Source organism: Lactobacillus sp. ESL0791 (assembly GCF_029433255.1).
Classification (GTDB): domain Bacteria; phylum Bacillota; class Bacilli; order Lactobacillales; family Lactobacillaceae; genus Lactobacillus.
The window spans coordinates 806794-1268166 of the sequence record NZ_JAQTHU010000001.1 but is presented as its reverse complement, the minus strand read 5'-3'; the positions used below and the strand labels follow the sequence as shown (position 1 = coordinate 1268166).

At 40.8% G+C, this 461373-nt stretch carries 430 protein-coding genes, 15 tRNA genes, 2 other RNA genes, 7 pseudogenes, 1 riboswitch and 1 other annotated feature (2 of these 456 cut by a window edge); of the genes and pseudogenes, 142 read left to right on the top strand and 312 right to left on the bottom strand.

What is annotated here, in order from left to right:
• The 6 genes from PT285_RS06285 to PT285_RS06260 form a co-directional block, all read right to left on the bottom strand.
• Nucleotides 1-466, bottom strand: partial view of an amino acid ABC transporter ATP-binding protein gene (locus PT285_RS06285; protein ID WP_277148809.1) — the 5' portion only. Its footprint begins 281 nt before the window's first position; 466 of the gene's 747 nt are visible here — the first part of the coding sequence; the start codon lies at nt 464-466; its stop codon lies beyond the left edge, outside the window.
• Between the two features lie 88 nt (nt 467-554).
• On the bottom strand, nt 555-1745 hold the full coding sequence (locus PT285_RS06280; RefSeq protein WP_277148807.1) for an ArgE/DapE family deacylase: 1191 nt from the start codon (nt 1743-1745) through the stop codon (nt 555-557).
• Nucleotides 1729-3348 (bottom strand): ABC transporter substrate-binding protein/permease, encoded by a 1620-nt coding sequence (locus PT285_RS06275; protein ID WP_277148805.1) that lies wholly within the window; start codon nt 3346-3348, stop codon nt 1729-1731. The genes PT285_RS06280 and PT285_RS06275 overlap by 17 nt, the downstream gene beginning before the upstream one ends.
• A 370-nt stretch (nt 3349-3718) precedes the next feature.
• The gene (locus tag PT285_RS06270; RefSeq protein WP_277148803.1) at nt 3719-4027 is read right to left on the bottom strand and encodes a M20/M25/M40 family metallo-hydrolase; all 309 of its coding nucleotides are present in this window, start codon (nt 4025-4027) and stop codon (nt 3719-3721) included.
• A gap of 4 nt (nt 4028-4031) precedes the next feature.
• On the bottom strand, nt 4032-4877 hold the full coding sequence (locus PT285_RS06265) for a M20/M25/M40 family metallo-hydrolase (protein WP_277148801.1): 846 nt from the start codon (nt 4875-4877) through the stop codon (nt 4032-4034).
• A 122-nt stretch (nt 4878-4999) separates the two neighbouring features.
• On the bottom strand, nt 5000-6592 hold the full coding sequence (locus PT285_RS06260; protein WP_277148799.1) for an ABC transporter substrate-binding protein/permease: 1593 nt from the start codon (nt 6590-6592) through the stop codon (nt 5000-5002).
• A 944-nt stretch (nt 6593-7536) separates the two neighbouring features.
• Here PT285_RS06260 and brnQ point away from each other — a divergent pair.
• The 18 genes from brnQ to citX all read left to right on the top strand — a co-directional run bounded on the left by brnQ (nt 7537) and on the right by citX (nt 28872).
• Nucleotides 7537-8916 (top strand): branched-chain amino acid transport system II carrier protein, encoded by a 1380-nt coding sequence (gene brnQ, locus PT285_RS06255; RefSeq protein WP_277148797.1) that lies wholly within the window; start codon nt 7537-7539, stop codon nt 8914-8916.
• Nucleotides 8917-9029: 113 nt separating this feature from the next.
• Nucleotides 9030-11123 carry a copper-translocating P-type ATPase gene (locus PT285_RS06250; RefSeq protein ID WP_277150633.1) on the top strand — a complete coding sequence of 698 codons (2094 nt, stop codon included), beginning with the start codon at nt 9030-9032 and terminating at the stop codon, nt 11121-11123.
• A gap of 128 nt (nt 11124-11251) precedes the next feature.
• Complete coding sequence (locus PT285_RS06245; RefSeq protein ID WP_277148795.1) at nt 11252-12319, top strand: helveticin J family class III bacteriocin; 1068 nt, start codon at nt 11252-11254, stop codon at nt 12317-12319.
• Nucleotides 12320-12925: 606 nt separating this feature from the next.
• Nucleotides 12926-14134: an IS110 family transposase gene (locus PT285_RS06240; RefSeq protein WP_277148793.1), complete on the top strand. Its 1209-nt coding sequence runs from the start codon at nt 12926-12928 to the stop codon at nt 14132-14134.
• A gap of 512 nt (nt 14135-14646) precedes the next feature.
• Nucleotides 14647-14739, top strand: a complete 93-nt coding sequence (locus tag PT285_RS11440) for a putative holin-like toxin (RefSeq protein WP_374211455.1) — start codon at nt 14647-14649, stop codon at nt 14737-14739.
• Between the two features lie 1117 nt (nt 14740-15856).
• Complete coding sequence (locus tag PT285_RS06235) at nt 15857-16414, top strand: cysteine hydrolase family protein (RefSeq protein ID WP_277148791.1); 558 nt, start codon at nt 15857-15859, stop codon at nt 16412-16414.
• Nucleotides 16415-16639: 225 nt separating this feature from the next.
• Nucleotides 16640-17278, top strand: a complete 639-nt coding sequence (locus PT285_RS06230; RefSeq protein ID WP_277148789.1) for a copper homeostasis protein CutC — start codon at nt 16640-16642, stop codon at nt 17276-17278.
• 144 nt (nt 17279-17422) lie between these two features.
• Nucleotides 17423-18826, top strand: coding sequence for a class II fumarate hydratase (locus PT285_RS06225; RefSeq protein ID WP_277148787.1), 1404 nt, complete (start codon nt 17423-17425; stop codon nt 18824-18826).
• A 20-nt stretch (nt 18827-18846) separates the two neighbouring features.
• Nucleotides 18847-20241 carry a flavocytochrome c gene (locus PT285_RS06220; RefSeq protein WP_277148785.1) on the top strand — a complete coding sequence of 465 codons (1395 nt, stop codon included), beginning with the start codon at nt 18847-18849 and terminating at the stop codon, nt 20239-20241.
• Between the two features lie 237 nt (nt 20242-20478).
• Nucleotides 20479-21408 (top strand): L-lactate dehydrogenase, encoded by a 930-nt coding sequence (locus PT285_RS06215; protein WP_277148784.1) that lies wholly within the window; start codon nt 20479-20481, stop codon nt 21406-21408.
• 25 nt (nt 21409-21433) lie between these two features.
• Nucleotides 21434-22132 (top strand): RraA family protein, encoded by a 699-nt coding sequence (locus tag PT285_RS06210; RefSeq protein ID WP_277148782.1) that lies wholly within the window; start codon nt 21434-21436, stop codon nt 22130-22132.
• 16 nt (nt 22133-22148) lie between these two features.
• A complete protein-coding gene (locus tag PT285_RS06205; protein ID WP_277148780.1) occupies nt 22149-23618 on the top strand; it encodes a DASS family sodium-coupled anion symporter in 1470 nt (489 codons plus the stop codon).
• Nucleotides 23619-23621: 3 nt separating this feature from the next.
• Complete coding sequence (locus PT285_RS06200) at nt 23622-24416, top strand: alpha/beta fold hydrolase (protein WP_277148778.1); 795 nt, start codon at nt 23622-23624, stop codon at nt 24414-24416.
• Between the two features lie 35 nt (nt 24417-24451).
• Nucleotides 24452-25507, top strand: a complete 1056-nt coding sequence (gene citC, locus PT285_RS06195; RefSeq protein WP_277148776.1) for a [citrate (pro-3S)-lyase] ligase — start codon at nt 24452-24454, stop codon at nt 25505-25507.
• Nucleotides 25497-25790, top strand: a complete 294-nt coding sequence (gene citD, locus PT285_RS06190; protein WP_277148774.1) for a citrate lyase acyl carrier protein — start codon at nt 25497-25499, stop codon at nt 25788-25790. The genes citC and citD overlap by 11 nt, the downstream gene beginning before the upstream one ends.
• Before the next feature lie 3 nt (nt 25791-25793).
• Complete coding sequence (locus PT285_RS06185; protein WP_277148772.1) at nt 25794-26708, top strand: aldolase/citrate lyase family protein; 915 nt, start codon at nt 25794-25796, stop codon at nt 26706-26708.
• Nucleotides 26698-28236: a citrate lyase subunit alpha gene (gene citF, locus PT285_RS06180; RefSeq protein ID WP_280927942.1), complete on the top strand. Its 1539-nt coding sequence runs from the start codon at nt 26698-26700 to the stop codon at nt 28234-28236. The genes PT285_RS06185 and citF overlap by 11 nt, the downstream gene beginning before the upstream one ends.
• A gap of 99 nt (nt 28237-28335) precedes the next feature.
• Nucleotides 28336-28872 carry a citrate lyase holo-[acyl-carrier protein] synthase gene (gene citX / locus PT285_RS06175; RefSeq protein ID WP_277148768.1) on the top strand — a complete coding sequence of 179 codons (537 nt, stop codon included), beginning with the start codon at nt 28336-28338 and terminating at the stop codon, nt 28870-28872.
• Here the strand turns inward: citX and PT285_RS06170 are convergent.
• Together PT285_RS06170 and PT285_RS06165 are read right to left on the bottom strand one after the other, a co-directional pair.
• On the bottom strand, nt 28869-29819 hold the full coding sequence (locus PT285_RS06170) for a sugar-binding transcriptional regulator (RefSeq protein WP_277148766.1): 951 nt from the start codon (nt 29817-29819) through the stop codon (nt 28869-28871). The two genes, citX and PT285_RS06170, sit on opposite strands and share 4 nt — an antisense overlap.
• A 126-nt stretch (nt 29820-29945) precedes the next feature.
• The gene (locus tag PT285_RS06165) at nt 29946-30446 is read right to left on the bottom strand and encodes an aminoacyl-tRNA deacylase (protein WP_277148765.1); all 501 of its coding nucleotides are present in this window, start codon (nt 30444-30446) and stop codon (nt 29946-29948) included.
• A 56-nt stretch (nt 30447-30502) separates the two neighbouring features.
• On the opposite strand from PT285_RS06165, the gene prmA reads away from it, so the two are divergent.
• The 7 genes from prmA (at nt 30503) to PT285_RS06130 (ending at nt 39752) form a co-directional block, all read left to right on the top strand.
• Nucleotides 30503-31444, top strand: a complete 942-nt coding sequence (gene prmA / locus PT285_RS06160) for a 50S ribosomal protein L11 methyltransferase (protein WP_277148763.1) — start codon at nt 30503-30505, stop codon at nt 31442-31444.
• Nucleotides 31445-31491: 47 nt separating this feature from the next.
• The gene (locus PT285_RS06155) at nt 31492-31869 is read left to right on the top strand and encodes a hypothetical protein (RefSeq protein WP_277148761.1); all 378 of its coding nucleotides are present in this window, start codon (nt 31492-31494) and stop codon (nt 31867-31869) included.
• Nucleotide 31870: 1 nt separating this feature from the next.
• Nucleotides 31871-34099 carry a bifunctional (p)ppGpp synthetase/guanosine-3',5'-bis(diphosphate) 3'-pyrophosphohydrolase gene (locus PT285_RS06150; RefSeq protein ID WP_277148759.1) on the top strand — a complete coding sequence of 743 codons (2229 nt, stop codon included), beginning with the start codon at nt 31871-31873 and terminating at the stop codon, nt 34097-34099.
• Nucleotides 34099-34536: a D-aminoacyl-tRNA deacylase gene (gene dtd / locus PT285_RS06145; protein WP_277148757.1), complete on the top strand. Its 438-nt coding sequence runs from the start codon at nt 34099-34101 to the stop codon at nt 34534-34536. Before PT285_RS06150 ends, dtd begins: the two co-directional genes overlap by 1 nt.
• Nucleotides 34537-34821: 285 nt before the next feature.
• On the top strand, nt 34822-36108 hold the full coding sequence (gene hisS, locus PT285_RS06140; protein ID WP_277148756.1) for a histidine--tRNA ligase: 1287 nt from the start codon (nt 34822-34824) through the stop codon (nt 36106-36108).
• Between the two features lie 3 nt (nt 36109-36111).
• A complete protein-coding gene (gene aspS / locus PT285_RS06135; protein ID WP_277148755.1) occupies nt 36112-37965 on the top strand; it encodes an aspartate--tRNA ligase in 1854 nt (617 codons plus the stop codon).
• 143 nt (nt 37966-38108) lie between these two features.
• A complete protein-coding gene (locus tag PT285_RS06130) occupies nt 38109-39752 on the top strand; it encodes an ABC transporter ATP-binding protein (RefSeq protein ID WP_277148754.1) in 1644 nt (547 codons plus the stop codon).
• Nucleotides 39753-39805: 53 nt separating this feature from the next.
• Here PT285_RS06130 and tpx read toward each other — a convergent pair whose 3' ends face one another.
• Both tpx and PT285_RS06120 read right to left on the bottom strand, forming a co-directional pair.
• Nucleotides 39806-40297, bottom strand: coding sequence for a thiol peroxidase (gene tpx, locus PT285_RS06125; protein ID WP_277148753.1), 492 nt, complete (start codon nt 40295-40297; stop codon nt 39806-39808).
• A 123-nt stretch (nt 40298-40420) separates the two neighbouring features.
• Nucleotides 40421-41605 (bottom strand): aminotransferase class I/II-fold pyridoxal phosphate-dependent enzyme, encoded by a 1185-nt coding sequence (locus tag PT285_RS06120; RefSeq protein WP_277148752.1) that lies wholly within the window; start codon nt 41603-41605, stop codon nt 40421-40423.
• A gap of 155 nt (nt 41606-41760) precedes the next feature.
• Here PT285_RS06120 and msrB point away from each other — a divergent pair, with 155 nt between their 5' ends.
• Nucleotides 41761-42192: a peptide-methionine (R)-S-oxide reductase MsrB gene (gene msrB / locus PT285_RS06115; protein WP_277148751.1), complete on the top strand. Its 432-nt coding sequence runs from the start codon at nt 41761-41763 to the stop codon at nt 42190-42192.
• A 43-nt stretch (nt 42193-42235) separates the two neighbouring features.
• On the opposite strand, the gene PT285_RS06110 is transcribed toward msrB, so the two are convergent.
• The 3 genes from PT285_RS06110 to PT285_RS06100 all read right to left on the bottom strand — a co-directional run bounded on the left by PT285_RS06110 (nt 42236) and on the right by PT285_RS06100 (nt 44662).
• Nucleotides 42236-43114 (bottom strand): YitT family protein, encoded by an 879-nt coding sequence (locus tag PT285_RS06110; RefSeq protein ID WP_277148750.1) that lies wholly within the window; start codon nt 43112-43114, stop codon nt 42236-42238.
• Between the two features lie 86 nt (nt 43115-43200).
• On the bottom strand, nt 43201-43737 hold the full coding sequence (msrA, locus tag PT285_RS06105; RefSeq protein ID WP_277148749.1) for a peptide-methionine (S)-S-oxide reductase MsrA: 537 nt from the start codon (nt 43735-43737) through the stop codon (nt 43201-43203).
• 94 nt (nt 43738-43831) lie between these two features.
• The gene (locus PT285_RS06100) at nt 43832-44662 is read right to left on the bottom strand and encodes a pyruvate, water dikinase regulatory protein (RefSeq protein ID WP_277148748.1); all 831 of its coding nucleotides are present in this window, start codon (nt 44660-44662) and stop codon (nt 43832-43834) included.
• A gap of 206 nt (nt 44663-44868) precedes the next feature.
• Between PT285_RS06100 and rpsU the strand changes: the two genes are divergently transcribed.
• From rpsU to rpoD, 12 genes are all read left to right on the top strand, one after another.
• Nucleotides 44869-45045, top strand: a complete 177-nt coding sequence (rpsU, locus tag PT285_RS06095; RefSeq protein WP_046306945.1) for a 30S ribosomal protein S21 — start codon at nt 44869-44871, stop codon at nt 45043-45045.
• 121 nt (nt 45046-45166) lie between these two features.
• Entirely contained in the window at nt 45167-45589 is a 423-nt protein-coding gene (locus tag PT285_RS06090; RefSeq protein WP_374211489.1) for a GatB/YqeY domain-containing protein, read from the top strand.
• A 14-nt stretch (nt 45590-45603) separates the two neighbouring features.
• Entirely contained in the window at nt 45604-46563 is a 960-nt protein-coding gene (locus PT285_RS06085; RefSeq protein ID WP_277148746.1) for a PhoH family protein, read from the top strand.
• The gene (gene ybeY, locus PT285_RS06080; RefSeq protein WP_277148745.1) at nt 46564-47088 is read left to right on the top strand and encodes an rRNA maturation RNase YbeY; all 525 of its coding nucleotides are present in this window, start codon (nt 46564-46566) and stop codon (nt 47086-47088) included.
• Nucleotides 47088-47996, top strand: a complete 909-nt coding sequence (era, locus tag PT285_RS06075; RefSeq protein ID WP_277148744.1) for a GTPase Era — start codon at nt 47088-47090, stop codon at nt 47994-47996. The genes ybeY and era overlap by 1 nt, the downstream gene beginning before the upstream one ends.
• Nucleotides 47997-48761 carry a DNA repair protein RecO gene (recO, locus tag PT285_RS06070; protein ID WP_277148743.1) on the top strand — a complete coding sequence of 255 codons (765 nt, stop codon included), beginning with the start codon at nt 47997-47999 and terminating at the stop codon, nt 48759-48761.
• Nucleotides 48762-48810: 49 nt separating this feature from the next.
• Nucleotides 48811-48996 carry a hypothetical protein gene (locus PT285_RS06065; protein WP_277148742.1) on the top strand — a complete coding sequence of 62 codons (186 nt, stop codon included), beginning with the start codon at nt 48811-48813 and terminating at the stop codon, nt 48994-48996.
• A gap of 4 nt (nt 48997-49000) precedes the next feature.
• On the top strand, nt 49001-49615 hold the full coding sequence (locus tag PT285_RS06060) for a hypothetical protein (RefSeq protein WP_277148741.1): 615 nt from the start codon (nt 49001-49003) through the stop codon (nt 49613-49615).
• Nucleotides 49616-49886: 271 nt separating this feature from the next.
• Nucleotides 49887-50804, top strand: coding sequence for a glycine--tRNA ligase subunit alpha (gene glyQ / locus PT285_RS06055; RefSeq protein WP_277148740.1), 918 nt, complete (start codon nt 49887-49889; stop codon nt 50802-50804).
• A complete protein-coding gene (gene glyS, locus PT285_RS06050) occupies nt 50797-52863 on the top strand; it encodes a glycine--tRNA ligase subunit beta (protein WP_277148739.1) in 2067 nt (688 codons plus the stop codon). Before glyQ ends, glyS begins: the two co-directional genes overlap by 8 nt.
• A gap of 21 nt (nt 52864-52884) precedes the next feature.
• Nucleotides 52885-54699, top strand: coding sequence for a DNA primase (gene dnaG, locus PT285_RS06045; protein WP_277148738.1), 1815 nt, complete (start codon nt 52885-52887; stop codon nt 54697-54699).
• Nucleotides 54699-55820 (top strand): RNA polymerase sigma factor RpoD, encoded by a 1122-nt coding sequence (rpoD, locus tag PT285_RS06040; RefSeq protein WP_277148737.1) that lies wholly within the window; start codon nt 54699-54701, stop codon nt 55818-55820. The genes dnaG and rpoD overlap by 1 nt, the downstream gene beginning before the upstream one ends.
• A 39-nt stretch (nt 55821-55859) precedes the next feature.
• On the opposite strand, the gene PT285_RS06035 is transcribed toward rpoD, so the two are convergent.
• Nucleotides 55860-56300, bottom strand: a complete 441-nt coding sequence (locus PT285_RS06035) for an 8-oxo-dGTP diphosphatase (protein ID WP_277148736.1) — start codon at nt 56298-56300, stop codon at nt 55860-55862.
• Between the two features lie 211 nt (nt 56301-56511).
• Between PT285_RS06035 and PT285_RS06030 the strand changes: the two genes are divergently transcribed.
• The 12 genes from PT285_RS06030 to PT285_RS05975 all read left to right on the top strand — a co-directional run bounded on the left by PT285_RS06030 (nt 56512) and on the right by PT285_RS05975 (nt 66273).
• Nucleotides 56512-57234: a plasmid pRiA4b ORF-3 family protein gene (locus tag PT285_RS06030; protein WP_277148735.1), complete on the top strand. Its 723-nt coding sequence runs from the start codon at nt 56512-56514 to the stop codon at nt 57232-57234.
• Nucleotides 57227-57910: a class I SAM-dependent methyltransferase gene (locus PT285_RS06025; RefSeq protein WP_277148733.1), complete on the top strand. Its 684-nt coding sequence runs from the start codon at nt 57227-57229 to the stop codon at nt 57908-57910. Before PT285_RS06030 ends, PT285_RS06025 begins: the two co-directional genes overlap by 8 nt.
• Nucleotides 57903-58700: a Nif3-like dinuclear metal center hexameric protein gene (locus PT285_RS06020; RefSeq protein ID WP_277148731.1), complete on the top strand. Its 798-nt coding sequence runs from the start codon at nt 57903-57905 to the stop codon at nt 58698-58700. Before PT285_RS06025 ends, PT285_RS06020 begins: the two co-directional genes overlap by 8 nt.
• Before the next feature lie 12 nt (nt 58701-58712).
• The gene (gene pepT, locus PT285_RS06015) at nt 58713-59954 is read left to right on the top strand and encodes a peptidase T (RefSeq protein ID WP_277148729.1); all 1242 of its coding nucleotides are present in this window, start codon (nt 58713-58715) and stop codon (nt 59952-59954) included.
• Nucleotides 59955-60235: 281 nt separating this feature from the next.
• Entirely contained in the window at nt 60236-60607 is a 372-nt protein-coding gene (locus PT285_RS06010) for a GntR family transcriptional regulator (RefSeq protein ID WP_277148727.1), read from the top strand.
• Nucleotides 60600-61304 (top strand): ATP-binding cassette domain-containing protein, encoded by a 705-nt coding sequence (locus PT285_RS06005; RefSeq protein WP_277148725.1) that lies wholly within the window; start codon nt 60600-60602, stop codon nt 61302-61304. Before PT285_RS06010 ends, PT285_RS06005 begins: the two co-directional genes overlap by 8 nt.
• A gap of 3 nt (nt 61305-61307) precedes the next feature.
• On the top strand, nt 61308-62156 hold the full coding sequence (locus tag PT285_RS06000) for a hypothetical protein (protein WP_277148723.1): 849 nt from the start codon (nt 61308-61310) through the stop codon (nt 62154-62156).
• A gap of 23 nt (nt 62157-62179) precedes the next feature.
• Nucleotides 62180-62995: a hypothetical protein gene (locus tag PT285_RS05995; protein ID WP_277148721.1), complete on the top strand. Its 816-nt coding sequence runs from the start codon at nt 62180-62182 to the stop codon at nt 62993-62995.
• Between the two features lie 19 nt (nt 62996-63014).
• Nucleotides 63015-63848, top strand: a complete 834-nt coding sequence (locus tag PT285_RS05990) for a hypothetical protein (protein WP_277148719.1) — start codon at nt 63015-63017, stop codon at nt 63846-63848.
• 17 nt (nt 63849-63865) lie between these two features.
• The gene (locus PT285_RS05985) at nt 63866-64651 is read left to right on the top strand and encodes a hypothetical protein (RefSeq protein ID WP_277148717.1); all 786 of its coding nucleotides are present in this window, start codon (nt 63866-63868) and stop codon (nt 64649-64651) included.
• 18 nt (nt 64652-64669) lie between these two features.
• Nucleotides 64670-65449: a hypothetical protein gene (locus tag PT285_RS05980; protein ID WP_277148715.1), complete on the top strand. Its 780-nt coding sequence runs from the start codon at nt 64670-64672 to the stop codon at nt 65447-65449.
• Between the two features lie 17 nt (nt 65450-65466).
• Complete coding sequence (locus PT285_RS05975; RefSeq protein WP_277148713.1) at nt 65467-66273, top strand: hypothetical protein; 807 nt, start codon at nt 65467-65469, stop codon at nt 66271-66273.
• Between the two features lie 304 nt (nt 66274-66577).
• Here the strand turns inward: PT285_RS05975 and PT285_RS05970 are convergent, their stop codons facing one another.
• Nucleotides 66578-67591, bottom strand: coding sequence for an IS30 family transposase (locus PT285_RS05970; RefSeq protein ID WP_277148711.1), 1014 nt, complete (start codon nt 67589-67591; stop codon nt 66578-66580).
• A 391-nt stretch (nt 67592-67982) separates the two neighbouring features.
• Here PT285_RS05970 and PT285_RS05965 point away from each other — a divergent pair, with 391 nt between their 5' ends.
• Nucleotides 67983-69323: a hypothetical protein gene (locus PT285_RS05965; protein WP_277148709.1), complete on the top strand. Its 1341-nt coding sequence runs from the start codon at nt 67983-67985 to the stop codon at nt 69321-69323.
• 268 nt (nt 69324-69591) lie between these two features.
• Here PT285_RS05965 and PT285_RS05960 read toward each other — a convergent pair whose 3' ends face one another.
• The 3 genes from PT285_RS05960 to lepB (PT285_RS05950) all read right to left on the bottom strand — a co-directional run bounded on the left by PT285_RS05960 (nt 69592) and on the right by lepB (PT285_RS05950) (nt 71031).
• On the bottom strand, nt 69592-69780 hold the full coding sequence (locus tag PT285_RS05960; protein ID WP_277148707.1) for an LBP_cg2779 family protein: 189 nt from the start codon (nt 69778-69780) through the stop codon (nt 69592-69594).
• Between the two features lie 69 nt (nt 69781-69849).
• Nucleotides 69850-70413 carry a signal peptidase I gene (lepB, locus tag PT285_RS05955; protein ID WP_277148705.1) on the bottom strand — a complete coding sequence of 188 codons (564 nt, stop codon included), beginning with the start codon at nt 70411-70413 and terminating at the stop codon, nt 69850-69852.
• 33 nt (nt 70414-70446) lie between these two features.
• Complete coding sequence (gene lepB / locus PT285_RS05950; protein WP_277148703.1) at nt 70447-71031, bottom strand: signal peptidase I; 585 nt, start codon at nt 71029-71031, stop codon at nt 70447-70449.
• 82 nt (nt 71032-71113) lie between these two features.
• Here lepB (PT285_RS05950) and PT285_RS05945 point away from each other — a divergent pair, with 82 nt between their 5' ends.
• The 9 genes from PT285_RS05945 (at nt 71114) to PT285_RS05905 (ending at nt 78371) form a co-directional block, all read left to right on the top strand.
• Entirely contained in the window at nt 71114-71860 is a 747-nt protein-coding gene (locus tag PT285_RS05945; protein WP_277148701.1) for an SAM-dependent methyltransferase, read from the top strand.
• Entirely contained in the window at nt 71857-72822 is a 966-nt protein-coding gene (locus PT285_RS05940; RefSeq protein ID WP_277148699.1) for a hypothetical protein, read from the top strand. Before PT285_RS05945 ends, PT285_RS05940 begins: the two co-directional genes overlap by 4 nt.
• Nucleotides 72815-74209 carry an RsmB/NOP family class I SAM-dependent RNA methyltransferase gene (locus PT285_RS05935; RefSeq protein WP_277148697.1) on the top strand — a complete coding sequence of 465 codons (1395 nt, stop codon included), beginning with the start codon at nt 72815-72817 and terminating at the stop codon, nt 74207-74209. The genes PT285_RS05940 and PT285_RS05935 overlap by 8 nt, the downstream gene beginning before the upstream one ends.
• 4 nt (nt 74210-74213) lie before the next feature.
• Entirely contained in the window at nt 74214-75002 is a 789-nt protein-coding gene (locus PT285_RS05930; RefSeq protein ID WP_277148695.1) for a Cof-type HAD-IIB family hydrolase, read from the top strand.
• Between the two features lie 33 nt (nt 75003-75035).
• Entirely contained in the window at nt 75036-75341 is a 306-nt protein-coding gene (locus PT285_RS05925) for a MazG-like family protein (protein ID WP_277148693.1), read from the top strand.
• Between the two features lie 230 nt (nt 75342-75571).
• Nucleotides 75572-75955 (top strand): helix-turn-helix transcriptional regulator, encoded by a 384-nt coding sequence (locus tag PT285_RS05920; protein WP_277148692.1) that lies wholly within the window; start codon nt 75572-75574, stop codon nt 75953-75955.
• Nucleotides 75956-75974: 19 nt separating this feature from the next.
• Complete coding sequence (locus PT285_RS05915; protein ID WP_277148690.1) at nt 75975-76847, top strand: ABC transporter ATP-binding protein; 873 nt, start codon at nt 75975-75977, stop codon at nt 76845-76847.
• A 2-nt stretch (nt 76848-76849) separates the two neighbouring features.
• Nucleotides 76850-77584, top strand: coding sequence for an ABC transporter permease (locus PT285_RS05910; protein WP_277148688.1), 735 nt, complete (start codon nt 76850-76852; stop codon nt 77582-77584).
• Between the two features lie 16 nt (nt 77585-77600).
• Entirely contained in the window at nt 77601-78371 is a 771-nt protein-coding gene (locus PT285_RS05905) for an ABC transporter permease (protein WP_277148686.1), read from the top strand.
• A gap of 50 nt (nt 78372-78421) precedes the next feature.
• Here the strand turns inward: PT285_RS05905 and PT285_RS05900 are convergent, their stop codons facing one another.
• From PT285_RS05900 to PT285_RS05890, 3 genes are all read right to left on the bottom strand, one after another.
• Complete coding sequence (locus tag PT285_RS05900) at nt 78422-79258, bottom strand: helix-turn-helix domain-containing protein (protein ID WP_277148684.1); 837 nt, start codon at nt 79256-79258, stop codon at nt 78422-78424.
• 89 nt (nt 79259-79347) lie between these two features.
• Nucleotides 79348-80181, bottom strand: a complete 834-nt coding sequence (locus PT285_RS05895) for a helix-turn-helix domain-containing protein (RefSeq protein ID WP_277148682.1) — start codon at nt 80179-80181, stop codon at nt 79348-79350.
• Between the two features lie 28 nt (nt 80182-80209).
• The gene (locus PT285_RS05890) at nt 80210-81046 is read right to left on the bottom strand and encodes a helix-turn-helix domain-containing protein (RefSeq protein ID WP_277148680.1); all 837 of its coding nucleotides are present in this window, start codon (nt 81044-81046) and stop codon (nt 80210-80212) included.
• A 183-nt stretch (nt 81047-81229) separates the two neighbouring features.
• On the opposite strand from PT285_RS05890, the gene PT285_RS05885 reads away from it, so the two are divergent.
• Genes PT285_RS05885 through PT285_RS05875 form a run of 3 tightly spaced genes read left to right on the top strand, consistent with a single transcriptional unit; the run spans nt 81230 to nt 83258 of the window.
• Nucleotides 81230-82051, top strand: a complete 822-nt coding sequence (locus PT285_RS05885; RefSeq protein ID WP_277148678.1) for a hypothetical protein — start codon at nt 81230-81232, stop codon at nt 82049-82051.
• A 2-nt stretch (nt 82052-82053) separates the two neighbouring features.
• Nucleotides 82054-82635, top strand: a complete 582-nt coding sequence (locus PT285_RS05880; RefSeq protein WP_277148676.1) for a hypothetical protein — start codon at nt 82054-82056, stop codon at nt 82633-82635.
• 23 nt (nt 82636-82658) lie between these two features.
• On the top strand, nt 82659-83258 hold the full coding sequence (locus PT285_RS05875; RefSeq protein ID WP_277148675.1) for an ATP-binding cassette domain-containing protein: 600 nt from the start codon (nt 82659-82661) through the stop codon (nt 83256-83258).
• A 154-nt stretch (nt 83259-83412) separates the two neighbouring features.
• Here PT285_RS05875 and fni read toward each other — a convergent pair whose 3' ends face one another.
• The 4 genes from fni to mvk are packed head-to-tail and all read right to left on the bottom strand — an operon-like array spanning nt 83413 to nt 87433.
• A complete protein-coding gene (gene fni / locus PT285_RS05870; RefSeq protein ID WP_277148673.1) occupies nt 83413-84429 on the bottom strand; it encodes a type 2 isopentenyl-diphosphate Delta-isomerase in 1017 nt (338 codons plus the stop codon).
• A gap of 8 nt (nt 84430-84437) precedes the next feature.
• Complete coding sequence (locus PT285_RS05865; protein ID WP_277148671.1) at nt 84438-85523, bottom strand: phosphomevalonate kinase; 1086 nt, start codon at nt 85521-85523, stop codon at nt 84438-84440.
• Nucleotides 85524-85562: 39 nt separating this feature from the next.
• Nucleotides 85563-86525: a diphosphomevalonate decarboxylase gene (mvaD, locus tag PT285_RS05860; RefSeq protein WP_277148669.1), complete on the bottom strand. Its 963-nt coding sequence runs from the start codon at nt 86523-86525 to the stop codon at nt 85563-85565.
• Nucleotides 86525-87433 carry a mevalonate kinase gene (gene mvk / locus PT285_RS05855; protein WP_277148667.1) on the bottom strand — a complete coding sequence of 303 codons (909 nt, stop codon included), beginning with the start codon at nt 87431-87433 and terminating at the stop codon, nt 86525-86527. Before mvk ends, mvaD begins: the two co-directional genes overlap by 1 nt.
• Nucleotides 87434-87502: 69 nt before the next feature.
• Between mvk and PT285_RS05850 the strand changes: the two genes are divergently transcribed.
• The 7 genes from PT285_RS05850 (at nt 87503) to nth (ending at nt 100596) form a co-directional block, all read left to right on the top strand.
• Nucleotides 87503-90985 carry a PD-(D/E)XK nuclease family protein gene (locus PT285_RS05850; protein ID WP_277148665.1) on the top strand — a complete coding sequence of 1161 codons (3483 nt, stop codon included), beginning with the start codon at nt 87503-87505 and terminating at the stop codon, nt 90983-90985.
• Nucleotides 90978-94592 carry a helicase-exonuclease AddAB subunit AddA gene (addA, locus tag PT285_RS05845; RefSeq protein WP_277148663.1) on the top strand — a complete coding sequence of 1205 codons (3615 nt, stop codon included), beginning with the start codon at nt 90978-90980 and terminating at the stop codon, nt 94590-94592. Before PT285_RS05850 ends, addA begins: the two co-directional genes overlap by 8 nt.
• 17 nt (nt 94593-94609) lie before the next feature.
• Nucleotides 94610-97402, top strand: coding sequence for a helicase C-terminal domain-containing protein (locus PT285_RS05840; RefSeq protein ID WP_277148661.1), 2793 nt, complete (start codon nt 94610-94612; stop codon nt 97400-97402).
• Nucleotides 97395-97877, top strand: a complete 483-nt coding sequence (locus PT285_RS05835) for a hypothetical protein (RefSeq protein ID WP_277148659.1) — start codon at nt 97395-97397, stop codon at nt 97875-97877. Before PT285_RS05840 ends, PT285_RS05835 begins: the two co-directional genes overlap by 8 nt.
• A 67-nt stretch (nt 97878-97944) precedes the next feature.
• Complete coding sequence (gene asnS / locus PT285_RS05830) at nt 97945-99243, top strand: asparagine--tRNA ligase (RefSeq protein WP_277148657.1); 1299 nt, start codon at nt 97945-97947, stop codon at nt 99241-99243.
• A gap of 79 nt (nt 99244-99322) precedes the next feature.
• Nucleotides 99323-99970 (top strand): DnaD domain protein, encoded by a 648-nt coding sequence (locus PT285_RS05825; RefSeq protein WP_277148655.1) that lies wholly within the window; start codon nt 99323-99325, stop codon nt 99968-99970.
• Nucleotides 99971-99972: 2 nt separating this feature from the next.
• The gene (gene nth / locus PT285_RS05820) at nt 99973-100596 is read left to right on the top strand and encodes an endonuclease III (RefSeq protein WP_277148653.1); all 624 of its coding nucleotides are present in this window, start codon (nt 99973-99975) and stop codon (nt 100594-100596) included.
• A 184-nt stretch (nt 100597-100780) separates the two neighbouring features.
• Here nth and PT285_RS05815 read toward each other — a convergent pair whose 3' ends face one another.
• Both PT285_RS05815 and recU read right to left on the bottom strand, forming a co-directional pair.
• A complete protein-coding gene (locus PT285_RS05815; protein WP_277148651.1) occupies nt 100781-103159 on the bottom strand; it encodes a transglycosylase domain-containing protein in 2379 nt (792 codons plus the stop codon).
• Nucleotides 103146-103781 carry a Holliday junction resolvase RecU gene (gene recU, locus PT285_RS05810; RefSeq protein WP_277148649.1) on the bottom strand — a complete coding sequence of 212 codons (636 nt, stop codon included), beginning with the start codon at nt 103779-103781 and terminating at the stop codon, nt 103146-103148. The genes PT285_RS05815 and recU overlap by 14 nt, the downstream gene beginning before the upstream one ends.
• A 68-nt stretch (nt 103782-103849) precedes the next feature.
• On the opposite strand from recU, the gene PT285_RS05805 reads away from it, so the two are divergent.
• The 11 genes from PT285_RS05805 to PT285_RS05755 all read left to right on the top strand — a co-directional run bounded on the left by PT285_RS05805 (nt 103850) and on the right by PT285_RS05755 (nt 115558).
• Complete coding sequence (locus PT285_RS05805; protein ID WP_277148647.1) at nt 103850-104419, top strand: DUF1273 domain-containing protein; 570 nt, start codon at nt 103850-103852, stop codon at nt 104417-104419.
• Between the two features lie 90 nt (nt 104420-104509).
• On the top strand, nt 104510-104923 hold the full coding sequence (locus tag PT285_RS05800; protein ID WP_277148645.1) for a DivIVA domain-containing protein: 414 nt from the start codon (nt 104510-104512) through the stop codon (nt 104921-104923).
• 24 nt (nt 104924-104947) lie between these two features.
• Nucleotides 104948-105313, top strand: an RNA gene (rnpB, locus tag PT285_RS05795) — RNase P RNA component class B.
• Nucleotides 105314-105379: 66 nt separating this feature from the next.
• Entirely contained in the window at nt 105380-106504 is a 1125-nt protein-coding gene (locus PT285_RS05790) for a class I SAM-dependent RNA methyltransferase (RefSeq protein WP_277148643.1), read from the top strand.
• Complete coding sequence (locus PT285_RS05785; RefSeq protein WP_277148641.1) at nt 106501-107733, top strand: metallophosphoesterase; 1233 nt, start codon at nt 106501-106503, stop codon at nt 107731-107733. Before PT285_RS05790 ends, PT285_RS05785 begins: the two co-directional genes overlap by 4 nt.
• 11 nt (nt 107734-107744) lie before the next feature.
• Complete coding sequence (locus tag PT285_RS05780; RefSeq protein WP_277148639.1) at nt 107745-108077, top strand: EbsA family protein; 333 nt, start codon at nt 107745-107747, stop codon at nt 108075-108077.
• 191 nt (nt 108078-108268) lie between these two features.
• Entirely contained in the window at nt 108269-109945 is a 1677-nt protein-coding gene (locus PT285_RS05775) for a formate--tetrahydrofolate ligase (RefSeq protein WP_277148637.1), read from the top strand.
• Nucleotides 109946-109954: 9 nt separating this feature from the next.
• Nucleotides 109955-110422: a signal peptidase II gene (gene lspA, locus PT285_RS05770; RefSeq protein ID WP_277148635.1), complete on the top strand. Its 468-nt coding sequence runs from the start codon at nt 109955-109957 to the stop codon at nt 110420-110422.
• The gene (locus PT285_RS05765; RefSeq protein WP_277148633.1) at nt 110412-111317 is read left to right on the top strand and encodes an RluA family pseudouridine synthase; all 906 of its coding nucleotides are present in this window, start codon (nt 110412-110414) and stop codon (nt 111315-111317) included. The genes lspA and PT285_RS05765 overlap by 11 nt, the downstream gene beginning before the upstream one ends.
• Before the next feature lie 4 nt (nt 111318-111321).
• Nucleotides 111322-112377, top strand: coding sequence for a carbamoyl phosphate synthase small subunit (locus PT285_RS05760; RefSeq protein WP_277148631.1), 1056 nt, complete (start codon nt 111322-111324; stop codon nt 112375-112377).
• 4 nt (nt 112378-112381) lie between these two features.
• Nucleotides 112382-115558, top strand: a complete 3177-nt coding sequence (locus PT285_RS05755) for a carbamoyl phosphate synthase large subunit (RefSeq protein WP_277148629.1) — start codon at nt 112382-112384, stop codon at nt 115556-115558.
• A gap of 32 nt (nt 115559-115590) precedes the next feature.
• Here PT285_RS05755 and PT285_RS05750 read toward each other — a convergent pair whose 3' ends face one another.
• The gene (locus PT285_RS05750; protein WP_277148627.1) at nt 115591-117282 is read right to left on the bottom strand and encodes an NFACT family protein; all 1692 of its coding nucleotides are present in this window, start codon (nt 117280-117282) and stop codon (nt 115591-115593) included.
• A gap of 229 nt (nt 117283-117511) precedes the next feature.
• On the opposite strand from PT285_RS05750, the gene PT285_RS05745 reads away from it, so the two are divergent.
• The 3 genes from PT285_RS05745 (at nt 117512) to PT285_RS05735 (ending at nt 119552) form a co-directional block, all read left to right on the top strand.
• The gene (locus PT285_RS05745; protein ID WP_277148625.1) at nt 117512-117925 is read left to right on the top strand and encodes a MarR family winged helix-turn-helix transcriptional regulator; all 414 of its coding nucleotides are present in this window, start codon (nt 117512-117514) and stop codon (nt 117923-117925) included.
• Between the two features lie 68 nt (nt 117926-117993).
• Entirely contained in the window at nt 117994-118872 is an 879-nt protein-coding gene (locus PT285_RS05740; protein ID WP_277148623.1) for a DegV family protein, read from the top strand.
• Between the two features lie 56 nt (nt 118873-118928).
• Complete coding sequence (locus PT285_RS05735) at nt 118929-119552, top strand: NUDIX hydrolase (protein ID WP_277148621.1); 624 nt, start codon at nt 118929-118931, stop codon at nt 119550-119552.
• 43 nt (nt 119553-119595) lie between these two features.
• Here PT285_RS05735 and xerS read toward each other — a convergent pair whose 3' ends face one another.
• The gene (gene xerS / locus PT285_RS05730; RefSeq protein ID WP_277148619.1) at nt 119596-120660 is read right to left on the bottom strand and encodes a tyrosine recombinase XerS; all 1065 of its coding nucleotides are present in this window, start codon (nt 120658-120660) and stop codon (nt 119596-119598) included.
• A gap of 1261 nt (nt 120661-121921) precedes the next feature.
• On the opposite strand from xerS, the gene PT285_RS05725 reads away from it, so the two are divergent.
• Entirely contained in the window at nt 121922-122281 is a 360-nt protein-coding gene (locus tag PT285_RS05725) for a helix-turn-helix domain-containing protein (RefSeq protein ID WP_277148617.1), read from the top strand.
• 102 nt (nt 122282-122383) lie between these two features.
• On the opposite strand, the gene PT285_RS05720 is transcribed toward PT285_RS05725, so the two are convergent.
• The 4 genes from PT285_RS05720 to parE form a co-directional block, all read right to left on the bottom strand.
• Nucleotides 122384-123316, bottom strand: coding sequence for a manganese-dependent inorganic pyrophosphatase (locus tag PT285_RS05720; RefSeq protein ID WP_277148615.1), 933 nt, complete (start codon nt 123314-123316; stop codon nt 122384-122386).
• Between the two features lie 30 nt (nt 123317-123346).
• Nucleotides 123347-124300, bottom strand: coding sequence for a LysR family transcriptional regulator (locus tag PT285_RS05715; protein WP_277148614.1), 954 nt, complete (start codon nt 124298-124300; stop codon nt 123347-123349).
• 126 nt (nt 124301-124426) lie between these two features.
• Nucleotides 124427-126874: a DNA topoisomerase IV subunit A gene (parC, locus tag PT285_RS05710; protein ID WP_277148612.1), complete on the bottom strand. Its 2448-nt coding sequence runs from the start codon at nt 126872-126874 to the stop codon at nt 124427-124429.
• Nucleotides 126875-126891: 17 nt separating this feature from the next.
• Nucleotides 126892-128850 (bottom strand): DNA topoisomerase IV subunit B, encoded by a 1959-nt coding sequence (parE, locus tag PT285_RS05705; RefSeq protein ID WP_277148609.1) that lies wholly within the window; start codon nt 128848-128850, stop codon nt 126892-126894.
• Nucleotides 128851-128943: 93 nt separating this feature from the next.
• On the opposite strand from parE, the gene plsY reads away from it, so the two are divergent.
• Nucleotides 128944-129579: a glycerol-3-phosphate 1-O-acyltransferase PlsY gene (plsY, locus tag PT285_RS05700; protein WP_277148607.1), complete on the top strand. Its 636-nt coding sequence runs from the start codon at nt 128944-128946 to the stop codon at nt 129577-129579.
• 90 nt (nt 129580-129669) lie between these two features.
• Here plsY and PT285_RS05695 read toward each other — a convergent pair whose 3' ends face one another.
• The 11 genes from PT285_RS05695 to PT285_RS05645 all read right to left on the bottom strand — a co-directional run bounded on the left by PT285_RS05695 (nt 129670) and on the right by PT285_RS05645 (nt 140700).
• Nucleotides 129670-130551 (bottom strand): aldose 1-epimerase family protein, encoded by an 882-nt coding sequence (locus PT285_RS05695; protein ID WP_277148606.1) that lies wholly within the window; start codon nt 130549-130551, stop codon nt 129670-129672.
• Between the two features lie 17 nt (nt 130552-130568).
• Nucleotides 130569-131972, bottom strand: a complete 1404-nt coding sequence (gene hslU, locus PT285_RS05690; RefSeq protein ID WP_277148604.1) for an ATP-dependent protease ATPase subunit HslU — start codon at nt 131970-131972, stop codon at nt 130569-130571.
• 14 nt (nt 131973-131986) lie between these two features.
• Nucleotides 131987-132511, bottom strand: a complete 525-nt coding sequence (gene hslV / locus PT285_RS05685; protein WP_277148602.1) for an HslVU peptidase proteolytic subunit — start codon at nt 132509-132511, stop codon at nt 131987-131989.
• Nucleotides 132508-133434, bottom strand: coding sequence for a site-specific tyrosine recombinase/integron integrase (gene xerA, locus PT285_RS05680; RefSeq protein ID WP_277148600.1), 927 nt, complete (start codon nt 133432-133434; stop codon nt 132508-132510). Before xerA ends, hslV begins: the two co-directional genes overlap by 4 nt.
• Nucleotides 133435-134751 carry a methylenetetrahydrofolate--tRNA-(uracil(54)-C(5))-methyltransferase (FADH(2)-oxidizing) TrmFO gene (gene trmFO, locus PT285_RS05675; RefSeq protein WP_277148598.1) on the bottom strand — a complete coding sequence of 439 codons (1317 nt, stop codon included), beginning with the start codon at nt 134749-134751 and terminating at the stop codon, nt 133435-133437.
• Between the two features lie 91 nt (nt 134752-134842).
• The gene (gene topA / locus PT285_RS05670) at nt 134843-136948 is read right to left on the bottom strand and encodes a type I DNA topoisomerase (RefSeq protein WP_277148596.1); all 2106 of its coding nucleotides are present in this window, start codon (nt 136946-136948) and stop codon (nt 134843-134845) included.
• Nucleotides 136949-137031: 83 nt separating this feature from the next.
• Nucleotides 137032-137898, bottom strand: a complete 867-nt coding sequence (gene dprA, locus PT285_RS05665) for a DNA-processing protein DprA (RefSeq protein WP_277148594.1) — start codon at nt 137896-137898, stop codon at nt 137032-137034.
• Nucleotides 137899-137954: 56 nt separating this feature from the next.
• Nucleotides 137955-138719, bottom strand: a complete 765-nt coding sequence (locus PT285_RS05660) for a ribonuclease HII (RefSeq protein WP_277148592.1) — start codon at nt 138717-138719, stop codon at nt 137955-137957.
• Nucleotides 138716-139555: a ribosome biogenesis GTPase YlqF gene (ylqF, locus tag PT285_RS05655; RefSeq protein WP_277148590.1), complete on the bottom strand. Its 840-nt coding sequence runs from the start codon at nt 139553-139555 to the stop codon at nt 138716-138718. The genes PT285_RS05660 and ylqF overlap by 4 nt, the downstream gene beginning before the upstream one ends.
• A gap of 45 nt (nt 139556-139600) precedes the next feature.
• Complete coding sequence (locus PT285_RS05650) at nt 139601-139831, bottom strand: YozE family protein (protein ID WP_277148588.1); 231 nt, start codon at nt 139829-139831, stop codon at nt 139601-139603.
• A gap of 5 nt (nt 139832-139836) precedes the next feature.
• On the bottom strand, nt 139837-140700 hold the full coding sequence (locus tag PT285_RS05645) for a DegV family protein (RefSeq protein ID WP_277148586.1): 864 nt from the start codon (nt 140698-140700) through the stop codon (nt 139837-139839).
• A gap of 121 nt (nt 140701-140821) precedes the next feature.
• On the opposite strand from PT285_RS05645, the gene PT285_RS05640 reads away from it, so the two are divergent.
• Entirely contained in the window at nt 140822-141487 is a 666-nt protein-coding gene (locus PT285_RS05640) for a hemolysin III family protein (RefSeq protein WP_277148584.1), read from the top strand.
• Here PT285_RS05640 and PT285_RS05635 read toward each other — a convergent pair.
• Nucleotides 141473-142687 carry a CCA tRNA nucleotidyltransferase gene (locus PT285_RS05635; RefSeq protein WP_277150631.1) on the bottom strand — a complete coding sequence of 405 codons (1215 nt, stop codon included), beginning with the start codon at nt 142685-142687 and terminating at the stop codon, nt 141473-141475. The genes PT285_RS05640 and PT285_RS05635 overlap by 15 nt on opposite strands.
• Nucleotides 142688-142757: 70 nt before the next feature.
• Between PT285_RS05635 and PT285_RS05630 the strand changes: the two genes are divergently transcribed.
• Nucleotides 142758-143645: a YitT family protein gene (locus tag PT285_RS05630; protein ID WP_277148582.1), complete on the top strand. Its 888-nt coding sequence runs from the start codon at nt 142758-142760 to the stop codon at nt 143643-143645.
• A 55-nt stretch (nt 143646-143700) separates the two neighbouring features.
• On the opposite strand, the gene PT285_RS05625 is transcribed toward PT285_RS05630, so the two are convergent.
• The 16 genes from PT285_RS05625 to PT285_RS05550 form a co-directional block, all read right to left on the bottom strand.
• Complete coding sequence (locus PT285_RS05625) at nt 143701-144951, bottom strand: tetratricopeptide repeat protein (protein WP_277148581.1); 1251 nt, start codon at nt 144949-144951, stop codon at nt 143701-143703.
• 88 nt (nt 144952-145039) lie between these two features.
• Nucleotides 145040-145315 (bottom strand): HU family DNA-binding protein, encoded by a 276-nt coding sequence (locus PT285_RS05620; RefSeq protein ID WP_277148579.1) that lies wholly within the window; start codon nt 145313-145315, stop codon nt 145040-145042.
• Between the two features lie 128 nt (nt 145316-145443).
• Complete coding sequence (der, locus tag PT285_RS05615) at nt 145444-146754, bottom strand: ribosome biogenesis GTPase Der (RefSeq protein WP_277148576.1); 1311 nt, start codon at nt 146752-146754, stop codon at nt 145444-145446.
• 55 nt (nt 146755-146809) lie between these two features.
• On the bottom strand, nt 146810-148018 hold the full coding sequence (gene rpsA, locus PT285_RS05610) for a 30S ribosomal protein S1 (RefSeq protein ID WP_277148574.1): 1209 nt from the start codon (nt 148016-148018) through the stop codon (nt 146810-146812).
• Between the two features lie 71 nt (nt 148019-148089).
• On the bottom strand, nt 148090-148764 hold the full coding sequence (gene cmk, locus PT285_RS05605) for a (d)CMP kinase (RefSeq protein WP_277148572.1): 675 nt from the start codon (nt 148762-148764) through the stop codon (nt 148090-148092).
• A gap of 47 nt (nt 148765-148811) precedes the next feature.
• Nucleotides 148812-149279 (bottom strand): LysM peptidoglycan-binding domain-containing protein, encoded by a 468-nt coding sequence (locus PT285_RS05600; protein WP_277148570.1) that lies wholly within the window; start codon nt 149277-149279, stop codon nt 148812-148814.
• A gap of 199 nt (nt 149280-149478) precedes the next feature.
• On the bottom strand, nt 149479-150153 hold the full coding sequence (locus tag PT285_RS05595) for an ECF transporter S component (RefSeq protein WP_277148568.1): 675 nt from the start codon (nt 150151-150153) through the stop codon (nt 149479-149481).
• Nucleotides 150154-150236: 83 nt separating this feature from the next.
• Nucleotides 150237-150352: riboswitch (FMN riboswitch) on the bottom strand.
• A gap of 29 nt (nt 150353-150381) precedes the next feature.
• Nucleotides 150382-151101: a pseudouridine synthase gene (locus PT285_RS05590; protein WP_277148566.1), complete on the bottom strand. Its 720-nt coding sequence runs from the start codon at nt 151099-151101 to the stop codon at nt 150382-150384.
• Nucleotides 151101-151709 carry an SMC-Scp complex subunit ScpB gene (scpB, locus tag PT285_RS05585; RefSeq protein ID WP_277148564.1) on the bottom strand — a complete coding sequence of 203 codons (609 nt, stop codon included), beginning with the start codon at nt 151707-151709 and terminating at the stop codon, nt 151101-151103. The genes PT285_RS05590 and scpB overlap by 1 nt, the downstream gene beginning before the upstream one ends.
• The gene (locus PT285_RS05580) at nt 151699-152436 is read right to left on the bottom strand and encodes a ScpA family protein (protein ID WP_277148562.1); all 738 of its coding nucleotides are present in this window, start codon (nt 152434-152436) and stop codon (nt 151699-151701) included. The genes scpB and PT285_RS05580 overlap by 11 nt, the downstream gene beginning before the upstream one ends.
• Nucleotides 152426-152782, bottom strand: a complete 357-nt coding sequence (locus PT285_RS05575; protein WP_277150629.1) for a reductase — start codon at nt 152780-152782, stop codon at nt 152426-152428. Before PT285_RS05575 ends, PT285_RS05580 begins: the two co-directional genes overlap by 11 nt.
• Before the next feature lie 8 nt (nt 152783-152790).
• A complete protein-coding gene (xerD, locus tag PT285_RS05570; RefSeq protein WP_374211488.1) occupies nt 152791-153690 on the bottom strand; it encodes a site-specific tyrosine recombinase XerD in 900 nt (299 codons plus the stop codon).
• Nucleotides 153683-154564, bottom strand: coding sequence for a S1 RNA-binding domain-containing protein (locus tag PT285_RS05565; protein ID WP_277148558.1), 882 nt, complete (start codon nt 154562-154564; stop codon nt 153683-153685). The genes xerD and PT285_RS05565 overlap by 8 nt, the downstream gene beginning before the upstream one ends.
• A gap of 113 nt (nt 154565-154677) precedes the next feature.
• Complete coding sequence (gene pyk, locus PT285_RS05560) at nt 154678-156447, bottom strand: pyruvate kinase (protein ID WP_277148556.1); 1770 nt, start codon at nt 156445-156447, stop codon at nt 154678-154680.
• Between the two features lie 34 nt (nt 156448-156481).
• A complete protein-coding gene (pfkA, locus tag PT285_RS05555) occupies nt 156482-157441 on the bottom strand; it encodes a 6-phosphofructokinase (RefSeq protein ID WP_277148554.1) in 960 nt (319 codons plus the stop codon).
• A gap of 157 nt (nt 157442-157598) precedes the next feature.
• On the bottom strand, nt 157599-160730 hold the full coding sequence (locus PT285_RS05550) for a DNA polymerase III subunit alpha (RefSeq protein ID WP_277148552.1): 3132 nt from the start codon (nt 160728-160730) through the stop codon (nt 157599-157601).
• A 103-nt stretch (nt 160731-160833) separates the two neighbouring features.
• On the opposite strand from PT285_RS05550, the gene PT285_RS05545 reads away from it, so the two are divergent.
• Entirely contained in the window at nt 160834-161040 is a 207-nt protein-coding gene (locus PT285_RS05545) for a DUF2929 family protein (protein WP_277150626.1), read from the top strand.
• Nucleotides 161041-161082: 42 nt separating this feature from the next.
• Here the strand turns inward: PT285_RS05545 and PT285_RS05540 are convergent, their stop codons facing one another.
• From PT285_RS05540 to coaBC, 9 genes are all read right to left on the bottom strand, one after another.
• The gene (locus PT285_RS05540; RefSeq protein ID WP_277148549.1) at nt 161083-162639 is read right to left on the bottom strand and encodes a bifunctional UDP-sugar hydrolase/5'-nucleotidase; all 1557 of its coding nucleotides are present in this window, start codon (nt 162637-162639) and stop codon (nt 161083-161085) included.
• A gap of 42 nt (nt 162640-162681) precedes the next feature.
• Nucleotides 162682-162870, bottom strand: a complete 189-nt coding sequence (gene rpmF / locus PT285_RS05535) for a 50S ribosomal protein L32 (RefSeq protein WP_277148547.1) — start codon at nt 162868-162870, stop codon at nt 162682-162684.
• A gap of 113 nt (nt 162871-162983) precedes the next feature.
• On the bottom strand, nt 162984-163190 hold the full coding sequence (locus PT285_RS05530; protein WP_277148545.1) for a LapA family protein: 207 nt from the start codon (nt 163188-163190) through the stop codon (nt 162984-162986).
• Nucleotides 163191-163199: 9 nt separating this feature from the next.
• A complete protein-coding gene (locus PT285_RS05525) occupies nt 163200-163994 on the bottom strand; it encodes an SDR family oxidoreductase (RefSeq protein ID WP_277148543.1) in 795 nt (264 codons plus the stop codon).
• Nucleotides 163987-164931 (bottom strand): ribonuclease Z, encoded by a 945-nt coding sequence (rnz, locus tag PT285_RS05520; protein WP_277148542.1) that lies wholly within the window; start codon nt 164929-164931, stop codon nt 163987-163989. The genes PT285_RS05525 and rnz overlap by 8 nt, the downstream gene beginning before the upstream one ends.
• A gap of 12 nt (nt 164932-164943) precedes the next feature.
• Complete coding sequence (locus PT285_RS05515) at nt 164944-166863, bottom strand: acyltransferase family protein (protein WP_277148540.1); 1920 nt, start codon at nt 166861-166863, stop codon at nt 164944-164946.
• A gap of 21 nt (nt 166864-166884) precedes the next feature.
• Nucleotides 166885-168189 (bottom strand): GTPase ObgE, encoded by a 1305-nt coding sequence (gene obgE, locus PT285_RS05510; RefSeq protein ID WP_277148538.1) that lies wholly within the window; start codon nt 168187-168189, stop codon nt 166885-166887.
• A gap of 89 nt (nt 168190-168278) precedes the next feature.
• Complete coding sequence (uvrC, locus tag PT285_RS05505; protein WP_277148536.1) at nt 168279-170081, bottom strand: excinuclease ABC subunit UvrC; 1803 nt, start codon at nt 170079-170081, stop codon at nt 168279-168281.
• A gap of 83 nt (nt 170082-170164) precedes the next feature.
• Nucleotides 170165-171355, bottom strand: coding sequence for a bifunctional phosphopantothenoylcysteine decarboxylase/phosphopantothenate--cysteine ligase CoaBC (coaBC, locus tag PT285_RS05500; RefSeq protein ID WP_277148534.1), 1191 nt, complete (start codon nt 171353-171355; stop codon nt 170165-170167).
• Nucleotides 171356-171488: 133 nt separating this feature from the next.
• Between coaBC and PT285_RS05495 the strand changes: the two genes are divergently transcribed.
• Nucleotides 171489-171608, top strand: coding sequence for an SPJ_0845 family protein (locus tag PT285_RS05495; protein WP_277148532.1), 120 nt, complete (start codon nt 171489-171491; stop codon nt 171606-171608).
• Nucleotides 171609-171677: 69 nt separating this feature from the next.
• Here PT285_RS05495 and yihA read toward each other — a convergent pair whose 3' ends face one another.
• From yihA to rpsO, 7 genes are all read right to left on the bottom strand, one after another.
• Nucleotides 171678-172265 (bottom strand): ribosome biogenesis GTP-binding protein YihA/YsxC, encoded by a 588-nt coding sequence (gene yihA / locus PT285_RS05490; RefSeq protein ID WP_277148530.1) that lies wholly within the window; start codon nt 172263-172265, stop codon nt 171678-171680.
• The gene (clpX, locus tag PT285_RS05485) at nt 172255-173517 is read right to left on the bottom strand and encodes an ATP-dependent Clp protease ATP-binding subunit ClpX (RefSeq protein ID WP_277148528.1); all 1263 of its coding nucleotides are present in this window, start codon (nt 173515-173517) and stop codon (nt 172255-172257) included. Before clpX ends, yihA begins: the two co-directional genes overlap by 11 nt.
• A gap of 128 nt (nt 173518-173645) precedes the next feature.
• Nucleotides 173646-174977 (bottom strand): trigger factor, encoded by a 1332-nt coding sequence (gene tig / locus PT285_RS05480; protein ID WP_277148526.1) that lies wholly within the window; start codon nt 174975-174977, stop codon nt 173646-173648.
• A gap of 142 nt (nt 174978-175119) precedes the next feature.
• Nucleotides 175120-176310, bottom strand: a complete 1191-nt coding sequence (gene tuf / locus PT285_RS05475; protein WP_277148524.1) for an elongation factor Tu — start codon at nt 176308-176310, stop codon at nt 175120-175122.
• A gap of 185 nt (nt 176311-176495) precedes the next feature.
• The gene (locus PT285_RS05470; protein ID WP_277148522.1) at nt 176496-177329 is read right to left on the bottom strand and encodes a tetratricopeptide repeat protein; all 834 of its coding nucleotides are present in this window, start codon (nt 177327-177329) and stop codon (nt 176496-176498) included.
• Between the two features lie 2 nt (nt 177330-177331).
• Nucleotides 177332-179119 carry a ribonuclease J gene (locus tag PT285_RS05465; protein ID WP_277148520.1) on the bottom strand — a complete coding sequence of 596 codons (1788 nt, stop codon included), beginning with the start codon at nt 179117-179119 and terminating at the stop codon, nt 177332-177334.
• Nucleotides 179120-179275: 156 nt separating this feature from the next.
• Nucleotides 179276-179545, bottom strand: a complete 270-nt coding sequence (gene rpsO, locus PT285_RS05460) for a 30S ribosomal protein S15 (protein ID WP_277148518.1) — start codon at nt 179543-179545, stop codon at nt 179276-179278.
• Between the two features lie 198 nt (nt 179546-179743).
• Here rpsO and rpsT point away from each other — a divergent pair, with 198 nt between their 5' ends.
• The gene (gene rpsT, locus PT285_RS05455) at nt 179744-179995 is read left to right on the top strand and encodes a 30S ribosomal protein S20 (protein ID WP_277148516.1); all 252 of its coding nucleotides are present in this window, start codon (nt 179744-179746) and stop codon (nt 179993-179995) included.
• A gap of 56 nt (nt 179996-180051) precedes the next feature.
• Here rpsT and holA read toward each other — a convergent pair whose 3' ends face one another.
• The 9 genes from holA to typA all read right to left on the bottom strand — a co-directional run bounded on the left by holA (nt 180052) and on the right by typA (nt 189543).
• Nucleotides 180052-181038, bottom strand: a complete 987-nt coding sequence (gene holA, locus PT285_RS05450) for a DNA polymerase III subunit delta (RefSeq protein WP_277148514.1) — start codon at nt 181036-181038, stop codon at nt 180052-180054.
• Nucleotides 181035-183326 (bottom strand): DNA internalization-related competence protein ComEC/Rec2, encoded by a 2292-nt coding sequence (locus tag PT285_RS05445; protein ID WP_374211465.1) that lies wholly within the window; start codon nt 183324-183326, stop codon nt 181035-181037. Before PT285_RS05445 ends, holA begins: the two co-directional genes overlap by 4 nt.
• On the bottom strand, nt 183295-183957 hold the full coding sequence (locus PT285_RS05440; RefSeq protein ID WP_277150624.1) for a helix-hairpin-helix domain-containing protein: 663 nt from the start codon (nt 183955-183957) through the stop codon (nt 183295-183297). Before PT285_RS05440 ends, PT285_RS05445 begins: the two co-directional genes overlap by 32 nt.
• Nucleotides 183958-184018: 61 nt before the next feature.
• A complete protein-coding gene (locus PT285_RS05435; protein WP_277148510.1) occupies nt 184019-185047 on the bottom strand; it encodes a SepM family pheromone-processing serine protease in 1029 nt (342 codons plus the stop codon).
• Entirely contained in the window at nt 185028-185531 is a 504-nt protein-coding gene (coaD, locus tag PT285_RS05430) for a pantetheine-phosphate adenylyltransferase (RefSeq protein ID WP_277148508.1), read from the bottom strand. Before coaD ends, PT285_RS05435 begins: the two co-directional genes overlap by 20 nt.
• The gene (gene rsmD / locus PT285_RS05425; RefSeq protein WP_277148506.1) at nt 185532-186083 is read right to left on the bottom strand and encodes a 16S rRNA (guanine(966)-N(2))-methyltransferase RsmD; all 552 of its coding nucleotides are present in this window, start codon (nt 186081-186083) and stop codon (nt 185532-185534) included.
• On the bottom strand, nt 186080-186418 hold the full coding sequence (locus tag PT285_RS05420; protein WP_277148504.1) for a YlbG family protein: 339 nt from the start codon (nt 186416-186418) through the stop codon (nt 186080-186082). The genes rsmD and PT285_RS05420 overlap by 4 nt, the downstream gene beginning before the upstream one ends.
• On the bottom strand, nt 186408-187604 hold the full coding sequence (locus PT285_RS05415; protein WP_277148502.1) for an FtsW/RodA/SpoVE family cell cycle protein: 1197 nt from the start codon (nt 187602-187604) through the stop codon (nt 186408-186410). Before PT285_RS05415 ends, PT285_RS05420 begins: the two co-directional genes overlap by 11 nt.
• A gap of 94 nt (nt 187605-187698) precedes the next feature.
• Complete coding sequence (typA, locus tag PT285_RS05410; protein ID WP_277148500.1) at nt 187699-189543, bottom strand: translational GTPase TypA; 1845 nt, start codon at nt 189541-189543, stop codon at nt 187699-187701.
• A gap of 252 nt (nt 189544-189795) precedes the next feature.
• Between typA and def the strand changes: the two genes are divergently transcribed.
• From def to PT285_RS05390, 4 genes are all read left to right on the top strand, one after another.
• Nucleotides 189796-190350: a peptide deformylase gene (gene def, locus PT285_RS05405; protein ID WP_277148498.1), complete on the top strand. Its 555-nt coding sequence runs from the start codon at nt 189796-189798 to the stop codon at nt 190348-190350.
• Between the two features lie 209 nt (nt 190351-190559).
• Entirely contained in the window at nt 190560-190784 is a 225-nt protein-coding gene (locus PT285_RS05400) for a DNA-dependent RNA polymerase subunit epsilon (RefSeq protein WP_277148496.1), read from the top strand.
• A 6-nt stretch (nt 190785-190790) separates the two neighbouring features.
• Nucleotides 190791-192470, top strand: a complete 1680-nt coding sequence (gene rnjA / locus PT285_RS05395) for a ribonuclease J1 (protein WP_277148494.1) — start codon at nt 190791-190793, stop codon at nt 192468-192470.
• A gap of 69 nt (nt 192471-192539) precedes the next feature.
• Entirely contained in the window at nt 192540-193490 is a 951-nt protein-coding gene (locus PT285_RS05390) for a diacylglycerol kinase family protein (RefSeq protein ID WP_277150622.1), read from the top strand.
• Between the two features lie 40 nt (nt 193491-193530).
• Here the strand turns inward: PT285_RS05390 and PT285_RS05385 are convergent, their stop codons facing one another.
• The 29 genes from PT285_RS05385 to PT285_RS05245 form a co-directional block, all read right to left on the bottom strand.
• Nucleotides 193531-193665, bottom strand: coding sequence for a hypothetical protein (locus tag PT285_RS05385; RefSeq protein ID WP_277148492.1), 135 nt, complete (start codon nt 193663-193665; stop codon nt 193531-193533).
• Between the two features lie 32 nt (nt 193666-193697).
• Entirely contained in the window at nt 193698-194498 is an 801-nt protein-coding gene (locus PT285_RS05380) for an MFS transporter (protein WP_277148490.1), read from the bottom strand.
• Between the two features lie 128 nt (nt 194499-194626).
• Nucleotides 194627-195019 carry a DUF1828 domain-containing protein gene (locus PT285_RS05375; protein ID WP_277148488.1) on the bottom strand — a complete coding sequence of 131 codons (393 nt, stop codon included), beginning with the start codon at nt 195017-195019 and terminating at the stop codon, nt 194627-194629.
• A gap of 7 nt (nt 195020-195026) precedes the next feature.
• Nucleotides 195027-197411 (bottom strand): ATP-dependent RecD-like DNA helicase, encoded by a 2385-nt coding sequence (locus tag PT285_RS05370; RefSeq protein ID WP_277148486.1) that lies wholly within the window; start codon nt 197409-197411, stop codon nt 195027-195029.
• Nucleotides 197408-198052 carry a lipopolysaccharide assembly protein LapB gene (locus PT285_RS05365; RefSeq protein WP_277148483.1) on the bottom strand — a complete coding sequence of 215 codons (645 nt, stop codon included), beginning with the start codon at nt 198050-198052 and terminating at the stop codon, nt 197408-197410. Before PT285_RS05365 ends, PT285_RS05370 begins: the two co-directional genes overlap by 4 nt.
• Nucleotides 198052-198711, bottom strand: a complete 660-nt coding sequence (locus PT285_RS05360; RefSeq protein ID WP_277148480.1) for a histidine phosphatase family protein — start codon at nt 198709-198711, stop codon at nt 198052-198054. Before PT285_RS05360 ends, PT285_RS05365 begins: the two co-directional genes overlap by 1 nt.
• A gap of 113 nt (nt 198712-198824) precedes the next feature.
• On the bottom strand, nt 198825-199952 hold the full coding sequence (mnmA, locus tag PT285_RS05355) for a tRNA 2-thiouridine(34) synthase MnmA (protein ID WP_277150620.1): 1128 nt from the start codon (nt 199950-199952) through the stop codon (nt 198825-198827).
• A gap of 4 nt (nt 199953-199956) precedes the next feature.
• Nucleotides 199957-200298, bottom strand: a complete 342-nt coding sequence (locus PT285_RS05350) for a DUF1831 domain-containing protein (protein WP_277148478.1) — start codon at nt 200296-200298, stop codon at nt 199957-199959.
• A gap of 48 nt (nt 200299-200346) precedes the next feature.
• Complete coding sequence (locus tag PT285_RS05345) at nt 200347-201504, bottom strand: cysteine desulfurase family protein (RefSeq protein WP_277148476.1); 1158 nt, start codon at nt 201502-201504, stop codon at nt 200347-200349.
• A gap of 2 nt (nt 201505-201506) precedes the next feature.
• Nucleotides 201507-202202 (bottom strand): 5'-methylthioadenosine/adenosylhomocysteine nucleosidase, encoded by a 696-nt coding sequence (locus PT285_RS05340; RefSeq protein WP_277148474.1) that lies wholly within the window; start codon nt 202200-202202, stop codon nt 201507-201509.
• A 17-nt stretch (nt 202203-202219) separates the two neighbouring features.
• Nucleotides 202220-202546 (bottom strand): hypothetical protein, encoded by a 327-nt coding sequence (locus PT285_RS05335; protein ID WP_277148472.1) that lies wholly within the window; start codon nt 202544-202546, stop codon nt 202220-202222.
• The gene (locus PT285_RS05330; protein ID WP_277148471.1) at nt 202539-203111 is read right to left on the bottom strand and encodes an NUDIX hydrolase; all 573 of its coding nucleotides are present in this window, start codon (nt 203109-203111) and stop codon (nt 202539-202541) included. The genes PT285_RS05335 and PT285_RS05330 overlap by 8 nt, the downstream gene beginning before the upstream one ends.
• Complete coding sequence (locus tag PT285_RS05325; protein WP_277148469.1) at nt 203112-203333, bottom strand: cold-shock protein; 222 nt, start codon at nt 203331-203333, stop codon at nt 203112-203114.
• Nucleotides 203333-206122 (bottom strand): isoleucine--tRNA ligase, encoded by a 2790-nt coding sequence (gene ileS / locus PT285_RS05320; protein WP_277148467.1) that lies wholly within the window; start codon nt 206120-206122, stop codon nt 203333-203335. The genes PT285_RS05325 and ileS overlap by 1 nt, the downstream gene beginning before the upstream one ends.
• Nucleotides 206123-206341: 219 nt before the next feature.
• Nucleotides 206342-207031, bottom strand: coding sequence for a DivIVA domain-containing protein (locus PT285_RS05315; protein ID WP_280928040.1), 690 nt, complete (start codon nt 207029-207031; stop codon nt 206342-206344).
• Nucleotides 207032-207051: 20 nt separating this feature from the next.
• Nucleotides 207052-207840, bottom strand: a complete 789-nt coding sequence (locus PT285_RS05310; RefSeq protein ID WP_277150619.1) for an RNA-binding protein — start codon at nt 207838-207840, stop codon at nt 207052-207054.
• Nucleotides 207837-208139, bottom strand: a complete 303-nt coding sequence (locus PT285_RS05305) for a YggT family protein (RefSeq protein WP_277148463.1) — start codon at nt 208137-208139, stop codon at nt 207837-207839. The genes PT285_RS05310 and PT285_RS05305 overlap by 4 nt, the downstream gene beginning before the upstream one ends.
• The gene (locus PT285_RS05300; RefSeq protein WP_277148462.1) at nt 208140-208580 is read right to left on the bottom strand and encodes a cell division protein SepF; all 441 of its coding nucleotides are present in this window, start codon (nt 208578-208580) and stop codon (nt 208140-208142) included. It abuts the gene before it with no gap.
• A 19-nt stretch (nt 208581-208599) separates the two neighbouring features.
• On the bottom strand, nt 208600-209919 hold the full coding sequence (ftsZ, locus tag PT285_RS05295) for a cell division protein FtsZ (protein WP_277148460.1): 1320 nt from the start codon (nt 209917-209919) through the stop codon (nt 208600-208602).
• A gap of 14 nt (nt 209920-209933) precedes the next feature.
• The gene (ftsA, locus tag PT285_RS05290) at nt 209934-211289 is read right to left on the bottom strand and encodes a cell division protein FtsA (protein ID WP_277148458.1); all 1356 of its coding nucleotides are present in this window, start codon (nt 211287-211289) and stop codon (nt 209934-209936) included.
• A gap of 61 nt (nt 211290-211350) precedes the next feature.
• A complete protein-coding gene (locus PT285_RS05285; protein WP_277148456.1) occupies nt 211351-212208 on the bottom strand; it encodes a cell division protein FtsQ in 858 nt (285 codons plus the stop codon).
• Nucleotides 212209-212225: 17 nt separating this feature from the next.
• The gene (murG, locus tag PT285_RS05280) at nt 212226-213332 is read right to left on the bottom strand and encodes an undecaprenyldiphospho-muramoylpentapeptide beta-N-acetylglucosaminyltransferase (RefSeq protein ID WP_277148454.1); all 1107 of its coding nucleotides are present in this window, start codon (nt 213330-213332) and stop codon (nt 212226-212228) included.
• Nucleotide 213333: 1 nt separating this feature from the next.
• On the bottom strand, nt 213334-214713 hold the full coding sequence (gene murD, locus PT285_RS05275; RefSeq protein WP_277148452.1) for a UDP-N-acetylmuramoyl-L-alanine--D-glutamate ligase: 1380 nt from the start codon (nt 214711-214713) through the stop codon (nt 213334-213336).
• A gap of 2 nt (nt 214714-214715) precedes the next feature.
• Nucleotides 214716-215675 (bottom strand): phospho-N-acetylmuramoyl-pentapeptide-transferase, encoded by a 960-nt coding sequence (gene mraY / locus PT285_RS05270; RefSeq protein ID WP_277148450.1) that lies wholly within the window; start codon nt 215673-215675, stop codon nt 214716-214718.
• Between the two features lie 4 nt (nt 215676-215679).
• Nucleotides 215680-217845 (bottom strand): penicillin-binding transpeptidase domain-containing protein, encoded by a 2166-nt coding sequence (locus PT285_RS05265; RefSeq protein ID WP_277148448.1) that lies wholly within the window; start codon nt 217843-217845, stop codon nt 215680-215682.
• Nucleotides 217845-218207 carry a cell division protein FtsL gene (gene ftsL, locus PT285_RS05260; protein WP_277148447.1) on the bottom strand — a complete coding sequence of 121 codons (363 nt, stop codon included), beginning with the start codon at nt 218205-218207 and terminating at the stop codon, nt 217845-217847. The genes PT285_RS05265 and ftsL overlap by 1 nt, the downstream gene beginning before the upstream one ends.
• Before the next feature lie 14 nt (nt 218208-218221).
• Entirely contained in the window at nt 218222-219169 is a 948-nt protein-coding gene (gene rsmH, locus PT285_RS05255; RefSeq protein WP_277148445.1) for a 16S rRNA (cytosine(1402)-N(4))-methyltransferase RsmH, read from the bottom strand.
• 2 nt (nt 219170-219171) lie between these two features.
• The gene (gene mraZ / locus PT285_RS05250; protein ID WP_277148443.1) at nt 219172-219603 is read right to left on the bottom strand and encodes a division/cell wall cluster transcriptional repressor MraZ; all 432 of its coding nucleotides are present in this window, start codon (nt 219601-219603) and stop codon (nt 219172-219174) included.
• Nucleotides 219604-219727: 124 nt separating this feature from the next.
• Nucleotides 219728-220057 carry a DUF3397 family protein gene (locus tag PT285_RS05245; RefSeq protein WP_277148441.1) on the bottom strand — a complete coding sequence of 110 codons (330 nt, stop codon included), beginning with the start codon at nt 220055-220057 and terminating at the stop codon, nt 219728-219730.
• An 89-nt stretch (nt 220058-220146) separates the two neighbouring features.
• Between PT285_RS05245 and PT285_RS05240 the strand changes: the two genes are divergently transcribed.
• Nucleotides 220147-220278: a DUF4044 domain-containing protein gene (locus tag PT285_RS05240; protein WP_277148439.1), complete on the top strand. Its 132-nt coding sequence runs from the start codon at nt 220147-220149 to the stop codon at nt 220276-220278.
• Nucleotides 220279-220306: 28 nt separating this feature from the next.
• On the opposite strand, the gene mreD is transcribed toward PT285_RS05240, so the two are convergent.
• The 10 genes from mreD to ezrA all read right to left on the bottom strand — a co-directional run bounded on the left by mreD (nt 220307) and on the right by ezrA (nt 232527).
• A complete protein-coding gene (gene mreD, locus PT285_RS05235) occupies nt 220307-220843 on the bottom strand; it encodes a rod shape-determining protein MreD (RefSeq protein WP_277148437.1) in 537 nt (178 codons plus the stop codon).
• A 1-nt stretch (nt 220844) separates the two neighbouring features.
• Nucleotides 220845-221696 (bottom strand): rod shape-determining protein MreC, encoded by an 852-nt coding sequence (mreC, locus tag PT285_RS05230; protein ID WP_277148435.1) that lies wholly within the window; start codon nt 221694-221696, stop codon nt 220845-220847.
• A gap of 42 nt (nt 221697-221738) precedes the next feature.
• Entirely contained in the window at nt 221739-222743 is a 1005-nt protein-coding gene (locus PT285_RS05225) for a rod shape-determining protein (protein WP_277148433.1), read from the bottom strand.
• A gap of 97 nt (nt 222744-222840) precedes the next feature.
• The gene (locus tag PT285_RS05220; RefSeq protein WP_277148431.1) at nt 222841-223464 is read right to left on the bottom strand and encodes a RadC family protein; all 624 of its coding nucleotides are present in this window, start codon (nt 223462-223464) and stop codon (nt 222841-222843) included.
• A gap of 39 nt (nt 223465-223503) precedes the next feature.
• Complete coding sequence (locus tag PT285_RS05215; RefSeq protein WP_277148429.1) at nt 223504-224181, bottom strand: HAD family phosphatase; 678 nt, start codon at nt 224179-224181, stop codon at nt 223504-223506.
• Nucleotides 224162-225439 (bottom strand): folylpolyglutamate synthase/dihydrofolate synthase family protein, encoded by a 1278-nt coding sequence (locus tag PT285_RS05210; protein ID WP_277148426.1) that lies wholly within the window; start codon nt 225437-225439, stop codon nt 224162-224164. The genes PT285_RS05215 and PT285_RS05210 overlap by 20 nt, the downstream gene beginning before the upstream one ends.
• Before the next feature lies 1 nt (nt 225440).
• Nucleotides 225441-228077: a valine--tRNA ligase gene (locus PT285_RS05205; protein ID WP_277148425.1), complete on the bottom strand. Its 2637-nt coding sequence runs from the start codon at nt 228075-228077 to the stop codon at nt 225441-225443.
• A 260-nt stretch (nt 228078-228337) separates the two neighbouring features.
• Nucleotides 228338-229555, bottom strand: coding sequence for a tRNA uracil 4-sulfurtransferase ThiI (gene thiI / locus PT285_RS05200; protein ID WP_277148422.1), 1218 nt, complete (start codon nt 229553-229555; stop codon nt 228338-228340).
• Between the two features lie 6 nt (nt 229556-229561).
• Nucleotides 229562-230719, bottom strand: a complete 1158-nt coding sequence (locus PT285_RS05195) for a cysteine desulfurase family protein (RefSeq protein ID WP_277150617.1) — start codon at nt 230717-230719, stop codon at nt 229562-229564.
• Between the two features lie 92 nt (nt 230720-230811).
• Nucleotides 230812-232527: a septation ring formation regulator EzrA gene (gene ezrA / locus PT285_RS05190; RefSeq protein ID WP_277148420.1), complete on the bottom strand. Its 1716-nt coding sequence runs from the start codon at nt 232525-232527 to the stop codon at nt 230812-230814.
• A 280-nt stretch (nt 232528-232807) separates the two neighbouring features.
• Between ezrA and rpsD the strand changes: the two genes are divergently transcribed.
• The 5 genes from rpsD to PT285_RS05165 all read left to right on the top strand — a co-directional run bounded on the left by rpsD (nt 232808) and on the right by PT285_RS05165 (nt 236351).
• Nucleotides 232808-233419: a 30S ribosomal protein S4 gene (gene rpsD / locus PT285_RS05185; RefSeq protein ID WP_277148418.1), complete on the top strand. Its 612-nt coding sequence runs from the start codon at nt 232808-232810 to the stop codon at nt 233417-233419.
• Nucleotides 233420-233489: 70 nt separating this feature from the next.
• The gene (locus PT285_RS05180) at nt 233490-233957 is read left to right on the top strand and encodes a YueI family protein (protein WP_277148416.1); all 468 of its coding nucleotides are present in this window, start codon (nt 233490-233492) and stop codon (nt 233955-233957) included.
• Nucleotides 233957-235255, top strand: coding sequence for a replication-associated recombination protein A (locus PT285_RS05175; RefSeq protein ID WP_277148414.1), 1299 nt, complete (start codon nt 233957-233959; stop codon nt 235253-235255). The genes PT285_RS05180 and PT285_RS05175 overlap by 1 nt, the downstream gene beginning before the upstream one ends.
• A gap of 319 nt (nt 235256-235574) precedes the next feature.
• Nucleotides 235575-235856 (top strand): hypothetical protein, encoded by a 282-nt coding sequence (locus tag PT285_RS05170; protein WP_277148412.1) that lies wholly within the window; start codon nt 235575-235577, stop codon nt 235854-235856.
• Between the two features lie 45 nt (nt 235857-235901).
• Entirely contained in the window at nt 235902-236351 is a 450-nt protein-coding gene (locus tag PT285_RS05165; RefSeq protein WP_277148410.1) for a universal stress protein, read from the top strand.
• Nucleotides 236352-236399: 48 nt separating this feature from the next.
• On the opposite strand, the gene PT285_RS05160 is transcribed toward PT285_RS05165, so the two are convergent.
• The 18 genes from PT285_RS05160 to PT285_RS05075 form a co-directional block, all read right to left on the bottom strand.
• Nucleotides 236400-237593 (bottom strand): FtsW/RodA/SpoVE family cell cycle protein, encoded by a 1194-nt coding sequence (locus PT285_RS05160; RefSeq protein ID WP_277148408.1) that lies wholly within the window; start codon nt 237591-237593, stop codon nt 236400-236402.
• A gap of 17 nt (nt 237594-237610) precedes the next feature.
• On the bottom strand, nt 237611-237838 hold the full coding sequence (locus PT285_RS05155; protein ID WP_277148406.1) for a DUF2969 domain-containing protein: 228 nt from the start codon (nt 237836-237838) through the stop codon (nt 237611-237613).
• A gap of 8 nt (nt 237839-237846) precedes the next feature.
• A complete protein-coding gene (gene yidD, locus PT285_RS05150) occupies nt 237847-238140 on the bottom strand; it encodes a membrane protein insertion efficiency factor YidD (RefSeq protein WP_277148404.1) in 294 nt (97 codons plus the stop codon).
• Nucleotides 238141-238153: 13 nt separating this feature from the next.
• A complete protein-coding gene (locus PT285_RS05145) occupies nt 238154-239143 on the bottom strand; it encodes a rod shape-determining protein (protein WP_277148403.1) in 990 nt (329 codons plus the stop codon).
• A gap of 82 nt (nt 239144-239225) precedes the next feature.
• The gene (locus tag PT285_RS05140; protein WP_277148401.1) at nt 239226-239456 is read right to left on the bottom strand and encodes a DUF1146 family protein; all 231 of its coding nucleotides are present in this window, start codon (nt 239454-239456) and stop codon (nt 239226-239228) included.
• Nucleotides 239457-239539: 83 nt separating this feature from the next.
• Nucleotides 239540-239974, bottom strand: coding sequence for a F0F1 ATP synthase subunit epsilon (locus PT285_RS05135; RefSeq protein ID WP_277148399.1), 435 nt, complete (start codon nt 239972-239974; stop codon nt 239540-239542).
• Nucleotides 239975-239985: 11 nt separating this feature from the next.
• Complete coding sequence (gene atpD, locus PT285_RS05130) at nt 239986-241425, bottom strand: F0F1 ATP synthase subunit beta (protein WP_277148397.1); 1440 nt, start codon at nt 241423-241425, stop codon at nt 239986-239988.
• A 23-nt stretch (nt 241426-241448) separates the two neighbouring features.
• A complete protein-coding gene (locus PT285_RS05125; RefSeq protein ID WP_277148395.1) occupies nt 241449-242411 on the bottom strand; it encodes a F0F1 ATP synthase subunit gamma in 963 nt (320 codons plus the stop codon).
• 9 nt (nt 242412-242420) lie between these two features.
• Nucleotides 242421-243932 carry a F0F1 ATP synthase subunit alpha gene (gene atpA / locus PT285_RS05120; protein ID WP_277148393.1) on the bottom strand — a complete coding sequence of 504 codons (1512 nt, stop codon included), beginning with the start codon at nt 243930-243932 and terminating at the stop codon, nt 242421-242423.
• Nucleotides 243933-243946: 14 nt separating this feature from the next.
• Nucleotides 243947-244495, bottom strand: a complete 549-nt coding sequence (gene atpH, locus PT285_RS05115) for an ATP synthase F1 subunit delta (RefSeq protein ID WP_277148391.1) — start codon at nt 244493-244495, stop codon at nt 243947-243949.
• On the bottom strand, nt 244495-245004 hold the full coding sequence (gene atpF, locus PT285_RS05110) for a F0F1 ATP synthase subunit B (RefSeq protein ID WP_277148389.1): 510 nt from the start codon (nt 245002-245004) through the stop codon (nt 244495-244497). The genes atpH and atpF overlap by 1 nt, the downstream gene beginning before the upstream one ends.
• Nucleotides 245005-245053: 49 nt before the next feature.
• Complete coding sequence (gene atpE / locus PT285_RS05105; protein ID WP_277148387.1) at nt 245054-245278, bottom strand: F0F1 ATP synthase subunit C; 225 nt, start codon at nt 245276-245278, stop codon at nt 245054-245056.
• An 18-nt stretch (nt 245279-245296) separates the two neighbouring features.
• On the bottom strand, nt 245297-246010 hold the full coding sequence (gene atpB, locus PT285_RS05100) for a F0F1 ATP synthase subunit A (RefSeq protein ID WP_277148385.1): 714 nt from the start codon (nt 246008-246010) through the stop codon (nt 245297-245299).
• A gap of 117 nt (nt 246011-246127) precedes the next feature.
• A complete protein-coding gene (upp, locus tag PT285_RS05095) occupies nt 246128-246757 on the bottom strand; it encodes a uracil phosphoribosyltransferase (protein WP_277148383.1) in 630 nt (209 codons plus the stop codon).
• An 81-nt stretch (nt 246758-246838) separates the two neighbouring features.
• Nucleotides 246839-247840, bottom strand: a complete 1002-nt coding sequence (locus PT285_RS05090) for an L-threonylcarbamoyladenylate synthase (RefSeq protein WP_277148380.1) — start codon at nt 247838-247840, stop codon at nt 246839-246841.
• A complete protein-coding gene (gene prmC, locus PT285_RS05085; protein ID WP_277148377.1) occupies nt 247840-248682 on the bottom strand; it encodes a peptide chain release factor N(5)-glutamine methyltransferase in 843 nt (280 codons plus the stop codon). Before prmC ends, PT285_RS05090 begins: the two co-directional genes overlap by 1 nt.
• Nucleotides 248675-249760, bottom strand: a complete 1086-nt coding sequence (gene prfA, locus PT285_RS05080; RefSeq protein ID WP_277148375.1) for a peptide chain release factor 1 — start codon at nt 249758-249760, stop codon at nt 248675-248677. The genes prmC and prfA overlap by 8 nt, the downstream gene beginning before the upstream one ends.
• Before the next feature lie 16 nt (nt 249761-249776).
• Nucleotides 249777-250373, bottom strand: coding sequence for a thymidine kinase (locus tag PT285_RS05075; RefSeq protein WP_277148373.1), 597 nt, complete (start codon nt 250371-250373; stop codon nt 249777-249779).
• Nucleotides 250374-250515: 142 nt separating this feature from the next.
• On the opposite strand from PT285_RS05075, the gene PT285_RS05070 reads away from it, so the two are divergent.
• The gene (locus PT285_RS05070; protein ID WP_277148371.1) at nt 250516-251868 is read left to right on the top strand and encodes a Mur ligase family protein; all 1353 of its coding nucleotides are present in this window, start codon (nt 250516-250518) and stop codon (nt 251866-251868) included.
• Nucleotides 251869-251945: 77 nt separating this feature from the next.
• Here PT285_RS05070 and PT285_RS05065 read toward each other — a convergent pair whose 3' ends face one another.
• From PT285_RS05065 to PT285_RS05050, 4 genes are all read right to left on the bottom strand, one after another.
• A complete protein-coding gene (locus PT285_RS05065; protein ID WP_277148369.1) occupies nt 251946-252152 on the bottom strand; it encodes a DUF3923 family protein in 207 nt (68 codons plus the stop codon).
• 588 nt (nt 252153-252740) lie between these two features.
• On the bottom strand, nt 252741-254267 hold the full coding sequence (locus PT285_RS05060) for a transposase (RefSeq protein ID WP_277148367.1): 1527 nt from the start codon (nt 254265-254267) through the stop codon (nt 252741-252743).
• 486 nt (nt 254268-254753) lie between these two features.
• A tRNA-Gln gene (locus PT285_RS05055) sits at nt 254754-254825 on the bottom strand.
• Between the two features lie 9 nt (nt 254826-254834).
• A tRNA-Glu gene (locus tag PT285_RS05050) sits at nt 254835-254906 on the bottom strand.
• A gap of 95 nt (nt 254907-255001) precedes the next feature.
• Between PT285_RS05050 and PT285_RS05045 the strand changes: the two genes are divergently transcribed.
• The gene (locus PT285_RS05045; RefSeq protein WP_277148365.1) at nt 255002-256012 is read left to right on the top strand and encodes a serine hydrolase; all 1011 of its coding nucleotides are present in this window, start codon (nt 255002-255004) and stop codon (nt 256010-256012) included.
• Between the two features lie 60 nt (nt 256013-256072).
• On the opposite strand, the gene PT285_RS05040 is transcribed toward PT285_RS05045, so the two are convergent.
• From PT285_RS05040 to PT285_RS05020, 5 genes are all read right to left on the bottom strand, one after another.
• Nucleotides 256073-256906: an alpha/beta hydrolase gene (locus tag PT285_RS05040; protein WP_277148364.1), complete on the bottom strand. Its 834-nt coding sequence runs from the start codon at nt 256904-256906 to the stop codon at nt 256073-256075.
• 179 nt (nt 256907-257085) lie between these two features.
• Nucleotides 257086-257262 (bottom strand): hypothetical protein, encoded by a 177-nt coding sequence (locus tag PT285_RS05035; protein WP_277150704.1) that lies wholly within the window; start codon nt 257260-257262, stop codon nt 257086-257088.
• A 211-nt stretch (nt 257263-257473) separates the two neighbouring features.
• Entirely contained in the window at nt 257474-258874 is a 1401-nt protein-coding gene (locus PT285_RS05030; RefSeq protein ID WP_277148362.1) for an MFS transporter, read from the bottom strand.
• Between the two features lie 117 nt (nt 258875-258991).
• Nucleotides 258992-260335 carry a glucose-6-phosphate isomerase gene (locus PT285_RS05025; protein ID WP_277148360.1) on the bottom strand — a complete coding sequence of 448 codons (1344 nt, stop codon included), beginning with the start codon at nt 260333-260335 and terminating at the stop codon, nt 258992-258994.
• 91 nt (nt 260336-260426) lie between these two features.
• Entirely contained in the window at nt 260427-261041 is a 615-nt protein-coding gene (locus PT285_RS05020; protein WP_277148358.1) for a VanZ family protein, read from the bottom strand.
• 148 nt (nt 261042-261189) lie between these two features.
• Between PT285_RS05020 and PT285_RS05015 the strand changes: the two genes are divergently transcribed.
• Both PT285_RS05015 and PT285_RS05010 read left to right on the top strand, forming a co-directional pair.
• Nucleotides 261190-263373 (top strand): LTA synthase family protein, encoded by a 2184-nt coding sequence (locus PT285_RS05015; RefSeq protein ID WP_277148356.1) that lies wholly within the window; start codon nt 261190-261192, stop codon nt 263371-263373.
• A gap of 37 nt (nt 263374-263410) precedes the next feature.
• The gene (locus PT285_RS05010) at nt 263411-264271 is read left to right on the top strand and encodes an SPFH domain-containing protein (protein WP_277148354.1); all 861 of its coding nucleotides are present in this window, start codon (nt 263411-263413) and stop codon (nt 264269-264271) included.
• 184 nt (nt 264272-264455) lie between these two features.
• Here PT285_RS05010 and PT285_RS05005 read toward each other — a convergent pair.
• A pseudogene (locus PT285_RS05005) lies at nt 264456-264743 on the bottom strand (transposase); the annotation flags it as partial.
• 103 nt (nt 264744-264846) lie between these two features.
• Between PT285_RS05005 and rsgA (PT285_RS05000) the strand changes: the two are divergent.
• A complete protein-coding gene (rsgA, locus tag PT285_RS05000; RefSeq protein ID WP_277148350.1) occupies nt 264847-265815 on the top strand; it encodes a ribosome small subunit-dependent GTPase A in 969 nt (322 codons plus the stop codon).
• Nucleotides 265816-265918: 103 nt separating this feature from the next.
• On the opposite strand, the gene PT285_RS04995 is transcribed toward rsgA (PT285_RS05000), so the two are convergent.
• From PT285_RS04995 to PT285_RS04935, 13 genes are all read right to left on the bottom strand, one after another.
• Nucleotides 265919-266101: a hypothetical protein gene (locus tag PT285_RS04995; RefSeq protein WP_277148348.1), complete on the bottom strand. Its 183-nt coding sequence runs from the start codon at nt 266099-266101 to the stop codon at nt 265919-265921.
• Nucleotides 266102-266250: 149 nt separating this feature from the next.
• Nucleotides 266251-268008, bottom strand: coding sequence for an oligopeptide ABC transporter substrate-binding protein (locus tag PT285_RS04990; RefSeq protein ID WP_277148346.1), 1758 nt, complete (start codon nt 268006-268008; stop codon nt 266251-266253).
• A gap of 211 nt (nt 268009-268219) precedes the next feature.
• Nucleotides 268220-269983, bottom strand: coding sequence for an oligopeptide ABC transporter substrate-binding protein (locus PT285_RS04985; protein ID WP_277148344.1), 1764 nt, complete (start codon nt 269981-269983; stop codon nt 268220-268222).
• 233 nt (nt 269984-270216) lie between these two features.
• On the bottom strand, nt 270217-271977 hold the full coding sequence (locus PT285_RS04980; RefSeq protein ID WP_277148342.1) for an oligopeptide ABC transporter substrate-binding protein: 1761 nt from the start codon (nt 271975-271977) through the stop codon (nt 270217-270219).
• Nucleotides 271978-272183: 206 nt separating this feature from the next.
• Nucleotides 272184-273104, bottom strand: a complete 921-nt coding sequence (locus PT285_RS04975) for an ABC transporter permease (protein ID WP_277148340.1) — start codon at nt 273102-273104, stop codon at nt 272184-272186.
• 12 nt (nt 273105-273116) lie between these two features.
• Nucleotides 273117-274076 (bottom strand): oligopeptide ABC transporter permease, encoded by a 960-nt coding sequence (gene opp4B / locus PT285_RS04970; protein WP_277148337.1) that lies wholly within the window; start codon nt 274074-274076, stop codon nt 273117-273119.
• Nucleotides 274077-274078: 2 nt separating this feature from the next.
• On the bottom strand, nt 274079-275053 hold the full coding sequence (locus tag PT285_RS04965) for an ATP-binding cassette domain-containing protein (protein ID WP_277148336.1): 975 nt from the start codon (nt 275051-275053) through the stop codon (nt 274079-274081).
• A gap of 3 nt (nt 275054-275056) precedes the next feature.
• Entirely contained in the window at nt 275057-276079 is a 1023-nt protein-coding gene (locus PT285_RS04960) for an ABC transporter ATP-binding protein (protein ID WP_277148335.1), read from the bottom strand.
• 124 nt (nt 276080-276203) lie between these two features.
• Nucleotides 276204-276446 carry an acyl carrier protein gene (acpP, locus tag PT285_RS04955; protein ID WP_277148334.1) on the bottom strand — a complete coding sequence of 81 codons (243 nt, stop codon included), beginning with the start codon at nt 276444-276446 and terminating at the stop codon, nt 276204-276206.
• A gap of 26 nt (nt 276447-276472) precedes the next feature.
• A complete protein-coding gene (gene plsX / locus PT285_RS04950) occupies nt 276473-277477 on the bottom strand; it encodes a phosphate acyltransferase PlsX (protein ID WP_277148333.1) in 1005 nt (334 codons plus the stop codon).
• A 20-nt stretch (nt 277478-277497) separates the two neighbouring features.
• Nucleotides 277498-279537, bottom strand: coding sequence for an ATP-dependent DNA helicase RecG (gene recG, locus PT285_RS04945; RefSeq protein WP_277148332.1), 2040 nt, complete (start codon nt 279535-279537; stop codon nt 277498-277500).
• Nucleotide 279538: 1 nt separating this feature from the next.
• Nucleotides 279539-281197 (bottom strand): DAK2 domain-containing protein, encoded by a 1659-nt coding sequence (locus PT285_RS04940; RefSeq protein ID WP_277148330.1) that lies wholly within the window; start codon nt 281195-281197, stop codon nt 279539-279541.
• Nucleotides 281198-281218: 21 nt separating this feature from the next.
• Nucleotides 281219-281581: an Asp23/Gls24 family envelope stress response protein gene (locus PT285_RS04935; protein ID WP_277148328.1), complete on the bottom strand. Its 363-nt coding sequence runs from the start codon at nt 281579-281581 to the stop codon at nt 281219-281221.
• 165 nt (nt 281582-281746) lie between these two features.
• Between PT285_RS04935 and rpmB the strand changes: the two genes are divergently transcribed.
• Complete coding sequence (rpmB, locus tag PT285_RS04930; protein WP_277148326.1) at nt 281747-281932, top strand: 50S ribosomal protein L28; 186 nt, start codon at nt 281747-281749, stop codon at nt 281930-281932.
• A gap of 98 nt (nt 281933-282030) precedes the next feature.
• On the opposite strand, the gene PT285_RS04925 is transcribed toward rpmB, so the two are convergent.
• From PT285_RS04925 to gmk, 10 genes are read right to left on the bottom strand one after another with little or no spacing between them, the layout of a single operon-like run.
• Nucleotides 282031-282717, bottom strand: a complete 687-nt coding sequence (locus PT285_RS04925) for a thiamine diphosphokinase (protein ID WP_277148324.1) — start codon at nt 282715-282717, stop codon at nt 282031-282033.
• Nucleotides 282714-283373, bottom strand: coding sequence for a ribulose-phosphate 3-epimerase (rpe, locus tag PT285_RS04920; protein ID WP_277148322.1), 660 nt, complete (start codon nt 283371-283373; stop codon nt 282714-282716). Before rpe ends, PT285_RS04925 begins: the two co-directional genes overlap by 4 nt.
• Complete coding sequence (gene rsgA, locus PT285_RS04915) at nt 283370-284275, bottom strand: ribosome small subunit-dependent GTPase A (protein ID WP_277148320.1); 906 nt, start codon at nt 284273-284275, stop codon at nt 283370-283372. Before rsgA (PT285_RS04915) ends, rpe begins: the two co-directional genes overlap by 4 nt.
• Complete coding sequence (gene pknB, locus PT285_RS04910; protein WP_277148318.1) at nt 284272-286242, bottom strand: Stk1 family PASTA domain-containing Ser/Thr kinase; 1971 nt, start codon at nt 286240-286242, stop codon at nt 284272-284274. The genes rsgA (PT285_RS04915) and pknB overlap by 4 nt, the downstream gene beginning before the upstream one ends.
• A complete protein-coding gene (locus PT285_RS04905; RefSeq protein WP_277148316.1) occupies nt 286239-286988 on the bottom strand; it encodes a Stp1/IreP family PP2C-type Ser/Thr phosphatase in 750 nt (249 codons plus the stop codon). Before PT285_RS04905 ends, pknB begins: the two co-directional genes overlap by 4 nt.
• Nucleotides 286989-286992: 4 nt before the next feature.
• Nucleotides 286993-288312: a 16S rRNA (cytosine(967)-C(5))-methyltransferase RsmB gene (gene rsmB / locus PT285_RS04900; RefSeq protein WP_308203013.1), complete on the bottom strand. Its 1320-nt coding sequence runs from the start codon at nt 288310-288312 to the stop codon at nt 286993-286995.
• A complete protein-coding gene (gene fmt / locus PT285_RS04895) occupies nt 288305-289249 on the bottom strand; it encodes a methionyl-tRNA formyltransferase (protein WP_277148311.1) in 945 nt (314 codons plus the stop codon). The genes rsmB and fmt overlap by 8 nt, the downstream gene beginning before the upstream one ends.
• Nucleotides 289250-289261: 12 nt before the next feature.
• Nucleotides 289262-291655, bottom strand: a complete 2394-nt coding sequence (priA, locus tag PT285_RS04890; RefSeq protein WP_277148309.1) for a primosomal protein N' — start codon at nt 291653-291655, stop codon at nt 289262-289264.
• 57 nt (nt 291656-291712) lie between these two features.
• The gene (rpoZ, locus tag PT285_RS04885) at nt 291713-291940 is read right to left on the bottom strand and encodes a DNA-directed RNA polymerase subunit omega (RefSeq protein ID WP_277148307.1); all 228 of its coding nucleotides are present in this window, start codon (nt 291938-291940) and stop codon (nt 291713-291715) included.
• 1 nt (nt 291941) lies between these two features.
• Entirely contained in the window at nt 291942-292556 is a 615-nt protein-coding gene (gene gmk, locus PT285_RS04880; protein WP_277148305.1) for a guanylate kinase, read from the bottom strand.
• Nucleotides 292557-292718: 162 nt separating this feature from the next.
• Here gmk and PT285_RS04875 point away from each other — a divergent pair, with 162 nt between their 5' ends.
• Entirely contained in the window at nt 292719-293024 is a 306-nt protein-coding gene (locus PT285_RS04875) for a hypothetical protein (protein ID WP_277148303.1), read from the top strand.
• 301 nt (nt 293025-293325) lie between these two features.
• On the opposite strand, the gene PT285_RS04870 is transcribed toward PT285_RS04875, so the two are convergent.
• The 4 genes from PT285_RS04870 to PT285_RS04855 all read right to left on the bottom strand — a co-directional run bounded on the left by PT285_RS04870 (nt 293326) and on the right by PT285_RS04855 (nt 298798).
• On the bottom strand, nt 293326-294798 hold the full coding sequence (locus tag PT285_RS04870) for a cellulase family glycosylhydrolase (protein WP_277148301.1): 1473 nt from the start codon (nt 294796-294798) through the stop codon (nt 293326-293328).
• A 42-nt stretch (nt 294799-294840) separates the two neighbouring features.
• A complete protein-coding gene (locus tag PT285_RS04865; RefSeq protein WP_277148299.1) occupies nt 294841-296295 on the bottom strand; it encodes a glycoside hydrolase family 1 protein in 1455 nt (484 codons plus the stop codon).
• Between the two features lie 20 nt (nt 296296-296315).
• Nucleotides 296316-297602, bottom strand: a complete 1287-nt coding sequence (locus PT285_RS04860) for a PTS sugar transporter subunit IIC (protein WP_277148298.1) — start codon at nt 297600-297602, stop codon at nt 296316-296318.
• Between the two features lie 185 nt (nt 297603-297787).
• Entirely contained in the window at nt 297788-298798 is a 1011-nt protein-coding gene (locus PT285_RS04855) for an AraC family transcriptional regulator (protein WP_277148296.1), read from the bottom strand.
• A gap of 128 nt (nt 298799-298926) precedes the next feature.
• On the opposite strand from PT285_RS04855, the gene PT285_RS04850 reads away from it, so the two are divergent.
• From PT285_RS04850 to pgmB, 3 genes are read left to right on the top strand one after another with little or no spacing between them, the layout of a single operon-like run.
• Nucleotides 298927-300630 (top strand): glycoside hydrolase family 3 protein, encoded by a 1704-nt coding sequence (locus PT285_RS04850; protein ID WP_277148294.1) that lies wholly within the window; start codon nt 298927-298929, stop codon nt 300628-300630.
• A 14-nt stretch (nt 300631-300644) separates the two neighbouring features.
• Complete coding sequence (locus PT285_RS04845; RefSeq protein ID WP_277148292.1) at nt 300645-303464, top strand: alpha-L-rhamnosidase; 2820 nt, start codon at nt 300645-300647, stop codon at nt 303462-303464.
• On the top strand, nt 303445-304107 hold the full coding sequence (pgmB, locus tag PT285_RS04840; protein ID WP_277148290.1) for a beta-phosphoglucomutase: 663 nt from the start codon (nt 303445-303447) through the stop codon (nt 304105-304107). Before PT285_RS04845 ends, pgmB begins: the two co-directional genes overlap by 20 nt.
• A 59-nt stretch (nt 304108-304166) precedes the next feature.
• Here the strand turns inward: pgmB and PT285_RS04835 are convergent, their stop codons facing one another.
• From PT285_RS04835 to PT285_RS04715, 25 genes and pseudogenes are all read right to left on the bottom strand, one after another.
• Complete coding sequence (locus tag PT285_RS04835; RefSeq protein WP_277148288.1) at nt 304167-304616, bottom strand: ASCH domain-containing protein; 450 nt, start codon at nt 304614-304616, stop codon at nt 304167-304169.
• Nucleotides 304617-304619: 3 nt separating this feature from the next.
• Nucleotides 304620-305513 carry a GNAT family N-acetyltransferase gene (locus tag PT285_RS04830; RefSeq protein WP_277148286.1) on the bottom strand — a complete coding sequence of 298 codons (894 nt, stop codon included), beginning with the start codon at nt 305511-305513 and terminating at the stop codon, nt 304620-304622.
• Complete coding sequence (locus PT285_RS04825) at nt 305510-306388, bottom strand: GNAT family N-acetyltransferase (protein WP_277148272.1); 879 nt, start codon at nt 306386-306388, stop codon at nt 305510-305512. The genes PT285_RS04830 and PT285_RS04825 overlap by 4 nt, the downstream gene beginning before the upstream one ends.
• Nucleotides 306385-306935: pseudogene (locus PT285_RS04820) on the bottom strand (DNA repair protein RecN); the annotation flags it as partial. The pseudogene PT285_RS04820 and the gene PT285_RS04825, both read right to left, overlap by 4 nt.
• Nucleotides 306936-307106: 171 nt before the next feature.
• Nucleotides 307107-307280, bottom strand: coding sequence for a YbaK/EbsC family protein (locus PT285_RS04815; protein WP_277148284.1), 174 nt, complete (start codon nt 307278-307280; stop codon nt 307107-307109).
• Nucleotides 307281-307379: 99 nt separating this feature from the next.
• The gene (locus PT285_RS04810) at nt 307380-307514 is read right to left on the bottom strand and encodes a hypothetical protein (protein WP_277148282.1); all 135 of its coding nucleotides are present in this window, start codon (nt 307512-307514) and stop codon (nt 307380-307382) included.
• Between the two features lie 53 nt (nt 307515-307567).
• Entirely contained in the window at nt 307568-307696 is a 129-nt protein-coding gene (locus tag PT285_RS04805) for a hypothetical protein (RefSeq protein WP_277148280.1), read from the bottom strand.
• A 128-nt stretch (nt 307697-307824) separates the two neighbouring features.
• Nucleotides 307825-308188, bottom strand: a pseudogene (locus PT285_RS04800) (DNA repair protein RecN); the annotation flags it as partial.
• Nucleotides 308189-308314: 126 nt separating this feature from the next.
• A pseudogene (locus PT285_RS04795) lies at nt 308315-308502 on the bottom strand (site-2 protease family protein); the annotation flags it as partial.
• Nucleotides 308503-309338: 836 nt separating this feature from the next.
• Entirely contained in the window at nt 309339-309482 is a 144-nt protein-coding gene (locus tag PT285_RS04790) for a hypothetical protein (protein WP_277148276.1), read from the bottom strand.
• Nucleotides 309483-309843: 361 nt separating this feature from the next.
• Nucleotides 309844-310125 carry a hypothetical protein gene (locus tag PT285_RS04785; protein WP_277148274.1) on the bottom strand — a complete coding sequence of 94 codons (282 nt, stop codon included), beginning with the start codon at nt 310123-310125 and terminating at the stop codon, nt 309844-309846.
• On the bottom strand, nt 310122-311000 hold the full coding sequence (locus PT285_RS04780; RefSeq protein ID WP_277148272.1) for a GNAT family N-acetyltransferase: 879 nt from the start codon (nt 310998-311000) through the stop codon (nt 310122-310124). Before PT285_RS04780 ends, PT285_RS04785 begins: the two co-directional genes overlap by 4 nt.
• Nucleotides 310997-312682, bottom strand: a complete 1686-nt coding sequence (recN, locus tag PT285_RS04775) for a DNA repair protein RecN (protein WP_277148270.1) — start codon at nt 312680-312682, stop codon at nt 310997-310999. The genes PT285_RS04780 and recN overlap by 4 nt, the downstream gene beginning before the upstream one ends.
• Before the next feature lie 11 nt (nt 312683-312693).
• Complete coding sequence (locus tag PT285_RS04770; RefSeq protein WP_277148268.1) at nt 312694-313506, bottom strand: TlyA family RNA methyltransferase; 813 nt, start codon at nt 313504-313506, stop codon at nt 312694-312696.
• Nucleotides 313506-314375 carry a polyprenyl synthetase family protein gene (locus PT285_RS04765; RefSeq protein ID WP_277148266.1) on the bottom strand — a complete coding sequence of 290 codons (870 nt, stop codon included), beginning with the start codon at nt 314373-314375 and terminating at the stop codon, nt 313506-313508. Before PT285_RS04765 ends, PT285_RS04770 begins: the two co-directional genes overlap by 1 nt.
• Before the next feature lies 1 nt (nt 314376).
• Nucleotides 314377-314619, bottom strand: coding sequence for an exodeoxyribonuclease VII small subunit (locus PT285_RS04760; protein ID WP_277148264.1), 243 nt, complete (start codon nt 314617-314619; stop codon nt 314377-314379).
• Nucleotides 314600-315967 (bottom strand): exodeoxyribonuclease VII large subunit, encoded by a 1368-nt coding sequence (gene xseA, locus PT285_RS04755; RefSeq protein ID WP_277148262.1) that lies wholly within the window; start codon nt 315965-315967, stop codon nt 314600-314602. Before xseA ends, PT285_RS04760 begins: the two co-directional genes overlap by 20 nt.
• A complete protein-coding gene (locus PT285_RS04750; RefSeq protein WP_277148260.1) occupies nt 315957-316808 on the bottom strand; it encodes a bifunctional 5,10-methylenetetrahydrofolate dehydrogenase/5,10-methenyltetrahydrofolate cyclohydrolase in 852 nt (283 codons plus the stop codon). Before PT285_RS04750 ends, xseA begins: the two co-directional genes overlap by 11 nt.
• A 54-nt stretch (nt 316809-316862) precedes the next feature.
• On the bottom strand, nt 316863-317258 hold the full coding sequence (gene nusB, locus PT285_RS04745) for a transcription antitermination factor NusB (protein ID WP_277148258.1): 396 nt from the start codon (nt 317256-317258) through the stop codon (nt 316863-316865).
• Nucleotides 317236-317694: an Asp23/Gls24 family envelope stress response protein gene (locus PT285_RS04740; protein WP_277148256.1), complete on the bottom strand. Its 459-nt coding sequence runs from the start codon at nt 317692-317694 to the stop codon at nt 317236-317238. Before PT285_RS04740 ends, nusB begins: the two co-directional genes overlap by 23 nt.
• An 18-nt stretch (nt 317695-317712) precedes the next feature.
• Nucleotides 317713-318276: an elongation factor P gene (gene efp / locus PT285_RS04735; protein ID WP_277150615.1), complete on the bottom strand. Its 564-nt coding sequence runs from the start codon at nt 318274-318276 to the stop codon at nt 317713-317715.
• Nucleotides 318277-318351: 75 nt separating this feature from the next.
• Nucleotides 318352-319461, bottom strand: coding sequence for a Xaa-Pro peptidase family protein (locus tag PT285_RS04730; protein ID WP_277148254.1), 1110 nt, complete (start codon nt 319459-319461; stop codon nt 318352-318354).
• A 147-nt stretch (nt 319462-319608) separates the two neighbouring features.
• A complete protein-coding gene (rpmA, locus tag PT285_RS04725) occupies nt 319609-319902 on the bottom strand; it encodes a 50S ribosomal protein L27 (RefSeq protein WP_277148252.1) in 294 nt (97 codons plus the stop codon).
• A 13-nt stretch (nt 319903-319915) separates the two neighbouring features.
• Entirely contained in the window at nt 319916-320230 is a 315-nt protein-coding gene (gene rplU / locus PT285_RS04720; protein ID WP_277148250.1) for a 50S ribosomal protein L21, read from the bottom strand.
• 15 nt (nt 320231-320245) lie between these two features.
• Nucleotides 320246-320320 (bottom strand) — a sequence feature (ribosomal protein L21 leader region).
• Nucleotides 320321-320698: 378 nt separating this feature from the next.
• Nucleotides 320699-321538 (bottom strand): YitT family protein, encoded by an 840-nt coding sequence (locus PT285_RS04715; RefSeq protein ID WP_277148248.1) that lies wholly within the window; start codon nt 321536-321538, stop codon nt 320699-320701.
• A 157-nt stretch (nt 321539-321695) separates the two neighbouring features.
• Here PT285_RS04715 and PT285_RS04710 point away from each other — a divergent pair, with 157 nt between their 5' ends.
• Entirely contained in the window at nt 321696-322319 is a 624-nt protein-coding gene (locus tag PT285_RS04710; RefSeq protein WP_277148246.1) for a DUF3862 domain-containing protein, read from the top strand.
• 101 nt (nt 322320-322420) lie between these two features.
• On the opposite strand, the gene PT285_RS04705 is transcribed toward PT285_RS04710, so the two are convergent.
• The gene (locus PT285_RS04705) at nt 322421-323782 is read right to left on the bottom strand and encodes a DUF2325 domain-containing protein (RefSeq protein WP_277148244.1); all 1362 of its coding nucleotides are present in this window, start codon (nt 323780-323782) and stop codon (nt 322421-322423) included.
• 238 nt (nt 323783-324020) lie between these two features.
• On the opposite strand from PT285_RS04705, the gene PT285_RS11435 reads away from it, so the two are divergent.
• Nucleotides 324021-324206 carry an SLAP domain-containing protein gene (locus PT285_RS11435; RefSeq protein WP_374211487.1) on the top strand — a complete coding sequence of 62 codons (186 nt, stop codon included), beginning with the start codon at nt 324021-324023 and terminating at the stop codon, nt 324204-324206.
• Nucleotides 324207-324279: 73 nt separating this feature from the next.
• Here PT285_RS11435 and PT285_RS04700 read toward each other — a convergent pair whose 3' ends face one another.
• Entirely contained in the window at nt 324280-337422 is a 13143-nt protein-coding gene (locus PT285_RS04700; protein WP_277148242.1) for an SLAP domain-containing protein, read from the bottom strand.
• Between the two features lie 454 nt (nt 337423-337876).
• Between PT285_RS04700 and PT285_RS04695 the strand changes: the two genes are divergently transcribed.
• The 3 genes from PT285_RS04695 to PT285_RS04685 all read left to right on the top strand — a co-directional run bounded on the left by PT285_RS04695 (nt 337877) and on the right by PT285_RS04685 (nt 340857).
• A tRNA-Arg gene (locus tag PT285_RS04695) sits at nt 337877-337950 on the top strand.
• A gap of 354 nt (nt 337951-338304) precedes the next feature.
• Nucleotides 338305-339342 carry a PTS sugar transporter subunit IIC gene (locus PT285_RS04690; protein WP_277148240.1) on the top strand — a complete coding sequence of 346 codons (1038 nt, stop codon included), beginning with the start codon at nt 338305-338307 and terminating at the stop codon, nt 339340-339342.
• A gap of 705 nt (nt 339343-340047) precedes the next feature.
• Nucleotides 340048-340857: a hypothetical protein gene (locus PT285_RS04685; RefSeq protein ID WP_277148238.1), complete on the top strand. Its 810-nt coding sequence runs from the start codon at nt 340048-340050 to the stop codon at nt 340855-340857.
• A gap of 131 nt (nt 340858-340988) precedes the next feature.
• Here the strand turns inward: PT285_RS04685 and ssrA are convergent.
• The 10 genes from ssrA to PT285_RS04635 form a co-directional block, all read right to left on the bottom strand.
• Nucleotides 340989-341355, bottom strand: a transfer-messenger RNA (tmRNA) gene (ssrA, locus tag PT285_RS04680).
• Nucleotides 341356-341411: 56 nt separating this feature from the next.
• Nucleotides 341412-342596, bottom strand: a complete 1185-nt coding sequence (locus PT285_RS04675; protein WP_277148237.1) for an acetate/propionate family kinase — start codon at nt 342594-342596, stop codon at nt 341412-341414.
• Nucleotides 342597-342621: 25 nt separating this feature from the next.
• Nucleotides 342622-343623: a class I SAM-dependent methyltransferase gene (locus PT285_RS04670; RefSeq protein ID WP_277148235.1), complete on the bottom strand. Its 1002-nt coding sequence runs from the start codon at nt 343621-343623 to the stop codon at nt 342622-342624.
• A gap of 168 nt (nt 343624-343791) precedes the next feature.
• Nucleotides 343792-344355 (bottom strand): ComGF family competence protein, encoded by a 564-nt coding sequence (locus PT285_RS04665; protein WP_277148233.1) that lies wholly within the window; start codon nt 344353-344355, stop codon nt 343792-343794.
• Entirely contained in the window at nt 344315-344584 is a 270-nt protein-coding gene (locus tag PT285_RS04660) for a hypothetical protein (RefSeq protein ID WP_277148231.1), read from the bottom strand. The genes PT285_RS04665 and PT285_RS04660 overlap by 41 nt, the downstream gene beginning before the upstream one ends.
• On the bottom strand, nt 344577-345014 hold the full coding sequence (locus tag PT285_RS04655; protein ID WP_277148229.1) for a Prepilin-type cleavage/methylation protein: 438 nt from the start codon (nt 345012-345014) through the stop codon (nt 344577-344579). The genes PT285_RS04660 and PT285_RS04655 overlap by 8 nt, the downstream gene beginning before the upstream one ends.
• Nucleotides 344986-345333 (bottom strand): competence type IV pilus major pilin ComGC, encoded by a 348-nt coding sequence (gene comGC, locus PT285_RS04650; protein WP_277148227.1) that lies wholly within the window; start codon nt 345331-345333, stop codon nt 344986-344988. Before comGC ends, PT285_RS04655 begins: the two co-directional genes overlap by 29 nt.
• 9 nt (nt 345334-345342) lie before the next feature.
• Nucleotides 345343-346344 carry a type II secretion system F family protein gene (locus PT285_RS04645; protein WP_277148225.1) on the bottom strand — a complete coding sequence of 334 codons (1002 nt, stop codon included), beginning with the start codon at nt 346342-346344 and terminating at the stop codon, nt 345343-345345.
• Nucleotides 346313-347287 carry a competence type IV pilus ATPase ComGA gene (gene comGA / locus PT285_RS04640; RefSeq protein WP_277148223.1) on the bottom strand — a complete coding sequence of 325 codons (975 nt, stop codon included), beginning with the start codon at nt 347285-347287 and terminating at the stop codon, nt 346313-346315. The genes PT285_RS04645 and comGA overlap by 32 nt, the downstream gene beginning before the upstream one ends.
• A 129-nt stretch (nt 347288-347416) precedes the next feature.
• On the bottom strand, nt 347417-348145 hold the full coding sequence (locus tag PT285_RS04635) for a YebC/PmpR family DNA-binding transcriptional regulator (protein WP_277148221.1): 729 nt from the start codon (nt 348143-348145) through the stop codon (nt 347417-347419).
• Nucleotides 348146-348378: 233 nt separating this feature from the next.
• Between PT285_RS04635 and PT285_RS04630 the strand changes: the two genes are divergently transcribed.
• The 4 genes from PT285_RS04630 (at nt 348379) to PT285_RS04615 (ending at nt 354471) form a co-directional block, all read left to right on the top strand.
• Nucleotides 348379-350028 carry an APC family permease gene (locus tag PT285_RS04630; protein ID WP_277148219.1) on the top strand — a complete coding sequence of 550 codons (1650 nt, stop codon included), beginning with the start codon at nt 348379-348381 and terminating at the stop codon, nt 350026-350028.
• Between the two features lie 131 nt (nt 350029-350159).
• Nucleotides 350160-350972 carry a Cof-type HAD-IIB family hydrolase gene (locus tag PT285_RS04625; protein WP_277148217.1) on the top strand — a complete coding sequence of 271 codons (813 nt, stop codon included), beginning with the start codon at nt 350160-350162 and terminating at the stop codon, nt 350970-350972.
• A gap of 19 nt (nt 350973-350991) precedes the next feature.
• Nucleotides 350992-351693, top strand: coding sequence for an ABC transporter ATP-binding protein (locus PT285_RS04620; RefSeq protein WP_277148215.1), 702 nt, complete (start codon nt 350992-350994; stop codon nt 351691-351693).
• Nucleotides 351694-351699: 6 nt separating this feature from the next.
• The gene (locus PT285_RS04615) at nt 351700-354471 is read left to right on the top strand and encodes an FtsX-like permease family protein (protein WP_277148213.1); all 2772 of its coding nucleotides are present in this window, start codon (nt 351700-351702) and stop codon (nt 354469-354471) included.
• Nucleotides 354472-354514: 43 nt separating this feature from the next.
• Here the strand turns inward: PT285_RS04615 and PT285_RS04610 are convergent, their stop codons facing one another.
• The 3 genes from PT285_RS04610 to PT285_RS04600 are packed head-to-tail and all read right to left on the bottom strand — an operon-like array spanning nt 354515 to nt 356630.
• Nucleotides 354515-355078: a GrpB family protein gene (locus PT285_RS04610; protein WP_277148211.1), complete on the bottom strand. Its 564-nt coding sequence runs from the start codon at nt 355076-355078 to the stop codon at nt 354515-354517.
• A 27-nt stretch (nt 355079-355105) separates the two neighbouring features.
• Nucleotides 355106-355888, bottom strand: a complete 783-nt coding sequence (locus PT285_RS04605; RefSeq protein ID WP_277148209.1) for a hypothetical protein — start codon at nt 355886-355888, stop codon at nt 355106-355108.
• A gap of 16 nt (nt 355889-355904) precedes the next feature.
• Complete coding sequence (locus tag PT285_RS04600; RefSeq protein ID WP_277148207.1) at nt 355905-356630, bottom strand: hypothetical protein; 726 nt, start codon at nt 356628-356630, stop codon at nt 355905-355907.
• Nucleotides 356631-356880: 250 nt separating this feature from the next.
• On the opposite strand from PT285_RS04600, the gene PT285_RS04595 reads away from it, so the two are divergent.
• Nucleotides 356881-357303: a YjdF family protein gene (locus tag PT285_RS04595; protein WP_277148205.1), complete on the top strand. Its 423-nt coding sequence runs from the start codon at nt 356881-356883 to the stop codon at nt 357301-357303.
• Nucleotides 357304-357344: 41 nt separating this feature from the next.
• Here PT285_RS04595 and PT285_RS04590 read toward each other — a convergent pair whose 3' ends face one another.
• From PT285_RS04590 to PT285_RS04560, 7 genes are all read right to left on the bottom strand, one after another.
• Complete coding sequence (locus PT285_RS04590) at nt 357345-357689, bottom strand: type II toxin-antitoxin system PemK/MazF family toxin (protein WP_277148203.1); 345 nt, start codon at nt 357687-357689, stop codon at nt 357345-357347.
• Between the two features lie 10 nt (nt 357690-357699).
• A complete protein-coding gene (locus tag PT285_RS04585) occupies nt 357700-358008 on the bottom strand; it encodes an AbrB/MazE/SpoVT family DNA-binding domain-containing protein (protein WP_277148201.1) in 309 nt (102 codons plus the stop codon).
• 135 nt (nt 358009-358143) lie between these two features.
• Complete coding sequence (locus PT285_RS04580) at nt 358144-358599, bottom strand: HIT family protein (RefSeq protein WP_277148199.1); 456 nt, start codon at nt 358597-358599, stop codon at nt 358144-358146.
• A gap of 5 nt (nt 358600-358604) precedes the next feature.
• Nucleotides 358605-359051 carry a threonine/serine exporter family protein gene (locus PT285_RS04575; protein ID WP_277148197.1) on the bottom strand — a complete coding sequence of 149 codons (447 nt, stop codon included), beginning with the start codon at nt 359049-359051 and terminating at the stop codon, nt 358605-358607.
• A 21-nt stretch (nt 359052-359072) separates the two neighbouring features.
• On the bottom strand, nt 359073-359816 hold the full coding sequence (locus PT285_RS04570; protein ID WP_277148195.1) for a threonine/serine exporter family protein: 744 nt from the start codon (nt 359814-359816) through the stop codon (nt 359073-359075).
• Between the two features lie 123 nt (nt 359817-359939).
• Nucleotides 359940-360962: an adenosine deaminase gene (add, locus tag PT285_RS04565; RefSeq protein ID WP_277148193.1), complete on the bottom strand. Its 1023-nt coding sequence runs from the start codon at nt 360960-360962 to the stop codon at nt 359940-359942.
• 9 nt (nt 360963-360971) lie between these two features.
• Complete coding sequence (locus tag PT285_RS04560) at nt 360972-362180, bottom strand: MFS transporter (protein ID WP_277148191.1); 1209 nt, start codon at nt 362178-362180, stop codon at nt 360972-360974.
• A gap of 364 nt (nt 362181-362544) precedes the next feature.
• Between PT285_RS04560 and PT285_RS04555 the strand changes: the two genes are divergently transcribed.
• Nucleotides 362545-363006 carry a hypothetical protein gene (locus PT285_RS04555; RefSeq protein ID WP_277148189.1) on the top strand — a complete coding sequence of 154 codons (462 nt, stop codon included), beginning with the start codon at nt 362545-362547 and terminating at the stop codon, nt 363004-363006.
• Between the two features lie 116 nt (nt 363007-363122).
• Nucleotides 363123-363776, top strand: a complete 654-nt coding sequence (locus PT285_RS04550; protein WP_277148187.1) for an NAD(P)-dependent oxidoreductase — start codon at nt 363123-363125, stop codon at nt 363774-363776.
• Nucleotides 363777-363841: 65 nt separating this feature from the next.
• On the opposite strand, the gene PT285_RS04545 is transcribed toward PT285_RS04550, so the two are convergent.
• From PT285_RS04545 to PT285_RS04500, 10 genes are all read right to left on the bottom strand, one after another.
• Nucleotides 363842-364363, bottom strand: a complete 522-nt coding sequence (locus tag PT285_RS04545; RefSeq protein ID WP_277148185.1) for a GNAT family N-acetyltransferase — start codon at nt 364361-364363, stop codon at nt 363842-363844.
• 255 nt (nt 364364-364618) lie between these two features.
• Nucleotides 364619-365338 (bottom strand): hypothetical protein, encoded by a 720-nt coding sequence (locus PT285_RS04540; RefSeq protein WP_277148182.1) that lies wholly within the window; start codon nt 365336-365338, stop codon nt 364619-364621.
• A 162-nt stretch (nt 365339-365500) separates the two neighbouring features.
• Nucleotides 365501-366727 carry an ArgE/DapE family deacylase gene (locus PT285_RS04535; RefSeq protein WP_277148181.1) on the bottom strand — a complete coding sequence of 409 codons (1227 nt, stop codon included), beginning with the start codon at nt 366725-366727 and terminating at the stop codon, nt 365501-365503.
• Between the two features lie 144 nt (nt 366728-366871).
• A complete protein-coding gene (locus PT285_RS04530) occupies nt 366872-367291 on the bottom strand; it encodes a MarR family winged helix-turn-helix transcriptional regulator (RefSeq protein WP_277148179.1) in 420 nt (139 codons plus the stop codon).
• Between the two features lie 3 nt (nt 367292-367294).
• Nucleotides 367295-368704, bottom strand: coding sequence for a DHA2 family efflux MFS transporter permease subunit (locus tag PT285_RS04525; RefSeq protein WP_277148177.1), 1410 nt, complete (start codon nt 368702-368704; stop codon nt 367295-367297).
• Nucleotides 368705-368853: 149 nt separating this feature from the next.
• Nucleotides 368854-370395, bottom strand: a complete 1542-nt coding sequence (locus tag PT285_RS04520) for an ATP-binding cassette domain-containing protein (RefSeq protein WP_277148175.1) — start codon at nt 370393-370395, stop codon at nt 368854-368856.
• A gap of 269 nt (nt 370396-370664) precedes the next feature.
• Nucleotides 370665-372200 carry an accessory Sec system glycosyltransferase Asp1 gene (asp1, locus tag PT285_RS04515; protein ID WP_277148173.1) on the bottom strand — a complete coding sequence of 512 codons (1536 nt, stop codon included), beginning with the start codon at nt 372198-372200 and terminating at the stop codon, nt 370665-370667.
• Nucleotides 372201-372306: 106 nt separating this feature from the next.
• On the bottom strand, nt 372307-373221 hold the full coding sequence (locus tag PT285_RS04510) for an SLAP domain-containing protein (RefSeq protein ID WP_277148171.1): 915 nt from the start codon (nt 373219-373221) through the stop codon (nt 372307-372309).
• Nucleotides 373222-373413: 192 nt separating this feature from the next.
• Nucleotides 373414-375408, bottom strand: a complete 1995-nt coding sequence (locus PT285_RS04505) for an SLAP domain-containing protein (protein WP_277148169.1) — start codon at nt 375406-375408, stop codon at nt 373414-373416.
• Nucleotides 375409-375773: 365 nt separating this feature from the next.
• Complete coding sequence (locus PT285_RS04500; protein WP_277148167.1) at nt 375774-376025, bottom strand: hypothetical protein; 252 nt, start codon at nt 376023-376025, stop codon at nt 375774-375776.
• Between the two features lie 495 nt (nt 376026-376520).
• Between PT285_RS04500 and PT285_RS04495 the strand changes: the two are divergent.
• The 3 genes and pseudogenes from PT285_RS04495 to PT285_RS04485 all read left to right on the top strand — a co-directional run.
• Nucleotides 376521-376625, top strand: a pseudogene (locus PT285_RS04495) (site-specific integrase); the annotation flags it as partial.
• Nucleotides 376626-376678: 53 nt separating this feature from the next.
• The gene (locus PT285_RS04490; RefSeq protein ID WP_277148165.1) at nt 376679-376942 is read left to right on the top strand and encodes a type II toxin-antitoxin system Phd/YefM family antitoxin; all 264 of its coding nucleotides are present in this window, start codon (nt 376679-376681) and stop codon (nt 376940-376942) included.
• Nucleotides 376939-377205 (top strand): Txe/YoeB family addiction module toxin, encoded by a 267-nt coding sequence (locus tag PT285_RS04485; protein ID WP_277148162.1) that lies wholly within the window; start codon nt 376939-376941, stop codon nt 377203-377205. The genes PT285_RS04490 and PT285_RS04485 overlap by 4 nt, the downstream gene beginning before the upstream one ends.
• Before the next feature lie 377 nt (nt 377206-377582).
• Here PT285_RS04485 and PT285_RS04480 read toward each other — a convergent pair whose 3' ends face one another.
• From PT285_RS04480 to glmS, 9 genes are all read right to left on the bottom strand, one after another.
• Nucleotides 377583-377747: a hypothetical protein gene (locus PT285_RS04480; RefSeq protein WP_277148159.1), complete on the bottom strand. Its 165-nt coding sequence runs from the start codon at nt 377745-377747 to the stop codon at nt 377583-377585.
• A 302-nt stretch (nt 377748-378049) separates the two neighbouring features.
• Nucleotides 378050-379585: an accessory Sec system glycosyltransferase Asp1 gene (asp1, locus tag PT285_RS04475; RefSeq protein WP_277148157.1), complete on the bottom strand. Its 1536-nt coding sequence runs from the start codon at nt 379583-379585 to the stop codon at nt 378050-378052.
• A 102-nt stretch (nt 379586-379687) separates the two neighbouring features.
• Nucleotides 379688-381796 (bottom strand): SLAP domain-containing protein, encoded by a 2109-nt coding sequence (locus tag PT285_RS04470; RefSeq protein ID WP_277148155.1) that lies wholly within the window; start codon nt 381794-381796, stop codon nt 379688-379690.
• 497 nt (nt 381797-382293) lie between these two features.
• Nucleotides 382294-382737 (bottom strand): CopY/TcrY family copper transport repressor, encoded by a 444-nt coding sequence (locus tag PT285_RS04465; protein ID WP_277148153.1) that lies wholly within the window; start codon nt 382735-382737, stop codon nt 382294-382296.
• A 15-nt stretch (nt 382738-382752) separates the two neighbouring features.
• Nucleotides 382753-383568 carry a Cof-type HAD-IIB family hydrolase gene (locus tag PT285_RS04460; RefSeq protein WP_277148151.1) on the bottom strand — a complete coding sequence of 272 codons (816 nt, stop codon included), beginning with the start codon at nt 383566-383568 and terminating at the stop codon, nt 382753-382755.
• A gap of 759 nt (nt 383569-384327) precedes the next feature.
• The gene (locus PT285_RS04455) at nt 384328-384684 is read right to left on the bottom strand and encodes a type II toxin-antitoxin system YafQ family toxin (protein WP_277148149.1); all 357 of its coding nucleotides are present in this window, start codon (nt 384682-384684) and stop codon (nt 384328-384330) included.
• Complete coding sequence (locus PT285_RS04450) at nt 384681-384968, bottom strand: type II toxin-antitoxin system Phd/YefM family antitoxin (RefSeq protein ID WP_277148147.1); 288 nt, start codon at nt 384966-384968, stop codon at nt 384681-384683. The genes PT285_RS04455 and PT285_RS04450 overlap by 4 nt, the downstream gene beginning before the upstream one ends.
• A 276-nt stretch (nt 384969-385244) precedes the next feature.
• The gene (locus tag PT285_RS04445; RefSeq protein WP_277148145.1) at nt 385245-386144 is read right to left on the bottom strand and encodes a hypothetical protein; all 900 of its coding nucleotides are present in this window, start codon (nt 386142-386144) and stop codon (nt 385245-385247) included.
• 269 nt (nt 386145-386413) lie between these two features.
• Nucleotides 386414-388225 (bottom strand): glutamine--fructose-6-phosphate transaminase (isomerizing), encoded by a 1812-nt coding sequence (glmS, locus tag PT285_RS04440; RefSeq protein WP_277148143.1) that lies wholly within the window; start codon nt 388223-388225, stop codon nt 386414-386416.
• A gap of 310 nt (nt 388226-388535) precedes the next feature.
• Between glmS and PT285_RS04435 the strand changes: the two genes are divergently transcribed.
• Both PT285_RS04435 and PT285_RS04430 read left to right on the top strand, forming a co-directional pair.
• Nucleotides 388536-390107, top strand: coding sequence for an ABC transporter ATP-binding protein (locus PT285_RS04435; protein WP_277148141.1), 1572 nt, complete (start codon nt 388536-388538; stop codon nt 390105-390107).
• Between the two features lie 149 nt (nt 390108-390256).
• The gene (locus PT285_RS04430) at nt 390257-391828 is read left to right on the top strand and encodes an ABC transporter ATP-binding protein (protein WP_277148139.1); all 1572 of its coding nucleotides are present in this window, start codon (nt 390257-390259) and stop codon (nt 391826-391828) included.
• Nucleotides 391829-391915: 87 nt separating this feature from the next.
• Here PT285_RS04430 and PT285_RS04425 read toward each other — a convergent pair whose 3' ends face one another.
• From PT285_RS04425 to murB, 8 genes and pseudogenes are all read right to left on the bottom strand, one after another.
• Nucleotides 391916-392176 (bottom strand): helix-turn-helix transcriptional regulator, encoded by a 261-nt coding sequence (locus PT285_RS04425; RefSeq protein WP_277148137.1) that lies wholly within the window; start codon nt 392174-392176, stop codon nt 391916-391918.
• Nucleotides 392163-392529: pseudogene (locus tag PT285_RS04420) on the bottom strand (type II toxin-antitoxin system RelE/ParE family toxin). The gene PT285_RS04425 and the pseudogene PT285_RS04420 overlap by 14 nt, the downstream one beginning before the upstream one ends.
• A 206-nt stretch (nt 392530-392735) precedes the next feature.
• Entirely contained in the window at nt 392736-393530 is a 795-nt protein-coding gene (locus PT285_RS04415; RefSeq protein WP_277148135.1) for a hypothetical protein, read from the bottom strand.
• A gap of 15 nt (nt 393531-393545) precedes the next feature.
• Nucleotides 393546-394283 (bottom strand): hypothetical protein, encoded by a 738-nt coding sequence (locus tag PT285_RS04410; protein ID WP_277148133.1) that lies wholly within the window; start codon nt 394281-394283, stop codon nt 393546-393548.
• Between the two features lie 23 nt (nt 394284-394306).
• A complete protein-coding gene (gene glmM / locus PT285_RS04405) occupies nt 394307-395656 on the bottom strand; it encodes a phosphoglucosamine mutase (protein ID WP_277148131.1) in 1350 nt (449 codons plus the stop codon).
• A gap of 18 nt (nt 395657-395674) precedes the next feature.
• On the bottom strand, nt 395675-396655 hold the full coding sequence (locus PT285_RS04400) for a YbbR-like domain-containing protein (protein WP_277148129.1): 981 nt from the start codon (nt 396653-396655) through the stop codon (nt 395675-395677).
• Entirely contained in the window at nt 396652-397497 is an 846-nt protein-coding gene (gene cdaA / locus PT285_RS04395; protein WP_277148127.1) for a diadenylate cyclase CdaA, read from the bottom strand. Before cdaA ends, PT285_RS04400 begins: the two co-directional genes overlap by 4 nt.
• Nucleotides 397498-397539: 42 nt before the next feature.
• Nucleotides 397540-398433 (bottom strand): UDP-N-acetylmuramate dehydrogenase, encoded by an 894-nt coding sequence (gene murB, locus PT285_RS04390; protein ID WP_277148125.1) that lies wholly within the window; start codon nt 398431-398433, stop codon nt 397540-397542.
• Between the two features lie 97 nt (nt 398434-398530).
• Between murB and PT285_RS04385 the strand changes: the two genes are divergently transcribed.
• Nucleotides 398531-399064: a 3'-5' exonuclease gene (locus tag PT285_RS04385; protein ID WP_277148123.1), complete on the top strand. Its 534-nt coding sequence runs from the start codon at nt 398531-398533 to the stop codon at nt 399062-399064.
• A gap of 14 nt (nt 399065-399078) precedes the next feature.
• On the opposite strand, the gene tsaE is transcribed toward PT285_RS04385, so the two are convergent.
• From tsaE to PT285_RS04370, 3 genes are read right to left on the bottom strand one after another with little or no spacing between them, the layout of a single operon-like run.
• Complete coding sequence (gene tsaE, locus PT285_RS04380; protein WP_277148121.1) at nt 399079-399561, bottom strand: tRNA (adenosine(37)-N6)-threonylcarbamoyltransferase complex ATPase subunit type 1 TsaE; 483 nt, start codon at nt 399559-399561, stop codon at nt 399079-399081.
• On the bottom strand, nt 399545-400546 hold the full coding sequence (gene pta, locus PT285_RS04375) for a phosphate acetyltransferase (RefSeq protein WP_277148119.1): 1002 nt from the start codon (nt 400544-400546) through the stop codon (nt 399545-399547). Before pta ends, tsaE begins: the two co-directional genes overlap by 17 nt.
• Before the next feature lie 11 nt (nt 400547-400557).
• On the bottom strand, nt 400558-401253 hold the full coding sequence (locus tag PT285_RS04370; RefSeq protein WP_277148117.1) for a uracil-DNA glycosylase: 696 nt from the start codon (nt 401251-401253) through the stop codon (nt 400558-400560).
• 121 nt (nt 401254-401374) lie between these two features.
• Between PT285_RS04370 and PT285_RS04365 the strand changes: the two genes are divergently transcribed.
• Complete coding sequence (locus PT285_RS04365; protein WP_277148115.1) at nt 401375-402250, top strand: Cof-type HAD-IIB family hydrolase; 876 nt, start codon at nt 401375-401377, stop codon at nt 402248-402250.
• Nucleotides 402251-402265: 15 nt separating this feature from the next.
• Nucleotides 402266-402787: a hypothetical protein gene (locus tag PT285_RS04360; protein WP_277148113.1), complete on the top strand. Its 522-nt coding sequence runs from the start codon at nt 402266-402268 to the stop codon at nt 402785-402787.
• On the opposite strand, the gene PT285_RS04355 is transcribed toward PT285_RS04360, so the two are convergent.
• The 10 genes from PT285_RS04355 to PT285_RS04310 all read right to left on the bottom strand — a co-directional run bounded on the left by PT285_RS04355 (nt 402784) and on the right by PT285_RS04310 (nt 411595).
• The gene (locus tag PT285_RS04355; RefSeq protein ID WP_277148111.1) at nt 402784-403350 is read right to left on the bottom strand and encodes a GNAT family N-acetyltransferase; all 567 of its coding nucleotides are present in this window, start codon (nt 403348-403350) and stop codon (nt 402784-402786) included. The genes PT285_RS04360 and PT285_RS04355 overlap by 4 nt on opposite strands.
• 173 nt (nt 403351-403523) lie before the next feature.
• Nucleotides 403524-404276: a tryptophan synthase subunit alpha gene (gene trpA / locus PT285_RS04350; RefSeq protein ID WP_277148109.1), complete on the bottom strand. Its 753-nt coding sequence runs from the start codon at nt 404274-404276 to the stop codon at nt 403524-403526.
• Nucleotides 404269-405489 (bottom strand): tryptophan synthase subunit beta, encoded by a 1221-nt coding sequence (gene trpB, locus PT285_RS04345; RefSeq protein WP_277148107.1) that lies wholly within the window; start codon nt 405487-405489, stop codon nt 404269-404271. The genes trpA and trpB overlap by 8 nt, the downstream gene beginning before the upstream one ends.
• A gap of 501 nt (nt 405490-405990) precedes the next feature.
• Nucleotides 405991-406362 (bottom strand): PTS glucitol/sorbitol transporter subunit IIA, encoded by a 372-nt coding sequence (locus PT285_RS04340; RefSeq protein WP_277148105.1) that lies wholly within the window; start codon nt 406360-406362, stop codon nt 405991-405993.
• 38 nt (nt 406363-406400) lie between these two features.
• Nucleotides 406401-407396 carry a PTS glucitol/sorbitol transporter subunit IIB gene (locus PT285_RS04335; protein ID WP_277148103.1) on the bottom strand — a complete coding sequence of 332 codons (996 nt, stop codon included), beginning with the start codon at nt 407394-407396 and terminating at the stop codon, nt 406401-406403.
• Between the two features lie 14 nt (nt 407397-407410).
• Nucleotides 407411-407962, bottom strand: coding sequence for a PTS glucitol/sorbitol transporter subunit IIC (locus PT285_RS04330; RefSeq protein ID WP_277148101.1), 552 nt, complete (start codon nt 407960-407962; stop codon nt 407411-407413).
• Nucleotides 407946-408458, bottom strand: a complete 513-nt coding sequence (locus tag PT285_RS04325; protein ID WP_277148099.1) for a transcriptional regulator GutM — start codon at nt 408456-408458, stop codon at nt 407946-407948. Before PT285_RS04325 ends, PT285_RS04330 begins: the two co-directional genes overlap by 17 nt.
• 1 nt (nt 408459) lies before the next feature.
• On the bottom strand, nt 408460-410295 hold the full coding sequence (locus tag PT285_RS04320) for an HTH domain-containing protein (protein ID WP_277148097.1): 1836 nt from the start codon (nt 410293-410295) through the stop codon (nt 408460-408462).
• A gap of 11 nt (nt 410296-410306) precedes the next feature.
• Nucleotides 410307-411107: an SDR family oxidoreductase gene (locus tag PT285_RS04315; RefSeq protein ID WP_277148095.1), complete on the bottom strand. Its 801-nt coding sequence runs from the start codon at nt 411105-411107 to the stop codon at nt 410307-410309.
• A gap of 329 nt (nt 411108-411436) precedes the next feature.
• On the bottom strand, nt 411437-411595 hold the full coding sequence (locus PT285_RS04310) for a hypothetical protein (protein ID WP_277148094.1): 159 nt from the start codon (nt 411593-411595) through the stop codon (nt 411437-411439).
• Between the two features lie 337 nt (nt 411596-411932).
• Between PT285_RS04310 and PT285_RS04305 the strand changes: the two genes are divergently transcribed.
• Nucleotides 411933-412199 carry an AbrB/MazE/SpoVT family DNA-binding domain-containing protein gene (locus PT285_RS04305; RefSeq protein ID WP_277148092.1) on the top strand — a complete coding sequence of 89 codons (267 nt, stop codon included), beginning with the start codon at nt 411933-411935 and terminating at the stop codon, nt 412197-412199.
• Nucleotides 412192-412596: a type II toxin-antitoxin system PemK/MazF family toxin gene (locus PT285_RS04300; protein ID WP_374211464.1), complete on the top strand. Its 405-nt coding sequence runs from the start codon at nt 412192-412194 to the stop codon at nt 412594-412596. The genes PT285_RS04305 and PT285_RS04300 overlap by 8 nt, the downstream gene beginning before the upstream one ends.
• A 174-nt stretch (nt 412597-412770) precedes the next feature.
• Here PT285_RS04300 and PT285_RS04295 read toward each other — a convergent pair whose 3' ends face one another.
• Both PT285_RS04295 and PT285_RS04290 read right to left on the bottom strand, forming a co-directional pair.
• A complete protein-coding gene (locus PT285_RS04295) occupies nt 412771-413043 on the bottom strand; it encodes a hypothetical protein (RefSeq protein WP_277148088.1) in 273 nt (90 codons plus the stop codon).
• Nucleotides 413044-413139: 96 nt separating this feature from the next.
• Nucleotides 413140-414276 carry an ABC transporter permease gene (locus tag PT285_RS04290; RefSeq protein WP_277148086.1) on the bottom strand — a complete coding sequence of 379 codons (1137 nt, stop codon included), beginning with the start codon at nt 414274-414276 and terminating at the stop codon, nt 413140-413142.
• Nucleotides 414277-414931: 655 nt separating this feature from the next.
• Between PT285_RS04290 and PT285_RS04285 the strand changes: the two genes are divergently transcribed.
• From PT285_RS04285 to PT285_RS04275, 3 genes are all read left to right on the top strand, one after another.
• Complete coding sequence (locus tag PT285_RS04285; protein ID WP_277148085.1) at nt 414932-415519, top strand: CPBP family intramembrane glutamic endopeptidase; 588 nt, start codon at nt 414932-414934, stop codon at nt 415517-415519.
• Between the two features lie 190 nt (nt 415520-415709).
• Entirely contained in the window at nt 415710-415952 is a 243-nt protein-coding gene (locus PT285_RS04280; protein ID WP_277148083.1) for a hypothetical protein, read from the top strand.
• 302 nt (nt 415953-416254) lie between these two features.
• On the top strand, nt 416255-417463 hold the full coding sequence (locus PT285_RS04275; RefSeq protein WP_277148081.1) for an IS110 family transposase: 1209 nt from the start codon (nt 416255-416257) through the stop codon (nt 417461-417463).
• A 313-nt stretch (nt 417464-417776) separates the two neighbouring features.
• On the opposite strand, the gene PT285_RS04270 is transcribed toward PT285_RS04275, so the two are convergent.
• The 3 genes from PT285_RS04270 to PT285_RS04260 all read right to left on the bottom strand — a co-directional run bounded on the left by PT285_RS04270 (nt 417777) and on the right by PT285_RS04260 (nt 420373).
• The gene (locus PT285_RS04270; RefSeq protein WP_277148079.1) at nt 417777-417968 is read right to left on the bottom strand and encodes a hypothetical protein; all 192 of its coding nucleotides are present in this window, start codon (nt 417966-417968) and stop codon (nt 417777-417779) included.
• Between the two features lie 88 nt (nt 417969-418056).
• Nucleotides 418057-418947, bottom strand: coding sequence for a hypothetical protein (locus PT285_RS04265; protein WP_277148077.1), 891 nt, complete (start codon nt 418945-418947; stop codon nt 418057-418059).
• A gap of 205 nt (nt 418948-419152) precedes the next feature.
• Nucleotides 419153-420373 carry a hypothetical protein gene (locus PT285_RS04260; protein WP_280927919.1) on the bottom strand — a complete coding sequence of 407 codons (1221 nt, stop codon included), beginning with the start codon at nt 420371-420373 and terminating at the stop codon, nt 419153-419155.
• Between the two features lie 158 nt (nt 420374-420531).
• Here PT285_RS04260 and PT285_RS04255 point away from each other — a divergent pair, with 158 nt between their 5' ends.
• Both PT285_RS04255 and PT285_RS04250 read left to right on the top strand, forming a co-directional pair.
• Nucleotides 420532-421728, top strand: coding sequence for an amidohydrolase family protein (locus tag PT285_RS04255; RefSeq protein WP_277148075.1), 1197 nt, complete (start codon nt 420532-420534; stop codon nt 421726-421728).
• A gap of 22 nt (nt 421729-421750) precedes the next feature.
• Nucleotides 421751-422935, top strand: coding sequence for an amidohydrolase family protein (locus PT285_RS04250; protein WP_277148073.1), 1185 nt, complete (start codon nt 421751-421753; stop codon nt 422933-422935).
• Between the two features lie 149 nt (nt 422936-423084).
• Here the strand turns inward: PT285_RS04250 and PT285_RS04245 are convergent, their stop codons facing one another.
• From PT285_RS04245 to PT285_RS04220, 6 genes are all read right to left on the bottom strand, one after another.
• The gene (locus PT285_RS04245; RefSeq protein ID WP_277148072.1) at nt 423085-424662 is read right to left on the bottom strand and encodes a hypothetical protein; all 1578 of its coding nucleotides are present in this window, start codon (nt 424660-424662) and stop codon (nt 423085-423087) included.
• A gap of 2 nt (nt 424663-424664) precedes the next feature.
• Nucleotides 424665-425465 (bottom strand): nicotinamide riboside transporter PnuC, encoded by an 801-nt coding sequence (gene pnuC / locus PT285_RS04240; protein ID WP_277148070.1) that lies wholly within the window; start codon nt 425463-425465, stop codon nt 424665-424667.
• Nucleotides 425466-425703: 238 nt separating this feature from the next.
• Entirely contained in the window at nt 425704-426459 is a 756-nt protein-coding gene (tpiA, locus tag PT285_RS04235) for a triose-phosphate isomerase (protein ID WP_277148068.1), read from the bottom strand.
• A gap of 21 nt (nt 426460-426480) precedes the next feature.
• Nucleotides 426481-427692, bottom strand: coding sequence for a phosphoglycerate kinase (gene pgk, locus PT285_RS04230; protein ID WP_277150611.1), 1212 nt, complete (start codon nt 427690-427692; stop codon nt 426481-426483).
• Between the two features lie 109 nt (nt 427693-427801).
• On the bottom strand, nt 427802-428818 hold the full coding sequence (gap, locus tag PT285_RS04225; RefSeq protein ID WP_277148066.1) for a type I glyceraldehyde-3-phosphate dehydrogenase: 1017 nt from the start codon (nt 428816-428818) through the stop codon (nt 427802-427804).
• A 64-nt stretch (nt 428819-428882) separates the two neighbouring features.
• Complete coding sequence (locus PT285_RS04220; protein WP_277148064.1) at nt 428883-429914, bottom strand: sugar-binding transcriptional regulator; 1032 nt, start codon at nt 429912-429914, stop codon at nt 428883-428885.
• 250 nt (nt 429915-430164) lie between these two features.
• On the opposite strand from PT285_RS04220, the gene PT285_RS04215 reads away from it, so the two are divergent.
• A tRNA-Arg gene (locus tag PT285_RS04215) sits at nt 430165-430236 on the top strand.
• A 46-nt stretch (nt 430237-430282) separates the two neighbouring features.
• Here the strand turns inward: PT285_RS04215 and PT285_RS04210 are convergent.
• The gene (locus PT285_RS04210) at nt 430283-431806 is read right to left on the bottom strand and encodes an SH3-like domain-containing protein (RefSeq protein WP_374211463.1); all 1524 of its coding nucleotides are present in this window, start codon (nt 431804-431806) and stop codon (nt 430283-430285) included.
• Nucleotides 431807-431960: 154 nt separating this feature from the next.
• Between PT285_RS04210 and PT285_RS04205 the strand changes: the two genes are divergently transcribed.
• Nucleotides 431961-432407: a Fur family transcriptional regulator gene (locus PT285_RS04205; protein ID WP_277150606.1), complete on the top strand. Its 447-nt coding sequence runs from the start codon at nt 431961-431963 to the stop codon at nt 432405-432407.
• A gap of 14 nt (nt 432408-432421) precedes the next feature.
• On the opposite strand, the gene PT285_RS04200 is transcribed toward PT285_RS04205, so the two are convergent.
• The gene (locus PT285_RS04200) at nt 432422-434176 is read right to left on the bottom strand and encodes an SH3-like domain-containing protein (RefSeq protein ID WP_277148063.1); all 1755 of its coding nucleotides are present in this window, start codon (nt 434174-434176) and stop codon (nt 432422-432424) included.
• Between the two features lie 161 nt (nt 434177-434337).
• Here PT285_RS04200 and clpP point away from each other — a divergent pair, with 161 nt between their 5' ends.
• A complete protein-coding gene (gene clpP / locus PT285_RS04195) occupies nt 434338-434922 on the top strand; it encodes an ATP-dependent Clp endopeptidase proteolytic subunit ClpP (protein ID WP_277148061.1) in 585 nt (194 codons plus the stop codon).
• A gap of 91 nt (nt 434923-435013) precedes the next feature.
• On the opposite strand, the gene PT285_RS04190 is transcribed toward clpP, so the two are convergent.
• The 5 genes and pseudogenes from PT285_RS04190 to PT285_RS04170 all read right to left on the bottom strand — a co-directional run bounded on the left by PT285_RS04190 (nt 435014) and on the right by PT285_RS04170 (nt 438387).
• The gene (locus tag PT285_RS04190) at nt 435014-435754 is read right to left on the bottom strand and encodes a class II aldolase/adducin family protein (RefSeq protein ID WP_277148059.1); all 741 of its coding nucleotides are present in this window, start codon (nt 435752-435754) and stop codon (nt 435014-435016) included.
• Nucleotides 435747-436019 carry a hypothetical protein gene (locus PT285_RS04185; RefSeq protein ID WP_277148057.1) on the bottom strand — a complete coding sequence of 91 codons (273 nt, stop codon included), beginning with the start codon at nt 436017-436019 and terminating at the stop codon, nt 435747-435749. The genes PT285_RS04190 and PT285_RS04185 overlap by 8 nt, the downstream gene beginning before the upstream one ends.
• Nucleotides 436020-436040: 21 nt before the next feature.
• A pseudogene (locus PT285_RS04180) lies at nt 436041-437570 on the bottom strand (PTS galactitol transporter subunit IIC).
• 21 nt (nt 437571-437591) lie between these two features.
• Nucleotides 437592-437909: a PTS galactitol transporter subunit IIB gene (locus PT285_RS04175; protein ID WP_277148055.1), complete on the bottom strand. Its 318-nt coding sequence runs from the start codon at nt 437907-437909 to the stop codon at nt 437592-437594.
• A gap of 10 nt (nt 437910-437919) precedes the next feature.
• A complete protein-coding gene (locus PT285_RS04170) occupies nt 437920-438387 on the bottom strand; it encodes a PTS sugar transporter subunit IIA (RefSeq protein WP_277148053.1) in 468 nt (155 codons plus the stop codon).
• A gap of 296 nt (nt 438388-438683) precedes the next feature.
• Here PT285_RS04170 and PT285_RS04165 point away from each other — a divergent pair, with 296 nt between their 5' ends.
• Entirely contained in the window at nt 438684-439466 is a 783-nt protein-coding gene (locus PT285_RS04165; protein WP_277148051.1) for a DeoR/GlpR family DNA-binding transcription regulator, read from the top strand.
• A 24-nt stretch (nt 439467-439490) separates the two neighbouring features.
• On the opposite strand, the gene whiA is transcribed toward PT285_RS04165, so the two are convergent.
• The 27 genes from whiA to PT285_RS04030 all read right to left on the bottom strand — a co-directional run.
• Nucleotides 439491-440426: a DNA-binding protein WhiA gene (gene whiA / locus PT285_RS04160; RefSeq protein WP_277148049.1), complete on the bottom strand. Its 936-nt coding sequence runs from the start codon at nt 440424-440426 to the stop codon at nt 439491-439493.
• Nucleotides 440419-441462, bottom strand: a complete 1044-nt coding sequence (gene yvcK, locus PT285_RS04155; RefSeq protein ID WP_277148047.1) for a gluconeogenesis factor YvcK family protein — start codon at nt 441460-441462, stop codon at nt 440419-440421. Before yvcK ends, whiA begins: the two co-directional genes overlap by 8 nt.
• An 8-nt stretch (nt 441463-441470) precedes the next feature.
• Complete coding sequence (rapZ, locus tag PT285_RS04150) at nt 441471-442346, bottom strand: RNase adapter RapZ (protein WP_277148045.1); 876 nt, start codon at nt 442344-442346, stop codon at nt 441471-441473.
• Nucleotides 442347-442463: 117 nt separating this feature from the next.
• A tRNA-Leu gene (locus PT285_RS04145) sits at nt 442464-442548 on the bottom strand.
• A gap of 37 nt (nt 442549-442585) precedes the next feature.
• A tRNA-Cys gene (locus PT285_RS04140) sits at nt 442586-442656 on the bottom strand.
• A gap of 21 nt (nt 442657-442677) precedes the next feature.
• Nucleotides 442678-442749 (bottom strand) — tRNA-Gln (locus tag PT285_RS04135).
• 7 nt (nt 442750-442756) lie between these two features.
• Nucleotides 442757-442829 (bottom strand) — tRNA-His (locus PT285_RS04130).
• 12 nt (nt 442830-442841) lie between these two features.
• Nucleotides 442842-442912 (bottom strand) — tRNA-Trp (locus PT285_RS04125).
• Nucleotides 442913-442916: 4 nt separating this feature from the next.
• A tRNA-Tyr gene (locus PT285_RS04120) sits at nt 442917-442998 on the bottom strand.
• Nucleotides 442999-443004: 6 nt separating this feature from the next.
• Nucleotides 443005-443077, bottom strand: a tRNA-Phe gene (locus PT285_RS04115).
• Nucleotides 443078-443083: 6 nt separating this feature from the next.
• Nucleotides 443084-443157: transfer RNA gene (locus tag PT285_RS04110), tRNA-Asp, on the bottom strand.
• Between the two features lie 2 nt (nt 443158-443159).
• Nucleotides 443160-443233, bottom strand: a tRNA-Met gene (locus PT285_RS04105).
• Between the two features lie 9 nt (nt 443234-443242).
• Nucleotides 443243-443329: transfer RNA gene (locus tag PT285_RS04100), tRNA-Ser, on the bottom strand.
• A gap of 30 nt (nt 443330-443359) precedes the next feature.
• Nucleotides 443360-443431 (bottom strand) — tRNA-Glu (locus PT285_RS04095).
• A 316-nt stretch (nt 443432-443747) separates the two neighbouring features.
• Nucleotides 443748-444203, bottom strand: a complete 456-nt coding sequence (smpB, locus tag PT285_RS04090) for an SsrA-binding protein SmpB (RefSeq protein ID WP_277148043.1) — start codon at nt 444201-444203, stop codon at nt 443748-443750.
• A gap of 11 nt (nt 444204-444214) precedes the next feature.
• Nucleotides 444215-446545 (bottom strand): ribonuclease R, encoded by a 2331-nt coding sequence (rnr, locus tag PT285_RS04085; protein ID WP_277148040.1) that lies wholly within the window; start codon nt 446543-446545, stop codon nt 444215-444217.
• Between the two features lie 71 nt (nt 446546-446616).
• The gene (gene secG, locus PT285_RS04080; protein ID WP_277148038.1) at nt 446617-446850 is read right to left on the bottom strand and encodes a preprotein translocase subunit SecG; all 234 of its coding nucleotides are present in this window, start codon (nt 446848-446850) and stop codon (nt 446617-446619) included.
• 68 nt (nt 446851-446918) lie between these two features.
• Entirely contained in the window at nt 446919-448982 is a 2064-nt protein-coding gene (locus PT285_RS04075) for an LTA synthase family protein (RefSeq protein WP_277148036.1), read from the bottom strand.
• Between the two features lie 72 nt (nt 448983-449054).
• Nucleotides 449055-450080 (bottom strand): lysylphosphatidylglycerol synthase transmembrane domain-containing protein, encoded by a 1026-nt coding sequence (locus tag PT285_RS04070; protein ID WP_277148034.1) that lies wholly within the window; start codon nt 450078-450080, stop codon nt 449055-449057.
• Entirely contained in the window at nt 450080-451123 is a 1044-nt protein-coding gene (locus tag PT285_RS04065) for a glycosyltransferase family 4 protein (RefSeq protein WP_277148032.1), read from the bottom strand. The genes PT285_RS04070 and PT285_RS04065 overlap by 1 nt, the downstream gene beginning before the upstream one ends.
• On the bottom strand, nt 451116-452288 hold the full coding sequence (locus PT285_RS04060; RefSeq protein WP_277148030.1) for a glycosyltransferase family 4 protein: 1173 nt from the start codon (nt 452286-452288) through the stop codon (nt 451116-451118). Before PT285_RS04060 ends, PT285_RS04065 begins: the two co-directional genes overlap by 8 nt.
• Nucleotides 452289-452464: 176 nt before the next feature.
• On the bottom strand, nt 452465-453007 hold the full coding sequence (locus PT285_RS04055) for an HdeD family acid-resistance protein (RefSeq protein WP_277148028.1): 543 nt from the start codon (nt 453005-453007) through the stop codon (nt 452465-452467).
• A gap of 69 nt (nt 453008-453076) precedes the next feature.
• The gene (uvrA, locus tag PT285_RS04050) at nt 453077-455920 is read right to left on the bottom strand and encodes an excinuclease ABC subunit UvrA (RefSeq protein ID WP_277148026.1); all 2844 of its coding nucleotides are present in this window, start codon (nt 455918-455920) and stop codon (nt 453077-453079) included.
• Nucleotides 455910-457952: an excinuclease ABC subunit UvrB gene (gene uvrB / locus PT285_RS04045; protein WP_277148024.1), complete on the bottom strand. Its 2043-nt coding sequence runs from the start codon at nt 457950-457952 to the stop codon at nt 455910-455912. Before uvrB ends, uvrA begins: the two co-directional genes overlap by 11 nt.
• A 98-nt stretch (nt 457953-458050) precedes the next feature.
• Entirely contained in the window at nt 458051-459775 is a 1725-nt protein-coding gene (locus PT285_RS04040; RefSeq protein ID WP_277148022.1) for a phospho-sugar mutase, read from the bottom strand.
• Between the two features lie 129 nt (nt 459776-459904).
• Entirely contained in the window at nt 459905-460834 is a 930-nt protein-coding gene (trxB, locus tag PT285_RS04035) for a thioredoxin-disulfide reductase (protein ID WP_277148020.1), read from the bottom strand.
• Between the two features lie 70 nt (nt 460835-460904).
• Nucleotides 460905-461373: the end of an NAD(P)H-dependent glycerol-3-phosphate dehydrogenase gene (locus PT285_RS04030; RefSeq protein WP_277148018.1), read on the bottom strand. The gene runs 551 nt beyond the window's last position; only the last 469 of its 1020 coding nucleotides appear in the window; the start codon falls outside the window, past its right edge; its stop codon occupies nt 460905-460907.

Below are 461373 nucleotides of genomic sequence, written 5' to 3'. Positions count from 1 at the left end.
CTCGCGCTATTGCCACTCGTTGCTGCTGACCGCCAGACAATTGGTTAGGTCGGGCCTTGATGTAAGGGCCCATGCCGACTTTCTGCAAGTTATCCATGGCGATCTTCTCAGCTTCTTCCTTAGAGCGCTTTAAAACCAATTTTTGACCAACAATACAGTTGTCTAAGACGTTTTTGTTTTCAAATAAATCAAATTGCTGGAAGACCATGCCGACTTTAGCCCGGTAGATATTGCGGTTATAATTAGGTTCTAAGACGTTTTGCCCGTGAAAAGTAATTTTCCCACCGCTGGGTTCCTCTAATAGGTCGATACAGCGCAAGATCGTGGATTTACCGCCACCGGATGGCCCAATAATGGTCACAATCTCACCCCTGTTAACGTCAAAAGAAATATCGTTCAGGACTTGGTGGTCGCCAAAGCTCTTCTTAATGTTAATTAAACTTAAAATATTATTTGTTTCAGACATTACTTTTTACCTCCACATCTGTGGTATTGCCAAATTGTATATGACTAGTAATAAATTTTTCCTTTAAGTTGGATACTGAGGAAATCATTTAGCAGAGATAGTGCTTAGCAAATTGCTCATAAAATTCACAAGCTACTAGATACTGCGGTATATCGACATATTCGTTGATTAAGTGCCCGGATTCGTTTCCTGGCCCGATGACAAAAATGGTTGGCGCATTTGGACTCTGAACAAATTTGGAAGCATCGGTTGTGCCAGTTTCGGTAATCAGCTTGATCGGTTTGTCAGCAATTTTACTTAACAGATTCTGTGCGGTTGTGATGTATTCATTCGTGCTGTCTCCCATAACGGCTTCGCCTTGATAATCGTAATGAATAGTCAGTTTGTGCTTGGGTAACTGATTGACCTCATCCAATACATCTTGTAAGACGGCTTGAATTTCGCTGACTTTGTAGAGGGGATTAATACGAATATTGGCCCGTGCTGCGACTTTACCGGGCATACTGTTGACCTGATCACCGCCAGAAAGCATGGTAACGTTATGCAGAACCGGTCCCAGGGTTTCGTGAACACGGGGCAGATGACGCAGTTTTTGATTGGCTAACTGAATAAAATCCATTAAATTATCAACCGCATTCAGCACGCCAACCTGGTCGGTTCTGACAACTTTTCCGTAAGAAGTCACTGTGTAATCAATATCACCGTTTCCTGCGTATGAAATATTTAGATTGGAATCTTCGCCAATAACCAATACGTCTAAATCATTGACATAACCTTCCTTAGTTAGTTCTTCAGCGCCCCATTGCCCGGTTTCTTCACCCACAGAGGCTAGTAAGCGCAGTTCACCTTTTAATTCTACCTGTTCATCAAGCAAGGTTAAAAACACGCCAATCATACCGGCTAAACCGCTTTTCATATCCGTTGTGCCCCGGCCAAACATTTTACTATCGTGGTCATATAATTTTCCAGAAAAAGGATCGTCATTCCAAGCTGCTTTATCACCTAGATTGACCACATCCATGTGTCCGGAAAAGCCTAGTTTAAACTTTCCGTCAGTTGGCCCAATCGAAATAACAACACTTTCACGGTCACCTTGATAGGGGACACGGGTAAAACGGACAAGATCACCGTAAGGCGCGAATAATTTAGCCAAATAATTAACCACTTGCTTTTCGTGATCATCGATCGTTGGAATTTGAATTAAATCATGTAATAACGAAATTTGTTTTTGCTTATCCATAACTGCTGAATTCTTTCTAATTTTATTTTTCCGATTCATTGATTACGCCTACCATTTGATTAGACATTAAATTGTAGGTCTTGCTTCCATTCATGTGCTTTTCAATTAAGTTGAAAATTCGGGTGATTGTATAAGTAAGGATCAAATAAATTGCGGAAATTGTGAGGTAAGTCGGGAAAAACTTAAAGGTTTGACTGGCAATCGTGCTACCGACGAAGAACAGCTCGGAAACAGAAATAATACTCAGAACAGAAGTATCCTTAATGTTAACGATAAATTCATTGGTAATTGACGGCAGGCAGTTTCTGATTGCCTGTGGCAGAATGATGTGCCACATTCTTTGGCTATGGGTCATACCCAAAGCACTGGCTGCTTCAAACTGTCCTTCCGGGGTTGAGATAATTCCGCCGCGAATAATTTCTGCTAAATAAGCACCGGTATTAATCGAAACAATGATCAGGGCGGCAATTGTTCTGTCCAAATTTAGGTGCCAGAATTGCGCGATCCCGTAATAAATTACGGCAGCCTGGACCATCATTGGCGTTCCCCGGAAAATTTCGATGTAAACTGACAACAGCCACTTAATAAAATTAAGAAACCAGCGTTTACCACGGGTTGAAGGGGTAGGAATGGTTCTAATAATTCCCACAAACAGTCCAATAATAAATCCAGCAATTGTACCAACGAAAGCTAGCAAGAGGGTCATTCCGATCCCGTCTAAAATCATTCCGCCATATTGCTTGAGCATTGCAACCAGCCAGCTCTCATGCTTACCATTTTTCCCTTTCTTAGTGGTATCTGTTTTTGGCTGCTGCTTGATAGCTTCGGTCATTAACTGTTTTCTTTTCTTGGTAGGGATTGTTGCTAGTATTTGGTTAACTTCTTTGCGCAATTTTTGATTTGTCTTGGCAACACCAATGGAAGAAACCATCTGTGCCTTAGTAACGTGAAAACCGTGCATTGGGTTTAAGGGTACAGCCTTGATATCCGGATCAACCATCTTAAAGGAAATTGCTTCAGTTGAATCCGAAATATAACCGTCAATCGTACCGGAAATCAGACTTTGTCTCATTGCAGAAAAGTCCCGCATTGCTGGCTGTTTTTTAGCACCAGGCATCTGGTCGATCAGTTGGTAGTGGAAGGTTCCTTGCTGCGAAGTTAATTTTGCACCCTTGAAATCGGTTAATTTTTTAGCATTAGCGTATCTACTGTTAACTTTAGTAATAACAACAAATATGCCGCTCCAGTAAGGGTTAGTAAAGTCAATTGCCTTCGCCCGTTCAGGAGTAGGGCTCATGCCGGCAATGATCAAATCCGCCTTGCCACTTGTTAAAGCAGGCAGCAAACCGTCCCATTCGGTTTTTAAGACAACCACTTTTTTATGTAATTTGTGACCAATAATTTTAGCAATTTTGACATCATAACCGTTGGCATAAGTATTTGCACCATCAATCGGGACTGCACCGTTAGCGTCGGTAGTTTGCGTCCAGTTATTTGGTGAGTAGTTAGCTTCCATAGCAATTTTGAGTACACCATTATCTTTTTGGGCTGCCTGAATTGGCGCGGCTAGGTTAAATTCAAGTAGTAAGCTTAATATTATGGCAAGCACCGTAGCAATTGCCGAATTATGTCTTGACTTCATTATGAAAACCTCCAAAAATATTTTTCAAATAAAGCGAATACAATCAAACTGAAACAAAAAACCTCGCTGTCTAGGTAACAACGAGGTTTTAACCAATCTCTTTAGACGCTGCCTAGTGTTACGACTAGGACAGTCCACAGAATATTTTTCTGTGGGCCAGCACACATACTACAAACGACTGGTATGTGCATTTCGGCAACAATTCTTTGATTAATCGTCATCACGTTCGTACGCACAGGATTAAATTAGTAATTGTTGCGGTCTCTATTACATTAGAATTTATTTCGTTTAATTAAGAAAAATGATAGGAGTTATTTCCAATTTTGTCAATAATAATATTAGAAAATATTAATAACTTAACTAGAAAAATTTAATCCAAATATTGTTTAGCAAAGCGTTCATAGAACTCACAAGCAGCTAGGTATTCGTCGACGTCAACGTATTCATTTACTTGATGGACGGTTTCGTTGCCGGGACCGACGACGAGCATGGTTGGCGCAGAAGTGCTGTTAACAAATTTAGAGGCGTCGGTTGTACCGGGCTCACCGACTATTTTAACTGGATGGCCCAAAATCTCACCGAGCAAATTTTGGGCAGTCATGACGTCTTGACCATCTGCTTGTCCTTTGACAGCATCACCTACGTAATCATACTGTAATTTAAATTTGTGTTTAGTCATCTGATTAACTTTCGCAACTATTTCTTCTAAAATGGTTTTGAATTTCGTGTGCGGTATAAAATGGGTTGATGCGGATATTACCGCGTGCCGTAACTTTGCCTGGAACGCTGTTGACCTGATCACCGCCAGAAATCATTGTAACGTTGTGAACGACTGGCCCTAGATCAGGATGAATGCGCGGCAGATGGCGCAACTTTTTATTGGCTAAAGTGATGAAATCCATCATGTTGTCCAGTGCGTTGATTCCGTTGCCGGCGCGTGAACTAATTGCCACTTTACCGTAGGAAGTCACGGTATAATCAATATCACCGTTGCTGGCATAAACCACGTTGAGATCAGTGGTATCTTCACCGATTAGTAATAAGTCAAGGTCATCCACGTAACCTTCTTTAGTTAATTCTTCAGCTCCCCATTGACCGGTTTCTTCGCCAACAGAAGCCAGCAGCCGCAGTTCCCCCTGCAGGGGAAAATCTTCTTCGAGTAAAGTCAACATGGTACCGACCATGCCAGCTAGGCCGCTCTTCATATCGGTCGTACCGCGACCGTAAATTTTACTACCATTGTCATATAATTTTCCAGAAAAAGGATTATCATGCCAAGCGGCTGGGTCACCTAGGTTGACTGTATCCATGTGACCGGAAAAACCTAGCTTGAATTTACTGACGCGTGGTCCAATCGAGATGACGGCACTTTCGCGATCACCTCGATAAGGGATGCGCGTGAAGCGAACGCGATTACCATAAGGCGCGAATAATTTTGCTAGGTAATCCACTACCTGCTTTTCGTGATCGTCGATGGTCTCAATCTGAACTAGGTCTTGCAGCATGCTGATTTGTCTATTTTTATTCATTGCTATTCCTCTTTGATTTTATTATTCAGCATAGCAAATTTACTGTGAGTCTACTAGCTTTAGATTGACAAAATGACAGCAGCGAAAAAATTATGTCAATTATCTTCGCTTTAGCTGTAGTTTTATCGCCGGTTAGAAGTTAAGGTGTAAGTTTTGCTTCCATTCATATGCTTTTCAATTAAGTTGAAAATTCGGGTGATTGTATAAGTGAGAACCAAATATATTGTGGAAATCGTGAGGTAGGTTGGGAAAAACTTAAAGGTTTGACTAGCAATCGTTGTCCCGACAAAGAACAGCTCGGAAACAGAAATAATACTCAAAACGGAAGTATCCTTGATGTTAACGATAAATTCATTGGTAATTGACGGCAGGCAATTTCTGATTGCCTGCGGCAGAATGATGTGCCACATTCTTTGATTGTGGGTCATGCCCAGGGCACTGGCTGCTTCAAATTGTCCTTTGGGGATTGAGATAATTCCGCCGCGAATAATTTCTGCTAGGTAAGCACCGGTATTAATTGAAACAATGACCAAAGCGGCAATTGTTCTGTCCAAATTTAGGTGCCAGAATTGTGCGATTCCGTAATAAATCACGGCGGCCTGCACCATCATTGGTGTCCCCCGAAAAATTTCGATATAGACCGACAATAACCATTTAACAAAATTTAGCGCCCAACGTTTAGTGCGGGTTGAAGGGGTAGGAATGGTTCTAATAATTCCCACAAACAGGCCAATAATAAATCCCGTAATGGTGCCAACAAAGGCTAGCAATAGGGTCATTCCGATTCCATCTAAAATCATGCCGCCGTACTGCTGAAGCATGGCAACCAGCCAGCTCTCATGTTTACCATTTTTTTCTTTCTTAGTGGTATCTGTTTTTGGCTGCTGCTTGATAGCTTCTGTCATTAACTGTTTTCTTTTCTTGGCAGGAATCGTTGCTAATATCTGGTTAACTTCCCTACGTAATTTTTGATTTGTCTTGGCAACGCCAACAGAAAAGACCATCTCTGCTTTAGTAACGTGAAAACCGTGCATTGGGTTTAAGGGTACAGCCTTGATACTAGAGTCAACCATCTTAAAGGAAATTGCTTCAGTTGAGTCCGAAACGTAACCGTCAATCGTACCAGAAATCAGACTTTGTCTCATTGCAGAAAAGTCGCGAATTGCCGGTTGTTTGCTGGCACCAGGCAGCTGATCAATCAGCTGGTAATAGAAGGTTCCTTGCTGTGAAGTTAATTTTGCACCCTTGAAATCGGTCAATTTCTTAGCATTAGCATATTTATTGTTAGCCTTAGTAATAACGACAAATATGCCGCTCCAATACGGGTCGGAGAAGTCGATCGCCTTGGCCCGTTCCGGAGTAGGGCTCATCCCGGCAATGATCAGGTCGGCCTTGCCGCTGGTTAAGGCGGGCAGGATTCCATCCCACTCGGTTTTTACGACGACGACCTTTTTATGTAATTTGCGGCCGATAATTTTGGCAATTTTGACATCATAACCGTTGGCATAAGTATTTGCACCATCAATTGGAACAGCACCGTCAGCATCAGTGGTTTGCGTCCAGTTATAAGGTGAATAGTTAGCTTCCATAGCGATTTTAAGTATACCGTTATCTTTTTGGGCTGCCTGAATTGGCGCGGCAAGACTAAATTCAAGTAGCAAACATAATATTATGGCAATCACCGTAGCAATTGTTGCTCTGTGTCTTGACTTCATTATGAAAACCTCCAAAAATATTTTCCAAATAAAGCGGATACAATCAAATTGAGACAAAAAACCTCGTTGTCAGGTAACAACGAGGTCTTAACCAATCTCTTTAAACGAATCATATAGCGCTCCCTAGTGTTACGACTAGGACAGTCCACAGAATATGTTCCTGTGACCCAACACGCATACTACAAACGACTAGTATGTGTATTTCGGCAGCAATTCTTAGGTTAATCGTCATCACGTTCGTGCGCTCAGGATTAAATTGGTAATTGCTGCAACCTCTATTACATTAGAATTTATTTTTGTTTAGTTAAAGAAAATGATAGTAGCTATTCTTAGCTCTGTCAATAATAATATTAGAAAATATTAATAGCTCGACTGCAACATTTTGACTTAATTATTGCTTGGCAAGACGTTCATAAACTCACAAGTTGGTATGTAAATGTATTCGCTTACTCAGCAAAGACAGCTTTGTTGCCGAAATTGATAACCAACATCGCTTGTACAGGTGTGCTGCTGGCAAAATGCAAAAAACAAATGAAAATTATTTAAATTTTTGTTGACAAAAGCTTGAACAATGCTTAAAATATTTTTAATATTTATCAGGCGACGAAAAGAAGAGTATGGTTGCAGGCGGCGTAAATAGAGAGTTCCGGTGCTGAAAAGGAACCGCAGGCACAACCAGAAAGTAACTTTGAGCTATATTGTGAAATTAAAGTAGCAAATATTGGTGACACCCATTATCGTGTTAGCGTATCGCAGTTTTGCCGTACGTGAAGTGATTGTTATTTGGTGTTATTAGCTGAATAACAGTAAGATAGGTGGTACCGTGTTAAAAGCACCCTTGATTTTAGATCAAGGGTGCTTTTTTATTGCTAAAATGCGCAATAAGATTGTCACATGAAAATATGTAATTGAATTTGGAATTGATTAAGAGGAGAGAATAAAGCATGGATGAATTTGAGCAAGATTTAAATAAAAAACCGTTAACGATTAAACAATATTTAATTATTGCCTCGTTGTTGTTTGGCTTGTTTTTTGGTGCAGGAAATTTAATTTTTCCGGTCCACTTGGGACAGCTGTCTGGGGCTAATTGGGTGCCGGCAACGATTGGTTTTTTGGTAACCGCCGTGATTTTGCCGCTGCTGTCAGTCTTGGCAATTAGCGCCATTCACGCTAAAGGTGTTTATGACATTGGCCGGCCGCTAGGTGCGGGCTTCGCGGTAATTTTTATGGTTTTGGTACATTTGACCTTGGGGCCGCTATTTGCAACTCCGCGTACGGCCAGTGTTTCGTTTACGGTTGGCATTCAGCCAATTCTGCCGCAATCCTGGGCTAAAGGTGGGTTGTTAATCTATTCCGCACTCTTCTTCATTTGTGCATTTTTAATTTCCTATACCGAATCAAATATTTTGACGGCTGTCGGTAAAATATTAAACCCACTGTTTCTTCTGCTTTTATTTATTGTCTTCTTGCTGGGTTTCATCTCACCAATGGGCAGAGCTGCCAGCCAAAGTGTAACGCCAGATTATTTGAAGGCGCCGTTTATCAACGGATTTTTGCAGGGCTATAATACGATGGATGCGATTGCCGGTTTAGCTTTCGGCGTTACGATTGTTTCGGCAATTAAGCAAATGGGCAAAACTACCGCCAAAAGTATTTCCAAGATAACCGCTAAGGCCGGGGTTTTATCAGTTTCCTTGATTGGTCTAATCTATATCGTCCTAATTTGGCTCGGTGCAACCAGTTTGGCGCAATTCAAGCCATCGCCAGACGGCGGGATTTTGTTCAACCAGTTAATTACCTATTATTTGGGCAGCATTGGGCATGCTCTGCTTGCGGCTTTGGTTGTTGTTACTTGTTTGACAACAGCGGTTGGCTTGATTGCCGCCTTTGCCCAAGATTTTCACCGCAGTTTTCCTAAATTAAGCTACCGCACATGGTTAACTTTAATGACTTTCGTCTCATTTTTATCTGCGAATATGGGACTTGACACGATTATTTCTTGGTCAACGCCGATGCTGATGTTTATTTATCCGATTGCGATTGTTTTGATTTTGCTGGCAATTACCTCGTCGCTGTTTCAAACTGACCCGGTTGTTTATTTCTGGACGATTTTATTTACAATTGTTCCGGCATTCTTTGACATGATGGCGTCATTTCCGCCGGTAATCAGTCAGACAAGTTGGGCACTGCAGCTCAAAGCATTTCAGTTAAAAGCCTTTCCGTTTGCGGCTGTCGGCATGGATTGGCTCATTCCGGCTTTGATTGGTCTAGCAATTGGGTTAGCTTGTCACTTTTACCGTAAGAATAAATTAGCTAAAAACTAAATATTTTTGGGAAGTCCGTGTTAGAAGGCATAGGCTTCTTTTTTGACTTATAAAGTTTACAAATGTAAACTTTAAAGAAGAGTAGAAGAAATGAGGACGAGTAAGTGAAAAAGATGAACGACCACGAGAACATGGAAATGGATCACGAAATGCACGATCATCAGGGGATAAATATGGACCACGGAATGCAGATGGGTCACGAGATGCATGATCATCATGACATGATGATGGACATAGGACACGGCGATATGATGATGCATGGCGGGCACATGATGCATATGGGCAATCTGAAACGGAAATTTTGGGTTTCGCTGATTTTATCGCTGCCAATTTTGTTTTTAGCACCAGCGATGGGTGTGCATCTGCCATTTCAGTTTTCCTTTACGGGATCAAATTGGGTGGTGCTGCTGTTTGCCACGATTTTGTTCTTTTATGGCGGTGAACCTTTTTTAAAAGGTGCCGGGTATGAATTAAAAGATAAGCATCCCGAAATGATGACACTGGTGGCTTTGGGCATAACTACTTCCTATATTTATAGTCTTTACGCTTTTGTTCAAAACGATCTTCTTCATAGCAGTATGCACGTCATGGATTTCTTTTGGGAACTGGCAACGCTGATTTTGATTATGCTGCTGGGTCACTGGATTGAAATGAATTCGATGATGAAGGCCGATAGTTCGGTTAATGATCTGGCCAAATTACTGCCGGATAGAGTTCACGTGCAGGCCGACGGCAAAATTACGGATGTGCCGATTAATAACGTTAAAAAAGATACAACCATTTTAGTTAAAGCCGGTGAAAGTATTCCGCTTGACGGCGTCGTCTTAGCCGGTGAAAGTAACGTCAATGAGTCGCTGGTAACAGGCGAGGCAAGGGCAGTCACCCGCAAGAAAAATGACAAAGTTGTTGGCGGCGCAATCAACGGTGCCGGCACACTGACCGTGAAAGTGACCAGTGCCGCCAATTCTGGTTTTCTGGCAAATGTCAATAAGCTTGTTCAAGAATCGCAAATGAATAAGTCAAAGCTACAATCACTGGCTGATAAGGTTTCCGGCTGGCTGTTTTATGCGGCGCTAGTTTTCGGAATTATTGCCTTGATTGTTTGGGCCAGCATCAATGGTATTGCCGACGGCTTGGAGCGGATGGTGACTGTTTTAGTAATTGCTTGTCCGCACGCTCTGGGCCTGGCAATTCCTCTGGTTAATGCGAAAAGCACTTCGTTAGGTGCGCGCAACGGTCTGTTGGTGCGCAACCGCAACGTGATTGATGCCAGTTCTAAAATTAACTACCTGCTGCTGGATAAAACTGGCACTTTGACTGAAGGTAAATTTACTGTGCGTGAGTATCAGACACTGAATTCACAAATCAGTAAGCAGCAATTGCTGCAGCTGATTGCCTCGCTAGAACAAAGTTCAACGCACCCAATTGCCCAAAGCATTTTGCAGTATGCCAAACAAGAAAAAATTACGCTGCTTGGCCTTTCTGCCAGTAAAAATTTGGCAGGCCAGGGTGTCAGCGGCGTAATCAACGGTGCAGATTACCAATTGGTTAACGAAAAAAGCGCACGGCAGCAGGTCAAGGAATTTCCGAAGATTAATGTTTCTTCCTATACGGTCAGTTACTTATTGCAAGACGGCCAGCTGCTTGGCTATATTGCAGTCGGCGACGAAATTAAGCCTTCGGCCTACCAATTAATTAAGCAGATTAAGAAATTAAACATCATCCCGGTAATGCTGACAGGAGACAACCAGCAAGCCGCACAAAAAATTGCCGCTAAGTTGGGCATTAACGAGGTCAGGGCAGAATTACTGCCAACCGACAAGCAAAAAGTTGTTACCGAGTTGCAGGCTAAAGGAAATAAGGTAATGATGGTCGGCGACGGGATTAACGATGCCCCAAGTCTAGCCAAGGCTGATATTGGGGTGGCGATTGGTGCCGGAACAGATGTAGCAATTGATTCGGCCGATGTCATTTTGGTTAATAGCAACCCGCTGGATATCATTAACTTCTTAAAGTTAGCCAAAAATACGCACAGAAAAACCGTTCAAAATTTGTGGTGGGGCGCAGGCTACAATATCGTGGCAATTCCACTCGCAGCGGGTATTTTGGCACCGCTGGGTTTGGTATTAGATCCGGCAGTGGGAGCGATTTTGATGTCGCTGTCAACCGTGATTGTGGCAATTAATGCCGAAACACTGAAAATATAAATGATTTAATTTTGTATCGTTCATCATGTGGGATGGGCGATATTTTTTGTCGGTGTGCCAATTCATACTTGGACAAAATTTTTTGTTATGATACAAGTTAGATTTAACTGATTGGCAGGAGTTTAACAATGAAAGATTTAAAAAATTTGGTACCAGTTTTAATACATGAACTGCGGGGCGTGCACCAGGTCGTCGTGCAAAACGGCAGTATTACGGACACAAGCATTTATGCCTTGCAGCTGCTAAAACACGGAACTGATACAGTTGTACTGCAGGCAGATAGGAATGAAGATGAGGTAATTACCAATTTTGCTAAAAAAACCGGCCCCAGATTGTTATTAAGCGGCGTTCATTCTGGCGGAACGGCCGGCGGACACACGCAGACCTGGGAATTTGCGGGACTTTTCGGTCAAAATAAGTGGTTTGTGGGCGTAAAGTGGAAATTAGATCGCAATGATGCGGGCTTAACCGCTGAAAATAAGAAGCGCTATTGGACCAGTCAGATTGCCCGTGTGCCTTTTGCTAGTGAAACATATCGTTCACATCTTAGTCTGCCGCGCCTCTCTTCTCTGAATCAGGCAGGCTGTAATTATGGGGATGAGAAAGTACCATACGGTTCCGTGGCCTATCCTGGTGTCGTTTTGCGAAGAGTGGAAGCAGCAGTTTCACCCGATTACAAGTGGTTTTTAATTGCAAGCATTGATTATGAAGGCACTGGGCATTTTGGTTTGTATCGCTTAGCCGACATTAATGCTGTTCTTGATGATGCCGAAGAAAGTAATGCCTACGTGTCAATTGCCGAATTGCCGTGTTATGGAGCGTTTATGATTCACGGCTTGACGGATTCACTTGCAGGCATCGGCTCAATTCAGGGCTATGATCTAGATGAGGACTGCAACATTTATATTTCAAGTGAATTTTCTCCTGTCACGGGGTCAGCGATCAGCAAAAACCGCAAAATTGTCAAAATTCCTTGGGGCGTGGATGAAAATAATAGCGAGCTCTGGGAACGCCTTGATTTAAATGCGGTTAATGACTGCAATAATGCTGGCACGACTTTAGATGTGAGCGGTTATGCGACTGAGTTTGAAAGTGTACAGGTGCTTGCTGCTAATGATCTGTATTTGACAGTTTCTTATCACGAAGTTGGGCCGGGAACGACCCTGTTTAGTCGAATTTATGAGATCAAGTGGTAAGGAACGATTAATGTCATTACCACTTAAAGCAGATTATTTTAAGTATGGGTTATTTTTAAAAAATATTTGGATGAGCAAGATTAAATACAAATATATTATTTAATCTGTTATAATTAATCATGAACACAGCGAAAAGTTTTAAGGGTAGTGGTCATTTTTCTAGAAAAGGAGGAGGTGCCGATGGTACGAAAATCCAAAGAAAGGAATTTGACTAGTAGATGTCACCGATATATTGGCAACGTTGTTTGCCTTTGGCTCGTTTTTATTGATGTTGTTGACGTATATCGACAACCATCATGGAAAATGACGACACTAAACATACTAACCTAGTAGTGGGTCGATATTCGACGGAATATTGATTCACTGCTTTTTCTTTGTTTTAAAATTGAAGCAGGGTTGAAGTTAATATGCCCTGTAGCTTTTTGACGCTTATACTTAATCAAGTATTTGACGCCCCACACTAAACTGACAACTTCATCATTTAAACTAAAATCTCTTCGTAGTATGTTGGCACTTGATGTCCGGTATAGAAAATTAGATACAGTTTAACTTGATCTAGCTTTTAACTTCTTCCTGCACAATTAAGTTAGTAGGAGGCCTTTTAGGATGAAAAATGTAGTTGTAGTTGGAATTGATGTTAGCAGCCGTAAATCTGCTGTTTGTATTATGATTAATAAGCTTGCCATCAAACAATTTGATATTACCAATGATGCCATTGGCTTTAAACAATTGCTTGACGAACTGGAATTTTATCAAGAACAACCGCAAATCGTTTTTGAAGCGACAGGTGTTTATTCCTGCAGATTGCAAGCTTTTCTTAACCACCACAATTATCGCTATACTATGCTTAATCCCCTTAAAGCTAAGCTGCAATTGAATCAATTCAGAAAGAGTAAAACAGATCAGCACGATGCGCGCGATTTGGCTTACTCACAGTTTATTTACCACCGTGCACCAACTTACTTACAAAATCCTAACTATCAGCAGTTGGGTGCCATGAGCCGTTTTTATGAGCAATTAACTCATGATTTCGTTTCAGCTAAGAATCGTTTACATCGGGTTTTACAGTTTATCTTTCCTGAATTAGAAACTATTACCAGCACAACTAATGGGTTAAATTATTGGCGTTATGTCCAAGCTTTTACTCATCCACAAGTTGTTAAAAATTTGGGCTATGATGCCATCGTAAAATGCTTATTGAATTTCCACGGTATTGGCAAACATCGGGCTGACAAATTAGCTAACCGCTTAATTGAATTAGCTGACAAAGCCTATCCTACAGTCGATAAAGATACTTTTGAGGTTGAGGAAGCCAGATACTATGCTCAAAGATTAATGTTATTAAACAGGCAACGCAAACAAATAATTCAAAAAATGGTTGAGTTAGCGGCTAAACTGCCTAAAAATGACTTAAAAATATTAAAAAGTATTCCCGGAATTTCTGAAATTACGGCAGTAAGACTGTTAGGTGAATTAGGCGACATTAGACGTTTTCGGAATCCTAATGCTTTAAATGCCTTTGTTGGTTTAGACTTGCGCCATTATCAGTCAGGTGAAATGGAGCTTACTGATCATATCAGTAAACGTGGCAACCCAATTGGCCGTAAAATTCTTTATCATACAATCGGACAAATTGATTCAGTTAGGCACTATGAGCCTTGTCATATTGCGGATTATTACGAAAAGAAAAAACGATCTTCCCAAAGCAAAAGCTTCAAGAAAATCGCCATCGCAGCAGTCCACAAACTAACAAGGACTATCTACTATTTGATTGTGCATGACCAATTATATGATTATAGCGTAGTCAAAAAATAATAGGGCTTTAACTAGAATCACTGGTCACAAGATAACTATAACAGCTTAGTTCAAAAATGCAATTGGTCTAAGCTTATTTGTTTTACGTTTTATCCTTCCCAAATAAAGCTATTCAAACTAATTTTAGAGGCTTTCCAATGAAAACATTAATTGATTCCTTCTTACACTTGACTTTGGGTAGAAAAAAGCTACCTCAATTTAACTTTGGGAGTTATAAGGTAGCTTTTAGTTACTGTTATATTGACCACCGCTCTTTAAGCGGAAGCTGTAGTTCAAAAAGATGTCCCCTTTTGTATTGGGGCTTCTTTTTTTGTCTACATCAGTATTGTAACATGATTCGATTTAGAAAAGTATATTCTTGATTGAAAACTTGTTAAATCCTGATGTAATATAATGGCTGCTTTGCTATAATTAATCATGAACACAGCAAAGAGTTTTAAGGGTAGTGGTCATTTTTCTAGAAAAGGAGAGGGTGCCGATGGTACGAAAATCCAAAGAAAGGAATTTGACAGGTGAGTGTCACCGATATATTGGCAACATTGTTTGCCTTTGGCTCGTTTTTATTGATGTTGTTGACATATATCGACAACCATCATGGGAAATGACGACACTAAAAAGCTACCTTATATTAACTTTGGCAGGTTATAGGTAGCTTCTTAGTTAAACTATAATTGACCACCGCTCTTTAAGCGGAAGCTGTAGTTCGAAAGATGTCCCCTTTTGTACTGGGGCTTCTTTTTTTGTCTACACCAATATTGTAACATGAATCAACTTTGATAAGTAGATTTATGATTAAAAATGAAGTTTCTCTTTTGCCTACACGCAGACTGTAATATGATTCCGCTTGGCTAGATAGATTTTTAATTTATTTATGTATTAATATTTTGGTATTATGAACGATTTTGAACAATTATGAATGATTTTGAACGGAAAACAGGCATCTTTTACTGCAAGTGTTCACACAAACGATTCAAAATTAAGAACCAAACAAATTTTTTTGTGAAGAGAAATGTGTGGAACTCAAAGCGAACTGAAATTATAAAATCATACTTAAGGCTAGTATAGCCGTCTGTGATGTAAATTATTTTCTACTAAATTTAAATTTTTTGTTTATTCTTAAAAGTCAATTTTCTTAATCACAAGATAAAATTTATAAAATTATATAAAACTATTTTTCAGCTATCACAAGGTTACTAATAATATTTTTATTTTAGCGATTTACTAAGCCAAATATAAATGTTAGTTTGTTATCTTAAAAAAATAAAAATATGAGAGCTTTTTGCAAAAAGCTCTAGCATAAGCGCTTTTTAACTACAGTTAATCATTATCTTTTGCCCTTTTAGCTTAAATATGATAATAAATTTAAATGAAAGCATTTACTTCAGCCAGTAATTAAAGTAAAATAGATAAATAGAATTTGTGTAAAGTAAATAGCAAAATAGAAATATTTGACACCTTGAAAGGAGGGATAGCCCCAGAATTGAAGAACGGGCATTAATCATTAAAGTTATTTTTACCGAACATGAGAGGCAACTAACTTAGTTGCCTCCTTTCCTTTATATACGGCAAAACCTGGTTAATTTCGAACTGATTGAGTAGGCTTTTTAAGTATAATAATTATTTTGCCAAGAATGCTGCCTTTATTTTAAAAATTGTTCGTAATATAAACGGATATAGGCTATAATTTAATTCAAACGTTTATAATTTTTGGAGGATTACAGAATGAGTAAAAGTAAAGAAGCATTATTGATTATTGACTATACTTACGACTTTATTGATGATCACGGAGCGTTAACTTGCGGGAAGGCGGGGCAGGACTGTGAAGACACGATTATTAAGTTGGCCAATGAATTTGTGGTCAATGATAATTATGTCATTTTGCCGACAGATTGTCATAAATTGAATGACCCGTTTCATCCCGAAAGCAAGTTGTTCCCGCCTCACAATATTGAGGGGACCAGCGGACGGGATTTTTACGGAAAATTGAAGATCTGGTATGAAGAAAATTCCACTAAGAACAATGTTTGGGCAATGCCCAAAACACGTTACAGTTCATTTGTCGGCACCAACTTGGATCTTGATTTGCGGATGCGAGGTGTTGAGACCGTCCATTTAGTTGGCACCTGCACCGATATTTGCGTTTTGCAAACGGCAATCTATGCTTATAATTTGGGCTACAAAATTGTGGTGCATCAGGATGGCGTTGCTGGGACTTCACCGGAAAATCATCAGTTTGCGCTTGCAAATATGAAAAATAATTTAGGTGCAACAATTATTTAGAGAGCAAAACAGCACAGCTAACTTGAAAAAGAGCCAGCTGCGCTATTTTTAATGTGCGCAATGATTTTTACCGTAATTAGTGCTGCATTTGCAGGCTACATTCAACGACCTTTTTTCCTTTGCTGTTTTTTGGGAAAACATAAAATATTTCCCTTCTATTTGGGTTTAAAATAAAACCAAGAATTTATCCAAAACCAGAATTAATTTTTAAAAAAGGAGCTAAAAATGATTAAAGAAGCCTGTGTCGGCAGCTACGCCGCACTTGTGCAGAACATTAACGCCGGTGCGGATCGGATTGAACTCAATGATAATTTGGCAGAAGGCGGCACCACGCCGTCCTATGGCACGATTGCGCAATCTGTTTCTTATGCGCATCAATTTAAGGTACCGCTGGTTGTCATGATTAGGCCGCGCGGCGGTGATTTTGTATATTCTAATGACGAAAGTGCAATTATGGCAGCGGATATTAAGACAGTGGCTAAACTGGGCGCAGAAGCCGTTGCTTTTGGCTGTCTGACAGAAGAGGGCTTGCTTGATCAAGTAAAAATGGGAAAGCTAATTACTCTCGCACATTCGTTAAACCTAGAAGTAGTGATGCATATGGCCTTTGATGCCATCACGCAAAATAAACAAAGGGCAGCACTTGATTGGCTAGCCGCTCATCGCGTTATCCGGATTTTAACGCATGGCGGCAGCCTGCAGCAGCCAATCATTGCCAACTTGGCGCACATCAAAGAAATAATTTCTTGGGCCGATGGCAGAATTGTTATTTTACCCGGCGGCGGGATCACCGCCGCTAATTGTGAGCAGGTTGCAAAGAAGCTAAGAGTTAGCCAGGTGCACGGGACCAAAATTGTTCTGTAACGAAAGTACAGCATGTAATGTAAATCACATATAAATATTGCAAAAAGAAACTTATTTTTTAAAATATTGAAAATAATAGCACTTACAGGTATGATAAAGGTAACTAATTTAACATTAATCTTTAATATTTGTGAGGAGAAGAAAATGGCAGAAGAAGAATATCGTGTTGAAAGTGACACAATCGGTCCTGTAAAAATTCCTAAGGATGCACTTTGGGGTCCGCAGACGGAGCGCAGCAGGAATAATTTTCCCAGCGGCGAATTAATGCCCCTGCAGATTGTCCGGGCTTTTTTAAATTTGAAAAAGGCAGCAGCACAAGCAAATGTTGAGGTCGGCGCTGAGCCCGAAGAAAAGGGGACGGCGATTGAAGAAGCAATTGACCAGCTGCTAAAACTAGATGATGCCAATTTGCGCAAGGATTTTCCGCTGCATGTTTTGCAGACCGGGTCAGGCACCCAAAGCAACATGAATGTTAACGAAGTTGTGGCAAATCTGGCCAACAAACTGCACCCGGGGTTAGGTGTCTTGCCTAATGATGATGTCAACCGGGGCCAATCATCTAATGATACTTTCCCGACTGCAATGAATATTGTGGCGGTTGAAGCATTGGATAAGTTGGAGCCAGCGTTAGAGCACCTGATTGATGAATTGAAGGTCAAGCAGGATAAATACTGGAAGACGGTTAAAGTTGGCCGCACGCACCTGCAAGACGCAACCCCGCTTACCTTTGGTCAGGAAGTTTCTGGCTATATCTCTGCCTTAAAGCATGATTTGGCATACATTCAGGAACTGAAGCCGACTCTCTATGAATTGGCGATTGGCGGTACGGCTGTCGGCACCGGCCTGAATGCAGCACCGGGCATGACCGAGAAGATTGCCGGTAAATTGTCTAAAGTTTATGGTCACGAATTTAAGGTTAAAACTAATAAATTCTGGGGCCTTGCACACCACTCCGGACTTGATGTTGTTCATGGCGCTTTGAAGACCTTGGCTGCCGACATGTTTAAGATTGCCCAAGACATCAGGTTCTTGGCGTCGGGACCACGGGCTGGATATGACGAGTTAAATATTCCGGCTAACGAACCAGGATCATCAATTATGCCGGGCAAAGTCAACCCAACCCAGTCTGAGGCCGTCACGATGGCTGCTGCCAAAGTTTTTGGTAATGACACAACGATTACCTTTGCTTCATCCCAAGGAAACTTTGAGATGAATGTTTTCAAGACGGTGATGATTGCCGCATTTTTGGATTCATGTGATATTCTGACAGGCACAATCACCGGTTTTGCCGATAAAATGATTGCCGGCTTGACCGTTAATTCGGACAGGATGGACGATCTGTTGAAAAATTCACTGATGACGGTTACCGCGCTGTCACCGCATATCGGCTACCACGATGCAGCAAAAATCGCCCAAACAGCTGACAAGGAAGGAACAACCCTGAAGGAAGCAGCCTTAAAGAGTGGCAAGGTTACCGAAAAGCAGTATGATAAATGGATGGACTTCATGCAGATGACCAATATTGATAAAACCGAACCGGAAAAATAGAAAATAGGAGAATAAGATAGATGACAAAATTTGTTTTTACCCCGCTGGACAGTTCAAAGTTAGAAGAAAGCTATGACGCAATTATTGTCGGTGCCGGTGGTGCCGGCTTAACTGCTGCTCTGCAAGCACACGAATTGGGGCTGAAAGTTGTCGTTCTCGAAAAGAACGAAACGCTTGGCGGCAATACCAGCCGTGCTTCCTCTGGGATGAATGCTTCTGAAAGTTTGGTGCAGCTGAATGAGGGAATTGTTGACAGCAACCAAAGTTTTTATGAGGAAACGCTCAAGGGCGGCGGCTTGCTGAATGACCGCGACATGCTGAAATATTTTGCTGACCATTCGGCGATTGCTGTCAGTTGGCTGATGGAACACGGGATTGAGCTGACTAATCTGACAATCACCGGTGGAATGAGCAAGAAGCGTGCACACCGCCCAGCTTCGATGGCACCCGTTGGTAATTATCTTGTTACTGGTGCTTTAAAACAGATTCAAAAGGAGAATATCCCTGTTTTCAATAAGGCAAAAGTTGTTAAATTGATTCAGGATGAAACTAAAGCAGTGACCGGCGTTGAAGTTGAAACGTCAGCAGGCACTAAAAGGGTTGCCGCTAAGGCGGTTTTGCTTGCTTCTGGCGGTTTTGGTGCCTCAAAAGAAATCATTAAGAAGTATCGTCCCGATTTGGTTGATTACAAGACTACCAACCAGGCGGGCGCAACCGGTGACGGTCTAAAATTAGCTGAAGCCGTTGACGCCCAGCTGGTTCAGATGAACTTTATCCAGGTTCACCCGACAGCGCAAACCGACACCGATCATGTTTATCTGATTGGCGAAGGTCTGCGCGGTGAAGGAGCAATTTTGGTTAACAAGTCCGGCCAGCGGTTTGTTAACGAACTGACAACCCGGAAGATTGTTTCCGATAAAATTACTTCTTTGAATGAAGATGGTGCTTACCTAATTTTTGACCGGGGAATTCGCGACCACTTTACAGCGGTTGAATTTTATGATCAAGTTGGGCTTGTCGAGCATGGTGCTACTCTCAGTGAGTTAGCTGGTCAAATCGGTGTTCATGCGGCTAACTTGGAGCAAACGGTCGCTAACTGGAACAAGGAAGTAGCGGCTAAGAACGACCAAGACTTTGGCAGAACCACCGGAATGGAACGGGGAATTGCGCAGGGGCCATTCTTTGCGATTCATGTTCACCCGGCAATTCATTACACGATGGGCGGCATCCACATTAATCCGCAGACAGAAGTAATTGACAGCAACGGCAACGTGATTAAGGGCTTATATGCTGCCGGTGAGGTTTCCGGCGGCCTTCACGGCAATAACCGGATCGGCGGTAACTCGATTGCCGAAACAGTTATTTTCGGTCGTCAGGCAGGGATGCAGATGACTAACTTTGTCCGGGCAAATTAATTAAGGGCAATAAAAGTATTAGTAAAGTATTCACATATTGGTAGTGTGAATACTTTTTTATTTATTTTAAAATTATAGCCTTAATTTACAGAAAGATAATTTTATGTACCGATATATTTTTTAAAAAGTAAAATTTAAATTATTTATTTTAAATATTGAAAAATTGTAAGCGGAAAGATATAATAGTTTGTGTAAGGAAGAACAAACTGTTTTCGATTCTTTGAAAGGAAGTTTTGTATGACGAAAAAAGTATTATTGGTTGGCGACGGTTCCGTCGGTTCAACTTTTGCTAATGATCTTTTGCAGAATGCAGAGGTTGATGAATTAGTAATTGCAGATGTTGTTAAAAAACGGCCGGTAGGCGACGCGATGGATCTAGAAGATATCATTCCGTTCACAGGTGAAACCAATATTCACCCCGGTGAATATTCAGACGCCAAGGATGCCGATGTGGTGGTGATTACCGCTGGTATTCCGCGTAAGCCGGGCGAAAGCCGCTTGGATTTAGTCAATAAGAACGTTGGCATTCTGAAAAGCATCGTTCAGCCGGTGGTGGATTCGGGTTTTAATGGTGTATTTGTTGTTTCAGCCAATCCAGTTGATATTTTAACAACCTTGACCCAAAAACTGTCCGGCTTTCCTAAAGAGCGGGTAATCGGTACTGGAACCTCGCTGGATTCAGCGCGTTTACAAGTTGAGCTTGCGAAAAGATTAGCGGTACCGGTTTCTGCTGTTAATTCTCTGGTTTTGGGTGAACACGGTGACACATCATTTGAAAACTTTGATGAAACGCTTATTAATGGCAAGCGGCTCAGTGCATACCCAGAAATGACATCGGCAGTTTTGAATCAGATTGAAGCTGACGTTCGAGCTAAGGGCGGCAAAATCATTGAAAACAAAGGGGCAACTTTTTACGGTGTAGCCATGATGTTAACCCAGATTGTTAGTGCAATTTTGGGTAATCATGCCGTGGTTTTGCCGATATCTGCGCCGATTAATGGTGAATACGGCATCAAGCACGACTTGTACCTAGGAACACCGGCCGTGATTGACGGCAGCGGCGTCAGCCAGGTAATTGAAACTGAACTCTCTGAGGCGGAGAAGGCCAAGATGCTTAACTCCGCTGACAAGATGCAGGAAGTCTTAGCAGGTGTCAATTTAGACTAATTTAAAAGTTAAAAAGGAAGTTTTTATGCATATAGGTAAAAGGATTTTTTTAAAACGTGAATTGCCCGAAGCAGAGATTATTGCAGGTTTTACAAAATTGCCGGCATCAAATGTTGCCGATTGCATGGAAAGAACCAATGCAATGAGTCCGCGCATCAAGTTGATGTCCAGTCCTAAAAAAGAAATGTGTGGCCCAGCGTTTACGGTTCATACACGAGCGGGTGATAATTTAGCAATTTTTGCAGCGCTAAAGTATTGTCAGCCTGGTGATGTGATTGTCGTTAACAATGAGGGTGACAACAGCAGGGCCGTGATTGGTGAGGTCATGATGACTTGGCTGCGTGATCAGCGTCATGCTGCGGGAATTGTGGTTGATGGACCGATGCGGGATATTGATACTTTAAAAGACTGGGAGATGCCGATTTATGCAACGGGAACAACCCCTGACGGGCCATATCGTGAAGGGCCGGGAGAGGTTAATGTTCCAATTTCATGCGGTAATATCAGTGTTAATCCCGGTGACATTATTTTGGGCGACAACGACGGGGTCATTGCCATTCCGCGCAAAGATGCAGCCGACTTATTGCCCAAGGCACAGGCATTTCATGTTAAGGATGATGCCAATGCAGCGGCCTTCAGTAAGGGAACTTCCGATTTATCTTGGTTAGATGAAGCATTAGAAGAGAAAGGATTTAATATTATTGACGATGTTTATCGCCCATGAATAAAGGGTAAATAAAATGAAAACTTTGGAAAAAGTAAATTATAAGGGCTTTATCTGGCCCTTGATCATCGGCATTGTCCTGTGGTGCATCACACCGTTTCGTCCCGCCGGACTTTCCGTCCAGGCGTGGGAAATGTTTGCGATTTTTGTTGCAACGATTGTCGGCTGCATCACGAAACCGCTACCGATTGGCGGGACAACCTTGGTTGGCTTAATTGTGGTCGTTTTGGTTGGCTTGGCACCGATCAAGGATACGGTTGATCCCAAAACCGGTGCGGTGACCAGCACGGGTATTCTGAGCGCATTTAGCAATTCGGCATCATGGCTGATTGCGATGGCTTTCATTATGGCCTATGGCATTAGCAAAACTGGTCTCGGCAACCGGATTGCTTATTGGATGATCAAGCGTTTTGGTAAAAAATCCTTGGGCATCGGCTATGCAATTACTGGTTTGGAATTGGTCTTGGGAGCGCTGATTCCTTCAAACAGTGCCCGGACTGGCGGTGTTGTGTGGCCGGTTACCGAATCAATTTCGGAAAGCTACGGTTCAAAACCTAATGATCCTTCGCGCAAGAAGATTGGAGCATATCTGGACTTCACGGCTTTCCATGCCAATATTCTTTCGACGGCACTGTTTATTACCGGTGCTGCACCAAATATTGTGGCACAGCAGATGGCTGCCCAAAAAGGGTTTACAATGACCTGGGCCCAATGGTTCTTAGCTGCGATCGTTCCGGTTGCGGTAGCGACGTTGATTATTCCAGTCGTTATTTATAAAATTTTTCCACCGGAAATCAAAGAAACGCCAAATGCCAAAAAATGGGCAGATGACAAACTGACGGAAATGGGGCCTGTTTCTAAGCCTGAAAAAATTATGGCGATCGTCTTTGCGCTAGCCATTGTTCTTTGGGTTTTGTCTGGTGTCTTCAAGATTCCGCAATTGGATTCAACTTTTGTTGCATTTTTAGCAGTAACCTTGCTGCTGATTACCGGCGTGCTGACAATGAAAGATGCCTTGAAGCAAACCGGTGCCTGGAATATTTTGATTTGGCTGTCAATTTTAATTTTTATGGCCAGCAAGTTAATTGCCTTCGGCTTTATTGATTGGTTTTCCAAGTCAATTCAATCGGGCTTGCACGGGATCTCATGGGAAATTGTGTTAGCAATCTTAGTATTGCTGATGTTTTACACCCACTACTTCTTTGCCAGCGGAACGGCACACGTAACTGCGCTCTATCTGCCATTCTTGTCGGTTGCAGTTGCAACTGGTGCGCCTCTGGGCTTATCAGCAATGCTGCTGGCCTTCACCGGTGCAATTAATGCTTCGACCACGCACTACGCAAATGGTCCGGCTTCGATTTTAGCAACTACTGGTTATGTCAAGCAGGGCGAATGGTGGCGTTTGAACTTCATCCTGGGTATCATTTACCTCCTAATCTTTGGTATCGTTGGTTCGTTATGGATGAAGCTTATCGGTATGTGGTAAAGAATGTATTTTACGACAAGTGACAATGTTAAGCTCTATTACACAGATACCGCTGAAAAAGATAAGCCGGTTTTGCTGGCAATTCCCGGAATCGGCGGTGCGCTTCACATGTGGGATCAGGCGGTAAAGCTCTTTAAAGCTGATTTTCGAATTATTTTATTTAATCCCAGAAATCAGGGCCGGTCGCAGAGGACATATAAGGGTCAGCGGATAGCGCGGCATGGCGCAGATCTGCACGAACTGCTTTGTTACCTGCATTTAAAAAAGGTTATTGGCATCGGTAATTCAATGGGTGCGGCAATTCTTTGGGCCTATCAATCATTGTTTGGTGCTGAACCGTTTGCCGCAATTATTGATCTTGACCAGCCGCCGAAGATGGTTGCGGAAGACAGCTGGCACTATGGTTTTAAAGATTTAACCTGGGCCAATTACCCTGATTATTTAAAAGTTGCTTCAGGCCCAGCTTTTTATGCGCATATTGATGATGAAATGTTTGCGCAGGCAAAAGAAGAACAGGAAAAGTATCCTTGTTATCCGGCGGATAATTATCAATGCCGTATTAACCATGCGCAGGAAGACTGGCGTGATGTGCTGATGGATTGTCGGTTACCCCAGCTGGTTCTAGCAGGAAAAAATTCGCCCTTCTTTGACTATCACTTTGTAACTGCGGTTAAAAAGCTTAATGAGCAAATTTCAACCGCGGTGATTCCGCATTGCGGTCATTTAATTCAGGCGGAGCAGCCGCAATTAATGTACGACACAGTAATGCGGTTTTTGCGGGAAAATAAGCTTCCGTAGAAATAATTATTTGCTTGCGTGAAGGAAGTGAATTAATGGATAAGGTCGTTGATTTATACTTAAATATTGCTTCGGTAAAAACAAAATGGCAGACTTTTTTGACAGGACTTGGTCTTCATAACTTTAGTGAGCGTGAATTGGCGGTGATTGATCACACTTTAGGTTTGGTTGATGAAACAGGGAAGTTAGTAGGGACAGGCAGTATTGCCGGTAATGTTTTGAAATACATTGGCGTGCAAAATGATGATGCGCATCCCGGTGCCCGCTTTAATCAAATCGTGACGGCACTGCAGCAATATCTTTTTAGCCAGCAAATTTTTCATTGCTTTGTGTTCACAAAAGAAAAATATTCAGCAAGTTTTAGCCACCTGGGCTTTCGTGAGCTGGCACATACTGAAGAAGCAGCCTTTTTAGAAAGCGGCACGCCCGATATTAATGATTATGTTGCTGCGCTGCCGCAAGTACCAGACCAAAAAAATAAAAGGGTAGCGGCAGTTGTAATGAATGCCAATCCCTTTACTTTAGGACACCAGCAGCTGGTTGCCCAAGCAAGCCGTGAGAATGATTTAGTTTATGTTTTCGTAGTTGCAACGGATGCCTCACTGTTTAAAACTTCAGAAAGAATGAAACTGGTTCAAGCAGGTACCGCGGCTTGCAAAAATGTTCAGGTTGTCAGCGGCGGTGATTATCTGGTTTCGAGCGCCACTTTTCCGGCTTATTTTCTGAAATCACCGGATGAACTAATTAAAACCCAGACCGTAATCGATGCCCGTGTTTTTAAAAAATATCTTGTCCCGGCTTTAGCAATTAAAGCGAGATATTTGGGAACGGAACCATTTTCACGGACGACCAACTTTTATAATGAGAGTTTAAAGCAGGAGCTGGAACCTGAGGTTGCTGTTCAAATTATTCCCCGCTATCAGGTTAACGGAAAAGTGATCACGGCAACCAAGGTGCGGCAGGCAATTAAGGATGATAGTTTATCTCAGGTTAAGGAAATGTTGCCAGACTCAACTTGGCAATTTATTGAAGCAAATAAAAAAATTTTACAAGACAGAATTAAGAAAGGAATGAAGATTAATGGAAATTAAAACAACAGGTGTTGCAGGAACACTTGAATCTTCCGATATTCAAATTATGGTTTCCAAGGGAACCAATGGAATACAAATAGATTTAGACTCAGAAGTCGTTAAGGCATATGGCAAGCAAATCAAGAAGGTAATTACTGATACTTTGACAAAGTTTGGCATTACTAACGCCAAGGTTAAGGCAACTGATAAAGGGGCGCTTGACTGCGTGATTGCGGCGCGGACATTGGCTGCAGCCCAAAGGGCTACTGAAACTTCGGATAAACCAGAATTGGAGGTTCTATAGAGAATGACTTACGTAAAAGATCGTTTACGCCGGACAATGATGTTTGTTCCGGGGAATAATCCGGCAATGATTAAGGATGCGGGAATTTATGGTGCCGACTCAATCATGCTTGATTTGGAAGATGCTGTTTCGTTAACGGAAAAAGATGCCGCAAGAATGCTCGTTTATAATGCGATTAAGACAGTCGACTTTGGCGGTGCCGAGATTGTTGTTCGGGTTAACGGTCAGGACACTCCTTTTTATGACGAGGATGTTAAGGCAATGGTCAAGGCTGGTGTCGATGTAATTCGGCTGCCAAAAACTGAATCAGCGGAAATGATTCAAAAATTGGTCAAGGACATGGAAAAAGCCGAAGAAGAATACGGTGTTGAAAAAGGCTCGATCGGTGTGATGGCTGCGATTGAAAGTGCCAAGGGTGTTTTAAATTCACCAACAATTGCCACTTCCACGTCCTTAATGATGGGTTTGGCTGTTTCCGGCGAAGATTACACCGCTGACATGCATACCCACCGCTATCCTGACGGCCGTGAGTTGGAATTTGCGCGCAACATGGTTTTGCAATCAGCGCGTGCAGCCGATGTTTATGCTTTTGATACTGTCTTCTCAAACATGAAAGATACCGAAGGCTTTTACCGTGAGACCAAGTATATCTACGAATTGGGCTATGACGGCAAGTCTTTGGTTAACCCGCGGCAAATTCCGATGGTTAACAAGGTCTTCAACCCAAGTAAAGAAGAAATTGAAAATGCCAAGAATGTTGAGAATGCAATTCGTGAAGCTAAAGCCAAAGGCTCCGGCGTTATTTCAATGAACGGTAAGATGGTTGATAAACCGGTTGTTGCCAAGGCAACGAGAGTGCTTGAAACTGCTAAGGCTTCAAACTTAATTGATGAGGAGGGTAATTACATTGGAGAATAAAGTAAACCGCGAATTACCAGATGAATTAATGGCAAAAATGAATCTTAAGCCGTTTGCATCAGTAGAAATTGGTCATCCTGAAGTGCAGCGGGTGGCACCGAAAGTCCGTGTTACTGCCGGTGAAAACAAGGTAGTTGATTCACTGGAAGAAGTAATTAAAACCAACCTGAAAGACGGCATGACGATCTCTTTCCACCATCATTTTAGGAACGGTGACTTTGCCTTTAACAAGGTAATGGGCCTGATTATTAAAATGGGCTACAAGAACTTGACCTTGGCACCATCATCTTTAACTGGGGTAATGAACGACACAATTATTGAGGCAATCAAGAAGGGTGTTGTTACGAATATTGTTTCCTCAGGAATGCGGGGCTCATTAGGTGATTTTATTTCTCACGGCGGCTTGAAGAATCCGGTAATTTTTCGTTCGCACGGTAACCGTGCCCGGGCAATTGAGGAGGGCGACATTAAAATTGATATTGCTTTCCTAGGTGTGCCAATTTCGGATCCTGCCGGAAACGCAAATGGTCAAGACGGCAATGCCGTGTTTGGTTCCCTGGGTTATGCGTTGATTGATGCCCAATATGCCGACAAGGTAGTGCTTTTGACCGATAATGTTGTTGATTATCCAAATACACCAGCCTCCATTAAACAGGATCAAGTTGATTATGTTGTCAAGGTTGACAAGATTGGTGATCCAGACAAGATTGGTTCAGGGGCAACGCGCTTCACTAAGGACCCAAAGGAATTAAAAATTGCCCAAACGGTCAACCAGGTAATTGTGAACTCGCCATATTATAAGGAAGGCTTTTCTTTCCAAACCGGTTCCGGTGGTGCGGCACTTGCTGTAACCCGGTATCTGCGCCAGTCAATGCTTGACGATGGCATTACCGCTTCGTTTGCTTTAGGCGGAATCACTAAACCGACAACTGACTTGCTTGAAGAAGGATTAGTTAAGAAGATCATGGATGTGCAGGACTTTGATAAGGGTGCTGCTGCTTCAATGGCGCAAAATAAGAATCAACAGGAAATCGACGCTTCATGGTATGCTGATCCCCATAACAAGGGTGCGGTTGTCAATAATCTTGATGTGGCGATTCTGTCTGCCTTACAGATTGATACTGATTTTAACGTTAATGTAATGACCGGTTCCGATGGTGTTATCCGGGGTGCGATTGGTGGTCACCAGGATGCCGCTAATGCCAAAATGACAATTATCACGGCGCCGCTTGTCCGTGGCCGCAACGCAACGGTTGTTCCATCTGTTGAAACAGTTGTTACTCCGGGAGCTTCGATTGATGTCTTGGTCACAGAACGCGGCATTGCCATTAATCCTGCACGTCAGGATTTGCTTGCTGCATTTTCAAAGGTTCCTGGTTTGAAGATTGTTGATATCAAGGACTTGCAAAAGATGGCGCAGGAGCAGGTTGGTGTTCCTGAACCGCTTGAATATACTGACCGGACGGTTGCGTTAATTGAATACCGTGACGGGACGATTATTGACACAATTAAGCAGGTTAAGGACTAGTTACCGATAATTTTTAATCTGACGGTATAAATTGAGCTAGAAAAGAAGTTAATTCTTTGTTTTCTGGCTTTTTGTTTATAATAAAAGTGGTGACGAAAAATGCAGACAATTTTTAATGAAGGAAAGAAGCAGACAATTGCGGATGTGTTGGCGTGCAAAGACAAGCGGGTTGCAACACAACAGGCAATTTTTAAACAATATCCTGAGCAGGTTTTGGTTGATGTGAAAATGAATATTCCGGGGCCAATCAAGAATAATCACTATCTAGCAAGATTGTTTACTAAGGGAATCGGGGACTTAGTAAAAATTTGCCAGCAAAAAAAACTTCATTACCGGCTGCTTAAAGCTAATAATGAAGATTCTGGTTCGGAAAATTTTTACTTATTTAAGGACGATGTTCTTAAAGTTAAACGGGCAATGATTGCCTTTGAGGATAAAAGCAGGCTGGGTCGGATTTTTGATGCCGATGTTTTGCAAAAAAACAGGCGGGGTGCGGTTTCTAGAAGTGAACTAAATTATTCGGTCAGAAAGTGCTTTCTGTGCGATCGCCCGGCAAAGGAGTGTGCGCGTTCACGGCGCCATTCCGTAGCGGAATTGCAAAATTATCTAAGTCAGATGTATAACAAAGAGTTTTAATTATTTTCCGTCTCATTTTTTTGCAGAACCCGCTCGGCAATCCCGCTGTTAGTGACCAAGTGGGTGATCAGTCCGCTTCGCAGGGCACCAAGCAGCGCATCTTCCTTAAAACGATTTTTAACCACTAAGAAACGCTTAGGAATTTTCATCAAGTCATTTAAACTGATGCCGCAGATGTGTTCATCGATTTGCGCAAAGAAATTGCCGTTGATATCAAAAGGACGGCCGAAAATAATTCCGGCAATTTTGCTGCGGTCAATTCCAGCAAATACTTCCTCATTATAATATTTCATAAAAAATTGATCAGACTCAAGTGATTGTGATGTTCCAACATTGGTGAAAATTAAATCGATTTTTTTGTAATAATTTTGCAGATTTTGGTAAAATGGCTCTTCATGAAGTGCCTGAACCAAAGCAGGGTTGGCCGCATAAAGCGGCGCCGGCAAGGTCAAACAGTTGGCGTTAAACTTGTCCGCTGCCCCTTGTACCAAGGGATATTTGTTCTTGTCTGACCTGATTACCTGGCCCAGCGGCTGCACAAAGGTTAAATCTGTGCGGTCTTCTTGGTCAAAGTTATTAATAATATCCTGGACCAAAGTTCCCCAGGTTAACGCAATCGTGTGCGCCGAATTGGCATAGCTTTGCAGTTGTTTGGCCGCAAAACTGACAATTTCTTCGTTATCCTGATTTTTAGTATCCTGATTTTCCAAAATAAAGACATTTTTCAAGTTGAACAGCCGTTTGAAATCACGCTCTAACTGCGCATTTTGCTTTACGCTTTGATAGATATTAATTTTGACAATGCCCTTGTCCTCGGCGAGTTCCAGCGCTTTATCAATTAGGTAGCGCGAAAGGCCAAACTTTTTTCCGATCTCGGCAATGTTTAATTTGCTGAGATAATAATCATGTGCAATATTTGCAAGTTCTTCGTCAGATAGTTGTCTCATTATTATGTCTCCGTTTTGTTGTATTATAGTTTATTATAGGATTAAAATTGCTTTTCGGGAAACAAAAATTTAAATTATTGAACAAAATTAAATTTTGTAAATATTGCTAATAGTTACAACTGATAACTAATCAAGCAGATCACCAAAGGTTGCATCAGTAACTTTTTGCAAGTCGCTGGGCTTTAAAAAAACGCTGCGGCCCACTTTGCCGCTTGAAACACCAATTTCTGTTTCTTTTTCCATGCCTTGATCAAGATAGATAGGAAAATGATGGTTAAAATAGATGCCAATCGGCGTGTTGGCACCGTGAACATAACCCGTTGTCTGTTCCAGCTTTTTCAGGGGCAACATTTCACATTTTTTATTGCCGGAAATTTTAGCTAGTTTTTTCATGCTCAAGTGTTCTGTTACCGGTACGACGCCGACCAAAGGACCGGTTTTATTGCCTTCACAAACCAGTGTCTTGTAGACCAAATGTTCTTTCTCGTCTAAAATAGAGGTATCCATTTGTGCAACCCCGCCGGAATCCTTATGGGTCGTAAATTCAAATTGCCGGTACGAAATATGGTTGCGGTCCAAAATTTTTTCAACCAATGTTTTTTCGATTTTCTTTTTCTTTTTTGTCATTTTAATCACCTAAATAATAATAGCATTACCTTAATGAAAAAGGAGTTTATTTAATAATGAAGTTATTGCTGATAAAAATTGCTACAAGTCATGAAGTTGAGGATGCCCTGACCGTTTTCAGTCAGGACAATTTACATGCTCTGGGTGTTGAAGCCCGTAAGCGTTCGGACTTTGAAAGTGCGGGCTGGGTTCATGACTCAACGATTGTTAAATTAGACGAAATCAAGGACTTGCCGCAAGACATGCAGTTCATTGCCTACTTTGATCAAGAAAAAGACGCCAGTGAATTAATCGTGGCATACAAAAATAAGCTGCGAGAACTGCAGAGTTATGGCCTTAACATTGGTGAAGGCCGAATTACAAGCTCCTATATCGAAGATCAGGATTGGAATACCGTTTGGCAGAAATTTTATCACGTGATTGCTTTTTCGCGCCACCTGGCAATTGTCCCCAAATGGGAAGAATATCAGCCTCCATTTGCGGATCAAAAATTAATTAAACTTGATCCCGGTCTTGCCTTTGGCACCGGTAATCACCAAACGACCCAGCTGGCAATGATGGGCTTGGAGCGGGCACTGGTCAGGCCCTTATCGATTGCCGATGTCGGCACCGGGTCCGGGATTTTAGCAATTACTGCTTCACTATTAGGCGCATCCAAGGTCCTGGCAACCGATATTTCTGATGAAGCTGTTACAGCTGCCGGCGAAAATATTGCTTTGAATAAAATTGACAATATTAAGGTAGAAAAAGCGAGTCTTTTAACCGGGATTGACGGCAAGTTTGATATTATTGTTGCTAATATTTTGGCGGAGATTTTGCTGGAATTAATCCCGCAGCTTGACGAACATCTGAATGACTGCGGCGAAGTTATTTTTTCAGGCATTGATTACCTTCAATTACCAAAAATTAAGAAGGCACTGGCCGCAAATGGTTTTCAAATTAACTTGACAATGCGGCAGGGAAGATGGATTGGTCTTGATATCTCTAGAAAAGAATAATAAAAAGTGTATTATAATTAAAACAAGATAAATTAGAGGGATAGTACATGAGTAAATTTTTACAAAAAATTGAGCATCTGCCAGTAATTGAAAGATTGAACCAGTTTTATGCAATGCCGGTAATTTGGTGGTGTCTATTAGCCGCTGTTTTGCCTTTTTGCTTCAGTTTAGCAATGGTCCCAGTTGTTTTACGGGTTGGTCTGTTATTTATGCTGATTAACCCGTTACTCAGTTACCATATCGGCAAGTTAATCGGCAGGCTGAAACTGCGCCGCTGGTGGGTGCTTTTGCTGCCTGTGCTGTTCTGTTTGGTAGTTTTGCTTCATTTTGCCAAGTATAACCTAATTTTTTGCCTAATTTATCTAATTTTTGAAATATTTGGCTTGATGGACAAGCAAATATATCTGAGCAAGAGGAGCGATTAAAATGTCAAAATATGTCGAAATGACGCACGAACAGGTAATTGCCGCCTGTAAAAAATATATGGATGATGACCAAGTCGCTTTCGTTGAAAAAGCATACAAATTTGCTGCTGCTGCGCATAAAGAGCAAAAACGGGCTTCGGGACAGCCGTACATCGTTCATCCCACACAAGTAGCGGGGACTTTGGCAACCTTGGGACTGGATCCCGATACGGTTGCTGCCGGTTTTTTACATGACACAGTCGAAGACACACCGGTTACCAACGATGATATTAAGGAAAAATTTGGCAAAGATGTTGCCTTCATTGTCGATGGCGTAACCAAGTTAAATAAATACGAATACAAGTCACACCAGGAATTTTTAGCAGAAAATCACCGGAAAATGCTGATCGCGATGGCCAAAGACCTGCGTGTAATCATGGTGAAGCTGGCTGACCGGCTGCATAACATGCATACATTGGAGCATTTGCGCCCTGATAAGCAGCGGCGCATCGCGTCAGAAACAATGGATATTTATGCGCCGCTGGCCGACCGGCTGGGAATTGGGACCGTTAAGTGGGAACTGGAGGATATGAGTTTTCACTACCTGAATCCGGAAGCATATTACCGCATCGTCAATTTGATGGATGTCAAACGGAGCCAACGGGAAAAATTTATTGCCGATGCGATTGAAATTCTAAAACAGAATTTGGATAGCCTCGGCATCAAGTACGAAATTTATGGCCGGCCGAAGCATATTTATTCCATCTATAAAAAAATGGTTAATAAGCATAAGGATTTTGACGAGATTTATGACCTGCTGGCCGTGCGGGTAATTGTCCCGACCGTGCGTGACTGTTATGCGGTTTTGGGGGCGGTTCACACCAAGTGGAAGCCGATGCCTGGCCGTTTTAAGGATTATATTGCTGTTCCCAAGGTTAACGGCTACCAGTCGCTGCACACGACAATTATTGGCCCTGGCGGAAAGCCGCTGGAGATCCAGATTCGAACCCAGCAAATGCATGAAGTGGCCGAATACGGTGTTGCCGCGCACTGGGCCTACAAGCGGGGCAACTTTAACGGTGTTCAGCAAACCAGTTCCAACGAAAAGCTGGACATGGTGCGGGAAATTCTTGAGCTCCAAGATGAAACTAAAGATGCCGACGAATTCATGAAGGGTGTCAAGAGCGATATTTTTTCCGACCGGGTCTACGTTTTTACGCCGAAGGGCGAGGTATATGAACTGCCCAAGGGCTCAGTCACGCTGGATTTCGCCTATTCGATTCATACCCAGGTTGGCAGCCACGCCGTTGGTGCAAAGGTCAATGGCAAGCTAGTGCCGCTTGATTATAAATTAAAAAACGGCGATGTGATTGAGATCATGACCCAATCTAACGCCACGCCGTCGCGTGACTGGATTGATATGGTTCAGACCTCGCGGGCGCGCAATAAAATCCGTCGTTACTTTAGAAATCAAGACCGGGAGCACAGCATTGAGCAGGGCAAGCAGATGATTGCCGACAAACTCAAGGATCAGGGGTTTCTGCCGAAAGACTTCATGGATAAGGATCATGTTGAAAAAATCTTGGACAATTACCATACACCCGATGATCTTTATGCCGCGGTCGGATTCGGCGATCAATCGGCAATCAGCATTGCCAACCGCTTAACCGTGGATATCCGGCGTGAGGATGAAAAGAAGAAGCAGAAGGAATACGAGGAGCAGATCTTAAATTCTGGCCAGCAAGCAGCCACGCCGCAGGCAGCGAAGACTTCCTCGCCGATGAAAATCAAGCACAAAAATGGTGTGATGATTCAGGGCATCAGTGATCTGATGCTCCACTTAGCCAAGTGCTGCAATCCGGTTCCGGGAGATAAGATTGTCGGTTACGTCACCAAGGGACGCGGAGTGACTATTCACCGCAGCGACTGCCGCAATATTGCTCATGCTCCAGACAATCAGGGCCGTTTGATTGACGTTGAATGGGAAAATGTTGAAGAAAATAATGCGCAGGCATTCAATGCCAATATTGAAGTTTTTGGCTACAACCGCAGCAAATTATTGAGCGATGTTCTTAACAAGTTGAATTCATTAACGCCGAATATCAATAATCTTTCTGGGAAGGTTAATGATGAAAATATCGCCCACATTTATGCAACAATTGCGGTCAAAAATTCGGCTGCTTTAGATGATATTCTGAGTAAGCTGCGGGATATTCCGGATGTATACGAAACAAGAAGGGCTGATAATTAATGCGGGTAGTAATTCAGAGGGTGAATCATGCTGAAGTTACCATTGCTGGCAAGAGTGTCGGAAAAATTAACAAGGGCCTCTTACTGTTAGTCGGCATCAAAGAGGGTGATGACCTGGAGCTCGTGCAAAAGGCAGCGGCTAAGATTATGAAAATGCGGATTTTCCAAGATGACGCAGGAAAAACTAACTTGGCTCTGAAAGATGTTGGCGGTGAGATTTTGAGTGTCAGTCAATTTACTTTGCTGGCCAACACGAAGAAGGGCAACCGGCCAAGTTTTGTCGAAGCGATGAAGCCGCCGAAGTCAAAGAAATTGTGGCTGGCCTTCAATAAAGAGTTTGCAGCTAGCGGTTTTCATGTGGAAACCGGCCAGTTTGGTGCGGATATGCAGGTTGATCTTGAAAATGATGGTCCGTTTACCATTGTTTTAGATTCATAAGGCTGTTTTAGTAATATTTTGGTGAAGAGGTTGACTTTGCAGCCTTAAAAATATAAGCTAAAACAAGAATTATCAACGACGAAGATTGAAGTTTAGTCTTGCTTGTTTCAGAGACTGCCGGTTTGGTGAAAAGGCAGAAGCAAGACTAAGCTGTGACTCCTTTAGCAGATAAGAACGCATCGCGAGCGTTAATCGCAGCAGGCAAAAGGTGGTACCGTGCTAAATCTAGCGCCCTTGATTTATTCAAGGACGCTTTTTATTATTTAAAAATTGAGGAAGAGATTAATGAGAGTTCAAAGACCTAAGGGCACTGTCGATATTTTACCCAAGGAATCAGGTTCATGGGAAAAAATAGAGCAAAAAGCGCGTGCTTTTTTCAAGCGGGCAAATTACCGGGAGATTCGCACACCAAGTTTTGAAAATTACGAAATTTTTTCACGGTCAAGTGGTGAAAGTTCTGACGTGGTGGAAAAAGAAATGTACGATTTTAACGACAAAGGCGGCCGGCATATTGCGCTGCGGCCCGAAGGAACGGCTGGCGTGGTCCGTGCTTACGTTGAGGATAAAATATATGGTCCAGATGTTGTCAAGCCCTTTAATGTTTATTACATCGAACCAACCTACCGCTACGAGCGGCCGCAGGCCGGACGGCAGCGTGAGTTTCACCAGATCGGTGTGGAGAGTTTTGGCTCTGAGAATGTATTGGCAGATGTTGAAACGATTATTTTGGGCCATGACCTGCTTGAAGAATTAGGTGTTAAAAATTATGAGTTACACTTGAATACTTTGGGCAACGCACAGGTGCGGCAGGATTATCATGATGCGCTGGTCAATTATTTTACGCCGTTAAAAGAGCAACTCTCAGAAGATTCGCAGAGGCGGCTGCAGATGAACCCGCTGCGAATTTTGGATTCAAAAGATGAACGAGATAAACAGTTTTTACCGGACGCCCCCAAAATTATTGATTATTTGGACGATGAAGCCAAAGCGAATTTTGGGCAAATTACCAAGATGCTTGATCAGTTAGGCGTTAGCTACGTGCTGGATGATGATTTAGTCCGTGGGCTTGATTATTATACGGGAATTATTTTTGAATTTATGGTTGCCGATAAGAGCCTGTGGGAATCGCCGACAACGATCCTTGGCGGCGGCCGCTATGATCATCTGGTTGAAGAATTCACCGGTCCGCACACACCCGCAGTTGGTTTTGGCATTGGTGAGGAACGGTTAATCCTAGTTCTTAAGAAACAGAATCCTGATTTGTTTGTTGATCAGGGAATTGATTTCTTTATTACTAATATTGGCGCGGATACTCAGCTCAAAACGGTTGAAATTGCACGCAGCTTGCGCAAGCAGGGATATAAGGTGCAATATGATGTTGACCAGAAGAAGTTAAAGGCACAATTCAAGAAGGCTGACCGTGTGGGGGCAAAATACGTGATTACCCTGGGAGCTAAGGAACTTGAAAATGGAACGCTGAATATTAAACGGCTTAGTGATGGTAAGACGCTTGCATTGAATTTAGCTGATTTAGCAGACATGCAGGAAGTTATGAAACGGTTAGAGGACTAAAAAATGGAACAGATGGAAAAAAGAACAGACTACTGCGGTAATATTACCGCTGAATATATTGGAAAAAATGTTAACTTGTACGGCTGGGTGCAACGAGTTCGTAATTTAGGAAATTTGCTGTTTATTGATCTGCGTGACCGTGAAGGCCTGGTTCAAGTCGTCGTCAATCATGACTCTGGTGAAAAGTTGATGTCAATCGCTAGTTCTCTTGGCAATGAATATGTGATTCAGGTTAAGGGTAATGTGGTTAAACGGTCAGACGTTAATCCAGAAATGAAAACCGGTGAAGTAGAAGTCGATGCAACGGAAATTGTCGTCTTGAATGCCGCGCAAAATCCGCCTTTTGAAATTAAGGATAATATTGAAGTTAGTGAACAAACGCGGTTAAAATACCGCTATCTTGACTTACGCCGTCCCAGCCTGCAGAAAGCAATTATTTTACGGTCAAAAATTCTCCGTGCAACACATGAATATTTTGATGAACAGGGCTTCATCAACATTGAAACACCAATTATGGGCAAGTCATCTCCGGAGGGTGCACGGGATTATCTTGTGCCGTCACGCATTTATCCGGGCAGCTTTTACGCATTGCCGCAGTCACCGCAGCTGTTTAAACAACTGCTGATGGGGGCTGGTTTTGACAAGTATTATCAATTGGCACGCTGCTTCCGGGATGAAGACTTGCGTGGCGACCGGCAACCGGAATTTACCCAAATTGATATGGAAACCTCTTTTACCGATGAACAGCAGGTTCAGGACTATACTGAAGGTCTGTTGAAGAAAATCATGAAGGATGTGATGGAAATTGATTTGCCGACGCCAATTCCACGCATTTCTTGGGATGACGCAATGAACAAGTACGGCACAGATAAACCTGATACGCGGTATGAGATGTTAATCCATGATCTAAGTTCAATCTTTAAGGACAGTGCTTTTAAGGTCTTTTCCGGTGCAATTGCTAATGGCGGCTTCGTTAAAGGGATTGCGGTCAAGGATGGAGCTGCGGAATATTCGCGTAAGAAGATTGAGAAAAAGCAAGAATACATCAAGCGCTACCACGCAAAGGGTTTAGCTTGGGTTAAATATGAAGATGATGAGTTTTCTGGTCCGATTGCCCGCTTTTTAACAGACGAGAATAAGACTGCTTTAAAACAAGAATTTAAACTTGGAGGCGGAGAATTGGTCGTCTTTGTTGCCGATAAATGGAAAGTTTGTTGCGATTCGCTTGACCATTTACGGCGTGAATTTGCTGCGGAAACAGGCATTATTCCTAAACATGTCTTTGATTTTGTTTGGGTGGTTGATTGGCCACTGTTTGAATATGATGAAGGCTTTGGCCGCTGGATTGCTGCTCATCATCCGTTCACCATGCCGGACGACGAGGGTATTAAGCTGCTAGACACGGATCCGCATAAGGCCCACGCGCGCAGTTATGATATTGTCATGAATGGTGATGAAATGGGCGGCGGGTCGATCAGAATCCATAAACGTTCAATTCAAGAAAAGATGTTTAAGGCACTTGGCTTCACCAAGAAACGCGCTTACGAGCAATTTGGCTACCTCCTTGATGCTCTGGACATGGGCTTTCCGCCGCATGCCGGGCTAGCTATTGGCCTAGATCGTTTTGCTATGATGCTGGCCGAAAAAGACAATATCAGGGATGTTTTGGCATTTCCGAAGAATGCGTCGGCATCTGAACCAATGATGCATGCACCGGCACCGGTTTCTGATCAGCAGTTAGCCGACTTGGGAATCTTGGTTGAAGACCAGTATCATGAGAGTGTCAAGAAAGCGAATGAACGCTTGGAAGCAGAAGCGCAGGAAGATGCTGCCAAGAATGCAACTTGGGATGAGTAAAAAAGCTATACATACTAAAAATTATGTAAAATAAGGAAGCTGAATTATTGTCAGCTTCCTTATTTTTAACATTTACATCATTTATTAATTATTGTATAATCAATGTTCCGATAAAATTGCTGTGAATGTGTGTGGTATTGGTCATGAAAAAATTTAAAAATTTAGTTAATCCATATTTTTCTTTTGTATCTAAAGGGTATCTTATAGTACTAGATGTTTTACTTTTAATTTCTTCATTAGAAGTTGTGGTTAATTCACAATTAATGCGATTAATATCACAAATAGGAAATAATCCAGGGTGGAATTTAATTCTGAAAATCTTGTTTACAGGAATTATTCTTGCTGGAGCAGTTTATACCGCTAATTATTTTAGTGAAAGAATGAAAAATCGTCTAATTCAAAAGCAAATGCAGGAACTAAAAAGACGTTACATTCTAACTTCAATTACTAAAGATAATAAATTGGATAATAATCAAATTAATTCAACTATCCTTAACGAATTTAAATTACTTGAAACAAATTTTTATCAACCATTTTTTAATATTTTATTTAATGCTGCAATGACTGTCTTTTCAACTATTTATATGTTGTCGTTAAACTTTTTGTTAGGATTAATTTTCATTACTTTTTCTGTTCTTACAGTTTTGCCACAAATGTTAATGGGCAAGCAAATTCAAGCTTCTTCAAGAAATTGGTCAGTTGCTAACGAAGGTTTTGTAAGTCGCTTACATGAATTACTAACTGGTCTTACAACTATCCTTTCGTATAATTTTCCATGGTTCACAGGACGTGTTAATCAGTGTCTAGAAAAAGAAGAGAATAGCTATAGACTGATGAATAATAAAATGGTACAAGTACAATGGCTAGCATGGTTACTTTCAATGGTTAGTTATGTTGGACCCGTTTTGCTGGGAATTTTAATGATTAAAACTGGCAGTCCAATTACTGGTGCAGATATAGTTTCGATGTTTCTTGCTAGTGACGGAGTAGTTGGTCCATTTCGAATGATGTTGCAATATCTCTCTACTCTGAGGACTACAACTGAGGTCCGTAATAAAATTAATGCAAAATTGAAAGATTTTAAAGAAAATGATTTTAATTTTGATTCTACACAACAAGATAAAACAGAACCTAAAAAAATAATTTTACACGAAGTTAATAAAAGCTTCTCCAGCAATAAAGAAATTAATATTGGTAATTTAACAATCAATAAAAGTGATCACCTTGTAATAACTGGACGTTCTGGAATTGGTAAATCGACTATGTTGAAGTTGATTTCTGGGCTAATATCGCCAACAAATGGAAAAATTAAAATTGAAAATCAAAAAGATAAATTAATAAATCCGACTCCGGATATGTTTGCAATCATTCCTCAAAGTCCATTTATTATTGAAGGAACAATTTTAGAAAACTTACAGTTTGGTACTGAAGCTTCTGCTGAGTTATGCTTACGTGCATTAACACAAGTTAATTTAACGAAGGAATTAGGTAGCAATCCGTTAAATTATTTTTGCGAGAGCGGTGGCAAAAATTTATCAGGTGGCCAACAACAGCGTTTAGCAATAGCTAGGGCATTGGTCAGCAAAAGTAATTTTATTCTTGCTGATGAGATCACGGCTGCGCTTGATGAAAAAAGTTCTCTTGCAGTTTGGAATGCATTATATAAATTACCAGCCGGCATTGTTGAAATTGCACATCACTATAATGAAGAACTTTTAAATAAGTATCATTTTGTTCATTACAATTTTATTGAAGAGGACAACAAAATTTTGCTAAAGAAAGTTTAAAAAAAATCATAGGCACAAGACCTATGACTTTTTGATTTAAACTAAGATATTTTTTACAATTTTTTCAAGAATTTTAACGCAGCATCATAATCAGGCTCATGTGTCATCTCGTAAACCAATTCCTGATACAAAACTTTACCGTTTGCATCGACAATCCAGACACTTCTTGAATCTAAATTGCCGTCTGCAATGAAGAGGCCCATTTTCTTGCCAAAATCGTAATCTTGATCAGATACCAATTCCATCTTTTTAACGCCTTCGGCTGCACACCAATCTTTTTGTTCAGCAGGCGTGTTAGTGGAAATTGTGTAGAAGTTAATCCCATCATAATTATCAATTTCAGTATTAAAGTGTTTAGTTGAGATACTGCAAACACTGGTATTGATGTTAGGAACAACACTGATTAAGGTTGGTCTGGTAATCAAATCAGTAGAAGTTACCTTGCTGCCGTCGGCTTTGGTGACTGTAAAAGCTGGTAGTTTCTCGCCGACTTTAGGCGGTTGTCCATTAGTTTCCATTGGTGCATCTAATCTGGTAATTTTCATATTTTCAAACCCTTTCAACTTACGTTTTGTTATTTCTATCCTAAAAAAGATTTTATCGCAAAGCTGAAAGAATTGCCTGCTTTATGCTTAAATTACTTTTTACTTTATTATTATCTTGTTATTTTATAAACTTTCAATGTAAGCAGCAATCCGTTTTACGGCTTCTTTAAGATCTTCATCGGAAGCAGCATAGGAAAGACGGATGTAGCCTATGCCGGCATCACCGAAATAGCTACCAGGTGTCACGCCAACTTTGGCTTTTTCTGCCAAATCATAGGCAAATTTTTCATCTTCATCACCAAATTTATCTGGAATTTTGGCGAAAATATAAAAAGCACCTTCGGGTTTAGCCATCTTAAAACCAATCTTTTCTAGTCCTGGTTCGACAATATTAAGACGGCGTTCATAAATTTCCCGCGAAGTAATTGGATCTTCTTGGCCATTTGTCAAAGCTTCAGTTGCGGCTACCTGAACATTATCAGTAACAGCAGTAACCAGAAATGAATTGATTTTGATAATTGAAGTCATGATTTCTTTAGGGCCAGCAATGTAACCGATTCGCCAACCGGTCATTGAAAAAGCTTTTGAAAGGCCAGACAGTAAAATATTACGCTCGGGAATGATCTGAGAAAGGGAATAGTGCTTACGTCCGCCATAAATCAGTTCGGCATAAATTTCATCACTAACAGAATACAAGCCGTATTTTTCAATTACAGCGGCTAATTCTTGTAAGTTTTTCTTAGAATATACCCGGCCTGTCGGATTGGATGGATCGGTAATGATAATTGCTTTAGCACCTTTTCCTTCGTTATTTAAAACTTCCTCTAAATGTTCTGCCGTTAACAGAAAATTATCCTGTGAGGTATCAACTTGAACCGGGACTCCACCAGCCATTTCAATGATTCCAAAATAAACTTCCCAGACAGGAGTAGGTACCAATATCTTGTCACCAGGATTGAGCAAAGCCATACAGGCAACGTTTAATGCACCAGTGGCTCCGACGGTGACACAAATTTCATTTTTTGGATCGTAGTGAACCTGTAAACTTTGTTCAAGATACTTACTGATTGCAGCTAATAATTCGGGTTTACCGGATTTAGGTGCATAGTGAGAATCATTTTGCTCGATAGCTTTGATCGCGGCCGCTTTAACATGCTCAGGGGTTGCTAAATCTGGTTCACCAACAGTTAATTTGATGACCCCAGGAATAGTTTCGACCTTGTCAGTAAATGAACGCATTTTTGACTCGGGCAATTCCTTAATTTTTTTGTTAAAAGTGCTACGTAAATCGTTAGCTATGTTTGGCATTGTAATTCTTCTCTCTATGTTTGATACAATAATAAAATTTATTATTCGCTACAAATTATAGCCTACTTTATCAGCCATGGGGTAACTTCTTTTGAGTTTTTTAAATAATATAAATTTTGTTTTTCTGTTATAGTTGAGACAGGGAGGGCAATATTATGGATAAAAAAGAAAAAGCTAAAGCACTGGCAAAGTTAAACAAGGATGAATATGAGGTAACGCAAAATGCGGCTACTGATTATCCGTTTACCGGCAAGTATGATGATTTTTATGAAAAGGGAATTTATGTCGATGTTGTTTCCGGCGAACCACTTTTTTCTAGTATAGATAAGTACGATGCTGGGTGCGGCTGGCCCAGCTTCACGAAACCAATTAAAAAGCTGGCTTATCACCGTGACCAATCTCATAACATGGAACGAACTGAGGTAAAAAGTCCGAAGGCTGAATCCCATTTGGGCCATGTATTTCCCGACGGTCCGGAAGATAAGGGCGGCTTGCGCTACTGCATTAATTCTTCGGCTTTAAAATTTATTCCGTATGACAAGCTGGAGCAGGCAGGATATGGTGAATATAAGAAATTGTTTGAATAAAAAATAAACGTTAACTTCAATTTGAAGCTAGCGTTTTTAAATGCTAAACAATTTCCTGTTCCTTGAAACGGCCGTAAACCCGTTCAACTTCACCCACACTCATAAAAGCATAGGGATCCGCTTTTTTAACAATTTGCCGAATATCATACATGTCATACCGGTCAATTACCGTCAGCAACACTGTTTTTTCAATATGACTGTATGCTCCTTCGGCATCGTGTAAAATTGTGATTCCCCGGTGCATTCTGTCCTGAATGCCGTCAATAATTGCCTCTGCTTGATCAGTCACAATGATTACCTGCAGTTTCTGATGCTGGGTGTAAATGGCATCGATTACCCGGCCATTGATAAAAATGGTCAGAGCTGAGTACAGTGCACGGCTCCAACCAAACACAAATCCGGCAGCGGCAATAATAACTAGATTAATTAAAATGTTAACTTTGCCATAACTGGTTCCGGTTTTACGCCTAATCACAATCCCGATAATATCAATGCCACCAGTTGAAATACCATTTTTTAAGGCAAAGCCCGTACCCATGCCATTGATGACACCGCCAAAAATTGCGCAGATCAGCGGATCAGTGCTGACATGCACCGGCCGCAGCAAATGCATCATGATTGAGCCAAGAATAACTGTAAAAACAGTAAAAAAGGTAAATTTGTGGCCGATTTTAAACCAGCCCAGAATAATCAAGGGAATGTTTAGCACAAGGTACATAACCGAAGTTGTGAGTGTGAAGGGCAAATAGCGCGAACTCAAAGTATTGATTAACTGCGCAAATCCCGTAACTCCGGAAGAGTACATGTGACCCGGCCCCCAGAAGAAATTTAAAGCCACTGCTACTGCAAGTGAATAAAAAAATGCTGCGGAAATTTTTGCTAAAAGGTTATAACGCCGATTGAAGCGATCAAGTTGATCCATGAATTAATTTAATTAGTCCTTTTAAAAATATACATAAAACATCATAAGTGTAACAAAATTTCTTTCGGTAACCAACTAAAAATAAATTATTTTTGCCAGTGCTGCTTGATAAATTTTTCTCGACCGCCAGCTTCTTCCATCTGGTAACGCAACGGGTCCTTTTTGTAAAAATCCTGGTGGTATTCTTCAGCTGGATAAAAAGGTTGTGCTGGTTCAATCCGCGTAACAATCTTTTGGTCAAATTTTCCACTGTTTTGCAATTCTTCTTTTGATTTTTCAGCTGCTTCTTTTTGAGAAGGTGAGTTATAAAAAATCACCGGACGGTAGTTGTCGCCGCGATCTTGAAATTGTCCCGAAGCATCGGTCGGATCGGTTACCTGCCAATAATATGAAAGCAGTTTTTCATAGGGCATGACTTGGGGATCATACGTGATTTCAACAGCTTCGGTGTGACCGGTGGTTCCGGAACAAACCTGTTCATACGTGGGATTGGCAACATGACCGCCGGTGTAACCCGAAACAACTTTTTCTACACCCGGAAGTGTGTCGAAGGGTTTAACCATGCACCAAAAACAACCACCTGCAAAAATTGCCGTGTCTAAATTTTTTTCGTCAGTTTTCATTAATCTCTACCTCACTATAAGAAAGTTGCTTTTATTAAAACATAAACAGCGTACCTCAGTTACTGAAATACACTGTTTAGATGACCTTATTTAATTATTGTTCTTCAATTCCAAGGTGGCGCATAATTAACGCAGCTGTTTCTTCGATTGAACGGTTGGCAACGTTAATGACATAACAGCCTAATTTGTTATATAATTCGTTGGCTGCCGCCAGTTCCTTATTGATCGAATCCATATTAGAATAAGTTGTATCTGGATTAAGGCCGTAGGAAATCATTCTTTGACGCCTAATCTCATTCAGAACCGACGGATCGTTGGTCAAGCCAATAATTTTTTGCGGGTCAATTTGGTAAATTTCTTTTGGAATGTGCGTGTCTGGCACTAATGGTAAGTTAGCAACCTTTAAATTTTTGTTAGCCAAAAATAGGGAAAGTGGCGTCTTCGAGGTTCTGGAGACACCAAGCAGAACCACATCCGCTTCCAGAAAACCTTTGGGATTTTTACCGTCATCATACATCACGGCAAATTCCATTGCGGAAATTCGGTCAAAGTATTTTTGGTTCACTTTATGCTGAGCGCCAATTTTTTCCGCTGGCCGTGTCCCAGTAACTTTTTGAATGGCTTCGACGGCGGGAGAAAGGATGTCGACACCCTGCACTTTGTTTTCACGGGCAAATCTGATTACTGGTATCTGCATCTCATCCTTGACCAGACTGTAAATAATTACCAAGTTGGGATAATCCTTTATCTCAGCCAAAGTTTTGTCTAATCGTTCACGGTTATAAATAAACGGATACCGGCGGTAATTTATTTTTGAGTCCGGGAACTGAGCTGCCGCAGCAACGGCATTATTATAAGCGGTATCACCGACAGAATCCGAAATTATCACAATATTGATTTCTTTTTTTGCATCTTCTTCGGGCATTAAAAGTCCACCTCTTTCTGATATTATTAATTATACCTTTTTAACCAATAGTTTGATAGCAAGATTTTACACTTAGTAGACTTGAAAAAATTATTATGAAATTTATTTAAAAAATATTATTGGTTAGTATTGACCCAGGTCCTAAGTTTGATATAATTTAGGTAAATGTATGGCGTAACGTCAAGAAATGGAAGGAGGGATCACACATGGCTAAGACAGTCGTTCACGAAAACGAGTCTATTGATGATGCTCTTCGTCGTTTTAAGCGTTCCGTTTCAAGAAGTGGTACCTTGCAAGAATACCGTAAACGCGAATTCTATGAAAAACCTAGTGTCCGCAGAAAACTTAAATCAGAAGCAGCGCGCAAGCGTAAACATTATTAATCAAACTCGAAAACTTCTATCCTTGTGGTAGAGGTTTTTGTTTTATCTAAGATTTGCTATAATTTACTTGTGTTTAATGATTAAGAAAGAGGGGTTAACGTTGAGTTTAGTTGAAACTACTATGGCCGATATGAAACAAGCCATGAAGGATCATGATAAAGTAAAATTAAATACGGTGCGAATGATCAAATCAGCACTGATGAACGAAAAAATAAAGTTAGGTCACGAATTAAATGCCGATGAGGAATTGACAATTTTAAACCGTGAAAAAAAGCAAAGAGAAGAGTCAATTACCGAATTTACCAAAGCCAAGCGTGATGACCTAGTCGACGAAACCAAAAAAGAGTTAGCAATTGTCGAAAGTTACATGCCGAAGCAATTGTCCAAGGATGAACTTGACAAGATTGTTACAGACACGATTGCAGAAATTGGTGCCAAAGGCAAATCTGATTTTGGTAAAGTAATGAAGGCCCTGATGCCCAAGATCAAGGGTAGGGCCGACGGCAAGGAAGCTTCCTCTTCTGTGCGTGACCATTTAAAATAAAGGAGCAGAGTTATTTGGCTCAAACCAATTTTATTCCTAAAAATCCAGAAAATATTCAAAAATTAGTTGGAATTAATGATGGTAATCTAAATCTCTTAGCTGAAGGCTACGATCTCACAGTTACAGACACGGGGAACCAAATTGTGATTACCGGTGACGATGACAAAACAGCAAAAGTGATTGCAGTTTTGAATGCACTTGACCAAATTGTCAGCACGGGCGTTAATATTGGCGCCCCAGATGTGGTTAGTGCAATGAAAATGGCTGACAAGGGCACAACAGAGTACTTTCCTGATCTCTATAAAAAGATTTTAATCCGGGATGCTAAAGGCAAACCGATAAGAGTCAAAAATATGGGGCAGAAAAGGTATGTTGAAGCAATTCAGAAGCACGATGTTGTCTTTGGAATTGGTCCCGCAGGGACCGGTAAAACTTTCCTTGCAGTCGCATGTGCAATTGCTGCTTTTAAAGCCGGGGAAGTTGCACGGATTGTTTTGACAAGGCCGGCGGTGGAAGCCGGTGAATCGCTGGGCTTTTTGCCGGGAGACTTAAAGGAAAAAGTTGATCCATATCTCCGTCCAATTTACGATTCCTTGTACGCGATTTTAGGTACCAATACAACGGATCGCTTAATGGAACGCGGTGTGATTGAAGTTGCACCGCTTGCATATATGCGGGGACGAACCCTGGACGATGCTTTTGTTATCCTGGACGAGGCGCAGAACACAACAGATGCGCAAATGAAGATGTTTTTGACCCGACTGGGTTTTAATTCCAAAATGATCGTTAACGGTGACATGACCCAGGTTGATTTGCCGGGACGCCAGCGCAGCGGCTTAATTGATGCGCAGCGGATTTTAAAAGATATTGACCAAATCAAATTTGTGCGCTTCACAGCAAACGACGTTGTGCGGCATCCGGTAGTCGCTAAAATTATTAATGCTTATGAGAAGGTAGAGGAAAAACGCCAATAAATGGAGCCAATTGAAATTACATATAATGACAAAACTGGTTTTTTAAATGATTCCCAGCGTGATTGGCAGAAATGGATCATGGATTTGTTGCTGTTAGCTAAAAAAGAAATTGGCAAGGATAATAATCTTGAACTCAGCATCAACTTTGTTGATGAGGATGAAAGCCAAACGATTAATAAAGAATATCGTGACAAAAACCGACCAACTGATGTTATTTCCTTTGCAATTGAAGATGGTGAAGACCAGCTTGATTTGGCTTCGTTTGCTGCGGAACCGGATTTTCAAGAAGATATTGGCGACCTGTTTATGTGTCTCAGTGTGATTAAGCGGCACAGTCAAGAATATGACACAGGCTTTGACCGCGAATTTGGTTATACAATTGTTCATGGCTTTTTACATTTAAATGGCTATGACCATATTGAGCCAGATGAAGCAAAGAAAATGTTTGCAGTTCAAGGTAAGGTATTAGAAGAATACGGCTTGCCGCTGCATGCTGATCAACTGGATGAAGGCAGAGGAAAATAATGACGGAAACTAAAAGTAGAAAATCGGGTTTTGTTGCCCTAGTTGGGCGGCCGAATGTTGGCAAGTCAACGTTAATGAATTGTTTGGTCGGGCAAAAAGTTGCGATTACTTCTAATAAGCCGCAAACAACGCGGAATAAAATTTCGGGAATCTACACGGCAGATAATCTGCAGGTGATTTTTGTTGATACTCCAGGTATTTTTAAGCCGCATGTCAAGCTTGATGATTACATGGATAAAGCCAGCCTTTCTAGCTTAAACGAAGTTGATTTGGTTTTATTTATGGTGGAACCGGAAAAAATTGGTAAAGGCGACGAATATATTGCTAATTTATTGAAAAAGGTTAAAGTCCCTATTTTTTTGCTAATTAATAAAGTTGATCAAGTTAGTCCCAATAGTTTGTTACCGATTATCGATTCCTACCGTAAGATTGGTAATTTCAAAGAATTTTTGCCAATCTCAGCAACTAAGGGAATTGGCATTAGCGACTTATTAGACTCATTAGCTAAATATCTGCCGGAAGGCCCGGAATACTATGATCCCGAGCAGATTACCGATCGTCCGGAATACTTTTTGGTTAGTGAATTAATTCGGGAGCAAATTCTTAAATTAACCGCTCAGGAAGTACCGCATGCAACCGCCGTTAAAGTTGAGCGTATGGACGAACATGTCAAAGGTAAACGCAGAATTGAAGCAACTATCTATGTTGAAAAGGATGGGCAAAAGGGGATTATCATCGGCAGGGGCGGTAAAATGCTCAAGCAGATTGGGATTAGTGCCCGCAAGCAAATTGAGGATTTACTTGGTGAACGGGTGAACCTGCAGTTGTGGGTTAAGGTTCAACACAATTGGCGCTCCGACCCAGGCTTTTTGAAGCAGATTGGTTATGATCAAAAGGACTTATCGTAGATGGCGCGTGAACTGAAAGAAGTTCAGGGCGTTGTTTTTAAACGCCAGAAATATCAGGAAGCAAGCTTGCTAATTAAAATCATGACTAAGGAAGTGGGTATTGTCACAGTGCTGGTTCGCGGCGCACTGAAACCAAAATCAAAGCTTAGTGCGGCGGCCATGAATTTTTCCTATGGCACGTATATCATCAATACCAGCGGTCATGGAATTAGCAGTTTGCGGACATATAAGGATGTGAAGCAGTTTGCATCTTTATACATGGACTTAGCAAAAAATGCCTATGCGTCCTTTATTCTGGATTTACTTGATCATGCTTTTTTGGAATACCAAAACCTGGGCAAGTATTATGATCTTATCTGGAATGCCTTAGTTAAGATTGATGCTGATGCAGATCCGGAAATGATCACCCAAATCGTTCAGATGCAGCTGCTAGCGGCATACGGAGTAGAGCCACAGTTAAAGTGTTGCCTGATCTGCGGAAAAAGGCAGGGTGAGTTTGATTATTCGATTAAACTTGGCGGGATTATTTGCAGCGATCATTTTTATACTCAAACTAGCCGTTTGCATTTAAAGCCGAAGGAAACCGCGGTGCTAAGAACTATTGGTTTACTGCCGCTTGAACGGCTGGGTGCAATTAAGGTTAATAATGAAACCAAAAAAGCAACAAGAAGGGTGATTGACCGCATTTATTTGGAAACAATTGATTTGAATCTTAAAACCAAAAAGTTTCTTGACGAATTAAAATTATTTGATTGTGATAATTGACGTAAGCGTGTAGTATATTATGTATAGTAGATTTTAGGGGAGTGAAATTATGGCTACAAAAAGTTTTCAGTCAGAATTTACTTTTGATACTAATGCCGCAAATGCTTTATTAAATGCTTTAAATAGTACAAGAAAAGTAAATTTAGTGAATAATAAGCCTGTTAATTACTATAGATTTACCGAGCCAAACAAAATGAAATTAAAATTCGATTCAGTATTTCAAAAGAAATCATAGTGATATGGCTTTTGACGTTGTAACTTTAAATAGTTTGCTTAACGAGTATTCTCAAGAAAATATTAAGAGCTTTTTTGAAAATTTTAGTAGTCTGGATAAAGATGTCGAAAATTTTTTAAAACAGAAAGCAATACAATTTGAAAAAATAGGATTATCTCGTACGACACTAGTGTTTACCCAATACAAAAACACAGAGGTTTTAGTTGGTTACTTTGCAATTTCTGGCAAACCTTTAATCGTTAAAAAGAAGGACTGGAATAAACTCTCTAGTGGAGTTAAACGCAAATTATTACCGATTGGTTATAAGTCAGAACGTGATAATTATGTTATTAATTCGATTTTATTAGGACAATTTAGCAAAAATAACTGTTACCAAAGTCAACAGTTGATTACTGGTAAAGAACTACTTTCAATCGCATATGCTACTATTAAAAAAGCATGGGAAGTATTAGGCGGTACTGTTTTATATCTTGAAGCGAGAAATGAACCGCATATTCAGAAATTTTATACTAGTTGTGGTTTTAGCCAAGTTTTGCTTCGTAACGGAGATATATCTGTTAAACCTTATGTTACCTCTAATGGCTATCATCTCTATTTACAGAAGCTAAGTAACATTTGACTTGAAATTTACCTAATCAAGCCATTGGTTAACTTGCTTTTATGTGATAAAATAGTAGCAGATTTTGACAAGAATAGGGATTTAAGAAAAGTACTAGTTTAGCGAGTGTTGTCACGGTGAAAAGAACACCTAGAAAAAGGTACCCTTAGTCAAGCCTAATTAAGAGCAGGAGTCAGTGATTCCTGAATTAGGGTGGAACCGCGATGTGAATTCGTCCCTATGCAAGTTTTGCATAGGCTTTTTTTATGGTCTGATGCGGGAGGAAAGACAAATGACAGAAAAAAAACTAACTATTCAAGATATAATTTTTAAATTGGAACAATTTTGGTCTTCTAAAGGCTGCATGATTATGCCTTCCTATGACGTTGAAAAGGGTGCAGGCACAATGAGCCCGTATACCTTTTTACGTGCGGTTGGTCCGGAGCCGTGGGCAGCATGTTACGTTGAACCATCAAGACGGCCAGCCGATGGACGTTATGGTGATAATCCTAACCGCTTATTCCAACACCACCAGTTTCAGGTTGTGATTAAGCCGGCACCAGAAGATATTCAGCAATACTATTTGGACAGTTTGCGCGTTTTGGGGATTGATCCGCTGGAACATGATATTCGCTTCGTTGAAGATAACTGGGAAAATCCGTCAATGGGCTGTGCCGGTGTTGGTTGGGAAGTTTGGCTTGACGGAATGGAAGTCAGCCAGTTTACTTATTTCCAAGTTGTCGGTGAGCTTGACGTTAAACCGACGATGAGTGAAATCACTTATGGCGTTGAGCGGCTGGCCTCGTACATTCAAGAAGTCGACTCTGTCTATGATTTGGAATGGGGCAATGGCGTCCTTTACCGTGACATCTTTAAGGAACCCGAATACGAGCATTCCAAATATGCGTTTGAAGAATCAAACCAAGAAAATTTGCTCAATCTGTTTAATGATTATGAAAAAACGGCAAAACGCCTGCTGAGCCAAAACCTGGTTCATCCTGCCTACGATTACATCCTTAAATGTTCGCACACATTTAATTTGTTAGATGCACGCGGTGCGGTTTCTGTAACCGAACGTGCCGGTTATTTAGCACGAATCAGAAACTTGGCGCATGAAGTGGCGGTTAGCTTTGTTGAAGAACGGGAAAAGCGCGGTTTTCCACTTTTGAAAAATGCAGAAGATAAGAAAGTAGGTCTTGAAAATGACTAAAGACTATTTATTTGAAATTGGCACAGAAGAAATGCCGGCTCACGTTGTTTTGCGCAGTGTGCGCCAGTTAGCAGACCGGACCAAGAAGTATTTAAAGGAAAATGGCTTAAAATTTAAGGACATTAAAACTTATTCCACGCCGCGGCGGTTAACGATTTTGGTCGAAGATTTGGCTGAAAAACAGGCTGATATTGACGAAGTGAAAAAGGGACCAGCAAAAAAGATTGCCCAAGATCAGGATGGCAAATGGACTAAGGCTGCAGAGGGTTTTGCTCGCGGCCAGGGGATGACCACTGATGATATTTATTTTCAGGAGCTAAAAGGCACGGAATATGCCTATGTTCACGTCCAAAAAGAAGGTAAACTGGCAAGCGATATTTTGCTGGGAATGAGTGACATTATCAAGGCGATGACTTTTCCGACCAAAATGCGCTGGGACTCAAATGAGTTTGAATTTGTGCGCCCAATTCACTGGCTGGTGTCATTGTTTGGCAGTGACGTTATTCCCGTCAAAATTTTAGATATTACTGCTGGCCGCAAGACAGAAGGTCACCGGTTTTTAGGTGATTCCGTTGTGCTAGCTGCTGCCGACGACTATGAAGATGCCCTGAAAGACCAATTTGTGATTGCCGATAGTGACGAGCGGCAGGAAATGATTGTTGATCAGATTAATAAGTTGGCTGCGAAAAATAATTGGCAAGTCAATCTGGATAAAAGCCTGCTTGAAGAAGTTACTAACCTAGTTGAATATCCGACGGTTTTTGCGGGTTCCTTTGCAGAAAAGTATTTGCAGATGCCTAAGGAAGTTTTGATTACCTCGATGAAAGATAATCAACGCTACTTTGAAGTTTATGACCAAAACGGCAAATTGATCAATCATTTTATTGCCGTCCGCAATGGTAATAAGGATTATCTTGACAATGTTATTTCGGGTAATGAAAAAGTTCTGGTTGCCCGTTTAGATGATGCCCAGTTCTTCTACGATGAGGATCGCAAATATCCGCTGAGTCACTTTGTTGAGCGCCTTAAAAATGTTTCCTTCCACGATAAGATCGGTTCAATGGCCGAAAAAACTCAGCGCGTTCGTATCATCGGTGATTTTTTAGCGAAGAAATGGCAGCTGGATGATCAAGTAGTCAGCGACTTTGACCGTGCAAGTGAGCTATATAAATTTGATTTAGTTACCCAAATGGTGGGCGAATTTGCTGAACTTCAGGGTGTGATGGGGATGCATTATGCCCGCCTTGCCGGTGAGAATGAAAATGTAGCAGTTGCCATCAAGGAACACTACATGCCGACGACTTCCGAGGGAGAATTGCCGGGAACTGAGGTTGGAGCACTGTTATCGGTTGCTGATAAACTCGATACAATTATTACATTTTTCGCTGCAGGGATGATTCCGAGCTCGTCTAATGATCCGTATGCTTTACGGCGCTATGCTTACGGCATCGTGCGCATTTTGCTTAAGCAGAAATGGTCACTGGCCTTTAATATGGTTTTACCTGAATTAGTCAATGCTGTTGAAGGCAAAACTGCGGCTAAATTGCCGAAAACTACAAGTCAAGATCAAGAAATTGCTCTGTTTATCCGTGACCGAATTAAGCAATACCTACAAAAGAATAACTTTAAGTATGATGTGATTGATGCCGTGCTTGCCTCAAGTCAGCAGGATCCGATTCAAATTTTGGCGGCGGCCAATGTCTTGCAACTGCACCATGATGATGAGAAATTCCGGCCGGTTGTCGAAAGTTTAACGCGCATAAACAATATTCTGAAACAGGCCAAATACAAGGGTACAGCAAAGGTTGCTCCAGAACTATTTGAAAATGATAGTGAGAAGGAATTGGCTGCCGGAATTGACAGCCTGCAGCAGGCGGTTAAGCTTGCTGACCTTTATGAAGGCTTCGTTCAATTGCAGCCGGTGATCGATCAGTATTTTGAAACTAATATGATTATGGCGAAAGATGAAAAGATTAAGAATAACCGCCTAGCCCAGCTAAGCAGCGTAAGTGACTTGGCTCACCGCTTGGGTGATTTGAGTAAGTTGGTTATTAAATAAATTCAAAAGTAGGTGATACATTTGGCTGGCTTAATTCCCGAAGATTTTATTAATAAGGTACGGTCAAACGTTAATATCGTTGATGTGATTAGTCAGTATGTTTCACTTGAAAAAAAGGGTAAAGACTATACCGGTCTTTGCCCTTTTCATCAAGAAAAGACCCCGTCATTTACAGTCAACGAGGATAAACAATTTTTTAAGTGCTTTGGTTGCGGCAAAGGCGGCAATGTTTTTAAGTTTTTGATGTACAAGGAAAATTTGACTTTTCCTGAGAGTGTTCAACGAGCTGCCGAATTTGCTCACATTGAGATGGATGCAAGTTTTACTCAAAAAAATCCTGTTGCCAATAGTATGATTCGCTTGCACCAGGATGCAGTTAAATTTTATCAACGGGTTTTGACAACGACAAATGCGGGGCAGCGCGGGCTTAAGTATGCAAGGAAACGCGGTTTGTCTGATGAGTTGCTTGAACATTTTCAGATTGGTTACGCACCCAGGCAAGATAACCTGCTATTGATGTATTTGCAGCAAAAAAAATATACTGAGGAAGACCTTGTTAAAAGTGGTTTATTTGTTGAAAGCAAGGATGGGCGGTTGTTTGACCGTTTTCGTGACCGTCTAATGTTTCCTTTAGGAAACGAGAGCGGCTATGTGATCGGCTTTTCTGGGCGGCGTCTTTCCGACGACAAAACAATTGCGAAATATGTAAACAGTCCGGAAACTGAGCTTTTTACTAAATCAAAAGTTTTATTTCACTTTGCTGAAGCAAAAAAGGCCGCTAGAAGTGAAGGCCATCTGGTTTTGTATGAAGGCTATATGGATGTGATTGCTGCTTATAAGGCGGGGATTAGGTCCGGGATTGCCTCAATGGGCACGAGTTTGACCGACCAACAGGTTTACATGCTCAAGCGAATTACCAATAATATTATTATTAATTATGATGGCGATGATCCGGGAGTGCACGCAGAAGAGCGAGCTGCACAAATGTTTGAGCAGACAGGCAGTTTTAACTTAGGGATTGTAGTTTTACCCGAAAAATTGGATCCGGATGAATATGTTAAAAAGTACGGTGCAGAAAAGTATCAGGATGAGGTAAAGGGTGCGTATACCGCAACCGACTTTTTCTTAAAACGTTTAGAGCAAAAATATAACCTTGACAATGACCGGGAAAAAATTTTGTATTTGGATGAAGCAATTAAACAAATTGCCAAGTTACCCAATCCGGTTGAACAGGATCTCTATTTGGATAAGGTGGCTAATGAGCAGAATGTCTCGCGCGATTCGCTGAAGGTAAACCTCACGCGCCAAATTCGCCGGTTGCGGACAGCGGCTCAGCACAAGAACCGTAATCCATATCCGGAACCGGAGCTTGAAGACACCAGCATTCCGGTGGTTGACAAAGAAACCGAAAAAAATGATCCTGTGCAAACACGGCTGCTCTACCTCTTTATCCATTCTGAACATGCACGTGACTATTTGCTGGAAAAGAAATTTCTTTTCCCGGATCAGGATTATGCCCAACTAGCTGAATTATGGTTAAAATTTATTGAAAGTCATGAAGATCAATCAATAAATAGTTTCTTAGATTTTATTCCTGAGCAACTTCAAGGTATAATAGTAAGTGCTGAAATGATAAATATGCCCAAGGATTACTCTGAACGTGAGATTGACGAACAAGTTAGGGCTTTGCAGATGCGTAAAATTGATTCACAAATTGACGAGCTTATGCGCAACTTACAGGACGCAAAACGCAAAGACGATAATGACACAATAATCAACATTACCCGGAAAATTTTACAATTAAAGAGAACTCAAGGGCAGAAGGGGGCTTTTTAGTGGCAGGCGAAAATACTACCGAAAAGAATAATATGCTATCTTTGGATAAGATGGTCAAGAAAGTCGTTAAAGAAGTAAAAAAGGATAAGGCAATTACCGAAACTGATTTTACTGCCAAACTGATTGAACCTTATAAACTTGAAGGCAAGGCTGTTGACCAGCTAGTTCAAGAATTTGAAGATAATGGCATTAGCATCGTTGATGAAGAAGGCAATCCTTCAAAGCTAGCATTAAAGAAGCAAAAAGATGTTGAAAAGGCAGAATTAAAGGATATGTCGGCCCCTTCAAGCGTCCGTATGAATGATCCTGTCCGGATGTACTTAAAGGAAATCGGCCGTGTACCCCTGCTGAATGCTGATCAGGAAATCACACTGGCAAAACGAATCGAGTCTGGTGATGAGGAAGCGAAGCAAGAATTGGCGGAAGCCAACCTGCGGCTTGTTGTTTCAATTGCCAAGCGTTACGTTGGCCGGGGCATGTCATTTTTGGATTTGATCCAGGAAGGCAATATGGGCCTGATGAAGGCTGTCGACAAGTTTGACTATAGCTTAGGCTTCAAGTTTTCAACCTATGCAACCTGGTGGATCAGGCAAGCAATCACCCGCGCTATTGCCGATCAGGCACGGACAATCAGGATCCCGGTGCACATGGTGGAAACCATTAATAAGCTGATCCGCATTCAGCGGCAGTTGCTGCAGGATCTGGGGCGGGAACCAACGCCGGAAGAAATCGGTGCGGAAATGGATATGCCGACGAGCAAGGTGCGGGATATCATGAAGATTTCTCAAGAACCCGTTTCGCTGGAAACACCAATTGGTGAAGAAGACGATTCCCATTTAGGTGACTTTATCAAGGATAAGGATGCAACTAGTCCCGAACAACACGCTTCTTACGAAATGCTCAAGGAGCAGCTGGAAGAAGTACTTGACACCTTAACTGACCGTGAAGAAAATGTGTTGCGTCTGCGATTTGGTCTTGATGATGGACGCACGCGCACCTTAGAAGAAGTTGGTAAAGTTTTTGGCGTTACGCGCGAACGGATCCGGCAAATTGAGGCCAAGGCACTGCGTAAGCTGCGGCATCCGAGCCGGTCAAATCAATTGCGTGATTTTTTAGATTAATCATAAAAACGAGCTTGAAAGCTCGTTTTTTTATAGCGATTAAAATAATTCATCTCGTTTGCCGTCTAAGATATGCTCGCTCAGATTTTTATTAAAATATAAAGGCAGGTCATGGTCAAAGTTATGGGCAAGCTGATGATGTTCCAGCTCATCTTTGGTCATCCAAGTTAGCGCGCCTTCATCAGAAGCGGTCAATGTTCCTGTAAATTCATTAGCGATATAGAAAAGAACAAGATAACGGTGATCGGCACTGTCATAAAATTGTTTGATGCCAACTAGTTTAGGATTTTTGATAGTGAGACCTGTTTCTTCCTTTATTTCACGAACTACAGAATCATGAAAAGATTCGTGGGCTTCAACATGACCGCCGGGAAAAGTTAGTCCGGGCCAGCCGGGATCGTTGCGCTTTAAGACTAAAATTTTATCGTTTTCGGTGACCATACACATATTTGTCAGTGTGACGGGTTCGGTTCTATTCATCTAATTACCAGCTTTCTGAATTTCATTATAGCAAACTTTGCTGTCATTCTCCTTCACATAAATAATTACTTCTATGTGAAAGAGTGAAAAAGTAAGGCGCAGAACTGATAAAATAAAGGTTGCAATGACGGTAATAAGAAGTTTTTTTCTTGTCCGGTATGCTATAATCTGCATAAAATATAGTTTTACAAAAAGAGCAGGAGTTTACGCGATGATGAAAACACGCAAAATTTATCAATTTCGGGCGGATTTAAATGGTGCGAAACCGCCAATTTGGCGCCGCTTTTTAATTGATGGTGACCAGGACATGGTTTATTTGGCAAAAGCATTAATGGGGATGTTTCGCATGTCCCCTGGCTATCATCTTTTTGCTTTAAAATTTTTGAATGGCAATAAAAATAAACAAAAAGCAATTAAAGTTAAAGACAGGGCAAAGTTAGATCCAGAGACACAGAATAAGCTCGAAATACTGGATATCCTATCTTCCCTTGTTGGTACACAGGATACAGAATACTTAATGCCTTGTGATACTGAGGATGGTTTGGAAATGTCAGGACGGTCGGCTGATGAATACGAGCCGGGAACAACGAAATTAGCTAAAACCGGAGCGAAAATTGGCGATAAGTTTTTATTAGAATATGATTTTGGTGATAGCTGGGAAGTTACGGTAAAACTTGAAAAAATTCTCAGCCAAAAGTCTGATCAAATCATTCCAACTGCAGTTATTAAAGGTAAGGGTTATGGCATTATTGAGGATATTGGCGGAATTTGGGGATTGATGGATTATAAGGATGCCGCTGAAAATGGTGAAGTTGACGAAGATATGCAAGAGTGGCTCGGAGAAGAAATTAATTTGGCCGACTTTGACCTCGAAGACATTAATGATGAAATGAATTCGGTCATCGAAGACAATTTGGATGATTATTATGAATAGACGCTTGAATGCATTGGCTGACATGGTGGATGCTGGCAGCCGGGTAGCAGACATTGGCACCGACCATGCCTATTTACCGATCGAATTAGTTAAAATAGGTAAAATTGACTATGCGATTGCCAGTGATATTGCACAAGGGCCGCTGCAAAATGCTCAAAATGATATTAAAAAGGCCGGGCTCGAAGATAAGATCACGACTAGGTTAGGCTCAGGGCTTGAACCCATTACGCATGATGATAGGATTGATACGGTTGTTATTGCCGGCATGGGCGGAAAACTGATGACGACAATTTTGAATACAGCCTGGGAACAAAATTTTCACTTTCCAACACTGATTCTTGAACCGAATGTCGGTGAACCCGGGGTCCGCAAGTGGCTATGTGCGCATAATTATCAAATTCAAGATGAAGATTTGCTTGCTGAGGCCGGCCATACTTATGAATTGATCAAGGCTAAAACTGTAGACAAGAAGATACCTTTGAGTCCCAAAGAGCTCTTTTTTGGCCCACAAATTTTGCAGGAAAAGAACAAGATTTTTTACCAAAAATGGCAGGATCAGCTTGCATATCATGAGAAGCTGCTGGTCAATTTAAATAAAGCAAAAAAGAAAGATATTACGCACATTGCACAGATTGAAACCGAAATTAAGTTTATTAAGGAGGAAATAAATGACTAAGGTTAAAGAAATTATTGACCGTCTGCAAGTGGATTTTCCAGAAAAACTTGCCAGTCAAGGCGATCCGGTCGGCATCCAGATCGGTTCAGTCGACCAATCGGTTACAAAAATTATGACAACGCTTGATGTCCGCCCTAATGTTGTGGCTGAGGCCGTTAAAAATGGGATCGATCTGATTATCAGTCACCACCCGGTAATGTTTCATCCTGCAGATAATCTTGATTTTTCTGATCCGCAAAAACGGATGTACGGGCAGATTATTGCAAATGGGATTACAGTCTATTCGATTCATACTAACTCTGATAAGGCACAAAATGGTTCCAGTGATTGGCAGGCCGAAGAACTGGGCTTGACGGCTATTCAGCCGTTTTGCCTTGATGATGACGGTATTGCAATCGGCCGTAAGGGCAAACTGCCCGAAACAATGACTGCCAAAAATTTTGCTTATTATGTTAAGGAAAAGATGGGCATTAAAATGGCGCGCTTGATTACTGCAGATAATTCGAAGCAAATTGAAACGGTTGGCTTTATTTGTGGGGATGGTGGCAAATTTTGGCGGCAGGCAGTTGCTGACAATCTTGATGCGTTTATTACCGGTGATATTTATTACCATACAGGGCACGATATAGTTTCTTCAGGCCTGACGGTGGTTGATCCCGGTCATTACACGGAAAAAATATTTAAGTATAAGATGTACGACTTGCTGAAAAAGTGGAATACTGCCAACAAGTGGGGGGTGACAGTTGAATTTTCAAAGGTTTCGACCAACCCCTTTCAAGATTTGTTTTAATAAGGAGAAAAAATGAAATACCCAAATTTATTACCAAGATTTTTAAAATACGTTAAGGTTAATTCCCGTTCTGATGAACATGCAGACCGTTTTCCTTCAACTGAGCGTGAGGAACGATTTCAAAAAGAGGTAATCCTGCCGGACTTAGAAAAATTAGGCTTAAGCGATGTTCATTATAACCAGCAATCGGGCTGTGTGATTGCTGAAGTGCCAGCAAATATTACGGCTGATGTTCCTGTCATGGGCTTTTTGGCTCACTGTGATACAGCTGATTTTAATGCCGAAAATGTTCAGCCGCAGGTACACGAGAATTATGATGGTAAATCCAAGATTCAACTTGGTGATTCCGAATTTTATTTAGATCCTGCAGTTTTTCCTAATTTGAAGAAATATCAAGGGCAAACAATTATTACCGCATCTGGTGACACGCTGCTTGGCGGCGATGACAAGACTGGGGTAGCCGAATTAATTACTTTGGCTGAATACCTTTTGACTCATCCGGAAGTTAAGCACGGCAAGATTCGCTTTGCCTTTACGCCCGATGAAGAAATTGGCACGGGAGCACAACATTTTGATGTTCCTGAATTTAGTGCCGACTTTGCCTTCACGGTTGATGGAGAAGAACCGGGCAAGCTAGACTGGGACACTTTTTCGGCCGCTGCTTTCAGCTTAGATATTCAAGGGGTTAATGTTCATCCGGCTGTTGCCAAAGATCAGATGATTAATGCCATTCAGGTAGGAATTAATTTTCAAAATCAACTGCCGCAGGATGAGGTACCGGAGAAAACTTCCGGCCGCCAAGGCTTCTTCCATTTAGACAATTTCCAAGGGACGGTTGATAACGCTCACTTGGACTACATTGTGCGCGACTTTGAACGCGATGGCCTGGAAAAGCGCAAGAATCTGGTTAAAGAAATTGTTGCCAAGATGAACGCTGCGTTTGACAGTGAGCGCATTAAGCTGGAAATGCATGACCAGTATTATAACATGGCTGATGAACTTGCTAAGCATATGGATATTGTTAATATAGCGCGCAAAGCCTATCAAGAAGAGGGGCTAACGATTAATGAAGATCCTGTCCGCGGCGGAACTGACGGCTCACAGCTGACATATATGGGACTTCCTTGTCCTAATCTCTTTGCTGGTCAGGAGAATATGCACGGCCGCTTTGAGTATACTGTTTTAGAATCAATGGAGAAGGCAGTTGACGTGATGGTCAGAATGGTGCAGTTAAACGCTGAAAATCATCATTAGTGAAACAAAAATATTCTGTTTACTGAAAAATGAAAATAAACCAAAAGCATCTGCAGTAAGGTTTTGCCTTTATACAAAATTGTCCACAGATGGTCGTGAAAATTATTAAGATGTGCTAATTGCTTGTTATCAAGGCGTTAGCGCATTTTATTTTTTTAAAAGAGCGAAAACTGCTTTGGTGAAACAATTAAATTTATTTGAGAAAAGTTTTGCTAGGAAAAAGAAAATGGTGTATGATATTGTCATAGATAAATAATACACTATGGATAGAAGGTGAACTAGTGGAATTCAAAGATAATATTCCAATTTACTTGCAAATTGAGCAATACCTTTTCCGCCAAATTGCAATTGGCAAATTGCCAGCTGGGCAAAAGGTACCATCCGTGCGTAAGCTGGCGCTTGAATTAACGGTTAATGTCAATACGGTGCAGCGGGCGCTGCAGCAAATGAATGACCAGGGAATTTTATATACCAAACGTGGTGAAGGCAATTTCGTCACGGAAGATAAAGAACTGCTTGCACAAACAAAAAGAGACTTGGTTAACGATGAACTAAGCAAGTTTGTTCAGAATATCAGGGAACTAGGCATCGGTAAAGAAGAAATTTTACCGCTGCTAGAACAATATTTACAACAGGAAGATAACAATGAATGAAATATTAACGATTAAAAACTTAACTTACAAGAAAAACCAAAAAACTATTTTACGGGATGTCAATTTAACACTTAGCTCGGGTAAAATTGTTGCTCTGCTTGGTGAAAATGGCGCCGGTAAGACAACGTTGATGCGGATTATCAGCGGTATGGCGAAAAAATATAAGGGAACGGTTGAAGTTGAGGGCATCACTTCAGAAAGTGGAAAAAAAGCCAAAATTGCCTTCACCGATGGGTTAACCGGTTTTAATAATTCAACCAAGATTAAGAGCGTGGTTGAATTTTACGAACATATTTTTGAAGATTTTGATACCAATGAATTTGAGCAATTATACAAATTCATGAACCTGGATCCAGAAATGAAGCTGGGGCAGTTATCGCGGGGGATGCGGGAAAAGTTGATTATTGCACTGACCTTTGCTAGAAAAGCCGACCTGTATCTGCTTGATGAACCGTTTGGCGGAATTGATGCCATGGCCCGCAAGAAAATCATTAATTCGATCATTTTGTGGAAGGACAAAGAGGCCACGATTTTGATTTCTGATCACTTTGTTAACGAAATTGCTTCTCTTCTTGATGAAGTTGTCATTATCAAGGACAACACGGTTTATGCGCATAAATCTGCCGAAGAAATTCGCGAGCATCATGAGAGTATTGAAGACTACTATGAAGGACTTTACGAGGGAGAGGATGAGTAAATAATGACCACTTTTGGCAAAACTTTTGTTGAATTTTTTAAGCAAAAAAGCCGCGTAACGCACCAGGTAATTTTAATCCAAATAATTGTTTCCTTTATATTTGCTCTTTTTATGGTTTTCAGCCATGGCGGGGTTTTTATCAATAAAGACGTGCAAATGTTTGGCTTGCCGATTGATTTTTATACTTCTTTTTTAGCGACATCCTTTATTACTGCATTTATTTATTTGTTGATTACCTGCGCCAAGAATGAAAACGTGAATCGCAGTCAAACCTGGCGCTTAATTCCGTTAGCCGATGGCAATATTTATTTATGTAACACTTTGAGTTCTTTTTTATCACTTATTTATTTAAATTTATTGCAGGCAATTTTTGTGGGAATTTTAACTGGTTGGGTTTCAGCAACTAATCAAGACTTTCGTAAGAGTATCAATTCTTCGATTAATGATATTATGCAGGCGGTAACAGAGCACAGTGATTTTGTAACTGCTCATCTTACGGAAGCACTGGAATTAATTATTCTGATGCTATTAGTCGGCTTAGCGATTTATATCAGTGTCAGTTTCTTGAACTTTAGCAGTCGGTCGTTGGTTGACTTTTTGCCAAGTATTTCCAGTAAATTTTTGGTTAATTTGATTCGCATAATTTTGATTATTGCGATTTGTTGGTTGGTAAACAGAATTATGGGCATTCTTAATCCTATCTTGCGCATGCCATTCGATTTTGTAACTGGCAGTGGTGATTACGGAAGGATCAGTACAGTGCTGCTAATTGTTTTAGCCTATGACCTTGTCATTGGTGCAATTAACATGTTCTTAATTAGTCATTCGTTTGAAGCCGAACCGAATAAATAAATGTTAGAAAGATAGGGATAAAAATGACATCTTTTAGGAATTTATTTCATGAACTGTTTAAGCAGCGAAGCAATTTAATTTGGCTTTTCTTTTTACTGCAAATTCTCATTGCACTTGTCGGTGGGTTGATGTCTTTTAGCCAAGATAGTCACATTACCATTCGCAACTTTCAGTGGGGCGACTTCTTTGTGGCTAGCGGAACAATATTTCTATTTTTGGGGTTAATTTACGATTTGCTTTTTGTGATTTTAACAGCTTACAGGAATGAAAAGATCAATCAGAGTCAAACTTGGCGCTTAATTCCGGCAAGTTCCGGGAAAATTTATCTGACTAATCTTTTTAGTTCATTTATGGCATTAGTTGGTTTAGCATTACTGCAAATAGTAAGTGCTGGCGTACTCTTTGGTTTAGCTGAAATAAGTTCTGCTGCCATGCGTCAAGACACCGCCAAACTTTTTGCGAACATAAATTGGCGCTGGGATCGAGATCAAACTAATGCTGTAATTTGGATAGTTGGCACGTTAATCTTTTTGATACTTTTAAGTATCTTACTGTATGCCGTAACCAGTTTTATTAACTTTTCCAGTTCCTCGATCATTAATTTTTTGCCAAGTGTTTCCGGCAAATTCGCATTATTGGTAACCCGCTTGCTACTAATAATCGTTATCTCATGGGTAATAATTCGAGTGATTAATATTTTCAATTTTGCAAATATAAGTTTGGTTGATACACAAAGAATCACAATTTTTGATTTAGTATTGCTAGTGATTAATTTAATTTTCCTGGCAGCCAATGTTCTAATGATTAATAAAACATTTGAAGCTGAACCGAATAAGTAATGAAAGGCGAGAAGTAAATATGAAGACTTCTTTTAAAAATTTGTTTTCTGAACTGTTTGAACAACGACGTAACTTAATTTGGACCTTTCTTATATTGCAAATAATCAGCGCTTTGGTCAGCGGCGTACTGTGCTTTATTAAGGGCGATAATCAAATCGTACTTGTTCACTTTCAATTTGGGAATTTCTTTCTTTATACAGCTAACTTGCTTCTAATATTTTGTTTATTGTACGACCCGATTTTTGTAATTTTAACAGCCTACAGTAATGAAAAAATTAATCGCAGTCAAACTTGGCGGTTAATTCCCGCAAGTGCTGGGAAAATCTATCTGACCAATCTTTTTAGTTCGTTTATGGCAGTAGTGGGACTTACGATACTGCAAGTAATAAGTGCTGGCGTTTTCTACGGCTTGGCCGAATTATGTTCTGAGAAAATTCGACAAGAAACTTTAGCAAAATTTAGCTGGTCCTTAATTGAAGCTAATGAAACCATTTGGCTAGTTGAAATCATTGTCTTACTAGTTCTATCAGTAACGTTATTTTATCTGGTCCTTAGCTTTATTAACTTTACAAGTTCAACAATTGTTGATTTTCTACCATCTGTATCCGGCAAGTTCGCTTTATACTTAGTAAGACTACTGATCATAATTTTAGTTTGCTGGCTGGCATACGAGATACTCGACATATTTATCTTTAATGGTCCGAATTTGCGAACTTTTGCAGAGATTATCTTTAATGGTGATTTTGGTAATATTACTCGGGTTAATTTAATTCTTTTAATTATTGATCTAATTCTTGGCATAGCTAATGTTCTAATGATTAATAAAACGTTTGAAGCAGAATCCAATAAATAAAGGAGGGGAAAAACACAATGCAACTTTCGGCTAAAATTTTTAAAATGCTTTTTAAAGGTAAGCTTAAAACAGTTAATTGGTTTTTTATAGTGCAAATACTAGCAGCAATTACTCTAACACTTACTTTCAGGCCGATTTCAGAGATGTTTTTTAACAATTTTGCAGCAATTTTCTTTGTTTCTAGCTTTATTTTGGAGGCACTGTACTTAATTTATTCAAGTTTACGCGCTGAAAAGTTAAACAGTAATCAGACTTGGCGGCTAATTGCTGTTAGTGATGGTCAATTTTATCTGGCTAATATCTTAAGTTCACTTATGTCATACATTTATTTTGGGATTATTCAAATAATTACGTTTTTTATGTTAATTATGCTGCAGGACGTTAAAACTAATTTCGTTTTACAAGACATAAAAACTATTCGTAACATCATTAAGGATGTTGGCGTGAGCGAAACGATCGGTGTTTTATTTGTGATAGTTTTAATTGGCTTAACCTTTTATCTATTTGTTAGCTTGATAGATTTTAGTAGCGAAGCAATCGTTGATTTTCTACCAATCAGTTCTGGGAAATTTATGGTTAACCTAATTAGAATAATTATCTTGGTTATCATTTGTTGGATAGGTTTTCAAGTGTATAATCTTGTTTGGCCAATCATCGCAAGAGAATCATTATCAGAGATTGCCTTAAATCTGGGGGAATACTTACCAGGTAATTTAACTGTATTTCTTATAACCGATATTATTTTGTTGGCGACCAATTTATTGTTAATTACTAAAGCATTTGAAGCTGAACCGAATAAGTAAAAGGGAGGGGAGAACACGATGCAACTTTCAACTAAAATTTTTAAAATGCTTTTTAAAGACAAATTTAAAACAGTTAATTGGTTTTTTATGGTTCAATTACTAGCAGCAACTGCTATGACGCTGCCGTCTCCAGAAATGATTTTCAATAATTTAGCAGCAATTTTCTTATTTTTAAGTTTTGTTTTTGATGCACTGTATTTAATTTTTTCGAGTTTACGCTCCGAAAAATTAAACAGCAATCAGACTTGGCGGTTAATCCCAGTTAATGATAGGCAATTTTATCTAGCTAATATCTTAAGTTCACTTATGTCATACATTTATTTTGGAATTATTCAAATAATCACATATCTTGCTTTAATCGTGTTGCAGGACATAACAAGTAATTTCATTTTACAAGACATAAAAACTTTAGGTAATATCATTAAGGATGTTGGCGTAGCGGAAACGATCGGGTTTTTAGCTTTAATTGTTTTAATTGGCTTAACCTTTTATTTGCCTGTTAGCTTGATAGATTTTAGCGGAGAAGCAATCGGCGATTTTCTGCCAACCAATTCTGGAAAATTTATGATTAATCTAATCAGAATAATTATCTTGGTCATCATTTGCTGGATAGGTTTTCAAGTATTTATTCATCTTGTTTGGCCAATTATTGAAAGAGAATCATTCCGCGAGATTGCCTTAAATTTGGGAGAGTACCTGCCAGGTAATTTAACAGCGTTTCTTATAACCGACATTATTTTGTTGGTGACCAATTTGTTGTTAATCACCAAAGCCGTTGAAGCCGAACCGAATAAGTAAAAAAGGAGGAAAAAAGAATGAATGAAAGCAAAAATTTATTTAGTGAATTATTTAGAAAAAGGAGTAAATATGCGTACTGTTTTCTGCTGGTTCAGCTGATTGGCGCGGTTTTTATCGCTGCTTGGCTTGTGAGTAGCACACTGGGCAATTATACGGCTAGTCCTTGGAAAGAATTTCCAGTCGTGTATGTTTTAACGATTTTTATCACCAGTTTTGTTTTAGATACGATTTATTTAGCTTATAGCAGCAGTAAGGTCGAAAAAGTTAACCGCAGCCAAACTTGGCGACTAGCACCTGTCAGTGATATTGGTCTTTACTTAGCCAACACTTTAAGTGCATTATTTTCGTTTATTTATCTAATGATTTTGCAGGTTTTAATTATAACTGTGCCTGAATTTGTCTACGATTTATTTATAAATGACCATCAAGATTTTAGTAATTTTGTTTCTTTACTGCAAAGAGTAGGCATTGATCGTATCTTAGAAACGGCATTAATGTTCGTTTTAGTTGGTGCGGCTCTTTATGTAACTGTTAGTTTTTTAAATTTTACAAGTCATTCATTAGCTGAATTTTTACCCGGGACTTCAAGTAAACTTATTGTTAATTTGATTCGCTTAGTGTTAATTATCGTTCTTAGTTGGATTATGATTGATTTTATTGATAACGTTTTGCCGCAGATGGTCGGTATCTTTGAAGGAATCTCCCATGGAATTAATCGTAAGATGATAGAAGAGCTGATTATCATATTTAGTTATGATATTGTGATTGCAGGAATTAATTTATTTTTGATCAATCGCTTTGTTGAAGCAGAATCGAATAAGTAAAACTTTAAAATAGAGCAAATTAAAAACGCCTTCCAGGTTAAACTACTTGAAAGGCGTTTTTTATGTTTGAGTCAAGAAAAGAATAATTGTTTTTTAATTTCTGCTTCCACTAAGTTAATGGATCTACCTGTTATCAGCATTGAAAGAAGTCAAGAAACAAATTACAGAAAAGATAGAGCAAATAATCAAGCTGAATTGTCAAATCAAGTGCAACACCTGGATTAAAGACTAAACTGAATAATATGTTTTTGTTGCTAGTTGGTGCAGATGGAGCGTAGCGAAATCTGCACCAACTTTTTTTCTGTCAGGCTATCTCTGCCATAAAAACTTCCCTTGCTGTTTGATATCCGAGAATTCTCCGATGTTTGTTATTCAAGGCATTTTGTGCCCGTTTTACATATTCATCAGTCACCTTTGCCATTGTCTTGCCCTTAGGGAAAAATTCTCGCAGCAGGCCATTGGCATTCTCGTTACTGCCACGCTCACTTGGTGTGTAAGGATGGGCAAAATAAACATCTACCCCCTTCACTTCATCAACGCGAGCAAATTCTGAACCATTGTCAAACGTAATCGTTTTAAACCAACCAGGGTGGTCATTGACTGCTTTCTGAACTGCTTTGAAACAAGTATCTGCTTTGTAATCAGGTATTTTAATTATGATTTCAAAGCGAGTTTTGCGATCAGTAAGAGTCAGCAAAGCCGAACTAGTCGCACGCCTAATGCCTTTCACCAGATCCCCTTCAAAGTGGCCAGCCTCACTGCGTTCATCAGCTGCTTTAGGTCTTTGCTCAATAGAATTGCCAAGACGTTTCTTGTGTTGGCGGGTACGCTTACGATGATGTCCTGAGTGCCTTAGCCGAACTTTACGAGGAAGATCACCGTTCTTAATTGCCAATTTACCTTGATCAATTAAGCGGTAAACCATTGGTGTTGAGGGACAGGGGCAACTAGGATACATTCGCTTGTAATTAGCAATAAAACCATCAATACCATCATCACGAAAGGGATTCTTGATAATCAATGTCAGCTGATTAAAAAAATCCTGTGCCTTAAGGCAATAATCTTTAGCATGACAAGCTTGTCGCCGCCTATGATAATAAATTTGCGCCGTATCAGCGAAGTAAGCACCGAAATACTTACCTTGATAATCTAGCTGAGTCGTGCGGTTACGCTTTAATTCGCGGGAAATAGTACTGGCATTGCGCTCAAGTTTAAGAGCAATTTTACGCATGGATAAGCCAGCTTCAGATAAAGCTTGAATTTGACCGCGTTCAGCAGGAGATAAATGAGTATATGTGTTAGAATTAACTGAAGTCATAAAAGACACCTTTCTGTTATTGGGGTAAATAATTAACAGTTTAGTCTTTATGGCTTTTTTTGTCGTGCTTTATCAACTGTTGCACTTAGATTGTAAACTCGGCGAGCAAATAATCAAACAATTATTAAACTATTACCCGGTTTCATTCAAAAGTATGAAGAACACAAATTTCTTCAACTTTTAATTACAAATAATTTTAAACTAGTTAGAAAATAGAGCATACTACTAAAATTAATGAGCATGAGCAGTGAAAAAGTACTAGCATACTAGTTAAGCTTAAAATAGAGATACCGAAAAACATCTTAAATATAAAAGACAATTATCAATTTTGTTTTAATACGCAAAATACTATGCTATAACCAATTAATAAAAATTTAGGTAAGGAGTTATTATGAAGCACAAATATTTACTTTCTATTATGTTATTTATTTCTTTATTAAATATCGCTACACAATTTACTACGAACAAAGTTTATGCAGCCAGATATGCAATAGTCAGTCAAAAAAATTACAAGATAAAGCCGTATCATATCAAAAATCCATGTAAGAATATGATTATATGGAATAGGGACCATACTAAGAAAAAAGGCAATTTAAAAGGTTTTACTGACAGTACTTTATATGTCAACGGAAAAATTACTTTGAAACATGGTACTGAAAAAGATAATTACTATAAAATATCGGGAGATTCCTTAGCACAGCCTGCCTATGTTTGGCAAGGCTATTTAGCAAGAGGCATGTCGAATAGACCAATATGGCTTTTTGATCCAAAAAATCCGGCAATTGATAAGTCAATTAATGAACTCAATAATAAAATCAACAATAGCTTAATCAAGCTTTTTCCAGGAACTGTTAGAAACAAACAAGTGCAATTAGCTGCTGATTTATATGGCAGAATGCCATACGATGTTACTTCGTTTGATAATATCAAACCATATACGTATGTTGAAAAAGACTTACTGGATAAAGACAACAATAATATCGTTAGACTTGTCAATAATGAGAAATTCACAGGACCAGATAATCAGTTGCTGTCATTTGAAAAAAAGCAAATTAATCAAGAATTAGTAAAGCAAGGTAAAAATTTCACTGATTTTAGTAATTATTTAATTGGTGGCTATGTTACTCCTAAAACAAATAAGAAGAATTATGGTAAATCAGTTATTTATTTATTGCCCACAAATGCAAAACTACCTATACAGCCTCGTGTTTATTTTGACCCTAAGACAGTAGAATATCCCTATTGTATAAGTGGTTCATTAATTGATCAGAAATTAATAAAGCTTTTTCCTAAAACAATAAAGAACAAACAAGTCCAGTTAGCCGCTGATTTAGAATTTGGTTATTCTGGCTATAACACTGATGATGCTGATGACGAGGATGAACAAGGACATGCTGATATAGTCAGTGATATACTGGGATTTAAAAATCCTGATGACAAAAAGTTGATAGAATTTTCTGACATTAGTTCTTATAAAGGTGCAATTAATTCTGCTAAAGACAGAAAAAAGATATTTAAGAGCGAAAAAGAATTAATAAAAAAAGATTTGAAAAAAATGCACAAAACATTTACTGATTTTGAAAACTATAGGATCGGAGCGTCTTCAGTATTTGATGAAGATGACCCTGAATCCCATTCATTTGAGTTTTATATATATTTGATTCCTAATAAAAAACAACTTCCCCATATTGGTAAGTATACTTTCAATATTAATCAAGTCTCTATAAATTGACTGACATAGCAAAAAAAGTAATACATTATGCTGTATCTTATATTACTTCTTTTTGCTTATTCAGAATTTAATTGAGTCGCCGTCTGACTGTTGGCTGAAGCGGACAAGACAATCAAAATACTGATTAATTTTTTATTGTTCACCGCTTTTCCTTTCTAATTTATAATATTAGTTATCTTATAGTATATTCTGTTTAAGGTTGACTAACTACAGTGCAAATTAAAAACGTCTTTCAAGTAATTAACTTGAGAGGCGTTTTATTTAATGACTAGGCATTAGTCGTCATGTAATCATAGAGCTGATTGATTTCTTCGCTGGTAAATTCACCATCACCAGTCTTCATCGCATGAATCTTTTCTACTGAGAGGTGACTGGCAAAGGCCAAGTCAGTATCGTTTACATGGTGCTTTACCTGATAATCGATAATTGCATTGGACAATTCTTCTTGTTGATCCATAATAGATTCTCCTTCTACTTCTTACCTTAATTTTAACGGAAAAGACCACAAAATTCAAAAATGAATTATTTAAAAAGTGCCAATTTTATTAAACGGCCAGTAGCGTAACTTAACTTGACCGACTAACGCACTGCGCTTAACAAAACCGAAGTATCGGGAATCTTTGGAAACATCACGGTGGTCACCCATGACGAAGTAACAATTTTTCGGTACCCGTCTTTTCAGTGTGAAATCGTTAGTATAAGACTGGCCTGCGGCATTGTCGGCTTTTTTATACTTATTATTTAAGTATGGCTCGGCGATTTGTTTGCCGTTAATGTATAACTTATCCTTCTTTGAGGTGACCATGTCACCGGGCAGGCCGATGATGCGCTTGATATAAATGGCACCTTTTTCATCCGGAGCCTTGAGAATCACAATATTGTTGCGTTGGGGATTAAAGTGCCTCACCGCAATTAAACGATCATTATTTTCAAAAGTCGGTTGCATGGATGGTCCCGAAACATTATCGTTTGACAGGACAAACGTAAATAGCAGATAGTAGATGCCAAGCATAATGACTACCATGATAATGACATCAAGGACAGATCTGCCAAAGCTTTCTTCATTTTGATTTTTAGATTTATTCGTCATAACTTTTTCTAAATCCTTTGAATGCAATATTAATTAGTAAGTTTGTATTTTATTAAACGGCCAGTAGCGCAACTTGACTTGACCGATAAATTCGCTGCGCTTAACAAAACCAAAAATCCGTGAATCCTTAGAAACATCGCGATGGTCGCCCATGACAAAATATTTTCCTTTAGGAACCTTAACTGTAAAATTATTGGTATAAGTCATACCGCGGTCGTTGTCAGCTTTTTTGTAATTATTATTTAGATACGGCTCGGGCAATTGTTTGCCATTAACGTAGATCTGATCATTTTTGGAAACAATCGTGTCACCAGGCAAGCCAATCATGCGCTTAATATAAACTGCTCCAGGCTGGTCGTTGGCAGCCTTAGGGGCATACAAAACAACTGTGATGTTGCGTTTAGGCTGAAACTTTCTTGAAGCGATTAAACGGTCATTGTCTTCAAAGGTCGGCTGCATTGAAATACCGGACACGCGGTCGTTAGAGAAGGGCGCAAAACTTGCTCTGAACAGCAGCCAGAAAGCAGCCCAGATGACTGCCACCATAATGACAGCATCAAGGATAGTTCTGCCCCAACTCTCATTTTCTTGCTTGTTAGTTTTAGATTTATTAGCCATAAAAATTCTCCTTTGTTTGCTTGTCTTTTATTATAACTGAAATCTAGCTCTTGGAATGGTAAAATCATATAAGGACGTGAAGATGACAAATTTTTTAGATAAAATTAAACAACAAGACCAACAAATTGGCAACCAACTGGTTCATGAACAAGCAATTGAGGTTGCCGCAATAATCAAGACCGTTGCAGATGGAAAAGTGCTGCTGCAAGCACCAGCAAAATTAGGCTTACTGCCTGACCAATATGAAACGATTGCATCTGCAAGCAGGGAAGGCAAGCGTTCCAGTTTAAAAGTGATGAATAACTTGCTGAACAGCGTGCGGCAATTTTTATCATTGAAATACGGGGTCTGGTCGCTGCCTAATCTGACAACGGCAGCTCTGATCAAATGTCAGCTGAAGGTTAATTCCGCTTTGGAGATTATGGCAGGTAACGCCTACTGGTCGCTGGCATTGGCACAAGTCGGGCTCAACGTCAAAGCAACGGATTCTTTGGAATGGTCCAAAACTTCTTCCACAGGTGCCCAACCATTTTACCCGCTTTTACCGCTCGGGGCCACTGAAGCCATCAAAAAATTTCACGGTGTCGACCTTATTGTCTGTTCTTGGGCGCCGAATTTTACCAAAAGTGATCTGGAAGCAGTAGCAGCCTGGCGTAAGTACAGCCCGAACAGTCACTTGTTGTTTGTCGGTGAAAAAAATGGTGCAACCAATTCACCGGAATTTTGGACCAAAATGCAATTTGTTAAATCGCAGGCAATGCGTGAAATTGACAATTCATTTGTGAGTTACGATTTTATAGACGAGCAAATTTTTGAGATAAAAGCATGAATTATAAAAAAATCTTACTAATTTTTATTACCTTTTTGAGTTTTTTAGGCATTGGCAGCATGCTGTCGAACATTCAGTCGCGGGAAGCAGACCAGCTGCTTGAGGCTCACGGTCTTAGCAATAACACCCGCTATCTTAAAATCAACAGCAAAAAGTCGATTAGTAGTTTCTTGAAATATTTGACTAAAACTTATCCTAATAAAAAAATTCAACTTCATTTAGACAGCCGTTATGGAAAGGATCAGGTCTTGGTTTGGGCCAACCATAACGTTGTTACCATGCCCACCGAGTCAGGCCGCTATTTTTCTTCCGATGATTTTACCGGGCAGATATCATTTGCAGTTCTTGGTGCCGAGGCAAAGGTAACTACTGTTAAGACACAAAATAACCAATATATTTTGTGGGGCAACCGTTATTATTCCGTCATTGGCAATTTAAAGCATTACCGGCAGATCAAGCAGAACAAATATTACCTGACAACCGGCATTATGCAGCCGACAGCCCAAAATCCGCTGAAAAATTACCGGGTCGTCATCGACGCAGCGCCTAAATTGACCCAAAAGATTGCACGGCATTACCATACACAGGTTTACACGCCGCTTTTTGTAAAAAAACACCAAAGCCGGCAATTTTCGGTAATTCGTGAATTATTGCTAATTTTATTGTTTTTAATAATCGCCATTTTAGCTAATGTACTAATTGCTGTGATCAACTGTGAATCGGCTAGACAAAGCCACTTGCGCGGCAGTTTGCTACAAACACTGCTGGTAAATCGTGGCGGGCGCCTGATTTTATTTGAAGCACTGCTTGAAGTGCTTGCCTACATTTTTTTACGTTGGCGCGCCTTCTATTCGCAGCCAATGCATTTAGGATTGCTGCTGCTAGGCAGTTGGCTGATTACGATCGCTAGTTACATCTTGACGAGCATTTACTTAAAACGCAAAGGAGATAGACTTGCTTAATTTACCAGATGAATTTACACATAAATATCGCCAATTGCTGGGAAACACAGAAGCAGAAAAAATGTTTGCTGCAATGAGTCGCCAGCAAAAACGGGCCTTTAGAATTAATTCGCTGAAATTTTTACCTCGGATAAGTTATGACGTGAGTCACCCGGTTCCTGGCATTCCTAATGCTTATTACGGACAAGCCGCCGGCCTTGATCCTGAATGGGTGAGCGGCAGTGTCTATTCGCAGGACCCATCAGCAATGTTTCCCGCAGAGATTGTTGGTGTTCAGCCAGGAGAGCGGGTACTGGATCTTTGTGCGGCACCTGGGGGCAAAAGCACTGCCCTAGGCGAAAAACTACAAAATTCGGGCCTGCTGGTTGCTAATGAAATTTCGCATTCGCGGGCAAAAATTTTACGGGAAAATATTGAACGCTGGGGAATTACCAATGCATTGATCACATCGGAAAAACCGGAAGATTTGGTCAAGCATTTTCCGCATTTTTTTGACCTAATTCTGGTTGATGCACCATGCAGCGGCGAGGGCATGTTCAGAAAAAATCCAGAAGCAATCGATTATTGGTCCCCAGACTATGTTTTAACCTGCCAGAAGCGGCAAAAAGAAATTTTGCTGCAGGCGGTTAAAATGCTGCGGCCAGGCGGCAGCCTGATCTATTCCACCTGCACATATGCACCGGAAGAAGATGAAGAAATTGTTGCTTGGTTGGTAAAAACATTGGGAATGAAGGTCTTGCCGATTGCCGAAAAGTATGCGGTGCAGGCTCGTCCCGGTCGGCCAGAGTGGGCCGATAATTTCCAAGAAGTAAAGAAGTCATTGCGATTTTGGCCGCAGGATAATTTGGGCGAGGGGCAATTCGTTGCCAAGCTGCAGCTACCAGTTGCAGCACAAGAAATTTCATCTAAAAAAGTTAAAAAAAGACAGAAAGAGCAGGCAACCAAATTAACCAAGGATGAGCAAATCATGCTGGCAGCGGTTTTGGATCAGTTTGTTCTGCCAGATTCGCTAAAAAATTGGCGGCAACATGCGCTAGTGCGTGCCGGGCATGTTTTTATTCCGGCAGTCACCGGTGCTCAGCTTGTGGGACTAAAAATTTTAAACAACGGTGTGGAATTGGGACAACTAAAAACAAAACGGTTCGTACCCAGCCACCAACTGGCCATGGTTTTAAGTCAGGAAAAGCAGGAATACAAAATTGATTTGGCCGCTAATACGGAATATCGCGCTTTTTTACATGGTGAAACTATTGCGGTCACAAGTCACTTGACGGGGTTCGTCTTGGTCAGCTACCACAATTTTACTTTTAGTTTTGGTAAAATAGTTAATGGCAGAACTTTAAAGAATTTTTACCCTAAAGGGTTAAGGACATTGAAAAGAGGATAAATAGATGCTAAAGCTAATTGCTACAGACATGGATGGAACGTGGTTAACGGATAAAAAAACCTATGATCAAGAGCTTTTCATGCGGGAATTTAAAATAATGCAGGAACGGGGAATTAAGTTTGTTGTTGCCAGCGGTAATCAATACGCAAATTTGTTGTCGCGTTTTCCGCAAGTTGCTGACAAAATTTATTTTATTGCTGAAAACGGCGCACTTGTGGCTAAGGGCAGAGAGGTCATTCATACTGAAAGCCTTTCTGATAAAGATTTAGCGACACTAATTAAGATCACGAATAAATATCCTTACAACGTTGTTACAGGTGGTCTGGTTAGTGCTTACGTGCGGGAAGCTGATGGGCCTGCTTATGCACATTGGCTTAAAAAATTTTTTTCGAAAATTACGGTTGTGAAAAGCTTTGATCAGCTTGATGATCAGATTTTTAAAGTGACTTTTGATTTACCAAAAGATAAATTGCCAGATCTGCTTGCAACTTTAAAGCAGGATTATCCTGAACTTGGTTTTGTTTCAGGGTCTACAACTTCAATCGACATGTCGACTAAGGGCATGAATAAAGCCGTGGGATTACAGTACTTGAGCAAAAAATTGCGGATTAATCCGCGTGAAATGATTGCCTTTGGCGACAGCGGCAACGATGTGGGGATGCTCAAATATGCGGGCATCGGCTACGCGACAGGAACGGCGATGCCGAGTGCCAAAGTTGCTGCCGATCGGATCATCGGTTCAAGCAATGATGGTGCGGTGCAAAAAGAAATTTGGCGGCTGCTCAATAACTAAAATTATTTAAAGTCTTAAACAAGAGGTTAAAAATTGATTATTGATACCAAAGAATTGCAGAAACAAGTTATTGCCAATAAGCTAAAGCATGGTTTTAACACTACGGATATTAAATTTGAACTTTTGCTACTGTATGGTGAAGTAAATGAACTGTTTGAAGGTTGGCTGAAAAAAGACCATGACAATATCGATGAAGAACTTGCAGATGTTGGGATTTTTTTACTAGGAATTGCGGAAATGCTGCATAGCGATTTAGGAGAAGATATCGTCGAAAAAATTAAGATTAACGACAAGCGGGTCTATGATAAAAACGGACATAAGGAAATAAAAGAAGAATAAATAGTGATAAGGCAATCCAGTTGAAAGACTGGGTTGCTTTTTTGAATAAGAAATTGCGCTACCACAGATGTAACCGGCTAAAGCCTTGATATTAAAGACATTTAACTGGTTTTTGTAACGCCTGGTTGCGTAAAAGTTAGTTGCGTTTTACCAATTGTTGTTAAAAAGTTGCTTGCTTATCTATCTTAATATGACAAACTGAAAGAAGAATAATTCTAGGAGGAAAAATTATGATCAAATTCGCAGAACAATTAAAAACTTACCGCAAAAAAAATTCCTTATCGCAAGACGATCTGGCAGCTAAATTATCAATCAGCAGGCAGGCGATTTCCAAATGGGAAGCGGGGGATTCAACACCGGATTTAGATAATGTTGTTAAGCTAGCAGGAATTTTTAACGTTAGCTTAGACGATTTAGTATTAGGCCTTAAAAATGATCCGAAAATAGACAGCAGCCAATTCGTTTTTGATCCGCAAAAGAATAAATATGTCCGCCGCTACGGCACGATGAACTTTTGGGATTTTTTGGGCCATTTTTGGTGGCTGACGTTAATTTTTTTGTTTGTTATCTTCGTTCTCGGCTTTTTTATTGCGCTTTCTCTTGGTTCGCATTAATAATTAGGAGATAAAATTCATGTTGAAAGTTCAGAATCTCAATGTCTTTATTGGTCATAAAAAAATTATTCAAGGTATTAATTTTCAGATTAAGGCTGGCGAAATCGTCGGTTTGATTGGTCCCAACGGCGCGGGCAAGACGACTACGATGAAAACGATTCTTGGCCTGACAAAATTTACCGGCACCATCAAAATCAATGGGGTAGAGGTTACCGCCAATAACCATCAAGCCTTAACCAAAACTGGAGCGCTAATTGAACATCCCGCAATCTATCCTTTTTTAACGGGCAGGCAAAATTTGATTCTGTACAGTAAAGATAAGGTAGATATGAATAATCTGATTGCGGTTCTAGAAATGTCTGACTACATTGATAAAAAGGTAGCAGGGTATTCTCTGGGGATGAAACAGAAATTGGGCATTGCGATTGCATTTTTAAATAAGCCCCAATTAATTATTCTTGATGAACCGATGAACGGCTTGGACGTTACCGCAACGATCCGAGTCCGGCAGCTGATTAAACATTATGCCGAAGCTGGTACCGCTTTTTTAATTTCCAGCCATATTCTCAGTGAATTGCAAAAAGTGATGACCAAGGCCATTTTAATCAATAGTGGCAAGATTATCATTGATCAAGAAGTAGCTGAATTTAACCGGCTTAGGCAGCAAAAATACCAGTTAGGCACGGAGAATAATTTGTCCGCGGGAAAACTATTGGCAGACAATAAGATTGAATTTGTCAGTCAAGACGCTTATTTAGTCGTTAAGCGGCAAGATGTTTATTCGATCCAAGATCTACTCCTCAAAAACCACATTCATTTAACAGAAATGCATCCCGCAACGGCAGATTTTGAACAAATAGTTGTTGATATTCTAGCAAAGCAGAGGTCATAATAATGACTAGCAGTTTCCAAGTAGAAGTTTATAAATTTTTGCACCAAAAAGTTCCTTATTATGGTTTATTGGCCTTGCTATTAACAATGGTTTACAACGCAATTACATCTAAGATTGACGCTGATACTTTAAGCCTAGGTTTTGGCGCAGTTGAATGGATCCTGATTATTTTAATTGCAGTTGGTTCAGCCTTCTTTGCAATGGAGTACAGCAACCAGACGATACTCATGCTGCTGTATAAAAATGCGGGCAAGTTAAAGATCTATCTTGCCAAATTTTTGGTTATCTTCATTTATGGTTTGTTGTTGACGCTGGTGGCAATTTTAAATACAGTTTTATTAAAATTTTTGCTTGCTGGTGATATTCACAACAAAACGTGGGTAACAGACTTGCTATTCAATATGATGGGCGAAGTCGTTTATGCTGTTTTCATTGTGGGCTTATCGTTTATGCTGATCATGCTGGTAAGAAACAATGCGGTTGTGATTTGTGTCGGTCTCGCTCTAGGATTTTTTGGTGGCCCCTTAGCAACTAATCTGATGAAGTCTTTTCCTAGCTTCGTTAATCTTTTAAAGTGGAATCCGCTCAACATGATTTTTATTTCGCAGCAGTTAACCAAGGCTTCTTACATGCAGATTTCCCATTTAACTAATCTGCAACTGGTTTTAGGTACACTAGGTTACGGTTTATTATTTGCGGTTTTAGGTTACTGGCTATTTAAAAAACGCAGAATATAAGAAAGAAGACACGAAGATGATATTCAGCATCAAGCAAGAATTTTATAAATTAACACATAAAAAAAGTACCTGGATTGCACCTCTATTTCTCCTTGCATTAATGCTTATGGCAGCTTTTGCTTTTGGGATCGCTGAAGGAAAGTTGCTGATGATGACCTGCTTTGATGCTCCTGACTGGATCATGTTCATTTTGGTAGTAGTTGGTTCGACCACTTTTTCAATGGAATTTCAAAATAACGCAATTTTAACCTTGCTTTATAAGGCTAACAGCAAAATTAAGGTTTACTTGGCAAAATTTGTTGTGATTTTTGCCTATGATCTTTTATTACATTTTCTTGCTATCATGTTTACGCTAATATTAAAACCAATTTTATTAGGAAGCCGCTATTCATGGACAATAATCTACCAATACCAGCAGCCACTGTGGGAGAACATGCTGAAGACGATGCTGGTTGATCTGATGACTACTATGCTGCTTATCAGTTTAGTCTTCCTGCTCTCATGCCTAAGCAGGAGTAATGCCATTGTGATCACCGTCAGCCTTTTGGTTATTTTTATGGGGCAATCCATTTCTGATGAATTGCTGACTTTCACAAAATTTGCAAATGTGAAGCTCATGAGGTGGAATCCGTTTAACATGTTCAATCTAACGCGGCAGTACTATAATTTTATAACGTATCATGCAACCACTAAATTGCTTAATCCCGAACTTATCATGGGAACGATGGCTTATCTACTAATCTTTTTTATTTTAGGTTACACGGTTTTCAGAAAGAGAAAGTTCTAGGGTACTAAAAAACGAGATCATTTTTTTGTTTGATCCCGTTTTTTCGTTGCTTAATCCTTGGCAAATAAATAATCAAATTGGTTAATTTCACGCTTTAAGGCAGCAGCGTTTTCTTTTGTCCCGATTTCTTCCATTAAGTTAGCATAATGGAAAGCCTTTTCTTTTTTCTTTGAGCAAATTTCCAGGCGTGTTTTGATTATCAATTTTTTATTAGCATTTTCCTGAGCCAGTGTTAATGCCTGCAATAGCGTTTCCTTAGCTTGGGCAAATTTGTTTTGGGTCATTTGCATAAACCCGCGATTAGTCAACAAATTGCATTTTAAGGATTTTAGAAAAGGGAAACGATTATCAATTGTCCAAAGGAGTCGATTAATGATCTCTGTAACTGTCTTTTCATCGAAGGCAAAAATAATGACACTTAGAAGACAAGTGTCCAAAACGGTTAACTCCTTAACTTGAGCAAGATAATCAAACCAAATTGGTTGAACTAGTTCACAAGCTCTGGAAAAGCCATGTGGTTGTCCCAATAATTGCAAAGCTTGCAAAATAATAGCAATTCGCCCAATGTCCTGATCGTTTTGTTCAGCTAAACAATCGTTGATTAAAGCGTCAATCTTAGCTTTTTCCGTTGTGTCTACAAGGGTGAAAAAGCGTATAAGCAGTTGCTGCTTTCTATTAGCCGAATAATTGCTTCTGAAATATTCAAATTCTTCTTCAGTGACACCAAGGCGAGCAATCAGTTTGACGGCATTTTCATGAGAAACGTAAAGCTTACCGTGCTCAATTTTGGATAGACTGCTGCGATCAAGAATTCCCTTGGATAGGCTTGCCTGAGTTATTTTGTGGGATGTCCGAAGCAAATGAATAGCTTCACCGAATTCTAACATGATATTTTCCTTCTTTTTACAGCGATAATATTTGTATTATAATCCTTTTACTTTGTACATCACAATTTGCAAAAAGAGAAGATTTCAGTTTAAAAGAGATAATTAAATTCTCGAATTTCGGCTTGTAACTTTAGCGCAATTTCCTTAGCGCCTATTTTTTCTAGTAAGTCTGCGTAATAGACGGCTGCCTTCTTATCTTTATCACAGAGCGCAATTTCTGACTTGCACAGCAGCACTTTGTGGTATTGCGCAAGATTTTCGGCAAGAGTCTGAGCCGTTAACAAAGTTGCTTTAGCATCCGTGAAATTATGTTTATCTAATTGCAGGCTTGCTTTATTGATTAACGAGCTGCATTTTAGCGACTGCAAAAAAGGGTAGTAACTGTCGATCGTAAAAATAATTTTGGCAATAATAGCTTTGTTAGTTTCATCATCAAATGCATAAGCAATAAAGTTCAAAAGGTAAATGTCAGTGATTGTTGGAATTTTAATATTACTTAAATAATCAAACCAGATGGGTTGAACAATTCTTTTTGCTTTCGCAAAGCCATTCTGCTCATTAAGTAAAAGTTGTGCGCGTAAGACGAGGATTATGCGCTTGATATCATCATCTTTGTCAATTTTGAGGCACTCATTTAAAATGCTTTTTATTTTTTCAGTTTCAACACTATAGTTGATATTGAAAAGCTGATATAAGATTTTACTCTTGGGGGTTGGCAAGTAACCACGCTCGATATATTCAAATTCTTCAAGACTAGCACCTAAGCGATGAATTAAAACACTGGCATCTGCACGTGACGGAAAAGACTTGCCACTCTCTATCTTGGAAAGCATGCTGCGGTCAAATAAATCCCCAGTCAAATTTTCTTGACTGATGGCTCTGTCTAACCTAAGTTTTTTAATCGTTTCTCCAAATTCAGGCATAATTACTCCTTTTTATGTCAAAGATATCCTAGTTAAATAAACAATTAAATTCTCGAATTTCGGCTTGTAAAGCTCGGGCTGTAGCTTGAGCTTCAATATCAATAAGTAGATCTGAATACTTTAATGCACCAACTTTATCCTTTTTACAAAGTGCAATTCGTCCTTTAACAAGAAGTAATTCAGCAAAATTTTTTGTCTTTTTTATTTGGTCTAATGAATTTCTAAACGTTGCAGTTGCAGCACTAAAATCGTGTTGTTTCATCTGTAAATAGCCTTTATTAATGATAAAACTCAATCTTAATTTTTGCAGGAAAGGATACTTATTTTCAATCGTTTTGACAGCTTCAGGGATGATAACCGCAATGGTTTCATCATCTAAAACAAAGAAAATCATGTTTAAAATGCATAAATCTGATATTGTCCAAGTTGAAGTTTTAGCTAAATAATCAAACCAAACTGGTTTCGCAAGTTTGCGCGCTTTTAAATAACCGTCTTTTTCTTCAAATACTTGTAAGGCCTGTAAAACCAGTGAGATCTTTTTGATATCATCGTCATTATCAAAAGCCGCGCAGCGCTTCAGAAAGTCGACAATTTTTTCCTGTTCAGTGGTGTAGTCTAGTTTAAAGAAATCATACATTAGCTTAAGCTTGGGTGACCAAGAATAGTCATTGCAAATGTACTCAAATTCATCGCCAGTAATTCCTAGACGAGAAATGAGTAAGTTTAAACTAGTATAGGATGGCTCAATCAAATTACGTTCAATTTTAGAAAGATCGCTTCTGTCTAGAATACCTTCTGCTAACTGTTTTTGTGTAACGTGCTTAGAGGTACGCAATGCCCTCAAGGTATCACCAATCTGTTTCATAATTACTCCTTTTTAATATGTGTGCAATTTTGCACTTTTTTCAGGAAGTTTTTAATAGCATGTTACTATTTAAAGTAGAGCGCTGTCAAAAACAATTATGTGCCTAATTTGCACAATTTTAGAAGAAAACACACTGTATAATTAATATTAAAACAAGGAATTAGTAACAAAGGACAAACAAACATGCTGAAACGGACCAATAAAATAATTATTTTTCTTATAATTGCCTACCTGCTGCTTGAAGCGGGGGTAGTTATGGCAGCAATTAAAGATGTTAGTTATACGGCTCCTGATGGTCATAAATGTATTTATCTATTTTTTATAGTCCAGATTTTTGGATTTAGGGAACCGATGGACATGAGGCTGGTTAAAATGATCTTGGCAACCATTATCGGCGCAGGGATTTTCATTTATCTTAAAAACAATAATAGCTTTATTAATGTCCAGCAGCGAATTGGTTATCGCCGGTTTTTAAAAAAGGGAATCCTGACAACTTTTCTATCCGCTGCCAGCTTATCCGGTTTAACTTGCCTTTATGACTTTATCTTGATTAGCTGCCTTTACCATCCGTTTGAATTTAGGGTAAATGATACTGGGTACTTAAGTAATCTGCTAGAATGGTATTTCTCACCCAGTGATTTGCAGACAATTTTAATGTTTGTCTTGATGAGCTCGCTGGGCTGGGGCGTTTTTGCATTACTTGTATTTAGCATTGGGTTGTTTATTCGCAAGACCGCCCTTTATTTGCCGATTGGCTTTATCATTGGTTTGGTCCTACTGTTTGTACCACTGGTTTTGGTTGGACTAGCACCTTCAAACCTTCTAGCGCGACAACTTACGTTTACAACATTTTTGCCTAGTTTGCTGGCACCAGGCATCCATAATTTGAATATGCTGCCGCCATTAAATCCAGCACTGGCCTTTATCTTTGCTGTTGTCATTTATACGACAGCAGCAGCGATTTTAATCACCATTTGGTACAAACGAAAGCTAAGAAAGGGGTAATTATGCAGCTTAAACGTATTTATCGCCGTTTATTATTAATTGGCCTAGCAATTGCTATTTTGGCTTTTGCTGGCGGCTACTGGCTTATGGTTACCTACAATGATCAGCGATATATTGACTTGTTAGTGATTTATATCAGAAATAATGGTTTATCTCTGTATTTCCAATCGTTTTTCTTGGTGACGCTTTATAACCAAATATTAACTTTTCGCCGGATTCGGCTATTTGTTGCTGTGCGGCAAAAAACTAAAAAAATAATTTTTTGCTTATTAACCTTGGCAACTGTTTACTGTCTATTGTTCTTGCTTGCGGTATTTGCGCCATATTTTATGAGCGGCAAACCGCTGTTTCAAAATGGAAATCCGAACACGGGGACAATGATTCTTCTTTTGCACGCCTTGCTGCTAATCTTACTTTCCTGGATTTTAGTCAGTGCTTACAAGGTGCCACATCCATACCTAGTGTTAATTTTGGTTCTCATTTTAAATCTGGAAATTCATTATCATCTTGAAACTAAGCTATTAATTATGTACAGCCCTTTATTTGATCCTGTTTACCGGGCCATCCACCATATTTATATTTAAGAAAGTAGCGGGGAAAGAAACAAATGTTAAAACTCACAAATATCAAAAAATCATTTGGCAAAAAGCAGGTCTTGCGTGACGTTACCATGACGGCTGAAACTGGGGAACTGCTTCACATTTCTGGAGTTAACGGTTCTGGAAAATCGACTATTTTTAAAATTATTACGGGCCTGCTTAAAGCTGACAGCGGCAGCGTTACAATTGGCGACCAAGACGTCATTGGCGCCTTGATTGAAAATCCTGGCTTCTTGGAATACGAATCAGCCATGACCAATTTGCATTTTCTAGCTAATCTCAATCATCGTTTCAACGAAGAGAAGGTGAGGGGCTTGCTGGAACAATTTGAGCTTGACCCAGATGACCGACAGGCGATAGCTAAATATTCAGTTGGTATGCGGCAAAAAGTTGGTATTATTCAGGCTGTGATGGAGGGTCAGAATATTATTTTGTTTGATGAACCAACGCGAGGGATTGACCAAGATAGCATCGGGCAGTTTGTGTCTTTACTGAAAAGTTTAAAGAAGGAAAATAAAACGGTGATTGTAGCCAGTCACGACAAGCTTGATGAGCTTAATTATGACCGCCGTTTGCATCTGCAGTATGGCATTCTTAAAGATGAATGATTAATTTTTCCTTTACTCAGCATAATTAAAATGCTATAAAATTATTAAAGCTTCTTCAAAAAGTAACAAATAATCATTTTAAAAGCAAACTAAAAAGGCAAATTTACACTAGAAGTAAATTTGCCTTTTTTGCCATATTTATAATTATGTAAAGTTATATCAATTGCTCAATTAAATTTTTAAGCGGCAAATCAAAATATTGCTTGATTAACGTGACAGATTGCAAATCAGCTTGTCCAAAAATTGCCAACAATGCTGCTAATTCATTCTGCCAATTTTTAATCATTTGCAAGAGGTAGTCCTCACCGTTTTGCATTAAGGCCTGCAAGAAAACATTTGAAATACCAACGTATTTACCACCTAAGCACAGCCCTTTGAAAGCATCTAACGGATTGCGCACACCGCCAGAAACGATGAAGTCGACATTTTCTTTTCGTGCCATCATTGCAGAAATGACAGTAGGCAATCCTAAATCTTCAAGGTAGGAGACATCACTTTGGTTGCGGGCATTTTCAATCTGAGCAAAATTGGTACCACCGCTGCCAGCAATATCAAAAAGGGTGAATTCTTCATTTTTCAGTAAATTAATCGTCGCCTGATCCAGGCCAAAACCGACTTCCTTGATGATGATCGGCACCGTAATCTTTTGCCGCAGCCTTCTTAAATTATCCAAATAACGAAAATCGCGTTCACCTTCAGGCATGGCAATTTCCTGCACGGTATTGAGATGAATTTGCAGCGCATCGGCCTGCAATTCACTGACTATTTTTTGTGCATCTTGCGGCGTTGTCTTAGCATTGCAGTTAGCAATAATCACGCCTGTTGGATTTTCTTCACGGGCAACCAAAAAACTTTCCAGCTGTTCATGTTCCTTAATTAGGATGCTTGCCGAGCCCAGTGCTAAAGCTATGCTGGTTTTAGCGGTAATCCGCCCCAAACTTTGATTAATTTTGTAAGACTTTCTTGAGCCGCCGGTCATTGCATTGATGAAAAAGGGGGTAGCAAGTTCTTTGCCAAACATGGTAGTTTTAATTGCTGCAGGATCAACTTTGCTTTCGGGCAAGCTTGGCCTGACCAAATGCATTTGGTCAAAACTATTTTGCCTTGGTTCGGCAAAGAATTTTTGCGCCAATGCTAAATGTTCTTCTTTTCTCTTTGAACGAATTGACATTTTTTCCTCTATTTTTGCAAGCGGGCAACTTGATGAACATGAAAATTGAGAGGCAAAATTTCATGCTTGCGCCATTCGGCCTCAAGCGCCGCAATATCAGTCTGGTTATCTGTGATCACGATGCCGCAGTCGCCATTGCCGGCACCAGAAGTTTTCGCTGCACAACCGAAATCCTCCGCAATTTGAATTAATTTTGACAAGCGGGGAATTTCGATTGCAATTTGGTTAATCTGGGCAAAATGCTGCAATAACTTCCGGTTAACCGCAATCTGCTGCTTAATTAGGGAAATGTTGTTTTCTTCAAATCCAGTGACCATGTCCAGCACACACTTTTTAGAAGCAACCAAGAACTTTTTATATTCACCGTTCAAAGCGGCTTTATTGGCATTGGTTTCATCAACTAATTGTGACGTTGACGCTGGCTTTTGACTCCAGCCGATGATTAACTTCATCCCTTCGGGCGGAGTTAACAATTCAATTTTCAGCCCCGGCCACGCTTCGGCAACCACCGCAGATAATGACTTAGCAGCGAGTTCCCTTTTTAACCATTTTTTATCAAAGGTCTGGTAAGCCAGCCAGCCACCGTAAACGCTGGCAGCAATGTCGCCAGCCGAACCGTTTCCTTGAACTGAATAATGGGCAATGGCAGATAACTTATAAACTAACTCATTGGTAAAAGCCACCTGATAAAAACGTAAAATTGCTTTAACCGTTGCCACGGTTACCGCTGCGCTTGAACCCAGACCATATTTTTTACCATCGGCAGAATCAAGGTCGGAATTGATATGCAAATCATAAACCTTCATTTTAATGTTCTGCTCAATACAGAATCGTTCCGTATACGAAATCGCCGCCAAGATATATTCAAAGGGGTTGTCACGGTTATCAATTACCATTTTATAACCCTTGCGCACCCAATGGATGGAATCCTGTGAATACTGCTTTGAATGAATTAAACCGGTACCGGTTTTGCTTTTAGTAATTGAAACCCGAATAAATTGGTCAATTGCCACTAAAATAGCGGGGCAGTCTTGTTCTAAAACCGCATACTCGCCAGCAATATATAATTTACCCGGGGCTTGTTCTGTTATCAAAAGAATTTAATCCTCTAATCTATTAAGCTATTACAGCCATTAATTTAGGTAGGAAATACCTGAACCAAAAGTTGCATCTATTATATTAACATTCTTAAATTTAGTCTCAAACTCTTTCGTAATTTCTTTTACATTTCTTAACTGACACAAAATTTTCAAGTTGGGACCCGCATCAATTGTATAATAACATTCGATTCCTTGGGCACGTAAAGTATGTACTAAGTTAATTGCGGCAATTGTTGCCGGCTCAAAATAGGTAAAGCCCGGCTGTGCTGTCAAGTTGACGGCATGCATTTCACTAGCATTAAGTTCCGCAATTTTTCCGATTGTGGAAAAGTCCTGCTGCTTAATTGCGGCAATCATTGCATTTAGCTCATCTTCATTGCGTTCAATCCAGGGCGTAAAAAAGGGCGAGGTTTGTGCTGCCTTCATCCCGGCAGTTGAAGACAATTTCTTAGGCATCTGATCAAGCTCAATTACCAGAAGGTGCAAATCAAGTGTGGGAGTTTCATCAAGTGCGTATGCATATGAATCACTGCTATTGCTGCCTTTTTGCCAAATGGCAAAACCGCCGTAAACGGACCGACTAGCTGACCCCGAACCCATTCTTGCCAAAATTGACAATTCCTTTTTGTTAACAGTAATACCATAGCAGTCACAAAAAGCGCCGGCTAAAGCTGCAAAGGCAGAACTAGAAGAGGCAAGCCCGGCCGCCGTCGGCACGTGGTTGGTTGAGTAAATTGCTAGATTTCCCGAAACAGCAAATTTTTCCTGCAATAATTTCAGGTAAGCAAAGACCCGGTCCGCACTTTTTCCCGGCTGTTTTATATTATTAAGGTAAAAAGCATTGCCTGTTGCGGATTGTTCAATCCTTGTGTCCGTATAAAACTTATCCAGCGTCATTGACAAACTTGACATTAAGGGCAGCCGCAGCTGATCATCTTTTTTGCCCCAGTATTTAATTAAAGCAATATTTGTGTGAGCGCGTACGGTTTGGTTCATTAAATTTCCTCGATCCAATAGTTACTAATTAGGTCTTTGCTGCTTTGAGCAATCTTTTCGGCAGTTACTGCCTTATCACACAAGGCAATAACAATTCCGCCCAGGCCGCTGCCTGACAGTTTGTAGCCCAAAGCGCCGTTTTCTAACGCAAGCTTTTCAAGCTGATTAATTTTCGGTGTCGCAAGGTTAAACGAGCGTAAAATTGTTTCTGCCTTGGTAAAAATTTGGCCAATTTTTCCGTAGTTTTGCTTAAACCATTCTTCTTTGGCTTCATCTGCTAAAGTGCCGAGCTCATGAAGTTGACCTTTGGCAACGGGATTAGTCTGCAGCAGATCGTGAACTTGGTTAACAGCCTGTTTGGTACTGCCCAGTTCACCAGTATCCATAATTAATAGAGTTGCGCCCAGCTTTGCGGCAATTTCTTTTGCGCCGGTTTTTTTGTTGAAAAAGACGAGGTGGTCAGAATTAACGGTTGCAGCATCAAGTCCGGAAGCTTTACCATGATTAATCATTTCCGCATGGTTGGTAATTGTCATGACTTCGTCCGTCTCAAGTCCTAGACCAAAGTAGTCATTCATTGCCTTAGTTGTACCTAGGGCAACAGTGGCACTGGAGCCCAGACCTCGTTCAATGGGAATTTCGCCCGTGTAAGTTATTTTTACTTTTTCCTGTCCTGCAGTTTTTGCCAACAATGTTTTAACAACATATTTCAAGCCATCATATTCTGCTGGGGCCGCAAAAAATGGCCCGCGGTATTTTGCGGTATCCATCCATATTTCCTGTGCGGGTTCAACCGTAGTTATGATGTGCAGGGCCTTAATCGGCAGCGCCAGTGCATCATAACCATAGACAACCGAATGCTCACCGATTAAAATCACTTTGCCATGCGCCGTGTAACTACTTTTCATGATCCTTATCCTTAATTTTTAACATTAAAAGTCCCTATGCTAAAATATGCATAAGGAGTTTACTAACTAATGATCAACATTTTGCTGGGCCGGCAAACCGACCCGTTACAAGAAAAGATTCTGGAAGAAGCAACTAAAAATTATCAGCAACACCCAGAACAGGAAACTTTTGTCATTGTTCCTAATCATATTAAGTTTACCACAGAAGTGCGGGCAATAAATAAGTTGGTAATCGATAGCCACAAAGTTACGGCTTCGGTTAAGAATCTGCAGGTCTTGTCGTTTTCCCGGCTTGCCTGGTATTTTCTAAAAGATGCAGAGACGGGTCTGCCGACACAGCTTGATGATGCGGCGGCCGCCATGCTTTTAGCCAAAATTATTGCGCAAAAACAGGACGAATTGCTGCTCTTTAAAACAACCAAGATAAATTCCGGATTAGTTAAGCAGCTTTATTCAACGATTTTGCAGGTGCGAGAAGGCAACCTTGATCTAGATGAAATTGATGAGACCAACTTAGATTTGGAAACTAAAAATAAGGTCCATGATTTGCGGATTATTTATGATGCCTTCATTGCAAACATTACAAACAAGTTTTCGACTAAAAATGAGGTTCAGCTGGAACTTAACAAGCTGCTGGCCAGCAAAACTGATCTGCAAAACAAAAGTTTTTTCTTTAGTGATTTTTCCCACTTCACGCTGCAAGAAAGTCTAACTATTAAATTACTTATGAAACGAGCAAAAAATGTGACTCTTGCTTTCAAAACTAAACTCGGGCAGCTTGATCCGCAAGCCCAGGAGGGTGACTATGATTTTGTCATTCAGCAAACAATCAGCAGTTTGTTACGTTATCTTAAGGGGCAGGGAATTGCTTACCAAACGGCTTCGCTGCCGGTAAGTGCCAAGCAGGATGCCCATGAGCTGCTTAATTCCTTGTGGACCGGAACCATCAGTCATGTTGATGAGTTAAAGCAGGTTCAGCTGGTCAAAGCCGATTCGCGTTATGCGGAAGCTTATTTTGTCGCGCATACAATTTATCAGCAGGTAGTTTTTCAGCATTATCGCTACCGTGATTTCTTGGTCTTAGCTCCTAATCTGCAAGAATACGAAACTTACTTGACCCCGATTTTGCGTCAGAATGGGATTCCGTTTTTTAACGATTTGCAACAGGAAATGAAGTACCATCCCCTGGTAGTATTAATTGAAAATATTGCCCAGCTGCTGGCTAAGCCGCTACAGACACAAAACTTACTGGCAATCATGAAAACCCACTTGCTGATTCCGGGCTGGTATAAGGATGAAGCGGCCTACGTGCACGATGTCGATGAGTTGGAGAATTTTGTTCTAGCGCACGGGATTAACCATCATTTATGGAAACGGGAATTAACAGATTATCTTGATGCCAATGTCATCCGCCTGGACAAGATGCCGGGAGAGATTGCCCGGATCAACAAATTAAAAAATTATTTTGTTAGCAAAATTTCTGCTTTGCTTAAGCAAATTAAGGCTGAAACTGACAGTCAAAAGGCGATCACCAGCTTTTTTAAATTTTTAACTGCTAACGGCATTACCAAGCAGTTAGACCACTGGCGACATGAAGCAAATGATCAGGGCGATCTGCAGCAAGCCGAACAGCCAGAACAGGTTTGGGATTTGCTGCTCAATTTATTAAAAGATTACCTGTTGATTAATCCGGATGAGTTTTCCGCTGCGGGCTTTTTTACAATGCTTGTCAATGGTTTCAAAGAAGCAACTTTTTCCCAGATTCCGTCGACGCTCGATGCCGTTAACCTATCTGAGATGGGTATGATTCAGTCTGACAGCTACAAGCAGGTGTTCATTATCGGGGCAACCGCTAACAATTTACCAGCTGTTCAGAAAACGCCCAGCTTTTTTTCTACGGAAAACTTGCAGCAATTAGCCGGAAACTTTGGGGAAGAATCATACCTTGAAGACCAGCAGCAGCTAAATAACCTCGACCAAAATTACCAGTTTGGCATCTCTTTGTCCTTGGCTCATGACCGGGTCTATCTTTCCTATCCCGTCTTAAACGCCGCAAATGAGCAGCTTGAGCCGTCAATTTATTATGAACAATTAAAAAATTGGGGCGCGCCAGAATTTACCCAGCACGATTTACCAGAAAAAGCGCAGGAGATTTTATCATTTGTGACCAATCCTAATGCCAGCCTAGGTTACATTGTTTATTTAGATAAGGCAACTCAAGGTGCAACTAAGTCGCTATTGAAATTAACGCAAGAATATTTACCAGCTAAAACAGAAACGGTGCTTCAGGGGCAGCAGTTTGATAACCAGCCGGAAGACATTGGTCAAGAACTAGCTCAGCTACTGTACGGACCAAATCTGAATGCGTCGGTTTCTCAGTTGGAGACTTATTACCAAAATTCCTATGAATACTTCCTAAACTACGGCTTGCGTTTACGCAAACGCTTTGAAAATGAATTTGACGTGATCCAGGCCGGTAATTATTTTCACGAAACCTTTGACCGGCTGGTTAAAGAGCTCAACTCCAAGAAATTAGATTTAGCGGAAATTAATCAGCGGGAACTGGAATTACTCCTGCAAAGTGCCCGCGAAAAAATGAAGGCGGAAGGGCAGTACGCCCAGTTAATGAATGATCCTTTTAACCAGTACCTGTTTACCTGTCTTGACCACACCACTTCCAAGGTCGCTGCCAATTGGCACCAATCTTTAAAGGGGACGCCGCTGCGTGCAAAGTATTCTGAATTAAGTTTTGGTCAAGGTGAAAGAGTTAAAGGCTTAGATTTTGCTTTACCTGATTTATCTGGAAAGCACCAGGTTAATTTGCGCGGCAAAATTGACCGCGTGGATCTGGCAGCAGGGACAGAAAATAATTATTTAGCCCAGGTTATTGACTACAAGTCATCAGCCAAGAAATTCAACTTAGGACTTTTCTACAACGGAATTGCCCTGCAGATGGTTTCTTACCTGGATGTTTTAGTTAAAAATCAGCAGTTCTTTGCGGGTGAGGAAGGGATGTCACTGTTAGGGGCATTCTACCAAACGGTCACGCAAAAATTGGAACGCATAAATGGCAAAGATTTAATTGGTGCCGATTTGCAGCTGAAGAATGCAGCAGTTGATAGCAAGCCGCGCTTGATGTATACCGGACTGATTACCAACGATTCGCAGCTGTTGGCCGAAGCAGAACCGCTGCTTAATAACAGCGGAACAAATTCCAAATTATATACGGGACTAAAGACCAAGGCCCGCGGCGGTTTCAGCCTTCCGCGCAACAATAATTTTAGTGCAGATGAGATGCAGCTCCTGCTTGACTATGATGAGGAATTGATCAAGGAGGCCTCAAGCCAAATTTTATCCGGTGAAATCGAATTGAACCCTTACCGTTATGGCAAAAATCGCAGTGCCCTAACTTATTCCGACTACCGCGATGTCTTTTTCTTTGACGCAATGCTAAAGCAAAATAAATATCACCAAATTACGAATATTGATAAGCCGGAATTACTGGAAAAAATTAAGAAACGGCTGCTAAGGAAGGAGGCGCAAGATGACTAAATTTACTAAAGACCAAGAAAAAGCCGTTAATGATCGGCAGCGGGATATTTTGGTTTCGGCTTCCGCGGGCAGCGGGAAAACTACGGTCTTGGTTGAACGAGTGCTTCAGGAAATTATGGCGGGCACGAGTGTTGATCAGCTATTGGTGGTCACTTTTACTAAGGCGGCCGCTGAAGAAATGAAAAACCGCATCAAGCAAGCTATAACTAACGCTTTAAAACAGAAAAATAGTGACACAAGGTATTTGCGCCGAGAGTTAACCAAGGTGGATACGGCAAACTTTTCCACGATTGATGCCTTTTGTCTGGATGTGATTCACCGTTTTTACTACGTGATCGATCTTGACCCTAGTTTCAGTATTCTGACAGACGAAACCCAGGCAGCATTACTAAAGGAACGGGCCCTGCACGAAGTTGAAAGTGAATATTTAGAAGAAAAAAATCAGGATTTTATTGCTTTTTACGATAATTTTGCTGGTGACAGGGATGCGGCGGCCCCGCAAGAGCTGTTGCTTGATCTTTATGATTTTGCCTTGGCCAAACCCAACTACCGGAACTGGTTGAAGGAGCTCAGTAGGGCCTATGACATTGATGCGGAGATTGTTAAATCTAATCTGTGGCAAAAAGAAATAAAACCGTATTTACTGACCACTTTTTCTGCGCTTGCGGAAAAGATTAATGCTCTGCTCGCAAGCAGCCAGATGAATACGAAAGAGCTGGCGAAAGTATATGAGAGTTTTCAGCTCTTTCAAAAACTGTTGGCGAATTATCTTAAAGCTTTAAGAGCTGATGTTTCTTATGACGAGCAGCGGGAACTTTTGCAGTCGTGTATTTTTACCGGTAATTACCGTAAATCCAATAAGTGGGATGAGGATCTGCTTGACCTGTATCAGGAAAGTCAGGATTTAAAAAACCAGGCGAAAAATCAAATCTTTACGGCCTTCATCTCTTTTTACGTTAACAATGAAGCTGAGCAGCTTGCGATCATGCATAAGAGCCAAAAAATCATTAAGACAATTAGTGAGGCCGAATTGGCCCTAATTGACCGCTTTAACGAACTGAAGCGAGAAGAAAATTTGCTGGATTACAGTGATATGGAACAGTTTGCTTACCAGATCCTCAGTCAAGATACTTCTAAATCGCAGCTTGCCCGGTCTTTTTACCAAAATAAATTTAAAGAAATCTTGATTGATGAATACCAGGACATCAATGCCTTGCAGGAAGAAATTTTGCAGCTGTTAAAAGGGCCGGTCAACAACCTATTTATGGTGGGGGACGTTAAGCAGTCAATTTACGGCTTTCGGCAAGCCGAACCAGATCTGTTTTTAGAAAAATATCAAACTTTTGCCCAAGAAGACAAAACCAAGGAGCGGATTCTGCTAGCCGATAACTTCCGTTCCACTAAACCCGTTGTTACGCTGGTCAACCAAGTTTTTACGGCTTTATTTGATAAAGACTTCGGCGGGGTTGAATATCAGAAAGAGGGCCAGTTGGTTTTCGGCGCACAATATTACCCCGACCATTTGGCTAGCGCCACGGAAATTATTTACCATAAAAAAGATAATTCGGTTAACAAAGAAAAGGCAGAGGACGACGAAGAAGTAGATACGGCAGAAATTCAAATGGTGCTTGCGCGCATCAAGCAGTTTGAGCAGGAAAAGCTGCAGGTATATGATCCCAAGACCAAGAAAAAGCGGCCATTTTGTTATAGTGACATTGCAATTTTAACCAGAAGCCGCAGCGATAATTTGGAAATAATGCAGGAATTTGCCAAAAACAACATTCCTTTGTTTATCACGGATGCCAAAAATTACTTCCAAACATTTGAATTGACGATTATCATGAATTATTTGAAAATTATCGATAATCCCGACCAGGATATTCCGCTGGTGACCGTTTTACGCTCGCCATTGTTCAATTTTAAGGAAAAAGATCTAGCCAAAATTCGCATAAACAGCAAAAATAATAGCTTTTACGACGCCTTGACTGCTTATATTTCACTAAATGATCAGCTCAGCGGCCGAATTAAGGATTTTTTAAACCAGCTGGCTGAGCTGCGTATTTTTGCGCAGAATCACCGAATCTCCGAATTAATCTGGAGCATTTACGAAAAGACCAGCCTGCTGGAAATAATGACGGCTTTGCCCAATGGACAGCAGCGCCGGGTTAACCTTGAGGCACTCTATGAGCGGGCGGCTTCCTATGAAAGCGCAGGCTTTAAAGGACTATACCAGTTCATTAACTTTATTAGCCGCATGCAGCGCAGCCAAAAAGACCTGGCACAGCCGCTTTTGACTAAAGAGGCGGGTAATTCGGTCAGGTTAATGACGATTCACGGATCAAAAGGTTTAGAGTTTCCCATTGTTTTTTATGTCGGCTTAGAACACAAATTTCAAATGCGTGAACTGAATCGTGATTACATTATCAGCCCGGATAGCGTCGGATTAACGGTGCGGCAAAAACATTATCGGGCCGATTCACTTGTTAAGGCAATTGACAATGTTCATAAAAAGCAGCAGTTGCTTGAAGAAGAAGCACGAATTCTGTATGTCGGGTTGACCCGGGCAAAGCAAAAACTGATTTTGGTGACCGACATTAATAACTTTGATAAAAAGGTGGGACGGTGGTCAAAACAGGTTAATGCCGGTGAAAAAATGCTTCTAACCGACAAGTTAGCTGCCAGCAGTCCCTTGGACTTTGTCGGACCTATGCTCAAATTTGACCGGCAGCTGCCGCAAAAAATCTCGTCCATAACCAGCGCAATTGATGAAAGCCAGCAGCTGCTGTATCTGCTTTATGACCAGCCAGCTGCGATCCCTGATCAGCCAAACGAAGAAAATAATAACCAAGCAGCCGATATGACTGCTTTGGCGCAAAAAGTTGGCCAATTATACCGTTTTAAATATCCGTTTGTCGATGCCAGTAAAACAACCGCTTACCAGGCAGTTTCCGAAATTAAAAAAGTTTTTAACGATCCGCTGGATGCCGAATTAGAAAATTCACATCTATTGAAATCAACCAATCGCTACCTGCAGCCGATTGATACTAAACCCGACTTCTTGTTCGGCAGCAATTTCACGGGTGCCGAAATTGGAACAGCGACCCACCTGATTTTACAGTATTATGATTACCGCGGTGATGGCAGTTCCGAGCAGCTTAATGACGAAATTCAGACTTTAATTAAACAAAAGAAACTGAATCCCGAAATTGTTGCAAGTTTACACCTTGACCAAATCGAATGGTTCGTCCACAGCACTTTCGCCAGCAAATTCTGGCAAAAACCTGCTAAACTGAAACGAGAAGTTGATTTCTCAAGTTTATTATCCGCTGGACAATTATTTCCTAATTTCAGCGACCCGTCTGCAAAAATTCTCGTTCACGGAACAATTGACGGCTACTACGTCACCGACCAGGGAATTATTCTGTTTGACTACAAGACCGATCACGTTGCGCAAAAAAACCAGGAACTGGCAATTGCTCAAATCAAACAAAAATATACCGGCCAGCTGCGCTTGTACGAACAGGCCCTAAAGGAATTTTCGGGTAAAAAGGTTTTAGGTAAATATCTGATTTTACTTGACGCTCAGCAAGTAGTAGAAGTTAAATAAGAATAGGAGGGAAAAAAATGACCAATGGTTTCATGCGGGATACTTTTGCCGTCGTCGATCTGGAAACGACCGGAACGCAAAGAGAAAATAACAATCATATTATTCAATTTGGCTGTGCAATTATTAAAAAACGCCAAATTGTAAAAACTTATTCGTTTATGATCAACCCCAAGCGTGAAATTCCGTTGGCAGTGCAAAATTTAACCGGTATTCACAATGAGGATGTTAAAAAAGCCAAAGACTTTGCCTATTTTGCCCCTAAAATTTGTCGAATATTAAAAAATACCATTTTTGTTGCCCACAATGTTAATTTTGATTTTCCATTTCTTAATTATGAATTGATGCAGCATGGCTATGAGGCGCTGCCCAATAAGGCAATTGATACGGTTGAACTGGCCAAAATTGCTTTTCCGACCTTGCCTTCATATAAGTTAAGCGACCTGACGTCTCAATTAAAAATCAAGCACTTAAATCCGCATAAGGCCGACTCCGATGCGTATGGAACCGCGGTTTTGCTATTGAAGATTATTTCCAAGCTTGAAACTTTGCCGCAGGCGACACTCAACACTTTGAGCTCACTATCGCACGGATTATTGCGCGATACATCAGATATTTTTATGACGCTAGCGGAAAACTCACGCAAGCAAAAACGACCTTTAGCGAAAAATTATGTTCAGGTGCGTAATATTGTGCTGCAAAGGCAAGAAACAAAAACAGCAATCAATGCAGCGCATCAGGCAAAAGCCAAGTTTCCCAGTAGTGATAAAGATAAAAAAGCCTTATTTAAAGGTAGGGTCAATTACCGAGCACCTCAGGTTAAGCTGATTAACTGTCTGCATGATTTTATTAATAATCCGGCAGAACGGGCAATGTTAGTAGAAGCGCCTAACGGGACGGGGAAAACTTTTTCTTATTTGTTTGCTTATGCCTACCAGCTGTATGTCAACAGAAAGCTGGTGATTGCGACACCGACTAAGGTTCTGCAGAGCCAAATAATTGACCAGGAAATCCCCCAAATGCTCAAGGTGACCGACCTTGACTTGACCGCCCAAGTAGTTAAGTCAAGTGGGCATTACCTTGATCTGGATGGTTTTGTGCAGAGTTTGTTTACAGAAACAAGCAATAAGCCAACCTTGGTGCTGCAAATGCAGATTCTGGTTTGGCTGACCCAAACCAAAACCGGTGACCTAGACGAATTACAGCTAACCAATTATAACGCTCCGCTGTTTGCCCAAATCAGTCATCCGGGGGATGCTCGAGTTGGCAGCAGCTTTGCTGGTGTTGATTTTTGGAATTTGGCGCGGCAACAGCAGGAACAGGCCGATATTTTGGTGACCAACCATGCCTATCTCGCCAATCATTATACCGATACCATCTGGGGACAAAACCCGTATCTGGTAATTGATGAGGCTCACCGTTTTACTGATAATGTGATTGCGTCACGAAATGATTCTTTTCAATTTGAATCATTGTGGGGTGTGCTCAGTCATCTGCGCAACTTACTTTATTACGATGATGATAGTGTCATTGTCCAATTTGGCAATGATGTGCAGCTTAACTTTTTGCTTGAAAAAATTGAACCGAATATTTTAAAGTTAATTCATCAAATTAACGGCCTTCAAAAAGAATTGTATTCGCACCATGATCAGGCAATTAATCAAACAACCTTGCCTAACGGAAAGCTTTTGCTGAGTTTTCAAGGTACAACTTTATTTCCTGTTGCCAGTCAATTTCCAAAACTTTTGGCTCGCTTTGCCCACACCTTGGAAACAGTCAGGCAGGAAACCAACGAAATTTTATTTAGTCTGTACCAGGAAAAAGACAGTCTGCTTGCAAACAGTGAAACCTTGTTAGGTGAAATCACTGACCAAATTGATCAGCTTGATTTTTATACCGAAAAAAGTTATCAATTGGCAGATTTGCTTGCAAGCAGGCAAAATATTGAAGCGGAAGGCTTCATTGTTGCGCTCACCAATCCTGAAGACGCCCTGAGTGTCAACTTGCACTGGATAACACTTGATCCGTCAAGCACGCTCAAACAGATTTATCAACGCTTTGACCACCTTTTGTTTATCAGTGCAACACTGACCAATAACGGCAGTTTTGCCTATACAAAAAAGCAATTAGCAGTGGAAGACTTGCAGCCGGTTGAATATGTAGGGCAAAAGACCTTTGACCTCAATAAAAATTTGCAGGTGCTGGCGGTCAGCAACATGCCTGACTTCACCAGCAAAGAGTATGACCAAGAATTAGAAAAAATTCTGACTGATGATCTTGCAGACAAAAAGCACGTTCTTGTTTTAATGACTAATTTAGACAAGATTCGCAGCATTTTTGTGGCCATTATGAACAATCCCAAATTAAAGGACTTCGAGATTTTGGCACAGGGCTTTTCCGGTTCGGTCAACCGCATGGCTAAAAGGTTCGCAATTAGTGAAAAAGCCATTCTGCTTGGTGCGGACAGTTTTTGGGAAGGCGTAGATTTTCACCAATGCGGGATCGATTTGGTGATTGCGGCCAAGCTGCCGTTTGAATCACCTAATCAGGCCGAGGTACAGCTGCGCCAGCAAAAGTTACATGATATGGGGCGGGACACCTTTACAAACGACTCTTTGCCGCGGGCGGTAATTCGTTTTCGGCAGGGTATGGGGCGGCTGATCCGCGGAGAAGATGACCACGGTCAGTTTCTGATTTTAGATTCGCGCATTTGGTCAAAAGAATATGGGACAGTATTTTTGCAGGCGATACCCGTAAAAATCACTAAAGTCAGTTTGAAGAAATTACATAGTAAGCTTAAAAATTATGATTAAAGATGATACAAGACAAACACTTAAATTTATTGCGTGGGTCGCAGGAACAATCATTTTCCTGTATTTTTTAGCTGTAGCAGTATTTTATTTTGCCGGTGACCAATACCGCAATGATATCCACCAGACGGAACAACTGGCTTTAGCCAAGTCCCCGATCATAAAAGTTGAAAAACGTTACCACTTAGACCGCGGTGTTAATAGTTATGCCGTTAAGGGTAGAGATAAGGCGGGCGAAAGTTACTACTTTATCTATTTGCCGACTTCAAAAAAAGCTTATTTGTGCGACGCCAGCGATGGTGTTAGTGCGGGCAGCGTTGCCTTTACCTACAGTCAGTTTTACCCCCATCGAAAAATTGAAAAAATAAATTTGGGCTGGGATCACGGTCAAGCTGTGTGGGAAATTACGGCACAAGACAAAGATGGCAATTATTACTACACATTGTATAAATTTAAAAATGGAAATAAGCTATCTTAGGTCGCCAAGTAGTCAAAAATTTGGTATGATTAATTTGATATAATATTGAAAGTGAAACAGGGAATTTATGACAGAATTAATTTCAATTGAAGATTGTTCCAAGCATGTTGGCGAAGAAGTACAAATGCATGTTTGGTTAACAGATAAACGTTCGAGCGGGAAAATTGTTTTCTTGCAGTTGCGGGACGGAACAGCTTTCTTTCAGGGTGTAGTCCGTAAAAATGATGTTAGCGAAGATGTGTTTAATACAGCAAAAGCACTGTATCAGGAAGCCAGTTTTTATTTAACTGGAACAATCCATGAGGACAGTCGGTCACATTTTGGTTATGAGGTACAGATTTCCGACATCAAAGTTGTTACCAATAACGAGGGCTATCCGATCGGCAACAAGGAACACGGAATTGAATTTTTACTTGATCATCGCCACTTGTGGCTGCGCAGCCGTCGGCCATTTGCAATCATGCGCATTAGAAACGTCATCTATAAGGCAACCGTTGACTTTTTTGAGAGTGAAGGTTTTGTAAAGTTTGATGCACCGATCTTTATGCATTCTGCTCCTGAAGGCACCACTGAATTATTCCATACGGAATATTTTGGTGGTGATGCATATCTATCCCAATCGGGACAATTGTACGGTGAGGTTGGGGCGGAAGCCTTTGGTAAAATATTTACTTTTGGGCCGACCTTTAGAGCTGAGGAATCCAAAACCCGCCGCCACTTAACCGAATTTTGGATGATGGAGCCGGAAATGGCTTGGATGCATCAGGACGAATCATTGGATCTTCAGGAACGCTTTTTAACTTATGTTGTTAAGCAGGTATTGGCTAACTGCCAATATGAGCTCAGTCTTCTTGACCGCGATCCAAAGAAATTAGAGCCTGCAGCTCAAGGAAACTACACACGTTTGTCATACGATGATGCGGTCAAAATGTTACAGGAAGATGGACGGGATTTCAAGTGGGGCGATGATTTTGGTGCTCCGGATGAGGCCTACATTTCCGAAAAATTTGACCGACCGTTTTTCATTGTCAACTATCCAACAAGCATCAAGCCTTTTTATATGAAAAAGAATCCTGAAAACCCTAAGGAGTATCTTTGTGCAGACGCCCTGGCACCTGAAGGTTACGGTGAAATCATGGGCGGTTCAGAACGTGAGAGCGATTATAACACCTTAAAAAAGCAAATTGCGGAGGCCGGCTTAAACGAAGCTGATTACAGCTGGTACCTTGATTTGCGTAAATATGGCAGTGTGCCGCACTCAGGCTTTGGGATGGGCTTTGAGCGGGTAATTGCTTGGATCTGCAAGCTGGATCACGTTCGTGAAGCAATTCCGTTTCCAAGAATGATTAACCGCCTGGAACCATAAATTTTTGATGGATAATTAAATAAACGCAAAAAGTTGAGCTAAACAGTTTTAGTTCAACTTTTTTAAAGGAGTTAAAGCTTTGCAATATAATGATTATCGTTCTTTAGGTTTTACCACGCTGCAAAACGGCTTAATTGCGTATTATGCGCAGATAGGGATCAGTGACGCAGAACTTGTTTTAATTATTCAGTTGGAGGCGTTTAATCAGCGCGGCGAACAGTTTCCCACCAACGATCAAATTTCTGCTAACACCAATTTTTCAGCAAATCAGGTGGCTGATTTGCTGCAGCAATTAATCGAACAAAAATTTTTAACGATTGAACAATTAACCGATAATAAGGGAAAAATTGCTGACTGTTATGATTTACGTCCCCTATACCAAAAACTGGACCAATTTTTACAGGATCACGTTCTTGTTAACAATCAGCAGGGCAGAAAGAAAAAAACAAGTTCTGCTGACAGCCTAGATAACGACCCGCTGAACCAGCTGACTAGGCAGTTCGAAATCGAATTCGGACGCTATCTAAGCCCGATTGAGCGTGAAGAAATTGCTGCTTGGCTTAACGTGGACCATTACGCACCGGAAATAATTAAATTGGCTTTGCGGGAAGCGGTTCTGTCACAGGCATATAGCTTAAAATACGTTGACAGGATCTTATTGAACTGGCAGCGCCATAATTTAAAAACGACAGCAGAAGTAGAAAAATTTTTACAAAGGAACCGGTAAGGATGACTAAAGAAAAATTATTGAATGATAAAGAGGCAAGGGCGGTATTACGGAAGATCAATCAGATGTATCCTGATGCCAAGAGCGAACTGGTTTGGGACAATAAATTTCATTTGCTGTGTGCGGTATTAATGAGTGCACAGACAACGGACAAGATGGTCAATCGGGTGATGCCGAAATTTATCGCCGATTTCCCTGATTCCAAGGCACTCGCTCAAGCCCCCATCAAGGAGATTGAAACTGATATTTCTAAGATCGGTCTTTATCATTCGAAAGCAAAACACTTAAAGAAAACTGCCGAAATTTTGGTCGAGAAGTATGACGGTCAGATTCCCGCCGATAAAAAATTATTGGTAAGTCTTCCTGGCGTGGGCGAAAAAACCGCCAATGTGGTTTTGGCCGACGGGTTTGGGATTCCGGCAATTGCGGTTGATACACACGTTGCCCGCATTTCTAAGAGCTTTCATATTGTCAAACAAACGGCCAAGCCACACGAAATTGAGCAACGATTGGAAGAAGTGTTGCCTAAAGATGAGTGGATTCATACTCACCATGCAATGATTCTTTTTGGCAGATATTCAATGACTGCTCGGGATAAAGAAGATCCATATTCATATCTGAAATAACACTAGCAAAAAAGCCAAGCTAAACAAAATTAACTTGGCTTTTTCGTTGTCATTTTTAATTGCAATAACTGATAAAAATAAAAAATTTTCGTATTTAATATTAGCTAAAACGAGAAGGTTGATCAAACAGTTAACGAGATTGATGGAGCACATGTGCTTTATTTAACATTATCCAGCCTTAATATTAGTGATTATCCGTTCCTTGATCGCCTTGGTCATTATTCTGGTTGTTATCGTTTGTGGTTGTATTGTTTTCTTCATTGTTATTATTATTGGTAGTAGAATTTTGCTCATTTTTATTTGAGTTTGTATTCTGCTTGTTTTTATTTGCCTCATCAGCTTTATTTTTTTTGTTTTGCAAATTATTGTTTTTATTCTTATTTGCTTGCGCAGTAGAACCGTTTTGGTTGTCACGCTCACTAGTTGATGAAGTTTGCTGGTTATTGGTAGTTGTGTAGCTTCGGTTACTAGTATCCGTTTCTTCATCTTTGTCATCATATGATGTATCATCTACAATACCAGCTGGCGCATGGTTGCGAACAAATAACTGCCATTGGCCCGTTGCAGACACTTGCGGCGGATTAGAATTTTTAGCAATTTTGGCTCTGATTACCGAAGCGGGCTTTTCCCAGTCAATATTTGGTTTTTGCTGCATTAGGTAACTCATCATGTTTTTATACATTAACTGCGCCGATTGTGCACCGACACCTAAAATTGTCCCATCTCGTAAATTATCATAACCGGTCCAGACACCCATAACATAACTTTGGGTATAGCCAATAAACCATGAATCTTTTGGAGTAGAGTTGTAGCTTGGATATTTAACCAGGTCTTCGTCCGCGTATTTAACAGTACCGGTTTTCCCAGCCTGATATAAACCATGAATTTGTGCCGCAGTACCAGACCCAGATTTAATTACGCCTTTCAGCATGTCCGTGATCATGTAGGCCGTTGATTTCTTCATGACACGCACACCAGCTGAATCATAGTTTCTTGTTAGGCCATCGGGCGTTTGAATTTTAGAAACAAACTGGGGCTTGTGGTAGACACCCATCGTAGCAAACGCCCCAAACGCCCCGGCCATTTGCAGACTAGAGGCATTGGCACCAATCGCAACTGACAGTCCGGAATTGGCTGGAACATTAACCCCTAACTTTCTTGCAAACAGGGAGGCTCGGCCAACGCCTACTTTCTTCAAAGTTTTAACAGCAGGGACGTTGCGTGATTGCTCCAAGGCATGCCGAATGGTCATCATGCCGTCATACTTATTATCCCAATCGTAAAGCTGAATATGAGTTCCCGGATAAATATACTTACTATCGTTAATCATTTTCGCTGTTGACCAATTTAAATATTGAATTGCCGGTCCATAATCTAATACTGGTTTGATTGAGGAACCGGTCGACCTAGCCGTCTGCACAGCTCGGTCAAGTCCTAGCTGCACGGAAGGGAGGTGCCGACCACCCAAAATCGCGACAACGTGACCGTTACTTGGATCAATTACAGTTGCCCCAATCTGCATTTTATTGTTGGTAAACGGGACCTGGTTATCATTGGCTAATTCGTATAACTTATTTTGGGCTTTCTGATCAATATTAATCGTTATTTTGAGGTTGTCATTATAAGGATTAAAGCCTTTTTCCTTAACTTCGGAGATAACTTCCTTAATATACGGATCATCAATTTTACGAATTCTTGATTCGTTAGCAGCCTGATGTTTGCGCAAGCCGTGCTTGACACTTTCCTTTATTGCCTGGTTATACTGCATCTGGGTAATTTTCTTATTATCAAGCATTGCTTTTAAAACAATGTCCCGGCGGTATTTTGCTAGTTTAGGATAAACATACGGATCATATTTAACCGGAGCATTTGGCATTCCGGCAAGCAGAGCGGTTTGGGCCAAATCCAATTTGTCAATCGGCTTGTTGTAATAATAGTCAGCCGCCGTGCCGATGCCATAATTACCGTAATTCATGTAAACTTTATTAATATAAAATTCTAAGATCTGGTCGTGGGTAAATTCCCGCTGAACCCGCATTGCCAGCCATGCTTCTTGGGCTTTGCGTTTCAAGGTTCTCTGGGAAGCAGAAGTAGAAAAAACCGTCAGTTTAACGAGCTGCTGGGTAATTGTTGAACCCCCGGCAGAAATACTGTTGCTTTGAGCGTTCGAAAGGACTGAGCCAACAATTCTAATCGGATCAATTCCCAGCTTATCTTTGTAGAAACGTTTATCTTCCACAGATACAACTGCTGCTTTTAGCAAATCCAATTTTGGACTGTCCCTGACATAAATTCGTTTTTCCGAGCCTAGTGAAAGCAGGAACTTGCCATCACTGGTATAAAGACTAGAAGTGCCGCCGCTTTCAAGCTGGCTCTCGCTAATGCTTGGTGCATCTTTAGCATAAAAGGCAAACAAGCCAATGCCAGAAACAATAAACAAAAGGAGGGCAAAGAAAACCCATTTGATAATGCTTACCCACGGCCTTTTTTTGCGGTGCTGCCTGCTGTACGCCTGTCTGGATTCACGAACAACATTTTTAGAATTACTATCATTTTTTTTCATTATTACTTTTCCTATCTGCAATAAAATGATCAACTGCTTTGAGATAGGGGAGGGTGGGATTAAACCCGCTGGCCATTTCAATTGAAACTTTTTCGATCTCACAAAGCGTTAATGAACTTTTATGCTTTTCCTGCCAAGCTTTAATGACATAACTTGCTGGTGTAACAAAGTATCTCTCTAAGCTGGTAAATTTAATAATGGTAAAACAAACTCCTTGCTGCGCAATACACGCGGCTAAATGAATAATCTGGTGCTCATGAAAATTTTTCAGCGGAAAATTAGTTTTATTCCTTGTTTCCTTTGCTTCAAAGTCCAGATAGTAACCATTATAAACCCCATTATAGTCGGTTGTAGAGGCCTGGCGAAAATAAGCCTCACGAATTACCGCTCTTGACCTTTTCGGATAATCAACCTTAACAATTTGAATTGGTGTTGGTTTTTTATGAACAACAGCAATCCCCTTTATGCGATAATACTTATTGGACTCATTGATTTGTTGTTCTAAGGACATCCCACGGTCGGAAAAGTTTACGTTTTTACGGTGAAGGTGATAAGCATGCTGCATTTTCGGCACTGCTGACTTATGATATGCGGCTGAGCTGCCATTCGGATATTTGACCATTAAATTCACTCCTGCTAGCATTATAACAATAAAGAAAAGTTTTTTGAATAAAGGAAGGCTTTTGTACTATGCAACGTCTATGGGTAACAGGTTACCGCAGTTATGAATTAAATGCTTTTGGCGATACAGATCCCAAAATTCAAGTAATTAAGTATGCGTTGAAAAATTATTTTATTAATTTATTGGAAAATCAACAATTAGACTGGATCATCACGGGAGCCAACCTGGGTGTTGAGCAGTGGGCAAGCGAAGCTGCGCTCGAACTCAGGGAAAATTATCCAGTTAGCATCGCAATCATGATTCCCTATGAAGAATTTGCCAATCGATGGAATGAAAAAAATCAGGCGAAATTTTTAAAACTCAAACAGCAAGTTGATTTCTTTGCTTCAACTTCGAATAAGCCATACACCAGCCCGCTGCAGCTGCGCAATTACCAAAACTTTATGCTGCTGCATACTGACAGGGCATTAATGATCTATGACGAAGAACATGTCGGCAAACCAAAATATGATTATCAACTTATCAAACAGCACCAAGAAACGGCTAGTTACCAGCTGGATTTGTTGGATTTTTACGATTTACAGGATGCGGCTGAGGAATACCAAACAAAAAAAGGACTAGAAAAATATTCCGAATAACGATAAAAAATTTTGACAAAATTCGCTTTATAGTTTTAAAGATTTTGGCTTTTTGCTAAAATAAGATGGTGTAAAGGAGTTGTCATAAAAATGGCAAATTTAAATGATGTTAAATTATCTGGAGAAGATATATTAAAAAAGCAGTTTAAGACCAAGGTTAAAGGCTTTGATCCCGATGATGTTGACGCCTATTTGGATCAAGTGATCACCGATTATGATACTTTTCACCAAATAATCGAGGATCTTTACGGTCAGATCGGCCAATTACAGCGTGAATTAATGGATTCCAAGAAAAAGTTGCAGGAAACTGAAAAGGACGATGCTGAAATGCATGAAGAGGTTAAAACCTATGCACCAAGGAGATCCCGAAGCGAAGAATTTCCTTCCGTGTCCAGAAATAACGGTGAAAACTCAACTAACATGGAGATTATTCAAAGAATTTCAGCCTTGGAACGCAAAGTTTATAAGCTAGAAAAACATGTTTACGGCTTACAAAATGAATAACGCTTTGTTATAATGTTAAATGTGAATTTTGTGCAGTCGCGGTTAGCTGCTGCTAACTGAGGAAAGTCCACGCACGCACAAACTGCGATGTTTGTAGTGATCGTATTCAGCCCAAGAAGCTGGAGAATATTTCTTATTACGGCGGAAAAAATACTAAGTTTCACTTTGAGATATGTATGACTATCCTGAAAAGTGCCACAGTGACGAAGCAGAATTGGAAACGATTCTGGTGGAACGAGGTAAACCCTGCGAGCGTGCAACCCAAATTTGGTAGGGGCGTTTCGGCCTAAGGAATTGAACTAAAGGCCGGATTACTATATTTTAGTAAAGATAGATGACTGCTAACGGTAATTGAGCCAGAATTACTAGAACAGAACGTGGCTTATAGAAATTTGCAAAGGCAGAGTTGAGTTTTTTGAAGCTCAACTCTTTTTTTAAAGAAACGAATGATTACTAATGAAAGAATATCAGTTATACGCCACAATGGGAGCCGGCTTTGAAAGCGTCGTTGCAAAAGAACTGCAATCCTTGGGCTACCAAACACAGACAGAAAACGGCCGTGTTTTTTTTAGAGGCGGCCAAAAAGATATCGTTAAAACCAATTTGTGGCTGCGAACGGCGGACCGGATTAAAATCCTGCTGAAGGAATTCACAGCAACCGATTTTGATAGTTTGTATAATCAGACTTATGATTTTGACTGGGCGGAATTGCTGCCGGTTGATGCCAAATTTCCGGTTCAGGGTCGGTCAGTTCGCTCGCAACTGCATTCAGAACCGGGCATCCAGTCAATTGTCAAAAAAGCAATTGTCAACAAGATGTCGGATCAATATCACCGCCGCGGTTTCTTACCCGAAAGCGGTAGTGAATATCCGCTTGATATTCATATTTATAAAAATAAAGTCCGCTTATCTCTGGACACAAGCGGGGCTAGTCTGTTTAAGCGGGGTTACCGAGTTGAACACGGCGGAGCACCGTTAAAAGAAAATTTTGCAGCCAGCTTGTTAAAATTGACACCGTATGACGGCAGCCATCCCTTAATTGACCCATTGACAGGTTCTGGAACCTTAGCAATTGAGGCAGCTTTAATTGCCAAAAATATTGCTCCCGGAAGTTGGCGCTCATTTGCCTATCAAGGCTTTGACTGGTTTAACCAGGATTTATATCAAGAGGCTTTGGACGAGGCTGAAAGTGAAATAAAAGAAATTTCGGCACCAATTGTTGCCAGTGATATTGATCAGTCAATTCTGGAAATTGCCAAAGTTAATGCCCATAATGCCGGGGTTTTACAGGATATTTACTTCAAGCAGGTAGCAGTTAAAGACTTTGCAACCGATCTTGAAAATGGGGTAATTATTGCCAACCCGCCATATGGCAAACGCTTAAAAGACAAGGAGACTGCTGAAGGCTTATACAAGCAGATGGGACAAGTTTTGGGCAAATACAACAGTTTCAGCCAGTATTATCTGGTCGGGGATCCGGAGTTTGAAAAGTATTTTGGGCACACGGCAACCAAAAAGCGCAAACTATTTAATGGTAACCTGCGCGTAGATTTCTATCAGTTTTGGGCAAATAGAAGATGATTACGCAAAAAGAGGAAGCAGCACTTTGGATTCTGTCAGACACACATTTAATTGCCGACAATTTACATGATAATGGTCAAGCCTTTGCTCAGATGCAGAAAACAAGCCAGGGCAAAGACCTTTATTATCAAGAAATTGCGCTAAAGGCGTTTGCAAAAATGACCAAGGAAAAAAAGCCTGTCGCAATTATTGTCACGGGTGACGTGACATTCAACGGTGAACTACTTTCGGCCCAAAAATTTGCCCAAATTTTTAGTTCTTTAAAAGATACAAGGCTGCTAGTATTGCCTGGTAACCATGATATTTACGACGGTTGGGCACGCAAATTTAACAATGAACAGCAGCTTTATGCCAAGCAAATCAGTCCCAAAGAATGGCAACAAATTTTCCAAGTTTCCTATGATAATTGCAGCAGCAAGGATCCTAGTTCACTTGCATACAGTGTGCAACTTAATCCGCGGTATCTATTGATTATGCTGGACTCCAACTATTATGGAAAAAAAGAAGCACATACGGCACCGCTAACGCGAGGACATATTAGTTCTAGGCAGCTGCTTTGGTTTGAAAGGCAATTGCAGCAGGCACAGAAACAAAAGCTGCACGTCCTACTATTTCTGCATCACAACCTTTATGTTCATAATAAAGCCGTCAGTAGTGGGTTTGTTTTGGATAACGCGGATGAAGTGCGCAAGTTATGCCAAAAATATGATGTCAGATTAGCGTTTTCCGGTCATATTCACGCGCAAAACATTATCGGACCGCAGAAAAAAATTCCAACAATTGAAGTGGCAAGCTCCAGCTTTTGCTCATATGATCAGGGTTATGGTATTCTACAAGTTGCTCCTGACAGGGTTACTTATCTCCGCAAAGAATTTGACATGCGGCCTTATTTGACGAAAATTCAGCAAAAAAATTATACCTTAATGCATTTTCATGATTATTTAAAAAACTTGCAGTTTGGTAATATTTCAAGCAGGCTGGTTCAGTCAGAAATGCATAAAGGCAAATATGATCTCGGCCTCATTCGGAAAATGGGCAACTTATTTGCTGAACTGAATTTTAATTTTTTTACGGGACACAATCAACTTACCAGTAAGCAGTTAGAGCAAATTAAGGCATCAACTGAATTTCAAACCTTAATTAAAGAAGATCCTTTCTTTGAAACTTACTTTAAGTCTCTATATGACACCTCAGGTAACAGCAATTTACACTTGCAAATCAAGTATTAACAAGGTATTTTATGAAAAAGAAACATTTTATTTTATTGGGCCGGACAGGCATTATTTATTACTGCTGGCTATTTATCATTTTATTTGTTGGCCTGGTTTTGGCTTATGAGGGCGCTGCGAATATCAGTTGGGCAGCGATTATCGTCTTATCGGTATTTTTTGTCCTTCTAATCTACACGCTGGTAAATTCATACTGGAATCGGCAATACTTAAAGTTGCCTTATCGCCCCAGAGTTAATTTAAAAAATGAACCGCGGGAAAGCCTGAAATGGGGGATTTTTAAATTTTATCAAGTAAAGACATCCCCTTTACAAACTTATTATTTATTACGAATCACGAAGTAGCAGACTGTTTAGCCTGCTATTTTTTAGATAAAAATATTTGAACTGTTAAAGACTAACTTTAACAGTCTAAATTAAGAAGAAAGTTTGCTATAATATTCTTAGACTAAAAAAGGTGGGACCTAAATTCTAATATGAAATGCACTTTTAAAAATGATAGTTAAAAACTTTTAGTCTAAGAGAGGTACATGCCCATGAAATCAGACATTCAAATTGCGCAAGAAGCCGAAATATTACCAATAACTGAAATTGCCCAAAAAATAGGACTTAGTAAAGAAACCCTTGAACCTTATGGTTACGACAAAGCCAAGATTACTTGGCCTGCAATCAAGGAGGCGCGCAATAATAACCATCTTGGGAAATTGATTTTGGTAACTTCGATTTCGCCAACACCGGCCGGAGAAGGGAAATCGACCATTACGATTGGCCTTGGCGATGCCATTAATAATCAGTTACACAAAAAAACGATGATTGCCCTGCGTGAACCGTCAATGGGGCCGGTGTTTGGCCTTAAAGGCGGAGCGACCGGCGGTGGGCAAGCCCAAATTATTCCGATGGAAGACATTAATTTGCACTTTACCGGTGACATGCACGCCTTGACCTCGGCCATCGATACTTTGGCAGCCCTTGTTGACAATTATCTTTATCAAGATAATGCGTTAAAGATTGATCCACAGCGAATTGTTTTGAAGCGCGGTCTTGACGTTAATGACCGGGCACTTAGAAAAGTAACGGTTGGGCAGGGCTCAAAATTTAACGGTGTTGAGCACGAAAGCAGTTTTGCCATCACCGTAGCAAACGAATTAATGGCAATTTTGTGTCTTGCGACTGATATTAATGATTTAAAATATCGGATTGGCAACATGTTGGTTGCATTTACTGAAGATGATCAGCCAGTCTACGTTAAAGATTTAGGCTTTCAAGGGGCAATCGCCGCACTGCTTGCAAATGCCTTAAAGCCGAATTTAGTACAAACAATCGAACATACGCCGGCACTTGTTCATGGCGGTCCTTTTGCCAACATCGCTCACGGTGCTAACTCAATTATGGCAACGAATTTGGCACTGCACTTGAGTGATTACACTTTGACAGAGGCTGGTTTTGGCAGTGACTTGGGCGGCCAAAAATTTATGGATTTCGTCGCAACTAAACTTGATAAAAAACCAGACGCTTGTGTCGTTGTGGCAACGATTCGCGCCTTAAAATATCAGGCTGAAGGCAATACTGCTAGGCTTGATCAGGAAAATTTGCTGGCATTAAAAGAAGGCTTTCGTAATTTAGAGCGGCACATGAACAATATGCGTTCTTATAACGTTCCCGTGATCGTTTTAATCAATAAATTTGCAACCGACACCGATAAAGAACTTGCTTTATTGCAAAGTTTGGTTAAAGAACAGGGAATAGACGCCCAAGTTGTTACTTATCATGCCGATGGCTCAAAAGGCGGTATTGAGGCAGCCCAAGCCGTTGTTGATCTTGCCGATTCTCAGCAAGCTAATTTAACTCCAAGCTATAACAAAAATGATAAGATAAAAACTAAAATAGCTAAAATAGCTAAAAAGATCTACCATGCTGGTCAGGTAGAATACAGTCAAAAAGCTGAGCGACAAATTGCCGAGTTAGAAAGAATGGGTAAAGATCAGTTACCGGTAATCATTGCCAAAACACAGTATTCCTTCACCGATGACAAAGATCAGTTAGGTGCACCAGTTGATTTCACGCTGCATGTTAAGGGCGCTAGTTTAAAGAACGGCGCTGGATTCATTGTAATTACCACGGGGCATGTTTTAGATATGCCCGGATTACCGAAACATCCTGCAGCACTTGAAATTGACGTTGACAATGACGGCAAGATTAGCGGTTTATTTTAAAAATTAGTTATGCAATATTTATATTTAATTATTTCCTTAGTCGTAGTCTTAATGGATCAGGGCTTAAAGGCTTTTATCATCAATAACTACGCTCTTGGTGAGGTTCACCAAGTTATTCCGGGTATTTTATCTTTTACCTACATTCAAAATAATGGTGCGGCATGGAATATTCTAATCGGCCAAATGTGGCTGTTTTACATCATCAGTATCGTTGCAATTATTGTTTGTCTTTATTTTTTATTTACTAAAAAATATCGTAATACCTTATTCGACCTGGGTTTAGCCCTGGTTTTAGGTGGAATTATTGGCAACTTTATTGATCGCCTGCACCTTAAATATGTGGTGGACATGCTGCAAGTTGATTTCATTCATTTTAATATCTTTAACATTGCTGATTCGGCAATCACAGTTGGGGTAATTCTAATCTTTATTTACCTGCTGTTTTTTGACGAGAAAAAGGATAAAAATGCCGGATAAATATGAATTTCAGGTAAAGGACGAACAGGGACGGTTGGATAAATTTGTTGCAGATAAAATTTCTGCCTTGTCTCGAACCAGAGTCAAAGAATTAGTTCAAGACAAGAAAATTTTAGTCAATGGCAAGACTGCAAAGGTTTCGTATAAAATACAGTCGGATGACCAAATTTCGGTTGTTGTACCACCATTAAAGCCACTGGCGGTAGAGCCAGAAAATATTCCCCTTGAAATTGTTTATGAAGACCAAGATGTAATTGTTGTCAATAAGCCGCAGGGCATGGTAGTTCATCCAGCGGCAGGGCATCCGAATCATACATTAGTTAACGCGCTTTTGTACCATACCAAAGATTTAGCAGCAAGTCCTGAGGGCTTTCGTCCGGGAATCGTTCATCGAATTGACAAGGATACTTCGGGCCTATTAATGGTTGCCAAAAATGCTCATGCCCGAGAAAGCTTAGAAGCGCAGTTGGCGCACAAAACCAACAAGCGTGAGTACTTGGCAATTGTCCACGGTAATTTTAGTGAACAAACCGGCACAATTGATGCGCCTATTGGCCGCAATCCTAATAATCGCAAAAAAATGGCGGTGGTTGCTAATGGCAAAGATGCCGTGACGCATTTTTCCGTACTGGAACAGTTTCCGGGTTATAGTTTGATTAAATGCCGATTAGAAACCGGCAGGACACACCAAATTAGGGTTCATCTGGATTACATTGGCCATGCGGTTGCTGGTGATCCATTATACGGACCGCGCAAAACGCTCAAGGGCAACGGCCAATTTTTGCATGCCGAAGTACTTGGCTTTACTCAGCCGACGACTAATGAGTGGCTTGAATTTGAAGTTGAGCCGCCGCAGATTTTTACTGAACGGCTTAATGAATTAAGAAATAAGTGATTAGATGAAACGATATTTAATTCTTGAAGACGGGCATTCTTTTCCAGGAGAGGGAATCGGTGCCAGTATTACCGCAACCGGTGAACTGGCAATTCAAACCAGCAATTTCGGTTACCAGGAAGCATTGACCGATCCCACCAATGCCGGTAAAATTCTGGTTTTTACCACACCAGTGATCGGCAGCACAGGCATTAATGCCATTGATTATGAAAGCATTAATCCAACCGTTAAGGGAATTATTGCCAACGATGTAACTTGGAATATTACCGACAGTACTAATTTTCAAGAGCTAGATTCTTTTTTGAAGGAAAAAAACATTCCGGCGATTTTTAACATTGATACCCGGGCTTTGGTTAAGCTCCTGATCAAGGAAAAAATGATCAAGGCGTCCATCATGGATACAGACGATGAACATGCCTTTGACCAAATTAAAGCGCTGGTTCTGCCTAAAAACAAATCGGCAGCGGTTTCGACTAAAAATGCTTATGCCGCACCTAATGTCGGTAAGACCGTGGCCGTGATTGACCTGGGACTTAAGCACTCAATGTTGCGCGAGTTGTCACTTAGGAAAATCAATGTTACGGTGTTGCCGTATAACGCCACTGTTACCGATATCGAAAATTTACGGCCTAACGGAATAATTATTTCTAACGGCCCAGGAAAATGTGCTGAAGTTAGCGCGGGACTTGAGCCGCTTTTAACGTACTTTTATGGCAAGTATCCGCTTTTAGGGATTGGTCTTGGCTTTCTTGTTCTAGGCGATTACCTTAATTTTGAGCTAGTTGATTTGGAAGAAGAATTCAACGGGACGAATTATCCGGTTATTGAACAGAATACAAATAAAATTTTGCAGGTGGCAATGAATATTGATCAGCTCTTTTTGTCTGATAGTGTGCAAATGGAGATGAAGCAAAAATACGTTGATCTTCATAGCGGTCTGCTAGCCGGGTTCATCAATCAGGAAAACAAAGTAATTGCCACTGCCTTTAATCCAGAAGGGGCACCCGGTGCCCTGGATGCCCAAAAAATTTATGATAATTTTGTAGAAATGATGGGGTAAGCATATGCCTTTAGAAAATGATTTAGATAAAATTTTGATCATCGGTTCTGGCCCAACCCTAATCGGCAGTGTCGCGGAAACAGATTTGGTGACAACGGATGCGATTGATGCACTTCTTGAGGAAGACATTCAGGTGGTACTGGTTAATCCCAATCCAGCAACAATTTCCACGGATAAGCGATCTGGTGTAACGGTTTACCTGGAACCAATGACGCTGGATTTTTTGAAAAGAATCATCCGGATGGAAGAACCGGATGCAATCATGACAGCCTTTGGTTCAACCACTGGCTTAAAAATTACCTATAATTTGCTTCAGGATGGTATCTTACAGGAAATGGGCATTAAGCTGCTTACAACCAATCTCCAAGCGATCAAGATGAAAGATCAAAGACAAAGAATTGCCTATCTTAAAAAGTTGAATATTGATGTCAACCGTTTTTGGCAGCTTGACGCAGCCTCAACTGCGCTTACTCCGGAGCAAATTGATCAGCAGCTTGCTTTTCCGGTACTGGTTACGAAATTTCAAGCCTATTATCATAACGCCCAATATGTTTTTACCAACAGTAAGAGCTTATCTGCTTTTTTTAAAAAAGAGCGCCAAACAGAGAATTTCTCCTGGAATCATTATCAGATAACTGAGGATCTTTCGTCATGGGAAGAAGTGATTGTTGATGTGATCAGAGATAAAAACGGCAACGTCGCTTTTATCAATTTTGCTGATTCAATTGAGCCAGTCGCAATTAATTCTGGTGATTCAATTATGGTCATGCCTGCATTGACGCTGAACAATGACCAAATTCAGGAATTACGGGCAATTTCGCAAAAAATTGTGGCAAATTTACAAGTTACAGGAATTACCAGCATTCGTTTTGCGGTTAAGCACCATGGTACCGAGCTTCACGCAAAAGTTTTATCAATTAAAGCGCGGGTGACGCGCAGTGCAATTTGGGCGCAGCGGACTGGTCTATACAGCATCGGCTATGTTGTTGCCAAAGTCGCAATCGGTTATAACTTAAACGAAATCAGTGATCCATTGTCCGGTTTAGTTGCCGCAATTGAACCTGTCCAAGACAAAATTGCGCTTAAAATGCCTTATTGGTCACTGGCAACTTCCCGTAAAAATCATTATCATTTGGGAAGAAGAAAACAGTCCAGCGGCGAAGCAATGGGAATTGGCCGCAATTTTGAAACTGCCTTTTTAAAAGGACTAGCTTCAACCACTAACTTAGATTATGCAATTAGCGTTTTTACTAGTGAAAATAGTAAAACAAAAGAAGAGATTAAATCTGATTTGCTTGCGCCTGATGAAATGCATATTGTCAAAATTTTAGCTGCGATTGCCAAAGGCTTTGACTACCAGGAGCTGCAACAAATCATTAATCTTCACCCGATTTATTTTCAGAAGCTGCAAAATATCGTTAAGTTGGGACAACAACTAGCTGCCGATCCCGCAATTAGCACGGAATTGCTGACAGAAGTTAAAAAACGAGGCTTTTCTAACAGGCTAATTGCTGTGATTACTGGAAGAGATGTCAGCAGTATCCGCAAGCAACTTGAGCAAGTTGGTTTGGCAACCTCTTACACGCAGATCGATGGTTCAGCCGGACTTTATCGACCTAAGGTTCACGCCGTTTACAGTTCTTATGGTGTAGAAAACGAAGCACAGCAGCTTGCGGCTCCCCAAAAGATTTTAATTATTGGTATGCTGCCGTCACAAGTTTCGGTGACAAGCGAATTTGATTACATGATCAGCCATGCGATCAAAGCTTTACATAAAAATAATTATGCAACTATTTTATTGTCCAACAATGATGAATCGGTTGCCAACCGCTATAAGAATGTCGAACGGATCTATTTTGATCCGATTACCATTGAAAATATTTGTAAAATTGCCAAGGCTGAAAGCATTAAGGATGTGCTTCTTCAATTTTCGGGCAAAGAAATAAATGCGCTTAGTGAAATATTAATGGATCAAGGCCTAAATGTATTGGGTTACCAGAATAAAAACATCAACCGCAAAATTGACAATATTTTAGCGTTACCGTTTAAAAATCTTAAACTGAACCCATCATTAAGAACTTCTAACTTGGTTGAAATTAAAAATTTCATTGAAGATTACGATTTTCCCTTTTTGCTTGGTGGAATCAGCAGAGGCATCAAGCAAAAATCGGCCGTTGTCTATGATCTGCCAGCAGTGGAAAAATATCTGACAGAAAATCAGTTGGACCAAGTCTCCATTTCACATTTTATCGAAGGAAATAAGTACGAATTAACTGCTATTTCTGATGGTAAAGACGTTACCGTTCCCGGGATTATTGAGCATTTGGAGCAAAGCGGCTCTCATGCATCGGATTCAATTGCCGTCTTTAAACCGCAAAACTTAACCAAAATTAAACAAGAAGAAATCAAAAAAGCGGCAATTAAAATCATTAAAAAAATTAAGATGCGCGGCATCTTTACTTTGCATTTTCTAACGGTTGCCGATACGCTCTACTTGCTGCAGGTTAAGCCCTATGCGGGGCATAATGTCGCCTTCTTATCTCAAGCACTAGGTAAGGACATAACCGAATATACAACGGAAGTTTTAATTGGCAAAAACCTATCCGAATTAGGTTATATTAATGAACTTTGGCCGACAAATGATTTTATCCACGTCAAAATGCCTGTCTTTTCTTACATTGATTATAACAGCGGCAATACTTTTGATTCCAAAATGAAGTCATCAGGGTCCGTAATGGGGCGCGACACACAACTGGCCAAGGCCTTGTATAAAGGTTATGAAGCCAGTGATTTAACCATTCCAAGTTACGGAACGCTCTTTATTTCTGTTCGCAATGAGGATAAGCAGAAGGCAGCGCAGCTAGCCCGCAGATTTTACCGGCTAGGTTATAAAATTATTGCCACCGAAGGAACGGCAAACGTCTTTGCGGAAGCCGGGATCACAACCGGTGTTGTCAGCAAAGTTCACGACGATCCCAATAACTTAATTGAAAAAATCCGCCAACATAAAATTGTCATGGTCATTAACATCACTAGCTTATCCGATATTGCCAGCAGCGATGCAATCAGAATTCGTGATGAAGCTTTGAATACCCACATTCCAGTTTTTTCAAGTATTGAAACAACAGAATTAATTTTAGAAGTCTTAGAATCATTGGCATTAACAACGCAGCCGGTATAAGACAAAAGGCAGGGACATTATCCTTGCCTTTTTTATTTGATCCTTTTTGCTAAAATAGCGTCTTTTTCGGGCGTAACCTCTATTGAATTTTGACCAGTATAAATCACGAAGCCGGGCTTAGCGCCATTGGGCTTTTTGACGCGTTTATCGGCAACATAATCAACCTGAACATGGGCAGAATTCTTTGCCTTTGAAAAATATGCCGCAATCTCGGCCGTTTCCTTGATGTCTGTATCAGTTGGCGCAGAATCACGCAAAATAACGTGTGAACCAGGAATATTCTTAACATGAAACCAAGTGTCACTCTTATCGGCTTTTTTAAAAGTTAGCCAATCGTTTTGATAATTATTTTTACCAACTAAGACGATTTTACCTGAAGTAAGCTTAAATTTATTCAGATTGCGTTCAGTAACTTTTTTACGCCGTTTTTGCTTCTGCTTTGGACGAATGTAACCCTGACTAATCAATTCATCGCTGATTTGGTCAATGTCTTGCGGTTCCGCATTATCAATTTCGGTTTGGACTGAGTCAAAATACTCTAAATTTTTCTGTGCAATGTCAATTTGTTCGTTAACATGCTTGATTGAATCACGAAGCTTTTTATAACGAGTGAAGTATTTTTGCGAATTACGGGCAGGAGAAAGAGCCACATCAAGCTTAATTTCAAGCGGCTGATTATTTTCATAATAATTAGGCAACGCAATCTTCTTCATTCCTGGTTTTACTTGATTAAGATTGGCGTTCAAAATTTCACCGCGAATCCGGTAACCCTCAGAATTTTCAGCTACTTGTAGCTGTTTTTTTAATTTAGCGATTTTTTTTGCCAGCTTTTTTTGCTCATTTTTAACAACACGTTCAACCTTACCCGCCTTTTGTTTAACCCAATCGCGATTAGCCTGGTATTCATAAAACTCATCTAATGCCTGATTTAAATCTGGATTTGTACTTTCCTTTTTTAAATCTAAATGATAGGGAAGGTAAGTAAAAATCTTCCGTTTATTTTTAGGCGTTAGCAGAACAAAGGCACACGGTTTTTCAAGCTGCGAGAAAAACAGTTTAAAAGATGAATATGAATAATCATCCGCTAAATAACCGCTTAATTCATTGCGATCATCACCGTCAAGCCCACTAATTTTTTTAGCAAAACTTTTAGGATCAGAATTAGCTTCTTTTAACTTATTAAAATCTTCTTCACTCATCGTCAATCCGTTTAGCCCCGGATTAAGTGGCGGCAATTCATATTTAGCTTTTGGAAGAAGGAGCCGGGCCCGGTTTTCGTCAGGATTAATTCTTTTCAGCAGATCAATAATTTTCTTACTTTGCGCATCATACAAAATCACATTGCTGTGCCGGCCCATTAATTCAACTGACAAAACTAATTCAGTTTCATCGCCTAATTCATTGCGGTTAGTAAAATAGAAATTGATAATTCGGTCAACGCCAACCTGACGAATATCTTTAAGAATAGAACCCTCCAAATATTTCCGCAGCACCATGACGAAGGTTGGCGCCTTATCCGGATTAGGAATAGTTTTCTTAATCAAATAGATTCGTGGGTATTGGGCATTTGCTGAAATCAGTAATTGAACATTTTTTCGTTCCTTTCTAAAAGTCAAAATTAGATCTTGCGCAAATGGCTGCGAAATTTTCGACAGACGTCCATTCACGATGACAGGTTGCCAAGTTTTTAACAAATTATGGATAAACAATCCATCAAAAGCCATAAATATCACCTCAAATTACGTTTTCTATTATAACAATTCTTTGCAGTTAAAGTAAAATTGCATATTCTTAAAATAGCGTACTTGCAGTATTGTGAAATTCACAAAGTAAATGAGCTGGGGATCTGCTATAATGATCTCGAAGATATTTCTTTACATTTAATATAGTACGTTAGATTATATTACTATGTTTCACAAAAAGTGGTAAACTAAAAGAAAGGCTAAGTTATACATGGATATTTTGGCATTTAGCAACATTTCAACTCAAATAACAAAAGAAATCAGCGTTAAGTGTGGGCTTAATATTTCGCAAACACGTCTTTTACTGTTTTTTGAGAAGAACAACAATGCTTCTTTTACAATGGGAAATTTGGCTGCTTTACTGAAGATTTCGCTTTCCACCTTAAGTCGACAGCTGCAGCAAAAAAGGACGCAGGAACTGGTCCAAATTACACGCTCAGAGCGTGATTCTAGCAAGACTATTATGTTGAACAATAAAGGATTGGCAAAGGCTGCCGAACTTAGGGCCACTCTTGTTCAAATTGAGAATGTTTTTTGTTCACTTTTAAGTCCCAAGGAGACTTCTAGCTTTAACAAAGAACTTACCTTTATTGCAAAAAATGCAAGTAAGATACGTTTCATTTAGCTATTGGTCGTATCACTAGTTCTTTTATGCTATAATTTCATTAAATGACAAATTGAAAGGTTAATTAGATGAAAATTGCATTGGTCACGGACAGTACTAGTGTCTTAACTGAACAAGAAGCATACGACAACAATGTTACAGTTGTTCCTATCCCGATTATTATTGGCAAAGACGAGTATTTGGAAGGAATAAATATTACTTCTGAAAAGTTATTTGAATTGCAAAGACAAGGATCTGCTTTTCCTAAAACTTCGCAGCCCAGCATGGGACACATGATTAGCCTTTTCAATGACCTGCATCAAAAGGGTTACGAGGCAATAATTGCCATAACTTTGTCTAAAGGAATTTCTGGTTTTTACGATAATTTAAAAAACATTGCACGCAATTATCCTGAATACAATCTATATCCCTTTGATTCAAGAATGACTGTTCGTTTACAAGGTGAACTTGTTTTAGCAGCCGCCCGCATGATCAAAAATGGTTTAGAAGTTGACACGATCATGAAGCATCTTGATGAAATTCGCGCAACAATTGATGAACTTTTTGTCGTTGATGACCTGAAAAACTTAAGCCGCGGAGGTCGTTTGAGCAATGCTGGGGCATTTATTGGTACCATGTTGCATATTAAGCCACTCTTAACTTTTAAAGATGGCAGTATCGTTGCCTTTGAAAAGATTCGTTCAATGAAACGTGCCTTTTCCCGTATTGAAAATTTGACACTTGAAAAGACCAGCCAACTTCCTTATAAAGATAAGCTTCGACTTTTTGTAATTGATTCAAATGATGCCGAGCAAGCAAAGCAGGCAAAAGCATTCATTGATAAGAGTTTTCCAGATAAACCGGTTGAGGTTACTAAATTCAGTCCGGTTATTGCCACTCATTTGGGTGAAAAATCACTTGCACTTGCCTGGATGATTGATATTGATAAATTAGACTTAACGAAGTAAAAAGCAGCCCTAAGGCTGTTTTTTGATAATACGATATGAAAAATTGAGGTAAATTTATGCAAAAGATAGATGATCTTACATCTTGGGCAGTTGAACTGCAAAGTCTCGCACAAGAAGGCCTAGAATATGGGCATGATAAATTTGACCGCGAACGTTATCAACGGATACGTGAAATTGCAACCGAAATGATGAGCGTTAAGACCGGTTTACCCTATAAGCAGGTAAAGACATTATTCAGCAGCGAAGACGGCTACCAGACACCCAAATTGGCCACAAGAGCGGCAATTATTAAAGATAATAAGATTTTATTAGTTAAAGAAAAAACGGATGACAGGTGGGCATTACCGGGTGGTTGGTGCGATGTCAACGTGACACTCAAAGAAAACTGTTTGAAAGAGACAAAAGAGGAATCCGGACGGAATGTTAAGGTTGATCGCCTAATTGCCATTCAGGACTACAACCATCATAACCGGCCCCAACGCGTCACTGGTGTCACAATCGCTTTTTTCTTATGCCATGAAATTAGTGGTGAGTTCATTGATAATATTGAAACGGCAGATTGTAAATATTTTGCATTTACTGATTTACCCAAACTATCGGAGCACCGCAACAGCAAGGAACAGATTAAAATGTGTTTTGAAGCAGCCAAAGATCCGAATTGGCAGCCAATCTTTGATTAAAAATAGAAAATTCACGAGAATTGCTTTAATCCTCGTGAATTTTTTATTTTTCTTGTTCAGATATTTCGTTTAACGCTTCGCGCTGTTTACGTTGATCGACATGCGTATAAAGATCAGTGGCTGAAGTGCCTTTTTGACCCAGCTGCTGTGCAACTAAAACCTGGTCTTTAGTGACGCCATACAATTCAGAAGCTAAGGTATGGCGCAATTTATGAGGTGTTAACGGGTGGCCAAATGCGGCCGAATATTTGTTAACCATTTTTTCAATCGCATTCGTGGTGATCTGCCGTGTCTGCTCGTGCCAATTCGTCAAAAAGAACGCATTCTCCTTTTGGCTTGCTTTATAGCGCTCTTTACGGATTTTTTTATAATCTATCAGGTAATCAAGGGTCCATTCAGCAATCGGCACACTGTCGCGCTGACCGCCTTTACGCGTAACATCAAGTGTTGCATCTTTTAGATTAATGTCTGACAAATTGACTCCGGCACATTCAGAAACACGGATGCCGGTTCCTAAAATTAATGCAATGATTGCCATATCACGTTCTTTGTTTTTTCTGAAAGCGGGCAAAGCGTGAACATTGCAGTAAGCTTCATAATTATTTTCAATGAAGTCTAAGAATTCATATTTCAATTTGCCCGTATACATGTGTGATTCCAGAACATGTGCGCGGTAATTGAGCGTTTTTGTGCTATTCAGTGAATCAATCTTAAGCATCACATTCCGTTCAAAATAGACGTGACCATTGTTATTATCGGCGGTAATCGTTAAAAACTTAAATAGTGAGCGCAGAGCGTTGATTGAACGATTAATCGTTGTCGGTGAATTTAAATGCCCCTGCTGGTTTTTCCTGTGCCCCAAATAATCAATGTACAGCATAATATCATTCCGGCGTAAATTAGCAAGAGTTGCAGTTGTTACTTCCTGATTATTGGCGGCAGAAGAAAGACCTTCATGCCGCAGCCAATCAAAAAAACGTCTAATTTCCGTTAAATATTGGTACGTGGTAGTCAGTGAATGATTGGTTCCAAAATTGTATTCTTTAATAAAAGAGGGCAGTGCACTAAGCTCCAACTGAATTAAATCCAAATATTTTTTTGTTTCCAAAATAAATCTCCAAAGTTTGTTTTATAGATAAAAGGGTAGGCAAGTCAGTCTTTATTATAATACAAAATACGAATGTATGTTTGAGTAATAAACAAACGTTTTAAAAAGTAGGAGTAGGAGAGAGAAAGGATTTAAAGAAAGATTATCCGTGTTGCTAGTGCTAACCAAAAAATATCCAAATAAATTTGTAAAATTACCTATCATTAAAATTATAGTTTTAATGATAGAAAGCAAAATTACTAAAAGAATCTTACGTATTTACTGGCAATTCAGAATTTATTAGTCTTTGAGTTTTTTTTGTTTTAAGCACGCATAATTGATATTGCAAACTAAAAAATTCATTCAACAGTCAATGGATCTTAAACAATTATTTATTTCGCCAGTTGTCAGCTAAATTAATTAAATTCGCTTATTAAGAAATAAACGACTGCCAAAACAAGTAATCAATGTAATCCAGACTATCAGGTCGATCCTTAAGCTAACAAGTAAAATCCAATTAAATTCGCAGTTTTGCTATGTTTAAGCTTACATCGACTGATCAAGGCCAATTTGCTAAATTTTTTATTACTACTTTACATAATATATATTATACGAATCAAGCTGTAAAACTAATTTTACTTTACTGAATCGCACTACTAAAGTAGTAATAATAATCATCTATTTTTTAATAACAAAAACTTTTTTTCTTCTATTTCAGCAAAACTCTATTCAAGCAACTAAATGAATTTACTTATCGAATTCTACAAATCTATCCAACATTTATAAGGCTAATATAATAATTGAAATTAATTTAGAAATGTAATGTAAAACTTCTATTTTTTATAAATTTAATGTAATTATTTTCCAGTATGTCCCTTAAATTCAGTATTTGTGATAAATTTTTTATCTACGATATTTTCTATTATCCTGATATGATATAATTTATTATATTAAGTTTAAGCGCTTTCTAAACTCCGATATATACTTTATCATTTATATTTGCTAAATATACACTTATAGACAATGCATTATAAAAGAATAACATCCTGCCCTTAATTGCCTTATTTATTTTAGAATTGTTTTTTATAGGTGCATTTTTGCTTGATTTTTTTCAAAATAAGCATACAATACAATAGTGACTGGATGAAAATATGTTTTACCTATACCAATGTTTAAATTTAAGTTTATTGATAAGATATACATTCTAACCGTGTCATTAATTTATTTTTGGAATATTCTATAAATAATTTTATAGAATAAATTTTGAAAGGGTTGATATTCCATGAGTATAAATTTAGGAAAAGAGATTTCACGTCGACGTCGCGAACAACGCCTAACACAGGAAGATTTAGCAGAATTAAGTGATTTGTCTGTTAACTTTATTTCTCGTCTTGAAAGAACTAAAAATCAAAATATCAGTATTCAAAAGCTGGATTCAATTGCCAGAGCTTTGAATACCACGACACCAGATATTATTATGAATGCTTACCGCTTCAAGGAGGTAAAAGCGGATAATCATGCTGATAGTACCCCGGTATTTATTCAAAAAGTTATCAATGAATTGCGTAAGATGCCGTCAGAAAAGTCGGAACGCGTTTGCAAAGCATTTATTATTGTCGCTAAAGAAATCAATAAAGATTAAGCTAATAAGTTATAAAACCTGAACCAAATGATGTGATTCAGGTTTTTTTATGCAAAAAAATTGAGATTAGCAATATTACTAACCTCAATTTATCTATAAGCCTTATTCAAAAGCCTCTGTTAATGGCGGCACCACTTGCTTCTTCCTCGACACAACTCCTGGAAGGCTGGCTTCAGCGTCAACCAGGTTCTTGCCAAAGGCTTGTTCAAATTTGGCCTTTGCGGAATCAGAACCAACAACCAATGCCTTAGAATCAGAATCAAGGACATTAGTGATCAAAAGCATGAACAAAGCATAATTATTTTCTTTAGCAGCAGTTTCCATTGCGGTCAGGAAGGCTTTTTTACGTTCCATTGCTTCAGGCAAATCGACAACATTAATTTGCGCAATACGCACCTCACTGCCATTTAGGGAGAAACTTTTTGCATCCAAATCAATTAATTCTTCTTCCGATTTATCAGCAATATTTGTTCCTGCTTTTAATTCCTTTAAGCCATATTTTTGGTAGTCGACTCCGGCAATTTTAGCTAACGCTTCAACAGCTGCGTGATCTTTATCAGTTGTAGTCGGTGATTTTAACAGCAAAGTATCAGAAATTATTGCGGACAACATCAGCCCTGCGATATTTTGCGGTATCTCTACCCCATTTTCCTGGTACATTTCCCACACAATCGTACTTGTACAGCCTACAGGTTCTGCACGATAATATAGCGGCTCAGATGTCGTAAAATTCATAATCCGGTGATGGTCAACAACATGGGTTACCTTCACCTGATCGCGATCGGGAACACTCTGTTGAGGCTCATTGTGGTCAACCAGCATAACAGCCTTAACTTCATTTGCAGCTGTCTTAATGACTCTAGGAGCCTTAAAGCCAAACTCTTTTAAAGCATAGGCGGTTTCATCGTTGGGCTCACCTAAAGCAACAGCCTCGGTATTATACCCTAATTTATTTTGCAAATACGAATAAGCAATTGCTGTACCAATTGCGTCCGTATCAGGATTTTGATGACCAAAAACCAATTCTTTTTCCATTTAAAGATTCCTCTCTTTCTATAAGCAAAACTACTTTTCTTCTAGTTTACTCGATTGCTTATAGTTATCCAAGAAATTTTTAAATTCAGCCAAAATATTTTCTATTCGTGGAACTTCTCTCTTGCCCTTACGATAAACTAGGGAAACGGAAAAGTCCTTCTCGGGCTTAAGATACACAGGTGTCAGCGTTATTTCTTTCTTATGGGCTTCATAATACGACTCATTGATAAACGTATCGTAATCATTGCCTTCTGCGGTCGAAACAAGTTGCTCTGTCGATGAAAAGCTGATTGGCACATCCATTTTATGCTTATTGCCAAAATAATCACGCATCAATTGTGACAGATAAAATTCTTCAGGATAGGCAACCCACTTGCGATCTTTCAGTGCAGAAACTGGATAAGTTTTACCCGACTCAAGATCTTTTTTATGGGTTAATACAACAATTCGGTCCTTGTAAATTTCAGAATATCGGTACTGTTGTTGTAAATCAACAATATTCTTTTTAGTATTATCGGGTAAGTACATAATTGCCAAGTCAATTAAGTTATTATCCAGCTCATGCCACAAGTCTTCACGCTTAAAGTACCGTACTTTAATTTTAATATCCGGGAAGCGTTTGCTGAAGTCAGCTAAAAACAAGTGCAAAATTTTTGTTGTGATGTTCTCCAGCATTCCGATTGTTATCGTTCCCTTGTCGGCTTGGGTAAATTCCTGAATGTCATCAACAACGGAGTTAATCGTATCTAATAATCTAATTGCACCAGTTTGCAGCTGCTTTCCAGCTTCGGTCAAGTAAAGTTTTTTACCAATTTGCCCAAATAAAGGAACACCAATAGTGCGCTCCAATTTTTTAATTTGCTGAGTCAGCGCTGGTTGCGTAATCCCTAATATTTGCGCTGCCTGTGTATAATTCATCGTATCAATTAATTGCAAAAAATAATGTAAAGATTTTGCGGAAAAAATTTTTTCAGTTTTTGGCATAAATTAACTACTTTCTATAAATGTTTAATCCCAATTTTAAATTATATAAATTTTTATAAGGTAAAAATCAAAGGTGTCAAAGTATAGTTTAACACCTTTAAACATTTAATGGTAGCCCTTTTTTAATTAATTAACCGGATTATTTAAAATTAATGTCTCTGGCCTGCCATCGACATTTGGATCAACAACGAATGAACCGTTTGAATAGCGGTCACCAAGCGGGAAATCATTAGTAGCAATTTTAATATGACGCGCACTTGAAGTAGTTAGCAGCAAAATATGATTTTGACCATAAGCAGCAAGTGCAGCAAGTCTGTGCGGCTTAGTCTTTAATTCCCTAAGTACCAATACCCCACGCTTAGCCCGTGTAACTTTATTTACCAGCTGCAGCTTAAACTGCTTGAAGGCCCCGCGTTGCGTAATCAAACCAACACGTATTAGAGGCAGGTATTCCGGTTTTGCAAGCACATAGGAAACAACATAGTCATCCTTTTTTAAATTGACCGATTTTACGCCAGAAGCTTTGGAACCGAGCTCCGGAACTTCACTTACATCGTACCTGACTGCATACGCTAAATGAGTAAAAAGCGTGATTTCCAGGTTAGACTCAGGCTCAATACAATCAACCCGCACTACGTTACTATCCGTACTTTTTAGTTTAATAACAGTCATCCCATGCGACCGGTAAGTTCTAGTTGGCTGCAAGTTAGCTAGTTGCACCTGCTTTATATAACCATCATTTGATGCAAGCAAAAAATTGCAGTTTTGTTTTAAATTATCGAAAACAAAAACACGAATAATCTTTTCATCAGCATCTAAGCCAACTTCTTGGGATAAATGCTGTCCGGGATCTTTCCATTTAGCATCAACCATCTCATGGACTGGCCTAAACACAACATTGCCCTTATTTGTAAACAGATAAAGGTAAGACAGGGTCGACAGCGTTTTTTCGTAGACTACTTCGTCGGTGTCGGGCAAGCCATTGTCATCATCGTCGCTTGATTGCCAAGATCTGAGCGATGAGCGCTTTAAATAGCCGTCCTTGCTGATAAGTACCCGCACCTGCTCATCTGCCACCAAAGCCTTTTTGTTGATTGTAATTTTAGAATTTGTTGCAGAGATTTTTGTCCGTCTGGGATTACCAAATTCTTTTTTAACTTCTGTCAATTCCTTGATAATCTCTTTTTCTAAAACCGCGTGATCTGCCAAAAGTGTGCGAAACTTTTCCACTTTTTTATCTAAATCTTTTTGCTCAGCAATCAATGCATTAACATCGGTATTGGTTAAACGATAGAGCTGCAGGGAAACGATTGCCTCAGCCTGGCGCTCGGTAAACTCAAATTCAGCTACCAGATTATTTTTTGCATCGGCCTTATTTTTAGATGCCCGGATCGTTTTAATTACCTGATCTAAAATATCCATTGCATGAATCAGGCCCTGAATGATCTCTAAACGGTTTTCGGCCTTGGTCAGATCAAACTGAGTTCGTTTTGTAACAACATCTTTTTCGTGTTCCAAATATGATGATAAAATGCGCTTCAAACCCACCTGTACTGGTGTCATGTGGTCAATTGCAACCATATTGAAATTATATGAAACCTGTAAGTCAGTATTTTTGAAGAAATAATTCAGAATGTTTTTCGCATCCGCACCCTTTTTTAGTTCAACGACAATCGAAAGCCCGTGGCGGTCAGTTTCATCGCGAACCTCAGCCACACCATCGATTTCCTTGTTCAACCGAATTTCATCCATTTTCTTAACAAGCAAGGCCTTGTTAACATCAAACGGAATTTCGGTTATAACAATCTCCTGCCGATGTCCCCGGATTTCCTGCACACTTGTTTTTGAACGAACTTGAATCCGCCCACGTCCTGTTCTATAAGCTTCTTTAATGCCGTCAGTTCCCATCACAATGGCACCAGTCGGAAAGTCAGGCCCCTTGACATACTGCATTAACTCATCCAAATCTGCATCAGGATGCTTTAACAAATAAATTGTCGCATCAATTACTTCAGCTAAATTATGCGGAGGAATTTCCGTGGCATAACCAGCAGAAATTCCTGTGGACCCATTAACTAACAAATTGGGAAAACGTGCTGGTAACACAGTGGGTTCATACTCTGTATCATCAAAATTAAGAACCATATTGACGGTATTTTTGTCAATATCCTGCAACAGCATGTTAGAAATTTTACTCAAGCGCGATTCGGTATACCGCATGGCTGCAGGGCCATCACCGTCCATGGAACCGTTATTACCATGCATTTCGACTAACGGTTCACGCATCTTCCAATCTTGTGATAAGTGGACTAAGGCACCATAAATGGAGCTATCGCCGTGTGGATGAAAATTACCCATGATGTTGCCGACAGCTTTAGCAGCTTTTTTAAACGGTTTGTCATAGGTATTATTGTCCTGAAACATTGCATAGAGAATTCGTCTTTGAACGGGTTTTAATCCATCACGGATATCAGGAAGCGCCCGCTCTTGGATAATATACTTTGAATAACGTCCAAAGCGTTCCCCCATAACCTGTTCAAGCGGCATTTCGCGAATTCGTTCACTTGTAGCCATATAAATATAAAACCCCTTTAATTATTTTCTTCTTCTAGAATTGAACTATTTTCGCCCATTCTAAATTTAACGTTTTCTTCAATCCATTTTCTGCGAACGGCAACTTTGTCACCCATTAGGGTTGTTACCCGCCGCTCAGCTAACGCTGCATCGTCAATTTTCACGCGGATCAGCATCCGTGATTCTGGATTCATCGTAGTCTGCCATAATTGTTCGGCATTCATTTCACCCAAACCCTTAAAACGCTGAAGGGCATAGCCTTTACCCATCTTTTTTTCGTCAGCTAAAAGTTCCTCATCAGTCCAGGAATATTTTTCCTGAGACTTCTTGCCGCGGCCCTTTTGCAGACGATAAAGCGGTGGCAGGGCAATATAAACCTTGCCCTGCTCAATCATTGGCCGCATATAGCGGTAGAAAAAAGTTAACAGAAGGATCTGAATATGGGCACCGTCATCATCGGCATCCGTCATAATGATGACTTTATCGTAATTGGCATCTTCTACTTTAAATTCGGCACCGACCCCTGCACCAATTGTGTAGATCATGGTATTGATTTCTTCGTTTTTAAAAATATCCTGCAACTTGGCCTTTTGCGTGTTCAAAACTTTACCCCGCAGCGGCAAAATTGCTTGAAACTTTCGGTCGCGACCTTGTTTTGCGGAACCACCGGCAGAGTCACCCTCAACCAAGAATAATTCATTTTTTTTAGGATTACGCGATTGAGCCGGGGTCAATTTCCCAGACAGAAGTTCTTTTTTGCGGCGCTTTTTGCCATTACGCGTTTCATTGCGAGCCTTTTTGGCCGCCTCACGGGCATCTCGTGCCCGCTGTGCCTTTTTGACGAGCTCCTGGGCCAATTCCCCATTCTCAAGCAAGTAGTACGAGAGCTTCTCATATACAAGCGCATCAACAGCAGATCTTGCCTGCGGTGTCCCAAGTTTACCCTTGGTCTGCCCTTCAAATTCGAGTAATTCTTCAGGAATCTTAACTGATAAAACAGCACTCAAGCCCTCACGGTAATCTGAACCGTCGATATTTTTATCCTTTTTACCGAGCAGACCCTGCTTTTTGGCATAATCGTTAAAGGCACGGGTAAACCCGCTTCTTGCGCCTACTTCATGCGTTCCGCCATCGGCAGTCCGGACATTATTGACAAAGGACACCAAATTTTCTGAATAACTATCGCTGTATTGGCCGCTGAATTCGAGCTCCATGCCATCCTGTTCACCAGAGAAGTAAAAAATATCACTTAATGTATCCTTTCCTTCATTTAAATAGGCGACGAAGGACTTTATCCCGTCATCATACTTAAATTCATCATGATGTTCAGGTTCACGCTCATCGGTCAAAACAAATTTGACACCCTTTAACAAAAAAGCCGACTCACGAATTCGTTCCTGAATGGTTTCGTATTTATACTTAATCGTCGAAAAAATCTTTTCATCCGGTTTAAAAGTAATTGTAGTTCCCGTTTTATCTTTGGTTTTACCAAGACACTTTAACGTCCCTACAGGATGACCGCCATCTGCAAATTCTTCTTCATAGGCTTTGCCATCACGCACAACCCTAACTTTCATCGAACTTGATAGGGCATTAACTACAGAGGAACCCACGCCGTGCAGTCCACCAGAGGTTTTATAATTTTGTTCAGTAAATTTGCCACCCGCATGTAGAACCGTCAGAATTACTTCAATTGTCGGCTTGCCTGACTTATGCATACCAGTTGGCATTCCCCGACCAAAATCCCGCACAGTGACGCTGTTATCCTTATGAATCGTCACATCGATTTCGTCACCATAACCGGCCATTGCCTCGTCGACAGAATTATCAACAATTTCATAAACCAGCTGGTTTAAACCGTGTATATCAGTCGAACCGATATACATTCCCGGTCTCTTGCGAACCGCTTCCAATCCATGAAGAATTTGAATTGACGAATCATCATAAGAATTTGTCTTTTTACTTGTTTTAACCAAATAAACTCCTCCAGTTACAAATCATTAAAAAGTCACCCCACTTCAAGTATTTTTTGCTAAAATAGCTTTAGATATTAAGAGAGCGGGATTTAAATGACAATTTTAAAAATAATGCTAATCTTTATTTTAGCATACTTGATCGGGTCCTTTCCTACCGGTGTATTAGTCGGTAAAATCTTCTTTCACGAGGATATTCGTGAATATGGTTCTGGCAACATTGGAACAACCAACTCATTTCGTGTGCTGGGGCCGATTGCTGGCACCTTTGTTTTAGTTGTTGATGTTTTAAAGGGAACACTGGCAACAGACTTGCCTCTGTTGTTTCATATTAAAAGCCATAAATATTTATTGTTGATCTGTGGCGGACTAGCAATTCTTGGCCATACCTTTTCTATCTACCTCAAATTTAAGGGCGGCAAGGCAGTTGCCACAAGTGCTGGGGTCTTTTTAGGCTATAATTTGCAATTTTTCGGTGTTTGCGCGGCAATTTTCTTGCCGCTTGTCTTCATCACCTCATACGTCAGCTTATCAAGTCTGATTGCAATCGTCTTAATTTTCATTGCCACTTTTTGGTTTCATGATATTTTTCTGACAATCATTGCGGGAATTATGCTGCTTATTTTGTTTATTCGCCATAAAGATAACATTAAGCGGCTAAGCCACCACAATGAAAATATCATCCCGTTTGGCCTCTGGTATTGGTATAAAAAGGCCCATCACAAGCTATAAAATAGAAAACCAGTAAGAATTTTCTTACTGGTTTTCTATTATACTCTTAAGTTTTGCGCAAACAAGTGTTTGCAAATTGTTAACTATTATTTATTCGTGAAAGGCCATACTGAACCCGGCATCAAAACTCTGCCCTTCTTCAAGGTGGTTCATGCCAAACTTAGTTTCCAATTTACCATCTGTATCAGTCTTATCCGCTACACCCCACCAGGGTTCAACACAGACAAAATTGGCTGTCTTAGGATACTGCGACCAGATACCCACAAATGGTGCATCCCTTGTCCAAACATTAACGTGGTAATCGGAAAGATCTGTTCGCAGTGACACTTTATTATCGTGCCCCCGCAACTGAAAAATTAAGGCATCATTCTTAAATAAATGATCACTTAAGGTGATTAAGCTGTTGGTTGAAGCCAAATAACGGTTGTCCCAATCTAAAAACGGACCTTTTAAGGGGATTTTCACCCGCGCCACCGACGGCAAAGTCGTAAAATAAAAGTCTTCTTTCCGGCAGCTATCATTTACAGGAACATTAAAGCCCGGATGACCACCAATCCCAAAAATCATTTCTCTATCCGATTTATTTACTACACTAAAGTTCTCTTCTAGCAAATTATTGAGAAGATTATAATTAACTCGTAATTCAAACTTAAAAGGATAGACAGCGCGTGTCTGTTCCGTATCCTTTAACAACAAAGTAATGCTTTCAGCTGTATGCCGTTCAACGGTAAATTCGTTGTCACGGGCAAAGCCATGCTGCGTCATATGATAAGTTTTGCCTTGATAGGTATACTCATCATTTTTTAAATGTCCAACAATTGGAAACAGAACAGGTGCGTGTCGTCCCCAAACTTGCGGGTCTGCCTGCCAAATATACTCAAAATCGGTTAACTGGCTCTTAACACTTTGAATTTCTGCACCCTTGCTGGAAATAACAACTTTTAAAAAATTATTTTGAATTGTGTAGTCCATAATAATTACCTACAACTTTATAAAATAAACTTAGTTAAATCTTTATTAGTTATTATATCACTAAGCTTATCATCAACATAAGATTTAGTAATGGTGATCTCGCCCATTTCCATATCTGGGCCTTCATATAAAACATCCTCAAGCAGTTTTTCTAAAATGGTCGCCAATCTTCTTGCACCGATATTATCGGTTCCCTGGTTAACGTTAAACGCGATCTCGGCAATCCGTTCAACTGCTTCCTGTGTAAAGATTAACTTAATTCCATCAGCTTTAAGCAGCGCAATGTACTGCTTTAAAAGTGAATTTTCGGGATCCTTTAAAATCTTGACAAAATCTTCTCTAGATAAGGCATTTAGCTCAACTCTAATTGGGAAACGACCCTGAAGTTCCGGAATCAAGTCACTCGGTTTAGATTCGGCAAACGCCCCTGCAGCAATAAACAAAATATGATCGGTAGCAACTGGACCATATTTGGTCTGCACCGTTGAGCCTTCAACAATGGGAAGAATATCACGTTGCACACCTTCACGGGAAACCTCACCTGAAGTTTTCTTATCACCTGCAGTGATCTTATCAATTTCATCAATAAAGATAATCCCGTTATTTGTGGTGTGCTCAATCGCCTTTTGGTACAAACTATCGTAATCAACCATTTTACGTGATTGCTCTTGAATCAAAACTTCACGTGCATCTTTAACTGTTAACGTCCGTTTTACTTTTTTCTTTGGGACAAGATCATTCAGCATTGAATTCATATCAATACCCATTTGGCCCATCATATCGCCCATTGGATTAACTTTCGGAGCCTGTTCGACCTCGATTGTTACTTCGCGTTCTTCAAGCAGGCCCTTGCTTAACTGTTCGGAAACCGTTAGCCGCTGATTACGAATATCGTCGGTCACTTCTTCTTGATTGTTTTCCTTACCCGCATCATTTTGACCGCCCATCAGCATTGACATCATATTTTGCATTTGCTGCATCTGGTTTTCCCGATTTTCACGTTTAATTCCTGGAACAAGGAGACGCACCAATTCTTTATTGGCTTCCTTCGTTGCCTGAGGGCGAACGCGCTCAAACTGCTCCTTTTCTTCCATGCGCACAGCTTCATTAACCAGGTCACGCACCATTGACTCAACATCCCGGCCAACATACCCAACTTCGGTAAATTTTGTTGCTTCCACCTTAACAAACGGAGCATCAACAATATCTGCCAGCCTACGGGCAATTTCTGTTTTACCAACACCTGTTGGTCCAGCCATCAACAAATTCTTAGGTGTAATATCCTTCTGCATCTTTTTGGAAAGCTGCATGCGGCGATAGCGGTTATATAAGGCAATCGCTACAGACTTTTTAGCTTCATCCTGCCCAATAATGTATTCGTTTAAAAGAGCAACGATTTGCTTAGGTGTTTTAATATCCATATTCTTCTCCTAATTTAGAGTTCATCGGTAATGATTTGATTATCTGTAAAAATATCAATTCCAGATGCAATTTCGACAGCTTCATGCGCAATTTCTGTTGCTGACATTCCTGAAGAATGCCGTGTTAAAGCAATTGCCGCTGCTTGGGCAAAATTGCCACCAGAACCAATTGCTACAACATTTTCATCAGGTTCAAGCACTTCACCGTTACCAGAAATCAGCAAGAGATCTTTTTCATCAAATGCGATTAGCATTGCATCTAACTTCTGTAAGGTTTGGTCTTTGCGCCAAGATTGCGCCATTTCGACTGCTGCCCGCTTCAAGTCGCCGCTGTAAGCTTCCAATTTGCCTTCAAGCATATCTTGCAGGCTCACTGCATCGGCAACACCACCGGCAAAACCAATTACTACGCGATCATGGTAAATTCGTCTGATCTTTTTAGCGGTTGCCTTTGCAATTACTTTTTCACCCAAAGTAACTTGCCCGTCACCAGCGATCGCTGTCTTGCCATTAAATTTTACTGAACATATTGTTGTCATTTTTTTGCCTCATCCGTTTTCTTATTACGTAAAAAATATTTCTGATAATCCGCCTGTAAATGTGCCATCGTCACATGGGTATAGATCTGGGTCGTCGATAAATTACTATGCCCCAAAAGCTCCTGCACACTGCGTAAATCTGCACCGTTATTGAGCATCGCCGTAGCAAAAGTATGCCGCAGTTCATGGGGATGAACCTTACCGCTGACTCCAGCTTTATTGAATACCTTTTGCATAATATATTCAATCCCTCGATCTGTCAGCGCTTTACCTTGATTATTTAGAAAAACAACTCCTGGATCTTCCTTATTGCCCAGTAATTTTTTTCTGGCATCAGTCAAATAATTATCTAAAGCTGCTTTAGTCTGATCATCAAAAGCAACATAACGGTCCTTCTTGCCTTTCCCATGAACCAGAATAATTTTCAAACTTAAATCAACCTGTCTTAGTATAAGACTGCTAACTTCACTTACTCGCATCCCCGTTGTATAAAACAACCTGAATAATGCTAAGTTACGAACCGTTAACGGTTCGCTTCCTTCTAGTGAAGAAAAGACTTGCTTGATTTCTGTATCATAAAAGAATTGCGGCAAGCGCCGGTTCTTGCTGCGCAAAGAAATTGTTTGCGTTGGATCAATTTTTGCCAGTTTTCGTTTTAACAAAAAATGATAAAAAGAGCGCAGCGTTGACATTTTCCGCAGTTGGGAAGATCTGGCTAGCCGCTTATCAGCCAGTTGTTGAAGGTAAACCTCAACATCACGGGCTGAAATACTTTGCCAATTTTTAAAGCCGCCATTTTGCTGCCAAAAAGCTTTTATTTCTTCCAGGTCAGTTTGATATGCCCGAATGGTTTTTGCACTATATCCGCGCTCATTCTTTAAGTATGACACAAACAGGCTAATTTCTTTATCTTCCTTAGCCATTTACTTTAAAACTTCCGCCTTAAATTTCGCCAAGCTAGCTAGACCACGCTCACTAATTTTAACGTGGCGTTCTTTTTTATTGCGAATTTTTTTACCTACCAAACTAGGCAAGAGGGCAAAGCTCGCGTTCATCGGCTGAAAATGCTTGGCACTAGTGGTTGTAACATAATTGGCCATTGAACCCAGAGCCGTGTCTTTGGGAAAAGCCACAGTTTCTTCGCCGACAGCCTCTCTTGCAGCATTAATTCCGGCAACTAGACCACTGCCGGCACTTTCAACATAGCCTTCAACCCCGGTCATTTGTCCCGCAAAGAATAATCCCGCTTGTTTTTTGCTTTCATAACTGGCCTGCAAAATTTCGGGTGATGCCAGGTAAGTATTGCGGTGCATCTTGCCATAGCGGACAAACCGAGCATTTTCTAAGCCGGGAATCATTGAAAAAACCCGCTTTTGTTCGCCATATTTTAAATGTGTTTGAAAGCCAACAATGTTATACATTGAGGCAGCAGCATTATCCTGGCGTAACTGCACCACAGCATAGGGTGTTTCACCTGTATGCGGATCTTCTAACCCTACCGGCTTTAACGGCCCAAACAACATGGTCTTGGGACCTCTTGCGGCCATTACCTCAATCGGCATACAGCCTTCAAACACATCGCTATTTTCAAATCCGTGCATCTGAGCTGTTTCTGCTTCAACCAAATTATGGGTAAAATTCTCGTATTCAGCTTTATTCATGGGACAATTCAAATATGCTGCCTCACCACGATCATAACGCGATTTTTTATAAACCACTTCCATATCAATCGAATCGGCGGCAACGATTGGAGCAGCTGCATCAAAGAAGTGCAGACTGTCAAGCCCCGAAAAAATCTGAAGCTGCTCAGCTAGGCTGTCACTTGTTAGTGGTCCAGTAGCAATTATCGTAATTCCAGAAGCGGGAATTTGCGTTATTTCTTGATCATGAAATGTAACATTCTCTAATGCATGCAGCTTAGCCGTCACATATTGGCTAAACTGTTCACGGTCAACGGCCAAAGCACCACCTGCAGGTACTCTGGTTGCATCAGCAGCTTGTAAAATCAGTGAGTCAAGCTGCCGCATCTCTTCTTTTAATAAACCGACTGCATTTGATAGTTGGTCTGAGCGCATCGAATTCGTACAGACCAGTTCAGCCAAATTGCCCGTCTTATGTGCAGGGGTCAGCTTGCTGGGACGCATTTCATAAAGTGCAACCTTAATGCCGCGACTTGCCAGTTGCCAGGCGGCCTCACTGCCAGCCAGACCCCCGCCAATCACACTTACTGTTTCTGTCATCTTAACTTCCTTTGCTAATAATTTGTTCTTAATATAAGAATATCATCAAATTAGTGAAAATTTGATGATAATTGCTTATTTTTAATTTTATTTAACTATCCTCTTTTTCCTTCGGCTCTTCACGATAATCACCATTAGGACAGAGAATAACAAGTCCATTTTTGGTCTTTTTCTGCACCAAAAAGTGCCCGTCGTTTGGACAATTACGGCCAATCGGCTGATCCCAAGAAACAAAGTCACAGTCTGGGTAACGGGAGCAACCATAAAATTTACGGTTGCGTTTGGATTTCTTTTCAACCACGTCCCCCTTACCACACTTAGGACAAATTACCCCCACTTTTTTAACAATTGGTTTGGTATTGCGGCAGTCTGGGAAGCGGGAACAAGCATAAAACTTGCCATAACGCCCCATCTTAATCAGCATTGGGGCACCGCAAATATCACAGTTAAAGCCTGCTGGCTCATCCTTGATCTGGACCTTCTCAATTTCCGAATCAGCCTTGTCCAATTCTTTCTTAAAAGGATGATAATACTTATCGATCACCTTAACCCAATTCTTTTTACCGTCTTCAACTTGATCCAGATCAGTTTCAAGCTGCGCCGTAAAATCAATATTAACAATATCGGGAAAGAACTTTTCAATTAAATTGTCGACAATTTCCCCTAATTCAGTTGGCACAATCGATTTGGCTTCTAATTTAACATAGTAACGGCGCTGAATCGTATCAATTGTTGGCGCATAGGTGGATGGCCGGCCAACGCCATTTTCTTCTAGCGCGTGAACCAGACTCGCCTCTGTATAACGGGCAGGCGGCAAGGTAAAGTGCTGTTTGTTATCGGATTTAGCCAATTTAACCTTGTCGCCTTCGTTAAGGTCGGGCAGCTCAACGTTTTTCTCTTGCTGGTTATCGTACACCTTAGTAAAACCAGCAAATTTCATCTTGGAGCCGGTGGTTCTAAAGATAACCCCATTTTGCTCAATATCAGCACGAACAGTGTCGTAAACCGCCGGTGTCATTTCACTCGCCAAAAAGCGTGACCAGATTAATTTGTATAGACGATACTGCTCCGTCGTCAAAATTTTCTTTAACGATTCTGGTGTACGGTAAACACTTGTCGGCCGGATCGCCTCGTGGGCATCCTGAGCATCCTCTTGATTTTTAAAATGCCGCGGATTCTTAGAAGCATATTCGGCACCATATTGCTCGTGCAAAAACTTGGAAGCTTCGGCCTGAGCAACCGGCGATGTTCGCTTGGAATCCGTCCGCATATAAGTGATCAAACCGACTGTTCCCTGACGGTTACCTAGGTTAATTCCTTCATACAGCTGCTGGGCAATTGACATTGTCCGTCTTGTCCGATAATTCAGACGCTTATTGGCCTCCTGCTGCATCGTGGAGGTGGTAAAAGGCGCTGCTGGCTGTCGTCTTCTTTCGCGGCTGACAACCTTAATAACTTCAAAATCCTGTTTTTTGTCAATCTTGGCTAAAACTTTCTTAACAGCTTCATTATTCGGAAGCTCCTGTTTCTTGCCATTGATTCCCCAAAATTGAGACTTAAATTGTTTGCGGGCCTTCTTAAATTCCGCATCAATCGTCCAATACTCTTCGGGTTTAAAACTCTTGATTTCCTTTTCCCGGTCAATTACCAGTTTCAGGGCAACAGACTGCACCCTTCCGGCACTAAGACCCTTTTTCACTTTAGCCCATAAAATTGGTGACAGCGAATAACCCACGATCCGGTCAAGAATCCGCCGCGCCTGCTGGGCATTAACCGTATCCATGTCAATCGAACGGGGATGCTTAAAGCTATTTTTAACCGCATCCTTGGTTACTTCATTAAAAGTCACCCGATTTTGCGCCTGATCGTCCAGATTTAAGGCGTGAGCTACGTGCCAGGCAATTGCTTCACCTTCACGGTCGGGGTCGGAGGCCAAATAGACTTGTTTTGCTTTTTTAGCTTCACTCTTTAACTCTTTAATTGTATCGCCCTTGCCACGAATGGAAATATACTTCGGCTTGTAATTATTATCGAAATCAATGCCCATCTGTGATTTCGGCAGATCACGAATATGGCCCTTAGATGCAATCACCCGGTAATTTCGGCCCAAATATTTTTCAATTGTTTTCGCCTTAGCCGGAGATTCGACAATCACCAAATTCTTTTTATTTCTACTCTTACTTGTCTTAGTAGGCATTCACTGCCTCCTTAATAAATTTATTTTTTAAAACGCTATTCTGAGAATAAAATACCTTACACTAAATTGTCAAATCTTTCTTTTTATTTAGCCTCTGATAAGGTGAAAAATTTGTCCTCTTTAAATTCAAAATCAACAATGGGACTGGCACCCGCTTCGATCAGCCTATTGGGACCTGCGGACAACTGACTAGTGATTGGCCCCGGAACCGCATAGACATTGCGGTTTTCCTGTAAAGCCAAATTAGCCGTGATTAAGGAACCAGATCTTTCCTTTGCTTCTGTTACGATAACACTTTTTGATAAGCCTGCCAAAATTCGATTACGTTCGGGAAATCGAAAAGGTCGCGGCGGCGTGTCCGGCAGATATTCGCTTAAAAGCAGTCCTTTTTTGATGATTTCTTCTTGAATCACATGATTCTGCATTGGATAATAATGGTTTAAGCCATTGCCAACAACAGCGATAGTTTTTCCATTATTGTTTAAAGCAGCAATATGCGCCATTGAGTCTACACCTTTAGCAAGCCCACTGGCAATCACAAATTTCTTTTTTATTAAATTTGGCACTAATTTGTTAATCACCGTCCTGCTATAGTCAGACGCCAGTCGAGAGCCAACAATCGTGATAATTTCTTGCTGCAATAGTGACAGGTCGCCGCGGGCAAATAAAATAAGCGGCGGCTGATAGATTTGCCGCAACTTCTCCGGATAAAGCTCATCAAAAAAACTAATTACAGTGCACTGCTTGCTAATGCACTCTGCCATCTTAGCAGCTTTTTGGTCATTAAAGGCATTGCGGCTGGCAGTTAACAATGCTTCTGGTAGCGGTAAATGGTTAATCAGCTCAAGTGTCACCTCGTCCGTATCCAGTTGACCGGCAATTTGCAGCAGTTTGACATAACCAATACCCTTTTGCAATTTTAGGCGTAATAAAAAATCCGTTATTTTCATAGAAAAAGCCTCCTAAACGTAAGTACGTAAAAAGAGGTTAATATTTTTATTTAAAATTATCTTTGCTTACCCAGCAGCTCACTTACCGGTGCAAAAGTTTTGCGGTGAATAGGTGTCGGCCCGTATTTTTTTAGTGCAGCAATGTGCGTGGCTGTGCCATAACCCGCATTATGCGCAAAATCGTACTGCGGGTAAATTTTAGCATAATCCGCCATCAGCCGATCTCGGAAAACCTTGGCAATAATCGAGGCCGCAGCAACAGAATTGGATTTGGAATCACCCTTGATTAGCCGCACTTGCGGAATTGTAACCGGCACATCCATTGCATCAACAATAAGCACATCCGGTTTTTTATCCAAAGCATTTACTGCCTGGGCCATCGCTAACCGATCTGCTTCATAAATATTGATTTGGTCAATTACCTCTGGACCTTTTAAGCCAATGCCGACACTGACAGCTTCCTGCAAAATCAAGGGGTACAATTCTAATCTTTGCTTAGGGCTCAATTTTTTAGAATCATTGACATCTAACAAGTCAAAGTTTTCATCAAGTATTACCGCCGCCGTCACTACAGGACCCGCTAGCGGTCCGCGACCAACTTCGTCAACACCAGCAACCAGCTGGTGTTTCTCCCAAAACTTTTTTTCATAGCCAAAACGATGCAAAAATGCTTCCCGCTTCTTCTGCAGCTTTTCTTGACGACTGTGATAAGCTGCAAGCAGCTTTTGAACGCCGCTGCGGCTGTCCCGACTCCAAGCAGTCAACTCTTCTGCTGTTGCCTTGCCATCTTTTAACAAAGCTTTTATTTCATTGATTGTCATACCCGGTCCAAAGAAATCCTTCCAATTTTACCTTTGCGCAAGCGCTGCAGCATATAAAGCGAAAAACGGTCATACTCATCCCGCATCCCGTATACTTCCGTCATTGCCAGTAACAAGTCCGGATCAGAAATATTGACTAACTGTTCTTTGCTAGTACGGGCAAATTTACACAAGGCAGATGGATAATATTTGCGTAAATTTTTAACAACAAACAATGCAACATCATCTGCATGAAAAATACTGTCCTTGATTGCACCAAAAGCAGCCAGCTTGTAGCCCACTTCCTGCTCATCAAACTTAGGCCACAAAATTCCCGGTGTATCCAAAATTTGAATATTGGATTGTGTTTTGAGCCACGTTTGCCCCTTGGTTACCCCAGGCTTATTGCCAACCGCAGCTGCATTACGGCCAACTAAACGGTTAATGATGGTCGACTTGCCGCAATTGGGGACACCAACTAGGGCAATCCTGATTGTTGGTGTGGCTGCTCCTTTTTGCTGCAATTTTTCCACCTTAGTCATGGCCGCTTTTTTAATCATTTTAACCAAAACCTGCATCTTGGTCGTGTGCAGTGAATCTAAGGCCATCACAAATTTACCAGGAGCCTGCAATTTTTTCTGCCACAATTTCGTCAGCACCGGATCGGCTAAATCGGCCTTATTCAAAATAATAAGGTGCGGCTTTCCCGCCACCAGCTTTTCAATCAGCGGGTTGCGCGATGCCTGGGGAATGCGGGCATCAAGTACCTCAACTACGACATCAATCAAACCCATCTTTTCTTCAAGCTGGTTGCGCGCCTTATTCATATGCCCAGGATACCACTGAATATTCGACATTATTGCTCTCTTTTCATTAAAAAAGGCCCAACTACTTGGCCTTTGTCAGTATGCCATTTTTTCTTTATACAGTTGATAAGCCTGATCAAAAATGGTCATGCTAGGCAAATAGCCCGCATTCAGTTCTAAATAATTTGATAATTTTTCATAATTTTGCTCCTGCTTGGGAAAACTCAAATCGTGCTCCGCATTGTTAGCAAACTGCGCAATATCATCACTTGAATCTGGGTCCCTTTGCGTCATCAAAAAACGGTAAAAACTTTCTCGATAAGCCATCTAGTTTACTCCGTATAATAAAGAACTGCATACGCATCTAAACCCGCGTGGGTAGCAATTGCCGGACTCGTTTCTCTGACCAAAACATCAATCGTGCTGTCAATCTCTTCAATCCGCCGTTTAAATTCAAGCAGATTCTCGGGAGCAGTTTCGCCAGCAGATACGTAAGAGATGCCCACCTCAGAAACCTTACCTTTATTAGCCGCAATATCGGCTAACACCCGTTCATCAAATGCACGGGTAAATTTCTTTCCGCGACCCTTTTTAGCAACTATCAGCTTGCCATCAGGCATTTGCAGCTCAATACGAATGTTTAAAAAACTGGCAATCTTACCAGAAACAGGGCCAAGACGGCCACCTTTAACAATATTCTCTAAATTAACAATCATCATCCGCAGTTTTTCTGATTTTTGAATTTGTTCAACGTGTGCGAGAATTTCCTTGACGCCTTTTCCCTTAGCAATATCACGTGCGGCTGTCAGGACTTGGAAGCCTTCGGCCCGATCTGTTATCTGTGAGTCAATTAAATGCACCTTATCCGCAGTTCCTGTAAGTTCAACTGCCTGCTTTGCCGCAATCACAGTGCCGCTCAGTGCCTTGCCGATAAAAATCCCGATCACATCACTGCCATCAGCAGTCAACTTTTTAATCGTTTCAACAATTCGCCCAATTGGCGGCTGACTAGTCTTAGGCAGTTCTTTTGCCTTCATCATCTTGAGTACAAATTCATGCCGACTAATGTCCACCCCATCTGTATAGGTATGATCATCAATCATAATCGACAACGGAATCACCGTAATATTATATTTTTCAATTTCTTCAGGTGTTAATTGCACTGAAGAATCCGTCATAATTTTTATCTTTGTCAACGTTTGCGTCCTCAATTCTAAAATGTTGTTTTAATTTTATGTTAGAATATGACCAAATCACTTACAAGCTATTATAGCAAAAAATTATTAAAAAAAAGAAATTGATTGGACTGAATAATAAATGAAAATTTTACAACTGTGGCAAAAACCCAAGACAAGGTCAAAAGCCTACCACATTTTAGATAATACCCTCAGTGCAGTGACCCATGGCATCGGTTTTTGTCTCGCTGTGGCCGGATTAGTCATTTTAATTGTTAAGGCAGCATCAACCGGCAGTGCCCTGCGCGTCGTTACGTTCACGATTTACGGTTCCTGCTTGGTTCTGCTGTATCTTTTCTCAACCTTATTTCACAGCCTGATTTTTACCAAGGCTAGAAATGTTTTTCAGATTTTTGACCATTCGTCAATTTTCCTGTTAATCGCCGGCTCCTACACACCATATTCGCTAGTGGCAATCGGCGGTACTTGGGGATGGACCTTATTTATTTTAATCTGGGGCCTAACTATTTTTGGCATTATTTATTATATTTTTAATCGAGGCAAGCATGTCATCCTGGACACCATTCTTTACGTTGCCATGGGCTGGCTTGTCATTCTGTCAGCCAGTTACTTGTACGTGCGACTAAGCCCAGTCGGTTTCTGGCTTTTGGTAAGTGGCGGGATTGCCTACACGGTGGGCGCAATTTTGTATTCCATGCAAAATGTGCCCTTTATCCACGTTATCTGGCACCTCTTTGTAATGCTGGGATCAATGCTGATGTACTTTTCAGTTTTATTTTACGTTTAGAATCTGTTTTCTTTTTAAAAAAGCGGTAATTGCTTCCTTACTATTTTCAAGCTGGCCATTGACAACTTCCTCTTTAATTGTAGTCAGTATTTGCCCTAGCTGGGGGCCAGGCTTTACTCCCCGCTCAATCAAAAAGCGACCATCAATCGCTAGTTCACTGGTGGCCTTAATTGGCAGCGCAACATAGCGGTCAACTAACGCCTTGGAGTCAATCGGCTGCCCTAAAATATGGGCAACATCAATTGCATTTAACAAGGTGCTTTTACCAGCGGTAAACAGTTCGTAATCGCTTGGACTGCGATCGGACAGTAAGTCAAACAGGGCAACAATCTGCTCCACGTCAGTCGTCATTGCATTGGAATTTTTCCATTCATGCATGAACTGCCCAATTTGTTCATTGGGAATTTTCAAAATAATAATGATTACCGACCACAAGCTGGTTTCTAGCGAAGGACTAAATTTTAATTGCGGATAAACTTTCAGTGAGTCACTCTCACCGGCAAACGCCGGCACATCCTCGCTCAATTTTGTCTCTAAAAAAACATTAAAGGCTGCACGCGAATCAGGGCCCACACCCATTTTGACAAATTCATCACGGATTCGTTCAACCGATATTTTTCGTAATAATTTGTGGTTTACCAGCACCGCCCGCTTAGTTTCATCCGCAAGCGAAAACTTCAGCTGACTCATGAAGCGCACGGCACGCATCATTCGCAAGGCATCCTCATGAAATCTCTGTTCGGGATCGCCTACTGCCTTGATCAAGCGCTTCTGCAAGTCATTAATTCCGTCAAACAAATCAATTATTTCGCCTTGGGTATTCATTGCCAGAGCGTTGATTGTAAAATCACGCCTTTTTAAGTCTTCACTTAAATTCTGGACAAAGGTAACGTGATCGGGACGCCGGTAATCCTGATAACCGGATTCGGTTCTAAAGGTCGTTATTTCGTAGCTGCCACCAGCATACAGTACCGTAACGGTACCATGCTTTATCCCTGTATCAATTGTTTTAGGAAAAAGCTTTTTAACTTCTTCTGGATAGGCGCTTGTGGCAATATCAATGTCGTGAATATGTCTTTTTAGCAGTAAATCGCGCACAGCCCCGCCGACAAAATAGGCCTCAAAGCCGGCATTTTCAAGCTGCTCAAGAACTGGTAATGCCTTCGTAAAAATACTTGGTAAATTTTCTATCTTCATTATTTGTTTTCAACTCGTTCATTTTAAATACTATTAGAAAATATCTTATGTTTAAATAAAAAAAGGATTTATTATGCAAAAAATTAATTCCAAAACCATTTTTGAATTATTGATGATTGCCCTTGGCTGCGCAATTTATGGCTTAAGCTTGGATATGATCTCTGTCCCCAACAAATTGGCCGATGGCGGTATCAGCGGAATTTCCCTGCTGCTCAAACACTTCTGGGGCATAAATATGGGACTATCCTCGCTGATTTTAAATATACCCCTGCTTCTTCTTGGCTACCGTTTTATGGGCAAGCGCCTGTTAAGCTACACAATTTGGGGAACACTTTGCTTATCATTTTTCTTGTGGTTCTGGCGGTTAATACCTATTATATATCAATTAAACCTTGAACACGACCTCTTCTTGTCGGCTATTCTTGCAGGAACTTTATCCGGCATTGGCTTAGGATTAGTCTTCCGTTATCACGGCACATCGGGTGGCAGCGATATTATCGCGCGAATTGGACAAATGAAATTCGGTATCCCCTCGGGCCAGCTGCTGTTGATGTGTGATGCCCTGGTTCTGATCGTTTCCCTTTCTTACCTTGATCTCAAACACATGATGTATACCCTGCTTGCTTCATTTATCCTTTCAAGAGTTATGGACACGGTTCAGCAAGGTGCATACACGGCAAAAGGGGTGTTGATTATTTCGGATAATTATGAAAAAATTGGACAGATGATTGATCTAAAACTGGACCGCGGCTTCACCTACTTTAAGGCAATGGGCGGCTACCAAAAGAAAGAGCGGCCGGTTATCTATGTAGTCGTTTCCCCAAGAGAGGTTACCACAATCAAAAATTTAATTAGCCGTGAAGATCCCAATGCCTTTGTCAGCATTATTGATGTTCACGAAGCATTGGGGGAAGGTTTTACCTATAAGCAGAAACAGGGCCACTTGCTTTTTAGAAAATAATGAGAAATAAAAGACATAGTCACGAGCTTTTTTCGCCACTATGTCTTTTTACTTGTTATAACTCGTTGTATAAATCCTGCATTTCCTGATCATCAGGTTCCAAGCGCAAATACCTTTCAAGCAATTCCTTGACAATTTCACCAGAATTTTTTTCTTCAGTAAAGAAATGAATCATTGCCCGCAAAAAATCCGGATTAGTTTGAAAATCAGGGTAAGCAAGTAAAAATTCACTTTTAGCCTTCTGGCGGTTATCAAGGCGCTCGTAAGAAAGCGCCATGTTCCAGTGCGCCTGGGGTTCAAGTTCCTCATCGTCAAGCTGATTAAACAAATTTAAGTTGGCAACATCCTGCTTTTCATAAAGATAGAGTCGGGATAATTGTAAGCGCAGGTCACTATTATCCGCTAAAAGCTTTAGTCCCTTAGTAAGCAGATTTTCAGCGGTTTTCAGATCATTCAGTTTAAACGCAGCCCTGGCCCCTTTTTCGTATAAAATTGGGTCAATTTCATTATAAGCAAGACCTGCTTGCGCAAATCGCAGGGCCTGCTTGCTATCATTTTTTTGCTCGTAGGCAGTTACTAACAAGGGATAGGCATTGACGTAATCTGCGCTTTGATCAAGAACGTCATTCAGGTAGCTGATTGCCTTGTCTGGCTCATTAACCGCTAGCATCACCAGCCCCGCCTGATACTTACTGTCGATGTCAATGATCTCGCCGCTATGCTTTTTGATTACCTGACTGGCCTCTTCATAACGGCCAAGCTTTGCCAGCGTTTGAAACAAACGTTGATTTAAATTAACTTCACCAAAATTACTCTGCCGCTTCAGCAAATCCTGATAAAGCGGCAGGGCCTGTGCAAATTCCCCACTTAGATAGTCTAATTCAGCCAAGCCAAACTTAACGGCATCTTCATCAGGAGCAACCTTTAACGCCTTCAGGAGCTTATTTTTTGCTGTTTCGAGCAAACCATTAGTCTGATAATAATCCGCTTGAACTAACAGACTGTCAAGGTATGCCGGTGAAGCGACATCGATCCCGTATAGAAGCGTCAAGGCATCATCGTCTGCCCCATCATTCAATAAAATTTCCGCTAAATATACCTTAAATAGGTCCTCATCTGGAAATTTAGCAATCAAGGCCCGATAAATTTCTTTTGAGAGGTTAGTAAAGCCCAATCCAGTCAAATTTTCCGCAAGTGATGCCAAAACTTCCGGTGAATCATTATCCAGGGCTTTTTTTAACAAAATTTTCTGCTGAGAAAAATCCTGCTTTTCGAGTGAGTCAAGTAATTGTTCAGAATAGTTCATCCTTATCTCCTTCAATTAAGTTTAGCATCTATTTTTACATAAAAAAAGCGTTGGTACAAAACCAACGCCTTTTCTAAAATGTCAGTTACTATTTAACAGACTCTTTAAGCGCCTTTCCTGGTTTAAATGCAGGAACCTTGCTTGCCGGAATTTGAATTTCAGCACCAGTTTGCGGGTTACGGCCCTTGCGTGCAGCACGTTGACGCACTTCAAAAGTACCAAAACCGATCAACTGGATTTTTTCACCCTTTGCGAGACTGTCTTGAATAGAACCAAGTGTTGCCTCAATTACCTCAGCTACATCTTTTTTAGTTAATTTAGTCTTTGCAGCAACTTCAGAAACTAATTCAGCTTTATTTGCCATCTAGATTCACCTCCTAGATTAAATTCTTATCCCAATTAGGGAGGACAAGAAATCATGATTAGCACCAATCATTAATTTCTAACCCCAAAATAGCACAAAAACCTTATTACAACAAGCTTTTTACAAAATCACTTACGTTTTCGCGCAATAATCTTAATCGGCGTTCCCGTAAAATCAAAATTATCCCGTAACTGGTTAATCAAAAAGCGCTGATAAGAAAAATGCATTAATTCTGGATCATTGACGAAAACAACAAAGGTCGGAGGGTTAACCGCAACTTGGGTCATATAATAAACTCGCAGCCGTTTGCCCTTAACCAATGGGGTTGGCACTAATTTACTTGCTTCAAGCAGTAAATCATTCAGTACACTGGATTTAATCCGCTGATTTTGGTTTTGGTAAACTGCTTTTACCATCGCCGGGATCTGTTCCAGTCTTTGACCGGTCTTGGCCGATACGAATAAAATGGGTGCATAATCCAAATATTGAAATTCTTCGCGAATCACTTGTTCAAAGTCTTTGCCGCTTGAACTATTTTTCTTTGGTAAATCCCACTTATTAACAATGATGATAATGCCACGCCCGGCATCATGAGCATAACCAGCAACGTGCTTGTCCTGCTCCCGAATTCCTGTACTTGCATCCAGCACCAAGCAGACAACATCGGAACGCTCAATCGCACTCATTGCCCGCATAACTGAATATTTTTCCGTTTTTTCGTAAACCTTGCCTCGGCGCCTAATACCGGCCGTGTCGACAATTCGAAACTGAGTGCCATCGGAACTTGTAAAAGGCGTATCTACCGCGTCGCGAGTAGTTCCTTCTTCATTATTAACAATCACCCGTTTTTCACCAACAAGGCAGTTAACAATTGAAGATTTGCCGACGTTAGGCCGGCCGATAACACTAAAAGAAATTTCCTTACTATTATCTGCGTCCAGATCCTTAGGAAATTTACTGACTATTTTGTCAAGCAAATCACCGATACCCGTTCCGTGAACACTGGAAACAGGAATTGGGTCCCCCAAGCCTAAACTGTAAAAATCATAGATGTCGGACCGTTGCTCGGGATTATCGGCCTTGTTAACGGCCAAGATCACCGGCTTTTTGGTTCGGTAGAGCAATTGCGCTATCCGCTCATCTAAATCCGTCAAGTGGCTAACAGCACTGACCAATGCCACAATCACGTCTGCTTCATCAATCGCAATTTCTGCCTGCGCCCGAATTTCATCTTCAATTTTACCGTTTTCCCAAGTAATTCCTCCCGTGTCAATTAAGGCAAACTTGTGTCCCAGCCACTGTGCCTGTGCATAATTGCGGTCGCGGGTCACACCCGGTTTATCCTCGACAATTGCCAAACGCTTATTAATAATCCGGTTGAAAAGTGTTGATTTACCGACATTGGGACGGCCAACAATTGCTACCACTGGCAACACCATTTTTCAGCCTCCTTTAAAAATAAAAAAAGACCGACAGAGTCGGCCTTTTTATAAATTACTGACGATCTTTTAATTGATCACCAATAAGATCACCTAATGCAAAACCATTATCATCGTTATTCATATATTTGCTATTAACTGAGTTGCGATTATTACGTGAACGATGAGGACGAGAGCCTTCGTTATCTGAATTATTTGGTTCAGCAGCCTTCATTGACAACGAGATCCGTTTATCACCCGGATCAATGTTCAAGACCTTAACCTTAACGGTTTGTCCCACCTTCAAAACATCACTCGGCTTATCAACATGCTTATATGAAATTTCAGATACATGAACCAAGCCTTGAATACCATCTGCTACTTCAACGAAAGCACCAAAGTTAGTCAGTGACTTGACTTCGCCTTCAAAAATGTCGCCTTCGTGCAAATCAGAGGTAGCCTGCTCAAATGGGGATGGCTCAGTTTGCTTGATTGAAAGTGAGATGCGGTTACGTTCATCATCAATTCCAATTACCTTAACCTTAACATCTTGACCAGGTTTCAAAACATCACCTGGTTTATCGATGTGCTTGTATGAGATTTCTGAAATGTGAACCAAACCATCAACGCCACCAACATCAACGAAAGCACCAAAATTGGTTAAACGAGAAACCTTGCCTTGAATCACATCACCAACAACTAATTGTGATGCAACCTTATCAAAGGCTTCTTCGCGTTCCTCTTCAATTAAATCCTTGTGTGAAAGAATTAACCTATTCTTGCTAGGATCAATTTCAGTAATCTTAAGTTTCATTGTTTTGCCAATATAAGGTTTAAGATCTGAAACATAGCGGTTAGAAATTAACGAAGCCGGTAAAAATCCTCTTGTCCCAACATCTACTAGTAAACCACCACGAACTGATGAGGTTACTTTACCTTCAATGGTATTGCCTGCTTCAAAGTCCTTTTGAAGCTCATCATAAGCTTCTCTTTCCTTTAAGCGCGTTACGGAGAAGAAAAATTCACCATTTTCCTTGTCACCGCCAGCCTTTTTCAATACCAAAGCTTTAAACTTGTCGCCAGGCTTAACAAGCTCACGTAAATCAGCGTTGCGATCCTGAGTATATTCACGACGTGGAATAATACCTTCAACACCGGCATTAACAACACCGACATCAATTTGACCATCTTCAACGTCTAATACTTCAACGTCGACAATGTCTCCGACCTCAACCCCTTGCATTTCTTTCAATGCATCTAAAAATTGATTACTGTTTTCTGACATATTTACCTCCCAATATCATATTCTAATTTTAAATGAAAGTTGGATTTTTTTCTACTGTTTTCACATCTTTTTTATAGTTTTTTTTGACTTTTTTTTATTTCTGCCAAAATTTCTTCCACTACCTGCGAAATTGTCATGTTCGTTGTGTCAATTTCCACTGCATCTGCTGCTTTTTTCAACGGCGAAACTTCCCGGTGTGAATCTTTGTAATCCCGTTCGGCGATATCCTGTTCAATCTGTTCAACCGTTTTATCCGACTTGATTCCGCGCTGCTGAAGATCAAGAAAACGCCTTTTTGCACGTGAATGAGCGGAGGCAACCAAAAAAATCTTTACCTCAGCATGAGGTAAAACCGTTGTCCCAATATCCCGGCCATCCATGACCACGCTAACTTGACCAGCCATTTTTCTCTGCAGATTAACCATTTTTTGCCGTACACCTGCTAACGCCGAGACCTGTGAGACATTAGCGGAAATTTCCGGCAGCCGAATTTCTTGGGAGACATTTTTGCTGCCGATAAAAATATCTTGTTGACCAGCAACCGTTCTAAAGGTGATCTCATTGCTATCAAGTGCCTGTAAAATCCCCGGCTCATCGCCATAATCCAAATGAGTATCACGTGCGATTAAGGTACATGCACGATACATTGCCCCCGTGTCAATATAAATAAAAGATAATTTTTGCGCAATAATCTTTGCGACCGTACTTTTCCCTGCTGAAGCAGGACCATCAATTGCTACTTGCATTACATTAAAAAAGGGGGCCTATCATTCCCCTACTCCTTTTCTAAAAATTATTTTAACTTGAGTGTCTCACCGGCGTTAACCTGAGATGAAGCATCAATATTATTCAGTTGAGCCAATTCATTGACGGTCATATGAAATTTTGCAGCAATTCCAATCATCGTATCGCCGGATTGAACCACATAGTAAGCTTTACGCTTTGAAGCCTTTTTGCTGGTCTTCTTATTTGACTTGGCAACCTGTGCAGCCTTAGTTTTTTTGCCGGCGATCTTTTTTGAATGGGTAGCCAATTTGTTTTTCGACTTAGCTTTTTTAGCAATCTGTGGCTCTGCAACCTGTCCAGCTTTCTTTCCTTCAGCCGCAAAATGATGAACGACCGGAATAAGTGCTACAAGAATGATTATTAAAAAAGCAATCTTTATTCCCCAATGATGAGAAGAATTAGATTTATTTTTGGATACTCTAGACTCAAGCGGCCGCTTATAATGTTGATACGGCCCTTCATGCTTTTGGTTCAACTTTTCAATACCTCCATCTCCACTTCGCTTCATTTTAGCATATTTAAATAAATGATTACACAGAAAAAGTGTTACTTATTTTTTAACAGTCAGGATTTTAGGTATCTTCATCTGTTTAGAATTTAAAAAGGCCACAAAAAAACTGCAGCAGATTTTTTATCCATCACCTGCTACAGCTAATTATATTGTATTTTTATTTTTAAAAGTGTTTTTCAACAAATGGTTTGATGCTTTTCAAAACCGTCTCGAATAGGATATAAACGACAACGCCATTGATTGCCCCTTTAACAAGGTTAAACGGTACAATAAAACTAAAGATATAAGTTCCCATTGACGGGATGTGCAGCAACTTAGCTAAGTAAACTTTTTCTGTAAAGTTTAGTAAGCCAGGATAGCTGTGAATTGCCGGCGCATTAGGAATCGAAGTTACAGCGTACATTGGCGTTAAAACTAAAGCATTTAGAGTTGCCAGCACAACGGTCATTGCCAAAATTCCGATGATTATTCCCAGAAGTGGGTATAAGTGCTTCTTAGCAGTAGTCGCATCTTTCTTGATATTCTTGGTCATAAAATAAAATGGAAAAGCAAACGAAATTGAAGCCAAAAATGCAGCAACTTGACCAACAATACTTGGTAAAGCAAAGCCGTGATAAATCAAGTGCAGCGCCATCCGAATAAGGGCAATAAAGGCACCAGGCCCGGCGCCAAAGAGAAAAGTCCCGATTGCAATGATTACGTCAGAAAAATCAAATTTCAAGAAGCTGGTAATTGGCAGCGGAATTTCAAATAACATTATTACAAAGGCCAACGCACCAAGCAACGCATAGGCAATGATATTAGCTAACTTTAGTGAATGCTTTTTATTTTCAGTCAAAATAAACTTACCTCCAAAATAAATCAGTCTGTTGCTCCAGCAACAGACTGATAAAAAGTAAGTATTGTCTTTTCTTTTAGTTAGTCTGTCTTCTTTCATCTAGACTCTTACTATCGGTATCTCAAAAGACTTCCACCACTTGCGTGGGTCGTGGACTTGCACCACCGGTCGGGATTTACACCCTGCCATGAAGACAACAAACTTAATATTCAATTAACAGCTATAATGTTAATCTACTTGTTTCAATCTGTCAACCTCTGCATGTGATAATTCACGGTATTGACCAGATGTAAGTGAATGCAGATCCAAAAAGGAGTAACGCTCACGTGCCAATTTTTCAACGCGGTGATTAACCGCCTTAAACATTTCTTTTACTTGGTGATAATGGCCCTCATGAATCGTTAGCTGAACGATTTGGGTATTTTTGGCCTTATCCGAGCGGATAATCTTAACCTTGGCCGGTGCGGTTTTATAGTGATCAATTTCAACACCATGAGTTAATTTGTTTATTTCTTCCGGCAGCAGATGACCACTGATTTTAGCAACATAGACCTTTGCTACCTTGTTCTTAGGGTGCATCAGCAAATTAGCCAGTTCACCGTCATTTGTCATTAACAATAAGCCTGAAGTGTCGTAGTCAAGGCGGCCAATCGGATATAAACGGTAAGGAATATCTGCAAAATAGTCAACGACCGTTTTCCGACCCTTATCATCACTTGCCGTTGAAACAACGCCGCGGGGCTTATAAAATAAAAAAGTGTGCAGACTCGCGCGTTCAATCGGTTCATCATCAACCGTAATATTACTGAAAGAATCTACTTTGGTCCCCAATTTTGTAATAACCTGACCATCTACACGGACACGTCCGGCTACAATCATCTTTTCTGCCTTGCGCCGCGAAGCAATTCCTGCTTCCGCAATCACCTTTTGCAAACGTTCTAACGCCATTACTTTTCTCCTTTTTCTAACTGTCCAAGATTTTTATCAGCCTGGCCCTTTGCGGCAAAGAGATCTACTTCACCCTCGGCATCAAAACTGTCATCTTCAAAATCTTCAATGAGCGGTAAATCTGCTAAACTATGATAACCAAAATATTGCAGAAAATAATTTGTTGTCACATATAAATTGGGGTGCCCAGGTGCTTCCTTTTTACCGTTAATCTCTACTAATCCGCGCCACACAAGCGTCTGAAGCGCACCTGAAGAATTAACGCCGCGGATTTCATCAATTTCAACCCGGGTAATGGGCTGCTTGTAGGCAATGATCGCTAAAATTTCTAAAGCTGACTGACTCAAATTTTTGGTCAGGTCCTTTTGAAAATAACTTTCAATCACCTTGCTTACCTTAGGACTGGTTGCAAGCTGATAATGATCATTAATATGCAGCAGCTGCAGGCCAGCATCATTATTACTTGTCAATTTCTCCGCTAAATTTTTGGTTAATTCCCGCAGCGCCGCCTGGCTAATCTGCAAAAGGCTGCATAAACTTGCCGTATCGATTCCATTATCACCGGCAACGTATAGCAAAGCCTCTAATTCTGCCATTTTAGTTGCCATTGGGCTCAATTCCCTTCAAAATCAAATCGCCAAATTCTCGCGCCTGAGTTACCCGAATTTTATTATTTTTACACAATTCTAACATCGCTAAAAATAAACCGATAAAATTGCCTACCGTCTTAAATTTTTCCGCACACTTAAAAAAACTCACACTTTGTTTCCCTTTTACTTGTTCTTCCAGATACGCACACATTTGCTTAACCGGTGTTGCCGCAACGTCAATTGCGGCAACTTCAGGCTGACGCAGTTTTAGCCGCTGCATGACGACAATAAATGTATTCGCTAGTTCAGTTGGCGTAATTTGCCCCAGCGGCAGCGGCTGCACTTTTTTTCCTGTCGGAACACTCATTTCCTTGGAAACACTAATAGGTACTTCCTGGTTACGCTTTTTAAAATAAACCGAAATCTTTTTGAAGACGGAATACTGCACAAGCTGCTGGACCAATTCCTCCCGCGGATCTTCTGCTTGCTCGTCGGCATCAATAAAATCATTTTGCGGCAGTAAATACTGCGACTTAATTCGCAGCAGGGTTGACGACATCACAAAATATTCTCCGGCTACCTGTAAATTAAGCCGCTGCATCTGGTCCAAATAATCCAAATATTGTTCCGTAATCTGGGCAATCGGAATATCATAAATGTCAATTTTTTGCGACTTGATTAAATGCAAAAGCAAATCAAGCGGCCCTTCAAAATTTGGCAGCTCTAAAGTTAAACTAGTACTCATCTTTTTTAATAAAGCGCAGTAAGTATGTGTATTCTGGAACTGCCGTCACTTTTTTCTTAGGGTAATCACTCGCTAACTCCCGAACTGCTGCCGCTTTCGCCGCATCATTGCGGTAACCCGGCGCCATCGAAATATAACGAATCACAATAAAACGGTCGTTATCTTGGGTGCCAATTACCCCCACACAATTACCTTTCTCATTACTATAAAGATAAAGCTGAAATTCCGGACTTTCCCGGTTCAACTTTATTTCATCCTTCAGATTTGTTAAATTTTTAAAATCCGGCAAATACGATAATAATCCCATTGCCGTTTTTTCTCGATCATTTTTACATTCAGTTAGCATCATTTCACCTAGGCACGCGGATGTGCCTTTTTATATACCTGCAAAATATGTTTTTGGGACAAATTAGTATAAATCTGGGTTGTACTGATATCAGAATGACCCAAAATTTCTTGAACAACCCGTAAATCAGCACCGTTTTCCAGTAAATGTGTGGCAAAAGTGTGGCGCAGGGTATGCGGCGTCACGTCCTTTTCAATACCCGCCAATTTGCAGTAACGCTTAATAATCTGCCAAACTGCCTGTCTTGTTAGGGCACCGCCACGGCTGTTGAGAAAAACAAACTCACTATTTTTACCGCTTTTAAGCAGCAAAGGTTGGCGGACTTTTTCTTCGTAGCTGCTGATCCATGACAAGGCAACATCACTAATCGGAATTAAGCGTTCTTTAGAGCCTTTACCCAAAACTTTTACTAATCGCAGATCTTCATGTAAATCTTTAAGCTTTAAATTAATCGCTTCGCTAACCCTGATTCCGGTCGCATACATCGTTTCGAGCAGTGCCCGGTCTCGCAGCCCCAGCTTTTTGTTAGTATCTGGCTGTTCGAGCAAGCAATTAATCTCGTCTTGACTAAGCGCAACGGGCAAGCGGTGCTCCTTTTTGGGGGGATCAATTTCAAGCATTGGATTTAATTTCTGAATGTTTTGCCGAGCCAGCCACTGGTAAAATTTGCGTAAGCTTGAAATCATCCGGCTAAGCGAACTAGTGGCTTTATTTAAATCGCGTTGTTCCGCCAAAAAGGCATCAATATCAGTTGCCTTGGTCGGCCAAGAGGTCAGCCCCTCTTTTTTTAAAAAAGCGAAAAATTCTTCTAGATCCTGCCGGTAAGCGGTAATCGTATTTTGGCTAAGGCCGCGTTCTACTTGACTGAAACGAAGATAATCTTCAATTTGTTCCTCTAACTTATTCATTTTCATCAGGATCTTTAACTAACGTAATCGTGCCCGCAATTTTATCTTCGCTAATATACTTGTCCTTGAGCAAATGTCCCAACGCACGTTTAAAGGCAGACTTAGAAACACCAAAGTAATTTTTGATTTCCTGTGCGTCTGACTTGTCATAAAACGGTAAGGTTTTATTCTGCTTGCGGCGCAGACTCATCAAAATCATTTGGGCATCATCATCAATTTCCTCAAACGCCCGCGGCAGACTGCTCAGATTCAACCGGCCATACTGACTAATGCCGACTACCCGCGCTTTTAACTGCTCTCCCAGGCGTAGCGGCCGCGCCATTTGTGATTCATGAATAAAACCCAGGTAATAGTCCTTAGTGATAACAAATGCTCCGATGTCGCGGCTGGCATATACGGTGACGAAAGTATCTTTATTTTTCATGTCATCGGGAAAACTACTTGCCAGCTGGTCAAAAATATTTTCATCCGCTAATTTTGCCCAAATTCGGTCACGTTCGTCAGTTTCAATTCGCACTAGCAGCTGATCATCCTTTCGCGGCCATTTTTCCATCGCAAAGGGCAAATCATCAAGCGAAACAACAATATCCTTATTAGTGAGGCCAATATCAACAAACACCCCTAAATTAGCTTTGACATCTGTCACTTTACCCCAGCCATATTGATCTTGCTGTGCAAACGGCCAAAATTGGGTTAATTCTCGCTTATGCTGTTGGTCCTCATAAATAAAACCCTCGACTTGAGCACCGATTTGCGGAACTTCTTCCTGCGTGATTTCCTGCTTTTTTAATTCATAAGTAACCCCATCTATCTGAACAAAATAAGAATGTTCATTTTGGTCAATTACTTTTCCTTTTTCAACTGTTCCCAGCATCTTTTCTCCTATTTTACATATTCTGTCTTCTTTAGTATAAGAGAAAATTACCAAAAATAAAATAGCCAGCACTTAAACTGACTATTTTAAATTGCAAATTTTATTTATTAAAATTAAAGATTGGCTACTTCACCTTGGTAAATTGCACCGCGACGCGCGTCAACGGTAATCGTAATACCACTGGCAATCTTTTCAGTTGCATCAGTAACACCAACAACAACCGGAATTCCAAGTGACAAGCCAACAACAGCTGCATGTGAAGTCAAACCAGAAGCCTCAACAACTAACCCGGAAGCCTTCTTGATTGCAGGCATGTAATCAGGATCGGTTATTCTAGAAACTAAAATGTCGCCTTCTTTAATCTTGCTGTTAGCCTCTTCAGCACTGTTTGCAACAACAGTCTTGCCGATAACAGAACCATTGCCGACACCTAAGCCTTGTGCAAGCTTATTCCCAATGATTTGCAGCTTCATCAGATTAGTTGTACCTGAATCGCCAACCGGAACACCAGCAACGACAATTACTAGGTCTCCATCTTTAACGTAACCATTTTCTTTGGCAACCTTAGCTGCCAAATCAAACATATCATCAGTTGAGTCCGGCTTTTCCGTTAGCATCGGTTGAACTCCCCAAGTAATGCCAAGAGAATGTTGCACTTTTTCATCAAAAGTCAAAGCTAAAATGTCAGCATTAGGACGATATTTAGAAATCATTCTTGCCGTATAGCCAGAGTTAGTTGCGGTGATAATTGTCTTCACACCCAATTCTTGAGCAGTTCGAACAACAGACTCCCCAATTGCTTCGGTAACATTTGAGCCCTTATATTCTTCAAATCTTTGCAGTGCCAGCGTGTTGCGCTTCAGCAGCTCTTGCTCTGTTCTTTCATCAATTTCAGCCATTGCCTGAACGGCCTTAACTGGATAAAGTCCATTAGCTGATTCACCCGAAAGCATCGTTGCGTCAGTACCATCGAGAACAGCATTGGCAACATCGGAAACCTCGGCACGGGTTGGACGCGGATTCTCCTGCATTGAGTCAAGCATCTGCGTAGCAGTAATTACTGGTTTACCCAAAGCATTTGCCCGCTTGATCAAATCCTTTTGAACAAACGGAACATCAATAAACGGAATTTCTACACCCATGTCACCACGAGCGACCATTAACCCATCAGAAACCTGCAAAATTTCGTCAGCGTTGTCGATTCCTTCTTGTGATTCAATTTTTGGATAAATTTTAACATAGTCGCAACCAGCATCTTCACACAATTTACGGATATCTAAGATATCTTGCGCTTTACGGGCAAATGAGGCGGTAATGAAGTTAATTCCGTGCTTTAAGCCAAATTTAATATCATCTGTATCTTTTTCAGTAATTCCCGGAAGGCGAATCTCAACACCAGGGGCATTTACACCCTTCTTTGAGCCAATGATTCCAGTGTTCTGTGCTTCACAAACCAATTCTTTGTTGGCATCATCTTTTGCTTTAATTAGTAAGTCAACCAAACCATCATCAATTAACACATGACCACCAATACGTGTATCGTCAAACAAGCCAGGATAGGTAACATGAATCTTATTCTTGTTGCCTGCCTTAGAATCATCCATTGAAACGCGGATCTCGTCTCCTGTGTTGATTGTGAACTTGCCGCCTTCTTGATCAGTGGTTCTGATTTCAGCACCCTTGGTATCGAGGTCAATCCCTAATACTAGACCAGTTTCTTTTTCAACTTGCCGAACCATCTTCATCCGTGAGAGATGTTCTGCGTGATCACCATGTGAAAAATTAAACCGAAATACATTTGCACCAGCCTTTGCTAAAGCAGTAATCGTTTCAATATCATTTGAAGCGGGCCCTAAGGTACTAACAATCTTTGTCTTTTTCATTATCTAAAAAAATCCTCTCCGAAGTTTGACCAACTTATTTAGTCATTTCTTCATTTATATCCAACAGCGAAAAATCACTGTGATGCTTCTCATCAAAAAGATCCAAAATATCATGCGTTGTAAGCTTACCGTTTTCCACACCGACAGCTAAACCGCCTTTACCGTCAAGGAGTAAGTCCACTGCATAATGTCCCATCTTGGTTGCATTTACACGATCCACAACAGTCGGCGAACCGCCGCGCTGCATGTGACCAAGAACATTTGCACGGGCATCAAAGTCGCCATATTTTAAAAGTTCAGTTCTAAAATCAGCAGCATCCATTACACCCTCTGCCAGTATTACGATACCATTATCCTTACCATTAGCAAAGTTACGCTTCAAAGTTTTAGCAATTTCTTTAATATCGTAAGAATGCTCAGGAATGACAATCGCATCTGCACCAGTAGCTAAACCGACACGAATTGCAATGTCGCCGCATTCACGGCCCATAACATTAACAACGAATACACGGTGATGACTGCTAGCAGTATCACGAATTCGATCAATTGCATCCATCGCGGTCGTACAAGCGGAATCATAACCAATCGTATACTCCGTGTATGGAATATCATTATCGATCGTCCCCGGCAAACCAATTGAATTAATACCAAGCCGTGTCAGCGCCAAAGCACCATGATAAGAACCATCGCCGCCAATTACAATAATAGCATCAATATCATTCTTTTTAAGCTCAGCCACAGCCTTTTCCTGCACTTCTTTTTGTGCAAATTCAGGATAACGGGCACTGTAAAGAAAAGTGCCACCCAAATTTATTTTATGATCAACATCTTCAGCCGTAAGCGGAACAAAGTCTCCCGTAACTAATCCGGCAAAACCATAACGAATGCCCACAACACCCAAGCCGTGGTGAATAGCCGTCTTCGTCACAGCCCTAATTGCTGCGTTCATGCCTGGGGCATCGCCGCCACTAGTTAAAACACCAATCCGTTTCATTAACTCACCTCATTAAGATTATTTGTGTATCTTCTCACATCATTTAGATTTTAACATTTTTTGCGCGCAAATTGTTAAAAAAACTAACTTAATTTTTTGATTTTACAGGCATTTTGAATGATAACGGTAACAATCCATCAAAGCCTTTTTTATTAATTTATCCTTCCTTATTCTTAAAATTTACTTCACGTAAATTGGTCATAATATATTGCTTTTTACTATTATCAAAGCGATCACTACCGGCTTTTAATCCAATTAAGTAAATATTGCCTTCTTTTAAAAAGCTATGTACCTTATCATAAACCGCTGGGAAAATGACAATTTCCTCTTTACTGGTTGAATCTGCAAAACTTGTAAACGCCATTGTCGTCCCTTTTTTTGTCCTAACCAGCTTCAGACTCATCAACTTGCCCACACTAATGCCAGAATCTCCAATTTCGAATTGATTAAGCGGTTTAGCAGCAAATTTTTTCGCGTACTTTTGGACAGCAATCAGCGGGTTAGCAGTTGTGGCAAAGCCTAAAACTTGCTCTTCCATTTCCGCCTTAGCCGACGGGGTCGGTGCTTCGGCTTCCTTTATTGGTACGCCGCCTAAGCTTTCTGACAAAGAAATGTTTTGGCCCGTTAATTTAACATTTTCAACTAAATCCTGACAGTTTAACAGCAATTTATTGCGGTTGTTGTCAATCTGATCAAAGCAACCAGCCATAATCAGCAACTTGATTGCGTCAGTCTGCAAATATTTTGGATTAATTTTTCTTAAAAAATCAAGCAGCGACTTAATCGGCTTTTTTAGTGCCACAATTTCGTGCAAGAAGTCATTCCGCAAACCCTTAATTGCCCGCAAGCCGACCAAGATTTTTTTATTATTGACGGTGAAATCATACGCACTTTTATTGATGTCCGGTGCTAAAATTCGCACATTGGCCGCTTGTGCCCGCATAATATATCCTTGAGCTTTTACCTTATTTGAGCCGGTTGAATTAAGCATTGCCGTATAAAATTCGGCCGGAAAATGAACTTTTAAATAAGCCAGCCAAAAGGCAATTTCGGTGTAGGCAACAGCGTGGGACCGATTAAAACCGTAATTAGCAAACTGCTCAATATAGTTATAAACACGTTCACCCACGGCGCGCGGGTGCCCCTTCTTGACCGTGCCTGCAATAAACTTATCCCTTTCCTGATCAATCACATCCTGCTTTTTCTTGGACATTGCCCGCCGCAATATATCGGCCTCGCCTAAAGAAAAGCCAGCCAAAACCTGGGCCGTTTGCATTACCTGCTCTTGGTAAACCAGAATTCCGTAAGTGGGAGCAAGAATGGTTTTCAAGCTGGGGTCGGGATAAGTCACCGGTTCTTTGCCGCGTTTACGCGCGACAAACGAATCAATATTTTGCATTGGGCCTGGCCGGTAGAGCGCATTAACCGCCACCAAGTCTTCAAAGTTGTCCGGGTGAAGCGATTTTAAAACTCGTCTTATTCCGGCAGACTCAAACTGAAAGACCGCTTCGGTATCGCCTGCTTGAAACAATGCTAAAGTTTTCGGATCATCCAAAGGAATTTTATTTGGATCAATATTTATTCCTTGTTTTCTGATTGCTGTTAGTGTATCACCCAAAATCGTCAAGTTGCGCAAACCCAAAAAATCAATTTTCAATAATCCAAGTGCTTCAACATACTTCTTGGTTTGCTGGGTCACGGGAATTCCTAATTGACCTGACTGCAGACCGGAAATCTCCGCAATTGAATTATCACTGATCACCAGTCCCGCGGCATGGATCGAATAATGCCGTGGCAGGCCCTCTAATCCGCGCGCCGTTTGAAACAACAACTTATTTTGCTCACTTGCACCAACCAAGATGCGCATTTCCCGCGAATCTTTATAGGCATCATTTAGGCTGATTTTAGTTTTAGAAAAAGGAACAGCATTGGCCCACTTATTCAATTCAACAACTGGCAGTCCAAAAACCCGACCGGTGTCGCGCAAGGCCTGTTTAGCGGCCAACGTGCCAAAGGTTAAAATTTGTGCGGCATGATCCATGCCATATTTCTGGTACATGTACTTGATGACATCATCACGTCGATTATCCGGAATATCCAGATCAATATCGGGCATTTCGTGCCTCGCGGGGTTCAAAAAACGCTCAAACAGCAGATGATACTTCAAAGGATCGACTTCAGTAATTCGCAAGGCGTAAGAAACAAGCGAGCCGCAGGCGGACCCTCGCCCCGGTCCGGTAGTAATTCCTACCCGGTGACAGTAATTGATGACATCCCAAACAATTAAAAAGTAATCGTCAAAGCCCATTTGGTCGATTACACCCAATTCATAATCCAGCTGCTTTTGATATTTTTCAGGAACTGCTCGACCGGCAAAACGCTCAGTCAAGCCCTTGTTGGTTAAGTAGGTAAGATATTCTTTTGATGACGGAAACTCATCTTGACGATATTTGGGCAGAACCGGTGCTTGAAAGACAACTTCGGCATTGCACTCCGCGGCAATTTTCCACGTGTTTGTGACCGCTGAATCTAATCCCAAATTATGGTAGCGTTCATTAACTTCCGTTGCCGAATTCAAAAAATGTGAACCCTTTTGTTTGGCTAGTTCAATCGTATCTTCCAGCTTAGTCCCAGCTTTGATTGCCAATAAGGTGCGACGCAAAAACTGCTCCTGCGGCTTTAAATACTGTGTATCTTCAACGGCAACTAATGGTAAGTCGAACTGCTTAGCCAAAGCTTGAATATAGTCAAGATAATTTTGCTGCTGCTTAGAGGCATAAACCCCGAGGTAGAAGGAACTAGACGACGGCAGCAATTCCTTTAGTTTTCTAATAAAATCATTGCACAGTTCCTCGTTTTGCTCTTGCAGAGCTAACAACTCACTGTGTGAATTAGCAGACGTAATCATGACCAGGTCACCTAAATACTTGGTCAGTTCGTCCAACGTTAACACTTTTTGCTTTTCGCCATTCTCCGTTAGTAAGTTAATTGCACTGGATAAACGTAAAATATTGTGGTAACCGGCATTATTTTTTGCAAGAACAATCAGATCATACTGATTAGTGCTGTCAACCAAACCGTTAACACGTACCTGCATTCCTAGCAGCGGTTTGATTCCCACTTCTTTGGACAGCTCAAAAAAATTAACCAAACCGTAGGTCACATTGATATCAGTCAAGCCAACAGCTTCATAACCCAGCTGTTTGGCCGTAACCAATAAATCTTTAACCTTAGTTGGACTTTCTAGCAATGAAAAAGAACTGATATTTTGAATTGCAGCAACTTTCATTTCATAACCGCCTTTCTGTAATAAGTATAGCAAACCAGCTGTTTTTAGTTTGAAAAAAAGACCAGACTTTGTTAGAATGCTTCATATGAAAGAGGGAATTGCCATGGGGCGCTATCTTGTAACTATTTGTTGGAGCATCGTCTATATGCTGATTATCGGCTTTATTGCTGCTCCGTTAACCCACAACGTCTTCAGCGTTGTTGAGGCCTTAATTATCGGTGCTATTTTCGGTTTATTATTTGCGATAATCATTCCGACAATTACCGCACACGCAGTTAAAGATAAAAGCAAATACAGTAAACTTAAGTAAATTTAAAAAACTGCTTTGAGAAAACTTTCTCAGAGCAGTTTTTTAATAAAAGTGATAATTGCTGACATCATCAACATTAACCAGACCGGAGGTCAAATATTCCTGAAACATCTGAATGTAGTCTTTATCAAGCGTAAATTCTATCTTGTCCTTGCTGTATTCAGGATAAAAGCCACCGCCCATTGCCCGGTAATTATTAACCGCTAAGTGATATACCTGGTCAGCGACAATCTCTTCACCGTGAAAAGTTAAAGAAGTTAAGCGGCGGCCGACCGGCCGTGAAATATTCGCTTGGTAATTAATCGGATAAAATAGATCAAAGTTAAACAGAAGCGAGTGCGGCCGAATGTACTTATCCGCAAAAGCTACTTTACCGGCTTGATCTTTTGTTAAAAACGCCAGACTGTGCTCAATAACGTGCCGCAGTTCCCTACCCGTGACTCTTACACAGCATAGCTGATTGGAGTACGGGTAATTGAGGATCAGATCGCGCATCGTAACTTGCTTGTCAAAGCCATGCGCTGTTTCACTCATTAACGCCGTTGCCGAAATGTCTGCCTTGGTAAAATAAAGCTGCATCTGCTGAAGCAGATTAATAAAGGGCGACCCGTGGAGGCGTGCCGCAGTCGCATTCTTAATTTTGGCAGGCTTATCTAAGATAGCAATTGGCCGGTCGAGCCAGACTTGTGTTTCCCATTCTAGGTCTTTACAAGCATGCAAAACTTCAGAATCGGGATTAACTTCTCGGGTGTCTATTAACCGCGTTGTCATCGCTGAAATTTTTTTAGTTTTATCATCTATGTCTAAAACCACTTCAGCAACCGTTTCACCACGGTATCCGGACTGTACAATCGCTGTTCCTTTATCCACCAAACTTATCCGTTGATGCTGGTGACCAGTGAGCAACATATCAATTCCAGGTACCTCTTTTAAAATACGATATGCTTCATTTTCACCATTATGCGGCTGTGTCGCTCTTCCCGTTGCTGGGTCACTTTCAAAGCCGCCATGATAAACAACTGCCAACACATCAACCTGCGACCGCAATTTTTGGGCAACTGCTTTCACCTGTTCATACGCAGAAACAAACTTCAGGCCAGCAAGCTTTTCCTTGCTTTCCCAATTGGGAACATACTGCGTTGTGCAGCCAATAAGACCAACTTTAACTCCTCTTTTCTCAATTATTTTAAACGGTGCTAGATCAAAAGCAGGTAAATTTGTTCTTTCAGCTACAATATTAGCATTAATAAAAGAATCATTGGCATAAGCCAAACATTGCTTTAAGTAGTCCGTGCCGAAGTCAAAATCATGGTTACCCAAAACACGGGCATCGTAGCCCACACAATTATAAATATTCGCATAACGCACAAGGTTATCTTGACTGTTCTCGTGAACATAGGCAGCTAACGGTGAACCTTGGAGAAAATCACCGGCATCCGTGACAATCACATTTTCTGTGCCATATTTTTCCCGTTCCTGTTTAATGACAGAATTCACCCTGCTCAAACTAAAAGGAGCTTGATAATTGTTTTTTATTTGATAATCCGTCGGCAGCACATAGCCGTGAAGATCACTTGTATGCAAAAAAACTAACTTCATAAATTTCTCCACAAAAAAAGACACCGCAGTGGGTGCCCTTAGTTAATTATTGTCGCTGCTTGTTTCATTAACAACTTGACGACCTTTATAATAACCTTTAGGTGAAACGCGGTGACTTAAACGGTATTCACCAGTAGTTGCATCGTAATGCATTGCTGGAACAGTCAATTTAATATGTGCACGACGTGAACGTTTCCGTTGCTTAGAAGTATGTCTCTTAGGAACTGCCATTTAACTGATCTCCTTTATTGTAGTTTTAAGTTTCGAATTACTCTCCGAATTACTCACATGTTTCAATGATACTATTCTATCACCAACAAATCAAGATTTATTGGCTTATCTTCTTATTCCTTCTTATCGGTCCGCAAAAACCAGCCGATCAGGACGCCAATGATGATCATCATCACTAAAACAACAATCAGGGGCAGCTTAACGTCGAACACGCCAAAATTGATTGCAACAACATTAGTATTCAAAACCACAAAAATTACCGCAAGCAATAATAGTGTTAACCCTAAAATCAGCTTGATTTGTCTCTTCTTATCCTTCATTTTCCTCCCCTATTTTCTTGAAGCAAATTTCCAAGAACACCAATCCCCAATTTTAGGAAACAAGTTATATAACTTCGCTAAAACAGCCAAACTAAGCGGCAAATCCAATTCACGCTTATTACTGCCGAAATAGTGGGCAATCTGCCAGGCAACATCATCGGGATCAAGCATAAACTCAGACACATTCTTAGCATAATTGCCGGTTTCGTCCGCGATATTAAAGAAATTGGTGTAAACCGGCCCAGGATTGACAGTCATCACTTTAACGCCAAACGGTTTTAACTCTAACCGCAAAACATTAGAAAATTGAATAACCGCAGCCTTAGAGGCACTATAAGCAGCCGACTTGGTTGTCGGAATTTTACCAGCAATTGAGCCAATGTTAATTATCTGGCCCGTTTTTTGTTCCATCATCACCCGGCCGATTAAACGGGTAAAGTACATCAAGCCCAAAACATTCACTTGGAACATAGAAGTAACCTCACGTCGGTCCATTTCAACAAAATTAGCAAATTTACCAAAGCCCGCGCTGTTGACTAAATAGTCAATGTGATTGGCGACCTTGACGATTTCCTTAAAAGTGGCATCAATCTGGTCGCTTTCTCCCATGTCGGTTGCAAACGCATAAGCCGACGCACCTGAAAGTTCCTGCGCCTCAGCAGCAATCTTGTCCAGCTTATCTTTGCTTCTAGCAAGCAAAATAACCGTTGCTCCGCGTCCAGCACTTTCTAATGCAATGGATCGGCCAATTCCACTCGATGCTCCAGTGATAACAACAACCTTATTTCTCAATGAATCACTCATTTTCCTCACCTTTCATGGGAACTATTATTTGATCAAAATCATTAATTAACTTTGTATTCGGAAAAACTTTTTGTGCCTGCCTCTCTAGGCTTTTGGCTTTGACACCCAAATACCTTGCCGAAATGTGCGTCAAACATAACTGCTTAACCCCATTATCGCGCGCAACGCGCGCAGCTTCAACCGCCGTCGAATGATAATAATCATGAGCAAGTTTGGCTTCATTGCCCGCAAAAGTCGATTCATGAACTAAAACATCGGCATTTGCAGCCAATCTAGCAATTGCGGGCGTCTTTCTTGTGTCGTAAATAATGGTCACAATTCTCCCCGGTTTTTTCGCACCCAAAAAGTCCTGCCCGTTTAAAATGGTGCCATCGGCTAAGGCAATTTGTTCTCCCGCCTTAAGTTTACCAAGTAATGGACCATTTGGCACATGATATTGCGCTAATTTATCCATTAATAATTCACCCTGGTGTGAATCTTCAACTACCCGGTAACCAAAACTGGGAACCCGGTGGTCTAATTTTTCTGTATAAACCCTAAAGCCCTTTCCCTGATAGATTAGCCTGTCAGCATCTGTTAAATTGACAAATTTAATGGGATAAGAAATTTTCGTCTGAGAAACGTGCAGAGCAGTTTTAACAAATTGGTCAATGCCGCGGGGACCATAAATCGTCAGGGGCCCGACCTCGCCCTGAAAGGAGCGCGTTGCTAACAAACCGGGTAAACCAAAAATATGGTCGCCGTGATTATGCGAAATAAAAATTTTACTTATTTTGCGCAGATGAATATTGGTTCGCAAAATTTGGTGCTGGGTTGCCTCACCAACATCAAATAGCCAAATTTCATTCATCTCGTCGAGTAATTTCAACGCAATACTTGATACATTCCTCTTTTTCGACGGCTGTCCCGCGCCTGTACCTAAAAATTGTAATTCCATAAATTTCCTATTCTAAAACTTTGCGTGCTCAACAATTTTTTTCACGACAAAAGCACTATAATATTTGGAACCAACTGGCGTCGGGTGAGTTTGATCCTGATAAAACCATGCCTGATGAGCCTGCGAATACCCGTACCAATCAATTACTGTCAAATTAGGATATTTTTTTGCTGCCTGTGCCAAAATATCATTCACTTGACCCTGCCATTCCCTAGTAGGAACGCGAACGTTAATCCAAAACACATGCCGTTTTTTGCCGAGTTGGTTCATCAGCTGATTGAGGTCGGCCATTGAAAACGGTCCATTGGTGCCCAAACCAATTAACACATTAGCGGCCAATGCATTTTGTTTCTGATAAACATTTAACAAATTAAAGGCCACATTTAGTTGCCGCGAAACCGCCGCATCAATTAATGCATGCGGCAACAATATTTTTAGATCATTACTTGAGCCCGCCATCACAGAATCGCCCACAGCAGTAAGGTGGACTTTTTGTGCCAGCTGCAAATCCAGCTGCGAAATGCCATAGCCCACAAATGATTCGTTCACCGGATGCTTTTGTGCATTTTTCTTTGCTTCTTTAATTATTTTAGCCTTTTTCGTTGTCTTTTGCTTTTCTTTTTTTAATTTAGCAATCAAGGCTTGATTATCTTTCACCTGCTCCTTGCGATTGGCAATAATGCGCTTGGCAAGCTGCGATTTATTAAAATTTTCTGCTTTTACGGTCGGCGAGATGAGGATGCCAGCACTACCAACTAACGAAATTGCAACAACAACAAGCATTTGCAACCATTTTAAATAATTTTTTTGTTGACGATCAAATAATTGCCTAAAGTAATTCTTTGTTTTTACCCAGCTGATTTTACCAAATGGCCGCTCAATCAAACGGTAGGACAATTCGCTGATTATTAAAATAATTATTAGCTCAATGATACGGTACAACCAGACGTGATCCGCAAGATCCCTCAGCTTATCTTCAAAAAAAATCATTACAGGAAACTGATAGAGGTAAATGCCATAACTTCTTGAACCAATCCAGTTAAACAGCGGATTAGTTAAAAGCCGGTTCCAATGACTTGCTGGATGAGCAATTATCCCAACTAACAGAGTAACCAGAAGTACAAAAAGAAGCATGCCCCCACAATAAGCAAAAGCTGCCTGGGGATCCATGCGCTTACTAAAAGTCAATACGGCAATGCCGACAAAAGCAAATAAGCCAGCTACATCTAAAAGAAAAGCATTCAGGCTACGAAATTTTTCCTGTAAATTCTCAACCGGCCAGACAACCGCCAACGCCGCACCGATACCCAAAGCAAAAAAACGGGTGTCGGTACCATAATAAATTCGGTTGATATCTACACCATTTTTATATAAAAAGGCCATTTCTAAGGCCGAAATAAGTGAACAGGTAACTAAAACACCAAAAATGGCCTTCTTTTTCTTAACAAATTTGGCCATCAAAAAAATCACTAACGGCCAAATAATATAAAACTGCCCCTCAATCGACATTGTCCATAAATGGATAAAGGGCGACTCATTACTGGCAAAGCGTTCAAAATAACTTTGCCCATTTAAAATTTGCCAAAAATTATAAACATTAAGCAAGTTAGCAAGCACAATCTGATTTAATTTGACCAATAAATTCCGCTGAAATAAGACGATATAGGCCGCAGACAGCCATAAAACCGCAATCAGCTGCGGATACAGCTTTTTAACCCTGCTCAGATAAAAGTGTTTAATATCATACTCACCGCTTTCATCATAAGCACGCAGCATATGATCGGTGACCAAATATCCAGACAAAACAAAAAAAATCGCCACTCCAAGATAACCGCCAACAAAAGTGTTCGGATCCAGGTGATATAAAATAACCCCAATCACTGCTAGTGCTCTAAGACCAGAATATCCTGTAATAAATCGATTCTTTTTCATATTTTTCAACATTTCCAGAAACTACTGTACAAATTCAAAATTAAAGTTGCCAATATAAACATCATCACCATCAACGGCACCTTTGGCGCGCAGAGCGTCGTCAACACCCAAGTTTTTGAGTTTTCTAGCCAGGCGCATAATCCCGTCATGATGTTCAATGTTAGTCATTTCGACCAAGCGCTCTAAACTTTCTCCCTTAATTTCGAATTCATGTTCGCCGATTTTTTCAACTGTAAATTCATTTTTCTTTGGTGCTGCATACCGGTACTCTTTTGTGGCTGCTTCAACTTGCGGCTTAACCTTTTCCTGATCAGCTTCTACCTGGTCAACCAGGGTAGCAGTTTCCTGCATTAATTTGTCAACCCCAGCATGAGCAATACTAGAAATAGGATAGATTGCTTCGTTAATTCCCTTAGCCTTTAAGTCTTGTTTAAACTGTGTTAATTTTTCCTCAGCCCCTGGTAAATCCATTTGGGTAGGAACAATTAACTCCCGTTTTTCAGCTAAATGCGGATCGTAGGCTAAAAGCTCTTTTCTGATTGTCTGGTAATCAGAAATCGCCAAGCGACCATTACTTGGATCCATTGAAACAAGGTGCAACAGCACCTTAGTTCGTTCGACGTGCCGTAAAAACTGAATTCCCAGACCAACACCTCTACTTGCGCCCTTAATCAAACCGGGTAAGTCAGCCATTGAAAAGTCACGGCCATCGGGTAAAATTACCATGCCCAAATTAGGGGTCAATGTCGTAAACGAATAGGCAGCAATTTTGGGTTTGGCCTTAGTAACAACAGAAAGAAGCGTCGATTTTCCAACGGATGGAAAACCAACAAGTCCCACATCTGCCAGCATCTTTAACTCCAAGCGTAAAACCCGATCCTCACCCGGTTCACCATTTTCAGCAATCTCGGGTGCCGTGTTCACACTAGTGGCAAAATGGATATTTCCGCGACCGCCGCGACCACCACGAGCAACAACTAATTCTTGTTTATTTTTGACTAAATCACCAATTTCTTCATTAGTATCAAAATCATAAACAGTTGTACCAACCGGAACCCGCAAGTAAAGATCCTTAGCGGCGCGGCCATATTGTGACTTAATCCGGCCGTTTTCTCCAGGTTCAGCCTTAAATTTGCGCCGGTAACGGAAATCCATCAACGTCCGCAAGCCGCTGTCGGCAACAAAAATAATGCTGCCACCGCGGCCGCCATCACCGCCAGCCGGACCACCGTTAGGAACATATTTTTCGTGACGGAAAGCAACCATGCCATCTCCGCCCTTGCCAGCTTGAACTTCAATTTTGGTTTGATCAACAAAAGTAGGCATGTTTCTTCTCTCTTTCCGTCTCAATCAACTTCCTTACTATAGCATAATTAACCCTAATTTTTTTAAATAAATTTCAATTCAACACACATTTATAAAGTTAACTTGACCGTTTGTGCCTGCGGCAATGTTAATCCGGCTTTCTGCAGTTCATCTACTGACGCATTCTTGATTTTTTTAAGGGAACCAAACTTCCGCAGCAGTTTATTACGGCTCTTTGGCCCGATTCCGTTAATTGCATCTAACTTGCTCGACAGCGCATTTTTGGCATGTGTACGCCGGTGAAAAGTAATTGCAAAGCGGTGCACCTCATCCTGAATCCGTGTCATCAGGTAAAAGCCCTGCGACTTGGGATTCAGCGGGATCAATTTCAATGGCACACCGTTAATCGGATCACCAAACAGCAGGTGGTTGGTGCGATGCTTGTCATCCTTCACCATTCCCGCAACCGGAATGTTTAAATTTAATTCATTACGCAGAACGTCCTCACAAGCATCAACCTGGATTTGCCCACCATCCATTAAAATCAGATCCGGCATCTTTTTATGCTCACGCAGCAAACGGCCGTAACGCCGCCGAACAACTTCGCGGGTATTGCGCACCTCGTCGCCGCCGTTCTGGTGTTCCACCTCGCCTTTCAGCTTGTATTTTCGGTAAGCTGTTTTATCCGGCTCGCCATCTTTAAAAACCACCAGTGCCGACACGGGATCGGCCCCCTGAATGTGCGAATGGTCAAAGCTTTCAATGATGTGGCCGTAAGGCAAACCAAGGGAAGAAAAAATTTCTTTTTGTGCTCCCTTGGTTTTGCGGTTGCCTAATTCCAACAAGCGAAACTTATCATCCAGCTTTAATTTTGCATTTTCTTTCGCCATCTTAAGTAGGGATCGTTTCTGCCCCCGCTGCGGGGTCCTAACAGGAACTTTAAGAACTTCCGCCAATGCTTCATTATCAATTCCCCCAGGAACCAGAACTTCTTTGGGTAAAACGCGGTTGCGTTGACCGTAAAACTGAACGATAAAAGAGGCAAAAGTATCTTCTGGATCCCCCGTATCTGTCAAAGGATACATCCGCGTTTCCCGCCGCAGCAATTTTGCTTGCCGTAAAAAGAAAATTTGAATGGAAATCCAGGAACGGTCAACATAAAAATTAAAAATATCCCGCTGCGTATTATCATTTGAAATGATTTTCTGCTTCTCAACGGTTTCTTCAATATAATTCAGTTGATCGCGAATTTCTGCTGCCCGTTCAAATTCAAGCCCGGCAGCTGCTTGTTCCATTTTCTGGGTTAAGTCTTGTTTCACTTGGGCAATATCGCCATTTAAAAAGCTTTTGATCTTCTTTATTTGCGCATCATATTCACTTTCAGGAACAGTTTTAAAGCAAGCTCCAAGGCATTGACCCATATGATAATAAAGACACGGCCGCCCCTGCTTACCATGACAGCGCCGTAACGGAAAAACCTTTTGAATAAACTTCAAAGTTGCCTGCGCCGCATAAACATTTGGATAGGGACCAAAATAATAGCCGTTATCCTTGCGCACAATGCTTGTTAGCTTAGTCTGCGGATCACGCTCGTTAGTAATCTCAATGTAAGGATACCCGGTTCCCTGCTTCAGCTGAACGTTGTAATAAGGCTGATATTTTTTAATCAGCGTTACTTCAAGTAAAAAGGCCTCCTTATCGGTTGAAACCGTGATAATATCATAATCACAAATTTCTTCAACCAGTTCTGCCCGGCGTCCGACCTGTTTGCTTTTAAAGTAAGAGCGCACCCGACTTTTGAGATTTTTCGACTTGCCAACGTAGATAACCGTACCGTTAACATCTTTCATCAAGTAACAGCCTGGTTTAGCCGGTAAAAGTTTAAGTTTATTTTCAATTAACTCGTTTGCCAAAAAATCACTCCCCTAAATGCATGATAAATTTTACCATAAATTGAGTCATCTCTTGCTTTAACCAGTTTAAAATTTATTTAAAATCAACCTAATCTATTGGCAACAATTTCAAGCAAGTCGGCAGCAATTTCTTTTTTGCTCATCCGCGGCAGCATATCTAGCTCCCCCTTCTTATTGATGATGACTACTTGATCTTGCTCGCTGCCAAAAACATTTTGCGAAACATCATTAGCAACAATATAATCCGCACCTTTTTCAGCTAACTTCTTTTCTGCATTGTCAAGTAAATCATTCGTTTCAGCAGCAAAGCCGACCACAACTTGTCCATCTTTTTTCTTGTGTGCCATTGTCTGTAAAATATCCGGCGTTTTAACAAGAGACAAATTCAATGTATCTTGTTGCCGCGTCTTCTTCAGTTTACTAGCAGCCACATTTTTCGCCTGCCAGTCAGCAACTGCTGCCGCCATAATTAAAGCATCACTACCGGGAAAAGTTTCTTCAACCGCCTGAAGCATTTCACGCGCGGTTGCCGTGTGAATAAGTTTGACTGATGAATTATCAGGTAAAGCAGCAGTCACATTTGCATAAATCAAAGTTACCTGTGCGCCACAATTTGCGGCTACTTCGGCAATCGCAATCCCCATTTTACCGCTTGAGCGGTTACCGATAAAACGAACGGGATCAATAGGCTCAGCGGTACCGCCAGCAGTCACAATTATTTTTTTACCCTGTAAATATTTAGTATCATTAAGTTCGGCGTCAATCCAAGTCAAAACATCCGGAATTTCAGGCATTCTACCTTTGGCAGAATAGCCTTCTGCAAGCATTCCGGTTGCTGGCTCCATTACTTTCACACCATCTTTACGCAAAAGCAGCAGATTACGCTGTGTGGCTGGACTCTGCCACATTTGATCATTCATTGCAGGCACAACCAGTTTACAAGCAGCCGTTGCCAAAAGTGTTGTACTTGCAGCATCATCAGCAATCCCCAACGCCATTTTTGCAATAAAATTGGCGGTAGCGGGAATAATAATTGCTAAATCTGTCCAGCGTGCCAGATGTACATGGGGAACGGCTGCCTTGTTTTCTTTTGCCCACAAATCGTCCAGCACCGCATATTTCGTAAGTGCAGCCAAAGTGGTTGCAGCAACAAACCTTTCGGCATTCTTCGTCATTACTGCGCGAACTTGATGGCCCCTTTTTTCTAATTCTGTTACTAATTGAACTGCCTTATAGCACGCAATTCCGCCCGTCAAATATACGGTGATTCTCATTCATTACTCCTCAGAACGTATTAATTTTACATAATTATTTTTATTTAAAGTTAATCTAAATATTTCCGTAATTCATTCAACATGTTAAAATTAAGATACAGTCAAACTAAATTAAAAGGAAGGAAATATACCAATGGGATTAACTTTTACTAAACAGGACAACCTTGAAAAATTATTCGATAAATTTGCGGTTGTCCCAGATAAAAAGAAAAAGTCAGCAGCCAAGAAAAACAAGACTGAAGATAAAAAATAAGCAAAAATGACTCCTGTCCCGATATGAATTTTCATATCAAACGATTGAGAGTCATTTTTTTGCATTAAATCAGCTAAGCCGCTGCTCGATCCAGTCACCGAGCTCCTGCACATGCTCTTTAGTGGTTGAGCTAAAAGTTAAGACGGTGACGTTTTCATGATTAACATCGATCGTTTTTTTAAGTTTTGTTATTACCGCGGAACGCTGGCTTTTCTTGAGTTTATCAATTTTGGTACAAACAAGTAAAAGCGGCAAATTAAGATATTGGGCATACTTATACATCGCAATATCATCTTTAGTCGGTTCGCGGCGGGCATCAATCAGAATGATCAGCCCGGTTAAGTTTGCTCGTGTTTCCAGATAGTTTTGAATCATCTCACCAAATTTTGCCCGCTGTGTCCGTGAAACCTTGGCATAGCCGTAACCTGGCACATCAACCAGATAAAAACTCTGGTTCACCAAATAAAAATTTAACGTTTGCGTCTTGCCTGGTTGTGATGATGTCCGTGCTAAATTTTTACGACCTAAAAGGCAGTTAATTAAGCTGGACTTGCCAACATTAGACCGGCCAGCTAAAGCAATTTCAGGTAAATTATCATCAGGATACTGCTTTGCCTGAACAGCGCTTAGTGCATACGCACTATCCTTAATGATCATTGGCACTTGCCTTTAAATTATCAACTTGCCTGTAGGTAATCTTAGGCCGTGCCTGGTCAGTAATTACTTCTTTAGTAATCTCAACTTTCTCAATGTTGTGCTCGCTGGGGATGCGGTACATCACACCCATCATTGAGTTTTCAATAATTGTTCTTAATCCTCTAGCACCCATATTTCTTTCAATTGCCAAATCAGCAATTGCTTTCAATGCGCCTTTGGTAAAAGTCAACTCAACATGATCAAGCGAGATCAACTTCTTATATTGCTTTATCAGCGCATTCTTAGGTTCAACGAGAATCCTAACCAAATCCTCACTATTTAGCTTGTCCAAAGTTGCAATTATCGGAATTCGCCCAATAAATTCCGGAATCATACCAAACTTGACGAGGTCACCAGTCGTAAGATGTTTTGTCCAATCATCGGCATCAACCTTATTGGCCTCATTTTCTGCGCCAAAACCAATTGTTTTCTTACCCAGACGATTTTTGACAATTTGGTCAATTCCGTCAAAAGCACCACCGACAATAAACAAAATGTTTGATGTGTCCATTCTGATCATTTCTTGCTGGGGGTTTTTACGGCCGCCCTGCGGGGGAATCGAAGCAATAGTACCTTCAAGAATCTTCAGCAGTGATTGCTGAACACCCTCGCCTGAAACGTCACGTGTAATTGAAACATTTTCTGCTTTTTTGGAAATTTTATCAATTTCGTCAATATAGATAATGCCGCGCTGGGCACTGTCAATGTCGTAATCAGCATTCTGAAGCAATTTTAGCAAAATGTTCTCTACATCCTCGCCCACATATCCTGCTTCGGTAAGTGTCGTTGCGTCAGCAATTGCAAACGGAACGTTCAAAATTCGTGCTAAAGTTTGTGCTAAGTACGTTTTACCGGAACCAGTCGGTCCAATTAAGGCGATATTAGACTTTTGCAGCTCAGTCGAAGAATCGACATCCATCTGACTGATCCGCTTATAGTGATTATAAACAGCAACAGACAAAACTTTTTTTGCGCGATCCTGGCCAATCACATATTGGTCCAGCTGCTCTTTAATCTCCATCGGTTTTGGTAAATTTTGGGACTGTTTAAGAGAATCAGCACGTAATTCATCATCAATAATTTTTTTTGATAAATCAACACACTCATTGCAAATGTATGCGCCATTTCCGGCAATCATTTTCTTGACTTGATCTTGCGTTTTACCACAAAAAGAGCATCTAATCTCATCTTGATCTGGAAATTGTGTTGCCATATTTTTCCTCCTAATTTCTATACAAATTTAAGATTACCATAAAGCCGCTTTAAAAATTAGTTTTTTGCCTATAAAGACTAAAAGGATGACAAATTCGTCACCCTTTTAATTAATACGTACAGTTTAGACTATTTATCAGACTTTTCATCGTCTTTATTTTCATCTTTAAGCTTTGCTTTAGCAACTTGTTTTGCATTATCAGTAACAAGATCAACGGCTTTACGCACAGTGATATCATGATTCAGCATGTCATCAGTTAAAGTAGAACGAACTGTTTTCTCATCCATCTTGTATTCTGCAGCCAAGTCTTTAATTTCTTTATTTTTTTCGTCTTCAGTTGCTTCAAGCTTTTCGGCTTTCACAATGGCTTCAAGTACTAAATTAGTCTTAACTCTTTCTTCGGCATCTTGTGAAATTTGTGCACGCAATTGTTGCTCATTGGTATTGGTTAACTTGTAATATGTCTGTGGATCAATTCCTTGACGCTGCATGTTGCCCAAGTATTGGTTCATTTGCGTATCAACATCTTCTTGAATCATTGCATCAGGAATCTCGTCAATCTTCGCGTTATTCACTGCACCTTCAACAGCTGCTGCTTGAATTTCATCTTTAGCAGCTGCTTCACGTTGCTCCTTCAAGTCCTTCTTGATTTTTTCCTTTAATTCATCAAGCGTATCAACTGAATCATCTACATCCTTAGCAAATTCATCATCTAACTTAGGAAGCTGTTTTGCTTTGACTTCATGAAGTTTAGTTGCAAAATGCGCTTCTTTGCCAGCTAGATCCTTTGCACCATAATCTTCAGGAAAAGTCACTACAACGTCAACTTCATCACCGGCTTTATGACCAATCAGCTGATCCTCAAAACCCGGAATAAAGGTCTTTGATCCTAATTCAAGCTGATAGTCTTCTGCTGAGCCACCATCAAATTCCTTACCATCAACTGTACCCTTATAGTCAATTGTGACAGTATCACCTTTTTCAGCCTTGTCCTTTTTAAGAATAAGTTCAGCATTTTGCTCACGCTTCTTGTCAAGTTCTGCATCAACATCTTTAGCATAAACACGTGTACTTTGCTTAGGAACTTCAATTCCCTTGTATTCACCCAATTTAACTTCTGGTTCAACTGAAACAATTGCCTTCATTGTCCAGTCTTTACCCTTATCCATTGATACCGGTTGAATTTGCGGCTGACCTACAGCAGCAATTCCCGTTTCTTTAACCGCAGCCGAATAAGCATTTGGCAAAACAAGATTCAATGCATCTTCATAGAGTGACTCCTCACCATAATATTGATCAAAAATAACTCTTGAAACGTGCCCCTTCCTGAAGCCCGGAACGCGTAAATTCTTCTTTATCCTTCTAAAGGCCTGATTTAAGCCTAAATTAACCTCATCTTGAGAAATATCAAAAGTAAGTTCACCAGCAGTCTTGCCGGTTTTTTCCCATTTTACAGACATTAACTAAATACCTCCAATGTCAAGTTTGAATTTGCTTTATATGTTACTACGTTATCTTACCTTAAACCTTGGCAAAAAACAAATTAAGCAAAAAAAATGTACTTCTATCAGGAAGTACATCTTTTAAACTGTATCTCAGAAACTAGTCAAGAATTTCAGTAACCTGACCAGCACCAACAGTACGACCACCTTCACGAATAGTGAACTTAGTACCCTTTTCAATAGCTGCTGGTTTAATCAACTTAACAGTAAATTCAGTGTTATCACCAGGCATAACCATTTCAGTACCTTCTGGCAATTCAATTTCACCAGTAATATCAGTAGTGTGGAAATAGAATTGAGGACGGTAATCTGAGAAGAATGGCGTATGACGTCCTCCTTCTTCCTTCTTCAATACATAAACTTGACCCTTGAACTCACGATGAGTTTGAATTGAACCAGGTGCAGCTAAAACTTGGCCACGGACAACTTGATCACGGTCAATACCACGAAGCAATACACCAACATTATCACCGGCTTCACCTAAGTCCAAAGTCTTGTGGAACATTTCCAAACCAGTAACAACTGACTTCAAAACCTTTTCAACTAAGCCGACGATCTCAACTTCATCACCGATCTTTACAGTACCACGGTCAATACGACCAGAAGCAACTGTACCACGACCAGTAATTGTGAAGACATCTTCAACTGGCATCAAGAATGGTTTATCAGTTTCACGTTTTGGAGTTGGAATGTATTCATCAACCGTGTCCATTAACTTCATGATAACTTCTTCTTGTTCCTTGTCACCTTGCAAAGCCTTCAAAGCTGAACCACGGATAACTGGAATATCATCACCAGGGTAATCGTATTCGGTAAGCAAGTCACGAACTTCCATTTCAACCAAATCGATTAATTCTGGATCGTCAACCAGATCAGTCTTGTTTAAGAAAACAACAATGTAGTTAACACCAACTTGACGAGCAAGCAAGATGTGCTCACGAGTTTGCGGCATTGGTCCATCAGTTGCAGCAACAACTAAGATGGCACCATCCATTTGTGCCGCACCAGTAATCATGTTCTTGATATAGTCGGCGTGACCCGGAGCATCCATGTGAGCATAGTGACGTTTTTCAGTCTCGTACTCAACGTGAGCAGTATTGATAGTAATACCACGCTCTTTTTCTTCTGGAGCAGCATCAATTTCTGAATAATCTTCAGCTTTTGCCAGTCCTTTTTCAGACAAAACTTTAGTAATTGCCGCAGTTAAAGTGGTCTTACCATGGTCAACGTGACCAATGGTACCAATGTTTACGTGTGGCTTAGTTCTTTCGTAATGTTCTTTCTCTGCCATTAAAATGACCCTCCTGTATATTTGCAAGAAGTCCGTTCAGATAAGTAACGGATAATTCTCTGTTTAATATTGTACTACTTTCACCGGCAAATGCCTAGTATTTTAATGCATAGCGCCATGCCAAATGAAAACGTCCTTTGCTAATTATACTAAATACCAAAAAAATGTAAAGCTTCTTCTTTAAATTATTGCGACAAATTTTCATAAACCTGCTCAAATAATTTTTGGTGTCCCCGCCCCTGATGCGTTTCAATGAAAGAAGCTAAGTCACTGGCAAAACTATCCGGATCATCAACGTATCTTGATAATTGCGGAAACAAGCTGCCCAATAAAAGATTAGCTTCACTCAAAGCAAGCGGAAGCTGACTGGGCTGGTGGTAGTATTTACTGCCAATTGCAGCAACGACTTCTCGATAAATCGTGTTCTTTTCCAGCAGTTGGGTTTGAGCCGGAATAAAGCTCCCCTCTTTGCCGATTACCCAAACATGAATTTTATCCTTGATTCCAAGTTTAATTAAATCCTCGCATAGTGAAAGGCGCACTGCAAAATTTTGGCTGGGATCAAACAGCAGGCTTTGCGCAAAACTTTTAAAATTAGGCAAATCTAATTTAAGCAAACTTTGATAATCTCTCTGATTAACTTGTTTTAGCTGCCTAAATTGCCGCATCAGTCTTTGCTGCTCCTTCAAATCTACCGCTTTAACAATTACAGGAAGCTTCTTCCCGCGCAAGTGTTCCAGCTGCAGTGCTTCAATCATAAAATGATTCGCCTGCAAAGTAGCGCAATATAATGCAAAAATACGCTGATCCGAAAACAAATCCGGTTCTTCCTTAATTAAAGCGTAAGCTTGATTTGCTTGTTTATTCTTTAAATACAAGCGGCCTAGTTTGCAGATTATTTCTGCATCCCGGTCTGTCCGCAGCGCTTCTTCCAGGTACTGAATTGCTAAAGAGACGTTGCCTTTAGTCTCAGCTTCAGCCGCGAGTTTACCTAAGTTTGTTTGACTTAACGACGCCATCTTTAATCTTTCTTGTTGGCAAACAACTGCTGGGCAGAACCAGTCCGGGCAATTTGGTTGCCACCGCTCTTATAAGTAGCGGGAACTTGACTATCGCGTTTCTGCATTGCACGGTGCCGATTTTGGTTTACTTCCATTATTACCGGCAAAACTACTGGGCGCCGATTAGTTTGCTTATACAAGAATTTTTCCAGGTCATTTCTGACATCTTGCTTAAGCTCAGTCCAATCAAATTTTTTGTTAGTAAAATTATTATTGATCGTTTCTTTGATCAGCTCGACAGCATCGTGCATTAATTTGTGGTTAGCCTTGATGTAAACAAACCCACGGCTTGTAACCTGCGGCTGCGAAACAATCTGTTTTTTACGGCGGTCAATTGTGGCAACAGCAATAAAAATTCCGTCATCAGAAAGCACTTCACGATCGCGCAAAACGATATTACCGACATCACCGATACCAGAGCCATCAATCATCGTATCTTCGCCTGGAACCGGATCAGTCAGATATAAGCGTTCCTGCTTAAAGTCATAATTGAGACAGTCACCATTTTTCGTGATAAAAACATTATCTTTATCAATGCCCGCCTTAATTGCCAGATCCTTGTGGACTTCCAGTAAGCGGTATTCCCCAATTACTGGAATCAAAAACTTGGGCTTAAGCATATTAATCAAAATCTGCAGGTCGCGGCCCGTTGCGTGACCACTTGTATGCTTATCCCGGCCTAACTGGATGACAGTTCCGCCGGCACGATAAACCAAGTCACTGGTTTCAGCGACCATTGTTTCAACCGCATGCGACGGAGTTGTCGCAATAAAAACAAGGTCCCCCTTGTGAATGGTAATCATGCTGTGACGCTTCTTTGCCATTTTTTGTAGTGAATCCAGCGGCTCACCCATCTGGCCGGTTTCCAAGATGACTGTTTTTTCATCAGGAATGGTCTTCAGGTCCTTTACCCGCATTAATAAGCCATTAGGAACCTTTAAATAACCCAATTTCATTGACGTCCGAACAATTTTACCGGCATCCCGTCCTGTGAGCAAAACTTTGCGTCCTGTAGCATGGGCTGCGTTTAATACTTCCTGAACCCGATTCAGGTTGGATGCCTTAGCTGCAACAATAATTCGCCCTGCAGTATTGCGAAAGACATTGGTCACATATTTACCAATGTCTTGTTCAGATGCACTGGGGAAAAAGGCCTCGGCATTTGAAGAGTCGCTTAACAAGGCAAGTACACCCTTTTGTTCAATTTCTGCCAACCGATCCATGTTCGTACGGTAATTTGCCGTAGCCGAAGGATCAAATTTAAAGTCACCGGTATAAACAACTTCACCAGCTGGTGTATGGACATCGATTCCCAAGGATCCTGGAATCGAATGGGTTGTGTGGAAAAACGAAATGTTGGCATTTTTAAAGTCAATTTCGGTATTTTCATCAATTACATGGAAATTGCTGTTTTTCACCCGCTTATTGTCCCGCTTAACGTTAATCTTGGCTAACTCAATCGTTAAATCAGAACCAAAAACAGGAATATCATATTTACGCAAAATATATGGCAAAGCGCCAATTGAATCAGCGTGTCCGTGAGTTAGGAAAATACCCACTACCCGATCCCCATATTGTTCAAAGAAATCAAGGTCTGGAATAACCACATCTATTCCAAATAAAGAGCTATCAGGATACTTTAAGCCCGCATCAAGCACAAAAATTTCATCATTAACTTGAACGGCAAACATGTCCTTACCTTGTTCACGCACACCGCTTAAAATCATTATCTTAACTTGTTCAGTCATATTTTTTCCTTTTCTATATTTAATCTCATTGATTGATTTATGGATCTTATTGATCAAAACGTAAAAGTACCTTAGTTAATTCTAGCATAGAAAATTATTATGACAAAAACAAAAAGGCCAGTTCAAACGAACTGACCCTGATATTGTTATTTTGAATTAACGACGTAAACCCAAACTCTTAATTAGTTCACGGTAACGGTTAACATCACTGTTTTGCAAGTAACGAAGCAAGTTACGACGGTGACCAATCTTCTTCAGCAAACCAACATATGAATGGTGGTCGTGTGAATGAGACTTCATGTGGTCAGTCAAATTGTTGATGTCTGCTGTAAGCAGAGCAACTTGAACCTCAGTTGAGCCAGTATCGCCTTCATGAGTTGCATACTTTGCAATAATTTCATTCTTTTCAGTTTTTGAAATAGCCATAATATTCACCTTTCAATCAATAATTGCCATTAACAACGTCTGCCGTCAGGTGTGAGCGCACAAACAGCGTTAATGGTTCATAACACATAGATATGATACAGATAGTTTTAAAAAAAAGCAAGCATAAATTTCCTTGCATCCCCGTCCATTCTTAAGTATAATCAGATAAGTGAATTATTGATTATGGAGGTGAATTCTATGCCACAAATTAAATCAGCGATTAAACGTGTGAAAACTCAAGATGCTGCCAGAAAGCGTAATGCTGCTCAGTTGAACAATTTACGGACTGCCGTTAAGAAGTTCAAGACTGCTCAAGCAGCTGGTGCCGAAAACGCCTCCGAATTACATGTTGCTGCTGCCCGTGCTTTGGACAAAGCTGCTTCAAAAGGCTTAATTCATAAGAACAAGGCTAACCGCGATAAGAGTCGTTTGGCTAAATTAGCTAAATAAATTTTAACGAATTTAAATAGTCAAGGATCCAACATTCTTGACTATTTTTTATGCATTTAAACATTTAAAATAAACATCTTCAAAAAGTCATCCGACTGACACTGGCCATTCTTATAATTAAAATCCAGCTTAATTGCTGTTTCAAGCAGCTGGGTCAATTTCGCAACTTGCAGCCGGCTTCTCAGAGCTAATTTGACCCGGTATGGATGAATAGCTAGTTCCTTGCTGATCTGTGCTTCACTGCGGCCGCGTTTAGCTAAAATCTTTACCACCAAAATCAGTTCGATTTGATTTTCAAAAACGGCAAGCAGCTGAACTGGATTACTTCCTTGATGCAGCTGGTTAGTTAGCCGAGTAATTGCTTCGTGATAATTATTTCTTAAGGCCGCTTCTAAAATTGCAAAAATATTTTGCGCAAGTGACAGATCAACGTTTTTCTCTACCAAATCTTTAGTGATTTTCTTATCCTCGGCAGCCATTTTTAACTTGCTGTAGTTACTTAAAACGGTATCCATCACCTGATCACTGCGCTCAACCAGCAGCTGCAAAGCAGACTGACTAATCGCAAATCCTTCAGCATTAATTAGCACTTTGGTAATTGCCCCCACTTCATACGGCTTAATCTGGGTTTCAACAACATTAAAATTTTTCAAAACCGTTTTGGTTAATTTCTTTCTTCGGTCAATTTTTTCATAGGAAGCAGAGATAACCACTACATTGTCCAACTCGTTAATGTGACTAAGGACATTCTCTAATTGTGTTAATTGGCGCTGAAATTTTTTAGGTACCTTGGCCGTCAAAAAAAACGGATTTTTAATCGTAATTAATTTTTGCTGGCTAAACAAACTAGATTCCGTCAAATCTGCAAGCAAATCATCTAAACCATCGGCCTCGCAATCAACGATCACCCTTTCGTAACCCGCAAACTGCTGTTCACGGGAATAAGAGCGTGTCAAATAATCATTGAGAAAGGCATCTGGTCCCCAAAGTAATGTATGTGGGTTGTTGTTATCTGTATTCTTAAATAAAGAAAGTAATGTCATTTATTCTTCACCGGTAAAAAATAGTTAAATTGGGGCCGGTTAAAGCCGCCATATATCCAGCTAATCATACCACAGTCCTGGGTCGAAACCCACGGAATTCCTAACGTCCTTAAAGTTTGTAACGTTTCAGGATGTGGGTGCCCAAAGCGATTGTTCCGTCCCGCCGAAATAAATACTTTTTCGGGCTGCAATGTCCTCAAAAATTCCGGATTTGAAGAAGTTTTACTGCCGTGATGACCCAATTTAAAATAATTGACCTGCAATGCAAAATTAGCTGTTATTTCTTTTTCTCCCTCCTGTCCCAGGTCACCGGTAAACAGCCAGGTTTTGTTTGCCAAACGAAATAACAACGACAAAGAATCTTCATTTTTTCCCTCGCCAGCTTTAAACGGGTAAACAATTGCAAAAGTGATTTTGCTTTCTTTTACCTGCATTCCTGCTAAAAGTTCGGTCAATCTGGTTTGTGCCATTTTTCCCGCAATTCTTTTTTGAAAAGACGGATTAGCTATTAACCCTTTAGCAGTATACAAATTGCGAACATTAACCTGTTCAAGTAGTGGTCCCAGATCGCCAACGTGATCGGCGTCTTGATGCGTCACAAACAGTCCGTCAATCGTACTGATCCCCTGCGCTTTTAAAAATGGAATGGTAATTTTTTCAATCTGCGGTTTTATCCTTTTCCCCGAAAAATTCAATTTTCCACCTGTATCAATCATATATGTTTTCCTAGGAAAAGGGGTTGTGATCAAAATACTATCGCCCTGCCCCACATCGATCAGAGTTACCTGTCCAGTTAAAGGAAAATGGATTAGGCAAAAACATAAAGTATAGCTCAAAAGAAGACTACTGCAAAGCTTTAACCTTAATCTTTTATTTTCATTTCCTTCATTTAAAAGACTGAGGTAAATTATTGTCAAAACTAAAATACCTAGGCACTGCCACCAATTGATTTTGCCAAAAGTAAATAAACCCAATTTCGTTGCAGAAACTTTGGCAATTACCTGTTCGCCATTTTCTAAAACAAGCTCTAGCAAACGCGAAAGAGCCGGATAAACAGGAAACAAAAGCAAATTAATAAAAGTTACGGGCATGACTACCCAGTTAAAATACGGGACCACTAGCAGGTTAAACAGCACCGTTAAAAAGTTAAACTGAAAAAAGTAAAATAGCAGCAATGGCGTCAACAAAAAATTGAGCGCAACCGACTGCTTAAAAGAGGACATTTTGCTAGTCAACTGTAATCCTAAGGCTAATACATAGCTTAAAACTGCCCCCACTCCCAGCAGTAACCGCGGGACAAATAACAAATGAATGATTAAGGTTAATCCTAACAAATCAAAATTGGTCAGTCGTATATTTTTAAATTTAAATATTTTTCCTAAAAAATAAGCTAGACTCGCGCGGATGAAGCCGGCTTGTCCACCACTTAAAAAGATGCCCAACAGTAAAAGTAGACAATTAAGCGCAAATGTACCCTCCTCGGTAAATTTCAACCACGAGCAAAATATTCCCAAAACTAAAGTATAGATTCCCACATGCAGTCCGGAAATACTTAAAAGGTGAATCACGCCCAAGTTGCGATAATTATCCAGAATGGCCTGATTTTCTGATTCTGGATTCTCAGCAAGGAGTAATTCACTTGCAAAAAAGCCTAATATTCGCGGCATCCTTTTAAAATACATTTGCAAATTAAAGCGAAACTTATGCAAAATTGCAAACAGGTCAGTAGAATCTGCAGCAACGAGTCGAAAACTTTTTAATTTAATCTTTTGAAAAATATTTTTTCCTGCATAAAATTTTTGGTAATCAAATTGACCATAATTAGTGGCCGGTTCAATTGGGTCAATTTCACCAGATAAATCTTTTAAAAATAAGATCTTGCCGCTCCTGACCGTTTTTCGTTCTTGCGGCGTTACAGTCGCTGAAAACAGGATTTTTCTTTTACCGACATAGCCAGTTCCTGACAGCCAATCATCAGAACATTTAACTTCATCGGGATACACTTTGATCACAGTATCTGCCGTTAAGACCACTCTCTGCGGTTTAGCCTGAAAACCTGCTGCAATGACAAACACAATAAGTATCCCTGAAAGCATCCAAATTAATCTTGAATATTTTTTAGCTAGTAAAAATAAGACATAACCACCAAAAGATAGACAAAGAAGTTTTTGCCATAAAGTAGAACTCTGAAAAAGCAAACAGCTTAGTGCAGCTAATAGAAAAGCTATCAAGGCAAAGAGGCCAGGACTTGTGCAATCAGACTTCCAGGTGGTCTTTAAGCGTTGCAAAGGTTTTATCTCCAATTCCCGAAACCTGCTTTAAATCTTCAATTTTTTTAAATTGACCATTCTTTTCCCGGTATTCAATTATTTTTTCCGCTTTTTTCTCGCCAATCCCATTTAATTTTTGTAAATCCGCTGCCGATGCTGTATTCAGATTTATTTTTTCACCCGAGTTTGTGTTAGAAGCATCTGTACTTGCCGATCCCGCTGTACCAGAAGTACCCACAGTGGCAGCAGGAGTAACTTTTTCACCCTTATACGGAATATGAATTTTATCCTGATCTTTAAGAATTAGTGCCCGGTTAATTGCCTTCAGTTGGACATTTTTCCGCGTTCCCCCGGCTGCGGCAATTAATTCATCTAAACGGGCACCATTTTTAAGCGTGTAAACACCCTGATGCTTAACCGCACCGGAGATATCACAAGTAACTGTGCGGGAAGCAGCCGGTTTATTAGGAATGTCCTCCTTCTTTTTAGCGGTTACCAGTGCCGAATCCTCCGTAGTTACTTTAGCAGTATCAACTTGCCGATTACTGCTACCCTGTTTTGACCACCAAAAAAGCCCAACCACGATTGCGATAATAATTAAATAATTTTTCTTTTCCAATAAAAAATCTTTGATTTTTGTAAAATCCATCATACTCACCTCATTATTAAGTACGAAAAAAGTCCGGAAAAATTTCCGAACTTTAGATTTTTTAATAATGTATCTGCAAATATTTTAAGGCATCTTCAAATGTTCTTACGGGAACAATTTTCATTTTTGTGTGAATCTGTTTAGCTGTTTTTTCCGCTACTGCATAATTTGATTGCTGCTTTTTCACGCCCGTTGTATCAGTCGGAGCAAAAAAGACCTCGGCACCGGCCTTATCCGCAGCGACGACCTTTTTATCGACACCGCCAATTATTCCTACCTTGCCACTGGCATCAATCGTACCAGTGCCGGCCACCTTATGCCTGTTAGTCAAGTTTTTACCCGTAAAAGTTTCATAACTCGTTAAAGTAAACATTAAACCAGCTGACGGGCCGCCAATCTCACCAGCATTAATTATCAATTTGGGCTTGGTAACCACCTTAACCCGTTCAACTAAACCAATCCCAATGCCCGACTTATTAGTTCCTTCAACACGAACAATTTTCCCAGTAAAATGTTTTTCTTTATTGTCACGTAGGACCGAGATCGTAACTTTGGCGCCAATTTTTTGCTTTTGCAAATATGTCATCATTTCCTTAGTCGAATGAAAAAGATGACCGTTAGCACCCAAAACCGTGTCGCCGACCTGCAGCCTATTTTTGAAGCTGGAATGCTTTTGCACCTGCATCACATAAACACCATAATATTTCAGTTTGGGCTTAAGCCCCGCTTTTTTAGCAGCATAGTACACCGCGTTTTGCTGACTGGTTTCCATGTACCAGGTTTGCAATTCCTGATACTGACTGCTGCTTTGCCCTGCAAGCAATTCTGATTTCGGAATCCGCTGCGCAAATTTATTGGTATAAGACCATAGATACCATAAAACAGGGACCGGCTGCGACGATTCTGCAACAGTCACCAGGTAAAAATTATTGGGACTTTTTTTCTTGGACTTAATAAACTGACCAACGGGCAACGCCTGTCCCGGCGTTTCCACATAATAATTTGTCGGCCAACAAGCAGCAACCGCTAAAATTACAATGACAATTAGCCCAACTAGCCATTTTTTTAAGCTATTTTTTCTTTTTTTCATTATTTTGTCCAAACTTTAATTTTAAAGCTGCTGCTGCCATTTCGGGCATAAAGGTACTAATACTTCCACCAAATTGTGCTATTTCCTTGATAATACTAGAAGCCACAAAACTATTTTCCGGCTTAGTAAAAAATAAGGCCGTGTGCAGATTTGGAGCAATTTGCGTATTTGTATTAGCAATCTGCTGCTCATACAGAAAATCTGCACTATTGCGAACACCGCGAATAATCACGCTGGCGCCCAATTTCTTTGCAACATCAACAGTTAAGGAATCAGGCCGCAGCAAAACTTCAATTTTAGGATTATTTTTTAAAGCATCCCGCGCAAACACTGCCCGTTCATCAGCCGTAAACAGATAATTTTTGGCCGTATTAGTCATTATAACAACAAAGACCTTATCAAAAACCGCAGCTGCCTGCAGCGCAACATCAACGTGACCATTCGTGATTGGGTCAAAGCTGCCTGGAAAAAGTGCACTCGTCATTTACTTGTCCTTTCGATAAAATCGCACCATTGTTTTGCCCAGATGATGCTCCTTAGTTAAAGTAAAACCAGCAATTGCACCTAACTCTGTTTGCTCATCCGTTTCGGCCACAATCGTTGCGATCCCATTTAAAATCTGCAATTTATTCATTTTTATCATGTCCGCCGCTATTTTTTGCTTGGCATACGGCGGATCTAAAAATACAAGATCAAATTTTATCTCTTTCTGTGCAAATAAATTAAGCGCCGCATTGCTGGACATTTTATAAATAGAAAAACGCGCTTCTTCCTTAGTCAAGGCGACATTTTTTCGGATAACTTCAATTGCCGCATGGTTAATGTCAACAAGCACGGCATGGTCAAAGCCGCGGGAAACGGCCTCAATCCCCAGCGCACCGCTGCCGCTATAAAGATCAAGCACCTGCCCTCCAGAAAAGAATTGTCCTAAGGAATTAAAAACAGATTCTTTAACTTTATCACTGGTTGGTCGTGTGCGCATGCTGTTCAACGTAAACAAATTACGCTTAGCATACTTACCGGAAATAATTCTCATTGTAATTGATCCTGATCCTCTTCTTGTTCCAACTTAACTTCGGCTTCTTGAGCCAAGTCAGCAATCTGCTGCTCAATGTAATCACTGTCAAGATCGACCTGATCTTTCTGTGAAAAACTAACTCGTTCAACAAAATCGGCATTGCACAATTCAGCAGCAATTTCTTTGGCTTTCGCTTCATTTACGTACAAAACACAATAAGAAAATTTTTTCGAAAAATAAACCACATTGCCAAAATGACGTAACTTATGCTGCTCATTAATTTTTTTCAGATAAACAATCAAACCAATTCGTTTCTTGATGCCGACACTTGCCAAATCCTGATTAATACTCATGTGCTAACTTTTCCACTTCCTTTTCCTTCTTAATTTGTTCATTAGCCGAGATATTTAATACCAAGCCAATCGCCGCTGTTAACACGATTAGCGATGAGCCCCCATAAGAAATAAAGGGCAAAGTAACCCCAGTAATTGGTAACAATCCAATCACTGCACCAACGTTAAACAGCGTCTGCATAAAGATAATCGTGGCAATGCCAAAGCAAACTAATGCATTAAATTGGGACTTGGCATAGATGCCCACTTCCATAATTTCCCACATCAAGTAAAAAAGCAGGCCAACAATCACTAATGCACCGATTACACCGACTTCTTCGCTTGCTACGGCCAAAATAAAATCGGTATACGGTTCAGGCAAATAACCGCGCTTCTGCATGCTGTTTCCCAGGCCAACTCCAAATAAGCCGCCATTATGAATTGCATAATAGGAATTAACCAACTGATTGCCACCGTGCTGTTCCAATTCAAAGGGATGCAAAAACGACAAAAAACGCTGATATTGGTACTTACTCTGTAAAAATTTCGGATTCCATGCAACAACTAGGGCAGAAACCAAAAAGATGCCTAAAATAATCACGATTAGCCAGCCTAGCGCCATCTTAGTGGGAATACCCGAAACTGAAAACATAATTAAAACGATCATGAATAAAATTGCCGCCCCACCAAAGTCAGGTTCAAACATTACTAAGCAAATCATACAGATTGCCAAAATCGCAGGATGAAGCAAATTATCTTTAATTTTCCCCTTGACTAAACGTCCGTCATGCCGGTCTAAGATGTAAGCCAAATAAATAATTAACGCTAATTTGGCAATTTCCAGTGGCTGCACATCAATTGGTCCCAAGTGGATCCAACCCACCGCACCGTTGACAGCCGCATTTTCACCTTTAAGTATTTTTAAAGCAATCAAATAGACTAACATTAGCATACTAATGGCTAAGAACCAGGCAACGAATTTACGTTTTTTAAGCAAATTTAACCGTAAGCAAAAAATTGGCACACCAAAGAAGGCAAATGCAATCACAGCATAAGTTGCCTGCCTGATTCCGTAAGTAGCTGGCTTAAAGCCATTAACCAGCAAAATATCTGAACTAGCCGAATAAACCATAATCACGCCAAAAATCACCAGCAGCAAATATGGTATAAAAATACGATAGTTCAAATGCTCAAATTTTTTGCGCACGCTAAGCCGTCTCTCCTTAAAATGTAGTATTTGGATTATTATAAAACAAAAAAGCCGCTGCTCCTAATTTTGAGTAACGACTTTTGCCAATTCATTAATTATTTTTGTTGCGCCGCTTGTCAGCTTTTTGCCGTTCCGAAGTATTCAAGATCTTCTTCCGCAACCGAATCGATTCAGGAGTAACCTCACAGTACTCATCGTCATTCAAGAACTCAATTGCTTCTTCTAAAGTCAACGTTTTTGGTGTTTTAATTGCGGCTGCGTGATCTTTACCGGCAGCCCGCGTGTTAGTCAGGTTCTTGCCCTTGATAACATTAACAGCAATATCACGGTCACGGGAAGATTGACCAACAATCATCCCTTCATAAACTTCGACACCGGCACCAATGAAGAGCAAACCGCGCTGCTCAACCGTCTGCAGCGAATAAGTGGTCGACTTGCCTTGACTGATAGAAACCAGCGCACCGTTAACCCGGCCTGGTTCCCAGTTTTTAACAACTGGCTTATATGAATCAAAACTGTGGTTCATAATACCGTAGCCGCCGGTTTGGGACATAAATTCGTTGTTGTAACCAATTAGGCCCCGTGATGGCACCAAGAAGTCCAAACGTGTCTGACCGTTACCGGTCGACTGCATATTCTTCATCTCACCTTTTCTTTGGGAAATGGAGTCGATCACTGAACCAACATATTCGTCGGGTGTATCAATCTGAACGGCTTCAAATGGTTCACACATTTTACCGTCAACTTCACGGTAAATTACCTTTGGCCGTGAAAGTTGTAACTCAAAGCCTTCACGCCGCATCTCTTCAACTAAAATGGATAAGTGCAGCTCACCACGGCCGGAAACAGTCCACGCATTAATTTGGTCAGTCGGCTCTACCTTCAATGAGACATCAGTCCGTGTTTGCCGAATCAAACGGTCTTCCAGCTTCTTCGGGGTCACCTTGTCACCTTCACGGCCAGCAAACGGCGAATCATTTGCAACAAAATCCATCTGCAGTGTCGGCGGATCAATCTTCAAAAGCGGTAAAGCTTCGGGATGTTCGGCAGAAGCAATCGTTTCCCCAACAAAAATATCGTTAATGCCGCTGATCGCAATAATATCACCGGCCTTAGCTTCTTTAATTTCGTTACGCTTGAGGCCAAAGAAACCAAAAAGCTTAGTAACCCGGAAGTTTTGCGTTGAGCCATCACGCTTCATCACAGTGATGTTGTCGCCAACCTTAACCTGACCGCGATAAATTCGACCAACACCGATTCGGCCAACATAATCGTCCCAATCCAGCATGGTAATTTGGAACTGCAGCGGTTCATCGACATTATCAAGCGGTGCCGGAATACTCTTGATAATTGTGTCAAAAATCGGGTTCATCGTTTCTTCCTGCTTTGCAGGATCTGGATCGTATGAAGAGGTTCCGTTTAAGGCTGAAGCATAAACAACAGGGAAATCAAGCTGCTCGTCATTTGCTCCTAATTCGATAAAGAGTTCAAGCACTTCGTCCAAAACTTTCTTCGGACGGGCACCCGGACGATCAATCTTATTAATGACAACGATCGGTTTGACGCCGGCTTCCAAGGCCTTCTTAAGAACAAAACGCGTCTGCGGCATTGTCCCTTCATAGGCATCAACGAGCAAAAGCGCCCCGTCAACCATGTGCATGATCCGTTCAACTTCACCACCAAAATCGGCATGTCCAGGGGTATCAAGAATGTTGATGGTTGTGTCACCGTACTTAACAGCTGTATTCTTTGATAAAATCGTTATCCCGCGTTCACGCTCAATATCATTTGAATCCATCGCACGATCTTCCAAAGCCATATGCTCAGGCAGGGTGTCAGATTGCTTCAATAATTGGTTAACCAGTGTCGTTTTACCATGGTCAACGTGCGCAATAATCGCAATATTTCTTATATCTTCTCTTCTTTTTTCTGACAAAAGTATTCCTCCCGACTCCTCAATAAAAAAACTGTGACGCTGTCACAGTTTCGGCTGCGCTCAAAGCGCTGATCGAAGTGTTCATTATTTGTATAGTTACGATTGTTGATTTTATCACCTAACAGCATTCAGGTCAATGGTTTAATGCTAAAGCAAAAATGATAATTTGTGCTAAACTTAAAAATGCAAGCAATTTAGTTCAATTTATGTAAAAATAGGTAAGGACGAAATTTATTAAGGAGTGATTTTAAATTGATTTTAATGAAAGACATCACCCGTGATGGTAACCCGGTACTGCGCCAAGTCGCTAAGCCGCTAACTTTTCCGCTAAACGATCATTATCAAAAATTAGCCGCTGATATGATGGAATACCTAATTAACTCACAGGATCCAGAAATTGCTAAAAAGCATCAATTACGGGCTGGTGTTGGTCTGGCTGCACCACAGGTCGGTGAAAGTGTGCAAATGGCTGCGCTTTTGGTACCAAATGACCAAAACGAAATAATTTTCAAAGAGGTTTTTGTTAATCCGGAAATTCTGTCAGAATCTGTTAGACAAGCATGCCTGAGCGAAGGAGAAGGCTGCTTGAGTGTTGACAAAGTGATTGACGGTTACGTCCCGCGTCCGGACAAGTTAACGATTCACTACTACACTGTTGCTGGTGAGGAAAAAACAATTAAGTTAAAGGATTACCCGGCAATTGTTGCGTCACATGAAATTGAGCACTTGCGGGGCCACCTCTTTTATGACCGCATTAACCAAAATGAGCCGTTCAAACTGGCAAGCGACACAGTCGTTATTTCATAATTAATAACAAAAGCAAAAAGTTAATTGGCTGTTAGATGATTTCTAACGGCTTTTTCTATCACATTAATCAGTACTGAAGAAAAAATTTTTAAAGCAGGAAAACTTGCTTCTATACTTGAATTCACAATTATGCTAAAATTTTAGTAACTGTTGAGTTTTTTAACTCACAATTTTGAGCATTTTAATACATAAACAAGGAGAATACAAAGATGATTTATAAAGTTTTGTATCAAAAAGACAAAGTTGTCAACCCGCGAAGGGAAACAACAAAGACGCTTTTCATTGAAGCCGACAATACCGTTGCTGCCAGAACTTTGGTTGAAAATAATACCCCCTACAACATTGAACTCATTCAAGAGTTAACTGGTAATTCTTTACAATATGAAAAAGACCACGCTGATTTTAAATTAACGTCGTTTAGTGATAAGAAGTAATTAAGCGTGCACATTAAAAATAACGAAGTTGCCGTTTTTGCAATCGGGGGGTTGCACGAAATCGGCAAAAATATGTATTGTGTCCAGTATCAGGACGAAATTGTTATCATGGATTGCGGGATCAAGTTTCCAGAAGACGACCTTCTTGGCATCAACTACGTTATTTCCGATTATTCATATTTAGTTAAAAACCGTAAAAAAATCAAGGCGCTGGTGATTAGCCACGGTCATGAGGACCATATTGGCGGGATTCCTTTCCTACTAGAAAAAATCCCAGAAATTCCAGTTTACGCGACACCATTTGCCTTGGCCTTAATCAAGGGAAAACTAGACGAACACGGCATTTTAAAAACGACAGAACTGCATGAAGAACACGAAGACACTGTCTTAAAATTCAAAAAATTGTCCGTCAGCTTCTTCAGAACTACACACTCAATTCCTGACACCTTAGGAATTGAGGTCCATACACCGCTTGGTGCTGTTGTTTTCACAGGAGATTTCAAGTTTGACCTGACTCCTGTCATGAACCAACCAGCACCTGATTTTCAAAGGATGGCTCAAGTTGGCAAGGAAGGTGTGCTCGCCCTACTTTCCGATTCGACCAACGCGGAAGTCAGCCAGTTTACTAAGTCGGAACGCTTTGTTGCCAAGTCTCTTCATGACATCATAACGGGGATTGACGGACGGATAATTTTTGCGACCTTTGCTTCCAATCTTTACCGGGTATCCACGGCCATTCAGGCAGCGATCGATACGGGGCGCAAAGTGGCTATTTTTGGACGAAGTATGGAAAATGGCGTCCAAAATGGAATTGATCTGGGATATTTAACCGTTCCTGAAGGCTTAATTGTTGATGCCAATGAAATCAACCACACCCCACCGGAAAAAGTGATGATTCTTTGTACCGGCTCTCAGGGAGAACCGCTGGCCGCCCTTTCGCGGATTGCTAACGGCACCCACAGGCAGATTAGCTTGCAGCCAAATGACACGGTCATCTTCTCGTCTAACCCGATTCCAGGCAATACATTGAGTGTTAACCACCTAATCAATAAATTGATGGAAGGCGGCGCTAATGTGGTTCACGGCCGTGTTAACAACGTCCACACTTCTGGGCATGGCGGTCAAGAAGAATTGAAAATGATGGTGCGCTTAACCAAGCCTAAGTACATGATTCCTGTTCACGGCGAATACCGGATGCAGGTGATTCATACCGAATTGGCCCAGGCCGCTGGTGTTCCAGCCGATCACACCTTTGTTTTGGAAAATGGTGAGGTTCTCTGCTTTGGACCCGAAGGATCAAGAATTGCCGGTCACGTTCCTGCAGGTGACGTTTATGTCGATACCTCGGGCACAGCCGACGTAGGTAATGTTGTCGTCCATGACCGGCAGATTTTGTCAGAGGAAGGTTTAGTAGTTGCAGTTGCAACTGTTGACTACAAGCATAAACGGGTCTTGGCGGGACCAGATATTCTCAGCCGCGGCTTTGTTTACATGCGCGAATCAACCGACTTGATCAGTCAGGCGCAAAAGAATGTTTATCATATTCTAAAAAATGAAATGGCTAAAAGTAGTCAGCCGAAGGGCAACGAAATTCGCAAGGCAATTGTCGACAACCTTTCAGACTTTTTATATTCCAAGACTGAACGCCGGCCGATGATTTTACCAATGTTGATTGAAAAAAAATAGATTTGATTATTAGACTAGGATATTGATTAGCTGCTTAAAGCTTAAGCAAGCTAGTCTATTTTTGTGATTATGAATAAAACTGAGCTTACCTTTCATATCTTGGTAAATAAAATTGCAGGTAACGGCCACGCCCAAAAGGTCTTTAACCAAGTTACCAGACTATTAACCAAGCATAAGTACCTCTTCGATTTTCAAAACAGCAATTATGCCGGTGCCCTAATTACGTTAGCACGGGAGTACGGTGACCAGCACCATAACAAGAATGAGATTCTGCTATTAATTGGTGGTGATGGCTCCTTAAATGAAGTTTTAAACGGCATTAAGCGTTCGCAAAATCCAGCAACACCGTTTGCCTATTTGCCCGCCGGTACCGGTAATGATTTTGGCCGCGCTGCAAAATTAACTACTGATCCAGAAGTACTTCTCAAAAATTTACAGCATCATTTGTACCCTGTGTCAATTGATTGCGGCTGTGCAAAGTTAATTAGTCATCCTGACAGTAATTACTATTTTGCTAACAGTTTCGGTACTGGTTTTGATGCTTGTGTTATTCATTACAGCAACAAATCTGTACTTAAGAAAATATTAAATAAATTAAGTATGGGTAAGTTGATTTATGCTTCAAAAATTTTACAGTCATTAAGAAGACAGGATACGTTTAAAGTTACAGCTCAAGCAGAATCAAAAATTTTGCAGTATGATGACGCTTTTTTAGTCACGACAACTAACCACCCCTATTTGGGCGGCGGCATTCCGCTTTTTCCTCGTGCCAATGTCACCAGTCATCAATTAGATACCATTATTATTGAAAAATTTTCTATTCCCAAGCTGCTAAAACTGTTATTCAACTTATTGAAGGACGGTTCGCATATTTATGATCCCCAATTTCATTACATTGAAGCCGAAAAAATTACTGTTGCAACTGATAAAAAAGAGTTTGTGCAAATTGATGGTGAAGATGTTCAACTTGATAATTTTACAGTTGAGTTTAACATTAAACAATTCAATCTATTTAAATAAAAAATAAGGCTCCAAATTAGCTTATCATAAATTTGGAACCTTATTTTTTATCTTTTAGTAACGGAACAGCGAACAAAACAATTACAAAGTAAATGGCCGAAACGTAAAACATAATTGTCATGCTCTTAGCCGCAGCCATGATAAAATCATTGATAAAAAGTGCAATGCTAACCATAATCTCTGTGATAAAAGAAATCACTGACAACATTAATGATTTATCGCGCACATGAATAATGTATAAACTAGTGATAGATTAAAATGCAAATTTTTAACATAAATTATCGACCAGTAGTAAAGGACAAAGATGGTGCCACAATTGTAACCGATGTTGATTAAGAGCAAAATCCAGAAACTTTTCTTTTTTAGAAAATGCGTCAGTAAATTAAAAAGCGAAGTTGCTTCAAAATCTGTTTTCTTTTGGGCCCTGTTATCAGAAAAATTCATCGTTTTAATAAAAATAATCACAAAAGTTGGATACAGAATTAAGCCAATCATGGCAAACCAAATCGGTGCTTTCATATTAATGCTAAAGAGACAGGTACCAATATTGCCGCCAAGCAAGGTCGCAATGTTCAAGACGGTTACCTGCATCCCCATCAACTTGCTGCTGGGTACGATCTTGTTTTTTTCTTGCAAATCTGTAATGTAGGCAAGAAGCGTCCCTGAATTTAACGCGAGCCCGATGTCGTAAATTAGTTCAGCAACTGCATAAAAAACAAAGCCTTTTAGAAAAATCAATAGTAAAAAACTGCTGGCCATCGTTAAAGCCGAAAAATTAAGAACCTTTAACCGGCCAACCCGATCTGCCAGATAGCCTGCCGGTAATAATCTTAAAAGTAAACCAATACTCTGAAATGATTTAATTGAGCTGATTTGCGCATCTGGAATGCCGTTATTTGCATAAAACAAAGAAAAAATACCAGACATCGATGAACGGAAAAACGTAAAAACTGCAGTAAATAGTAAAAAAGTAAGTCCAATCCGTTTAGCAATATTTTTATGTTTCACTTCATTCACCTTCTCGTAAATTTTATTTTTACATGTTAACAATAAACTATACGATAATCAATCCTTTTTCTACTGAATTTTAAAACCCAAAGAAATATAAATTTCCTTGGGCTTTCGCTTTTTAATATCTATCCTAAATATGAAATTGCTAGTTGCAGTTGCGCCAGTTTGACAATTGCCTGCACCAGATTTTCTCTTGTCGTCACAACAGAAATTGAACAATCATCTTCAGCAAAGTCAAAGCCGACTCCCAGAGCAATTTCCTCGGCCGTTTGGTAAAGTTCCGTGTCAAGTTGGCCCGGATCAAGTTTAAATAATATCCGCCCCTCATCACTTATTTGGAATTTATTCCTGCATTTTTTAACAAAACAATAAATCGTATCGCCGTAAGCATCAATTTCTGTTGTGGCAACTTCAACCGTATCAGCGCTAACCGCAGTAACTTCTGTATGTTCGCTGATCCAAGAGCCGATTCCCTGCTTGATAAATTTAATCTCACTGTTAATTTTTTCCGTCATCATTACTCCATTATCTTGCAGCTAATTTAATTCCCTGCATCCCAATCATTGGGTCAATTTCACCCGAATAAATTAGCTCAGGTGTCAAAATATAATCTTGCGGTAAAGATTTTGTTTCTTCTGCATCAGTCGATTCAGCAGCCACAGAAACCTCAGACTCATCAGCGGTCTTTTCTTTTGCTTCTTGCTCTGCCAAACCTAACTGTTTGCGCAATTTATCTGTTAGACCCGTTTTCCGGTCATTGCCTGGTGTGTTAAGCGCAATAACATAAGCCCGGGGATCACCTACCAAAACCAGATTTTTCTCTGCCCTCGTGACCGCAGTATAGAGCAGATTACGCTTAAGCATCACATAATTCTGCATCGTTAAATTCAAGATTACCAGCGGAAATTCCGAACCCTGAGACTTATGAATGGTGATTGCATAAGCTCGGGTTACATCCAGCAGGTCTTTTTTACTAAAATTAATCTCCCGTTCATCGAAATTAGCCACCATACACTTCTTAGAATTTTTCTCATCAATACTGACAATTTTGCCAATTTGTCCATTATAGATATCTTTTTCAGGATTGTTTTGTAACTGTAAAATCCGGTCACCAATGCGAAAAGTTTCATTGTGAACTTCAAGCACCTTACCGTCTTGTTTAGCCGGATTCATAATATTCTGAATTACATTATTCAGATTAGTTACGCCGCCGTCACCGTGATACATCGCGCCAAGAACCTGAATATCATCTTCATTAAAACCGCGTTTCAAGGCCATTTCAACAATCTGGCTGACGGCTTCACTGACTAAGTTCGGTTGACACTTGATAAAAGAATAATTTTGAGTTTTCTTGAACAGATTATCCTGATTCTTGCCCTCGTTAATGTCATGGGCCAAGGTAATAATTGTTGAGTCATTTCCCTGCCGATGGATTCGCTTGAGAACAGTGGTCGGAAAGGCCTGGGACTTAATCAAATCGCTAAAAACATTACCTGCACCCACGGATGGCAGCTGATCCTTATCACCGACAAAAACAATGTGCCGAGTTTGACTTATACACGAAAGCAGTTCCTTAAACAGGAACATATCAACCATTGACATTTCATCAATTATTAAAATTTCACCGTTTAGTTCGTTTAAATCCTCACTGTGATTTTCACCAATTCCTAGGCCCAGCAAACGGTGAATTGTTTTGGCTGTAATCCCTGTAATTTCCTCCATTCTTTTAGCGGCACGACCAGTCGGAGCAGCCAGCAAAAACGGCGGGTCACTACTATACAGGGCGGAAGCTGGAATCTTTGCCAATTGTCTTAGTGCTAGTAAAATCCCGTTAATGATTGTTGTTTTCCCCGTTCCTGGACCGCCAGTCAAAACAGAAATCGGGTGTGTCAAGGCATTTTTGATTGCCTCTTTTTGTGTTTCATCATATTCGATTTTTAACTTTTCTTCAGCATAAGCAATCGCTGCCAGAACATTTTTATCGCTGTATTGCTCCTCATCCTGTTGCTTGCCGCGAGCAACTAAATTTTTCATTAATAAGGCGATATCAGTCTCTGTCTGCCAAATATTTTGCAAAGCAGCATCCTCACCAGCAACCACGATTTTGCCCGCATGCTGCAATTCATTTACACAAGAAGCAATTGGGTCAAATTGCTTAATTGCTAATAATTTACTTGTTTCGGTCAGCAGGTCGGCCAGCTTGATATAGGTATCGCCTTGATTAACTAACCGATCTAGCAACACCTGAAAAATTGCACCGTTGATTCTTCTTGGATCATCAGCCTCAATTCCTAGCTCTCTACCTAACTTGTCAGCCGTTTTAAACCCATAACCTGTTACTCCTGCCACTGCAGCATAGGGGTCTTCCTGCAGCTTAGCATAGGCCTCACCGTGATACAACTGATATAACCCGCCAGCAATACGTTTATTAATCCCAAGTTGCGCCAGCTTTAACACAAATTCAGAATAAGAATCCATTGCGTTAATTCCGGCAAGCAGACTATTTTTCTGCTTTCTGGTTAAAGACAAAGTATCAATCTTAGTTGGCTTTTCTTTCAGCACATCCAGTGCCTGCAACCCCAATTCTGCCACAATTTTTTCTGCAGCTTTCTTACCGATCCCCGGAAATTTGGTCGAACTTAGATACTTAACCAGGCCACCTTCCTCATGAGGCAGAACCTGCTGGTAAGTATTTGCCTTAAATTGCAGACCAAACTTGTTGTGCATCACCAGAGTACCATCAAAATGGTAGCTTTCGTTAACCTGAACTTCGCCGAAATTGCCGGTAACCTTGATATCAGTGCGCGAATAGCCCTTTAGTTCGCCAATAATTTCAACATCAAGTATTTTAAATAAATCCTGATCATTTTCAAACACAATTCCGTTGATCTTGCCCGTAAATTCTGTCATTGTTTTTTTCCTTTATCGCTGAGCATCTTTAAAATTGCCGCATATTCATTCTTCGCCTTTTGGTAATATTTCGGATCCTGTTTTTCAGCTTTATCCCAAAATTTTTCTGCCTGATCACGGTCTTCAGTCAAAAAACAAACACCTAATAAAAAATTGATTTTAGCCGTTCTTTTAGCCACAGCAATTTTTAGAAAAGACGTTTCTGCTTGGGCCATCTCGCCCAGACTTAACCAGATATCGCCCAGTAACTCTTTAACCCGGTCATCAACTTCTTTAATTGATAACGCATAGGCCAACGCTTTCTGCTTTTGCCCAATTTTTAGGTAGACCAGCGCCTTTTGGTATAAGACCAGATCATCATTGGGAATTTGGTCAAGCAAATTTATGGCCTTGGTAAAATCACCCTGCATGTAATAACAAACAGCTAAATCATAATCAAGTTCTTCAGGCTTGGTCACTATGTGCTTAGCCTCTTCTAATAATTTGCTTGCCTGATCAAAACTGCCTTGTTCTAATAAATATGTTGCTAACTGCAGATAATTTTCTGCATTTTTAGGATGCGCATCAATCTGTTTAACCAGCAAATGAATTGCTTGGTCTGTCTTGCCAGCATCATAAAGCTCAGCAATTTTTTTATCCATTATAATTCATCCGTTTCTGCTAATTTTCGCTTTAAAAAGTCGGTCTCATTCCAGACAAGGACATGAAAAGTTTTTCCCCGATCTTTTGTTTCAAGTATTGACAAGCTGGTATTGGCCAAGCCACCACGTTTACGCACATCCTTCAACGGGTAGCCTAAAAGCCCACCCATGATTGCCGAAAGGGCAGCACCGTGACTAACAGCCAGAATTTTAGCAGAAGCTTCCGGAAACTCTTTGGCCTTTGCTTGGGCAAAACTTTTACCGCGGGCAATCACTTCCGGATAATTTTCACCGCCGAGCGCCCTACCATCATATCTTTCCGGGTGATTCCAAAGATCATCAATATATTCAGCATATTTTTCTTTAGCCTCAGCAAACTTCATCCCCTCCATTTCGCCCAGATCAAATTCGCGCAGGCGCTCATCGATAATTACCGGCAGCTTAGCATTCATTGTTTCATCAATTTTCTGTGCCGTATTAAAGGCCCGCTGCAAAGGGCTTGAAAAAATTTTCTGAAATTTTGTCCCTGTTAAGTATTGACCCAACTTTTTAATATCAGTTAGACTTTGGGGCAAAAGCGGTGAATCACCATGTGCTCCTTGAAACCGGCTCTCCAGGTTCCATTCGGTTTTTCCATGACGGACAAAATAAATCTGCATTGACGCTAATATCTCTTTTCTACTATGATCACTTGTCTAGTGTAGCATGTAATTCCCACAAAATAAAAAGAGAAATGTATCACTTAACACTTCTCTCTTTATGTATTCACAATTTAAACTAATTGCAGTTTTTTATCATTTTGATAGGCAGCATCAATGTTGCCGCCGCCAAGACATTCTTCACCCTGATACAAAACCAATGCTTGTCCCGGGGTAACCGCACGTGCTGGTTCATCAAAATAGACCGTTGCTGTATTTTCAGCTGCATGATATTCAACGGTCACGCCGAGATCACACTGACGGTAACGAAACTTAGCACTGCAATGTAGCCGAAAATCATGTTTTGGCTGACCAGTAAAGAACGACATATCACTTGCTGTTAATTCCGTTGCATAAAGCAGCTTGCTGTCATACCCCTGTTCAACGATCAATTCATTTTTTTCTAGGTCTTTACCAACGACAAACCATGGTGCGGTCGATTCTTTGGTTGATCCAAGCCCTAAGCCTGATCTTTGACCGATTGTATAGTACATTAAGCCGGCATGTTGACCAACAACCTTGCCATCAGGTGTAATCATCTTGCCCGATTTAGCTGGCAAAAACTCACTTAAAAACTTTTTGAAATTTCGTTCGCCAATGAAACAGATTCCTGTCGAATCTTTCTTATTAGCAGTTGCTAAGCCAGCTTTTTTCGCGATTTCACGCACTTGCGGCTTAGTTAAATTAGCCAAAGGAAAAATTACCTTACTGATCTGTTTTTGACTCAGCTGACTTAAAAAGTAGGTCTGATCCTTATTGCCATCCTTAGGACGCATCATATGGGTAAGCCCATTTTCGTCGGTAACGGTTTTGGCATAATGACCCATGGCAATGTAATCGGCATCCAGATTCATGGCAAACTCTAAAAAGGATTTAAACTTTATTTCACTGTTACACATGACATCGGGATTAGGGGTTCTGCCCTTTTTATATTCATCCAAAAAATATTCAAAGACACGCTGCCAATATTCTTTTTCAAAATTAATTGAATAGTACGGAATCCCGATCTGATCTGCCACTTTTTTGACGTCATCATAATCTTCTGTAACTGTGCAGACACCAGCATCATCGGTATCATCCCAATTTTTCATAAAAACACCGATCACATCATAGCCCTGCTCCTTAAGTAGCAAAGCCGAAACAGAGGAATCAACCCCGCCGCTCATGCCGACTACTACTCTGGCCTTTTTCTTATCCACTATTACATCAATCCTTTACTGGAATAATAATTTTGCGCTCCTCAAGATCCTTTAAAATATAATCTAAAAGTTCTACTGTTTGTGCCAATTGTTTATTTTTAAAAATATTTACCTTTTGCAGGCCATTACGATCTGTCACCACCATTGTTAAATGTGATAAATTCTTATCAATTGTCATCTTTAACTTAGTTGGCGCATTGTACGGAGAATCGTTATACAAAGGGTGTTCGTAATTAAAATTACCCCTGCTAGTCTTCACAAAACCTGCATCAATTAATGCATAAAGTTTCAAATCTGGGCTAAGCGTAAACTTACGCCCATCGCCATTAATTACTACTGTATTTGCCATAATTCAACCTCACTTATAAATAATAAGTTAATTCCTGTTTGAACGCAATTATTTATTCTCAGACTGCAATTTTCCTGCAATTTCCACCAGTTTATTTGCGAAAGCCGTAACTTCAGCAGTTGTGGTATACCGACCAAAGGAAATGCGGATCGATTCTGTAACCCGCGGCGAGTCTTCACCAAAGCAAGCAATTAAAACATGCGAAGGCTCGAGTGACCCGGCAGTGCATGCCGAACCACCAGAAACAGCAAAACCGGCCAGATCCAAATTCGTCTGCAAAATTGCGGTCGCAATCCCATTTAACCGCAAATTTAACACATGATGCGAATCCTGATCATCATGTCCGCCGTTTATTTCGTAGGCAATTCCTGCTTGATCAAGCTTATCCAAAATAATTTTCTGTAAACGCAGATATTTTCCCTGCAGTTCATTTTTATCAAGCTGGGCCATCTCCGTGACTGCCTCGGCAAAGCCGGCAATAGCTGGCACGTTCTCTGTTCCAGCCCGCCTTTTTAGTTCCTGTTCACCGCCCAAAATCAGTGGCGGCAACTTGATATTGCTATTTTCGTAGAGAAAACCCAGAAACTTAGGGCCGTTAATTTTATGGGCCGATGTTGACAGCAAATCGATCTGCATTTTTTGCACATCAAGATCAATGTTACCCAGCCCCTGCACAGCATCAACGTGAAAATAGGCGTTACTTTTTTTAACTAGCTTGCCGATTTCCTCAAGGGGCATGATACTGCCTACTTCATTGTTTACGGCCATAACTGATACTAAAATTGTATCTGGTGTTAGAACCTGGTTTAACTCTGCAAGTGAAATTTGCCCTGTTTCATTTACATCAAGATAGGTAACTTCAAATCCTTCTTTTTCAAGCTCTTTCATTGGATTTAGTACTGATGGGTGCTCAATCTTGGTCGTGATAATTTTCCGGCCCAATTCTTTTCGGCTTCTAGCGGTTCCCATAATAGCCATGTTATTGCTTTCTGAGCCACCAGAAGTAAAAATGATTTCCGTTTCGTGAGCATTAATTGCCTGGGCAATTTCCTGCCGCGCATGACTGATTGTACCGCTCGCCTTCCGACCCAACTCATATGTGCTTGAAGCATTGCCAAAATCATTTTTCATTTCGGATGTTATCACATCAATTACTCCGGGTGCCATCGGGGTCGTTGCCGCATTATCCAAATAAACTTCTGTCATCTTTAACTCATCTTTTCCAAATAAGCACAAATTAGGCTGGCAGCCCTTGCCCCCACCTTTTTTGCAAATTGATCAAAATCTTCGTTGGCATTATCATCACCGTTATCCGAGATCGCGCGCAGGGCAACCAGTGGTTTAGCAAAGTGCTTGGCAACTTGTGCAAATGCTGCACCTTCCATTTCAACTGCCAAGGCTGAGGGAAAATTAGCAGTAATCACTGCTTTTTGTGTGTCTGAACCAACAAAGGCATCCCCTGTAACGACTAATCCTTCTTTATAGGCAACTTTTTCTGCTGTCAAATATTTGGCAAATTCATTTCGTTCCTTTGAGTCTAATTTAAATTCCGCAGGTTCACCTGGAATCTGCCCCTCAACATAATTTCCTGCCAATGTATTATGGGCATCATGGTACGCAAAAGAGCTGACAAGCAGTAAATCACCCTTTTTTACCCCTTTATTTAAAGAGCCGGCGGTTCCTGTCATAAAAATTTGGTCAATCTCAACCTCTGTCAGCAGGCTGGACAAATTCATTGCAGCCTGAACTTTACCAATTCCACTTAGACCCAAATATATATCATTGCTATTAACAGAAAAATGTTCGAACTCTGTTGATCCGAACATTTCTTTGCGGCCTGAGTGAAAATGCTTGCGATAATATTCTGCTTCAATTGCCATTGGCACAATAATTGCTATTTTCATCTTTACCTCTTTAAAATTTACAAGCGAAATAATGCAAACAAGACTAACAAGATTAGTAAAAATACGATAATAATTGCATGATTTAATTTTTTCTTGAGCCTTAAACTTTTATCATTAACAGTTTGCTCATTATCAGTAATGTTTTCTTTAGAAGCATTTTCCCGGAAGTGTTCCACCTGATCATTGCCACTACCGTCATCTTTTTCCTCTGGCTGCCGTTGAAAATCTGAGTTGACATCAACATCATCGTCATCAGCAATAAATGCAGATTTAATATCTTGAAAAAGCCCCTGCTTCTTTTTTTTACGATGCTCTTTTCGATATTCCGAACGCTTCTCAGTCATTATCTTCCTTAACCTTTGCAGCCGTCAAAAGCATGTTTTCCCATACATTAATCGCGTAGGCCGTTTTTGCATCAACAATCTTTCCCTCCGCAATCAGTTTCTTCAATTCTTCAAGGGAAAACCAGTGTGCTGCCAAAAATTCATCCTCATCAAGTGGCCGTTTATCCTCTAATGCAGTTAATGTATCGCAGTAAAACAGGTACAACTTTTCATTGGTAAAACCCGGCGACGAATAAAATTCCGTGATTTTTTCCCAATAATCTGCCCGGTAGCCGCCTTCTTCGTTTAGTTCACGCTTCATCGCATCTAGTGGGCTGGCATCCGTTTCATCAATTAATCCCGCCGGAATTTCCAGTGTCAATTGCTTAATTGGCTCACGCCACTGCTCGACCAGCAACATTTTCTTTTCAGCATTAATTGCAATCACAGCAGCAGCCGGCTGATGCTTCACGACTTCCCTTGAAGCATTTTTGCCGTTAGGCAGCTTAATTGTCCGCACTTCCAGATTAACAATCCTTCCCGAAAAGATTTGCTTTGCGGATATTTCTGTCTCGTTTAAATCCATTTATCTTCTCTCTTGTGAATCTGTTAAATACACATTGACACACTGCAAGCCGTTTTTTCCTTGAGCTAGCTGATACTTTACTTTTTGTCCCACCTCTAGGTGTTTGAAGCCTTTTTCTTTAATAGCGGTGTAAAAAACAAAATATGATTTATGATTTTGCTCGTCCGTGATAAAACCATAACTGCTGCCATGATCAAACTGCTTAACTGTACCGTAGCGCATTATTCTGTCAAACCTTCTTCAACTGCTTCCGGACATGTTTCTGCAACAATTTCGGCACAGCGTGCACATAACATTGGAAATTCCGTATTCTGCCCAATATCATTCTTAATCATTCGGCAGCGCGGACAAATTTCGCCTTCAGCATGCGCAACAACGATATCGGCATTTGCCAAATGCTCAGCTTCAGCTGGAGCTTGGCCATCAGCAATTATCAGTTTAGAAACGATCAAAATCTGTCTGAAATCAGAATGAAGCTCATCAAGCACGGCCTTTGTTTCCTTATCAGGGTAGATCGTCACTGCCGCCTCAAATGATTTACCGATCATTTTCTTGTCTCTTGCATCCTCAAGTGCCTTAAGAACATCGTCACGCAGGTGCATAAACTTGCCCCAATCCTCAAGCAATTGGTCATGGTTAGCATACTGAGAAGCTTCCGGCATTTCAGCTAACTGTACATAGTCTTCTTGCTCTTTTAAGTAGCTCCAGACTTCTTCCATCGTATGCGGCAAAATTGGTGTTAAAATCTTAGCCAATTTAACTGCTGCATCATAAATGACTGTCTGCATTGACCGCCGTGCATGACTATTTTCAGCTTCAATATACAGAACATCTTTGGCAAAGTCCAAATAAAAGGCTGACAAATCATTTGAAATGAAAGTAAAGACTTTTTTATAGACACTTGTAAAATCATACTTGTCGTAACTTGCAAGACATTCTTTAACCAAATCATTCAGTTTAACTTCCATGTACTGGTCAATTGAACGAAGATCGTCATACGCTACACGGTCCTGACTTGGATCAAAATCATTGGTATTAGCCAGCATGTAACGGAAAGTATTTCTGATCTTGCGGTAACCTTCAGAAGTCTGCCGCAAAATATCCTGCGACACGGCAACATCCGAAGTGGTGTCGGCCGAAGCAACCCAAAGACGGATAATTTCGGCACCCATTTGTTTAATGACATCGTTAGGTGAAATGACATTGCCAAGCGACTTAGACATCTTATGACCTTTATCATCAAGCACAAAGCCTTGCGATAAAATACCCTTATATGGTGCCTTGCCGGTTGTGGCCACCGAAGTGATCAAACTTGAGTTGAACCAGCCGCGGTACTGATCACTGCCTTCAAGGTACAAATCTGCTGGGAAATGCAAATCTTTCCGATGCGCCATTACTGCACGGTGAGATGAACCCGAGTCAAACCATACATCCAAAATGTCTTTTTCTTTTCTAAATTTACCGTTCGGAGAATGCTTCGAGGTAAATCCTTCCGGTAACAATTCTTTAGCAGAATGAGTGTACCAGGCAACGGAACCCTCTTTAGCAAAAATTTCCGCGATGTGCTCAATCGTTTCTGGAGTTACGATCGGTGTATCATCTTCGGCATAAAAAATTGGCAACGGAACTCCCCATGCACGCTGACGAGAAATTACCCAATCGCCGCGATCCCTGATCATATTGTATAAACGCGTTTTGCCCCAGGACGGTGTAAAGGTAGTCTTTTCAATTTGGTCAAGAATCTGCTTGCGGAACTTATCAACTGAAGCAAACCATTGAGTAGTAGCACGGTAAATCACCGGTTTCTTTGTCCGCCAATCGTGCGGGTATGAGTGCGTGAAGAAGCTTAATTTTAAAAGATTGCCCGACTTCTTTAATTTTTCACTGACAACCTTGTTAGCATCATCATAAAACATGCCAACCAGATCGGGATCGGGAATTTCTTTGGTGAAACAGCCCTTATTATCCATCGGGCTGAAGACCGGTAGGCCGTATTTTTGCCCAACATTGTAGTCGTCCTCACCAAAACCGGTAGCGGTATGAACTAAGCCGGTACCATCACTGGCAGTGACATGCATGGCATTCATTAACAGCGAATCTTGATCATAGAGTGGATGCTTAGCAACCATTCGGTCCATCTCGGTGCCTTTCATGTGCTGAACGACTTGATAGTCTTGCCACCCTAAGTCTTGGGCTACCGCTTCAAGCCGATCAGTTCCAATCACATAACGTTTATCACCAACCTGAACAACGGAATAATCAAAACGCGGATTAACTACAATTCCTTGATTTGACGGAATCGTCCACGGTGTAGTTGTCCAAATTACAAAGTAAGTATTCTTTGGATCCAGAATTCCCTTGCCATCTTTGACTGGAAAAGCAACATAAATAGAAGGCGATTTAATATCATGGTATTCAACCTCGGCTTCAGCCAAAGTTGATTCACTTGAAGGTGACCAATATACCGGTTTTTTGCCTTTGTAAATATAGCCCTTAGCGTACATTTCCCCGAAAACACGAATTTCTTCAGCCTCATATTCAGGATGCAAGGTGACATACGGGTGATCCCAATCACCCATTACACCCAGCCGCTTGAAATCGGTCATTTGCTTTTTAATTTCTTTTTCAGCAAATTCTTTACACAATTCACGGTATTTGGCAGGATCCAACTTTTTTCGGTCAATTCCCTGCTTCGTCAGCTGCTGTTCGATCGGCAAACCATGAGTATCCCAACCAGGAACATAAGGTGCATAATGACCACTCATATTCTTATAGCGGACGATGATATCCTTGGAAATCTTATTCATGGCGTGTCCCATATGAATATTGCCGTTAGCAAACGGCGGGCCATCGTGCAGATCAAAACGCGGTTTACCCTTGTTCAGCTTTAATCTTTGCTCATATAACTTATTTTCTTCCCATTCTTTTTGCCATTCGGCTTCACGAACCGGAAGATTGCCTCGCATCTTAAATTTCGTTTTGCCTAAATTGAGTGTATCTTTGATTTTCATTTTACTTTCCTTTCCAAAAAAACCTCGTCCTAAATATAGGGCGAGGTTATAATTCGTGGTACCACCTAACTTGGACTTTTTCAAGTCCCACTTAGTTTTACGTATCGTGTAACAACGTTCAGACCAATCGACAGCCGATCAATTTTTGAGTTTAAGTATTAGCCTTTCACCTCCGCTAATTCGCTGCAATTACTCATCAATTTTACTGTCAGTCTAAAATTATTCATGACCTTTATAATCATCAGGAAAAACAATCGTTGTATCTGAGTCTTTATTGTTAGAATTATGATCAAGATTGACTGTTTCATGATTTGGACTATCACCGGTCATAATATCCGGTTCATCGTCCATATCTTCCTCCCCAAAGTCTACGTCATCTGCATCCTCAATGTCAACCTCATCATCGTCATTATTTACCAATAAAATTGGTTCTGACCCATCAAATGGGTAAAACCGATCGGTATGAAAATAAGTATCCAAGGCATGCTGCCACTTGTCATCACTCAGAACATCAATCTGATTTTGCAATAATTTTTGAATACCGTTACGAAATTCAGCAACTTCTTCTTTAATGCGATCATAATCATTTCTGATTGTATCCTGCTGCTGTTTTTCATAGCTAGTATTCGCAGCCGCTTGTTTATGTGCGTTACTGACAATCTGCTTTGCCTTTTTCTTCGCATCTTCTTGCATTTTGGCAAGTGATTGTTTCTGATTATTATAACCGGCAACCTTTTTCTCTAATTGTTCAACTTTATTATTAAGCTCAACTACTTCATTCTTTAAATCAGCGGTTTCATCTAACGCATTTCCGTAATCATCAACAATCCGGTCAAGAAAACTATCTACTTCACGGCGGTCATAACCATTAATTCCACGATGTTTAAATTCTTGATTATGAATATCCATCGGTGTTAATTTATCGAATTTCATTTTTTTGTTTGCCACAGTTTTAGCACCACCCTATATTTATTTTTCTTAGTTGTCTCAATCTTCATGACTTTGACTCTTCCAAAGTATCTAACACTAAGAATATCATTTACTTTCACTATTATATTAGAATTCTTAGTTCCATGCCAATTTAATTTAACTAAATTACTGGCAAGCGCCGTTTTTATCTGACTTCTGCTTTGCCCGCTGCTTTCAGCTAAAATTTTATCTAACCGCAGCGAAGATGCAACAATTGTCTTTTCAATTCCATCATCTTGCGGACTAAGCACTGATGAAACTGCTTTTAATTTAACTTGCTGCCGGCCAACCCTTGTAATCTGGTCTGTAAAGAAATCCGTTAATTCACTTTTTCCAAAAAACTGCCACCGGCCCTTGCCATCTGTAATGATATCACCAAATGTTGCAAGCTCAATTCCAGCATTAGCCAATGTGCCAAGAATGGCACTATGATTCAGACTGGCAAACTTTACCGGATATGCAATCTCAAAAGCCGTAATCCGATAGTCCGCAGGACTTAACTCAATTGCCCGATCACTTAAGTAAACGCGCTTCTTTTCGGCCTGCTCATAACCGCCATCTTCCTGAATAAAAAAATCATTACCAACAATTGTTTTAAGAATATCACGCTGCCCTGGATCTAAAAAATCAGTTAGCAGCCACTGGGTCCCATGAGACATTTTTTTGTAAAAACTAAACATTTTGTCAACGGTGACACGCTCATCGCCAGCAAAATACGGATAAAAAGAACTAGCCCTCTTCATCATCAGCCAATCAGCTTAAATAAAAGCTCAAACAACCACCGAAGTGCATAATCCTGAATAAAATATAACAGAAACAACGCTATTATCGGTGAAATATCAATTCCCGTTGAGTATGCTAACCGCTCAAGCGGGCCTTTTCTGAATAACCCAGTATACGGCTCAACTATTCTGTGAAGAAACCTACCCAAAACCGAATTACTTAGAAAAGGAAGCCAACTGGTGATCGCATCAATGACAATGAGTATGCAATATAACCAGATCAGCCAGTTAATTATGTTGTAAGCATGAAAAAGAATGTCAGCCATTTAACCTAGATTATCTTTCTTATCCACTAAATCACTAATTTTTCCATCCGTGACAAATTTAGGCGGCGTTGCCAAAAATATCTTATCGCCGATGCGTTGAATTTCACCATTCAGGGCGTAAACAGTTCCCGTGACAAAATCAACGATTCTTCGCGCAGAACTGTCATCCATTCTACTAAAATTAATGATCACAGCCTTATTGTTCAACAGATTTTGCGCGACATCTTTAGCATCGGAATAAACCCGCGGCTCATACAAGGCAATCTTACTTTTAGCGGAATTTAATCCGTCCTTGATTGAAACTACCTTATCATTGTTGACAGAACTGCCGTTTGCTTCCATTCCTGGGGCATATTCCTGATCATCATCATATTGTTCTTCTTCAGAAAGATCGTCTTCATCTGAAATTCCAAAAAACTTACCTAATTTATTGAGTGACATTTAAAGTTCTCCTTCTCTGCTAATTTTCATTGCGGTGTCTAAAGAATGGTATATCATCCTGATTATCATCTTGTGAATTAATTTCAATCTGTGAAATATCATCTTGATCCTCTTTAAAAGAATTCAATTCATCATCACGCGCAAACGACTTTGCTTGTTCATTCGCTCTCGAACGACGATCATCGTCATTTAAATTCCAGACGCTTGTCGGATCAACCATTGTTTTATGTTGAGGTGAACTTGGTCTAGCAGAATTTTGTTCATTAAGATTTCTTTCACTATTAACATCTGTTTTTCTTTCAGCATCATCATTCGTTTTACTTGGAGAAGCCTTAAACTGATGACTGCGTCCTGGTAATTGCTTAGAGGCTTTTTCCTCAACACTGGAATCAATTCCAGTTGCAATCACCGTTACAACTACCTCATCACCCAAGTTAGGGTTGATTGACGTCCCAAAGATGATATTGACATCTTCACCAGCAGCTTTGGAAACAATCTCGGAAGCATCCTGTGCTTCAAACAAAGTTAGATCCGGACCACCGGTAATATTCAGCAGGACCTGTTTAGCTCCATCAATTGAAACTTCCAGCAGCGGCGAAGAAATCGCCATTTTAGTTGCTTCAACCGTGCGATTTTCACCGTTAGCCCGGCCAATTCCCATTAATGCTGCACCCTGATTTGCCATCACTGTCTTGACATCGGCAAAGTCTAAGTTAACGTAATCAGTTGACGTGATTAAATCAGAAATTCCTTGCACACCTTGCTTTAAAACATTGTCCGCTTCCTTAAAAGCATCCATCATCGGCGTCTTTTTATCAACCATTTCCAATAAACGGTTATTTGCGATAATGACCAAGGTGTCAACATATTGCTTTAATTGAGTAATTCCTTCAGCTGCATTTTTTGACCGTCTAGGACCCTCAAAAGTAAACGGACGAGTTACCACGCCCACTGTCAAAGCTCCTGTCTCTCGAGCGATTTTGGCAACAATGGGAGCGGCACCGGTACCGGTACCGCCGCCCATTCCAGCAGTAATAAAAATCATATCTGAACCCTTAAGTGCGTCCTCAATTGCCTGCTCACTTTCCTCAGCCGCTTTTTGACCAACCTCAGGATGCGAACCTGCACCTAGACCCCTTGTAAGCTTAGGACCTAACTGAATTTTATTTTCCGCCTTATTGCTATTGAGTGCCTGAACATCAGTATTTGCAGCAACAAAGGAAACCCCCTGAACACCATCATCAATCATTCGATTAACGGCATTACCACCAGCGCCACCGACGCCGATTACTTTGATCACAGCACTCTTATTGTCGTCAGAATCAAATGTGAAATCCATCTATATAACCACCTTTAATCAAAGAACTTTTTAAACAAATTCTTGATACCTTTTTTTTGCTTAGTTTTTTTTGGCCTATCATCCGAAGATTTTTTTTCTCTAGGCAATTCATCTCTATTATAAGCCTCTTTTTCTCTAGTTTCACTAATAGAGACAATTCTATTTGAAACTTTGTTATTTTTTTGAACTTTCTTATCTTTTGGCCGCGTCAATGCTTCATTGCCATAAATTACTTGTTCGACAAGAAAATCAGTTTCTGACATTTTAGCCACATAATTTACAATGCCATAGGCCGCAGCGTATTCCGGACTGTGAATTCCTAATTCTGTAGGCTGAAAGATGCGCGTTTTTACGCCCAGACGCTGAGCAACAAGCCCCGCAGTACCCTGAAGCAAGCTATTGCCTCCGGTAATAACGATTCCTCCGGGCAAATTTAAACCGTTATGTTTCGCCAATCCATTGCCAATTCTGTCAATAATCTGCAGCATTCGCGCATTAATAATTTGGCTAAGATAAGTTTCATCAACTATTTTCTGATTAGGTGCCCCTACACTGTTAACCGCAAACTGATTCTTTTTTGATGTAAGGCTAGGGTCAGCAAAGCCATAATCAAATTTTAATTGCTCAGCATCTTTTTTCGAAATACTTAAAACAACAGAGATATCATTGCTGATATCACTTCCACCTTCAAAATCGATATTAGCATATTTTATCTGGCCGTCATGAATGATGGTGGCAGTAGTTATTCCGCCGCCAAGATCAAGGAGCACTGAACCAAAAGTACGCTCACTTTCCGTGAGTGCACTGCTGGCAATTGCTAATGGTGCTGGAATAAAAAGGTCATTTTGGTAGCCCGCACGTTCGATCGCTTTCTTCACATTATGAAGTGCACCAGAGGGGGCAGTCAGTAAAATACCGTGGACAGCTAAGGAATGGGCAATCATCTTCCGTGGGTCATCAACATCTGCCTTGCCATCAATCAAAAATCGGCTTGGCAAAAAGGCAATCGGTTCACGCTCATTTTTCACGGCAGAATTAATCGCCGTTTGCAAAGCGCGCTTAACATCAATATCCTCAATTTCACGGGCACTATCGCCGATATTGATCATATCGCTCGCAGTCTCCAGCTGAAGCATCCCAACCGGAATTCCGGTTACCACCCGATAAATGGTTGTATTAATTTTTTGTTCTATTTCTTTTAACGCTTTTTTTATTGCCAGCGCTGTTTGGTCAATATCAACAATTTTGCCGTGCCGCATCCCTGTATTAGAAACTTTAACCGCACCAATTACGTTACCAGAATCTGATACAACCGCTTTTATGCTTGTGGTGCCGATATCCAGACCCACCAAAAGATTTGAATTGTCCAAAATTTTTCCCCCATTAATTGCCTACAAACGAAATCTTAACATAAAAAGACAAAAATACAGACTATGATACACCATATATTTTCTTTTCCTTAGCCGTTAGCGGTCTACTGAAAACGCCCACTTCCATGTCAATTACACTATTTTTTTCTGCTTTTTTTCTAATTTCATCGTAATACCACAACTTGTCCTTAATGCTAGCGGCATTGCCAATTACCACATTGCCGTCTTTCATTACAAAAATTATTTGTGACGCCCTCTGCGTGTTGCCACTGAGCAGTTTAACTTTTTCCTGAAAAGCGGCAGGCAAGCTGTTAAATAATTTAATATCATGTTCCAGAGAAAGTTCATGATCATAACCAATAAACATTGGTTTGCTTTGATCAACCTCGGACCAAGGCAGATTAGCTGTTCCTAATTTGCCGCCAGTAATGATTTTGCGATAGCCATTTTTCAGTTTAATATACCCAATTGCTGGGTATTCATCGATCTGCAGCACTAAGTGATTAAGCCCATTCACATGCAATCTAATATCCTTTATTTCATTATACTTGCCTAGTAATTTTTTTTTTAATTTTTGCTGGGTAAGCATGCAGTGTAAGATTTTGTTGCTTGAATCAATATCAGCTGTTTTGGCAATTTGCACTGCTGGCAGATCATCGGCACCGACAATTTTGATACTGCTAACATCAGCAACCGGTGAAATATAATAACCAAGCACTATAATCACTAGCAGCGACAAAGAAATAATCAAGCCCAGGCGTCGAAATAATGCTTTCTTTCGTTCCGCATTAAGTTGCTTAAGCGAGGCAGAAAGTGGCGCCTTTTTGTGTGAACGGGTGTTTTTACTCTCCGACTGATGCCGCAGATAATGCGCTAGTTTTTCGTCAGGATCAATTTTAGTCACCCGTTTGTTACCCATCTGCCTCACCTACTTTCTTAACGAGAAATTTCTTGCATGACTTTAATTACTTCATCTGCCGCATCAGGAACACCCAATTTTTTCGATGCAGCACTCATTTCTGTCGCATATTTTTCATCCAATAAAATATGGTCAATTGATGAAATAAAACTATTCGGATTCAAATCGGCTTCCGAGATGACCAGCGCTGCGCCAGCCTTTTCCAAATCAAGTGCATTCTTCATTTGGTGATTATGCGTTACGTTTGGACTCGGAATCAAAATTGCCGGCACACCCAGCGCCGTGAATTCTGCAATACTGGTTGCCCCCGACCGTGAAACAACACAGGCCATTTCCGGCAGTAAAGCCGGCATATTTTGAATGTATGATAAAATTTTGATGTTATCTCCATATTCAATATTCTGCAATTTTTCTTTAACTTTAGCAAAATAAAAGGTGCCTGTTACCCAAATAATTTGGTAGGGTTTGTTTTTCAGCTTCATCAGCGACTTGAGCATGACTCGATTAATTGCCAGCGCCCCGCGGGAACCGCCAAAAACCAAAACAGTTGAAATTTTCGGATTTAATTGTAATTCTTTTTGCAGATCGATTTGGGGACTATGGAGGTTAAGAATTTGTTGTGAACGGGGATTGCCCGTTTTAACCAGCTTTTCTTTTTCTGCAAATTGCGTTGCCGCATCATCAAAGGTATAGCAAATTTTGTCAACGTAATGACCCAAAAATTTATTAGCGACCCCAACCACCGAATTGGACTCATGAATCATGGTCGGAATGTGCATTTTGGCTGCCGCATAGACAAGTGCGCCGCTAACATAACCGCCCGTGCCAACCACAACATCGGGCTTAAAAGCAGTCAAAATTTTCTTTGCCCTCTTGGTTGCCTTGATAAACAAGTTCACTGTTGTAAAATTTTTCAAAAGATGTTTACGGTTAAAGCCCTGAATATCAATTGTTGTGAAATTTACTCCTGCTGCAGGAACAATTTTAGCTTCAAGACCTTTTTTTGTTCCCACAAACAAAATTTCATCGTTACTTGCAATCTTTTGCTGCTTCAGACGGTCAATAATCGCCATGATTGGATAAATGTGGCCGCCCGTGCCGCCACCGGTAAAGATAACTCTCATTTTACTTAGTCTTTAATTCCTTAACAAAATTTATAAAATAATCGCCGCGTTCTTCAAAAGTACGAAATTGATCCCAAGAGGCGCAAGCCGGTGAAAACAACAGCACATCTCCGGGATTAGTTAGTTCATATGCTTTCGGGACAGCCTCTTGCAGCGTGTTTTCAAGCACGATCTTCTTGATTCCAGCTTTTCTGGCCGCGTCGGCTAAGAGGTACTTCGATTCACCGTATAAAACAACCGCTTTAACATGTTCCCGCAAAAGCGGAACTAACGAATCAAACGTAAACCCGCGATCCAACCCACCGGCAAGCCAAACTTCCGGGGCAGTAAAAGCGGGAATGGCAACAGAAGCAGCCTCAATATTGGTAGACTTTGAATCATTATAAATCTTGCGGCCGTCCAGCGTCATCACATATTGTAACCGATGCTTTGCTCCCGCAAAATTCTTCAGAACTGCTCGAATATCAGAATTATCCGCGCCCATGATCTTGGAAATTGCAATTGCCACCAAGGCGTTTTGCTGATTATGGATTCCCGGCAGTTTCATGTCATCCTTTTTCATGATCTGTTCGGTTTTACTTGCAAGATATTCCTTGCCGATAAAATAATCAGCGTTGGCATCCCGCTCAGAAAAAGTTTGCATTTGTGCCTTGGTAACTTCTTTTTCTTTCTGCAAGATATCTTTTTGGTCGAAATTGGCAATGAAATAATCATTAACAGTTTGGGTTCTGGTCACATTTAGTTTGGCATTAACATAATTGGCAAAAGTCTTGTGGTAATCCAGATGCACATTGTGGTAAATATCAACAATGGCGGCCACTTTGGGATCAATGTCAGTAACACCCAAAAGCTGAAAACTCGACATCTCAACCACCAAAATATCATCCTTTGTGGCTTTAGGAACAACCTCAGAAATAGGAACACCAATGTTGCCAACCGCAAAAGCATGATGACCATTTTTTTGCAAGTGGCGATCAAGAATTTGCTGCGTCAGCATGACTGTGGTTGTTTTTCCGTTCGAGCCCGTAACACAAACATATGGTGCCTCGCTGACGGCCAAAGCTATTTCCGGTTCTGTAATAATCGGGAGCTTTAGCTCTGCAGCTTTCTTAACCATCGGATTGTCATAGGTAATACCCGGATTTTTGACAAAATAAGCAAAATCTTCCTGCTCAAGCAATTCAACCGGATGGTGCCCGCCAATCACGTGAACACCTAATTTCTCTAATTCATGTGCCTGCGGATTGTCAGTTAAATCAGACTTATCATTTAAAGTAACCTGTGCTCCTAATTTGAGCAGCAGTTTACTAACCGCAAAACCGCTTTTGCCCAAGCCTAACACTAAAACATTTTTATTTTTATAAGTATTAATCTGTCTCATTTCTAACCCCAGATTAGCAAATATCCAATACTACCAACTAAGCCAACCAGCCAAAAGACGATGTCGACCTTCCATTCGGACCAGCCCAGCATTTCAAAGTGGTGATGAATCGGCGTCATTTTAAAAATTCTTTTACCAGTAGTCTGAAACGAAATCACCTGTAAAATTACACTAAGCGTTTCCAAAACAAAAACAATTCCCACTAGCAAAAGCGACCACGGCCGGTTAAGCAAAATGCTAACGGTCGCTAAACCGCCGCCAAGCGCCAGCGAACCGGCATCTCCCATGAAAATTTGTGCCGGTTTATGATTAAACATAAAGAAACTAATTAAGCCGCCAATTACGCTCATACAAAAAATTAAAATTGTAAAATTCTTTTGTTTAAACGCAATATACGCATAAGTGCCGTAAGCGACAATTGATAATCCGGTTGCCAAGCCATCCAAACCATCAGACAAATTAACGGCATTTGAAAAACCAACGAGCCAGAAAATCACAAAAATTGTAAAAAGAATGCTACTACTTACTTGGCCCAAAAACGGGATAAATAATTGAAATTTGAACTTATCGGATGCCGCAATTCCAACAATTAAAACTGCAATCAAAATTTGCAGCAAGAGTTTTTGCCAGGCGCGCAAACCTAGATTCCGCTTGAAATACAGCTTAATGCCGTCATCAAGAAAGCCAATCAGGCCGTAACCAAAAAGACCGATTAGCAAGATCAGCAACGATTTATTCACTTGCCCTTGCCAAATCGCCACGCCAAGTGCAGAAATAATGGCCGCAAGAATAAAAACCACACCGCCCATCGTTGGTGTTCCGGACTTCTTTTTGTGCCATTTGGGGCCTTCATCACGAATTTCTTGGCCTTCATGGTGCAGCCGCATAACCATGATGAACCACGGTAAAATTAAACCGGTTAAAACCAGCGAAATGACTAATGCAATGATGCTATTAAGCATGATGCTACTCCTTTAAAACAACTGTTACTTTTGTACCTGCTTTTAATGCTGAACCAGGTTTAACACTTTGGCGATAAACTGTTCCCTTGCCTTCGATTTTGAGTTTAATTCCCGTTAAGCTCATAAATTGATGCAAATCTCTGCCCGTCCAATCCTTCATGTCCGGACAAGTAATTTTACCAGATGTTAAAACAAAAATTCTACTGCCAGATTCCTGCTTTTGGCCCTTTTCGTATAACTGGTCAATTACTTTATCGCCACTACCAATTTTAACAATATCAAATCCGCTTTTCACAGCTTCCTTCTTTGCCGCCGAATAAGTCAGTCCCTTCAGTTTCGGCAGTAAAACAATCGTTGGGCTGTCTTCCTCATCCTTGGACATCGCAATCACACGGCTCATCAAGGGTTTAAAAATAGAGCTCAAAATGGTTTCGGCTGGCTTAGTCATTAATTGCGGCTGGCGCATTGTGATATAAATACAATAACGCGGGTTATCCGCCGGAGTCACCCCAACGACAGAAAAAATATAATTATTACTGCCTTTTAAGTATCCACCATGCTTGCGGTTGGCAATTTGGGCTGTTCCGGTTTTAACAGCAATACTTTTACCTGGCATCTTATATGCATAACCCGTACCAATACGCTTATTTAAAACCTGCTTCATGTTTGCCAGAACCACTTTTCTGGTCGCGGCGGAATAAACCGGTTGCCCCACCTTTTTAATTTGGTAACCCTTAATTACATCACCATTGGCATTCGTAACCTTATCAACATACTGCGGCTGCACCATTTGCCCGTCATTTGCCAGACTGCTAAACGCCTGCATCATTTGCATTACGTTGACATTGACACCTTGGCCAAAACTCGTTACCACCTGGTCGACTGGTAATTTAAATGAGATAAGTCCTGCTTGTTCTCCGGGTAAGGTAACGCCGGTTTTTTCACCGATACGAAATTTCTTCAGATACTTACCCCAAGTTTTTGCTCCCATTTGTTCTTCAATATGAACGAACCCTGTGTTACTTGACCGCGGAAATGCTTGGGAAAACGGAATACTGCCCCAGCCGCTTTTTTGCCAGTCATGAATCACTGATCCATTAACCGCCACAGTACCGGAATTGTAATACTGGTTGGGATGAAAATTGCCGCTGTTAACCGAAGCCGCTAAGGTTAACACCTTGAAAACAGAACCCGGCTCGTATGTGTCCTGAACTAAGATATTTCGGTAAGATTTGCTCATTCCCTCCTTAGTTTCCGGATTAAAAGTGGGACGCTGCGAAGCCGCCAACACCTTTCCTGTTTTAATATCCTCAACAACCGCTGTGAGCACAACCGGCTTATAAGTTTTCTGAACAAAAGATAGGCGGTTTTCCAGCAGATTCTGTAGTTGCGAATCAATTGTTAAATATAAATTGTCGCCATTTTGCGCAGCTTTATATGTTTGATTGCTATTGGGCGTTTGGTAATTAGCGGCATCCACCGAAGAAATTTGGTAACCATCCTTACCGGATAACAGGTTATCATACCAAGCTTCCAGGCCCATTGTTCCCACTAAATTCTGACTGCCCGTTTTTTGATCTTCTTCCGGCTGTGCCAAACCAACGATATGCGTGGCAAAATTTCCGTTGGGATAAAGTCGTGCAGGCGTTTCAATAAACTTAATTCCCGGCAGCTTCATTGCCGAAATTTTATCTTTTTGAACTTTGGTCAAATTATTACCAGCGACACCAAATTGAACCTGAAAGGCGTTGTGCTTGGGGGAAAGATACTGCAGCACGTGCCTAACAGAAAGCGGCAAAACCTTAGCCAGTTCTTGAGCAGTTTTTTCTTTGTTTACAACGTATTCCGGTTTATTTTTATAATTAATTGAGGACTTATCCAAAATTGCATAAATAGTGTACGAATGTGAATCTTCAGCAATCGCCAAACCATTTCGGTCATAGATTGTACCCCGGGTCGCTTTTAATACCTGATTACGCTTGTATAATTGTTCAGTGCGTGCAGATAAATTACGGCCGTTAACTGTTTTAGAGATTCCCAAATACAAAAGACGAGCCACAAATACAAGAAAAACCAAAGCTACAACTATTTGAAGAAATCTTCCCACCGTAAACCGATTGTGATGTGCTTTGGATCTTTGTAATTTTAATCTATCAATCCGCTTTTTCATTAGTGAATTGTCCTAATATTTTTCTCAATCAAAGTTAAACCTTTGGATTGTGCGATTTTATTCATGCGTGAACTAGAGGTCAACTCGCCTATCTCCTGCTGCAAGTCGGCTACCCGGTTTTGCTCACTTGTCATTGATTGTTGAATATTTGTCAGTTCATGCTGTGCAGCTGTCGCAGATATATTTGCGGCAACCAAAAAAGTCATCATCCCGGCAACTACCAGCGTGCCAGCACTAACCAAAAATTTTTCCGATAATGACCACTTAACTTTTTGTGGTGAAACAACAACCCGCTTTTGCTTCTGTGGAGATGTTTGTCGTTTAGGCTCATATTCTATTTTTCTTACCGTACTATCAGCCATTATTTTTCCTCTTTTTATATTTTTTCTGCAATCCGTAATTTTGCACTGTGTGAGCGCCGGTTATTTGCTACTTCATTAATTGAAGCAATAATTGGTTTGCGATTAATTAACCGCAGTGTTGGTTTTGAATCATCAGGTACTGCGGGCATTCCTCGCGGCACTTCGACCTCAGAATATTTTTTAAATATTTTTTTGACAATTTTGTCTTCATCAGACTGAAAAGTAATCACACTAATTCTGCCGCCTGGCTTAAGAACAGCAATTGCTTCCTTGAGCGATTCTTGCAGTACTTCCAATTCATGATTGACTGCAACTCGCAATGCCTGGAAAGTTTTTTTGGCAGGGTGCCCCCCACTTCTTCGGGCATACGCTGGAATTGCTTCCTTGATAATTGCCACTAATTCAAACGTAGTAGCAATCGACTTAATTTTACGTTTTTCAACTATTCTATGAGCAATTTGTCGCGAAAATTTTTCGTCACCATACTGGTATAAAAGCGTCGCCAAATCCTTTTGACTTAAAGTATTGACTAGCTGATAAGCATCTAATGCCTGTCTTTGATCCATCCGCATGTCCAAACGCGCATCAAACCGATATGAAAATCCCCGGTCCGACTGATCAAATTGAGGCGAAGAAACGCCTAAATCATAATAGATACCATCAATACCGTCCCGATAACCTAGTTTTACTAAATCAGCTTGTAAATGGCTAAAATTGTCGTGAACTAATCTTAGTTTAAGTGGACCATGAGAATGCAATATATTAGCAAAATTCTCATTTGCCAATTTTATTGCATAATCATCTTGATCAAAACCAATTAATGTTCCAGATTTTATTTGATTAAGTAAATACTGGGCGTGTCCCCCACCGCCAAATGTTGCGTCAACATAAATACCGCCGTTTTTAGGCTTTAAATTATCAATCGTTTCGTGTAAAAGTACACTTGTATGTTTGAATTCCATAATTATAGTTGAATATCATCCAAATCTTCTGCAATGTCATCGTAGTTTTCGTTAGCTTCCTCAGAAAAGCTTTCCCAGCGTTCCTTGGCCCAAATCTCTATCCGGTCGGAAACGCCTACAATTACACATTCTTTTACAAGTCCGGCATGTTCCTTCAAAGTTGGCGTTAGATTGACACGTCCTTGCTTATCAAATTCACACTCCATTGCGCCTGAATAAAATAAACGGGTAAAATTTCGTGCATTACGCTTAGTCAATGGAAGTTTGGCTAATTTAGCTTCAATTTCTTGCCATGTATTTGGCAAATAACCAAAAATGCAGCCTTCCATGCCCCGAGTAAAAATCATCTTGCTGCCAATTTGCTCACGCAATTTTGCAGGCATAATCAAACGTCCTTTGTTATCAAGATTATGATGATATTCACCCATAAACATGGAGTTAGCCTCCCTTCCCTGAATAATTTACCACAATTCACCACTTTCTACCACATTTTAGTAAAAAAAATTGCTTTATTAAAAAACAAAAGGCTTTGAATTCAATCTGATTCAAAGCCTAATATTAAAGAATTACCATAAGAATTAGTCCAAGATACCATAACATACTACAAGCAGTCAGATAATCCCACAGTTCCCCAAAAATTTTACCTAAAGAAATATTTTTATATTTTATCGCATTGTTGATCGCAACAATAATGACTAAAATGAAATAAATTAAAAAACCGTAAGGTAAAAAAGATGGTTTTTTCTGATATGATGTAATTAAACTGCAAGCAGTAATAAAGAAAAATGGTAAGATATTATAGCCCCGAAAATGTGTTTTCGGGAAAAACCTATTGAGCAAAGCTGCTAGCAGCAATCCAATAAGCGGTATTAAGAAGATCAATAACATAATTCCCTCCATTTTTCTATTTTAAACCTGCAGCTAATTGAAAAAAATAATTAAGTAGCATAAAATATTGTTCAACAAGGGAGGTTAAAATGGCAAGAAAAAAGAAAAAATCCTTTTTCCAAAGGTTAACAATCGCGATGGCATGGTTAATGGCAGCAATTACCCTGTTTGGTGTAATTGCTAGTGTGCTAACTGCACTGATTAATGGTGGCATAATTTAAGGACGTGGAAGTGAATTCCGCGTCCTTATTATTTGTAGGCATTTAAATCAATTAAGAACGGATATTTAAATGCCAGTGTTCCCCAAAGCCAATAAGTTGCACTTGCAAAAATTAGTGCCCAAAACAAAGTTAATGGCAAACTAGCAAAAAGTGACTTAATGGAAACAGAGATCAAACCTGTGATTGTCAAAATAAACCAGCTATAAGCTGCCAGAATAATTACACCAAGCAAAATCACGAGCAGCCTTGTCCAAAACACTTCCGGTAAAAAGCGGGCGATTTTTTGACAAAAAAATGAACTTAACGGGAAAAAAACAGCATAAATACCAATAATTCCCCAAAAGTAAAGATCAGCAATTATCCCAATCCCCAGAGCTAACCAAAATTCTTTCGTATTGTTACTGTCAAAAAGATTAATCAGCATCACAGAAACCGGTAATAATAAACATGAGCCACTATACTTTCCCAGATTCATAAATTGATGCAGATAAAAAGCCAGGCTGCCATCAATAGCTATGGTAAAGTATAAAGCAATTGCTAACACATTTTTACGCAAAAACTGCATCTTAACCCGCCACCTTCCGCTTAATGACCGTGACGACTGACGGATCATTAATTTCGCCGGCTGGCTTAATTTCAATTAAATCAGACAACCCGAAAGTATCATGAGTTGTGCTGCTGATTGTCCCAATCAGCAAACCTTTAGGCGAATTGCCTCCTAGTCCACTTGTATAGATTTGGCTTCCCTGCTTCAACTTTTTGCTGTCAACAACCTGCGTAAAGGCTAACTGATTATTGCCAATAACTGTGATTATGCCATGAACAATCTTGCCATCAGAAGTTGTTGCTTGAACCGAAAAACGATTGGCAGACTTATCAGTTGTCGTAATCAATTCAACTTTAGCGGATGCGGCATTGACTTCAATAATTCTGCCAATAACACCACCACCGCACATCACAGCCATATTTTTCTGAAGACCGGCAGTTGCTCCCTTATTAATTACCAACAAATCGGACCAACTGTCAGGAGAACGCGAAATTACCGAAGCGTTGATCGTTGTATACGAAGTTAAGGTATCTTTCAGCTTCAATGCAGACTTTAACTGTTTATTTTCAGATGTCAAAGCTTCATTTTCGGCTTCGGACCGCTGCATATTGGTTATGCGTGACTTTAAATAATTATTTTCATTTTGCGCATTCAAAATATCATGAACGCTATTTAAACCACCAGAAATTATTTTAACTGGAAAATCAACTATGCGCGTACCAACAGCCACAATATCATTACCAAAACTTTGAATTAGCAATGGTGTATTTCTCTTTTTACGCAGGCTCACACTGAAACCCAAGACTGAAAAAATGATGATTAGTATGATGCACACTGTTAATAACTTTTTGTTTTGTAAAATTTTTTTCATATGGTAATGATCCTAAAGAAAAACCGGCAAGCGCCGGCTTTATTATTTGCGACTTCTGCGCATTACTTCAATACTCTTGAGCGATTTACCAGTCCCGACTGCAACACAGTCAAGCGGCTCCTGCGCAATAAATACCGGGACTTTAGTTGCATCCGAGATCACATCCGGCAAGTTTTTTAATAGTGCGCCGCCGCCGGTTAAAACAATTCCGTGATCAATCACATCGGCCGCAATTTCGGGAGAGGTTTGCTCTAAAGTTTCTTTAATTGCAATGATAATTGCCTGAACAACATCTTGGATCGCTGTTGCAACATCAGTTGCCGTAATCTCAATCGATTTGGGCAGACCTGTTACCAAGTCTCTTCCCCGAATTGTTACAGACTCAATTTCTTTAGCTTTATCAATTGAAGCCGAACCAATCTGAATTTTAATATCTTCGGCAGTTCTTTCGCCAATCAATAAGTTGAAATTTGAATGAACGTAATTAACAATCGCGATATTAAACTTGTCGCCAGCCTGGCGAATCGAAGTTGACGAAACAATTCCCCCAAGTGAAATTGTTGCAACATCAGTTGTGCCCCCACCAATGTCAACAACCATTGAACCAGTTGGATCCATCACGGGTAACCCAGCACCAATTGCGGCCGCAAACGGTTCTTCAATCACATAGGCTTCACGAGCACCAGCAACCCTAGCGGCATCAATTACGGCCCGTTTTTCAACTTCGGTCACTCCGGACGGGACACAGATCATCACAGAAGGCTTGGAATTGCCCACGGTCTTTTCCATAAAATACTTGAGCATCGCAGCCGTTGTATCGTAATCGGCAATCACACCGTCCTTCATAGGACGAATCGCAACGATTGTTGCTGGTGTGCGGCCAATCATTTCCCTAGCTTCCGAACCTACAGCAATTACTTTTTTCGTCTGTGTATTTTTGGCAACTACAGAAGGCTCCCTCAAGACGATGCCTTTACCCTCAATATATACAAGCGTATTGGCAGTGCCCAAGTCGATCCCAATATTTTTTGAACCTAATCCAAACACAAAAAATCTCTCCTTAAACATTTGCAGTCTTTAAATCTTGATTAATTATAACAAAAAATTGACAACAAAACTTATTTCAGAGAGAACTTTAGTGAATTTAAAACAATTCGCGTTCTTTTAAGCTGAGATACTTTTCTTTGCCAACAATAAAATGATCTAGCAACCTAATCTGCATTAATTCAGCAGCCTTGTCCAGCTGCCTAGTCAATTTCAAGTCACTTTGAGACGGCAACAATCTGCCGCTGGGATGATTGTGGACCACAAATAGTGCCGCGCAGCCATAAATCATTGCCCAACGAAAAATCTCGCGTGGATGAACAACCGTTTTATCCAAAGTACCGCGGAAAAGCATTTTTTCCGCAACAATATGGTTGCTGTTATCAATATAAATTGCCCAAAATTCTTCCTGCTTGTGCCCAGCCAGTTTGTCGGCCAAATAAGTTCCCACTTCATGACTTGAGGTAAGAATCGTTTCACGGTTGCTTTCTGCGCTCCGTAGCCGCTCCATTATTTCCTCAATGGTAACAGCTATTTTAATGTCACATGTCGGGCCAGACGTATAAACGAGCAGATCACTAAAACTTTCGATATGCTGACTAATAATTTGATCCTTTAGCTGCTGGAGATCAGTAATCCCTTTATCCTCCAATTCCGCAAACAAATTAAATAAAACTTCAGTATCCGTATTTACTAGGTAATGGTTTGTTTTTTCAATTTTCATAAAATAATACTCCTTTCACCTATTAAATACGTGAAAAAGCTAAATTTTACCTAAAAAATCACAAAAATTTTTGCAAACCATGACAGCATTTTGCCAATCAAGCTCTGTTGGCGGAAGCAAGTCAGGAATCATCACGCACTTGATACCTGCTGCCTTTGCAGCTTGCACACCTGAGGACGAATCTTCAAATGCGAGTATATTTTCTTTTGCTATATTCATTTTCTTTGCGGCCAACAAATAAATATCCGGTGCTGGTTTAGAGCGCAAATTATTTTCTTTAACATCCACCAAACTCACATGAAAACAGAAATAATTTCTAATTCCGGTAACCCACATCACATGTTCAACTACTTTTTCAGAATTGCTGGAAACCAATGCCATGGGAAGAGCTAATTGCTGAAATTGATCAAGCGCGGCCTGTACTCCCGGCTGCAGCTGCAGTTTCCCTTCATCGGCCCACTGCCAAACAATTTCGTTGGTGCGGGCAATGAAATGATCTACCTGAGCTTTATCTTTAAAATAGTGGTGATAAAAATTCTGCATCACCTGTTCAGACGCACCCGCCAGTTTTAAATAGGTGTCATCAGGCGTATGCAGATTTTCTTCTTTTGCTGCCTGAATATTCGCCTGCCAGTACAAGTGCTCAGAATTAACAAGCAGGCCGTCCATATCGAAAAGGATGCCCGTTATTTCTTCCTTAATTCCGTTTACCTGCATTTTTTACCTCCCATGTCAGTAGTTCGCCAACCAAATAAAATGATCCGGTCACGAGCAAAATATCATTTTTGCCGCTTTCCGCTTTTAATTTGGTAAAAGCCGCTTGCCATTTTTCTTCATAATGATACCGCATCTGCACATCGCATGGAAAATCTTCTTTCTTGGCGGCCCGGGGATAATTAATTGTTGTCAAAACTACCTGATCGGTTTTATTAAACAGTGAAAAAACTTCTTCCAAATCTTTGTCCTTCATCATTGCAATCAGGATACGCACTCTGCCGCCTGTTCGCTGACCCCGCGTGTGAACTAATTCCAGTAAGTTGGATATTGCCTGAATATTATGCGCCCCATCGGCAATGATCAAGGGCGTTTTTTTCAGAACCTGATATCTCCCCGGTATTATTGTCTGGTTAATGGCCTCTTCAAGCAATTTTTTAGATAAAGGTAATTGTAATAGCAAAAAAGCTTTGACCGCCACCGCCACATCATATTCCTCAACCAACGGGCGAGAATTAAAGGCAAACTTATTTCGCTCATCTGCATAAAGCATCTGCGTAGTATTGGAAACAGTAAAATCTTCATTAAGCAAATAAATCGGTGCTTGTTTTTCTGCGGCCCGCTGCAAAAAAAGCGACAAAACACTTTCTGGAACATTACCCAAGACAACTGGCCTTTTCTGCTTGATAACGCCGCTCTTTTCACGAGCAATATCCTGGATTGTCGGGCCAATAATTTTTTCGTGATCCAAGCCTACGGTTGTAATGACACTAACTTCCGGCGTAATCACATTCGTCTTGTCATGCTGTCCACCGATTCCGACTTCAATCACCGCATAGTCACACTTTTCTTGAGCAAAAAAGATAAAAGCCAAAGCCACTTCATATTCAAAAGTCACAAGGGAAAAAGCCGGTTCTTGCTCCTTGATTTCTTTCAAGATTTTTTCCAATACATTCGCTGCCACCACTAAATCTGCATCGCTGATATCACGCCCGTTAAGCTGAATTCGTTCGTTAAATTCATATACATAAGGTGAGACAAAAAGGCCCGTCTTTTGACCGGCCTTTTGCAGTAAATTACTAATGTAATAAGAAGTTGAGCCCTTGCCATTGGTTCCCGTAACATGAATCGTTTTTACCTTATTCTGCGGATTGTCCAATTTAGCCAAAACCTGCTTGACATAAGACAAGTCGCTCTTAGGATGAAGCTTGGGCAGCGAATATAAATGGTTAATCACGTCTTTGGCATTAGTAAAAATCACATTATTTGCTCTCTTTCAGTTCTTTAATCCGTTCCTTAACACCAGCAAGCTGACTCTCATAATCAGCCTGCTTTTCTTTTTCTTTATTGATGACGGCTTCAGGGGCGTGGGCAACAAAGCCTTGATTCGCCAATTTCTTGTTCGAACGAGTTACCTCAGCTTCAAGCCGTTGTTCTTCTTTTTGCATCTTGGCAATTTCATCATCAAGGTTAACCAGTTCAGCCAAAGGTACAAAAATTTGTGCCCCTGGAATCACCGCCGTTTTTGCTAATTTCGGTGCGGTTACCTTTAAGTCAACCGTCAAGTCCTTTGGGTGTAAAAAGTTTTCAACATATTCGGCATTATCCTCCAAAATATGCTTGTCTTTTTCATTATCCAGTTGAATCAGAATATCAATTGGTGAAGATAGCGGCGCATTAACTTCGGTACGGATATTCCGGACAGCCTTGATCAGTTCAATCAAAAAGCCCATGTCAGAAGTTGCCTGCTCATTGACAAATTCACTGTGTGGTTCCGGATATTTTGCAACCATGATTGACTTGCCTTCATGTGGCATTGACAGCCAAAGTTTTTCCGTAACAAACGGCATAATCGGATGGAGCAAGCGTAAAATCTGGTCAAGAATCCAAACCAAGTTTTCCTGCTTTCTTGCCTTCAACTCTGCATCTTGACCATTCAATGCAACCTTAGCAATTTCAATGTACCAATCACAGAAATCATTCCAAATGAAATTGTAGAGTTCTTTGCCGGCTTCCCCGAATTTGTATTCATTAAACAAGCGAATTACCTCGCTGACTGTATGGTTCAGCCTGTCAAAAATCCAGCTGTCTGCCAAATCAAATTTGCTGGTATCCGGCATCTGCGCGGGCTTAGCATCTTCTGGCAGATTCATAATTACAAAACGTGAAGCATTCCAAATCTTATTAATAAAGTTCCAAGCAGCACCCAACTTCTTCGGATCATAACGGGTATCTTGACCGGGAGCTGTACCATTGAGTAAGAACCAGCGCAGGGCATCAGCCCCATATTGATCAATTACGTCCATCGGGTCAACCCCGTTGCCAAGGGACTTACTCATTTTCCGGCCTTGCTGATCCCGCATTAAGCCATGCAAAACAACATCCTTAAACGGACGTTCATTCGTAAAATGCAGACTCTGGAAAATCATGCGTGATACCCAGAAGAAAATGATGTCATAACCGGTAACTAAGGTGTCGGTTGGAAAATAGCGTTTAAAGTCTGCGGAATCCTCTGGCCAACCCATAGTTGAAAATGGCCACAGGGCACTTGAAAACCAGGTATCCAAAACATCGGGATCCTGCTTCCAATTTTCAATGTCCTTAGGTGCTTCTTCACCAACATACATTTCACCGGTTTGCTTGTTATACCAAGCAGGAATTCGGTGGCCCCACCATAATTGCCGTGAAATTACCCAGTCGTGAACATTCTCCATCCACTGTTCAAGTGTTTGTTCAAATCTTGCAGGAACAAAGTTTACCTTGCCAGCTGTTTTTTGATTAGCAAGAACCTTTTCAGCTAATGGCTTCATCTTAACAAACCACTGCGTTGACAGCCGCGGTTCAACCTGAACACCAGAGCGCTCGCTATGACCAACCGAGTGAACAATTGGCTTAACTTTGAGCAGATAACCCTGTTCCTTCAAATCAGCAACCAGTTGTTTACGGCAGGCAAAACGATCCATGCCAGCATACTTGCCGCATTCTTCATTCATGGTTCCGTCGTCGTTCATCACATTGATGCGCTTCAAATGATGCCGGTTGCCCGTGGCAAAGTCGTTAGGATCATGAGCCGGGGTAATCTTAACCAGACCGGTACCAAAATCAGGATCAACGTGCTGGTCTTCAATAATTGGCAAATGACGGCCAACCAGCGGCAAAATCAATTCCTTACCGACAATATCTTTGTAACGTGGATCTCCCGGAGCAACAGCAACGGCCGTATCACCAAACATCGTTTCTGGACGCGTGGTGGCAATTTCAACAAAGCCCGACCCATCAGCAAACGGATATTTAATATGATAAAAAGCACCCTCATCGTCTTGGTGAATAACCTCAATGTCACTCAAGGCTGTCTGCAGTTCGGGATCCCAATTGATAATATACTCGCCGCGATAAATCAGCCCTTCATTATAAAGTTGAACAAAAACACGGCGAACCGCTTTAGATAAACCTTTATCCAAAGTAAAACGTTCCCTAGAATAATCTAAGGATAAACCTAATTTCGCCCACTGGCCCTTGATGATGTTGGCGTATTCGTCTTTCCAATCCCAAACCTGCTGAACAAAGGCTTCACGTCCCATTTCGTGACGGTCTTTTCCCTGTTTGCGCAACTTGGCTTCAACTTTAGCCTGAGTGGCAATTCCGGCATGGTCCATCCCCGGCAAATACAGCGTGTCATAGCCCTGCATCCGTTTAAAACGAATCAAGGTATCCTGAATCGCCGTATCCCAAGCATGACCCAAGTGCAACTTTCCAGTTACATTTGGCGGCGGAATAACAATTGAATACGGATGCGCCTTTTTATCACCTGATGGTTTAAACAAATCTTGGTCAAGCCATTTCTGGTAACGTCCCTGTTCAACTTCATTTGGATCATATTTAGGTGCTAATTCTGTCATTAACTTTTCCTCCAATAAAAAAAGTCCCAGACAAATTGTCTGGGACGATTTACTAACCGCGGTACCACCTACATTAAGTACAAAGTACTTCACTTAAAAGGCGGTAACGGTGCTCAAATTCCGAACTGGCTTACTATTAGTTCAGCCAACCATTTAATCAAGCTACTAATTAACTTTCAGCCTTTCAGCAGTATGGCCTTTCTCTGTTAATAAAGTTAATACCTCTTGACTATCACTTTGCAAGCATTATAGCACAATTTTTAAAGCAGCGCAGTATCTTCTTCCATTTGCTTATCCAAAAACTTTTCTCCGGGACGGATTGCAGTAATCTTGATTCCGTCTAAAGCACGCTGAATCAGACCGGCCACATCTAATCGTTCTTCATACTCTCTTACCTTATCTACCTTTGGTTTAGTTTTCGGCCGCGGCGGAGCAAAAATAGTGCAACAGTCTTCAAACGGCTGGATCGATAAAGCAAACGTGCCAATTTTTTCTGCTAGGGCAATAATTTCCGTTTTATCCATTGTTGCCACGGGGCGCACCACTGGCGTGGTTGTGACATCATTAATCGCAAACATTGACTCTAGTGTTTGCGATGCTACCTGGCCGACAGACTCACCATTAAAAATTGCTAATTCATTCCGTTTAGCCCGAATCTCATCTGCTAAGCGCAGCATAAAGCGCCGTTGAACCGTCATCAGATAACCTTCTGGAACTTTTTCTTTTATTGTTTCCTGAATCTCCGCAAACGGGACAGCAATAAAGTTAATTCTTCCTGAATAACTAGCTAAAATTGCGGTTAATTCTTTTGCCTTTGCCATTGCCTTTTCCGTTGTATATGGCGGGCTATAAAAATGAACCATTTCAATGTCAACGCCGCGCTTTAAGGCAAGGTATGAAGCAACCGGTGAATCAATCCCACCAGAAAGCATCATCACCGCACGACCACCAGTACCTACCGGCATCCCGCCAGCACCGTGAAGCAACTGATTGGAAAGATAAATGGCATCTTGTCTAACCTCAATTCGCAAAACCAGATCCGGGTGCTTCATTTCCACCTTTAAGCTATCCATGTTGGTAAAAAGATAATCCCCAACTAATGAGTTAAGCTCATTAGTATCATATTCAAAATGATGATCACTACGCTTGGTATTCACCTTAAAGGTCATGCCCTTTTTAAAGGTTGCCTGCATTAATTCCAGAGAAGTTTTCTCAATGTCCGCTAAGGTTTTAGCAACCTTGACTGTCGGCGAATACGTTTGAATGCCAAATACCTTTTTAAGCCGCTGATCAATTTCTGTGAACGGCGCCCCATTCAAAATAACATGCAAGCGATCATGTTTAGGATGAATTTCAACCTCGGGAAAATCACGCAGTACTTTGGTAACGTTACCGGCAAGCCGGCCAATAAAATCTTTGCGATTTTTCCCCTTAGTTGATAATTCACCGTAACGGATCATTATTTCTGTATATTTCATTAAATTTTATTCTCCTAAATGATTTACTTTAGCAAAATGACGGTAAATTTTGTCAAAAACCGCAATAAATTGGTCGGCTTCTTCCAGTGTATTGCTCTCATCAAAACTAAGACGGATTGCACTCGTGGCAACCTTGTCAGCAACACGCATGGCAACTAATGTACTTGCCTCATCCACCTTGGTTGAGGCACAGGCAGAAGTGGTTGAAACATAGATTTCCTGCTCTTCAAGGGTATGAACCAAAGTTTCACCGCGAATTCCTTCCAAGGCAAAACATAGAATATGTGGCGCAAAGCCGGTATTAACCGGAGAAAAAATCTTAATTCCCGGTTTATCCTGCAAGTATTGCACAATTTTCGCCTTAATTGCGGCCTCCTTGTCTGCTTTTTCCGCTTCATCATTAAGTAAAAGCCGAATAGCCTTGGCCATACCTGCAATTGCCGGCAAATTTTCCGTACCGGAGCGCAGCCCCTTTTCTTGCCCACCACCATCATGCAATGGGGTGATCATTTTTCCCTCTTTTTTATAAAGAAGGCCAATACCGCGCGGTGCATGAAACTTATGTGCCGAAAGACTTGATAAATCAACCCGTGGGGTAAAAACCCGTGGCCAAATATTTTTCCCAAGTGCCTGAACATTATCAACGTGAAATTGAATTGTCGGGTAGTTTTCAAGCAAATCGCTGATTTCCGCAATTGGCTGAATTGTCCCAATTTCATTATTAACACCCATCACAGAAACTAAGGTTGTTTCAGAATCAAGCGCATTACGCAGATCGCTTACGCTGACACGCCCTTCCTTATCAACTGGCAGCCGCGTCACACGAAAACCGAGATTTTCTAAAGCCGTGAAGGCATTAGCAACCGAGGCATGTTCAACGCTGGAAGTAATCAAGTGCTTACCAAATTCCCGCTTTTGAATAGCAGTACCCTTAATTGCCCAGTTATTGGCTTCAGTACCACCCGAAGTAAAAAAGATTTCATCCTGTTTTGTGCCAAGAAGCTGGGCAATCTGCTTACGCGAAGCCTCCAGCATCTGGTGTGAACGGTCACCAAGCTTATGCAGACTTGAGGGATTGGCCCAAATATCTTCTGCCACTGTCTCATAAGTTTTTAAAACTGCCGGATCAATTTTCGTGGTTGCACTATTATCAAAATAAATCACAAATTTGTCCTTTCCTTCAAAAAGACGGTCAAACATTACCTGACCGCCTTTAATAACCTAACAAGTTTAACCTAGTTACAACCTTGCTTCAATTATTTTTGATTTTTTTCGCTGTAGTAAAGATTTTCCAGACGCTGGTAAGCTCCCGGTTCTACCTTTTCTATCGCTGTTGCAATTGTATCCAAGGCTTCTTTATACAGATAGTCTTGACCATATAATTGCATTGTCTTCTTTTTAGCTTTTTTAATTGTGTCATTATTGGGATACTTATTCGCATACTGGACCGTTAACTCAACCAAATTAGCCGAATTAATAATATCATCAGCCTCACGCTTTAAACGGTCAACATCATCAGAAATTTGAATCAGTTCATCAGAAATTTTTTCCATATTAATTCGTACCCGATTCAATTCCTCGCTGATGTGACTAATTTCATTAACAACTAGGGTATACAGCTGAATAAACGCATCAGGCTTGCCAGGCAAATTGCGCCGCTCAAGGCGACGGTAAACAAGTGCTACTTCCTGCTTAAAGCGCTTAATTGAATCGTCGGCAACGTTTTCCGCATCATACAGACCATCAACATCATCCGCCATTTTTTTCTGTTCGTCATCAATTTGGTGCAAGCGTTCAAGCATCGCCAGCCAAGAATTCTTAATCTCCGAGTATACTGCTTTGCCATCAGCAATATTCTGCGAATCCACCGTATACTGACGATTCATATCATTAATTTCGCTAACTAATTTCTTGCTTGTCTCAAGTTCTCCGTGGGTTAACTCATAACTTTCATCGATATGCCGCAGCTTTTGCAGCAGATTCTTGGCTTCGACCTGTTCATGGGCAATCAAAGTTAAAATTTTACTTTGATTTTCCTCAACAAACGGGCGCGCCTGATATTCCTTAGCCAGAACATCATACAGGTTAGCAATTTCCTTTTTGATTTTTGCATTTCGCTGTTCAATTTCTTCAACATCAAGTTCCGTTAAAAAGTGTTTAGTGCCCTCAATTTGGTCATGAATCTTTTTAATCTCATCTAAAACATTAATTTGTGCAACATAATATTTTTCTGCCACCATTTTTTTATATGCAGCAGACAGTTCTGATAATTGTTCTTGAAAAATCACTTCCAGCTGTCGCTCAGCCTGTTTTAACTTCGGTAGTTTTTCCTGGAGTTTGGTTAAATCGTTTTTGATTTTCGATAAAACCCGCTTAGCTTCGACATGGTCCCCCTGTGCCGACAAATTCTTGGCTTCGACAAAATCACCTTCCAGCGAACTTAACTCATTTTCTAACTTATCTAGCGCCGAACCAAAATCAAATGAGGTTGCCAAAATGCTTTTACGTACCTGTTGATATTCCCCACTTAAAGCATCATACTGCTGTTGATTTTCCCGGTTAGATTCAAGCAGATCGGTAAAAACTGCTTTGGTGTTCTTTGCATCTTCAAAAGTCGGCTTAATAATTTCATGTGCCTGTTTAATATTTTTTCGAGCCTTAAATAAACGGTAGCGTGAATTATCTTCAGCAGCCTGTCTAAGCAGCTGCTTAACGTCAGGCAGCTTTTTCTTTGCCGTTTCCTGATAGCTCTTCTGCCATGTTTTCAAAGTAATCAGGCTTTCACCCGCTAAGTCCATTTTTTTCAGCCGGGCAATGTCTTCTTCAAGACGCATCGCCATTATTTTATTTACTGTATTGTCGACTGCTATAATTTCATTGACTTGCCGCTTATTCATGATAAGCATAAAAATAACAAGAGACGTAACTAATAAAACCAGGGCAATAACGACGAGGGTTTGAATTGATGACATACCTTTTCCTCCACAACTATCACAATTATACCAAATAGTCATAAAAAGAGGACGAAAACCCATCTTTTTCTTGCTTTATTTTCGCTGACTTTATATAATGTAGTTCGTGTAAAATATTTGCAGCTATAGATGACAAGAACGTCAACATCTTAATACGCTGATAGTGAATGAGTAACCCACGCTGCAACGGGTGAAAGTAAAATTGAGATGCACGAATGTTGAATCTATATGTGATATTTTACTCCAAAAACTGTTATCAGATTTTATTGGAGGATTTTTTATGTCAAGATATACAGGTCCAAGTTGGAAACGTTCAAGAAGATTGGGTATTTCCCTTTCAGGTACAGGCAAGGAACTTAGCCGTCGTAACTACGCTCCTGGTCAACATGGTCCGAACAGCCGCGGTCGTTTATCCGAATACGGCGAGCAATTGCACGAAAAGCAGAAGTTGCGCTGGATGTACGGTTTAAATGAACGACAATTCAGAACTTTGTTCAAACGTGCCGGCAAAATTCGTGAAGGTGAGCATGGTGTTAACTTCATGATTTTACTTGAGCGCCGCTTAGACAACTTAGTTTATCGTCTCGGTTTGGCAACAACTAGGGATCAGGCTAGACAACTTGTTAACCATGGTCACATTACTGTTGACGGCAAACGTGTCGACATTCCTTCCTACGAAGTTAGTGTCGGCCAAGTTATCGGTTTGAAAGAAAGATCCAAGAACCTGCAGCAAGTTAAAGATGCACTGGATGCAGTGACTGCTCGGCCATCATTTGTTGTTTTTGATGACAACAAGCTGGAAGGTTCACTTGTTAGGTTACCAGAACGTGACGAAATGGAACCAGAAATTAACGAAGCTCTTGTAGTTGAATACTACAACAAGTTACTTTAATTTCTTTGTTTATTTAAAACTCCTCTCCCTTTTGGGGAAGGAGCTTTTTTGTACTTGAAAGGTAAAAATAATGACTGAAGATTTAAATACGCGCGTTGAAAATGCAGCTCAAGGCATTACGCCGCAGACTAAACCAGATGAACGGAGACAATATTTAGGCTCACTGCGTGAACGGGTTTTGTTGCGGATGAATAACAGTGAGGTAAAGGATCCTAATTTAACCCGCTTATTTTTAGACCACATACTGGATTATCGCGGCTACACGATTTTAATTAACGGCAAAATGAGTGCTGACGACTTTTTAGGAAAAATTGAAGCCAGTTGCAGCCAAAACAATATTCCTTTTACCCTTGTCAACAATGAAACCGCCAAAACCGGCAACCAAGATACCGCCATTTTGGTTGTCGCAAATGCTGCCATCAATAAAATGCGGATCGAAATTGGTCAAGTGTATCCTCCGGAAATGCCGAAAACTCAGCTGGAACAGCCACAGAAGAAAACCGGTTTTTGGCACCGTCTCCTGCACGGAGATAATTAATGAAACCACTAGCTTACCGGATGCGGCCGCAAAATATTGAACAAGTCGTCGGTCAGCAGCATCTAATTGGCCCAGGCAAAATTATTCGGCGAATGGTTGAGGCGCGACTTTTATCATCCATGATTCTTTACGGGCCGCCCGGAATTGGCAAGACCAGCATTGCCAGTGCAATTGCCGGCTCGACCAAGTATGCATTCCGCATGCTGAACGCCGCAACCGACAGCAAAAAGCAGCTAGAGCAAGTCGCCGCCGAAGGCAAAATGAGCGGGACGGTTATTCTTTTACTAGATGAAATTCATCGTTTAGACAAGACCAAGCAGGATTACCTTCTGCCGCTTCTTGAATCGGGACAAATCATTTTAATCGGGGCAACAACAGAAAATCCCTACATTTCAATCTCACCGGCAATCCGCTCCCGCTGTCAAATATTCGAATTAAAACCACTTGCTGAAAGTGACACAAAAAAAGCAATCACTCGGGCATTAACCGACGAAGAAAACGGCCTAGGCAAATACCACGTCAAGTTAACTGCTGATGCCGAAAAATTGTTAATCGAAAAAGGCAATGGTGATCTGCGAGCAACCCTGAACGGTCTTGAATTGGCGGTTTTATCAACTAAGCAGGAAGAAGCAGATGCAGACAAAAAAGCCACCCATTTAACAATCCATCAAAAGGAAATGGCAGACTCGCTTCAGGTTAAAAGCCAAAACTTTGATGCACACGGTGACGGTCACTATGATCTCGTTTCTGCTTTTCAAAAATCAATTCGCGGTTCTGACGTCGATGCCGCACTCCATTATTTGGCACGCCTGCTGGAATCTGGAGATCTGATTTCAATTTGCCGCCGGCTAAGCGTAATTGCCTATGAAGATATCGGCTTAGCTAACCCCGCTGCTGTGCAGCGGGCTTTTAGCGCCGTCCAAGCAGCCCAAACTTTGGGCTTACCCGAAGGAAGGATTCCCTTAGCCAACGCGGTAATCGAACTCGCCCTCTCGCCAAAAAGCAATAGTGCAATTACTGCAATTGATAAGGCACTAAACGATGTTCAAACAAAAACGACTGACCAAATTCCAGCGAACTTAAAGGATGCTCATTATTCTGGTGCTAAAAAGTTGGGCCACGGCATAGGCTATATCTACCCACATGCCTATCCTAATGACTGGGTGCCGCAGCAATATCTTCCTGATAACTTGGTCGGCAGCCAATATTTTTTGCCTAAAGGAAATTCCAAAATTGAAAAAGCATTCAAAGAGCAATACCAGACCTTGCACAAAATGCAGGCTGATGGACTTAAATAAAGTTAGTGCTAATAGAATAATTTTGTTTCTTGACAAGTAAATCAAGTTTAGCTAGTATAATAATTGATCTGAGTTGATCAACTGGCTTAAATGTATAAAGTTGACCGATCAAACTAAAGACGTGCGAGTTTGTAAATAACTACCGAATCGGAATACTGTTAAGTTCAGGATCCATATTCGCTGCGCTACAACTCAATTTTGTGAACTATGCGGGTTCAACAAGCGTCATTATGCTGGGTAAAGTCAACTCGGATTTTTTTAGAAATATACGCAAGAAACGGTCTATAAGGTCGTTTCTTTTTATTTGGAGAATTAGTGAATGGCAATCAAAATAATCATGGGAATTTTTATTTTTCTTCTTCTTTTGACCTCTTATTATATGTGGCACCACCGCAATGATCATTTTTTGATTTACAATATTCAAACAACGCACAATTTTAGCATTATCCTAATTTGGACGGCAACTGCGCTTTTTTTGGAAGCGGTTATGGGTTTTTTTCTATTATTTTTATTCAATAAATACGTTAACTTAATTACTCTTTTTGTGAGTGTCGTTACTATTTTAATTTTTACCTTAATAATTAATCAAAATAATAAGTAAATTCAAATAAATTTGGTAAAATTAAACTAGAAAGAGGTGCTTAAAATGTTGAAACAATACCAACACATTCAAGTTTCAGTTGATGGTTCAAAAGAAGCAGATTTAGCCTTCAATAAATCCGTGGGCATTGCCCAAAGAAACGGTGCAACATTGGAAATCTTACATGTGATTGATACCCGGTCCTTTCAGAATGTTTCCAGCTTTGATTCGGAAATGGTGGAACAGGTATCAAGTGATGCAGAAGTTAAGATGAAAAAGTACTATGAGAAGGCACAAAAGGCCGGTGTAAAGGAAGTTCATTACTCAATTGAATTTGGTTCACCTAAAGCAATCATTGCACACGAGTTTCCAAAGAAACATGACATCGATTTGATTGTTTTAGGAGCAACTGGGCTCAACGCAGTCGAACGATTGTTGATCGGCAGCGTAACCGAATATGTCACCCGAACTGCCAATTATGATGTTCTGGTTTGCCGAACAGAAAATAATCAGTAAGCACTAAAAAAGATTTCAAGTTTTTAACGCTTGAAATCTTTTTTATTCTTAAAAATCGCCGGCCGTACTAAACATGTAGTCCTTGTGGTGAAATTTCATTGACAAAATCATGCCAATACCAATCATATTACCAATCAGGGCCGAACCTCCTTGCGAAACAAACGGCAGTGGAATTCCCGTCAGCGGCAAAAGATCAATGCTCATCCCAATATTTTCAAAGACGTGGAACAAAATCATCATGATGACCCCAGTTGAAATATAGGAATAAAAAGCATTCTTGGTATCAAAGGCAATCTTAACCATCTGAATAATCAGGTATAAGTAAACCAAGATTAGGGCAACACTGCCCACAAAGCCAAAACTTTCACCGATAACCGAATAAACCATATCGGAACCGCGGACTGGAACATAAACACTTAATTTGCCAAAACCATTACCAAAAATTTGTCCCGAACCGATTGCTTGCATACTGAGCCACAGCTGGTAGCCGCTTTTAGAAGTATCGGTTGACGGGCTCAGCCAGGATTTGATTCGGTCAAATTGGTAAGCCTTAAAGAAATGACTTAAAAAAGCCTGTCCGTTAGGTGTGGTAACCATTACGATGATCACCGCACCTAGAATAAAGACAAAACCATAGACCGGAATAATTATTTTCCAAGAGATTCCCGAAACTAGTACTACACCACCAGCAATGGCAATAAAGACCAGCATTGTTCCAAAGTCTTTTTGCAAAATTAACAAAACCGCAACCGGTAAGAACCAGCCGACGATTTTTTCAAGCAGGTGCCAATCATTTTGCACAGTGTGCTTGAACTTTTTATTATGCTCATTAACCACGCGTGCCAGCATCAAAATAAAAGCGGGCTTCATAACCTCCGACGGCTGAAAAGAGATCGGCCCCAGCTTGAACCAGCTATGGGCTCCCGTACTTGCAGCAATACTGCGATTGTAAAAAAACAAAACCGCAATCAACAGAAAAATACCGACACCATAGGCATAAGGGGCGAGCTTAAATAATTGTTCCGCATCAAACTGAATGACAAAAAGAACAGCAATCACCGAAATTATATACCATAAAGCCTGCATGATCAGCGCCTTAAACGGTGTGCCCATGTGACTCGGATCATCACCAGCCGCAAAATAAATTGAATATAAACTGACTACCGCTAAAATTGCTACAGGAATAACAATATTCCACGCAATACGGTCAACAAGACTTGTTTTATTTTCTACTTTAACCATTTAACAACCACTACTTATTATTTTTCATGTAAGGCAAAATATGACAGCAAATCATTTATGCTGCTTTCAAAATTTTTGGCAAACAAAATCTTATTCGTTTTAGTTGTCGTAACCCGGTAGCGGCCTTCGGCTTTTTCAATCAAGCCAATTGCCTTCTTATTCGGAATCACTACTTCCCAGGTTGGGACATTTTTTCCCTTAAGCTCATTTACTTCAATATCAATGTTTTCGGCTTTTTTTGACATAAACTCTCCTACTTATTATTAGGGTGAAACTTGCGGGCAATAATCGCATCTTCATAACGCTCCGGATGCGGATTGCGAAAAATCGTAAAATTGTCCGGAACTGGATCCACCCCGCCCCGAACAAATGGGTTGCAGCGCAATACCCGGCAAATTCCCATGATTAAACCCAAAACTGGTCCGTGTTTTTTCAAGGCATCAATCATATAACTCGAACAGGTCGGATAATAGCGACAGCTATCAGGCAAAACCGGTGAAATAAATTTTTGGTATACGCGCACCAGCCAAATTAATATTCGCCGCAACCAGCTCACCTACTTAATACAGTCTGTGCTTTTCAATATTTTTCAGCAAAATTCCTGTTCCCAAGGCAACAGATTCCAATGGGTGATCCGCTGCTAGTACCGGAACTTTTAGATAATACGAAATTAGCTTATCAATATTTTTCAGCAGTGCCCCACCGCCAGTCAGCATAATTCCGCGGTCAATAATATCGGCCGACAACTCTGGTGGTGTTGCTTCCAGTACTTCCTTAGTCGACGCGATAATTGACATCAATCCGTCATGAAGTGCTTCCTGAATTTCGGGTGCAGTCACAGTTACCTGTTTAGGCAGCCCGTCAACAATGTCGCGCCCGCGAACGGTAATTTGGGCATCCTTATCTGGTTCAAATGCACTGCCAATTTCAATCTTAATTTGTTCTGCGGTCCGTGAACCAATCAGTAAATTATGCTTATTTTTAATATAAGAAACAACATCCTGGTTCATCCGATCACCGGCATAATGCATCGATTGACTGGTAACAATTTCGCCCATTGACAAAACCGCAATGTCGGTTGTCCCACCGCCAATATCAATCACAATATTGCCTTGCGGCTTAAAAATATCTAAGCCCGCACCAACAGCTGCAACTTTCGGTTCAAAGTCTAAATAAACTTTGCCGCCGCCAGATTTTTCAGCAGCTTGAATAATCGCTTTTTGCTCAATCGATGTCACACCTGTTGGTGCACAAATAAGTGTATTAGGCTTAGACATAAAGCCCTTAACATTTAATTTTTCAATAAAATACGACAACATCTCCTCGGTAACATCAAAATCGGCAATTACTCCATTTTTCAGCGGTCGAATCACTCTAATATTACCAGGCGTCCTGCCGACCATTTCATACGCGTCCCTACCAACAGCTGCAACCTTATTGGTTGTTGTATCAACCGCAACAACCGACGGCTCATTTAAAACAATTCCTTTACCGGAAACATTAATCAATACGTTTGCTGTTCCCAAATCAATTCCTATATCTCGTGCCACGATAAACCTCCATAGATACACAGTTTTAATTTTACCATAAACAACTCTGAGTTGTTTATGGTATTTACGCCTTTACCAAGTTTTAAAAGAAATTGCTGAGCTGCAATGAAGTATTAATTAACGTCACAAAAAAGCTGCCTACCAGATAACCCAAGGCAATTGATGAAAACAAAATAATAATTTGGGCAGCAAAAGTATGGCCTTTGCGAACAAACTTCTCTATTTGAATTGCTTTCAGCGCTTGAAATGAAAGTGCAATCGTAATGAAATAAATTATCAGGTTAATTACGGCATGAATTCCAAGTTGAACCATTTTTGTTTTACTCACTTTTCTATTTTTTAATTTAATAAAAAATGGATACACAGCAGTGCATCCATTAAAATAATTACTTTTTATTATTTTGAATTGTAAACGCTAATGCGGTTTACAGCTCGTCTTAATGCAACTTGAGCTCTCTCAATTGACATTCGGTCATGCTTTTCTTTTGCTTCCTTTAACCGCTTTTGGGCTCGATCTCTGGCTTCCTGTGCCCGCGAAACATCAATATTGCGTGACAATTCCGCGGTATCGGCAATGATGGTTGCAACATTATTAGAAAACTCGAAATAACCACCACTGACAGCAATATGATTTACCGCTTGGCTCATTTCTTGACTGCGCTTAATTTTGACTTCACCAATTGCCAGCGGCGTCAAAATTGGCAGGTGATCATACATTACTGAGCGAACACCATCGATTGCACGCATTGAAATCAAGCTCGCACGATGCGAATAAATCACCCCATCAGGTGTCACAATGTTAACCTGGAAAAGTTTTTCTGGATCTGCCATTTGACATCACCCTACTTTTCTAACAAAGCTTTTGCTTCGGGATCGCTTGGTGTAACGCCCATCTTTTGCGCTTTTTGCAAAACATCTTCGATTGGGCCAACACTACGAAACGCATCTTCCGGCAAATCATCTAAATGACCATCTAGAATCATTTTAAAGCCCTTAATCGTATCCTTAATCGGCACATAAGAACCAGGTATACCGGTAAACTGTTCCGCAACAAAGAAATTCTGCGATAAGAAGAACTGGATTTTCCGGGCTCTACTTACAATTACCTTTTCTTCATCGGACAATTCATCCATTCCCAAAACCGAAATAATATCCTGCAACTCATGATAACGCTGCAAAATATGCTGTACGCCCGTTGCCACTTCATAGTGTTCCTTGCCCACAACTTCTGGATCAAGGGCACTTGAAGTGGACTGAAGCGGATCAACGGCCGGATAAATTCCTTGCTCAACTAAACTACGCTCCAGGTTAGTGGTTGCATCAAGGTGAGCAAATGTTGTCGCTGGAGCTGGGTCAGTATAGTCATCCGCAGGAACATAAACGGCTTGAATTGAAGTAATCGAACCCTTTGTCGTCGAAGTGATTCTTTCCTGCAATTGCCCCATTTCAGTTGCCAAAGTTGGCTGATAACCTACGGCACTTGGCATCCGGCCAAGTAAAGCGGAAACTTCTGATCCCGCCTGGGTAAAGCGAAAGATATTGTCGATAAAGAGTAAAACATCTTGCCCTTCAACATCTCTAAAGTATTCAGCTAAGGTCAAGCCTGTAAGCGCAACCCGCATTCTGGCACCAGGCGGCTCATTCATTTGCCCGAAAACCATTGCGGTTTTACTTAAAACCCCCGAAGCCTTCATTTCAAAGTAAAGGTCATTACCTTCACGAGTTCTTTCACCAACACCAGTAAAGACAGAAATACCGCCGTGCTCCTGGGCAATATTATGAATCAATTCCTGAATGATCGTAGTTTTACCAACACCGGCACCACCGAATAAACCAACTTTTCCGCCCCGAACATAAGGCTCGAGAAGATCAATTACTTTAATTCCCGTTTCAAGAATTTCCTCACTAGTAGTTAAATCTTTAAACTTTGGTGCTGACCGATGAATGCTATTACGAGGATGATCTTTGGCAAATTCTGGGCCATTATCAATCGGCTCACCTAAAACGTTAAATACACGTCCCAAAGTATCATCGCCAACGGGTACAGAGATCGGACCGCCGGTATCTTCGACCTTCATTCCACGCCGAAGGCCATTGGTAGATTCCATCGAGATCGTTCTCAGTACACCATCGCCCATCTCAAGTGTTACCTCAAGAACAACGGTTTCTGTATCAGACTTAATTACCCGAAGAGCATTATTAATATCAGGTAAGTCCTTACCGAGTGGAAATTTAACATCGACAACTGGGCCGATTACTTGAACAACTTCGCCTTCACTCAAAACATCTACCTCCTTTTCTCTAATTATTCTAGGGCATTAGCACCACTGACAATTTCGGTTATTTCAGTGGTGATTTCTGCCTGTCTTGCACGGTTTAATTCAGTACTTAAACTTGACACTAAATCATCAACATTATCTGTTGCACTTTGCATTGCTGTCATTGAACTAGCATGTTCAGCAGTTTTGGCGTCTAAAATGGCACCATATATCGTTGAACGCGCATACTGCGGGATCAGCGTTGCTAACACAGTGTTAATATCCGGCTTAATATCGTATTCTAATTCTTTGTGAGCTTCGGCTTCCTCAACACCGATGTCTAAATCAACGATCGGCAACATTTTTTCAACCCGAAATGCAGATGACAGTGAGTTGATATGGTGAGTGTAACAAACATACAGCTCATCATAAACTCCATTTAAATACATTTTAATCGCGGTTGAAACAATTGGTAAAACCTCGCTAAATGTTGGCACATCCGTAATGTCGTCATTTTCATAAACAACATTCAGATTATTCTTTTGGAAAAACTGAGCGCCAACAGAACCGATAGCCAAAACCTTAACGTCTTTATTTTGCGCCTTGGAATCCTCAAACAACCCCATCATATTTTTAATGACCGCACTATTATAAGAACCAACAAGTCCTCGGTTGCCAGTAACAACTAGGTAACCAGTGGATTTGACCTCTTTGCGTTCCTTAATCATGTCCGAAGCAATTCCCAGACCAAAAACATTGGCGTAATCAATCTTAGCGATATTTTCTTCATCAACTTTAATTTTTTCTTTACGCAAGTGATCAATTACTTGCGTACTCATTAAGTGTGATAAAGTCTCGCGCACATGATCATTGTAAACTGTATAACCCTGATCACGTTTTTCGGTTTGATTTAGTTTCGATGCCGAAACCATATGCATGGCCTCGGTAATTTTACCGGTTTGCTTAACCGAAGCAATTTTTTTCTTCAACTCAAGTAAAGATGCAGGCATAATTACCTCCTAATTATTACTTGGTGAAAAACTATCACTAAATTTTTCAATTGCAGCTTGCAATTTCTTCTCATCCGGCAATTCGCCTGTCTGCTGAATTTGTGTAAGCATGTCACCATGATTACTGTCAAAGTCAGCATACAGTTCTTGCTCAAAGCGGGCAATGTCCTCTACAGGAACCGAATCTAAATATCCGTGCGTCAGTGCATACAAAATCACAACTTGCTTTTCAACAGGAATTGGATCATGCAGCGGCTGCTTCAATACTTCAACAATTCTTCGTCCGCGGTTTAACTTGGCCTGCGTTGCTTGATCTAGATCACTGCCAAACTGGGCAAAACTTTCTAGTTCATGATAAGCTGCAAGGTCAGTCCGCAGGGTGCCGGCAACTTTCTTCATTGCTTTAATCTGCGCACTACCACCAACACGGGAAACGGAGTTACCAGCATCAATTGCGGGACGGGTGCCAGCAAAGAATAAGTCGCTTTGCAAGAAAATCTGTCCGTCAGTGATGGAAATAACATTCGTTGGAATATAAGCGGAAATATCCCCGGCTTCAGTTTGAATAAACGGCAAAGCGGTCATTGAGCCCCCACCAAGTTTATCGCTCAACTTTGCACTCCGTTCAAGCAAACGTGAGTGCAGGTAGAATACATCACCCGGATATGCTTCACGACCAGGCGGACGACGAAGTAATAGGGAAAGTTCACGGTAAGCAACTGCTTGCTTAGATAGATCGTCAAAGACAATCAGTACGTCCTTCCCATTGTACATAAATTCTTCGCCCATCGCCGTTCCGGCGTAAGGAGCAATATACAGCATCGGTGCCGGTTCACTTGGACCAGCCTCGACAACAATCGTATAATCCATGGCGCCAAAACGCTTGAGGGTTTCAACCTGCGTTCGCACAGTTGATTCCTTTTGACCAATAAAGACATAAATACAAATTACATCTTGCCCTTTTTGATTCAAAATTGTATCAATTGCCAAACTGGTTTTACCGGTTTTCCGATCACCGATGATCAGCTCACGCTGTCCCCGGCCAATTGGAACCAAGGCATCAATTGCCTTAATCCCCGTTTGTAACGGCTGATTAACAGACTGACGCTCCATAACTCCTGGTGCGTTGTCTTCAATCGGGCGCGTCTTATCAGTTTTGATCTCACCTAAACCGTCAACTGCTTGACCCAAAGGATTAACAACGCGGCCGATTAAAGCATCACCAACGGGAACCCGCATGATCTGCCCGGTTCGCTTAACCCGGTCGCCCTCACGGATATTATCAAAATCACCCAAAATAATGATACCAACATCATTAGTTTCAAGGTTTTGGGCAATCCCGTAAGAGCCATTAGCAAATTCCAACAACTCATTGGCTAACACATTGTTTAATCCATGCGCGCGGGCGATACCATCACCAATATAAGTCACAACCCCAACTTCATCAATATCGAGTTTGTCGTCATAATGTTCGAGCTGCTGCTTGATTAAAGAGCTAATTTCTTCTGCTTTAATGCTCAATGGTTTCACCTCTTTTAATTTTTACTAATTAGCTGTGTGCGAATCTTCTTCAGTTTATTTTTAACTGAACCATTGATTACACGATCCTCAATCTCAAGGATCACACCGCCAATAATATTAGGATCAACTTGATTTTCAAGTAAGACTGCATTCAAATGATATTTCTCTGCAATACTCTTACTCAACTTGTCAAGTTGGTCATTGTCTAGTTTCACTGCAGTAATTGCAACTCCAGAAGTAATGCCTTTTGCCTTGTCATAAAGATAAGTAAACTCATCAATGATTGCGAGTAAATTGCCGAAGCGGTTATACTCAAGCAAAAAATCTAAAAAAGCTTTAACTTCACTGCAAAAACCTTGGGCGATTGCGGATAAAGTTGCCTTTTTTTCATTGCTATCCAAAATTGGATCACTTAAAACAGCGATAATTTGCGGATTAGCCACAACAGCTTTTTTTAATTCCTGCAAATCATCAAAAACAGGGTCTAACGCATTCATATCCTGCGCATAACCAACTAGTGCAGTACCATAGCGGGTAGCTATTTCTTCTTTACTCAGAGCCATTATTTATTCAGCCCCTTAATGAACTGGTCAACCAAATCTTTTTGATCGGCTGCAGATAAATTCTTGGCAATTATCTTTTCCGCAATTGCGACCGAAATGTCTGCAACTTCCCCGCGTGCTTCATTCAAAGCATCGGTTTTGGCTTGAGCGGCATCTACTTCAGCCTTCTTGTGAATTGACGAGGCATTTTCGTTTGCATCAGCTAAAATTTGGCTGCTCGTCTTTTCTGCATTGACTTTTGCGTCAGAGAGAATTTGTGTTGCTTCTTGCCGCGAATTCTTTAAGGCAGCTTCACGCTGATTAGCCAAAAGCTCAGCTTTCTTGCGGCTATCTGCAGCTGAATCTAAATCATTAATCACTTTTTGCCGTCTTTTTTCCATCATTGCGGAAACCGGTCCCCACGCATAGTGTTTGACCAAAACGAGCAAAAGCGCAAAAACGATTAGATACCAGATAGCATTGCCTAAATAAATATGCTGTGAGGCTGCAAATAATATTTGAAATGTCATTTACTGCCCTTCTCTCTTTTCTGAACCTAAATTATTTTCCACGAGATAATTATAAGAAGAGAATCATGAAGGCAACAACAACTGCTAAGATAGGAACAGACTCAATCAGGGCAACCCCGATAATCATTGTTGACCGCAAATTGCTGTATGCTTCTGGTTGACGGGCAATACTTTCAACCGTCTTGGTAATAACCTTACCATTACCCCATGCTGCTGCAAAGGCTGCTGCGCCAGCTACTAATGCTGCTGCAAGATACTTAAATACTTGTGCCATAATAAACCTCCAAAATAATTATTCTGTCGTAACTTTTTTACCAACATAAACCATCGATAAAGTTACAAAAACATATGCCTGAATGGAACCAATGAAAACTGAAAATCCTTGCCAAATCATGGCTAAGGGAGCAGCGATAATCATTGTCGGCAGACCAAAGCTCATGGCAAAGCGGTCACCGATTAATGATAGTAGCACTTCTCCAGCATAAATGTTCCCGTATAAACGAAGTGACAAGGTCAAAAAGTTCGTAACTTCCTCAATCAAGTTGATTGGGAATAAAAAGCTAAACGGTTCAGCATAGCTCTTCCAGTAACCCTTAATGCCCTTCTTCTGCATTCCAAACGAAAACGATAAAAGCAAGGTCATCATTGCAAAGGTCATCGTCGTCACCGGATCAGCCGTTGGCGACCTAACAATCATTGTATTTCCTACTTTGACTTCCAAAAACAAGCCCAACTGGTTCATAAACCAAATAAACATGAACAAGACAAACGCATAAAGCGACAAATGCCGTTGCGCATCTGGATCACTGACATTACCCTTAACAATGCCGTCGGTAAAATCAAGCAGACACTCAAGTGCGTTTTGTTTTTTGTTTGGCTTCATTTCGACTTCGCGCGAAAGCAAAATACAAACTACAAAGATTACTACTGCCATCAGCGTCGAGCCGATAATCCCAGCAAGATCAAAGTTTAAACCTAAAAATTTAAAAACATATGAGCCGTCCAATCCCTTGCTGACCTCCCTTCTTGTGCCAAATAACAAACACGACTATTATCTTAACACCAAAAAATAATTTTGTATAAGTTGAAACCGCATTTAATTTAAAAAATGATTAATTAGCAACTATTTTGTTCCAAATAATCTGTCACCGGCATCCCCAAGACCTGGGAAAATGTAGCCGTTAGACAATAATTTCTCATCTTCAGCTGCGGCATATATATCTACATCCGGATTCTCTTCCTGAACTGCCTTCACACCTTCCGGTGCCGCAACTAAAACTGCCAATTTAATATCCTTGACACCGCGCTTTTTCAAAGCAGAAATTGCCATATTGGCCGAACCACCAGTAGCCAGCATTGGGTCAACGACTAAACATTGCCGTTCTGCAACATCTTTTGGCATCTTGCAGAAATATTCATGCGGCTCAAGTGTTTTTTCGTCACGGTACATCCCGATAACACCGACTTTAGCAGTTGGCACCATTTCCATGACCCCGTTAAGCATTCCCATACCAGCCCGCAGAATCGGAACAATGGTCAGCTTTTTACCGGCAATTTCTTTTTGGGTGGTCTTGCCAATGGGCGTCTCAATTTCCACATCCTTAAGCGGCAAGTCCCTGGTTATTTCGTAGGTCATCAGACCGCCGATTTCGCCAACAATCTGCCGAAACTCGTTTGAGCCTGTTTCCTTACGTCTAATAATTGTCAGCTTGTGCTGAATCAAGGGATGATCCAATACTGTAAATTTTCCCATATCTTCCTCCTAAATAAAAACATACTTAATAAATATTTTAATCAAAAAGGCACAGGGTTTAAAGCCCCATGCCTTATTTTTTTAATATTTAAAATGGTGACCGGCAGCAGCCTTATTCAGACGATTCATGTAAGCAAGGCTTTTTTCACCTTGAGCAAAGCCCTGAACATAAATTTGCGTAATACTACTTTTATCATCAAAATAGCGCAAACCACCGAATAAGTTGTGATCCGCATCCTCTAAATTATTCCCCAGATTAAATTTATTTTCCTCTGGCAAAGGGATTTTTGCTAATTCAGCCGCTAACGCCATAACACCGGTAGCATTAGTAAAGGGAACCTTAGCAAAATCTTCCACACGGTCCACAACGATAACTGGAGCACTCGGAGCATAATGCCGGTACTTCATCCCAGGAGCCTTCGGCACTTCCTTATCTGACACCTTGCCAGTGTTGATTAGCACTTTTTCACCTAAAACTGCGCTAATCTCTTCCGGGGTAATTTCACCGGGACGTAAAACTACTGGGGAGGCAACCGACAAATCAACAATTGTCGACTCCAAGCCAACCCTTGTTGGACCGCCATCAATAATTCCGGCAATCTTGCCCTTTAGGTCATGATAAACGTGCACCGCAGTCGTGGGGCTAGGTTTGGTCGAAGTATTAGCCGACGGTCCAACGATTGGAGAACCCAGCTTGGCAATCAAATCATGGGTTAAGCGGTCATCAGGGCAGCGGAAGGCTACCGTATCCAGACCGCCGGTGACGGCTTTGGGCAAGGAACCTGGTTTAACAAACAACAGCAAGGTCAGCGGACCCGGCCAAAAATGTTTAATTAATTTTTGCGCGCGTTCAGGAATTTCTTTAGCGTAACTTGCCATCATTTTTTCATCTGCAACGGTGACAATCAAAGGATTATCGCTGGGACGCCCTTTAGCAGCATAAACGCGCTTGACGGACTTCTCATTGGTCGCAATCGCACCTAAGCCATAAACGGTTTCTGTGGGAAAAGCGACAAGCTCTCCCTGCGCCAGCAACTTGACCGCTTCATCTATTTGTTCTTTAGAAAAAATTTTCGTTTCCATTATTTTTGCCACTTTCCATGTACCATGCGTGGCTTACCAGCCATGTCATTTCTAAATTCAAGCGTAAAATCGGGCAGCGCGTCCGCAAATAATGCCTGAAGCTGCTCTTTTTCGTGATAACCATATTCCAAGAAGAACTCCCCGTGGCTGTTTAAGTGTTCAGGCATCTGCTTTGCAAATTTACGGTAAAAATCAAGCCCGTCCGCGCCCGCAAACAAGGCCTCCTTAGGCTCATTTGCTAAAACATTCTGGTCCATGTCAGCCTTTTCACTGGTTTTAATGTAAGGCGGATTAGAAATGATCTTGTCAAACTTTTCTAGGCCAATTAGCACATTCGCTTTCCGGATAGTTACATCTAAGTCATAGGTAAGAAAATTTTCTTCGGCAGTTCTAAGCGCCGCATCGGTAACATCGGAAGCATACAGGTCTAACTTTTCAATTCCTTTTTTCTCTGCTTCCTTACCTAAGGCGACGGTAATGCACCCGGATCCTGTTCCTAAGTCTAATACTTTTTCACCTGATTTAAGTGTTTCTAATGCCCAAGCAACCAGTTCTTCGGTCTCAAACCGGGGAATCAAAACACCAGGCTGCACCATAATTTTGTAGCCCCAAAACCAGGCATAACCCAAAATATATTGCGGCGACTGCCCCTTAGCCAGTCTTTTAACATCCTTTTGCGCCTGTTGTTCTTGTTCAGTTGTTAAAACCATGTCCTGCTTTAGCGCAAACTCACTCGGCGTCAAATTAAGCCGCTCAAACAGCAGGTAATCAATATCTTCCGAGCGGACGTCTACTGCCTCTTCTCCTGCCAGCAAACGGATTTCTCTTAAAGTCTTAGGCATTCTCTGCCAACTCCTCCAGCTGCTTAGTTTGGTTATACAGAATTAGTGCGTCAATAATTTCATCAAGTTCGCCGTTCATCACCCGGTCAAGTTTATTTAAAGTTAATCCAATCCGGTGATCGGTCACCCGATTTTGGGGATAGTTATAAGTCCGTATCCGCTCAGACCGGTCGCCCGTACCCACGGCATTTTTTCTCTTCTCATCGTATTTGTCACGGTGTTCACTCTCATAGTAATCATAAACACGCGATTTCAAAATCTGCATCGCCTTTTCCCGGTTCTGCTGCTGGCTACGCTGATCCTGCATGGCCACAACTATTCCTGTCGGCAAGTGCGTCATCCGAACGGCACTGGAGGTCTTGTTAATATGCTGGCCGCCAGCACCGCTGGAACGATAAACATCGACCCGGATATCTTTCGGGTCAAGGTCAAGGTCAACCTGCTCGTATTCCGGCATGACCGCAACCGTTGCCGTTGAGGTATGGACACGACCTTGCGATTCGGTGACGGGTACCCGCTGCACCCGGTGGGCGCCATTTTCGTACTTGAGCTTAGAGTAAACTTTTTCGCCAGTAATCATAATTGCAATCCGCTTATAGCCGCCGACCTCCGTTGGTTCACTATCAACGACCGAGACCTGCCAACTTTGCCGCTCTGCATATTTTTCATACATCCGCAGCAGGTCACCGGCAAAAAGTGACGCTTCATCACCGCCAGCTGCCCCCCGAATTTCCATGATGATATCCTTATCATCATTGGGGTCTTTCGGCAGCATCAAAATTTTAATCTGGTCCTCCAGCTGGGTGATTTCTTCGTCTAAATCGTTATTTTCTTCCTTGGCCATTGCCACCAAATCGGCATCGCTTTCGCTTGAAATGATTTCCTTATTATCTGCAATCTCCTTTTTGTCAGCCTTATATTTTCGATATTTTTGCACAACTTCGCGCAAATCGGCCTCTTCTTTGGAAATTTCCATGTAGCGTTTGGTATCGTTAATTACTTCGGGATCGGCCATCATCTCCTGAAGTTCTTCATAATGCGCCTCTAAACTCTCCAATTGGGCCATTACCTTATCCATTTAACAAGTTCCTTTCTTATTTCATCTCGGGGTGATAATAGTGATAGCGACAAACAGGATAGTAGCTCTCGTCGCCGCCAATCTGAACCTGTTCACCTTCGTAAACCGGCTGATTATTATTGATCCGCAAATTCATTGTTGCCTTATGCCCGCAGAAGTGACAAATCGTCTTCATTTCTTCTATCTTATCAGCAAAAATCAAAAGATTTTCGCTGCCTTCAAACAAATGATTTTGAAAGTCATTTTTTAGGCCAAAAGTCATGACGGGAATATTTAATTCATCAACAATCTTGGCGCACTCCAAAACATGGTGCCGTTTCAGAAACTGTGCTTCGTCAATTAAAACACAAGCAAGTTTCCCATTTCCGTCATCTTTATCTTTTTTATTAATCCTGCTAATATATTCTAGCAAATTCATTTCATCAGTTACAGGGATCGCCTTACGCTTCATCCCGATTCTTGAGGAAATAACGCCTAACCCGCTTCGATCATCGACGTTACTCGTCATCAACGCAATTTTGCGGCCTTGGGCTTCGTAATTATGCGCCACCTTTAAAATTTCAATTGTCTTGCCGCTGCTCATTGCACCGTAGCGAAAAAATAGCTGTGCCATTGTTCTTCTCCCCTAAAAAATTCATCCAGTTATCTAGTATAGATGAAAATGAAATTATGTGCAGTGATTAAATCGTAAAAACTCGTTTTACTTTTTTCTATATGCTATAGTTAAATTTGGTTTTTAGATGAGGAATGATGACATGAATCTTAAAGCGAAAATTGCTAAAACAACAGGAAAATCTGCGTACTGGTTTCTTCATAACGTCATGAAGGGCGGCACCAGTTTTCCCGGAAAAATCGCAATGAAAATTGACCCCAATGTGCTTAGTGCACTTGCAAAAAACTACGAAACAATTATTGTAACAGGCACAAATGGTAAAACGATGACCACAGCCCTGATCGTCGAGGCACTGCGCCAAAAATACGGCGATATCTTAACTAATCCATCGGGTTCAAACATGGAACAGGGAATTGTCACGGCATTTTTGGCACACAAAAATAAAAAGGCTAGCCGCAAAATTGCCGTTTTGGAAGTTGATGAGGCCAACGTCAAAATGGTCACGGAGTTGGTTCATCCGACAGCCTTTGTTTTAACTAATATTTTTCGTGACCAAATGGACCGTTACGGGGAAATTTACACAACTTACGAAAAAATCGTCAGCGGAATTAAATTGGCCCCTCAGGCAATCATTATTGCTAATGGTGACGCCAGCATTTTTTCTTCAGTCGCACTGCCTAATAAAAAAGTCTATTACGGCTTTAACCTTGAAGACCGGTCGCAGACAGAGGATTTAAAGGCACCGGTAAATACCGATGGTGTCCTGTGTCCAAAATGTGATCACATCCTGTATTTCCATCAACGCATTTATGCCAACTTGGGCAACTTCTTTTGTCCCAACTGCGGTTATCAGCGGCCTAAACTAACATATACGGTTAACCAGATTATTTCGCAGTCGCCTAGCAGTCTAAAGTTTCGGATGGGTGAAAAAGAATATGCCATTAATATTGGCGGAGCCTACAATATCTACAATGCATTAGCAGCCTATGCTGTGGCGCGGGAATTTGGCTTAAGCGATGAGGAAGTTGCACAGGCATTTGCGAAAAACAAGCGTGTTTTTGGCAGGCAGGAACTAATTAATTATGCCGGTAAGCAGATTGACCTAATCCTAGTTAAAAATCCTGTGGGACTTGATGAGGTGCTCCATATGCTGAACACCGAAGAAGACGATTATTCGCTGGTTGCCTTGCTGAATGCCAACCACGCGGACGGAATTGACACTTCTTGGATCTGGGATGGCGATTTTGAAAGCCTGAACCGCAAGCAGATTAAAAAAATTATTGTTGGTGGTGAGCGCAGTCGCGACATGCACTTCCGTTTAGAAGTTGCAGGGTTTGCCAAAGACAAGATGATAACTAAAAGCGATTACAACGGTGTGATTGCAGAAATTAAAAGCTTGCCGACCACAAAAGTCTATATTCTTTCAACTTATACTGCCCTCTTGGCCTTGCGCAAGGCAATGGCCGAAAAGAAAATTATTAAGGCAGGAATGTAAAAGGTTCAACTAGCTAAATGAAGTGGGAACTTTCATAGCTAGTTGAACTTTTTTGTAGGTTTATAAGAAAAGATGGATTATTTATTTTTATTTACAAAATAAAGCCAGATCATGTGAAGCAAAAGAATAATTACAAATAAGACTACCCAAACGGTTAGGGAAATTATCCGATTATCCATTGTGTTCACGGCGCCTCTACCATCTACTTTTCTTAGCCAAATAAACAATGCACCGATCACAAAAATAATGGTAAACAAAATACTGCTGACTTTTAACTTTTTCATTTTCCTATCCTAATTCTTTACATATAAAATAAACTATATTACTATTAAAGCATTATTACCAAGCGAAATCTACAGGGATTTAAAAATTATGGCGATGCAATTACTCTTTTTTGAGTAATAGTAGTTTAAGGTCAATTTGATTGACCTGTTTTGAGCCATACCGATTTAATTTAAATCAATCTAATTGATTTAGAAAATCCGCTATCATTCAAATTGACCACGAAAAAAGGAGTAGCAAAACGCGACCCCATATAAAACCATTATCCTAATTTAAGGAGGTAGTCAGCATTCCCAAGTATCATTTCTGCTATAATAAAAAAGAGAGCAGTGGTATTGCCCACACGCTCCCTTTAAAATTTTGGGCTATTTCTTAAAATGGTCATACAACCATGAAGAAATTAAGTTAGCTAGTATACCTGATACTAGACCCAAAAGAAATGTTTCCATTTGAGGTTTACACCCCCTAGAATTACCATAATTAAGATTGGTTAAGTCTTAGATAATTCCATTTGTTGTTACTATTCACAGCCAAGCCTAAAAAGCCCTCCATCTTTAGACAGTTGGGGGCTTTCTTTTGACTAAATATGCTTATTTCTCGATTAACTCTTTAAGCTGATACGGTTTGCCCGCCATTAGCCGCTCTAATGCTTTAGTCGGATTTTTCCCGTTGCGGTAACTGGTTTCTAGGTAGCTGCGAATCGCCGCATAATTTTTACTGCTAGTGATATTTTCAAATTGCCCCGCTACCTTCATTTTACTTTTTACTCCGCGTAAGCTGCGTTCACTTAAATTATTAGAAAATGGTAAGTTGAAATTTGTCACCCAGGAAAAGTATTCTGGTGTGTAGTCAACTATCCGTTTAATCAATGCTCGCTCAGTCGGCGCATAATAACTATTGCTTGTTGTTTTACTTTCCTCATGCCCTAAAGCTAAGGCTTGATTTAATTTGAAATAAAAATTGGCTTCGGTTGTTTCATCAAAACTTGAGCTTCCTTGGCTAAGCAGCTCTTTGCGATTAATATTAGTCAAACTAATTAATTTGCGTAAATCTTTGGCCCATTGATGTCCAGTATTATCAACGCATTTTTGTAAGTCACGCATTAGATGGACATTGCATTCAACGTTGGCGTAATTAAAGATAGGATTATAATTAACCTTATTATTGTCATGCATTACATGACAGTCAGCTGGCAGTTGAGTTAACAGTGCATCGTCTTTTATACTCTTCAAATCTTTATGTTCATGGGCACGATATAAAGCTAATTTTTCCGTTCCATAGTAGCGCAGACAGGCCCGCTTAGTATTAACCATTACTACCGTATCGTCCCAATAAAGCAGCTTTTGTTTAAGTAGTTTCTGCTTTAATTCCCGACCAAATGGCTTTAGGCCCTTAGCAGCCTGCTTTTGTAGTTTTGCTAGGTAGCCTTGGCTGGGGCGTAAGTTATCGTAAGTCAAGCCCATAATCATGCGCTGCGTTTTATCTAAACTGACATTGGCTTCGTTCATTAAGGACAAAGCATAAGCTTTCAGAATAGGGCCGTATTGGTTAGCTTCTTTCAAATTATTAGGAATTGCTTCATAACTCTTCTTACCACAATCATCACAGATATAAGTAGGAAATTCATGCCGGCGTTTAATAATTACTATCTGAAAGTCTAATTCATCCTTAGTCTTAACCTTAGTTGTTTTTCTAATGTGTCTACCGTGACAATTAGGACAAACCGTCAATTCATGGGTAACATGTTCAGTTACTTCAGCGGCAGTAAAAGGGGCTAAACTGGATTTGGTATGTCCTTTTTGATCACCTTTAGTTTTATTAGACTTGACCCGAGAGTTAGGGATCCGCTTTTTCTGATTAATCTTGGTCTGACTAGTTGGTAAGCCAATGTTGTTGCTATCAGTTTTAGCTAAAGTTTGGTAATGATCATTATCTTTAACTAAACTAGCCAATTGAGCTTTGAGATGTGCAACTTCTTTAGTTAAGCGTTGAATTTTAGTAGTAGATGCTTTATTCTGCCGCACAAGTTTGGCTTTTTCCTGTAGCAGTCGGTCAATTCTAAGTTCGTCAGCCTGAAAGTCGGCGAACAATTTAGCTTGATAATTTGTAGAGCGCATCGCAACTCCTCCTCAAAACAGCAACTATTATAACGGAAAAGAAGAAAAAAGCCCACCTATAAAATGAGTGAACTAAATTTAGCTGTGAATAGTAACCATTTGTCATTTTACCAGAATTTTATTCATTGACAATGACCTAAAATATTGTAGAATGATATTGAAATGATTTTCATTTGGGGTTAGCCTCAAAAAGTCCTAAAGCTGGTTACTTTAGGCAGTCATTAAAATGATCCTCTGTTAGTAGCAATGCTTTCAGAGGATTTTTTAATACCGTCGCAAAACACGACTGAATAACTCAATAACGTTTCGTTATCCAGCAAGGTTTACGGCGATTTAACTTAAACAGACAATTTAACACCCTAAAGGAATGCACCAAAAGTTGTAACCTAAGTACCTAATTTGATGTAATTTCAAAAAACCGCAAAAAACAAAAATGCCTTAGTATCAACGTTTTAAGCTAGTTGAAACTAAGACAAATCATGAATATTGGGATATCCGGGCTCGAACCGAAACATGCAGGAACCAGAAACCTGTGCCTTACCATTTGGCTATATCCCATTGATAAAATCACCCGTATGAGAATTGAACTCATAACTCCACCTTGAGAGGGTGGCGTCTTAACCATTTGACCAACGGGCAAAATCAACAGTAATTATTATGCTTGAAATTGCTATAATTGTCAAGCCTTTTTGGTTATAATAATTCTTAGTAATTATTTAGAGGGAAGATACGTAATGATTGACTACTCCGCAACCCAAACTTTAATTGAAGCAATGGTCTCCGAAAGAATTGTTCCCGGGGTCAATTACGCCTTTATCAGGGGAAAGCAAACCTTCACTTCCACTATTGGCTTTGCCAGTATTTATCCTCAAGTCACACAATTAAGCCCATTTGCGGAATATGATTTGGCTAGCTTAACCAAGGTTCTTGCAACCGAAAATATTTTGTTAAAGCTTTACGATCAAGGAAAAATTAATTTTACTGACCCGCTCGATAAGTTTATCCCAGAATTTAAAGATCCACGTGTGCGGCTGTTTCACCTGCTGACCCACACCAGCGGTATTCGCGGCTGGATTCCCCACCGTGACCAATTAAGTCATGATAAGCTAATTAACGCCATTATCAGTTTGCCCGTGACCAACGAATTTACAAGCAAAATGCGTTATGCCGACACCAATTTTATTCTTTTGGGCTTAGTTGTTAAAAACATTTTTCGGCAACCGGTTCAACAAGTGGCAATGAGAGAGGTTTTTAAACCGATGGGACTCACACAAACGTCCTTTACACCTAAAAAAGAGCACTGCATCCCCACGGCTCTAGTCAATGGTAACGTTTTACAGGGAATTGCGCACGATCCCAAGGCCAGACAGCTAGGATTTGATTGCGGTTCTGCTGGGCTATTTTCCTCCATGAATGACCTAATTAAAATCAGCAAGGGCTACTTGGGCCTTGATAAAAGAATTCTGCCCTTCAGCCAAAACTTGGTGAGTGAGCTATTTGATAATAAAAACGCCCGCGCACTAAAACCGCGTTCATGGGGCTGGGATCTGCGTTTTGATCCGAGGCACAGATATCCCATCATTTTGCACACAGGATTTACCGGTACAATGATGATTTTAGACAGAATTAAACAATCCGGCTTAATTCTTCTGACCAATCGCGTACATCCCACCGGCCACAATCTGGCCTTTTTGGCAATCCGGGAAAAAATCATTCAAAGTTTTCTCAGGGAAAACGACAATTAATATTGCACCAAAAAACGACGTCACTATCGCGTCGTTTTTCTTCTGGATAAAAAAATTCACTTAATAAATCCGCTTGTGGAGCCACTCTTCAATTTCCGCAAACAGTTCTTCATTGCGGCTTGGCTCGTTCAAAATCTCGTGGTGCAAAAACGGGTAAACATGAAATTCCTTATCCTTTGATGACATCTTAGGATAAACCTCCATCGAATCCTTGTAAGAAATTATCCCATCTTCCAAGCCCTGCATTAATAAAATCGGGTCAACGATGTTTTGCAGATTATCGCGCAAATAGAGCGCACCCTTGTAAATTGCGTTATTGTAAATTCCGATTGTGATTTCATGCAGGTTCATTTCACTAGCATTGTACTTATCAATTACCCGCTGGTCCGTGTTTAAGCCATCACCCAATTCATTTGGTACCAGCTTTTTCGGATCACCATCAATCATCTCTGAACCAAGTTCCGAATGAATACAAACGGAAGCAGGATCGGTAGCAATATAGCCGTCAACGGTATGCGGATGCTTAGCAGCGTGCAGCAAAACCGTCTCACCGCCCATGCTGTGTCCCAAAACAAACAGGGACAAATTAGGGTAGCGCTTTTTAACTAAGTTGACAATTACTGTCAAGTTTTCTGAAAGATCATCAGGCGAAGACAAATAACCCCGCTCTCCATCTGATTCTCCGTGACCTAATTGGTCATAGCGGAAAACATTATAGCCCTGTTTTACAAAATAGCTGGCAATGCGGTCATACCTGCCGGAAAATTCTGCCAAACCGTGAACAATTATCAAGTTAGCCTGCGGATAATCTGCCAAATTGGTACGAACTGACAACTTCAGCCCCGGTGTATTTGATTCAACCTTTTCAACTCTTGTTTCATCGTAAAAACCCATCTATTTACCTCCAATAGTAAAATAAAATTATGTCTATAGATATAATTTATTTTAAAATTAAAGAAAGCGCAACCAAATTATGCAAAATTTTATACTTATTTTGAATTTTGTTGCAAAAAAAGCTTTTCAAATCAAAAACTAGATTCAAAAAGCCTTTATTAACAAAATTGAAAGCCATCTTAGCACTTCTTGTGCTTAGGCAGAAAATGATAGATTAAATCAACGACCGCATCAATTAACATCCCTGCGGCCATCCAATACATTGCCATCATCATGCCGCCGGTAAAAGTATAGTAGGCAGCCACAGCAAAGACAATCACATTAAAAATCTTCATCAACAAGTTATCACACATCAATTTTTAGACCTTCTTTATTTAAACTACCTCTTATTATACAAGTAATTTACGTTATTGAAAGCGATTTTCATGTTTTTTAATTGTTGCTAGATAGAGTTTACTCAAGCTCACCCGTGTAGCATTGCTGTTATTAAATGTTTACATTTGTCGGCTAGGTAAAAAAATTTTTCAAGTAAAATTCTTTTAATACAAAGATGAAGAGAAATATTTTTTAATGTAATTTAATTCCGCTCTTTTTTTCCAGTTGAAACATCTTTAAATAGCTCAGCAAAATTATGACACTGGAAAGAATCATGACCATAAAGGCAATCTGGCTGCCCTGAGCGGTTAAAACAGAATAATTTCCCGGGCGTTTCTGCCAGGCAGAAATAATCGCCGCCATCACCGTTGTTCCCATCGAGCCAGCATACTGCTGTCCCGTCTGAAAGACCGCCGTTGCATCGGTATGCAGGCTTTCCGGTTGCAGTTTTGAGGCTTCTGCCATTGTGTTGTTAAAAGCCAGCTGCCGTCCAATAATCATAATGCCGTAAAAGAGTACAACCAATGGAATGGTTAATTTGCGTGCAAAAACGGTAAATAAGATGCTGGCAATAAGGCAGAAAATGGTGCCAAGTAAAAGCGGTAGCTGTGGCCCTTTTTTGTCATAAATATGGCCGAACCACGGATTAAGAATCCCGCTTAAAATACAGCCAGGCAGCAAAATCAAACCACCAATCAGCGAAGACGAGTGGTTGACAATCTGCACAAAATTCGGTAGGACAAAACTAGTGCCAATATTAATAAACTGCAGCAGCAAATACGAAATGAGGGCACAAACAAAGGTTTTATTCTTAAAAACTGCCAAGTCTAACAACTTCTTATCACTATTTTTGACCGATTTAATAAATAAAAATAATAAAAGTGCAGCAACTAAAAGCCCCAGCCAGAACCAAATATTGGTTAAGCCTTGACCAATCTCACTGAAAGTCAGGCTAAAAATCACCATCGCTGCCGCAATCAAAACATGACTGCGCCAATCAAAACCGGCGCGCTTTTCTTTATGGTATTTCTCAACTGTAAAATAACCTAAAAGCAAGATAACAACCGCCAAGCCCGAAACAAGGTAAAAGATCAGCTGCCAGTTCCAAAAGTAGACAATTGTCCCGCCAAAAGTCGGGCCCAGCGATGGTGCTAAAATCACTACGAGCCCAGTCAACCCCATATAAAAGCCCCACTTATTCTGCGGCATCAATTCAACCACTAGGTTGAACATCAACGGAATTGAGAAGCCCGCGCCAAATGCCGAAATCAGCCTGCCAGCAAGCAAAACGCCGAAATTAGTTGCAGTGGCAGACAGCAGCGAGCCACAGATAAAAGCAACCGCTGCCGTCAAAAATAATTGCCGTGCCGAAAAACGCTCGTTCAAATACGAACTCGCCACCATGATCACGGCAATCATCAGCAAGTAACCGGTGGTAGTCCACTGCACCGTGCCTAAACCAATGTGAAACTGTTTCATTAACGTTGGAAACGTCACGTTCAAACTGGTTTCCGTCAAAATCGAAACAAACGCCATCAGGGCACAGGCAATAATTGCTAAAACATGCTTGGTCGTTACCACTTTTTCTTTCATAAAAACCTCCTAAAAAACGAAAAAAGAGTAAAACTATTAAGTGTTTTACTCTTTTTCTAATCACTTTGCTATTAATTATACTAACAAAATTTTTAAAAAAACTGCCACAAGCATTTTCTATTTTGCAAAACGTTTGGTCAAATCATCGTGCAGGTTTTCATAACCCGGCTTGTTGAGCAGGCCAAACATGTTTCGCTTGTATTCCTCAACTCCCGGTTGATTGAACGGATTAACTCCATTCAGGTAGCCGGAAACCCCAATTGCCAACTCAAAGAAGTAAATCAGGTAGCCTAAGGTATGTTCGGTTTGATCAGGAATATTAACCGTCATCACCGGAACGCCACCATCGGTATGAGCCAAAACCACACCCTCATAAGCATGGTCGTTAACATAGTTCAGGCTCTTGCCCTGCAAGAAGTTTAATTGATCCAAATTCTTATCGTCGCCAGGAATTGTCACATCATGACGCGGATTTTCAACCCGGATGACCGTTTCAAATAGGTCGCGCAGGCCTTCCTGAATGTATTGTCCTAGTGAATGCAAGTCGGTTGAGAAATTGGCACTTGACGGGTAAATGCCCTTCTGGTCCTTACCTTCTGATTCACCCATCAGCTGTTTACACCACTCGCTAAACATCCGCAGTGTTGGCTCATAGTTTTCGACAATTTCAGTTGTATAGCCCTTACGATACAAAATATTGCGCAAAGCGGCATATTGGTATGGGGTAGCCTTGGTCAAATCCGTATCGCCATAATCAGCACGGGCATCGGCAGCCCCCTTCATCAGCTGGTCAATATTGGCACCGGAAGCAGCAATCGGCAGTAAACCCACAGCAGACAAAACACTGTAACGGCCGCCGACATCATCCGGAACGACAAACTCTTCATAACCTTCCGCATCGGCTTCGGTCTTCAAAGCGCCCTTAGCCTTATCCGTGGTTGCATAAATTCGTTTAGTTGCTTCCTCTTTGCCGTACTTTTTAATCAATTTATCCTTAAAAATTCTGAAAGCAACAGCCGGCTCAGTTGTCGTTCCTGATTTCGAAATGACGTTGACACTGAAGTCCTTGTCGCCCAGCCAATCAATCAAATCATACAGATATGAACCGGAAAGTGAATTACCACAGAAAACAATGGTTGGATTATTTTCCTTTTTCCTGCCATAAAACGCACCGTTCAAGAATTCAACGGCCGCTTGGGCACCAAGGTATGAGCCACCGATCCCAATACAAATCAGCACTTCAGAATCGCCCTGAATTTTCTTAGCAGCCTTTTTAATGCGGCTAAATTCATCCTTATCGTAATTAACCGGCAAATCAAGCCAGCCCAGAAAATCACTTCCTGCACCACTGCCATCTTTAAGTTCAGTAACAACAGCATTGACCATTGCTTGCATCTCGCCCAGTTCATTTTCATGAACAAAAGGCGTTAACTTGCTACTATCAAATTTAATTAAACTCATAAATTTGCTCCTACCTAAACTAAAAATTATTTTTTTCACAATTTCATTTTAACAATCTTAATCACTTAATACCAGTTACTTTTCATCAACATTAGAAAATCTTTCTAACTTGCCGGAAAAGCAAATATAGCAAGTATCCCAGGATCGCCCCACATGTGTTAAAAAAGACGTCGTCAATGTCACTAATCCCTGTTTCCAGAATAAACTGCATCCCTTCAATAAATACTGACAGGATCATCCCCAGAAAAACAACCTTCAGAAAGCTCTGCTTCTTTGAGAAAACCAGCGGCAGCAAAAAGCCAAACGGAAGAAAACATAGGACATTGCCTAAGGAATTATAGAAAAAATCAATGCGACTTTCAGCATAGACCAGTTTCCAAGTTTCCTTCATAAAGACCAGATTGATTTCCGTCAGCGGCCGCGTAAAATTAAAATCCAGCTGCCAAGGAAAGTAGGTATCGCGAAAAGTCGTTAACATTAAAAGCAGAATTAGGTAAAAAACAAAGGCCCACATCCCCGCTTCCGACTTAATTGTTCGTCTTTTTCTGATAACAAGCAGCCACAACAGCCGCAGCACCGCAAAAAAAAGAAAATAAAAAATTGTCTTGTCAATTGCCAGCATCGTCAGCTTAATCAGCGCAAAATGGTTAATCTTAGTAGCATAATGTTGTGCCAGCCAATTGTAAAGTGGTCCTAAAAAAAGCATCTAAATAATCAAAATCCCATACATAAGTTTCCTCTAAATTATACTCAATTTTAGCCAAATTAAACCTTAAAAAAGTACTAACTCCCCGCAAAAGATTGTTTAAATTCCGTTAAACCAGTAAAATTGTTGTATTAGAGGAGCATTACTAGTGAAAAAAATAAATTTTAAAAGTTTTATTCAAACACGGACAGGCTTTTTTAGTCTATTAATCGTTCTTTTTTGGTTGAAATATCTCTTCGTGGCCTACTTTGACTTTAATCTGGGCCTTTCCGATCCTTATCAGCACATTATCATGTGGATCAGTCCCTTAGGCGCCGCCATTATGCTGATCGGCATTGGTTTTTATTTTCCCAAGCCGCTTGTTTCCTATATCATGATGCTGGTAATGGACTTTGCCAACAGCGCCCTGCTCTTTGCTAACGTCCTTTACTACAGGCAGTTCTCTGATTTTATCACGGTTAAAACGATCGTGAATGTCGGCAAGGTGGCACCGGGCCTAGGCAAGAGTGCCGTTTCCCTGCTGCAGTTGTCTGACTGCCTCATCTGGCTTGATTTGGTCGTTATTATCGCCCTGTTAATCAGTAAAAAAATAAAAATTGATCCCAAATCATACGGCCTGCTGACACCTTTTACCATTACTTCTTTAGGTGCGTTTATTCTTGGCTTAAATATCTTCATGGCCGAATCATCCCGGCCGCGCCTGCTGCGCAATACCTTTGACCACACCTACGTTGTCAAATATTTAGGGATTGACACTTACACCATTTATGACGGCATCAAAAGTGCCCAGACAGGCCAGGTAACCCGAAATGCCAACGCGGACGACTTGAATCAAATTCTGCGCTTTACCCAAAAAAATCACGTTCCGGCCAGCAAGCAATATTTTGGCAAGGAAAAGGGGAAAAACGTGATCGTAATTCATCTAGAAAGTTTCCAGCAGTTTTTGCTTAACCTAAAAATCAATAATAAGGAAGTCACGCCGTTTTTAAATTCACTTTATAAAAATCCCCACACCATCAGTTTTGCCAATTTTTACCACCAGGTCGGAATCGGCAAAACAAGCGATGCCGAAAACATGCTCGAAACCGGAACTTACGGCATCTCTGACGGGTCACTTTTTACCTCACTCGGCTCCAACAACACTTTCCAGGCGGCGCCACAAATTTTGCGTGACCACGGCTACACTTCGGCTGTCTTTCACGGCAATGTCGGCACCTTTTGGAACAGAAACGAGGTCTATAAAAATTTCGGTTACAATTACTTTTTTGACCAAAATTATTTCAGCAGCGACAGCGAGGATAAAAGCGGTTACGGCCTGAAAGATAAGCTGCTATTTGCGGAAAGTATCAAGTATTTGGAACACCTGCAGCAGCCTTTCTATACTAAATTCATCACCGTCACCAACCACATTCCGTTTGAACTGAAACCGGAAGACGCCGACCCCACCTTTAAAACCACCGACACGCAAAACCAGACAATCAACAATTACTTTGAAACTGCCCACTACCTAGACCAGGCCGTCAAAGAATTTTTCACTTACCTTAAAAAATCCGGTTTGTATAAAAACACACTGGTGGTTATTTACGGCGATCATTACGGCCTAAGCAATTCGGATAATCAAACGCTGGCGCCAATTGTCGGTGAAAGTTCGGACACCTGGAATACGTATAACAACGTGCAGATGCAGCGTGTGCCCTTCATGCTGCACGCCGCCAACCTCAAAGGGCAAATCAAACACGAGGTAGCTGGCGAAATTGATGTTCTGCCAACCCTGCTGAATTTGTTGGGAATCCCAAATGAAAACTACCTGCAGTTTGGACAAAACTTGCTGTCACCGCACTACCAGCCATGGCTTGTTTTTCGCAATGGCACCGTCGTCAGCAAAAAATACGTGATTGTCGGCAGCCAAGGAACCAAAGGCAGTGTCTATAACCGCAAGAATGGCAAGCAGATTGTCAACTTTACACTTAAGGAAAAGAAAGAAATCGGCCACTTAACTAAAATCAGCCGGAAATCGCTGAAATATTCTGACCTTCTTAACAACCATAATCTGCTAAGATTTTACACACCTATTGGCTTCACACCCGTTAATCCTTCACAATTTAACTACCTAGACAATTACCAGCAAATGTTGCAGATTGAAGACAAACTCGGTAAAAATTCGACATCTTTATATTCAAAAAAACACGGCTCAACCACTTCTCTATATAAGACCGATGCGAGCGAGCTGCAGGACAGAAACGAAGAGATTACTCAGGTTCCGGAATCAGTGCAAAATAACCAATTAACCGAAAATAAAACTAGCAAAAAGAAGAAAAAGTCATATAATTAGTCTAATCATATGATTTTATTTAAGAAAGGACTATTTTATGATCTTACCATTAATAATCATAATTTTGTTAATTGTTTTCATGGCGCTGGGCTTTCGGGTCGTTCCGCAAAACAATGAGGGATTGGTCGAAACATTGGGCAAATACTCAAGGACGGTTAAAGCCGGTTTTGTCTTTATTTTTCCATTTGTGCAAAAACTGCGTCGGGTTTCTCTGGCAATGTTTCCGGCAGAAATTTCCAAGTATTCAATTATTACTAAGGATAATGCGGAAATCACAACCAGTTTGACTCTCAACTATTTGGTGACTGATTCCTACAAATATTTTTACAACAATACCGATTCAGTTAAGTCAATGGTTGAACTGATTCGGGGGCACCTGCGGGACATTATTGGCCGCATGGACTTGAATGATGCCTTAGGCTCCACCAGTAAAATCAACACCCAATTAACCGCAGCTATCGGCGACCTAACCGACGTTTACGGGATTCGTGTTGTGCGGGTCAACATTGATGAACTGCTGCCAAGTCCAGAAATTCAAAAAGCTATGGACAAACAGCTGACTGCCGACCGGGAGAAGATTGCCGCAATCGAAAAGGCCGAAGGTGAGGCAAAGAATATTGAGCTGACCACCAAGGCAAAGAATGACGCGCTGATTGCAACGGCCAAGGCCAATGCGGAAGCAACTAAGACCAGGGCCGATGCGGAAGCATACCGGATCAACCAGTTGCAGACAAGTCTTGCTAATGCCAGTGACGGTTATTTCAAGAATCAAAGCCTAGATAGTTTCAACCGCTTGGCGGAAGGGCCAAATAATCTGATTGTCGTTGACAAGGATGAAATTAGCGAATTAGGTAAAATTCCAGCCACCAAAAAAATCTGGGATGAAAGCGAAAAATAAAAATAAAGAATAATAAATTATGGTAAAAAATCACTTTAGAAAAGAACAGCTAAAGTGATTTTTAATTGCCATTGTTTTTTATTAAAAATCCCGTTAGCAAATACCTGATGATATTCGCTAACGGGATAAATTTGTTGGATAAATCTTGACAGTAGCTCAATCTCTTCTGTATTTCTTCTTTGACTGCTTGCAGTGCAGTTAGCAGGTAGACAAATGCTTCTTCAAATGCTAAATCTGGCAATGCATCATTCATCAGATAGAACAAATCTCCGATTGTGCGCTCATCAATTGCCTGCCTTTCAGCCAGCAAATCATAAGTTAAGGCCATGACGGCAAAATAGCCACACTGCCCATCGTAACTTTGAATTTGTGATTTATCTAAAGCTAGATACTGTTTAGCCGCTTTAAAGTATGTTTCTATCTGCCATCTATGGCCATAAATAGAAGCTTCGATCTTATTCATTATTTTTGTTACTTCTGACCTCTAATATTTTGTCTACTATAATTATCACAAAATTTATTGTAAACTGTATGTAATAAAATTAAATAATAGATTAAAAAGTAGGAGTGTCAATTTGATAAACAATAAGTTTGATTTTGGTATCAAAGACTTTAGTTTAAAGCATAAATTATCTAATGGCAGAGTTTACAGAGTAATAAGCGTAGTAGGTAAAAAAATTAAATTAGTAGGAGAAAATGGAGCTTTACACAATATAGATTTAGCTTATACAAATTTAGCAAAACTAAAAGTGGATAAGATTTTAGTTGGAGACTATGTTAATTATTCCTTAAACAATAAAAACATAATTAAAGTTTATCCCCGACATAATATACTTTCTAAAGCAACCAGTAATGCCGAAAAAAGCTGGCATGTTAAAAAGCAAGAGCGACTTATTGCATCTAATGTCAATCAAATTTGGGTTATGATTGCAGTTAACCAACGTTTTACAATAGAAAAACTAGAACGGTATTTAGAAACGTTTCACATATCTAACCAAGATCCATTGATTTTACTATCTAAAATTGACCATTTAGCTGAATGCAAAAAAATTGAAAATAAGATCAAACGGACTTACCCTACTTTAAAAATAAAAAAAGTTTCTATATATCTTCCAGAAACTATACAGCAACTAAAACAAAATTTAATCAAGAACCAAACTATTGCAGTAGTAGGAGCTTCAGGTGTAGGAAAATCAACTCTACTAAATGAATTATCAGGAAAAACGATAAATAAAATTAATGGTGTACGAAGTGGTGACCAAAAAGGCAAACATACTACAACAAATGTAACCTTAAATGCAATACCAAGTTTAGGAATTTATTATATTGATACTCCTGGATTTAAAACTATTAGTAGTGTAATTAATAAAAATACGCCCACTGTTTTTAATGATATAACAATTTTATCAAAACAATGCAAGTTTAGAAATTGCAGACACATGTCAGAACCAAAATGTGCTGTTAAATTAGCTGTTACAAAAGGAAAAATAACTAAAGAACACTATCAAAGTTATCTAAACTTTGAAAAAAGAAATAAGAAATAATTTTATTAACCTAATTGAAACTCTAAAGCAGTAAAACTGGCTAGATTCCTTATGGACTCTGGCTTTTTTAGCTTTTAATTATGTTTTATTCGCTTCCCTCAGGCTATTTTTGGATAAATCTTGGCAGTAGCTCAATGAAGTTATCTGTTACTTGCTTAGTATCTTCTGGAATATCTTCTTTGACTGCTTGCAGTGCACAGTTAGCAGGTAGACCAATTAGCTTGGCAAAAGCAGAAATTAGCAAGGAAGTGTCCTTTTCTTGATTGATTTGCGGTATACTTTTCATAATGTAAGATCTCCTGTAACTTTGTTTTGGTTACTTAAAGTATAACGCAGAGAGGTCTTGCGTTTTTATTTTGGGGTTAAAAAAGCTAGAAATCACGCTCTTTTTGCGTAATTTCTAGCTTTCAAGTTTCAGTTAGATAATTAAATTTGTTATTTAACGTACCCTAAGTCAAAGTACAAGCTATTATTCTTTGACGGTTTAAGTGAATAACCTGTTAGCTTGCTGTTGACAGCTTTGATACTGTAAAAATTATCGGTTGGAACAACAAATGCTTCGTCATTCATGTATTCTTGCCACTCATGGAACTTCTGTACCCGATATTTATGGTCAAAGGCCTTTTCGGAATCCATTTCTGCAAGCAGCTTATTATTTTTGGCAGTTACAAAGTGCGTGTAATTAAACGGTGCTGCTTCATTGTATAAGTCATTTGGTGATGGTTCAGTTGATAAATTCCAGCCACCATCAAACATATCAAATCCAGAAGCATCATTTTGCAGCTTATCATAGAAAGAATTAGTTTCCGTCAGACGACCGCCGACTAATTTAACATTTAGGCCTACCTTGTGCCATTGCTGAATGTAATTTTGAATGATCGGTTCCTGAATTGATGTACCAGCCATTGCCAAATAATAAATGGTTAACGGCTTGCCATTTGGTTGAACACGCCACTTACCCTTCTTCTTGTAGCCAGCTTTATCAAGAATTGAATTAGCTTTCTTAATGTCATACGGGAAACCCTTGGCATTCTTGTCAAAATAATCACCAAATTGTGCCGGAATTAAGGTTGGAACACGGAAGAATAGGCTATGGGTATAATGACTGTCAACTGCGTCAATATTCATCGCATAACCGATTGCTTGCCGAACGGGTTTTGCCATCTTTGGATTCTTATCCATGACACTCTTGTTCTTCTTGGCATCCCAGTGACCAACTTTAAAACCAAGGTAGTTGTATGACAGCGGAATTCTCGCAATAAAGTTAACACCCTTAGTGTTCTTTACCTGTGTCCATTGCGAAGCACGAACATCGATAATGTCGAATTTATGACTCTTGAGTGCCTGTGAAGCTGATTCCGGACTTAAGGTCTGAATAGTTATCTTATTCAATTTAGGAGTGCCGCGCCAGTAATACTTGTTAGGAACCCAACTAGTCGATTGCCCGCGAACAATTTTATCCATCTTATACGGGCCAAAGAATATTGGATTCTTTCTAATCTTGTCACTAGCCATTAATTTTGAAAACGGAATATCCTTCAAATAATGATATGGTTCAGCATATTCCCAGAAATAACCGTTACCCGAATTATACATTCCCGGCTTCATTTGTTTGAAGTGCAAAACGACTTTACGACCATTTTCGCCATCAGGCATCTCAATCCCAGAAATAGTCTTCGATTTACCATTATGGTATTCCTCTAAACCAACAATATTAGCCAGGCTTGAAGTATACCTTTGAGATTTAGTAGCCTTATTGGCAATAATTTCATAAGGGTACTCAATATCTTTGGCAACAACTTGTTTACCATCAGACCACTTGACACCTTCCTTAACTTCAATTGTGATCGTCTTGGCCTTTCGATCGAGCTTAAATGTTGCCGGCCCGTTATTGTTAATCTTATAAGTATCATTTATATCAAATAAGTCTTCTACACCAGGCGCCATTGCATCAGAATCGGAAGAAACCGTATATAATTCCGGGGAAAAAATACCTGTAAACGGTGATGCAGAAAGCATAGCAATTTTTACATTACCGCCCTTTTTCGTGGTCTTTACCGGTGTTTCTTTAGGAAACTTACTTGCAGTTTTTGTTTCATCTGTGGCGTTATTGTTACTCTTGCCACAAGCTACCAACGTTAATGCGGCAGCAGTGACAACCCCAACTGAAGCAAGAATTTTGCTCTTCTTCATAAATATCCTCCTAATATTTAATTAAAATTCCTCTGCTCCAGAACAAGTTAATACCATTTAATATTAGCATATAGATTTTGGATTGCAACTACTTGATATGACCGCATTTTTGTAAAACTTTTACGGCTAAGATACACAATTAGACAAAAAAACAAATGAAAGCACATATAACCTTCATTTGTTTTTTAATCTTAATTAAATTGCTTTAATATTACTTAGCATAAGCGATATCATAATACAATGTATTGTTCATAGACGGTTTCTTTGAATAACCCGTTAATTTATTATTTACAGCGGTGATGCCATAAGCATTATCCATTGGAATTACATAAGCCTCTTCATTCATGTAATCCTGCCATTCATGGAATTTTTGCACCCGATAATTATGGTCAAAGGCTTTTTCAGAGTTCATTTCGTCTAATAACTTATTATTCTTTTCAGTTACAAAGTGCGAATAATTAAATGGCGCTGCTTCATTATAAATATCATTTGGTGACGGCTCAGTCGACAATACCCAACCTGCTTCAAACATATCGAAGCCAGGATCACTCTTTTGTAATTTATCATAAAATGCATTTGCTTCAGTCAAGCGGCCGCCGTAAAGTTTGACATTTAAGCCGATCTTATGCCATTGCTGAATATAGTTTTGAACCGTTGGCTCTTGAATAGCGGAACCTTGCATTGCCAAGAAAGTAATAGTTAGTGGTTTGCCATTAGGCTGAACACGCCATTTGCCCTTCTTCTTGTATCCCGCCTTATCAAGAATCTCGTTAGCTTTTTTAAGATCGTAAGGATAACCCTTTGAATCTTTATTGAAGTAATCACCAAATTGTGCCGGAATTAAAGTCGGAACTCTGAAACTTAGGCCGTCCGTATAATGCTTGTCAACTTCATTAACATTCATTGCATAGCCAATTGCCTGCCGCAAAGGCTTGGTCATCTTTGGATTCTTATCCATGACACTTTTACCTTGCTTATTACTCCACTTACCGACTTTAAATCCAAGGTAATAGTATGATAATGGAATGCTGGCTACGAAATTAACGCCTTTAGTGCCTTTGACTTGTTTCCACTGTGCATTACGAACATTAATAATATCAAACTTATGACTCTTTAAGGCCTGAGAAGCAGTATCCGGACTTACAACTTGAATTACAATTTTATCCAGCTTTGGTGTGCCACGCCAATAATATTTATTTGGTGACCAAGTAGTTGATTGTCCTCTAACAACTTTATCTAACTTATATGGTCCATAAAATAATGGATTTTTTCTAATCTTATCACTTGACATTAATTTAGCAAACGGAACATCTTTCAGATAATGATATGGTTCAGCATCCTCTATAAAATAGCCGTTACCAGAATTATACATTCCTGGTTTCATTTGCTTGAAATGCAAAATAACTTTAAGACCATTTTCACCATCTGGCATCTCAATTCCCTTAATGGTTTTCGTCTTGCCATTATGATAATCAGCTAAGCCGACGATATCAGCTAAAGAAGCGGTATACCTTTGCGACTGGGTTGCTTTATTAGCAGTAATTTCATAGGGATACTCAATGTCTTTAGCTACTACTTGCTTACCATCAGACCATTTAACACCCTTTTTAATTTCAATTGTGACAGTTTTAGTTTTTCGGTCAAGTTTAAACGTAGCAGGGCCTTTATCATTGATCTTAAAATTATCATCAGTGTCAAACAAGTTTTCAAGACCAGGTCCTGCAACATCGGTATCAGTTTGCATTGTCGAAAGTTCTGGTGCAAAAATTCCTGTAAATGGCGAAGCAGACAATTCTCCTATTTTTACAGTACCACCTTTTTTGGTTGCTTTTGTTGGCACAGCTGCTGGAAACTTACTTGCAGTTTTGACATCATTACCATTACTACTTGAATTATTACTCTTACCACATGCAACCAGTGTCAATGCGGCTGCAGTAACAACGCCGATTGAACTAAATATCTTTGATTTCTTCATATTTGCTACTCCTATTCACTTTTAAACCTAACAATATTCTTGAAACAAGTTAATGATTAAAGTTTAGCACCAATAATTAAAAAATCAATAATTTTATAAATAATATTATGATTTAAATTAAGATTATTCTTGGATATAGTTAAGCATCAGCTAATATTAGATACATAAATACAAAAAAACAGATAAAACAAAATCTGCTTTATCTGTTAATTATTATTAAAAATATCTTTTATCTATTTAGCATAAGCTAAATCGAAGTATAAAGAATTATTCTTTGATGCTCTCATTGAGTACCCTGTCAATTTATCATTAACTGCCATAACGGTGTAAGAATTATCCATTGGTATTACATATGCTTCATCATTCATATAATCTTGCCACTCATGGAATTTCTCTACCCGATAGTTATGGTCAAAGGCCTTTTCCGAGTCAATTTCTTTAAGCAACTTCGTGTTCTTAGCGGTTGCAAAGTGACCGTAGTTAAATGGTGCCGCTTCGTTATACAAATCATTCGGTGATGGTTCAGTCGATAGCGTCCAACCTGCCTCGTAAAGATCAACTCCCTTAGCACCCTTTGACAATTTATCATAGAAAGAATTGCCTTCGGTTAAACGCCCACCATAGAGTTTAACGTTCAAACCAAGCTTCTGCCACTGCTGAACATAATTTTGAATTGTTGGTTCTTGGATAGAACTGCCAGACATTGCCAAGAAAGTAATATTCAATGGCTTGCCATTAGGTTGCACACGCCACTTGCCCTTCTTCTTGTAACCAGCCTTATCAAGAATCTCATTAGCCTTCTTCATGTCATATGGGTAGCCCTTAGAATCCTTGTTGAAGTAGTCGCCAAATTGTGCCGGAATTAAGGTTGGAACACGGAAACTCAAGCCATGTGTATAATGCTTATCCACCTGATCAACGTTCATTGCATAACCCATAGCTTGACGAAGTGGCTTAGTCATCTTAGGATTCTTATCCATGACACTCTTGCCTTGTTTAGCATCCCAATGACCCATCTTAAAGCCGATGTACCAGTAAGATAGCGGTACTTTGGCGACAAAGTTAACTTTCTTGGTGTTCTTAACTTGCTGCCATTGTGCTGCTCTAGCCTGAATAATATCAAATTTATGGCTCTTCAGCGCTTGTGAAGCTGTGTCTGGACTTACAACTTGGTAGACAATCTTATCAAGTTTTGGTGCTCCACGCCAGTAATACTTGTTAGGAACAAAAGTTACAGATTGACCACGCACAACTTTATCCATCTTGTACGGGCCATAAAACATCGGGTTCTTTCTAATCTTGTCGCTAGCCATCAATTTGGAGAATGGAACATCCTTCAAATAATGGTATGGTTCAGCATATTCCCAGAAATAACCGTTACCAGAGTTATACATTCCTGGCTTCATCTGCTTGAAGTGCAAAACAACTTTGCGGCCATTTTCACCATCAGGCATTTCAATCCCCTTGATGGTCTTAGCTTTACCGTTATGATAGTCTGCTAAACCTTCAATATTAGCCAACGATGCAGTATATCTTTGTGATTTACTTCCTTTATTAGCAATAATTTCATACGCATACTCGACATCCTTTGCAGTAACTTGCTTACCATCTGACCACTTAACACCCTTCTTAACTTCGATTGTTATGGTCTTAGCCTTGCGATCGAGCTTAAAGGTGGCAGAACCCTTATCATTAATCTTGAAAGTATCATCGGTAGCGAACAACGATTCACTTGCTGGCGCCATCACGTCAGAATCAGTATTTACCGTTTCTAACTCTTGATTAAAAATACCAGTAATTGGTGAAGCTGACAACTCAGCAATTTTCACTGTTCCACCCTTTTTAGCAGTTTTGACCGGAACTTCTTGTGGAAACTTGCTGGCCGTTTTGGCATCATTAGTCTTATCATTGCTCTTATTATTGCCACAGGCAACCAAAGTTAAGGCAGCTGCAGTAACAACGCCTATTGAACTAAATATTCTAGATTTTTTCATATTTTGTAACTCCTATTCACTAGAAAATTCTAATAAAAATCTTGAAACAAGTTAATAATTTAATATTAACATATATAATTAAAATTTCAATATATTAATTGCAAAATATTAAAAATATTATACTTATAGTTACATTAGAAAATAAAAAGAAGACAGTGAAATTCATTATCTTCTTTAATATTTCAAATTAAAATTCTAAAATTAATTTAGTTTTCACGTTGACGCGCATCCCCAGCACGCTGAAGAGCTTCACCAACATAGTTAACACTTAAACAAATAATTAACAGCAAAACAACAGCAGGAACCCACAGCCATGGTCGAGTCGTAATGTTAACCGGATCGTTGGCAAACCCAATTAATGTACCCAAAGACGGAACATTTTTCGGTAAACCATAACCAATGAATGACAACCCGGTTTCAACACCAATGTTACCGGCAATCATTAAAATTGCATCCGTAATAATTGGCGAAAGAATGTTAGGCAAAACTTCTTTAAACATAATTTTAAGGTTAGATGATCCAGATGTTTTCGAAGCCAAGACATAATCTCTTTGCCGTTGAGACAAAACATAGGCTCGATAGAACCGTGATTCCCTCGTCCAGCTAAACAGCGAAATTATTCCGACTAAGGCAGTTGCACTAAAGTTGGGAATAACCGTTACTAATACAATTTCAATCGGCAGGGGTGGCAGTAACTGCCAAAAATCAATAATTCTCATAATGATGTTATCAATCGTACCACCAAAGTACCCAGAAATTAAGCCGATCACGATTCCAATAACCATACAAATTACAGATACTGCAAGACCAATTATAATTGAATTGCGACCACCCATAATTAGTAATTTGAAAATATCACGGCCACCATCATCGGTACCAAAAATATGACCGTCTTGACCCCAGCCTTGGTATGCGTCAAGAATATTAAATTCAGTAACTTGCCCCTTATTCAAGAACATTGAACCGCCAAACGTAAACAGCAAGACTAAAATTAATACAAATAACGAGAAGCGCGCACCCTTGTCACGCCAAATTTCTCGCACCGCAATCCGAAAGCCAGAAGTCGGACGAGAAATTGGTGCCTTAGTGTTTTTATCATTTTTTTGTAAATTTTTCTTTTCAGACATTTTTCTCCCCCCTTATTTAATTCTAATTCTTGGATCAACAATGCTCATGATAATATCTGATAACAGGTTACCAAGCAAAGTCAAGATACCATAAATAAGAATTAAAGCTGTTAACGTTGTATAGTCACGAGAGTTAATTGAGTCTAAGAACAATTTACCCATACCAGGATAACTAAAAACAGTTTCAATCATTATTGAACCACTAAGTAATCCCGTAATAACATTACCAAAGCTAGAAGCAATTGGTAAAAGAGAATTACGCAGGATATGCTTATTAAAGATTACCTTTTCTGGAACACCCTTACTCTTGGCAGTTCGTACATAGTCTTCAACTTTATTATCAACAATTCCTGTCCTCAAAAACTGAACAATACTGGTTGTGCTTAACAATGCCATCAAAATTGATGGTAAAATCAAGTGATAGAACTGACTAACCGCTGTCCCCCAAAAGCCATTAGCATTTGGCGAAACAGATCCCGAAATTGGGAACCAACCCAAGGTAAAGCCAAATAACCAGATTCCCAGCAAATATAGAACAAAACCTGGAATTGCCAGTGTTGTATAGTTGAAGAATTCAACAAGTTTATCCTGCCATTGACCTTGGTGCTTTCCAGCCGTAATTGCCATTGGAATAGAGATTAGATATGTCAGAAAAGTTGATACTAATGACATCCAGAAAGTATTGACCGCACGGTCAGCAATCAATGAAGTAACCGGTACTTGCTGAATATAGCTCGTACCAAGGTCGCCATGCATTACATTGCCCACCCAGCGGCAATACTGTACCCATGCTGGATCGTTTAAACCAGCTTGTTGTCGCAGCGCCGCAATCTGCTTTGGGTCCGTATTCGGATTAATTGATCCCGTAAACGGATCCCCTGGCATCATTTTAGCAATGAAGAAGATCAAAATACTTAAAATTATGATTTGGGGAATCATAATTAAAACACGCCGTAAAACTGTTTTCCACATGCTTAGTCACTCTCCTTTTCGTTTAATTCTTGTGCCACTTGATTTTTCGGAAGAGCAACCCAGTGTCCTGGGGCAACAAGCTGCAGCGGATAAACCCGCCCATCTTTGTCGTACCATTTACTCTGGTTTTCCTGGAATTCTTTTTCAACCCGTGCACGTTCTTTCTTATGTTCCTCGCGGTGATCAACATCAACCACTGGAATTGCTGAAAGCAGACGCTTGGTATAGATATGCATTGGGTGATTATAAATATCCTCACGGGTACCTAATTCAACGATTCGACCCCGGTGCATAATCGCCAGATTCTCTGACATATGCTTAACAACACCCAAGTCATGGGAAATAAACAGATAAGCAATGTCATACTGCTGCTGAATATGCTTCATAAAATTCAACACCTGGGCCTGAACAGACAAATCCAAGGCACTGGTCGGCTCATCGGCAACAATCAGCTTCGGGTTAGTTGCAACTGCCCGCGCCACACCGATTCGCTGCCGCTGACCACCGGAAAATTCATGGGGGTACTTGTACAACGAATCACTCGGCATTCCAACGATATCAAGTAATTCTTGTACCCGTTCCCGTTCCTGATCCGTTGTCAGATTTTCAAAGTTGCGAATCGGTTCGGCAATGATATCTTCAATCCGTTTTCGCGGATTAAGGCTAGAAAGCGAATCCTGGAAGATCATCTGCACGTCTTTATTATAATGCAACTTTCTTCTGTTACGAGCTCTAGTAATATCCATCCCCTTATAAATGATCTTGCCGCTGGTAACCGGCTCAACACCAACAATTGCCTTCCCAGTGGTTGACTTACCCGAACCTGATTCACCAATCAAACCATAGGTTTCACCTTCATTAATCGCGATAGTAATGCCATCAACTGCACGCACATAGTCAGTTATTCGGTTCCAAAAACCGGAACGAATTGGATAATGGACTTTTAAATCTTTGATTTGAATTATTTCGTTCGCCATAACTTATTCCCCACTTACTTCTTCTTGCTCATCTTGAAAGTGGAATGTCTTCCAGCAAGTACACCTTACCCAATGTCCAGGTTCAACCTCATGCATCGTTGGTTCTTCTTCATGAGCACTTGCGGGAATCCATGGAATCCTTGCAGCAAACCGGTCACCTTCACGCGGCATATTCTTTAATGATGGAACAGTTCCCTGAATAACGTGCAAGTCGTCATCTTCAGAAGCATCTGCTTGCGGCATTGAATTCAGAAGCGATCTTGTGTATGGATGAAGCGGGTGTTCAAAAATAGTTCTCACATCAGCCTTTTCAACAATTTGTCCGGCATACATAACCGCTACTTCATCAGCGGTTTCAGCCACAACGCCCAAATCGTGGGTAATCAAAATGATTCCGGAATGTGATTCACGCTGAATATCTTCAAGCAAGTCCAAAATCTGAGCCTGAATCGTTACATCCAAAGCCGTTGTCGGCTCATCAGCAATAATGATCTCTGGTTTGCAGGCAATCGCCAATGCAATAACTACACGCTGCCGCAAACCGCCGGAAAGCTCGTGCGGGTACATCGCATACATTTCATCCGGCTTCGGCATCCCTACCTGATTGAACAATTCAATCACGCGGGCACGACGTGCCTTGTCATCCATATCCGTATGGTAGTACAAGGTTTCAGCGACCTGGTCACCAACCCGCATCAACGGATTAAGGCTGGCTAGCGGATCCTGGAAGATCATGCCAATCTTGTCACCACGAATTTTATTAAAAAGCGATTCATTCAGTCCTACCAGATTCAATTCATTATAAAGAATATCCCCTGTCACCTTTGTGTTTTTCTGGTCGTATAAACCAATAATACTTGCAGCAATTGTACTCTTTCCACAACCGGATTCACCAACAATTGCCAAAATTTCATCACGCTTCAGAGTGATGTTCACATCATCCGCAGCGTCATAAAACTTTCCTTGCAGACGGTAAGCCGTATGCAAATGTTGAATGTCCAGTAAGAGATCACTTTGTTTCTCCAAAGTTCATTCCTCCATCTCAATTTTTCAACAATTTAAAAGGACTTTAATCTTTCTATTTTTGTTTTCTAATTATAACCACTATCAGCCTCACATGCAAATGCAGTAAGCGCTTTTTAAGCAAAAACTACTTCTGATGTGCCACAATATAATCGACTGCATCCCCTACAGTTGCAATCTTTTCGGCATCTTCATCAGGAATTTCTGCCCCAAATTCATCCTCTAATTGTAAAATAAATTCAACAAGGTCGATTGAATCGGCATCTAAGTCCTTGGTGAAATTGGTCTCATTTGTGATTTTATTCTTATCAACCTCAAACGTATCAGCAAGTAATCCTTGAATCTTGGCGAAAATTTCATCTTTTGACATTTTTCTCCTCTTTTCGTTAATGTCTATTATTTTATTTTAGCAAATTGCAGCTTAAACTGGTCGATAATTTTCTCTTGTAAAATTTTATCAATTTGCTTAAGCGTAAAATAAATTGCCCGCTCGTCAGACCGCCCGTGCGTTTTAACCACCGGAGCGTTGACTCCTAGAAGCACCGCACCGCCGTACTTGGCAGTGTCAAACTTTGAAATAATTCCCTTTAGTGCGTCTTTAATCAGCAAGGCACCGACTTTGGCTTTCAGCCCGCTGTTGAGCAGGCTGTCCTTTAGCAAATGGAGCAGCACACTTGACGTCCCCTCAATATTTTTCAGGATGGCATTACCGGTAAAACCATCGGTGACAACGACGTCCGCTTTACCCAGCAGTAATTCGTTACCCTCAATATTACCGGTAAAATTAAGCCCGCTCTCTTTCAGCAGATTATAAGCAGCCTGGTGAGTATCATCGCCCTTATCGTATTCGGAACCATTATTTAGCAGCATAACCCGCGGATTAGCAATTCCGCGTACCTTTTCCGCATAATAGGCAGCCATCTCAGCCCACTGCAGCAGGTATTCCGGCTTGGTCTTGGCATTAGCACCAACATCAATCATATTAAAGCCATCATCCGAATTTTTTACCGGCAAGGTCGGCATTAAACCCGGCCGCGCTATTCCCTTGATGCGGCCGATAATAAAAATGCCACAGGCAAGAAGAGCACCGGTATTGCCTAAAGATAAAATTGCATCGGCTTTCCCTTCCTTCACAAACTGAGCCGCTGCAACCATTGATGAATCCTTCTTTGCCCGAATTGCCTTGACGGGTTCATCATCATCCATAATCAGCTGCGTCGTGGCAACCACCTGTATTCGGTCATCAAGTTCTTCTTTTGGCAATAACTTTTTTATTTGTGCTTCATCACCAAATAAAATAAATTTGGTTTTCTTAAGCTCATCCTTTGCCTTTAAGACAGCCGCAACTATTGCCTCTGGGGCGTTTTCACCGCCCATTGTGTCAATCGCAATTGTTTTCATTGATTTTACCACAGCCTTTTCTATGTTCGTTCTTGTGCCAATTGTTTATATTTTAGCACCTGTTTAAGAGAATTGTTCGATTTTTTTTGCAACAGGGGATCTTGGGCTACCAAATCCTTGGCAACCTGTTGAGCCACCCGCAACGTATTGTAATCGTTAACCACGTTGCCTACCTTGAACTCAGGCAGGCCCGACTGGGCCTTGCCGAACAAATCACCTTCTCCGCGCATTTTTAAATCTTCTTCGGCTAATTTAAAACCATCGCTGGTTGCGGAAACAACCTTCATGCGGGCTTTACCCGAATCGGTTTTGGGATCAGCCAGAAAAATACAGTAGCTCTGTGTTTGTCCCCGGCCAATCCGGCCACGCAGCTGATGCAGCTGGCTGATGCCAAAACGATCGGCATTATAGATAACCATCATGTTGGCATTAGCCACATCAACGCCAACCTCAATCACGCTGGTTGCAACCAAAATATTGATTTCACCGGCCGCAAATTGCCCCATAATTTCGTCTTTTTTATTCCCCGGCATCTGTCCGTGCAGCAGCACGACCCTTTGCTCAGGAAAATCATGGGTCAATTTGGCATAAAGCTCTTCCGCATTTTTTAGGTCCAGTGCCTCAGATTCCGTAATCAGCGGGGTAACGGCATAAATTTGAAAACCTTGGGCCAACTGTTTCCTCATCAAGGAATAAACTTCATCCATTTGATTGCTGGTTTTCCATGCCGAAATGATCGGCTTGCGACCGGAAGGCAGATGACGAATTTCGGATACTGCCATGTCGCCATAGACAGTCAAAGCAAGAGTGCGCGGAATCGGCGTCGCCGTCATGACCAGGATATCCGGCTGGTTGCCCTTATTAATCAAGGCCTGGCGCTGCCCCACACCAAAGCGGTGCTGTTCATCAATGATCACCAGCCCTAATTTTTTAAAAATAACTTTATCCTGAATCAGAGCGTGTGTCCCGATCACCACATTAATGGTTCCGTCAGTCAGCTCTTGATAAATTTCCCGCCGCTCAAGTGCCTTGGTTGTTCCTGTCAGCAGGGCTGTCCGCACACCTAAGGGACGAAGCAAGTCATCAATTTTCTTAAAATGCTGACTGGCCAAAATTTCGGTTGGTACCATCAGGGCTGCCTGGTAACCAGCGGTAATTGCGGCGTAGATAGCATAAACGGCAACCACCGTTTTGCCGGAACCGACATCTCCCTGTAAGAGACGACGCATCTGCTTTGATGAATGCAGATCTGCAAAAATTTCGTTAACTACCTGCTTTTGGTCGGCAGATAATTCAAACGGCAGAAGTTTAGTTAATTTATTAACCTCCGCCAGATCATAATCTTTTGCGATCCCCTTGCCATTGTGAGCATTGCTGCTGGTTAAAAGGGCCAATTCCGTTTCAAAAATGAAAAATTCGCGGAAAATTGCGCTCCTTTTGGCCAGCTTTGCTTCTTGTGTATTTTTGGGATGGTGCATGCGGTAAACCGTTATTTGATCCGACAGGAGACGATACTTTTGCCGCACTTTCTCGGGAACCACATCACAGATATCCGGCAAAAAATCAGTAATTGCCTGATTGATTAACTCAACAAGTTTTTTTTGCCGTACATGCCGGTTAACCGGATAAACCGGCGCCATGCCGCTATCATTTTCTTTTGCAGCAACAAACTTAAACCCAGATAAGCTCTGCCGGGCGACGTTATATTTGCCATAAACCGCAACTTCCCTGCCAACCGCAATCTTTTGCCTTAACCATGGCTGATTAAAAAAATTGACCATGATAACTTCATGGTCAATCCGCATTTTAAAACTGAGGCGGCTTTTTTTATACCCGAGACGGCTGACAAACGCATCGGTCGCCACAATTCCCTTGAGCATTACCTTTTGACCATCCATGACTTGGTCGAGCGGTAAGGTTTGTAATTCATCATAACGAAACGGAAAGTAAAACAATAGATCATAAATGCTGTAAATGCCCAGACTGGCAAAATTGGCTGCAGTTTTAGTTCCGACACCTTTTAAATCGGTAATAGGCGCAAATAAGTCTGCAATCGCCATCTTATTCAACAGAAACTAAGAAATGATACACCGGTTGCCCGCCATCATGAATCTCGAATTCAAGACCATCATACTTCTTTTCCAACTGCGCCTGCACCTGCTCTGCCTGATCCTTGTTTGCATCCCGGCCGAACATAATGGTAATGATTTCCGAATCTTCATCGAGCATCTTTCCCACCATTTTAACCGTTGCTGCAATCAAATCAGGATCATCAACCCTGATATCACCATCAACAATACCCAGGTAATCATTTTTATGAACCTCAACCTCATTAATCACGGTATCACGGTTGGCCTGAGTAACTTCTCCAGAAACGACTGTTTCCAGGTCTTCCGTCATGTTTTTAACATTATCATCAACGGAACTGTCGGCATCAAACGAAAGCATCGCAGTTAATCCCTGGGAAATCGTCTTGGTCGGCACAATTCCCACGGGAATATCGCTAACCTCAGCGGCCTGTTTGGCAGCCATGACAATGTTGCCGTTATTTGGCAAAACAATTGCCTTCTTGGCACCGGACTTCTTAATCGCATCAATGATATCCTGCGTCGACGGATTCATCGTCTGCCCGCCGGAAATAATGCGGTTAACACCCTCGCTTTCAAACAGTTTGCGAATACCGTTGCCCGAAGCAACAGCAATCACGGCAAAGTCAACACTGTCTTGTTTTTCATCATTGCTGTTGACGATTGTTTCATGCTGAATCCGCATGTTATCAATTTTGATTTTACCCAATTGCCCAAACTGCTTGCCGTACTGGAAAACCGAACCCGGATGTTCAGTATGAATATGAACCTTAGCAACTTCATCATCAGATACCGCTAATAATGAATCACCTAAGCTTGACAGGTGCTTACGGAATTCTTCAAGGTTGAACGGCTGTTTGTTAGGCACATCTGCCGTCAAATCTACCATGATTTCTGTACAGTAACCGTTCTTAATATCTTGGGTTGCCAGCTGGCTTTGAACGGACTGGTGGTGCATGGCGTTAATCATTTCATCCATTTCACCGGCATCGGGCTGGTATTGGTCAGCAAAGTTTTCACCCAAAATTCCTTCAAGAAAGCCCTCATAGATAAAGAGCAGACCTTGACCGCCGGAATCAACCACCCCAACCTGCTTTAATACAGGCAGCAAATCTGGCGTTGTCTTCAAGGACTTTTTGGCACCCTCTACAATGGCCTTCATCACGGCCTCAACATCATCAGTCTCGTTAGCCTTATTGGCACCTTCCTGGGCAGCAACCCGCGCAACCGTCAAAATCGTCCCTTCAACGGGCTTCATCACTGCCTTATAAGCAGTTGCTACTCCATTAGTAAAAGCATTAGCCAATTCCTGCGCATTCAGGGTATTCATTCCTTGGGTTGCCTTGTAGAAGCCGCGAAAGAGCTGTGACGAAATAACACCGCTGTTACCGCGGGCACCCATCAGCATCCCTTTAGACAGACTTTCGGTCAAATCGCCGACTTTGGTACTTGGATTTTCGGCAACAGCCTTTGCGCCGCTTTCAATAGTCAAATTCATATTAGTTCCGGTATCACCATCGGGAACGGGAAAAACATTCAGTGAGTTAACAAATTCCGCGTTTCTGCCGATCCTGTGGGTGGCAACCCGCACCATATCTCTAAACTTTTTACTATCTATTTCTTTTAAAACCAATGTTTTCAACCTCCGTCGGCGTTATTCGTCAAGTACCTTCACATTTTGCACGATGACATTAACGGCCTTAGTATTAATTCCCAGCTGATTCTTCAAATTAAACTTGACACTATTTTGGACATTGCGGCTAACTTCCGAAATTTTTAAGCCATAACCAATAATAATGTAAACATCAACCGTAATTTCATTATCTTCTGACTTAACAACAACGCCGCGCTTATAGTTGGCCCGGTTAAGAATACCATCAAAGCCATCACGAATTGCATTTTTCGATGCCATCCCGACAACCCCATAATTGGATGTCGCAGCACTGCCGACAACCGTAGCAATTACTCCGTTTGAAATATCAATCAAACCATCTTTCGTTTTGATTTTAACAGCCATGTTTATCCTCCGTCTCATTTATTTATAAATAATACCTTTATTCTATCATAGTAAACAAGTATCGGCTAAAAAACCATTTTTGAAAAATACTTTTCATCTTGCAAAGCGGAAAAACTTATGCTATCGTTATTAAGTATGAAAACACAAATAAAGGAGGTTTAGCAAATGGCAAAAGATTATATTACAGGTAAAAAGACCACTTTTGGTAACACTCGCTCCCACTCATTAAACTCAGCGCGGCGCACATGGAAGCCAAACCTTCAAAAAGTTCGCATTCTTGTTGATGGTAAGCCAAAGCGTGTATGGGTATCAACCAAGACTCTGAAGTCTGGTAAGGTAACCCGTGCCTAATAATAAAAATCCGAAAAGCTGTTTTTCGGATTTTTTTATTTCCAAATTTTTGCAAAACGAAAAAGACAGCACGTCAAAATGCTGTCTTTTTTCATGACTTACACTTTTTGGTACCGATCAATATCTTTACATTGAACCACAGCCACTAAACCCTTTTCTACGTCTAATTCAAAATAATCACAACCCGGCAAAAACTCATTTGAACTAAAAGAAAACGGATAATCTTTTGAATAGTCTGCCAAATTATACTTAGCCTTACTAAGATTCAAATTTTTGACTGCTGTCAGGCTAGCAAAGCCAAAATAATTAAATGGTTCCCTTTTAATTATTTTATGTTTACCTGCATCATAAAAAGTAAGGAAATTTTGCTGATCAATTATCCTGAGTCTTTCTGCATAAGGACGAACCTCAGGATCAACTGCCAACAGTAAATTGATCAACAGATGGTCAAGGCGGCCGCCAGTTGCTCCATATAGAGTTAATGTTTCCACACGATACTCCTTAAAAGCATATCTAACCATTAATTCTGAATCAGTAAAATCTTTTTCAGGTAACGAATAGCGAATATCAGGTATTTGCTTTTCAACTTGCGCCAATTCTGTATTTCTAAGTGAATCGAAATCGCCAACAGCTAGATCAGGTATCAGTCCCATTTCTTCTAACAGCAGGCAGCCACGATCCACACCAATCAATAGCTCACCATTATTCTGAGCCGCCCTTAACTTCTTTTCAATGTCTTTAGGCCACTCAGTTTTAGGGCCGCCTAATAATGCGTATGCTTTCATTTAAGGATTGCTTCCAACTCTTTAATCTGTCCGGCAATATTGCCGTTTTTAAAAATATACGAACCAGCAACAAATATTTCTGCTCCTGCTGCCTTTGCTAATCCAGCCGTTTCACCGTTAATTCCACCGTCAACTTCCAGCGGAATTTTCTTGTCAGCCATTTTCAAGAGCTTAACCGCCTGGGCAATTCTCTCACGTGATTCCGGTATAAACTTTTGTCCGCCAAAACCAGGATAAACGGTCATCAACAAAACCTGATCCAGCTTAGACATAAACTTTTCTAAAACGGTCACCGGTGTATCCGGATTTAATACTAACCCAGCATTGACCTGGTTTTGCCTTAAATAATCAAGCCAGTGATTAAGTTCATCCTCATCCATTGCCTCGTAGTGCAATTCAACCATATCCGCACCCGCTTTGACAAAAGCCGGAACCAAAACATCCGGTTTGTCACTCATTAGGTGAATCTCCAGCTGACTAGCAGGAAATTCCTGCCGGAAATCACTGACTAACTCCGGGCCATATGACAGGTTAGGCACAAAGTGCCCGTCCATAATGTCAATGTGAAAACGGCTGATACCAGCTGTAATCGCCTGCTTAATATCTTTCTGCAAATTTAAATTATCTGCATTTAAAATTGATGGTGCAATGATCATTTTTTACCTCGCTTTTTTAAGTATTCGGGAATTCTTCCCGCGCTAATTTCTTCTCTCATCAGCAGATAGTCGTCGTAGCGGCTTTGCATGATTTCGCCGCTTTCAACCAGCCGCTTAACCTCGCAACCCGGTTCCTGCAGGTGCTGGCAACCGCGGAATTTGCACTTGCTGCTGGCACGTTTGAACTCCACAAAGTAGGTCGCTAGCTCAGTCAGTTTAATCGGTGTCAAGTCAATCGCCGAAAAGCCAGGAGTGTCGGCCAAAAAACCGTTAGCGAGAGGAAAGAGCTGCACAGTTCTGGTCGTGTGCTTGCCCCGGTTTAAACTCGTGGAAATTGCTGCTGTCTCCTGCTTAAGCCCCTTTTTCAAATGATTGATCAAGGTCGACTTGCCTGCACCGGATTGCCCGGCCAACGTCCAGATTTGGTCCCTACCAATTATTTGGGGAATTTTTCCAGACAAGGCCTGCCAGTCAGCAAAAATCGGATAGCCAATTTGCTGGTAATATGCCAGTAATTTCTTGACTGCTGCAACTTTTATCGCGGGCAGTAAATCACTCTTCGACAGATAAATGCATACCGGCACTTTTTTCCAAGCAAAAAATGTCAGGAAACGGTCGAGCAGCTGCAATGAAAAGTCCGGCTGCACAGCTGACATCACCAATAAGACGTGGCTGACGTTGGCAACCGCGGGCCGCCCAATCAGATTGAATCGGGGTAAAATTGCTGTCAAATAACCCATGCCTTTATCAATCCTAATCTGAACCTGATCGCCAACCACCGGTTTTTGACCATTATTGCGAAAATTGCCGCGGGCCCGGGTTCTGATAACGCCTGCATGCGTCTGGACATCATAAAAACCAGCAATTAGGCCAACAACGATTCCTTGCGTTTCTTTACTCATTTGCTTACCTTTTCGTTCAATATCGTCTGCCCATCCCTGACTACCTTCAATTCGCCGGCACCATTCTTCAAAGAAAACGGAATTGAAAAGTTGGTATCACGCTTAATGTACAGATCACGGTAAATGTTGCTCAGAGAATGCTTGTCATCCGAAATATAAATTTGCACATGATTGCTTGGGTCTGTCTCATTTTCATCATCATTGTCATCATCGTCATTTTCCTTATAGTTGACCGTAAATGTTTTAACGATGCTTGAATTTACATCTTTCTCAGCACCCTTGGAGATCGTGACAGTAATCGTTGAACCCCGTTCAACCTTAGTACCTGCACTTGGAGCCATTGAGATTACCGTGTTCTTATCCACTTTATCAGAATATTTTTGAATAATCTGCAAAGTCAAGCCATGCTCACGCGCATACTCTTGTGCATATTTAAGGGAACTATCCTTTAAATCTTTCAGCTTAATCGTATCTTTTGGTTGGGGAGCATTCCGCCCCTTAGACACTAGTAACGTAATCGTTGTTTGTGTTGGTTTGACTTCGACACCGGCAGCAATGCTCTGATTGATAATGTGATCTGGGGGAACCTCATCAGAAAACTGGTTTTCCCGAATGACCTCAAAGCCCATTTTTTCCAGTTTTTTAACCGCGTCATCATAATCGCTGCCAACCACGTCCGGGACCTTAACCATATTTTGCCCCTTTGAAATATACAGATCAACGGCACTGCCTTTATTAATCAATTGCTGTGCGCCTGGTGAAGAGGAGATCACCTCACCTTTAGACACATTTTCGGAATATTTACGCCTAACGCTACCCACTTTCAGGCCGGCCTTCACCAATTTAGCCCGCGCCGATGTTTCCGTTAAGTTGGTCACATCCGGGACATTAACCTGGTTGCGTCCATTCAAGACAAATAGCAACAAGCAAACCACTAAAACAGCGGCAAGCCCGATAAACAGCCACCACCACTTGTACTTTTTTAAATTCAAGCCCAAGCCGGCTGGCTCAGTTTGCTGATGAACCTCTTCCTTTTTTTTCTCTGGCTCTTCTTCCGGAACCTGCTTTTTAAACTGCGGCAAGACAATTGTTTCGTCGTTATTTACCGCGTGCTCGGGCAGGAAAACTGCTTCGCCGGCCCGTGCCGGATCCAGACTAGTATCTAAGTCCTCTTTCATCTCCTGAGCAGAAGCATAGCGATCCCGCGGATCCTTGGCGGTTGCTTTCAAAACCACATTTTCCAATGCCTGCGGAATCTGCTCGTCTTTTTCTTTAAGCGACGGAATTGGTTCCTGAGCGTGCTTTAACGCAATTGCCACTGCTGTGTCACCGTCGAACGGCACTTTACCGGTAATCAGTTCATAGAGAATGATACCTAGCGAATAAAGATCGGACTGCTTGGTAACCAAACCGCCCCGTGTTTGCTCCGGTGACATGTAGTGAACCGACCCCATGGCCGAATTAGTCTGCGTGACCGTGCTCTGATTGAGAGCAACCGCAATACCAAAATCGGCAATTTTAATATTGCCGTGGCGGTCCATCAAAATATTCTGCGGCTTCAGATCACGGTGAATCACATTGTGGTTATGAGCCAAAGAAACCGCACTTAAAATTTGGTCCATGATTCGGATAACTTCGTGCAAGTCAAGCGGATAATTTTTCCGAATATACTGCTTTAAATCTGGGCCGGAAACGTATTCCATTACCATATATGGCAGTCCATGATCGCTGCCGACATCCAAGACCGGAACAATATTAGGATGACTAAGTTCACTGGTAGCGAGGGCTTCACGTTTAAAACGATCAAGAATCTGCGGTTCCTTGCGTAAATCAAGGCGGAGAATTTTAACGGCAACCTTGCGCTGTAAAATAATATCTTCAGCCAAATAAACATTAGCCATGCCGCCTTCACCTAAGGTGTCAATGATCCGGTAGCGGTCGCCCAGCAAATAACCCTTCTCAATCATTTGCCGTCACCTTCTTCACTTGCTAACAGGCAAACCGTAATATTATCGCCGCCGCCCAGCCGGTTGGCCTCATTGATTAATTTTTGACAGCGGTCTTTCAGTGGCAATTCTTTTGTTGCCAGTATTTGTTGGATTTGCGGGTCATCAAGGGAATTAGTCAAGCCATCAGTACAAAGTAAAATAATGTCACCATCGTGCAGCGCAATCTGGCGAAATTCCGGATCAATTGTGCTGGAAACACCTAAAGCCTGGGTAATAATGTTTTTTTGCGGGTGGTGCTTAGCCTGCTCCTTGGTGATTTGGCCCATTTTAACCAGCTCATTGACCAGCGAATGGTCCTCAACCAGCTGGGTAAAGGTGTCATCCACATAGCTGTATGCACGCGAATCACCGAGGTGGGCAATCAATGCGTCAGCGCTAAAGGCAACTGCCAACACAATGGTCGTCCCCATGCCGTTTAAATCCGGAAAACGATCCGCTGTTTTTAAAATCGTTTCGTTTTCCGCATTTAGCTGCACTTCTAGCCAGCTATGCGCGTCATCACAATTATTAAAATCGGTTGTAATAAAGTTATGCCCAATGTGGCTGACTGCCATCGTGGAGGCGACATCGCCGCCCTGGTGACCGCCCATGCCGTCACAGACAATTGCTAAAGTTGCCCCAGTTTTATTTTTAAAAACTTGAACAAAATCTTGATTGCTTTTCCGTATTCGACCAATACTGGAAGCAAATGCTGTTTTAATCAAAACCCTAACCTCGCATTACAAATTTGGCAATAAAGAAACCGTCACTGCCATAACTATCCGGTAAAATTTTTAACATTCCCGTCTTTGCTTCTATTTTACCCGCTTTAAAAGGAAGAAGGACAAAATTGAGATGTTTTTCCAAAAATGCTTTAACAACTTCTTCGTCTTCTTCAACCGCAATACTGCATGTTGAATAAACTAGCTCCCCAAAACTTTTCAGAAGTGGGCTGACACTATCAAGAATCTCTAATTGAATTTTTTGCAAATTAATTAAATCCTCGGGCGTTTTCGTATAGCGGATTTCTGGTTTGCGCCGCAACAAACCCAGGCCGGAACACGGGGCATCAACCAATATTTTAGCAAAAGAATGCCCAGCAAATTGCTGTCCCGCCTGTCTGGCATCCATGGCCTGCGTTTTGACACGTTCAGCCACATTCATTCTTTGGGCATTTTGGCGAACCAAGCGTAATTTCTTCTCATGAATATCTAACGCGGTGACTTCACCTGCAGGGAGCTGTTCCGCAATTTGCACCGTTTTACCGCCGGGGGCGCTGCACGCATCCAAAACATTTTCGGTGCCGGTAAAATCAAAGGCCAAGGCCGCTAGGCTGGCAGCTTCATCCTGAATCGTCAGCTTGCCCGTTTTAAACAGATCTGTGGCGGCAACACCGCCGCGCGCCAACACCAGCTCGTTAGGATTAAGCGCCGAGTCTTGCGGAGCAAAGCCCAATGCAGTTAACTCCTTAACCACCTCTTCACGGGCAGTTAAGGCAGAAAGGCGAACCGTGTTTTTAGCGGGTTCATTAATACTGGCTAAGATACTTTCAGTCCGTTCCTGACCCCAGTTGTGGTCAAGGTAATCTACCAACCACAGTGGCACACTTTCTTTAATGCTCAAATATTCACGCCGTTTGCTTTTGGCTGGCAGCACTTGGCCGCGCCGCAGAAATGCATGCAGAATCCCATTCACTATTTTATAACCGGCAGAATGTTTGCCGCCCATTTTTTTGGCTAGGATATTTGCCTCATTAAGAACCGCCCGGTTGGGAACCTTATCAAGAAAAATTATTTGGTAAAGCGACATTAATAAGAGTGGTTCAAGGTAGGGCTCTCTCAGCTTGGTCTTGACCAGCCCCTGCAGCTGGTATTGCAAATACAACTTATATTGGATCGTGCCGTAAACCAGCCTCGTCGCAAAATTACGATCTTTTGCCGTTAAAGCGGTGCTCTGTAAATTATTATTTAAGCTGATATTAGAATAGGAATTGTTGGTAAAAACCCGGATTAGCGTTTCAAGTGCAACTTCCCGTGCGCTTTTATTCATCGACAATTTTTTCTCCTAAGCGGTACTTAGAACCTTGACCATTCAAAAAATTTTTAATTTTCATCCGTTTCTTGCCCGCCGGCTGCACCTCAAGCAGGTTTAAAACGGTACCATCGGCAAAACTGATGGCAAAACGTGTATCATTTGCAATCAATTTCCCTGCTTCTAAGCTTGTTTTCTCTGGACTAACCTCCGCCTGCCAAATTTTCAGGCGCTGACCACCAACCAAAAGGTAGGCACCCGGATCGGGATTCAAGGCCCTGACCAGGTTATTTGCTTGCGTGGCCGTTATTTCTAATTTGATTTGTTCCTGAGCTTTAGAAATATTGGGTGAAAAGATTACCTTGCTTTCATCCTGCGTAACTTGCTTCGCAGTCCCGGCAATAATTCGCGGCAAAGTTTCCAAAAGCAAATCACGCCCGATCAGTGCCAACTTACTAAATAAGCTGCCAGCCGTATCGCTGGGCTCAATCTTAAGTGCCTGCTGCGCATACATTACACCCGCATCCATCTTTTTCACCATTTTCATAATGGTGATCCCCGTTTCAGCATCACCATTAAGAAGGGCATACTGAATCGGCGCCCCGCCGCGATATTTTGGCAAAAGCGAACCGTGAACATTAACTGCCGCAATTTTGACGGATTCTAAAAACCTGCTCGGCAAAAACTGTCCGTAGGCCGCGGTAATAATCAAATCCGCATGCATTGCAATTAATTCTTCAATTTCTGGCGATTTTCTTAATTTAACCGGTTGGAAAACCCGCAAGCCCAATTTCTCAGCCGCGATTTTTGCCGGTGTTTTCGTTACCAGCTGCTTGCGCCCCACTTTTTTATCCGGTTGGGTTACAACCGCCTTAACTTCGTATCCCTTCTCAACCAATCCTTCAAGAATTGGTACCGAAAAATCGGGGGTGCCCATAAAAATAACTGAGGTCATTAACTTTCTCCTTTACATTATTCTTTCAGGTTCATTATCAATATAAACATTTAGGCCGTATTTCTTAACGTCTTGAGCCGAATCCTGAATTCTATGCAATAAACTCTTGAGACTATCTTCTTTCTTATATTTTACCAGTATTTGATAGTAATATTGATTTTTTAATTTAGAAACTGCACTTGGGGTTGGTCCCAAAATAATCGTTTCTTTGTGCAAGTTTGCCTGCAAGCGCCGTTTGATTTGAAATGCCTCGCGGGCAGCATTTTGTTCCTTTTTAGCGGCAACTGAAATCAAAACCGTATAAAAATAGGGCGGATAATTGCCAGCATGCCGCACCTGCATTTCGTAACCGTAAAACCGCTCATAGTCCTGCGTCTGTGCCAAGGAAATCGCATAATGTTCCGGATTATACGTTTGGATCAGCACCTGCCCCTTTTTTTCTGCTCGGCCGGCCCGGCCCGAAACTTGCGTTAACAGCTCAAACGTCCGCTCCGATGCGTTATAATCGGGAACCCACAGGCCCGTATCCGCATTAATGACGCCAACTAGAGTCACGTTAGGGAAATCTAGGCCTTTGGCAATCATTTGGGTACCAAGCAAAATATCCGCTTCATGGCGACCAAAAGCATCAAGAATTTTTTCATAACTGCCCTTGCGCCTCGTTGTATCGACATCCATCCGCAGAATTTTAGCGGTAGGCAGCAGGTCAAGCAATTCTTCCTGGACTTTTTGGGTTCCAGTGCCTAAAAAACGGATCTGTTTACTTTGACAGTTGGGACAGCGCTGAGGAATTATTTCACTGTAACCGCAGTAGTGGCACTGCATCCTGCCTGTATCCTTGTGCATCGTTAGTGACAAGTCGCAGTTGGGACACTTCATAACGTAGCCGCACTCACGGCAGAGCATAAAATTGGCAAAACCGCGGCGGTTTAGAAGCAAAATTACCTGTTCGTGTCTTGCCAGCCTGTCCTCAATTGCCGCCACCAGTTCAACCGCCAAATCAAACTGGCCGCCGGCAAATTCAACCTGCTTGAGATCAATCAATTTCACTTGCGGCAGCTTTTTATTATTAGCCCGCTTGGTCAGCCGCAGCAGTTGGTAAACACCCTTTTGTGCACGCGCCCGGCTGGCTAAAGAAGGAGTCGCACTCCCCAAGACAAGGGGACAGGAATTATAGCGGCTGCGCCAAATTGCAACATCTCGGGCATGGTAACGGGGAGTATCCTCCTGCTTATAAGACGATTCATGTTCTTCATCAATCACGATCAGACCAATATTAGTCAAGGGGGCAAAGACCGCACTACGGGCACCGACGACTACCCGAATTTCACCGCGGCGAATTCGGCGCCATTCGTCATAGACCTCACCGTCGGACAAACCGCTGTGCAGAACCGCGACCTCTTCACCAAAGTGCGCCTTAACCTGCCGGACCATCTGCGGTGTCAAAGAAATTTCTGGCACCAGCATCAGGGCATTTCGGCCTTGCTTTAACGTTTCACTAATTGCATGCAGATAGACCTCCGTTTTGCCACTACCTGTGATGCCTTCCAGCAAAAAAATTTGCTCCTTTTTTTGCTGAATTGACGGTATTATTTGGCGCAAAGCGGCTTCTTGTTCCTCATTTAAAACAATCTGTTTACTTTCATATGGGGTGCTTTCAGCCAGCGGATCACGGTAAACTTCTATGGTTGTCTTTTTAAGCCAGCCCTTTTTGACGGCAGCTGTCAGAGTAGCGGTGTTAACCTGCAAATCACTTTCAATTGCAGACTGTAATTTAGGATATTTTTCGTAATTTTCGATGATATCCATCAGCAGCGTCTTTTGCTTAACGGCAGTCTTGCGCAATTTCTCATAAATTGCACGGTAGTCTTTTTCAGTTTTGGTCAATTTATATTGATTGACGGTTTTAATCCGGGCCTTGTTTTCAACTAAATACTCAATTTTGGCTTGATTCTTCCGCAGCAACTTCCGCACAAACGCAATTTCCTTGGCATCCGTTACTTGGGTTAAATCAATCGGCGGGCCTTGAAAAAAGGGCAGCTTCTTGGCTGCAACAGAAAGAGGCACCAAAATTTTGCGGTAATTGGCACGCATCACCCGGGGAAGCATCGTTTTCAAAATCGTACTGCGGTAAGAAAAAACATGGTCGGCCAAAGCTGCAGATAATTCTACTAATTCAGGTGTTAAAGGTGGTAATTCATCAACAACCAGCAAAACATCCTTCAACACTCCAGTAAAATTGCTTGTTTCACTCAAGCCCACAACAAAGCCCTGCAGTTTTCTGGGACCAAAAGGCACAAAAACCCGTGAGCCAATTTCAATATCAGTTAGCTCTTCCGGCACATGATATTCAAAAATCCGGTCGGTTTGCTTAGCTGCAATATCGACAATAACCTGTGCAATCATTTACTTCCCCCAGATGAAAAATGACCACCCATCACTTTTCTGATGGAGGTCATAAATTTAATCTTCTTTTTGATTAACTTCACTGCGGTTTTCGTCAACTGTAACTTTACCAGCCGCAATCTCCTCAAGTGCTTGGCCAACCACTTTTTCACATTTGTAATCTTTAAGCGCTTCGGGATCACCAGCTTCCAGTTCGTGTGCTCGCTTGGCTGCCAGCACCGACAGTGAATAACGTGAATCAACCTGATCCAATAACTTATCAATTGATGGATATGTAACTCTCATTTTAGTCCTCCCTGACCATTTTCCGATAATCATCAATAACCCGCTTAACGCTAACGTGTTCCGCATCAACAATCGCTTTGATGTGATCGACCGCATTAGCAACGGTATCATTGACTACCGCGTAATCATAATCCTGCATTACCAAAATCTCTTTGCGAGCCTGTCTGATGCGTCCCATAATTACGTCCTCAGACTCGGTCCCGCGGTGTTCCAGCCGCAAATGCAGCGTGTGCAAGTCTGGCGGTGTTAAAAAAATAAACACACCATCAGGCATTTTTTCACGAACTTTTTTAGCACCATTAACATCAATTTCCAGCAAAACATCTTTGCCCTCTGCCAGCATTTTTTTCACCGGTGCCAACGGGGTTCCATAATGATGATTGACGTATTCATTATATTCCAAAAGCTCACCCTGGTTAATCGCCTCTTTAAACCGTTCTTTTGTAACAAAATAATAGTCTTTTCCGTCAACTTCTCCTGGACGCGGAGCGCGCGTCGTCATCGAAACCGAGTATTCAAAAGGAAATATCTTGTTTTCAACGATTGCGCTCTTAACAGTACCTTTACCAACACCTGAAGGGCCCGAAAGGACAAGTAGTAAACCTTTATCTGCCATGCCAAACTTCCTTATTACTAACTATCATATCTAGTTTGCACTAAAGTGATTTATTTTTCAAGTTTGTTAATTTTAGAAATTTTACCCAAACACTTGTTTTTGAAAACATTTGTTCGTATAATGGATTTATTCAAACAAACGTTCGATATTGCGAGGATAAACATGAATTACCTTAACTCTTTTACAACAACAATCACCAAACCATTAAAGAAGTTATACCATTACCTGTTTTCATACGACGAAGACAAGTTAAGTATTTACGGCCAAGACGGTAGCAAAATTCTTGCCAAGTTAAGCTTCGCCCTTCTACACAAACCATATATTTTACTGACATACCAAGACGGCAGCAGTGATATTGGTCAAATTATCAAACGTCTTTCCCCTCACCGTTTTGTATTCCGGTTAGACGAACAAAAAATATTAAAAATAGTTAACGTAAAGGAAATTTTACGCGTAGATTTTGCATAAAAATTATACAAGTTCGATTTACGCTCTTTTCTTATGAAAGGTTTTAGTGCTTTGCTGTTCGCCAAAAAGTTATTTATGCAAACCCACCCTTGCTCTAAGCTCAATTAACTTATCTTCTTCTGCTGCCTGGTCAAATTAACCTTCACACGCCTCAGCAAAATTTTCACAAACAACTAATACCTTATTCTGTAACCTCTTTACTTTAATTAGATTTTTACATATTTGATCTTGAATAAAAAATATCCTGTTAGCATAACACCACAGGATATTTATCAACAGGATTAATCGCAGAATCCAATGATTAAGCAAAATAATTTTCAATAGTTACGAAAGCACAAGAATGAATCGGCATTTCCAATTCAATTTTGCCATTTAATATTTTTAAAGTTTCTTGTTTTAGTTCAGAAGCACAATGTAAGTTTTTCGCTTGAGTTTCCGTTACATATGTTGGTTCGCCCAATTTTTGCCAATATTTTTTTGCATTGGCATGATCTTCATCAATTCTTAACAAACTACAATCAGTTGTCAAATTAGGCTTTGCCACATCAATTAAAATTCTTTGTTTCTCAATTTTTTCGTTAGGGACATTATGGTTATACGCTAATAACTGTAAGTTTGATCCTTTTTTAATTGCTAAAAGTTCAGCAGTCGCTCCTGAATTATAACTTATAACCGCCAGGCGTGTATCGCCCAAATGATGGAAAATCTCAAAAATACGGTAGACTGGTTTTTCAATTCCTTGATAAGTTTGCAAGCCAAACCCTCCATGAAAAACACTCGGCTTTTGGTATTGCTCTTCAAAAATATCTGAAAAAGTCCAAAAGGAATAGCCATCGACCAATCCATCATTATCAGCTAAAGTTTTTGCAACCATGGCTGCGGCATAAGGTTCATCATGAAGCACGTCCCCTATAAATGCTGATACATTCCATTCAGTATAATAGACCGGATAATTTTTGGCTTCTTGTTTAACTTTTTGTGCCATTTCACGCAAAATTCCGCGATGATAAGTCATATCATTGTCAAAATTATTCTTAAAAAAATCAGTTATTCCCATTCCACTCTTCCACAAAGGATCATCAGTTGGATAGTGATGCGTGGAAATAAAGTCCAGTGGAACATCATTTTTTTCACAAAAATTTACCATTTTAGATATCCAAGCATTGAATGAAGTTGCCGGACCGCCAACTTTTAATTTTGAATCGGTTTCCTTTATTGTTTTGACAGTTATTTCATACAAGTGAAAGTAGTCTTTTTGCGTTCCAGAAAAAAATAATGGTAAGTTAGGTTCATTCCATACTTCAAAAAACCAGGATTCAACTTCTTTTTCGCCATACCGCGTAACAATATGATCTGTAAATTTAGCGATCAAGTCTATCCATTCTTCATCTGATTTAGGCATTGAATTATTTCCGCCATAAGGAAATATTTTCCCTTTGTCAGAAGCAATACAGCTTGGCATAAAGCCGAGTTCTAAAAATGGTTTCATACCAATCTTCAGCAGAAAATCGATAATATTATCAATATTAGAAAAATTATAAACAATACCGTGAGACTTGCCGCCAAAATCAAAAATTTCAGTGCAGACACTCATCTCATCGTCAAAAATGCCATGAAAGCGAACATACTTAAACCCCAATTCGTCATGAACTTTTTTTAATTGTTGACGATAATCGGCGCGTAAAGCAGTATAAGCGTGTGAACTGCCAACACATAATTCCCAATAATGAGAAAATTTAGTCTGAACATTTGAATTTATTTTAAAATTTACCATTCTTATACCACTCGGTTATTATTTTAAATATTAGAAAACGATTTATAAAATTAAGCCATTCGATTCAACCACTTTTTTATACCAATAATACGAATCTTTCTTCTTACGTTTCAGTGTTCCTTTACCGTAATCATCCAAATCAACATAAACAATCCCATATCGTTTGGACATTTCACATGAACTGGCACTTACTAAATCTATACAGCCCCAAATCAAATACCCCATGATTTCAACACCATCTTGATAAGCCTCACCAATCTGTTCAATGTGTTGTTTTAAATAATCAATGCGGTAATCATCATGAATTCTGTTATCTTTAGAAAGTTTATCTTTTGCGCCTAAACCATTTTCTACAACAAACAAAGGCACTTGATATCTATCATATAATTCATTCAATGCAATTCGCAAACCAATTGGATCAAACTGCCAGCCCCAGTCATTTGACCTTAAATATGGATTTTGAAACGAAAGTTTAAGATTTCCTGAAGTTAGTTTTTCACCTTCCGTTGCGTCTGGAGATATTGCAACCATGGAAGAATAGTAACTAAAGGCAAGAAAGTCAGCGGTCCCTTCTCTTAATATTTTTTTATCGCCATCATTAATTTTTAAATGTATATCATTATCCTTAAAAAATCTTTTTATGTAACTTGGATAATAGCCTCTGATTTGGACATCACTAAAAAACAAGTTGTTTTGATTCGCTCTCACGTTAGCTAACGCATCTTTAGGATTACAAGTTTTAGGATAACTTTCAAAGCGCGCTATCATTGCACCAATACTTGCATTAGGAATGATTTCGTGACATTTCTTAACTGCTAAAGCACTAGCCACAAATTGATGATGTGCAGCTTGATACCTTGCTTCTTTTCTATTAGCGATATTATCAGCTAATATGCCACCACTTGTAAAACCACTCATTTCCAAGACATTTATTTCATTAAAAGTAATCCAATACCTTACTTTATTTTTGTATCTGTTAAAAACCACATCAGCATAGTGAACAAAATCATCAACGGTTTTACGAGACAGCCAACCATTTTGCTTTAAAACTAAATTTAGAGGCATTTCAAAATGTGACAAGGTTACCAAAGGCTCTATCTTTTTTTTCCTGCATTCATCAAAAACTTTATCATAAAATCTGAGACCTTCTTCATTTGGTTCTTTATCATCGCCATTTGGGAAAATTCTAGGCCATGAAATTGAAATACGAAACATTTTAAAGCCGGCTTCAGCAAGAAGTGCAATGTCCTCTTTGTAATGATGGTAAAAATCTATTCCATTTCTTTTAGGATAAATTCCTTTTTTATCATGCATAGCAAATTCAACATCTGCTCTTTTTACCAAGTTATCAGCCGGTCCAGATTTTCGTTGTTCCTTAGGAATGAATTTATCTATATCGGCAGTTGACCAGCCTTTCCCTTGTTCTAAAAAAGTACCTTCAATTTGATTAGCAGAAGTTGCTCCACCCCATAAAAAATTTTTAGGAAATTTAGCCATAAATAAGCTCCTTATAATTATTACTTATCTGTATTTTCTGATTCTTTCTTTAATAGTTGCTTTTCATATATTTTAAAGAATGGATAATATAGCAATGCTGCAGGAATAATCATTAGATAATCCCAAATTGCGTTTTCCCATTTCAATCCTTCTAAGTATCTTTGGAAACCTAAAGGTAACATCGGCGGAATAAGCAACCACGGAACTTGAATAAAGCCACTCTTATAACCTAAATATGTTAATAACATTATTACTGGAACACTTAATACATAAGGAATACAAAGAATTGGGTTATACATAATCGGCATTCCAAAAGCTACTGGTTCATTAATATTAAATAGTCCAGGAAGCAGAGAAACTTTAGAAACAGATTTTATTTGTTGCGATTTTGATCTTAGTCCCATTAAAACTAAAGGCAATGTATTACCTGTTCCCCCAACCATTGAGAGGCCAGCATACAAAAATACTGGATAAAATTTCATAGGCTGTCCGGCAGCATGAGCTGCTGCATTCATTGCAATCGCTTGAATTGACAAAGGCAAAACTATTGATGAAATCAACATTGTTCCGTGAATACCAAAGCACCATAAGACTGCAGCAAGGGTACACATAATAATCATACCTGGCACCGAAGTTAAAGTCTTTAACGGATATGACAATAATGCCGTAAATCCAGATGCAAGGGTATAAGTTCCATGTGACAAAAAGGAAACTAAGCCTACAACCAGTGAAAAGAACACAGAGCTAAAAAGTAATGGCAATAAAGCAGAAAAACTTTCTTGCAAAAAAGGTGGAACAACGCTAGGCATATCTATTCGCACATTCTTTTTTTGACAAAAGTTTTCAATTTGCACAGATAAAAAGACAACTAAGAAGCCAATGAACATTCCTTGTGTCCCTAAATATGTCATGTCAATGGTTGCTTTACCAGTTTTATCCACCGAGATGGTCCCGACTACTAAGAAAAAGCAAACCAAAGCATCCAAAATATTCATTAAAGGTGCTTTCAGATTTAACTTTTTAGCATAATTATAAGCAAAAAGGGCTACTACCCACAATGACATCAAATTCATTGTAAATTGATAAATATAGTTTAATGATGAATAAATAGCTCCTTTATCAGAAATAACTTTTAACAAAGTCGGCCCCAAAAATACCATTAATATTTGTGCGATTGAACCAACCAGAATAATACCTAATGTTCCCATCATCGCAGCTTGCAGTGAGGACAAAAATTTATTCTTACCTAATTTTTGTCCCCATTCTTGAAGCTTTTGCATGAATGGATTATCTAATAACTTTTCCATAGTATCCTCCTAAATAACATATCTGAAAAATCGTATTTTTATCTATCTAAAAATAACTGATCAGCTATTTTTAAGTATAAAGACTAGTTATGCGATTAACTATATACAAAAATCAGAAGTAATATGTTGATTTCACAGATTGACGATAAGAAAAATTACGAACAAAAGTTTATACTCTTTAGCTTTTACCTAGTATTTAAGCGGTATTTTGAAGGCGATACTGCAAAATACTGTTTAAAAATCTTATAAAAGTAAGATGCATTTTCATAACCGACTTTATTAGCTATCCTTTCTACAGATGCCTTTGTATAAGTCAAGTATTCGGCAGCAATATTTATTCTTTGCAACTGAACGAGCTTGATAAATGACAAGCCTGTTTCACTTTTTAAATAATCAGATAAATAGTTGGGATTAAAGCCAAAGTGCGTTGCCATCTTTTCTAAAGTAATATCGTTATAATTCTCTTCAATATAAAGCAGCAGTGAAAGTAAATTACTTTTGGTATTTTTAGAATCTGTCACTTTTACATCTAAATAATAAGTTTTCCGAATAAGCAACGAAAACAAAGTCAGCATTTCTAACTTAATTATCTGTTCAGTTTGCACTTGTGGATGATAATACTCGTCAATAATGTCATAAATTAAATTAACTATTTTTTGATCATGGTCTGTATTAAATAAACTATAACGACCTTCACCATGTTCTTCATCCGACAGCAAAGAAAAGAGCAAATTAGAAATATTCATGTTGCTCTCTTTAGCTCGTAAAAAGTTTAATTCATTTAATGAGAAAGCTGAACTTCGTAGCTGAATATTTAGCACTACGCCGTCCTTTTTTATTGGTTCAACCCTGTGCGGCGTCTTGATCCCGATGAAGAGCAAGTCATCCTGCTGCACCCTTACCTTCTCATGTTCAGTTTCAACGACACAGTCGCCTACCAGTGGTATATTCATTTCCATGTAATCATGAATATGAAAAGGAATAAACGATTTCACCGGTTGAACCGAAATTGTTATTGCATTACTGTTTAAAACCAAATTATCTGAATAAGTATTGAAAAATTCATAAATTGGTTTTCGATTAATACGGCCGACAATTTTTAATTTACTGCCCCTTTGATTAAACGTTTTTTCAATTGCATTCCAATCGCGAAAGCCGTTATTTTGCCGTAATATTTGTAAAATCTTTTCGTACATTCCTATTTCTTCCTAAAGGTAATTTGAATCTGTGAAATAGACAGACTTTGTATGAATTTTAACAATAGTGTGCTTTTTTACAGTAAGTTAAAATAAAATAAAAATCAAGAAATATATGGAGGTAGTGGATGATTGATTTAACTAAAATGCCCTATAATTTAACAGCAGACCAGATTAAATTTGTCCAGCAAAAAATCAAGCAGATGTCGATCGAAGAAAAAGTCGGGCAACTTTTTTTCGTTATCGGACAAAACGAGGACAATGTTGATTTAAAACAATTTATTGTCAAATATCAACCTGGCGGCATGATGTACAGACCTGATAAAGCGCAAAAATTACAAAAAGAAATTGCACAAGCACAAAAGGCAAGCAAAATTCCTTTATTTATTGCCGCCAATCTAGAAGCCGGCGGCAATGGCCTTATCACAGAAGGAACTTGGTTTGGCCGTCCAATGCAGATTGCGGCAACGGGCAGAAGCAAAAATGCTTACGAGTTAGGCAATATTTCTGGATATGAAGCCAAACAGGTTGGTGCCAACATGTCTTTTTCACCTATTGTTGACATTGACAAAAATTTTCGTAATCCAATTATGAATGTCCGCACATTCGGCAGTGATCAAAACACGGTAATTAAAATGTCTGATGCCGAAATAAAAGGTTTAACCGCTAATCAAATCATTCCCGTAGCTAAACACTTTCCCGGCGATGGCGTCGATGAACGTGATCAGCACTTGCTCAGTTCAATCAATTCATTATCAGCCGATGAATGGATGGCAACTTATGGCCAAATTTATCGCCATTTAATCAAAAATGGGTTACCAAGCATTATGATTGCTCATATCATGCAGCCCGCTTGGGAGCGGTGTTTGCAGCCTGAAATTGAAGATAAAGATTTACGTCCGGCCTCAACTTCCAAACTGTTAATTGATGGTTTACTGCGGAAAATTTTAAAGTTTAATGGCTTAACGATTACTGATGCAACGCCAATGATTGGTTATAATGCAATCATGCCGCGCTCTCAAGCACTGCCGACAACAATTAATGCCGGAATTGACATGATCTTGTTTAATAAAGATATTGACGAGGATTATTACTTTATCAAAAATGCAATCAAGAACAATCTTCTTTCACTTAAACGGGTTGATGAAGCTGTAACAAGAATTATTGCCACTAAAATTGCTCAGGGCGTAATGAATACAGACGACGAACTCTGTGAAGCTACTTCTCCAAAACTAACTTTAAAATTAGCAGAGCACAAAGAAGCAGCAAAAAAAGTAGCAACCGAATCAGTAACATTAGTCAAAGATCGTGATCGCCTGCTGCCAATTACACCTGAAAAATATCAACGAATTCGTTTAGTCGTTTTAGGTGATACTGACGATGGCGGATTTAAAGAAGGCGGACATGTCGCTAATAAATTTAAAAACAAACTTGAACAATTTGGGTTTAACGTGACGATTTTTGATAAAAATAATTTGAATTTTCACGAAATTTTTGAAGGCGGAATTCAATATGAAAAAGAGCAATTCGATCTTGCTTTGTATATTGCCAATATTGAAACCGCCAGTAATCAGACAACGACGCGTATCAATTGGATCCATTTAATGGCTGCCGATGCTCCGTGGTTCATGCGCAGCATTCCAACCGTTTTAATTTCTACTTGCAACCCATATCACCTATTCGATCTTCCCAATGTGTCAACCTACATTAATGCGTACACAGGAAATGGCGTTACAATTGATGCCATCCTGCGAAAAATAATGGGAAAAGAAAAATTTTATGGTCACAGCCCCGTTGATCCATTTTGTGGTCATTTTGAAACCAGATTATAAAAGAGTAACTAATAATGAAGATTTTACAAATCACAGTGAATCATATGCAGGAGCCAATTGGTTTTGCTTTTGGCAACAGAATTTACCTTGAATTCAGCGCACAAACATCAGCCAAAATTGCCGAAGTCAAAAAAAGAGTAATCATCAGTGCTGAAAGCAAACTTTATGATTCGGGCTGGCAAGACTACATTGATAATAGCTTTGATGTCAAGTTAAAACTGGTCCCGCGTACCCATTATACGGTTACCGTTTTTCTTAAAAATAATTTCGAAAAGACACAAAAGAGCACTTTCTTTGAAACTGGCAAAATGAACGAGCATTACACTGCAAAATGGATTGGTAATTCCGATAAATCTTTACAAAATACCTTGCTGCGAAAAAAATTTCGGCTTACGAAGGCAGTAACCAACGCACGCCTTTATATCACTGGCCTAGGCCTATATGAAGTTTATTTTAATCAGAAAAAAGTTGGCAGTGAATTTTTAACTCCCGGAATAACGGCTTACGACCAGCTTACCCAAGTACAAACATACGATATTAGCAAAATGTTCAGTAACGAATTAGAACAAGAATTATTAATTTCGCTTGGAGACGGTTGGTACAAAGGAACTTTCGGTTTTGACGGCGGGCAAAATAATATTTATGGTTCACGGCAGATGGCAATCGCTGAACTTCATTTAACATTTACGGATGGAAGCAAACGGATTATCAATAGCGATTCATCCTGGCAAACAACATCTGGAAAAATTACTAAGTCCGCAATTTACTACGGTGAAGATTACAATGCTGCAATAAAAATTCATGATTGGCAGCCAGCTACAATTATTAATCATGAACTTACAGCACTTCATGATCGCTTGAGTCTGCCACTGAAAATCCATGAATACTTGCCGGTCAAAGATATTATTCATACTCCCAAGGGAGAAACTGTGCTCGATTTTGGACAAAATCATGCTGGCTGGCCGGAATTTTATAATCGTGCTGCCAGCAAAAGCACGGTTAAATTGGAAATGGGAGAAATCCTGCAAGATGGAAACTTTTATCAAAAAAACCTACGTCATGCACGAGCTGCTTTTGAATATACATCAAACGGCAAAAAAGAATGGATTCGGCCACACTTTACTTATTATGGTTACCGTTATGTAAAAATTACAGGCTTTGCCCAAACACCTAAAAAGAAAGATTTTCGTTCTGCTGTGATCTATTCAGATCTTAAAACCACCGGCAATATTGAAACTGATAATGCATTAGTTAACCGCCTTTTAAAAAATATTATTTGGAGTCAAAAAAGTAATTTCTTTGATGTTCCTACCGATTGTCCGCAACGTGACGAACGCTTGGGCTGGACCGGAGATGCAGAAATTTTTTCTAATACCGCCCTTCTAAATATGAATTGCTACGCATTTTTTAAAAAATATGCAAAAGATATGTTAATTGAACAAAAGCAACATAAGGGAATGCTAACAATGTATGCACCGGCAATGGGAAATGATGCTGGCGGCACAGCAATTTGGGGTGACGCGGCAACTATCATTCCATGGCACGCATACCAAGCAACTGGTGATCCCGCAATTTTACGCCAAAATTATTCAGCAATGAAAGCATGGGTTGACTGGATTACTAATACTACTAACACAAATAATTTGTGGACCGGCTCTTTTCAATTTGGTGACTGGCTTTCCTTAGATGGTGAAAATCCCGCAATACCAACAGGTAAAACCGACGAGGACTTCATTGCTTCCATTTTTTACTATTATTCCAGTTTAATTGTTGGCCAGACGGGACAACTTTTAGGAAATGCGCACGATGCCCAAAAATATTTTGCCCAAGCACAAAGAATAAAAAAGGCAGTCCAAGATGAATACATCACACCCAACGGCCGCTTAGCAATTGATACCCAAACGGCTTATGCCCTGGTTCTTTATTTTGATTTAGTCCCTGCGAGCCAAAAAAAACATGTCATAAACGGTCTACTTAAGCGCTTAAACAAAGATAATAACCATCTTAAAACAGGTTTTGTGGGCACACCGCTTGTTTGTCAAGTTTTATCAGCAAATGGGCATCATAAATTAGCAACGCAAATTTTCCTAAATGAGGATTATCCTAGTTGGTTATATGCTGTCAAGCTAGGCGCAACAACGGTCTGGGAAAGATGGAACTCTGTTTTACCAGACGGAAAAATGAATCCTGAGGGAATGAATTCCCTCAACCACTATTCAATCGGCGCAATAATGGAATGGGTATATAAATACGTACTTGGACTAAATCGAACTACCTTTGATTACCAAAAAGTGACATTTAAACCAAATTTTGACTTTCGCCTCAAACATGTTTCAGGCAGTTATGAAAGTTCATACGGTAAACTGCAATTTGCATATCAACTTGAAGCGGACCAGCTGCACACAATTAAAATCAAAGCCATTATTCCCTTTGGTCAAATAGTAAATGTTATTTTGCCGCGTTCCCAAAATGCCAATATTACGATTAATGGCAAAACAACTTCAGGAAAAATTATATTAACCAACGGAAATTATGATATTTGCTATCAACCTGACAAAAGTTACATTGAATATTATGACATCGAGATGCCTGTCAAAAATTTGATGATTGATAAAGAATTGGTCAAAGAACTAATGCCAATTAATACCGTTTTTTCATTTTTACAAAAAGAAAAAAATTTAGAAAATTTTGATTCGATGAATTTATCAACACTAAACGACTCACTTCCGTTCATTAATATTTCAAAACAAGAATTTAAAAAAATAAGCGGCATTTTGAATAAAACACCGCTTATGAGCGAAAGGAGATTCATACATGAAAGGCGTACTGTTTGATTTAGATGGCGTAATTGCCGACACTTCCACTTATCATTTTCAAGCTTGGCGCAAATTAATTAAAGATAATTTTAATCGTAATTTACCTGATGAATTAGAAAAGCAAACTAAGGGGGTCAGCCGTGAAGATTCGCTTCGCATTATTTTAGGTTATTTAAAAATTAAGGTTTCACCGGAAAGATTTACGCAACTGACAATTGAAAAAAATAAATTCTACCAAAGTTTGCTGTCTAATCTAACCAAAAAAGATATTTTGCCCGGAATTACACAATTCATTGCTGATCTAAAATTCAGGCAAATCAAGCTGTCACTGGCTTCAGCCAGTCTAAACGGACCATTTATTCTTAAAAAATTGCATTTAAGCGACAAATTTGACGCCATCGCCGATCCCGGCAAAATCTCTGCTGGTAAACCCGCTCCTGATATCTTTATAGCTGCTGCTAAAGCAATTGATGTTCCAGTCACAGACTGCATCGGTATTGAGGATTCAGTTGCAGGTATTACCGCAATTAATTTATCTGGTGCATTTTCGGTTGGAATTGGAAAAAAAGATGACTTAGATGCTGCTAAATTACTGTTTTCCGACACTGCCAAAATAAGTTATACAAAAATTAATCAAGCTTGGAATAATTGGAAAAAATAAAAAATCTCTATCAAAAAGGGTGAGCTCAGATCATATTTTGAATTCACCCTTTTGTAATTCTATTCAACTTTAGTAAAAACTTCACAGACAACTAACGTCTCATCTGTAAATTCCTCCATTCCTTCTTCGGCACATTCCTTAGTAAAGAAATCCACATGAGCCTTGTGCCAATAATCATAAGTGCGATCCCCCTCGCCTTCATGATAAGCGTGTTCCGCCGAAACCTGCTTAAACGGCATCACTTCGTAAACCTTATTTTGAATCACGCACACCGGATTACTGCTGCCATCAAGAACGATGCAGTACTTTCCTACCTGCGAAGAACTCTCATCAGGAACATAAATACTGGTGGTTGCAGTTTTGATCTTGTGATCAACTAAACTGCTCAATTCATCTGCCATTTCCTTACCGGCGCCAAAGGCAAAGGCCTCATCAAGCAATTCGGTATTAATTTTTCTTTTGGCACAAAAATCTTGCCAAAATTTTTCGATTGTATTTTCCTTAGTCATTGGTCATTTTTTCTCCTTCAAATAAACTACTTCTGATTTAATTTTGAAACCTGCATTTTGATAAGTTTGCACGGCAGCGGGATTATTAAGTTCAACATCTAAAGCAAAAACTTTAACTCCCCTCCCTTGCAATAATTCCATCATTTTCTTAATAAAATAAGTACCATAGCCTTGACCCCGGTAGCCTTTGGCGATAAACAGACCATAAAAATATGCTGTTTTGCTACAATCAACACAGCAATAGCCGATTATCTTATCTTGCTTTTTCAAAAGAAAACACAGAGTCTTATCATCCTTGTACCCTTGTGTCACGTACATCTGTGAAGCTTCCTGACTTTCACCAAAAGCTTCACTATAAATATTAACTACTTTAGCAATATCCTGTTCGGCCATTTTAACAACCATAAGTAGCTCGCTTAAGGAATCATTCTTAGAAAGTACAGTAGGATTGGTCGTTTCCATGTAATAATCTAAACTTTCATTATCAACTTCCAAATTATTAGCAGATAAGAAGCTGTCATTCTTTTTCAAAAAATTTTGCTCAGCAATGTAAAAAATATTGGAATAGTTATATTGAGCTAATATTTGTTTAACTCGAACAACTAGCTTTTTAGCTATTCCCTGTCTGCGCTTTTCCGGCAAAACTTCAACGTAAAGATCGACCTCTTCATTTGGCTTTTCATCCGCATAAATCATCACAAAACCAACTAATGCCCCACTTTCATAAGCCGAAATAAAAATCGGCATCTCCGGAAAATAACTGTATTGGTTGCTCAAATAAGGATCCTTACAGGTTCCATCATGCTGATGAATTTTTTCCATCAGCTCATTTACTTCTGTTTTCTGTATATTTGTCAAATTAGCAGTTGCAGTTATTCCTATTTCTTGTTTAGTCATTTTTTCTCTTTCAAATAAACAATTTTTGTTTTAATTTCAAAGCCCAACTTTTGATAAGCATGCAGTGCCCGCTGATTATCTAGTTCGACATCCAAAGCAAAAGTCGTAATCCCTTTTGCTTGCAGTAATTCCATCATTTTTTGCATAAAATAACTGCCATATCCGCGTCCCTGATACTTTTTAGCGACAAACAGGCCATAAAAATAGGCATCCTTAACCAGATCAATGCTGCAATAGCCAACGATCTTACCCTGTTTTTTTAAAACTAAACTTATAGTCAGTGAATCATGATATTCCTGCGTGACATAGTTAGTTGCAACCTGACGGCTTTCGCCAAAAACCTCTTTATAAATTGCAACTACCTCAGGGATTTCACTTTCCTTAATTTTTTCAACAGTCAACTCCCTTTTTAATGAAGCTGCAACCGCAAGCCGCGGAATTTTCGTTGTTTGCAGATAATAAGCCGAATTAGCAGGATCAGGCACCAAGTGATTGTTAGCAATGAAACTTTTACTTTGCCTTAAAAAATTTTGCTCAGACAGATAAAAAATATCGTAGTACCCGTATTCAGCTAAGATTTTTTTAACCAGCCTGATTAATTTTTTTGCAATTCCCTGCCTGCGTCTTTCGGGTAAAACTTCAACGAAAACTTCTACTTCCTCATGTGGCTTTTCATCCGCATAAATCACCGCTAGGCCAATCAAAAGGGTGCCTTCATACGCAAGGATAAAGGCAGGCATTTCTGAGAAATAATTAAATTGATTGCTCAAATACGGGTCGCGGTAGGTCTGGTCATGTTGGTGAATTTGTTGCATTAACATTTTGACATCATGTTGTTCAGCGCCCGTTAAAACCGGTGTCTGAATTATTTTCATTTTTTCTTTTTAAAACTTTCCATTAGATCGGTAGCATTTTGCTTGGCAGCTTCCGTAACATCGCTGCCCGCCATCATTTCAGCAATTGCCGTGACCGTTTCTTCCTGAGTCAACGGACCAATCTGTGTATATGTTGCCCCGTCTTTAACTTGTTTTAGCCACCAGATATTTTTGATCACCAGCCGCAGCCACCTGAGGCGAGTGGGTAATCGCAATCACCTGTTTGCTCTGCCCAATTGAATGCAGTTTTTCGCCAATGGCGGCCGAAACCCGACCAGAGACACCGGTATCAATTTCGTCAAAGATCATTGTGCCCACAGGCTCTACTCTGCTGAAAATTGCTTTCAATGAAAATCAGCCGCGACTGCTCACCGCCGGAAACTATTTTCACCAGCGGCAGCAATTCTTCGCCTGGGTTTGGAGCAATTAAGAAGACTATTTCATCAGGTGCTTTTCATCTTGTTAGTAAATGGTTTTGCTTTCACTAAAACTGATCGAAAAACGTGCTTTTGCCATGTAACAGATCGGACAGTTCCTGTTTGATTTTTTAAAGATTCCAGCAATACCACGGGCAAATTTTCTCTTTCCACGTCCATCAGGTGACACTTCACCTGTTTGGTTTTTTCGGGGTCAACATACTCTGAACCTAACGCGATCACGGTTGGCATTAATATAGTAGCCAGTTTCATTTGCTCCAACTACAACATTATGCATTGTTTCAAAAACGGTCAGCAATTACATAAGTGCCTTCCTTAAGACCAATTTTCCCAAGAGAACCAAAGTGAGCTCCAAATAATGTAACAGCTTCATCTTCTGTTGCTGGACGAAGTCCATCTCCCAGGTGGTTAGTAAGTTTAACTGCGGGCGTCATCCCCGCGTAAAAGAATAACAACTGGTTTTTCATCAGCTACAAGAAGTAAGGTTTTAACAGCTGTATCAACTGAAGGTCCAAGAAGGCTGCCATCGTCAATTGTTTTAACATCAGGTGTCGCTACTTTTTCAAGCTCAAGAGGCTCTTCATCATATGAATTTGATTTTTAAAAACTTGTTGCCATTTCAAGGTTGGCAGCATTTCTCTGACCATCAGCATAAACACAGTATCCCCACCAGCAACAAGCTGAGTCATCTTCCTTAATGTTGTTAAGAACTTCCTCTGCTCATTAAAGAAGCATACTTTTATCAAGGATTAACCAAGATATCTTGTTTTTGCGCCAAATTCCTGACTATGCTGGTTTCCTCTATCGGCCCCACATAGTCACCGATAATTGCCTTAAAGTTAGCGACCGGCACGACTGAAGATATTTTCATAGGCTGTTTTATAGTCGTTATAAGTTTCATCTAGACTGTCATAGCTTGAATGGAAGCTGTAACCGTCTTTTCATGATAAACTCACGGCTCCCTTAAAAGACTATAACGTGGACGTTTTTCAATCGTAATTTGCCTAAGTCCCGCTCACATTAATGAAGTTTGTCAGCTGTCCGTTGATGCGATCAACATTGCGGCCCTTACTTGCGAGTTCGCGGCAATTACCAGCTGAGTTGTCCGAATATGGCAGAAAATACTGATCGCTTGGGCAATTTTTTTCCTGACCAGTTAATTAAAACAAACCGGTCACGACTTCTAAGCTATTTTTTCACCGCTGCGAATCATTTCTTTTTGTCCGCGGCCACCCATTAAGAGGAAACGGCGTCAATAATAATCGACTTGCCGGCACCGGTTTCCTGATCAGCACCTTGATGTGCTCTGAAAGCGAACCTTCAATGCCTTAATAATTGCAAAGTTTTTAATATCCAGCGAAATTTTTTAATAACTCTCTAAAGATTATTAACTGCCTCTTCAACAACCTCATTCCGGCTTCCTGCCAAATTATTCTGGCCACCAGAAGCAATATTTTTTTGTAAATGAATTAAAAAATTCAAAGTTGCCTTTACCCCCGTCAAGAGCTGGGATTGGAATTAGTTAAAAATTCCCAGATTAATTGATAAAATTGCCATAAATTTAACAACTGTTGAAAGACCCGCCTGGGCTGTTCCACTCATTTGGTACATGGCAACTGGACCACCCAACTTATTGATATTAGGTTTTACGATCAAATCTCCCAAAGCCTTAACAATCGCTGTAAAGCACTTAGTGATTCACTAAACCGTAGCTTATTTTATCCATAAACCCTGTTTTAATATGTAGGGCAAAATCACCTTGTTCGGAGTTATTTAAGCTCGTCAAAAGTTAGGCTAGCTACTTGACTTTCCCCTATATTTTTAGTCAAATCATCCCACTTGAGATAGAAACACCATTAATTTTTCAAAAACCTGCTTGAGCTGCTGGTTTCACTCTATCGCCAATTTGAATGGATGAAAGCTCCTGAACACCACCAGCTAAAAGGCGGAACGAAGTACAACTTCGTTCAGTTACGTATTGCTAAGGTTAATCCATTCCCTCCGATAGATGAAACCAGCACCTACAAACAGGCTGTTCGATCTTTTACCCTGTTTTTAAAACAAACTTTAGTGTGAATCCTGATATTCCTGCGTGACATAGTTAGTTGCAACCATGACGAGCTTTTCATAAAAAACCTCTTTTATAAATGCAGCTACCTCAGGGATTTCACTTTCCTTAATTTTTCAACAGTCAACTCCCTTTTAATGAAGCTGCAACCGCAAACCGCGGAATTTTCGTTGTTTGCAGATAATAAGCCGAATTAATGAAACTTTTACTTTGCCTTAAATTTTGCTCAGACAGATAAAAAATATCGTAGTACCCGTATTCAGCTAAGATTTTTAATAAAGAGCCTGATTAATTTACTGCAAGTTATGCCGTCTTACGGGTAAAACTTCAACGAAAACTTCTACTTCCTCATCAATGACTTTTCATTGCGCGTAATCACCGCTGGAGGCCAATCAAAGGGTGCCTTCATACGCAGGATAAAGCCCAGGCATTTCTGAGAAAATAATTAAATTGATTGCTCAAAATACGGGTCGCGGTAGGTCTGGTCATGTTGGTGAATTTGTTGCATTAGCATTTTGACATCATGTTGTTCAGCGCCCGTTAAAACCGGTGTCTGGATATTTTCATTTTTCTTTTTAAAACTTTCCATTAGATCGATTTATCTTATCTTGCTTTTTCAAAGACAACACAGGAGTCTTATCATCCTTGTACCCTTGTGTCACGTACATCTGTTTCTTCCTGAGTCAACGGACCAATCTGTGTATAAATCTAAACTAGCAATATGTTTTTTAACAACCATAAGTAGCTCGCTTAAGGAATCATTCTTAGAAAGTACAGTAGGATTGGTCGTTTCCATGTAATAATCTAAACTTTCATTATCAACTTTTCGCAAATTATTAGCAGATAAGAAGCTGTCATTCTTTTTCAAAAAATTTTGCTCAGCAATGTAAAAATATTGGAATAGTTATATTGAGCTAATATTTGTTTAAACTCGAACAACTAGCTTTTAGCTATTCCTGTCTGCGCTTTTCCGGCAAAACTTCAACGTAAAGATCGACCTCTTCATTTGGCTTTTCATCCGCATAAATCATCACAAAACCAACTAATGCCCCACTTTCATAAGCCGAAATAAAAATCGGCATCTCCGGAAAATAACTGTATTGGTTGCTCAAATAAGGATCCTTACAGGTTCCATCATGCTGATGAATTTTTTCCATCAGCTCATTTACTTCTGTTTTCTGTATATTTGTCAAATTAGCAGTTGCAGTTATTCCTATTTCTTGTTTAGTCATTTTTTCTCTTTCAAATAAACAATTTTTGTTTTAATTTCAAAGCCCAACTTTTGATAAGCATGCAGTGCCCGCTGATTATCTAGTTCGACATCCAAAGCAAAAGTCGTAATCCCTTTTGCTTGCAGTAATTCCATCATTTTTTGCATAAAATAACTGCCATATCCGCGTCCCTGATACTTTTTAGCGACAAACAGGCCATAAAAATAGGCATCCTTAACCAGATCAATGCTGCAATAGCCAACGATCTTACCCTGTTTTTTTAAAACTAAACTTATAGTCAGTGAATCATGATATTCCTGCGTGACATAGTTAGTTGCAACCTGACGGCTTTCGCCAAAAACCTCTTTATAAATTGCAACTACCTCAGGGATTTCACTTTCCTTAATTTTTTCAACAGTCAACTCCCTTTTTAATGAAGCTGCAACCGCAAGCCGCGGAATTTTCGTTGTTTGCAGATAATAAGCCGAATTAGCAGGATCAGGCACCAAGTGATTGTTAGCAATGAAACTTTTACTTTGCCTTAAAAAATTTTGCTCAGACAGATAAAAAATATCGTAGTACCCGTATTCAGCTAAGATTTTTTTAACCAGCCTGATTAATTTTTTTGCAATTCCCTGCCTGCGTCTTTCGGGTAAAACTTCAACGAAAACTTCTACTTCCTCATGTGGCTTTTCATCCGCATAAATCACCGCTAGGCCAATCAAAAGGGTGCCTTCATACGCAAGGATAAAGGCAGGCATTTCTGAGAAATAATTAAATTGATTGCTCAAATACGGGTCGCGGTAGGTCTGGTCATGTTGGTGAATTTGTTGCATTAACATTTTGACATCATGTTGTTCAGCGCCCGTTAAAACCGGTGTCTGAATTATTTTCATTTTTTCTTTTTAAAACTTTCCATTAGATCGGTAGCATTTTGCTTGGCAGCTTCCGTAACATCGCTGCCCGCCATCATTTCAGCAATTGCCGTGACCGTTTCTTCCTGAGTCAACGGACCAATCTGTGTATATGTTGCCCCGTCTTTAACTTGTTTAGCCACCAGATATTTTTGATCACCAGCCGCAGCCACCTGAGGCGAGTGGGTAATCGCAATCACCTGTTTGCTCTGCCCAATTGAATGCAGTTTTTCGCCAATGGCGGCCGAAACCCGACCAGAGACACCGGTATCAATTTCGTCAAAGATCATTGTGCCCACAGGCTCTACTCTGCTGAAAATTGCTTTCAATGCCAAAATCAGCCGCGACTGCTCACCGCCGGAAACTATTTTCACCAGCGGCAGCAATTCTTCGCCTGGGTTTGGAGCAATTAAGAAGACTATTTCATCAATTCCCTTGTTAGTAAAGGTTTTGCTTTCACTAAAACTGATCGAAAAACGTGCTTTTGCCATGTAAAGATCGGCCAGTTCCTGTTTGATTTTTTCTTCCAGCGAACGGGCAACTTTTTCTCTTTCCTGGTGCAGCTGATTTGCTTCGTCTGTTAGTTTTTTTTCGGAAGCAGCAACCTCTTTTGCTAACGCTTCTTCATCTAAGCCGCCAGTTTCATACTGTCCTAGCTCTCTTTGCACCTTTGCATAAAAAGAAAAGACATCCGGCAGCGTCGGACCATATTTTTTCTTGAGTGAGTTTAATGTGTCTAACCTGTTTGACACATACTGAAAGCGTTCTTCATCAAAGTCCATCTCATCCAGCAGGCTCGTCAGTTCGCTGCGGGCGTCACTCAATGCGTAAACACCATCATCAACCGTCTTGGCAACATCCTTAAATTTGGCACCATATTCGGAGAGATCGGCCATCGCCGTTTGCGCATCCCCTAGCAGAGTCTCAATTCCGTGCTCTTCATCATCATAAAGCTGCATAAAATAATTGGCCGTGTCGACAATTTTCTGATAATTGTTTAACTCGTTATATTCTTCTTCCAGCTGGTCATCTTCATCGGGCTCGGTCAGTTCGGCGGCTGTTAATTCATCATTTTGAAATTGCAAGATATCTTGTTTTTGCGCCAATTCCTGGGCATCTTGACGCAAATGACGTAACCGCTCTGTTAATTTTTGCCACTGGGCAAAGTCTGCCTGATATTTTTTTAATTCGGTCTTGAAGGATTCCGGTGCATAATTATCAACTAAATCAATCTGCCGGTCCTGATCCATCAAAATCTGCTGGTCATTCTGCCCGTGAATATCAACCAAGTAATTGCCTAAGTCCCGCAGCACATTAATCGTCGTCAGCTGTCCGTTGATGCGCACAACATTGCGGCCCTTACTTGCGAGTTCGCGGCTGATTACCAGCTGATTGTCCGAATATGGCAGACCATACTGATCGCATAGTTGGGCAATCTTTTTTTCCTGACCAGTTAATTCAAACAAACCGGTCACGACCGCTTTTTTTTCACCGCTGCGAATCATTTCTTTTTGTCCGCGGCCGCCCATTAATAGGGAAACGGCGTCAATAATAATCGACTTGCCCGCACCGGTTTCCCCGATCAGCACCGTCATGTGCTCTTGAAAGCGAACCTTCAATGCCTTAATAATTGCAAAGTTTTTAATATCCAGCTCAACTAACATTTTAATAACTCCTAAAGATTATTAACTGCCTCTTCAACAACCTCTTCCGGACTTCCCTGCCAAATTTTCTGGCCACCAGAAGCAATATTTTTTTGTAAATGAATTAAAAATTCAATGTTGCCTTTGCCGCCCTTAATCGGCGAAAAATCAAGGCCAAGAACGTTAAAACCGAGTGCCATTGCCTTAGCCATTGTATGCTTAATTACCTGAACGTGAACCGCATGATCGTGAACGATCCCGTGCTTGCCGACATTCTCCGGACCTGCTTCAAACTGCGGCTTAATCAAGCACACCGCATCACAGTGATCCCGCAGAATTTGGTACATTGGGGGCATAATTAAATCGAGCGAAATGAAGGATACATCGGTCATTGCAAAATCCGGCAGCCCTTGGGTAAAGTCTGCTGGCTTGCTGTAACGAAAATTCTGCTTTTCCATCACAATCACGCGGGGATCATCGCGCAATTGCCAGGCCAGTTGGTTGTATCCAACATCCAGCGCATAAACTTTTTTCGCGCCATTTTGCAGAGCAACATCGGTAAAACCGCCGGTTGAAGCGCCAATATCCAGGCAGATCTTATCCTGTAGTGAAATCGCAAAGGACTTAAGCGCTTTCTCTAACTTGAAACCGCCGCGCGACACATACTTTTTGCCATCATCTTTAACATAAAAGACCTCATCCTCAGGAAGAAGTGTTCCGCTCTTATCAATCCGCTGGTGATTATGATCCGATACCAAGCCGGCCATAATTGCTCGCTGAGCCTGGGTGCGTGAATTAAAGATTCCTTGCTGCGCTAATAAAACATCCGCACGTTTTTTTGTCATTACAATACCTTTTGATATAGTGCAAGAAAGCCAGCTAGAACTGTTCCGTTCAAGCCAGTCAAACTTGCTTTAGCCTCATCGATTAACTTTATTAGTTCCAACCGGCTTTCTTTGATTCCCAATAAAGTTAACGTATTATTCTTTCCGGCTTCTTGATCTTTATGGGTGGCCTTGCCAGCTTCCTCGCTAGTTTCAACTACATCCACTAGATCATCATAAATCTGGTAAGATCGGCCAAATGCCCGGCTGAAAACGAGCAGCTGCTTTTTTTGTTCAGCAGAAGCACCGGCAGCAACAGCGGCCATCTCCACACTTGCCTGAATCAGGCAGCCGGTTTTTAACCATTCCATGCGGTTGATAAACTGGCTGTCGCCAGCAACACTGTCATTATTAGTTGAATCAATATCCAAATATTGCCCGCCAACCATCCCGTTGGGGCCAACAGCCTTGGTAATAATCGTTGCAAGCGCGGCAGACTGACTGCCCTCGCTAATCCACTGAATACCTAATGGCAGCAATGCATCCCCCGCTAAAATTGCTTCTGCTTCGCCCCATTTTTTGTGGCTGGTTAACTTGCCGCGACGGTAATCATCATTATCCATCGCCGGCAAATCATCGTGAATCAGCGAATAGGTATGAATCAGCTCAATCCCGCAGGCAATGCGCAAATCATGGTCAGTAATCTGCTGGTCTAGAGCATCAAGCGTTGCCAAGAAAAGTAACGGCCGCAGCCGCTTGCCGCCAGCCATCACCGAATAGGACATAATCTGGCTGATTTTTTGATCATCAACTTCAGTTGCCAAATGTTTTTGTAAATAATCGTCAATCAGGGGTGTGTAATGTGCACGAAATTCATTAAAAGTAGTCATTTTATTCCTCGGGTGCATTAGCATTATTGGGATCAAGTGGATGTTCAGCGCCATCGCTGTCAATTAACTTGGCAACTGTTTGCTCAGCCTCCGTCAACGTTTTATTTAGATTGCGGCTGATTTTCACACCGGTTTGAAACTGCTCCAATGCATCCTCCAAAGGTACATTACCATTTTCCAAATTAGTTACTATTTTTTGTAAATCTGCTAGCTGTGCTTCAAAATTATTCTTTTTCGTTGCCATCGTTTGTTCTCCTAATTGAATTTACTGTTGCCTTAACGATTCCGTCCTTAAAGTGCAAGTTAAGTTTTTCCTGTTCGCTGATCTGGTCAACTGAGCCTAGAGTCTTGCCTTCCTGATCGGTTGCATACACAAACCCGCGCTCCAAAGTTTTCAGCGGACTGTAATCATCCAGCTGCTGGGCGGTCTGTTTGAACAAGTTGCGTTTTCCGAGTAAAAAGTGCTGCATGTTATTTGTTAGACGGCTGCTTAAAAAAGCTACCTGCTGCTTTGTCTGCCGTAATTCTTTTCCCGGTCCTGCAGCATGTAATTTTTGCTTCAGCAACTGGTATTCTTGACGTGCCCGGGCGACTCTTTGCTTGCTGCTACGCTCAAGCCGCTGCTGCAGCATATCCAGCGTTTGCGCCTGCTGATCGTATAACCTCGCGGGTTCACGCATGATTACCGAATTATTGATTCTGTTTAACAGGTCCCGTTTGCCGCGGATGATTGCTTGCATACTGGCAAGCAAACCGCTTTGCAGCTGGTGAATATTCGCTAGTTCGTCCGTGAGACTTGGTGTCGCATACTCGGCAGCAGCTGTTGGCGTGGCTGCCCGCGCATCAGCAACCAAATCGCACAATGTCGTATCGGTTTCGTGGCCAACCGAAGAAATCACCGGCATCGGCATCTGGTAAACCTGCCGTACTACTCTCTCCTCATTAAACGGCCACAAATCCTCAAGCGAGCCGCCCCCGCGACCAATAATTAAAACGTCATACTTGTCGCCATAGGAAGCAATTTGCCGCATGGCACTAACCAGCGAGTCGGCCGCCCGGTCGCCCTGCACCTGCGCCGGAAACAAATCAACTTCCGCATGGGGAAAACGCCGGTTAGCTGTCACTAAAATATCATGGATAACGGCACCAGAAGCACTGGTAATAACCGCAATATTATCGGGAAAGCGGGGCAAGGACTTTTTATGGCTTCGGTCGAACAAACCTTCTTTTGCTAATTTAGCCTGCAGCTGCTTTAACTGCTCATAAAGGGCACCCAAACCCGCTGGTTCCATCGTTTCCGCATAAAATTGGTATGAGCCCTGGGCACCGTACACGCTGACATAGCCGGTAACGTAAACCTTCATGCCCTCCTCCGGCTTAAATTTAACCTTATCAAAGTAGGAACGAAACATCACGACATTGATTTTGGACTTTTCATCTTTCAGTGAAAAATACTGGTGAGAATTGCGCCGAAAGCGAAAATTAGATAATTCTCCCTGCAAAAAAACCTTATGCAGATACGGATCATTTTTGAATTTTTGGGTGATGTAATAATTTAAATCCGTTACGGTGAGATATTTATTATCTGCCATTTTGTCTCCTTGTTAATTTAACAACCTGCTCCATCAATGACTCAACGGTCAAAGGACCGACGCCACCGGGAACCGGTGTGAGGTAGCCCGCTTTTTCTCTAACCTCCGCAAATGCAACATCCCCAACAAGTTGGCCGGAAGCGGTGCGGTTAATACCGACATCAATCACAGCTGCGCCTGGCTTAACCATGTTAGCAGTAATCAGGTTCGGTCTGCCGACTGCCGAAACCAAAATATCGGCTTCTTGAGTGTGCGCAGCTAGATCCTGTGTTTTACTGTGGAGCAGCGAAACAGTCGCATCCCGTTCAAGCAGCATTGCCGCCAGCGGCTTGCCCACAATATTGCTGCGGCCGACAATTACGGCATTTCTGCCAGCTAACTTAATCTTGTAATAGTCAAGCAGGGCAATAATGCCGGAAGCGGTCGCCGGCTCAACAAAATGCCGGCCCTGCCATAACCGCCCAACATTACTCGGGGTCAGGCAATCGACATCCTTTTCCGGATCAATTCGCGCTAACGCCTTGGCAGCATCAATCTGCCGCGGCACCGGCAGCTGCAGGATAATTCCCGAAACTTGTTTAGCAAAATTCAACCGATCAATCAGCGTCAACAGATCTGCCTGCGTTTCATCTACTGGTAACTGGTAAATCTTCTGCTTAATCCCAACCTCATCTGCACGCTTCTTTTTACTCTTAATATAAACTCTGCTGGCCGGATCGGCACCAATATTAATTACGCAAAATAACGGGACTTGTCCCTGATTTTTTAAAATTTGAACTTCTTTTTTTAACCGCGCCGCACGCAAATCAGCTAAGCCCTGTCCATCAAGAATCTTACCCATTTCTTACTACCTTTTTCAACAAAAACAGCCGGCATCTTTGCCGGCTGCATATCTTTATTTAATGAAATTAGCTAATATTCCATTAACAAAAGGCTTGGTCTTCGGATCAGCAAATTCGTCACACAAATTCAGGGCCTCATTCACTGCAGCTTTTGGTTCAATTTCTTGGCTGGATGTAATTTCATACAATGCAAGCTCAAGAATCGCCAGTGTGATTTGATTAATCCGCTTCAGACGCCAATCCTTTTTCAGGTGAGCGGCTATTTCATCTTTTAGCTCTTCACGTTGGGAAAGAACTCCCGCAATCAAAGTTTTTGAATAAGCAGAAAGTTCCTTCAAATCAAGCACGGAAACAATTTCACTTTCAACTTCTGCGGCATCATACTCCGGCTCCTGATTGGCCAAATATACTGCCTGCAGTGCCACTCTACGACTCTGATGCTGATTCATTAGTATCCTTTTCATTATCATCCGAAAATAGTTCAGACTTGTCTTGATTATCTTCAACTTTTTCGTCTGGGAAAACTAGTCCGACAACATGAACATTAATTTCTTTCAGAATCAAATCGGTCATCTGCAGCAATTGTGCCTTAAGCTTCGTCTGCAGAGATGTAGCAACCTTCGGAACAAACTTTCCCGCCTCAACATAAATGTAAACATCGGCAACAATATTGTTATCGCTGTCAACACTAACATTGACACCGCGGTGGCGGTCTTCGCGCCCCAGAACACGGTTAATGCCGGAAATCATATTGCCCTGCATTCCGGCAACGCCGTCAACTTTTTGCGCAGCAATGCCCATAATAACTTCAAGAACCCGCGGATCAATTTCGATCTGTTCACTGTTTTCTTTACCATCTAAGACAATTTTTGAACTATCTACCATTTTTTTACCTCAAATAAATTACTTATTTGCACGCGATACATAGGTGCCGTCAACGGTATTAATCGTCAACACATCGCCCTCACTAATGAAGAACGGAACGTTGACAACTAGTCCGGTTTCCATTGTTGCCGGCTTGCCGCCGCCAGAAGACGTGTCACCCTTGATATTAGGTTCAGTCTTGGCAACCGTCAAGTCAACCGTATTCGGCAACTGAATCCCTAACGTTTTACCTTCATGCATAATAACACTGACAACCATATTTTCTTTAAGGTACTTGGATTCTTCCTTGATTTGTTCAGTCGGCACTGATAATTGGTCGTAAGTTTCCGTGTCCATAAAGACATAACTTGCACCGTCATTATACAGGTACTGCATTTCCTTCGTCGTAATTTCTGCAGTTTCCACCTTGGCAGTTGACCTAAAAGTATTTTCCTGAACTGCCCCCGTGGTTAAACTCTTCAGCTTTGAGCGAACAAAGGCGCTGCCCTTTCCCGGCTTAACGTGCTGAAATTCAACGATTCGCCATAAATCATTATTAAATTTAATGGTCAAACCATTCTTAAATTCGTTAACTGAAATCATTGTCATAGTAAGTACCTCATCTCCATAATATATCTTACCAATTTGTTGGACTTTTGACTATAAATAATCGTTACTTTATAAAGAAATTAATTCATCTTTGGGCAAGGTCGATAAAACTTCCGGATTTTGCCCATTGATTAAAACATCGTCCTCAATTCTGACGCCGCCTTTATTTGGCAGGTAAATTCCCGGTTCAACTGTGTGAACCATATTATTTACCAGTTCTTGCTTGCCAAACGGGAGTGCCGGTTGACATAATTCGTGAATTTCGAGTCCGATCCCGTGACCGATGCCGTGACCAAAATACTGCCCATAGCCTTGCTCGTTAATGTAGTCACGGGCGGCCGCATCAACATCGCGGCCATGATTGCCGGCAACCGCTGCCGCAATTCCGCGCCGCTGGGCTTCGTGCACAATGTCATAAATCTGATGCATTTCACGATCAACCTTGCCCACAGCAACCGTTCGCGTAATATCGGCTGCATAACCATGATAAAACGCACCAAAATCGATCACCACCATGTCGCCGTCCGCAATTTCTTTGTCGCTGGCAACGCCGTGTGCCCAGGCCGAGCGCACGCCCGAAGCGATAATCGTATCAAAACTAGGCCCTTCTCCGCCATTAATCTTAAACAAGTAGTCAAGCTTGGCACCAACATTGCGTTCAATGGCACCGGGTTTTACCAACGGTAAAATTCCCTTGAAACTAGCCATCGAGATAGCAATTGCCTGCCGCAAGGCCCTAAGTTCCAGCTCGTCTTTAACATTGCGCACCCGCTCAACCAGTTCCTCACAGATTGAAAACTCAAGGTCAGGGTTTAAGCGCTGCAAGTTGGCATATTCCACTGCGGAAACAAATTCTCCTTCAACCAGCACTTTCTTCAAGTTCAGTGCCTGCAGCTGCTTGGTAATTTCCTGATCCTGGTCACCGCGCTTCATAATCACGGCTAATTTTCCCGGTGCCTGAGCCTTAATTTGGTCGGCAAAACGCGAATCTGACAGCAGGATGCGGTCACCGTGCGCGGTTACAATTAACTGTGCTTCCTCACCAGTAAAATTAGTCAAATATCGGTAGTTTGCTTGATTAAAAATAATGAGTGCATCAGCACCTGCATCTTTAATTAAGTTTGTCACTGACGCAATTCGCTTATTCAATAAGGTCAATAATTCATTTTCTTCAGTCATCTCACGGCCAGCTTTCCATAAATTTCTTATTAACTATTTTACCGCTGATTTAGTGCAAAGACTAATGGTTTCTATATCAATATATAAAGCAACGAATAAAAAAGACGAGAAGCAAATGCTTTTCGCCATTTAATCGAAAAAACTAACTTATTTAGCTTCTTCTTCAACCGGAATTACAGAAACTTGCTTTCTGTACTTGTCATAACGTTCAAATTTAACTACTCCACTTACTAATGCAAATAAAGTATCATCGCCGCCTTGACCAACATTCTTGCCTGGGTGAATCTTCGTACCGCGTTGACGGTAAATAATCGTCCCTGCATGAATAGTTTGTCCGTCTCCAGCTTTAGCGCCTAAACGACGACCAGCTGAATTACGACCATTAGAAGTAGAACCGCCACCCTTGTGGTGGGCAAATAATTTCAAACCAAAAATATTCATTCTCATTTCACCTCTAGCTTAATTCAATCTTTTCAACTGTAACCTTAGTATAAGGTTGACGGTGGCCGTACTTAGAATGTGAGTGCTTCTTTGGCTTGTACTTGAAAGTAACAACTTTCTTTTCCTTACCCTGCTTCTCAACTTTGGCAGATACTTTGGCACCTGCAACTAACGGACTGCCGACTTTAACGTCTTTGCCGTCAGCTACCAAGATAACTTGGTCAAAAGTAACTTCTTTGCCTTCTTCAACATCCAGCTTCTCAACATAAACGCTGTCACCTTCGGCAACTTTGTATTGCTTGCCACCGGTCTTGATAATTGCGTACATCTATTGCACCTCCGAAAAAATACTTAGACTCGCCAATTGGGGTGCTTTCAACAAGACTTCTTACCCCAAAATGTGCGGTTGCAGATGTGGAGGTCCCCACAAATACAACTACTTTATGATACTACCGTTGAAGGCAGAAGGCAATTAAAAAATCATTCCCACCAGACTTGCAAAAACTTGAGCGTAAACCCTAGTAGTCAATTGATATCTGACAAAATATTGGTTCACTGCTTTTTCTTCGCTTTCAAGTAAATATTGTTCTTCAGAAACTCTAGCAGATAACAGATTATTTTTTCAAGCACGTGTAGAATTTTTTTAATAACAATGATTATTACTACCAAATTTCAATTCTTAGCCAGAAAAAATTAACCAGCGTTGATGTTTAAAATAATTTTTTGCAAAAAATATAAATAAAAAGTGAACAAAATTGAACTAATTTGAATTATTTTAAACGAAGTTGAACTATTATCAAATCCGCCACCTTCCGCCGTGAACCTTCGCCACGCTTTCGGTAATAATAAACGCATCGGCATCAATGTCCTGCACGTGCGACACGAGCCGGCCGTACTCATTGGGATCGACAACCACCCACAGCAGCTGCTTGTCCTTATCGCTGTAGCCGCCGGTCACATCATAAATCGTTAGGCCCTGATATTCCTCCTGTAACATTGCCCGAATTTCATCTATCTTGCGGTTGCTCATCACTCGCACCTGATATTTTTTGTTGAACCCAGTTTCGGTATAGCGCATCGTTAGCGTGGTAATCACCTGCGAAAATGCCGCGAGGAAAAATGCGTTCCAGCCGTCAACAAATACATTCAGGAAAATGATTGCCATATCAATGATAAACAGGCTGGTAGCCGAATCAATGTATAAATATTTTTGCAAAATCAGCGGCGGCACCGTTGTCCCTCCGCTTGAAGCATTTACCCGGTATAGCAGCGACACGCCAAAGCCCATCAAGGCCCCGCCATAAATCATTGCCAGCAGATCATTATCAATCACCTTGAAACTGGGCGTAATTTGCATCAAAACCGGCAAAAGCATGCTGCCGACAACAATATTGCACACCTTTTTTTTGCCTAGAAAAATAAATGCTAAAATTAACATCAATAAATTGATGATAAACACCGTTACAGAGCGGTTAATTCCCCACACGGCATCGACTAAAATCGAAATACCGGTGGAGCCGCCGACGGCAGTATTGAGTGGCGCGTAAAAGAAATTAACGGCAAGGGCCACAATTTCAAGACCGGCAAGTAAAATCAGGCCGCGTTTCCACGGGAATGGTTTTTTGATCGTTGTCATCTTTAGGTCCTCCATTTTTGACTAATATAATTAGTTTACTAAATTTCCATTAGTCAGTTCAAATAATACGCAAATAGTTTATGGATTTTTCTAAGCTTAGTTATATAATGCTTAATAAACAGACACGGTTTTATTATTGAAAGGAAAAAAGACTTTCATGACTAAATTCAACCACAAAGTTTATTTCATCATTTTGCTGTTAAGCATTCTGACCCTAACAAACGCGTGCGCAAACAACAATGCAAAAGATGACGATGACTACCAGGAATGCCTGAAATTACGACAAAAATTCGACCAGATCAAACTTGCCGATTTTACGCAAATTGGCAAAAATCATGTCGGCATTTACGGCAAAGGCGGGACCACGCTGAAACAAGCAAAAAAAATTCTTGGCAAACCCAAAAGCGTTGAAAAGGAAGACAAAGGCAAAACCTACATCTGGCAAGCCGGGAAAGATTATTCAATGGTAGTTGAGGTACAAATTGTCCATGGTCGAGCCAGATATAAGTTAACTCAAGGTTTTAAATATAGACGACCTAAAGACAAAATTACCCTGCAAAAATACAAAAAATTGCCACGCGGGCTTGGTTATCAAAAAATCATCAATGAATTTGGCAAACCTGATGAAGTAATCTCCGGCGGTTTCTGGAGCCAGTGGTACCACAAAAACCGGCAGGAAATATACTATAAGACGGATATTCAAGGTAAGCATGAATCCAATGCAACCATCACCCTGTCAATTGTTGACAATAAATTATTTAAGAAGGAAATCAGCTATTAAAGCTGATGGAAGCCAAATGACCGATGAAGACTTGATTTCCTCATCGGCCATTTTTATGATATTATATTGCTTTTCCACCGTGATTATTCTTAGAGTAAAGTTTACTTATTTTCTTCCATTATTCGGTAGTCAATCGTCTGATTGCCCTCATAAGCAGGTAAGCCGTTTGCTGCGCGGTAGAGTGCCCGCTCAAAAGCCTGGTAGCCCTTGCTCGAACTAACAGCAAAGCGGACACCATACTTGCTGGCGAATTCACGGATATTCCAGGTGCTGTCGTGCGCAGCGAATGCGGTCACCAAAATCACAATATCGAGATCCTTTAACTGATTTTCGATCACTTTTTTCTTGCCCTGAAAAGCGTCAATTGGAATGGGAATGCCGTGATAGCGGTTGACAATGCCCTCAAGCATTGCTTCATTCTGGTTGTCGCCAACGGCAATGCCCACGCGCTGGTAGTGCAAATCCATATCTAACTTGCTTAACTCTGCTGCATCCTGGCTGCTAACAGCCTTTTTCTTTTTCTGTGCGGTCTTTGCCTTCGGTCGGTCAACCTGATAAATCCAGCGCAACTTGATTGCGTCCGCCGGATTCTTCTTCAAACGAACATCTCCATCATACCAAGCCAAATCAACAATTGCCCCGTCAACCAGCTGGGCAGCAGACTCCTGAAAATTGCTGGCATCAACCGGCAGAAGCACGGCTTTGCCGCGCACACGCAGCTTTTCACCCTTAATATTACGGCTGACCGCCAGATGTCCAGGTCGCCCCTGCACCACGCCGTATTTAAAAGTAATAATTTTATCAAATTCGGTGCTGGCAAGCTCGCGAAAACCGACCACGCGCAAAATCGTCGCTTCATAATTAGGATTATTTTCTTCCGCAATCGCCTCAACTATATCCCCGCTCTTCAAATTAAGCGAATGAATCTGCGACTCTTTCAGGGTGAAAACGCGCCGATTATCATCATTAATCAGGTCACAGCCCGCAAGCAGGCGGATCACGGTATAGCGTTTGCCCTTGCGGTAATCACGTTTAACCGGTTTTTTCGGTTTCAGCGCCTGTTCAAAAATTTGCTGATTGACAGTTTCCTTAGTCGCAACCGATGCTTGAATGGCCCGGTCAAGCTGGCCCAGCTCCTTGCCGTATTCCTTGCCCACTTTGGGGACAAAGGTTAATTGGTGCAGCTTTGTCAGCGCTTGCTCTTTTGCCTGCCTACTGCCCGGGGACTGAATCAATTCAGCAAGCGCCACCAGCAGCGCCTTTACTTCTTTCTGACCGGCAAAGGGAATTGCAAGATTATTTTGCTTCGTCTTATTTGGCTCTGACGACGGCTCGATTGGTTCTTCACCGTCCGCGGTCATTTTAATAATGGCATTGATCGCCGCTATGCCATTGCGCAGGCTTTTATCGTCGCCAGCTGTTTTATTCAAAATTGTTTTCAGATTATTACGGTAATCAAACATGCTTTCACCTAATTCTTAATTCTAAATATTAAGTATATACTTACCCGTCAAGCTAAAACATGAGAATTTAATTAGATTTTACTTTTCAAGTGTTATCGCTCTATTAATTTGCATAAGTGGTATTTATATATAGTTGCAAAAAGAAAAAATATTATACAGTTGTCTATAACCATTATGTTAAAAAGGTTAATCTGACAAACACACTGCTCACGCCTAACCGCAATTATCGGTACCTGGCATAATCAGCAATGATAAAATCATACACCACGCCTACATTTATGACCATAGCAACAACCGAATTAGCAGGAAGTTCACCAAGGCTAAGACAACCACCATAAATTATGGTAACCCCTTCAAAATTCATAAGAAGAGTTACTACACCACTACATCAAGAAGGCCAACTTTAAGTAAACTTTTTGCCTAAATAAAAAGTGTTTGCAGTTGCTAGAGGTAAAATCTAGTAACTACGAACACTTTTCTCTTGGCTAGGAAGCAAATTATTTCTTAGCAAAATTTGCTTGTTTTACAAATTTATTTGCACTAACAACGAAATATTTTTTCCCGCGAATCGAAACCGGTGCACCATAAGTATTAACATACTGATTCTTTGGCAGAACCTTTTTTCCAATTCGCTCACCATATTTATTGTAAACATAGGCATTGTGCGTTAATTGCGTCTTTTTCGCATCAAAATTACCTTCAGCAATATACTTGCCGTCGAGTAACCGGTAGTATTTCTTGCCGTTAATTATTTCACTGCCCGAAACTTGTGCAACCGAACCGGCTGCAATCATAACACCATCAGTCGATTGACCATCTTTATCGTAAAGATATGCATCATGCATAACCTTCTTCTTTACTCCAATCGTTGGGAAAAGTGGATTGTCATCCCGATCAATATTAGAACCTCGATGAAGGACATTGCTTGCACGGATAAATTGATTGGCACCAATGCAGTAATAGCTTTTTCCGTGAATCCGCACGGCATCACCAAAAGTATGAATAATTTGATACTTGCGATACTTGCGTTTACCGGTTAATATGCCGTACTGATTATAGAGATAAGCATTATGGCCCAAGACACGATTAGTGCTGTTAATATTGCCTTGCGCAAGATAGTAAGTTTCGCCATTGTCTTTTACAATAAAGAATTTCCGACCATTGATAACCTTTTCACCATAAGTCCTAATGGCAGAACCATGCCGAAGAGTAATGCTGTTGGCACGGACACCATTTTCATTATATAGGTAGGCATTATGCATTAAAGTCTGTTTGGTACCCTTATCAGTTGCGACAACTGGCTTAACTGTCGGTATAGGAACTGAAACATGAGCTAGATAAACTTGATTGATCACGTCCTGAATATGACTTGGAGCTAAAACATGACTAATGGCATTTATGGTATCCGTTTCTGCTTTATTTATTTCCGCTTCATCAGCAGCATGATCGATTGTGCCATCATTACCATGCTCGCCATTAATTGCATTATTAACAAGCTGATCGATTTCATTCTTCAAGTGATTCTTAACCTCATCATTGTAGCCATTTCCACTCGGATCCTTGAAGTGATCAATCTGTTCCTTAGCCTTATCAGCTGCTGCCTGTACCATTAGCTTGGCAACATCTTTTTGGCCCTGCAAACCATCATCTTTGACATGACTTGGATCGGTTTCGTGATCGATTTTATTCTTCGCTGCATTAGCTGCATCAGTAATCTTTTGCTTGTCTTTGGCCTTATCGGCAGCAGGCTTGTTGGGATCAGAATCAATCTCATCTTTCACAGCTTGGGCTGCCTGGTCAATCCGATCTTTTTGGACATTCTTATCATTATCCCAAATTGGTTTTAAGACAGAATCATCATTGCCGGAAACTGCATCCTTGATATGACTAATTTTATCAAGTGCGTCTTGCTTGGCACTTGTAACTTGTCCCTTATCAGCAGCTTGATCAATTGTGCCGTTCGCCTCATGATTAGCCTCATCAACATACTTGGCAATTTGATCCTTGATTGCCTGTTTTTCAGCCGCCGTGTATGGTTTGCCATTTTGATGATTAGTTAAACCATCTACAGCAGTGTTGGCCGCAGCGGCGCCATTAGCAACTTCTTGCTTGGCATGTTCTTTTTGCACAGCCAAGCTGTTTGCCATTGCACTAGCATCATTGGCACTGTCACCCTTGCCATCTGCCGCAATGATATCCAACTGATCATTCATTGCACCATTGACTGTAGTAGCATTAGCACCTGTGATTACCTTGTCCGCTGCTGCAGCATCTTGGGCAATCTGTCCATTCAAGGCTTCCTTTTCGGCGGTTGTATGGTTAGACTGGTCAATTTCTTTTTTGGCATTATTGGCACCATCCGAAACTGCCCCTTGGGCAATTTCTTTCTGGGCAGCTAGCTCATCTGCCTTGACATCATCAACACTAGTGCCAATAGCTGTCTTATGGTTATTGTAAGCAGCATCTACCTTAGAAGTATCCGCATTTGGCCCGTACTGCTCGTGCAGCTTATCAACTGCTGCTTGGTGCAGGGCGGCCAGGTCCTTGGCCTCCTGTTCCTGAGCTGCAGCCACTTCCCGGTCATGTTCGACCGCTTGGTCCCCATCAAGAGCTGCTTGGTTCTTGGCTGAACCATCCGTAACGATATCCAGGATATTTTGTAACGCATCTTGGCGTGCCTGATTAATATCAGCCGCCATGTCAAGCTCGCCTTGGCTGCCATTAGCACCATTAGCCGTATTAACGACACCTTGTACGGCATTAGTCAACGCATTCTTTTCATGTTGGCTATAAGGCTTGCCTGCTTTACCATGCGTGATGCCTTCAATCAGCTTACCAGCTGCTATTTGGCCATCTTGCACCGCACCCTTGGAAATCTCTTTTTCACCAGTTGCTTCAGACGCATGGGCAGCAGCTGCACTCGTTGCCTGGTCAATTGCCTGCTTGGCTGCTTGTGTTGCCTGGTCAATCTTAGACGTATCGGCTTGATTGCCAAACTTATCATGTAGGTCCTTCACTGCTTGATCACGTTCAGCATCTAACTTAGCTTGATCACGTTCTTTTTGCACGGCCAAGCTATTAGTCATTGCATTGGTGTCCTCGCTACTATTGCCCTTGCCATCTGCCGCAATGATATCCAACTGATCATTCATTGCACCATTGACTGTAGCGGCATTAGCACCTGTGATTACTTTGTCAGCAGCCGTGGCATCTTGGGCAATCTGCCCTTTCAAGGCTTCCTTTTCGGCCGATGTATGGTTAGACTTATCAATTTCTTGTTTGGCATTATTAGCGCCATCTGAAATTGCCCCTTGGGCAATTTCTTTCTGGGCAGCCAGCTCATCTGTCTTGACATCATCAACGCTAGTGCCAATAGCTGTCTTATGGTTATTATATGCGGCATCTGCCTTAGAAGTATCCGCATTTGGCCCGTACTGCTCGTGCAGCTTATCAACTGCTGCTTGGTGCATGGCGGCCAGATCCTTGGCCGCTTGTTCCTGAGCCCGATCAAGTTTAACAGTATCGTTATTATCTAAGACATGGTTAAGCTTAGCTTGATCAGTGTAGTCCTTATTGATCTCATTAATTGCATCATTACGGGCCCCACTGATGATTGCCTTGTCAGTCGTATTAACCGCATCTGTATCGGCGGGATCAGCATAGGCATTATCAATATTATTCTTACCAGTCTCAACATCTTGCTTAACTTGATCCTTCAAAGCCTGCTTTTCATCATTAGACATTGCTACCTGTTGGCCTTGAGCATTAGTATAATGTGTCAACTGATCGATCTGGTCATTTGCATAACTAGCAGCATCGTCCAAGGCTGCCTTAGCGACATTCTTAATCGCATCATTCAAACCTTCATTAATACCAGCAACGGATAAACCATTAAGTTTATCAAGTTCATGCTGCTTAGCCTGATCAAGTTGACCATTTGGTTGATATGCCGCGCCCAGTTTTTGTTTAGCCGCAGCATAAGCAGCATTAATTGCAGCAATTGCATTCTGTTTAGCATCAGCTACTAATCCTGCATTCTTATCTTTAGCAGTATTGACAATATTTTGCAGATCATTTTGCTTAGCCCCAGTTATCTTATCTTGGTTGCCAATCTGATCATTATCGGTTGGCGCTATGCCATTAACCCGGTCAATGGCCTTTTGCGCATTTTGCTTAATCTGCTCTTTATAAGCATTCTTCTGGTCAGTATTTAAGCTATTCGTACCGTCAATTGCATTATTAGCTGCAGTAACTTGATCTTCAATCTCTTTAATTGCTCTCAGCTTGTTCAGAGCCGTCAAACCTTTATCGTAAGTTGCCGTTGCATCCTCGATTGAAGAATCATGAGAAGTTTTAGATTGATCAAGGTTAGCAATACTTTGGTTGACCGTGTCAATCAGACTGCCGTACTTATCCTTTTGCCCGCTAGTTAAATGATCTTTAAAATCATTCCATTGATTACTTAAATCGGCATGAGCATTGTCTGCCTCATTACCAAACCATGGGTGGTTGGCAGCATCCGCTGATGGATGTGTACCATCTGAATCGGTAATTTTCGGAATTTCTTTAATTATCCGATCTGCCATCTTGGCAAAATCATTTTCAATCATTTGGGCTGCCCCAACATAACCGTTAGGAGATAATATATGTCCATCTTCAGTCGTGCCAGAATTATTTAGCCGAGTAACCGCATCATTATAAAGTGCGTCCAACTTTTTCTTGGCTGCAGTTTTTTGCTCATCCGTTAATTGCGAACGGTCAATGATTTTTTCAGCGTCATCCTTCTTCTGCTTCATATTCTTGGCAGTCTGTTCTTTTTGACCAGAAATTTTAGCCTGATCAACCAGCTTGTTAATCTTACCAACAGCTTCATTCTTAATAGCATCAGGTGAAGCTGAGTCGGCTGCATCAGAAGTATTCGAATTACCGATATCTTCTTTAGCTTGGTTAACAAGATCATCAATCGCACTGGCAGAAGCTCCGGAATTTTCATTTTTGGCTGTTTGTGCCGCTTGCTCTAGATCATTGATTACCTGCCGCTTTTTAGAATTTAGCTTCGCTTCATTGACAATTTTATCAATTGCTGTTTGACCAAAATCGGCGGCTGCCGTTCCTTGTTCAGCATTATCGACCGCATTGAGTGCATCTTGGTACTGCGTAGAAGTTGGATTAGTCGGTAAATTAGTTCCCGTAATTTTGTCTGCAGATTTTTTGCGTGCATTCTCAATCTGCTGCTTATATTTAGTTTTCTCATCCGCAGATAAGTTATTCAGACCATCAATTGCCGCATTGCCTTTGCTGGAAGCATAATCATTGATCGCAGCAAGCTGCTTATTCTTTTCATTCTGTAATTTCGATGGCAGCAGCGCTTGATCAATCTGGTTCTCAGCATTTTGCTCAATTGTATCTAAATCATCATCTTTACCAGCGGTATAAATATCATTCCGCCCAGAATTTAACGCAGCTTCAACTGCTTCATTAGCAGCAGCTAACTCTGGTTTACTTAAGTGCGCGTAATCTGGATTAGTAGTAGTTAATCCAGCTTCTGCAACACTTGCATGGTGTTCAAGCTTGTTAACCGCATTTTCCTTATCTGTAAAGTGATCGGTGATGTGTTTAAAACGATCCAGACCATTGTCTTTAACATCGTTCATATGTTCAATTGCGTTAGATTGATCTTTACGATGCTGGTTAATCTGATTAACAATATCCTTGCTGGTATTCTCAACCTCATCACGCAAGTGAGCGATTTGCTCAGGTGATAAATCTCCCGGATGATCTTTGTTAATATCATCAATTTGCTTGTTTGCAGCTGTCACGGCAGCAGCAATCGCATCCAAATCAGCCTTTTGTGCTTCATCCTTATTAATATCATCGCTGGCTCCAGCAAGAGCACTTTCACCATTATTTTCTGCAGTTGCAACCCCTTGTTGATCCGTTGCTGCAGCAATATTATGTTCAGCCGTAGCTAATTCCTTATTAACCGCGGCGTTAAGTTGATCAGCCTGCGTTTGGCTCAGCTTATCAGCTTTTTTATCAGCCGCAATTTTATCAGTTAATTCCTTAGCTTTATTTTCTAACTTATTCTTAGCATCAGCCTGCGCTTGAAGTAGTGCGGCATTGTTAGCACTGTCAACAATATTTTTCAGATTTTTTTCTGCATCAGAAACAATCCCATCAATCGTCGCTTGATCCACAGCATTATTAACTTGATGCTCAGCACCAGGACTTGCAGCTGCAGAAACCGCATTATCAACTTCGGCAATTAATTTACTTTTATCTTCAGCAGACAAATTAGTATCATTAATCTTTTTCTTAGCATCCTGAGCATCATTTTCTATCCGCTTATTGGCATCATTTTTAGCTGCTTGCAGCTTGGCATCGGCTAATGCCTGATCAATTTTAGTAATGCCAGTATCACGTGCAGAATTAATATCAGCTACATTTGAAGAACCATTAATATCGGCTACTCCATGCGTATATGCGTCTTTGGCCTGGTTTTCATATTTGGCCTTTTGGTCACCTGTCAGGTGATCCTTAAGAGCTTCAATTTGATCAAGCACGCCGATTTTATTTCCCGCAGGATCACCGTTTAATTCGTGATTTAGTTTGTTAATCGCATCGTCTTTAGCTTTACTAATTTCTGCTGCATGAGCCGAATCAGCAGCCGTCTTAATATTCTTAATCCGTTGTTTCACGCTTGCTACCGTATCATTAACGGCATCAATAGTTTGATCATTCTTGTCAATTTCATCATTGCCTGCTTGAACAATTGAATCAACCTGCGCTTTGTCTTTTTGGTTAGTTAACTGATTCTTAATTTGGTCGGCATAATCCTTAATGGCCTGCTTACCCTTAGTTTTAGCAATCGCTAAGTAAGCTGGAATAACCGCGGTATTGACAGCATTTTTAGCTTCAGAAACTGCATTTCCAATATCTGTTTCATTAGCAGTGTCGGCATTAACCTTATTATGTCCCTCAGTTCTTGCAGCCTCGATATCTTTATGCGCCTGATCGTAAGCCGGTTTGGCTTCCGCTGGCTGAGCCGCAGTTAACTTATTAAATTCAGTATATAAGTCTGCTTCAGCAGTATCACATGCCTGATCAATATCCTTGTTAGCTTGTGCTTTAAGTCCGTCAAGATGGGCCTTGTTAGCTGCTGCTTCGGCCTTTTGAATATTAGTCAGGCCGTCTTCTTTAACTTGATTGGCTTTATCAATCGTGTCTGTTGTTGATTGATCAATTTGTTTCTTCGCATCATCGCGTGCCTGATTGATTGCAGCATGAGCTGCAGCTTTTTGCTCATCAGTCAAGTTAGACTTGTCAATGCGACCGTTTGCTGCCGATGCAGCATCATCTAAAGCCTTCTTGTTATCGGCCTTAGTCTGACTTAATCCCCGGGCCCGATTCAAAATATCCTGCATAGCCTGATATCCTGCATTTGCTGCACTTGCAACCACTGATGGGGTTGCTGGCTCAGGATTATTAACTTGATTAATTGCATTATTATATACCGCTTGCACATCATCCTTAAGCGCAGCTAAACTAGCAGCATCAGTGTTCGTTAGGCCATCAAGCGCATTGTCAACAGCAGCTAATTGATCATCTAGCTTATTTTTAGCGGCATTTTGTGCGTCGTACAAGTCGGCCGCAGCCTGGACAGCCAGCATGGCACCCTTGCCAGCATTATAGGCAATGGTCACGTCATCAGGTGTTGTTGCGCCGTTGACATTAGTTTTGGCAGCTGACAATGCATCATCAACTTGCCTCTTATACTTGTTCTTCTCATCCGTGCTGAGATTGGCCTCATGATCAATGTGATTCTTAATCTGGTTGGCCAGAGCAGTTAGTCCAGTATCTTCCTTATTCAGTGCATCATTTTTGACATTTGCCAAAGTTGCATCAGCAATGCTGTCGGCCACACCATTCATCGCATTGATTGCATTATTCCGATCACCGACAATCTCATCCTTAGTATCTTCAGTTGCACCATTAATGTTTGACACACCAGTCATATAAAAACCATGAATCTTATCTTTCATGGCATCATGCTGCTGCTGTGTAATTTTTCCACCATCCAATGCAGCATCAACAAGACCATCATCTTTAGCCTGAGCATTGTCCAATTCAGCGATTGCATCGGATTTAGCAGCTTCTAAGGCAGCCTTGTCCGCATCGTTGCCCATATTGATTGCACCGACCAATTCAGCATTGTTAATCGCATCCTGATTAGTAGCAGTATTGATATTGTTTAATGCGGCATTGTAATCAGCGGCAATCTGGTCAAGAATTTTCTTTTTCTGGGTCTGACTAACCCGATCATCACTATAGCTATTAACTTTATCCTCGGCCTGCTTTTTAGCAGCATCTAGCTTGTTTTTAGCTTCTTTGCGCGCATTCAGTGTAGCGTTTTCTTTATCTTCTTTATCCGTTGCATTATCTGAGCTAGCATTCGCTAAAACATGATCAATATTATTAATAGTCGTAGTCTCGTCAGTCGCAACTTGATCATCGCTAGCACCATTAACTGCAGCGACCCCAGCAGCAGCAGCATTAATCGCATCCTGCTTTAACTGGTTACGGTGCTCGTCAGTCAGATCCGGGTAATTTCCTTTATCTTTATCTAAGGCTGCAAGTGCTTCGTCGCGTTTGTTATTAATCGCAGTAATCGCTTGCGCCTTCTTATCCTTCTTAATTTGATCGTTAAGCAGATTATTCAGAGCACTTAGGCCATCATGCAAAGCTGAACCAACATCATCAAGACCAGTGGCGGAATCAACTTTATCTTTGGCCCCTGTATGATTTGAATTAGTCACTAGGTCTTTAGCTTGCGCCTTCAGAGCCGCAATTTCTTCCGGAGTCAAGGAAGTCAACTGATCCAGTCCCTTTTCAACGTCCTTTTCCTTATCGGCTAATTGCTTGTCAGCACTAGCTTGCGCAGCCGTAAAAATATTCTTTTTGGCAGTTTCGACGGCATCTGCAATCGCGGTCGCTGCATCTACACCATCGTTTGGAATTGCATCAATTGTGCCAGTACCAGAAGCGGTAGCAGCACTTGCGGCATTATCAACACCGGTATCACTAGTTATATCCTGCTTTTCCTTGGCTTCTTCAGCATAACCAGCAACCTCAGCCTTGGCAGCCTCTTTATTGATCTTATTAATTGCCGTTTGTTGCCGTTTACCTAATTCATTATCGTTAGCAGCAGCATTGATTGAAGCATCCCCAGTAGCCGCTAGTGCATCATTAACCGCTTGATCAATTGCGGCGTTATACTTTTCCTTCTGTTCTTTAGTCGCATTTGAATCATTAACCTGCTTGTGTGCGGCTGCGGCGGCGGCATTAATTGCAGTTGCAGATTGCTTATGCTTAATAACATTGCCGATAGCATTCTTCCCCTGATCCCGGGCATTCTCAATCGGCTTATTTTTATCCGTATCTTTGGCAGAATTAATTACGTTATTAATTGCATCATTTAAGGCATGATGGATATCATCTGCAGCAGCAGGATTAGCAGCAGCGGCGGCATCTGCCGCTGCCTGCAATTGATTAATCGCGTCAAGGCGATTCTTAGCATCATCAATGTTATTTTGTGCCGTTTGGTGCGCTGCTTCAGCATGTTGACCATCATTAGCCTGATCAATGTCGCCAGTACCATCAGCAGCCAGACCTAGCGCATCATTTAGTTCATTCTTAAGGCTATCAATTTTGCTAATTGTATCCGGAACTAGCCCTGTGCCCTGTTCAGCATTATTAACCTGATTTAACAGACCATTATCCCCGCCTACTTGATCTTTGATATTATCCTTTAGACCCTTTTTATAAGCTTGAACAGCCGCATCAATTGCGTCCATACCATTCTTAACATCGGTAATATCACCGCGGTTAGTGGCAGTCGCATTATTGTGCTGTGCATCCTGCAAATTAGCAATGTTAGTTTCATTATCAATCACATTTTTACCGCTATCTGCAGCAGAATTGATTCCTGCGGCTGCATTTGGATACAAAGCTAGTTGATCATCGCGATACTTGTTTAACTCACTATTGGCATGTGCCTGTGCATTAGCCTTATCTATCTCTTTTTGTGCATCCGAAATATTCCCACTCGCATTATTTGCACCAGTAAAATCAGATGGTAATCCTGAACCAGTCAGACCAGCAAGATTAGCTGCATACTTTGTTTTGGCATCATTAATAGCCTGATTGTATTTACCCTTTTCACTGTTAGAGAGATGTAAGCCATTAATTACACTTGCATCAGGGCCCATTTTGCCGATTGCTGTCTTAGCGGCGGTCTGATAATCAGCTAATATCTTATTTTTAGCATTTGCTTCTGCAGCAGCCATCTCTTCAGCAGAAGATTGATCAACTGCGGCAATTGCATCATTTGCTGCTTGCGTCAAAAAGTCATCAGTGATACCCGCTTTACCTAAATCAGCCTTAGCAGCATTTAAGTATGCCTGTACCTCAGCCTTAGCAGCTTCCTTGTTGATGGCATTTTTAGCGCTGTTCTTTTTATCATTAATCTGTGAAAAATCGGTGGAACCATAGACTGACTTATTGGGATCATAATTTGGATTGGGAGCTCCTGTCGCCAAAGTCGGCTTGGTTGTAGCGGCAGCTACCGTATTATCAATTGCTGTATTATAAGAGGCTTGCTCAGCAGCAGATAAGCCGGAATTCTGCACCCGCTCTTTGGCTGCAGCTGCCGCTGCAGCCATTTCCTCAGCAGCTTGATCCTGAATTTGCTCCGGTGTCAAAACATCGTCTTGCAGAGTAATTGCCGGTGTCCGCGAATCTTTACCGTTTGGATCATAACCAATAAAATTAGCCTCGGGCTCAATATCGATCGTATCTCCAGGTTTCAGGCCATAACTTGCAGGAATCGTAAAGGTAAAGCTACCGTTTGCATCCACTTGTGCGGCAAACTCATGCGGTAAATCATTAGTCAAACCATCCGGACCATCATTAGTAGTAGCATATGGATCTTTTACTGAAGAATCTTTATAAGACGTGCCATTAATTGTAGCCGTAACATAAGCATTAGTGCCTGTAGGCATAACATTGCTGAAAATCGGGTCACAGGCTGGGCCATCAGTTTGGGCATCATAATTAGTGATTTTACCGCTAACAGTAACGGAACCATCAGCATTTTGTTTGTACGAAGCCTTACCCAAATTGCCATTTGTATCCTGAATGTTTAAAAAGCCCTTGGAATTGGCAGGCAGCATTGTAATGTTATTATAACCAGGATTATCCGGATTAGAAAAAGCTTGGTAAATGACTTTAGCAAAAATTTGGTCAAAAGTTAGGTTTTTTAAAACTTGTAGAGTGCCGTTGACGGTCGCAACTGCCTGATTAATTTCCGCCACTGTCGGATGTGCCGGATCTGCCACAGCTATCGGTTGTCCTAACGCCTGCGCTAAAATAAAGGCTAAGCCAGCATTCTCAGGTTTGCTGATATCCTTACCAATTTGTTTAATCACATCATCACTCGGTTTATTTTTACCGCCGAGTACAGAAATACCTTTTCCGCCATCAATAACTGTGATGGTATTAGAAGCACTATCATGTCTAACTTTTAATTCATGAAACGGCGGCAGAGTGAGACTCAATTTTCCAAAGTCAAAGTGCTGGCGCACATTGCGAATATCAATTTCACTATCACCAATGATACTCGTTCCTTGGGCGTGGTTAGCCGATGCATTCAAGACTAGCTTCCGCGGGTTATTTACTGTTAAACGGCTTTCGCCGCCATTTTCAGGTGCGGCAACGTCAACCAAGACAATTTTTCCTATACCAGCGCCGGCTCCTGTGCTATCACCCTGCAGTTCAATATCTAAGCTGCCGTTTTCTAAATCAGCGGTACCACCAACATAGATCAAAGTACCTGAATAACCTTGCATGTTTTTGCCAATAACATTTAATTCAGCACCAGGATTAATTGTCAAGTCACCGCCGTCATAAACTAGCGTATTTTCCTTACCATAACTATTGCCGCTGATATCACCATTCGTATTAATGTCAATTGTTCCATTATCAATAATCTTGCCGCCAGCGCCAGTCAATGTAATTGCCGCGGCACGATGCCGATCAAGTTGGCCAGCAAAACTATCATCAGCACCATTAGTGTCGGAACCAATATTAATTGTTAACTTAGCATTCCTATTAACAGTAATGTTGCCGTACCCGCCACGAAAAACAATTCCGCTGGCCTTGCTGGTATTTTGTGCAGTTTCATCGTACCTGCCCGGGTTTTTCCGCGGATTAAGGGTTACGTCCGCTCCTTCTTCTAAAATAACTTGACTAGTATTGCTGAGCAGATTGCCTGCCTCGTCATGGAAAATATTATTGACATTATCAGCCGACGAGGCACCATTATTCATTTCAATCACATTGCCATCGCTGGTTGACAAAACAGCTTTACTGCCTTTTTCAAAAGTAATCCTTTCACCATTCTCACTTAATTCAAAGGCCTGTTGGCCATCAAGACCATAAGTATCATAATTGTTTTGATCAATTGCATTCAGGGGATTTTTATAGAAAGCAACAACATCGGCAGAAAAATTATTCTTAATATGGACATCCGTATATTGCCCTGAATACAAGACCTGCGATCCAGTAAATTTAACATTATCAAGTGTAATCCTTGATGGACCATCTGTTCCATCAACTGTATCCATCAATCCCAAATAATTCTGGCAATATAATTGGAGATCTTGATAAGTTACATCCATTTTCCCAGTATTGTAATTATCAGAATCTAAGGGAGAACTACTTCTAAAATCAATAATATAGCCATTCGCAGGGATATTATCACCGCCTGACTTAATAATTAATTTACGGGGAGGCAGATTGATTGAACTAGATGAACCATCCGCCCGAATGTTATTAATTATTTCAATATTATGAATATTTTTATTTGTCAGCGCATCTTTAAAGTCTTTCCAATTGCCGACTTGAACCAGTGCATCTTTCGTCGTTCCATAATTGGAAACACCATTCTTAGCATCAGATGTCGGCCGCGAAGGTGTATTGAAGTTAATTGAACCAGTCCGTTCCTCATCCTTAGGAGATACAGATATATCCTGATTAGATGAGGCAGTCTGATTATTTTCATCAGTGATATCAGTCGCTGGGCTACTAGCCGCGGAAGAAGTTGCAACTGTACTGCCAGCAACAGATGTATTTGAATTATTATCATTAACTGCGGAATCCGAACTGCTAGAAATGTCAAAATCAGAACTAGCTGAAGCGGCCACACTATCCAAAGTATCTTCTGGTGAACTTGACATAGAAGCCGGATTATCAGCCAAAGTTTGCCCACTTTCTTTTAAAAAAGCTGTTAATCCAGAATAAGTATCAAGTTTATTACCAGCAGCTTGAGTTTTTTTCGGTGCATTTGCTGCATGCTGCTCTTCAGTGTTTTCATTAATGCTATTATTTGTGGAAGTCTGAACATCTTCTTTGTCTGGATTGACAACATCGGCTTTGACAGTTTGCGAAGTGAAACTTAAAAAACTAAAGCCCAATAAAACTGAAACGGCACCAACTGATAATTTACGAATTGAAAAGCGATCATTTTTCGCCTGCATTTCCATTTTTCGCAATCGTTCGTCAAAATTATTTTTACCCAACATTCTATTCCTTTCATTAACATAAGCTACTATACATAGCCATAATTAATTATCACGGATGTTATTATAAATCGCATAAATAAAAATGTAAACAAATTATTTTTTCGCTTTAAAATAACTGTATTTTAATCTTTAAACGCTAGCAATCTTTGCTTTTAGATATTTTACTAAGCAAATAATTACAATTAAATTTTTAAATAAAAATTTAATTTGGCTTATTAAAAGCAAATTATTAGAAATATTTTTTGATTAAATGTTATTTTTTAAGAATATTTTTCTTTATCATAGCATTTTTAAAAATTTTAAAATTCGATTAACTAGAACTCTTATGTTTTTTCGAAACTAGCATCTTAAACGTTAGACACATTAAATTGTTAGGCAAAAATAATCATTGCAATACGCGGAATAATTCTCTATAATAATTACTGTTCTGAAAAGAACAAAACAAACATACGATGGTCTGGTAGCTCAGCTGGATAGAGCAACGGTCTTCTAAACCGTGGGTCGTGGGTTCGAATCTCACCCGGATCATTTCAAAAGACAACTAAGAGTTAAGCATAATTCCCAGTTGCCTTTTTTATATTTCTAAGCAAATTTGCTTTTTAACATTCTGCTTGCCTTTTTGTGTGAACTACTGTATCATATTGATTAAATATTTATGAAAGGTTTTAATTATGACGACTAAAATAAAAATTAATCAACCAATAGTTTCATATTATTTTCGGTACTTTAGCATCTTGATCTGAGGGCCGTATTTTTGCTATTTATTGTCACACAGGTCATTAATTTAATTAACTGTGTGCCGTAAATAAGATTTTTTCCTAACATATAAAAGTGCACACAGTTGTCGTCGTCTGTGTGCACTTTTAATTTTAAGGAGAAAAAATGAAATTACTTAAAAAAATTATCTTAGACACCCTGAACGGTTTATCAATCGGAATTGTCGTGTCACTCGTTCCAGGAGCCTTAGTTAACCAGCTAATTAAGGCTCTAGTACCACACTGGCCAGGCCTCGGATTTATTTTAGTATTAACCACGTTTGCCAGCTCATTATTGCCAGCAATCAGTGCCGTCTGCGTGGGCATGACCGCCAAGCTGTCGCCAATTCAGACATCTTCACTTGCACTAGCAGCAACTGCAGCAGCTGGTAATTTTACCATGCAAAATGGGAAAATCCATGTCATGGGCAGCGGCGATGTGATCAACACAGCCATCACCATCATGATCGCTTACGGCTTAGTCCTCTTCTTTGGACAAAAATTAAAAGCTTACACGATTTTACTCGTTCCGCTACTGGTTTTAGTAATCGCTGGTGGAATTGGGATTCTCACGCTAAAACCAGTCGGACAGTTCACCGCACTTATTGGCATCGGGGTTGAACACCTGATGAGCTTGCAGCCGATTATCATGGGAATCATCATGGGAATTATTTTTGGCTTTTTAATCGTCTCACCGATTTCATCAGTGGGAATCGCCACTGCAATTGGCCTTTCCGGCATCGCATCCGGTTCCGCTAATTTAGGAATCACCGCCGTTGGTTTTGCCCTAGCAGTTTTTGGCTGGAAGGCAAATTCCCTGGGAACCTCACTTGCTCACTTCTTGGGCTCGCCTAAGATGCAAATGGCAAACTTAATGACCAAACCTAAGTTACTAATTCCCGTTTTACTAAATGCCGGAATCCTGGGCGGAATCGGCGCAATTTTTAAAATCAGTGGCACCCCAATGAGTGCAGGCTTTGGTTTTTCCGGTTTGATTGGACCAATCACAGCAATGGCCGGACGCAGCAGCAATTTTGCTAATATTATGCTTATTATCATATTATTCTTTATTTTGCCGATTGCATTAGCGCTAATTACCAACTATATTTTTAATAACAAAATGCACTTCTTTTCAGCTAAAGATTTTGAGCTGGATTACAAATAAAGCACAAAGAAAAAACGGATAACTTGAATTGCTGTCCGTTTTTTCTTTGCTACTATAGATCTCTATTATAGATCTCTATAAAATTCGGCTAATCTGCTGCTATTATACGGAAACACTTTCAATTATATTGTTACTGTAATAGTCTCTTTACCATATTTTGTTAGAAAAATGCTTTTTTCAGCGCAAGTACTAATCCTCTATTACTCGTTTCTTTATTATAGTAAGAATTAGGCAAACACATGTGCTTTAACAATAAATAAAAATAATATTTTTGAAATAAGAATTACACAGTAAACTAATCTATCTAAAAAATGATGTTCCTCAGCAACCTTTTACAAAATATATGCATGCTGAATAATTATTGGCTTTTATTGACAGCGTGAATCCACCCCAGCTAAAGAGTATCTGATCTTTTCTACTTTCAATAAAAATGAAAAAACTAAAGCTGAAGAAAATACACTTATAAATCAACTTTGTCCCCGGTATCAAAGAAATATTGATTTGCATTGCTGTGTTATTAGTAAATCTATATGGAGACTATAAATTATTTTTGTAATAGCTTAAGATACTAGAGTTATTAAACAGAAAAGCAAAAATTTTCAAGACTAATTTTAAGTTTGCATTTTGAAAACTAGCTATAGTAATACACTAATTTTTATAATATTGATATAATAAGCTTATCATACTAGAAGGGGACGAAAATTAATGAAAGAAAAAGACAATAATTCTACAACACCATCAAATAACAATAAAAAAGTGGATAATTCTAAAGCTTTACCTTGGTATAAGAAAACTTGGGGCAAAGCGGTCATTATTCTTGTTTTGATTTCAACACTAAGTAGTAAAGTTTTAGGTACAGGACTATCTTTACTTTTTATTGGGACCATAATAATGATAGGAAGCATTGTTTACTTTCTTGATTCATTAGTTAATAAAAACAAACTTAGAAATTCTATAATTATACTTATTCTTGGAGCTATTATCATATCATTTGGCGGTAACATGATGTCTAACGATCCTAATAATAATGCTCAAACTGCTCATTCTTCAAAAGTACAAAAAGCTAAGTTTAAAAAAAAGACAGAATATAAAACCAAACCGAAGGAAAATAAAAAGAGCAATAAATCTAAAAAGCACAAAATTTTCAAAAAAGCAGCTGTTGGATTAACTGCTGCCCATGCAGTAGCTAAAACTAAGAACAGGCACCATAAACAGCAGGAAACTACAAATATTGATAGTGAAAACTCCAAGAGCAGTGATGATAAAAACTCAAATTCTACTAATAACAGTAATCAGCAAGTTGCTTCTAATCAAAATAAACAAAGGGGCAATACAAAAGCGTATGCTCCTCAAGAGGGTTATGTTTTTGTAGCGCCAGATCATGGTAAGAGGTATCATTATAATCCAGATTGCCGAGGTTTAAGTAATGCTGATAATATTGTAAAAATGACTCTTGCTGAAGCTAAGTCCCAAGGATATACAGAATGTCAAATTGATGGTGATAATCCTAATTAAATATTATTACGGATGGAATTTAAAAGCTACCTCAGAGGGTTTATCCTTAAGGCAGCATTTTTTATCCTTCTTGTATCAAAAGCAACAAAAAAGGCTGACAAACATTAATTTATCAGCCTTTATCATTCATCAAATGGAGATGAGGGGAGTTGAACCCCTGTCCAAACGCATTCCGTCACTGACCTCTACGATCATAGTTATATTACTTGAACTTCGCTAATTCAAAACGCCATATAACAGGGCTAGGATGAACTAGCTAATCTGTTATGACTCTTTTTAACTATTCAGATGAGGTAGTTAAACGTAACTCGCTAAGTTGATACCTATTATCGGCCACGAGTAAGCTAATAACAAGCAACGCATGCGCTTAAATTAAGCAGCTAATGCGTAAGAATTTTCTTTATTTGCAGTTAAAGTTCTGTGACGTTTTAATGTAGACGTGACCTACAAACCGCAGTCAATGCGAATCTACGCCTGTCGAATCCCAAAAACATCCCCGTGAATGTTTATAGTATAGCATAAATTTACCTGACTTACGATTAAAAAACTTGTGTCTAATCTAAATGAGCTAAGCGGACAACATCCCGCTCAATCATTAATTCTTCATCAGTTGGGATAATCATTGCTTTGATCTTCGAATCAGGTTGCGAAATAAACTTCTCACCGTTTGACTTGTTAGCTTCTAGATCTGGATCTAAACCTAAAAATGCAAATGACTTCATTACGTTCTCACGGACATTACTGTCATGTTCACCAATTCCAGCAGTGAAGACAATTGCGTCCATGCCTTGCATTTCAGCAACATAACTACCAATGTAACTAACTACACGGCTAACAAAAATCTTCCGTGCAAGCTGAGCCTTTTCATCCTTACTGTTTTCCAAATCCCGCATATCAGATGAAATTTCCGAAATTCCAAGTAAACCAGATTGATGATTCAAAATATCAATCATTTGGTCCATATCCAGATTTTCTTTTTCCATGATGTATTGCAAAAGAGAAGGATCAACATCCCCCGAACGGGTTCCCATCGTGATCCCGGCTAACGGACTAAAACCCATTGAGGTATCAAATGATTTACCATATTTTACTGCCGTTACTGAAGCACCTGAACCCAAATGGCAAACAACCAGCTTAAGATCTTTTAAGTCTTTACCCAACATCTCGGAAGCTCTAGCCGAAACATAACGAACGGAAGTTCCGTGAGCACCGTACTTACGTGCCTTATATTTTTCATAATATTTGTAAGGTACAGAATACATAAAGTGAACCGGATCAAGACTTTGGTGAAACGCCGTATCAAAAACGCCAACTTCAGGAACACTAGGCAATAACTTCATGAAAGCTGCAATCCCATTTGCTTCCGCTGGATTATGCAACGGTGCATATTCCTTCAAATCACGTACTTTTTGCAGATTGCTTTCATCAATAAGTGCTGAATCAGGGAAAGCTTCACCACCAGCAACAATCCGGTGTCCGACGCCAACAATTTCCTTAATATCAGCAATTACTTTATATTCTCTAAGTGCTTCAAGCAGCAAATTAACAGCTGTTTCCTGATCTGGAATGGCAACTTCCTTGCTATGCTTATCACCGTTAGCCAACTCAATTTCAAAGGTAGAGCCATCAAGTCCAACCCGGTCGGCCAATCCTTCAGCCAAAACTTTTTCTTCAGGCAAAGCAAACAACTTATACTTAAAAGATGAACTTCCCGAATTAATTGCTAAAACTTTCTTCATAAAAATCCTCCAGACAATTTTTCAATTAGTGAATGTTATTAGTATACCACTCGTTTAGCTTAACATTAAATTTGATGAGTGCTTTCTCGTCCTTTAAAGAGTCAAGCTTAGTAAGTAAGACTTCACTTTTGGCTATACCTGGACCGGGTTTTTGAAAGACCAAAATTTCTTTTTGATTAAACTTATTCTTAAAAAGTTCATCCGGTAATTCAACAATTGCACGTAAAAAAACTTCCTGCGTCAGCCATGTCATAAAATCAGCAGCCGTTTTGCCAGAAATAAGCGATTTAGGCACCAGCAAAAAAGCATAACCGCCTGGAGATAAATTCTTAACAATTTGTTCAACAAACAGTGCATGTGCAAGAGAATGACCATTACTTGCTTTAGTAGCAAAATTTGCGGCATTTTCATCAAGCGGATAGTAACCAATCGGCAGGTCACTGACAACTGCATCAGGGTTAGGTATTAACCACGGCGTCAAAGCATCCTGACAAAACAGTTCAATTTTAATGTTATTTAAATGAGCGGCAACATCGGCCAAGGCCAACATATCTTCGTCATTATCAATCCCAAATAAATGATAATTGTTTTGCGAATGATTGACATTCTTAAGCTGGTTAACAACCGAATAAAGCAAGTTGCCGGCACCAATTGCCGGATCAACAACTTTTAGTTCTTTCTTTGGCAGCAGCTTTTGCATTATCAATGCAATCACTGTTGCAATTGCCGGCGGTGTCGGCATCTGATTAACATCCCGCTCATCATCGGTGATTGCCTTTAAGGTCAAATATGTAAAAATTTGTACTTTTACCCTTTGCGGCAATTTTTCGTAATTTAATGCTGCATATTTTTTACTGAGCTCTTTAACTGCTTCTTTGTCCGGCGCACCCATTTCAACCTTAATCTGATTATTTTCTAAATTATCAAAAGTTTCGGTTAGTGCTTCACCAAAAGAAACATTCAAATCCTTTTGTAAAAATTGCACACAATCTAAAAACTGCGCAAAAATTTGTTCGATATTTTTCATACTAATTTCTCCTACTTAATAAACTTATTCTAAATAAAGCAGGAATTATGCGCAAGAATTTAGTTGTTAAGCAGGTACTCTATTAACAGAAAGTAGTTCTCCATGTTATTACGATAAACTTCTTGGTAGAAATGCAAAAATAATAAACACGTAATCAGGACAAGCACGCTACTTAATAAAACGCTGCCCGTTACCCTTACTTTCGTGAATAATTTTCTCTTTATTTTTTTCATCTTGTTTTCTCGTTGGTCTAGGATCTAATTTAAAGTATAAAACTGACCGGCGACCATTATTTTCGGTAACATTAATTTTAATCAGCTCATCTTTAGTCACAAAAGTAGCCATCTGCACATTTAACAACAGCGGCATGTGCCCACCGTTCTCACCTGTTGCTCTGATCATACTTTTGTAAACAGACAAAGAATATTGTTTTTCCTCAACTTTCTCACCGTCTTTTTTCAATTTGACAAACACAGCTTTGTTAAACTTGGATGCTGATGGTAAGGTATATACCGTTTGCGTTTTTCCATCATGTAAAAAACGGTTAAATTGAACATAGGAAAAGACAAGGTCATCCGTATAGTTCACTTTTTGATTAGCGGTAGATAAAGTTTTTAGCAAGCCCTGAAGCAGCAATACTACGATCATTGTCACAAAGACCGAAAAAACCGCTTCTGCAAGCAAAAAACCTTTACTTGTTAATTTGGTACGTTTGTTTTTCTTTTGTATCATAAACTTCCCTAGCACCGGTTAATCGGTAAACATGATCATGAACTCTTACTTCACGCAAATCATTTTTCCTCATGACATGCCACGCATAAATACGGTCGGTTTTGCGCTCAATTGCCTGCTCATTTGTCCGTCCATCACTGACGATCAGTGCCATTGTGCTGACTCCCAAAAACGTAATAAATAATGCTAACATACTTTCAAGCATCAAAAAGCCCTTACTTTTAATCACTTATCGCTCGCCCCCACATCATTTGTAATTTTATTTTCCGGACACCTTTTCGACTAATAAGCGTAATTGTTCTAGGAGCCATGATGCCATTAGACGAAATTTCAAGTTTGGGAAAGTCGTCTATTTTGACACTTTTGTCAAGGTCAAGTTTGTTAAAATAATTCTTGTTTTTAAAACAAAGGCGTTTACTTACAGGAAAGTAAGTAATAGTAATTCCTTCATGCCGAATTGTACTGACACGTGCTGCCTGTTCAATTGTTGACCTTAGTTCTCTGCTTGTATTATCCAAAATCAGTTCGTCACGGTAACCTTTTAATTGAACAACTGAAAGCAGCAATAACCCAGCAAAAATAATTAATGTAATCATCGTTTCAAGCAAAGTAAAAGCTCGCACATGCTTCCTAATGGGCTTTTTCAACGGTACCATCATTTAATGTGTATTTCTTCGATTTTTCATATTGGTTTTTGGTTAAATAACCGGCATCATACATATTGGCAAAGCTTATCTCTTTTCCATTTCTGCTCCGATCATCCTCGTACAAATTTGCCTGGGTTTGCAGCGTTGTTTTAAATGCTTCGTCTGTACGCTCCTCCGCATTCTTTTTCTGCTTTGTCAGATTTGGCGCAATAATTAAAATTAACAGGACAATAATCGCCACAACAACGACCATTTCAATCAAGGTAAACCCCTTGGCAGTCCTGGTTTTGGCAATTAACTTCAATAAATAGTTTTTAACTTTCTTTTTCATAATTTACCTCTATATCTTCTGCATCATGCTGTACATTGGCAAGAGCAGCTTTAAATACATGCCAATAATACAGATGCCAATTAGAATAAAACAAAATGGCTGAACATTTACTACTAATTTTTCGATTCTACCGATCAAATCCGTAAACAAGCTTTTGCCAAAAACGAGACAGCGTTTCCCCAAGTCATCACGCTTAGACCCAGTCTGCAGCAAAATTAACAGCGAATTGGGCAAAAAGAGTTCTTTTTTAATAATCTGTTCCAGGCTTTGTCCCGCGGCTAATTTCTGTCCCACCCGTTTACCCATGTACTGCTGAAGTGAGCCTTCCTCCTGCATAGATGCATACTCACACATTTTCTGCAGGGAAAAACCGCTGGCTAACAGCAGGCCGATATCATAAATCAGCAAATATTCAACATAAATTTTGATTGTCGACCCAACAATTGGGTAGTGCGACAACTTTTTCAGCGAGCGATAATCCTGTTTAGCAAGCAAATTTAAAATTCGTGCCAAATAATAAACAAAGCTTAAAGCTAATAGAATTAGTCCGGCGATCAGTAAATCGCCACTGTATTCCCCGGAGCCGGCAAACTGCCGGGAAACAAAAGTTTGCATAAACAGCAGCAAACTGACCATCATTACGGCTAGCACAAAAGGATAGGATAGCTCCGCCTTCAACTTTTTTAATTGTTCATTTTTAAGCTGATTCAGCATCACTAGCTGCCTTAAGCATTCAATTAAGCTGCCCTGCTGCATTGCCAGATTAACTTGGGTAACAACTGTTCGGGAAAAGCCTAGTTTGAGCATCTGCTCATTAAAATGCCCGCCAGCTTTCATCGCGAAAGCCACTTTTTCCATCAAGGTCTTGCGCCGCGGCCACAAAACCGGCATTATTTCTAAGCTGGTATTTAACGAAAAGCCGTTTTCCAGACTGTTTTTCAAGCAATCCAAAAATGTTAATTTTTCGGCATCAGTTAGTTTATCCTTCTTTAAAATCTTTGTAGACTCCATCCGTTATTTCACCTCGCTTTACTAACAACTGTAAATTTTCCTGCCACGAAATAAAGTTTGCCCGCACCTTTTGCCCGATATTAGCAGTCAGGGCTTTGCCGTAACAAAGATCAAGTAGACACGCTAGACCTGTTTCTTTTGGCAGCAGACGCTGGTAAGAAACGGCGGTCAAACAATTGGCCAGTTCACTATTAGAAATTTGTAAACCTTCTAGGCGAGAAATTGTCTGCAGCGTGCTTTTGGCATGAACTGTTGCCAGCACTAAATGCCCACTCAAGGCCGCATCCACCGCCAAACGTGCGGTTTGCGGATCGCGGATTTCCCCAATTATTAAAATATCCGGTCGGTGCCGTAGCGCCGCCTTTAACAAGGTTTGATAATCGATTTCCGCTTCGTTATTGACCTGGGTCTGCAAAAAATCGACTTCTTCAACTTCGACCGGATCCTCAATTGTCATTACCATCTTTTCCTGCCCCACCCTTTTTGCTAGTTTATACATCGTCGTCGTTTTCCCCGAACCGGTTGGTCCACTGGTAACAATTAAGCCCTTTTTCTTGGTCAAATCGATTAACTGCTGTATTTGGTCAGGAAAAAAATAATTGCTTAAACTAATCTGGTAGATAATCCTGATTACCAGTGACTCCTGATCATAGAAATCGCCGAGACTGGACAAACGCAGATAATAATCCTGATTTTGATAACAATATTTAAGCGCACCGACCTGCGGCCGGCGGTGTTCCGAAATATTCATTTGTGCTGAATATTTTAAGAAATTGATTATCTCTTGGCCCAATGAGCGGTCAAACGTTTTTTGCTGAACAATTTTTTCATCCCAACGAAAGAAAACCGCAATCTTTTGCTTTTTGCTTCTGAAAAAAATATCACTGATATGAGCACAAATTGCTTTTTCCAGCAAATCGTGCACTACGTCTTTTGCTTCCATAAAAAACCTCCTTTACTTCTTACTACCAATAAATACGAAAAAAAGCGAAAATTTTTTCTGGCAAATAAAAAAATCACCCAACTTTTAAATTGGATGATTTTTATCATTAACAAATTTTAAATTTTAAAATTAATCTTCATCAGCCGCAGCAGTATAAACGTTCTGCACGTCATCGTCGTCTTCTAATGCATCGACTAAATTAGCAAATTGCTCCTTTTTGTCTGCCGGAACTTCCATCGTATTCTCAGGAATCATCGTTAATTCAGCAGCAGCCAGCTTGTAGCCGTCCTTTTCAAGAGCATCCCTAACTTGGGCAAATTGCTTCGGGTCGGTATAAATCTCAAAGGCATCATCACTCGTCTGCAAATCATCACCGCCGGCATCCATGACGTCCAGCAGCACCTGATCTTCATCGGCATCGGTCGTTGAACGGTCAATTACGATGTAACCCTTACGGTTAAACATGTAAGCAACTGAACCGGTAGCACCAAGTGAGCCGCCATTACGGGTAAAGGCAACCCTCACCGAAGAAGCAGTCCGATTCTTATTATCGGTCAAAGCTTCAACAAAGACAGCAACGCCGCCCGGTGCATAGCCTTCATAGGTAATCTCGTCGTAGTGCTCTTCAGAATTGCCTTCGGCCTTCTTGATTGCCCGATCGATGTTGTTTTTCGGCATGTTGTTAGCGTGCGCTTTGTCCATGACCATCCGCAAGTTAGGGTTCCCAGAGGGGTCAGGACCACCATTCTTTGCAGCCATGTAAATTTCACGCGATAACTTTTGGAAAATCTTCCCTCTCTTAGCATCCTGCGCATTTTTGCGGCCTTGAATATTGTGCCATTTTGAATGTCCTGACATAAGAATCCCTCTTTCTCTCTTTTCAGTATTAACGATAATAATCTTAACGCACGCGTGCCTAAAATTCAATACCGTAACGGCCTAAACAAGTTTTTTTGCCGATCATGCTAACTTCTTCAGTATTTTTAAAAATTTTTGCTTTCATTTTTATTGGTAAGCGTTTTACTACTGGAATACTGCTTGGTAAATATGTAAAATAAAAAATGTTATTAATTTGGGAGGAGAAATTTTAAGTGGATGATTTAACTAATAACAAAAAATATATCAATTGGCCCACTCTGACCCTGATGGCCTTCTGCACAGTTATCGGCCTAGACGATATCATGTACAACTTTCAAAACCAGGGGATGCCGGTCGTCACCTCATGGATCATTATGTGTATCTTTTACGTAATTCCGTATTCTTTGATGGTCGGTCAGCTCGGTTCCGTCTTCAGCAAAGGCGGCGGCGGCCTTTCATCATGGGTGCGCGGCACCGACGGTGAATTTCTTGGCTACTTCACGGCTTGGACTTACTGGGCAGCCTCAATTCCGTATGCCGTGGATTCAGCTAACGAGATCATTGTTGACATTGGCTGGGCTCTGACCGGTTCCGAAAAATTTCAGCACCAAATTTCCAACTCAACCTTCGCAATCTTAACCTTTACCATGTTCATCATCTTTATTTTTGTTGAACATTATTTTTCCCGGTCAATGGAGGTTCTGTCAACGATTGGCGGCGGGTTAATGCTCTTCATGACCCTGATGTTTGTCTTTTTGGCCTTCTTGGGCTTGGCAAAATCCGGCGGCCACATGGCAACTCAGCCATTTACTTGGCACACTCTGATTCCAAAATTTGACATGCATTACTGGACAACCGTCGCCATGTTGATCTACGCCTTGAACGGCTGTGAATTGGTTGCACCATACGTTACGCAAATGAAAAAACCGCAGTACGATTTCCCGAAAGCGATGATTTCGCTGGCAATCATGACCATTTTCCTAACAGTTTTTGGTTCATTTGCTCTAGGTATCTACTTTAATGCCTATCATATTCCAAATGATCTAAAAATGAACGGTGCCTACTATGTTTTTGACATGGTTGGTCACCAATATGGTTTAGGTAAAGGCCTGCTCTTTTTATGGGCCTGGACATCCGTCTTTTATAACGCTGCCCTGCTGGCCGTGCTGCTTGATGCGATGACCAGAATGCTCATTTCCGACACCGGCGACAAATACATGCCGAAATTCTTACGGAAAAAGGACAAGAATGGCCTACCGATCAACGGCTACATCTTAACCGTTTCACTTTCGGCCTTCATCATGCTGCTCGGAATTTTCCTGCCTGACATGAACGATATCTTTAACTGGCTGTTGAACCTTAACGCCATTGTTTCGCCGGGGGTTACCTGCTGGATCTTTTACTCATTTATGCGTATCAGAAAGAATTCCGCAAAATTCCCGTCCAAGTATGTCTTCATTAAAAACGACAAACTGGCCTACCTTGCAGGATTATTCCTGCTGGTGGTAACGGCTGTTGCCACGGTGTTGGGAATTGCCCCACAGGATATCAAAACTTACAGCGGTTACTGGTGGTACGAACTGATCATTAATATTATTGCCGTTGTCGTCTTAATCGGCCTTGGGACAATCCTGCCCGGGATTCGGCGGCGTGAAGAAGAATACGGCATCGCCTTCAGCAAACCGCAATGGATTATCATGTTTTGCCTAATCATTGGTTCGGTAATTGTCGATGTCTATTTAGGTGGAACAAAAATGGCTAACATTCATATCAGCCAGCTTGCCCTTCCACTAAATATCCTGCTGATTGTAATTGAAGCAGTCACAGCCATCCTAATTTGCTGGCTGGTTGGCCGCAGAAAACCAATTGCAAGCGAGAATTAATTTTAATATGACGCTTTAGACAGACTTACTTTCAAGTAGGTCTGTTTTTTTGATAAATTTAGCCAAATTCGTTAAATTATGAAATACTTCACTGTATAATTATCATAGTTATATAAGTTAAGGAGAACATAATGCCAAAAATTCACTTTAAAGCAGTTGCCGTGGACATGGACGGGACTTTTGAAAATGACCAGCTAGAATACGATCACCGCCGTTTCGAACATGTTTTAACCAAGTTGCGCCAGCACCATATTCACTTTATTGTTTCCAGCGGCCGCCCAATGATGCGGCTGCGGCGCGATTTCAGCGGCTTCTTAAACCGAATCAACGTTGTTGCCGATAACGGATCGATTTTACTGCAGGACAATAAAATCATTTCTAGTCATGTTTTTACTTATAAAACGGCAATTAAATTAATCAATTTTATTCAAAATTATTATCCTTCGGCTCAAATTACCGCCAGCGGAATTGATCGGGCCTACATCAATCCCAGAGCAACGCCGGATTTTAAGAAAAAAATGTTCTTTTATTATCCCGACTTAGTTCAGATGGCAAACTTAACGAAAATTCCGCCAAGTGACCGGATTACCAAACTGACGCTTGACTGTAGCTCATCTCTAGCCGGCAAGATGGAACGTGAATTCAATAATAGCAACAGTGAACGCATCTTCTGCACCACAAGCGGCTTTAGCAACATTGACGTTATGCCGTACGGTGTCAACAAGGCCCAAGGGCTAAAATATTTCTTACGCTATTTTGATATTAAGCCGGAAGAGTTAATTGCCTTTGGCGATGGCCTGAACGACAAAGAAATGCTGGAACTGGCGGGTTACAGCTACGCGATGGCCAACGGTGACGAGCGAATCATCAAGCTGGCCAAATATAAGGCACCCAGCAACAATGACAGCGGCGTTCTGCAGGTATTGGAAAGTTATCTACAATAAAGAGAAGGTTAAGCAAGAAATGAGTTATATTGAAGTAAAACATAGCTATAAGCGCTACCAAACTGGCGATACCGAGGTTTTGGCCAACAATGACGTTAGTTTTACAATTAAGAAAGGTGAACTGACCGTGATTTTGGGGGCATCGGGTGCCGGCAAATCAACCATTTTAAATATTCTGGGCGGCATGGACACAAATTCTGAAGGCGATGTCATCATTGACGGCTACAATATCGCCAACTACAATCGACGCCAACTGACAACCTACCGCCGAAATGATATCGGCTTTGTCTTCCAGTTTTACAATTTAATTCAAAACTTGACCGCACGCGAAAACGTCGAACTGGCTTCGGAAATTGTTAGTGATGCGATGGATCCTGTTAAGGTACTAACCGACGTGGGACTTAAAAAACGCATCAACAATTTTCCGGCCGAATTATCCGGCGGTGAGCAGCAGCGGGTGGCAATTGCTCGAGCCATTGCTAAAAATCCCAAAATTCTCCTCTGCGACGAGCCAACCGGTGCGCTTGACTACGAGACCGGCAAGCAGGTGCTCCAGATTATTGCCGACATGAGCCGCAAAAAGGGCACAACTGTTATTATCGTCACCCACAACAGCACAATTGCCCCTATCGCCGACCGCGTGATTCATTTTCATGACGGCAAGGTGACCCAAATTGAACAAAATGAGCAACCCGAAGCAATTGCAAACGTTAAATGGTAGGTGAAGATGATGAATAAAATTATCTGGCGGGATATTTGGCAGTCGATTAGGCATACCAAGGGGCAATTTTTATCGATTCTCGGCCTAATGATGATCGGTGCTTTTGCCCTTGTCGGCCTCTTTGTTACCGGCCCCGACATGCGGGCGACCGGTAACACTTACGCGCAAAAGTTAAACACCCCCGATCTAACTGTCATCAGCGATTATGGTTTGGACAAGCAAGATGTTAACCGCATCAAGAAAACACGCGGTCTTAAGGAAGCCGAATTCGGCTACATGACCGATACGGTTATCAAAAGCAATCGTGAAAGCTTCCGGATTTTTTCTAAGCCAAAAAAGGTCGGCAAATATGAGCTGCGCAAGGGCCGCTTGCCTACTCAGAAAAATGAGATCGCATTAGCGGACAACTATGCAAAACATTATCGAATCGGGCAGCAAATTACTTTTGCCGAGAAGAAAAATATTCTGGGAACAAGGCTTTTAAAGCGTCATTCATTTAAAATTGTCGGTTTTGTCCGCTCAAGCCAGATCCTGTCCAGTGTCAATTTAGGCCAAAGCACCAGCGGCAGCGGCGAATTAAAGGGCTATGCGGTTGTCATGCCGCAAAATTTTGTGCAGACGGTTTACACAACGGCCAACCTCACATATAAAAATTTGCGTGGCCTCGATTCTTATGGCGCAACTTATACGCTGCGGATCAGCAACGATAAAAAAGCTTTAAAAAAGGAACTAAAGAAAGAAGCACCACTGCGCAAGAAGCGGATCAGCCACTATATTGACCGGCAGCTTGCGCCTCAGCAGCAAAAGATCACACAGGCAAAGCAAAAACTGCAAGTGCAGCAAGCAAAATTGGAGCAAGCAGGAAAGCAACTCGCTGCGGCCAAAGCCGCAATTGGTCAGCAAGAGCTGCTGTTGGGCAAAAATGCCGGACAACTAGCACAGGCAAAGCAGGAACTTGCTGTAAAAGCGGCTGCCTATCACCAAAGTCAGGCAAAATTTCAACATCTTGCTGGCAAAGCTAATAAGAAAATCAATAGCAAACAGCGGGCGTTAGATAAAGTAAAACGGCAAGCTGCAGAATTAAAAGAGCCAAATTATAACGTTTATACCCGGCGGGAAATTCCCGGAAATGAGGGTAATGTCGTTTACACCACGATTGCCCAAGTTGTTGACGATCTTGCCAAGGTCTTTCCGATCTTCCTTTACTTTGTTGCAGCACTAGTTACCTTTACAACAATGAACCGCTTTATTGATGAAGAACGAATCAATTCGGGAACCTTGAAAGCTTTAGGCTACGATGATCGGGTGATCATCAACAAGTTCACCTTCTACGGTTTTATTTCCGGAACGCTGGGCACAATTATCGGTATTTATTTGGGGCACACCTTGCTGCCGCAGATTGTTTATCATGCCTATTACAAGGCGATCACACTGCCGCCGATTGAAGAACATTTTTATTGGCCAATCAGTTTGATTGCACTGGTTCTTTCCCTGCTAAGCACGGTTTTTCCGGCATATTTGACCGCCAAAAGCGAAATTTCTGAAAAACCGGCAGCATTGCTGCTGCCTAAACCGCCAGCCAAAGGTTCAAAAATCATGCTGGAAAAGATTCCTTTCATCTGGAATCACCTTAATTTCACCCACAAGGTAACGGCGCGGAATATTTTCCGCTACAAGAAACGAATGCTGATGACCATCTTTGGTGTCTGTGGGGCCGCCACACTGCTCTTTGCCGGTTTTTCAGTCAAAAACTCAATCGGCCGCATCAACGAGCGTCAATTCGGCCACCTCATCCGTTACGATATGATTGTTGCCCAAAAAACACCAATCACGGCTAAACAAAAGTCGGCAATTCAAGATAAAATGGCTAGTAAAGAAGTTAAGGCCAGTGCACCTGTACATTATGAATCTTTAACCAAGGTAGCCGGTAAAAATAATGACACCCAGGATATTACCCTGATTGTTCCGTCGAGCACGAAGTCTTTTGCCAATTATGTGCATTTAAACAAGCGTAAAACTGGGCAGCAATTGGCGTTAACCGACAAAGGGGCAGTCGTTTCCGAACGTCTGGCCGACTTGTTAGGCGTTAATGTCGGCGATAAAATCACTGTTGACGGTGCAAATGACCGCCACTACACGATTAAGATCACTGGCCTTACCGAAATGTATATGGGACATTTCATCTTCATGAACAAGGATGCCTACCGCAAGGCTTTTGGTAAAAACTATCACGCCAATGCCGCTATGATCATTCTTAAAAATGGCAGCAGGAAAAACACCGAACAAGAAGCCGCACAATTCATGAAACTTGCGGGCGTCGCCGGTGTGGTTCAAAACACTGCCCTCAGTAAGGAAATCGATACGGTTGTGCAGTCGCTGAACATGATTATGGTGGTTCTGATCGTCGTTGCCGGCCTACTAGCAATCGTCATCCAATATAATTTAACCAACATTAATATCTTTGAGCGGATCCGGGAATTATCAACGATCAAGGTTTTAGGCTTTTACGATAACGAAGTTACCATGTATATTTATCGCGAGACAATTCTTTTAACCGGAATCGGCATTCTGGTCGGCTACCTGACAGGCGACCTGCTCTACCGCTATATTCTTTATGTCGTTCCACCCGACAACGTGATGTTCAATCCGGGATTATCGGTCTCCAGCTTCCTTTGGCCGCTGGGTGTAATTGGTCTAATCACGCTGATTCTTGGTTTTGTTGTCAATAATAAGTTGAAAAACATTGATATGCTCGAGGCATTAAAATCGGTTGATTAAAAAAGTGCAATTCTCACTAATGGGGATTGCATTTTTTTACAAACTAATTATTCAAAAAATAGTGGTTGGCCCGCTTCTTGATCTCGTTTACCACCGGTCCCTTGGCATCGGCGTACTCCTGCACGGTTTTCCAAGAGCGTTTTGCCAAATCTTCTTTTGCCTGCTGATACTTTTCTCGGTCAGCTTTGTTGATGCGCAGCCAGTCACGGAAGTGCAGCATGTCCCTAGCTTCTTGACTATTTGGACTGAAAACATGCAGGTGCAGCTTTCTTTTTGTACCGACAAACATCCGGTGCTCCTGCCACTCAGGTTCCCTAATCCGCAAGATGTAGCCCGCTTTTTCTAATTGCGGCACGTAACTTTCTTCATTCCCGGAATCCGGTACAAGCAGCAGAATATCAATTATCGGCTTGGCACACAAACCGGGAACCGAAGTTGAACCGATATGCTCGATTTTTAATGCTGTTTCGCCCAAAACATGTTTAATCTTAGTCTTCTCTTCCTGAAAATCCTGCGGCCAATGTGGCTCATATTCAGCTAATTCAATCTTAGGATTGGTTTGCACCTTGCCTAGTGTTACCCTTTGTAGATAATCTCCCCTATTCATTCTCTTCCTCTAATAAATTAAGTCTACTTAATCCGTAATTATCTGCGGCAGTAATTCAATTGGGGGCGCTATTTTCTCTTGGGCTAAAAGCTGGTGATCATGCATAATCAGCAGCTGACTTAACGCAACGATAACGTCTGACCGTTTTCCAGAAATCAGCTTGATTTGATTATCGCCAGCTTGAATGGTTAGTTTTTTAAACCAGACTTTTTCATCTAAATTGGGTAGCCCCTCAATAAGCACACAAACTTCCTGCAAATCAGGATCATGACAAATTACTGACCAGGCATTATTAATTAGCGCCCACTGATCATTCGCCATCTTCGGCAGCAGCTTAAGCGCACAACAGTATTTTTTACTATAATCTTCCATATCTGCTTTAATTTCGGCGGAGCGGGGTTCTTCCATTAAAATTAAACGCTGACTGGGCAAAGCACTGGTTATCACTACGCTTTGGTTAAAATTAAAATTCTTGGAACAAATATAATGTTTATTTTTGTCATTAACATCAACTAAAATAAAAAAATGGTCATCATTAACAGTTGGTAATACATATCGATCTGTAATTTTAGTTCCAGACTCATCTTTAAAAATGATCTCTTGCTTCGCTTCATCGAATTCCCAGCGACGTTCGTCAGGATAAAAGCCTATTTTAGACGGAAAACTCAAAGTATGATCTTGATTAAAAATAATAACCAAGGGCGCATTTGAAGTTCTACCCATTTGAACATTTTTCCAAGTTTTATCTATGTAGACTTGAAAAGTAAATACGTTCGTACCATATCGTTTGAGAAATTCATTTTCATTCATCTTGCACCAATTTTCCTTATTTATGCTTAAACCAAGCTGAACTATTCCGCTCATAATATGTAAAACGGGTTGCTACTTTGCGCCCATGACAAACTCTTCCTGGAAACATATTGTAAAGAACATAATTTACCAGTGACATCTCATAATTCCCTAAATGAGCCTTTTCAGGGTGAAATTTTTCATTTTTCGCATCTTCTACAATTAATCTAACCATAATAGCTAAAAATTCAAGTAATATTTTACGACTGCCAACCAAAATACCAGCATTTAACATCTGCAAATACCGTCCCTTTTCAGTAAAGTCGGCTACATATTTAGGCTTATTATCATCTGCAATAATAAAACAAGTAAGGTTCAGATTTTCATCACCAACATACAACATATCCTTTTCAAGATCGTCAAATGGATAGTTAAGCATCTCAACGTCACCTGCATCAACGAGTGCAGCATTTTCAATTTCAGGATGCCTTAACAAATAATCAAAAGTTATTTCCCAGCGCAAAAAATAAAATTTATTACTTGGATAATGATTAAAAGTTTTAATGGTAATGAATTTTTGCAATTTTGGCGCTTTTGTATGATTTACAAAATTAATTAGAGTATCTAGTTCCAGATCATATCTTGCTACTGACTCATATAAATTATGTGTTTCCTTCACAATATCAACATTTTGCAAAGTTTGCTTAAGAAGCGCATCGTACATATTAGTAAAAAATTGAGCAATTACAACATTTTTTCCCATTTTAAGTTCCTGCATAAAAAATTATAATCTCTAGTATTATAAAACTTTAATACAGCAATAAGCAAATATCTTTAAACAAAACCGACCGCTTATGTGAAAAATTTCCATAAAAAACAATTGTTTTGTGGTAGGCTAATATTAGAAAGAAAAAACACGGTCCGGTTGGTAGTCCGGACGTAGCGCATGCTATCAGTAACCTGCCTCCTTGGTTGTCCATCTTTCTTAATTTATTTAAGGAGGATGACATTTTATGTCAGTTATTCAAAGTTCTTTAACCATTGTTTTCGATCCGCCCTTTTATAAGGCAATCTTTGAAAGGCATTCCGATACCAACTATGAAGTGGGACAGGTTGTCTTGGGGACAGCGCAGCCTAAAACCACTTTGATTTATGCATTAATTATTAATGAATGGGCCAGCATCAAATTTTTCAAAGTAAAGGATGATACTGATGCCAGACCAATTAAGAGCATTAATCCCAAAAGGCGCCAAAGGTTAGCATGCAAGGCTGTCAAAACAGCAACAGGTACAAAGGCACAATTAATTTTGAAAAAAGAATTTGTAAAAGAAAAAGCCGGACGCAAAAAGCAACAGAAAATTGCTAAAAATAAGCAGCAACAGGAGCGCTTTGCTTGCCGCCAAGCCAAACATTTGCAAAAACATAAAGGTCATTAAATGTAATAACGCCGCGAATTTATTGTTCGCGGCGTTATTTGTTAAGCTCTTTTTTCATAAGTTTCTTTAATTAATTGAAGGATTTTATCTAAAAATTTCTCATCAACATGTTCAACCTTTTTCCATCTTCGATATGAAAGATCTAACGTGGTTTCTTGCTGCACTTCAGCCACACCTTGCGTTTTAAGGTCGGATGGCAAGGGAATGTGTAACGGAAATTTATTTTTAGTGGTGCTAATTGGAATTAGTTTCACCAACGAGCGCGTTAATAAGGTAAAGTCATCACTTGATACAACCAATGCGGGCCGGTGCCCCTTTTGCTCATGTCCTAAGCTCGGATCAAAGCTCAACCAAATAATATCCCCTTGATGAATATCTAGCTTCATTTATTCTCACCTAATCATCCGCAAATTTTGCAGACGGCTTACCCCAGTCCACTTCCTGGCCTTGAGGTTTACCCCAATCTAGTTCCTTAGATTGCTGTGGATGCTTGTCTTCCCAAGCATCCCAATATGTCTCATAGTCAAAGTCAGAAAACCGCTTCATAAGCGCACTTTCTTTTTTTATTGGTGTTAAGATAAGCTTATTATTTTCAACAGAAATATCAAAGGTTGCCCTATCAGAAGAAATTTCTAGTTTGTCTAAAATATCTTTAGGCACACGTATTCCTCGCGAATCGCCCCACTTTTTCATTAAAACCTGCATAATCGCACCCCCACTTATAGATAAATTATATCCACGTTTATCTAAAATTACAATAAAAATAATTGTTGTTATTATTTACGTGAATACGTAAAATTGACAACAATTCTCACACATGCAAATTACTTCAATGACTGCTTATAATACTTTATCTAATTCACGCTTTAACCGGTCTTTAAACAGCTGCAGCTCACCTGCCGACAATTTATTTGCATCATCATACATAATGTTTCGATCCAGCCACCAAACCGGACCCGGAACAGGTGTGTCATTCTTTTTACGCGGGAACAAATGCCAGTGAACATGCGAATCTCCATTTCCCAATAGCTCGCAGTTCATTTTATCAGCCGCAAAGGCATGGTAAACAGCTTCACTGACCAAACTCATCTCATGCAAAAATTGATCTTCGTAAGCGCGCTCCAAAAAGTGCAGCTCAGTCTTGTGCTGCTTGCACAAAAACAAAGTATAACCTTTAAAATACTGGTTATCGCCCAGAACAACATAGCCAGTTGCCAGCTCTTTAACAAAATACGGATTCTTATTTTCCTTAATCAGCGCAATCCGCCTGCAAATTTCACAATTTTTTTCCATCATTAAGCTTAACTCCGCCGTTTCTTTCTTGCTCGCAGCAACTCCGCCACCACCTGCGAAAAGACATAACCAAAGGCAATCGCACCGGCAACCATCGCCACATGCACCGTTTTTTCAATCGCCAGAAGGGTTGTATGGCTAATAAAGGCCTCAATTGCCTGGTAGCCGCTCGCTCCGGGCACCAGCGGCACCAAGGCACTGACAAACATTGTGCTGGGCATTTTCTTTTTCTTGGCAAAAAATATTCCCAATAAGCCAACCACAAAGGCCGCCACGAAATTCGCTAAAATTGCCCCCAGCTGAAATTCAAAAATCAGCCAGTAAAGAATCCAGCCGATACTGGCAGTTATCCCGGAAACATTCAAAGCTTTTTTAGGCAGATTAATAAAAAAACCAAAGGCAACGGTCCCTAAATAACTAAAGGTCAGCTGAATGATAAAATGGTACCAAGTCATTTTACATACTTCCTTTCCGCCCTATGCATAATGCAGGACAACACCGATACCGAAAGCCAACGCACTTAGCGTGATCAGGCATTCCATCATTCTTTCCAAACCCGACAGGAGGTTGCCCTCGAAAATATCGCGCACGGCAATTGTCATCGGAATTCCGGGAACCGGCGGCATGATCGCACCGATAATTATATTTTGCACATTATTACCGAGATGAAGGCGTACCCCAACAACGGCGCAGAGCCCGATCACCAGCGCACCAACAAATTCACCGATAAAACGAATACGAATATGCGACGACAGGTACCAGGTCACAAAATAGCCCAAAGCGCCCGCAAAAAAAGCCAGCGGAAAATCGGGCCAGTCGTAGGTCTGCGTAAAAATAAACATGAAAAAAGCACTCTCAAAGCCGGCGGCCACGGTTTGCAGCCAGACCGGATACTGCGGCTTAGACTTCTCAACCTTAAGCAAGTCCGTTTCCAGTTCATTCAGTGAAATTCGGTTTTGGGTATACAAACGCGATAAGCGGTTGACTGAATTAATATTATTCATATTGATGCCCCGTTTTTCAACCTGAATAAAACGGGTATAATGCGCATTCTTCAGACTGACTAACACCCCAGTCATGCTGGTAAATGCTTCGGACTTGTTTTTAGCCGCATGATTGACGATCCGTTTAGTCGTGTCCTCAACCCGCCACATTTCCGATCCGGATTCGATCAGAATTTTAGCGGCCAGCACCCCAACATCGATTGCCTTATTTTCCATTTCCATCACCAATTTAAAATTTTAACAGAATCAACCCACATTTACACTATGTAATATATATAAAACAACATAATAACAAAAGACAATCTTTTCGAATTAAGATTGCCTCAGCTTTAATTATTTTTAGTTGTTTGCCTTGACGTAATCATCAACTTGCTTGAGGTAGGCTTTTTTTGCCTCGACGCTCAGCCAGGAACTTGTGAACGAATTTTTAGCGATTTGGGCCAACTCGTCTTTACCCCAATGAGCTTCTTGAGCAAAACGGTAATAAACATCATTAATATAAGTGTCACCCTTATACGCAGGATCGTCCGAATTCAGGCTGACCTTTGCACCGCGGGCAAACAGCTCCTTAATGGCCGTAAGCTCCATATTCTGCCGCGTGTAATAATAAGCAATCGGACAAACAGTAATACCTAAATCCTGCTTAAGTAAATAATCTAGCAAATCCGGATCTTCAGTGATATTGGTTCCGTGGTCCAACCGATCAACCTCAATCACCTCCAGTGCCTCCTTAATGTGGGCAACCGAATCCACCTGCCTGGGGTCACAGTGCATCGTCAGCTGGTAGCCCAGGCTTTTGGCCTTAGCAAAAACCAGCATAAACTTGAGCGGCGGATTATGGTGTTCGGCTGAGTCAAGCCCCACACCTGTGAGCCAGCCTTTTTCACGGTAGGGTTCCGCCGCCAGCAAAGTTTGCCACGCCGATTCCTTTGAAAAGTCCCGCAAAAAACACATGATCAGCTGGGTATCAACCCCAAGTGCACGAGCATCAACAATTGCCCGGTGAATTCCAGTGATTACCGCAGCAAAACTGACTCCGCGGCTTGTATGCGCCTGCGGGTCAAAGAATAATTCAACGTGTTTGACACTGCTGTGGGCCATCTTTTGCAGGTAGGCCCAGGTCAGGTCATAAAAATCCTGCTCGGTACGCAGGACTTTCATCCCTGTGTAATAGGCCTTCAAGAACTCTTCCAGTCCATAACCATAGCTGTGATCGATGTCTGACACCGTTTTGGCACCAATATCAATGTGGTTGCGCTGCGCACAGGCAAACTCTAGATCCGGCTCCAGCGTGCCCTCAACATGAACGTGCAGTTCAGCCTTTGGCAGTCCGGCAATAAATTCCTTTAAATCCGTTTCCATATTCTCCTCCTAATTAAACTTCTTACTCTTCAAGCTTGGTATCGTATAGAGTGCTAGCGTACTGACAAGATAAATAACTGACAAAAAGACGATGATCATCATCAGAGTCGAGTGATCCATCAAAAAGCCAATCACAACCGAAGAAAAACCACCAATGGCCTTGCCGCAGCTCATGATAAAACTGTTGGCCGTATCCCTGATGCTCATTGGGTACAGCTGGCTGACAATCACGCCGAAACCCATATAGGTCGCACCAGCAAAGAAACCGACAAAGGTGGTAGACAGCAGCAAGGTTAAGCCGCTGGATGCGGTTAGAATCGTGTACACCAAGACTGCCGCACCTAAATTAAAAATTGTAAAGGCAATCCGCGGGCCAAAATTATCCAAGACCTTGCCAAAAACGATCATTCCCAGGCAGACACCAATAATCGTTGTGATCATCCATAAGGACGATTTGGTAATGCTGACGCCTAATTTTTTCTGCATGATTGATGGCAGCCAGTTAATTAGGCCATAGTAGCCGGCATTTTCAACTGTCACCATAATAATAATGGCAATTGTCTGCCAGGCAATCTTGGGACCAGCAAACAGTTGTCCGAACTTACTGAGCGAGAATTTCTTCTTTTCTTTATTTGCATGAGCCACAAAATTAGGATTTTCCTTTAAGTTCATTCTGACAAAAAAGGCAAAGATAATCGGCAGCAATCCGAGAAGAAACAGGGCATGCCAACCATACCGCGGCAAAATAACCGACGACAAAAGGGCCGCAATAATTACGCCCATTTCACCAACCGTTTGGATAAAACCCAGCAGGGTGCCGATTTTTTTATCCTTAAAGTTTTCCGTCACCAGGGTGACCCCGGTGCCGTATTCACCTCCGTTACCAAAGCCCACGAAAAAGCGCAGCAGGTAAATCAAATAAATATTATTGGCAAAATACATTAAGCCGGTAGCAACTCCGACAATCAACAGGGTATAGTTAAAAGTTTTCACCCGCCCAAAGGTGTCAGCCAACGTTCCAAAAACGATTGAACCCACCAACATGCCCAGGGTGGTAATCCAGCTGATCATGCCGCCAGCTGCCCCACTAATATGCAGCTCGGTAATAATCGGGATTAAGGCAAAAGAAAGCAGCATCACATCCATGCCTTCCAACATTGTTCCGAGCGAAAATGACGCAACAGTCCACTTTTGATTAGCAGTATATTTATTTTTCATAAGAACCTCTCCAAAAAGCGATTACCTCAAGCTAGTAAAATAATAGGACATTAATATTTTGAAGTTTGCTGATAGTCCGTTCAGGTAAAAAAACCTAAGCAGATTATGAAATTGTATAGGCAATCAATGATAAATTAAGTTAGTGAAATAAATTTTAGCACTCAGGAATAATCTTGACAATATTGTATCTGGCATGTTTCATTGTTTGTAATCTGTCTAATAATAGGATTAACTTGACAATAATAATCCACTATTTTTATCTAAATGAATAGCAGATTAATTACAGATGATATACTTTCCGATAAAATTAGTGTAAAATATAGACAAATTTTTATTATTGAAAAAAAAGAAAGAGGTTATTATTTTGCGTTATAAAAAAATTTTAGCAGCGACAATTACCAGTCTCGGCCTTATCGGTAGTGCTGCTATCAACACAAGTGCGTTCAACCAACCAGTTGTCGCAGCCAAAGTTAAAACCAGCCACACGGTTCCTAAAAAATTACGCGGCAGCTGGTATCAGCATAATATCGGCACAAGCTGGGCCGTACAAAAGTATACCAAAAATACCCAGGCCTTGTATGATACGGGACAGAAACCGCATTATCGAAAAGTAACGGTGAAAAAGTATAACAATAATAAGTATTTGATCTACATTGGAAAAAAGATGCCACAGTTTCGGCAATATTTATCAACTACTTCCATTAATTACAAAGGGAAAAAATTACGGACGCTGGTTGTAAATGATCATGGTCATAATACTTATTACTTTAATAAAAAGATTCGTCTCAACTATAATGATGCAAACGGCTCCTTTTACAAAAGATAATAAAAAAGCTGATTAATTTTAGCTTTTTTATTCACACTGCTTACTAATTGACTTATTAAACTTAGACAAACGATGATAGAAAAAAGTAAAAATGCAGAACTGTTAAGGAGATAAATATGAAAGTTTTTGTAGTCGGGGCCACCGGAATGGCGGGTTCAGCCTTTGTCAAGGCAGCAGTTAAACAAGGAATTGCCGTTGTTGCTAACGGCCGCTCTGAAGAAAAGCTGACCCAGCTGAAAGAAGAAGTACCCCAAATCGAAGTTTTGGCCAAAGACGCCTTCACGCTGACTAAAGAAGATTTCGCGGGCTGCGCTGCTGTCCTGGATGCCTTCGCCACCACTCCTAACAAGGCATACCTGCAGACCGACCTAGCGGCGCATCTCGTTCACTTGCTGCGGGAAAACAGCAAAATTCGCCTGGGTGTTATCCTCGGCGCCGGCAGCCTAACCACGGGAAGCGATCACCACTTGGTTGTTAAGGATTTTGAAAAAGATCCGACAACTAAATCCTGGCGCGCTACCCCGCAAAATCAATATAAGGAATACCAGTTTTTGCAAAACGTTGATAACGTTGACTGGTTTGGTGTCTCACCTGCCCTCAGTTTTATTCCGGGTAAAAAGACAGCCAAAATATTATCCGGCGACAACGAGCTTCTCTATAACGATCACCACGAGTCCGTCACCACTGCCGGGACCATGGCGGCAGCTTTGGTTGATGAACTGATTACTCCGAAGCACCACCAAACCCGTTTCACAGTTGCTAACGGCTAGAAAATATTTTTTAAGCAAAAAACGAACCACCCGTAAAATAGTGATTCGTTTTTCTTTTGCCTAAATTATTTTAAGTTATATTCGTAAGCGTAAGATAATTCCCCCGGATGATAGATTCCGTCAAATGAGGCAATTTGTTCAAAACCGATCTTTTTAATCAAGTGCTGCATTGCCTTATTATTTTCGTGGGTGTCAATCATGATGGAACTAACTCCAGGCTTCTCACTGTGGACAAGGTCGATTGCCGCCCGCAGCATCTGCGTCGCGTAACCGTGGCCGGCATACTTGGAGCGGACTGCCACCCGGTGAACAACAACATACTCATTATGAACACGCTGCAGCTCACCGTTGATTTTTTCATAAACTTCTTCGGGAGTTTCAACAATAGCAATCGTGCCGACGGTTTGCCCACCCTCATTAATTGCCAGATAGGCATGACCATTCTCAATATCTTCCTTAATATGAGCGACCGAGGGGTACTGTCCCTGCCACTGGTTAATACCGCTTTGGGCCAACTGACCAGTTCCATCTTTAATTATCGCCAATATTTGCGTAAAATCAGTTAAAGCTGCTTGTTTTAACTCCATCTTCATTTTTCCTTCTAAACTATAAACAAACATGATAAAAAGACAACGATTTATTCTAGCATAATGGAGATATTTCCTGCCTAATTCTTTGCTCAAAAAAAGAATGAATCTTCTGTAATTCATTCTTTCGTATCTGATTTTCGACTCGGTTAACTTGTAATCGCTGATTAACGTGGAAATGCGGTATTCGGTTCCTTCTCAATCAAAGTATTAGCAACTTTTATTCGAGGTTCAATTTTATCTAAAAAAGCTCTTTTATGAAGCGTTCCGAGTCTTGCTGATGCTGGCGATTACCGTTTTAACCTGCGCGATATTCTTTTGCACCTGTTTGCGATCCTTTTTAATTGCGGCTTCCGGCATACTATAAGTGACAACAATCGTTGAATCGGAAAAGCTGCCGGTGTTTTCAACCCTGTAAAAAGTTATATTAACCATTTTCTTTTTGCTAATATGTTGATAACCCACATGCCATTTTTGCTTCTTGATCATCGTTGTGGTTTTCGCAGTAAACTGATTGCCATTTTCTTCCATCAATTTGTCCAGCTTTTTCCCCGAATAAATTTTTCCATCATCTAACGGGCTGCCATCGTATGCATCCAAAAAGTAAAGGTCAAATAAGCCGTCGCCAATCGAAGTTGGAGACATTTTAAAAACAGACTCCTGGTCTTTTGCCTGCAGTTCCTGCCAATCAACAGGAACTAAATAATTTTTAAACGGCAGTTTTTGTTTATTGCCAGAATAAGTTGTAACGCCATTAGTTGCTGAAAATATTTTTTTTATCCTTGTCGGCTTATTGCTTTTGGCAGCAGGCAGACTGACCAGTTGCGCCAAATCACGATCATGAATGACCATCCCCGAACGCGCGGCTTGCGCCGAGTGCGCCGAGTCTGCGTGTTTATCCTGCTTCTTAGCGCAGCCGCCAGACAGCAGTGCACCCAACAGCAAAAAACTTGCAGCCCAAGTTGCTTTTTTCATTAAATAGCCCCCATTAATCAATTATTTTACCTTATTGCTAAAACACATTATTTTTTATAGACATCATTATATTCGTTAGTATTAATTACTACAACCATAAACTTATCATCTCTCACAATAAAAAAGCAGTGTTACCTTTCGATAACACCGCTCAAATTAATCTTAAGCGCCAAACTTGGCAAAGGTTTGCTTGTAAATTTCAATAAAGTCGAAGTACATCTGCTGGGAAACATATTCGTTATCTTGGTGCTCCGTGTCGCTGCCGGGACCATAAACCAGATACGAGAAGCCGGTTGGGTGGTCAATCAAAAACTTCGAGCCATCCGTACCGCCGGACACACCAATTTTGACAAAATCACCGGGATGATATTCCGTGCTGGACAACTTGGCAGTTGTCTTAATTTGGGCAATTTCGGATTCCGACAATTTTTGCTTGGCAAGAAACGGCCGGGCCGCATCCTCAACCACATCAATTAAATGACAGTCAGGATCACCGATAATCGGGACAATATCCATGTCAACGGTCATCGAAATTTGACCCTTATTTGCGGCATTATAATCATCAAGCACTGATTGCAGCTCCTGCAGAATCTTTGGGTTAGACAATTCCGGAATCGTCCGCAGATTTAGTTCGGCTTGGGCAAGATTTGGAATGGCATTAACCTGGTTGCCGCCCTTAATCGTGTCAATGTTAAAGACCGTTTCTCCTAACACATCATTCTTGATGCCGGCGGTTAGGTCCTTCATCCGTTTCTTGATTGCATCCAAAACGTCAAGCAGGTGTTCAACGGCATTAATGCCCAAATATGGCATTGAACTGTGAGCTGTCTTTCCCTTAGCCGTGATGGTAATATCAAGCTCACCCTTGCTGGCAAAAACGATTGACGGCAGCCCTGACGGCTCACCCACTAAGAGGGCGTCAGCACCATCAATATAGCCCTCTTTTTGCAGTTCCTCGGCACCGGGTTGACCGACTTCTTCGCCGGCAGTTACGAGCAGGCGAATTGTGCCAGGAATCTTGGTGCCGCTCTCCTTTAATTCAATTAAAGCAATGATCATTGCTGCAAGACCGGCCTTCATGTCGGTTGTGCCACGGCCATACAGCTTGTCGCCCTTTTGCGTTACCTTGAAAGGATCAGTATTCCAGCTCTTTTCGTTGACGTCAACCGTGTCCATGTGTCCGGTAACTGCCAAAACCGGCTTTCCCGAACCAATTTCAGCAACTAGGTTGGCCCGATTTTCTGCACCCGGGAGCGGCAAAATTTTACTCTCAATGCCTGCTTTAGCTAACAAGTTCTTCAAATATTTTGCGACCGGTAATTCATCGCCGTTGACCGACTTAATTTCCACCAGGTCCTGCAAAATCTGCATCTTCTGTTCTTTATCCAAAATAAGTTCCTCCTTAAATAATAACCAACGTTATTTTCTAATATTTTACACTACTATGAGAAAATAATTGATAATAAAAATAATTTTTATTTTTTATTAATAAAAAGTTCTCGTGACCGATCATCACGAGAACTTGATATTTATTTATAACTCATGGTCTAGCTTCAGCAAGGCAGCAGTCACCTCATCGCGCAGCTGCTTACCCAAAATTTGTTCAACCCTTGCCTCCGAGCGGTCAACATACGCCGCTGCATCCCGCTTAATCACCTCGGCACGTGCGGTCAGCGTGATTTCTTTCAGGCGGCTGTCGTGGCCGTCTGTTTTTTTGGCAATCAAATCTTTCTGTTCCAACAACTTCAAAATATTGGTTGCGGTCGACTTGCGGATATTAAACTCGCGTTCAATGTCCCGCTGGTAAACTTTGTGCTCTTTAGGAACAGAACTCAAATATTGAATAATGACCATCTGGGTGCCGGTGAGCCCCAGCGTTTTTGCATAATGGTCAACATTACGGTTAAAAGTATTCTGAGCCCTCTGCAGTGCCAAGCCAAAATTTTTCTTCATTGATTAATTCTCACTTACATGATCTTTCTTTGTCGCTTGATACAGTAAGTATACGCCAATAACAATTAAAATCAGCAAGAAAATTAATCCGACTTGGGCGCCATCAACTAATTTACCGGCAGTCGTCGGTTTGGAGCTCATCTGCTGCACAAACTGCATGATTGCCGAAACAATTGAGGTACCAACGGCACCGGAAAATTGCTGCACCATGTTGAACAGGCCGTTACCGTCCGCATTTTCTTCTTTGGTCAGCAGGTTGAGGGACGAAGTCATTGTGTCACCCATGATTAGTCCTGTCCCCAGCATGATCACCAGGTAAGAAACAAGGACATTGACTGCATTAAAGTGCTGTGCAAACAGGCAGAACATGACGCTGCCGGCCAATTCAAAGCAGGCACCCGTCATAATCGGTTTTCTGGCGCCATAATTATCTAACATCCGGCCTCCGACCGGTGAAGCAATGGCGCCCAAAGCTCCACCGGGAAGAAGCAGCAGGCCGGCAAGCATGGCGCTGACACCGTTAACCAGCTGCAGGTAGTTTGGCAGGATGAAGGACAGCCCCACCGTATTAACCTGAAAAATAAAGTAGGCCGTGATCCCTGCCGTAAAGCGGGAATTTTTAAACAACCTAATATTAAGCAGCGGATTCTTCACGTTCAGGGAATGCTTGATGAACAAGACCAGCGCGATCAGCCCAATAACCAGCGGAACAATAAAGTTTACCGGCCGCTGCAGGATCCCTGACAGGTTGCTGAAAGCCAAAATCAGGCCGACAAAAGTCAAAGCAATTTCGATGAAACCCGTCCAGTCCAGCTTGGTGCGCTCGATCGGGTACGGATCCTTGGTAATGCAAATCACTCCCATGATAAAGGAAATAACCATTACCGGAATAATTAAAATAAAAATGTAGCGCCAGCTGAGTGAATTAACCACCAAGCCGCCAAAAGTCGGTCCTAAGGCCGGAGCAACGGCCGTGATCATGGTGCCGATTCCCATCAGCAGACCGATTTTATCAAGCGGGGTCCGTTCAAGAATGATGTTAAACATCAGGGGCAGGGCTATTCCGGCACCTGCACCCTGAATGATCCGACCGACTACCAGGAAAACAAAGCCCATGGAATCGGTCGTACAAGAGTCGATTACCAGGCCAACAATAAACAGGACGGCGGCTGTAACAAATAATTTTCTCGAACTAAAATTTTTCTTCAAATATGCGGAAAGCGGCATGATGATTGCGGCAATCAACAGGTAACCCGTTGTCATCCACTGCACCGTGGCCATATTGACATGAAATTCCCGCATCAGTACGGGAAACGTGATATTTCCTGCTGTTTCGATCAGAACGCCCGAAAATGACATCAGACCAGCAGCAAGAATTGAAAAGATTAATTTTGCATCTAATTTTCTTTGCATCTAATTCCTCCTAAATGTAAAAATAGTTAGCAAGCTAACTATCTCAAGTAAATATCCTATAACAAATTTAAGAAAAATGCAAAGGGTGAAAAAATAAGAAATCGCTTTTATTTTTAGCGATTCCCTATTCTTTCCTATGTATTCAATTTTTATTGTAATTGCTGCAATTTTTCTGTGATCTTCGCAATTTCCGCAAACGACACATTCGGATCCGCCAGCATCTGATCACGCTTGAATTTCAGCAAGGCGAGCTCATTGCTATTAGTTTTTGCATGTTTCCCTAAATATGCTCCATTAAGCAGTTGGCCATCCTTAATCTGCCACTTGGTCAGACCCAAATCACTGACAAACCGCTTATCGTGCGAAACGATAATGACCGCAAAGGGATAATTCTTAATAAAATCACTCAAAGCCTCAATCGCACTTATATCAAGGAAATTAGTCGGCTCGTCCAGCAAAAGCAGGTTGTATTGACCAACCAATATCATCGCCAAATTGAAACAAACTAACTGACCGCCACTCAGCTCATCAACCGGCTGCTTCATCGCTTCTTGTAAATGAAGGTCCCCCAGTAATTGCATCGTGCTACTACGGTCAAAAATTGTTTCTGCCATAATTGTTTCTAACAACGTCTTAGCCGAAAGTGACTTGGTTACATCCTGATTAAACAGGCCCACCTGCAGTTTGTCGTTATATAATCCTGCAAGCTGCTTATTAAATAACTGAGTTAAAAAAACTGATTTACCTGCGCCATTATCACCGACCAAAGAAATTTTAGCTGTTCCGGTAACCCGCAGCTCATGTTCCAAGGCAAATAATTTACGTTCTTTAACTGCAACTGTTTGTGGATTAATACTGAGCAAATTAGTTTTGGTAGGAATCTCCAAACTAGCTAAATCAGCCGTAACATTTTTGAGAGTGATTGGTTGTTTTTCGTATGGCTTTTCGATAGTATCGGTTTCTGCCTTTAACCGATTAGCCAAAACACGCGTACTACGCAGCATCTTTCGCTGAACATGATCATAATCACCGTGACTCTTCCAATCAGAAACAGAAACACCCTTTTTCTTTTTTTTGATTTTCTTAGCCTTAGATATTCGCTGTTCATAATCACGCTGCAGCCTCTTACGTTTTACATCTTTGCGCTTATACTCAGCCCGTTTCTTTTCTTCTTGCGTTTGAATAAATGCCTCGTAATCAGCATAGCTGCCTTTGAACTGAGTTATTTTCTGGTCTTTTAAATCCCAAATTTCATTCACGACCCGGTTGAGAAAATGCCGGTCGTGGCTGATCAGCAGCATTGGATTGGGCAAAGCTTGCAGCTGACTAATCAGCCATTCCTGCTGGTGCTCATCTAAGTTGGAAGTCGGCTCATCCAGCATCAACAGGCTATCAGCACTTTGCCTTAATTGAAAAAGCGCCTCACTGACTGCGATCTTTTCGCGTTCGCCGCCGCTTTTCTCCGACTGCGCCAAAAGCTGCGGCACATAGACCACCGAACAATTTTTAATGATTTGACCCTTAGCAGCAGCAGGAAAATGATTGATTGCCTTCATCAATGTAGTCTTGCCGGCACCATTTTCCCCAATTAAACCAATTTTTTCGTGCCCGCTGATCTTTAAATCCGGAATAGTAAATAAATCCTTACCGTTATAATTAATGTTTACGTCAATAATTTTGATAAATTCCATAACTATGACACCCTCATTCTTGATGGTTCTTACTCCAGCCATGGAACTGTCATTAAAGAAAGTAAAACATTAATAAACTAGGAGAATATCAATGCTTTATTTTCATCCTCTGGCAATTGCCATTGCTTCGTCATTAGTTAGTAAAATTCTCATTACAATCACTTCCTGTACACGAATTTTCCGTCGCGGAATAACAATATTTTGATTAGTTTAGCATACGAAGGCCAAATAAAAAAGCCTCAGTTGGCTAGCTGAAACTCTCTCACTTCCTATTTTTCTGGGTTAATCACGTACTTCTGCCAGTATTGCCAAACATTGGCCGGTGAAAAGCGCTTGGCATTTTCATAAGCGGCCGCGCTCATTCTCTCCCGCATATCTGCATCATGGAAAAAGTCGTTAATGTGTTGGGATAATTGGTCAATATCGCCTGAAGGTACCAAAAAACCGTCCTTTTGGTCCTGAATAATATCTTTGGGACCATAGTTAATATCATAAGAAACAACCGGCACCCCATGTGACTGGGCCTCAAGGATAGACATGTTGAAGCCTTCATACCTAGAAGACATCACCATTAATTGCGATTCATCATAGGCACTGCCAATATCCTGCGTGTAGCCCATGAACTGCACCACATCTTCTAGGTCAAGGTCCTCAACCAATTTTTGCAGCATTTTTTCTTCACGGTAATCATCGCTGCTGTCCCCATAGCCATAAATATCCATGCTCAGGTTGCGATTCTTTTGGTAAGCCAGGTTGAAGGCCTTGATGGCATCATCCAGCCGCTTTTCATGAAAAAGCCGCGCAACCACAATTATTTTGCCATAAATCCGTTGTGTGAACGGAACACGGGCTGCCTTCAACTGTTCATCGGGAACAACGCCAACGGGAATTGCCACAATCGGCACCTGCGTGCGCAGCCGCTTGCGCATATCTTTCGCCTGCTGGGTCGATGGTGTGACCACCAGATCGGTTTTGCTTAATTGGTCCGTCTGCGAGATTGACGGATAGGTCAGCGGCGAATTCATCGGGTCCCAGTAATCACGAAAATGAATATTATGAAAATGTTCAATCTTCCTAGCTGGTGTTTTCATATTTAACATCGGCAAATTCGTAATGTTGCTGCGATCGGAAATAAAAGTCGACTGTTCGCCGCGGTCCATGTCTTCCTGATTCAGGTGATCGAGCATCATTGTGAAGGCCTGGCCGTTATTCATCAGCGAATACTTCAGGCCATCAAGGTCAGTTAACTGAATATTGGTCGCTGCTAAGTCCTTAGTCCGTTGTTCATATGCAATTTCGTAATAAATTGAGCCATCCGGCCGGTAAAATTGCTCGGCAACCAGGTGATTATTACCTGTATCATAAAACTGGGTAAAACTATTAAAACCACGCGTATCATAAAAATCCTGCTTTGTGCAGTGATTATCCGCATTAAAATATTTTATGTAATCAACCTGTTCACTGTCCGCAAAGGTTTGGACAAGCATAATTTTGCGGCTTTCATAATAGATTTCGTCGCCCTCATCAGTTTCCACAATCTTAATATCGTCCGGCAACGGCAAATCTTCTACAGTTATTTCCTGGGGAATAAAATTTCTTGTCCCAGCAAAATAATCAAAGACATTAATATAATCATCATCGGTTAAACCATAGAGCGGTAAAGTTCTATGCGCAAAACGGTTGAACTGGCACATGGCCAATTGGGCGGGAACTCCAAACTGCTTGAATAATTTCAAGCGTTTGACCTCTGCGTGTTCAATTCCCGAACTGTTTTCATCTAAACGGTTATTTAAAAAGTAGTACATTTTTTCTGCCTCAAGATCAATAAAAAAGGTACACCAATACGAACATTGATATACCTTTAATAATATCTAAAAATTTCTACGTAAACAAGTAAAAATCAAATTATCTTTATGCAGGGGTTGAGGCTGAACTGGAACCATTGGAAGCTGCGCTCGATGGCGTAGTTGGTTCGCCTGAACTGGAGCCATCTGAAGCTGCACTTGATGGTGTTGAAGCTGAACTAGAACCGTTGGAAGCTGAACTAGAACCGTTGGAAGCTGCGCTTGATGGTGTTGAAGCTGAACTAGAACCGTTGGAAGCTGCACTTGATGGTGTTGAATCTGAACTAGAACCGTTGGAAGCTGCACTTGAACCATTGGAAGCTTCTGATGGAGTTGTTGGCTTAGTCGGCTTCTTAGCAGCTTCTGCATCAGCAGCTAAGATATATTGGCCTTTCTTAACTTGGTAGAATTTCTTGCCGTTAATCGTCTTAACAGCAAGAACTTTAACAGTCGCACCCTTCTTAAGAGCAGTCTTGCCTGGCTTGCCCTCGGCGTCATAAATAACTGCTTTCTTAGCTAAGACAACTGTCTTCTTGCTGGCAGTCTTTTTAGCAGTAACTACGCTGCTTGCCGGAATAAATTCATTCTTGCCAATGACATAAAACTTCTTGCCGTTAACTACTTTATGGCCCAAAATCTGAACACTTGCACCTTTAGCGAGAGCTTTCTTGCCCTGCTTGCCTTTAGCATCAAAAACATAAGTCTTCTTTGCTAATTTGGCAGCCTTTTTTGTTGCTTTTTTAGCAGTTTTAGTTGCTTTCTTGCCAGTTTTGCTAGTCTTAGCAGCCTTCTTGTCGGTCTTAGCTGTTGTTTTTGTGCCTGTCTTAGCAGCGGTCTTCTTAGCTGGCTTAGTTACCTGTGTCTTAGGTGTTTTTGTAGCAGCATCAACATTGTTGTTTGCTAATGCAACGCCACCTAAAACAGCACCAAGAGCCGCTGTACTTACTAATAAATTACTGATCTTTTTACTAGAGTTCTTCATAAAATTCTCCTCTTCAAAATACCAACACCATAACCTTTACGATGTTACAGGCTAAATAATAATTCTTATTTTTTATAGATGCAATATAATTTAAAAATAATTTAAAAATTAATTTGCTATGAGTAAAAAATTGTTTAATTATTTTGTTATAAGATTTCATAAAAGGAACGACTTGTTAATTTCCAGAATAAATTATTTTGCAACCACATATTCGGTTACAGTATGATCATCATAGTCATACCGCAGATTATCGAGACCTTGTCTCCTGCCCCCCAATTCAGCTGCTGTAGCTACACGAAACTTATTGCGGGTTGTTACCATGATCATCGCAGTAAGCGTGACATTATTATCAATAACCAGGTCATTGAAGCCGTGACCAGTACCTGGAAGGACAGTTCCGAGCGGGGTTCCCGAATCGGTTGCCAGATCACCACTCAAAGTTTTATAAACGACTGTAATTGTCCCTGGATTCTTTGCCACATAGACAGTGCCATTTGTATCAGCAGCAAGATATTTGAGTTCGGTCTGCGTACGTGCAGCGTGCGTAAAACCAACTGTCCCTGCCAATTCTCCACTTGAAGCAATGTGGTAGCCGTCAGGAAACCCGGAAATTGAACTCATGTCAACCGCATCACCGGCAGCCTTGCCCGCACCAGCAAGTTCAACTGTGTGCCCCTTAACAGAATCATCTGCTACATCTCTAAAGGTAACTGTGACCTTGCCGGCATCCTTTACAAGGTAGACATCAATATCCTTGCTGCTGCTGCCAAACTCGATTGGTTTCTGTGTATTGTTTTGTGGATTTTGGGTAGAATCAGCTAATTCGGCTGCAGTGGCAAGGTGATAACCTGATGGAATATGCAGGCTCCCTTTAGCATCGTCACCCTCATGTTTAGCAGAATAATTTGCTGGAATGTCGGTGTCTGCGGCTGTTCCAGTTGCAGGAGATGCATCAAATAATTTTTTGTAATGAACTGTCAGCTGACCCGCAGGTACATCATGGATAACATAAGCAGTAATTTCACTGTTAGTGCTGCTATACTTGATTGGCGCTTGTTCTTTGCGGCGCGGATTCTTGGTGGAATCAGCTAACTCGGATGCAGTGGCCAGATGATAATCACTAGGAAGGTGCAGATCATGAGTTGCATCATCACCAGCATGCTTACCGGTTCCCGCAAGAACAGTTGGCGTGCCTTCAGGAGCACCATTGCTTAGTTGCTCATAGTTGACCGTTAATTGGGCTGCCGGTGTGTTTTCCACCACGTAAACAGTCAAAGTGTCACCGCCCAGGCTGCTGCCATAGATAATTGGGCTTTGGCGATAATTATTCGGATTAGTTGTATGACTGGCAATTTCTTCTGCAGTTGCCACATGGTAATTAGCCGGAACCTTCAAATCACCCGTGGCATCGTCACCGGCGTCTTTACCGCTACCTGACAAAATTTGTAAATCCGCTGCCGTATTCGTTGCATCCGTGCCATCACTCAGCTTCTTGTATTCAATCGTCAATAGACTTGCTGCCGGTGTGTATGATGAACTAGAACTATCGTTATCACTTTGAAACGGACTAGAAGTTGCATTGTCTGGCATGGTTTCTGAAGGCGTTGAACTAGGAGTACCAGTTGGAGTTGAAGCATGTGTCTTACCTGGCTTCTTTACATTTGCAGCCGCAATATACTTGCCGTTACCAATTGCGTAATATTTCTTGCCCTTAATCGTCTTCGTACCGTAAACCTTAATTCGCTTATTCTTCTTAAGAGCCTTAATAGCTAACCGCTTGCCTTTACTGTTGTAAAGATACGTCTTCTTGGTCAATTCAACTGTCTTGGCTTTGGCAGCATTAGCGGCTTTCACATAACGCCCATGCCCCAGCAGGTAATACTCCTTGCCCTTGATTGTTTTGGTACCGTAAACTTTAATACGCTTGTTCTTTTTGAGGGCTTTAGCAGACAACCGTTTACCCTTACTGTTATAAAGGTAAGCGTTCTTTTGCAGCTTGACAGTTTCTGCCTTTTTGGCCTTCTTGGCTTTAGCAAGCACCTGAATTGGCGCAGCGGCAGCAAATTTACCGGTGCCAACGCCGCCCAGCAAACCGCCGATTGCAGCCGCACCTACTAACACATTGCGGCCCAATTTATGATTTTTCTTAATATTCTTACCTATATTGCATTTTCTATCATTGTTCATAATAGATATCTCCTTATATTAAAATTATTTTTAAGTAATCCGTACTCAGCGAATATCATAGATCCTAATTAAATTTAATCAAGTTATAACTACGAAAAATTAATTTTGTAATAAAACTTTTAATTTCGAGAATTGCAATATTAAGTTGAACACTTTTTAGGCAGTAACTAGTATTTAAATTTAAAATCCAAACTGGAAATTATGACTATTTGTTACCAATACAAGTTTAGCTAAAAGATTGTACTTTTTGCGAATAATCATGCTATAATACCCTTGTAAACAAAAAGAAGTCTCCAATACAAAAGGAGAACTTCTCTTGTGAACATCAGCTCCGCTTCGTAAGCGGTGACTGAGTTATAGTTTAACTAAATAGCTGTCCCATAACTGGTCAAAGTTATAAAGTGGGAAGCTATTTTTTTGATTGGTGCAGTAACACCAACCAAACTGTTAGGAGAACGTCCACACCGATTAATACGGCAACAAATGAATTGTTGGGATCCAAGTGTATTGCACAAATCAACCAGCTGGTTGCCCAGCCTAGCAGTGTCAGCAAAAGATCGAAATCTTCGTCCGACATTTTTATCCGGCCTTATTCCTTCCATCAGATTTTGTGTCATAAACACCAGCTCCTTTGTTAGAAAAACAGCCAGCCGCCCGCAAAACTTCTTGCTGTGTTCATGATTGATTATAGCAAATTTATAATTATATTTATAGTCAAAAATTAATTTCATAATTAAATCAAGAAATTTTTTTCTCTGAGAACAATCATGCTATAATACCCTTGTAAACAAAAAGAAGCCTCCAATACAAAAGGAGAACTTCTCTTGTGAACATCAGCTCCGCTTTGTAGGCGGTGGCTGAATTATGTTTTTACTAAATAGCTGTCCCATAACTTGCCTAAAGTTATATTGTGGGGGCTATTTTTTTGGCCTTTTGAATTATTAGCCAAACTGTTAAGAGAGCGTCCACACCGATTAAAATGGCAACAAATGGATTGTTGGGATCCATTTGCAGAGCGCAGATTAACCAGTCGGTTGACCATTGCCTGATTCGTGCATCTAAATTACATATTCTATGAAAAATAGTGGTCATAAAAGCTGTAAACTGCTAGACATTCTAATATTACTACAACTCAAGAAACATATCTCCACGTTATTCTTGAACTAAATAATCAATATAACGATACAATAATTAAGTATATCTCAACTTTGAAATGATTTTATATCTAGTGTACACTTAGACTGTACATAAGATTACATGAGATGAAAAAATGGATAATTATACACCAACAGCAGCTCGTAAGAATTTTTTTAAAATTTTAAAAGATGTTAATCAGCAGAAAAAGCCAATTTCAATTATTCCGGCTAAGGAGAATCAAGACGAAGCAGCAGTAATTATTTCTAAAGATGATTGGGATTCAATCAATGAAACGCTATACCTTGAAAATACGGGTGTACTTAAAAAGGTGCGTGAAAGACAAGATGATAATTCTGGCTTTACCAATATAGATGACATTGATTGGGATAATTTATGAGTAAGTATGGCGTAAAAATCAAAAATTCGGCTAAAAAAGATTTAAAGAAAATCAAACAATTTAATTTAAAGGAAGAATTTTTAAAAGTCAGCGAAATTTTAAAATCAGATCCGTATCAAAATACGCAATCTTTAGAAAAATTACAACCGCTGAGTAGTAATTTGTATTCAAGAAGGCTAAATACGCAACACCGGATTGTTTATAGTGTTGATAAGAAAACTAAAACAGTTTATATATTTTCTGCTTGGAGTCATTACGAGTAAGCAGAATTTTGATTCAAATTAAGCAAAAAAGGACATCTCCTTTTTCTTGTACTTATATATTGTAACTTAAAAATTTTTGAACCAAGAAATTTACGGGGATTGTAGAATGAAGTTGAACACTTTTTTAGGCAGCAACTAGTATTTAAATTTAAAAGCCAAACTCTAAATTGCGCCTATTCGCAAAAAGTACGGTTTAGCTAAAAGATTGTACCTTCGCTGGATAACCATGCTATAATACACTTGTAAACAAAAAGAAGCCGCCAATACAAAAAGCGCACTTCTCTTGTGAACAACAGCTCCGCTTTGTTGGCGGTGGCTGAATTATGTTTTGGCTAAATAGCTATCCCATAACTCGTCCAAAGTTATTATGTGGGAAGCTATTTTTTTGGCTTTTTGATTATTAGCCAAACTGTCAGGAGGGCATCGTAACCGCTTAAGATGGCAACCAATAGATTGTTTGGATCCAACTGAATTGAACAAATTAACCAGATGTTGGCCCAGCCTAGCAGTGTCAACAAAAGATTGAAATCTTCGTCTGACATTTCTATGTGGCAGTATTCCTTTCAGTGGATTTCGTGCCATAGGCACCGTCTCCTTTCGAAGAAAAACAGCCAGCCGCCCGCAAAACTTCTTGCTGTGTTCATGATTAATGATAACAAATTATTAACTATATTGATAGTTGAATTACAAAGATAATCAATTTAGCCATCCAGACGCATGGTGATTGTCGTTCCCGCTCCCTTCACACCAGCAGACATTTAGCGTCAAAAAATACCCCCAAGATTAGTTAACCTAACCTTGAGGGTATTATACTTTCAACTTAAAGCGTGAGCCGCCTTAATGGCTAGTCCTTGGCAGGCGCAATAACATACTTCTGCCACTCCTGCCAGACATTATCTTCCGAAAAGCGCTTGGCATTCTCATAGGAAGCCTTGCTCATGCTTTCCTGAAGCTGCGGATCCTTAAAAAAGTCCACTGTCTTCTGCGCCAGCAGGTCAATCTTGCCGGAAGGAATCAGAAAGCCGCTCTTCTTGTCCTGAATAATATCGGACGGGCCGTAGTTGATGTCATAGGAAATGACCGGGACACCATACGACTGGGCCTCAACTAGTGATAACGGGGCACCTTCATAACGTGATGACATCATCAGCAGCTGGGCAGAATTATACACGCTGTCCATGCCTTGTGTGTAGCCCTTAAAGGTGACCGCATCCTGCAGATGCAGCTGCTCCACCAATTGTTTGAGCATCTTCTCTTCCTGGCAGCCATCGACATCGTTGGCGTAACCGTAAATATCAAAAGTCAAATACGGCAGCTGCTCCCTTGCCTTGGCAAAGGCCTTGATCGCATCGTCAAGCCGCTTCTCGTAGTAAAGGCGGGCAACGGCAATAATCTTGCCCCGCTTGCGCTCTTTAAGCGGAACGTGCTTGACATGCAGCTGCTTGTCCGGGACAACCCCCACGGGAATGCCCACGATCGGAACATCAGTCTCCAGTCTTGCCGCCATATCCTTTGCCTGCTTCTTAGTCGGAGTTATAACCAAATCCGTCTGTGCTAATTGTTCTTCATTGGCAATCGAAGCGTATGTTAACGGTGATGAAGGATCCCAGTAATCGCGAAAATGAATATTATGAAAATGTTCAATCTTGCGTGCCGGGGTCTTCATGTTCAGCATCGGTACATTGGTGATGTTGCTGCGGTCCGAGATAAAGGTGGACTTCTCACCATTAGCCAGATCCTGCTGGTTAAGCTGATCAAGCATCAATGTAAATGCCTCACCTAGATCACGGAAGGTGTATTGATAACCGTCAAGATCGGTTAATTCAACGTTGGTCACAACATCATTGTCCCGGTGTTCAGAGGAAATTTCACAGTAAATTGAACCATCCGGGCGGTAAAACTGCTCGTAGGTCAAGTTGCCATTAGCCGTGTCATAAAACTGCGTCATACTGAGAAAACCGCGTGTATCGTAACACTCCTGCTTAAGCAGATGATCATCAATATTAAAGTACTGAATCGTATCAATTTGGTCTTCTTGATCTGGCAGCAGGTTAACCGTCATTATCTTGCGTTGGTCGGCATAGACATCATAACCATTCTCAACCTGGACTGCCTTGGCGGTTTCAGGGATGGGAAGGTCATTAACTGACATCGGAGGTTCATGATAGTTTTGGGCATCAGCATAATAATCAAACATGTTGATGTAATCTTCTTCTGCTACGCCATACAGTTTGAGACTTTGGTGCCCAAAGCGATTGTAGCCGGACATGACGAGTTTGGCAGGGACACCGTATTTATGGAATAAGCGCATCCGTTTGAGTTCTGCGTGTTCAATGCCGGAGCAATTGGCAGCTAATTGTTCATTTAGGAAATAATACATTTGCTCTCCAAAAAATGATGAAAAAGATAAAGATCCAATATCGACTAAATCGACATCAGATCTTTAAAATCTATAAAACTAAATATAAATTACATTAAGGAACTACGAGTGCTTTACGTAAACAGTTACTGTTCGAGGAGTTAAACCATACACAAGGTCCTTTCCTACAGCTTGATGAATTTCGTTACCAGGATGTGTAGAGTTATATGTATCTATATCTGCTTGAGTTGCAACATCATAACCTGAAAGTTCAGTAATACTGCTGTAGTTTGACATAGTAAGCACACCTGGTGCATCGCCAACATGATCTGATGTAGTATTAGGAACAAAATCGTGAAATACTGGCACTGAAGAACCATCTACTATATCAGTTGCATCAGTTACCTTTTTAAATTTAACAGTAATCTTGTTTGCTGCAGCAGCCAATGGTGTAGTACTTGCTTTAACATAAACTTTCTTAGTAGGAGCAGTAGTAGAGCTAGGATATACAAATTTTTGGGTTGTGCCATCTTCTTTATATTTTATAGTTGTATCTGCATCCAAAACTTTTGAAGTTGTAGCAGACTCAATCTCGCTCTTATCAGCCAATACATAGCCAGTTGGGAATGATGCAGTTGGTATAGTAGCTGTATCTCCTGCTTTGTCATTTCCACCAGCAGGAACTGTAGTAGTTCCTCCAGTAACTTCATCACCACTCACAACGTCTATATATTGAACCGAAAGGCTTTGAGCTGGAGCTGCTTTCAGATAAACAATCTTTTCTTGAACACTAGCAGTATAAACCACACCCGTTGGTTGTTGGTTGCTACCTGTTAAATCTCCACTAGTTGCAATCATATAACCTTCTGGTATATCATTTGCACCATATGTTGCTGGAAGTGTTAAATCAATAGAATCCCCAACATGATGAGTTCCTACTGGGACTATCACAGTACCTTTATCAGTACCGTCATTAAGCTTAAAGTGAACTTTGATGGCACGTGCTGCTGTTGGGTCAGCCTTCAAATAAACTGTCTTGGTTTGAGCATGAGCACCATAAGTAACGCCTGACGGTTGTTGGTTGCTACCTGTTAAATCTCCACTAGCTGCAATTGAATAACCGTCTGGTATATCACTTATACCATACACTGAAGGACTAGTTAAATCAATAGAATCCCCAACATGATGAGTTCCTACTGGTATTGTTACAGTACCTTTGTCAGTACCATCATTAAGCTTAAAGTTAACTATGATCGGACGCGCAGATGTTGGATCAGCCTTCAAATAAACTATCTTTGTCTGGGCACTAGTAGTAAATTTAACATTTGATGGTTGTTGGTTGTTACCTGTTAAATCTCCACTAGCTGCAATTGCATAACCATCTGGAATATCGGTTGGACCATATACTGATGGATCAGTTAGATCAATAGGATCATTTTCCTGATGAGTTCCAGCCGGTATTGTTACAGTACCTTTATCTGTCCCGTCATTAAGCTTGAAGTTTACACTGATACCTTTTACTGTAGTATCTGGAGTGGTTGAGCCACCACCTGTTGAACCACCTGTGTTGCCAGCTGTGCTACCAGTTGAGCTAGCTGCTGAACTTGGTGCAGAACTTGGAGTACTGCTTGGAGTTGAACTCGGTGTACTGCTTGGAGTTGGTTCTGGAGTTGGAGTAGGAGTCTTGCTTGGCTTCTTTACATTAGCTGCTGGAATATACTTACCGTTGCCAATGTAGTAGTACTTCTTACCTTTGATGGTCTTAGTACCATATACCTTAATACTCTTGCCCTTCTTCAAAGCCTTAGCAGAAGTCTTCTTACCTTTACTGTTGTAAACGTAAGTCGTCTTAGCCAATTTAACTGACTTAGCCTTAGCTACATTGCCAGCCTTGACATATTTACCATGGCCAAGTGAGTAGTACTTTTTACCTTTAATGGTCTTAGTACCGTACACCTTAATGGTCTTGCCCTTCTTCAGAGCCTTCTTGCCTACACGCTTACCTTTACTGTTGTAAACATAAGCGCTCTTCTTCAACTTTGCGCTTGAAGCCTTTGTTGACTTCTTAGCTTTAGCAAAGACTTGTGTTGGGGCAGCAGCGCCAGCAAAATTACCAACGCCAACACCTCCAAGTAAACCACCAATTGCAGCAGCACCTACTACTAGGTTACGGCCGAATTTATGGTTCTTCTTGACAGTCTTAACTATCTTACGTTTTTGGTTATAACTCATAATATTCTTCCTTTCTTGAATCATATCCACAATATATATGATAAACAATAAATCTTGATAATCAAGCAATTTCTATAAAATTACGTGTTAAAATTCGGTTAAAATCATATTTCATATAGATTACCAATGCTTGTACATTCTACAGAAAATTTACTTTACAGTATCAAGATATAAGTAAATTATAACCCCAATGGCGCATAATATAACAGAAAAAGATAAATTTTTTTAAAATTTTATCTTAAATCACAGCAATATCATATATGTAAACCCAAATAGAAAAAATTAAATAATAATTTATAATTATATACTCGTTCAGCAAAAAAGCAAATTCACGCTGATATTTCAGGCGCTTACATTTTCTAACTTGATGCTAATTAAATAATTACAAAAAAATCCAAATTCTTGCGAATTCAGATCCAATCATTATTAAAGCGGCTTTATTCTAGAAAAGAATTACCTTCTGCCGCCTGAAGATTTATTTTTATTGTCCCGCTAAACTAACAGCTGTGTCCGCTGGCCGGCAAACAGTTGCAGTCAACCGTCTCCGGTGCCGTCTTCTCTTTTTGGGCCAGTTCTTCAGTCAGCTGCCCAATGTCATTTTTAGACAAAGTAACCGTCTTTAGAATCGCCAGCAGCATCTGCCCCTTATGCATGTCACACATGTGGTCCATCATCTCGGTGGTAACTGCGACCATCATCTCCATCTCGGTGACCGTTGCCGAATAGATGAAGTAGCGGCCATCTTTTTTGGTCTTAAGCAGGCCCTTATTCACCAAGCGGCGCATCAGGGTCTTGATCGTCGATTCCGACCAATCCTTCTTGGCTTGCAGCTGTTTTAAAACCTCGCCGGTCCGCACGCTGCCCAGCGTCCAGACAATCCGCATGACCTCCCACTCGGCTTCGGAAATATTACTTGCAGTTTTCTCTTTTGTTTCTTCCATCAATACTCATTTCACTCACAAAACAAATTTTTTCAGTGCCTTGGCAATGCCGTTGTGGTCGTTGTCATCGGTGACATAATCGGCCTTGTCCTTAATCAGCTCAATGGCGTTGCCCATCGCCACCTTCTTGAAACTTGGATTGGCAAACATGGAAAGGTCATTGCCCTGGTCGCCGAAGATCATCACGTCCGCCTGGTTAATTTTCAGGCGGTCTGCCAAATCAACAAGTGCCGCACCCTTCGAGGCACCCTTGGCATTCAATTCAATCACATCGGGAAAGCTGTGCACGATATTATACTTGGCAAAGGCCCAATCAGGCAGCGAATTCCAAAACTTCTCGGACTGCTGGGCATCATTCATTGAGGTGAAGCTGGCCTTATTGAAGGTGAAATCATGCGTGATCTCTTCGCGCTTGCGCACCTTGAGCACATTATTAGTCTCCACGGCATTGCGCATCATCAAATGCGGCAAATCGTGGTCGCACGTCCAGAAACATTCTGGAGTTTCAAAATGCACCTTAACGTGACTCAGGCGCTGCAGCCGCAACACGGTGTTGAAATCATTATAGTTCATTTCCTGGTTCAACAAGATCCTGCCGTCTAAGGTCTGGATCACCGCCCCGTTAAAAACGATGTTGTACTGCTGATTGCCGGAAAGGCCGAGCTGTTCATTGTAGCGCATCACGCCCGACAGCGGACGCCCCGTTGTCAGAACAACTTTCACGCCCTCATCCCGTGCCACTTTCAGTGCCCGTTCGGTCTCGGGCAGAATCGTGTTGTTAGTCGTCAATAACGTTCCGTCCAAATCAACCGCAATTAACTTAATTGCCATTCTTTCCTCCTAGAATTAATCTTTCTTGCCTTCTAAATCAACTTTCATTATATTTTATTTTGCGTCGCGATACAAACAGTTCAAAATCGTTCATTTTCGTTCATAAATCGTTCAAAATAATTCATAATCGTTCAAATTCATTCAAAACGCGGTAATAATTTTGGGCTTAAAGGCAATTTATGCAGGTGATTTTTACCACTAGCATAACACCAAAACGGTTACAATTTTCACACTATTCTTGCTATAATGATAATTGAACACGAGAAGAAGCTAGATAGCGATGGCTAATTTCTAGACTGAGGAGATGGTTGTTATGGTGTAAAAACTATACATCTTAGAATCCAAATGAAAGGATTGGCCTGGTACCTGCATGGATACCGTTATTGCTTTTGGTTTGACCATTGCATTAATTATTTTGATATTGGCAACAGCTGTTAAGCACTTAACCCAGCTTATCACTGAAGTTACCAACTTAGCTAAGGCTTGCGCCAAATTAAAAGCTGCCCTAAAACGATTTAGGGCAAAAAAATAACTGCTTAAGTCTAGCCACTTGCAGTTATTAATTCAATACTGTTAAGCCACCGCTTCATGCGGAAACTCTGTTCGCAATTAGAAGTCCTAACGCCAATAGGGCTTCTTTTTGTTCACAGCAATATTGTAGCATATTAAAATATCGTCTACAAACTTGCACTATTCATAATAATCATTTACAAATATATAGCTGCTAATTTTATATACTTCACTTGTTCCTTAAACATTTTAGTGTTTAGACTTACGATATTTCTTTGAATTTCCTTGTCCTCTAAATAAACGATTATGTGAGCCAATTCTTGCTCCGATTACGATTAATTTACGTTCAACAATTCTGTAAATTACTACTACATCATTAATATCTGATGGAAAATCTCCCTTAGTAGTGTCGCGAATATGGAATTCTCGATAACCTTCATATTTTCTGGTTAATTTGTGATCATTAAACTCCTCTGGTAATTCATGCAATTCGCATAGCAAATCAATTGCTTCATGAGCTTCATCAACTATTGCTTGATCTAAACTTGCTAATCGCCCCATATCTTCGTTAAATAAATTCGTTGGATTAAATTCTAGTTTTTTCATTTTTTGAACTGATTCCAGTATGCCTCTTCGTCTTTTTCATCTATAGGTTCTGGTTCAGGAACTACACCCAACTCTGCTAACTTATCCATTGCAACCGCTTGATCTAATGAACCAACCGGAGCTTTAGCCAACCGCTCCAGCCACTTTAGCTTTTCTTGGGAAATTATTGCAACCGATCTATCTTTTGACCGGGTAACATACACCGTTTCATTATAGTCATCAACTTCATCTAAATATTTTTTCATATGAGTTCTAAAGTCACTCTGTGTTAATGCTATCGCCATAATTATCACTCCTCGTATTATTACCTATATCGTACATCATAGAGTACGTTTTATCAAAAAATTAACTAACACTTTCGCCAAATTAAAAGCTGCCCTAAAACAATTTAGGGCAAAATAATAACCGCTATAGCCTGACAGCCAGCGGTTATTTATTTTAATTTAAACGCTATAAAGTCATCGCTTCATGCGGAAACTCTGTTCGCAATTAGAAGTCCTAACGCCAATAGGGCTTCTTTTTGTTCACAGCAATATTGTAGCATAGTCTACAAACTTGCACTATTCATAGTTAGTGGCAACTTTTGTGGGGGCTTGCTTATAAACATTACTGTAAGTTGTTTCGACATATTTTCTGAAATAATTGACGTTTACACTTACTTCGTTTTCTGCTTCTTCTTCAGTCAGATCATCGGCAATTTTAAGAAGGTCAGCTAAGTCCGATTTTGAATTGCAATCCAGCAATCTACAGATTTCTGGATGATGTCTTTCTATTCCTTTGAAGAAATTCTCAAAATTTACTGGTCCATAGCTATTTATTTTTCTTGCATCAACTAAAGCTTTGGCCAGTACCTGCAACAAGGTCTTTTCTTTAATGTTGTAAAATGAACTATAACCTTTTACATTATTATTTTCTGCCGCCATGTTAAAGGAATTAACTGCTATAAATACCCAGGTGGTAAACTCACGAAGAATCTCCCTGGCCCTTGCAAAATTCTCCCAATCGCTGAATTCAATAATATCTTTTTGCTTAACGGTCTTGAATTTTTTTAATAAATTCGCCAAATTATAAAGCAGTTCGGTTAACTCCAGCGTTGTAGAAACCGTCCTTGTCACGGCAACATTCTCTTCTAAATCAAAATAATATTTAAAGACGAGCTCTTTATCCCGCGGGCTGACATACCGCACTATTCCCTCAAAAACATTCTGCATCCTTTTTGCGGTTTCCTTTTGCTGTTTTATCTGATTATCCAAGTCTTCCACAAGCTTCTGATTTATTTTTTCCTGTTTTTTATTAGACTCAATGCAATAGATCAATGGCAGTGTCATCAAAAATATTTGAAGAATAACGTCCCGTAAAGAATTACCTATAAAGCTAACTTTTCCGAACCTTAAAAGCACAAACAGGCAAATAATACCAATAAACCACCACCCGTAATGAGCTGATTTGTTTTCTTCCATATTAAACACATTCCTTTCGTATCAATTTTACAATATTTAACCGAGGTTATCTGGAAAAAATGCTATGAAAGCATACCTTTAACAGCTGAGAAAACACAAAATCCTCTGGAAGGCTGAAATCTCAGTCTTCCAAAGGATTTTTTCTTTCTTAAAATTGTGCACTATTTCTTCTTTTTACTTTGAAAAATGATTTTTCAGCTTTCCCTCTGGTATCAGCTCATAGTCTGCTTTAAAGCCAAAAGTTTCATGCAAACGCAATAATGCCAAGCCTACTCAACCGTCACACTTTTGGCCAAATTTCGCGGCTTATCCACATCCAAGCCCTTGTCTTTAGAAGCATAATAGCCAAGCAGCTGTGTCGGAATCACCGTTAGTAGCGGCGACAGGTAATAGTTGATATTCGGCAAAACAATATCATCACCCTTTTTCGCAAGCTTCTTACTGACAATCGTCACCACATTGGCACCGCGGGACTCCACTTCCTCAACGTTGCCGCGCGTCAAGTCGGCGGTCACGGGATCATTAATCAAAGCGATGACCGGTGTCCCCTTTTCAATCAGGGAAATTGTGCCGTGTTTCAGTTCCGCGGCCGCAAAGCCCTCGGTCTGAATGTAAGAAACTTCCTTCAGCTTCAGTGCTGCTTCCAGGGCAACCGCATAGTCAATTCCGCGCCCAATATAAAAGGCATTGCGTGATTTGACCAGATACTTCTTGGCAATTTTTTCTAATTTTTCCTTGCCGTCAACAATTTCCTGAATGCCTTCTGCGGCCAGGGCCAGATCTTTGCGCAAATTGAAGTCCTTGGCCTTTTGCGAACCAATTTTTTCACCCAGAGCCTTTGCCAGCACAGCCTGCAGAGCAATCTGCGCGGTGTAGGCCTTGGTCGAGGCAACGGCAATCTCTGGACCTGCATCCAGCAGCATCGTGTAGTCAGCTTCGCGCGACAGTGTTGACCCCATCACGTTGGTGATGGTCAGTGTCGGCACGTGCATCTTGGTTGCCTGCTGCAGCACGACCCGGGAATCGGCGGTTTCGCCCGATTGAGACAGGAAAATCATGAAGGGACGCTTGCTCATCATCGGAAAGTGATAGCCAGCCTCGGACGCATAACCAACTTCCGTCGGAATGCCCGTATATTCCTCAAACAATGCCTTACCCACCAGACCAGCATGGTAACTGGTGCCCGCAGCAAAAATATAAATCCGGTCGGCCTGGCTGATGGCATCAATAATTTGCGGTTCAACCAGCGGCTGTCCGTCTTTATCGAGGTATTTTTGAGCAATACGCCGGATGACTGCCGGCTGCTCTTCAATTTCTTTTAACATGTAAAATTCATAAGTACCCTTGGAAGCAACCTTGGGATCAATATCCAGCGTATATGGTTTCGGGGTGACTTTTTTCCCGGCTAGAGTTTCGATTGTATAACTGTCCTTGGTGATATCGCCAACTTCTCCGTCCTGCAAATCAACGAAGGTCTTGGTTTGATCCAGAACCGAAAGCGCGTCGGAGGCAATGACGTTAAACCCATCCCCGAGTCCAAGCATCAGCGGTGACTTGTTTTTGGCAATAAAAATATGGGCCGGATTGGTATTATCAACCAGCAGGATAGCATAGGAACCCTTAATCAGCCCCAGCGTCTTCTTAAAGGCCGTAAATGTGTCCAGCTTTTCACTACGGACAATTTTGCTAATCAACTGCACGATTACTTCGGTGTCGGTTTCGGACTTAAAATTAACATCGGCAAGGTACTTTTCCTTCAATTCGCGGTAATTTTCAATCACGCCGTTATGAACCAAATAAAAGCGGTTGGTTTCATCAAACTGCGGGTGGGCATTTTCCACCGTTGGCTTGCCATGCGTTGCCCAGCGGGTGTGGCCGATTCCGACAAGGCCCTGCTCATCGGGCGTCATCTTTTCTTTTAAATCTTTAATCCGGCCGACTGCCTTAGTAAGGTATTCCTTGCCTTTGAGATCATTCAGGTAAATTCCGGCCGAATCATAACCGCGATATTCCAGATTTGTTAAGCCGTTTAAAATGATGTCACGCGCATTTTTACCAACAATTCCAACAATTCCACACATATTTTTCTCCTTTGGTCTAATTGTAATCTATCAATTGGACTAGATATTAAATTTATTATTAGCATAGGAAATAATAGTATTTTTACTTAAATTGGTCAAGTATAATTATCGGAAATTGGTATATACTGAATACGACACAGCTGCTGCCCCTAGGGCAAATTGGGCTAAAAATTTTTGCAAAAAAAGAAGGCACGAGGTCTTCTGTTTCAACTGAATCTAAAATAAATCACCCATCTCTTGTCAAATAAAAAAGTTATGTCTAAAATAGAACTTGCTTTTTTTACGCATTATATTATAAAGGAGGCCAAAAATGACATTAAAATACGTCAAAACATGGAAATTATGCTTATTTTTAATTATTTCCATCCTAGATTCTCTGCAGCCGGTATTCTTAGCCTATATACTGAAATTGTTTATTGCATTCGCACAAAAACCGCATGGCAGTTTGCTCAGTTTAACCATGTTGGCAATCGGCGGCTTTCTGCTTTTTGGCGTTATCGGCATCTTATTTCAATATTCATTCCTGAACATCATTCATGATGCCAATTTAAAAATCAAAGAGTTATCTGCCAACTATCTAGTAAAATGCCGGTCTAGTCGGCAAATCATTGACAGCTCGTTCATGACCAATGACCTTAAGCAAATTGAGACTGGGCGGGTTGTCTCCGAATTAAAAATCATCAATTACGTTTTAAAATTTCTTTCAGCGGTTATTTCGGCATTAATTGCTTCTTGGATTATTTCACTGATTTTCTTTGTCGCTGCCCTAATTCCCGCACTTGTGCAGAATGCGGCCGCCAAGAAGATTTCTTCAAGTGCCAAAGATTGGGAAGAGGCCAATAGCTACTACACCAACACCGTTAATGAAACAATTGCCGGCACCAATATCGCCGCACTCTATGATATGCAAAATTCGTTTATCGGTCGCCTAATCAAGGCTGCGAAAATAATGGAACACGCCCTGCAAACCACCAGTCTTGCCAAAGGGATCGCCAACGAATTTACCTCAGTTGCCGCCTATTGTTTTGGCATGATGATCCCCTTTAGCTTTGGTATTTATTTTATTTCAATCGGCAATATCACTCTCTCGACTTTCATGATGATTGTTCAGCTATCAAATAATTTCATTAACCCTGTCGTTAATATTTTTATGTGCATCAATGATATCAAAACAACCACCCCAATTTGGCAAAAATTCCAAGCTATTGCTAACTTTAAACCGAAAAAACAGACTACTAAAATTCCTGCTACAGCCTTTAGGCATCTATCCCTTAAAAATGCCGGAATAAAATTAAGCAACCAGCAAATCTTCAGCAATGTCAGCTTAGCTGTCAAAAACGGTGAAAAAGTCCTCCTGCAGGCTCCCTCCGGCTGGGGCAAATCAACCCTGCTGAACGTATTAACCGGCAATTATCAAGTTAGTTCCGGCTCCTATGAAATTAATGGTCAAAATGCCAGCGGCAATTGGCAGCACGACCACGAATTTTTCTCCTTCATCCAGCAAAAGCCCTTTATTTTAAACGACACGCTCAAATACAATATTACTTTGGGACGCGAAGTTGCCACAACCAAACTGAATCAAGTTGCCAGTCAAGCAGGTCTGAGCAACCTTGTTGAGCAAAAGGGCTGGAATTACCGCGTTGGCCCTGACGGGCAAAATCTTTCGGGCGGACAAAACCAGCGGATTGAGATTGCTCGGGCTTTACTTGCTGACCGGCCAATCCTGCTGGCCGATGAAGCTACCTCTTCTCTTGACCAGGATCTGTCCCAAAAAATTCACCAGGCAATTTTAACCGATTTTCCGGGAACCGTGATCGAAGTTGCCCACCACATTGCGCCAGACGAACAAAGGATGTTTGATCAGGTCATTAGGCTAAACTAAAGACAAAAATTTTTTATTTTGGTTCACTTTTTCGTCCACTTAGTAAGCTCCCCATAACCACTTAGTCAAATACGCTATCTTTTTAGAATAAGATGGAGTTAAATGAGATTATGAATTTTTTATTAATCTATAAAAAGAGGAGCTAAATTATGACTTTAAAGTACGCTAAACCATGGAAAGTCGTTTTATACATCATTGCAATAACCTTTAACGCATTAAAAGATGTTTTCATGGCTTATATTCTAAAATTATTTATTGCCTTCGCGCAAAAACCATCAGGCAATCTACTTGAAATTACCGGTGTCTCATTGATTGGAATTGTCATTTTTGGAATTAATGGCATTTGGTGTCAATATCTTTATTCCAATATCATTCAGGACACCAACCTAAAAATGAAAGAACTTTCCGCCAATTACCTAGTCAAGGCCCGCACTAATCATCAGCAGGTCGATAGTTCCTTCATGACTAATGATCTCAAGCAAATTGAGAGCAACCGTACCATCCCCGAATTGACAATCATAGGCTATACAATGAATTTTATTGCAGCGGTAATTGCCGCCGTGATGCAGTCTTGGATCGTCTCCCTGATGTTCTTCATTGCTTCGGTTGTTCCGGCATTAGTTCAAAAGCTGGCCGGTCCTAAAATTGAAACTGAATCGGGTAAATGGGAAAAGGCAAACAGCCATTACACTAATACCGTTAATGAAACAATTGCCGGCAGCAATATTGCCAAATTATACAATACACAAAACTCAGTTATTTCACGATTGATCCGTACAGCTAGGACAATGGAACATGCATTAAAAACAACCAATTTTACAAGGGGAATTGCTAACGAATTGACGATTGCTCTTGCCGATTGCTTTGGCATGTCCCTAACTTTCTGCGTTGGCATTTACCTAATATCGATCGGCAACATCACCTTAAGCACTTTTATGATGATTGTTCAGTTATCTAATAATTTCATGAATCCGGTTGTTAACAGTTTTATGTACTTAAACGCGATCAAAACAACCACGCCAATTTGGCAAAAATTCCAAACTGTCGTTAATTTCAGAGAAGAAGAACCTAAGCAAAACATGGCAGCTGCTCATTTTGCTAATCTGCAGCTTGCAAATGCCGGGGTAAAACTAAGCAACCAACAAATTTTCAGTGACGTCAGCTTAGCTGTCAAAAACGGTGAAAAAGTCCTCCTGCAGGCTCCCTCCGGCTGGGGCAAATCAACTCTGCTGAACGTATTAACCGGCAATTATCAAGTTAGTTCCGGCTCCTATGAAATCAATGGTCAAAATGCCAGCGGCAAGTGGCAGCACGACCACGAATTTTTCTCCTTCATCCAGCAAAAGCCCTTTATTTTAGATGACACCCTCAAATACAATATTACTTTGGGACGCGAAGTTGCCGAAACCAAATTAAATCAAGTTGCCAGTCAAGCAGGTCTGAGCGACCTTGTTAAGCAAAAGGGCTGGGACTACCGCGTTGGCCCTGACGGGCAAAATCTTTCGGGCGGACAAAACCAGCGGATTGAGATTGCCCGGGCATTACTTGCTGACCGGCCAATCCTGCTTGCCGATGAAGCCACCTCTTCTCTTGATCAGGATCTGTCCCAAAAAATTCACCAGGCAATTTTAAGCGATTTTCCGGGAACTGTGATCGAAGTCGCCCACCATATTGCGCCGAATGAGCAGAAATTGTTTAACCGTGTCATCAAGTTAGAATAACAAAAAGGCACTAGCCCCAAAACAGCTAGTACTTTTTATATCTATTAATTCTTAAACTGATAAAAGTAAAGTCATACTTTTATCTAATTATGCCTTCAAATTCATTCCTAATTGATTGGCGACTTGCGTTAATGCCGTTAAATCGACATCCTCACCATTTTCCATTTTCGTAATTTCCATTTCTGATACATGAGCCGATTGTGCCAGCTGCTTCTTGGTATAGCCTGCCCTTTCACGAGCTTGATATAATGAAACAGCACGCTCTGTCCGCCTTGTTTCGGCACGATACTCAGCTGCAAATTCTCGATCTTTCATTTGTTCATGCAAGATTTGATCAATTTTGGTCATTTTCGTACCATTCCCTTCGCAATTTAACTGCATGTGTAATTTCTTTTAGTGGTGTTCCCACCGTCTTTTTAGTAAAAACCATGTGTAATTACATACCGTGTTCCAGCAGCATGGAAATATAAAATCCGCTGTATATTACTGGAAGTCCTACTTCTAAGTTCATACAAATTAGATACAGAACGTAATTTTTTTACCCATTTCATTTTTTGAGCAACTATAATTCCATACTTTTGTGTATTCTCAATAATGTTAATTACTTTTGCTCTATCTTTTACAGATAGTTTTAATAACCACTCATCAAACTCATTGTGCCCATTTGGCCGTTTATACGATTCAAATTTTGGATTATTCATTTATTATATCATGTACATCCATTATCAGTCTCTTATCAAAGCAGTTAAAAGCATCGATAGACCGATATACAATTCTCCTTGCACATTTATATACGCAAAAATGAATCAAACATCCCTTACTAGGTAAAAAAATTCTGGATCTTTCCCAAAAAATTTACCTCATAAAAAAATGACTAGACTTATCTCTAATCATTTTTTGTAGAAAATTATTTTTTAACTACCTTGCTCATCAAGGCCAGCGGGCTTTGCAGATCAGCCCCGGCAAGCATTTGCTGGTAGTGCATGATTAACAGCTGTGACAGCACAACCAAGACCTGCGCGCGGCTTCCGGCAATCAACTTTGTCTGCTTGTCGCCACCTTCTAACCGCAAACCTGCAGTCAAAACTACTTCATCTTTCGCAGGAATCTTGTCCAGTAATAGGCAGGCCGCTTTCAATTCCAAGTCATCTGTCACCACGTTCCACGCTTGCTCAATTAACTGCCATAAATCGGCATTCCCAACCTTCAGCCACCTGATTTCACAACAATTTTCGGTGGCATACTTTTCCAATTGCGCTTTTGTTCCCTCTGCCTGCGCTTCACCCATCAGAAGAACCCGCTGACTGGCTAAAACCGGTGGCTGCGTGATTTGCCGATTAAAATCAAATCCTTTGTATGCAATATAACGGGCCGTTACATCGGTCACCTTGCTGAGAATAAAGTAATCAGGATCGGGGTGGGCCGGCAGCTTAAAACGCGAAACAATTTTTTGGTTTGTCTTGTCTTTAAAAATAACCAGCTGCTCTTTTTCGTCAAATTCCCAAAAACGTTCGTCTGGGTAAAAATAAATATTAGACGGAAAACCCAGCGTATGATCCGCATTAAAAGTAATCACCAAACAGGCGCCATTATCCTTATCGGGGGCCTTCAGCCGCACCATCATCCAGCCAAAAAAATTAACGTTACTCTGGTAAGCGAATATCCGACCATGACAAAATTGCAGAAATTCTTTCTCATTCATTCTCGGCAGACATCCTTACTTATGCTTAAACCACGCTGAACTCTGATGTTCAAAATACCTGTAATGCGTGCTTACCTTACGACCGCTGCAAATGCGTCCTTTAAAAAATTTATAAAGAACGTAGCACGTGAGCGCCATCTCAAAACTTCCTAAATGAGCCTCTTCTGGATGAAATTTTTCATTTTTCGCATCTTCAACAACTAGTTTCATCAGAATTGCTAAATATTCGACCAAAATTTCACGGGTTCCCACTAAAATTCCGGTGTTCAATAGCTGCAAATGACGGTTTTTAGCAACAAAATCCGCCAAATAAGCTGGTTTAGAATCATGAACAATAATTGAGCCCGTCAAATCCACGAACTCATCGCCAACATATATTGTGTCCTCCTGAACATCATCAAACGGATAGTTCAGCATTTCCACATCGCCGGCATCCACAAGGGCCGCCTTTTTAATTTCAGGATGCTGCAAGAGATAATTCAATGTAACTTCCCAGCGTAAAAAGTAAAATTTATTATTCGGGTAATGCCTAAAGAAATCAACACTGACCAATTTTTCAAGCGGCGGCGGAGTTGTTTTATTTTTAAAATTGATTAAGACACGCAGCTCCACGTCAAACTTCGCAACCGATTCATATAACTTCTTGGTGATTGCAACAATGTCCACATCTTCTAAGGTACAATCCCGTTGGGCATCATACATGTTGGCAAAAAATTGTGCAATTACAACATTTTCATTATTTTTTCCCGCCATTTGCTAAAACCACTTTAAAACTTTTAACCCATTTCCTGCTTAACCACGTCAACAATCCGTTGCACGTAAGCATCGGTTTCTTCCTGGGTCGGGCCTTCAGCCATCACCCGCAGAAGCGACTGAGTTCCTGACGGACGCACCAGCACGCGGCCTTCATCACCCATGTCTTGTTCAACTTCCTTGATCACATCCAAAATCGGCTGGTGCTCACGCCAATTTTTCTTATCCTTAACCGGAACATTAACCAGGCACTGCGGATATTCCTTAAAGTCCTTCAGCAATTCGGTCAGTGCCATACCGGTCTTCTTCATGACCAGCATCAAATGCAGACCCGTGAGCATTCCGTCACCGGTATTGTGGTAGTCGGTCATAATCACATGTCCGGACTGCTCACCGCCCAGGTTATAGCCGTGAGCGCGCATTTCTTCTGAAACATAGCGGTCACCAACTTGGGTACGGACATTTTTCAGGCCCTTTCTTGCCAAGGCCTTGGTAAAACCAAGGTTGCTCATCACCGTGGTCACAATTGTATCTTTCTTCAGGCGGCCGTGATCGGCCATGTAGCAGCCCAAGATATACATGATGTGATCGCCGTCAACCTCCTTGCCGTTTTCGTCAACGGCGATGCAGCGGTCGGCATCCCCATCAAAGGCCAACCCCAGCTGTGCCCCCTGTTTGACAACTTCTTCCTGCAGCTTTTCCGTATGGGTGGCACCAACGTGGTCATTGATGTTCATGCCATCAGGATGAGTAGCAATAGTCGTGAAGTCAACGCCGCAGTCTGCAAACAGACGGGAAATCAAACTGCTGGCAGCACCGTTAGCCCCATCAATGACGACCTTAATGCCGTCCAAATCTTCCGGAACCGAATTTTCAATAAACTGCAAATATTTGGCGCTACCCTCGTGAAAATCGGTCACCGTACCCAAGCCTTCAGCGGCTGGCCGCGGCAGTGTATCTTCCTTGGCATCAATCAGTTCCTCAATTTCGCCTTCCATTGCGTCCGACAATTTCAAACCATCGCTGCCAAAAAATTTGATGCCGTTATCCTGCACCGGATTGTGCGAGGCGGAAATCTGCACACCGGCATCGGCGCCCTGAGCCCGAACCAAGTAGGATAGTCCCGGTGTCGTGATAACCCCAACTTCCAAAACCTCAATGCCCACCGACAATAGACCCGAAATCAGTGCGTATTCCAGCATCTGGCCGGACATGCGCGTATCCCGCGAAACCAGAACCTTGGCCTGTTCATCTGCCTTTTTATTTTTCGTTAAAACATAACCACCGTCACGGCCTAATTTAAACGCCAATTCCGGGCTCAATTCCTGATTGGCCACACCGCGAACCCCATCGGTTCCAAAATATTTCAACATTCACAAACAACCTTTCTCTTAATTCTGATTAACTTTACTTGTATTGCCTGTATCCTTGACCCGAATCTTTACTTCAATGCTTGTCGGGTCAGACTTAATCACGCCATCAGGCAATTTTAATTCTACCTGCTTAGTAAGCGAAGAATCAACGCCGCGCAGATCAACCGGCACTTTTAATTCCTTAATTTTTGCTAGAGACTCTTCTGTGCCATAAAGCGTTACTTCATTAACTTTGCTGGTCAAAGAATATACTTTATTGCTCGGCTCATTCTTGGTATCCAAACTGACCTTGACGGTCTTTTTGGCAATTGTAATTGGAATCGTGACCGCAACCGTTGAGGGTTCAATCACCACATTTAACTGCCGCTGGTGCTTATCCTCGGCAATCAAAATCACCTGGCGGTGATAACTATGATCAATCCCGTTAGGCAAAACCACCTTGGCAACAATTTGGTCAATCTGGTCGACCTCGCTGCGCGAACCCGTAACCTCAACCTGCTGGGGATTGCTGCTCGTTTTTCCAACTTTATAGCCATGAGCTACAGCACTCTTATTATACTCTATTTGTACAGGCATTGTTGTTGACTTTCGCCGTTCAATATCAACTTTGAGCGTTTTCGGGCTGATGGAATAGGAGAGCTGCTTGCTTAAGCCGCTAACCTGCACCCTGACCGTGTGCTTGCCGATGCTTTTATTGGTTAAGTCGATATACGCACGAAAGTTTTGCGTGTTAACGGTCGACGTCACAAGCGCATTCGGCCCCGCAAGCGTGATGCTGACCTTTTCCGGATAACCAACAACGTAATATTTATCGGTATTAACGGAAACCTGCAGCGGAACCTTCAAGGTGTGAGTCTCGCTGGCAGTTTGCTGCGTCTTGCTGTTTTCACCCTGGGTCATAAAACCGGGCTGGGTTGAATCAATGTAGATCACCAGCAGCACGGCAATCAGGAGCGAAACGAGTTTAACAAACCAGGATTTTTTCCAGAAATTTTTCATCGGTCAGCACCCCACTTCCAAATTTTACTAAAGATCTTTTGGTACCATTTAGTTTTTTCACCTGTCTTAGGCACAAGCTCGGCGGTCAGATATTTCATGTACTCGTCGCGCGTCATGTCCAGCAAAAAGCGGCCGTTCTTGGTAATTGTTACCCCGCCGGTCTCTTCGGACACAACGATCGTGATGGCATCTGTTACCTCGGAAATACCAACAGCCGCACGGTGCCTGGTCCCCAGGCGCTTGGGGATCATCTCACTGTCCGAAAGCGGCAAGTAGGCGGCGGCAACTGCAATCCGGTGGTCCTGGTTGATGATCACGGCTCCGTCATGCAGCGGCGTGTTGGGAATAAAAATATTGATCAAAAGCGCGCCGGTAACCTCGGCGTCAAGCTTGATGCCCGTTTCAATATAATCATCAAGTCCGGTTTCCTGCTGAATGGTGATCAGGGCGCCGATGCGCCGTTTGGACATGTACTGAATCGCCTTATCGAGTTCCTTAATGAATTTGACCGATTCGTCATGGGCACTTTCCTCGCGGCCGCCAAAGAGCGGCATCCGGCCCAGATGTTCAAGCCCGCGCCGAATTTCCGGCTGGAAAATCACGATAATCCCGACAACCGCCCAGGAAACAATCTGGTCAACGATCCAGGTCAGTGCATACAGGTGGAGCAGGCCGGCAATAATCCTGACAAAGAAAATAAAGACTATCCCCTTCGCCAGCTGCACGGCTTTAGTTCCTTTAATCAGCATAATTAAATGGTAAACAAGGAACCAGATGATCAGGACATCCAAAATGACGGCGAGATTACTCCAGGTAAAAAGATTTGTCGTATTAAAATGCATAATTTCTCCTTTCTCACCTATTAGATATAAAGTATAACATTTTTAGTCCTGACCAATTATCCTAACTTCTGTCTGCAGCTCAACTGCAAATTTTTCCTTAATCACCCGCTGAATCAGGTGAATTAAGTCTAAATAATCTGTTGCGGTTGCACCGCCGCGGTTGACGATGAAGCCGGCATGTTTGGTCGAATCCTGGGCACCGCCGATTTGCTTGCCCTGCAGGCCGGCCTTAATAATCATCGGCCCCACGAAGTGTCCCGCAGGCCTTTTAAACACACTACCGCACGACGGATATTCCAGCGGCTGTTTAAATTTTCGCAACGCATTCAGATAATTCATTTGGTCCAAAATAGTGGCCTTGTCTGCTCTTTTTAAAGAAAAGCTAGCCGCAAGGACGATCGCACCATTTTCCTGAACCAGCGAATGTCGGTAGGAAAAATTCATTTCCTGATTAGTATACGTTCTAACTTCACCGGAGCGGGTCAAAACCGTTACTTCGGTTACGGCATCCTTGATCTCTCCGCCATAAGCGCCGGCATTCATAAAGACGGCCCCGCCGACACTGCCGGGAATACCCGCGGCAAATTCCAGGCCGCTAAGACCCGCGTGCGCCCCGGCAAAGGCAGTATCAATGATCCGCGCTCCGGCAGCAGCGGTGACCGCATTGCCCGTAACCGTAATTTTATTCATTTTAGTTAAAATAATAACCAGGCCACGAATGCCGCCGTCGCGGATGATCAAGTTAGAGGCATTGCCGATTACCGTCAGCGGAATCTGCTTTTCATTGACCAGCGCAAGCAGCTTTTTCAGCTCGGTTAGATTCTTGGGAAAGGCCAAGTATTCAGCAGGTCCGCCCGTCTTGGTAAAAGTATAACGGCTGAGAGGAGCCCCCTGCTCGAGGTCGAGCCCCGCTTTTTTTAAATCTAGCAACTCCACAACATAATCTCCTTTTTAAATCTTTTCTTATTTTACCGCATTGCGGCACTTGCTTCACGCTATGTTATACTTAATTTGAAATTGGAGGGAATTAAAGATGAATTTTGTCGCAATGGATTTTGAAACTGCCAACCGCCACCCGGAAAGTGCCTGTTCACTGGCACTGGTCATGGTGCGCAACAATGAAATCGTTGACCGTTTTTATACCGTCATCAACCCGCAGATGCCCTTTGACGGGCGCAATATTCAAATACATGACATTACCACGGACGACGTCAAAGATGCCCCCACGATGGCCGAGGTTTGGCCGAAAATCAAAAAACTTTACCAGCCAGGGATGCTGGTGACCGCCCACAACGCCCGCTTTGATACCAATGTCATGAAAGAAAGCCTGGCCCGCTATGGTATTCAGGAACCGCATTATTTGGTGGTTGATACATTAAAAACCAGCAGGCTGTTTGAACCGGACCTGGTCAACCATAAACTAGATACAGTTTCCACTGCACTGAACGTTGAATTATGGCACCACCACAATGCTCTGAGCGACAGCGAGGCCTGTGCCGGGATCCTGATTGCACAAAACAAGCAATTCGGCGACGAAGCCATCAAAAACTTGATTTACCAAATATAAAAATAAGCAGGCTGCTAAGCCTGCTTATTTATCTGCGCTAAAATCGCCTGCAGCCACTCCTCGTTGCGCTGGCCGTGTGCACTGAATTCCACCAGCCGCTTAGTCGAATTCCAACTGTCATCGATCCGGCTGATTGTCAACTGCAGGTAGTCAGGCGGCAGATCACTGAGCACCAGCTGCGGCCACTCGATCACCACCAATCCCGGCTCTGCTAGATAACCAGCCAGATCAACCGATGACAGGTCATCATTTTCCAAACGGTAAAAATCCATATGAAATAAGGGCAGCTGGGCCTCGCGGTATTCGCGCACAATCGTAAAGGTTGGACTTTTTACCGGCCGCTTAACCCCCAATGCCTGGCCGATTCCCTGGGTCAACGTGGTTTTGCCGGCGCCGAGATCCCCATTGAGCAGCAGCAGATCATGCGGCTGGGCCGTTTGGGCAACGGCTGCCCCGAGCCCTTTCATTTGTGCCGGTGAATCAATTTCCTGTTTCATTGTAATCTCCCTGCAAGCTTTGGGCAGCGGTCAGAAGCGCCATGTCATAAACATCCTGGCTGCTGGCCCCGCGCGACAAGTCGTTGATCGGGGCCGCCAGACCCTGCAAAATTGGGCCCACCGCGGTAAAGCCACCTAAGCGCTGAGTCAGCTTATAGGCAATGTTTCCCGACTGCAATTCCGGAAAAATGAAGATGTTAGCTTGCCCCTTTATTTCCGAATCCGGTGCCTTGCTTTGGGCAACTTCCGGCACAAAGGCAGCATCAAACTGCAATTCACCATCGGCCAGAATTTGCGGGTAGCGCTGCTTAAACAGGGCTGCAGCTTCCGCCACCTTGGTCACCATTTCACCTTTAGCTGAACCCTTTGTGGAAAAACTCAGAAAGGCCAGCCGCGGTTCAAGGTTAATCATTTTGGCAGTCTGAACCGACTGGTAGGCAATCTCAACCAGTGTTTCCGCATCCGGCTCAATATTAATTGCACAATCGGCAAACACATACTTGTCAGCACCGCGTTCCATGATGAAACTGCCGGAGACCCGGTGCATCCCGCTGGCGGTGTGAATCAACTGCAGCGCCGGCCGCACCGTATCCGCAGTTGAATGAGCCGCACCCGCGACCATGCCATCGGCCTTGCCCAGTTTGACATACATTGTGCCAAAATAAGCAGCCGACTCTAACTGCTTCTTAGCCTCTTCTAAGCTGATGTCCTTGTTTCTTGCCGCAATAAAAGCCGCAGCCATCTGGTCAATTCCCGGATAGTTAAGAAAATCAACTATCTGTATCCCCGTTAGATCAATTCCGGCTGCTTCTGCCAGCGCGCGAACCTTAGTCGGGACACCCAAAATTATTGCTTCAATCAGTCCCTCTGCCTGCAGCCGACTGGCCGCCTGCAAGATCCGCCTGTCCTCACCTTCGGGAAAAACAATTCGCGGCTTTTTATCGGCCTTTTCCACCTGTTTTTTTAATAAGTCAAACACACTCATCAAACATTCTCCTATGCTAAATCTGTTTTAGTAACGGTTTTTGGCAGCTGCCAATCAATCGGTGCTTCGCCAAAGTTTTTCAGGGCCTCGTTGCAGCGCGAAAATGGGCGGGAGCCGAAAAAGCCGCGGTCTGCCGAAAATGGACTTGGGTGAGCGGATTTAATGACAAAATTCTTCTCTTCATCAATCAGCGGCAGCTTGTTCTGGGCAAAACGCCCCCACAGGATGAAGACCACATGTCCGCGATCACTTAAGGCCTTGATCGCCGAATCGGTGACCATTTCCCAGCCCTTGCCCTGGTGGCCATTAGCGTGCCCGTAAGGCACCGTCAGCACCGCGTTCAGCAGCAAAACACCCTGATCAGCCCATTTTTTCAGATAACCGTGCTCAACCGGCTGGGCCCCCACATCATCGTACAATTCTTTGTAAATATTCTGCAGCGATGGCGGCAGCTTAATGCCCGGCATGACCGCAAAACTCATTCCGGTGGCCTGCCCCGGATTATGATACGGATCCTGCCCTAAAATGACCACCTTAGTATCCGCAAACGGCGTCAATTTAAAGGCCGTAAAAATATGATACATGTCCGGATAAATTTTTTTGGTGGAATATTCTTCCTTTAAAAAAGTTCGTAAATTCTGATATTCGTCACTTGCAAAAACCGGTTCCAAGATCTCATCCCAGTCGTTGCCAATCAGCTTTTTCATTGTTAGTAATAGCCTCTCTTTCAACTTCCTTTATGGTATCATGAAGTATATAAATATGGCAGATAAATTTACTACTTAAAAAGTAATTTCTAAAAAATTCACTAGGAGGTTGGAAATAATTTTGATTAAACTCGTCGCATGTGACCTTGACGGAACATTATTCAACAGCAAGGTCGAAATTTCGCAGGAAAATATTCAGGCAATTCGGGCAGCGCAAGAAAACGGGATTGAGTTTTTGATAGCAACCGGCCGGGGCCCAACGCAGTCGCAACAGATTATACGCAAAGCAGGGTTAAAGACCGGTTTCATCAACATCAACGGCGCCCTGGTTTTCAACAAAGATGGTGAGCTGCAGGTCAAGTGTGCCATTCCTGCTGCCAAGGTTACACAGATTGTTGCCTTGCTGCAAAAAAGACACCTTTATTTTGAAATTATTGCTGCTAACCATGCGTACACGGAAAGTATCAGAAAAAGAATCGACTACCTGGCACAAATGCTTGTCACGCTTAACCCCAAACTTACTTTACCGCAGGCACGCATAACCGCCGCAAACAATAAAGCTCTTTTAAACATCATTGAGGTTAACAGCTACCGCGAATTACTGGTAAACAAAAATATTGAAGTCATGAAAATTATTGCCTTTGATGCCCGCGGAGCCGATGCCTTTATCGATGTCAAAAAGGATATCAAACGCTTGGGCGGCTTGGCCGTTACCTCCAGCTCGGCTGCCAACATTGAAATTAATGCGGAGCGTGCGCAAAAGGGCATTGCTTTGCTGGATTATGCTAAAATAAGGGGAATTAAACGTGAAGAAGTTGCGGCAATCGGTGATAATCTCAACGATGAAAGCATGATTTCTAACGCCGGCGTCGGTGTGGCAATGGGTAATGCCGTTCCCAGAATTAAAAAATTAGCTCAGGTCGTTACCAAAACCAATAACGACAACGGTGTCGCTTATATTTTAAATAAATTCATTGCTGCAAACGCACAAAAGTAAACAGAGGTGAGGAACATGAAATTCTTGCTCGAATTAACTCAGGAAAAGGAATACGGGCAAATTCCAGTTGTTGGCCCTAAAGGAAAATTGCAGTATACCATTCGGGGAAATCTCGACAATCCCAATCACACTCTCTATCTGTACACAAAAGATAATCAGGAGATTGGCCGTCTTTATCCCGATGGTAACGGAATCTTTGAGTCCTTTACAATTGACGTCATTAATCATTCACTTGTCAAAGTCAAAAAATTAAACAGTTGGGGCACCAACCTGTTTTACATTACCCGGCTTAATTACTTAGTCACCGGGAGCATCAAAAAAGGGACCTATACCTTTCGGTCCGGGGTCAAAAATGTTGCCAACGTTAAAACCGTCATTAATAAAACCGGCGTCGTTCTGACCTGCAACATTAAACGTCCCGAAGATATTCCCTTTATTTTGCTGATTACAACCTTGTTTACCCAGTGGCACACAACGCCGCTGAGATTGCCGCAGTTTCCGCCGCTGGGCAAAAATTACCGCGTCAAATTAACCTAAACTTCTTTAACCATATGCTGGTAAACCCGTGCGCCAATCGTCATCTCAGAAACCGGAGCAAAACCCTTGTGTACATACAGTCTCTGTGCACGAGGGTTTTCTTGATCAACATTCAAGCTGACTCTGTGAAAGCCTCTGCTCTTTGCAACCGCAAAACCATAATCAAGTAAATGACTGGCAATGTGCTGACCCCAATGGCCCGGCGCAACCGCCAGCGAATCAATATACCATTCACTGGGCAAGGCTTCATCATTGGTAAATATTTTGGTGTCAAGATCAAGACCAACCTTGGCATACTCCTTTTTGAGGGCAAAGTCGATCACCTTTTGGTCCTCATACGAATACATGTCGATCAGTCCCACCGCGCGGTCAGCACGATCAACAGCTACCCAAATTCGCTGATATGAATAACGGTAATACTGGGAAAGAAATCCCAGCCGCATCAGATCATAAAATTGGCTTATAGGTAAGCGCTTAATCGTCGCCAGATCCATTTCTTCAAAGACTTGATTCAAAATGGGAAAAATATCTTCAAAATCTGTCCGTTTCGCTTTTCTAATCATAAAACCTCTCCATATTATAACTATAGATTAACGGAATTTGCCAAAACTAGCAAAGATAAAAGAGGCAAAATATTGAATTACAACAAAACTTAATCTATCTAAAAACAGCCAGTTAGTTGCTGCCGTCATGGGCAAAACTAGCTGGCTGTTTTATACAATTTGAATGATTATTTTTAGCAATCTTTGGCTGTAATTTTTTGCGCAAATTCTTTTAATTTTTCAGGGGCTTCCTGCTGTCCCACAAGTTCAACAAAGGCATCGCTGACGGCCACTCCATCGGCAATTGCCGCTGCTTGGGCAAATTCTTGGGCAGTCTGCACATTAGCGGAAATTACGATTGGCAAAGTAGTGTATTTTCTAACTTCAGAAAGCAGCCGCGGCAACTTCACCGTCATTTCATCAGGCGCAGGCGAAGCCATGATGTATATAAAACCGGTCGCACTTTGGGCGATTTTTTGAATGCGGTCACCAGAAGTTTCGGCAATCAGCGGAATAATGTCAATGTCGTATTCGGCTGCCAAAGGCGCAATCTCCGGCCGGCTCTCATAAGGCAGGTCCGGAACAATCAAGCCAGCGATATTTAACTGCTGACATTTTTCTAAAAATTCACGGTAACCATACTTGAAAACAATATTCAGGTAAGTAAAAAAGACTAACGGCACCTGTGATTTTCTCCTGACTGCCTCAACAATGGTGAAAATTTCCTTGGTCGACACCCCGGCCTTAAAAGCCCGTAAATCTGCCGCCTGCACCACCGGGCCATCAGCCACGGGATCCGAAAACGGCAGCCCCAACTCGACAATATCAGCACCGGCTTCTGCTAAGGCCAAGATATTATTAACCGTGGTCGCAGCATCAGGATCATCAGCAACAATAAAAGGAATAAACGCCTTTTTATTTTTAAAAATTTCACTTAAATTACTCATCGATCTTTACCCCTCTGTATTTAGCAATGCTGGCAACATCCTTATCGCCGCGTCCCGATAGTGTGCAGACAATAATCTGATCCTTGCGCATTGTTGGCGCCAATTTTTCAACATAAGCAATCGCATGGCAGCTCTCAATTGCGGCAATAATCCCCTCTTCTTTAGCAATATATTCAAAGGCCTGGACTGCCTCATCATCGGTGATGCCCACATACTGGGCCCGACCGCTTTCATTTAACGCGGTATGTTCCGGACCCACTCCGGGATAATCAAGACCGGCGGAAATGGAATAAACAGGATCGATTTGCCCATCATCGTTTTGTAAAAACAGGGACTTCATCCCGTGAAAAATGCCCACGCTGCCGTTTTCAACGGTTGCCGCAGTTTGTTTGGTATGAATTCCTTTTCCCGCTGCCTCAACACCAATCAGCCGCACACTCGGCTCGGCAATATATTCGGCAAAACTGCCGATGGCATTACTGCCGCCGCCGACACAGGCAACAACGGCATCCGGCAATTTGCCGGTGCGCTCCTGCAGCTGCTTTTTCGATTCCTTAGAAATAACACTTTGAAAATGCTTGACCATTTCCGGATATGGAGCCGGTCCGACCGCCGAACCCAATAGGTAAAAAGTATCGTCGCTGCGTCGTGCCCATTCCTGCAAGGCAGCATTAACCGCATCTTTTAGTACTTTAGAACCCGAAGTTACTGCATGAACTTTGGCACCAAGAAGCTCCATTCGGTAAACATTTAATTTTTGCCGTTCCGTATCAACTTGTCCCATGTAAATCTCGCATTCCATGCCCAGCAAAGCTGCAATGGTGGCAGTGGCAACACCGTGCTGGCCGGCACCGGTTTCGGCAATCAGCCGTTTTTTACCCAAATGCTTGGCAAGGATTCCCTGGCCAATAACGTTGTTAATCTTGTGGGCACCGGTGTGGTTCAGGTCCTCACGCTTCAAATAAATCTGGGCGCCGCCCAAGTCTTCCGTCATGTTTTTGGCATAATAGAGCAGCGACGGGCGGTTCGCATAATTTTGCAGCAGATCATTAAATTCACGGTTAAAAGCCGGATCGTCTTTCAGTTCATTAAAAACCTTGGTAACCTTTTCTAGCTCCGGCATTAAGGCCTCAGGAACATATTGCCCGCCGTAAACTTCGCCGTAGCGGCCATCGACAGGATTAGTAGTAATTTTTGCTTGTTTATTTGTCATCTTAATTTACCTCACTTCGTTAATTCTTAGCATTACATTTTTATCCTGCCATCGCCTTAATAACTTTTTCATCTTGACCTCCAGAACATAAAAAAACCGTCCATAACTTTTACATTAAGGACGGATTTTTCCGCGGTGCCACCTTAGTTTGTCCTGAAAAATAAGATTAAAACCAAACGGTAATTCTCTTATCTTCAAAACACTCTTAGCGAGGGACCAGCATCCCTCCGGCAACTGACGTATGCCTGTACGTTCCTCCGTACTTGAAAATTCTTTCAGGAGAACACTCCGTGATCCATTTAACCACCTGCGTTCGGTTGCATTCCCAGCAGTAGCAGCTCTCTGTGCGTGCACAATGATTTTTATCTTCACTTCATCGTTTTATATGGACGAATTATTAAATTTATTAACATTATAATATTACTGACGAATTTATTTGTCAATATTTTTTAATATTTTATTTTTGGTCAACAACTTACTGAAGAAAATTCTTAATCATGATTAAAAGATCAAGATTTTCGTACCGACCGCAATTGTCGGAAACTCCTTTTTTTCTACATATAAGGAACCCGGTAATTCTGCCTTATCTTCACCGGTAAATTTAATTGCAATATGGCCTAAATTACGTAAATTCGTATCAACTTCTTTACCCACGGCCGTGATTGTATATGTATCATTACCAATTTGGATTGTCATTCCTGGCGTAATCTTATCCTTTAAATCCTTTGAATTAATTATAAAACATGATTCCTTAAGCAAATCAGGTGCTTCATTACCAAATAGAATTAACATATTTATGTCTTTAAAGGACTGGGCATCCTGACCGATCTCTGTCACTTCTGTTTGAAAAATGGGTATCTTAATCTCTGTCATAATATATTCCTTTTTAAAAATTACTTCTGCACAACTGCCTATTTACCAGCATACAGGCCGAAGCTGGCTAGCCAAGCGATAAAGACCCGCGGCACACCATTAATAAATCTTGAGTAAAGAACTGAGGTAACACCAACTTCAACAGTTTCTGCTTTAGCATCCATCAGCCCTAAACCTACAGGGATAAAATCACAACCATTTTGGGTATTAATTGCAAATAATGCCGGAAGCGCAAATTGCGGTGAGATATTACCCTTGCCAATTTCAACACCAATCAGAGTACCAATAACCTGACCGATTACTGCCCCTGGCCCTAATAATGGTGATAAAAACGGCAGCGAACAAATAAATCCTAAGATCATCAATCCCCAAACATTACCAGCCAGCGGTGTCATCAACTTGGCAAACCAATTACCAATTCCCGAAGCATTAATTATTCCGATTAGCAGTGAAACAAAAGCCATAAATGGTAGGATTGTATCAATCACCGTCTTAACCGACTTCTTAGCCGCCTGATTAAAAGTGGCTACCACCTTACCGACGCCGACGCCAATTTTGGCAATCCAGCCGCCATTTTTTTGCTGGGTAAGCGTTTTGGTCGTATCAATCTTTGGATTTTCAGCAGATTCTGCTGCCGTAGTCGCAGCAGGCACCGCCGTTTCGTCTGTCAAACTTATTTGGTCCGGGCCCACGCTCGAAACATACAGTTCCGGAGTAATAAATTCGGCTAAAGGGCCTGATTTGCCGGTTGGTAAAATATTAATCGTCTTGATATTTTTTTTCGGATAAATGCCGCAACGTAAGGTACCACCGCAATCAACGACCGCAACTGCAATCTCATTATCGGGAATAGAAGTTTTAAAGCCGTCAACGACATTCATTCCCGTTAACTTAGCCAGTTTATCAACAATTTCCGGTTTGTTTCCCCCAGTCACGTACAAAATTGTGTGTGCTTCTTTGGTAGGGGTGATAGTAATAGGGCCGCCCCAGCCCCCATCGCCACGGGTTACTTTAACACTATTATATTCAGTCATTGTTCTTCTCCTAATTAATCAGCTACATCTACCTGTTTCGATAAGGAAATACCCGTAGTTTTGCAAACATAAGCAGTAGTATAATCTGTAATCCAGCCGCCGATGAAGTTCATTATTAACCCAACAAGAAGGTATCTTATCGCCAAATCCATTATATTTAATCCTAATTTCTGCACACCAGAAGCAATCCCCATCCAAATAAAGTATTCGGCAGGATTAATATGCGGGAAAACACCATTGCTTGTGTGACAAAACTGTGCACATGATGCATAATAACTAGGCTTGTAATATTCTGGTAAAAACTTGCCCATTGTGTGTGCCAACGGGTTGCCGAGCATAAACGCGGAAAGAAAAGGCAGTACCATGTACCGCATCAGCGGGTTGCTTGCCGAAACCTGTGCAAATTTATTAATTCGCTTTTCCCCGATCAAGGCAATCAAGGCATTCATGAATACCAGCATAATTAAAACTAAGGGTACGATTGTTGTTACCCAATTTACGAATTGCTTGCTGCCAGCTTGAAATAGTCCAATAAACCAAGTTGCAAAATTAGTAATATATTCCATTTTTATCTCCTTTTACACTATTTACAATAGACTTAAATTTGTTTTTTAAAACCATTATCCAATTATTGAAAACCGGTAATGCTAGGAAACTAGTGCCTGTTTCCATTTCGGCCTGTTTACCAGTTTTAAAATTAATATATTCTTTATATGCATTTAAAATGCATCCTTTAACCAGTGGATCCATCTCCTGAAGCTGATCATAAGAGCTTGCTAACAGTGGTAACGATTTTTTCTTTAAAGATGAAAGCTGCCTAAATCTGGCAAAGACCGTTGTTCCCTTCATCAGCTGGGCGTCCTGAATGGTTGCATTCTCATCAATATTAAGCAGCAACAGACTCCCTGCTCTTAATTTTTTGGGATTTTTCCCAATTAAAACTTTGCCTTTTTTATTCATGCGCTTAAATATCTTCAGGAAATTCCGCAGCTGAATAAAGCCAAAAACGCTTTGCAGCAAAAACGCAATTCCAATCAAGACATAAATATAAAAATAATTCATTCTATATCCCCTCTGTAATTTGCAAGAATGACTTAGAATTATCATATTTAATGATATTTCTAAATAAAACCTCATTTCGTGAAATATTGCCAATCAGGTCATAAATTCTTGACGTCACATCAATCAACTTATTGTCCATAATCTGGGGTATTCCAATTAAAAAAATTAATTTAATATCCCTATTTTTAAAAGCTAACTTATTTTGAATAATTCCCACACTCAAGAGGATTCGCTTTTTGCCAGATGAATCAATTGCATGGGGAATAGCAATCCCATTTGAAAAAATATTATTAGTATACTTTTCCCGTTCACTCCAATTTTCTTTAAAATCTTCCCGTAATTCACCGTTGGCAATTTCCTTATCAATGATCTGCTCAGTCGCGGCAAAATAGCTTTTTGCTTTTACCTTATATGTGTTAAATGAACATAGGTTTTGTGAGATAAAGTGCTCAATAATTGATGTTTGTACTATTGCCGACAAGGCCTCTTGCCTCAGAGCCGTCCCAATATTAATAACTTGCGTATCAGCCAGCAGAAACGGCTCATTAGAAAACACCAGCAGAAATTTTTGCTGACTATTTTTGATTTCACTTAGAGAGGCAAAATCAGTAATTTTTAGATTTTCAAAGATCTTTTCCAGCTTTTCGATAATAAACTGCTTCACTGATCCCCGAATATTGCCAACAAATGCTATATTAATTCGATCCGTTAAATTAGTAGGCTGCTCCTCCAGAAAAATCTCAAAGTAGACAACTAGATAATTAATCTCATTTTTACTGAACTCAATCTGGTATTCCTTAAAAATCAAATCTGCCAGCTTAATACTCAGTTCCAAGGCAATCGGATATTTTTTCGAAATATCCTGCGGCAGGATTTCCGAAACTTTTTCTTTCAGCAGCTCACGATTAATTGAAAACAAAACGTGCCACTTCATCCGCTCATAAATCGCTTCAAAGTTTAAATGATAGCGTGCCAGTTCTTTACTTAACGGTAGAAAGAGAAGCCTTAAATTTTGGGCAAACATTTCTTGGACGGCTTTGGCAGAAATACTGCTATTTTTATACAAATTCAGCGGTGAAAGCAAGAATTCTTTTTCAACCTGAGTAAGATCTGTTATCAGGCAGCTACACACACTATTTAAAGAATTAACTAAACTTGAATCATCCCAGAGCCGGACAAATTTTTCAGGCATACTTTTTAAATCATAACCATAATTTTTAACTGTATACAATGCAACAAGATTTTCTGTTATCTGCATGCTTGTCTCCTTGTTAAGAGCAAGCTTTTCAGTCCGCTCAGCAAACTCGTTTGATAACTTTGTCCAGCTGCTTTTGCTGATGTGTTGAACAATCAGGTTACGGTAAGCAAATAATAATTGATACTCACTATTAAAAACAATTTTTATTCCTTTACCTTGCTTAGAGATGATTTTGCCGCCATATTCTTTTAAAATTTTTCGAATTTGTTTGATATCACCATTAAATACAGTCCTGCTGATTAAAATTTGGTCAGCAATTTCATCTATTGTCAGATAATCTTTTTTCTTAATGAGCAAGTCTAAAATATATGCTTCTCGCTTTATCTGATCGTTTAGATCAAGTTCCCCCTTTAAAAACTTTGTTTCAAGATTGGTAAATTCAGAATAGTTATTTATTACCAATTGGTATCTTTTTACCTTTTTAAAAATATTAGCCCGATTGCCTAAAATCTCATTTAAATTTTGTACTCTAGTAGCTACAGTTCGTTCAGTTACCTGACAATAATATGCTATTTCTTGACTTGTCATCGAACCATTTTCGATAAAAAGATTCAAAAGATAAAATAAATCGCTATTCATATCTATACCTTCTATCCTCTTGACTTACCTCCAGCAACGTTGATCGTTACGCCAGTAATATAGCTTGAACGATTTGACAAAAGGTAGGCTACTAAATCAGCAACTTCATATAAATGACCACTGCGGCCCATTGGTGTTGTTGTTGTGCTGCTATAACCTGCTCTAAGTTGGTCAACCGAAATATTTCTAGTATATGCAAGTGCAGTCTCATAATCAATCGTTCGTAATCCTGTTGCTTCCATAATTCCCGGAGCTACACCAACAACCCGTACGTTAAATTTCCCTAGTTCTTTTGCCCAGGAACGGGTAAAGCCATTGATTGCTCCTTTAGTTGCCGAATAAATACTTTGCCCTTGAGAGCCTTCAAGCCCGGCTTCTGAAGACATATTAACAATTACGCCATTCTTTTGCTTAACTAAATACCTTCCCACAGCCTGTGACATTAGCACAACACTCTTGACATTAACCGCAAACATCTTTGTAAAGTCCTGCGCCGTCATCTCAAACTTGCTCTTTGGCTTTTTTTCATCAACCAAAAGCCGGGGTAAATTTATCCCTGCATTGTTCACCAAACCGTTGATTTTTCCCCACTTCTTGATTGTGGCATCAACCGTATGATTAACATCATCTTCATTAGTTACGTCGGTTTTAACAAACAACAGGTTATCGTTAGTATGTTTAGGCTCATTCAAATCTGCGTCTACAACCTTGGCCCCGCAATCAAGCAATTCCTTGATGATCGCTTCACCAATGCCAGACGATCCTCCTGTGACAATATAGACTTTGCTGTTTAAATCCAACCAATTTTCCATTTTCATACCCTCTTCGTGTATAAATCTTTATGTATAAATTTATTTACTTTTGTAGTATATAGCGAGCGCTTTCAACTGTTAATCACCTCTTTTTCGAGGCAGGCGGAAATATTAGGTATTATCACAAAGGTGCAAATTAGAAATTCGGCGAAAAAAATAATCAAACCACTTTCGGTTTGATTATTTTCATAAGATTATTGTTCTAAATTTAACTTTTATTTCTGATAAGCTTGGTATTCACGGTAGACTTTGAAAACTGCTTTTTCCAAATAATAGTAAATGGGTGCAGCAACTATTGCAAAAATGATCATTACGACAAAATCCGGCAGCTAGGCCAAATATTTTATGCTGTGGCAAAAGTCTAGCGCCTCACTGTACCAAGCCCCAACAAGTGCCATAAAAACAATGATATTAACAAAATCTAAAATAAATTTTAAATGTTTCTGCCGTTTAGGCATATCCCGCTGATTATTTTTTGTAGAGTCCATTTTTGTTCCCTCTTCCTTATTTTTGTTATCATTTTACCCTATTACACCACTTTGACCCGTAAAATTTCATATTTGACATTTAGCAAAAAATCTGCGAGCGGAAATCAATAACTTTTCTTATCATTTTAATAGGATATTTGTATTTTGGTATAGAGTTCCTTACTTCTGAACAAATATTAAAACAACGAGAAATTTGACATAATTTTTTATAAAATCAACTATTATCAGTTGCTAAGTATATTTTTCTTAGTTGATTTTTGTACATATGGTATACTGTAAGGCGTAAGGAATTTATCTATTTCAATCGCGCTGATATCAAATATAGGATGTGAACATAATGGATACATATGTTGCTAAAGTAACTCAAAAGGGTCAGATAACTTTACCTGCTAAATTGCGTAAAGAAGAAGGCTGGAACGCAGGTAGTGAATTAATCTTTAAAAAAGATCCTCAAAGTAATAATGTGGAGTTGTCAAAAAAAGTTAATCTTTACGACACAAATTTTGGTAACTATGATTTTCAAGCTGACTTAAAAACTGACAAAGAATTAGCAGAGCCTTCATCCTTGCAGGGTAATGAAGGTTGGGGATTTGAAAGTGAGTAAAAACCAAAATACCAACAATAATAATTATCCTAATCAAGGAGATATAATTATTGTTGATGCTGAGCCACATATTGGAAAAGAATATGGTGGGCACAATCCACGAGCTAATAATATTCGTAGACACATGGTCGTCATTAGCAATACAGCATACAATAGGCAAACAGGGATGTTCGTTGGTATGCCAATAACAACTTCTGAAAAATACAAAAATAATCAACATTACAAACCAATTTTGTTGGTTGATGCTAAAAATGGTGTAAAAGGGTTTGTTTGTCTTTGGCAAATACAAAATTTTGATTTTTTGAAACGAAACGGGAAAATAGTTAATCATGTTCAAAAGCCTTATTTAAAGGATTTATTGAATTATGTTAATGCAATAACTGAATTAGATTTCTAAAGGACATAAGAGTGTTTTATCATTACAATTAAATAAGATCAACTGCACCAAACAGTTGGTCTTATTTTTTATATTTAAACTTTGCTCCAAGTTATTAATCTTTTGAGAAATCTCGCTCTTAATTTTCTCAACATAAAGTTCAACCATCGTATCAATAATACCTAGCGAAAAAATTTATTTTTGGTATGCCTGATACTCGCGGTAAACCTTGAAAACTGCTTTTTCCAAATAATAGTAAACGGGTGCAGCAACTATTGCAAAAATGATCATTACGGCAAAATCCGGCAGCTGGGCCAAATATTTTATGCTGTGGCAAAAGTCTAGCGTCTCACTGTACCAAGGCCCAACAAGTGCCATAAAAACAATGATATTAACAAAATCTAAAATAAATTTTAAATGCTTCTGCCGTTTAGGCATATCCCGCTGATTATTTTTTGTAGAGTCCATTTGTTGTTCCTTCTTTCTTATCTTTATTACTAAATTAACCTAATATACCGCTTTGCCCCGTAAAAATACATATTTAACATTTAGCAAATTTATTTTTTACTTATTCTTAATATTCACCACATAGTCGACTTCTTCCATCTTTACCGTCAAAGATTTTTGATAAAAATAATGAATAGTGATTATGCTTGCAAATATGGTAATAAATAATATTAGTAAAAAGGTTAGTAACAAGCTTACAACTTCAACATGCGGAAATACAAATGTTTGTATCCCTTCCGCCTTTTCCATACTTTTCTCAATTAGCAATGCAAAAATTGCAATAGGAATTATTGCTAGAAGCGAGCTGAAGGTTTGGAATAATGCTACTACTTTAATTAACTGCTTTTTATTAAATCCAAATACTGTGCCACTTGAACTTTCTTGTTTTATTTCATTCAAGTTCTGCCATAGATTCCAAACCAAAAATAAAACCGTGATTACTAAAATTGCTAGTGAAAAAGCTACTACTCGCAAAACACTTTTTTTATACGAGGAATAATATTCCGCAACATTTCGCTTAATCGGATAAAATTCAACTTTATAAAAGCCATTTTCATTAATCTTCTTTTGTAAATTATTTATCTTTTCCTTAGAAGTATCATAAAGTAAAAGATCCTGCAACCCTGAATCAAGTTGGTAAACATCCATCTTCTTTTTATTGCTTGGCAGAAATGGCGTGATAATCGCATTATTAAAATAGGTTTTGTTATCAAGTAGATACAAAGATGGGATATGCGCGTTATTTACAAGAATTCCTTTTACCTGATAGTGCTGCATCTTATTGGTATACGGATCTGGCATATTAAACTTTTTACCAACATGAGCTAACTGCTTAATACTGCTTCCTACCAAAACTGGAATAGTGTTTTGGGAATTTCGATAATCTCTAGCAACAAAATTACTGCCCTGATTGACTTTTAACGGGTAAAATTTAAAAAAGTTCTCGTTAACCAGGTTAAATTCAATATTTTTGCTAGTTTTGGGAATATTTGTTGCGATGCTTCCGCGAAAAGCATATTTGTAATTTTTATCTAGAAAATCAAACACTTTTTTTGCCTTGTTATCAGCATCTACTTTATTTTTACTGATTTTTTTATACTGATAATTTGCAGTTTGATTATTACCAACGACAACATTTTTAGCCACAAGCGGCTGCAGCTCCTGCTCTCCTTGATGAACATACATATTAGACATAATTATTCTGTACGTAAACAAGCAAAAAATCACTGTTAGTATAAAAGTCAAGCTAACCAAGATTTTACGTTTTAAAAAAGCATGTTTTATAAATTTCCAATACATATCAATCTCCTAAATTGTACCAGCTATAATTTGACGCCATAATAGAAATACCGACTGCAATTAGCGGTCTTTGAGACCCACTAGAACAATTCCAACTGGGTTTGCTTCTTTTACTGCCAAATATGTGGTTACCTCATTTTGAACTAGCTCCGCTCCTTTTTATTACAATTATGATAATGCAATAAAATCATTCGCACTACAGAATATAAAAAGCTTACAGATTATTTAATTACTTAGTAAGAAATATTTTATAATTGCTAATTGAATAATGTCTGATTAACTACTGTACACAACTTGCTTAAACTTTTCCTACCCAAAAATCTTTTTGGGAAATCTTGCTTTTAATTCTCCTATAAATTATAAATATTAATTTTATTTCGTTTAGATAATTTGGACATAGTAAAAACCCCGAAATTAATTTGTCTTAATTTCGGGGTTCACATCACTTGTTAGCGATTTTTTAATTGCTAAAATAAGGGGAAAATGTTGCAATTACTATTTTATACGGCATAATATATTTTATAAAGGATAAAACGAAGGAAGAAAGAAATTGAGAATTATAACTACTGAGACTGCTGTTGAAAAAATTTTTATGACAGTAGGATTTTATTTTTTTGATGAAATATGCATAAGATTAATTTTTAGATTATGTTTGGGATCTCGAAGGTCTGAGCTTCTTTTTGTTAAACTGATCCGAGATATAATAACCTTGTTTATTTTTCTTGTATTCATTTTTTATACAAAAATAGTTACAAAACATGATTTCAGAATTTCACTTGGCAAATTATTTTTTGTATGTTTGCTAGTGTTTATTTTTCTTGTGACTACGGGCGATACAAAGCAAGAGGTTAATATTCGTACAATTTTTCATGCTTTAATATTTTCCCCAATTATTGAAGAAGTGATTTCAAGAAAAGTGATTTTTTCTGGATTAACAGAATCAGGACACCTTGTTTTAGGCATTATTCTCAGTACTCTTTTGTTCGTTTCATTACATGCTGATTTCAGCATACCTGGATTGATTTATTTCTCAATATTGAGTTTCGCATTAATGCTACTTCAGCTATGGACCAACAGTATCATTAACAGTATTTTATTACACTCATTTGTAAATTTCGCAATTTTATTTATTTTTTGACGATGTTAAAGCAGTTAAGGAATTGCTACAAGAACTTGAACCGCAGTCAGAAAATTAGAAAAACAAATAAGTAATTGGCGACTAACTGGTCGCCTTTTTTATTGCCAAAACGCTATTAATGCTTACTATTTATGCTCATAATGGCATAATATACTATGTAAAGGATAGAGAAACGAAAGGAAGTTTACTCATGGAAGAAAAAAGAATAGTTATTGAAAATGGTCAAGGTTTTACACGCATTACTACTGTTGATGATGAAAAAATATGGCGTTTCAGCAATCGTCAATTGCCCACGCCACTAACAAAAGCCGCATTTGAATTGTTGGTAGAAGATAGGTGGAATGAAGGTAACATCAGCAATGATTTTATTAGCGTAATAGACATGCAAGGCCTTAATCAATTTTGGAATGAATATAGCAAAGATATAAATTAGAGCAAACAAACAAACATACTAACCTAGTAGTGGGTCGATATTCGACGGAATATTGATTCACTGCTTTTTCTTTGTTTTAAAATTGAAGCAGGGTTGAAGTTAATATGCCCTAGCACTTTTTGACGCTTGCACTAATAAGTTGCTTGACGCCCTCACACAAACTGACAACTTCATCATTTAAACTAAAATCTCTTCGTAGTATGTTGGCACTTGATGTCCGGTTTAGAAAATTAGGTCCAGTTTAACTTGATCCAGCTTTTAACTTCTCCCTGCACGATCAAATTAGTAGGAGGTCTTTCAGGATGAATAACTTAGTAGTTGTTGGAATTGATGTTAGCAGTCATAAATCTGCTGTTTGCATGATGCTCAATAAGCAAATTATTAAGCAGTTTAATATCTCCAATGATGCCATTGGTTTTAAGCAATTGTTGGCTGAAATATCTTTCTTTAAAGAACAACCGCAAATCGTTTTTGAAGCGACAGGTGTTTATTCCTGCAGATTGCAGACTTTTCTTAACCAGCATCATTATCGCTATACCATGCTTAATCCGCTGAAAGCCAAGCTGCAGTTAAATCAATTCAGAAAAAGTAAAACCGATCAGCACGATGCCCGTGACTTAGCTTACTCACAATTCATTTATCACCGCGCACCAACTTATTTACAAGATTCTAATTACCAACAATTAAGTGCAATGAGTCGTTTTTATGAGCAATTAACTCATGATTTAATTGCAGCCAAAAATCGTTTACACCGTGTATTGCAGTTTACCTTTCCCGAACTAGAGTCATTAATCTGCCACCCTGATGGCCTGAATTATTGGCGCTATGTTCAAACTTTCACTCATCCACAAGTTGTTAAGAACTTAGGCTATGAGGGTGTTATGCAGTGCCTGTTAAACTTTCATGGTATCGGTAAACAACGAGCTGATAGGTTAGCAACTAAATTACTTAAACTGGCTGATAAATCCTATCCGGCAGTTGCCAAAACGGCTTTTGAAGTAGAAGAAGCTAGGTATTATGCTCAACGATTAATGGTTTTATTTAGACAGCGCAAGGAAATCATTCAAAGAATGTCTGACTTGGCTAACCAATTACCTAATCATGATTTAAAGATTCTTGAAAGTATTCCTGGAATTTCTGAAATTACGGCGGTAAGACTGCTAGGCGAATTAGGCGACATTAGACGATTCCGCAATCCCAATGCTTTAAATGCCTTTGTCGGTTTAGACTTGCGCCATTATCAGTCAGGTGAAATGGAACTAACTGATCATATTAGTAAACGAGGCAATCCCATTGGTCGTAAGATTCTCTATCGCGTAATTGGGCAAATGGATTCAGTAAGGTATTCTGAACCCTGTCACATTACAAATTATTATGAGCAGAAAAAACGATCTTCTCAAAGTAAAAACTTTAAGAAGATCGCCATCGCAGCAGTCCACAAACTGACCAGGACTGTCTACTATTTGATTGTGCATGACCAATTATATGATTATAGTGTAGTCAAAAAATAATAGGGCTTTAACTAAAATCAGTTGGTCACAAGATAACTATAACAGCCTAGTTCAAAAATGCAATTGACCTAAGCTTATTTGGTTTACACTTTATTCATCAAAAATATTGATAATTAAGTCAAGTTTGAAACATTTTTGTTCAAAATATTAATTAGGTCCTTGATATACTTGACTTTGGGTAGAAAAAAGCACTACAAAATAGGGGCAATAAGTAGGGGAAGATCAATAATATCTTTCTGCTTTAAACCCCCAATATTTAATTTTTTTGATAATAGTCTTACCCTGTTTTTCTGTGTACACCGATTGCTGTAACTTACCTTTTGAAGAATTCTATAGTGGAAATATGATTACGCTGTAAAAGTTCAAGAAAAACATCCATCCTAATCTGGTGAAGATTACTTTCAATTTTACCGTAATATGAGGCGGTAATAATATTGTCGACCCAGTCTTTTTTACTTTTGCCTTGACTCAGTCTGAAAAATTTTAAGGTTTCACCAATTGTCATTTCGTTCCTCCTAACTTTGATAAATTTGCAAACTGATGTAATTTAATTTCATTGTACCATAACCTTATTTTCATCATTTATCAAATAGTTATTTAGCAATCAATGCCAAGCCAAAAATACAAATAATCAACAAAATATCCGCCACTTTGACTTTTTCCTTCAGCATGAAGCTGCCAAAAACTACACTATATAGCGATGTCATATTTAAAAAGACCCAAGCAATGCTGGAATTTGGTGATGATGTGGCTAAGGTATAAGTTATCTGCGCCACTAACGTTAAAACGGCGCGTGAACCGTAAATCAGAATTACCTGCCCGGAAATTTTTGCGCCGCGAAGTTTAAAGGTGCGATTTTTATACCAAAAAGTAACTAAGGTAATTAAGCAACGCAAATATATGGTCGCAATCGTGAAGAAAACAAGGTCAAGCGGCGAAATAATTCCTTTAGTCAAAAATGGTGAAAAGGCCGCCTGCAAAATCAGCAAGGGTGCAATAACCGCAAAAGTGGTCAGCAGCGTTTTTAAGTTTAAATGGTCGTGCCGCTGCTTGAAAATAATGTAAATAACTACAATAATCGTGGAAAGAATTGATACCAGATATGACTTGCAGCTGAAATATCCCATTGTCAAAAAAATCGCCAGCGGAATGAATAAATCTGTCAGTTTGCTTAAAACGATCGACTGCATGATCGATACTTTTTTATAAACATAACTATAACCATAAGCGACCATCTGTGCCAGCAAGGCGTACAAAATGACTTTAATTATGTAACTGCTGCTTATCTGGGGCCCATGATAGCGATGCAACAAGTAAACGAGGAAAATCGTTACCAAAATTGAACTAAAAATATTGTTCAAGAAATTTACATCAATTGAGCTTTGTTGGCGGTAACCCATTTGATAACGGTCAATGACCGAAATAATTCCCCGCGACAAGGACGAAGCAGTCGCAAAAATAATCAGCAGAAATGTGGATGTCATCTAAATTTCTTCCCTTCGCATTTTCGTTAGTTCAATCATGCAACAAAATTTATTGCAATCCAAGACTTGAATTTTTTTATTATAGTGAAATTATCAAAAACTTGTACTTAAAGTCCAAAGATTCATTCCACTTAAAAAACCGCCCTTTCACAATTATGTAAAAAAACGGTCTTTAAATAAAAATAGTATTAAATTTTTCTAATCCTTAGATTAATTTCAGGAAGACAGATGCAATGATAACCGATGCAACTGAAACCGTTGCGAAACCGCCTACCAGCATCTTAGGTAGAATCTGATCAACCAAAACTGCTTCTTCGTCCTTGTCCTTAGCAACATTATGGCAAATTTCAGTTGTCAAAATGTAGTCAGCCGGGAAGCCGAACAGAGCTGTCAGTGAACAAGCAAAAGCCATTTCTGGACTCATACCAAACGGTTTAGCCAAAAGTGCGGAAGCAATGAACATCCCTAAAATTCCAAGTAACATCAGGACAACAATTTGGACAAATACCTTACCAATAATTTCTGGTGTCGTAATACTTAACTGCGAGAAAATGTATGCAAGTAAACCATACATTAACCATTGAAAGACATTTGCCTTATTTAAAGCACTATCTTCCAGAAAACCCATTTGGTGTGCAATAACACCAAAGATTAAACAAATAACATTAGCATTCAAATCAAAATGAATTAATTTTAGAAAAACTGAAAACAGATTAGCTAAAAGTGCAACAATACCAACTTTAAACAGGATAAAAGCTGCTGTATGGTATTGCTTAGGCAGAGTAAACTTGCTCTTCTTATTAGCTTTATTTGCTTCTTCAACCGATACCGGCGCCTTGATATTGCCTTTATGGTATTCACCGACAACACGGCGCCCCTCACGCTTCAGCATCCAAGCAGTCAGAGGATACCCAACTACTGAGTGCATGACAAACATTGCAATCGGCAGCGCAACTAATGAAGTAATTCCTGCTGCCTTTAAGCCATTTGTCATCAGCAATGCAGAAACAAGACCACCAGTTAGTGGCGGCACAGCGGCAATAACTGTGTGCCAGTCAAAGATTTTAGTACCAATTGTTAAGGTTAAAATCATCGTTCCCGCTACTCCCAAGAGGGAAATACACACGGCTTTCCATTGCTGAATCAGTTCCTTTAGGTTCATCAACGTTCCTAAGTGAACAAGCAACAGTGAAATACAGATATTTGCGAAATCTGGTCCAAACGATGCTTTGGCCACCAGATCTCTAGGAATAATTTTCCAAAAATCAATTGTCCAGTAACACACTGCAAACAAGACTGCCGTAACAAAGACAGATGGAACATAAGCATTTGTTGCCGATGATACCCACTCACCAATCATAATGAACAACATTACAACCGCAAAGGAAATCGTTGGATCAATTGCTGCTTTTATTGCACTCATCATAATAAACTATCACTCCTCTAAATTAAAAATTCATGAAATTGATTATAAAATATATTTTAAAATTTATCAACAAATTTTTTAGAAAATGTTGTTAAAATTTAAACATAGTATTAAAATAAAATTTGTAAATTAAAAACAAATATAATCAAGGAGGAAATATGTCTACTTTATACGAAAATTGTAATTTATTTGATGCAGCTAATGAGGAAATGCAAACTGATGCTTGGCTATTAGTTGATGATAACGGCCATATTGGAGCTAGCGGCAAAGGCCCAGCACCCAAAGCCGACCAAACGGTAAACTTGCAGGGGCAATACGTGATTCCAGGACTGATTAACGCACACACACATGTAATGATGGATCCAATGGATAACCGCACAGCCTATCTTTCTGAGACAGAAGCTACCGTCAACGCAATAAAGAATTTGCAGATCTTGCTTCATAATGGGGTCACCACCATTCGTGACTGTGGAGCAGTTTTCGATACTGATGTTAAATTAATGAAGCTAATGCAGCAAGGCAGAGTTGTCGGTCCCGAAATTGTTCCTTCCGGCAGACCAATGACCATTCTTGGCGGCCACGGCGATTTTCCTGAAGGAGACGACGGCAAAGAAGTTTGGGGCCATTTGACAACTTGTGCCAGTGACATGCGGCAAGCAGTGCGCGAAGAGTTTAAGCACGGCGCCAAAAATATCAAAGTCATGGCTACAGGCGGAGTAATGTCACCCAACGACCGTGTCGATGATACTGAACTTACTGCCGAGGAATTAAATACGGCAGTGGCCGAAGCGCACTCAAAACATATGACGGTCGCTTCACATGCTCAGGGAAACCGCGGCATTCAGTTATCGCTTGAAGCCGGTGTTGATTCAATTGAACACGGCATTTTTGTCGATGAAGATCAGATGGATCTAATGATCAAACAAGGAACTTGCCTAGTGCCAACCTTGAATGCTTGTCAATGTATCTTTGATGCCCCAAAGGGTTCAATTCCTGATTACATGATTAAAAAGGATGTTGAAGTTAAAGATATTTTCTTTAAGAATATTGGCAAAGCTATCAAGAAGGGTGTCAGAATTGTTGTCGGTACTGATGCTGGTACCCCATTTAACCGCTTTGACAATGGTACAACTACAGAAATGCAGCTACTCGTTGAAGCCGGCGCTACACCGCTTCAAGCAGTTTTGGGGGCCACTAAATATGCTGCTGAATTGCTTCAGCGTCCTGATCTGGGAACACTGACAGAAGGCAAGAAAGCGAACTTTTTGGTTTTAAAAGAAAACCCGCTGACAAATATTAAAGCCGTTGCCCAAGAAGATAAGCAAGTCTACCAAAACGGACAATTAGTAAAATAAAAACATAATAAGGAGACAAAAAATGACAAAAACAGTATATAAAAATGGCAATCTTTATGATGGCGAACAAGAAAAAATTCAAGCAAACAGTTACTTTGTAGTTGATGATGAAACGGGTAAAATTACTGAGATGGGCACCGGCTCCGCTCCTGCAGCTGACCAAACCGTTGACTTGGCTAACAAATATGTTATGCCGGGACTAATTAACTGCCACGACCACATGATCATGGATCCAGATGATCCTACTGGCGGCACTGCTACCGATGTTGTCCGCACAACTGTAAATTCACTGAAAAATTTGCACACAATGCTGAAATCAGGAGTAACCTACGTCCGTGAATGCGGCAGTACATATGACGTTGATATCACAATTGCCCACATGATTGATGAAGGTAAAATTACTAAAGTGCCTGAAGTCATGCCATCAGGTCGGCCTTATTCCATGACCGGCGGCCACGGCGACATGCCGAACTTTGGTCATTTGGTAGACTCACCTGATGAAATGCGCAAAGCCGTTCGTCAGGGCTTAAAGAAGGGTGCCAAATCAATTAAGGTGATGGCAACTGGTGGGGTCATGACTAAAAATGACTTTATGACCGATCCGCAATTAAGCGTCGCAGAAATTCACGCTGCTGTTGAAGAAGCACACCATAAAGGCTTAATTGTTGCAGCACATGCCGAAGGAAATCCTGGAATTATGAATGCAATTAAAGCGGGCGTTGATTCAATTGAACACGGATTCTACGTTAACGATGAAGAAATTGATTTAATGCTGAAACAAGGCACTTATTTGACACCAACGGTTGTTGCTGACTGGGCTTTCCCAACCTACGCTGAAGGAAAAGTGCCTGACTGGGAAATCAAGAAAGCCACCGATGCTCTCGGCGACCTACGTAAGAACATCACCCACGCTAAAGAGCGCGGTGTCAAAATCACCCTGGGAACCGATGCCGGAACACCGTTTAATGACTTTTCGATGACGCCAATTGAATTACAATTATTGGCAGAACAAGGCTTTACAAATTATGAAGCTTTGAGAACGAGCGTTAACTCAGCTAAATTGATGAAGATTGATGACGAATACGGAACCTTAGCAGAAGGCAAATATGCCGACTTCCTTGTTTTGGATGAAGATCCACTGGCTAATGTTAAGGCAGTTGCCCAAGAAGATAAGGCCGTTTACAAGAAAGGCAAACGTGCATATTAATATTTTTATATATTAGTTTAAAAAAGACCAATTGTGTTAAAAACAGTTGGTCTTTTTTCGACTCTACAATTATGCAACCCCAAATCATACATTTCTTTAAAATAAAAAAGTCCCTGTTTTCACAGCGACTTTTCACTCATATCCTGTATTTAATCTCTTAAAAAATGCCTTAACAGATATGTTGGCCAGCTGCCCCAGCCATGACAATGGCTTAAAACCAACTGACTGTTAACGCCATACGGCGAATAATTCGGCTTTTGCGGATTAAAGACTTCCCATGAAGTTTCCGCACCATCGGCAAGCATCTTACCCCAGTAATCACGAATCAATTTTAAAGCATTCTCTTTTAGGCCATGCTCACACAAAGATAAGCATAATTCCCCATACGCATAAGGCGTCATAAATACATCTAATTTAAGCGTGCGTATAGCAGTGTCAAGTACCTGTTTACTGACATCTTTTCCCAGAGCATCAGCCCTGGTCAACCAAATTTGACTCCACCAACTAGCCTGTTTATCGGGACCACTAACAAATAACCGCTTGCTTGCATCATAGTACTTACTTTTGATCAAGTCTTCCTGCTGCTTAATCAATGCCGTAATATTGACAGTGTCAACCTCCAAGGTGCTGGCTAATGACCGCAGCTGCTTCAAGGCATAAAGATAAACGCCCTGTAATGCTGCTTGGCGGTCTATTTTAATCCCATCCGGCAGCCAATCCAAAAATGCTGTTTGCACAAGCCAGGCCGGAATCTCGCCGCTGGGTGCCCTGTCAGCCACAAACATAATTGTTTTCTCAGCAACGGGATAAAGCTCATTTAAAGTTGCACGATCTGCTGTTGCCCGGTAATAATTAGCCAGTGTGTCAACAAAAAGCAAATTATAATCCAACATAAACAGGTCATCCGGCACCAAACGCGGATAAGCAAAAATATCAGCGGCAATATTGCCCGCAGACGTTTGCGTACCAGCAAATAAGTACAAGCAATGTTTGATAATGGCAAAATCCGTTTGCAGATCACTGGCACACAAGGACTGAATGCGAAAATCACCAAGCCATAGACGCCGATCACGTTTTGGCCCATCTTCAAATACCCCTTGCATACAGTTCTGCAGCGTTATTTGCGCCAACTGGTCGATTCGCATTAACTGTAAATCCTTATCAGCTTTTTCTTCCGGTAATTTAAAATCGGCTGCTGTTTGCGCCCTAAAATCGCACTTCTTTAGTCGTAAACCATATTTTTCAGAAGTTGCAATTACCGTTAATTTAAGATAACGGCAAGCTGTTCGGTCTTTGGCAGTAAAAGTAGCAGGAAAATCTGTTATTTTCACCGTTTCTTCCTGAATCCAGCCCTCAGGCAACCAGCCTTGATAAGCAGCCGAACAAGTTAATTCCGCTTGCGTTTCGCAGTAGCGTAAATTAACTAAAGCTGGGGCATCAGGGTATGAACCAGCAGTTGTAAATTGCAGCCTAAAATGCCCAACATAATACTGGCCCAAATCCAAAACCAGTGTTGTCCCTTTGGTCAGGACCGGCAACTGTGCCAAGGGAATTTTTTTACCTCGTTCATTAATTGCCTGTGTCACCGCAATTGTTTGATAATTTAGTCTTACCTGATTAGCGATAGCCTTCTGCAAAAATTGGGGCTGAAACTGCTTAACCGTCGGAATTTTAGAATTATCTTCAAATGCTGACTGCTGACCTGAATTATTAAATTGAAATGCCATTGCTATTCTTCTTTCGGCAGCTTTTTGGTCCAAGTGTAATAACCATAGAGTGAATTAATTAAATTGGCAATCCATAAAGCAAGCATAATTGGGTTAAAATTCAGCGTCCACAAAAGCAGCTCGGTGCAATTGGCGATAATCCATAAAAGCCACTGGCTGGCGCCATAGCGCATAACCATTAAGGCTTGGGCAAAAACCTGCACAACTACACTCAATGAATCAATCCACGGGTGGGGGTCCAAGACGCTTGACATAAACGGCACATGTTTCAGAAAAATACCGAACACAACCCACCCCAGTGCCACCAGGACAGTCAAAAGCAGCCAGCCTTTAAAGTGCAGTTCCTTAACGGTAACAATCTCGTCATCGTCTTTTTCTTTGTTTGCACGCAGGCTTTGCGCTGTCCATTGGTAAATACCGATAAACTGCAAAATAAAAAAATATAGGTTAAGGTAAACCTCACCATACAAATGGCTCACCATTGAGACATAAATATAACTGATATTATTTAAAATACCCCAAAAATAATTCGTGACATCACCGTTAGCCACAATTACAACACTCAAAATACTGGTTATTCCCGCAACTAAACCAATCCAGCCAATAGCTGATGTATCTGGATGCAGGGAAACACTGCCATGATCAAACATTAAAAAAAACGAGCCAATCTGAATGGCCAACAATAAGCCCAAATAACAGACTCGTTTCCACCCCATCTTAAAAATTGCACCAAATAATTCAACTGGATTAAATACTTTTGCCAAGCCTTTACCCATAATTTGTGCTCTTGAAACTTTTTCCATATTTACTTTTTCTCCCACTATTCACGTATATTTTGTGCGCACTAATCAAGTATATACTAAAAAGGCAAACAAAAAAATATTTTTTTAAATAATGTTCGTAAATAATATAAAAAGTAATTTTATAATTAGCTTTCAAATTTAAGATGAAAGTAAATAGTAATAATATTCTTACTAATAAAAGATAATAAAAAAAGCCCCTGCTTTCGCAGAGACTTCTTAATAGTTATTAAGCTAAAACTTAATCTTGGTAATTAACCAAAGCCAAGAATGAATCCGGCTTAAGGCTGGCACCGCCAACCAAGCCACCATCAATATCAGGCTTAGCCATTAATTCCTTAACGTTACCCGGATTAACCGAGCCACCATATTGGATACGGACGTTAGCAGCCGTTTCTTCATTGTACAAATCCTTGACAGTGTCACGAATCGTCTTGCACATTTCTTCAGCCTGATCAGAAGAGGCAGTCTTACCCGTTCCGATTGCCCAGATTGGCTCATAAGCAATCACAAGCTTAGATACTTGATCGGCGCTCAAGCCGGCTAAAGCTGCCTTGATTTGACCAACAACCCATTCTTCTTGCTCGTTAGCTTCACGCTTCTCAAGTGATTCGCCGCAGCAGATGATCGGGGTAACGCCATTAGCAAGCAATGCCTTAGCCTTCTTATTAACGTCTTCATCGGTTTCGTGGAAATAGCCGCGCCGCTCGGAGTGACCGATGACACAGTAATCCATGCCCATTTCCTTCAAAACTTTAGGTGAAGTCTCGCCAGTAAAGGCACCTTCATCTTCAAAGTAGGCATTTTCCGCACCGACTTTTAAGTTTGAACCAGCAGCAGCTTTTTTCAAAGCATCAAGATCAACTGCAGGAGCACAGATCAATGCCTCAACTTTACTTGATTCTGGCAGCTTGCCCTTTACAGCTTCAACAAATTCAGTTGTCTGCGCGGGATTCATATGTAATTTCCAATTGCCAGCAATAATTGGTGTACGCATTTAAAATTACGTCCTTCCTATTTATTTTTCTGAAATGCAGGCGATACCTGGCAATGTCTTACCTTCAAGGTATTGCAGTGAAGCACCGCCGCCCGTCGAAATATGAGTAATCTTTGGTGCAATTCCCAATTGTTTGGCAGCAGCAGTTGAGTCCCCACCGCCGATAATGGTAGTTGCATCCTTAAGGTCAGCCAAGGCTTTACCGACTTCTAGTGTTCCGTTAGCAAAATTAGGCATTTCGAAAGCACCCATTGGGCCATTCCAAACAACCGTCTTGGCATCCTTCAAGATTTCCTTGAACTTGGCAACCGTCTTCGGTCCAATATCAAGCCCCATCATATCATCAGGAATATCATCGCCAACGGTTTCGCGCTTAGCATCATTATCAAAGCTGCTTGCAGCAATGTTATCAACCGGCAAAACAATTTTGCCGGCTGCATCCTTCAGCAGCTTTTTAGCGAGGTCAACCTTGTCTGGTTCAAACAGAGACTTTCCAATCTTATGGCCCTGAGCAGCCAAGAAGGTGTAAGCCATCCCGCCGCCGATCAAGATATGATCAGACTTAGGAATCAGGTTGGTAATAACATCGATTTTGTCGGAAACCTTGGCCCCGCCCAAGATCGTAACAAATGGGTGAACAGGGTTAGCAACAGCATCACCTAAGAACTTGATTTCCTTTTCCATCAGGTAGCCAGCTGCAGCAGGCTTGCCGGCCTTCTTCATTGCTTCGGCAATTCCAACATTGGATGCGTGACTTCTGTGAGCAGTACCAAAGGCATCGTTGACATACATGTCACCCAGGCTTGCCCAGTATTCACCAAGAGTTGGGTCGTTCTTGGATTCACGTTTGCCGAAATCATTGTCAATATCCTGGAAACGGGTGTTTTCAAGAACAATCACATCGCCGTCCTGCATCTTGTTAATTGCGTCTTCAACTTCCTTGCCTTCATTTTCAGGCACGAAAGTTACAGGCTTCTTCAAAAGTTCGCTTAAACGTTCAGCAACTGGCTTGAGCGACAATTTTTTCTTGTCATCATCCGACTTAACCCGGCCCAAGTGACTAAGCAAAATTGCCTTGCCGCCATGTTCAATAATATATTTGATAGTAGGCAGTGCCGCAACTATTCTGTTGTCGTCGCTAATTACGCCGTCCTTAATCGGAACATTGAAGTCAACCCGAACTAAGACTTTTTTACCCTTAACATCAAGGTCAGAAACGATTAATTTAGCCATCATATATCCTCCGATAACTTAATTATTTTTTCTCTCAAAAAAAGGCGGAAGGAAGAATTTCCCTCCGCCTTCTCATTACCACTTAACAGTAATCAATTAAAGCTAATGATTAAAGGGTAGCAAATTTCAACAAAGTACGAATCATTTGGCAAGTGAATGAGTATTCATTGTCATACCAAGAAACAGTCTTAACTAATTGGCTGTCACCTGCAGTAGTTACCATCGTTTGCGTTGGGTCATAAATGGCACCAGCAGTCATCCCAATGATATCACTTGAAACGATTTCGTCATCGTTATATGCAAATGATGGGCTTTCATATTTCTTAACTGCTTCGTTAACTTCATCAGCAGTAACTTTCTTGTCCAAGATTGAAACTAATTCAGTCAATGAACCATCTGGAACTGGAACACGTTGTGCGTGGCCGTTAACTTTACCGTTCAATTCAGGAACAACCAGACCAATAGCCTTAGCAGCACCAGTTGAGTGCGGGATAATGTTAATTGCGGCAGCACGAGCAGCGCGCAGGTTACCACCACGAACAGGTCCATCCAAAATCATTTGGGTTGAAGTGTAAGCATGGATCGTAGTCATCGTAGCTACCTTGATGCCAAACTCTTTTTGCAAAGCGTCAACCATTGGTGCCAATGAGTTAGTAGTACATGAACCAGCAGAAACGATCTTGTCGCTTGCAGTCAAAGTGTCATCGTTTACTGAGTAAACGATTGTCTTCAAGTCATTACCAGCAGGTGCGGAAATCAAGACTCTCTTGGCACCAGCGTCAAGGTGAGCTTGTGACTTAGCTTTGCTTGTGTAGAAGCCAGTACATTCAAGAACAAAGTCAACACCATCATTTTTAACCCAAGGAATATTTTGTGCTTGTGGTTCAGCGTATACACGGTATTTCTTACCATCAACAACGATTGAATCTTCAGTAGCTGAAACTTCGTGGTTAAAAGTGCCGTGAGTTGAGTCATACTTAAGCAGATGTGCCAAAAGTGCTGGGGTAGTCAAGTCGTTAATCGCAACAACTTCAATATCCTTACTCTTCTCACCTAAATCCATAATGCGGCGGAATGCCAAACGGCCAATCCGGCCAAAACCATTAATACCAATTTTAACTGTCATATTCTAAAGTCCTCCTTAAGAACTATTTAAGAACTGTAAACAACAACTTATTTTAAATGGAATCTTATTTTCCCTTTAAAATCTTATTTGAAGCACCCTCATCGGTAATGAGCCATGTCTGATGAGGAGCATTAGGCATATATGCTTCTATTGCTTCAGCCTTCCGGCTGCCGCAAGCAAAAGCAAATATATGGGGTATTTTATCAAGGCTTTCAAACTGTAACCCCACCTGTGTGATGCGGTCAACAATTTGGCCATTGCCATCGAAGAAACACCCAAAACATTCGGTGACAACTTTTTTATCACGCAATTCCGACAGCCGCATAGAGTCATAACCACGGCGGCGCGCCATGTCATGTGCCAAACCGATGCCATGAATCACAGCATCGCTGCGAGAAATGTCTTGCAGCAAATCCGCAATTACCGGTTCACGAATCAGTGAACGATATGAGGCTGTTGAAACCTGCTCCGGCAAATATAAAGTTTTATAACTGCCGTGAGTTCTGGCCGCCATCTCTTGGACAATTGTATTACTTTGAATCGCAACATTTTCGCCTAAGGCACCGCGCCCAGGGACAAATTCCAATTGGCGATTATTATCCAGATTTTCAGACAAGTACCTAGCCGATTTGGCCAGGGCAACGCCACCCAAAACCGTGATAATAGAATGTCCAAGGGGCAATAAGAGGTTCAGGGCCGAACTCAATTTTTCACCCATTTCCTCATACACCCGATCTTGTAAATCACCGTTGCCCGGAACAATAATTGTCCGTTCAATTCCCAATTTTTGTGCAAGCTTTATTTCGGCATTGCCTTCATTGAACAAGCGATTTACAAGCGGAACTGCGTCTTCCAACACCTTTTTGCCCTTTTCTGTCATAAACATTCCGAAACTTTTGATTTCGATCAGACCAAGCTTGCGTAAATACTCAGTTTCTGTTCGTACATTTCGCTCCGAAAGTCCTAAACTCTGAGCGACATTTCTCCGCCCAATAGGCGCATTCAATGAAATTTGCTCAAGAACAAGGTATCTCTGCCGAAAAACTTTTAAGGTATCAGGAACCAGAGACTCGAGAACGGAAAAGTCCGAATTCATGAACTCCCTCCTTTATCCGGGACACCTATTGACCATTAACATGTCGAATCATGTCCCAGAATGCTTAAAAATATAAGAGAAACTTAGGTTATTGCATTTTGCTCACTTCTTCATTTCTCATTCGACAGTCTTAGTATAACAATGTCTTTTTGGTAATTCAAGTGAAAAAGTCCACATTAAAAATATTATAAACCGGCAAAAGACGGTTTTATTTTATTATTTTTTCTGGTATACTACTTGTTGTGCTTATGGGTCCTTAGTGTAATGGATCGCACGTAAGATTCCGGTTCTTAAAATCTGGGTTCGACTCCCAGGGGACCCATCATAAAAAGCAAACTCGGCTGAGTTTGCTTTTTTCTTCTTCCAAATTAATTAATTTTGCCTTGTGTTAATTCACTGCGCTGTGCGAATTCAACGTACAGCTTGGAATTAGCAACTGATAAACCTTCAATTTCCCGTTTTGCATGCAGGCGATAGGTCTTTTGATAAGTACCGTCTTTAGCAACTTTAAAAATATAATCATTAAAAGCGATATAGAACTGATCGCTATTTGAATCATAAGTAAAGCCTTGAACCGGCGAGCCATTGCTGATAAAGTCACTGCCCGTAGCTCCTACTTCAACCGGTGTCCAGGTATTTCCGCTTCTCGTGACCTTCCAGTACTCATAACTGCCGCGACTGGCATTATGAAAGAGGCAGTACATAGTGTTATCGCCCACAAAGGTTGCATTGTGAATGTACCGCGGTGAATCACCGTTAGCAATTCTGAAGGTCCAAATTTTATTCACTTGCAAGTCTGATTTGCGAACCCGCATAATTTCTTCGGAAGCACCCGAATTTTTATTCTTGTTGTTGTTGGCCATGACATAGATATACTTACCCGAAGATCCCAGTGATTGACCGTGTCCCAATTTAATGTACGGGCTAACTTTGACATTGCTTGCGCACTTAACAAAAGTTGACCACTTCATATTCGGGATATTCTGGGCCTGGAACTTGCCAATCCGATTCAGATTATAAGAAACCAGGTGCCCATTCAAACTGCTGTTGCTGCTAAAAAGAGAGACCGTAAAAGTCTTATCGTGAACCGTAATTCCCTCTGGAATCACACCGACCTGACCCATCCGGTCAGCCGCCAAATTATAGTCTAAACTAAAAAAGCGCGGTTGAAACAGTTTGGTCCGCAGGGTTAAGCCATTTGCCCGAAAAGTGTTAGCCTTTGTTTCAAACTGATAGTTATGGGCAGCATTCCAGTTGTGAGAGGAAGACTTAGAACTGCCTTTCCAAGTGGCAACCGCTTTGGGACCCGTTTTAGGTATTTGATTTGCCTGAACAATTCCCTCATTCTTGCTTGCACGAACAGTAACCTGGCTGCTAGCTTTAGCCTTGCCATAGCGGTAGCGAATAGTTGTCGAGCCAGGAGTACCGGCACTAACTGTTGCCTTTGACACCCGCACCTTGCTTGCGTCAACTGCCGTACCCTGACTATCGGTTGCATAATTGATTGCATCCCTTGTATTAAAATTGTCACCGCTGTTGTTAACCAGACTCACCTCTGGAGCTACTGCAATTTTGCTCCTAACAAAAAAATTTTGGTTAACCCAACCAACTTCCCGGCCGTCGATAATAATATCCCAGTAATTGCCCTGCTTGGTTGCGAGATATTTTTTGGATTGAATTTGACTGTGCCGAAAATATCTTGTCGTCGTAAAACGGCCGCTCGGACCTTTTCTAGAAACTTTGTGGTAGATACCGTAATTGCCTCCTCCGGCAATCTTAGTAACCGCCTTGCCATAGCTTCTGGCCTGCGTTTCTTTAACCGTAAAATCAGCTGCCAATCCGGCAGCTAAAAACATTAATATTACAATAATTGTTACTTTATTCTTCTTCATAAAACTAATAATTCCTTCCTCCATATATTAAGTTAGCACTTTTTTAGCAAATGACCATAGATTATCTTAAATTAAAAAGTTTATTCCTGCGTTTTACCTTCAACATGATACACTTATCTTGTTAAGGCAATGAGGAGATGAGCACTTGAATAATATTTCTGAAGACGAAGCAAAAAAGCTTTTACACGACTATCACTTAAAGATAACCAAACCGCGCCTGCGCATTCTGCTCTACCTAATGACACATCACAATCATCCTACAGCAGAAATGATCTACCATGATATTGCCAAAAATAAAACTACTTATAGGGCAACTATTTATAACACACTAAAGACCCTTGTCAACGTGGGAATAATTATTGAGATCAAAAATGGGGATAATTCATCACATTATGATTACTTCATCAAGCCGCACTTTCACATTATCTGCACCAATTGCGGCAAAATTGCCGACGTTTATTATCCCAACTTTAATTCATTAGAAGAAAAAATGCGCACTGAGGCAGAAAAACAGACAGGTTTTGTGACGTCAACCAGTCATTTAGAAATCTATGGTCTCTGTCCCGACTGCCAGAAATTTAATAAAAAAAATAAGGGCTGAGCCCCTATTTTTGATTAATTAATTTTGGTACTTACAAGAAGTTCCGCCCGTTGCGCCAAGTTGACATACAACTGACTGTCGCTGACAGATATGCCTTCAATCTCACGTCCCGTATTAAACTGATAAGTATCTTTAATTGCACCGCTGCTGTCGATCTTAAAAATCAAGTCATTGAACGCAATGTAGAAATTATCATTATCCGGGTCATAGGTAAAGCCTTGAACAGGTGCACCGTTGTTGACAAATTCGCCATTCGTTTTGCCGACCATCTTCGGGTACCAATTATCGCCCTTCCTGGTCAGCTCCCAGTATTCATAGCTCTTATCATCCTTATTGTGGTACAGGCCATACATCGTATGATCAGATGTAATCACCGCATTCTGGAAGTAACGAGGAGCACTTTGGTCGCCGACCCAGGTTTTAATTGTCCAAATTTTATTGATCAGCATATCACTTTTACGAATCTGAATTAATTCTTCCGAGTCAGTTGGCTGCTCCGTCGCATGGTCATTAGACAAAACATAGATGTACTTATCAGTTGAGCCCATTGCTTGACCATGACCAATCGGAATATACGGGCTAACTTTGATGTTTTTAACATAATTGTTAAATTTTGTTTGTGACATCGTCAATAAATTTTGTGCATTAAACGGATTAGTCAACTTTTCCAGATTATAGCCAACAATATGACCATCCATTAAGTCGGTGTGACTAAGCAAACTGGTGTAAGCCCAGCCATCCGAAACGGTCACGCCTTCAGGAATGTGACCAACACGGTTGATATTGTCATCATTGGGATTTTCGACACTCAATACCACCGGCTGATACAGCCTGGTTTTAAGTGTTAAATCGCCACTGGTAAGAGTGTGCTTCTCCGTCTCCGGCGAATATTCGGTCGGGCTAACATAATTAACGGATGAACCGTAATGTTCTCTCCAAGTTTTATAATCATTGGTTCCAGTCTGACCAGGAGCACTACTGAGATCGGCAATCCCTTCTTTAGTACTGTTTCTAATTGTAATTTTAACGGTTGCCGTTGCCGAGCCATAAGTATATTTCACATTATAAGTGTGCGGATAATTGCACAAAATCGACTCATGCGAAACCTGAACCTGGCTCTTATCAATCGCCGTGCCCATATAATTAGTAACGTAGCTGATTGCTTCCCGGGTATTAAACTGATAGGTACTGTTTCTTACCAAAGTAACAGTTTTAGCAACAGCAATCGTATTTCTTACAAAGTATTTTTCGTTGACATAACCAACCTGCCGGCCATCAACATAAATGCGCCAGTATCTGGCTTTTTTAGTTTGAATAACTTCGTCGGACTGAAGATGGTTAAACTGAAAATTACTGCCGTCAGCAACCTTATTTTTCGGTTTTCCCTTAACAACGTTTTGCCATACCGCATAATTTTTACTACCGGCAACCTTCACCATCATCGGATAGTCAGTCACGGTTTGCAGCGGCTTCTTGGCCTTTTTAGTGTCTGTGTCCGCATCTTTATCTAACGATGAATTATCGGTATCAGACGTATTTTTGTTGTCGTTATTGTCTGCAGTGCCTGATGAATTATCAGACGCACTCTTATTGTCCTTATTGCTATTGTCCGTATTGCCCGATGAATTATCGGTCGTATTAGTGCTACTACTTGTATCAGTCGATTGCGAACTATCGTCGGCAAAAGCCAAACTTGAATAAGTTGCAAAGGAACCGATTCCCAAACATAATGCAATTACAGTTATTATGATTCTCCGAAATACTTTCAAAAATATGTCCTCCAATTAAAAGTCTTATCTCTAATTGTAATATAAAAATGTATTACAGAAAAATACAAAAGTGATACACTTCGTTTGACACTTAGTAATGTAAGTGATTTAATTAGCACTGTACTTATTAGAGTGCTAATTATTATTCAGGAGGCTAATTTATGCTTGTACCTACAGTTATTGAACAAACTGCTCGCGGCGAACGTGCATACGATATTTATTCACGTTTATTAAAAGACAGAATTATCATGTTGAGCGGTGAAATTAACGATGATATGGCAAATTCAATTATTGCGCAATTATTATTCTTAGATGCTCAAGATAATACTAAGGACATTTCACTTTACATCAATTCACCCGGTGGCGTAATCACCTCGGGTTTGGCAATCATGGACACAATGAATTTCATTAAATCAGACGTTTCCACCATTGCTATCGGAATGGCTGCTTCGATGGCTTCCATCCTTTTGACAACCGGCGCCAAAGGCAAACGGTTTGCGCTGCCAAACTCAACGGTTCTAATTCACCAGCCGCTTGGCGGAGCTCAAGGGCAGCAAACTGATATTCAAATTGCTGCTAACGAAATCTTGAAGAGCCGGGAAAAGATTAACAATATTTTACACGAAACCACGGGTCAACCATTGGAGAAGATCCAAAAGGATACCGAGCGTGACAACTACATGACTGCCAAGGAAGCTAAAGATTACGGTTTGATTGACGAAATCATGGTTAACAAAAAGAAATAATATAACAGCTTTTAAAAATTAAAAGGAAGTTCATTTGGATCTGAACTTCCTTTTTTATTTGAATTAAAAACTATTTTTCAATATTAGTTGATTAAACTAACCCATCTGTTGCCTTGCCACGCGATTGATATTGATCAATAATTCCTAATTTCTTAAAAATAGCTTGTTTATACGCAATCTCTGCGTTCCATTCAACGGTTTCTAGAACCTGTGTTGCTGCATGCAAATCCGTTTCTGTAATCAAAACACCATGGCTGTTTAATAAGAAAATATTTTCTTTTGCTCCATCACCCAATTTTACCAGTTCATCGTGAACTAAATTTGCTAATTCCTTACTGCAGGCTTCACGGTATGGTAAACACTTAATTTTGCCTAAAGGTACATTAAATGAAGTAATCTCAGTTAAATTGGGCATATCCATACCTAAAGTTGCCCAAAACATACTTTTAGGTGCATGTGAATGATAAACAACCCGAATATCCTCGTTAGCCTTATAAGCGCCAATATGCATATTGATTTCCCGAGTTAGTCGACCTTCTCCCGCTAATTTTTCACCTGTTTCCATATCAATTACAAGAATCTGTGATGCACTTAATTTTGCGTACCAAGCCTCTGACATAAATGTTGGTGTCATTAGCAAATAATCATGCTTTTGATAGTAAGTCTGCCCATCGTATGAAAAAGTTTCATCTGGTGTAATTTTAATTGAAATATTCCCGCCTGCAACATTTGTCATTTTACGATTAAACATCTCGCGAGCTACCTCGGCTATATCTTTTCTTTCATTTTCAAAAGGTAAGCGTTCTTTTGTAATATTATAATTTTCAATCATTTTTAAATCTCCTTAATTTTTCTTTTTTCTCAAATACTTCTCTTTGCTTACATGCGTTTCGGTATTTAATTTTTCGTTGATTATTGTATTTTTCAAAAATAATTGGATCGCCATACTTGGCAATAAAAAGCCCAAACAAGATAACCATTATACAGCCCAAAACATTTTGCGTAAAAATCGCTTGAATAGTCAGAATAACGTTTACAAATAAAGCAAATGACCACCAAATTTTGGCACCAATTTTTGAATTAGAACTTTTATTCATAACTACACTTCTTTTCTCGTACTATTTACTATAATTACTAAAATCCATTTCATTAATATCAGATATTTTAAACAATTTAGCTGTTTTAACTTTGTGAGCATTAGCAAAATCTAAATTATCAATATCTGAAATACTCCAGTTTTTAGTTTCATTTGTCGGTTGAGAATTATTGACTTCAATCGCACCGGATGATGTTGCAAGACTGCTTGCATAACGTTTACTTGGCAAAGCGATTTTCGTTTGATCTCTATATAACCAAACAAAGATCAAAAGCCAGACAATTGCAGCAACAATAGCCCACCATTTGCCATTAAATGCTTGAGCAAAAAACAATCTAAAATCTGGCCCTTCAAATGTTGACCATGATAATTGCTGACCAGCATTAACATGAACGGCACCCGTTGATTTAGCAAGATTAGTAATAACTGGAGCAAAATACGTTGCACCATAAAGAAAAATTGGTGTCGTAATAATTCCTAAGGTAAGCATTCTCCATAAATTAGCACCAGTTAAAAGTAACGCAGCAACAACAAATGAGAGATTGATAATTCCAGCAAACGGTAAAACTGTATTACCTGGCAATATCATAGCCATAATCAGCATTACAGGAACAAGAATAATAACTGTTACCCACAATTCATTTCTACCTGCAAGGATTGGCCAATCCAAGCCAATATATACTTGCCGACCCTTGAAGTGCTTTTTCATCATATCGTTCATCGCACCAGCAATCGGATTTAAAGCTTCCATAAATAACTTTGAAATCATTGGAAACATTGTCATCGCTGCAGCTGCTTCAATTGCCAAGTTAAGTGAACCAGAAATCGAGTAACCTGCGCCAAATCCAAGAAGAAGACCGATTATGGCACCCATTACAGAGTTATCAGCAAAAATACCAATTTTTTTCTGAATAGCATTGGCATCGGCTGGCTTATTCATAATTGGAATAAAATCTAATAACTTATTTAGTGGCATTAAGACAACCGCAAATAGTGTAATAAAGTGAGGAACAGTTACACCAGGAATTCCAGTTAAGTCTTGAATATGTCTTTGCCACATATCACCGGCTTTTAACTCCAATACAATTTAAATTCCAGCAACAATAAAGCCATAAAGTGCGTTGTTAGTGAAGTACAAAACAACTACATACGTAAATATTTTGTTCCATACATTCCACATATCAACGTTTAACGTCTTTGTCCAATTAAACGTCAGCATTATAAAATTAATGATCAATAACAAAGGAAAGAATAGAAAAGCTGCCTTGTATGACCAAGTAATCGCAGCGACTCCAGGCCAACCTTGGTCAATCGCATTTAAACTTAAATGAAGCATTTTTGACATAGATTTTGCCGCTGGCGAAATTGAGTCCGTCATGTAATTAACAACCAATGTCATACCGCTAAATGCTACACCTAACGTTAATGATGCCTTAACTGCCTTGCTTAGCTTCAATCTAGCAATTATTGAAATAATGAACATAATCAGGGGTACAAAAACAGCAGCCCCAAGATTTAAAACATAATTAACAACATTTTTTAAAATTTCCATTTATTTTCACCCCCTCTTCTATTAGGCATTGCTTCTTAATTTCATCATTGCATTAACAAGTTCTAAATAAGTTTTATCGCCTTTAGATCCTGTCAAAATATCAACCCCATTAACTTCCGGTATGCCTTCTTTTTTACAAATATCATGGATTTCAGGTGTTGGCTTTGCCAACCAAACGTAAATATCATAGTTTGGCAAAACACTTGCAAGCTGCTTAAAATCAGTTGCTTCAACCTCAACGCCTTTAACAGAATGATCTTCCAAAAATGACTTTACTGAGCCTACTACCGTCTCACTTGTTGCAATCCCACTTCCACAGGCTATAACTATTCTTAACATGATTTTCTCCTTAAAAATGTTCAACTAGATATTCATAAACGTCATCTGAATTTGTCAAATTCTTAAATTTATCAACAAATTCTTCATCATTCATCAGCTGCATAAATCTTTGCAGCAACTTAACCTGTAAACTTTGCTTTTCTTTAACAATTCCTAAGAAAAAGAAATTTTTTGTAACTTCATCTTCATTGGTTCCCATCTGCTTCATCGCGATATCTTTATTAGTTTGGACAACCGCAATGAAGGCTTGATTAACATTTTCAGGATTAGCATGTGGCAAAGCTATCGGTAAATACTGCGTTTTTACTCCTGTTGGAAACTCATCTTCTCTCTTGCATAAAGTTGAATAATAACTTTCCTTAACAACACCAAGATTTTGTAGTCTTGTAGAAACTTTTCGGTATAAATCATCTCTATCAGAAGCTGATATATTCCAAAAAATTAATTTTTTATCGAATAAATCAGAATATTCACTCATTTTTACCTCCTATTATTCAAATGTTCAAACATTTATGAACTTTTATAATTTACATGTAAAATTATAAAGCGCTTCCTAGAAAAAGTAAATAGATTTATTATAAAAAATATAAAATAAAAAAATCACAATTATTCAAAATAATTGTGATAAATCTTTTTAATTTAAAATGCTACTTAAAAAGTTATAATTTAAAATATATAGATACGGATCAAACTGAATAAATGTAGAAGCACTAAAACCATTACTTTCTTTCTGGCTTTAGAATTAGACTTCTATAAAATTAAGGAGGAAGATCATTGAACTTATCGAAAGCCGACCGACTGCAAAAAATAATTAACATTTTAGCAAAGAATAAAAAAATTAGTACAAAAAAACTACAGGAGCAAATGAATGCTAGTGTTTCAACTTTAAGAAGAGATCTACTCAGTCTTCAAGCTACTAATACTATCAGTCATACGCATGGATACGTAAGCTTATTGGAAAACTCAAATGTAGAATTAGCTTATTCAACTAGAAGGAGTGCAAACGTTGTTGTTAAAAATAAACTTTGTAAATGTGCATCTGAACTAATAATTAATGGATCAGCGATTTTTTTAGATGGCTCTTCTACATTAACGTTTTTACCGAAATATTTTGCTGGAAAAACTAACATTCATGTAATTACGAATAATATCAACATTGCTGATGAGGTTTCACAATTAAAAAATATAGATATTTCCGTAATCGGTGGTCAAGTTTCATATCGATCCAATTCTATTCTTGGACCTAAAGCAATTAATGATCTTACTAATAATTACCGACCAAATCTATCCTTTCTTTCTTGCAGCTCTATTGATGAATTCGGGATTTATATGACTGATGAAAATGAAACTGCAATGAAGCAAGCCGCAATAAATAGTGCTAAAAAAAGCATTTTTTTAATTGATCATACTAAATTTGGGAAGAATGATTATATTTTTCTTTCAGATTTTAATTCAAATAATATTCAGACGATTATTACAGACAGAATTCCGCCGGAAAAAATTCAAAAAAGTATTGAAAAAAGTGGAATTAACTTAATTATTACAAATGAGCAATAAAAAAGCTCACGGTAGTGAACTTTTTTATTTACGCAAATTTTCCGCAATTTCGTGAATTTTGGCAAAGCGGTGATTAACACCGGACTTGGAAATGGGGCCATCAGGCACTTGCTGCGCCAGTTCTTTCAGCGACAATTCCGGATTATCAAGACGCAGATGTGCTAGTCCCTGCAGTTTTTCCGGCAAGTTTTCTATACCTGACCGTTTCGCAATTATTTTAATATCTTCTACCTGTTTGGCCGCCGCATTAGCTGTTTTTTTCAGATTAGCCGTGTCACAATTGACCAGTCGGTTGACCGAATTGCGCATATCGCGCATAATCCGCAGATCTTCAAATGCCAGCATTGCGTTCAGCGCCCCGACAATATGCAAAAAATCGCCAATCTTTTCTGCTTCCTTCAAATATACGATATACCCACGACGCCGCTTGGTCGTCTTCGCATTTAAAAAAAAGGTTTGATTCATGATTTCTAGCAAGTCGCGATCATGATCTTCATAGGTTGAATAAATTTCCAAATGATAACGGCTGGTTTCCGGATTATTGACACTGCCGCCAGCCAAAAACGCCCCGCGCAAGTATGACATCGCCCCTTCTTTTGAAGTCATTATCCGCTGGGGAATCCTGGTTAAAAAGCCGTCTTGGCTGGTCCAGATTTCCAGGTTAGCCAAAATCTCACGGACATTCTGCTGCAGCCGGACCAAATACTGGTTATTTTTCTTTAATTTCATCTTGCGTGAAACAATCAGCAGCGGTTCAACCTTGAATGCAATTTTAATCAAGGAAAAAATTCGCCGAGCAATTGCTGGGTTTTCCGTCACAATGTCGAGGCTAAACTGATGATCGTGAATGTTCAAAACCCCGTTCATCCGCAAAAAAGCCGCCAATTCCGCCTTAGCATGTTCCGGATGAATCTTTAACGAAGTTAATTCCTTTTTGACATCACTGGCATAACTAGACATTATTGGCTGTTGCCCTCCTGCGCAGCATTGATTCAAAAGCTAGATTGATTATTTCCTTGGCCACCTTCTTACCATCATGGAAAACGAGACCGCTGCGCTGATCAATAAAATCATCGGTCACCACCCGGCAATTCTGTTTGCGCAAACCGGCAAAATCGTTCCGCACCGGCTCAAGATAAGCGTCATAATCTTTAGGATTGAACTTGGACATATCAATTTTCGCGCCATTAACCAGCGTCGTATCAATATATTCACCCTTAAGGTGCTTGTTAATCACGGCAACGTGCTCACTATCTGAAAAATGGTCGGTCTCACCTTGCTGCGTCATAATATTACAAATGTAAATAACCTCTGCCTGGGTTTTTCGGACGGCCTCCGCCACATCCGGAATCATTAGATTAGGTAGGATGGACGTAAACAAGCTCCCAGGACCCAAAACGACGGCATCTGCCTGCATAATTGCAGCCAAAACCGGCAAAACAGATTTGGGCTCATTACCTGAATCTGTATCGGTCACCCAAACACGCTTAATTCGTTTATCCTTGGCAGTAATTTCTGTTTCCCCCACCTCTGTGGTGCCATCAACAAATTCAGCATTCAAAGTTAAAGGCTCATTTGAAGCCGGAAAAACATGCCCATCTACCCGCATCATTCTTGACAGGGCCTGAACAGCATCAAAGATATTGCCGTCCATTTCATTTAAGGCCGCAATGATCAAATTGCCAATTGCGTGCCCCGAAAAGAATGAATCGGACGAATCAAAGCGGTACTGAAAAATATCCTTTTCTTCCTGTGGCAAGTCGCTGAGCGACACTAGTACATTGCGGATATCACCTGGGGGAACAACGTTAATAAAATTACGGATTGACCCCGATGAACCACCATCATCGGAAACCGTAACAATTGCTGTAATTTCCGCATTTTGCTTTTTTAGCGCATTCAAAATTACCGGCAATCCCGTGCCGCCGCCAATTACCACGACTTTGGGCCGCCTACTCTTGATTACCTTAATTATTTTAGGATCTTGATATGACATTTTGCCACCTATTTTCTAATATAGCGACTAACTTCACGGTGCGTGATGTCCACCGGATAGTTTTTGGCTAAATCACGTGCAAGCTGCTGGGCTATCGCAACACTGCGGTGCTGTCCACCCGTACAGCCAATCGCCACCGTTAATTTTTCCTTGCCTTCTTTAATATAGCCGGGGATGGCTGTTTCAAGCAAATCAAGCAGTTTATGGTAAAAACTTTGCGTCTCTTCCTTATCCATCACATAGTCAAACACCCGCTTATCAAGGCCGGTAAAAGGCCGTAACTTTGCAATATAAAAGGGGTTAGGTAAAAAGCGCACATCCATGACAATATCGGCATCAATCGGCATCCCATACTTAAAGCCAAATGACATGACTTCAATTGAAAAAGGCTGTTTCTGGTGGTCGGTAAATTCATCAAGCAGTTTTTGCCTTAATTGCTTTGGCGTGAGCTGTGAAGTATCAATTATATAATTTGCCCGGTTTTTAATCGGACCCAAAATTTGCCGCTCCTCAACAATTCCGTCCAGCAGACGACCGTTATTTGCAAGCGGCGGCAGACGGCGCGTTTCCTTATACCGGGCCACCAGCACGTCATTTGAAGCATCCAAGAAGACAATCGTGGCCTGAACGTCGCCATTATCCTCAAGTGAATTTACTTCATCAAGAAGAGCTGAATAAAAGCTTTTTACGCGCAGATCAATTACAACCGCAACCTTGCGAAAATCATCAGAACTGATAATGAGATCCCAAAAGTTTCCTAACAGAGTTGGCGGTAAGTTATCAACAACAAAGTAACCAATATCTTCCAACACATGAGCAGCCACAGTCTTTCCTGCCCCACTCATGCCGGTAACAATTAATAATTGCTTTTTTGCATTAGTCATAGTACACCTTCCTGATGTTAGTATAACATACCTGGCGTTTCCTTTAAGCACATTAGGGCAAGGAGGCCAAAATAAAATGACAAAAAAATACAACTCATTTCTGAGTTGTATTAGCAATAGCGGTGATCGGGGTCGAACCGATACGTCCGAAAAGGACACCAGATTTTGAGTCTGACGCGTCTGCCAATTCCGCCACACCGCCAAAATATAAATTAATAAACTATGACATAGCCTATCAAAGGCGGGGATCGGATTTGAACCGACGATTAAGGTTTTGCAGACCTCTGCCTTACCACTTGGCTACACCGCCATAAGAATATTCTTTTATAGATTGGGATAGCTGGATTCGAACCAGCGCATAATAGAGTCAAAGTCTAGTGCCTTACCGCTTGGCTATATCCCAATGCTAGGGCGGAATATGGGATTCGAACCCATGTATGCCGGATCCACAAACCGGTGTGTTAACCCCTTCACCAATTCCGCCATGAAGGTAAACAGGGATAGTAGGAATTGAACCCACACTAGCGGTTTTGGAGACCGATGTACTACCTTTATACGATATCCCTATTATGGAGGAGGGTGGATTCGAACCGCCGAACTCAGGGAGAGCGGTTTTACAGACCGCCGCGTTTAGCCACTTCGCTACTCCTCCAGGTGATGGCGCGGGACGGAATCGAACCGCCGACACAAGGAGCTTCAATCCTTTGCTCTACCGACTGAGCTACCGAGCCATCTTACGGTCCATATCAGATTTGAACTGATGATCTTCTCCGTGACAGGGAGACGAGATAAACCACTGCTCCAATGGACCAATTGCGGGAGCTGGATTTGAACCAACGACCTTCGGGTTATGAGCCCGACGAGCTACCAGACTGCTCCATCCCGCGCTTACTGTAAGGAGGATGTGGGATTTGAACCCACGCACGAGAAACCCGTCTAACGGTTTTCAAAACCGTCCCCTTAAGCCACTTGGGTAATCCTCCAGATGTAAAAAGAATATTATTAAGTTATAATGACCCGTACGGGATTTGAACCCATGTTACCGCCGTGAAAGGGCGATGTCTTAACCACTTGACCAACGGGTCGATTATGACTTACGTTTTCCAACGCTTAATAATGATACACGAGATTACATAAAAAGTCAATCACTTTTTCAACTTAATCAACTAAGCTGAATTCATTAAGTTAAATCACAACGTTACTTATGTTACAGGATAATCCTGATTATTGCAAGTATTTTTTTCTAATTTCACAATTTTTTCTTGCTGTTGATAGCTTTAAACAATATGGACTAAAGAACAGTCATTTTTTCTGAAATAAAAAAAGCGCTGGAATTAAAGCAATATCACTCACTGCTTTAATTCTCAGCAAAGTTCGTAAATTTTTTTTGAGGACAAAAAATCAAACTTTATACTTGCGGCGTAATTCTCGTTCCTGATCGCGCTTCTTGATCGTTTCGCGTTTATCATACTGCTTCTTACCTTGACCAATACCGATCAGTATTTTGGCAAAACCGTGCTTTAAATAAACCTTAAGCGGGACAATCGTCATCCCCGGTTCAGCCTGCGCTTTCGCCAAGCGGCGCAGTTCCTTCTTATGCAGCAGCAACCGCCGACTGCGCAACGGATCGTGATTATAGCGGTTGCCTTCCTTATATTCACTAATATGAACATTCTCCAAAAAAGCAGAGCCATTGACAATCTGGACATATCCGTCACGCAAACTTATTCTGCGTGCCCGCACGGATTTGATTTCTGTGCCAGTAAGGGCAATACCCGCTTCAAACGTTTCCTTAATAAAATAATCATGATGTGCCTTTTTATTTTGCGCAATCAAATTTTCGTTTTTTTCTTTCATCAAAACCAGTCCTAGTGCTTATTATTGCGCCCGCCATGTGAATTATGATTTCTATTGTTAAATGAACGCCGATTGTTACCGCCTCTACCGCCACGGCGACCGCGGTCATTATGAAAAGACCGGCCGCCGCGCTCGCGCTGCGTATTTTGCCGGTTATGTTTTGGTGCGTTAGGATCATAAATCTCAAAATCTAGCTGGTGCTGCTCAACATTGGCATTAATCAGGGTCACCCTAATTGGCATCCCGATCTTATACTGCTTATGCGTTCCCCGCCCTGTCAACGTCAGATTTTTTTCGTTAAAACTGTAAAAATCATCGGTCAAATTGGAAATATGCACTAAGCCCTCAACCGTATTCGGCAGCTGAATAAACATGCCAAAACTGGTAACAGAGGAAACAATTGCATCAAAATGCTGGCCGACCTGATCGGCCATAAATTCGGTCATCTTCAAGTCATTAACTTCACGTTCGGTATCAATTGACCGTCGTTCCTGTGTTGAAGTTTGTTCAGCCACTTCTGGCAGAACCTGTTTAAAGTGCTGCTGCGTTTCTTTCCCCGTTCCCTGATCGGCATAAGCATGAATCATACGGTGCACCATCAAGTCGGAATAACGGCGGATTGGTGAAGTAAAGTGTGTATAAAATTTAGCGGCCAAACCAAAGTGCCCCAAAGGCTGCTCGGAATAATGCGCCTGTCGCATACTGCGCAGCATCATGATCTGCACAACCGCTTCCTCCGGCGTACCGGTTGTTTTGGAAACCACTTCCTGCAGATCAATTGGCTTAACATGGTTGGGATCGGCTTTGATATTCAGGCCAAACGCGCTGCAAAATTCAAAGAATGCTTTCACCCGTTCACCTTCAGGTGTTTCGTGAACCCGGTAAAGAAACGGAAGATGCTTACGGTAAAAATCCTCAGCGACGGTTTCGTTGGCAATCAGCATAAAGGATTCAATCATCTTTTCAGCTGTGCCGCGTTCTTCTAAAACGATATCAGTCGGCTTGCCCTTTTCATCGACAATAATCTTCGCTTCTGCTTCTTCAAAGTCAATCGCGCCGCGCTCATGCCGTTTCTTATACAGCGCCTCATGCAGCTTAGCCATATCCTGAAGCATTGGCCGCAATTTAACATATTTTTCTTCCAGCGGCTCATGATTAGCCGGATTCAAGGCCTTATTAACATTGTTATAGGTCATCCGACCGTGCGAGCGCATAACCGAAGGATGAATCCGGTAATTAACCCGCTCGCCGTCCGGTGTAATTTCCATCTCACATGATAAAACCAGCCGGTCTTCACCTTCATTCAGCGAACAAATGCCATTGGACAGCCGAAACGGCAGCATTGGAATTACCCGGTCAACCAAATAGGTACTATTGCCGCGCGCGAAAGCCTCGTTATCTAGCGGTGTATTTTCTTTAACATAATGTGCCACATCGGCAATGTGAACACCCAAATGATAGTTGCCATTCGGCAGCTTCCACAAAACAACGGCATCATCAAAGTCCTTTGAATCATCACCATCGATCGTCACAGCTGGCTGATCCGTAATATCCTCGCGGCCGGCCCAATCCTTATCGGAAAGATGATCGGGAATTTCTTGTGCCTGCTTCATCGCATCTTCCGGCCACTCGGTCCGCACATCATGCGCCGACACAATGGACATAATGTCAACACCTGGATCATTTTTGTTACCAATGACTTCAATCACGGCACCGGTCATTGAATCGGGATTATCCTGATTCGGATAATTCTTAATCGTGACCTTAACCATGTCACCCATTTGGGGAACCAAACCATCTTCTGTAACATAAATCCGGTAATTATGCAACTTCTTATTACTGCTCACAACATAACCGATGAAGTGGCTAGCTTTAACCTGCTCATCAGTTAACGGGTGAAATTCGCCTACCAGATTCTCAAGTCCGCGCTCAACGATTTCCTGAACTTGACCTTCAGGGCCCTTGCCGTTCCACGGATTACCGCTGGCGGTAATCTTAACACTGACCCGGTCACCCTCAACGGCAAAGTTGGTATAATCACGGGCAATAAATATATCTTCCGCTTCTTCATCATCAAGTTTAACAAAGCCAAACCCCTTGTCGTTAGCCTTAAATTCGCCTTCAACCAAGGCATTTTCCTGTGCCAACTGGTAATGACCCTTGCCATCTGTAATGATTTTCTTTTCTTGTTCAAGGTAAGATAAGGCTTTAATCAAATCCGCAAAATTATAAATTCGGTCGCGCCGGGCAATTTTTTCCAGCTGCTCGACTTGAAACTGTCTTTGCGGATTATGGCGAAAAATTTCTAAAACATTGGCTAAAATTTTCTCATTTTGTGCCATTCAGTTAATCTCCATTTCTTATTAAAATATAAAAAAAGCCCTCCCTGGTCTTTGATCGGGAGGGTTAAAACTTATTTTGAAGATAAATAAGCTAAAACAATAGCAAAGATGAAAAAGAGAGCCAGCAGAACTGCCGTAACTTTTTCCATAAATGCTTCAAAACCACGTTTTTTCGTTTGACCACTAAAAACTGCACCGCCTGATAAGGCATTCAATGCGTCTTGTTGTTTCTGTGGCTGCATCATTGTTGCAATCACAATTAAAATCGAAACAATGATTAGTAGCGTCATAAATAAATTATACATGCGCCGCCTCCAATATTCAGACACGATTACTGTTAAATTCTATCATAAAAAACCAATTCTTGCAGGAATTATTTCTTAAGTTCTGGTGCATCCGTTTTAAAAGCAGATTGGGTCGACTTGCGATGATTTTTATACCAGAGAGAAGTCTTATTTTTAGTGGAATATAGCTTTTTCAAGGCTTTTTCCTTATTATAGTCATAATCACTGGGTTTAATCTTCTTGAACCATTTCGGCTTGTAAAAACGCAATAAATTACCGTTGATCACACGGTCAGACAGAGACAATTCCGTTGTTACACGGTTCGACAGAGAAACGAGTTTATTTTTTAACTTACTATCCGGCTGCTCAATTTCTTCCCCGGTATCAGTGTAGTAGTAAGTGCTGCCCACTTTAGCATACTCAGGGGTAATAAAGTCGCCATTCCTTTGGGCAACCACTTGCGGTGCCTGTGCGCTCAGTAAATCATGGCCAAACTGAATTGTGCCCTTATCGCTAACGCCTAGTAGATTCAGCAAGGTAGGCAAAACATCAATTTCTCCGCCATAAGTGTGCTTAATTCCGCCCTTTAGACCCTTCATGTGAAACATCAACGGAACGCGCTGAAACTTTAAATTATCAAAATCGGTAAATTCGTCCTGTCCCAATAACTGGGCACTGGCCTTATGGTGGTTGCCGGAAATACCGTAATGATCACCATAAAGAACAAGCAGCGTTTTTTTATCAAGACCGGTTTTCTTCAGCCATTGCATTAATTCACCAATTGCCTGATCCAAATAATGTGCTGTCTGCACATAGCCATCGACTGTTTCATCATCGGTATCGGTTTTATCGATTGTCTGGTTAGCCTTATCCAAATCATACGGATAGTGGTTGGTCACCGTGATCATTTTCAAGTAAAAAGGCTGCGGCAGACGTTCAATATACTTGATCGACTGGGCGAAAAAGATTTTATCCTTCAAGCCGTAGCCAACATAATATTTAGAAATATTTTTATAATAACTAAGCGGCATGAAATACTGGTAGCCGAAGGACTTGTAAGCATTGTTACGATTCCAAAAAGAGCCGGCACCGCCATGCATTACCGCTGTTGTATAACCAGCGCGCTGGTTTAGAATCGCCGGTGCACTCTCAAAGGTATTCGAAGTCCCATAGCTGGACATTGCTGAACCCGACTGCAGGCCGTATAACGAATTTTCCAGCATCATTTCGGCATCAGACGTCTTGCCCTGGCCGACCTGATTATAAAAATTATCAAAACTGAGTGTATCCTTAGCATGATATAGCTTATTCAAATTAGGGGTGACTTCTTTACCCTTCCACTTATAACCGATCAAAAACTGCTGAAAACTTTCCAGGTGGATCACCAGAACATTTTTACCCTTGGCAACTCCGGTATATTCAGGGTTGGGCTTAACATAGTTTGCCCGCAAATACTTCTTGACCGACTGCAAGTCAGAAACATTAGCCTTAGCCATCTGACTGCTGGTTTGAGCCGTCTTAAAACCATCATAAACCGCATATTCATTAATTCCCAGGTACTTCACAATATAATTGTTGTCAAAAGTCCGCGTAAGCAGCCCCGAGCGGTCCTTCTGTGCCATCAACAAATTTAGCGCCATCAACAAGGCCGCTAGCAATTCAATTAGCAGACTCACCTGCACTTTCAGGGCCCGTACATCAATCTTAATTACCTTGGTCAGCAAAAGGACGATAATTACGCCTACGTCCAAAAAAGTTAAAAAATCGGTGGCATGGGTGATGCCGACAATACTTTTACCGAGGTTATCGGCAGTTGATCCGGAAGTTTTGATGATTGACAAAGATAAGAAATTCGAAAATTCCCGGTAATATAAAATATTGGCAAACAACCATAGACTCAATAAAAAATCGATGACAATAATCACCCAATATGATTTACGACCTTTCAAAAATAGTCCTAAACCCAGGAGCAGCATACCTGAAGGAATGGGATTAAGCAGAAGCAAAAAATTCTGCATTGCACCGTTCGCACCCAAACTAAACTTAGTCAAATAAATACAGTAAGTTTTTAGCCAAAAAAGAACCAAAACAAGCGTAAAAAAACCCACTTTAGTTTCCAGCAGCCATTGCAGAAAAGATTTAATTTGCCTCATTTGCCTATTCCTTTCATTTTGCGGGTTAATCATACTATAAAGAAAGTTTTTAGCCAAGAATTCTTGGAAAAATTAATCATTCCTTGAACTTTTAATCTTTTGCGGCTTAAAGATCCAGCCAAAAATACCAAGAATCATGCCGAAAAAGTAGGTAACGAAGCGCCATAAAAACATGCCCAAGACTAGCGCCCCATTGGACGAAACAAAAGCCGTGAACAGCGTTTGAAAACTGTATTCAGCACCGCCAGAGGCTCCCGGAAGCGGAATAATCGCCATAAACATGGTAATCATAATATTCATTTGCGTGACGGCAAGCCAGGAGGCGTGCACATTCAGCGTGACCAGGACCATATAGGGAATTGAGTAAAAGCACAGCATCTGCAGAATCGTTAACAGCAGGCTCAGGCATAACTTTTTCTTTTCCTTTTTCAATTTCTGACTTTCGGTATAGAAAGTATCAATTTTTGCCATTGTTGCCTGGCGCCATTTTTCTACCCGTTCCGGTTTAATAAATTTAGCCAGCAGGTCCATCAGCCAGTTGGCGGCTTTTTTGGTCCAGTTATAAGCAAATAATGCCGCCAGCAAGAACAAAATTGAGCTAATATGCAGCAAAAAACCAATAATAATGAAAAAGGCCATTGCGGCAAATTTGCTGGCTACTAAATGAAAGCCCGAAACAATGGTCACAACATAAGCTACAAAGACAACAATTTGGTAAATAATAAATTTCATCAACAAGAGCGACGTCGCGCGGCCGCCCTCAACGCCCATCTGCACCATTGCGGCAAGCTGTGCCGGTTGACCACCGCTTGACATCGGCGTAATGGCATTAAACAAAGCTTGGATAATGGGAATGCGAAAAAAGGCCCACTTAGACCTTTTAGGTTCGCCCTTGCGGCTGGTCAAAATGCTTAAAATCGTTGCCTCACAGCCGTAAGACAAAAGCATTAAGCAAAATACGAGCAGAAGTGCGAATAAATTAATATTGCGCGCCGCAGCTAACAGCTGTTTAACTGGTGTCGCCTTTAAATCTACATAAAGCACATAGCCGCTAATCGCGAGGACAAGCAGCACACCCCATAAATGTTTTTTATTCATCAGTGAATCTGTCCCAGTTTTTTGCCTAATTCATACTGCTGATGGTAAAAGTCCCGCCAAATCAGCGCCAAATTATCCTCAGAATACTTTTGGCTGGCCATGTTTGCCAAATAACTATACTTACGCAGGAGTTCCTTATCGGCAACCGCCTTTTTCAGCTGCGCATTCATCTGGGCAAAATCATCACCGCTCAGATAAAAGCCGCTGATGATTGCCTTGTACAGGTCAAGATTGCGCAGTAGAACCGGCGTGCCGCAGCTAAAGGCTTCCAGCACCGACATCGGAAACAATTCATCATAAGACGGCAAAACAAATAAATCAGCAATATTCAGATAATTAACCAATTTGCTGCGGTCAATTATCCCGGTAAAGCGTAAGTTTTTCGGTGGATTATCCACCAGCTGCTTAAAATGTTCGTACCCGTCCGTAATCTTGCCAAAGGAAAAACCCCCGGCCCAGATAAACTGCACATCAGGATTGGCCACTGCCATTTTGGCAAAGTCATCAACACCCTTACGCGCCTGGACCTGACCATCGCCAAAGACAACAAACTTGTTCAGCGGAATGCCCAGCTGGTTGCGAAAGGCATTTTTCTGCGTCTGCCGCTGCGGGGAAAATTCATTCTTAGCAACAAAATTCGGGATATATTTGACCCGGTCACGCTTGATGCCGTATTTGACTAACTTATCAATAAAAATTGGATTGACAACCACAATCTGGTCCATCCGTTTGTAAAAATCTATCACATAGCCGTAGAAGATTTTTTTAGCAAAATCCGGTAATTTAATCGAGCCTTCAAGCGTTTCCGGTAAAAAGTGAACGTACCCGATTTTTCTGCCCCGTGCCGGTGAAAAACTGTTAGCAAAATAAGTCGGATTGATTGTGTGATAGTGGGTCAAATCCGCGGTGCCATACTTATTATTAGTTACATAGAAATCATCCACCAGGTGCTTTCTCAGCAAAGCAATCAGTTCATTATAGGCCGAACCGACGCCCTGGCCCTTCACCGAATCAGCCTGTGAAAACATATTTATCCTAATCATTTGCGCTCCCTTTATCCGCCTTCTCATATTCTCCAATTGCACTTTGATAAAAAGCCAAAACCTGCTTACCAAAATGTGCAGCTGAAATCTGCTTTAACTTCTTAGCAAGAACTGCCTGCGGAATTGCTTTTTTGCTTTCCTTAAGGCAGGTCAAAATCTCTTCAAGCATCTCACTTTGCGTTGTAAAGACACTCCCCAAAACCGGATTATCAAAAACATGCTCCGTGTAATCTGTGTCGTAGACCACACACCTTGTTCCTGCCGCCAAAGCCTCAATATATGTCAGCCCCTGCGTTTCTGTGTCGCTAGCAGACACAAAGAGGTCGGCCATGCGGTAAAAATTCGCAACGTCTTCATGCGGAACATCACCCGTGAAAATCACATAATCTTCAAGGGTTAACCGCTCAACCTGGTCTTGCAGCTCGTCTAATTCCGGTCCATCACCGGCAATCACCAAGCGAACGTCAGGAAATTCATCGACCACATCCGGCATCACGTTCAAAATATGGTTAATCTTTTTTTCCGCAGCGACCCTGCTCAAAGTTAGAAGGACAGGAGCAGATTCATCAATCCCCAGTTCCTGGCGAACATTTCGGGGGGAATCCTCGTTCATGCTTTCAATGTCAACGCCGGTGGGGATTACCCTAATCGGAATCTTAATGCCATATTTTTTAAGCAAAACCCGAACACGTTCACTAGGGGCAATGACCCCATCCATGCTTTTGAGATAGCCCTTGGTAAACTGCTTGACGTGGTACGGGCGGAGCAAGTGGCCGTTTAGCACATAGTGCAGGTAATCTTCATACATCGTATGGTAAGTATGAATTGCCGGAATATTAAGCTGGTGGGCAACATACTTGCCCATCATGCCTAGGGCAAATTCGGTCTGCGTATGCACAATGTCCAATTTTACCTCTCGCGCAACTTTGGTTGCTTCAAAAAAGCCGCGAAAGGCAATTCGCCTGTCAGTAAAGGAAATAAAGGGAATGCTGCTGAAACGAAAAACATTTGGTTCAACCGTTCCCTTAGCTACATGGGGATCAGTCGTCGTAAAGATAAAGACATTGTGCCCCTCTTTTTCCAGTGCGTCCTTCAGCGTTTTAACCGAAGTCGCAACCCCACTAAGCTGGGGAAAATATGTATCGGTAAAAAGACCAATATTCATCTGAATACCTCCGTATATTGGTATTATAAAGATTAGCTTGAACTTGTGCAATTTTTACTAATAATTTTAGCAAAAAGATAAGCAGTCACTGTATTTTTTAGTCAAAGAAAAAAGACAGAAAAACTGTCTTTTTTTACTAATAAAATTTTACGTTGTTTTTTAACAAATGCAGCATTTTAGCGGCGGGCAATCGCAATAATTATTTGGTTAATGCCAAAAATTAACAGCCAAAAAGCAATCAACCAGACCAGCGTTAATGCCGACAAAGCTGGATTAAACATTAGACAGATTGCAATCAAGAAGCTGAAAATATTTAAAATTAAGCAAAAAATGAAATAACCTAGCGAAATCTTACGTAACTGCCAGCCAAAAATAATATTGGCAATTGAATCAAATAAAAACCAAAAGGCAAACAGGTAGGCAATTGTAATTCCTGCAGCGTCATACGAATACAGAAACAGCGCTCCAATAATAATATCTAGCAGACCAGCGATGATCATCACCCAGCTACCGGGGATAAAATAGCGAAAATGACTGTAAATTGCCAGCCAAACAATTCCCTGAACGATTGACAAAATTGCAAACAATAAAATAAACGCTTTTAGGCCAACTCCGGGATGGCGCAGTAACAAGAGCCCGGCAATTACCATTAAAATGCCCGAAATGAATGCTGCCCAATCAAAACCGCGATGATAGCCGTAATTAGAAAAATTGTCCATAATATTCCTCCTGCTGCTATTTTACACTTTTTAGAAAATAATAAAACTTTATCATAAAAAAATAATTTTCTATTTATTAGCAGCTTTGATAGTTAAGCGCGTATCACGTTGCAGAACCGGCCTTAAATATTGTCCTGTGTAACTATCCTTAACTTTAACCAAGTCTTCCGGGGTGCCGGTTGCAACAATCATGCCACCGCCTTCGCCGCCCTCGGGGCCAAGATCGATCAGCCAATCGGCATTTTTTATCACGTCCAGGTTATGTTCAATTACCAAAACCGTGTTGCCCTGGTCTACTAGCCGCTGCAACACCTCCAGTAGGTGCTTGATATCATCTGTGTGCAGTCCGGTCGTTGGTTCATCCAGGATATAAAAGTTTTTCCCGGTTGAGAGCTTCTGCAATTCGGCAGCCAGCTTCATCCGCTGTGCCTCACCACCAGACAAGGTTGTTGCTGATTGCCCCAGCTTAACATAGCCCAGACCGACATCAACAATTGTCTGCAGCTTGCGGGCAATTTTCGGAATATTTTTAAAAAAGCTGCAGGCTTCGCTGATCGTCATATCTAAAACCTGCGCAATATTTTTTTCACGGTAAGTAACTTCGAGTGTTTCCGAGTTATACCTGCGGCCGTGACAAACCTTGCACGGAACATAGACGTCCGGCAAAAAGTTCATCTCAATCTTGATAATGCCGTCGCCATGACAGGCTTCACAGCGGCCGCCCTTAACGTTAAACGAAAACCGGGCCTTGGTATAGCCGCGAAGTTTTGACTCATTTGTCTGGGCAAACAGGCCGCGAATATCATCAAACACACTAGTATAGGTGGCCGGATTGCTGCGGGGGGTTCTACCGATCGGGCTTTGATCAATATCAATTATTTTTTCGATATTTTTATAACCACGGATACTCTTGTATTTGCCTGGCTTAGCCTGATTACGGTTAATTTTTTGTGCTAAGGCCCGTTTTAAAATCATATTCACTAAAGTCGACTTTCCCGAACCAGAAACTCCGGTAACGACGATAAATTCGCCTAACGGGAAATCAACCGTAAGATTCTTTAAGTTGTTTTCCTGGGCTCCCGTAACAGTAATTTTTTTACCATTGCCTTTCCGCCTTTTTAACGGCACCGGAACAAATTTTTTGCCGGTTAAATATTGACCGGTTAATGAATTAGGATTGTGTGCAACTTCTTCCGGAGTTCCTGCGGCCATCACTTTGCCGCCAAAACTACCAGCACCAGGCCCCATATCGATTAAATAATCAGCCTGCCGCATCGTTTCATCGTCGTGTTCAACCACAATCAGTGAATTGCCTAAATCCCGCATCTTTTTTAGGGAGGCGATCAGACGGTCGTTGTCACGTTGATGCAAACCGATTGAAGGTTCGTCAAGCACATACATGACACCGGACAAGTTTGAACCAATCTGCGTTGCCAGCCGAATTCGCTGCGCTTCGCCCCCGGACAAGGTGTTGGCAGACCGCGACAAAGTCAAATAGCTGAGGCCGACGCTCACAAGAAAAGTGAGCCGGTCGCGTACTTCTTTTAAAATTGGCTTGGCAATGGCCGTTTCCTGCTCGTTTAATTTAACTTGGTTAAAAAAGTCCAAGGCATGATCAATCGGTAATTCGGAAGCCTCGGCAATGTTTTTGCCCATTACTTTGACAGCCAAAGCCTTTTCGTTAAGGCGCTCACCGTGACAGGTTGAACATGTGAGTTCAGTCATGTACTTGCCCATTGCATCCCGCATAAACGTTGACATCGGGTGCCGATAGCGCCGCTCGACATTGTCCATCACACCCTCAAATGGCACTTCGGTATCATTGACGCCGAATTCACCTGTGACGTGAAATTTAATCTTTGTGGTTGAGCCGTGGAGGATAATACTTTTTTGCTTTTTGGTAAGCTTGCTAAACGGCTTATCCATGGGAATTTTCAGAGCTGTACACGCCTGCTTAAGCATCTCACTGTAATATTTGGAATTTTTCCACGGAATCAACGCCCCTTCATCCAGCGTCTTGGACTTATCAGGTAAAACCAGGTCCTCGTCCACTTCCAGCTTCATCCCCAGGCCATCACAATCCGGACAGGCACCAAACGGGGCATTGAAAGAAAACAGCCGCGGTTCCATTTCTCCCACCGTAAAACCACACTTGGGGCAAGCATAATACTCAGAGAAACTTAATGTCTCACCACCAATTACATCAACATTCATATAACCATTTGACAGGCGTAATGCTGACTCAACCGAATCAAACAAACGCGAGCGGATCCCGTCCTTGACAATTAAACGGTCGACCACAATATCGATTGTATGCCGTTTATTCTTGTCTAGCGCCAAATCCTCACCGATTTCGTGCATCTCACCGTCGACAATTACCCGCACGTACCCGGCACGCTGGACCCGTTTAAAGACTTCTTTGTGCGCCCCGCGCTTCGCCCTAATTACGGGAGCTAAAAGTTGGATTCTTGTTCTCTCAGGCAATTTTAAAATCCGGTTAACCATTTGTTCTGCCGATTGCCGTTCAATCAGCGTCCCGTCATTTGGACAGATTGGGTGGCCCACACGGGCCCACAACAGCCGCAGATAATCATTGATTTCCGTAACCGTTCCTACAGTTGAGCGCGGATTGTGCGACGTTGTTTTCTGATCAATCGAAATTGCCGGGTTTAGGCCGTCAATTGAATCAACATCCGGCTTATCCATCTGCCCCAAAAATTGGCGGGCATAGCTGGACAGCGACTGCACGTAGCGGCGACGTCCCTCGGCATACAATGTGTCAAAGGCCAGCGAACTTTTACCAGAACCCGATAAGCCGGTTATCACCACCAGCTTATCTTTGGGGATAGTTAAATCAATATTTTTCAAGTTATGTTCGCGGGCCCCGCGAATCACAATTTCGTTATTTGCCATTTAGTTTTGATCCTTTTTTCTTAAGCGGTTTTCTGCCTGCGTTCTGCAATTCCATGATCGCATCGCGCAAATTAGCCGCACTCTCAAAGTCAAGCTTCTTAGCTGCCGCCTGCATCTGTTCACGCAAATTCTTGACCATGTCCTTCTTCTGCTTAGCCGTCAATTCGTCAAAGTTCAGGTCTGCGAAACTTTCGTCTTTGTCCGCATCCTCAACATATTTCGTCGCGGAAATTGCTTCCCTGATCGGTTTAACAATGGTTTTTGGTGTTATGCCGTGCTCCTTGTTAAATTCCATCTGGATTTTTCGCCGACGCGTGGTCGCATCAATCGCACCCCGCATCGAATCGGTAATCGTATCGGCATACATGATAACCTCACCATGCTCGTTACGCGAAGCCCGACCCATTGTCTGGACAAGCGGCCGGTATGACCGCAAAAATCCTTCCTTATCGGCATCCAAAATGGCTACCAGCGACACTTCCGGAACATCGATACCTTCACGCAGCAGGTTAATCCCGATTAAAACATCATACTTACCCAAACGCAAATCCCGCAGGATCTGCATTCTTTCCAGAGTTTTAACATCGGAATGCAGGTACTGAACCTTAATCCCCAAGTCCTTTAAATAATCGGTAAGATCCTCGGCCATCTTTTTGGTCAGTGTGGTCACAAAGACCCGCTCATTGCGGTCAATCCGCTTATTAATCTCGGCGACCAAATCATCAATCTGTCCATCAATCGGCCGCACCTCAATTTTCGGGTCAAGCAAGCCGGTCGGCCGGATGATCTGTTCCACCTTATTTTTAGTGCGCTCCAGCTCGTAATCGCCTGGGGTCGCCGACACGTAGAGGATCTGGTTAACGTGTTTTTCAAACTCAGCCAGTTTTAAGGGACGGTTATCAAGTGCCGACGGCAAGCGAAAACCGTAATCAACTAACGTTTGCTTACGGTTGCGGTCGCCGTTATACATTGCCCGCACCTCCGGCATTGTCGCGTGCGACTCATCAATCAAAATCAAAAAATCATCCGGAAAGAAATCAAGCAGAGTATGGGGCGGTTCGCCTTCCTTTCTGCCTTCCATGTGCCGGGAGTAATTTTCAATTCCGCTGGTAAAACCAACTTCGCCCATCATTTCCATGTCATAGGTTGTTCGCTGCTTGATTCTTTGCGCCTCGAGCAACTTGCCCTGACCCTCAAACTTTTTCACCTGCAGGTCCATTTCCGCAGAAATGGCCTTCAGTGCACGCTTCATCTGCTCGTCACTTGTCATAAAGTGCGTGGCCGGAAACAACGATATACTTTCGTGTTCACCGATTATTTCCCCAGTCAGCGAATCAATTTCCACAATGCGGTCAATTTCATCGCCAAAAAATTCCACCCGATAAGCGTGACTGGAATTTCCTGCCGGGAAAATTTCGACACTATCGCCGCGCACACGAAAACGCCCCCGCTGAAAGTCGATGTCGTTGCGGTCATACTGAATATTGACCAAATCTCGCAGCAGTGTGTTGCGCCCGTATTCATCGCCCTCATGAATGGTTAACACGCTTCGCGCATATTCTTGGGGATCGCCCAAACCATAAATGCAGGAAACAGAAGCAACCACCACCACGTCATTACGCTCCATCAGGTCACTGGTGGCACGGTGGCGCAGCTGATCGATTTCATCATTAATTGCCGAGTCTTTTTCAATATAAGTATCCGACTGGGGCACATAGGCCTCCGGCTGGTAGTAATCATAATAAGAAACAAAGTAATCAACCGCGTTATGAGGAAAAAATTCCTTAAATTCACCGTAGAGCTGGCCAACCAGAGTCTTATTATGGGAAATAACCAAGGTCGGTTTATTAAGGTTGGCAATAATATTGGCCATTGTAAAAGTTTTCCCCGTTCCGGTGGCGCCTTCAAGGATCTGCTCCTTATTCCCATTTTTGAAACCCGCAGTCAGCTGATCGATTGCCTGTTGCTGATCGCCCGCAGGTTTAAATTTTGATACAAGTTGAAACTTGTGATTTTCTTGTCGTTTAATCATCAAATAACCCTTCATAAAAAAGTTGGACCAGCAGTCCAACTTCCCAATTATTATCTCTTATTTTACTACCACGAACGTATTTTCGCACTTCTTCTGCATTACTTTAATAACTCTGCTAAAGCTGTCTGGTAATCTGCAGCAGCCTGCTGAGCAGTTGCAATATCGGGTTTGTTAACACCAACATAGGCCTTGATTACCGGCTCCGTACCCGACGGGCGCAAAGCTAGCCAGGTTTCATCGGACAAGTAATACTTCAAAACATTCGACTGCGGTAAACCTGTCATTGGCTTAACTCGACCATTTTCAGTTTCTTCTTGCCGTAAAAAGTCTTCTGTTTTAACAACCGGCATACCGTTAATTTCCGTCAGCTTCTCGCGGCGCAGCTTGGCCATCAGGCCTGCCATCTTCTGCTGACCGCCAATCCCCGGCATCTCAATTGCCCGCGTGATCTCATAGGCCGTGCCGTATTTCTGCCAAATTTCCTGCAGACCGGCCAAAACTGTCATCTGCCGCGAAGCATAGTAAGAAGCCACTTCGGCAAACATTAATGCCCCCTGCATTGCATCCTTGTCACGTGCAAACGGCTTAAACAAATAACCGTAGCTTTCTTCAAAGCCCATCAAAAACTTACCGTCATGCTCACGATTCATTCGGTCTACTTCTTCGCCGATAAATTTAAAACCGGTCAGAACGGATTTGGTTTTAATCCCAAAATCTTTGGCAATCTTCAACGGCAAACTGCTGGAAACAACCGACGTGATTAATTCATAATCCGGCGTCAACTGCTGCTTTTCCTTTAAATTGGTCAGCAAGTAGTAGATCATCAAGGTGGCAATTTGGTTGCCTGTTAAAACCTGAAAATCACCCTTTGCGGTACGCACACAGGCACCCATGCGGTCAGCATCCGGATCGGTGGCAATGATCAGATCAGCATTTTCTTTATTAGCAAGCGCCACGCCCGGATCAAATACATCCCGGTATTCTGGATTAGGTTTTTTGGTCGTCGGGAATTCTGGATCAATAATCGATTGATTTGGTACCGGAATAATATTCGTAAAACCACCTTGGCGAAAGGCACGGTCATACAGCATCTTTCCCGTACCGTGAAGCGGCGTATAAATTATCTTGAGCTTAGATGCGTTTGCCTTAACCATTGCCGGATTAACCGTAACGGCCTTAAGTTCAGACAGGTAGGCCTCGTCCACATCTTCACCAATTAACTGTAAAGTACCTTCTGCCCGTAGTTTTTCGACAGGTGCAGCCTTTACCGTAAACAAATCATCAACCTGTTCAGCCAGCTTAAATAAACGATCGGCATCTTCAGGCCCCATTTGGGCGCCATCTTCACCATAAACCTTATAACCATTGTACTGCTTGGCATTATGGGAAGCGGTGATGTTGATCCCAGCAAAAGTGTGCAAATGTCGCACAGCAAAAGAAAGTTCTGGGGTTGGCCGCAAATCATCAAATAAGTAAACGTGGATGCCATGAGCTCCCAGCACCCGGGCAGAGATTTGGGCAAATTCACGTGAATGATACCGCGAATCAAAAGAAATGGCAACGCCCCGCTTTTTTGCTTCTTGACCATTTTCCTCAATCAGGCGGGCTAGCCCTTCAGTAACTCTACCGACAGTATACAAATTAATCCGGTTGGTCCCGGGTTCAAGCAGGCCCCGCATTCCTGCTGTTCCAAAGTTGATATCCTGTCCAAAAGCATCTTCAACCCATTTCGGGTCTTTAGCCAAAATAGCTAATTGCTCTTGTAAATAATCCGGCAAGCCTTGAGCCTGCTGCCACTGTTTCAAAGTTTCGTTTGCATTCATGTAAAATGTCAATCCTCAATTTCTAGTATTAATTAAATTCGTATTTATTTTTAGTTTAACATTTATAGTATAGCGCCTCTTTTACAAACAAAAAAGAACCCAATTCATCTTGGATTCTTAATTCACAATTTATTTATCTTCTAAACTCTGCAAATAATTGTATGCCTCTTGGCCAGCAATACTGCCATCACCAACTGCATTGGCAATCTGCCGCAGGTCCTTTGCCCGGACATCCCCCAAAGCGAAAATCCCCGGAACCTTGGTATGCATTTTGGCATCAGTTGGGATCCAGCCCTGCTCATCGGTAACGCCTAAGCCCTTAAACGGCGTCGTTTGCGGCAGTGTTCCCACATAAATAAAGACACCTGCAGCGGCCAGTTTCTTTTCTTCTCCGGTTTCCTTATCACGATAAGTAATACCGGTGACTTTGTTACCGTCGCCAGTGATTGACTCGGTCTGCGCGTTCCAGACAAAATTCATCTTCTTATTGGCAAATGCCCGCTTCTGCAAGGTAGCATTTGCCCGTAATTGATCACGCCGGTGCACCACCGTCACGGATTTGGCCAACTGTGAAAGATAGATTCCTTCTTCGATTGCAGAATCCCCGCCGCCGATAACAGCAACATCCTCATCTTTGAAAAAGGCCGCATCACAGACCGCACAGTAGGAAACACCGCGGCCCGAATATTCTTCCTCGCCGGGAACATTCAGGTGCTTATGATCAGCACCAGTAGCAACAATAACAACCGGCGCAGTATAATCACCCGTATCAGTTTTAACTAGCTTGTTTTGCCCGTCAAGTTTCACTGACTGAACGTCACCGTATTCAAAATCCGGGGAAAATTTCGTAATCGACTGGTACATCTTTTCGCCCAGCTCTGGACCCTTGATCTCGCTAAAACCAGGATAATTATCAATAACATCCGTATTATTCATCTGGCCGCCGTAAGGTCCCCGGTCAAGCAGTAAAACTGCTAGGTTTGCCCGTGAAGCGTATAAGGCAGCGGTCATTCCGCCTGGACCCGCACCAATAATAATTACATCATACTTTTTTGCCATATTCACCCTAATCTCCTATTACTTATTTTTAATAAGTAAATGATACACTATGATAAAAAGCCTGTAAAATTTAAAGTCTGATCTCAGCCTTCGGCGTCCTGCCCATCATCTTAGTTATTTCGTCATCAACATTAGTGTTTTCATAAAGAACACGGTAAATAGCCTCACTGATCGGCATATCAATGTTCTTTTCCTGGCATAATTCATGAACGGCCTTAACCGTGGTGGCTCCTTCAACCACCTGACCCATATTTTTCAGTACATAGTCAAGGCTCTTGCCTTCCCCAATCTGCTTTCCGCAGCGCCAATTGCGTGAGTTAACCGAGGTACACGTAACGATCAGATCGCCAATGCCGGCCAGTCCGCTAAAAGTCAGAGGCTTAGCGCCAAAATAATTAACGCCCAAGCGCGCAATTTCTGCTAACCCCCGTGTCATTAATGCCGCCTTAGCATTATCACCATAGTGCTTGCCGTACAAAATCCCGGCGGCAATCGCGATCACATTTTTAACCGCACCGCCGACCTCAACGCCAACAAGA

What these genes read in the sequence shown, in the direction of transcription:
- prmA (WP_277148763.1), top strand. Translation starts at nt 30,503, where the DNA reads ATGAAGTTATTGCTGATAAAAATTGCTACAAGTCATGAAGTTGAGGAT.
- PT285_RS04850 (WP_277148294.1), top strand. Translation starts at nt 298,927, where the DNA reads ATGATTGATTTAACTAAAATGCCCTATAATTTAACAGCAGACCAGATT.
- PT285_RS05920 (WP_277148692.1), top strand. Translation starts at nt 75,572, where the DNA reads ATGATCAAATTCGCAGAACAATTAAAAACTTACCGCAAAAAAAATTCC.
- PT285_RS05910 (WP_277148688.1), top strand. Translation starts at nt 76,850, where the DNA reads ATGACTAGCAGTTTCCAAGTAGAAGTTTATAAATTTTTGCACCAAAAA.
- addA (WP_277148663.1), top strand. Translation starts at nt 90,978, where the DNA reads ATGACTAAATTTACTAAAGACCAAGAAAAAGCCGTTAATGATCGGCAG.
- PT285_RS06260 (WP_277148799.1), bottom strand. Translation starts at nt 6,592, where the DNA reads ATGAAGTCAAGACACAGAGCAACAATTGCTACGGTGATTGCCATAATA.
- PT285_RS05720 (WP_277148615.1), bottom strand. Translation starts at nt 123,316, where the DNA reads ATGGAAAAAGAATTGGTTTTTGGTCATCAAAATCCTGATACGGACGCA.
- PT285_RS04875 (WP_277148303.1), top strand. Translation starts at nt 292,719, where the DNA reads ATGAATTACCTTAACTCTTTTACAACAACAATCACCAAACCATTAAAG.
- PT285_RS05020 (WP_277148358.1), bottom strand. Translation starts at nt 261,041, where the DNA reads ATGCTTTTTTTAGGACCACTTTACAATTGGCTGGCACAACATTATGCT.
- PT285_RS05885 (WP_277148678.1), top strand. Translation starts at nt 81,230, where the DNA reads ATGCTGAAACGGACCAATAAAATAATTATTTTTCTTATAATTGCCTAC.
- glyS (WP_277148739.1), top strand. Translation starts at nt 50,797, where the DNA reads ATGACTAAAGACTATTTATTTGAAATTGGCACAGAAGAAATGCCGGCT.
- pgk (WP_277150611.1), bottom strand. Translation starts at nt 427,692, where the DNA reads ATGGCTAAATTAATCGTTTCTGACCTTGATGTTAAGGGTAAAAAAGTC.
- PT285_RS04975 (WP_277148340.1), bottom strand. Translation starts at nt 273,104, where the DNA reads ATGTCTGAAAAGAAAAATTTACAAAAAAATGATAAAAACACTAAGGCA.
- PT285_RS04315 (WP_277148095.1), bottom strand. Translation starts at nt 411,107, where the DNA reads ATGGAAAATTGGTTGGATTTAAACAGCAAAGTCTATATTGTCACAGGA.
- ylqF (WP_277148590.1), bottom strand. Translation starts at nt 139,555, where the DNA reads ATGTCGAATATTCAGTGGTATCCTGGGCATATGAATAAGGCGCGCAAC.
- PT285_RS05365 (WP_277148483.1), bottom strand. Translation starts at nt 198,052, where the DNA reads ATGGATAAAAAAATTGCTGAGCTTTATGATGCTGGCAAGACAGACCAA.
- recU (WP_277148649.1), bottom strand. Translation starts at nt 103,781, where the DNA reads ATGGTCAAATATCCGAATGGCAGCTCAGCCGCATATCATAAGTCAGCA.
- xseA (WP_277148262.1), bottom strand. Translation starts at nt 315,967, where the DNA reads ATGGCAGATAATAAATATCTCACCGTAACGGATTTAAATTATTACATC.
- PT285_RS06230 (WP_277148789.1), top strand. Translation starts at nt 16,640, where the DNA reads ATGATTAAAGAAGCCTGTGTCGGCAGCTACGCCGCACTTGTGCAGAAC.
- PT285_RS04540 (WP_277148182.1), bottom strand. Translation starts at nt 365,338, where the DNA reads ATGAAAAAAGCAACTTGGGCTGCAAGTTTTTTGCTGTTGGGTGCACTG.
- PT285_RS04250 (WP_277148073.1), top strand. Translation starts at nt 421,751, where the DNA reads ATGACAAAAACAGTATATAAAAATGGCAATCTTTATGATGGCGAACAA.
- PT285_RS05805 (WP_277148647.1), top strand. Translation starts at nt 103,850, where the DNA reads ATGCAACGTCTATGGGTAACAGGTTACCGCAGTTATGAATTAAATGCT.
- PT285_RS06280 (WP_277148807.1), bottom strand. Translation starts at nt 1,745, where the DNA reads ATGAATCGGAAAAATAAAATTAGAAAGAATTCAGCAGTTATGGATAAG.
- PT285_RS05880 (WP_277148676.1), top strand. Translation starts at nt 82,054, where the DNA reads ATGCAGCTTAAACGTATTTATCGCCGTTTATTATTAATTGGCCTAGCA.
- scpB (WP_277148564.1), bottom strand. Translation starts at nt 151,709, where the DNA reads ATGGCAACTAAAATGGCAGAATTAGAGGCTTTGCTATACGTTGCCGGT.
- PT285_RS05565 (WP_277148558.1), bottom strand. Translation starts at nt 154,564, where the DNA reads ATGCTGGGAACAGTTGAAAAAGGAAAAGTAATTGACCAAAATGAACAT.
- PT285_RS04980 (WP_277148342.1), bottom strand. Translation starts at nt 271,977, where the DNA reads ATGAAAAAATCTAGAATATTTAGTTCAATAGGCGTTGTTACTGCAGCT.
- mraZ (WP_277148443.1), bottom strand. Translation starts at nt 219,603, where the DNA reads ATGTTTATGGGTGAATATCATCATAATCTTGATAACAAAGGACGTTTG.
- parC (WP_277148612.1), bottom strand. Translation starts at nt 126,874, where the DNA reads ATGGCTACAAGTGAACGAATTCGCGAAATGCCGCTTGAACAGGTTATG.
- PT285_RS04995 (WP_277148348.1), bottom strand. Translation starts at nt 266,101, where the DNA reads ATGAAAAGTATACCGCAAATCAATCAAGAAAAGGACACTTCCTTGCTA.
- prmC (WP_277148377.1), bottom strand. Translation starts at nt 248,682, where the DNA reads ATGCCTAAGACTTTAAGAGAAATCCGTTTGCTGGCAGGAGAAGAGGCA.
- PT285_RS04055 (WP_277148028.1), bottom strand. Translation starts at nt 453,007, where the DNA reads ATGGACAATTTTTCTAATTACGGCTATCATCGCGGTTTTGATTGGGCA.
- glyQ (WP_277148740.1), top strand. Translation starts at nt 49,887, where the DNA reads ATGACAGAAAAAAAACTAACTATTCAAGATATAATTTTTAAATTGGAA.
- rsmD (WP_277148506.1), bottom strand. Translation starts at nt 186,083, where the DNA reads ATGAGAATTATTTCCGGTAAGTATGCTAAGCGTAATTTGTTTACGTTG.
- PT285_RS04210 (WP_374211463.1), bottom strand. Translation starts at nt 431,806, where the DNA reads ATGAAGAAGAATAAAGTAACAATTATTGTAATATTAATGTTTTTAGCT.
- PT285_RS06035 (WP_277148736.1), bottom strand. Translation starts at nt 56,300, where the DNA reads ATGAATAGAACCGAACCCGTCACACTGACAAATATGTGTATGGTCACC.
- recG (WP_277148332.1), bottom strand. Translation starts at nt 279,537, where the DNA reads ATGGCGATTGCAGACTTATTTGCGCCTATTACCGATTTAAAAGGTGTC.
- PT285_RS05775 (WP_277148637.1), top strand. Translation starts at nt 108,269, where the DNA reads ATGAAATCAGACATTCAAATTGCGCAAGAAGCCGAAATATTACCAATA.
- PT285_RS04965 (WP_277148336.1), bottom strand. Translation starts at nt 275,053, where the DNA reads ATGGCGAACGAAATAATTCAAATCAAAGATTTAAAAGTCCATTATCCA.
- rplU (WP_277148250.1), bottom strand. Translation starts at nt 320,230, where the DNA reads ATGTACGCAATTATCAAGACCGGTGGCAAGCAATACAAAGTTGCCGAA.
- yvcK (WP_277148047.1), bottom strand. Translation starts at nt 441,462, where the DNA reads ATGTCATATCAAGATCCTAAAATAATTAAGGTAATCAAGAGTAGGCGG.
- hslV (WP_277148602.1), bottom strand. Translation starts at nt 132,511, where the DNA reads ATGACAACAATATGTTCAGTAAAATTTAATGGCAAGACAGCGATCGCT.
- rapZ (WP_277148045.1), bottom strand. Translation starts at nt 442,346, where the DNA reads ATGACTAATGCAAAAAAGCAATTATTAATTGTTACCGGCATGAGTGGG.
- PT285_RS05070 (WP_277148371.1), top strand. Translation starts at nt 250,516, where the DNA reads ATGAATCTTAAAGCGAAAATTGCTAAAACAACAGGAAAATCTGCGTAC.
- PT285_RS06130 (WP_277148754.1), top strand. Translation starts at nt 38,109, where the DNA reads ATGAAAAAATTTAAAAATTTAGTTAATCCATATTTTTCTTTTGTATCT.
- PT285_RS05745 (WP_277148625.1), top strand. Translation starts at nt 117,512, where the DNA reads ATGGATATTTTGGCATTTAGCAACATTTCAACTCAAATAACAAAAGAA.
- clpP (WP_277148061.1), top strand. Translation starts at nt 434,338, where the DNA reads ATGCTTGTACCTACAGTTATTGAACAAACTGCTCGCGGCGAACGTGCA.
- PT285_RS05385 (WP_277148492.1), bottom strand. Translation starts at nt 193,665, where the DNA reads ATGGTTAGCATTGCACTTTTTATCAATGATTTTATCATGGCTGCGGCT.
- PT285_RS04785 (WP_277148274.1), bottom strand. Translation starts at nt 310,125, where the DNA reads ATGACTAAACAAGAAATAGGAATAACTGCAACTGCTAATTTGACAAAT.
- PT285_RS04185 (WP_277148057.1), bottom strand. Translation starts at nt 436,019, where the DNA reads ATGAATAAAAGTTCTAATTCAAAAATTGGTGCCAAAATTTGGTGGTCA.
- PT285_RS04750 (WP_277148260.1), bottom strand. Translation starts at nt 316,808, where the DNA reads ATGGGTAAGATTCTTGATGGACAGGGCTTAGCTGATTTGCGTGCGGCG.
- gmk (WP_277148305.1), bottom strand. Translation starts at nt 292,556, where the DNA reads ATGGCAGATAAAGGTTTACTACTTGTCCTTTCGGGCCCTTCAGGTGTT.
- PT285_RS05325 (WP_277148469.1), bottom strand. Translation starts at nt 203,333, where the DNA reads ATGCGCTACGGTACAGTTAAGCAGTTTGATCATGGCAGCAGTTATGGT.
- PT285_RS04430 (WP_277148139.1), top strand. Translation starts at nt 390,257, where the DNA reads ATGACTTTAAAGTACGCTAAACCATGGAAAGTCGTTTTATACATCATT.
- PT285_RS05735 (WP_277148621.1), top strand. Translation starts at nt 118,929, where the DNA reads ATGCAAAAGATAGATGATCTTACATCTTGGGCAGTTGAACTGCAAAGT.
- PT285_RS05995 (WP_277148721.1), top strand. Translation starts at nt 62,180, where the DNA reads ATGACATCTTTTAGGAATTTATTTCATGAACTGTTTAAGCAGCGAAGC.
- pta (WP_277148119.1), bottom strand. Translation starts at nt 400,546, where the DNA reads ATGAGTGTGTTTGACTTATTAAAAAAACAGGTGGAAAAGGCCGATAAA.
- PT285_RS05975 (WP_277148713.1), top strand. Translation starts at nt 65,467, where the DNA reads ATGAATGAAAGCAAAAATTTATTTAGTGAATTATTTAGAAAAAGGAGT.
- PT285_RS06225 (WP_277148787.1), top strand. Translation starts at nt 17,423, where the DNA reads ATGGCAGAAGAAGAATATCGTGTTGAAAGTGACACAATCGGTCCTGTA.
- PT285_RS05945 (WP_277148701.1), top strand. Translation starts at nt 71,114, where the DNA reads ATGACAAATTTTTTAGATAAAATTAAACAACAAGACCAACAAATTGGC.
- rpsO (WP_277148518.1), bottom strand. Translation starts at nt 179,545, where the DNA reads ATGGCTATTTCAAAAACTGAAAAGAATGAAATTATTGCAAAGTATGCA.
- murG (WP_277148454.1), bottom strand. Translation starts at nt 213,332, where the DNA reads ATGAGAGTTATCTTTACCGGTGGCGGCACGGGCGGCCACATTTATCCA.
- PT285_RS05540 (WP_277148549.1), bottom strand. Translation starts at nt 162,639, where the DNA reads ATGAAGTTAGTTTTTTTGCATACAAGTGATCTTCACGGCTATGTGCTG.
- PT285_RS05530 (WP_277148545.1), bottom strand. Translation starts at nt 163,190, where the DNA reads ATGAAGGATAAGAAGAGACAAATCAAGCTGATTTTAGGGTTAACACTA.
- trmFO (WP_277148598.1), bottom strand. Translation starts at nt 134,751, where the DNA reads ATGACAGAAACAGTAAGTGTGATTGGCGGGGGTCTGGCTGGCAGTGAG.
- PT285_RS04625 (WP_277148217.1), top strand. Translation starts at nt 350,160, where the DNA reads ATGCCAAAAATTCACTTTAAAGCAGTTGCCGTGGACATGGACGGGACT.
- PT285_RS04740 (WP_277148256.1), bottom strand. Translation starts at nt 317,694, where the DNA reads ATGGTAGATAGTTCAAAAATTGTCTTAGATGGTAAAGAAAACAGTGAA.
- PT285_RS04770 (WP_277148268.1), bottom strand. Translation starts at nt 313,506, where the DNA reads ATGACAAAAAAACGTGCGGATGTTTTATTAGCGCAGCAAGGAATCTTT.
- PT285_RS04485 (WP_277148162.1), top strand. Translation starts at nt 376,939, where the DNA reads ATGAGTAAGTATGGCGTAAAAATCAAAAATTCGGCTAAAAAAGATTTA.
- PT285_RS04545 (WP_277148185.1), bottom strand. Translation starts at nt 364,363, where the DNA reads ATGGAGTTAAAACAAGCAGCTTTAACTGATTTTACGCAAATATTGGCG.
- PT285_RS05140 (WP_277148401.1), bottom strand. Translation starts at nt 239,456, where the DNA reads ATGGTTCAACTTGGAATTCATGCCGTAATTAACCTGATAATTTATTTC.
- trpB (WP_277148107.1), bottom strand. Translation starts at nt 405,489, where the DNA reads ATGACAAATAAACAAGCAAAAATTACTACTAATCCTGTCGATGGCCGC.
- PT285_RS04765 (WP_277148266.1), bottom strand. Translation starts at nt 314,375, where the DNA reads ATGACTACTTTTAATGAATTTCGTGCACATTACACACCCCTGATTGAC.
- citX (WP_277148768.1), top strand. Translation starts at nt 28,336, where the DNA reads ATGCAGACAATTTTTAATGAAGGAAAGAAGCAGACAATTGCGGATGTG.
- PT285_RS04790 (WP_277148276.1), bottom strand. Translation starts at nt 309,482, where the DNA reads ATGGAAAGTTTTAAAAAGAAAAATGAAAATATCCAGACACCGGTTTTA.
- PT285_RS06210 (WP_277148782.1), top strand. Translation starts at nt 21,434, where the DNA reads ATGCATATAGGTAAAAGGATTTTTTTAAAACGTGAATTGCCCGAAGCA.
- PT285_RS06200 (WP_277148778.1), top strand. Translation starts at nt 23,622, where the DNA reads ATGTATTTTACGACAAGTGACAATGTTAAGCTCTATTACACAGATACC.
- PT285_RS05125 (WP_277148395.1), bottom strand. Translation starts at nt 242,411, where the DNA reads ATGCCTGCATCTTTACTTGAGTTGAAGAAAAAAATTGCTTCGGTTAAG.
- PT285_RS04335 (WP_277148103.1), bottom strand. Translation starts at nt 407,396, where the DNA reads ATGACTGAATATAATAGTGTTAAAGTAACCCGTGGCGATGGGGGCTGG.
- PT285_RS04870 (WP_277148301.1), bottom strand. Translation starts at nt 294,798, where the DNA reads ATGGTAAATTTTAAAATAAATTCAAATGTTCAGACTAAATTTTCTCAT.
- PT285_RS04530 (WP_277148179.1), bottom strand. Translation starts at nt 367,291, where the DNA reads ATGAAGAAAAATTTTGGCTTGGCACTGCAGAGGGCTCAGAATACTTTT.
- PT285_RS04415 (WP_277148135.1), bottom strand. Translation starts at nt 393,530, where the DNA reads ATGAATGAGAAAGAATTTCTGCAATTTTGTCATGGTCGGATATTCGCT.
- PT285_RS05930 (WP_277148695.1), top strand. Translation starts at nt 74,214, where the DNA reads ATGCTAAAGCTAATTGCTACAGACATGGATGGAACGTGGTTAACGGAT.
- PT285_RS05315 (WP_280928040.1), bottom strand. Translation starts at nt 207,031, where the DNA reads ATGGATATTCATAATCAAGAATTTAAACATCGTGGAATTAATGGTTAT.
- PT285_RS04935 (WP_277148328.1), bottom strand. Translation starts at nt 281,581, where the DNA reads ATGGCTGTTAAAATCAAAACGAAAGATGGTTTGATTGATATTTCAAAC.
- PT285_RS05180 (WP_277148416.1), top strand. Translation starts at nt 233,490, where the DNA reads ATGACTGAAGATTTAAATACGCGCGTTGAAAATGCAGCTCAAGGCATT.
- mraY (WP_277148450.1), bottom strand. Translation starts at nt 215,675, where the DNA reads ATGCTTAATAGCATCATTGCATTAGTCATTTCGCTGGTTTTAACCGGT.
- PT285_RS05905 (WP_277148686.1), top strand. Translation starts at nt 77,601, where the DNA reads ATGATATTCAGCATCAAGCAAGAATTTTATAAATTAACACATAAAAAA.
- PT285_RS05515 (WP_277148540.1), bottom strand. Translation starts at nt 166,863, where the DNA reads ATGAAAAAGAATCGATTTATTACAGGATATTCTGGTCTTAGAGCACTA.
- PT285_RS05440 (WP_277150624.1), bottom strand. Translation starts at nt 183,957, where the DNA reads ATGGATTTTACAAAAATCAAAGATTTTTTATTGGAAAAGAAAAATTAT.
- PT285_RS04835 (WP_277148288.1), bottom strand. Translation starts at nt 304,616, where the DNA reads ATGACTAAGGAAAATACAATCGAAAAATTTTGGCAAGATTTTTGTGCC.
- PT285_RS04360 (WP_277148113.1), top strand. Translation starts at nt 402,266, where the DNA reads ATGAAATTCTTGCTCGAATTAACTCAGGAAAAGGAATACGGGCAAATT.
- PT285_RS05495 (WP_277148532.1), top strand. Translation starts at nt 171,489, where the DNA reads ATGGGATTAACTTTTACTAAACAGGACAACCTTGAAAAATTATTCGAT.
- PT285_RS05265 (WP_277148448.1), bottom strand. Translation starts at nt 217,845, where the DNA reads ATGAAAAAGCGGATTGATAGATTAAAATTACAAAGATCCAAAGCACAT.
- PT285_RS06120 (WP_277148752.1), bottom strand. Translation starts at nt 41,605, where the DNA reads ATGCCAAACATAGCTAACGATTTACGTAGCACTTTTAACAAAAAAATT.
- PT285_RS05835 (WP_277148659.1), top strand. Translation starts at nt 97,395, where the DNA reads ATGATTAAAGATGATACAAGACAAACACTTAAATTTATTGCGTGGGTC.
- recO (WP_277148743.1), top strand. Translation starts at nt 47,997, where the DNA reads ATGGCGCGTGAACTGAAAGAAGTTCAGGGCGTTGTTTTTAAACGCCAG.
- PT285_RS04645 (WP_277148225.1), bottom strand. Translation starts at nt 346,344, where the DNA reads ATGGAGTCTACAAAGATTTTAAAGAAGGATAAACTAACTGATGCCGAA.
- PT285_RS05815 (WP_277148651.1), bottom strand. Translation starts at nt 103,159, where the DNA reads ATGAAAAAAAATGATAGTAATTCTAAAAATGTTGTTCGTGAATCCAGA.
- PT285_RS05300 (WP_277148462.1), bottom strand. Translation starts at nt 208,580, where the DNA reads ATGTCACTCAATAAATTAGGTAAGTTTTTTGGAATTTCAGATGAAGAC.
- ftsL (WP_277148447.1), bottom strand. Translation starts at nt 218,207, where the DNA reads ATGGCTGATAGTACGGTAAGAAAAATAGAATATGAGCCTAAACGACAA.
- lepB (WP_277148703.1), bottom strand. Translation starts at nt 71,031, where the DNA reads ATGGCTAATAAATCTAAAACTAACAAGCAAGAAAATGAGAGTTGGGGC.
- PT285_RS04505 (WP_277148169.1), bottom strand. Translation starts at nt 375,408, where the DNA reads ATGAACAATGATAGAAAATGCAATATAGGTAAGAATATTAAGAAAAAT.
- PT285_RS06155 (WP_277148761.1), top strand. Translation starts at nt 31,492, where the DNA reads ATGAGTAAATTTTTACAAAAAATTGAGCATCTGCCAGTAATTGAAAGA.
- gap (WP_277148066.1), bottom strand. Translation starts at nt 428,818, where the DNA reads ATGACAGTTAAAATTGGTATTAATGGTTTTGGCCGGATTGGCCGTTTG.
- PT285_RS06090 (WP_374211489.1), top strand. Translation starts at nt 45,167, where the DNA reads ATGGCCGATATGAAACAAGCCATGAAGGATCATGATAAAGTAAAATTA.
- PT285_RS05525 (WP_277148543.1), bottom strand. Translation starts at nt 163,994, where the DNA reads ATGAGTGATTCATTGAGAAATAAGGTTGTTGTTATCACTGGAGCATCG.
- PT285_RS05590 (WP_277148566.1), bottom strand. Translation starts at nt 151,101, where the DNA reads ATGGCGTTAGAACGTTTGCAAAAGGTGATTGCGGAAGCAGGAATTGCT.
- PT285_RS06185 (WP_277148772.1), top strand. Translation starts at nt 25,794, where the DNA reads ATGACTTACGTAAAAGATCGTTTACGCCGGACAATGATGTTTGTTCCG.
- PT285_RS04340 (WP_277148105.1), bottom strand. Translation starts at nt 406,362, where the DNA reads ATGACAGAGATTAAGATACCCATTTTTCAAACAGAAGTGACAGAGATC.
- PT285_RS05890 (WP_277148680.1), bottom strand. Translation starts at nt 81,046, where the DNA reads ATGAAACAGATTGGTGATACCTTGAGGGCATTGCGTACCTCTAAGCAC.
- PT285_RS04355 (WP_277148111.1), bottom strand. Translation starts at nt 403,350, where the DNA reads ATGATTAGAAAAGCGAAACGGACAGATTTTGAAGATATTTTTCCCATT.
- PT285_RS04710 (WP_277148246.1), top strand. Translation starts at nt 321,696, where the DNA reads ATGACTAAATTCAACCACAAAGTTTATTTCATCATTTTGCTGTTAAGC.
- hisS (WP_277148756.1), top strand. Translation starts at nt 34,822, where the DNA reads ATGAGAGTTCAAAGACCTAAGGGCACTGTCGATATTTTACCCAAGGAA.
- ileS (WP_277148467.1), bottom strand. Translation starts at nt 206,122, where the DNA reads ATGAAAATCAAAGATACACTCAATTTAGGCAAAACGAAATTTAAGATG.
- mvk (WP_277148667.1), bottom strand. Translation starts at nt 87,433, where the DNA reads ATGAAAAGTAGTTACACGGCGCATGGCAAAGTGATTTTAATCGGTGAG.
- PT285_RS04685 (WP_277148238.1), top strand. Translation starts at nt 340,048, where the DNA reads ATGAAAGAAAAAGACAATAATTCTACAACACCATCAAATAACAATAAA.
- PT285_RS05790 (WP_277148643.1), top strand. Translation starts at nt 105,380, where the DNA reads ATGAAAGAATATCAGTTATACGCCACAATGGGAGCCGGCTTTGAAAGC.
- efp (WP_277150615.1), bottom strand. Translation starts at nt 318,276, where the DNA reads ATGATTTCAGTTAACGAATTTAAGAATGGTTTGACCATTAAATTTAAT.
- PT285_RS04985 (WP_277148344.1), bottom strand. Translation starts at nt 269,983, where the DNA reads ATGAAGAAATCAAAGATATTTAGTTCAATCGGCGTTGTTACTGCAGCC.
- PT285_RS04310 (WP_277148094.1), bottom strand. Translation starts at nt 411,595, where the DNA reads ATGGACTCTACAAAAAATAATCAGCGGGATATGCCTAAACGGCAGAAA.
- PT285_RS06060 (WP_277148741.1), top strand. Translation starts at nt 49,001, where the DNA reads ATGGCTTTTGACGTTGTAACTTTAAATAGTTTGCTTAACGAGTATTCT.
- PT285_RS05800 (WP_277148645.1), top strand. Translation starts at nt 104,510, where the DNA reads ATGGCAAATTTAAATGATGTTAAATTATCTGGAGAAGATATATTAAAA.
- comGA (WP_277148223.1), bottom strand. Translation starts at nt 347,287, where the DNA reads ATGGAAGCAAAAGACGTAGTGCACGATTTGCTGGAAAAAGCAATTTGT.
- PT285_RS05060 (WP_277148367.1), bottom strand. Translation starts at nt 254,267, where the DNA reads ATGCGCTCTACAAATTATCAAGCTAAATTGTTCGCCGACTTTCAGGCT.
- PT285_RS05630 (WP_277148582.1), top strand. Translation starts at nt 142,758, where the DNA reads ATGCAAAAAATTAATTCCAAAACCATTTTTGAATTATTGATGATTGCC.
- PT285_RS06150 (WP_277148759.1), top strand. Translation starts at nt 31,871, where the DNA reads ATGTCAAAATATGTCGAAATGACGCACGAACAGGTAATTGCCGCCTGT.
- PT285_RS06235 (WP_277148791.1), top strand. Translation starts at nt 15,857, where the DNA reads ATGAGTAAAAGTAAAGAAGCATTATTGATTATTGACTATACTTACGAC.
- PT285_RS05040 (WP_277148364.1), bottom strand. Translation starts at nt 256,906, where the DNA reads ATGGGTTTTTACGATGAAACAAGAGTTGAAAAGGTTGAATCAAATACA.
- PT285_RS04070 (WP_277148034.1), bottom strand. Translation starts at nt 450,080, where the DNA reads ATGAATAAAAAACATTTATGGGGTGTGCTGCTTGTCCTCGCGATTAGC.
- PT285_RS04700 (WP_277148242.1), bottom strand. Translation starts at nt 337,422, where the DNA reads ATGTTGGGTAAAAATAATTTTGACGAACGATTGCGAAAAATGGAAATG.
- cdaA (WP_277148127.1), bottom strand. Translation starts at nt 397,497, where the DNA reads ATGCATTTTAATACGACAAATCTTTTTACCTGGAGTAATCTCGCCGTC.
- topA (WP_277148596.1), bottom strand. Translation starts at nt 136,948, where the DNA reads ATGCCTACTAAGACAAGTAAGAGTAGAAATAAAAAGAATTTGGTGATT.
- asnS (WP_277148657.1), top strand. Translation starts at nt 97,945, where the DNA reads ATGACAGAATTAATTTCAATTGAAGATTGTTCCAAGCATGTTGGCGAA.
- PT285_RS05465 (WP_277148520.1), bottom strand. Translation starts at nt 179,119, where the DNA reads ATGACTGAACAAGTTAAGATAATGATTTTAAGCGGTGTGCGTGAACAA.
- PT285_RS05375 (WP_277148488.1), bottom strand. Translation starts at nt 195,019, where the DNA reads ATGATGACGGAAAAAATTAACAGTGAGATTAAATTTATCAAGCAGGGA.
- PT285_RS04275 (WP_277148081.1), top strand. Translation starts at nt 416,255, where the DNA reads ATGAATAACTTAGTAGTTGTTGGAATTGATGTTAGCAGTCATAAATCT.
- PT285_RS04670 (WP_277148235.1), bottom strand. Translation starts at nt 343,623, where the DNA reads ATGAAAAATATCGAACAAATTTTTGCGCAGTTTTTAGATTGTGTGCAA.
- tuf (WP_277148524.1), bottom strand. Translation starts at nt 176,310, where the DNA reads ATGGCAGAGAAAGAACATTACGAAAGAACTAAGCCACACGTAAACATT.
- PT285_RS04320 (WP_277148097.1), bottom strand. Translation starts at nt 410,295, where the DNA reads ATGAATAGCGATTTATTTTATCTTTTGAATCTTTTTATCGAAAATGGT.
- coaD (WP_277148508.1), bottom strand. Translation starts at nt 185,531, where the DNA reads ATGACGAGTGCACTTTTTCCAGGCAGCTTTGACCCAATCACGAATGGT.
- PT285_RS05620 (WP_277148579.1), bottom strand. Translation starts at nt 145,315, where the DNA reads ATGGCAAATAAAGCTGAATTAGTTTCTGAAGTTGCTGCAAAGACTAAA.
- PT285_RS04510 (WP_277148171.1), bottom strand. Translation starts at nt 373,221, where the DNA reads ATGAAGAACTCTAGTAAAAAGATCAGTAATTTATTAGTAAGTACAGCG.
- priA (WP_277148309.1), bottom strand. Translation starts at nt 291,655, where the DNA reads ATGATTGCACAGGTTATTGTCGATATTGCAGCTAAGCAAACCGACCGG.
- upp (WP_277148383.1), bottom strand. Translation starts at nt 246,757, where the DNA reads ATGGGAAAATTTACAGTATTGGATCATCCCTTGATTCAGCACAAGCTG.
- PT285_RS04445 (WP_277148145.1), bottom strand. Translation starts at nt 386,144, where the DNA reads ATGGAAGAAAACAAATCAGCTCATTACGGGTGGTGGTTTATTGGTATT.
- PT285_RS04305 (WP_277148092.1), top strand. Translation starts at nt 411,933, where the DNA reads ATGGATACATATGTTGCTAAAGTAACTCAAAAGGGTCAGATAACTTTA.
- PT285_RS05175 (WP_277148414.1), top strand. Translation starts at nt 233,957, where the DNA reads ATGAAACCACTAGCTTACCGGATGCGGCCGCAAAATATTGAACAAGTC.
- PT285_RS06275 (WP_277148805.1), bottom strand. Translation starts at nt 3,348, where the DNA reads ATGAAGTCAAGACATAATTCGGCAATTGCTACGGTGCTTGCCATAATA.
- PT285_RS06215 (WP_277148784.1), top strand. Translation starts at nt 20,479, where the DNA reads ATGACGAAAAAAGTATTATTGGTTGGCGACGGTTCCGTCGGTTCAACT.
- obgE (WP_277148538.1), bottom strand. Translation starts at nt 168,189, where the DNA reads ATGCCTACTTTTGTTGATCAAACCAAAATTGAAGTTCAAGCTGGCAAG.
- PT285_RS04560 (WP_277148191.1), bottom strand. Translation starts at nt 362,180, where the DNA reads ATGAAAAATAAATATACTGCTAATCAAAAGTGGACTGTTGCGTCATTT.
- PT285_RS05985 (WP_277148717.1), top strand. Translation starts at nt 63,866, where the DNA reads ATGCAACTTTCGGCTAAAATTTTTAAAATGCTTTTTAAAGGTAAGCTT.
- mreC (WP_277148435.1), bottom strand. Translation starts at nt 221,696, where the DNA reads ATGAAAAAAATTTTACAAAACAAAAAGTTATTAACAGTGTGCATCATA.
- pfkA (WP_277148554.1), bottom strand. Translation starts at nt 157,441, where the DNA reads ATGAAACGGATTGGTGTTTTAACTAGTGGCGGCGATGCCCCAGGCATG.
- PT285_RS04265 (WP_277148077.1), bottom strand. Translation starts at nt 418,947, where the DNA reads ATGACATCCACATTTCTGCTGATTATTTTTGCGACTGCTTCGTCCTTG.
- PT285_RS05340 (WP_277148474.1), bottom strand. Translation starts at nt 202,202, where the DNA reads ATGAAAATAGCAATTATTGTGCCAATGGCAATTGAAGCAGAATATTAT.
- rsmB (WP_308203013.1), bottom strand. Translation starts at nt 288,312, where the DNA reads ATGAATAAAAGCGCACGGGAAGTTGCACTTGAAACGCTAATCCGGGTT.
- PT285_RS04550 (WP_277148187.1), top strand. Translation starts at nt 363,123, where the DNA reads ATGAAAGTTTTTGTAGTCGGGGCCACCGGAATGGCGGGTTCAGCCTTT.
- PT285_RS05545 (WP_277150626.1), top strand. Translation starts at nt 160,834, where the DNA reads ATGGGGCGCTATCTTGTAACTATTTGTTGGAGCATCGTCTATATGCTG.
- PT285_RS04810 (WP_277148282.1), bottom strand. Translation starts at nt 307,514, where the DNA reads ATGACTCAGCTTGTTGCTGGTGGGGATACTGTGTTTATGCTGATGGTC.
- PT285_RS04480 (WP_277148159.1), bottom strand. Translation starts at nt 377,747, where the DNA reads ATGTCAGACGAAGATTTCAATCTTTTGTTGACACTGCTAGGCTGGGCC.
- fni (WP_277148673.1), bottom strand. Translation starts at nt 84,429, where the DNA reads ATGTCAATTCGTTCAAAGAGAAAAGAAGAACATTTAGCATTGGCGCAA.
- PT285_RS05075 (WP_277148373.1), bottom strand. Translation starts at nt 250,373, where the DNA reads ATGGCACAGCTATTTTTTCGCTACGGTGCAATGAGCAGCGGCAAGACA.
- PT285_RS04715 (WP_277148248.1), bottom strand. Translation starts at nt 321,538, where the DNA reads ATGACAACGATCAAAAAACCATTCCCGTGGAAACGCGGCCTGATTTTA.
- citC (WP_277148776.1), top strand. Translation starts at nt 24,452, where the DNA reads ATGGATAAGGTCGTTGATTTATACTTAAATATTGCTTCGGTAAAAACA.
- rsmH (WP_277148445.1), bottom strand. Translation starts at nt 219,169, where the DNA reads ATGGAATTCAAACATACAAGTGTACTTTTACACGAAACGATTGATAAT.
- PT285_RS05755 (WP_277148629.1), top strand. Translation starts at nt 112,382, where the DNA reads ATGCCTTTAGAAAATGATTTAGATAAAATTTTGATCATCGGTTCTGGC.
- PT285_RS06110 (WP_277148750.1), bottom strand. Translation starts at nt 43,114, where the DNA reads ATGGATCAACTTGATCGCTTCAATCGGCGTTATAACCTTTTAGCAAAA.
- rpmB (WP_277148326.1), top strand. Translation starts at nt 281,747, where the DNA reads ATGGCAAAAGATTATATTACAGGTAAAAAGACCACTTTTGGTAACACT.
- PT285_RS04175 (WP_277148055.1), bottom strand. Translation starts at nt 437,909, where the DNA reads ATGTTAAGAATAGTTATAGCCTGTGGAAGTGGGATTGCAACAAGTGAG.
- PT285_RS05305 (WP_277148463.1), bottom strand. Translation starts at nt 208,139, where the DNA reads ATGGCTGACATTCTTTTTCATGCTTACAACATAATTAACTGGCTGATC.
- PT285_RS04665 (WP_277148233.1), bottom strand. Translation starts at nt 344,355, where the DNA reads ATGATACAAAAGAAAAACAAACGTACCAAATTAACAAGTAAAGGTTTT.
- rsgA (WP_277148320.1), bottom strand. Translation starts at nt 284,275, where the DNA reads ATGAGTAAAGAAACGCAAGGAATCGTTGTTGGCCTAATTGCTGGTTTT.
- PT285_RS06065 (WP_277148742.1), top strand. Translation starts at nt 48,811, where the DNA reads ATGGCTACAAAAAGTTTTCAGTCAGAATTTACTTTTGATACTAATGCC.
- PT285_RS06165 (WP_277148765.1), bottom strand. Translation starts at nt 30,446, where the DNA reads ATGACAAAAAAGAAAAAGAAAATCGAAAAAACATTGGTTGAAAAAATT.
- PT285_RS05695 (WP_277148606.1), bottom strand. Translation starts at nt 130,551, where the DNA reads ATGGACTACACAATTCAAAATAATTTTTTAAAAGTTGTTATTTCCAGC.
- rpsT (WP_277148516.1), top strand. Translation starts at nt 179,744, where the DNA reads ATGCCACAAATTAAATCAGCGATTAAACGTGTGAAAACTCAAGATGCT.
- PT285_RS05990 (WP_277148719.1), top strand. Translation starts at nt 63,015, where the DNA reads ATGAAGACTTCTTTTAAAAATTTGTTTTCTGAACTGTTTGAACAACGA.
- PT285_RS04435 (WP_277148141.1), top strand. Translation starts at nt 388,536, where the DNA reads ATGACATTAAAATACGTCAAAACATGGAAATTATGCTTATTTTTAATT.
- rpoZ (WP_277148307.1), bottom strand. Translation starts at nt 291,940, where the DNA reads ATGAGAGTTACATATCCATCAATTGATAAGTTATTGGATCAGGTTGAT.
- PT285_RS06000 (WP_277148723.1), top strand. Translation starts at nt 61,308, where the DNA reads ATGACCACTTTTGGCAAAACTTTTGTTGAATTTTTTAAGCAAAAAAGC.
- PT285_RS05915 (WP_277148690.1), top strand. Translation starts at nt 75,975, where the DNA reads ATGTTGAAAGTTCAGAATCTCAATGTCTTTATTGGTCATAAAAAAATT.
- PT285_RS05900 (WP_277148684.1), bottom strand. Translation starts at nt 79,258, where the DNA reads ATGTTAGAATTCGGTGAAGCTATTCATTTGCTTCGGACATCCCACAAA.
- PT285_RS05965 (WP_277148709.1), top strand. Translation starts at nt 67,983, where the DNA reads ATGAAGCACAAATATTTACTTTCTATTATGTTATTTATTTCTTTATTA.
- PT285_RS04500 (WP_277148167.1), bottom strand. Translation starts at nt 376,025, where the DNA reads ATGACACAAAATCTGATGGAAGGAATAAGGCCGGATAAAAATGTCGGA.
- PT285_RS04780 (WP_277148272.1), bottom strand. Translation starts at nt 311,000, where the DNA reads ATGAAAATAATTCAGACACCGGTTTTAACGGGCGCTGAACAACATGAT.
- dprA (WP_277148594.1), bottom strand. Translation starts at nt 137,898, where the DNA reads ATGAAAATAACGGATTTTTTATTACGCCTAAAATTGCAAAAGGGTATT.
- PT285_RS05650 (WP_277148588.1), bottom strand. Translation starts at nt 139,831, where the DNA reads ATGGCTTATCGAGAAAGTTTTTACCGTTTTTTGATGACGCAAAGGGAC.
- der (WP_277148576.1), bottom strand. Translation starts at nt 146,754, where the DNA reads ATGGTGTTGCCAGTGGTAGCAATTGTTGGCCGTCCCAATGTCGGTAAA.
- PT285_RS06020 (WP_277148731.1), top strand. Translation starts at nt 57,903, where the DNA reads ATGACTAAGGTTAAAGAAATTATTGACCGTCTGCAAGTGGATTTTCCA.
- tig (WP_277148526.1), bottom strand. Translation starts at nt 174,977, where the DNA reads ATGTCTGTAAAATGGGAAAAAACCGGCAAGACTGCTGGTGAACTTACT.
- PT285_RS05740 (WP_277148623.1), top strand. Translation starts at nt 117,994, where the DNA reads ATGAAAATTGCATTGGTCACGGACAGTACTAGTGTCTTAACTGAACAA.
- PT285_RS05245 (WP_277148441.1), bottom strand. Translation starts at nt 220,057, where the DNA reads ATGTTATTGATCTTCTTAATACCGCTTATTGGATTGCTGCTAGCAGCT.
- PT285_RS05550 (WP_277148552.1), bottom strand. Translation starts at nt 160,730, where the DNA reads ATGAAAGTTGCTGCAATTCAAAATATCAGTTCTTTTTCATTGCTAGAA.
- opp4B (WP_277148337.1), bottom strand. Translation starts at nt 274,076, where the DNA reads ATGTGGAAAACAGTTTTACGGCGTGTTTTAATTATGATTCCCCAAATC.
- PT285_RS05875 (WP_277148675.1), top strand. Translation starts at nt 82,659, where the DNA reads ATGTTAAAACTCACAAATATCAAAAAATCATTTGGCAAAAAGCAGGTC.
- PT285_RS05065 (WP_277148369.1), bottom strand. Translation starts at nt 252,152, where the DNA reads ATGAAAAAGTTAAAAGTCAGCAGTATTTTGTTTACCATTATTTTTGTG.
- PT285_RS05390 (WP_277150622.1), top strand. Translation starts at nt 192,540, where the DNA reads ATGAATAAAACTGAGCTTACCTTTCATATCTTGGTAAATAAAATTGCA.
- mvaD (WP_277148669.1), bottom strand. Translation starts at nt 86,525, where the DNA reads ATGAACCAAACCGTACGCGCTCACACAAATATTGCTTTAATTAAATAC.
- PT285_RS05220 (WP_277148431.1), bottom strand. Translation starts at nt 223,464, where the DNA reads ATGAAAATTGAAAAAACAAACCATTACCTAGTAAATACGGATACTGAA.
- yihA (WP_277148530.1), bottom strand. Translation starts at nt 172,265, where the DNA reads ATGATCATTAAGGATAGTGCGTATGCACTAAGCGCTGTTCAGGCAAAG.
- prfA (WP_277148375.1), bottom strand. Translation starts at nt 249,760, where the DNA reads ATGGATAAGGTAATGGCCCAATTGGAGAGTTTAGAGGCGCATTATGAA.
- PT285_RS04605 (WP_277148209.1), bottom strand. Translation starts at nt 355,888, where the DNA reads ATGAATGAAAATGAATTTCTCAAACGATATGGTACGAACGTATTTACT.
- PT285_RS05575 (WP_277150629.1), bottom strand. Translation starts at nt 152,782, where the DNA reads ATGCTAACTGAATGTAAAAATGATCGAGAAAAAACGGCAATGGGATTA.
- PT285_RS04370 (WP_277148117.1), bottom strand. Translation starts at nt 401,253, where the DNA reads ATGAAAAAGCTGATTGGCAACGACTGGGATGAGATCTTGGAACCGGTT.
- PT285_RS04805 (WP_277148280.1), bottom strand. Translation starts at nt 307,696, where the DNA reads ATGAAAATATCTTCAGTCGTGCCGGTCGCTAACTTTAAGGCAATTATC.
- PT285_RS06270 (WP_277148803.1), bottom strand. Translation starts at nt 4,027, where the DNA reads ATGACTAAACACAAATTTAAATTACAGTATGATTACGTAGGTGATGCT.
- PT285_RS05030 (WP_277148362.1), bottom strand. Translation starts at nt 258,874, where the DNA reads ATGAAAGAAAAAGTGGTAACGACCAAGCATGTTTTAGCAATTATTGCC.
- PT285_RS06100 (WP_277148748.1), bottom strand. Translation starts at nt 44,662, where the DNA reads ATGCCCGAAGAAGATGCAAAAAAAGAAATCAATATTGTGATAATTTCG.
- PT285_RS04455 (WP_277148149.1), bottom strand. Translation starts at nt 384,684, where the DNA reads ATGAAAAAACTAGAATTTAATCCAACGAATTTATTTAACGAAGATATG.
- whiA (WP_277148049.1), bottom strand. Translation starts at nt 440,426, where the DNA reads ATGTCTAGTTATGCCAGTGATGTCAAAAAGGAATTAACTTCGTTAAAG.
- PT285_RS05715 (WP_277148614.1), bottom strand. Translation starts at nt 124,300, where the DNA reads ATGCCAAAAACTGAAAAAATTTTTTCCGCAAAATCTTTACATTATTTT.
- PT285_RS04460 (WP_277148151.1), bottom strand. Translation starts at nt 383,568, where the DNA reads ATGGCAATTAAGTTAATTGCGGTTGATTTGGACGGAACGTTATTGACG.
- rpmF (WP_277148547.1), bottom strand. Translation starts at nt 162,870, where the DNA reads ATGGCAGTTCCTAAGAGACATACTTCTAAGCAACGGAAACGTTCACGT.
- PT285_RS05780 (WP_277148639.1), top strand. Translation starts at nt 107,745, where the DNA reads ATGAAAAAGAAACATTTTATTTTATTGGGCCGGACAGGCATTATTTAT.
- clpX (WP_277148528.1), bottom strand. Translation starts at nt 173,517, where the DNA reads ATGGCAACACAATTTCCAGATCAAGATGAGATTAGATGCTCTTTTTGT.
- PT285_RS05285 (WP_277148456.1), bottom strand. Translation starts at nt 212,208, where the DNA reads ATGGGTAACAAACGGGTGACTAAAATTGATCCTGACGAAAAACTAGCG.
- lepB (WP_277148705.1), bottom strand. Translation starts at nt 70,413, where the DNA reads ATGACGAATAAATCTAAAAATCAAAATGAAGAAAGCTTTGGCAGATCT.
- plsX (WP_277148333.1), bottom strand. Translation starts at nt 277,477, where the DNA reads ATGAAAACAATTGCGATTGACACAATGGGCGGTGAAAACGCCCCAGAG.
- PT285_RS04330 (WP_277148101.1), bottom strand. Translation starts at nt 407,962, where the DNA reads ATGGAATATATTACTAATTTTGCAACTTGGTTTATTGGACTATTTCAA.
- PT285_RS04295 (WP_277148088.1), bottom strand. Translation starts at nt 413,043, where the DNA reads ATGGACTCTACAAAAAATAATCAGCGGGATATGCCTAAACGGCAGAAG.
- ezrA (WP_277148420.1), bottom strand. Translation starts at nt 232,527, where the DNA reads ATGTCATCAATTCAAACCCTCGTCGTTATTGCCCTGGTTTTATTAGTT.
- PT285_RS04490 (WP_277148165.1), top strand. Translation starts at nt 376,679, where the DNA reads ATGGATAATTATACACCAACAGCAGCTCGTAAGAATTTTTTTAAAATT.
- PT285_RS05215 (WP_277148429.1), bottom strand. Translation starts at nt 224,181, where the DNA reads ATGCAGGTAAACGGAATTAAGGAAGAAATAACGGGCATCCTTTTCGAT.
- PT285_RS04845 (WP_277148292.1), top strand. Translation starts at nt 300,645, where the DNA reads ATGAAGATTTTACAAATCACAGTGAATCATATGCAGGAGCCAATTGGT.
- nusB (WP_277148258.1), bottom strand. Translation starts at nt 317,258, where the DNA reads ATGAATCAGCATCAGAGTCGTAGAGTGGCACTGCAGGCAGTATATTTG.
- trpA (WP_277148109.1), bottom strand. Translation starts at nt 404,276, where the DNA reads ATGAGTAATTTAAGTGAAATTTTTAAAAATAAAAAGGCGTTTATTCCT.
- atpH (WP_277148391.1), bottom strand. Translation starts at nt 244,495, where the DNA reads ATGGCTCTGAGTAAAGAAGAAATAGCTACCCGCTATGGTACTGCACTA.
- acpP (WP_277148334.1), bottom strand. Translation starts at nt 276,446, where the DNA reads ATGTCAAAAGATGAAATTTTCGCCAAGATTCAAGGATTACTTGCTGAT.
- PT285_RS04595 (WP_277148205.1), top strand. Translation starts at nt 356,881, where the DNA reads ATGTCAGTTATTCAAAGTTCTTTAACCATTGTTTTCGATCCGCCCTTT.
- secG (WP_277148038.1), bottom strand. Translation starts at nt 446,850, where the DNA reads ATGTATAATTTATTTATGACGCTACTAATCATTGTTTCGATTTTAATT.
- PT285_RS05625 (WP_277148581.1), bottom strand. Translation starts at nt 144,951, where the DNA reads ATGAACTATTCTGAACAATTACTTGACTCACTCGAAAAGCAGGATTTT.
- PT285_RS05980 (WP_277148715.1), top strand. Translation starts at nt 64,670, where the DNA reads ATGCAACTTTCAACTAAAATTTTTAAAATGCTTTTTAAAGACAAATTT.
- hslU (WP_277148604.1), bottom strand. Translation starts at nt 131,972, where the DNA reads ATGGATATTAAAACACCTAAGCAAATCGTTGCTCTTTTAAACGAATAC.
- xerA (WP_277148600.1), bottom strand. Translation starts at nt 133,434, where the DNA reads ATGGCTAAGGAAGATAAAGAAATTAGCCTGTTTGTGTCATACTTAAAG.
- asp1 (WP_277148157.1), bottom strand. Translation starts at nt 379,585, where the DNA reads ATGTATTATTTCCTAAATGAACAATTAGCTGCCAATTGCTCCGGCATT.
- PT285_RS05155 (WP_277148406.1), bottom strand. Translation starts at nt 237,838, where the DNA reads ATGTCAAAAAAAGCCGAAAACATTGATATTGAAGTAAATGAGCTTAAG.
- atpE (WP_277148387.1), bottom strand. Translation starts at nt 245,278, where the DNA reads ATGGCACAAGTATTTAAGTATCTTGCAGCAGCATTAGTAGCTGGCGCA.
- PT285_RS04860 (WP_277148298.1), bottom strand. Translation starts at nt 297,602, where the DNA reads ATGGAAAAGTTATTAGATAATCCATTCATGCAAAAGCTTCAAGAATGG.
- PT285_RS04585 (WP_277148201.1), bottom strand. Translation starts at nt 358,008, where the DNA reads ATGCAGGTTTTAATGAAAAAGTGGGGCGATTCGCGAGGAATACGTGTG.
- PT285_RS05640 (WP_277148584.1), top strand. Translation starts at nt 140,822, where the DNA reads ATGAAAATTTTACAACTGTGGCAAAAACCCAAGACAAGGTCAAAAGCC.
- PT285_RS05350 (WP_277148478.1), bottom strand. Translation starts at nt 200,298, where the DNA reads ATGGCAAATACAGTAGTAATTAATGGCGATGGGCGTAAGTTTACGCTT.
- PT285_RS04385 (WP_277148123.1), top strand. Translation starts at nt 398,531, where the DNA reads ATGAATTTTGTCGCAATGGATTTTGAAACTGCCAACCGCCACCCGGAA.
- PT285_RS05025 (WP_277148360.1), bottom strand. Translation starts at nt 260,335, where the DNA reads ATGAGTTTAATTAAATTTGATAGTAGCAAGTTAACGCCTTTTGTTCAT.
- PT285_RS04465 (WP_277148153.1), bottom strand. Translation starts at nt 382,737, where the DNA reads ATGGAAGAAACAAAAGAGAAAACTGCAAGTAATATTTCCGAAGCCGAG.
- PT285_RS05135 (WP_277148399.1), bottom strand. Translation starts at nt 239,974, where the DNA reads ATGGCAGATCCAGAAAAACTTTTCCAGGTTAACATTGTGACACCTGAT.
- PT285_RS05420 (WP_277148504.1), bottom strand. Translation starts at nt 186,418, where the DNA reads ATGAGTATTAATCAGGATTTGGCAAGTGTCGGCATCAAGAAACGAATT.
- brnQ (WP_277148797.1), top strand. Translation starts at nt 7,537, where the DNA reads ATGGATGAATTTGAGCAAGATTTAAATAAAAAACCGTTAACGATTAAA.
- PT285_RS05970 (WP_277148711.1), bottom strand. Translation starts at nt 67,591, where the DNA reads ATGACTTCAGTTAATTCTAACACATATACTCATTTATCTCCTGCTGAA.
- PT285_RS05330 (WP_277148471.1), bottom strand. Translation starts at nt 203,111, where the DNA reads ATGGATTTAAACGAGACAGAAATATCCGCAAAGCAAATCTTTTCGGGA.
- atpF (WP_277148389.1), bottom strand. Translation starts at nt 245,004, where the DNA reads ATGACATTTCAAATATTATTTGCAGCCTCACAGCATATTTATTTAGGC.
- PT285_RS04290 (WP_277148086.1), bottom strand. Translation starts at nt 414,276, where the DNA reads ATGTCTAATATGTATGTTCATCAAGGAGAGCAGGAGCTGCAGCCGCTT.
- PT285_RS05435 (WP_277148510.1), bottom strand. Translation starts at nt 185,047, where the DNA reads ATGAAAAAAAGAAAAAATAGCTTAAAAAAATGGCTAGTTGGGCTAATT.
- PT285_RS05400 (WP_277148496.1), top strand. Translation starts at nt 190,560, where the DNA reads ATGATTTATAAAGTTTTGTATCAAAAAGACAAAGTTGTCAACCCGCGA.
- PT285_RS05470 (WP_277148522.1), bottom strand. Translation starts at nt 177,329, where the DNA reads ATGGCGTCGTTAAGTCAAACAAACTTAGGTAAACTCGCGGCTGAAGCT.
- lspA (WP_277148635.1), top strand. Translation starts at nt 109,955, where the DNA reads ATGCAATATTTATATTTAATTATTTCCTTAGTCGTAGTCTTAATGGAT.
- PT285_RS04220 (WP_277148064.1), bottom strand. Translation starts at nt 429,914, where the DNA reads ATGAATTCGGACTTTTCCGTTCTCGAGTCTCTGGTTCCTGATACCTTA.
- PT285_RS04825 (WP_277148272.1), bottom strand. Translation starts at nt 306,388, where the DNA reads ATGAAAATAATTCAGACACCGGTTTTAACGGGCGCTGAACAACATGAT.
- PT285_RS06170 (WP_277148766.1), bottom strand. Translation starts at nt 29,819, where the DNA reads ATGAGACAACTATCTGACGAAGAACTTGCAAATATTGCACATGATTAT.
- coaBC (WP_277148534.1), bottom strand. Translation starts at nt 171,355, where the DNA reads ATGAGAATCACCGTATATTTGACGGGCGGAATTGCGTGCTATAAGGCA.
- holA (WP_277148514.1), bottom strand. Translation starts at nt 181,038, where the DNA reads ATGACATTACTTTCTTTATTTAAGAATACAGATAACAACAACCCACAT.
- fmt (WP_277148311.1), bottom strand. Translation starts at nt 289,249, where the DNA reads ATGACCTCAGTTATTTTTATGGGCACCCCCGATTTTTCGGTACCAATT.
- PT285_RS04245 (WP_277148072.1), bottom strand. Translation starts at nt 424,662, where the DNA reads ATGGCATTTCAATTTAATAATTCAGGTCAGCAGTCAGCATTTGAAGAT.
- PT285_RS04170 (WP_277148053.1), bottom strand. Translation starts at nt 438,387, where the DNA reads ATGAGTGAATATTCTGATTTATTCGATAAAAAATTAATTTTTTGGAAT.
- glmM (WP_277148131.1), bottom strand. Translation starts at nt 395,656, where the DNA reads ATGTTGAAATATTTTGGAACCGATGGGGTTCGCGGTGTGGCCAATCAG.
- PT285_RS04270 (WP_277148079.1), bottom strand. Translation starts at nt 417,968, where the DNA reads ATGACAATTGGTGAAACCTTAAAATTTTTCAGACTGAGTCAAGGCAAA.
- PT285_RS04610 (WP_277148211.1), bottom strand. Translation starts at nt 355,078, where the DNA reads ATGAATAGGGGAGATTATCTACAAAGGGTAACACTAGGCAAGGTGCAA.
- asp1 (WP_277148173.1), bottom strand. Translation starts at nt 372,200, where the DNA reads ATGTACTACTTTTTAAATAACCGTTTAGATGAAAACAGTTCGGGAATT.
- PT285_RS04425 (WP_277148137.1), bottom strand. Translation starts at nt 392,176, where the DNA reads ATGACCAAAATTGATCAAATCTTGCATGAACAAATGAAAGATCGAGAA.
- PT285_RS06240 (WP_277148793.1), top strand. Translation starts at nt 12,926, where the DNA reads ATGAAAAATGTAGTTGTAGTTGGAATTGATGTTAGCAGCCGTAAATCT.
- cmk (WP_277148572.1), bottom strand. Translation starts at nt 148,764, where the DNA reads ATGCAAGTAGCAATTGATGGTCCTGCTTCAGCAGGGAAAAGTACGGTC.
- PT285_RS05345 (WP_277148476.1), bottom strand. Translation starts at nt 201,504, where the DNA reads ATGACAGAAGTTTATTTGGATAATGCGGCAACGACCCCGATGGCACCC.
- PT285_RS04620 (WP_277148215.1), top strand. Translation starts at nt 350,992, where the DNA reads ATGAGTTATATTGAAGTAAAACATAGCTATAAGCGCTACCAAACTGGC.
- PT285_RS04855 (WP_277148296.1), bottom strand. Translation starts at nt 298,798, where the DNA reads ATGTACGAAAAGATTTTACAAATATTACGGCAAAATAACGGCTTTCGC.
- rpsD (WP_277148418.1), top strand. Translation starts at nt 232,808, where the DNA reads ATGTCAAGATATACAGGTCCAAGTTGGAAACGTTCAAGAAGATTGGGT.
- PT285_RS06220 (WP_277148785.1), top strand. Translation starts at nt 18,847, where the DNA reads ATGACAAAATTTGTTTTTACCCCGCTGGACAGTTCAAAGTTAGAAGAA.
- PT285_RS04635 (WP_277148221.1), bottom strand. Translation starts at nt 348,145, where the DNA reads ATGTCAGGACATTCAAAATGGCACAATATTCAAGGCCGCAAAAATGCG.
- pnuC (WP_277148070.1), bottom strand. Translation starts at nt 425,465, where the DNA reads ATGGAAAAAGTTTCAAGAGCACAAATTATGGGTAAAGGCTTGGCAAAA.
- rnr (WP_277148040.1), bottom strand. Translation starts at nt 446,545, where the DNA reads ATGGCACAAAATGAGAAAATTTTAGCCAATGTTTTAGAAATTTTTCGC.
- PT285_RS04830 (WP_277148286.1), bottom strand. Translation starts at nt 305,513, where the DNA reads ATGACTAAACAAGAAATAGGAATAACTGCAACTGCTAATTTGACAAAT.
- PT285_RS04060 (WP_277148030.1), bottom strand. Translation starts at nt 452,288, where the DNA reads ATGAATATTGGTCTTTTTACCGATACATATTTTCCCCAGCTTAGTGGG.
- pepT (WP_277148729.1), top strand. Translation starts at nt 58,713, where the DNA reads ATGAAATACCCAAATTTATTACCAAGATTTTTAAAATACGTTAAGGTT.
- PT285_RS05160 (WP_277148408.1), bottom strand. Translation starts at nt 237,593, where the DNA reads ATGGTTAAAGTAGAAAATAAAACAAGTCTTGTTGACCGTATTGCGTGG.
- PT285_RS05765 (WP_277148633.1), top strand. Translation starts at nt 110,412, where the DNA reads ATGCCGGATAAATATGAATTTCAGGTAAAGGACGAACAGGGACGGTTG.
- ftsZ (WP_277148460.1), bottom strand. Translation starts at nt 209,919, where the DNA reads ATGGATTTCACATTTGATTCTGACGACAATAAGAGTGCTGTGATCAAA.
- nth (WP_277148653.1), top strand. Translation starts at nt 99,973, where the DNA reads ATGACTAAAGAAAAATTATTGAATGATAAAGAGGCAAGGGCGGTATTA.
- PT285_RS06265 (WP_277148801.1), bottom strand. Translation starts at nt 4,877, where the DNA reads ATGAATAAAAATAGACAAATCAGCATGCTGCAAGACCTAGTTCAGATT.
- PT285_RS06005 (WP_277148725.1), top strand. Translation starts at nt 60,600, where the DNA reads ATGAATGAAATATTAACGATTAAAAACTTAACTTACAAGAAAAACCAA.
- glmS (WP_277148143.1), bottom strand. Translation starts at nt 388,225, where the DNA reads ATGTGTGGAATTGTTGGAATTGTTGGTAAAAATGCGCGTGACATCATT.
- PT285_RS04400 (WP_277148129.1), bottom strand. Translation starts at nt 396,655, where the DNA reads ATGAAAAATTTCTGGAAAAAATCCTGGTTTGTTAAACTCGTTTCGCTC.
- PT285_RS04690 (WP_277148240.1), top strand. Translation starts at nt 338,305, where the DNA reads ATGAAATTACTTAAAAAAATTATCTTAGACACCCTGAACGGTTTATCA.
- PT285_RS05010 (WP_277148354.1), top strand. Translation starts at nt 263,411, where the DNA reads ATGATCTTACCATTAATAATCATAATTTTGTTAATTGTTTTCATGGCG.
- smpB (WP_277148043.1), bottom strand. Translation starts at nt 444,203, where the DNA reads ATGAAAGAAAAAAACGAAAATTTGATTGCGCAAAATAAAAAGGCACAT.
- PT285_RS06025 (WP_277148733.1), top strand. Translation starts at nt 57,227, where the DNA reads ATGAATAGACGCTTGAATGCATTGGCTGACATGGTGGATGCTGGCAGC.
- PT285_RS04470 (WP_277148155.1), bottom strand. Translation starts at nt 381,796, where the DNA reads ATGAGTTATAACCAAAAACGTAAGATAGTTAAGACTGTCAAGAAGAAC.
- PT285_RS04410 (WP_277148133.1), bottom strand. Translation starts at nt 394,283, where the DNA reads ATGGCGGGAAAAAATAATGAAAATGTTGTAATTGCACAATTTTTTGCC.
- PT285_RS04450 (WP_277148147.1), bottom strand. Translation starts at nt 384,968, where the DNA reads ATGGCGATAGCATTAACACAGAGTGACTTTAGAACTCATATGAAAAAA.
- PT285_RS04525 (WP_277148177.1), bottom strand. Translation starts at nt 368,704, where the DNA reads ATGCAAAGAAAATTAGATGCAAAATTAATCTTTTCAATTCTTGCTGCT.
- PT285_RS05840 (WP_277148661.1), top strand. Translation starts at nt 94,610, where the DNA reads ATGACCAATGGTTTCATGCGGGATACTTTTGCCGTCGTCGATCTGGAA.
- PT285_RS06030 (WP_277148735.1), top strand. Translation starts at nt 56,512, where the DNA reads ATGATGAAAACACGCAAAATTTATCAATTTCGGGCGGATTTAAATGGT.
- PT285_RS05760 (WP_277148631.1), top strand. Translation starts at nt 111,322, where the DNA reads ATGAAACGATATTTAATTCTTGAAGACGGGCATTCTTTTCCAGGAGAG.
- comGC (WP_277148227.1), bottom strand. Translation starts at nt 345,333, where the DNA reads ATGAAAAAGAAAGTTAAAAACTATTTATTGAAGTTAATTGCCAAAACC.
- aspS (WP_277148755.1), top strand. Translation starts at nt 36,112, where the DNA reads ATGGAACAGATGGAAAAAAGAACAGACTACTGCGGTAATATTACCGCT.
- PT285_RS04075 (WP_277148036.1), bottom strand. Translation starts at nt 448,982, where the DNA reads ATGAGGCAAATTAAATCTTTTCTGCAATGGCTGCTGGAAACTAAAGTG.
- PT285_RS04255 (WP_277148075.1), top strand. Translation starts at nt 420,532, where the DNA reads ATGTCTACTTTATACGAAAATTGTAATTTATTTGATGCAGCTAATGAG.
- PT285_RS05850 (WP_277148665.1), top strand. Translation starts at nt 87,503, where the DNA reads ATGATCAACATTTTGCTGGGCCGGCAAACCGACCCGTTACAAGAAAAG.
- PT285_RS05370 (WP_277148486.1), bottom strand. Translation starts at nt 197,411, where the DNA reads ATGACAGAATTTACGGGCAAGATCAACGGAATTGTGTTTGAAAATGAT.
- PT285_RS04040 (WP_277148022.1), bottom strand. Translation starts at nt 459,775, where the DNA reads ATGAATGCAAACGAAACTTTGAAACAGTGGCAGCAGGCTCAAGGCTTG.
- PT285_RS05750 (WP_277148627.1), bottom strand. Translation starts at nt 117,282, where the DNA reads ATGGCTTTTGATGGATTGTTTATCCATAATTTGTTAAAAACTTGGCAA.
- PT285_RS05660 (WP_277148592.1), bottom strand. Translation starts at nt 138,719, where the DNA reads ATGACAATCAATGAAATAAAAGCTTTGTTAAAAGATGGCAAGGCAACA.
- PT285_RS05785 (WP_277148641.1), top strand. Translation starts at nt 106,501, where the DNA reads ATGATTACGCAAAAAGAGGAAGCAGCACTTTGGATTCTGTCAGACACA.
- PT285_RS05960 (WP_277148707.1), bottom strand. Translation starts at nt 69,780, where the DNA reads ATGGATCAACAAGAAGAATTGTCCAATGCAATTATCGATTATCAGGTA.
- pgmB (WP_277148290.1), top strand. Translation starts at nt 303,445, where the DNA reads ATGAAAGGCGTACTGTTTGATTTAGATGGCGTAATTGCCGACACTTCC.
- PT285_RS05335 (WP_277148472.1), bottom strand. Translation starts at nt 202,546, where the DNA reads ATGACTGAGAAGCGTTCGGAATATCGAAAAGAGCATCGTAAAAAAAAG.
- PT285_RS05165 (WP_277148410.1), top strand. Translation starts at nt 235,902, where the DNA reads ATGTTGAAACAATACCAACACATTCAAGTTTCAGTTGATGGTTCAAAA.
- rpe (WP_277148322.1), bottom strand. Translation starts at nt 283,373, where the DNA reads ATGATCATTGCACCATCAATTTTAAATGCAGATAATTTAAATTTGCAG.
- PT285_RS04280 (WP_277148083.1), top strand. Translation starts at nt 415,710, where the DNA reads ATGGAAGAAAAAAGAATAGTTATTGAAAATGGTCAAGGTTTTACACGC.
- PT285_RS06205 (WP_277148780.1), top strand. Translation starts at nt 22,149, where the DNA reads ATGAAAACTTTGGAAAAAGTAAATTATAAGGGCTTTATCTGGCCCTTG.
- PT285_RS04575 (WP_277148197.1), bottom strand. Translation starts at nt 359,051, where the DNA reads ATGACTTGGTACCATTTTATCATTCAGCTGACCTTTAGTTATTTAGGG.
- PT285_RS05580 (WP_277148562.1), bottom strand. Translation starts at nt 152,436, where the DNA reads ATGAGTACTAGTTTAACTTTAGAGCTGCCAAATTTTGAAGGGCCGCTT.
- PT285_RS04865 (WP_277148299.1), bottom strand. Translation starts at nt 296,295, where the DNA reads ATGGCTAAATTTCCTAAAAATTTTTTATGGGGTGGAGCAACTTCTGCT.
- PT285_RS04065 (WP_277148032.1), bottom strand. Translation starts at nt 451,123, where the DNA reads ATGATTAGGATAAATATGTTTTCACAGGCTGATTCGGTGAAGGGCCAG.
- PT285_RS05360 (WP_277148480.1), bottom strand. Translation starts at nt 198,711, where the DNA reads ATGCAGATTTATTTTGTCCGTCATGGAAAAACCGAATGGAACCTGGAG.
- thiI (WP_277148422.1), bottom strand. Translation starts at nt 229,555, where the DNA reads ATGAAATATACAGAAATAATGATCCGTTACGGTGAATTATCAACTAAG.
- PT285_RS04260 (WP_280927919.1), bottom strand. Translation starts at nt 420,373, where the DNA reads ATGATGAGTGCAATAAAAGCAGCAATTGATCCAACGATTTCCTTTGCG.
- PT285_RS04655 (WP_277148229.1), bottom strand. Translation starts at nt 345,014, where the DNA reads ATGATGGTACCGTTGAAAAAGCCCATTAGGAAGCATGTGCGAGCTTTT.
- trxB (WP_277148020.1), bottom strand. Translation starts at nt 460,834, where the DNA reads ATGGCAAAAAAGTATGATGTAATTATTATTGGTGCGGGTCCAGGCGGA.
- ybeY (WP_277148745.1), top strand. Translation starts at nt 46,564, where the DNA reads ATGGAGCCAATTGAAATTACATATAATGACAAAACTGGTTTTTTAAAT.
- murD (WP_277148452.1), bottom strand. Translation starts at nt 214,713, where the DNA reads ATGAGACAGATTAATACTTATAAAAATAAAAATGTTTTAGTGTTAGGC.
- PT285_RS04760 (WP_277148264.1), bottom strand. Translation starts at nt 314,619, where the DNA reads ATGGCAACGAAAAAGAATAATTTTGAAGCACAGCTAGCAGATTTACAA.
- PT285_RS05045 (WP_277148365.1), top strand. Translation starts at nt 255,002, where the DNA reads ATGATTGACTACTCCGCAACCCAAACTTTAATTGAAGCAATGGTCTCC.
- recN (WP_277148270.1), bottom strand. Translation starts at nt 312,682, where the DNA reads ATGTTAGTTGAGCTGGATATTAAAAACTTTGCAATTATTAAGGCATTG.
- msrA (WP_277148749.1), bottom strand. Translation starts at nt 43,737, where the DNA reads ATGAAAACTGACGAAAAAAATTTAGACACGGCAATTTTTGCAGGTGGT.
- dtd (WP_277148757.1), top strand. Translation starts at nt 34,099, where the DNA reads ATGCGGGTAGTAATTCAGAGGGTGAATCATGCTGAAGTTACCATTGCT.
- PT285_RS05725 (WP_277148617.1), top strand. Translation starts at nt 121,922, where the DNA reads ATGAGTATAAATTTAGGAAAAGAGATTTCACGTCGACGTCGCGAACAA.
- PT285_RS04590 (WP_277148203.1), bottom strand. Translation starts at nt 357,689, where the DNA reads ATGAAGCTAGATATTCATCAAGGGGATATTATTTGGTTGAGCTTTGAT.
- PT285_RS04990 (WP_277148346.1), bottom strand. Translation starts at nt 268,008, where the DNA reads ATGAAGAAGAGCAAAATTCTTGCTTCAGTTGGGGTTGTCACTGCTGCC.
- PT285_RS05205 (WP_277148425.1), bottom strand. Translation starts at nt 228,077, where the DNA reads ATGACAGAATTAGCACCTAAATATGATCCAAATGAAGTTGAACAGGGA.
- PT285_RS04705 (WP_277148244.1), bottom strand. Translation starts at nt 323,782, where the DNA reads ATGTTTGATTACCGTAATAATCTGAAAACAATTTTGAATAAAACAGCT.
- PT285_RS04615 (WP_277148213.1), top strand. Translation starts at nt 351,700, where the DNA reads ATGATGAATAAAATTATCTGGCGGGATATTTGGCAGTCGATTAGGCAT.
- pyk (WP_277148556.1), bottom strand. Translation starts at nt 156,447, where the DNA reads ATGAAAAAGACAAAGATTGTTAGTACCTTAGGGCCCGCTTCAAATGAT.
- citD (WP_277148774.1), top strand. Translation starts at nt 25,497, where the DNA reads ATGGAAATTAAAACAACAGGTGTTGCAGGAACACTTGAATCTTCCGAT.
- tpx (WP_277148753.1), bottom strand. Translation starts at nt 40,297, where the DNA reads ATGAAAATTACCAGATTAGATGCACCAATGGAAACTAATGGACAACCG.
- PT285_RS04675 (WP_277148237.1), bottom strand. Translation starts at nt 342,596, where the DNA reads ATGAAGAAAGTTTTAGCAATTAATTCGGGAAGTTCATCTTTTAAGTAT.
- PT285_RS05240 (WP_277148439.1), top strand. Translation starts at nt 220,147, where the DNA reads ATGGCAAGAAAAAAGAAAAAATCCTTTTTCCAAAGGTTAACAATCGCG.
- PT285_RS04325 (WP_277148099.1), bottom strand. Translation starts at nt 408,458, where the DNA reads ATGAATTATTTTTATATTTATGTCTTGATTGGAATTGCGTTTTTGCTG.
- plsY (WP_277148607.1), top strand. Translation starts at nt 128,944, where the DNA reads ATGACAATTTTAAAAATAATGCTAATCTTTATTTTAGCATACTTGATC.
- PT285_RS05895 (WP_277148682.1), bottom strand. Translation starts at nt 80,181, where the DNA reads ATGCCTGAATTTGGAGAAACGATTAAAAAACTTAGGTTAGACAGAGCC.
- PT285_RS05170 (WP_277148412.1), top strand. Translation starts at nt 235,575, where the DNA reads ATGGCAATCAAAATAATCATGGGAATTTTTATTTTTCTTCTTCTTTTG.
- tpiA (WP_277148068.1), bottom strand. Translation starts at nt 426,459, where the DNA reads ATGCGTACACCAATTATTGCTGGCAATTGGAAATTACATATGAATCCC.
- era (WP_277148744.1), top strand. Translation starts at nt 47,088, where the DNA reads ATGACGGAAACTAAAAGTAGAAAATCGGGTTTTGTTGCCCTAGTTGGG.
- xerD (WP_374211488.1), bottom strand. Translation starts at nt 153,690, where the DNA reads ATGAATAAGTTAGAGGAACAAATTGAAGATTATCTTCGTTTCAGTCAA.
- tsaE (WP_277148121.1), bottom strand. Translation starts at nt 399,561, where the DNA reads ATGAAACAGGAAATTGATTCACCGGCACAAATGAAAGGGCTCGGGGCA.
- rnz (WP_277148542.1), bottom strand. Translation starts at nt 164,931, where the DNA reads ATGGAATTACAATTTTTAGGTACAGGCGCGGGACAGCCGTCGAAAAAG.
- msrB (WP_277148751.1), top strand. Translation starts at nt 41,761, where the DNA reads ATGGATAAAAAAGAAAAAGCTAAAGCACTGGCAAAGTTAAACAAGGAT.
- uvrB (WP_277148024.1), bottom strand. Translation starts at nt 457,952, where the DNA reads ATGATTAAACGACAAGAAAATCACAAGTTTCAACTTGTATCAAAATTT.
- PT285_RS04600 (WP_277148207.1), bottom strand. Translation starts at nt 356,630, where the DNA reads ATGGGAAAAAATGTTGTAATTGCTCAATTTTTTACTAATATGTACGAT.
- uvrA (WP_277148026.1), bottom strand. Translation starts at nt 455,920, where the DNA reads ATGGCAAATAACGAAATTGTGATTCGCGGGGCCCGCGAACATAACTTG.
- PT285_RS06250 (WP_277150633.1), top strand. Translation starts at nt 9,030, where the DNA reads ATGAACGACCACGAGAACATGGAAATGGATCACGAAATGCACGATCAT.
- PT285_RS04570 (WP_277148195.1), bottom strand. Translation starts at nt 359,816, where the DNA reads ATGGAAAATAAGGCAATCGATGTTGGGGTGCTGGCCGCTAAAATTCTG.
- PT285_RS05940 (WP_277148699.1), top strand. Translation starts at nt 71,857, where the DNA reads ATGAATTATAAAAAAATCTTACTAATTTTTATTACCTTTTTGAGTTTT.
- rpsU (WP_046306945.1), top strand. Translation starts at nt 44,869, where the DNA reads ATGGCTAAGACAGTCGTTCACGAAAACGAGTCTATTGATGATGCTCTT.
- PT285_RS04925 (WP_277148324.1), bottom strand. Translation starts at nt 282,717, where the DNA reads ATGAAAGCATACGCATTATTAGGCGGCCCTAAAACTGAGTGGCCTAAA.
- mreD (WP_277148437.1), bottom strand. Translation starts at nt 220,843, where the DNA reads ATGCAGTTTTTGCGTAAAAATGTGTTAGCAATTGCTTTATACTTTACC.
- PT285_RS06245 (WP_277148795.1), top strand. Translation starts at nt 11,252, where the DNA reads ATGAAAGATTTAAAAAATTTGGTACCAGTTTTAATACATGAACTGCGG.
- PT285_RS04730 (WP_277148254.1), bottom strand. Translation starts at nt 319,461, where the DNA reads ATGACTGAAGAAAATGAATTATTGACCTTATTGAATAAGCGAATTGCG.
- add (WP_277148193.1), bottom strand. Translation starts at nt 360,962, where the DNA reads ATGGAAACGGATTTAAAGGAATTTATTGCCGGACTGCCAAAGGCTGAA.
- PT285_RS04190 (WP_277148059.1), bottom strand. Translation starts at nt 435,754, where the DNA reads ATGATTGAAAATTATAATATTACAAAAGAACGCTTACCTTTTGAAAAT.
- pknB (WP_277148318.1), bottom strand. Translation starts at nt 286,242, where the DNA reads ATGATTGAGAAGGGTTATTTGCTGGGCGACCGCTACCGGATCATTGAC.
- rpmA (WP_277148252.1), bottom strand. Translation starts at nt 319,902, where the DNA reads ATGAATATTTTTGGTTTGAAATTATTTGCCCACCACAAGGGTGGCGGT.
- rpsA (WP_277148574.1), bottom strand. Translation starts at nt 148,018, where the DNA reads ATGTCAGAAAACAGTAATCAATTTTTAGATGCATTGAAAGAAATGCAA.
- PT285_RS04520 (WP_277148175.1), bottom strand. Translation starts at nt 370,395, where the DNA reads ATGGAATTTATCAAAATTATTGACGTAAACATTAATTATAACGGTAAG.
- PT285_RS04580 (WP_277148199.1), bottom strand. Translation starts at nt 358,599, where the DNA reads ATGATGGAAAAAAATTGTGAAATTTGCAGGCGGATTGCGCTGATTAAG.
- PT285_RS05090 (WP_277148380.1), bottom strand. Translation starts at nt 247,840, where the DNA reads ATGGAAACGAAAATTTTTTCTAAAGAACAAATAGATGAAGCGGTCAAG.